The sequence below is a fragment of the Luteimonas sp. GW821-FHT14E02 genome, assembly GCF_058803905.1.
In genome coordinates this window covers 55,936-452,362 of record NZ_JBXAPK010000003.1, presented here as the reverse complement: position 1 = coordinate 452,362, position 396,427 = coordinate 55,936, and the positions used below count along the sequence as shown (strand labels likewise).

The 396,427-nt window shown below is 64.7% G+C and carries 337 protein-coding genes, 3 tRNA genes, 1 other RNA gene, 1 pseudogene and 1 riboswitch (1 of these 343 cut by a window edge); of the genes and pseudogenes, 195 read left to right on the top strand and 147 right to left on the bottom strand.

The genetic code is table 11. The features are described from left to right. Positions 1-205, top strand: a 205-nt coding sequence (locus AC1RNP_RS07675; protein ID WP_493050667.1) for a hypothetical protein, incomplete at its 5' end; no start/stop codon positions are given. 286 nt (positions 206-491) lie between these two features. On the opposite strand, the gene AC1RNP_RS07670 is transcribed toward AC1RNP_RS07675, so the two are convergent. Next, on the bottom strand, positions 492-1,016 hold the full coding sequence (locus AC1RNP_RS07670) for a phasin family protein (protein ID WP_493050666.1): 525 nt from the start codon (positions 1,014-1,016) through the stop codon (positions 492-494). Between the two features lie 112 nt (positions 1,017-1,128). Continuing rightward, the gene (locus AC1RNP_RS07665) at positions 1,129-2,397 is read right to left on the bottom strand and encodes a patatin-like phospholipase family protein (protein WP_493050665.1); all 1,269 of its coding nucleotides are present in this window, start codon (positions 2,395-2,397) and stop codon (positions 1,129-1,131) included. A gap of 94 nt (positions 2,398-2,491) precedes the next feature. Here AC1RNP_RS07665 and AC1RNP_RS07660 point away from each other — a divergent pair, with 94 nt between their 5' ends. Continuing rightward, positions 2,492-3,208 (top strand): DUF8198 family protein, encoded by a 717-nt coding sequence (locus tag AC1RNP_RS07660; protein WP_493050664.1) that lies wholly within the window; start codon positions 2,492-2,494, stop codon positions 3,206-3,208. A gap of 215 nt (positions 3,209-3,423) precedes the next feature. Here the strand turns inward: AC1RNP_RS07660 and AC1RNP_RS07655 are convergent, their stop codons facing one another. Further along, positions 3,424-3,699 (bottom strand): polyhydroxyalkanoic acid system family protein, encoded by a 276-nt coding sequence (locus tag AC1RNP_RS07655; protein WP_493050663.1) that lies wholly within the window; start codon positions 3,697-3,699, stop codon positions 3,424-3,426. A gap of 89 nt (positions 3,700-3,788) precedes the next feature. Between AC1RNP_RS07655 and AC1RNP_RS07650 the strand changes: the two genes are divergently transcribed. Further along, positions 3,789-4,613, top strand: coding sequence for an FHA domain-containing protein (locus tag AC1RNP_RS07650; protein WP_493050662.1), 825 nt, complete (start codon positions 3,789-3,791; stop codon positions 4,611-4,613). An 11-nt stretch (positions 4,614-4,624) separates the two neighbouring features. Here the strand turns inward: AC1RNP_RS07650 and msrQ are convergent, their stop codons facing one another. Together msrQ and msrP are read right to left on the bottom strand one after the other, a co-directional pair. Next, positions 4,625-5,350: a protein-methionine-sulfoxide reductase heme-binding subunit MsrQ gene (msrQ, locus tag AC1RNP_RS07645; protein ID WP_493050661.1), complete on the bottom strand. Its 726-nt coding sequence runs from the start codon at positions 5,348-5,350 to the stop codon at positions 4,625-4,627. 104 nt (positions 5,351-5,454) lie between these two features. Further along, positions 5,455-6,435 (bottom strand): protein-methionine-sulfoxide reductase catalytic subunit MsrP, encoded by a 981-nt coding sequence (msrP, locus tag AC1RNP_RS07640; protein WP_493050660.1) that lies wholly within the window; start codon positions 6,433-6,435, stop codon positions 5,455-5,457. Positions 6,436-6,586: 151 nt separating this feature from the next. Between msrP and serC the strand changes: the two genes are divergently transcribed. From serC to aroA, 4 genes are all read left to right on the top strand, one after another. After that, positions 6,587-7,687, top strand: coding sequence for a phosphoserine transaminase (serC, locus tag AC1RNP_RS07635; RefSeq protein ID WP_493050659.1), 1,101 nt, complete (start codon positions 6,587-6,589; stop codon positions 7,685-7,687). Between the two features lie 151 nt (positions 7,688-7,838). Beyond that, positions 7,839-9,038 (top strand): prephenate dehydratase, encoded by a 1,200-nt coding sequence (gene pheA, locus AC1RNP_RS07630; protein WP_493050658.1) that lies wholly within the window; start codon positions 7,839-7,841, stop codon positions 9,036-9,038. A 41-nt stretch (positions 9,039-9,079) separates the two neighbouring features. Beyond that, complete coding sequence (gene hisC, locus AC1RNP_RS07625) at positions 9,080-10,255, top strand: histidinol-phosphate transaminase (protein ID WP_493050657.1); 1,176 nt, start codon at positions 9,080-9,082, stop codon at positions 10,253-10,255. Further along, positions 10,252-11,565 (top strand): 3-phosphoshikimate 1-carboxyvinyltransferase, encoded by a 1,314-nt coding sequence (gene aroA, locus AC1RNP_RS07620; protein ID WP_493050656.1) that lies wholly within the window; start codon positions 10,252-10,254, stop codon positions 11,563-11,565. The genes hisC and aroA overlap by 4 nt, the downstream gene beginning before the upstream one ends. A gap of 119 nt (positions 11,566-11,684) precedes the next feature. Here aroA and AC1RNP_RS07615 read toward each other — a convergent pair whose 3' ends face one another. Then, entirely contained in the window at positions 11,685-12,260 is a 576-nt protein-coding gene (locus AC1RNP_RS07615) for an energy transducer TonB (RefSeq protein WP_493050655.1), read from the bottom strand. A 73-nt stretch (positions 12,261-12,333) separates the two neighbouring features. Here AC1RNP_RS07615 and AC1RNP_RS07610 point away from each other — a divergent pair, with 73 nt between their 5' ends. Beyond that, positions 12,334-12,588, top strand: coding sequence for a hypothetical protein (locus AC1RNP_RS07610; protein ID WP_493050654.1), 255 nt, complete (start codon positions 12,334-12,336; stop codon positions 12,586-12,588). Between the two features lie 23 nt (positions 12,589-12,611). On the opposite strand, the gene AC1RNP_RS07605 is transcribed toward AC1RNP_RS07610, so the two are convergent. Next, positions 12,612-13,244: an energy transducer TonB gene (locus tag AC1RNP_RS07605; protein WP_493050653.1), complete on the bottom strand. Its 633-nt coding sequence runs from the start codon at positions 13,242-13,244 to the stop codon at positions 12,612-12,614. Positions 13,245-13,330: 86 nt separating this feature from the next. Here AC1RNP_RS07605 and serS point away from each other — a divergent pair, with 86 nt between their 5' ends. After that, positions 13,331-14,746, top strand: a complete 1,416-nt coding sequence (gene serS, locus AC1RNP_RS07600; protein WP_493050652.1) for a serine--tRNA ligase — start codon at positions 13,331-13,333, stop codon at positions 14,744-14,746. Positions 14,747-14,887: 141 nt separating this feature from the next. On the opposite strand, the gene AC1RNP_RS07595 is transcribed toward serS, so the two are convergent. Beyond that, positions 14,888-15,466, bottom strand: coding sequence for an FMN-dependent NADH-azoreductase (locus tag AC1RNP_RS07595; protein ID WP_493050651.1), 579 nt, complete (start codon positions 15,464-15,466; stop codon positions 14,888-14,890). Between the two features lie 114 nt (positions 15,467-15,580). On the opposite strand from AC1RNP_RS07595, the gene AC1RNP_RS07590 reads away from it, so the two are divergent. The 14 genes from AC1RNP_RS07590 (at position 15,581) to galE (ending at position 31,892) form a co-directional block, all read left to right on the top strand. Next, a complete protein-coding gene (locus AC1RNP_RS07590) occupies positions 15,581-16,603 on the top strand; it encodes a LysR family transcriptional regulator (RefSeq protein ID WP_493050650.1) in 1,023 nt (340 codons plus the stop codon). A gap of 70 nt (positions 16,604-16,673) precedes the next feature. Further along, a tRNA-Ser gene (locus AC1RNP_RS07585) sits at positions 16,674-16,763 on the top strand. An 18-nt stretch (positions 16,764-16,781) separates the two neighbouring features. After that, a complete protein-coding gene (locus AC1RNP_RS07580; RefSeq protein ID WP_493050649.1) occupies positions 16,782-17,513 on the top strand; it encodes a hypothetical protein in 732 nt (243 codons plus the stop codon). Positions 17,514-18,302: 789 nt separating this feature from the next. Continuing rightward, positions 18,303-19,745: an undecaprenyl-phosphate glucose phosphotransferase gene (locus AC1RNP_RS07575; protein WP_493050648.1), complete on the top strand. Its 1,443-nt coding sequence runs from the start codon at positions 18,303-18,305 to the stop codon at positions 19,743-19,745. Positions 19,746-19,861: 116 nt separating this feature from the next. Continuing rightward, complete coding sequence (locus AC1RNP_RS07570; RefSeq protein WP_493050647.1) at positions 19,862-20,560, top strand: polysaccharide biosynthesis/export family protein; 699 nt, start codon at positions 19,862-19,864, stop codon at positions 20,558-20,560. Positions 20,561-20,564: 4 nt separating this feature from the next. Next, positions 20,565-22,070, top strand: a complete 1,506-nt coding sequence (locus tag AC1RNP_RS07565) for a GumC family protein (protein WP_493050646.1) — start codon at positions 20,565-20,567, stop codon at positions 22,068-22,070. After that, positions 22,067-23,212, top strand: coding sequence for a glycoside hydrolase family 5 protein (locus AC1RNP_RS07560; protein ID WP_493050645.1), 1,146 nt, complete (start codon positions 22,067-22,069; stop codon positions 23,210-23,212). Before AC1RNP_RS07565 ends, AC1RNP_RS07560 begins: the two co-directional genes overlap by 4 nt. Then, positions 23,209-24,537 (top strand): VpsF family polysaccharide biosynthesis protein, encoded by a 1,329-nt coding sequence (locus tag AC1RNP_RS07555; protein ID WP_493050644.1) that lies wholly within the window; start codon positions 23,209-23,211, stop codon positions 24,535-24,537. Before AC1RNP_RS07560 ends, AC1RNP_RS07555 begins: the two co-directional genes overlap by 4 nt. Continuing rightward, on the top strand, positions 24,534-25,655 hold the full coding sequence (locus AC1RNP_RS07550; protein WP_493050643.1) for a glycosyltransferase family 4 protein: 1,122 nt from the start codon (positions 24,534-24,536) through the stop codon (positions 25,653-25,655). Before AC1RNP_RS07555 ends, AC1RNP_RS07550 begins: the two co-directional genes overlap by 4 nt. Next, positions 25,652-27,064 (top strand): WecB/TagA/CpsF family glycosyltransferase, encoded by a 1,413-nt coding sequence (locus AC1RNP_RS07545; RefSeq protein ID WP_493050642.1) that lies wholly within the window; start codon positions 25,652-25,654, stop codon positions 27,062-27,064. Before AC1RNP_RS07550 ends, AC1RNP_RS07545 begins: the two co-directional genes overlap by 4 nt. A gap of 16 nt (positions 27,065-27,080) precedes the next feature. Continuing rightward, positions 27,081-28,631 carry a glucosamine inositolphosphorylceramide transferase family protein gene (locus AC1RNP_RS07540; protein ID WP_493050641.1) on the top strand — a complete coding sequence of 517 codons (1,551 nt, stop codon included), beginning with the start codon at positions 27,081-27,083 and terminating at the stop codon, positions 28,629-28,631. Continuing rightward, positions 28,628-29,761, top strand: a complete 1,134-nt coding sequence (locus AC1RNP_RS07535; protein WP_493050640.1) for a glycosyltransferase — start codon at positions 28,628-28,630, stop codon at positions 29,759-29,761. The genes AC1RNP_RS07540 and AC1RNP_RS07535 overlap by 4 nt, the downstream gene beginning before the upstream one ends. After that, complete coding sequence (locus AC1RNP_RS07530) at positions 29,758-30,882, top strand: acyltransferase family protein (RefSeq protein WP_493050639.1); 1,125 nt, start codon at positions 29,758-29,760, stop codon at positions 30,880-30,882. The genes AC1RNP_RS07535 and AC1RNP_RS07530 overlap by 4 nt, the downstream gene beginning before the upstream one ends. After that, a complete protein-coding gene (gene galE, locus AC1RNP_RS07525; protein ID WP_493050638.1) occupies positions 30,879-31,892 on the top strand; it encodes a UDP-glucose 4-epimerase GalE in 1,014 nt (337 codons plus the stop codon). Before AC1RNP_RS07530 ends, galE begins: the two co-directional genes overlap by 4 nt. A gap of 75 nt (positions 31,893-31,967) precedes the next feature. Here the strand turns inward: galE and AC1RNP_RS07520 are convergent, their stop codons facing one another. Further along, a complete protein-coding gene (locus tag AC1RNP_RS07520; protein WP_493050637.1) occupies positions 31,968-32,831 on the bottom strand; it encodes a hypothetical protein in 864 nt (287 codons plus the stop codon). Between the two features lie 139 nt (positions 32,832-32,970). Further along, a complete protein-coding gene (locus AC1RNP_RS07515) occupies positions 32,971-34,080 on the bottom strand; it encodes a GNAT family N-acetyltransferase (RefSeq protein WP_493050636.1) in 1,110 nt (369 codons plus the stop codon). Between AC1RNP_RS07515 and AC1RNP_RS07510 the strand changes: the two genes are divergently transcribed. Then, positions 34,073-34,252, top strand: a complete 180-nt coding sequence (locus tag AC1RNP_RS07510; protein WP_493050635.1) for a hypothetical protein — start codon at positions 34,073-34,075, stop codon at positions 34,250-34,252. The two genes, AC1RNP_RS07515 and AC1RNP_RS07510, sit on opposite strands and share 8 nt — an antisense overlap. Positions 34,253-34,260: 8 nt before the next feature. On the opposite strand, the gene AC1RNP_RS07505 is transcribed toward AC1RNP_RS07510, so the two are convergent. The 4 genes from AC1RNP_RS07505 to AC1RNP_RS07490 all read right to left on the bottom strand — a co-directional run bounded on the left by AC1RNP_RS07505 (position 34,261) and on the right by AC1RNP_RS07490 (position 37,970). Continuing rightward, a complete protein-coding gene (locus tag AC1RNP_RS07505; RefSeq protein ID WP_493050633.1) occupies positions 34,261-35,676 on the bottom strand; it encodes a lipopolysaccharide biosynthesis protein in 1,416 nt (471 codons plus the stop codon). A 309-nt stretch (positions 35,677-35,985) separates the two neighbouring features. After that, on the bottom strand, positions 35,986-36,297 hold the full coding sequence (locus AC1RNP_RS07500) for a hypothetical protein (protein WP_493050632.1): 312 nt from the start codon (positions 36,295-36,297) through the stop codon (positions 35,986-35,988). Positions 36,298-36,437: 140 nt separating this feature from the next. After that, the gene (locus tag AC1RNP_RS07495; protein ID WP_493050631.1) at positions 36,438-37,034 is read right to left on the bottom strand and encodes a class I SAM-dependent methyltransferase; all 597 of its coding nucleotides are present in this window, start codon (positions 37,032-37,034) and stop codon (positions 36,438-36,440) included. 21 nt (positions 37,035-37,055) lie between these two features. Further along, positions 37,056-37,970, bottom strand: coding sequence for an oxidoreductase (locus AC1RNP_RS07490; protein ID WP_493050630.1), 915 nt, complete (start codon positions 37,968-37,970; stop codon positions 37,056-37,058). 123 nt (positions 37,971-38,093) lie between these two features. Here AC1RNP_RS07490 and AC1RNP_RS07485 point away from each other — a divergent pair, with 123 nt between their 5' ends. The 3 genes from AC1RNP_RS07485 (at position 38,094) to AC1RNP_RS07475 (ending at position 40,482) form a co-directional block, all read left to right on the top strand. After that, on the top strand, positions 38,094-38,732 hold the full coding sequence (locus AC1RNP_RS07485) for a TetR/AcrR family transcriptional regulator (RefSeq protein ID WP_493050629.1): 639 nt from the start codon (positions 38,094-38,096) through the stop codon (positions 38,730-38,732). A 135-nt stretch (positions 38,733-38,867) separates the two neighbouring features. Then, entirely contained in the window at positions 38,868-39,761 is an 894-nt protein-coding gene (locus AC1RNP_RS07480) for a ZIP family metal transporter (protein WP_493050628.1), read from the top strand. A 73-nt stretch (positions 39,762-39,834) separates the two neighbouring features. Further along, entirely contained in the window at positions 39,835-40,482 is a 648-nt protein-coding gene (locus AC1RNP_RS07475) for a response regulator (protein ID WP_493050627.1), read from the top strand. Positions 40,483-40,600: 118 nt separating this feature from the next. Here AC1RNP_RS07475 and rne read toward each other — a convergent pair whose 3' ends face one another. Further along, the gene (gene rne, locus AC1RNP_RS07470; protein ID WP_493050626.1) at positions 40,601-43,786 is read right to left on the bottom strand and encodes a ribonuclease E; all 3,186 of its coding nucleotides are present in this window, start codon (positions 43,784-43,786) and stop codon (positions 40,601-40,603) included. Positions 43,787-44,247: 461 nt separating this feature from the next. On the opposite strand from rne, the gene AC1RNP_RS07465 reads away from it, so the two are divergent. Next, complete coding sequence (locus AC1RNP_RS07465) at positions 44,248-45,207, top strand: RluA family pseudouridine synthase (RefSeq protein WP_493050625.1); 960 nt, start codon at positions 44,248-44,250, stop codon at positions 45,205-45,207. On the opposite strand, the gene AC1RNP_RS07460 is transcribed toward AC1RNP_RS07465, so the two are convergent. Together AC1RNP_RS07460 and AC1RNP_RS07455 are read right to left on the bottom strand one after the other, a co-directional pair. Continuing rightward, complete coding sequence (locus AC1RNP_RS07460; RefSeq protein ID WP_493050624.1) at positions 45,208-45,675, bottom strand: energy transducer TonB; 468 nt, start codon at positions 45,673-45,675, stop codon at positions 45,208-45,210. A 97-nt stretch (positions 45,676-45,772) separates the two neighbouring features. Beyond that, positions 45,773-46,126, bottom strand: a complete 354-nt coding sequence (locus tag AC1RNP_RS07455; protein WP_493050623.1) for a 4a-hydroxytetrahydrobiopterin dehydratase — start codon at positions 46,124-46,126, stop codon at positions 45,773-45,775. Between the two features lie 110 nt (positions 46,127-46,236). On the opposite strand from AC1RNP_RS07455, the gene AC1RNP_RS07450 reads away from it, so the two are divergent. From AC1RNP_RS07450 to AC1RNP_RS07430, 5 genes are all read left to right on the top strand, one after another. After that, positions 46,237-46,833, top strand: coding sequence for an NfuA family Fe-S biogenesis protein (locus AC1RNP_RS07450; protein WP_493050622.1), 597 nt, complete (start codon positions 46,237-46,239; stop codon positions 46,831-46,833). A gap of 43 nt (positions 46,834-46,876) precedes the next feature. Continuing rightward, a complete protein-coding gene (locus AC1RNP_RS07445) occupies positions 46,877-48,523 on the top strand; it encodes a hypothetical protein (RefSeq protein WP_493050621.1) in 1,647 nt (548 codons plus the stop codon). Further along, the gene (locus AC1RNP_RS07440; RefSeq protein WP_493050620.1) at positions 48,520-48,645 is read left to right on the top strand and encodes a hypothetical protein; all 126 of its coding nucleotides are present in this window, start codon (positions 48,520-48,522) and stop codon (positions 48,643-48,645) included. Before AC1RNP_RS07445 ends, AC1RNP_RS07440 begins: the two co-directional genes overlap by 4 nt. Before the next feature lie 69 nt (positions 48,646-48,714). Continuing rightward, positions 48,715-50,856, top strand: coding sequence for a TonB-dependent siderophore receptor (locus tag AC1RNP_RS07435; RefSeq protein WP_493050619.1), 2,142 nt, complete (start codon positions 48,715-48,717; stop codon positions 50,854-50,856). 258 nt (positions 50,857-51,114) lie between these two features. Then, positions 51,115-51,570 (top strand): SRPBCC family protein, encoded by a 456-nt coding sequence (locus AC1RNP_RS07430; protein WP_493050618.1) that lies wholly within the window; start codon positions 51,115-51,117, stop codon positions 51,568-51,570. A gap of 158 nt (positions 51,571-51,728) precedes the next feature. Here AC1RNP_RS07430 and AC1RNP_RS07425 read toward each other — a convergent pair whose 3' ends face one another. Then, positions 51,729-52,172 carry a c-type cytochrome gene (locus tag AC1RNP_RS07425; RefSeq protein WP_493050617.1) on the bottom strand — a complete coding sequence of 148 codons (444 nt, stop codon included), beginning with the start codon at positions 52,170-52,172 and terminating at the stop codon, positions 51,729-51,731. A gap of 8 nt (positions 52,173-52,180) precedes the next feature. Continuing rightward, positions 52,181-52,588: a c-type cytochrome gene (locus AC1RNP_RS07420; protein WP_493050616.1), complete on the bottom strand. Its 408-nt coding sequence runs from the start codon at positions 52,586-52,588 to the stop codon at positions 52,181-52,183. Between the two features lie 867 nt (positions 52,589-53,455). Between AC1RNP_RS07420 and AC1RNP_RS07415 the strand changes: the two genes are divergently transcribed. From AC1RNP_RS07415 to AC1RNP_RS07405, 3 genes are all read left to right on the top strand, one after another. Further along, on the top strand, positions 53,456-54,577 hold the full coding sequence (locus tag AC1RNP_RS07415) for an efflux RND transporter periplasmic adaptor subunit (RefSeq protein WP_493050679.1): 1,122 nt from the start codon (positions 53,456-53,458) through the stop codon (positions 54,575-54,577). Further along, positions 54,574-58,086 (top strand): efflux RND transporter permease subunit, encoded by a 3,513-nt coding sequence (locus tag AC1RNP_RS07410; protein WP_493050615.1) that lies wholly within the window; start codon positions 54,574-54,576, stop codon positions 58,084-58,086. The genes AC1RNP_RS07415 and AC1RNP_RS07410 overlap by 4 nt, the downstream gene beginning before the upstream one ends. 193 nt (positions 58,087-58,279) lie before the next feature. Continuing rightward, positions 58,280-61,369, top strand: coding sequence for an efflux RND transporter permease subunit (locus tag AC1RNP_RS07405; protein ID WP_493050614.1), 3,090 nt, complete (start codon positions 58,280-58,282; stop codon positions 61,367-61,369). Between the two features lie 3 nt (positions 61,370-61,372). Here AC1RNP_RS07405 and AC1RNP_RS07400 read toward each other — a convergent pair whose 3' ends face one another. From AC1RNP_RS07400 to AC1RNP_RS07390, 3 genes are read right to left on the bottom strand one after another with little or no spacing between them, the layout of a single operon-like run. Then, positions 61,373-61,780, bottom strand: coding sequence for an antibiotic biosynthesis monooxygenase family protein (locus AC1RNP_RS07400; protein WP_493050613.1), 408 nt, complete (start codon positions 61,778-61,780; stop codon positions 61,373-61,375). Continuing rightward, positions 61,777-62,013, bottom strand: a complete 237-nt coding sequence (locus tag AC1RNP_RS07395) for a hypothetical protein (RefSeq protein ID WP_493050612.1) — start codon at positions 62,011-62,013, stop codon at positions 61,777-61,779. The genes AC1RNP_RS07400 and AC1RNP_RS07395 overlap by 4 nt, the downstream gene beginning before the upstream one ends. 45 nt (positions 62,014-62,058) lie before the next feature. After that, positions 62,059-62,604 carry an NADPH-dependent FMN reductase gene (locus AC1RNP_RS07390; RefSeq protein ID WP_493050611.1) on the bottom strand — a complete coding sequence of 182 codons (546 nt, stop codon included), beginning with the start codon at positions 62,602-62,604 and terminating at the stop codon, positions 62,059-62,061. Positions 62,605-62,704: 100 nt separating this feature from the next. Between AC1RNP_RS07390 and soxR the strand changes: the two genes are divergently transcribed. Beyond that, on the top strand, positions 62,705-63,178 hold the full coding sequence (gene soxR, locus AC1RNP_RS07385) for a redox-sensitive transcriptional activator SoxR (RefSeq protein WP_493050610.1): 474 nt from the start codon (positions 62,705-62,707) through the stop codon (positions 63,176-63,178). Between the two features lie 80 nt (positions 63,179-63,258). Further along, positions 63,259-63,678, top strand: coding sequence for an MAPEG family protein (locus AC1RNP_RS07380; RefSeq protein ID WP_493050609.1), 420 nt, complete (start codon positions 63,259-63,261; stop codon positions 63,676-63,678). Positions 63,679-63,707: 29 nt separating this feature from the next. Here the strand turns inward: AC1RNP_RS07380 and AC1RNP_RS07375 are convergent, their stop codons facing one another. The 8 genes from AC1RNP_RS07375 to ykgO all read right to left on the bottom strand — a co-directional run bounded on the left by AC1RNP_RS07375 (position 63,708) and on the right by ykgO (position 70,861). Then, positions 63,708-64,961, bottom strand: coding sequence for a TraB/GumN family protein (locus tag AC1RNP_RS07375; protein WP_493050678.1), 1,254 nt, complete (start codon positions 64,959-64,961; stop codon positions 63,708-63,710). Between the two features lie 244 nt (positions 64,962-65,205). Further along, the gene (locus AC1RNP_RS07370; protein WP_493050608.1) at positions 65,206-66,129 is read right to left on the bottom strand and encodes an alpha/beta hydrolase; all 924 of its coding nucleotides are present in this window, start codon (positions 66,127-66,129) and stop codon (positions 65,206-65,208) included. A gap of 190 nt (positions 66,130-66,319) precedes the next feature. Further along, positions 66,320-66,943 carry a TetR/AcrR family transcriptional regulator gene (locus tag AC1RNP_RS07365; protein WP_493050607.1) on the bottom strand — a complete coding sequence of 208 codons (624 nt, stop codon included), beginning with the start codon at positions 66,941-66,943 and terminating at the stop codon, positions 66,320-66,322. A 289-nt stretch (positions 66,944-67,232) separates the two neighbouring features. After that, entirely contained in the window at positions 67,233-67,835 is a 603-nt protein-coding gene (locus tag AC1RNP_RS07360; protein ID WP_493050606.1) for a GNAT family N-acetyltransferase, read from the bottom strand. A 4-nt stretch (positions 67,836-67,839) separates the two neighbouring features. Next, entirely contained in the window at positions 67,840-68,742 is a 903-nt protein-coding gene (locus tag AC1RNP_RS07355; RefSeq protein WP_493050605.1) for a carbon-nitrogen hydrolase, read from the bottom strand. A 165-nt stretch (positions 68,743-68,907) separates the two neighbouring features. Next, entirely contained in the window at positions 68,908-69,969 is a 1,062-nt protein-coding gene (locus AC1RNP_RS07350) for an agmatine deiminase family protein (RefSeq protein ID WP_493050604.1), read from the bottom strand. Positions 69,970-70,163: 194 nt separating this feature from the next. Continuing rightward, the gene (locus tag AC1RNP_RS07345) at positions 70,164-70,496 is read right to left on the bottom strand and encodes a hypothetical protein (protein ID WP_493050677.1); all 333 of its coding nucleotides are present in this window, start codon (positions 70,494-70,496) and stop codon (positions 70,164-70,166) included. A gap of 239 nt (positions 70,497-70,735) precedes the next feature. Next, complete coding sequence (ykgO, locus tag AC1RNP_RS07340; protein ID WP_010342887.1) at positions 70,736-70,861, bottom strand: type B 50S ribosomal protein L36; 126 nt, start codon at positions 70,859-70,861, stop codon at positions 70,736-70,738. A 146-nt stretch (positions 70,862-71,007) separates the two neighbouring features. Here ykgO and cmk point away from each other — a divergent pair, with 146 nt between their 5' ends. From cmk to galU, 8 genes are all read left to right on the top strand, one after another. Next, positions 71,008-71,697, top strand: a complete 690-nt coding sequence (cmk, locus tag AC1RNP_RS07335; RefSeq protein ID WP_493050603.1) for a (d)CMP kinase — start codon at positions 71,008-71,010, stop codon at positions 71,695-71,697. Positions 71,698-71,957: 260 nt separating this feature from the next. Then, positions 71,958-73,646 (top strand): 30S ribosomal protein S1, encoded by a 1,689-nt coding sequence (rpsA, locus tag AC1RNP_RS07330; protein WP_493050602.1) that lies wholly within the window; start codon positions 71,958-71,960, stop codon positions 73,644-73,646. A gap of 80 nt (positions 73,647-73,726) precedes the next feature. After that, on the top strand, positions 73,727-74,032 hold the full coding sequence (locus AC1RNP_RS07325) for an integration host factor subunit beta (RefSeq protein WP_226468236.1): 306 nt from the start codon (positions 73,727-73,729) through the stop codon (positions 74,030-74,032). 64 nt (positions 74,033-74,096) lie between these two features. Then, entirely contained in the window at positions 74,097-74,372 is a 276-nt protein-coding gene (locus tag AC1RNP_RS07320) for a lipopolysaccharide assembly protein LapA domain-containing protein (RefSeq protein WP_493050601.1), read from the top strand. A 1-nt stretch (position 74,373) separates the two neighbouring features. Continuing rightward, positions 74,374-75,552: a lipopolysaccharide assembly protein LapB gene (lapB, locus tag AC1RNP_RS07315; RefSeq protein ID WP_493050600.1), complete on the top strand. Its 1,179-nt coding sequence runs from the start codon at positions 74,374-74,376 to the stop codon at positions 75,550-75,552. Positions 75,553-75,554: 2 nt separating this feature from the next. After that, complete coding sequence (locus AC1RNP_RS07310; protein WP_493050599.1) at positions 75,555-76,562, top strand: MraY family glycosyltransferase; 1,008 nt, start codon at positions 75,555-75,557, stop codon at positions 76,560-76,562. 33 nt (positions 76,563-76,595) lie between these two features. Beyond that, positions 76,596-78,506 (top strand): polysaccharide biosynthesis protein, encoded by a 1,911-nt coding sequence (locus tag AC1RNP_RS07305; RefSeq protein ID WP_493050598.1) that lies wholly within the window; start codon positions 76,596-76,598, stop codon positions 78,504-78,506. 110 nt (positions 78,507-78,616) lie between these two features. Further along, on the top strand, positions 78,617-79,534 hold the full coding sequence (galU, locus tag AC1RNP_RS07300) for a UTP--glucose-1-phosphate uridylyltransferase GalU (RefSeq protein WP_493050597.1): 918 nt from the start codon (positions 78,617-78,619) through the stop codon (positions 79,532-79,534). 127 nt (positions 79,535-79,661) lie between these two features. Here galU and AC1RNP_RS07295 read toward each other — a convergent pair whose 3' ends face one another. From AC1RNP_RS07295 to AC1RNP_RS07285, 3 genes are read right to left on the bottom strand one after another with little or no spacing between them, the layout of a single operon-like run. Next, positions 79,662-80,867: an acetyl-CoA C-acyltransferase gene (locus AC1RNP_RS07295; protein WP_493050596.1), complete on the bottom strand. Its 1,206-nt coding sequence runs from the start codon at positions 80,865-80,867 to the stop codon at positions 79,662-79,664. Between the two features lie 51 nt (positions 80,868-80,918). Continuing rightward, the gene (locus AC1RNP_RS07290; RefSeq protein ID WP_493050595.1) at positions 80,919-83,291 is read right to left on the bottom strand and encodes a 3-hydroxyacyl-CoA dehydrogenase/enoyl-CoA hydratase family protein; all 2,373 of its coding nucleotides are present in this window, start codon (positions 83,289-83,291) and stop codon (positions 80,919-80,921) included. 24 nt (positions 83,292-83,315) lie between these two features. Continuing rightward, positions 83,316-83,975 (bottom strand): TetR/AcrR family transcriptional regulator, encoded by a 660-nt coding sequence (locus AC1RNP_RS07285; RefSeq protein WP_493050594.1) that lies wholly within the window; start codon positions 83,973-83,975, stop codon positions 83,316-83,318. 276 nt (positions 83,976-84,251) lie between these two features. Here AC1RNP_RS07285 and ndk point away from each other — a divergent pair, with 276 nt between their 5' ends. From ndk to AC1RNP_RS07225, 12 genes and pseudogenes are all read left to right on the top strand, one after another. Beyond that, complete coding sequence (gene ndk, locus AC1RNP_RS07280) at positions 84,252-84,677, top strand: nucleoside-diphosphate kinase (protein ID WP_493050593.1); 426 nt, start codon at positions 84,252-84,254, stop codon at positions 84,675-84,677. Positions 84,678-84,794: 117 nt separating this feature from the next. Next, positions 84,795-85,901 (top strand): annotated as a pseudogene (gene rlmN, locus AC1RNP_RS07275) (dual-specificity RNA methyltransferase RlmN); the annotation flags it as partial. A 177-nt stretch (positions 85,902-86,078) separates the two neighbouring features. Next, positions 86,079-86,879 (top strand): type IV pilus biogenesis/stability protein PilW, encoded by an 801-nt coding sequence (gene pilW, locus AC1RNP_RS07270; protein ID WP_493050676.1) that lies wholly within the window; start codon positions 86,079-86,081, stop codon positions 86,877-86,879. Next, positions 86,876-87,727: a helix-turn-helix domain-containing protein gene (locus AC1RNP_RS07265; RefSeq protein ID WP_493050592.1), complete on the top strand. Its 852-nt coding sequence runs from the start codon at positions 86,876-86,878 to the stop codon at positions 87,725-87,727. Before pilW ends, AC1RNP_RS07265 begins: the two co-directional genes overlap by 4 nt. Positions 87,728-87,943: 216 nt before the next feature. Further along, positions 87,944-88,579, top strand: a complete 636-nt coding sequence (locus AC1RNP_RS07260; RefSeq protein ID WP_493050591.1) for a YfgM family protein — start codon at positions 87,944-87,946, stop codon at positions 88,577-88,579. Positions 88,580-88,608: 29 nt separating this feature from the next. Continuing rightward, on the top strand, positions 88,609-89,859 hold the full coding sequence (gene bamB, locus AC1RNP_RS07255; RefSeq protein ID WP_493050675.1) for an outer membrane protein assembly factor BamB: 1,251 nt from the start codon (positions 88,609-88,611) through the stop codon (positions 89,857-89,859). 455 nt (positions 89,860-90,314) lie between these two features. Continuing rightward, positions 90,315-91,730 (top strand): ribosome biogenesis GTPase Der, encoded by a 1,416-nt coding sequence (gene der, locus AC1RNP_RS07250; protein WP_493050590.1) that lies wholly within the window; start codon positions 90,315-90,317, stop codon positions 91,728-91,730. A gap of 13 nt (positions 91,731-91,743) precedes the next feature. Continuing rightward, entirely contained in the window at positions 91,744-92,334 is a 591-nt protein-coding gene (mobA, locus tag AC1RNP_RS07245; RefSeq protein WP_493050589.1) for a molybdenum cofactor guanylyltransferase, read from the top strand. 130 nt (positions 92,335-92,464) lie between these two features. Further along, positions 92,465-93,736: a molybdopterin molybdotransferase MoeA gene (locus tag AC1RNP_RS07240; protein ID WP_493050588.1), complete on the top strand. Its 1,272-nt coding sequence runs from the start codon at positions 92,465-92,467 to the stop codon at positions 93,734-93,736. Positions 93,737-93,822: 86 nt separating this feature from the next. Then, positions 93,823-94,956, top strand: coding sequence for a molybdopterin-synthase adenylyltransferase MoeB (moeB, locus tag AC1RNP_RS07235; RefSeq protein WP_493050587.1), 1,134 nt, complete (start codon positions 93,823-93,825; stop codon positions 94,954-94,956). A 156-nt stretch (positions 94,957-95,112) separates the two neighbouring features. Then, positions 95,113-96,144 (top strand): DUF2272 domain-containing protein, encoded by a 1,032-nt coding sequence (locus AC1RNP_RS07230; RefSeq protein WP_493050586.1) that lies wholly within the window; start codon positions 95,113-95,115, stop codon positions 96,142-96,144. Between the two features lie 122 nt (positions 96,145-96,266). Next, complete coding sequence (locus AC1RNP_RS07225) at positions 96,267-97,625, top strand: cytochrome ubiquinol oxidase subunit I (RefSeq protein WP_493050585.1); 1,359 nt, start codon at positions 96,267-96,269, stop codon at positions 97,623-97,625. 21 nt (positions 97,626-97,646) lie between these two features. On the opposite strand, the gene AC1RNP_RS07220 is transcribed toward AC1RNP_RS07225, so the two are convergent. Together AC1RNP_RS07220 and AC1RNP_RS07215 are read right to left on the bottom strand one after the other, a co-directional pair. After that, on the bottom strand, positions 97,647-98,420 hold the full coding sequence (locus AC1RNP_RS07220; protein ID WP_493050584.1) for an alpha/beta hydrolase: 774 nt from the start codon (positions 98,418-98,420) through the stop codon (positions 97,647-97,649). After that, a complete protein-coding gene (locus AC1RNP_RS07215; RefSeq protein ID WP_493050583.1) occupies positions 98,420-98,737 on the bottom strand; it encodes a DUF1244 domain-containing protein in 318 nt (105 codons plus the stop codon). Before AC1RNP_RS07215 ends, AC1RNP_RS07220 begins: the two co-directional genes overlap by 1 nt. 177 nt (positions 98,738-98,914) lie before the next feature. On the opposite strand from AC1RNP_RS07215, the gene folD reads away from it, so the two are divergent. The 4 genes from folD (at position 98,915) to guaA (ending at position 103,235) form a co-directional block, all read left to right on the top strand. Next, positions 98,915-99,772, top strand: a complete 858-nt coding sequence (gene folD / locus AC1RNP_RS07210; RefSeq protein ID WP_493050582.1) for a bifunctional methylenetetrahydrofolate dehydrogenase/methenyltetrahydrofolate cyclohydrolase FolD — start codon at positions 98,915-98,917, stop codon at positions 99,770-99,772. Positions 99,773-99,886: 114 nt separating this feature from the next. After that, on the top strand, positions 99,887-101,344 hold the full coding sequence (guaB, locus tag AC1RNP_RS07205) for an IMP dehydrogenase (protein WP_493050581.1): 1,458 nt from the start codon (positions 99,887-99,889) through the stop codon (positions 101,342-101,344). 2 nt (positions 101,345-101,346) lie between these two features. Beyond that, entirely contained in the window at positions 101,347-101,670 is a 324-nt protein-coding gene (locus tag AC1RNP_RS07200; RefSeq protein WP_493050580.1) for a hypothetical protein, read from the top strand. Next, positions 101,667-103,235, top strand: a complete 1,569-nt coding sequence (gene guaA, locus AC1RNP_RS07195; RefSeq protein WP_493050579.1) for a glutamine-hydrolyzing GMP synthase — start codon at positions 101,667-101,669, stop codon at positions 103,233-103,235. Before AC1RNP_RS07200 ends, guaA begins: the two co-directional genes overlap by 4 nt. Positions 103,236-103,259: 24 nt before the next feature. Here the strand turns inward: guaA and AC1RNP_RS07190 are convergent, their stop codons facing one another. After that, positions 103,260-104,027 (bottom strand): helix-turn-helix transcriptional regulator, encoded by a 768-nt coding sequence (locus AC1RNP_RS07190; protein WP_493050578.1) that lies wholly within the window; start codon positions 104,025-104,027, stop codon positions 103,260-103,262. Next, positions 104,006-104,950: an alpha/beta hydrolase gene (locus AC1RNP_RS07185; protein WP_493050577.1), complete on the bottom strand. Its 945-nt coding sequence runs from the start codon at positions 104,948-104,950 to the stop codon at positions 104,006-104,008. Before AC1RNP_RS07185 ends, AC1RNP_RS07190 begins: the two co-directional genes overlap by 22 nt. A 771-nt stretch (positions 104,951-105,721) precedes the next feature. Between AC1RNP_RS07185 and AC1RNP_RS07180 the strand changes: the two genes are divergently transcribed. From AC1RNP_RS07180 to AC1RNP_RS07170, 3 genes are all read left to right on the top strand, one after another. Then, the gene (locus AC1RNP_RS07180) at positions 105,722-107,344 is read left to right on the top strand and encodes a hypothetical protein (protein WP_493050576.1); all 1,623 of its coding nucleotides are present in this window, start codon (positions 105,722-105,724) and stop codon (positions 107,342-107,344) included. Positions 107,345-107,555: 211 nt separating this feature from the next. After that, positions 107,556-107,945: a glutaredoxin domain-containing protein gene (locus AC1RNP_RS07175; RefSeq protein WP_493050575.1), complete on the top strand. Its 390-nt coding sequence runs from the start codon at positions 107,556-107,558 to the stop codon at positions 107,943-107,945. 408 nt (positions 107,946-108,353) lie between these two features. After that, entirely contained in the window at positions 108,354-108,866 is a 513-nt protein-coding gene (locus tag AC1RNP_RS07170; RefSeq protein WP_493050574.1) for a DUF1993 domain-containing protein, read from the top strand. Positions 108,867-108,877: 11 nt separating this feature from the next. Here the strand turns inward: AC1RNP_RS07170 and AC1RNP_RS07165 are convergent, their stop codons facing one another. Continuing rightward, on the bottom strand, positions 108,878-109,633 hold the full coding sequence (locus AC1RNP_RS07165) for a sulfite exporter TauE/SafE family protein (RefSeq protein ID WP_493050573.1): 756 nt from the start codon (positions 109,631-109,633) through the stop codon (positions 108,878-108,880). 222 nt (positions 109,634-109,855) lie between these two features. Here AC1RNP_RS07165 and AC1RNP_RS07160 point away from each other — a divergent pair, with 222 nt between their 5' ends. Together AC1RNP_RS07160 and AC1RNP_RS07155 are read left to right on the top strand one after the other, a co-directional pair. Continuing rightward, a complete protein-coding gene (locus AC1RNP_RS07160) occupies positions 109,856-110,317 on the top strand; it encodes a (2Fe-2S)-binding protein (protein ID WP_493050572.1) in 462 nt (153 codons plus the stop codon). Next, a complete protein-coding gene (locus AC1RNP_RS07155) occupies positions 110,314-112,662 on the top strand; it encodes a xanthine dehydrogenase family protein molybdopterin-binding subunit (RefSeq protein ID WP_493050571.1) in 2,349 nt (782 codons plus the stop codon). Before AC1RNP_RS07160 ends, AC1RNP_RS07155 begins: the two co-directional genes overlap by 4 nt. Here the strand turns inward: AC1RNP_RS07155 and AC1RNP_RS07150 are convergent. Beyond that, on the bottom strand, positions 112,659-113,501 hold the full coding sequence (locus AC1RNP_RS07150) for an NAD(P)H-dependent oxidoreductase (protein ID WP_493050570.1): 843 nt from the start codon (positions 113,499-113,501) through the stop codon (positions 112,659-112,661). The genes AC1RNP_RS07155 and AC1RNP_RS07150 overlap by 4 nt on opposite strands. After that, positions 113,488-114,510 carry a zinc-dependent alcohol dehydrogenase family protein gene (locus tag AC1RNP_RS07145; RefSeq protein WP_493050569.1) on the bottom strand — a complete coding sequence of 341 codons (1,023 nt, stop codon included), beginning with the start codon at positions 114,508-114,510 and terminating at the stop codon, positions 113,488-113,490. The genes AC1RNP_RS07150 and AC1RNP_RS07145 overlap by 14 nt, the downstream gene beginning before the upstream one ends. A gap of 96 nt (positions 114,511-114,606) precedes the next feature. On the opposite strand from AC1RNP_RS07145, the gene AC1RNP_RS07140 reads away from it, so the two are divergent. Next, complete coding sequence (locus AC1RNP_RS07140; protein ID WP_493050568.1) at positions 114,607-115,527, top strand: LysR family transcriptional regulator; 921 nt, start codon at positions 114,607-114,609, stop codon at positions 115,525-115,527. A gap of 39 nt (positions 115,528-115,566) precedes the next feature. Here AC1RNP_RS07140 and AC1RNP_RS07135 read toward each other — a convergent pair whose 3' ends face one another. Then, complete coding sequence (locus AC1RNP_RS07135) at positions 115,567-116,919, bottom strand: Nramp family divalent metal transporter (protein ID WP_493050567.1); 1,353 nt, start codon at positions 116,917-116,919, stop codon at positions 115,567-115,569. 171 nt (positions 116,920-117,090) lie between these two features. Between AC1RNP_RS07135 and mntR the strand changes: the two genes are divergently transcribed. Beyond that, entirely contained in the window at positions 117,091-117,564 is a 474-nt protein-coding gene (mntR, locus tag AC1RNP_RS07130) for a manganese-binding transcriptional regulator MntR (protein WP_493050566.1), read from the top strand. Further along, positions 117,564-118,076: a tRNA adenosine(34) deaminase TadA gene (tadA, locus tag AC1RNP_RS07125; RefSeq protein ID WP_493050565.1), complete on the top strand. Its 513-nt coding sequence runs from the start codon at positions 117,564-117,566 to the stop codon at positions 118,074-118,076. The genes mntR and tadA overlap by 1 nt, the downstream gene beginning before the upstream one ends. A gap of 22 nt (positions 118,077-118,098) precedes the next feature. On the opposite strand, the gene AC1RNP_RS07120 is transcribed toward tadA, so the two are convergent. Continuing rightward, a complete protein-coding gene (locus AC1RNP_RS07120) occupies positions 118,099-119,154 on the bottom strand; it encodes a saccharopine dehydrogenase family protein (protein ID WP_493050564.1) in 1,056 nt (351 codons plus the stop codon). A gap of 72 nt (positions 119,155-119,226) precedes the next feature. Next, positions 119,227-119,754 carry a DUF2721 domain-containing protein gene (locus tag AC1RNP_RS07115; protein ID WP_493050563.1) on the bottom strand — a complete coding sequence of 176 codons (528 nt, stop codon included), beginning with the start codon at positions 119,752-119,754 and terminating at the stop codon, positions 119,227-119,229. Positions 119,755-119,813: 59 nt separating this feature from the next. Between AC1RNP_RS07115 and orn the strand changes: the two genes are divergently transcribed. Beyond that, positions 119,814-120,386 (top strand): oligoribonuclease, encoded by a 573-nt coding sequence (gene orn, locus AC1RNP_RS07110; protein WP_493050562.1) that lies wholly within the window; start codon positions 119,814-119,816, stop codon positions 120,384-120,386. A gap of 61 nt (positions 120,387-120,447) precedes the next feature. Here orn and ppsA read toward each other — a convergent pair whose 3' ends face one another. Further along, a complete protein-coding gene (ppsA, locus tag AC1RNP_RS07105; RefSeq protein WP_493050674.1) occupies positions 120,448-122,844 on the bottom strand; it encodes a phosphoenolpyruvate synthase in 2,397 nt (798 codons plus the stop codon). 119 nt (positions 122,845-122,963) lie between these two features. On the opposite strand from ppsA, the gene ppsR reads away from it, so the two are divergent. The 3 genes from ppsR to AC1RNP_RS07090 all read left to right on the top strand — a co-directional run bounded on the left by ppsR (position 122,964) and on the right by AC1RNP_RS07090 (position 124,754). Continuing rightward, a complete protein-coding gene (gene ppsR, locus AC1RNP_RS07100) occupies positions 122,964-123,782 on the top strand; it encodes a posphoenolpyruvate synthetase regulatory kinase/phosphorylase PpsR (protein ID WP_493050561.1) in 819 nt (272 codons plus the stop codon). 179 nt (positions 123,783-123,961) lie between these two features. After that, positions 123,962-124,477, top strand: a complete 516-nt coding sequence (locus AC1RNP_RS07095) for a DUF1249 domain-containing protein (RefSeq protein ID WP_493050560.1) — start codon at positions 123,962-123,964, stop codon at positions 124,475-124,477. Positions 124,478-124,574: 97 nt separating this feature from the next. Beyond that, positions 124,575-124,754 (top strand): hypothetical protein, encoded by a 180-nt coding sequence (locus AC1RNP_RS07090; RefSeq protein WP_493050559.1) that lies wholly within the window; start codon positions 124,575-124,577, stop codon positions 124,752-124,754. A 71-nt stretch (positions 124,755-124,825) separates the two neighbouring features. On the opposite strand, the gene AC1RNP_RS07085 is transcribed toward AC1RNP_RS07090, so the two are convergent. Together AC1RNP_RS07085 and AC1RNP_RS07080 are read right to left on the bottom strand one after the other, a co-directional pair. Continuing rightward, a tRNA-Glu gene (locus AC1RNP_RS07085) sits at positions 124,826-124,901 on the bottom strand. Between the two features lie 47 nt (positions 124,902-124,948). After that, a tRNA-Ala gene (locus AC1RNP_RS07080) sits at positions 124,949-125,024 on the bottom strand. Positions 125,025-125,185: 161 nt separating this feature from the next. Between AC1RNP_RS07080 and AC1RNP_RS07075 the strand changes: the two genes are divergently transcribed. The 6 genes from AC1RNP_RS07075 to AC1RNP_RS07050 all read left to right on the top strand — a co-directional run bounded on the left by AC1RNP_RS07075 (position 125,186) and on the right by AC1RNP_RS07050 (position 131,867). Then, a complete protein-coding gene (locus AC1RNP_RS07075; RefSeq protein WP_493050558.1) occupies positions 125,186-125,974 on the top strand; it encodes an APH(3')-II family aminoglycoside O-phosphotransferase in 789 nt (262 codons plus the stop codon). A 148-nt stretch (positions 125,975-126,122) separates the two neighbouring features. Next, complete coding sequence (locus AC1RNP_RS07070) at positions 126,123-126,659, top strand: RNA polymerase sigma factor (protein ID WP_493050557.1); 537 nt, start codon at positions 126,123-126,125, stop codon at positions 126,657-126,659. A 14-nt stretch (positions 126,660-126,673) separates the two neighbouring features. Next, positions 126,674-127,672, top strand: a complete 999-nt coding sequence (locus tag AC1RNP_RS07065) for a FecR family protein (RefSeq protein WP_493050556.1) — start codon at positions 126,674-126,676, stop codon at positions 127,670-127,672. Between the two features lie 207 nt (positions 127,673-127,879). Further along, positions 127,880-130,933 (top strand): TonB-dependent receptor, encoded by a 3,054-nt coding sequence (locus AC1RNP_RS07060; protein WP_493050555.1) that lies wholly within the window; start codon positions 127,880-127,882, stop codon positions 130,931-130,933. Between the two features lie 83 nt (positions 130,934-131,016). Continuing rightward, positions 131,017-131,484 (top strand): hypothetical protein, encoded by a 468-nt coding sequence (locus AC1RNP_RS07055; RefSeq protein WP_493050554.1) that lies wholly within the window; start codon positions 131,017-131,019, stop codon positions 131,482-131,484. A gap of 188 nt (positions 131,485-131,672) precedes the next feature. Next, a complete protein-coding gene (locus tag AC1RNP_RS07050) occupies positions 131,673-131,867 on the top strand; it encodes a hypothetical protein (RefSeq protein WP_493050553.1) in 195 nt (64 codons plus the stop codon). Positions 131,868-131,929: 62 nt separating this feature from the next. Here AC1RNP_RS07050 and AC1RNP_RS07045 read toward each other — a convergent pair whose 3' ends face one another. The 9 genes from AC1RNP_RS07045 to AC1RNP_RS07005 all read right to left on the bottom strand — a co-directional run bounded on the left by AC1RNP_RS07045 (position 131,930) and on the right by AC1RNP_RS07005 (position 148,538). After that, on the bottom strand, positions 131,930-132,937 hold the full coding sequence (locus AC1RNP_RS07045; protein ID WP_493050552.1) for a sugar kinase: 1,008 nt from the start codon (positions 132,935-132,937) through the stop codon (positions 131,930-131,932). A gap of 283 nt (positions 132,938-133,220) precedes the next feature. After that, on the bottom strand, positions 133,221-135,416 hold the full coding sequence (locus tag AC1RNP_RS07040) for an alpha-L-fucosidase (RefSeq protein ID WP_493050551.1): 2,196 nt from the start codon (positions 135,414-135,416) through the stop codon (positions 133,221-133,223). Between the two features lie 130 nt (positions 135,417-135,546). Beyond that, on the bottom strand, positions 135,547-138,471 hold the full coding sequence (locus AC1RNP_RS07035; protein WP_493050550.1) for a polysaccharide lyase family 8 super-sandwich domain-containing protein: 2,925 nt from the start codon (positions 138,469-138,471) through the stop codon (positions 135,547-135,549). A gap of 40 nt (positions 138,472-138,511) precedes the next feature. Continuing rightward, on the bottom strand, positions 138,512-138,718 hold the full coding sequence (locus tag AC1RNP_RS07030; RefSeq protein WP_493050549.1) for a hypothetical protein: 207 nt from the start codon (positions 138,716-138,718) through the stop codon (positions 138,512-138,514). Positions 138,719-138,822: 104 nt separating this feature from the next. Further along, complete coding sequence (locus AC1RNP_RS07025) at positions 138,823-142,257, bottom strand: polysaccharide lyase family 8 super-sandwich domain-containing protein (protein ID WP_493050548.1); 3,435 nt, start codon at positions 142,255-142,257, stop codon at positions 138,823-138,825. Between the two features lie 160 nt (positions 142,258-142,417). Beyond that, complete coding sequence (locus AC1RNP_RS07020) at positions 142,418-145,366, bottom strand: TonB-dependent receptor (RefSeq protein ID WP_493050547.1); 2,949 nt, start codon at positions 145,364-145,366, stop codon at positions 142,418-142,420. Between the two features lie 137 nt (positions 145,367-145,503). Continuing rightward, entirely contained in the window at positions 145,504-146,667 is a 1,164-nt protein-coding gene (locus tag AC1RNP_RS07015) for a glycoside hydrolase family 88 protein (RefSeq protein WP_493050546.1), read from the bottom strand. Positions 146,668-146,943: 276 nt separating this feature from the next. Further along, on the bottom strand, positions 146,944-147,633 hold the full coding sequence (locus tag AC1RNP_RS07010) for a 2-dehydro-3-deoxy-6-phosphogalactonate aldolase (RefSeq protein WP_493050545.1): 690 nt from the start codon (positions 147,631-147,633) through the stop codon (positions 146,944-146,946). Next, positions 147,630-148,538, bottom strand: a complete 909-nt coding sequence (locus AC1RNP_RS07005) for a 2-dehydro-3-deoxygalactonokinase (RefSeq protein ID WP_493050544.1) — start codon at positions 148,536-148,538, stop codon at positions 147,630-147,632. Before AC1RNP_RS07005 ends, AC1RNP_RS07010 begins: the two co-directional genes overlap by 4 nt. Positions 148,539-148,697: 159 nt before the next feature. Between AC1RNP_RS07005 and araD the strand changes: the two genes are divergently transcribed. From araD to AC1RNP_RS06940, 13 genes are all read left to right on the top strand, one after another. Next, on the top strand, positions 148,698-150,425 hold the full coding sequence (gene araD / locus AC1RNP_RS07000; RefSeq protein ID WP_493050543.1) for an L-arabinonate dehydratase: 1,728 nt from the start codon (positions 148,698-148,700) through the stop codon (positions 150,423-150,425). A gap of 240 nt (positions 150,426-150,665) precedes the next feature. Then, positions 150,666-151,436: an SDR family NAD(P)-dependent oxidoreductase gene (locus AC1RNP_RS06995; protein ID WP_493050542.1), complete on the top strand. Its 771-nt coding sequence runs from the start codon at positions 150,666-150,668 to the stop codon at positions 151,434-151,436. A gap of 2 nt (positions 151,437-151,438) precedes the next feature. Beyond that, a complete protein-coding gene (locus AC1RNP_RS06990) occupies positions 151,439-152,299 on the top strand; it encodes an SMP-30/gluconolactonase/LRE family protein (RefSeq protein ID WP_493050541.1) in 861 nt (286 codons plus the stop codon). Between the two features lie 246 nt (positions 152,300-152,545). After that, the gene (locus AC1RNP_RS06985) at positions 152,546-153,649 is read left to right on the top strand and encodes an ABC transporter ATP-binding protein (protein ID WP_493050540.1); all 1,104 of its coding nucleotides are present in this window, start codon (positions 152,546-152,548) and stop codon (positions 153,647-153,649) included. After that, the gene (locus AC1RNP_RS06980; protein WP_493050539.1) at positions 153,646-154,596 is read left to right on the top strand and encodes an ABC transporter permease; all 951 of its coding nucleotides are present in this window, start codon (positions 153,646-153,648) and stop codon (positions 154,594-154,596) included. Before AC1RNP_RS06985 ends, AC1RNP_RS06980 begins: the two co-directional genes overlap by 4 nt. Positions 154,597-154,631: 35 nt before the next feature. Next, entirely contained in the window at positions 154,632-155,534 is a 903-nt protein-coding gene (locus tag AC1RNP_RS06975; protein WP_493050538.1) for a carbohydrate ABC transporter permease, read from the top strand. After that, positions 155,531-157,243 (top strand): extracellular solute-binding protein, encoded by a 1,713-nt coding sequence (locus AC1RNP_RS06970; protein ID WP_493050537.1) that lies wholly within the window; start codon positions 155,531-155,533, stop codon positions 157,241-157,243. The genes AC1RNP_RS06975 and AC1RNP_RS06970 overlap by 4 nt, the downstream gene beginning before the upstream one ends. Beyond that, on the top strand, positions 157,225-158,100 hold the full coding sequence (locus AC1RNP_RS06965; RefSeq protein WP_493050536.1) for a MurR/RpiR family transcriptional regulator: 876 nt from the start codon (positions 157,225-157,227) through the stop codon (positions 158,098-158,100). Before AC1RNP_RS06970 ends, AC1RNP_RS06965 begins: the two co-directional genes overlap by 19 nt. 85 nt (positions 158,101-158,185) lie before the next feature. Further along, entirely contained in the window at positions 158,186-159,031 is an 846-nt protein-coding gene (gene kduI, locus AC1RNP_RS06960) for a 5-dehydro-4-deoxy-D-glucuronate isomerase (RefSeq protein ID WP_493050535.1), read from the top strand. Between the two features lie 74 nt (positions 159,032-159,105). After that, positions 159,106-159,864: a 2-dehydro-3-deoxy-D-gluconate 5-dehydrogenase KduD gene (kduD, locus tag AC1RNP_RS06955; RefSeq protein WP_493050534.1), complete on the top strand. Its 759-nt coding sequence runs from the start codon at positions 159,106-159,108 to the stop codon at positions 159,862-159,864. A gap of 62 nt (positions 159,865-159,926) precedes the next feature. Then, positions 159,927-161,462, top strand: coding sequence for an alpha-L-fucosidase (locus tag AC1RNP_RS06950; RefSeq protein WP_493050533.1), 1,536 nt, complete (start codon positions 159,927-159,929; stop codon positions 161,460-161,462). Next, positions 161,459-162,388 carry a glycoside hydrolase family 16 protein gene (locus AC1RNP_RS06945; protein ID WP_493050532.1) on the top strand — a complete coding sequence of 310 codons (930 nt, stop codon included), beginning with the start codon at positions 161,459-161,461 and terminating at the stop codon, positions 162,386-162,388. Before AC1RNP_RS06950 ends, AC1RNP_RS06945 begins: the two co-directional genes overlap by 4 nt. A 144-nt stretch (positions 162,389-162,532) precedes the next feature. Next, complete coding sequence (locus AC1RNP_RS06940) at positions 162,533-163,432, top strand: hypothetical protein (RefSeq protein ID WP_493050531.1); 900 nt, start codon at positions 162,533-162,535, stop codon at positions 163,430-163,432. Positions 163,433-163,614: 182 nt separating this feature from the next. On the opposite strand, the gene AC1RNP_RS06935 is transcribed toward AC1RNP_RS06940, so the two are convergent. Beyond that, positions 163,615-164,025, bottom strand: a complete 411-nt coding sequence (locus AC1RNP_RS06935; RefSeq protein ID WP_493050530.1) for a DUF4124 domain-containing protein — start codon at positions 164,023-164,025, stop codon at positions 163,615-163,617. A 42-nt stretch (positions 164,026-164,067) separates the two neighbouring features. Here AC1RNP_RS06935 and chrA point away from each other — a divergent pair, with 42 nt between their 5' ends. Continuing rightward, positions 164,068-165,291, top strand: a complete 1,224-nt coding sequence (gene chrA / locus AC1RNP_RS06930) for a chromate efflux transporter (RefSeq protein WP_493050529.1) — start codon at positions 164,068-164,070, stop codon at positions 165,289-165,291. An 18-nt stretch (positions 165,292-165,309) separates the two neighbouring features. Here chrA and AC1RNP_RS06925 read toward each other — a convergent pair whose 3' ends face one another. Beyond that, positions 165,310-166,599, bottom strand: a complete 1,290-nt coding sequence (locus tag AC1RNP_RS06925) for an MFS transporter (protein WP_493050528.1) — start codon at positions 166,597-166,599, stop codon at positions 165,310-165,312. 253 nt (positions 166,600-166,852) lie between these two features. On the opposite strand from AC1RNP_RS06925, the gene cyoA reads away from it, so the two are divergent. From cyoA to AC1RNP_RS06885, 8 genes are all read left to right on the top strand, one after another. Continuing rightward, positions 166,853-167,905 (top strand): ubiquinol oxidase subunit II, encoded by a 1,053-nt coding sequence (gene cyoA / locus AC1RNP_RS06920; RefSeq protein ID WP_493050527.1) that lies wholly within the window; start codon positions 166,853-166,855, stop codon positions 167,903-167,905. Between the two features lie 58 nt (positions 167,906-167,963). Beyond that, positions 167,964-169,982 carry a cytochrome o ubiquinol oxidase subunit I gene (gene cyoB, locus AC1RNP_RS06915; RefSeq protein ID WP_493050526.1) on the top strand — a complete coding sequence of 673 codons (2,019 nt, stop codon included), beginning with the start codon at positions 167,964-167,966 and terminating at the stop codon, positions 169,980-169,982. Beyond that, the gene (gene cyoC, locus AC1RNP_RS06910) at positions 169,975-170,610 is read left to right on the top strand and encodes a cytochrome o ubiquinol oxidase subunit III (protein ID WP_493050525.1); all 636 of its coding nucleotides are present in this window, start codon (positions 169,975-169,977) and stop codon (positions 170,608-170,610) included. The genes cyoB and cyoC overlap by 8 nt, the downstream gene beginning before the upstream one ends. Beyond that, positions 170,607-171,008 (top strand): cytochrome o ubiquinol oxidase subunit IV, encoded by a 402-nt coding sequence (gene cyoD, locus AC1RNP_RS06905; RefSeq protein WP_493050524.1) that lies wholly within the window; start codon positions 170,607-170,609, stop codon positions 171,006-171,008. Before cyoC ends, cyoD begins: the two co-directional genes overlap by 4 nt. After that, entirely contained in the window at positions 171,005-171,781 is a 777-nt protein-coding gene (locus tag AC1RNP_RS06900) for an SURF1 family protein (protein WP_493050523.1), read from the top strand. Before cyoD ends, AC1RNP_RS06900 begins: the two co-directional genes overlap by 4 nt. 11 nt (positions 171,782-171,792) lie before the next feature. Next, the gene (locus tag AC1RNP_RS06895; protein ID WP_493050522.1) at positions 171,793-173,136 is read left to right on the top strand and encodes an ATP-binding protein; all 1,344 of its coding nucleotides are present in this window, start codon (positions 171,793-171,795) and stop codon (positions 173,134-173,136) included. Beyond that, complete coding sequence (locus AC1RNP_RS06890; protein ID WP_493050521.1) at positions 173,126-173,680, top strand: response regulator transcription factor; 555 nt, start codon at positions 173,126-173,128, stop codon at positions 173,678-173,680. Before AC1RNP_RS06895 ends, AC1RNP_RS06890 begins: the two co-directional genes overlap by 11 nt. A gap of 201 nt (positions 173,681-173,881) precedes the next feature. Continuing rightward, positions 173,882-174,844, top strand: coding sequence for a methyl-accepting chemotaxis protein (locus tag AC1RNP_RS06885; protein ID WP_493050520.1), 963 nt, complete (start codon positions 173,882-173,884; stop codon positions 174,842-174,844). Between the two features lie 79 nt (positions 174,845-174,923). On the opposite strand, the gene AC1RNP_RS06880 is transcribed toward AC1RNP_RS06885, so the two are convergent. The 3 genes from AC1RNP_RS06880 to crcB all read right to left on the bottom strand — a co-directional run bounded on the left by AC1RNP_RS06880 (position 174,924) and on the right by crcB (position 177,766). After that, positions 174,924-176,192 carry an NTP/NDP exchange transporter gene (locus AC1RNP_RS06880; RefSeq protein WP_493050519.1) on the bottom strand — a complete coding sequence of 423 codons (1,269 nt, stop codon included), beginning with the start codon at positions 176,190-176,192 and terminating at the stop codon, positions 174,924-174,926. A 15-nt stretch (positions 176,193-176,207) separates the two neighbouring features. Continuing rightward, positions 176,208-177,179 (bottom strand): aldo/keto reductase, encoded by a 972-nt coding sequence (locus tag AC1RNP_RS06875; RefSeq protein ID WP_493050518.1) that lies wholly within the window; start codon positions 177,177-177,179, stop codon positions 176,208-176,210. Positions 177,180-177,361: 182 nt separating this feature from the next. After that, the gene (gene crcB, locus AC1RNP_RS06870) at positions 177,362-177,766 is read right to left on the bottom strand and encodes a fluoride efflux transporter CrcB (RefSeq protein ID WP_493050517.1); all 405 of its coding nucleotides are present in this window, start codon (positions 177,764-177,766) and stop codon (positions 177,362-177,364) included. Between the two features lie 89 nt (positions 177,767-177,855). Further along, positions 177,856-177,926, bottom strand: a riboswitch (Fluoride riboswitch). A 174-nt stretch (positions 177,927-178,100) separates the two neighbouring features. Between crcB and AC1RNP_RS06865 the strand changes: the two genes are divergently transcribed. Together AC1RNP_RS06865 and AC1RNP_RS06860 are read left to right on the top strand one after the other, a co-directional pair. Next, positions 178,101-180,518, top strand: a complete 2,418-nt coding sequence (locus AC1RNP_RS06865) for a tetratricopeptide repeat protein (RefSeq protein WP_493050516.1) — start codon at positions 178,101-178,103, stop codon at positions 180,516-180,518. 127 nt (positions 180,519-180,645) lie between these two features. Then, positions 180,646-182,631 (top strand): LVIVD repeat-containing protein, encoded by a 1,986-nt coding sequence (locus AC1RNP_RS06860; RefSeq protein WP_493050515.1) that lies wholly within the window; start codon positions 180,646-180,648, stop codon positions 182,629-182,631. 129 nt (positions 182,632-182,760) lie between these two features. Here AC1RNP_RS06860 and AC1RNP_RS06855 read toward each other — a convergent pair whose 3' ends face one another. Next, positions 182,761-184,137 carry a replication-associated recombination protein A gene (locus AC1RNP_RS06855; protein ID WP_493050514.1) on the bottom strand — a complete coding sequence of 459 codons (1,377 nt, stop codon included), beginning with the start codon at positions 184,135-184,137 and terminating at the stop codon, positions 182,761-182,763. Between the two features lie 78 nt (positions 184,138-184,215). Here AC1RNP_RS06855 and dmeF point away from each other — a divergent pair, with 78 nt between their 5' ends. Further along, positions 184,216-185,223, top strand: coding sequence for a CDF family Co(II)/Ni(II) efflux transporter DmeF (gene dmeF, locus AC1RNP_RS06850; protein ID WP_493050513.1), 1,008 nt, complete (start codon positions 184,216-184,218; stop codon positions 185,221-185,223). A 97-nt stretch (positions 185,224-185,320) separates the two neighbouring features. Here the strand turns inward: dmeF and lolA are convergent, their stop codons facing one another. The 4 genes from lolA to AC1RNP_RS06830 all read right to left on the bottom strand — a co-directional run bounded on the left by lolA (position 185,321) and on the right by AC1RNP_RS06830 (position 190,338). After that, the gene (gene lolA / locus AC1RNP_RS06845; RefSeq protein WP_493050512.1) at positions 185,321-185,947 is read right to left on the bottom strand and encodes an outer membrane lipoprotein periplasmic chaperone LolA; all 627 of its coding nucleotides are present in this window, start codon (positions 185,945-185,947) and stop codon (positions 185,321-185,323) included. 147 nt (positions 185,948-186,094) lie between these two features. After that, positions 186,095-186,595, bottom strand: a complete 501-nt coding sequence (locus AC1RNP_RS06840; RefSeq protein ID WP_493050511.1) for a YybH family protein — start codon at positions 186,593-186,595, stop codon at positions 186,095-186,097. Positions 186,596-186,634: 39 nt separating this feature from the next. After that, on the bottom strand, positions 186,635-188,935 hold the full coding sequence (locus tag AC1RNP_RS06835; RefSeq protein WP_493050673.1) for a DNA translocase FtsK: 2,301 nt from the start codon (positions 188,933-188,935) through the stop codon (positions 186,635-186,637). Between the two features lie 335 nt (positions 188,936-189,270). After that, complete coding sequence (locus AC1RNP_RS06830) at positions 189,271-190,338, bottom strand: alanine dehydrogenase (RefSeq protein WP_493050510.1); 1,068 nt, start codon at positions 190,336-190,338, stop codon at positions 189,271-189,273. 222 nt (positions 190,339-190,560) lie between these two features. On the opposite strand from AC1RNP_RS06830, the gene trxB reads away from it, so the two are divergent. The 6 genes from trxB to AC1RNP_RS06800 all read left to right on the top strand — a co-directional run bounded on the left by trxB (position 190,561) and on the right by AC1RNP_RS06800 (position 195,363). Beyond that, a complete protein-coding gene (trxB, locus tag AC1RNP_RS06825) occupies positions 190,561-191,514 on the top strand; it encodes a thioredoxin-disulfide reductase (protein WP_493050509.1) in 954 nt (317 codons plus the stop codon). A gap of 166 nt (positions 191,515-191,680) precedes the next feature. Then, entirely contained in the window at positions 191,681-192,817 is a 1,137-nt protein-coding gene (locus tag AC1RNP_RS06820; protein WP_493050508.1) for a GNAT family N-acetyltransferase, read from the top strand. 19 nt (positions 192,818-192,836) lie between these two features. Then, the gene (gene aat, locus AC1RNP_RS06815) at positions 192,837-193,568 is read left to right on the top strand and encodes a leucyl/phenylalanyl-tRNA--protein transferase (protein WP_493050507.1); all 732 of its coding nucleotides are present in this window, start codon (positions 192,837-192,839) and stop codon (positions 193,566-193,568) included. A 119-nt stretch (positions 193,569-193,687) separates the two neighbouring features. Beyond that, complete coding sequence (gene infA / locus AC1RNP_RS06810; protein WP_117202246.1) at positions 193,688-193,906, top strand: translation initiation factor IF-1; 219 nt, start codon at positions 193,688-193,690, stop codon at positions 193,904-193,906. A gap of 206 nt (positions 193,907-194,112) precedes the next feature. Continuing rightward, a complete protein-coding gene (locus AC1RNP_RS06805; protein WP_493050506.1) occupies positions 194,113-194,460 on the top strand; it encodes a hypothetical protein in 348 nt (115 codons plus the stop codon). A 402-nt stretch (positions 194,461-194,862) separates the two neighbouring features. Beyond that, a complete protein-coding gene (locus tag AC1RNP_RS06800) occupies positions 194,863-195,363 on the top strand; it encodes a hypothetical protein (RefSeq protein WP_493050505.1) in 501 nt (166 codons plus the stop codon). A gap of 91 nt (positions 195,364-195,454) precedes the next feature. On the opposite strand, the gene AC1RNP_RS06795 is transcribed toward AC1RNP_RS06800, so the two are convergent. The 3 genes from AC1RNP_RS06795 to clpS all read right to left on the bottom strand — a co-directional run bounded on the left by AC1RNP_RS06795 (position 195,455) and on the right by clpS (position 200,508). Then, entirely contained in the window at positions 195,455-197,425 is a 1,971-nt protein-coding gene (locus tag AC1RNP_RS06795; RefSeq protein WP_493050504.1) for a prealbumin-like fold domain-containing protein, read from the bottom strand. A 293-nt stretch (positions 197,426-197,718) separates the two neighbouring features. Further along, positions 197,719-199,995, bottom strand: coding sequence for an ATP-dependent Clp protease ATP-binding subunit ClpA (clpA, locus tag AC1RNP_RS06790; protein ID WP_493050503.1), 2,277 nt, complete (start codon positions 199,993-199,995; stop codon positions 197,719-197,721). A 189-nt stretch (positions 199,996-200,184) separates the two neighbouring features. Then, entirely contained in the window at positions 200,185-200,508 is a 324-nt protein-coding gene (clpS, locus tag AC1RNP_RS06785) for an ATP-dependent Clp protease adapter ClpS (protein ID WP_493050502.1), read from the bottom strand. A gap of 170 nt (positions 200,509-200,678) precedes the next feature. On the opposite strand from clpS, the gene AC1RNP_RS06780 reads away from it, so the two are divergent. The 3 genes from AC1RNP_RS06780 to hflD are packed head-to-tail and all read left to right on the top strand — an operon-like array spanning position 200,679 to position 202,893. Then, on the top strand, positions 200,679-201,161 hold the full coding sequence (locus tag AC1RNP_RS06780) for an NUDIX hydrolase (RefSeq protein WP_493050501.1): 483 nt from the start codon (positions 200,679-200,681) through the stop codon (positions 201,159-201,161). A 2-nt stretch (positions 201,162-201,163) separates the two neighbouring features. Then, positions 201,164-202,294, top strand: a complete 1,131-nt coding sequence (mnmA, locus tag AC1RNP_RS06775; RefSeq protein WP_493050500.1) for a tRNA 2-thiouridine(34) synthase MnmA — start codon at positions 201,164-201,166, stop codon at positions 202,292-202,294. Then, positions 202,294-202,893, top strand: a complete 600-nt coding sequence (gene hflD / locus AC1RNP_RS06770; RefSeq protein ID WP_493050499.1) for a high frequency lysogenization protein HflD — start codon at positions 202,294-202,296, stop codon at positions 202,891-202,893. The genes mnmA and hflD overlap by 1 nt, the downstream gene beginning before the upstream one ends. Positions 202,894-202,924: 31 nt before the next feature. Here hflD and AC1RNP_RS06765 read toward each other — a convergent pair whose 3' ends face one another. Continuing rightward, positions 202,925-203,326, bottom strand: coding sequence for a type II toxin-antitoxin system VapC family toxin (locus tag AC1RNP_RS06765; RefSeq protein ID WP_493050498.1), 402 nt, complete (start codon positions 203,324-203,326; stop codon positions 202,925-202,927). Continuing rightward, positions 203,323-203,568 (bottom strand): AbrB/MazE/SpoVT family DNA-binding domain-containing protein, encoded by a 246-nt coding sequence (locus AC1RNP_RS06760; RefSeq protein ID WP_493050497.1) that lies wholly within the window; start codon positions 203,566-203,568, stop codon positions 203,323-203,325. The genes AC1RNP_RS06765 and AC1RNP_RS06760 overlap by 4 nt, the downstream gene beginning before the upstream one ends. 45 nt (positions 203,569-203,613) lie before the next feature. Between AC1RNP_RS06760 and acnA the strand changes: the two genes are divergently transcribed. The 3 genes from acnA to AC1RNP_RS06745 all read left to right on the top strand — a co-directional run bounded on the left by acnA (position 203,614) and on the right by AC1RNP_RS06745 (position 209,548). Next, positions 203,614-206,550 (top strand): aconitate hydratase AcnA, encoded by a 2,937-nt coding sequence (gene acnA, locus AC1RNP_RS06755; RefSeq protein ID WP_493050496.1) that lies wholly within the window; start codon positions 203,614-203,616, stop codon positions 206,548-206,550. Positions 206,551-206,850: 300 nt separating this feature from the next. Continuing rightward, the gene (locus AC1RNP_RS06750; protein WP_493050495.1) at positions 206,851-208,524 is read left to right on the top strand and encodes a long-chain fatty acid--CoA ligase; all 1,674 of its coding nucleotides are present in this window, start codon (positions 206,851-206,853) and stop codon (positions 208,522-208,524) included. A 142-nt stretch (positions 208,525-208,666) separates the two neighbouring features. Then, the gene (locus AC1RNP_RS06745) at positions 208,667-209,548 is read left to right on the top strand and encodes a crotonase/enoyl-CoA hydratase family protein (RefSeq protein ID WP_493050494.1); all 882 of its coding nucleotides are present in this window, start codon (positions 208,667-208,669) and stop codon (positions 209,546-209,548) included. 4 nt (positions 209,549-209,552) lie between these two features. On the opposite strand, the gene AC1RNP_RS06740 is transcribed toward AC1RNP_RS06745, so the two are convergent. The 4 genes from AC1RNP_RS06740 to prfB form a co-directional block, all read right to left on the bottom strand. Next, entirely contained in the window at positions 209,553-211,739 is a 2,187-nt protein-coding gene (locus AC1RNP_RS06740) for an ATP-binding protein (protein WP_493050493.1), read from the bottom strand. A gap of 7 nt (positions 211,740-211,746) precedes the next feature. Continuing rightward, positions 211,747-212,808, bottom strand: a complete 1,062-nt coding sequence (locus AC1RNP_RS06735) for an HD domain-containing phosphohydrolase (RefSeq protein WP_226468326.1) — start codon at positions 212,806-212,808, stop codon at positions 211,747-211,749. A 198-nt stretch (positions 212,809-213,006) separates the two neighbouring features. Beyond that, positions 213,007-214,518: a lysine--tRNA ligase gene (gene lysS / locus AC1RNP_RS06730; protein WP_493050492.1), complete on the bottom strand. Its 1,512-nt coding sequence runs from the start codon at positions 214,516-214,518 to the stop codon at positions 213,007-213,009. A 73-nt stretch (positions 214,519-214,591) separates the two neighbouring features. Further along, positions 214,592-215,720, bottom strand: a protein-coding gene (gene prfB / locus AC1RNP_RS06725; RefSeq protein ID WP_493050491.1) for a peptide chain release factor 2 whose coding sequence is annotated in 2 segments (ribosomal slippage) — positions 214,592-215,644 and positions 215,646-215,720 — 1,128 coding nt in all. Because the reading frame shifts where the segments join, the coding sequence is not laid out codon by codon here. A gap of 206 nt (positions 215,721-215,926) precedes the next feature. On the opposite strand from prfB, the gene AC1RNP_RS06720 reads away from it, so the two are divergent. Next, positions 215,927-217,312, top strand: a complete 1,386-nt coding sequence (locus tag AC1RNP_RS06720) for a trypsin-like serine peptidase (protein ID WP_493050490.1) — start codon at positions 215,927-215,929, stop codon at positions 217,310-217,312. Positions 217,313-217,416: 104 nt separating this feature from the next. Here the strand turns inward: AC1RNP_RS06720 and AC1RNP_RS06715 are convergent, their stop codons facing one another. From AC1RNP_RS06715 to carA, 7 genes are all read right to left on the bottom strand, one after another. Then, positions 217,417-220,359: a DUF2135 domain-containing protein gene (locus AC1RNP_RS06715; RefSeq protein ID WP_493050489.1), complete on the bottom strand. Its 2,943-nt coding sequence runs from the start codon at positions 220,357-220,359 to the stop codon at positions 217,417-217,419. Positions 220,360-220,491: 132 nt separating this feature from the next. Then, positions 220,492-222,237 carry a single-stranded-DNA-specific exonuclease RecJ gene (gene recJ / locus AC1RNP_RS06710; protein ID WP_493050488.1) on the bottom strand — a complete coding sequence of 582 codons (1,746 nt, stop codon included), beginning with the start codon at positions 222,235-222,237 and terminating at the stop codon, positions 220,492-220,494. After that, positions 222,234-223,205 carry a phosphoglycerate mutase gene (locus tag AC1RNP_RS06705; RefSeq protein ID WP_493050487.1) on the bottom strand — a complete coding sequence of 324 codons (972 nt, stop codon included), beginning with the start codon at positions 223,203-223,205 and terminating at the stop codon, positions 222,234-222,236. Before AC1RNP_RS06705 ends, recJ begins: the two co-directional genes overlap by 4 nt. A 184-nt stretch (positions 223,206-223,389) precedes the next feature. Beyond that, the gene (greA, locus tag AC1RNP_RS06700; protein ID WP_493050486.1) at positions 223,390-223,863 is read right to left on the bottom strand and encodes a transcription elongation factor GreA; all 474 of its coding nucleotides are present in this window, start codon (positions 223,861-223,863) and stop codon (positions 223,390-223,392) included. Continuing rightward, on the bottom strand, positions 223,860-227,123 hold the full coding sequence (gene carB, locus AC1RNP_RS06695; RefSeq protein WP_493050485.1) for a carbamoyl-phosphate synthase large subunit: 3,264 nt from the start codon (positions 227,121-227,123) through the stop codon (positions 223,860-223,862). The genes greA and carB overlap by 4 nt, the downstream gene beginning before the upstream one ends. Before the next feature lie 38 nt (positions 227,124-227,161). Continuing rightward, on the bottom strand, positions 227,162-227,599 hold the full coding sequence (locus tag AC1RNP_RS06690) for a DUF6973 domain-containing protein (protein ID WP_493050484.1): 438 nt from the start codon (positions 227,597-227,599) through the stop codon (positions 227,162-227,164). Beyond that, complete coding sequence (gene carA / locus AC1RNP_RS06685) at positions 227,596-228,735, bottom strand: glutamine-hydrolyzing carbamoyl-phosphate synthase small subunit (protein ID WP_493050483.1); 1,140 nt, start codon at positions 228,733-228,735, stop codon at positions 227,596-227,598. Before carA ends, AC1RNP_RS06690 begins: the two co-directional genes overlap by 4 nt. A 277-nt stretch (positions 228,736-229,012) precedes the next feature. Between carA and AC1RNP_RS06680 the strand changes: the two genes are divergently transcribed. Next, positions 229,013-229,381 (top strand): hypothetical protein, encoded by a 369-nt coding sequence (locus AC1RNP_RS06680; protein WP_493050482.1) that lies wholly within the window; start codon positions 229,013-229,015, stop codon positions 229,379-229,381. Between the two features lie 38 nt (positions 229,382-229,419). On the opposite strand, the gene dapB is transcribed toward AC1RNP_RS06680, so the two are convergent. Both dapB and AC1RNP_RS06670 read right to left on the bottom strand, forming a co-directional pair. After that, positions 229,420-230,130, bottom strand: a complete 711-nt coding sequence (gene dapB / locus AC1RNP_RS06675; RefSeq protein ID WP_493050481.1) for a 4-hydroxy-tetrahydrodipicolinate reductase — start codon at positions 230,128-230,130, stop codon at positions 229,420-229,422. Between the two features lie 56 nt (positions 230,131-230,186). Further along, positions 230,187-230,546 (bottom strand): hypothetical protein, encoded by a 360-nt coding sequence (locus tag AC1RNP_RS06670; RefSeq protein WP_493050480.1) that lies wholly within the window; start codon positions 230,544-230,546, stop codon positions 230,187-230,189. 370 nt (positions 230,547-230,916) lie between these two features. Between AC1RNP_RS06670 and AC1RNP_RS06665 the strand changes: the two genes are divergently transcribed. Continuing rightward, positions 230,917-232,203, top strand: coding sequence for a hypothetical protein (locus AC1RNP_RS06665; RefSeq protein ID WP_493050479.1), 1,287 nt, complete (start codon positions 230,917-230,919; stop codon positions 232,201-232,203). A gap of 31 nt (positions 232,204-232,234) precedes the next feature. After that, the gene (locus tag AC1RNP_RS06660; protein WP_493050478.1) at positions 232,235-232,528 is read left to right on the top strand and encodes a hypothetical protein; all 294 of its coding nucleotides are present in this window, start codon (positions 232,235-232,237) and stop codon (positions 232,526-232,528) included. A 102-nt stretch (positions 232,529-232,630) separates the two neighbouring features. On the opposite strand, the gene AC1RNP_RS06655 is transcribed toward AC1RNP_RS06660, so the two are convergent. Further along, complete coding sequence (locus AC1RNP_RS06655; RefSeq protein WP_493050477.1) at positions 232,631-234,511, bottom strand: DUF3857 domain-containing transglutaminase family protein; 1,881 nt, start codon at positions 234,509-234,511, stop codon at positions 232,631-232,633. 146 nt (positions 234,512-234,657) lie between these two features. Here AC1RNP_RS06655 and AC1RNP_RS06650 point away from each other — a divergent pair, with 146 nt between their 5' ends. Continuing rightward, positions 234,658-235,338 (top strand): 2OG-Fe(II) oxygenase, encoded by a 681-nt coding sequence (locus AC1RNP_RS06650; protein WP_493050476.1) that lies wholly within the window; start codon positions 234,658-234,660, stop codon positions 235,336-235,338. Positions 235,339-235,359: 21 nt separating this feature from the next. On the opposite strand, the gene AC1RNP_RS06645 is transcribed toward AC1RNP_RS06650, so the two are convergent. From AC1RNP_RS06645 to hrcA, 5 genes are all read right to left on the bottom strand, one after another. Beyond that, the gene (locus AC1RNP_RS06645) at positions 235,360-236,073 is read right to left on the bottom strand and encodes a hypothetical protein (RefSeq protein WP_493050475.1); all 714 of its coding nucleotides are present in this window, start codon (positions 236,071-236,073) and stop codon (positions 235,360-235,362) included. 93 nt (positions 236,074-236,166) lie between these two features. Continuing rightward, the gene (gene dnaJ / locus AC1RNP_RS06640) at positions 236,167-237,291 is read right to left on the bottom strand and encodes a molecular chaperone DnaJ (RefSeq protein ID WP_493050474.1); all 1,125 of its coding nucleotides are present in this window, start codon (positions 237,289-237,291) and stop codon (positions 236,167-236,169) included. A 173-nt stretch (positions 237,292-237,464) separates the two neighbouring features. Then, positions 237,465-239,384, bottom strand: a complete 1,920-nt coding sequence (dnaK, locus tag AC1RNP_RS06635; protein WP_493050473.1) for a molecular chaperone DnaK — start codon at positions 239,382-239,384, stop codon at positions 237,465-237,467. Positions 239,385-239,510: 126 nt separating this feature from the next. Then, entirely contained in the window at positions 239,511-240,020 is a 510-nt protein-coding gene (gene grpE, locus AC1RNP_RS06630; protein ID WP_493050472.1) for a nucleotide exchange factor GrpE, read from the bottom strand. Between the two features lie 207 nt (positions 240,021-240,227). After that, positions 240,228-241,286 (bottom strand): heat-inducible transcriptional repressor HrcA, encoded by a 1,059-nt coding sequence (gene hrcA / locus AC1RNP_RS06625; RefSeq protein WP_493050471.1) that lies wholly within the window; start codon positions 241,284-241,286, stop codon positions 240,228-240,230. A gap of 130 nt (positions 241,287-241,416) precedes the next feature. On the opposite strand from hrcA, the gene recN reads away from it, so the two are divergent. Together recN and AC1RNP_RS06615 are read left to right on the top strand one after the other, a co-directional pair. Continuing rightward, on the top strand, positions 241,417-243,108 hold the full coding sequence (gene recN, locus AC1RNP_RS06620) for a DNA repair protein RecN (protein ID WP_493050470.1): 1,692 nt from the start codon (positions 241,417-241,419) through the stop codon (positions 243,106-243,108). Between the two features lie 232 nt (positions 243,109-243,340). Continuing rightward, positions 243,341-244,699: a prealbumin-like fold domain-containing protein gene (locus AC1RNP_RS06615; protein WP_493050469.1), complete on the top strand. Its 1,359-nt coding sequence runs from the start codon at positions 243,341-243,343 to the stop codon at positions 244,697-244,699. Between the two features lie 45 nt (positions 244,700-244,744). Here the strand turns inward: AC1RNP_RS06615 and fur are convergent, their stop codons facing one another. Then, positions 244,745-245,149 (bottom strand): ferric iron uptake transcriptional regulator, encoded by a 405-nt coding sequence (gene fur / locus AC1RNP_RS06610; RefSeq protein ID WP_493050468.1) that lies wholly within the window; start codon positions 245,147-245,149, stop codon positions 244,745-244,747. A 105-nt stretch (positions 245,150-245,254) separates the two neighbouring features. Between fur and AC1RNP_RS06605 the strand changes: the two genes are divergently transcribed. Beyond that, entirely contained in the window at positions 245,255-245,650 is a 396-nt protein-coding gene (locus AC1RNP_RS06605) for an outer membrane protein assembly factor BamE (RefSeq protein WP_493050467.1), read from the top strand. A gap of 66 nt (positions 245,651-245,716) precedes the next feature. Here AC1RNP_RS06605 and AC1RNP_RS06600 read toward each other — a convergent pair whose 3' ends face one another. Both AC1RNP_RS06600 and AC1RNP_RS06595 read right to left on the bottom strand, forming a co-directional pair. After that, complete coding sequence (locus AC1RNP_RS06600; protein ID WP_493050672.1) at positions 245,717-245,980, bottom strand: RnfH family protein; 264 nt, start codon at positions 245,978-245,980, stop codon at positions 245,717-245,719. A gap of 2 nt (positions 245,981-245,982) precedes the next feature. Further along, entirely contained in the window at positions 245,983-246,417 is a 435-nt protein-coding gene (locus AC1RNP_RS06595; protein WP_493050466.1) for a type II toxin-antitoxin system RatA family toxin, read from the bottom strand. A gap of 86 nt (positions 246,418-246,503) precedes the next feature. Between AC1RNP_RS06595 and smpB the strand changes: the two genes are divergently transcribed. Continuing rightward, a complete protein-coding gene (gene smpB, locus AC1RNP_RS06590; protein WP_493050465.1) occupies positions 246,504-246,998 on the top strand; it encodes an SsrA-binding protein SmpB in 495 nt (164 codons plus the stop codon). 15 nt (positions 246,999-247,013) lie between these two features. On the opposite strand, the gene AC1RNP_RS06585 is transcribed toward smpB, so the two are convergent. Continuing rightward, positions 247,014-249,212, bottom strand: coding sequence for a CHASE domain-containing protein (locus tag AC1RNP_RS06585; RefSeq protein WP_493050464.1), 2,199 nt, complete (start codon positions 249,210-249,212; stop codon positions 247,014-247,016). Positions 249,213-249,324: 112 nt separating this feature from the next. Between AC1RNP_RS06585 and ssrA the strand changes: the two genes are divergently transcribed. Continuing rightward, positions 249,325-249,678, top strand: a transfer-messenger RNA (tmRNA) gene (ssrA, locus tag AC1RNP_RS06580). Between the two features lie 23 nt (positions 249,679-249,701). Here ssrA and AC1RNP_RS06575 read toward each other — a convergent pair. From AC1RNP_RS06575 to AC1RNP_RS06530, 10 genes are all read right to left on the bottom strand, one after another. Next, positions 249,702-251,417 (bottom strand): GMC family oxidoreductase, encoded by a 1,716-nt coding sequence (locus AC1RNP_RS06575; RefSeq protein WP_493050463.1) that lies wholly within the window; start codon positions 251,415-251,417, stop codon positions 249,702-249,704. Between the two features lie 354 nt (positions 251,418-251,771). After that, positions 251,772-252,473, bottom strand: a complete 702-nt coding sequence (locus tag AC1RNP_RS06570) for a YiaD family glycine zipper/OmpA-like lipoprotein (protein WP_493050462.1) — start codon at positions 252,471-252,473, stop codon at positions 251,772-251,774. 126 nt (positions 252,474-252,599) lie between these two features. Continuing rightward, the gene (locus AC1RNP_RS06565) at positions 252,600-254,048 is read right to left on the bottom strand and encodes a WS/DGAT/MGAT family O-acyltransferase (RefSeq protein ID WP_493050461.1); all 1,449 of its coding nucleotides are present in this window, start codon (positions 254,046-254,048) and stop codon (positions 252,600-252,602) included. 72 nt (positions 254,049-254,120) lie between these two features. Further along, positions 254,121-255,245, bottom strand: a complete 1,125-nt coding sequence (gene alr / locus AC1RNP_RS06560) for an alanine racemase (RefSeq protein WP_493050460.1) — start codon at positions 255,243-255,245, stop codon at positions 254,121-254,123. 191 nt (positions 255,246-255,436) lie between these two features. Then, a complete protein-coding gene (locus AC1RNP_RS06555) occupies positions 255,437-256,210 on the bottom strand; it encodes a DUF2971 domain-containing protein (RefSeq protein WP_493050459.1) in 774 nt (257 codons plus the stop codon). A gap of 11 nt (positions 256,211-256,221) precedes the next feature. Then, positions 256,222-257,637 (bottom strand): replicative DNA helicase, encoded by a 1,416-nt coding sequence (locus tag AC1RNP_RS06550; RefSeq protein WP_493050458.1) that lies wholly within the window; start codon positions 257,635-257,637, stop codon positions 256,222-256,224. Between the two features lie 317 nt (positions 257,638-257,954). Next, positions 257,955-258,407, bottom strand: a complete 453-nt coding sequence (gene rplI / locus AC1RNP_RS06545) for a 50S ribosomal protein L9 (RefSeq protein WP_493050457.1) — start codon at positions 258,405-258,407, stop codon at positions 257,955-257,957. A gap of 163 nt (positions 258,408-258,570) precedes the next feature. Further along, positions 258,571-258,801 (bottom strand): 30S ribosomal protein S18, encoded by a 231-nt coding sequence (rpsR, locus tag AC1RNP_RS06540; protein WP_096208774.1) that lies wholly within the window; start codon positions 258,799-258,801, stop codon positions 258,571-258,573. Between the two features lie 11 nt (positions 258,802-258,812). Then, complete coding sequence (gene rpsF, locus AC1RNP_RS06535; protein ID WP_493050456.1) at positions 258,813-259,235, bottom strand: 30S ribosomal protein S6; 423 nt, start codon at positions 259,233-259,235, stop codon at positions 258,813-258,815. Positions 259,236-259,587: 352 nt separating this feature from the next. Next, positions 259,588-259,929 (bottom strand): HesB/IscA family protein, encoded by a 342-nt coding sequence (locus AC1RNP_RS06530; RefSeq protein ID WP_493050455.1) that lies wholly within the window; start codon positions 259,927-259,929, stop codon positions 259,588-259,590. A 75-nt stretch (positions 259,930-260,004) separates the two neighbouring features. Between AC1RNP_RS06530 and asnS the strand changes: the two genes are divergently transcribed. The 17 genes from asnS (at position 260,005) to AC1RNP_RS06445 (ending at position 275,895) form a co-directional block, all read left to right on the top strand. Then, positions 260,005-261,405 (top strand): asparagine--tRNA ligase, encoded by a 1,401-nt coding sequence (asnS, locus tag AC1RNP_RS06525; RefSeq protein ID WP_493050454.1) that lies wholly within the window; start codon positions 260,005-260,007, stop codon positions 261,403-261,405. A 24-nt stretch (positions 261,406-261,429) separates the two neighbouring features. Next, positions 261,430-261,873: a type II toxin-antitoxin system VapC family toxin gene (locus AC1RNP_RS06520; protein ID WP_493050453.1), complete on the top strand. Its 444-nt coding sequence runs from the start codon at positions 261,430-261,432 to the stop codon at positions 261,871-261,873. 6 nt (positions 261,874-261,879) lie between these two features. Next, positions 261,880-262,188, top strand: coding sequence for a hypothetical protein (locus AC1RNP_RS06515; RefSeq protein ID WP_493050452.1), 309 nt, complete (start codon positions 261,880-261,882; stop codon positions 262,186-262,188). Positions 262,189-262,199: 11 nt separating this feature from the next. Next, positions 262,200-262,514, top strand: a complete 315-nt coding sequence (locus AC1RNP_RS06510) for a hypothetical protein (protein WP_493050451.1) — start codon at positions 262,200-262,202, stop codon at positions 262,512-262,514. 26 nt (positions 262,515-262,540) lie between these two features. After that, positions 262,541-263,185 (top strand): FMN-binding negative transcriptional regulator, encoded by a 645-nt coding sequence (locus tag AC1RNP_RS06505; protein ID WP_493050450.1) that lies wholly within the window; start codon positions 262,541-262,543, stop codon positions 263,183-263,185. Positions 263,186-263,198: 13 nt separating this feature from the next. Next, the gene (locus tag AC1RNP_RS06500; protein WP_493050449.1) at positions 263,199-263,984 is read left to right on the top strand and encodes an SDR family oxidoreductase; all 786 of its coding nucleotides are present in this window, start codon (positions 263,199-263,201) and stop codon (positions 263,982-263,984) included. 122 nt (positions 263,985-264,106) lie between these two features. Further along, positions 264,107-265,534 carry an aldehyde dehydrogenase gene (locus AC1RNP_RS06495; protein WP_493050448.1) on the top strand — a complete coding sequence of 476 codons (1,428 nt, stop codon included), beginning with the start codon at positions 264,107-264,109 and terminating at the stop codon, positions 265,532-265,534. After that, positions 265,531-266,241, top strand: coding sequence for a carbonate dehydratase (gene can / locus AC1RNP_RS06490; RefSeq protein ID WP_493050447.1), 711 nt, complete (start codon positions 265,531-265,533; stop codon positions 266,239-266,241). The genes AC1RNP_RS06495 and can overlap by 4 nt, the downstream gene beginning before the upstream one ends. A 12-nt stretch (positions 266,242-266,253) precedes the next feature. Then, positions 266,254-266,688, top strand: coding sequence for a RidA family protein (locus AC1RNP_RS06485; protein WP_493050446.1), 435 nt, complete (start codon positions 266,254-266,256; stop codon positions 266,686-266,688). Between the two features lie 9 nt (positions 266,689-266,697). Continuing rightward, entirely contained in the window at positions 266,698-267,243 is a 546-nt protein-coding gene (locus AC1RNP_RS06480; protein ID WP_493050445.1) for a 3-hydroxyanthranilate 3,4-dioxygenase, read from the top strand. Between the two features lie 13 nt (positions 267,244-267,256). Next, positions 267,257-269,368, top strand: coding sequence for an FUSC family protein (locus AC1RNP_RS06475; protein ID WP_493050444.1), 2,112 nt, complete (start codon positions 267,257-267,259; stop codon positions 269,366-269,368). A gap of 25 nt (positions 269,369-269,393) precedes the next feature. Further along, positions 269,394-270,404 (top strand): amidohydrolase family protein, encoded by a 1,011-nt coding sequence (locus tag AC1RNP_RS06470; RefSeq protein ID WP_493050443.1) that lies wholly within the window; start codon positions 269,394-269,396, stop codon positions 270,402-270,404. Between the two features lie 19 nt (positions 270,405-270,423). Next, positions 270,424-271,707: a kynureninase gene (gene kynU / locus AC1RNP_RS06465; RefSeq protein ID WP_493050442.1), complete on the top strand. Its 1,284-nt coding sequence runs from the start codon at positions 270,424-270,426 to the stop codon at positions 271,705-271,707. 11 nt (positions 271,708-271,718) lie between these two features. Next, positions 271,719-273,104, top strand: a complete 1,386-nt coding sequence (locus AC1RNP_RS06460; RefSeq protein ID WP_493050441.1) for an FAD-dependent oxidoreductase — start codon at positions 271,719-271,721, stop codon at positions 273,102-273,104. Further along, entirely contained in the window at positions 273,101-274,543 is a 1,443-nt protein-coding gene (gene sbcB / locus AC1RNP_RS06455) for an exodeoxyribonuclease I (RefSeq protein ID WP_493050440.1), read from the top strand. Before AC1RNP_RS06460 ends, sbcB begins: the two co-directional genes overlap by 4 nt. A gap of 77 nt (positions 274,544-274,620) precedes the next feature. Continuing rightward, complete coding sequence (locus AC1RNP_RS06450) at positions 274,621-275,307, top strand: DUF2461 domain-containing protein (protein WP_493050439.1); 687 nt, start codon at positions 274,621-274,623, stop codon at positions 275,305-275,307. 45 nt (positions 275,308-275,352) lie between these two features. Next, positions 275,353-275,895 carry a DUF2939 domain-containing protein gene (locus tag AC1RNP_RS06445; protein ID WP_493050438.1) on the top strand — a complete coding sequence of 181 codons (543 nt, stop codon included), beginning with the start codon at positions 275,353-275,355 and terminating at the stop codon, positions 275,893-275,895. Positions 275,896-275,903: 8 nt separating this feature from the next. On the opposite strand, the gene AC1RNP_RS06440 is transcribed toward AC1RNP_RS06445, so the two are convergent. Next, positions 275,904-276,818, bottom strand: coding sequence for a 5'-nucleotidase (locus tag AC1RNP_RS06440; RefSeq protein WP_493050437.1), 915 nt, complete (start codon positions 276,816-276,818; stop codon positions 275,904-275,906). A gap of 44 nt (positions 276,819-276,862) precedes the next feature. Then, a complete protein-coding gene (locus AC1RNP_RS06435; protein ID WP_493050436.1) occupies positions 276,863-277,633 on the bottom strand; it encodes an NAD kinase in 771 nt (256 codons plus the stop codon). Between the two features lie 279 nt (positions 277,634-277,912). Between AC1RNP_RS06435 and AC1RNP_RS06430 the strand changes: the two genes are divergently transcribed. Next, positions 277,913-278,809: a lysozyme gene (locus AC1RNP_RS06430; RefSeq protein ID WP_493050435.1), complete on the top strand. Its 897-nt coding sequence runs from the start codon at positions 277,913-277,915 to the stop codon at positions 278,807-278,809. Positions 278,810-278,941: 132 nt separating this feature from the next. Here the strand turns inward: AC1RNP_RS06430 and AC1RNP_RS06425 are convergent, their stop codons facing one another. Together AC1RNP_RS06425 and AC1RNP_RS06420 are read right to left on the bottom strand one after the other, a co-directional pair. Further along, positions 278,942-283,978, bottom strand: coding sequence for an NAD-glutamate dehydrogenase (locus tag AC1RNP_RS06425; RefSeq protein WP_493050434.1), 5,037 nt, complete (start codon positions 283,976-283,978; stop codon positions 278,942-278,944). A 24-nt stretch (positions 283,979-284,002) separates the two neighbouring features. Continuing rightward, positions 284,003-285,166, bottom strand: coding sequence for an acyl-CoA dehydrogenase family protein (locus AC1RNP_RS06420; RefSeq protein WP_493050433.1), 1,164 nt, complete (start codon positions 285,164-285,166; stop codon positions 284,003-284,005). Between the two features lie 314 nt (positions 285,167-285,480). Here AC1RNP_RS06420 and AC1RNP_RS06415 point away from each other — a divergent pair, with 314 nt between their 5' ends. The 6 genes from AC1RNP_RS06415 to AC1RNP_RS06390 are packed head-to-tail and all read left to right on the top strand — an operon-like array spanning position 285,481 to position 292,485. Then, on the top strand, positions 285,481-286,410 hold the full coding sequence (locus AC1RNP_RS06415) for an ArsR/SmtB family transcription factor (protein ID WP_493050432.1): 930 nt from the start codon (positions 285,481-285,483) through the stop codon (positions 286,408-286,410). A 49-nt stretch (positions 286,411-286,459) separates the two neighbouring features. Further along, positions 286,460-287,557, top strand: a complete 1,098-nt coding sequence (locus tag AC1RNP_RS06410; protein WP_493050431.1) for a homocysteine S-methyltransferase family protein — start codon at positions 286,460-286,462, stop codon at positions 287,555-287,557. 57 nt (positions 287,558-287,614) lie between these two features. Then, entirely contained in the window at positions 287,615-288,214 is a 600-nt protein-coding gene (locus AC1RNP_RS06405) for a short chain dehydrogenase (RefSeq protein ID WP_493050430.1), read from the top strand. Between the two features lie 26 nt (positions 288,215-288,240). Further along, positions 288,241-290,937, top strand: a complete 2,697-nt coding sequence (metH, locus tag AC1RNP_RS06400; RefSeq protein WP_493050429.1) for a methionine synthase — start codon at positions 288,241-288,243, stop codon at positions 290,935-290,937. Positions 290,938-290,956: 19 nt separating this feature from the next. Further along, a complete protein-coding gene (locus tag AC1RNP_RS06395) occupies positions 290,957-291,775 on the top strand; it encodes an alpha/beta fold hydrolase (RefSeq protein ID WP_493050428.1) in 819 nt (272 codons plus the stop codon). A gap of 20 nt (positions 291,776-291,795) precedes the next feature. Continuing rightward, positions 291,796-292,485 carry a hypothetical protein gene (locus AC1RNP_RS06390; RefSeq protein WP_493050427.1) on the top strand — a complete coding sequence of 230 codons (690 nt, stop codon included), beginning with the start codon at positions 291,796-291,798 and terminating at the stop codon, positions 292,483-292,485. A 46-nt stretch (positions 292,486-292,531) separates the two neighbouring features. On the opposite strand, the gene AC1RNP_RS06385 is transcribed toward AC1RNP_RS06390, so the two are convergent. The 8 genes from AC1RNP_RS06385 to AC1RNP_RS06350 all read right to left on the bottom strand — a co-directional run bounded on the left by AC1RNP_RS06385 (position 292,532) and on the right by AC1RNP_RS06350 (position 299,580). Then, positions 292,532-293,335, bottom strand: coding sequence for a right-handed parallel beta-helix repeat-containing protein (locus AC1RNP_RS06385; RefSeq protein WP_493050426.1), 804 nt, complete (start codon positions 293,333-293,335; stop codon positions 292,532-292,534). 83 nt (positions 293,336-293,418) lie between these two features. Next, on the bottom strand, positions 293,419-294,285 hold the full coding sequence (locus AC1RNP_RS06380) for a hypothetical protein (protein WP_493050425.1): 867 nt from the start codon (positions 294,283-294,285) through the stop codon (positions 293,419-293,421). Between the two features lie 417 nt (positions 294,286-294,702). Then, positions 294,703-295,344, bottom strand: a complete 642-nt coding sequence (locus tag AC1RNP_RS06375) for a DUF2058 domain-containing protein (RefSeq protein WP_493050424.1) — start codon at positions 295,342-295,344, stop codon at positions 294,703-294,705. Positions 295,345-295,401: 57 nt separating this feature from the next. Next, complete coding sequence (locus tag AC1RNP_RS06370) at positions 295,402-295,617, bottom strand: SlyX family protein (protein ID WP_493050423.1); 216 nt, start codon at positions 295,615-295,617, stop codon at positions 295,402-295,404. 4 nt (positions 295,618-295,621) lie between these two features. After that, positions 295,622-296,968 (bottom strand): UDP-glucose dehydrogenase family protein, encoded by a 1,347-nt coding sequence (locus AC1RNP_RS06365; RefSeq protein ID WP_493050422.1) that lies wholly within the window; start codon positions 296,966-296,968, stop codon positions 295,622-295,624. A 38-nt stretch (positions 296,969-297,006) separates the two neighbouring features. Then, positions 297,007-297,852: a BamJ family beta-barrel-assembly machinery protein gene (bamJ, locus tag AC1RNP_RS06360; RefSeq protein WP_493050421.1), complete on the bottom strand. Its 846-nt coding sequence runs from the start codon at positions 297,850-297,852 to the stop codon at positions 297,007-297,009. A gap of 69 nt (positions 297,853-297,921) precedes the next feature. After that, entirely contained in the window at positions 297,922-298,857 is a 936-nt protein-coding gene (locus AC1RNP_RS06355; protein ID WP_493050420.1) for an FKBP-type peptidyl-prolyl cis-trans isomerase N-terminal domain-containing protein, read from the bottom strand. A gap of 156 nt (positions 298,858-299,013) precedes the next feature. Beyond that, the gene (locus AC1RNP_RS06350) at positions 299,014-299,580 is read right to left on the bottom strand and encodes a glutathione peroxidase (RefSeq protein WP_493050419.1); all 567 of its coding nucleotides are present in this window, start codon (positions 299,578-299,580) and stop codon (positions 299,014-299,016) included. Between the two features lie 140 nt (positions 299,581-299,720). Between AC1RNP_RS06350 and AC1RNP_RS06345 the strand changes: the two genes are divergently transcribed. The 5 genes from AC1RNP_RS06345 to AC1RNP_RS06325 are packed head-to-tail and all read left to right on the top strand — an operon-like array spanning position 299,721 to position 303,254. After that, the gene (locus AC1RNP_RS06345) at positions 299,721-300,233 is read left to right on the top strand and encodes a hypothetical protein (RefSeq protein ID WP_493050418.1); all 513 of its coding nucleotides are present in this window, start codon (positions 299,721-299,723) and stop codon (positions 300,231-300,233) included. Between the two features lie 4 nt (positions 300,234-300,237). After that, the gene (locus AC1RNP_RS06340) at positions 300,238-300,621 is read left to right on the top strand and encodes a GntR family transcriptional regulator (protein WP_493050417.1); all 384 of its coding nucleotides are present in this window, start codon (positions 300,238-300,240) and stop codon (positions 300,619-300,621) included. Continuing rightward, positions 300,618-301,532, top strand: a complete 915-nt coding sequence (locus AC1RNP_RS06335; RefSeq protein WP_493050416.1) for an ABC transporter ATP-binding protein — start codon at positions 300,618-300,620, stop codon at positions 301,530-301,532. Before AC1RNP_RS06340 ends, AC1RNP_RS06335 begins: the two co-directional genes overlap by 4 nt. Next, on the top strand, positions 301,529-302,557 hold the full coding sequence (locus AC1RNP_RS06330; protein WP_493050415.1) for an ABC transporter permease: 1,029 nt from the start codon (positions 301,529-301,531) through the stop codon (positions 302,555-302,557). Before AC1RNP_RS06335 ends, AC1RNP_RS06330 begins: the two co-directional genes overlap by 4 nt. Before the next feature lie 43 nt (positions 302,558-302,600). Next, entirely contained in the window at positions 302,601-303,254 is a 654-nt protein-coding gene (locus tag AC1RNP_RS06325; protein WP_493050414.1) for a YggN family protein, read from the top strand. Between the two features lie 31 nt (positions 303,255-303,285). On the opposite strand, the gene AC1RNP_RS06320 is transcribed toward AC1RNP_RS06325, so the two are convergent. Continuing rightward, positions 303,286-304,701: a class II fumarate hydratase gene (locus tag AC1RNP_RS06320; protein ID WP_493050413.1), complete on the bottom strand. Its 1,416-nt coding sequence runs from the start codon at positions 304,699-304,701 to the stop codon at positions 303,286-303,288. Between the two features lie 148 nt (positions 304,702-304,849). On the opposite strand from AC1RNP_RS06320, the gene purB reads away from it, so the two are divergent. From purB to AC1RNP_RS06265, 11 genes are all read left to right on the top strand, one after another. Further along, a complete protein-coding gene (gene purB / locus AC1RNP_RS06315) occupies positions 304,850-306,229 on the top strand; it encodes an adenylosuccinate lyase (protein WP_493050412.1) in 1,380 nt (459 codons plus the stop codon). Positions 306,230-306,314: 85 nt separating this feature from the next. Continuing rightward, positions 306,315-307,436: a mannosyltransferase family protein gene (locus tag AC1RNP_RS06310; RefSeq protein WP_493050411.1), complete on the top strand. Its 1,122-nt coding sequence runs from the start codon at positions 306,315-306,317 to the stop codon at positions 307,434-307,436. A gap of 16 nt (positions 307,437-307,452) precedes the next feature. Further along, positions 307,453-307,851, top strand: a complete 399-nt coding sequence (locus AC1RNP_RS06305) for a VOC family protein (protein WP_493050410.1) — start codon at positions 307,453-307,455, stop codon at positions 307,849-307,851. Positions 307,852-308,029: 178 nt separating this feature from the next. Beyond that, a complete protein-coding gene (locus tag AC1RNP_RS06300; RefSeq protein ID WP_493050409.1) occupies positions 308,030-309,232 on the top strand; it encodes a JmjC domain-containing protein in 1,203 nt (400 codons plus the stop codon). Between the two features lie 169 nt (positions 309,233-309,401). Beyond that, entirely contained in the window at positions 309,402-312,266 is a 2,865-nt protein-coding gene (locus AC1RNP_RS06295) for a 2-oxoglutarate dehydrogenase E1 component (protein WP_493050408.1), read from the top strand. 30 nt (positions 312,267-312,296) lie between these two features. Continuing rightward, positions 312,297-313,532 carry a dihydrolipoyllysine-residue succinyltransferase gene (sucB, locus tag AC1RNP_RS06290; RefSeq protein WP_493050407.1) on the top strand — a complete coding sequence of 412 codons (1,236 nt, stop codon included), beginning with the start codon at positions 312,297-312,299 and terminating at the stop codon, positions 313,530-313,532. A 142-nt stretch (positions 313,533-313,674) separates the two neighbouring features. Next, positions 313,675-315,111, top strand: coding sequence for a dihydrolipoyl dehydrogenase (gene lpdA / locus AC1RNP_RS06285; protein WP_493050406.1), 1,437 nt, complete (start codon positions 313,675-313,677; stop codon positions 315,109-315,111). A gap of 69 nt (positions 315,112-315,180) precedes the next feature. Next, on the top strand, positions 315,181-315,774 hold the full coding sequence (locus AC1RNP_RS06280) for an LOG family protein (RefSeq protein WP_493050405.1): 594 nt from the start codon (positions 315,181-315,183) through the stop codon (positions 315,772-315,774). Positions 315,775-315,890: 116 nt separating this feature from the next. Further along, complete coding sequence (locus AC1RNP_RS06275) at positions 315,891-316,184, top strand: GIY-YIG nuclease family protein (protein ID WP_493050404.1); 294 nt, start codon at positions 315,891-315,893, stop codon at positions 316,182-316,184. A 52-nt stretch (positions 316,185-316,236) separates the two neighbouring features. Further along, positions 316,237-317,229, top strand: a complete 993-nt coding sequence (locus AC1RNP_RS06270; protein WP_493050403.1) for a YhdH/YhfP family quinone oxidoreductase — start codon at positions 316,237-316,239, stop codon at positions 317,227-317,229. A 65-nt stretch (positions 317,230-317,294) separates the two neighbouring features. Further along, positions 317,295-317,657, top strand: a complete 363-nt coding sequence (locus AC1RNP_RS06265; RefSeq protein WP_226468412.1) for a response regulator — start codon at positions 317,295-317,297, stop codon at positions 317,655-317,657. Between the two features lie 37 nt (positions 317,658-317,694). Here AC1RNP_RS06265 and AC1RNP_RS06260 read toward each other — a convergent pair whose 3' ends face one another. Both AC1RNP_RS06260 and AC1RNP_RS06255 read right to left on the bottom strand, forming a co-directional pair. Beyond that, positions 317,695-318,594, bottom strand: a complete 900-nt coding sequence (locus AC1RNP_RS06260; protein ID WP_493050402.1) for a DnaJ C-terminal domain-containing protein — start codon at positions 318,592-318,594, stop codon at positions 317,695-317,697. 150 nt (positions 318,595-318,744) lie between these two features. Next, entirely contained in the window at positions 318,745-319,203 is a 459-nt protein-coding gene (locus AC1RNP_RS06255; RefSeq protein ID WP_493050401.1) for an Hsp20/alpha crystallin family protein, read from the bottom strand. A 162-nt stretch (positions 319,204-319,365) separates the two neighbouring features. Here AC1RNP_RS06255 and AC1RNP_RS06250 point away from each other — a divergent pair, with 162 nt between their 5' ends. Beyond that, positions 319,366-319,845 carry a peroxiredoxin gene (locus AC1RNP_RS06250; protein ID WP_493050400.1) on the top strand — a complete coding sequence of 160 codons (480 nt, stop codon included), beginning with the start codon at positions 319,366-319,368 and terminating at the stop codon, positions 319,843-319,845. Between the two features lie 135 nt (positions 319,846-319,980). Here AC1RNP_RS06250 and pbpC read toward each other — a convergent pair whose 3' ends face one another. The 11 genes from pbpC to AC1RNP_RS06195 all read right to left on the bottom strand — a co-directional run bounded on the left by pbpC (position 319,981) and on the right by AC1RNP_RS06195 (position 338,859). Next, a complete protein-coding gene (gene pbpC, locus AC1RNP_RS06245) occupies positions 319,981-322,359 on the bottom strand; it encodes a penicillin-binding protein 1C (RefSeq protein WP_493050399.1) in 2,379 nt (792 codons plus the stop codon). Positions 322,360-322,389: 30 nt separating this feature from the next. Further along, positions 322,390-323,097 (bottom strand): aspartate/glutamate racemase family protein, encoded by a 708-nt coding sequence (locus AC1RNP_RS06240; RefSeq protein ID WP_493050398.1) that lies wholly within the window; start codon positions 323,095-323,097, stop codon positions 322,390-322,392. Positions 323,098-323,108: 11 nt separating this feature from the next. After that, positions 323,109-328,031: an alpha-2-macroglobulin family protein gene (locus AC1RNP_RS06235; protein ID WP_493050671.1), complete on the bottom strand. Its 4,923-nt coding sequence runs from the start codon at positions 328,029-328,031 to the stop codon at positions 323,109-323,111. A 129-nt stretch (positions 328,032-328,160) separates the two neighbouring features. After that, positions 328,161-329,396, bottom strand: coding sequence for an XVIPCD domain-containing protein (locus tag AC1RNP_RS06230; RefSeq protein ID WP_493050397.1), 1,236 nt, complete (start codon positions 329,394-329,396; stop codon positions 328,161-328,163). Positions 329,397-329,480: 84 nt separating this feature from the next. Beyond that, complete coding sequence (locus AC1RNP_RS06225; RefSeq protein ID WP_493050396.1) at positions 329,481-329,975, bottom strand: hypothetical protein; 495 nt, start codon at positions 329,973-329,975, stop codon at positions 329,481-329,483. Positions 329,976-330,108: 133 nt separating this feature from the next. Further along, a complete protein-coding gene (gene gyrA, locus AC1RNP_RS06220) occupies positions 330,109-332,715 on the bottom strand; it encodes a DNA gyrase subunit A (protein ID WP_493050395.1) in 2,607 nt (868 codons plus the stop codon). Positions 332,716-332,903: 188 nt separating this feature from the next. Next, positions 332,904-333,962 (bottom strand): S-methyl-5-thioribose-1-phosphate isomerase, encoded by a 1,059-nt coding sequence (gene mtnA, locus AC1RNP_RS06215; protein ID WP_493050394.1) that lies wholly within the window; start codon positions 333,960-333,962, stop codon positions 332,904-332,906. Positions 333,963-334,024: 62 nt separating this feature from the next. Beyond that, on the bottom strand, positions 334,025-334,774 hold the full coding sequence (locus AC1RNP_RS06210) for a DUF3011 domain-containing protein (protein WP_493050393.1): 750 nt from the start codon (positions 334,772-334,774) through the stop codon (positions 334,025-334,027). Positions 334,775-334,889: 115 nt separating this feature from the next. Continuing rightward, complete coding sequence (gene epmA / locus AC1RNP_RS06205; protein ID WP_493050392.1) at positions 334,890-335,879, bottom strand: EF-P lysine aminoacylase EpmA; 990 nt, start codon at positions 335,877-335,879, stop codon at positions 334,890-334,892. Positions 335,880-335,931: 52 nt separating this feature from the next. Further along, the gene (gene ligA / locus AC1RNP_RS06200) at positions 335,932-338,040 is read right to left on the bottom strand and encodes an NAD-dependent DNA ligase LigA (RefSeq protein ID WP_493050391.1); all 2,109 of its coding nucleotides are present in this window, start codon (positions 338,038-338,040) and stop codon (positions 335,932-335,934) included. A 69-nt stretch (positions 338,041-338,109) separates the two neighbouring features. Continuing rightward, entirely contained in the window at positions 338,110-338,859 is a 750-nt protein-coding gene (locus tag AC1RNP_RS06195) for an SDR family NAD(P)-dependent oxidoreductase (RefSeq protein WP_493050390.1), read from the bottom strand. Between the two features lie 32 nt (positions 338,860-338,891). Between AC1RNP_RS06195 and AC1RNP_RS06190 the strand changes: the two genes are divergently transcribed. Further along, positions 338,892-339,095: a hypothetical protein gene (locus AC1RNP_RS06190; protein WP_493050389.1), complete on the top strand. Its 204-nt coding sequence runs from the start codon at positions 338,892-338,894 to the stop codon at positions 339,093-339,095. Positions 339,096-339,161: 66 nt separating this feature from the next. Here the strand turns inward: AC1RNP_RS06190 and zipA are convergent, their stop codons facing one another. From zipA to AC1RNP_RS06170, 4 genes are all read right to left on the bottom strand, one after another. Then, positions 339,162-339,920: a cell division protein ZipA gene (gene zipA, locus AC1RNP_RS06185; RefSeq protein ID WP_493050388.1), complete on the bottom strand. Its 759-nt coding sequence runs from the start codon at positions 339,918-339,920 to the stop codon at positions 339,162-339,164. Positions 339,921-340,073: 153 nt separating this feature from the next. Beyond that, positions 340,074-343,589 carry a chromosome segregation protein SMC gene (gene smc / locus AC1RNP_RS06180; RefSeq protein WP_493050387.1) on the bottom strand — a complete coding sequence of 1,172 codons (3,516 nt, stop codon included), beginning with the start codon at positions 343,587-343,589 and terminating at the stop codon, positions 340,074-340,076. Between the two features lie 285 nt (positions 343,590-343,874). Continuing rightward, positions 343,875-345,761 carry a glycoside hydrolase domain-containing protein gene (locus AC1RNP_RS06175; RefSeq protein ID WP_493050386.1) on the bottom strand — a complete coding sequence of 629 codons (1,887 nt, stop codon included), beginning with the start codon at positions 345,759-345,761 and terminating at the stop codon, positions 343,875-343,877. A gap of 308 nt (positions 345,762-346,069) precedes the next feature. After that, positions 346,070-350,638: a bifunctional diguanylate cyclase/phosphodiesterase gene (locus tag AC1RNP_RS06170; protein ID WP_493050385.1), complete on the bottom strand. Its 4,569-nt coding sequence runs from the start codon at positions 350,636-350,638 to the stop codon at positions 346,070-346,072. 209 nt (positions 350,639-350,847) lie between these two features. Here AC1RNP_RS06170 and AC1RNP_RS06165 point away from each other — a divergent pair, with 209 nt between their 5' ends. The 4 genes from AC1RNP_RS06165 (at position 350,848) to AC1RNP_RS06150 (ending at position 357,675) form a co-directional block, all read left to right on the top strand. Further along, a complete protein-coding gene (locus AC1RNP_RS06165) occupies positions 350,848-351,861 on the top strand; it encodes a LacI family DNA-binding transcriptional regulator (protein WP_493050384.1) in 1,014 nt (337 codons plus the stop codon). 267 nt (positions 351,862-352,128) lie between these two features. Beyond that, positions 352,129-354,513, top strand: coding sequence for a glycoside hydrolase family 65 protein (locus AC1RNP_RS06160; protein ID WP_493050383.1), 2,385 nt, complete (start codon positions 352,129-352,131; stop codon positions 354,511-354,513). Beyond that, positions 354,510-355,175 carry a beta-phosphoglucomutase gene (pgmB, locus tag AC1RNP_RS06155; protein ID WP_493050382.1) on the top strand — a complete coding sequence of 222 codons (666 nt, stop codon included), beginning with the start codon at positions 354,510-354,512 and terminating at the stop codon, positions 355,173-355,175. Before AC1RNP_RS06160 ends, pgmB begins: the two co-directional genes overlap by 4 nt. Positions 355,176-355,329: 154 nt before the next feature. Beyond that, positions 355,330-357,675 carry a TonB-dependent receptor gene (locus AC1RNP_RS06150; RefSeq protein WP_493050670.1) on the top strand — a complete coding sequence of 782 codons (2,346 nt, stop codon included), beginning with the start codon at positions 355,330-355,332 and terminating at the stop codon, positions 357,673-357,675. Between the two features lie 182 nt (positions 357,676-357,857). Here AC1RNP_RS06150 and AC1RNP_RS06145 read toward each other — a convergent pair whose 3' ends face one another. Beyond that, positions 357,858-358,967 (bottom strand): ABC transporter ATP-binding protein, encoded by a 1,110-nt coding sequence (locus AC1RNP_RS06145; RefSeq protein ID WP_493050381.1) that lies wholly within the window; start codon positions 358,965-358,967, stop codon positions 357,858-357,860. Between the two features lie 208 nt (positions 358,968-359,175). Between AC1RNP_RS06145 and AC1RNP_RS06140 the strand changes: the two genes are divergently transcribed. From AC1RNP_RS06140 to AC1RNP_RS06115, 6 genes are all read left to right on the top strand, one after another. Beyond that, on the top strand, positions 359,176-360,561 hold the full coding sequence (locus AC1RNP_RS06140) for a GH1 family beta-glucosidase (protein WP_493050380.1): 1,386 nt from the start codon (positions 359,176-359,178) through the stop codon (positions 360,559-360,561). Between the two features lie 33 nt (positions 360,562-360,594). Next, complete coding sequence (zwf, locus tag AC1RNP_RS06135; RefSeq protein WP_493050379.1) at positions 360,595-362,025, top strand: glucose-6-phosphate dehydrogenase; 1,431 nt, start codon at positions 360,595-360,597, stop codon at positions 362,023-362,025. Continuing rightward, positions 362,022-363,044, top strand: a complete 1,023-nt coding sequence (gene glk / locus AC1RNP_RS06130; protein WP_493050378.1) for a glucokinase — start codon at positions 362,022-362,024, stop codon at positions 363,042-363,044. Before zwf ends, glk begins: the two co-directional genes overlap by 4 nt. Continuing rightward, positions 363,041-363,781: a 6-phosphogluconolactonase gene (gene pgl, locus AC1RNP_RS06125; RefSeq protein ID WP_493050377.1), complete on the top strand. Its 741-nt coding sequence runs from the start codon at positions 363,041-363,043 to the stop codon at positions 363,779-363,781. The genes glk and pgl overlap by 4 nt, the downstream gene beginning before the upstream one ends. A 63-nt stretch (positions 363,782-363,844) precedes the next feature. Then, entirely contained in the window at positions 363,845-365,761 is a 1,917-nt protein-coding gene (edd, locus tag AC1RNP_RS06120) for a phosphogluconate dehydratase (protein ID WP_493050376.1), read from the top strand. A gap of 65 nt (positions 365,762-365,826) precedes the next feature. Beyond that, the gene (locus AC1RNP_RS06115; RefSeq protein WP_493050375.1) at positions 365,827-366,483 is read left to right on the top strand and encodes a bifunctional 4-hydroxy-2-oxoglutarate aldolase/2-dehydro-3-deoxy-phosphogluconate aldolase; all 657 of its coding nucleotides are present in this window, start codon (positions 365,827-365,829) and stop codon (positions 366,481-366,483) included. A gap of 15 nt (positions 366,484-366,498) precedes the next feature. Here the strand turns inward: AC1RNP_RS06115 and AC1RNP_RS06110 are convergent, their stop codons facing one another. The 10 genes from AC1RNP_RS06110 to AC1RNP_RS06065 form a co-directional block, all read right to left on the bottom strand. Then, a complete protein-coding gene (locus AC1RNP_RS06110) occupies positions 366,499-367,194 on the bottom strand; it encodes a hypothetical protein (RefSeq protein ID WP_493050374.1) in 696 nt (231 codons plus the stop codon). A 184-nt stretch (positions 367,195-367,378) separates the two neighbouring features. Continuing rightward, positions 367,379-370,513, bottom strand: a complete 3,135-nt coding sequence (locus AC1RNP_RS06105) for a discoidin domain-containing protein (RefSeq protein ID WP_493050373.1) — start codon at positions 370,511-370,513, stop codon at positions 367,379-367,381. 143 nt (positions 370,514-370,656) lie between these two features. Then, entirely contained in the window at positions 370,657-371,478 is an 822-nt protein-coding gene (locus AC1RNP_RS06100) for a carbohydrate ABC transporter permease (protein WP_493050372.1), read from the bottom strand. A gap of 1 nt (position 371,479) precedes the next feature. Further along, entirely contained in the window at positions 371,480-372,358 is an 879-nt protein-coding gene (locus AC1RNP_RS06095; protein ID WP_493050371.1) for a carbohydrate ABC transporter permease, read from the bottom strand. Then, positions 372,355-373,632, bottom strand: coding sequence for a sugar ABC transporter substrate-binding protein (locus AC1RNP_RS06090; RefSeq protein WP_493050669.1), 1,278 nt, complete (start codon positions 373,630-373,632; stop codon positions 372,355-372,357). The genes AC1RNP_RS06095 and AC1RNP_RS06090 overlap by 4 nt, the downstream gene beginning before the upstream one ends. Before the next feature lie 49 nt (positions 373,633-373,681). Continuing rightward, positions 373,682-375,337 carry a glucoamylase family protein gene (locus AC1RNP_RS06085; protein WP_493050370.1) on the bottom strand — a complete coding sequence of 552 codons (1,656 nt, stop codon included), beginning with the start codon at positions 375,335-375,337 and terminating at the stop codon, positions 373,682-373,684. A 63-nt stretch (positions 375,338-375,400) separates the two neighbouring features. Further along, the gene (locus AC1RNP_RS06080; protein ID WP_493050369.1) at positions 375,401-378,451 is read right to left on the bottom strand and encodes a TonB-dependent receptor; all 3,051 of its coding nucleotides are present in this window, start codon (positions 378,449-378,451) and stop codon (positions 375,401-375,403) included. 79 nt (positions 378,452-378,530) lie between these two features. After that, complete coding sequence (locus AC1RNP_RS06075) at positions 378,531-379,571, bottom strand: LacI family DNA-binding transcriptional regulator (RefSeq protein WP_493050368.1); 1,041 nt, start codon at positions 379,569-379,571, stop codon at positions 378,531-378,533. Positions 379,572-379,738: 167 nt separating this feature from the next. Continuing rightward, complete coding sequence (locus tag AC1RNP_RS06070; protein ID WP_493050367.1) at positions 379,739-380,008, bottom strand: BolA family protein; 270 nt, start codon at positions 380,006-380,008, stop codon at positions 379,739-379,741. Next, a complete protein-coding gene (locus AC1RNP_RS06065) occupies positions 380,005-380,304 on the bottom strand; it encodes a YciI family protein (RefSeq protein ID WP_226468631.1) in 300 nt (99 codons plus the stop codon). Before AC1RNP_RS06065 ends, AC1RNP_RS06070 begins: the two co-directional genes overlap by 4 nt. Positions 380,305-380,723: 419 nt before the next feature. On the opposite strand from AC1RNP_RS06065, the gene AC1RNP_RS06060 reads away from it, so the two are divergent. The 4 genes from AC1RNP_RS06060 (at position 380,724) to AC1RNP_RS06045 (ending at position 384,778) form a co-directional block, all read left to right on the top strand. Next, positions 380,724-381,659, top strand: a complete 936-nt coding sequence (locus AC1RNP_RS06060; protein ID WP_493050366.1) for a segregation and condensation protein A — start codon at positions 380,724-380,726, stop codon at positions 381,657-381,659. Positions 381,660-381,761: 102 nt separating this feature from the next. Beyond that, positions 381,762-382,712, top strand: a complete 951-nt coding sequence (gene scpB / locus AC1RNP_RS06055) for an SMC-Scp complex subunit ScpB (protein ID WP_493050365.1) — start codon at positions 381,762-381,764, stop codon at positions 382,710-382,712. Further along, a complete protein-coding gene (locus AC1RNP_RS06050) occupies positions 382,709-384,274 on the top strand; it encodes a pseudouridine synthase (protein ID WP_493050364.1) in 1,566 nt (521 codons plus the stop codon). The genes scpB and AC1RNP_RS06050 overlap by 4 nt, the downstream gene beginning before the upstream one ends. Before the next feature lie 48 nt (positions 384,275-384,322). Next, positions 384,323-384,778, top strand: a complete 456-nt coding sequence (locus AC1RNP_RS06045) for a PaaI family thioesterase (protein ID WP_493050363.1) — start codon at positions 384,323-384,325, stop codon at positions 384,776-384,778. A gap of 13 nt (positions 384,779-384,791) precedes the next feature. Here the strand turns inward: AC1RNP_RS06045 and AC1RNP_RS06040 are convergent, their stop codons facing one another. Then, positions 384,792-385,079, bottom strand: a complete 288-nt coding sequence (locus AC1RNP_RS06040) for a DUF3247 family protein (RefSeq protein WP_493050362.1) — start codon at positions 385,077-385,079, stop codon at positions 384,792-384,794. Between the two features lie 183 nt (positions 385,080-385,262). On the opposite strand from AC1RNP_RS06040, the gene AC1RNP_RS06035 reads away from it, so the two are divergent. After that, positions 385,263-386,399, top strand: coding sequence for an NAD(P)/FAD-dependent oxidoreductase (locus AC1RNP_RS06035; protein ID WP_493050361.1), 1,137 nt, complete (start codon positions 385,263-385,265; stop codon positions 386,397-386,399). A gap of 61 nt (positions 386,400-386,460) precedes the next feature. Here AC1RNP_RS06035 and AC1RNP_RS06030 read toward each other — a convergent pair whose 3' ends face one another. Both AC1RNP_RS06030 and AC1RNP_RS06025 read right to left on the bottom strand, forming a co-directional pair. Next, the gene (locus AC1RNP_RS06030) at positions 386,461-387,261 is read right to left on the bottom strand and encodes an amidohydrolase (RefSeq protein WP_493050360.1); all 801 of its coding nucleotides are present in this window, start codon (positions 387,259-387,261) and stop codon (positions 386,461-386,463) included. 40 nt (positions 387,262-387,301) lie between these two features. Further along, positions 387,302-388,447: a pyridoxal phosphate-dependent aminotransferase gene (locus tag AC1RNP_RS06025; RefSeq protein WP_493050359.1), complete on the bottom strand. Its 1,146-nt coding sequence runs from the start codon at positions 388,445-388,447 to the stop codon at positions 387,302-387,304. A 77-nt stretch (positions 388,448-388,524) separates the two neighbouring features. Here AC1RNP_RS06025 and AC1RNP_RS06020 point away from each other — a divergent pair, with 77 nt between their 5' ends. The 11 genes from AC1RNP_RS06020 to AC1RNP_RS05970 form a co-directional block, all read left to right on the top strand. Continuing rightward, positions 388,525-389,010, top strand: coding sequence for a DUF3293 domain-containing protein (locus tag AC1RNP_RS06020; RefSeq protein ID WP_493050358.1), 486 nt, complete (start codon positions 388,525-388,527; stop codon positions 389,008-389,010). Between the two features lie 146 nt (positions 389,011-389,156). After that, positions 389,157-389,807, top strand: a complete 651-nt coding sequence (ccmA, locus tag AC1RNP_RS06015) for a heme ABC exporter ATP-binding protein CcmA (RefSeq protein ID WP_493050357.1) — start codon at positions 389,157-389,159, stop codon at positions 389,805-389,807. Continuing rightward, entirely contained in the window at positions 389,800-390,501 is a 702-nt protein-coding gene (gene ccmB / locus AC1RNP_RS06010; RefSeq protein ID WP_493050356.1) for a heme exporter protein CcmB, read from the top strand. Before ccmA ends, ccmB begins: the two co-directional genes overlap by 8 nt. 171 nt (positions 390,502-390,672) lie before the next feature. Continuing rightward, the gene (gene azu, locus AC1RNP_RS06005; protein ID WP_493050355.1) at positions 390,673-391,122 is read left to right on the top strand and encodes an azurin; all 450 of its coding nucleotides are present in this window, start codon (positions 390,673-390,675) and stop codon (positions 391,120-391,122) included. 204 nt (positions 391,123-391,326) lie between these two features. After that, the gene (locus tag AC1RNP_RS06000; RefSeq protein WP_493050354.1) at positions 391,327-392,085 is read left to right on the top strand and encodes a heme ABC transporter permease; all 759 of its coding nucleotides are present in this window, start codon (positions 391,327-391,329) and stop codon (positions 392,083-392,085) included. Beyond that, positions 392,082-392,252 carry a heme exporter protein CcmD gene (locus tag AC1RNP_RS05995; protein WP_493050353.1) on the top strand — a complete coding sequence of 57 codons (171 nt, stop codon included), beginning with the start codon at positions 392,082-392,084 and terminating at the stop codon, positions 392,250-392,252. The genes AC1RNP_RS06000 and AC1RNP_RS05995 overlap by 4 nt, the downstream gene beginning before the upstream one ends. After that, a complete protein-coding gene (gene ccmE, locus AC1RNP_RS05990) occupies positions 392,249-392,722 on the top strand; it encodes a cytochrome c maturation protein CcmE (protein WP_493050352.1) in 474 nt (157 codons plus the stop codon). The genes AC1RNP_RS05995 and ccmE overlap by 4 nt, the downstream gene beginning before the upstream one ends. Then, a complete protein-coding gene (locus AC1RNP_RS05985; RefSeq protein WP_493050351.1) occupies positions 392,723-394,693 on the top strand; it encodes a heme lyase CcmF/NrfE family subunit in 1,971 nt (656 codons plus the stop codon). Next, positions 394,690-395,268 carry a DsbE family thiol:disulfide interchange protein gene (locus tag AC1RNP_RS05980; RefSeq protein WP_493050350.1) on the top strand — a complete coding sequence of 193 codons (579 nt, stop codon included), beginning with the start codon at positions 394,690-394,692 and terminating at the stop codon, positions 395,266-395,268. The genes AC1RNP_RS05985 and AC1RNP_RS05980 overlap by 4 nt, the downstream gene beginning before the upstream one ends. After that, positions 395,265-395,720, top strand: a complete 456-nt coding sequence (locus tag AC1RNP_RS05975; RefSeq protein ID WP_493050349.1) for a cytochrome c-type biogenesis protein — start codon at positions 395,265-395,267, stop codon at positions 395,718-395,720. The genes AC1RNP_RS05980 and AC1RNP_RS05975 overlap by 4 nt, the downstream gene beginning before the upstream one ends. Then, positions 395,720-396,427 carry the 5' portion of a tetratricopeptide repeat protein gene (locus tag AC1RNP_RS05970; RefSeq protein ID WP_493050348.1) on the top strand. Its footprint extends 312 nt past the window's final position, so only the first 708 of its 1,020 coding nucleotides appear in the window; its start codon is at positions 395,720-395,722; the stop codon falls past the right edge of the window. The genes AC1RNP_RS05975 and AC1RNP_RS05970 overlap by 1 nt, the downstream gene beginning before the upstream one ends.

Below are 396,427 nucleotides of genomic sequence, written 5' to 3'. Positions count from 1 at the left end.
AAAAGCGTTTTTCTTTGGTTCGTTTCTTTTGACGCTTATCAAAAGAAATGAACTCGGCCGCGCAGCGGACGAAACGCTCTTGCTCTTCACAAGCAACAACAACAGCAAAACCCAAATGGATCCCAGCTTTCGCTGGGACGACGATCAAGCGAACAGCTGGATGACCAGCCATCCGGCTGTGAAACCCCCGCCTTCGCGGGAATGACAAGCAGAAGCAACAGCAAAATAGATCCCAGCTTGCGCCGGGACAACGGACAGGGACATGGATTTCCGCCCACGCGGAAATAGCGAGCCAGTCAAACACTCACTCCCAAAAGGCAAAACATCAGCCCCAGAAAGCAGAAGCCCGCCAACCCGAAGCCGTAAGGGGAGGGAGCATACGGTCTTCTGATGGGTTGGCGGGCGAAAACGTTTACCGCTACATCTTTACCGGGGAATCCTACAGGATCAAGTCCCAGGATCAGCCGGCGTTGGGCTTTGTCGAATTCAGATCAGCGCGCGCGCTTGGCGGTCGCCTTCTTCGCCGACTTGCGAACGGCTTTCTTGGCCGGCGCCTTGGCGGCCGTGGACTTGCGCGACGCCGGACCCTGACGACGCAGTTCGGCGGTCAGCGCCTCGACGCGCTTGCTCAGATCGGTGAGATCGTCACGGCCCGGCACGCCGAGCTTGGTGAGTGCGCGCTGCACGCGATCCTCGAACACCTTTTCCAGGCGGTCCCAGGTGTCGGTGGCGCGGCCGCGGGCCTGCTCGACGCGCTGTTCGACGGCATCGCGGACCACATCGGCGCGGCCGCCGGCGATCTTGCGCGCGGTCTGCTCGAGGTTGAGGCCTTCCTTGACCAGGGTTTCGAACAGCTTGCCGCCCTCGGCCTGCGCGCGGGCGAAGGCGCCGACGCCGGCGTGCCAGATCTGCTGCGCGGATTCGCTCAGCGACTTGGACAGCTTGTCGGCCTGGGCCTGCAGGTCAGGCTTGCTGGAGGCGGTCTTCTTGCTTGCGGTTTTCTTGAACTTGGCCATGTGCCCTCCCGGGCGCTCTTATGCGTTTGCGTGCATCGTCCGCGTCTTATCTAGAGCATTCACACGACCAGCACGCAAGGCGTGCTCGGGCACCGAAACGCCCGTCGGCGGGTTATGCGGACAAACGCCGGCTGCGGCGCTGGTGCGAACGCTTGGCGATGACGCGCTCGGTGTCTTCCAGGGCGCGGCGCAGCCTGGCGGTGGTTTCGGTGCCACGCGGCGGCAATGGCGCCAACCCGCTCAGGATGGTGCGATGGGGATCGTCGAGGACCTCATCGCGCAGGCGGATGCCGTGCGCGGCCAGCGCTGGGCGCAATTCGTCGGCGCGCCGGCGCAGTTCCTCCAGCGTGTGGCGATAGGCCTGCTGGCAGACGCGGCGGCGCGAGGCGAAGCTGAAGAGGTTGGTGTGGAACAGTTCGCCGTCGTCGGAATTGGCTTCGAACACGAGCTGGTCGACGTCGGGATACTGCTGCGTGTACTTCGCCAGACCGACCTGCATGCGTGATTGCAGCAGGCTGCGGAAGGTCTGCGAGAGCACCGCCGGCAGGCCGCCCTCGGCCAGGCGGTTGTGCATGGCGTTCTTCGCGCCGTTGCCGCTGCTGTTGAAGGGCACCAGCGGATTGATGCCGATCAGCAGGTCGATGCCGCGCTCCAGCAGCACCGAGGCATGCAGGGTGCGGCGCAGGGCGCCGTCGACGTAGTGGCGCCCGCGCAGCTCCACCGGCGGATACAGGCCGGGCAGGGCGGCGCTGGCCTGTACCGCCTGCGAGATCGGCACGTCGTCCCAGCCTTCGCTGCCGAAGACCACGGGTTCGCCGTTGTCGAGTTCGACGGCGACGACGAACAGCTTGTTGGGCAGTTCGCGGAAATCGTTGCTGCGGCCGCGGCGGTTGAACACGCCGCGCATGAAGCGTTCGACTTCGGTGTTGTCGAACAGTCCGGTCGGGACCAGGCCGCCGAAGCGTTCGATGATGTCGGACCAGCGCGCGTTGCGCGGATCGAGCAGCAGGCCGCGCCACCAGTCGATGGTCAGGCGCGGCAGGCTGGCGGCGCGCTGCAGGTATTCGTAGAGCGCCGGGCGCAGGAAGGTTTCCGGGCGGAACTGGATGTCGTGGCTGTCGCCGGTGATGAAGACCCGGCACATCTCGTCGGTGGTGATGCGGTTGGCAAGCCCGGCGGCCAGGAACGCGCCGCTGCTGACGCCGACGTAGCCGTCGAGGTCATTGATGTCGAGGCCTTCGAACGCCTCGTCGAGGGCGCGCAGTGCGCCGAGTTCGTACATGCCCCCGATCGGGCCGCCGCCTGCGATGGCCAGGCCGATCCTGGCCGGCTGGCGCTTGCGGGAAGGGGCGCGTCGCTGCGCCGTATGGAGTGAAAGCATGCGGACCGTCACGTTCCGGGGATGGCGGAGTTTAGCCGATCCGCCGGGATAAACCGGCTCGCCTTGGGTACCGGTAGCATGGATGATAAGCACCATGGCCCGATCGCCCCTAGCCGCCCGAATCGCGCGCCGGCTCGCCTGGCACCAGTGGCTGCAGGATCCCAAGCGGGAGCCGCGCAACAAGTCGCCCTGGCTGCCTGAATTGCGGCGCTGGCAGGCTGAACGCCTGAAACGCAGTTTCCAGCGCTTCCTGGCCGATCCCAAGCGCCGGCCGGCCGCCGAATTCTTCCTTACCGACGTCTACGGCGACCGCGACTTCACCCGCCGCGACGCCGACATCGCGCGGGTGCTGCCGATGATGCAGCGGCTGCTGCCCAAGCGGCTGCTGGAGACGGTGGCCGATGCGATGGAGCTGGGCGTGCTGTCGCATGCGCTCGATCTGCGCATGGCCGAAGCGTTGCAGGCGCTGGCGCCGCGCCGGAAGCGGCTGGACGAGGCGCTGTACGCGGAGGCGTATCGCGAGATCGGCCTGCCGCGGTTGCGGGCGCGGCAGATCGCGCTGATCCGCAGTGTGGGCGCCGGGTTCGGGCGCGCCCTGAAGATGCCGGGTGTGTCGGCGTTGCTGGCGTTCTCGCGCGGACCGGCCAAGCTGGCGGGGCTCAGTGAATTGCAGGGGTTTCTGGAGCGCGGCTACGCCGCGTTCGAGGCGTTGGGGAATCCCGACAAGTTCGTGGCCGAGATCGAGCGTGACGAGCGGGAGGTGTCGCGGCGGTTGTTCGAGGGGGAGGATGATCCGTTTTTGTTCGGTTGATGACAGGGGCTGTTCAAATCTTCAAAGCAGTCCGCAAAAGACGCAAAAAATGCAAAAGAAGCTCTGAGATTCGTCATCCCGGCTTTAGCCGGGATGACGATTTGAGTTATTCAGAGGTTCACAACGATGACTGTCTGATCATCGGATTTTTTGCGTTCTTTGCGTAGCGTTCCTCGCGGACAAATCTGCTTTTCAGTCAAGATTTGAACGGGCGCTCAAGAGAACTTCTCATCAAGCACGCGCCGGATTTCCTTCTCTACCGTGCCCTGCAACGCCGAAAGCAGGAACCCGAGCTTGGCGGTGACATGCAGCTGCTTCGCCGTCAGCGCGATCTTGCCGTCGACGCCGCTGCGCGTGAAGTTCATGGTGTCGCCGTCCCAGCCGTATTCGAAGTCGAAGCGGTCGGCGAGCTTCTTCGCCACGTCCTCCACGGCCTTGCGCGCCTTGGCGTGGGGCATGGAATGTTTGTGTCGGATGTCGATACCGGCCATGCGTGGCTCCGTGCTGCGTAGGTGGGGCGTATTCTGCGGCGTGTGCGCGTCGGCTCCAAGCCTGGACGGCCATGGTAGATTGCCGCCGCATGGATCCCCTGAAACTGCGCTTCGTCGGCCGCGACCAGCCCGAGCTGATGCTCGGCGCCGGCATGCATGGCATCGGCCGTGCGAACGGCCGCGCCGACACCCTTGGCCTGCTGGATGAAGCGCAGGCACCGCTGGTGCGATTCTTCGTGGACCGCCGCGGCGTCTGGCTGACGGTGGCCGACGGCGTGCGTGGCGTGCACGTCAACGGGCGTGAGATCCGTCGCATGGCCATGCTGCGCGTGGGCGATGCGGTCTACGTCGACGGCATCGAGATGCGGCTGGTGGGCGCGCAGCCGCCGCAGGTGCCCGAGAAGCTGCCGAAGGATGCGGGCGATGTGGACATCGCCGACGGAACGCGCGTGCTGTTGCGCGGCGTCGGCGGGCAGTACCACGGACGCAGTTTCACGCTGGAGCGCTCGCGCCTGGTCGGGCGCACCGAGGAAGCGGACATCCGCATCGACGATCCGGCCTTCGCCGATCGTCATGCGCGCCTGGAATTGGTGGGCGACCGCATCATCCTGCGCGATCTCGGTTCGGTGGACGGCAGCGTGGTCAACGGCGAATCGGTGCGCAACGCCTGGCTGCAGCCGGGCGATCAGATCGTCTTCGACGCCCACCATCGCTTCGTGGTGGAGGCGCCGGCATTGCGGCGGGCGGAACGCGAGACCCGGCTGACGCCGGTCGATGAGCACATCTTCGAACTCGAAACCCCGGCCGATGCGGGGAAGGGCCGCTCGACGGCGTGGCGTCTGCCATGGCTGCTGCTGGCGGCGCTGGTGCTGGCGGGATTGCTGGCGCTGCTACTGTTGTTCGGCAGCGGCTAATTTTTCGCCGGTCATTCCCGCGCCGGGGCCGCGTCGTCAACACGGCTGGGACGGGCAACGACAGGGCGCGAAGCGCGCGATTTTTGCACCCATTTCCATCCGCGCCACCCCAGCAGCACGGCCAGGATCGCCGCGTACAGCAGCGGCTCGCGGATGTCGGACTTCACCAGCCACCAGAAGTGCAGCACGGCCAGCACGCCGATGACGTAGACCAGCTTGTGCAGGCGCCCCCAGTTGCGGCCCAGGCGCTTGATCCAGCCCTTGGTCGAGGTGATCGCCAGCGGCAACAGCAGCAGCCAGGCGGCGAAGCCGACGGTGATGTAGGGGCGCTTGGCGATATCCTCGAAGATCTGCGTCCAGTAGTTGCGCAGGTCCAGGAACAGATAAGCCGAGAAGTGCAGGGTGGCGTAGGCGAACGCATACAGGCCGAGCATGCGGCGGAAGCGGATCAGCACGGTCTGCCTGGTCAGCTGGCGCAGCGGCGTGATCGCCAGGGCGATCATCAGGAAGCGCAGCGCCCACAAGCCGAGGCGATGCTCGATCTCGGCGACCGGATCGGCGCCGAGGGCATCGCTTCCCGTGCTGTAGACGCTCCAGAACTGCCAGGCGAGGATCGCCAGCGGCGTCAGCGCGGCGAGATGGACGGCGGTCTTGGCGGCGATGATCTTGCTGTCCCTTCTCCCCCGGGGAGAAGGTGCCCCGGAGGGGCGGATGAGGGCGGGAGAGGTCGGCGTCATGGAACGTTCTCTAGCATGTCATTTCCCGCCCTCATCCGGCGCTTCGCGCCCCTCAGCCGCTGGAAGCGGCTTCGATCTCCCAGAGGGAGAAGGAAAGCTAAACATCAGAACCACTTCTTCAAATCCAGGCCCGCGTACATCGAGGCGACCTGCGGCGCGTAGCCGTTGAAGAGGCGGGTGGGAATCCGCTCCGCGAACAGGTTGCCGGTCTTGCCGGCGATGCGGCGCTCGGTCTTCTGGCTCCAGCGCGGGTGGTCGACGTTCGGATTGACGTTGCTGAAGAAGCCATATTCCGACGGCTGCAGGTCGTGCCAGGCGGTTTCCGGCATCTTCTCGACGAAGTTGATCTCGATGATCGACTTGATGCCCTTGAAGCCGTATTTCCATGGCACCACCAGCCGCAGCGGCGCGCCGTTCTGTTGCGGCAAGGCCTTGCCGTACAGGCCGGTGGCGAGGATCGTGAGCGGATGCATGGCCTCGTCGATGCGCAGGCCTTCGCGATACGGCCAGTTGATCGAACGGTAACGCACCTCCGGCATCTGCTTCGGATCGGCCAGCGAGGTGAAGGCGACGTACTTCGCCTTCGAGGTCGGTTCGAATCTCTTCAGCACGTCGGCCAATGGCACGCCCAGCCAGGGGATCACCATCGACCAGCCTTCCACGCAGCGCATGCGGTAGATGCGTTCTTCGGGCTTCAGGCCCTTGAGCAGGTCTTCCAGCGAAATCCTGCCGGGCTTGGCGCATTCACCGCCCACGGTTACCGACCACGGCGAGGTGCGCAACGTGCGCGGCGCGCGCGAGGGGTCGTTCTTGCCGGTGCCGAATTCGTAGAAATTGTTGTAGCTGGTGACGTCCTGGTAGCGGGTGAGTTCCTCGTCCGTGCGGAAGCCGGACTTGGCCTGTGCCGGCGTGATGGCGGCTTTCGGCGGTGCCGGCGGTTCCGCGCGCGAGCAGGCGCTGAGCGCGAGTGCCGGGGTGCCCACCAATGCGGTCAGCAACCGGCGGCGCTGGTGGTAGACAGTTTCGTCGGTCACTTCCGCGGCCGGGATGCGGAGGGCGTCGCGCAGGACGTTCTTGGGGGACATGAAAGGTGCTCCGACAGTCTCTATGCATGATAGAGGCACGACCCGGGCAAAAAGTTGCGCGGAAAACCATTGCGGCAGCCCTGCTGCGCTGCGGCATACTACCCGGCCACGCCACCAGCGGATCAACCGCAAGATTCAAGGACCCTCATCGATGTCGCGCGCCTACAATTTCGCCGCCGGTCCGGCGGCGCTGCCTGAAGCGGTCCTGAAAACGGCGCAGGAAGAACTGCTGGAATGGCGCGATGCCGGCGCCTCGATCGTGGAGCTGAGCCATCGCGGCCCGGAGTTCCTCGAAGTGGCGCGCGAGGCCGAGGCCGACCTGCGCCGTCTGCTGACGATCCCCGACGACTACGCCGTCCTGTTCCTGGCCGGTGGCGCCACCACGCAGCAGGCGCTGATCGCGCTGAACTTCGCCTCGCCCGGGCAGAAGGCCGACTACGTCGTCACTGGGCACTGGGGCAAGACCGCGCTGAAGCAGGTGACGCCCTACGTCGACATCAACATCGCCGCGAGCGGCGAAGAGGGCGGTTTCCGCACCATTCCGGCGCGCGAGACCTGGCGCTTGTCGAAGGACGCCGCCTACGTCCACATCACCGCCAACGAAACGATCCATGGCGTGGAATTCCGCCCCGCCTGGGGAGAGACGCCACCGGATGTCGGTGATGTGCCGCTGTTCGCCGACTTCAGCTCCAGCATCGCCTCCGAACCGATCGACATCACGCGCTACGGCCTGATCTACGGCGGTGCGCAGAAGAACCTCGGTCCCGTGGGCGTGAGCGTGCTGATCGTGCGACGCGACCTGCTCGAACGCGCCGGCCAGCCGCGCGCCAATATCTTCAACTACGCCTCGCACCTGCAGGCGGAGTCGATGCTCAACACGCCGCCGAGCTACAACTGGTATCTGGCCGGATTGGTCTTCAAGTGGATGCTGGCCGAGGGCGGGGTGGAGGAGTTCGCGCGCCGCAGCGAGGAGAAGTCGCGGCTGCTGTACACGACGATCGACGCGTCCGGCGGCTTCTACCGCAACGATGTCGATCCCGCGGTGCGTTCGCGCATGAACGTGCCGTTCTTCCTGCGCGATGAATCGCTCAACGACAAGTTCCTGGTCGAGGCCAAGAGCGCCGGCCTGATCTCGCTGAAAGGCCACAAGGTGCTGGGCGGCATGCGCGCCTCGATCTACAACGCGATGCCGGTCGAAGGTGTTCGCGTGCTCGCCGCTTTCATGAAGGATTTCCAAGAACGTCATGGGTGAGCCGGGGGCAAGCTTGGCGCGGCATGCCGCGCCGCCCCCGGTGAACGCCCGGCCATGGATGGCCGGGCCGGACGACCCGCATGCCATGAAAATAGCGCCATGGACGGCAGCCTAACCAGCCACCAGCATCAATTTCAGCGTCAAAAAATCCATGGCCGATAAACTAAAAAAAACCAAATCCTCCGCGAAGGCGCTAGCCAAAAAACCGGCTGCGAAAAAGTCTGCGACCAAGAAGCAGAAGGACGCAGCTGTCGTAAGCCCGCCGGAAACGGCCAAGCCCGATCTGCTCGCCGTCCGCGCCCAGATCGATGGCATCGACCATCGGATCCAGGCCCTGATCGCCGAGCGCGCGCAGTTCGCGCAACAGGTGGGCAAGGCCAAGGGCAAGCTCGCCGCCGCGGTCGAGTACTACCGTCCAGAGCGCGAGGCGCAGGTGCTGCGCCGCGTGGTGGATCGCAACGACGGGCCGTTGTCGGACGAAGTGCTGGTGCGCCTGTTCCGCGAGATCATGTCGGCCTGCCTCGCGCAGCAGGAGCCGCTCAAGATCGGCTACCTCGGGCCCGAAGGCACGTTCTCGCAGCAGGCGGTGTACAAGCACTTCGGCCATTCCGCCAAGGGGCTGCCGCTGTCGAGCGTGGAGGAGGTGTTCAACGAAGTGGCCTCCGGCGCCGCCGATTTCGGCGTGGTGCCCGTGGAGAATTCCAGCCAGGGCACGATCCAGTCCACGCTCGATCTGTTCTTGACCTCGCCGCTGAACATCTGCGGCGAAGTCGAGTTGCGCGTGCACCAGTACCTGATGTCGCGCAGCGGCCACATCGAAGACATCGAGCGCGTGTACTCGCATCGCCTGTCGCTGGCCCAGTGCGGCGGCTGGCTGCGCCGCAACCTGCCGAAGGTGCAGAAAGAGGCCGTGGTCAGCAACGCCGACGCCGCGCGCCGCGCGCGCAATGCCGACGATGCCGCCGCCATCGCCAGCGAGAACGCCGCGCACGTCTATGGTTTGAAGGTCATCGCCGGTCCGATCGAGGACCATAGCGACAACACCACGCGCTTCCTGGTGATCGGCCGCAACACCTTCCCGCCGTCCGGCAACGACCGCACCTCGCTGCTGGTGTTCATCCGCGACCAGCCCGGCGCGCTCTACAAGATCCTGGAGCCGCTGGCGCGCCGCAACATCAGCATGAACCGCATCGAGTCGCGTCCCGATCACGGCGCGCTGTGGCAGTACGCGTTCTTCATCGATGTCAGCGGCCATGCCGAGGAGTCGCCGCTGAAGGATGCGCTGTCCGAGATCGATCGTTTCGCCGGTGACGTGCGCGTGCTCGGTTCCTACCCGGTCGCGGTGCCGTGAGCGCGCAGCCACGGCAGTCCGGCACGGCGGATCCTGAGACGATGAACTTCGAGACGGCGGCCGACGATCGCGCATTTTTCGCGAGCCTGGCACGTCCCGCGATCCGCGATCTGCGCGCTTACGACCCGGGCCATGACTTGGTGGCGCTGCGCCGCGAATTCGCGCAGCGCACGCCGCAGCAGACGCTGCAGGATAGGCTGATCGAACTCGGTTCCAACGAGAATCCCTACGGCCCGAGCCCGCGCGCGCGTGAGGCGGCGCTGACGGCGATCGACGAGATGTACCGCTATCCCGATCCGCGCGGTGGCGATCTCAAGCGTGCACTGGCTGCGGCGCATGGCGTCGACCCGTCGCAAATCTCGCTCGGCAACGGCTCCCACGAATTGCTCATGCATCTCGCGCAGGTGTTCGCCGGGCCGGGTGTCGACGTGGTGCTGCCGCAGTACGGCTTCGCCGTGTTCTCGATCGCCGCGCGCGCGGCCGGTGCGAACCCGCTGATCGTGCCGGCGCTACCGGCCGACGACGCGATGCCGCACGGCCACGACCTCGATGCGCTCCTGGCCGCGGTCACACCGGATACGCGCCTGCTGTACGTCGCCAATCCGAACAACCCGACCGGCACCTGGTATGCGGCCGAGGCCTTCGAACGCTTCATCGCCGCCGTGCCGGAGCGCACCCTCGTGGTGGTGGACGAGGCCTACGCCGAGTGTGCCGACGCGCCCGACTACGCGAGCGCGCTCGCGCTGCTGGGGAAGCATCGCAACCTTATCGTGACCCGCACCTTCAGCAAGGCCTATGCCTTGGCGGGGCTGCGGGTCGGGTATGCGATCGGGCATCCGGAACTGATCGCCATCCTCGAGCGCATGCGCGAGAGTTTCAACATCAACAACGTGGCACTCGCGGCGGCGGAAGCGGCGCTCGGCGACGAGGCCTACCTGCGCGCGACACTCGCGCGCAACGCCGAACAACGCGAACGCCTCGCCGAAGCCCTGCGCGAGCGCGGCTGGCGGGTATCGCCGTCGCAGACGAACTTCCTGCTGGTCGAATTCGGCGCGGCCACGGTCGCGATCGAGGCCGCGCTGCGCGAAGCCGGCGTCGTGCTGCGTCCGATGGGCGGCTACGGCCTGCCTGGGCATCTGCGCATCAGCGTGGGCGACGAGAACGAGAATCGCGGTCTGCTGGCCGCGCTCGATCGCATCGCGGGCGCCGCGGCATGAGCGGAGGCGGGCAATCCTGGGTCGCAGCCACGGGCGCGGCCTTGCAGGGTGCGGCGACGGTGCCTGGTGACAAGTCGATCTCGCATCGCGCGGTGATGCTGGGCGCGATCGCGGACGGCGTTTCCAAAGTCGAAGGTTTCCTGGAAGGCGAGGACACGCGCGCCACCGCCGCGATCTTCGCCAGGCTCGGCGTGCGCATCGAAACGCCATCACCGTCCACGCGCATCGTGCATGGCGTGGGTGTCGATGGCCTGCAGGCGCACACGGAGGCGCTGGATTGCGGCAACGCCGGCACCGGCATGCGTCTGCTGGCGGGGCTGCTCGCGGGGCAGCGTTTCGACAGCGTGCTGATCGGCGATGCCTCGCTGTCGAAGCGGCCGATGCGGCGCGTGATCGATCCCCTGACGCAAATGGGCGCGCAATTCGACGCCGAGACCGGAGGTCTGCCACCGCTTCGCATCCGTGGAGGCAGGCGATTGCACGGAATCGACTTCGCGAGCGAGGTCGCCAGCGCGCAGGTCAAGTCCGCGGTGCTGCTGGCCGGTCTGTACGCCGAAGGCGAGACGAGCGTGCGCGAGCCGCATCCCACGCGTGATTACACCGAGCGCATGCTGTCGGCGTTCGGCGTGGAGATCGAGTACGCGCCCGGGTATGCGCGCCTGCGTGGCGGGCAGCGCCTGCGCGCGCATGATGTCTCGGTGCCGGCGGATTTCTCTTCCGCGGCATTTTTCCTGGTGGCGGCCAGCCTCATTCCCGGTTCCGAATTGCGTCTGCGCGCCGTCGGCCTCAATCCGCGTCGCACCGGGCTGTTGGCGGCGTTGCGCGCGATGGGAGCCGATATCCGCGAGGAAAATGCTGGCGTGCATGCCGGCGAGGCGGTCGCCGATCTCGTCGTGCGTCACGCGCCGTTGCGCGGAATCGAGGTGCCGGTGGAACTGGTGCCGGACATGATCGACGAGTTCCCGGCGCTGATGGTGGCCGCCGCTTGTGCCGAAGGCACGACGGTGATCCGCGGCGCCGCCGAATTGCGGGTGAAGGAATCCGATCGTCTCGCCGCGATGGCGACGGGCCTGCAGGCGCTCGGCGTCGCGGTGGAGGAAACGCCCGATGGCGCGATCATCCAGGGCGGTGCGCTGCGTGGCGGGCGGATCGACAGTCGCGGCGATCACCGCATCGCCATGTCCTTCGCAGTGGCGGGGCAGCTCGCGACCGGTGAGGTGCGGATCGACGACGTTGCCAACGTGGCGACATCGTTTCCGGGATTCGATGCGCTCGCGCGCGAGACCGGGTTCGGTCTGCGCGCGATCTGAGCGCCGCTCTGCTGTTGCTCGTCATTCCCGCGAAGGCGGGAATCCAGTGACTTTGCTGTCAGTAACCGGATAGGGGACGAAAGGCACTGGATTCCCGCCTTCGCGGGAATGACGGGGAACTACTGCGTACTCAGCCGATAGTCGACTGGCACCCGCACGCTGGAGGCGACTGTCCTGCCGTCCTTCATCGCCGGCTTGAATTTCCAGCGGCGGATTTCGCTCATCGCCGCGCGGTCGAGCGCGCGCGAACCGCTGCGCTGCGCGAGCCGCACGCTGCTGACCCGGCCCGCCGCATCGATATGGGCCACCACCATCACCGTGCCTTCCTCGCCGGCGCGGAAGGCATCACGTGGATAGTCGATGCGCGGGCGGCCGACCAGGGAGACATCGCGGTCGCGGCGCTTGAGAGTGGATTTGGCGACCTGCGGCGTCGACTTCGACGGAGCCGCTTTCGTGCCCTCCGCCACGGGCGACCTGGCGTCCTGTTCCTTCGTATCCGGCTCCACGAGCGTGCTGCCGGTATTCGGAGGGACCGCGTCGAGCCGACCCACCGCGGCGTTGCGTTGGTTGTAGAAGTACCAGGCGAACGCGATCAGCGCGATCAGCAACAGGATCCAGATCAACGGACTGACGCTTCTGTTCGGTTCCTCTTCAAGCAGCGGCGAATCGTTGGGGCGCCGGTAGGGATCCGACATGGCGGTGACTCCTTCTCTTGCAGGAGACGCGAGCACGCCGGCGCCTCCCTGGACAACATGGAGAGGGTTCCACATGGATCGTTTCGGTTCCGTTATGCGCGAGAACTGCGTTCAGCTGCTGCTATGCGAACGCGCGCGGCCGCGCGGTGCGCCTTCCGTCGTCATTCCGGCGAAAGCCGGAATCCAGCCTTTCGTTCAGCAAATGCACGACGTTCAGAAAAGCCGGAGGACCAGCCATCCGGCTGTTAAAAACCTGGCTTTCGCCGGAGCCACGATCGTTGTCGGGCGCTCTGAAACTTCATGCTCGATCCAAGCAATGAAATGCTGAATCAGCGTCCGAACTTTCCCGTGCTATTGCACGCTGTTGAAAGCGATCGGCACCTGCACCTCGCCGGGAATCGGCTGCCCGCCACGACGCGCGGGCTGGAAACGCCACTTGCGCACGGCATCGGTCGCGGCGCGATCGAGCGAGCGCGAGCCGCTGCTGCGGACCAGGTCGATGTCACCCGGCACGCCGTCAGCGCCGACGTGGATGCGCAGCAGCGCTTCGCCGGATTCTCCGCGGCGCAGGGCGTCGCGCGGATAGTGCGGCGCCGGACTGGAGACGGGGACGGGCGTCGTGTCCGCCGCGCCCGCCGTCGCGGTGCCCGGAGCGGCGGGGCGGGGAACGGGAGGTGGCAGTGACTCGCGCGGCGGCGGCGGGGCCGGCGTTTCCTCGACGATGCGGGCCTCCTCGCCGGATTCCTCTTCGTTCGCCGCGGGCGCACCGGTGCTGCCGGGCGCATCGGTATCGGGCACGGGCAGCGGCTCGAACTGGTGGCCTTCCGTGCTCTGCGTGGCGCCGTCGACGCGGTAGAAGTCGTATTCGTTGCGCTGTCTCGCCCAGATCAGCAGGAACAGCAGCAATCCGGCGAGGAAGGCGATGCCGATGCCGAGCCAGGCACGGCGGGTGGGAGCGAAGCGAGCGAGGCGGGACGTAGACATTTCCGCATTCTGGCACAGCCGCAATGCCCCAATCCGGGCTCTGACACGCGATAATCGCCGGCTCTCGTCCACTGCTCCGGTTCGTCATGCTCGATCCCGTCCTTCTGCGCCAAGATCCCGCCGCACTTGCCGAGCGCCTGCGCGCCTCGCGTGGTTTCGAGCTCGACGCCGGGTCCCTGCAGGCGCTGGAAGCCGAGCGCAAGCGCATCCAAGTGCGCACACAGGAATTGCAGAACCTGCGCAACACCCGCAGCAAGGCGATCGGCCAGGCCAAGGCCAAGGGCGAGGACGTGTCGGCGCTGATGGCCGAAGTGGCTGGTTTTGGCGATGAGCTCAAGGCCTCGGAAGTGGAGTTGGAGCGCATCCGTGCCGAACTCGATGCGATCGCGCTCGGCATTCCCAATCTGCCGGACGACTCGGTACCGGCGGGCAAGGACGAGCACGACAACGTTGAGCAGAGCCGCTGGGGCACGCCGCGCGTGTTCGATTTCGAAGTGAAGGATCACGTCGAACTCGGCACCCGCAACGGCTGGCTCGACGGCGACACCGCGGCCAAGCTCAGCGGCGCGCGTTTCACCGTGCTGCGCGGGCAACTGGCGCGGCTGCATCGCGCGCTGGCGCAGTTCATGCTCGATCTGCACACGAACGAGCACGGCTACGAAGAAACCAACGTGCCGCTGCTGGTCAATGCCGATTCGATGCGCGGCACGGGACAGTTGCCGAAGTTCGAGGAAGATTTGTTCGCCACGTTCAAGCTTCCGGACGAAACAACCGGCGCTAAGCATGTCGCGGACTTCGATGACTGGGAAAATCTGAAGAAGCAGGTGGAAAAAAACGAGATCGCCGCGCTGCATGTCCTGAACAGGATCGTGGATACGCACAAGGATCGTTATCTCATTCCGACCAGCGAAGTTCCGCTCACCAACATCGTTCGCGACGAGATCATCGAGGCCGAGCGTCTGCCGCTGCGCATGACCGCGCATTCGATGTGCTTCCGCGCCGAGGCCGGCAGCCACGGCCGTGACACGCGCGGCATGATCCGCCAGCACCAGTTCGAGAAGGTCGAGTTGGTAACGATTGCAAAGCCTGAGGACAGCGATGCCGAGCACGAGCGCATGACGCGCTGCGCCGAAGTCGTGCTGGAAAAGCTCGGCCTGCCATACCGCCGCATGCTGCTGTGCACCGGCGACATGGGCTTCGCGGCGCGCAAGACCTATGACCTCGAAGTCTGGCTGCCGTCGCAAGGCGAGGATGGGAAAGGCGCCTACCGCGAAATCTCCTCGTGCTCCAACTGCGACGACTTCCAGGCGCGCCGCATGCAGGCGCGCTGGCGCAATCCCGCCAGCGGCAAGCCGGAACTCGTGCATACGCTCAACGGTTCCGGCGTCGCCGTCGGCCGCGCCTTGATCGCGGTGATGGAGAACTACCAGCAGGCCGACGGCAGCATTGAAGTGCCAGCGGCGCTGCGACCGTACATGGGCGGTCTTGAGCGCATCGCCTGAAATTCTCTTCCCTCCGAATGGAGGAATCGAAGTCGCCCAAGCAGTTGGGGCTCGGGTGGGCTTTTCCGCGTGAAAGCTCGGCGCTCGTGCCTCGCAACTCCCTTCCAGCCCCTCCCTGCAGGCAGGGGGAGGAGACGTAGGTCAGGCTGCCGCTGCGCAACGCTCCGACACTTCGGCCAAGGCGCGACCGATGGCCTGGCTGCGGTGCTGCGGGGACATGGCGACGCCTTCGGCGCGCACGAATTCGATCTGGGTGACGCCCAGGAAGCCGAACAGGGTGCGCAGATACGGCTCGATGAAGTCGTTCGGGCCGCCGGCATGCACGCCGCCGGACCCGATCGCCACGACCACGCGCTTGTCGCCGGCCAGGCCGACCGGCCCGGATTCGGTGTAGCGGAAGGTCTTGCCGGCGACCGCGATGCGGTCGATCCACGCCTTCAGCTTCGAGGGGATGGTGAAGTTGTACATCGGCGCGCCGACGACGATCACATCGGCTTCCAGGAACTGCTGCATCGTGCGTTCCGCGTCGGCCCGTTCGCCCGCATCGGCACCGGTGAAGGATTCCCCGCTCAGATGACAGATCGGCTCGGCCTCGAGGTCGCGGTATTCGACCACGAGATCGCGGTCGCGCTTGCGCGCCTCCGCGACGACGGCGGCAGTCAGCTGGCGGGTGACGGAATTGGCGCCGAGGGCGCTGGAATCGATGTGCAGGAGCTTCATGGGACCTCCGGAAATGGACGGCGGATGCCGTGACGGAGGTCAACTTATGTTGTTGCGTGTGTGGAATAAAGGTGATTAAATATCACGGATCGTTCCGTTTTTGGAGCAAACCCCATGCAAGACCTCAATGATCTCTATTACTTCGCCATGGTCGTCGACCACGGCGGTTTCGCCGCGGCCGAGCGCACGCTGGGCATTCCGAAGTCGCGCCTGAGCCGGCGCATCAGCCAGCTCGAGAACGATCTGGGCGTGCGCCTGCTGCAGCGCTCGACGCGCCGGTTCGCGGTCACCGACGTCGGGCAGAGCGTGCATCGCCATGCCCAGTCGATGCTGGCCGAGGCCACCGCCGCGCGCGAAGTGGTCGACCGTCTCAGCGCGGAGCCGCGCGGGGTGGTACGGGTCAGCGTGCCGGTCGGGATCGCCCAGCAGCTGATCCCGCAGATGCTGCCGGAATTCCTGGCCAAGTACCCGCAGGTGCGGGTGCAGATGCACGTGAGCAATCGCCGCGTCGATGTCATCAACGAAGGCTTCGACATCGCCCTGCGCGTGCGTTCCAAGCTGGATGACGATGGCAGCCTGGTGATGCGCAGCTTCGGGCAGATCCAGGAACTGCTGGTCGCCAGCCCGAAATACCTCGATCGCGCCGGACGCCCCACGCAGCCGGAAGAACTGCACGACCACGTCACCCTCACCATGAACGAGGACGAGGTGCGGCAGCGCTGGGAACTGCAGGGCAAGGACGGCGAGATCCGCCGCGTTGAACTCAAGCCACGCGTGTCCGGCTTCGATTTCCCGATGCTGATGGCGCTGGCCAAGCAGGGACTGGGCATCACCATGCTGCCGGAAACCCTGTGCGCCGATGCCGTGCGCAACGGCGAGCTGGAAGTGGTGTTGCCGGACTGGCGCCTGCCGCAGGGCATCGCCCATGTCGTGTTCGCCTCGCGTCGCGGCCTGCTGCCGGCGGTGCGCGTCTTCATCGACTTCCTGGCCGAGAAGCTGCCGCCGCTGATCGAGGAATCGCGCCTGAACTGCGAGAACTGCAAGGGCAAGTCCTCCAGCAACAAGACGAGCGGCGCGGGTGGCAACGGTGCCTCGCGCAAGCCGACGAACGACACGCCGCATGCGACAATGCGCTGAGGGACATCGAACGGGCTAGCCCGTCCGCTCGGTCCCGACATGGACGACGCAGGCATGGACGACGCAACATGGAGAGATGGCCGAGCGGTTTAAGGCACCGGTCTTGAAAACCGGCGAAGGGTCAAACCTTCCGTGGGTTCGAATCCCACTCTCTCCGCCACTCGGCCAAAAGATCGCCATGCATCGAAGGGCGCCTGCGAAGAAAACATCCGAGACGCTGCAATCTCGACGGGTCGCGTGGCGTCATGTCGGCGGCCTGGTGGTTGCGTTGCCGTTATTGAGCCAGGCATGGCCTTTGTCGGCGCGGCCGCCCAACGCCTGGCCGGGCAGTTATACGGCCAAGGTGGAAGTGCTGGCGCTGCTGCAGTCCTTCAATGCCGATCTGCTGAGCCATGACAGCGCCACCCTGACGCTGGAACGCTGGTGCGGTGCGCACGCGATGGCGGCTTCGCCGAAAATCACGGCGCATGTCGTCTCGGGCGCGCAAGTGCCTTTGCCTGACGATCTGCGCGAGCGCTTGAAGTTGGCGCGCGGCGAGAAGGTCAAATATCGGCAGGTCGAGCTGCGCTGCGGCGACCACACCTTGTCGGTCGCGGACAACTGGTACGTGCCTTCGCGGTTGACGCGCGCCATGAATCGTCTGCTGGACACCACGACCACGCCGTTCGGCAAGGTCGTGCAGCCTCTGCACTTCAGACGTCAGACATTGTCCGCGGAAATGCTCTGGTCGCCTTTGCCCGATGGGTGGGAAATGTCGCCACCCGAGTCGGCTCCGACGCAGGAGCCGCTGATGATTCCGCCGCGCATCCTGCAGCATCGCGCCATTCTTTATAGCGGTGCCAACGTTCCCTTCAGCGCGGCGCGCGAAACGTATACGGATCAGGTGCTGCGGTTTGCGCGTCAGCCCTAGAGCGTGCGGGCCAGACTGGGTGCTCCTGGTCCAGCCATAGAAGCAACGACACCCAATGAAAAGCCGCCGATGCAGGCGGCTTTTTTCGTGTGCCCCAGTGCTATCCGATCGATAGGGACTGTCCGCCGCTGCCTGGGCTCCTGAATCGTAAAGGACAGGCGGCTGGTGCCCGTCGCGCGTACCTGTGAGCCCTGCTTGAGCGCGGCCAAACCTTGAGGGCAGGGCCCGCGCGCGCAGGTGACAAAAAAGAGCAAGTATCCAATTGGACGCAATTTTGTCTTTACGCGTAATTCACATAAAAAATGTGATCTGTGTAGAGTATGAAGTCCGGAATCGGAGAGATTGATAGGGCCGAAGTTTCAACAAATCCACGGTTATGCGGGCCAGAAGGTCGTGGACGCCTCGTCAAGGGGCGGCATATCGGGATCGCAATATCGGTTGAACCAACTCACGCGCGAAGGGCCTGACCCCCGTTCATTCAGTCTGCCTGGTACCGCGTTCGTGACGCGTCGCCAGCGGGGGAGTCGTCACCAGATCGAGAACGTACTGAGGGAGCGTCATGCCATCCGGGGCACACATTGGTTCGGCGCTAGCTGTCGCGACGCCCGTTTCCAGTCTGGCAAGCATCGTCATGGTGACGGTACGCCGACCGGGCCACGGCGAGACGCAAGGCGCCGGAAGATTGGACGCAGCAGCGACTGAGACAGCCACCACCTGCGAGGGCGCGATGCGGCATCGCGTGGATGCGGGGGCGTGATGAAGTCCTTGCTCCAGGTGAAGAGGCGGCGCATGGCGTTCAGGCTTCCGTTCTCGGATGCGATCTTCGCGTTCGCGCAGCCGACGACGATCTACTACGCGATCGTTGCTGCGCGATTCGCGCATTTCGCCATCGTCGTGCTGTCTGGTTTGTTGATCGGTCTGTTGCCGACGACAGCGGTGGTCATCGAGTTTCCTCAGCTGGTCGCACTGTCGATCTCCGCCGGTCTTATCTGCGTGTTCCTGCTCGGCATCGGCGGCGTGTACGGCCGCATTCTGTTCAGTAACCAACTGCTGATCCGGCGCTTCTTTTTCGCCTGGACGATATCGTTCGGCTTGTTGCTGGCGGTGTATCACCCGTTTCACTTCATCGAGCGGATACCGGGGAATTCCCTGCTGGCCTGGTACCTGTTGAGCCTGTCCCTGCTGGTGCTCAGCCGGTTGGTCATGCTGGGTTTCTTTCAGCGGCGAATCCGGCGCGGCCAGTTCATCCAGCACTCGGTGATCCTCGGCATGACCGAGAACGCGATGTACCTTGCCGATCATTTGCTCAACCACGTGGATGTGGGGACCGGCCTGATCGGCTTCATCGACGACCGCCATCCCATGCGCCTGCCGCAGCATCCTTTGCCGTTGCTGGGCGGGATGGACACGCTGGAACGCCTGGTGCGCGCCGGCAAGGTGGACCAGATCCTGCTGGCGCTGCCGGTGTCGGCGTATGAGCGCAACAATCACTACATAGACCGGCTGCGACAGCTGCCCGTGCAGGTACTGCTGGTGCCGGACATGGCGATGTTCCGCCTCGCGCACCGTCGCATGGTGCCGGTGGCGGGGACGCCGATGTTCGTGGTCGCCGAACCGCCGTTGCAAGGCTGGGCGCCGCTGATCAAGCGCTGCGAGGACGTCATCATTTCGAGCCTGGCGCTGTTGCTGCTCTCGCCGTTGATGCTGCTGGTGGCGATGGCGGTGAAGCTGGAATCGCGCGGGCCGGTGCTGTTCCGGCAGAAGCGCTACGGCTACAACCATCGCCTGATCGAGGTCTACAAGTTCCGCTCGATGTACCACCATCTGCGCGACGAGCATGCCTTCGTGCAGACCGGCAAGAACGATCCGCGCGTCACCCGGGTCGGGCGTTTCATCCGCAAGACCAGCCTGGACGAGCTGCCGCAACTGTTCAATGTGCTCGCCGGCAGCATGTCGATGGTGGGGCCGCGTCCGCACGCGAAGGCCACCAAGGCGGCCAATGTCCTGTTCGAGGACGCGGTGAAGGAATACGTCGCCCGACACCGGGTCAAGCCGGGCATCACCGGCCTGGCCCAGGTCAACGGCTACCGCGGCGAAACCGACACGATCGAGAAGATCCAGCGCCGGGTCGAGTACGACCTGGAATACATCGAGAACTGGTCGCTCTGGCTGGACCTGTCGATCCTGCTGCGCACATTGCCGACGGTGCTGTCAGCACAGGAGGCCTACTGACGTGCTTTGCCGCCGTGAGCGACCGGAAGCCGGCATGACTGACTGTCGGGCGACAAATTGTGAAATTGATCACATAATTACGACTGTATTGCCCATGCGTATCAAGAGACTCTGAGATGACTTCCCCTCTGGCGGCCTGCAGGTACCTGATTGGCTGGATCATTCTGATCCTCGCCCTTTCTTCGCCGGCGCTTGCCCAGGAGCCATTACCAGCCGCCGCGGCTCCCGATTACCGGATCGTGGCGGGGGATCAACTGGCGCTCAAATTCTTCTACGCGCCCGAACTCAACGAATCCGTGACTGTGCGGCCCGACGGCAAGATCAACTTGCTGCTGGTCGGCGATGTGCAGGCGGCTGGGCTCGCCCCGGCACAGCTCGCGCAGCAGTTGCGGGCCGCGTACACGGAGACGCTGCGCTATCCGGAAGTGGCTGTCGAGATCGAGAGAGGTTTCGGCATGCAACAGATATTCGTCGGGGGCGAGGTGACGCATCCCGGCGTGCAGCCGCTCACTCCGTCCCTGACCCTGATGCGGGCGTTGATCGCGGCACAGGGACTCAAGGACAGCGCAGCGTCCGGCCGCGTGCTGATCCTGCGCCGTGACGCCAACGGTGCGTCGCAGGTGACCAGGATCGACGTCGCGGCGCAGATGCGCGGCGGCAATGCGCCAGATCCGGTCTTGCAGCCCTACGACGTGGTGCTGGTGCCTCCATCACGGGTTGCCAGGTTGAACAAGTGGATCGATCTGTACATCCGCCGCAACCTGCCGGTGAGTGTCGGTTTTTCCTACGACCTCAACAACGATCGCCAGGACTGAGCGAATGGATCACGGCGCATCACAGGGCGGTGGCGGTCTCGGAGTGCAGGCATCGGATTTGCCTGCGCGGACTTTCCCGCTGCGCGAGATGCTCGAGACCGCGTTCAGGGATCGTCGGCGCATCGGGATCGCCTTCGGGATCTGTTTCGCCGCGACGCTGCTGGCGGCCTTGCTCGTCAGCAAGCAATACGCTTCCGATGCCAGCCTGCTGGTGAGGCCAGGGCACGAATATGTCTATGTGGCCGACACCGGCAGCGCGAACCCGGGCGCCGCGACACCGTTGATGTTCGATCGTGCGGAGGCGGTCAACGCCGAGACAGAAATCCTGGCGAGCCGCGATCTCATCCGGCAGGTGATCGTCCGGGTCGGGTTGGAACGCCTGTATCCCTCGCTGGGACGTCGGTACGAGGACCGGCCGCAGATGGGGCTCGACCGTGCGGTCGACGCGTTTCGCGACAAGCTCGACGTCCAGCTCATCAAGGATTCCACGGTGGTTCGGGTGAGTTTCCGCCATCGGGATCCGGCGTTGGCGCAGCTGGCATTGCGGACCCTCGTGGAGGCGTATCTGGATCGGCGGCGCGTGGTCTTCTCCGACGACCGCGCCCGGTTTCTCGATGGCGAGGTCGCCACCGTTCGCAAACGCCTGGGGGATGCCGAACGCAGTCTGGCCGACTTCAAGCAGACCCACGGAATCGCCGACTACGATCAACAGATCGCCTTGCTCTTGCAACAGGCGAATGATCTGCAGACACGCTTCAACGAAGCCGATCAACAGGCGCAGATCGCCACCGCGAAGACGAAGAAGCTGCAGGAAATCGCCAAGAAGACTCCGGCCAGCCTGGTGGAGTACAGCGAGACGCTCGGCGATCCGCAAAGTCCGCGGCAATTGCTCGATCTGCAACTGAAGGAGCAGGACCTGCGGGCGCGCTATGTCGATGGCAATCCACTGGTGAAAAAGGCACGGAAGGATGTCGCGCTGGCCGAGGATTTCATGCGGCAGCAATTGCGCAACCCGCCCAAGAACGTCCGGACCGGTCGCAACCCGGTGCGGGATGCGGCCGAACTGGACCTGATGCGTGCGATCGCGGAAGAAACCGCCTATGACGCCAGCCGGAAGGCGCTGCAAGCGCGGCTGGACCAGCTCAGGCGCCAGACCATGGAACTGGAACGGCAGCGCTCGCAGTTCGATGCCTTGAGCCGCCAGCAGAAACTGCTTGCGGACAGTTATGCCAGCTATGCCCACAGACTTGAAGATGCCCGCATCGATGGCGCCCGCGACCGGAAAGACAAGACGAGCGTCAGCGTGTTGCAGACGGCCAGCACGCCACTGCGCCCGAGGAGCTTCCGCGCGCTGATCGTGTTCGTCGGATTCTTCGTGAGCCTGGTCGTCGCCTTGATCGTTGCCTTCTTGTCAGAGGCATTCCGCACAAGCTTCCTGTCGCCAGAGAAGCTTGAACGTAGCACCGGTCATCCGGTGTTGGTGACTTTCCCAATGGTGGCTAAATCATGAGCACGCGAGTATCGGCTTTCATGCGCGCGAGCGCATCACACGCAGTCCGGATCGGTTTGTGCGTAGTGCTATCGCTTTCGAGTTTCCTGGTGGAGGCGAAAGGATTTTCGCGTGGTGTCAACGTGAGTCAGTGGCTTGAGGCTGGTTACGAGGTGGCGCTGACTCCCGGGGAGCTGAATCAGATCCGTGCGGCTGGGCTCGATCACATCCGTCTTCCGGTGAACCCGGTTGCGTTGGGTTGGACGCCGGAGGCCGGGCCGCGGATGAGGGATGTCTCGAGGCTGCATGACGCAGTCAGTGTGATTCTGGCGGCGGGTCTCGACGTCATTGTCGACATCCACCCGGATGCCGAAACGAAGGAAGCCATCGAGAACGATCCTGTCTGGGCGAACGGCTTCGTGGCGATGTGGCGGCAGCTGGCGATGGGGTTCAAGGGAACGCCGTCCGATCGAATCGCCTTCGAGCTGCTCAACGAGCCGCAGTACTACGGATTCCTGGGCGCGCGCATCTGGCAGCGGTATCAGGAACGGCTCGTGAGAACGGTCAGGAGCGTGTTGCCCAGGCACACGCTCATCATCAGCGGCCGTGGCAGTGGTTTCGAGGGGTTGGTCGAGATGAAACCCTTGGGCGATCCTCGTCTGATCTACAGTTTTCACTACTACTACCCCGGCATATTCACTCATCAGGGTGCGAGCTGGATGCTGGATGCCTGGACCACCGCCAGGCATTGGGCGGACGTGCGTTACCCGGCGAGAGTGGCGCGCTGGCATCTCCCGCATCTGCGCGATCGCTCCAACGTGAAGGCATCCAGGGATGAGTTGCGGGCCTATTTCTATGAGGATTGGAGGTACGCCCGCATCGCTGCGCATCTGCAGCCCCTGGTGGCGTGGTCGCAAAAGCACCGTGTCCGTATTTATTGCGGGGAATTCGGCGTCATTCGCGAGGATGTCGATCCGGCATCGCGTTATGCGTGGATCGGTGACGTGCGTTCCTTCGTGGAAAGTCATGGCTGGGGATGGGCGCCTTGGAATTACAGCGGCGATTTCGGCATCACCACGCTCAGCAACACACGAGCAACTGAGCGGGGAGTATTGGAGCCGGAAGCATTGCGTGCGCTTGGCCTCGAGGCGCGCGCGCAATGAGAATGCGTTGGCCCGGTGAATATGGCGGCGATGGCCGCGCCGTCTACGTGCTTGTGATGATGGCCCTGGCGGCTTATCTAACAGTACCGCAATCACTGTTGACGATTCTCGGGATTCCATACACCGCGCCAACCGGGAGCTTCATCTACAAGCTGCATCCAGGCACCTATCTGTTATCACTCGCACTGGTCTTGGCGTTGTTCCGGCTGGGGAATCCACTGACCGCATTGGCGGTCAGGCTCAAGGAGATGCCGCTTCTCACGCTTTATCTGATCGGTATCGCGGTACCGCTGGTCTACTCGTTGTTGCGATATGGATTTTCCGGGTCCGCGTTTTTCATCGATACATTGCTGATGCCGGTTGCGGTTGCTTTGCTCATGGCGCGTTTCTCTCGGGAAGAGCTGCGTAGGTGCTATTTCTGGATTTTGTCGCTCGTGCTCATCAACGCGGCGATCAGTCTGGTTGAAGCATTGTTCCAACATCATCTGGTTCCGTTCACGCTGTCGGGCGGGATTCCAGTGGTTGTGGACAAATTCCGGTCAGCTGCCCTGTACGGGCATCCGCTCGATGGCTCGATCATCACCGGGACGATGCTGCTGGCGTCGATCGATCAGCCGATGGGGTCGCTCAAGCGCCTCGTCCTGTATGGATTCCTGATTCTGGCCTTGCTGGCGTTTGGCGGGCGTACAAGTCTCATGCTGAGCGTTTCGGTTCTGCTCGTGCACGATCTGGTTGCCATCTCGCGAAAATTCTGGCGCGGGGGGTATGACTATTTGCAGACCGTCGCCGGCTTGATCGTATCCATGCTGGCGTTGCCGGCGTTCGTCGGATTGGTCTGGGCATCGAGTCTGGGCGAGCGAATCTTCTCCAGCCTGTACTACGACGACAGCGCCAGTGTGCGCGTGAGGATCTTTGGGGTACTCCGGTATCTGGATGCGTATGACCTGTTGTTCGGCATCCCGCCTACCGTCATCAGTGATATCGCGATCCGGATTGGTCTGGACCCGAATTACAACGCTATTGAGAACTTCTGGCTGTTCATGTTGCTGCAATTCGGCGTGATCGTTCTGGCCGTATTCGTGATCGGGTTCTTCTGCGGGATGCGTCTGCTCTGGCAGCGGGTTGGGGCCGGCGGGCGCTGCGCCCTCGTCGTATTCCTGCTGACGGCATCCACCACCAATTCGTTGGTGTCGAAGACCAGCGTGCTCACCCTGCTATTTGCCGTGTTGTATGGCCTGGGCGGATTCCGTGTCCAAATCCCGAGCGTGCGCATTCCCAAGCGGGTGCGCGGCGGAGCTGTCGGATATCTGGGCGTGCAGCCATGAAATCCGGAAAGGCTCTGTTCCTGATCAATGGCGAGCACTACGCCGGCGCTGAGCGTGTGCAGGACCTGTTGGGGGTGCATCTGCCTTCGCTGGGTTGGCAGGTGGATTTCGTGTGTCTGCGCCCCGGGGTTTTCGAGCGTATGCGTGATGCCAAGAGCAGCCGAGTGATCGCCTTGCGGAAACGATCGCGTCTCGATCTGGCTCGCCCGGTGCGCGAAGTCGCGAAGATGATGCAAGAAGGCGGTTATGACTTGCTTCATACGCACACGCCAGGCTCAGCCCTTGTCGGCCACTATGCCGCCAAGCGTTCGGCCAAACCGATGGTTCACCACGTCCACGGTCGGGTCGATCTCGAACAGGACAGCGTGCTTCGAAACCGCATCGGAAGCGCGCTCCAGCGCTTCAGCCTCCGGTACGCGAAACGGGTGATCGCGGTTTCGGAAAGAACCGCCGAATACCTGCGTGAATCCGGTTGCGACAGTCGCCGTATCCGTGTCGTGCCCAATGGGGTGGCGAGCATGGAGACACCGCGCGACTGGCAGGAACCGCGGTCGGAATGGGTGATTGGCATGGCCGCCTTGTTCCGTCCGATCAAGGGTGTGGAAATCGCGATCGACGCACTGGCGAAACTGCGCGCGGCGGGATTGCCGGTCAGTTTGCGTGCTGTTGGCGCTTTTGAGAGAGAAGAGTATCGGCGGGAAGTGATGGACCTCGTCGCTGCCAAGGGGATGGAAAATCACGTCGTCTGGACTGGCTTCACGCGCGACATGACCCAGGAGCTCGCACGAATGGATCTGTTCATCGTGCCCAGCATGTACGGGGAGGGGCTGCCCATGGTGCTGCTTGAAGCCATGTCGGCAGGGGTGCCGGTCGTGGCTTCATCCGTTGAGGGGATTCCGAGCGCACTCGACCATGGCGCAGCCGGCGTTCTTGTCGAGCCTGGAAATTCGATGCTGCTGGCGCGGGCGCTTTCGGCGCTGATCGAGAATCCGCATCAGGCACGTGAATTTTCCAGAATTGGCATGCAACGACAGCGTGAGCATTACTCGGAGCGATCGATGGCTGGGCAGGTCGCGGCCGTTTATCGGGAATTGCAGGAAGAGAAGCGCGCCGCATGAATCAGGAAGAGCAGTTCGATCCCGTCGACAAGGTAAGTCGCGTGCTCGATCACATGCATACCGTTGCGGATCAAGCGCACTTGCATGCGCTGGTCGAGGCGGTGGCGCGCATCGATCGGCCAAGAGTCTTGGCGTTTCTCAATCAGTACTCCTTCAATCTTTGCTGGGAGTCCGCCGAGTTCTGCGAAATGATGCTTCGCAGCGATCTTCTCATCCGCGACGGATCGGGCATCAACCTTTGCATGCGGGTGCTGGGGCGCAATCCCGGCATCAACATGGCCGGGACGGATGTAATGCCGATGATCGCCAAGGCATTCGCGGGTCGTCGCGTCGGCGTGATCGGGACCGTCGCCCCCTATAACGAGCTTGCCGCGCAATGGTTGCGCGATGCGGGGCTGGAAGTCGTTTGCGTGCTGGATGGGTTCGCCGACGATGCCAGTTATGTGAAAGCAGTTCGCGACACACGCCCGGAGTTGGTGTTCCTGGGAATGGGCATGCCCAAGCAGGAGCGGGTTGCCACCCGGATGCTGGAAGAGCTCGACTTCCCGGTGTTGTTCATGAATGCCGGCGCCATGCTCGACTTCATGGCGAAGCGATTCCCGCGGGCGCCACGCTGGATGCGCCGCCTGGGGATGGAGTGGCTGTATCGGTTGATGCGTGAACCGCGCAGATTATGGCGTCGCTACATTATCGGTGGCGCTTATTTCGCTTTCCGGATACTGCGCATCGGCATTGCTTCTGGAGGCGGGGGGCGCGATCGTAGATTGGCGTTGTCGGAAGAACTGGGTGGGGGAGGTGCATGGCCGCCCCTGTCTGCGATCGCTGATAAAAGCGCGCCTGTCTTTCTTGTCGATGACAAGGACATCCTGCTTCTCACGCAACGTCTGGATGCCTGTTTTCCCGCGTCCGGTGGTCGCATTATTCAATTCGTTTCGCCCAGTGCAGGCGCGGGCGTCAGCACCATCGTGCGCGGCTATGCGTCGGCTGCGGCCTTGTTGCGAAAACGCAAGGTTCTGGTCTTGTCACATGACACGACAGGGGCTAAGCCATTGAGCCAGATCCTCGATGCAGAGACCGGGGAAAGATCGGGGGGCAGCGTCAGTTACGCCAGCCTGTTCGACCAGGCGCGAAGCCATGAGGAAAACTATTCGGCCATCGTCGACAAAAGCATCTGGGAGCATTTGCGTGCTCGTTTTGATGAGGTCATCGTCGATGCCAAGCCATCGTTCGGGTTGATCGCTGCTCCTCTTTGTGATGGCGTGGTTGTCGTGGTGGAAGCTGGGGCCACGAAGAATGCCGCTGTGAAGGAACTGCTGCGAGATCTGGCCGCGATCAACGCAAACGTGCTTGGAACTGTCTTCAACAAGCGGCGTAGTTATCTTCCGAGAGCCGTGTATGACAGGCTCTGAAAGGAAGAGTATCGCATTGGCGATCCTGCTGCCGGCAGGTCGATCTCATGCGTGGCAGGAAAGTTTGGCCAAGCGTCTTTCGGCGGTGCCCGGTGTCCGTGTCCATGTGCACCGTGTCAAATCTGCATGCGTCAGTGATTCGACTTGGTCTCGATGGAAGCGTTCATCTGTACAGTTTGATCAGGTATCAGTACCCGGTATCGGCTCCGATCCCGGGAGCTCTGCATCGCATTGGGATGCCGTGTTGGATCTTGCGGGGGTCAGGGACCTGGAGGTTTGGCAAGGCCGAAGCCGATATGGGGTCTGGCAACCCTTGGATGCTCAGGGAGAGCATCTGGCTGGAGCGTTCCCTTCGCAGAAAGCTGTCTGTTCCGGCGCTGGCGGTGAGCTTTTTCTGGTGCGCGATCGCCGTGCCATATTGAACAGAATACGTTTCTTTGCCAACCCGTGTTACTCCGGCTCATACGAGCAATTGTATGAGTACGCGGAAGTCCTGATTGGCAAGATGTTGCGAGTGGCGACATTCGATGACGTTGGCAATTTGCCGATGGATGAATTCGCGCCGATTCCATGGAAGTCCGTCTGGAGTCGAACACTGAATCGATGGTCAGGCATCTTTTGTGCGCTGCGCCGCAAGGTGCGCGCGCAGTGGTTCAGCCAAGGATGGATGGTTGGTGTGATCGACCGGCCTGTTCATGAGCTTCTTGACGCGACATCGATGCCTGAGGTGAAGTGGATCGGGCGGCGAACGAATGTGCATTACTGGGCCGATCCGTTCGGTGTTCCAAATGGAAATCGAATTTATTGCGAGGTGATCGATAACAGCAGCGGTATCGGTCACATCGAGGCGATCGATCTGAATGCCGACGATCATGTCGTTCGTGAGACGCCAGTGCGACTGGCGACAACGGGGCATGCCTCTTATCCGTATCTGTTCGAGCATGACGGGCGTCTCTATGGAATTCCCGAGACGGCAAAACGGCGTTGTACGGAACTTTACGAAATCACTGAAGACGGAAACTGGCGCTACCTTTCCACCATGCTCGAAGGAGTCGCCGCGGCCGACGTCAGCCTGTTCTTCTGGGACGGCTTGTTCTGGTTGGCCTATACCGACTTGGCTTTCGGCGCATTCAACAACCTATGTCTGCGCTACGCCAGTGATTTGTGCGGGCCATGGCAGCAGCATCTGCAGAATCCGGTGAAGCTGGACCACCGAGGATCGCGACCGGCCGGAACTCCATTCGTTCATGAGGGAGTGTTGTATCGCCCGGGACAAGATTGTCGGTCCGCCTATGGGCAGGCGCTGGTGATCAACAAGGTCGTGCATTGCACGCCACAGCGTTACCAAGAAGAGATCGCGCGCGTGTGTCTGCCCGACGCCAAAGGGCGGAATCCACATGGGTTGCATACGTTGTCCTCGTGGGGTGGCCGCACATTGGTCGATGGTTATCGGTACGTCATCAATCATCGAGAGTTGTTGCGGAAGTTCCGGGCTCGGGTTTCCCGCGTTCAAGCATGGTTGCGAAAGGCGGACAGCCGCAATCTGCTGCGTGGAGCGGATCGATGATGCGGGAGCGCAGGATATTGATCTATCTGCCGGCGCTGGCGGTTGGTGGGGCTGAGATATCGTTGCTGCGCCTGGCGCAAGGATTGCGCTCGCGAGGTTTGCAGGTTGCATTCGTCGTTAATCGCATAGATGACGCCGCAAGGTCATTGGCAGATGGGATCGAACTTTTTGAGTTGAAGGTCGATCAGACGTTGGCCGCGATTCGTCCTCTGGGTGCATTGTTGCGCTCGCTTGGATCGTGCGTGCTGATTTCCGCCTTGACTCATTGCAACATTGCCGCCGTTATCGCCGCACGGCTGACATTGCCGCGCACGCCGGTGATCGTTACGGAGCATGCACCTGCCTCGTCGATGCGAAAAATCAATCAATCCCGCCGATACCGCGTCACATTGCGAGTGATGCGATGGGCATACCGTCTTGCTGACTCAGTGGTGGCCGTCTCACGTGGTGTTTACGACGATTTCGCTCCGATGTTAGGTGCTTCCGTAAGGAAGAAATTCAGTGTGATCTACAATCCGGTGCTGCGTGATGACTGGCCCGTCCTGGCGCAAGCTCCCGTCGAAGATCACTGGTTCCGTGACGGGGCCGTGCAGCCGATAATTCTTTCGGTCGCCAGGCTCAGCAGCGAAAAGAATTTCCCGATGCTGATTCGTGCCTTCTCAAGGTTGCGGGCGAATGAAGATGCGCGCCTTGTGATCATCGGGGAAGGGCCTGACAGGCCGGTCTTGCAAGCACTCATCGACAAGCTCGGGTTGGGTGATCGCATCCGATTGCTTGGGCAGCGCGACAATCCATTCGCTTACATGCATCGCGCCCGTTTTTTTGTGCTGACCTCGCATTTCGAGGGGTTCGGAAACGTCCTGGTCGAAGCCATGGCCTGTGGCTTGCCCGTGATCAGTACCGACTGTCCGGTTGGTCCCCGGGAGATCCTGGATTCGGGCCGATACGGCACGTTGGTCGTTCCGGATGATATCGACGGGCTGAAATTGGCGATGGAAGCGCAATTGCAGAATCCGCAGCCACTGCCTGGTGCAAAAGCGCGGGCGATGGAATTTAGCGTCGAAAGGAGCGTCGAAGCCTATATGGCATTGCTGTCAAAAGTGATGCCTCTGCCGGGAGCAGCGCGATGACCGGAGGTCGCGATACGGCGCATGTCCCGCAAGTGCGCAACCATACCATCGATGTCGCCAAAGGGTTGGTGATTCTTTTGGTGGTCTTTGCCCACAACCCGTTGTTCTTGAGCGGGGAAGAGGAGTTGAGGCGCATCATCTTCTCGTTCCCGCTGTCTTTGTTTTTCATAGTCAGCGGCTTCTTCTTGAAGCCTGATGTTTCGATCGGGACGTTCGTTCGCACGCGTGCGTCGGCACTGTTGAAGCCATTCTTTGTCGTGCTTCTGGCGTTGTTTGTGTTCAAGGTCGCCAAAAAAGCGATATTGCAAGGCGGACTTGATGGGGGGGATTACAAGCACCTTCTCGGAATCTTCTACGGGACCGGCCCTACGATCGATTGGACGCCGCTCTGGTATCTGCCCAGTCTTTTCCTCACGTTGCTGTTCGTGGTGTCTCTTCTGAAAATAGTGCGGTCGCGTGCACGGATCGCTGTGGCGGCGATGGTGCTGCTGTTTGTCGGTGTTCAAACCATTCATCATTTTTGGAACCAAGGCGTATGCATCAACGCCGGCGGCCCCTCGCCAGGGATGCTTCCCGGGTTGCCCTGGAGCTTCGACCTGATTCCGATCACGTCTTCCTACGTCCTGGTCGGGTATCTGTTCGGAGAAAAAGCAAGATCGTTTCAGTTCAATGGCTTGTGGTTCACTGTGGCGCTGGCGGTTTTCTTCGCGTCGCACGCTTTCTTTGATGCCACCACAGATCTCAATTGCCGTATCTATGACGATATCTTCCTGTCGACGATCGAGGCATATGCCGGTAGCTATCTGGTGCTGGGGGTGTCGGCACTGATCGCGCGCTTCTCGATGTGCCGAGACGTGGTGGCGTACATCGGGTCAGGCACGATTTTCATCCTGCTGTTCCATCTCTACATACAGCATCTGGCCGTCCAGCTTCTTTCGAGGTATCTGCATAACGACGTCGCGGCGGCGGTCTTGGGGTATCTGGCCGGATGCCTGCTGCCGCTGGTGATATACGAAATCGCCAAGCGTAATTCCGTGCTGGGCATGCTTCTGTTGCCTGGTGGTGGTGGTCGTGGATCGAAGCGGCGCGCGGCAGGCTCATTGGGCTCTGAACGTCCATGATGGTCCTGGTATGCGGCGGAGCGGGATATATCGGCTCGCATACCGTGGTCGAGCTTGCTGCGGGCGGACATGATGTCGTCGTGCTTGACAATCATGTCAATTCATCACCACTGGCGTTGCGTGGTGTCGAGCGCATCCTCGGGAGAGGGGTGAAGTCCGTTTGTGCGGATGTTTGTGACGCCGCGGCGATGGCGCGAATATTTTCGAATGACCATTTCGATGCGGTCATTCATTTCGCGGCATTGAAGTCGGTGCGGGAATCTTGCGAAAAACCATTGCGGTATTTCGAAAACAATATTTCCGGCACGATCGTGCTGTTGCAGGAAATGGCGCGGGCGGGTGTCGAGAAGCTTGTGTTCAGTTCGTCAGCGACCGTCTACGGTGCTCCGAAGACGTGTCCGATTCCGGAATCCGCAGATCTGCAAGTCGCCAATCCGTATGGACGGACCAAGCTGGTGGCCGAAGACATGATCCGTGACTTCTGTGCCGCGAATTCATCCTTTAAGGCAGCGACGCTGCGTTATTTCAATCCAGTGGGTGCCCACCATAGCGGTCTGATCGGTGAGGATCCGAACGGCCCTCCGAACAATCTGATGCCTTACATCTGCCAGGTGGCAGTCGGGAAGCGACCGCACCTCGACATCTTTGGCAATGACTACCCGACGCGGGACGGCACCGGGGTTCGCGACTACATTCATGTCGTCGATCTTGCGCGCGCGCATGTGCGGGCAATCGATTACCTTGAGAAAGGTGGGAATAGCTTCACCGTCAACCTCGGCGCCGGGCGCGGCTACAGCGTGCTGGAAGTCGTCGCCGCTTTCGAGCGTGCGAGTGGCCGCTCCATTCCGGTAGCCATGCGGGCGCGAAGACCTGGTGATGTCGCCGAATGCTTCGCTTCACCTGCGCTTGCAAAACGTCTGTTGGAATGGCAGGCGGAGCATGATCTGGACAGCATGTGCGAGGATGCGTGGCGTTGGCAGTCGATGCATCCCAATGGGTATTGCGGGTAGAGATCGGGCCGTCCGCTTGTGCTCACGGCTATGTCAGTCAATTCTTTTCTGTAACGACAGGCTTCTCATCGATGTTCATGCGAGATCGATGATTTGACCTGGCCGTTCCGGATCAAGCTTGAAATCGACAGGACGGACTGATTTCCGCAGTGAATGAAGCAACCCGCTTCGTCGCCATGATGCCTGCAATATCGCCTTGGCATAGAACGACAGTCCGCTGAGATTCCGGCTTCGGGGGGCGTGGCCGAAATGGTTGCGAAGGATGGCATTGCCGAGATTGACCATGTGCCTGCGACGAATCTCGGGAGTGTCGTACTCCACGGTCATGGAGATATTGAGGCAGTCGTGATTTTCGATGCGATGCGGGGCATTGAGGGGCCAGAATAGGCCCTGTCCAGGCTCGAGATCGAATACTTTGGCGTCCTTGTCGAAGCGTGGATCGTAGTGCAACCCAACCTCGAGTTGCGTGAGTGCGATGTTCTCGAGTCCTTCGGGAGTGATGAATGGCGGCCGTGGCGGATAGAGATAGATCCGCTTCCTGCCATGCAACTGCAACAGGCCTTGGCCAGGCAGGTCGGCGTGGTAATAGACTTGGGCGCCGGGCGAGGACACCAGAATTCCCATGCGGTGCCCGAAACTGGCATAAGGTGGCTCCAATGCATGGGCTTCCGAAAAAAGCCGAGGCAGTACATCGGCAAGCTCGGTAAGGACCGCCTGACTGTTGCGTAGATTCAGCCATAGGCGGCCATGAGTGATCGCTTCGAGTACCTGATCGCCAGTCAGTTGGCCAAAATCACCTTCACGCCAGATGCGTTTGCTGTCTTTCCCCTGTTCGCCCGTTGCGATAATGGAGTAGTGCTGTCGCGGGTAGCGTTCAATCGCTGCGCCTAATGCTTGCCGGCTCAAGCGTGGATCGAGATGCAGGTTGTGCTGGAACAACAATGGCGCTTCCTGCCAGAGTGAAGTGGAGTCTGGCCCCAATGTCGTCAACGGAGAATCAGGTATCGAGGAGTTCATATGTCGGAATAGCCGTCAGGAAGAGGGAGGGCAATGATTCGTGCTCAACGCGCGCCAACAGTCACATGCCCTTCCTGAGGGGCCATCTATCTTTGACAAAACGTTTCAGGTTGCGTGCGAGCCTTGTAAAGGCAACGTGCATCTCACCTCTCCGGGACAAGGGAATGGCGATTTCATGGAGCGGCAGCCGATCGGGCTGGAATCCGCGTTTGTAGGCGTAATCGCCGATGGTGAAGTCGAAATGGCGCACGCCTTGTGCATGCAACGCCGCCATCGTGCGTTCGATCACCAGCCGGCCGGGCGAGCAGTTCCGCCATTCGCCGCCAGCGTTGCCGATCCGGATCATTGCGTAGTAATCACCGGTGCGCACACCGAGTAGGGCGCCGATGACTTCGTCGCCGACCTTCAGCGCGCTTAGTACAGTGTCGCCAGTCGCCAGGCCATCCGCGATCAGGCGGAGATAGAAATTGCGATAGTCGGGTTCATCGAGTTTATAAGTCCAGCCCTTGCCGATGATCGCGCCGCGCTGATAGGCCTCGAGTGCGTCCATGACGTGCATTGCCTCGGAAGGTTCGGTCACGAGATGGAATCCGGCGTTCGGATGCCGGGTGAAGACACGCCAGGAGCGTTCCAACTCCTTGCGGTGGGTCTTCTCGCGACTGTAGCGCCAGGCATCGAAATCCTGATCGATCGTGACGAGGTTTCCGAACATGGGCGACGGGCGCGCCCCCTTCAGCCGTAGCAATGGATTGGGATGGCCGCGCACGACGGCCGGCATCTTGTCTATGCGGAACACGTCCGCGTGCGGCAAGGCGCGGCGCAGTGCGGAGAACATGGCGCGCACATGTTCGGCATCATCGGAGTATCCGGGAGCCAGAAGAGGCGCGGTGTAGTCAGTCACGCCAAGGTCGGCGAATTCGATCCGATGCAGTCCGTCGACGCGATACGACAACAAGGGCAGGGCCAGCAGGACGCGGCCATCGTCACGTCGCGAAATACTGGCGAACAAGGGATGCCGACCAGGCTGTGATCCAAGGGTGGCATACCAGGCTTCGAGCCATTGCGGGGTCTGGAACGGGCCGACCACGGCACCGGAGGCGATCCAGTCGCGCCAACGCGCGATCGCCACATCAGGCGCGGTATCGATCGTGGCGACATAGGGATTGGACACTTCCGAATGCGCGCTGCGCATCCCCCGCCACGATTTCGATGAGCCTGCGCTTGCCAAGGTGTGCGGCATGGTCGTGACCTTTGCTATGAGCTATGAGCCTTCAAGTTCCGAAGAAACCAGGCGATCCATCGGCATCGCTGATCCGGTCCCCTTGATGCATGTGGTGGTTTGATGCCGTTGTCAGGACGCTCGCAGCTTGCTCAGATGCCCCCGGTATCCCAGCGCAAGTACACCCAGGTATATCAAGCCGCCCAGAAAGACGATCGCGAGCAGTGGCCCCCAGTTGGACATGGAAGGCAGTGCGTATAGAACGATCGACATGACCAGAGTGGCCAGGGCGATGCGGAGCAGATGCTTGTGCGGGAAAGGCATCTTCAATTTTCTGATGGCGATGACAAAGGCGAGCAGAGCGCCGATCGACACTGCCACGAGCGCTCCCCAGGCCGCGCCCACCAATCCGAGAACACGCAGTCCGATAGCGGCGCCGATCAGGAAAAGCAGGGTTTCCAGAGCATCGAGCGCCAGCGTCCAATTGGTTTTTTGGGCTAGCAGGAAAGCCTGGTTGGCGAAATGGCTGCGCAGGTTCTTGATCAGGCCCGCCAGCGTCGCCAAAGGCAGGATATCGAGCGTCACCGCCACATAAGGTTCGGACACCACGACCTGCGTCAGCGCGGGCGTCAACAGGATCAGTCCCGCGGCCGTCGGTAACAGGACGCTGCACAACAGTGCTCCGTTCAAGGCCAGCTGATGCATTGCCCGATCACGCGCACCGCTGGCTTCCAGCCGCAAGGCGAGGGGAAACGCGGCCGCCGTGACCAGCATCGCGGCGAACGAGCAGGCGCGCTGTCCCAGCGTCCAGCCCACCGAGAACATGCCCACTGCGGCGATGCCCAGTTCGTGCTCCACCACGAAGCGGCTGCCGTTGCCAGGCACCCATGCGAGCAGACCGCTGGCGGCCAGCGGCAATCCGTAGCGATAGGCGTGATGCAATGTGGCCGGGTCGGCAGCCCGCAGGCGCAGACGCATGCGCAGATTGGGAAATGCCAGGAGCAGGGAAATCGCCTGGGCAACGGTATACGAAGCCAGGACATGCACCGGCTGCACCGTTGCCAGATTGGCCCAGATCACGCCGATCAGCAGACCGCCCACCGGTCCGACGGTCTGCAAGATGGTATAGGTGCCGACCGTGCCATCGGCCCGGGCGCGTTCGGCCAGATGCGTGCAGTACGAACGGGTGAAAGAGAAGGCGAACAGGACGCACAGCAATTCGCGGCTGGGCCACTCGTGCATGACGTAGCGCATCAGCATCAGCAATGCCGCGGCCTGCAGCATCGCGTTGGCGAGGAAGAGCCGTGTTTCGATGACGTCCATTCGCTGCCGCAAGGCGGCGTCGGCGCTGGGCAGGAATCGCAGCAGAAAGTAGGACCAGAACGACAGCAGCAACAGATAGACCGCTTCCTGCGCCGCCATGGCCAGTGTGAACAGGCCGAACGCGTCGGGATCGAGCCAGTGTGTCCACAACACGATGGCCGCGAGCTGTGCCAGCGGCCCCAGCAGCTGGGCGGGGAGGTACAGGATGGTCTGACGGATCAGCACGTCGTCACGCCGGCTTCGATGGCGTGGGACGGGACCAGCACGACGAAATGACTGCCCAGGTTGGAGCGAGCAGGTTTCCAGTTCTTTCCATTACTGACAGCGCGGCCCAATAAGTGACGATTATCACATTTTACGCCTGTGGATAGGCGTCGGCGCCAACGGTCAGAGTGGTGTCCTCAGCCGAATCCCCCGAGCCGCCGTTTTGCACGAAAAGCCGTCGGCGGGCCGTGAAACGGAGGCGCGGCGGTGCCGAGTTCGACGAAGGTTTCGTGAATGGCCGCCTTGGTCGGGCGGGTCGGGCAGGGAGCGTTATGGGGCTTCGCCCTTCGCGACGGAGAGCAGCAGGCGCACGAACGTCAGCGTCTGCGCGCTGATCCTGCCGCAGCCGACGCAGCCCCTGTCGTCGTATTCGTCGGAAACCCGCTGCAGCGCACCCCGCAATTCTTCAGCGATCTTTTGCTCACCGGAGAGCAGGGCGCGCAGGGGATGTTCCGGCGAGCCGTCGCCGGTCAGTTCGACATCGCCGGCGTAGTGGCAGTCCAGCGATACCGAGCCGTCCGAGAAATGGGTCGCGACGTAGGTCACCTCGCGGCGCGCCAAGACGCTTTTGTCGTACTTCAATGGTATTCCCCCCTGTAGCAGGCCCAGTGTAAGCAATCCCTGGAAGCGCGACACCCATCCGTATCGCGCGCCTGTGAGAAACGCCGGTATCAGGGGAGACGGGGAGACTCTCGAAGCGGTTCCATCCCGCCGGGATGGGCTCAGAGCACCGGAAAGCGGAACGGCGTGCGCCGCGAAATCCGATAGACGGCGGCGGGCGGGACGTTGAACAGGGTTCCGCCGATGCGGGTTGCCTTCAAGCCGAGGCGGTCCAGCACCGCACGCGACACCGGGCAGCGCGGCCCATAGGTGAACTGGTAGAACGCGGCCCCCGGTCGGGCATAGCCGAAGGCGCCGGCGAGGATCGCGATCACCTTGCGCGCGGGCATGGAGAGCAGCGGCAACCCGCTGACGATGGCGCCGACCGGCGCGTCTTCGAAAATCCTGTCCTGGGCGAGACGGAGACGGGCGGCATCCATCCGCAGAACGCGCGCGCCACGGAACCGGTGCTCGAGCAGATGCGCGAAATCGGGCGCCGATTCGATCAGGGTGAGGGCGCTCTCGTCGACGCCGCGGGCCAGCAACGCGCGCGTGAATGCACCGGTGCCCGCGCCGAGTTCGAGAACGGCGCCGGATCGCGGCTGAACTTCACTCGTGATGAGTTCCGCGAGCGCGTTGCCTGATGGCGCCACCGCGGCGATCTGCAACGGACTGGCGATCCAGGCGCGGAAGAAGGGAAGGAAGTCGGCGGTGGACATCGGATGCGGTTCCCGTGGTTTTCAGAAGGTGGGCGATACGCCAGTGAGGCGTTCCGAAAGCGTCCAGAGCTTTCGTGCGAGCTCGATATCCCGTGCCGCGGCGACGGGCTGGACGAAAGTGGGATGCCCCTTCTTCTCGTTGCGCCCGTCCGGGCCGATGAACTGGCTACCTTCGACATCAGGCGCGGTCGCCGCGTAAAGCAGGTTCAGCGCACCCATTTCGGCGCTTTGCGCCAGCAGGCGGTTGCCGACGCGCATGAAGAGATGAAGCAGGCCGGTCGGTCCGCTGCGTTGCAGGTTGGTCGCTGAATAACCGGGATGCGCAAGGATGCTGCGGATCGGCAGTCCGGCCGATCGCAGCCTGCGATCGAGTTCCAGGCCGAACAGGACATTGGCGAATTTCGATTGTGCGTAGAACGCCACGCGTCCGTAATGCTTGGCGCCGTCGAGATCGTCGAAATGAATCGCGCCACGCTTGTGCAGATCGGACGACACCGTGACCACACGCGGATCACGACCCGCTTTCAATCGTTCGAGCAGCAGTCCGGTCAGCGCGAAGTGGGCGAGGTGATTGACACCGAACTGCAACTCGAACCCCTGCCGCGTGAGCGAGCGCGGCGGCATCATGATGCCCGCGTTGTTCACGAGCGCATCGAGGGGCGTGCGTTCGGCGAGCAGGCTGTGCGCGAAGGCCTTGACCTGATCCAGATCGGCAAGATCGAGCAGACGCACGTCCAGCCGAGCGCCACGCACCTGGGATCGAATGCGTTCGGCGGCCTGCCGGCCCTTGGCCTCGTCGCGGACCGCCATCAGGACGCGCGCGCCGCGCCGGGCGAGTTCGAGACTGGTGACATAACCGAGGCCGCTGTTGGCGCCGGTGACGAGGATGGTGCGTCCGGATTGGTCCAGGATGTTTTCGGCGGTCCAGGGCGTCATCATGGTCTCGATCTGGAGTTCGGGGGCGTCGGGGCGCCCACTGGATCTTCGGGAGGAATCTAAACAGTGTTAAATTGCATCATGGCAGATAATTTGAACGATGTATAGATCGAGATGGTGGCAATGAAACCTTCCTCGTCCGGCTGCTCTGGCGGCTCCCGCGACAGCTATCACCACGGCGCGCTGCGCGACGCTCTGATCGTGGCGGCGGACCAGATCCTGGAAGAGCGTGGCCCCGAAGGGTTTTCGCTGCGGGAGGCCGCGCGCAGGGCGGGCGTGTCCGCGGGAGCGCCGGCGCATCACTTCGGCAGCACGGCCGGGCTGCTGACCGAGGTCGCCATTCTGGGGTTCGATGGCCTGCGCCATGCACTGCACGAAGCGGGCGAGATGGCATCGATGCCCGGTGCCCGGCTGCGCGCGCAAGGCGTCGCCTACGTGCGCTTCGCGCTCGCGCATCGGGGACGTTTCCAGTTGATGTTCCGTCACGACTTGCTGCAGCCAGACAACGAACGTCTGGAATCGATCGGAAGCGCCGCGCTGGCCGAACTCGAAACCAGCATGCGGATCTATCTCGGCGCCGACAAAAGCGCGAACCCGAAGGTGTTGCGTGCGATGGTGCTCAATGCCTGGTCGACCGTGCATGGATTCGCGCATCTCGCGCTCGACGGCAAGTTTTCCTCATTCGCACACCCGCAGTCGTTGAGCGATTTCGTGTCGGAGACGCTGGACGAGATGCTCGGGATCGCCTGGCCCGACGCATGAAATGGCATGCGCGAACTGGCATGCATGTCGAGATGCTGGATACGATGCATCGTCGCCTTGTTGCGGACGTGATCGACACGCGCGCACGACATGGCGTCTATCCAGACGCATCGGCGATGTGGTGAGATTGGCCGCATGCATACGCCGAATCTGCCACCCGCTGCCGCGCTGCGCCGTTTGCTCGGTTTCGGCATCGTGGTGTTCGGCTTGTTCGCGGCGCTGCAGATGGGATGGCAGCACCTGCAAACCGAATATCCGGCCCCAGTCTTCAATGCGCTGCTCGCCGGATTGATGACGGCGGCGGCGACCGCGCTCGGCGCGCTGCCGGTGGCATTTCCGCAACGCGTCTCCGAGCGCGTGCAGGACAGCCTGTTCGGTTTCGGCGCGGGCGTGATGCTGGCGGTATGCGCGTTCTCGCTGATCGTGCCGGGCATCGACGCGGCGAAGGCGCAGGGCATCGGCGCGTGGAGTTCGAGTTTCGTCGTGGGCGGCGGCATCCTGCTCGGCGCGGCGGCATTGCTGGCTGTGGAGCGCTTCCTGCCGCACGAGCATTTCATCAAGGGCCGGGAGTGGCAGTCGAGCACGACGCTGCGGCGCGCCTGGCTGTTCGTCTTCGCGATCCTGTTGCACAACCTGCCCGAGGGATTGGCGATTGGTGTGGCCTATGCCGGCATCGGCGAGGCGCGTGCCGGCGCGTTGGCGACGGGCATCGCGATCCAGGACATTCCCGAAGGCCTGGTCGTCGCCGCGGCGCTGGTGGCGGCCGGTTATCGGCGCAGGACATCGGTGTTGATCGGCATGGCATCCGGATTGATCGAACCGGTCGGCGCCGTGCTCGGCGCCATCGTGATCCGGTATTCCATGCCGTTGTTGCCGTGGGGATTGGCGTTCGCGGCGGGCGCGATGTTATTCGTGATTAGTCATGAGATCATTCCAGAATCTCATCGCAAGGGACACGAAGCCTTCGCCACCGGCGGTTTGATCCTGGGCTTCGTGCTGATGATGATTCTGGATGCGTCATTTCGCTGACTCCGTCTTCACCTTCGAGCATGAAAATGCGTGTTAGCCTGATTTGCAGGAATTTTGGGGGCAGGGGAGCAGCATGACCATCCGCGTGTTTCTGGTCGACGACCATGCCTTGGTGCGAACCGGCATGCGCATGATCCTGTCCGGCGAAGCCGACATCGAAGTGATCGGCGAAGCCGCCAGCGGCGAGGAGGCCTTGCCGCTGATCCGCAAGCTGAAACCGGACGTGGTGCTGTGCGATCTGCATCTGCCGGGCGTGAGCGGGATGGAAGTGACCGAGCGCATCGTCAAGGGCGATCACGGCACGCGCGTGGTGGTGGTGTCGGTGCTGGAGGACGGGCCGATTCCGAAGCGCGTGATCGAAGCGGGCGCGTCCGGCTACGTGGGCAAGGGCGGTGATTCCGCGGAACTGGTCCGTGCGGTGCGCGACGTGGCGCGCGGCAAGCGCTATCTCGCCAATAGTGTTGCGCAGAAACTGGCGTTGTCCGGCCTTGGCGGCGATGGCACGCCATTCGATGCCTTGTCTCCGCGCGAACTGGAAGTGGCGATGCTGCTGCTGCAAGGGCTGCGACAGGAGGACATCGCCAAGAAGCTCAGCCTGAGCGCGAAGACGGTCAACACGCACAAGGCGCGGCTGTTCGAGAAGCTGGCGATCCAGGACAACATCGCGCTCGCGCGACTGGCCGGACAGTACGGGCTCAACGATCCCGCGCAGGCGTTTTAGGCGCTTGCATCAGACGTCTGTCGTTATCGATCTGATCTGACTGTCGCGCCGCTGCTTTGCCACGGCCGAAAAAAAACCGGCCCGATGTGATCGGGCCGGCTTGATGGTGCTTGGAGGTTTACGCGCTGCGCGAGGTCGGCGGTTGATCGTCGTCGTTGGCGCCGTTGCGCACGGCTTCCGCGGGCGTCTCCAGGGTCGTCGGTTCGACCACCGGGGCGGGCAGGGGGCTCACGTCGAAGAGACCGGCCATGCGAGGTTCCGTGGCGGCGCGATCCGTCGTGGGCTGATCCTCATGCGCGGGTGCCGGTGAGGATGTGCTGTCGAACGATGTCGTTGTTTCATTGACGACTTGTTCCACAGCTGGGGCTTCGGCAACGGGCGCTTTCACGATCGGTGCATCGACAGTGGGGGCTTCAACGCTCGGCGCTTCCGCGATCGGTGCTTCTGCAGCCGATGTTTCCGCGACTGGTGCTTCTGGGACAGGTATTTCTACGGCCGGTGCCGTCGTCGCTTCCGTCGATGCCGCTGAAGAAGTTGCGGGCGCGATTTCGACCGGTTCCACGTGAGCGGAAGTCCAGGACGGGGTCGACGCGATGGACTCGCGAACGGGCGTCGTATCTTCCACGGGCGCTACCGAGGCGGGCGTGTGACCAGCTTCGATGGGCTCGGACATGGCGATGACCGGAGTGGTCGGCTCCGAAGGCGCGTTCGCCGGAGCGGCCTCCCATCGAGGCGCCTGCGCGACGTCGGCATCGATCGTTTGCTTGATCGGCGCGGGCGTCTGTTCGGCGGACGCGCGAGGTGCAGGAGCATCCGGTTCGTCGTCGAAATCGAACTCGGGCTGTGAACGGTCCATGCCGATTTCGAGTTCTTCGCCGGCGCCGATATCGTCCGCAATCTCGTCCGCTGCGGCACCCGTGCCGGCCGCGGCTTCACCACCGCGACGACGACGACGGCCACCACGACGACCGCGGCGGCGACGGCCACCGGCTTCGCCACTTTCTGTTTTTTCCTGCTGCGCTTCGGCACTGGAAGCTGGCTGCGCGGCATCGGTGGCGACGGCAGTCGCGGGTGGAGTCGCCAGGGCTTGCTCGGCGGCGATGGCGGTGGCCGCGATCACCGCCGGCTCTGCGGCATGCGCCTTGACGGGCTTTTCGACGCTCTCGGCGGGGGCTTGCGCCGCAGCGGCGACGGGAGCGTCCTTGCGGAGCTCGTCGTTTTGCTTCTGCGCGTTTTGCTTCTGGGCGTTCTGCTGTTGCGGCGCCTGCGGTTGCTTCTGCTGCTGCGGGCGCGGCTGTTGCTGCGGCTTGTTCTGCTGCGGTTGCTTCTGCTGTCCCTTGCCTTGCTGGCCCTGCGAGGCCGGCTGGCCGGAAGGCTGCACGTTTTGCTGGCGCGCTTCGCCACCGCCACGCGCTTCGTCGCGGCGGTTGCGATCGCCACGATCGCGGTCGCGATCACGGCCCTGCTGCTTGCCAGCGCGCTGATCACGGCGCTGCTGTTGATTGCCGCGGTCATTGCGATCGCCGCGCGTTTGCGCATCCGTCCGTGCCGGCGCGGGCGCAGGCGCGGGCTCGGATCCGAACAGGCCCTTCAGCCATCCGATCAGGCCACCACTGGTCGGCGCGACCTGCGGAACGGCCGCGACCGGAGCCGGTGCGGGCACCGGTGCCGGCGGCGCCGGACGCGGCTCGCGCAGAGGCGCGGGCTGCGTGGGCTTGACGTTCTTCACCACGGGCGCGGCCGGAACGTTGAGGTTGGCCTTGGTCAGTGCGATGGTCGCGAGCCGGCGCGGCGTGCCGCGCTGGTAGCTGGGCTTGGCGGTTTCCTCGGTCAGTTCGTTCTCGCGCAGGCGCGTGACTTCGTAGTGCGGCGTGTGCAGCTGCTCGTCGGCGACGATGACGATCGGCGCGTCGTGGCGCTGTTCGATCTCGGCGAGCGCGCGGCGCTTCTCGTTGAGCAGGTAGTTGGCGATCTCCACCGGCGCCTGCACCAGCACCTGGCCGGTGTTGTCCTTCATCGCATGCTCTTCGGCGAGACGGACGATCGACAGCGACAGCGATTCGATGCTGCGCATGCGGCCGTGGCCTTCGCAGCGCGGGCAGACGATCTGGCTGGATTCGCCCAGCGACGGACGCAGACGCTGGCGCGACATTTCCATCAGGCCGAACTTGGAGATGCGGCCGAGCTGCACGCGCGCGCGATCGAAGCGCAGGGCGTTCTGCAGACGGTTCTCGACCTCGCGCTGGTGCTTGTTCGAGGTCATGTCGATGAAGTCGATCACCACCAGGCCGCCGAGGTCGCGCAGGCGCATCTGGCGGGCCACTTCGTCGGCCGCCTCGAGGTTGGTGTTGAACGCGGTCTCTTCGATATCGCCGCCCTTGGTGGCGCGCGCCGAGTTGACGTCGATGGCGGTCAGCGCTTCGGTCTGGTCGATCACCAGCGCGCCGCCGGAGGGCAGGCGCACGGTGCGCTCGTAGGCGCTCTCGATCTGGGATTCGATCTGGAAGCGGTTGAACAGCGGCGTGTCGTCGGTGTAGTGCTTGAGCTTGCGCAGGTTGTGCGGCATCACCTGCTCGACGAATTCCTTGGCCTCGGCGTACATCTCCGGGGTGTCGACCAGGATTTCGCCGATGTCCGAGCGCATGTAGTCGCGCAGGGCGCGGATGATCAGGCGCGATTCCTGGTAGATCAGGAACGGCGACGGCTTGGACAGGGCAGCGTCGGCGACGGCCTTCCAGATCGACAGAAGATAGTCGAGATCCCACTGCAACTCTTCGGCATCGCGACCGACGCCGGCGGTGCGGATGATCACGCCCATGTCGTCGGGGATGGTGAGCTTGTCCATCGCCTCCTTGAGGGCGGCGCGGTCGTCGCCTTCGATGCGGCGCGAGACGCCGCCGGCGGTGGGCGAATTCGGCATCAGCACCATGTAGCGGCCGGCCAGCGAGATGAACGTGGTCAGGGCAGCGCCCTTGTTGCCGCGTTCCTCCTTGTCGACCTGGACCACGATTTCCTGGCCCTCGCGCAGCAGTTCGCGGATGCCGGCCTTGTGATGGTCGACGCCGGACTGGAAGTAGTCGCGGGAGATTTCCTTCAGCGGCAGGAAGCCGTGGCGCTCGCCGCCGTATTCGACGAAGGCGGCTTCGAGGGAGGGTTCGAGCCGGGTGATGCGGCCCTTGTAGATGTTGGATTTCTTCTGTTCTTTGGACGGTTGTTCGATGTCGATGTCGTAAAGCGTCTGTCCATCGACGATAGCCACGCGCAGTTCTTCAGCCTGCGTGGCATTGATCAGCATGCGTTTCATTGTTGCGTTCCTCGCGCGCTTCCTCCTGCCCGGGGGCAGGGCACGCGGCAACGCCTTGGCGTGACGCCTGGATCGGCCTATTGGAACCGGCCTGACCGCCGGCCGCGCAAGCGCAGCGGCGATCGGTTTGCCATCCAGCGCTACAACACCACGGCGGGCCGCGGGAGCGCTTGTTACATAAAGTGTTACAGGGCCGGCGGCTTCGGCTCATGCCGTTCAAGGCAGAGCTTGCGCCACGCGGGACATGTTCAGCGCGAATGGGATGACCATCCGACGAAGCGCGGAGCCGCTGGGCCGTCGCTGTTAACATCAATGCCCCGGGGGCAGTGATGTCGCGCGGACCTATCCGCGGGGAGGCGGGCTTTCGGCCCTCGCCGGCGTGCCTGTGGGCACACGGCGGTAACTCCCTGCGAAATCAGAACCTTACCTCGCCTCGCGAGTGTAGCAGACGAAAAGCATCGATGGCCCATTCAGCTTCTTCCGCTTCATCACCCGGTGGTGTTCGCCTGGTCCGCGTGGCCGACGACCGCGACGGGCAGCGCCTCGACAACTTCCTCCTGGGGCAGCTCAAGGGCGCGCCCAAATCCTTGATCTACAAGCTGGTCCGCAGCGGCCAGGTGCGGGTGAACGGCGGCCGCGCCAAAGCCGATACGCGGCTGCAGGGCGGGGACGAGGTGCGAATCCCGCCGGTGCGCCTGGGCGAGGCGGCGGACAAGGGCACGCCGGCCCGGGGGCTGCTGGAGGCGATGGAGGCCAGCATCGTCTTCGAGGATGCGCGGCTGCTGGCGATCAGCAAGCCATCCGGGGTCGCCAGCCACGGCGGCAGCGGGATTAGTTTTGGCGCGATCGAGACCTTGCGCGCGCTGCGGCCCAATCAGTCATTGGAATTGGTGCATCGTTTGGACCGGGATACCTCCGGCCTGCTGGTGATCGCCAAGAAGCGTTCGGCGCTGGCCGAACTGCAGGCGCTGATGCGCGAAGAGGGCGGCATCGCCAAGCGCTATCTGGCCCTGCTGGTCGGACGCATGCCGGATGGCGTGATGAGTGTCGATGCGCCCCTGCACATCGGCCTGCGCCAGGGCGGCGAGCGGCACGTGCAGGTCAACGCGGCCGGCAAGCCCTCGCTCAGCCATTTCAAGGTGCTGGAGCGCCGCGGCGGACATTCTTATTGCGAGGTGCGGATCGAGACCGGACGCACGCACCAGATCCGCGTGCATGCCAGGCACATCGGTCATCCCGTCGCCGGCGACGACAAGTACGGCGATGCGGCGGTCAACGCGCGCTTGCGCGAGCAGGTCAGGCTGAAACGCATGTTCCTGCATGCCGCCTCGCTGGAGTTCGCGCTCGATGGCGGCAAGGCGTCGTATGTGCTGAACGCGCCGCTGGCACCGGAGCTGGTCGAAGTGCTGGATCGCCTATAGCTATCGGGCCGGCGGATAGAACGATTTCGCCTGCTCCGATGTCGCGTCGGGATGGGTCTTCCAATATTCTTCCAGATCGAAATCCACCGGGATGCGTACACTGCCGCTCCTTGGGATCCCATCAATGAAGTCGGGATTGTATTGCCAGTGCTGAGCCGCCTCCAAGGCAGCCCGGTCGAGCTGACGATTCTTGGAGGAGCGATTAACAGTTGCCTCCAAGAATTTTCCGTATTCGTCGACCTTGACGATGATGACCACGGTTCCTTCGATGCCGTCACGAAGCGCGTCTGGCGGATAGACGGGTGGGTTGGAGTTCTTCGACTGGATGTCCACGGAAGCCCATGCTTCGCTTCCCAATCCTCCGGGTGGAGGTGGCAAGCGATTTTGCGCATGGACGTAGCTGCACGTGAAGCATCCCGCGATTCCAATGACGACCATTGCCTGCCAGGCGCGCTTGAATCGCATCATCGGATGACTCGGTGTCGGGGATTGTCCATTCCTATCCATGGGATTCTCTTCGAAGCTTGTGCTGGAGCGGAAGGCTGGCTTCACGTGACTCGATGGATCAGGAAGCCAGCACCTCGGCCTTCGCCGCGCAAATGAAGTCGTTCTCGCTCAATCCGCCGACATCGTGGGTGGAGTAGCGCACGACGCAGCGGTTGTAGTGGACGCCGAGATCCGGGTGATGGTCCTCGCGGTTGGCCACGTGCGCCAGCGCGTTCACGAACGACATCGTGTGGTAGTAGTCGTCGAACTTGAAGGTCTTGACGATGGCCGCGCCGTCCTCGACGAGTTCCCAGCCCGGCAGTTGCGTTAACAATGCGTTGGCGCGGGCGGCGTCCAGCTTGTGCGCGGCGCCTTTGCGCGGGACGCAATGGGTTTGGGCGAGTTGGGCAATCTCGGAGGTGAGGTCGGTCATGAGCGGTTCCGGCGAGCCTGACTGTGTGCAGGATGAACGACCGGCGCAAACGGCGACGGGAGACCGGTGTTCGGGTGAGCGTAATCTCTACTGCCCGCTAGAATACGACGATGATTAATATTTCCGAAACCGCCCAGGCACATTTCCGCAAGCTGATCGAGCGCGAGGCCATTCCTGGCCTCGGTGTAAGGCTGGCGGCGATGCATGCCGGCACGCCGAAGGCGGACGTGCGGCTCGAGTTCGCCGAACAGCGTGATCTGCAGGGCGACGAGTGGGCGATCGACTGCGAAGGCTTCACGCTGTGGCTGGATGCGCCCAGCGTGCCGTTCCTCGACGGCGCGGAGATCGATTACGCCACGCAGGCGACGGGCGGGCAGTTGCAGATTCGCGCGCCGAAGATCAAAGGCGAAGCGCCGGCCGAATCGGCCTCGCTGGTCGAACGCGTGCGTTGGACGGTCGAGCACGAGATCAATCCGCAACTGGCGCAGCATCGCGGTAACGTGGCGGTGCAGGAAGTCACAGCCGATGGCGTGGTGGTATTGCGCTTCGGCGGCGGCTGCCACGGCTGCGGCATGGCCGACGTGACGCTGAAGCAGGGGATCGAGAAGACGCTGCTGACCCGGGTGCCGGGCGTGACCGCGGTTCGCGACGCCACCGATCACGACACCGGGCAGGCGCCTTACATCGCCCGGAACGGTACGGCGTGAGTAGGCCCACGGGCGCTGCCTGATACGAGCGGGGACGACACGAGTGTTTTCCTCCGCCGAACTGATCCAAGCGTTGCGCAGCCGTCTGCGCGACGATTCCATGCCACCGGGGGAATTCCCGCCGGGATGGGCGGCGTGGTTCGCGTCGATGCGCGAACGCGTCGGCGCGATCACCGGCGCCACGGTGGAAGCCGTCCTCGCCATTTTCCTCGCGCGCGAGCCGGCGCTGCCACCACGCGCGAGTGGCGAGCTCAACCGCTGGCAGGCCTTCACCACGTTGTGGCGCCAGCAATGGCATCCCGCCAGCGAGGACGACCGCGGAGTGCGCATCACCGCGATCGTGATCACGCTGCTGGTGCATTTGTTCTTCGCGGCGTGTCTGATCTATCTCGCCTACGTTCGTTTCATGGCGTTGCCGACGGAGGCGGCGCGTGAAGGCGAGGAAGTGATCCAGGTCGAGTACATCGGCACCGGCACGCCGGAGGAGCAGGGCGGTGGTTCGCCGCAGGGCGAACCCAATCAGGAGCCGGCGCCGAGCGCGGCGCAGGCCGAACCCAAGCCGACGCCGACGCAGCAGGCGCCGCAACAGGCCAGCGCGTCTCCGCCGCCCGCCGCCACGACGCCGACACCACCGACTCCCGAGACGCCCGCGGCGGCGGTGCAGCAACCGCTGCAGGTCACCGAAACGCCGACACCCGACCAGACCTTCGTCCTGCCGCCGGCACCGCCGGTGGACGTGCCGCAGGCCACCATCCGCACGCCCGAACTCGGGATGCCGTCGCGCGATGTGCAAGTGGTCGAAGTGCCGGCGCCGATCCAGCCGATCACGCCGCGCGACGTGCCGGCGCCGCAGATCGCGACGCCGCAACTCCAGCAACGCCCGGTGGATGTGAGCGTGCGCGAGGTGCCGGCGCCGCTGACGCCGGTGCAGGTGCGTGACGTGCCGATGCGTCCGACACCGACACCGCAGATCGCCACGCCCACGCGCAGCGTGACCACGCGCGACGTGCCGACGCCTCCCACGCGGCCCGCGGAAACGCAGACCGGCAGTGCGAGCACATCTCAGCCCCAGCCAAAACCCGCGACGGGCACCACGCCTTCGGCGACGCCGCCGCGCCCGCCAGGCGGGACAACCACCGCCAGCGGCGGTCCCAAAACACCTGCGCCGAGCGCCGGCAGCGGTCCCAAACCTTCGCCGAAGCCCGGCGCGTTGCCGTCGCCAAAACGTGGCGACGATTGGGGGCTTTCCGATCGCAATCGCCCGGGCGGCCAGGCGGGACAGCCGGGTGGCTTGTTCAATGCCGACGGCAGTCCGAGGATTCCCGGCGACGGCAGGGTTGGCGGCGGCTTGCCGCCAGGCACGGTCACGGAAGACTTCGAGAAGATCGACCGCCATGGCACCTGGCTCAAGCGTCCGCCGTTCGATTACGAGCCGACCAGCCTCGACAAGTTCTGGGTGCCGAGCGAAACGCTGCTGCAGGAGTGGGTGAGGCGCAGCATCAAGCAGGTGATGATCCCGATTCCGGGCACGTCGAAATCGATCAGTTGTTCGGTCGTGCTGCTGGCGCTCGGCGGCGCGTGCAGCATTACCGATCCCAACATGCAGGACGTGGAAGCCGAGGCGCGGCCGCCGCCGGATGTTCCGTTCAAGCCCGAGCTGCAGGAAGACCAGAACAGCTTGAAGAAATGACGCAGCAGGCGCGCCGCTTCGTGCGCGCCCGCAGCGATGTGATGCGCGTCGATGTGATGCGCGTCGATGTGATGCGCATCGCGATGCGATCCGGTGTGCCGGAGTCCCGCATCTTCCTTTAGAATGCGCGGGCGTCCCCAGCTCGTGGCCAGGCAAGCGCACTTTCAGCCGCTTACCTCCCACGAGTCGACATGACCACGCCACGAATTTCGCGTCGTTCCCTGCGCTTTTCCCTGCTTGCTTTCGGTCTGCTGCTTTCGCTGCAGGCCGCCGCCGAATCGACCACCGTTGAATCCGCCGTCGATGATGACGCCGCGGACAAACGCCCCGATGCCAAGACGCTCGACGCCGTCCAGGTGCGCGGCGAGGCCGAGGGCTACACCGTCGAGCGCACCAGCGCCGGCACCAGGACCAACACGCCGCTCAACGAAGTGCCGCAGGCGATCAGCGTGATCACCGCGACGCAGATGCACGATCAGAACGCGCAAAACCTGCAGGAAGTGCTGCGCTACAGCGCCGGTGTGCGCACCGATCAGTACGGCCTGGACAATCGCGGCGACTGGTTCGCGCTGCGCGGCGGCAGTTCCGGCACCACGCTGCTCGATGGCATGCGCCTGCCGCTAACCGGCTACTACGGCGTGATCCGTGAGGAGCCCTACGCCTTCGAGCGCATCGAGGTGATGCACGGGCCGTCCTCGGTGATGGCGGGACAGACCGCGCCGGGTGGCGTGGTCAATCTCGTCCACAAAAAGCCGAAGGCGGAGACCTCACGCGAGATCGCGGTGCAGGTGGGCAGTGACGAACGTCGCCAGATCGCGGCCGATCTGACCGGTCCGCTGAATGCCGACGGCACGCTGCTGTACCGCCTTGTTGCACTCGCGCGCGACAACGAGACGCAGGTCGAATACGCGGACGATCATCGCCGCTACCTCTCGCCCTCGCTGACGTGGATTCCGGACGACGCGAATACGCTGACCGTCTATCTCGAATACCAGAAGGACCGCAATCGCAACACCAACGGGTTCTTCCCGGTCGTCGGCACGCTGTACCCCTCGCGCAGCGGGCGCATTCCGGTGGATCGCTTCGTCAGCGAGCCGTCGTGGGATCGCAACGGCGGCGAGCGCATGCGTTTCGGCTATGCGTTCGAGCATCGCTTCAACGAGAACTGGAGCCTGCGCCACGATTTGCGCCACGACCGGTTGCGCGGCGGGTTCCGCACCATCTATGCGGACTTCTTCTCGACGCAGAATCCCGGTGGCGTCTACCTGGACGAGGAACAGCGCCTGCTGTCGCGGCTCACCTACGGAAGCGACGACCATTCGCGCATCACCAACAGCGATCTGTTGCTGGAAGGCAGGCTGGGAAGCGGACGCGTCAGGCACACGCTGCTGGTCGGCGTGGATGCGATGGCGTTCAATGCGGATCAGCGCATCTCGCCGGACAACTACTGTCCGGAGCCGTTCGATGTCTACGCGCCGGTTTACGGGACGTGTCCGGAGCCGCAGTTCACCGCCGAAGATGCCTGGACGCATACCCGCACCCGTCAGGTGGGCATGATCGTGCAGGACCAGATCAAGCTCGACGAGCGCTGGGTCTTCGTCGGCGGCCTCAGGCGTGACTGGCTGGAGACCAACGATTCCTCCGAACAGGCGTGGACCAAGAATCTCGGTGTGGTGTATCTGGCGAAGGGCGGATGGTCGCCTTACTTCAATTACGCGGAGTCGTTCCAGCCCGTGGCCGGTCGGCCGAAAGGTGGCGGCACGTTCGATCCCAGCCGCGGCAAGCAGGCGGAAGCGGGCGTGAAGTGGATGCCGGACGGATATCACTTCACGGCGACGGCGGCGGTCTACAAGCTGGAAGAGAAGGGACGGCTGGTGTCCGATCCCTTCAACCCCGGCTACTCTGTCCAGGCCGGTCCGATCGACGCCAAGGGCATCGAACTGGAAGCCAACGGCAGCATCGGCAACTGGGACCTGATCGCCAGCTACACGCACACCAAGGCGACCAGGGAAGACGGCACCCGTTACGAGAGTTATCCGGAGAATTCGGCCGCGCTGTGGGCGGTGCATCGCTTCGCCGCGCTGCCGGGCCTGCGCATCGGCGGCGGCGTGCGCTACGTCGGCAAGACCTGGGACGGCGCGGACGGTCCTTACGTGACGCCGTCGAACACCTTGTTCGACGCGATGGCGTCCTACGACATGGGGGCATGGAGATTCTCGTTGAACGCGGTGAACCTCACCGACAAGACGTATCTGGCGACGTGTCTCTCGCGCGGCGATTGCTGGTATGGGACCAAGCGTCGCGTGGTGGCGGAAGTGGCGTATCGCTGGTGAGGCGAACGATGGGCCGGCGCGCGCATGGGAACAGCATCGCCGTCCGGTCCGATCGCGGCAGTCAGGCGTTGAAAACCGCGTCAGGGAGCGGCCCCGAGTCCGTTTCCTGACGCGCGATGCCCAGCGGGGCCGGAACCACGTCACGGAGCGCCATCCACGACGAGATCCGGATTCGAATCAACTCATTCGGAGCATGTCGATTTCAGGCAGGCTGGTTCGTCGTAGGGAAGAGGACTCCCCTCGTCACCAGGAATCGTCATGACCACCAATGCCAATACCGTCCGTCTCCACCGTGTCCTGAACGCCCCGCCCGAGCGGGTCTATCGCTCCTTTCTCGACGCCGATGCCCTCGCCAAATGGTTGCCGCCGAACGGCTTCACCTGCAAGGTCCACGAGCTGGACGCGAAGGTCGGTGGCACGCACCGGATGAGCTTCACCAATTTCTCCACCGGCAACGGCCACAGTTTCGGCGGCACGTATCTGGAACTCGTGCCGGGTGAACGCATCCGTTACACCGACAGCTTCGAAGATCCCAATCTGCCTGGCGCGATGACCACCACCATCACGTTCCGCAAAGTGATCTGCGGTACGGAGATCAACATCGTGCAGGAGAACCTGCCCGAGGCCATCCCGGTCGAGTTCTGCTACCTGGGCTGGCAGGAATCGCTGGTGTTGCTGGGCAAGCTGGTCGAGCCGGAAATCCCCGACCAGTGATGGAAGCGGGCATCTGACCGTGAAGAGCGCGCCGGCCACCCCTGTGGGAGTCCGGAGCCCGGTCAAAAAAAGGCCCCACGATGTGGGGCCCGATGTTTGGACTGGGATTTCTGCGGCTGACGGGGCCATGCGGTCCCGTCCCGCGCCAAGACGCTTTATCAGTGCGTGTCGTGCAGATCGCGCAAATGGCGCGCACGCGAGCTGAAGTAGGCGGCAAGGTCGGCGATCTGCTGATCGGTCAGATCCTTGGCCTGTTGCGTCATGAGCGCGTGCTCGCGGTCGCCATCGCGGTACATCTCGAGCGAATGGGCGATGTAGTCGGCGTACTGGCCACCCAGCTTGGGGTAGGTGGGGTCGATCGGCTTGTTGCCTTCCTCGCCATGGCAATCCACGCAGGACTGGCCGGTGGCCTTGCCCTTGGTGTGCGCGAGCTTCTCGCCGGCATCGGTGTGGCCGGCCGGCAGCCCGGCGGACGAGGAGGTGTGGCCTTCGGCGCGGTCGGCCGAGGAATGCTCGGCGGGCGTGTCGCCTCCGGAGCATGCGGCAAGGACCAGCGAGGCGGCGAGGGCGATGGCGAGACGGGACTTGGACACGAACGTCATGGCGCGGTTCACTGCTTGAGCGAGGAAAGAAACGCCGCGATGTCGGCGATGTCCTGATCCGAGAAGCTCTCGGCCTGGGCCTGCATGGTGGGGTGCTTGCGGGCGCCCTTCTTGTATTCGGTCAGGGCGTTGGTCAGGTACTGCTCCGACTGCCCGCCGATGAAGGGCACGTGGTAGTTCGGATACGCGTTCTTGTAGCCGGTCACGCCGTGGCAGCCCTGACAGGTGTAGGTCAGCTGCTTGCCGCGCTCGGCGGAGCCGACCGGCTTCGCGGCGGCGGCCGGGGCCGGCGCTGCGGGCTGCGCCGCGGGAGCGGGCTGGGCAGGCTGTTCGGGAGCGGGAGCGTTCTGGGCGATGGCCGCGAAAGAAAGCGCGGCAAAGGCAAGGCTGGCGGCGATCGTCAACGGTCGCGTCATGTCGGGTATCCGCAAATCCTGGATGGCTGAGTGGAACTGGCTGACAGGGTGGCCGATAGGCGGCGACTCCGCGCAACCCGTCAACGCACAATCTCGACAGTATAGCCTGTCATGACGCGGTCGTAGAGGCGGGGGCGGGTCAGGGGCCGATCGGGACATTGGAACCGAGAGTGGCGGGCTGCATTCGGGCGCCTGTCTGGTGCCGCATGACGATGAGGAGGCTGGATGCCGTCGGCGTCATGGAAGCTGGCGGGATCACTTGCCCGTCACGGCCGCGAAGGATCGCTCGATGGGCCGTGCGACACGGTTGAGCGGGCGGGCGATCGGTCGACGAGAGATGACGGAACCATGTTCGACGCCTCGACCGATCTTCATCTCTCGCCGCATGCAACGTCGCGATGTCGATGACCGGCACGGCACGCACGTAAACACACGAGCGAAAACTAAGGATGAGAGAACGTCGGAGAGACATTCCCATCGCGACCGGGAACCAGGCAGGAACGCGACCGCAGCCACGCTCTGTTACATGCGTTGCGCGGGCTTCATGGCATTCATCCGAACATGCAGCAGGGGTGTGATATATCGAGGCATCCGGAATAGACGACGGACGCTGCTTCTTCAATGCCATTCGTTCAGTTCGCGGGGTGAACAAAACACCCGGCGCGCTGTCCACGGATTGGCATCTTCGAAGCGTAGACCGGTCGAACAGGGGCATGCCCTGGGTCTTCCAGAATGAGCAGCACACCAGCCACGGCGCGGACACCCTCCCGGCAGTCACCATGACCTCTGGCGGATGTGGCGTCGGGGTGGGTGATATACCTTGCTACAACACCGTAGGGGTTACCTGAGAACATGGCAATGGAACTGATGAGTCGCGGCTTGCAGCGCACCCTGCTGGCCGTCTGTTTGGGGGCGGGGCTGGTCCTGTTGGGTGGCTGCAAGGGCAGCTCCGAGGGCGATGCCCAGGCCAAGGCGCCGGGCGCCGAGAAGGCCGACGAGGCCGTTCCCGTGGAGGTGGCCAAGGCTAGCCGTCGCTCGATCGCGGCCAGCTACACGGGCACCGCGCCGCTGGAGGCGCGTGCCGAATCCCAGGTGGTGGCCAAGACCTCCGGCGTGGCGCTGGCGGTCCTGGTCGAGGAAGGCCAGCACGTCAAGGAAGGCCAGGTGCTGGTGCGCCTGGACCCCGACCGCGCCCGCCTGCAGGCGGCGCAGAGCGCGGCGCAGATGCGCAAGCTGGAAGCCAACTACAAGCGCTCGCAGGCGCTGGTGGGGCAGCAGCTGATCAGCGCCAACGACATGGATCAGCTGAAATACGATCTGGAGAACGCGCGCGCGGTCAACAACCTCGCCAACCTCGAACTGTCCTATTCCAATGTATTGGCACCGATCTCCGGCGTGATCGCCTCGCGCTCGATCAAGACCGGCAACTTCGTGCAGATCAACTCGCCGATCATCCGCATCATCGACGACTCGCGCCTGGAGGCCACGCTCAACGTCCCCGAACGCGAGTTCGCCACGTTGAAGGCCGGACAGCCGGTGCTGATGCAGGTCGACGCCCAGCCGGGCAAGACCTTCCAGGGCACGGTCGACCGCGTCGCGCCGGTGGTGGATTCCGGCAGCGGCACGTTCCGCGTGGTTTGCGCGTTCGAAGGCGCCGGCACGTTGCAGCCGGGCATGTTCGGCCGCATCCGCATCGATTACGACCAGCGCGCCGACGCGCTGGTGATTCCGCGCCTGGCGCTGCTCGATGACCAGGGCGATCCCGCCGTCTTCGTGGTCCGCAACGGCAAGGCCGTGCGCGCACCGATCAAGGTCGGCTACACCGATGGTGAATGGACCGAAGTGCGCGGCGGCCTGCAACTGGGCGATGCCGTGGTGACGGCCGGCAAGGTGGCGCTGCGCGAAGGCAGCAGCGTGCAGGTGATCAACGGCGTGCCGGCGGCGAAGGCCGTCGCCGTCTCGGCTCCGGGCAAGGACGGCAAGCAATGAGCGAGGGCGCGCGCGAAGGCGTCGACGGCGAAGGCTCCCACGCATCCGAGGATGCGGGCTCGGGCCTCGTCGAATTCTCCACGCGTCGCCGCGTCACCGTGGCGATGTTCTGGATCACCATGCTGCTGTTCGGCGTGATCGCGCTGTCGACGCTGAAGGTGAACCTGCTGCCGGACCTGAGCTATCCCACGCTCACCGTCCGCACCGAATACACCGGCGCCGCGCCGGCGGAAATCGAAACGCTGATCACCGAGCCGGTCGAGGAAGCCGTCGGCGTGGTCAAGAACCTGCGCAAGATGAAGTCGATCTCGCGCACCGGCCAGAGTGACGTCGTGCTCGAGTTCGCCTGGGGCACGGACATGGACAAGGCCAGCCTGGACGTCCGCGACAAGATGGAGGTGTTGCAGCTGCCGCTGGAAGCGAAGGAACCGGTGCTGCTGCGCTTCAATCCCTCGACCGAGCCGATCCTGCGCATTGCGCTGTCGGGCAAGGTCGCGCCGGCGACCGACGCCGATGCGGTCCGCCGGCTCACCGAGCTGCGCCGCTACGCCGACGACGATCTGAAGAAGAAGCTGGAGCCGGTGGACGGCGTGGCCGCGGTCAAGGTTGGCGGCGGCCTGGAAGACGAGATCCAGGTCGACATCGATCAGCAGAAGCTCGCGCAGCTGCATCTGCCGATCGAGACCGTGATCGACCGCCTGAAGCAGGAGAACGTCAACGTCTCCGGCGGACGCCTGGAACAAGGCTCGCAGCGCTTCCTCGTGCGTACCGTCAACCAGTTCGCCACCGTCGACGAAATCGCCAACATGCTCGTCACCACGCAGGCGGCCGGCGGTGGCAATGCGGCCAACGCGATGGAGGAGATGGCGCGAGTCGCCGCCGCCAGCGGCGATCCGGCATCGATGGCCGCGGCGGCGGAGGCGCAGAACGCCTCGTCCTCGAGCACCACCAGCGTCGCCGGCGGCATGCCGGTGCGCCTGCGCGATGTCGCCACCGTGCGGCAGGGCTACAAGGAGCGCGAAGCGATCATTCGTCTGGCCGGACGCGAAACGGTCGAGCTGGCGATCTACAAGGAAGGCGACGCCAACACCGTCGCCACCGCCGACGCCATCCAGAAGCGGCTGGAAGAGATCAAGTCGCAGATTCCGCCGGACGTCGAGCTGACCACCATCGATGACCAGTCGCTGTTCATCCGTCACGCGATCAGCGACGTGAAGATGGATGCGGTGATCGGCGGCTGCCTCGCCATCCTCATCATCTTCCTGTTCCTGCGCGACGGCTGGAGCACGTTTGTGGTGGCGCTGTCGCTGCCGGTGTCGATCGTCACCACGTTCTTCTTCATGGGACAGTTGGGCTTGAGTCTCAACGTCATGTCGCTGGGCGGTCTGGCGCTGGCCACGGGCCTGGTGGTGGACGATTCGATCGTGGTGCTGGAAAGCATCGCCAAGGCGCGCGAGCGCGGCCTCGGCGTGTTGCAGGCCGCGGTCGCGGGCACGCGCGAAGTCAGCATGGCAGTGATGGCTTCCACGCTGACCACGGTGGCGGTGTTCCTGCCGCTGGTGTTCGTGGAAGGCATCTCCGGGCAATTGTTCCGCGATCAGGCGCTGACCGTGGCGATCGCCATTGCGATCTCGCTGTGCGTGGCGATGACGCTGATCCCGATGCTGAGCGCACTGAAGACGCGTGCGCCGATGGCGTTCCCGGAAGAGTCGCCGCATCAGCAATGGCATCCGGATTCGAAATGGCAGAAGCCGGTCGCGGCCACGGGCCGTGCCGCCGGCATCGGTGCTCGCGGCGCGTTTTTCGGCATCGCCTGGGTGTTCGTGCGCATCTGGCGCGGTCTGACCGCTGTCGTCGGGCCGGTCATGCGCGCGCTGAGCGATCTCGCCATGGCGCCCTACAACGGTGCCGAACGCGGCTATCTGAAACTCTTGCCGGGCGCATTGCGGCGTCCGTGGCTGGTGCTCGGCTTCGCCGCCGCGGCATTTGCACTGACGCTGGTGACGGTGCCGATGCTCGGCGCCGACCTCATCCCGCAGCTGGCGCAGGATCGCTTCGAGATGACGGTGAAGCTGCCACCCGGCACGCCGCTGCGCGAGACCGATCGGCTGGTGCGCGAATTGCAGGCCGCGCATGGCAAGGACGAAGGCATCCGCACGCTGTATGGCGTCAGCGGCAGCGGCACGCGGCTGGATGCCAACCCGACCGAAAGCGGCGAGAACATCGGCAAGCTCACCGTGGTGATGGCCGATGGCGGCAGCGAGGAAATCGAGGCGCGCGAGACCGAACGCCTGCGCGCCACCATGCAGGGCTATCCCGCGGCGCAGGTCGATTTCAGCCGGCCGGAACTGTTCTCCTTCTCCACGCCGCTGGAAATCGAACTGCGCGGACAGGACCTGCAGGGCATCGAGGACGCCGGCCGGCGCATGGCCGCATTGCTGCGCGCCAACCCGCACTACGCCGACGTCAAATCGACGGTGGAGCAGGGCTTCCCGGAAATCCAGATCCGCTTCGACCAGGAGCGCGCCGGCGCGCTCGGCCTGACCACGCGGCAGATCGCCGACATCGTGGTGAAGAAGGTGCGCGGCGACGTCGCCACGCGCTACAGCTTCCGCGATCGCAAGATCGACGTGCTGGTGCGCGCGCAGGTCAGTGATCGCGCCTCGGTCGACAACATCCGCCGCCTGATCGTCAATCCCGGCAGCGCGTATCCGGTCACCTTGAACGCGGTCGCCGACGTGGTCGAGACTACCGGGCCGAGCGAGATCCATCGCGCCGACCAGGTGCGCGTGGCCGTCGTGTCCGCCAACCTTCGCGACATCGATCTGGGCACGGCGATCCAGGAAGTCCAGAAGCTGGTCCGCGACAACCCGCTCGGCGCCGGCGTCGGCATGCACATCGGCGGACAGGGCGAAGAGCTGTCGGAATCGATCCGCTCGCTGCTGATCGCGTTCGGGCTGGCAATCTTCCTCGTGTACCTGGTGATGGCCTCGCAGTTCGAATCGCTGCTGCATCCCTTCGTCATCCTCTTCACCATTCCGCTGGCGCTGGTCGGCGCGGTGCTGGCGCTGCTGCTGACGCGCTCGCCGGTGTCGGTGGTGGTGTTCATCGGCCTGATCCTGCTGGTCGGCCTGGTGGTGAAGAACGCGATCATCCTCATCGACAAGGTCAACCAGCTGCGCGAGCAGGGCGTGGCCAAGCGGGATGCGCTGGTGGAAGGCGCCCGCTCGCGTCTGCGGCCGATCATCATGACCACGCTGTGCACGCTGTTCGGCTTCCTGCCGCTGGCGCTGGCCTTCGGCGAGGGCGCCGAGGTGCGCTCGCCGATGGCGATCACCGTGATCGGCGGCCTGCTGGTATCGACACTGCTGACGCTGGTGGTGATTCCGGTGGTGTACGACTTGCTGGATCGTCGTCCCGACGAGGATTACGTGGCGCGTGCCAAGCGCATTCGCATGAACGAAGAGCAGGCGCATGCGGCGATTGCGGCGGATGGGGAAGCAGGATGAGCGTGAACCGGGAAGATCACGGCGCGGCGCTTTTCCCTTCTCCCTCCGGGAGAAGGTGCCCCGCAGGGGCGGATGAGGGCGGGACAATTCCACCTCACGGAGACGTTCTCGGGCAAGTCATTCTCCCGCCCTCATCCGGCGCTTCGCGCCACCTTCTCCCGGAGGGAGAAGGGACAGGCCGGGGCATGCGCGCATGAGCATCGCCGAATTCAGCATCAAGCGCCCCGTCACCACGATCATGTTCTTTGTGTCGATGGTGGTGGTCGGCCTGATCGCCGCCTTCCGTCTGCCGCTGGAGGAGATGCCGGAAGCGAACTTCCCGGTGATCTTCGTGCAGCTGCCGTACACGGGCTCCACGCCGGAGGAAGTCGAGCGCATGATTCTGCGCCCGGTCGAGGAAGCATTGTCGACCATGCCGGGCATCAAGAGCACGCAGGGCAGCGCGCGCGCCGACGGCGCCAACATCATGGTGATGTTCAGCGACTGGCAGCGCGACGTCGCCGTCGCCGCCTCGGAAGCGCGGCAGCGCATCGATGCGATCCGCGACGATCTGCCCGAGGAACTGCAGCGCTACATCGTCGGCAACTGGGACAACAGCGACCGGCCCGTGGTCGGCGTGCGACTGGCCAGCGGCAGCCAGAATCTGTCCGACGCCTACGACCTGCTGGATCGCCAATTCAAGCGCCGCATCGAGCGCATCCCCGGCGTGGCGCGCGTCGAGATCAGCGGCGCGCCGCCGAACGAAGTCGAGATCGCCATCAATCCCGATCGCATGGAAGCGCACGGCATCGTGCTCAACGATCTGACGCAGCGATTGCAGACGGTGAACTTCTCCGTGTCCGCGGGCGAGATCGACGACAGCGGCCGGCGCCTGCGCGTGCAGCCGGTCGGCACGCTGACCGAGTTGCAACAGCTGCGAGATCTGATCATCAACGAAAAGGGCGTGCGCCTGGGCGACATCGCCGACGTGCGCCTGAAGCCGCAGCGCATGAATTACGGGCGCCGCCTCGACGGACATCCCGCGGTCGGCATCGACGTCTACAAGGAACGCAACGCCAACCTGGTCGAGGTGTCGCGGCGCGTGCTGGAGCAGGTCGACGAGATCCGTCAGGAACCGGCCATGCGCGGAATCCAGACCAAGATCCTCGACAACCAGGGCAAATCCGTCACCAGCTCGCTGACCGAACTGGCCGAGGCGGGCGGCATCGGCCTGCTGCTGTCGGTGATCGTGCTCTACATCTTCCTGCGCCACTGGCCGTCGACGCTGATGGTGACGCTGGCGATCCCGATCTGCTTCGTGATGACGCTCGGCTTCATGTACTTCGCCGGTGTCACCTTGAACGTGCTGTCGATGATGGGCCTGCTGCTCGCGGTCGGCATGCTGGTGGACAACGCCGTCGTGGTGGTGGAGAGCATCTACCAGGAACGCGAGAAATTGCCGGGACAACCGCGCCTGGCCTCGATCCTGGGCACGCGGCACGTGGCGATCGCGCTGTCGGCGGGCACGCTGTGCCACTGCATCGTGTTCGTGCCCACGCTGTTCGGCGAGCGCAATGTGCTCGCGGTGTATCTGTCGCAGATCGCGGTGACGATCTCGGTCTCGCTGCTGGCGTCATGGCTGGTGGCGATCAGCCTGATCCCGATGATTTCCGCGCGGCTGAAGACGCCGCCGGCGGTCAACCAGGCCAGCGGCCTGATCCATCGCCTGCAAGGGCGTTACGCGCGTGTGCTGCGCTGGACGCTGGAGCATCGCGGCTGGAGCCTGCTCGGCATCGCGCTGATTGTCGCGATCAGCGTCGGGCCGATCATGTGGACGAAAAAGAACATGTTCGGTGGCGACCAGGGCAACGAGACCTGGGTGAACTACCAGTGGAAGGGCGGCTACACCAAGGAGCAGATGTCCGACGAGATCCTGCGCGTCGAACATTTTCTGGAGACCAACCGCAAGCGCTTCCACATCAGCCAGGTGTATTCCTGGTACAGCGAGGAAGGGCAGGCCAGTACCCGCGTCACCTTCGATGAGAACTACAAGGGCGACTTCAAGCCCTTCATCGACCAGATCAGCAAGGAAGTGCCGAAGTCGGCGCGCGCCACGGTCGTCGTCGGCAACCAGGACGATGGCGGCGGCGGTCCACAAAGCCAGCGTATCGAGGTGCATCTGGTCGGTGATTCGACCAAGACCCTGGCCGAACTGGCTGTCGATCTGGTGCCGATCCTGGAACGCCGCAAGGAACTGCGCGACGTCCGCGTGAACGCCGGTGATCAGGACAGCGAACTGTCCGTGCAGGTCGATCGCGATCGCGCGGCCGCGTTCGGCTTCAGCGCCGAGCAGGTATCGACCTTCGTCGGGCTGGCGCTGCGCGGCGCCAAGCTGCCGGATTTCCGCCGTGGCGACACCGAGGTGCCGGTATGGGTGCGTTTCGCCGGCGCCGAGAAATTCCGGGTGGAGGATCTTGCCGCGTTCACCGTGCGTGCGCCTGACGGCCGCAGCGTGCCGCTGCTGTCGATGGTGAACACTGACGTCAAGCCGTCCTCGACGGAGATCCAGCGCCTCAACCGCCAGACCACGTTGACATTGACGGCGCAACTGCCCGACAAGGTCACCATGCCGGAAGCGCGCAAGGCGATGGAAGACACGCTCAAGAGCGTCGCGCTCCCGGCTGGCTACAGCTACACCTTCCAGAGCGCGAACTTCTTCGACGAAAGCGAGATGACGCAGCAGATGTTCTTCAACGTGCTCATCGCCATGGTCATGATCTACATCGTGATGGCGGCGGTGTTCGAATCGCTGCTGTTCCCGTCGGCGATCATGAGCGGCGTGGTGTTTTCGGTGTTCGGCGTGTTCTGGCTGTTCTGGATCACCGGCACCGAGTTCAACATCATGGCCTTCATCGGCATCCTGGTGCTGATGGGCGTGGTGGTGAACAACGGCATCGTGATGGTGGAGCACATCAACAACCATCGCCGGCGAGGCATGATGCGCACTGAAGCGCTGGTGGCGGGCAGCAAGGAGCGGTTGCGGCCGATCCTGATGACGATGGGCACCGCGATCCTGGCGATGGTTCCGATCGCGTTGGCGAAAGGCAAGAGCGACGAGATTTCCTATTTCCCGATGGCGCGTGCGATCGCGGGCGGGCTGGCGTTCTCCACGATGGTGAGCCTGCTGTTCCTGCCGACCATCTACGCGATGCTGGACGATCTCAGCAACGGCGTCACGCGCGTCTTCAAGCGGGCGCGTGGCGGCGCGCCGGTAGCCGCGGTGGCGGCGATCAAGGCGGAGTAGGGATCAGGACAGGTGTAGCTGTGCGGATGCCTGCGTCGTCGCGGTGTGCGGTGACGCTTCCGCGTCGAGATCGCCGGTGCCGGCCACCGGCTCGCAGGCGCGCGAGAGCGAGTGCTCCAACAACGGGTCGAGGCGGCGCAGGTGTGCGGCGAAGACTTCGCTGCGTGCCCATTCCGTCTTCCCTTGCACCGAATCGAACGCGGTGATGACGACGACCGCCTCGCCGTCGTGCGAGCGGTAGATGCGGTTGCCGCGCCAGCCGTAGCGGGCGGCTTCGTGGCGCAGGCGCTGCGTCTCGGCGATCTGCAATCTCAGGAATTCCTCGCGCCGTCCCGGCTTCGGCAGGAACGTGTCGATCAGTACCGCCGGGCCGCTGGGGATTTCGTCGGTTTCGCCATCGTCTTCGATCATGTCGTGGTCTCCAGGAATAATTCGCCGTCGCGGATGCGCAGTCTGGCCAGCCGGGTCTCGCCGTTCTCGCTCGAGCGCAGGAACAGCGGCGTCCCCAGCGCGAGGATGCCCATCAGGACTTCGAGCCAGGGCTGATCTCCGATCGGCGCTCTTTGCCTGCCGGACATCAGGCAATCGAACGGCGCCCTGTCCAATGTGATCGCGACGTCGCGGATGAGGTTGGGATGGATCATGGAGCGGCTCCTTTGTTTCGATATCGGACGGGGACGCCGCCGATGTCATGCGGCATCCGCGTAAGGCGTGGCATGGCGTGCGTGACGCAACGCCAGCGACCACCAGCACAAACGCGCCAGCAGCGTGCGCATTGCGGCTTGCGATGCTTCCGGGTCGTGCAGCGCACCGTTGCCGTCGAACAGTCGCCAGGCGTTGGCGAAGCAGACGCCATCGCGCATGGTGACGGCGTGCAGTTCGGCGAAGACCTGCCGCAACTGTTCGACCGCGCGCAAACCGCCCGACATGCCGCCATAGCTGACGAATGCCACCGGCTTCGCCTGCCACGGCTGTCCGACGGTGTCGATCAGCGCTTTCAACGGTGCCGGATAGCCGTGGTTGTATTCGGGCGTGACGATCACGAACGCATCGGCCGCTTGCAGCCGCACGGCGATCGCATGCGCCTGGTCCTCGCGCGCGGGGTCGATGATGTCGACGGCGAATCCGCCGTAGTCTTCGATCCTCGCCTCGACCCAGCGCGCCACGGTGTCGCAGAAGCGACCTTCGCGCGTGCTGCCGAGGATGAGGGCGAGGCGGATCTTGTCTTGCGGCATCGATGTCTCCGGCGGGGCGGTGTAGGAGGGAGTGGTCCGGGTTGCGGATGGTTCGCGGGAAGCGTAAAACCTCAACTTAACTTCAGGTCAAGGGGCCGCCATGAACGGATCGCCGCCGCCGCTGCCGAAAGGCATGCACATCGAACTGAGCGTGGGGGAGTTGGCCGAACGCAGCGGAGTCGCGGTTTCCGCGCTGCATTTCTACGAGACCAAGGGCTTGATCCAGAGCTGGCGCAGCGCCGGAAACCAGCGTCGTTACAAGCGTGAAACGCTGCGTCGCGTGGCGGTGATCAAGGCCGCACAGCGGCTGGGGATTCCGCTGGGCACGATCCGGGAGGCCCTGGACAGCCTGCCGCAGAACCGCGTGCCGACTGCGTCGGACTGGCGAAAGCTATCGGCGCGATGGAAGGCCGATCTGGACGATCGCATCGCGCGCCTGACGCATTTGCGCGATCAGCTCGACGGCTGCATCGGTTGCGGTTGTCTGACGCTCAAGGAATGTCCGCTGCGCAATCCGCTCGACAAACTGTCGAAGGAAGGGCCGGGGCCGCGGCTGCTGGATCCCGAGGATTGAGCATGTAATCCGCAACGCATTCGAACCGACGTCGCTTCGCTGCTGCCTCATTCCTTGCCGGTACTCGAGAGGACCATGAAATGAATCAGATCGCGATCCTGCATCCCGTCATCGCCATGGCGGCGCTGACTTTCGTCGTGCTGCTGCTGATCCCGTATCAGCGCTTCAAGGCCGTGATCCTCAAGCAGGTCGTCACCGACGATTTCAAGTTGGGGGAATCCCCAAGCGTTCCACCTGCGGTCTGCATCCCTAACCGGAACTACATGAACCTGCTGGAGATTCCCGCGCTGTTTTACGTGGCGTGCGTGATCATCTTCGTGACACAAACCACCACGCCTGTTGCGACGGGGTTGGCATGGGCCTATGTCGCCTTGCGATCAGTGCACAGCCTGATACACCTGACGTACAACAAGGTCGTGCATCGCCTCGTGTTCTTTGCCTTGAGCAACGTCGTTCTGGTAGTGCTCTGGCTGCTGCTGGCCATCGATCTGGGGAAATGAACTGCTTCCCGAGGTTTCGCCGGTTATTCTCAGTGGAACAGCTTGCCGAAGATCCGCGCACCGGCGAGCCAGAAACCAATGCCGCTGCCGAGATTGGTGAGCATGAAGTTCAGCACCACGCGCGAGACGCGGTTGCGATACCAGCCGCGCACTGTCTGCGCGTCGTCGCGCAGGGCGAGGAAGTCACCATAGGCCGGCTTGCGGAAATGCGCTTCGATCAGCGCGCTGAGCATGCCCGGCGGAATGCCCGGCCGGAACGGTTTCAGCGGCGCTGTCAGCGCCGCGACCAGGATGCCGAGCGGATGGCCGCGCGCCGCGATGCAGCCGATGGCCGCGCCACCCGACATGAACAGCACCCATTGCAGCAACAGGTCGGCGCCGACGTTGAAGCCGCCGCGCCAGAAGCCCCAGGCGATGCCGCCGAGCACCAGCGCCGTGATGATCAGCGTGATCCACGGAATCTTGCGTTTCTTGCGCACGAATTCGAGTTCGGTGCACAGCGCCGCCGGATCGCGCACATCCTCGCGCAGATAGCGCGCCAGTCCCTGCAGATGTCCCGCGCCGACCACGGCCAGCACGTTGCGTGATTCGCCCGCGCTCTGGCGCAGGCGCGCGGCCATGTACTGGTCGCGCTCGTCGATCAGCGTCGAGTACAGGGCCGGGCTTTCCTTGGCGAATTCGCCGAAGCTCGATTCGAGCATGTCGCCCTGTTTGAGCTTCTCGATTTCCTGCTCACCGACTTCCTCGTCGACAAACAGTCCGGCTACCAGGCCACTGCCGAGCTTGATGCGTCCCCAGAAGCCGAGCTTGGCGGAGATGCGCTTGAAGGTGATGCCGACGTCACGGTCGATCAGGTGCATGGGCAAGCCGCGTTCGCGCGCGTCGAAGGCGGCGGCTTTCAGTTCGGCGCCCGGTTCGATGCCGAGCTGTTCGGCCAGGCGGCGCTGATAGGCGGCCAGGCCGAGATTGGCGGCGAACAGGGCCGCCTTGCCTTCGCGGATCACCTTGACCAGATCGAGCTTGGCCAGCGCATCCGGATCGCTCAGCGCCTGCAGGCGTTGCGCATCGAGTTCCACGGCGACTGCGTCGAAGGGCACGCTTTCCGGCTCCCCATCGGCAGACACGCCATTCGGATCGCCTCCGGCGATCGCCGCACGCACGGCGGCAACGCTTTCCTTCGAAACATGCGCGGTGCCGAGCAGGGTGTAGCGGACGCCGTCGCGTTCGACGATGGCATGCGGCTGGTCCTGCCAACTGGCCTGGGGAGCGGGGGCGGGGGCGATTGGAGCGGTGGTTTGCAAATGCAGCGTCCTTCGATGAATCGGCGAGTGCGTAGGAGTGGCGAGACCGGGGCCGAGTTCCTGTCGCCATCCGTCGCGGGGCGGAAGTTCGCCGTCTTGCAGCGTGCTCCTTCGTCCGCGTATGAAAACCGACGGCGCCTCTCGGCGCCGTCGCGGCATGGTAGCGGAATTTTCCGGGATGGTCCGTGCCCGCTCGCGCGGCGGGCGGACATGCGGGCGGGGGAATTCAGCAAATCCCGGCGGTGTCGAAATCCCGGTCGAGTTCGTCGCGCGCGTCCGCGGGCGTGGAGCGGTGTGGTTCCGCGGTTCTCATCAGTACCGGTGTCGTCTGGGTCACGAAAGCGACCGCCTGCGCGACCACGGTTTCCTCGCGCAGCAGCCGGCGATGGCCGAATTCCGTGGTGGTCATCAGCCGCGCCTGCGGCCATGCGGCGGCGAGGTCCTGGCTGCCCGTGTAGGGCACTTCGGCGTCGTCGCGGTCGTGGATGATCAGCAGCGGTGGTACCGGACGCGCGCTGGGTAGCGCGGCGACGTCGAATTCGGCCCAGGCGCGGCCGAAACGGCGTTCGACCTGGCGGGAGAAGTCCGCCATCACGCGCGGGCTGGCGCCGATCATGCGCCCGAATGGCACGATCGAGGCCTCGGGATGCACGAAGGGCGCGAGGAAGACCATCCGCGATGGCGGCCGCCAGCCTTCGCGGATCGCCAGGGCGACGGCGGCGCAACCGCCGGAATGCGCGATCAGGCCGGCGATGGGGCCGAAGCGGCTCACCAGCGCGCTGGCGGTTTCGCGGATGGCCTGCGCGACCTCGATGAAGCTCGACCTGCGGTCGCCGGGGTGGCTGGTTTGTGATGCGCCATGTCCGGGGCCGTCGATGGCGACGGCGCGATATCCCGCGGCAACCACCGCCATCGCCAGCGATTGCATCTGCCCGGAATGGCCACCCCAGCCGTGCAGCAGCAGGACGGTGGGGCCTTCCCCCCAGGTCCAGCCCGCGACGTCGCGACCGCGGACCTGGAAGTGCAGGGGCTCGCCACTTTGCAGGAAGGTCCTGGCTTCCGGCCGCAGCGGTGCGTGGATCGGCGTGAACCAGAGGCGATCGACCGCGCGCACCGCCAGTGACGGCGCCAGGACGCTCAACGTCCGCATGCCCGCGCGCATCAGCCGCAGGCGGAGATTGGGGCGGCTTGGCTGGGAGATCGTCGCGCGCTGGCGGGTGGGGGCTGTGGCTTCGACGGGGGACGACGCATTCGCCGATTTGGGTACATTGGAAATATTACGAACGGTCGTGCTATTTTTATCGACAGCAACTTGCATGGCGGAACTCCTTGGCGTGGGGTCAGGAGAGCAGGTCGGGAGAGCGGTACGCGTCGATGAGGCGGTCGAGACCGCGCTTGCCCCTGTCGACGGCGGGGGCGGCGCCGGTCAGCCCGGCGTCGTGATGGACGGCGAGGGCCAGTCCGAAGAGCTCGAAAGCCATTTGCGTGGGATCTGTGTCGGCGCGCAGCTCGCCGCTGTCGACGGCCATTTGCACGGCCCGGGCGAGTTGCGCCCGCCACAGGTTGTCGTGCTGCAGCAGGCGGTCACGCAAGGGGCCGGGGCGGTCGTCGTATTCGATCGCCGCCGCCGCGAACACGCAGCCGCCGCGATGGTTGACGTGCCGGACCCAATCGAACCAGTGGAGCAGGATGGCGCGCAGGCGCTGCAAGCCGCGCGGCGCCTTCAGCGCCGGCATCAGGACATGGGTGGTGAAGCGTTCCACCGCCACGTCGAGGACGGCCAGCTGCAGATCCTCGCGTGAACCGAAGTGGGCGAAGACGCCGCTCTTGGACATGCCCACCGCCTGGGCGAGGGGGCCGATCGACAGTCCTTCCAGGCCCGAATCACAGGCGATGTCGTAGGCGCGATCGATGATCGTTTCGCGGGTGGTGGCGCCTTTCTGGGTGGCGGCAAGGACAGGCATACGAAGAGATTAGCACGATCGTTCGTTCTTGCGTGGCCGTTTGTCGGTTGAATATTTCTACTATTAAAGATTAAAAATTGTATTTATCTATTTGATTAGAAATTAAAATATTGAGAATGCGGTTGATATTTTAAGTAATGCAAGAAATTCATTCAGCGCCTGATACTCACGCCTAAGCCCGTCATCCCGGCGAAAGCCGGGATCCAGTCTTTCGTTGCCAACACGATTTTCTTCAAGAAAAAAGCTGGATCCCGGCTTTCGCCGGGATGACGGCGTTTTGCTGACCGCTCTAAGTCAATCCGGGAACGTTCGGATCGGGAGTCTGGTCCTGATCGCCATTCCCGAGCGGCCGTAGCATCTGCACTGTGTCCAGCCAGCGCCCGTGCTTGCGCCCAATGCCACGGAACACGCCGGTGACGCTGAACCCCAGGCGCTCGTGCAGCACCACCGAGGCGACATTGCTGCCGTCGCCGATCACCGCGACCATCTGCCGGAACCCGAGCGCCGTGCAATCGTCGATCAGTCGCTGCAATAGCGCGCGGCCGACGCCGCGGCCATGGAGGTCGTGGGCGACATAGACGGTGTCCTCGACGGTCCAGCGGTAGCCGATGCGCGTGCGGTAGCTGCTGGCGTAGGCATAGCCGGCGAAAACAGACCCATTGGAGCCGTCGTCGATCTCGGCGACGAGGTAGGGATAGCCCTGGTCGACGATCGCGCGCCAGCGGCGGCGCATCTCGGTCTCGTCGGGTTCGTCGTATTCGTAGGTGGCGACGTTTTCGCGCACCTCGCGGGCGTACAGGGCGGTGATCGCTGGCAAATCGTCTTCGACCGCCGAGCGCAGCCGCAGCTGGTCGGAGAAAGCTGCCGTCGTCGACATGCGGGTCGTCGGCATGTTGTTAGTCACGGTACCGCTTGAGCAGATCGTCGTAGGCGTCGATGCGGCGGTCGCGCAGGAACGGCCAGATGCGACGCACATGCTCGCTGCGGCCGAGATCGACTTCGCACAGCAGGATGGTCGGATCGGTGCCGGCCTCGGCGAGGAATTCGCCTTGCGGCCCGAGCACGTGGCTGTTCCCCCAGAACTGGATGCCGGAAGCACCAACGTGCTTGTCAGAAGCGATGGGCGACGGCTCATGCCCCACGCGATTGCAGGACAGCACCGGCAGGCCGTTGGCGACGGCGTGGCCGCGATGGCTCAGCACCCAGGCGTCGCGCTGGCGGTCCTTCTCGTCCTGCGCATCGTCGGGGTCCCAGCCGATGGCGGTGGGATACAGCAGCAGTTCCGCGCCGGCCAGCGCCATCAATCGCGCGCCTTCCGGATACCACTGATCCCAGCACACCAGCACGCCGAGACGGCCGACCGAGGTGTCGATCGGGGTGAAACCGAGATCACCGGGCGTGAAGTAGAACTTCTCGTAGAAGCCCGGATCGTCCGGGATGTGCATCTTGCGGTACTTGCCGGCCATGCTGCCGTCGGCGTCGAAGACCACCGCCGTGTTGTGGTACAGGCCCGCCGCGCGGCGCTCGAACAGGGAGCTGACCAGCACGATGCGGTGCTGCTTCGCCAGCTTGCTCAGCCGTTCGGTGCTGGGGCCGGGGATCGGTTCGGCGCGGTCGAATTCCTGCACCGACTCGTGCTGGCAGAAGTAGGCACCGTTGTGCAGTTCCTGCAGCAGCACCAGCTTCGCGCCCTGCGCGGCGGCTTCGGCCACGCGCTGCTCGATGACGGCGAGATTGGCCTCGGCATCGCCGTGGTTGCGCTCCTGGATCAGGGCGACGGGCAGGGTGGTCTTCTTCATGGCGAGTCGGGGGTACGAATACGGGTGATTGTAGTGGTGGGAAGCTATGGCTCGTCATTCCGGCGAAAGCCGGAATCCAGTTTTGGCTCGTTCGGGCAAGGGCTGGAGACGGTACGAAACGTTGGATTCCGGCTTTCGCCGGAATGACGGACAGATTCCTGTTGTTCACACCAGGCCAGCTGGCAACTGCATGGTGATGCAATGCAGGCTTCCGTTCTGCCAGATCAGCGGACGGCAGGGGACCTGCACGATTTCGCGATCCGGGAACGCCTGGCGCAGTACGTCGGCGGCCGCGGCATCGGTGCGGCTTGTCTCGGTCGTGTTGCCGTAGGCGGGCATCAGCACTGCTCCATCGATGATGAGGAAGTTGGCGTAACTAGCCGCCAGGCGCCGGGTTTTTCCTTCGGCGTCCTCGTCGATGACCGGTTGTGCCCACGGCAGCGGGAACAGGCGGTAGGGTTTGCCATCGACAGTGCGCAGCGCGGCGATCTCGGCGGCCATGGCCTGCAATTCGGCGTAATGCGAATCGGTCGGGTCGTCGCAGGCCTGGAACACGATCGCATCCGGCGCGGCGAAGCGGGCGAGGGTGTCGATGTGGGCGTCGGTGTCGTCGCCTTCCAGGTAGCCGTGGTCGAGCCAGAGCACGCGATCCTGCGCCAGCCAGTCGGACAGCTTGCGGGTCAGCGCTTCGCGTGAGGCTTCGGGATGGCGTTCGTGCAGGCATTGCCAGGTGCTCAGCAGTGTGCCGGCACCGTCGGTATCGATCGCGCCGCCTTCCAAAGCAAAATCAATATTTTGCCGAGAACTGTTGAGAAAGGTTCCAGCTTCGGTAAGCCGCTGTATCAGCAGATCATCCCGGCTGGCCTCGAACTTGCCGCCCCAGCCCGTGAAGCGGAAATCGAGCAGGCGGAAGCCGCCGCCCTCGCGCAACGTGATCGGGCCGGAATCGCGCAGCCAGGTGTCGTCGTACTCGACCGGCAGGAAAGTAACGCGGGCCATGTCGATCCGCGCCGAGGACAGCCGCGCCCGCGCGTAGGCCTCGATGTCGTCATCGGCGACGCAGATCAGCACGTCCTGGAAGCGGGTGATCGCCGCGACCAGCGCGATGTAGGTCTCCTCGACCTCGCCCAGGCGTTCGGCCCAGTCGGTGCCCGCGTGCGGCCACGCGATCAGCACCGCGGATTGAGGTTCCCACTCCGCGGGGAAGCGCAGTTTCGATGAGGTCATGGGGATTCCGGTGGCCGTTCGTGCGCCGGGCCACGCCAGTGCGGCCGGATGCGTCGACTCTTCAAGTGAGGGCCGCAATTCTATGAAAAGTCAGGGCGCGAGTGCGCTGCCGGCGCGAATGTGTTGTCTTTCGTGCAGGCACGGCGCCATTGCCGTGCCGCGTAAGCGGCACGGTGTTGCGTGCTGGTTTGCGATCAGCGGATCGCGGGCTTGGGGCCGGTCTCGTTCGGCGACGCTTGGTTGGCGACCGCATCGATGACGTGGCTGTTCTCGAAGTAGACCGTGAAGGTCGGGTACTTCCAGCGCTGGATCGTCGGCCACTGCCGCTTCTGGCCGCCGCGCGGCTCGAGCTTCTCGCTCGGCGCGCCAAAGCGGGACTGGACCGCGGCCATGCTGGTGCCGCGGGCGGGCAGCTGCAGCTGCTGCTCCTGTTTGACGCGATTCACGAGTAGCACGTCCGCGGACGCGGCCCCCGCGAGCGCGAGCAGCAGCGGAGCGGAAAGCAAGGCAAACGACGGCAAGCGCAACGACATGACCGGACTCCCCTGGTCGAGACGGATGGATTCGCGTCTGCCTTGTAGCAGATCGGCGCGACGGCGACACATGCCGCGAGGCGAGGGTGTGCGCGTTGTCACGCGCCGTGTCGTTCCTCGATCCGGTGGCAGGGGAGATGGGACAAGAAATTTCGGGGGGCAAACAAAAAGGCCGCGTTTCCGCGGCCTTTTCGCATCTCGCGTTTTCCCTCGGCAGAGCCGGGGAGAAATCCTCAGCGCTGACGCGCCTTGAAACGCGGGTTGGACTTGCAGATCACGAAGACCTTGCCACGGCGACGGACGACTTTGCAGTCGCGGTGACGGGCCTTCGCCGATTTCAGGGAGGACAGGACCTTCATGACAGAGCCTCAGAAACGGTGTTGGAAATCAGGGTTGGGACAAATCAAGCCCGCTATTCTAGCCGGTAATCTCTACGCGATTCAAGCGCTTGCATGGGCAAGTCGCGCGGCCCGGCTACAATGGTCCAAACCACCGGGGCGAAACGATGACCGCAGACACTATTGGATTGCCGCCGCCGCCCGTGCTGACCATCGACGGCCCGTCCGGTTCGGGCAAGGGCACCATCAGCCGCGCGGTCGCCCAGCGATTGGGGTGGCATTACCTGGATTCGGGCGCCCTGTACCGGGCGGTGGGAGTGGCGGCGGGCTGGGCCGATCTCGACCTTGACGACGCCGGTGCCCTGGTCCGCTGCACCTTCGACACCGAAATCGGCTTCCGCGACGACCCCGACGGCGAACTGCGGGTGCTGATCAACGGCCACGACGCCACCGACGAGCTGCGGACCGAGACCGCCGGCGCCGCCGCCTCGGCCATCGCCGCCATCCCGGAGGTCCGCGCCGCCCTGAAGGACCGCCAGCGCGCCTTCCGCCGTCCGCCGGGCCTGGTGGCCGACGGGCGCGACATGGGCACCGTCATCTTCCCCGATGCGCCGTTCAAGGTCTTTCTCACCGCCAGTGCAGAGGAAAGGGCGGAAAGACGCTATAAACAGTTGAAAGACAAGGGGGTTTCGGTTACATTGGACGGTCTGCTGCGCGAGATTCTCGCCCGCGATGCCCGCGATGCCAGTCGCGCGGTGGCGCCATTGCGACCGGCCGAAGACGCCGTCCGCATCGACACCACCGGTCTCGGCATCCAGGCCGTTATCGAGCAAGTGCTGGGACTGGTCAAGGTGTGATGGAAGTGTGATCGTGGCCACGTCGTCTCTCTCGTTCCGATGAAGGGAAGCGTGGGCGACGAACTTCAGCACTGGGGATTCACGCGCGGCAGAAACGAGCCCCGCATGGCGCGAGCCGTGCGGATTTTCCTTTCAACCCACAACACTCACGGCCATACGCAATCCCGCGACGGCCAATCAACGGGTGGATCGGAGTGGTGAATGCGGATTCTTCCGCAGCAGCCTTTACCGATCTGTGTCATCAACCGAGATATTTTCAAATGACCGAATCATTCGCAGAACTGTTCGAACAGAGCCAGACCAACCTGGCCAAGCTCAAGCCCGGCGCCATCGTCACCGGTACCGTTGTCCAGGTCCGTACCGACGTGGTCGTCATCAACGCCGGCCTGAAGTCCGAAGGCATCGTGCCGATCGAGCAGTTCCGTAACGACGCCGGCGAGATCGACGTCGCCGAGGGCGACATCGTCAAGGTGGCGCTGGACTCCCTGGAAAACGGCTTCGGCGAGACCGTGCTGTCGCGCGAGAAGGCAAAGCGCGCCATGGTCTGGGACGAGCTCAAGGAAGCCCTGGACAAGAACGAAACCATCACCGGCCGCATCAGCGGCAAGGTCAAGGGCGGTTTCACCGTCGACATCCGCGACGTGCGCGCGTTCCTGCCGGGTTCGCTGGTGGACGTGCGTCCGGTGCGCGATCCGGTGTACCTGGAAGGCAAGGAACTCGAGTTCAAGATCATCAAGCTCGACCAGAAGCGCAACAACGTCGTGGTCTCGCGCCGCGCCGTGGTCGAAACCGAGCATTCGGAAGAGCGCGAGCAGCTGCTCGAGAAGCTGGTCGAAGGCGCCAAGCTCAAGGGCGTGGTCAAGAACCTCACCGATTACGGTGCGTTCGTCGACCTCGGCGGCATCGACGGCCTGCTGCACATCACCGACATGGCGTGGAAGCGCGTGCGCCATCCGTCCGAAGTGGTGGAAGTCGGCCAGGAACTCGACGTCCGCGTGCTCAAGTACGACCGCGAGCGCAACCGCGTCAGCCTCGGCCTGAAGCAGCTGGGCGAGGATCCGTGGGACAACATCGCCCGTCGCTACCCGGCCAACACCCGCGTGTTCGGCAAGGTCAGCAACGTCACCGATTACGGCGCGTTCGTCGAGATCGAGCCCGGCGTGGAAGGCCTGGTGCACGTCTCCGAGATGGACTGGACCAACAAGAACGTCAACCCGTCCAAGGTGGTGCAGGTCGGTGACGAGGTCCAGGTCATGGTGCTGGACGTGGATGAAGAGCGTCGCCGCATTTCGCTCGGCATCAAGCAGGTCACCAGCAATCCGTGGGAGACCTTCGCCGCGATCCACAAGAAGGGCGACAAGGTGTCCGGTCAGATCAAGTCGATCACCGACTTCGGCATCTTCATCGGCCTGGACGGCGGCATCGACGGCCTGATCCACCTCTCCGACATGAGCTGGAACTCCACCGGCGAAGACGTGGCCCGCAACCTCAAGAAGGGCGACACGCTGGAGGCCGTCGTGCTGGCGGTCGATCCGGAACGCGAGCGCATCAGCCTGGGCGTGAAGCAGCTGGAGCAGGATCCGTTCGGCCAGTTCATGGCGAACTATCCGCGCGGCTCCAAGGTCACCGGCACGGTCAAGGAAGTCGACGCCAAGGGCGCGACGATCGAGCTCGCCGATGGCGTGGAAGGTTACGTCGCTGCGCGCGATGTGTCCGAGGAGCGCGTCGAGGACGCCAGCCACTTCTTGAAGGTCGGCGACAAGATCGAAGCCAAGTTCACCGGCATGGATCGCAAGGGCCGCACGCTGCAGTTGTCGATTCGCGCCAAGGACGAGGCCGACACGGCCGAGACCCTGGCCGAGTACAACAAGGCCACGTCGGATGCCTCCAGCGGCACCACCAAGCTCGGCGCGCTGTTGCGTGAGCAGCTCGGAAACAAGTCCGAGTAAGCACGAGCTAGTGAAAGAAACATGGCGGCCCGGCTTCGGCCGGGCCGCCATTGGCCCATGTCACAGCGGTACCCCTGTCCATGACCAAATCGGAATTGATCGAAATCCTCAGTCAGCGTCAGGGCCATCTGAAGGTGGACGACGTGGACATGGCGGTGAAGTCGCTCCTCGAAATGATGGGCGGCGCGCTGGCCCATGGCGAGCGCATCGAGATCCGGGGTTTCGGCAGTTTTTCCCTGCATTACCGGCCACCCCGCACCGGCCGCAATCCCAAGACCGGCGACGCCGTCGCGCTGCCCGGCAAGCACGTCCCGCACTTCAAGCCCGGCAAGGAATTGCGCGAGCGCGTCAGCACGGCCACGCCGCTTCCCTCGGAAGAGGACTGATCCGTCCAAGCGCATCCGAAGGATGGCGCTTGCTTTGTCTCTCATTCGGCTAAGCTAGTCGTATATGCGACTGGTTCGTCTTCTCATCGCTCTGTTGTGCATCGCGGCCGGCGTCGCGATCGGCACGCTCAATTCGCAGGCGATCACCCTCGAGTTGGGTTTCCTCACGCTGCGCAGCACGCTCGGCGTCGTCTCGCTGGCGGCGATGCTGCTGGGCGCCATCATCGGCGGTCTGTTGCTGGCCGCGTCCGTGATCCTGCCGCTGCGGCAGCAGTTGCGGCGCGAGCGACGCGCGCGTCCCGCTCTTACCGGCACTCCTACCGGCACCGGTGACACCTGACATGGCCTTCATCACCGAATACTTCTGGTTGTTCCTCCTGTTGCCGGTCGCGGCGCTGAGCGGCTGGGTGATCGGCCGTCGTGGCGGCGAGCGCCACAGCGACTCCCAGGTCAGCCGTCTGTCGACCACTTACTTCCGCGGCCTGAACTATCTGCTCAACGAACAGCCGGACAAGGCGATCGAGCTGTTCCTGCACATCGCCGAACTCGACAAGGACACCTTCGAGACGCAGGTGGCGCTCGGCCATCTGTTCCGCCGCCGCGGCGAGGTGGATCGCGCCATCCGCCTGCACCAGGGGCTGGTGCAGCGGTCGGACCTCAACGACCAGCAGAAAGTGCAGGCGCTGCTGGCGCTGGGCGAGGATTACATGCGCTCGGGCCTGCTCGATCGTGCCGAAACCGTGTTCACCGATCTGGCCAAGATCGACCAGCGCGCGCCGCAGGCGCTCAAGCATCTGATCGGCATCTACCAGTCCGAGCGCGACTGGCCGAAGGCGATCGAGAACGCATCGCGCTACGAGACCGTCACCGGCGAGCCGATGGGCAAGCTGATCGGGCAGTTCGAATGCGAGCTGGCCGACCGCTTGCGCGCCAGTGGCGATGCCGATGGCGCGCGCGCCGCGGTGGCGCGCGCGTATGCGGCCGATTCGAATTCGGTCCGCGCGGGCATGCTGGAGGGCCGCATCGAACTCGATGCCGGCAACGATGCCGCCGCCATCCGCGCGTTCGAGCGCGCGGCGCGGCATGACTCCGATTACCTGCCGGAGATCCTGCCGGCATTGCTGCCGGCCTACGACCGCGTCGGCGATCAACCCGGCGCGCGCCGCTTTCTCTCGGAGATGAGCGAGCACTATCGCGGCATTTCCCCGGTGCTGGCGCTGACCAAGCTGGTCGAAGCCGAGGACGGCGTGGCGGCTGCGCGCAATTATCTGGCGCAGCAGTTGAAGGATCGCCCCTCGGTGCGCGGCGAAGCGGCGCTGATCGACCTCACGCTCGCCGAAGGCGACGACGAGGTGCGCACCTTGACCGACCTCAAGCACATCACCGATCAGTTGCTGGTGCGCAATCCGAGCTACCGCTGCAACCGTTGCGGCTTCGGCGCGCGCAGCCATCACTGGCAATGCCCCAGTTGCAAGGAATGGGGCACGATCAAGCCGTTGCTCAACTACGCCGTCGTGTGAGCTTGGGTCAGATTTTTCTGAGCGGGATCTCACCGAACTGGTGGTTGGTCGCCTGCTTCGGCATCGCCTGCATCGGAACATGGCTGGCCTTGCGGTACGCGCGCTGGCGCAATCTCGTCGACGAACCCGGCGAACGCCGCAGTCACACGACCGCCACGCCGCGCGGCGGCGGCATCGGCATCGTCGTGGCGCTGCTGTTCGCGCAGGGACTGCTCGCCTGGCAGGTGCCGGAATCGCGCGCGTTCCTGTTGCCGACGGCGATCGGGTTGACGCTGGTCGCCGCAATCGGATGGGTGGACGACCATCGGCCCTTGTCGCCATGGCTCCGCCTGGGCGTCCATGCCGTGGCGGCAGTATTGCTGTCCTGGGCCGTGTACGACATCTCTGGCGATGCGCTGGCGGCATGCCTCGCCTTCGGGCTGGCGTTGGCGCTGATCAACATCTGGAACTTCATGGACGGCATCGACGGCATCGCGGCCTTGCAGGCGGTGGTGGTCGCCATCGCCTATGCCTGGCTCACCGGTGATGTAGTCGCGCGCTGGCTGGCATTGGCGCTGGCCGCAAGTGCCGCGGGCTTCCTGCCGTTCAATCTGCCGATGGGCGGGCAGGGCAAGGCCCGCATCTTTCTGGGCGATGTCGGCAGCGGTGCGCTTGGCTATGCATTGGCCATGCCGATGGCGCTGATGCTGGTGCGCGATCCAAGGCCCGCGACCTGGGTGCTGATGCTGATTCCGCCCTCGGCCTTTCTTCTCGACGCTGCGTTGACACTCTCTTCACGCATGCTGCGCGGCGAGCGCTGGTGGACACCGCATGTCGAGCATGCCTACCAGCGTTGGGTCCGGCGGGTTGGCAGCCATCGGACAGTGACGCTTACCTATGCGGCCTGGGCCGCGGCGGGAGGCGTATTGGTTTCAGTCATTCGCGAGACAGGTATTGCACTTATCATCGCCGTCAGCTTTGCGTGGTTCTCTGGGGGAGGGATCGCGTGGACGCGCCTGCGAAGGCGCTGACGCTCAGCAGCACAGCCAGGGATTTGAGAACGCATGAGTGGATGGAAAAGCCGAGTTAGTGCCACCGCGCCTCGGGCTGCCGTCGTGCTGCACGATCTCTTCATGGTCTGGCTTTGCTGGGCCGGGCTGAATCAGTTCCGTTATTCGATCCAGTCGGTCTCGATCGACCTGCCGGCGTTCTCCACGGAAAACCTGCTGATCCTGGTCGCCCAGGGCATGGTGTTCTGGAAGGTCGGCCTGTATCGCGGTGTCTGGCGCTTCGCCAGCCTGCCGGACCTGCTCAATATCCTGAAGGCCAGCATCGCCGGACTGGTGGCGATCGTGCTGGCCCTGTTCCTCTACAACCGCCTCAACCAGACGCCGCGCTCGGTGCTGGTGCTGTACCCGATCGTGCTGACCGCGCTACTGGGCATGCCGCGGCTGCTGTACCGCAGTTGGAAGGACCACAGCATGACCCGCACCGACAAGGCCGCGCTGCGGGTGCTGATCCTTGGCGCCGGCCAGGCCGGCGAGACCTTGGTCCGCGACCTGCGCCGCACCGGCGCCTACCAGCCGGTCGGTTTCCTCGACGATGCCGCCAAGCTGCGTGGCAGCGAGCTGCAGGGCCTGCCAGTGCTGGGACGGGTGGAGGAGGTCGACAAGATCGCCCCCGAGACCGGCGTGAACCTGCTGGTGATCGCCATGCCCTCGCTCGACGCCGCCTCGATGCGGCGGATCGTGGCCGCCTGCGAGCGCACCGGACTGCCGTTCCGCACCGTGCCGCGCCTGGACGACCTGCTGGAAGGGCGTTCGCTGCCCGGCGAGCTGAAGGAAGTCGCGATCGAGGACTTGCTCGGCCGTCAGCCGGTCACGCCCGACTGGAAGGCGATCCGCGGCTGGCTGGGTGGCCGCAGCGTGCTGGTCACCGGCGCCGGCGGCTCGATCGGTTCCGAACTGTGCCGCCAGTGCGCCAAGCATGGCGCGCGCCAGATCACGCTGCTGGAGATGGACGAACTGGCGCTGGCCACCACCGAGTCGGAACTGCGCCGCGATTTCCCCCAGATCGAATTCGTTCCGGTGCTGGGCGATTGCGGCGATGCCGCGGTGATGCAGCACGCGCTCGGCCTGTCGCATCCGGAGGCGGTGTTCCACGCCGCCGCCTACAAGCAGGTGCCGGTGCTCGAAGCGCAGCTGCGCGAGGCGGTGCGCAACAACGTGCTGGCCACCGAGACCGTCGCCGAGCAGAGCCTCAAGGCCGGCGTCGGTACCTTCGTGCTGATCTCCACCGACAAGGCGGTCGATCCGGTCAACGTGCTCGGCGCCAGCAAGCGTCTGGCGGAGATGTTGTGCCAGGCGATGTCAGTCGCGCAGAGCACGCGTTTCATCACCGTGCGCTTCGGCAACGTGCTGGATTCGGCCGGCAGCGTGGTGCCGCTGTTCCGCGAGCAGATCCGCAACGGCGGCCCGGTCACCGTGACCGATCCGGAAGTGACGCGCTACTTCATGACGATCCCGGAATCCTGCCAGCTGATCCTGCAGGCCTCGGCGATCGGTTCGCGGCAGGCGATCTACACACTCGACATGGGCGAGCCGGTGTCGATCCGTCTGCTGGCCGAGCAGATGATTCGCCTGGCCGGCAAGCAGCCCGATCGCGACATCGCCATCGTCTACACCGGATTGCGTGCCGGCGAAAAGCTGCACGAGACGCTGTTCCACGCCGACGAGCGCTATCGCCCGACCGCGCATCCGAAGATCCTGCAGGCCGAGGCGCGTGAAGTCTCCGTCGAGGACCTGCGTGTCGCGCGCGTGCAGATGCGCGATGCGGTGAATCGCTACGATCTCGACACCCTGGCCATGCTGCTGCGCGCGGCAGTGCCCGAATTCGCGCCGGCCAACGCGCCCGAGGCGCCGCAGAAGCTGGCCACCGTGGTCGCGTTCCCGGCGCGCGCTTCCAGGAAGACCTGACGGCGCGCCTGGACGCCTCCGGCGCGTGATGCGACGGCATCGCGCGAACCGGCATACACTGCCTACTCTTGCCTCCTGCGTTCCCGCATCCGGCGCAACCAATTGCTGATATGCCAACGAATACGAAGAAGCAACGCATCCGTAAAGCCGTTTTCCCAGTCGCGGGCCTTGGAACCCGCTTCCTTCCCGCTACCAAGACCGTTCCCAAGGAAATGCTGCCGATCGTCGATCGGCCGCTGATCCAGTACGCGGTCGACGAGGCCATCGAGGCCGGCTGTGACACCCTGATCTTCGTCACCAACCGCTACAAGCACGCGGTCGCCGACTATTTCGACAAAGCCTACGAGCTGGAGCAGAAGCTGGAGAAATCCGGCAAGCACGAGCAGCTCGATCTGGTACGCAACGTGCTGCCGGAAGGCGTGCGCGCGGTGTTCGTCACCCAGGCCGAAGCGCTGGGCCTCGGACATGCCGTGCTGTGCGCGAAGCCCGTGGTCGGCGATGAGCCGTTCGCGGTGATGCTGCCGGACGATCTGATCTGGAACAAGGGCGGCGCCGGTGCGCTCAAGCAGATGGCCGATCATGCCGAAACGTTCGGCGTCGGCGTGATCGCCGTGCAGGATGTGCCCGAGGAGCAGACGGCCAGCTACGGCATCGTCGCCGTCGAGGGTTTCGAGGATCGCCATGGTGCGATCCAGCGCATCGTCGAGAAGCCGGCGCCGGCGGACGCACCGAGCACGCTGGCGGTTGTGGGGCGCTACATCCTGCCGCCGACGATCTTCGATCACCTGGAAAAAACCGGGAAGGGCGCCGGCGGCGAAATCCAGCTGACCGACGCGATCGCCAGCCAGATCGCCGATTCGCAGATCGATGCCTATCGCTTCAAGGGCACGCGCTTCGACTGCGGCACCCACATTGGTCTGGTCGAGGCGACGATCCGCTTCGCCCTCGATCATGAAAAGATCAGCGACGCCGCGCGCGATTCGATGACGAAGGCGCTGCAGGAACTGGGCGTGATCGATCTCAGCTGAAGATTTCGCCAGGCGGAGCCCGACGATGTGATGGCATCCGCGAACCGATTGCCGAGCCTGAAAGAAAAACGGCGCCAATGGCGCCGTTTTTCTTTCTGTAGCCCAAACGGGTCGGGAGCAGGGCGAATCAGAGCGCTTCGAACACGCCCGCCGCGCCCATGCCGGTGCCGATGCACATCGTGACCATGCCGTACTTCTGTTGGCGACGACGCAGGCCATGCACGATCGTGGCGGTGCGGATCGCACCGGTGGCACCGAGCGGATGGCCGAGCGCGATGGCGCCGCCTAGCGGGTTCACCTTGGACGGGTCGAGGCCGACATCACGAATCACTGCCAGCGCCTGCGCGGCGAAGGCTTCGTTGAGTTCGATCCAGTCGATCTGATCCTTGGTCAGGCCTGCCTGCTTGAGCGCCTTCGGGATCGCCGCGATCGGACCGATGCCCATCACTTCCGGACGCACACCGGCGACGGAGAACGACACGAAACGCGCCAGCGGCGTGAGGCCGTAATCCTTGATCGCCTGCTCGGAGGCCAGCAGCACGGCACCGGCGCCGTCGCTGGTCTGCGAGGAGTTGCCGGCGGTGACCGTGCCGCCGAACTGGCCGTTGCGGAACACCGAACGCAGCTTGGCCAGGCCTTCTGCGGACGTGTCCGGACGCGGGCCCTCATCGTTCTCGACCAGCAGCTTCTTCAGGCGGATGGTGTTGCCGCCGAGATCAGGCTGGTGCGAAAGCACTTCGTAAGGCGAGATCTCGCTTTTGAACTCGCCGGCCTTGATGGCGGCCAGCGCTTTCTGGTGTGAGGCGAGGGCGAAGGCGTCCTGGTCTTCGCGCGAGACCTTCCATTCCTCCGCCACTTTCTCGGCGGTGATGCCCATGCCGTAGGCGATCGCGACGTGATCATCCTTGAATACGGACGGCGACAGCGCGACCTTGTTGCCCATCATCGGCACCATCGACATCGATTCGGTGCCGCCGGCCAGGACGAGATCGGAGTTGCCGAGACGAATCTCGTTGGCGGCCAATGCCACGGCCTGCAGGCCGGACGAACAGAAACGGTTGATGGTTTGCGCGGCGATGGTGTTGGGCAGGCCGGCCAGCAGCACGCCGATGCGCGCCACGTTCATGCCTTGCTCGCCCTCGGGCATGGCGCAGCCGATGATGGCGTCGTCGATGCGGTTGACGTCGATGCCCGGCGCCTGCGCGACCACGGCTTTGAGCACGTGCGCGAGCATGTCGTCGGGACGGGTGTTGCGGAATACGCCCTTGGGTGCCTTGCCGACCGGGGTGCGGGTGGCGGCGACGATGTAGGCGTCTTGGATTTGCTTGCTCATGGATGACTCCGGGATTCGAGATTCGAGGTGGGGATTCGGATGGCCCGAATCTCAGTTCCGCAATGGCTTGCCGGTCTGCAGCATGTGCAGCACGCGGTCCTGTGTCTTCTTCTGCTGCGCCAGCTCGACGAAATGCTGGCGCTCCAGGCGCAGCAGCCAGTCCTCGTCGACGAACGAACCGCGATCCACCTCACCGCCGCACAGCACGGTGGCGATGCGCGAGGCGATCTCGTAGTCGTACTCGCTGATGAAACGGCCTTCGAGCATGTTCACCAGCAGCATCTTGAAGGTGGCGATGCCGACGTCGCCGGCCACTTGCACGCGACGTGCCGGCAGCGGCGGGCGATAGCCGGATTCGGCCAGCGCACGTGCTTCCTGTTTGGCGGCGTAGAGCAGCTCGTAATTGTTGAAAGCGATCTTGTCGGTGGAGCGCAGCAGACCGAGTTCCTTCGCCTCGTAACCGGAGGTCGACACCTTCGCCATGGCGATGGTTTCGAAGTAGCGCTTGAGTTCGGCAAACACGTCGCCGCCCGGGCCTGCGGCTTCGGAAGCACGCACCGCGATTTCCTTCAGACCGCCGCCGGCCGGCAGCAGGCCGACGCCCGCTTCGACCAGACCGATGTAGCTCTCCAGCGAGGCCACAGTCTTGGCGCTGTGCATCTGGAATTCGCAGCCGCCGCCGAGCGCCAGTCCGCGTACCGCGGCCACCACCGGCACCAGCGAGTACTTGATGCGCTGGCTGGTGGCCTGGAAGTTGGCGACCATGCCTTCGAAGCCCTTGAGGTCGCCCTTCTGCAGATAGGCGATCGCGCCGGTGAGATCGGCGCCGGCGGAGAAGGGTTCCTTGGTCTGCCACAGCACCAGGGCCTTGAAGTCGCGCTCGGCACGGGCGATGGCTTCCTGCACGCCATCCAGCACCGCGTCGGAGACGGTGTTCATCTTGGTCTTGAACGAAACCACCGCGACGTCGTCGCCGTCGCTCCACATGCGCACGCCATCGTTCTCGAAGACGGTGTCGCCCTGCGGGAAGCTCTCGCCCAGCAGCGGATCGGGGAAACGCTGGCGCTGGTAGACGGGCAAGGCCGAGCGCGGCAGCTTGGCGTTCTTGCCCGGGCTGTAGCTGCCCTCGGCGGCGTGCACGCCGTCGCGGCCGTCGAACACCCAGTCCGGCAGCGGCGCGGTGCTCATGGCCTTGCCGGCGACGATGTCGTCGGCGATCCACTGCGCCACCTGCTTCCAGCCGGCGGCCTGCCAGGTTTCGAACGGGCCGAGCGACCAGCCGTAGCCCCAGCGGATGGCGAGGTCGACGTCGCGCGCGGTCTCAGCGATGTCGGCGAGATGGTATGCGCTGTAGTGGAACAGGTCGCGGAACACCGCCCACAGGAACTGCGCCTGCGGATGCTGGCTTTCGCGCAACTTGGCGAACTTCTCCGCCGGGTTCTTGTTCTTGAGGATCTCGACCACTTCCGGTGCGGCGACGCGGTCGGAGGGACGGTAGTCCTGCTTCTCCAAGTCGAGCACGACGATGTCCTTGCCGACCTTGCGGAAGATGCCGGCGCCGGCCTTCTGGCCGAGCGCGCCCTTGGCGATCAGGGCCTCGAGCCATTTCGGCGCCTTGAAGTACTGGTGCCAGGGATCGTTCGGCAGCGTGTCGGCCATCGTCTTGATGACGTGCGCCATCGTGTCCAGGCCGACCACGTCGGAGGTGCGGTAGGTGGCCGATTTCGGACGGCCCGCCAAGGGGCCGGTGATCGCGTCCACCTCGTCGAAGCCGAGCTTGAATTCGGCTGTGTGGTGGATGGTCGCCAGGATCGAGAACACGCCGATGCGGTTGCCGATGAAGTTCGGCGTGTCCTTGGCGTACACCACGCCCTTGCCGAGGTTGGTGACGAGGAAGGTTTCGAGGCCCTCCAGGATCGCCTTGTCGGTGGTGCGGGCCGGGATCAGCTCGGCCAGGTGCATGTAGCGCGGCGGATTGAAGAAGTGCACGCCGCAGAAGCGATGGCGCAGCTGCTCGGGCAGGACTTCGGCCAGCTTATTGATGCCCAGGCCCGAGGTGTTGCTGGCGAGCACGGCGTGATCGGCCACGAACGGCGCGATCTTCTTGTACAGGTCCTGCTTCCAGTCCATGCGCTCGGCGATGGCCTCGATGATCAGGTCGCACTCCTTGAGCTTGGCCAGGCTCAGCTCGTAGTTGCCGGGCACGATGGCCTCGGCGAACGACTTGCTGCCGAACGGAGCGGGGCTGAGCTTGCCGAGGTTGGCGATGGCCTTGAGCACGATGCCGTTGGGGTCGCCTTCCTTCGCCGGCAGATCGAACAGGACCGTGTCGATACCGGCGTTGACCAGGTGCGCGGCGATCTGCGCGCCCATGACACCGGCGCCGAGCACGGCGGCACGACGTACAAGTAGTTTGTTAGACATTGTCGATAACCATTTGAGTGGGGGTTATTTTTCGGCCTTGAGCCTGTCGGCCTGGGCCACGTCGGCCAGGAATCCGGCCGTGCTGAAACGGATCAACTCACGTGCCGCCCGTGCGCGGTGTTCGGTCTCCGACACGCCGCTGGGCCGCTTGATCAGTCCGAAGTCGGCCATGGCGTACATCAACGCCCCGGCCAGGAAATCCAATCGCCAGTACCGCTGTTCCTTGCTCAGTCCGGGCACGCAATCGGCGATCGCCTTGGCGAATTCGCGCACCACGTGCCCGTACTGCTCGGACATGAACTTGCGCAGTCCCTCGTGCTTCTCGACGTAGGCGCGGGCGATCACGCGCACGAAGGCGCGGCTGCCGCGGTCCTGCGTGAGCGCGAGCGCGGGCTCGACGAAAGCGGCCAGGATCGGCTCCAGTTCGCCGGGGTGCGTTTCCTGCGCCTGTTTCAGCAGGGCCAGGCGGCATGCGCTCATCTCGTCCATGCGCCGCCGGAACACCTCGTTGACGAGGTTTTCCTTGCTGCCGAAGTGGTAATTGACCGCGGCGATGTTGACATCGGCGCGGCTGGTGACCTGCCGCAGCGACGTGCCGCCGAATCCATGCTGGGCGAACAGCTCCTCGGCCGCACCGAGGATGCGGTCCTTCGTGGAGAACTGGTGGCCGGACGGACTGGGCATGGCGGAGGAATGAATCAAACGCTTGTTTGATCCTAGTCCTCGTCCGCACTTCCGTCAACGCGCCGGGTCGGTGCCGGGGCGGTGCTAGGTCAAACAGAGAACGTGCAAAACGGGTGCAGAGGTCGTTACGAATCCGCTAGAATTACCGTAGCCAAGTCGGCTAAACCCGCGTCCGCACGCGGGTTTTTCCATGTTACTCTGGGCCCTTAGCAGGGAAGATCCGCGTCCCGCGGACCTTCGACGGCGAATGGCCCGGCCTTTCCGGAGAGCATCCCAATGGCGCTGGAGCGCACCCTGTCGATCATCAAACCCGATGCCGTCGCGAAGAACGTCGTCGGCGAGATCTATTCCCGTTTCGAAAAAGCCGGCCTGAAGGTCGCGGCGGCGAAGATGAAGCATCTCTCGCGCAAGGAAGCCGAAGGTTTCTACGCCGTGCATCGCGAGCGTCCGTTCTTCAACGCGCTGGTCGAATTCATGATCAGCGGCCCGGTGATGATCCAGGTGCTCGAAGGCGACAACGCGATCGCGAAGAATCGCGAACTGATGGGCGCGACCAATCCGAAGGACGCCGCGCCGGGCACGATCCGCGCCGACTTCGCCGATTCGATCGACGCCAATGCCGTGCACGGTTCCGATGCTGCCGAAACGGCGGCGGTGGAAATCGCGTACTTCTTCCCGACCACGGACGTCTACGCGCGCTGAGTTGGGCGCGCTGAGTTGAGCCAAGACGTGAACGACACGATCGACAACAAGCAGGATCAAGCCGGGCAGAGCGCTGCCAGGCAGAGCTCCGCCGGGCAGAATCCCGGCAGGCAAAACCTGCTCGATCTCGATCGTGAGGGCCTGGAGAACTTCTTCGCCGACACGCTCGGCGAGAAGCGCTATCGTGCCCATCAGGTGATGAAGTGGATTCATCACCGCCACGTCACCGACTTTGCCGAGATGACCGATCTCGGCAAAGTGCTGCGCGGGAAACTCGAAGCGCACGCGGAAGTACGCGTGCCGCAAATCCAGTTCGAAAAGCCCTCCACCGACGGCACGCACAAGTGGCTGCTCGGCATGGACAACAGCAACGCCATCGAGACGGTGTTCATTCCCGACAAGGGACGCGGCACGCTGTGCGTGTCCTCGCAGGTGGGCTGCGCGCTCAACTGCCAGTTCTGCTCGACGGCGACGCAAGGCTTCAACCGCAACCTCTCGACCGCCGAGATCATCGGACAGGTGTGGGTGGCGGCGCGGCATCTCGGCAACGTCCCGCACAAGCAGCGCAAGCTCACCAACGTCGTGATGATGGGCATGGGCGAGCCGTTGATGAACTTCGACAACGTCGTGCGCGCGATGAGCGTGATGCGCGACGACCTCGGCTACGGTCTGGCCAACAAGCGCGTCACGCTGTCGACCGCCGGCATGGTGCCGATGATCGACAAGCTCGGCGAGGTCAGCGACGTGTCGCTGGCGGTGTCGCTGCACGCGCCGAACGACGAGCTGCGCAGCGAACTGGTGCCGCTCAACAAGAAATATCCGATCGAGGAGCTGATGGCCGCGTGCGAGCGTTATGCGCGCCGCAAGAAGGGCGAGTCGATCACCTTCGAATACACGCTGATGAAGGGCGTGAACGATCAGCCGATGCATGCGCGGCAGCTGGCGCGGCTGATGCGCCAGTTCGACAACGCGCTGCAGATGAAGGATGCGGCCAAGGTCAATCTGATCCCGTTCAACCCGTTTCCGGGCACGCGCTTCGAGCGTTCGTCCGAGGCCGACATCCGCGCGTTCCAGAAATCGCTGCTCGACGCGCACGTGCTGACCATGGTGCGGCGCACGCGCGGCGACGACATCGACGCAGCCTGCGGACAGCTCAAGGGGCAGGTCGCCGATCGCACGCGTCGCCAGGCCGAGCATCGCAAGCGCCTTGGCCTGCAGGCCGGAGGCGAACATGGCGGACAGGGCAAGGGAGGCGTCGATGCGGGCGAAGCGGCGCGCTTGCGAGCCACTGGCTCGCGTACCGCTGAGCGCCCGGCCACGGACAGCCGGGCCGGAGTATCCGAAGTCGACAATGTAACGCCAGGGAGGGCCGCGTAAGGCATGCGCCACGTTCGTATCCTTCTGGCATTGCTCGTGATCGTAATGACGACGGCCGCCTGTTCCCGGCTGACCTTCGTCAAGCCCAATCCCAAGATCGGCAAGACCGAATCGACGGGCCCGACCTACGACTTCAAGGACTCGCCCGAGGTCAAGCGCGAGACCGATGTGCGCGATCGCATCGCGCTGGCGCAGGCGCGCCTCGGCACCGGCCAGATCGACGAGGCCGAGCGCCATGCGCAGGCGGCCCTGCGCATGGACCCGAAGTCGCCAGATGTCTACACGGTGCTCGGCGTGATCGCGGACCAGCGCGGCAACAGCGCGCAGGCCGGCGGCTACTACGTCAAGGCCGCCGAACTGGCGCCCACGCAGGGCATCGCGCTCAACAATTACGGTGCGTGGCTGTGCGGAAATGGCCGCGCGGCGGAGTCGATGACGTGGTTCGACCGCGCGCTCGCCGACCCCGCGTATCGCGAACGTGCTTCGGCCATGGCCAATTCCGGCGCCTGCGCCCTGCAGGCCGGACAGCTCGAAAGAGCTGAAAAAACGCTGCGCGCAGCACTTGCACTGGAGCCTGAAAATCCCGTTGCCCTCGAGGCGATGGCCGACGTCCAGTACCGCGGTGCCCGCTACATGGAAGCGCGCGCCTTCTCGGAGCGGCGTCTGGCGGCTGCTCCTGCTTCGCGCGACGCACTTCGACTGGCGTCACTGATTGAAAACAAGCTTGGCGACAAGGCCGCTGCCGACCGTTATGCTCAACGACTAAGAGCGGAATTCCCGCAGACGGGGTCCGCTCAACAATTAGGGGAACCCAGCCAACCATGATCCCGCCCAATCCGAATATGGCGGACGGCGCCCTTGTGGCGCAGGAACGCGGCTGCGGGCAGCGCTTGCGCAATGCGCGCGAAGCTGCCGGCCTGAGCGTGGCCGATGTCGCCGCCCGCTTGAAAATGCCGGTACGCATCATCGAGGCACTTGAAGCCGAAGACTGGGCACGCATCGGTGCGCCGGTCTTCGTGCGCGGACAGTTGCGCAGTTATTCGCGCATGCTCGGGCTGCCGATCGAGCCGGTGCAGAGCGCTTCGGGCGTCGCGCCGATCGAGCCGACCCATCTGGTGGCGCACTGGCGCACGCCGCTCCTGCAGCGCGTCGCCGATCAGGTCGGCGGCCGTCTCGTCTATATCGTCATCACCGCGCTGATCGTGCTGCCGGTCTGGGTCGCCACGCGTTCGCACCTGGACAGCAGCGAGGAACTCGCGGCGCCGCTCGACGTGCCGGCGGACAAGCTGGCCACCGCGCAGCAGGCGGATGCCGCGGCGCAGCCCGCCGTCCGCGAACCGTCGACGGTGGTCGCCTCGATGGTACCGCCGCGCCAGAGCGCACCCGCGCCCGTGGCGGCATCGGCCACGCCCGAACTCAGCCTGCGCGTCAACGACGACAGCTGGGTGCAGATCCGCGGCAAGGACGGAGGCACGATCGAGGAAGCGCTGCTGAAATCCGGTGAAACGCGCACGTACCCGGCCGCCAATGTCGACCGCGTCGTGCTGGGCAATGCCAAGGCCGTGGAAGTGCAGCGCAACGGCCAGCCCCAGGACCTCACGCCCTTCATGCGTGCGAGCGTGGCACGCTTCACGGTGTCCCCCGACGGCTCTCTCGCGCCGGTTTCCGACTGAGATCCCCAAGCTTTTTGGCGATTGGGGACATCCGCGCGGGGCGCATCCCCGCGCCGGAATGCGGTTTCGCGCCGCATCCGCGATAATGGCGCATGAATCCGCATCGGCCGCGCCGCGTCATGGCGCGGCTGGTCTGGTACTGTCGGCCCGCTTCACGGGCCATCCATCCGCATTGGCCCGGCATCGGCGGGCAAGCGGCATCACGGCAGCATTGAGATGGCAATAGACGATCTTCTCGACGAACACGAACAAAGCGAACGCGTCCTGACCTGGCTGCGTCGCAACGGCGCCGGCTTGATCGGCGGCGTGGTGCTCGGTCTGGTCCTCATCGGCGGCTGGCAGTGGTGGCAAGGCTATCGCGTCTCCGAGAGCCAGAAAGCCGGTGAGCGCTATCAGACCGCGCTGAAGGCGCTGCAGTCCAAGGACCTCAAGAAGGCCCAGGCCGAGCAGGGCACCCTGAAGGACACGGCCTACGGTGCGCTGTTCGCGCTCGATCTGGCCAAGGCCCAGATCGACGCCAATCAGCGCGATGCCGCCATTGCGACCCTGCGCGGCGTCACCACCGAGGACGCTGGTTTGCAGAACATCCTCAACCAGCGCCTGGCGCGCCTGTTGATCGATGCCGGCAAGGCCCAGGATGCATTGCAGGCGCTGGGGAGTGCCGACGATGTGGTGAGCCTGGAAGTGCGCGGCGATGCCCAGGTCGCGCTCGGCAAACGCGACGATGCGCGCAAGTCCTACAGCGATGCCTTGACCAAACTCGACGTCGCCGCGCCGCAGCGTGGTCTGCTCGAACTCAAACTCACCGACGTCGGCGGCAAGCCGGCCGATAAACCCGAGGCCCGGTCTTGATGAGTAAGTCCTTGATGAAAAGTTTCCCGATGCCTTCCGGTACCGTCCTGCGCCGTTCCGCGCTGCTCGTGCTCTGCGCGTTCGCCTTCACCGGATGCAGCACCGTCAAGGGCTGGTTCACCAGCAAGGACAAGGAAGACACCAAGAAGGCCAACGAGCCGGCGGAACTGACCGAATTCACGCCGTCGGTGCACGTGAGCAAGCTCTGGTCGGCCAAGGCCGGCAAGGGCGAGCAGCGCCTCGGCGCCCGCCAGGGCCCCACGGTCGCTGACGGCCGCGTCTACGCCGCCGCCGTCGAGGGCGGGGTGCATGCCTTTGATCTGCAGACCGGCAAGGAAGTCTGGCACTTCGTGCCCCAGCGCAAGAACGAGAAGGGCAAGGAGAAAAAGGACAAGGAAATCCGTCTGGCCGGTGGTCCCGGCGCCGGTGACGGCCTGGTCGTGGTCGGCAGTCTCGAGGGCGACGTGATCGCGCTCGACGCGGCCACCGGCACCGAGAAGTGGCGGGGCAAGGTCGCGAACGAAGTGATCGCCGCGCCGGTGATCGGGCAGGGACTGGTGTTCGTGCGCTCCAACGATGGACGCGTCAGCGCCTTCGATGCCACCAGTGGCGAGCGCCGCTGGTTCTGGAATCATGAGATGCCCTCCCTGACGGTGCGCGGCAACGACTCGCCGACACTCGCCCCGGGCGTCGCCTTCGTCGGCAACGACGACGGCACGGTGACCGCGCTGGCGGTGTCCGACGGTCGGCCGCTGTGGGACCAGGTCGTGGCCCAGCCCGACGGCCGTAGCGAACTGGAGCGCATGGCCGACGTCGACGGCGCGCCGGCGCTCGACGGCACCACGCTCTACGTCACCAGCTTCAAGAAGCAGACCGTGGCGATCGACGGCCCCAGCGGGCGTCCGATCTGGGCGCACGACAACGGCGGTCCGGGGCGCGTCGGCGTCGCCAGCGATCGTGTCGTGGTCGCCGATCCGGCCGGCACGGTGTGGGCGCTCGACAAGAACAGCGGCAGCGCATTGTGGTCGCAGCCGATCCTGGCGCGACGCAATCTCACCTCCGCGGTGGTGCAGGGGGATTATGTCGTGGTCGGCGATTACGACGGCTATCTGCACTGGCTGAAGCTGTCGGACGGCAGTCTGGCGGCGCGCGAGCGGGCCAGCGGCAAGGAGCCCTTGCGGGCGAGTCCGATCGTGGTGGATGGCATCCTGATCGTGGAGAACACGGATGGGGATGTGAGTGCTTATCGGGTGGATCAGGCGGCGACTGCGCAGAACTGAGGTTTTGCGCGTCATTCCCGCGTAGGCGGGAATTCACGGACGCTATCATTAGATCGCCATTCCGGCGAAAGCCGGAATCCAGTTTTTTGTTTTTCTAGTTTGTTGAAGAGCAACAGCGTTTCGTCCGCTACGCGGCCGAGTTCATTTCTTTTGATAAGCGTCAAAAGAAACGAACCAAAGAAAAACGCTTTCCCCGACGAAGCAATCCCATAGCTTCATTGCTGCGGGGATTTTTCGACTCGCCATCCTGGCTCGGTCGAAAAACGGCGCACATCCTTGTGCGCCGCCCTTCGGGTCTCCTGTTCTTGACGTTGCTTCTCGATTCTTAGAAGCAAACGTGACAGCCCGAGCGGAGCTGTTGATCGGCCCCTAAAACCCTGCTTTTGGCGGAAACGGCCGCAAAACGGTTACGCTTCCCCTGTTCCAACCCTGAATCCTCGTTCCCGGCACCAATAATGCTCCCTCTCGTCGCCCTGGTCGGTCGCCCCAATGTCGGCAAATCGACCCTGTTCAACGCCCTCACGCGCACGCGTGACGCGCTCGTGCATGACGAGCCGGGGGTGACGCGTGACCGTCATTACGGGGTGTGTCGGCTCGATGAGGCGCGGCCGTTCGTGCTGGTGGATACGGGCGGCATCGCGGGGGAGAACATCCATCTGGAGAACACGGGACTGGCCGGCGCCACCGCGCGTCAGGCGCGGGCGGCCGCGGAAGAGGCCGATCTCGTGCTGTTCGTGGTCGATGGCCGCGAAGGGCCGTCCGCGCTCGACGACGAGATCCTGCGCTGGCTGCGCAAGACGTCACGTCCGACCTTCCTCATCGTGAACAAGACCGATGGCATCGACGTGCGCGCGGCGCTGGCGGAATTCGCGCGATACGGTTTCAGCGATGTCCTCGCAGTCTCGTCCGCGCACCGCCACGGCATCGACACCTTGCTCGCCAAGGTGCTGGCGACGCTGCCGCCGGACGGCGATGCCACGATCCTGGATGAAGATCCCGAGCGCATGCGCATCGCCTTCATCGGTCGCCCGAACGTGGGCAAGTCGACGCTGGTGAATCGCCTGCTCGGCGAGGAGCGCATGATCGCTTCTGAAGTTGCCGGGACCACGCGCGATGCCATCGCGGTGGACCTCGAACGCGACGGCCGCAAATATCGCCTGGTCGATACCGCCGGCATCCGCCGCAAGTCGAAGGTGGAGGAGGCGGTCGAGACGTTTTCGATCATCAAGACCTTGCAGGCGATCGAGCAGGCCCAGGTCGCGGTGATCATGCTCGATGCCTCCGAAGGCGTCACCGAGCAGGACGCCAGCGTGCTCGGCGCCGTGCTCGATGCCGGGCGCGCGCTGGTGGTGGCGGTCAACAAGTGGGATGGGCTGAGCACGTATCAGCGCGAGCAGGTCGAGGCCTTGCTCTCGCGCAAGCTCGCCTTCGTGACGTGGGCCGAGTCGGTGCGCATCAGTGCCAAGCACGGTTCCGGGTTGCGCGAACTGTTCGGCGCGATCCACCGCGCGCATGCCTCGGCCACGCGCGAACTTGGCACCGCCGAGATCACGCGCGCGCTGGAAATCGCCTACGACGCCAATCCGCCGCCGACCGTGCGCGGTCACGTCGCCAAGCTACGCTTCGCCCATCCGGGCGGAACCAATCCGCCGACCTTCGTCGTGCATGGCAGCCGCCTGCGCACGCTGTCGGACACCTACCGCCGCTATCTCGAGAATTTCTTCCGCAAGCGCTTCAAGCTGGTCGGTACGCCGGTGCGCTTCGTGTTCAAGGAAGGCGAGAATCCGTACAAGGACAAGAAGAACGTGCTGACCGAGCGTCAGGTGGCGAAGAAGCGCCGGTTGATCCGCCACGTCAAGCGGGGCAAATGAGAAGCGGCGACCGATGAGCGCCATCCACGCCGTCCCGTCGTCACACGCGGTTACGCTCGGCATCCTCGCCGGCGGTCGCGCCACGCGTCTGGGCGGATGTGACAAGGCCTGGCTGGAACGCGCCGGCAAGCCGCTGGTGCTGGGGTTGGCGCAGGATTTCGCGCAGCACGTGGATGCCATCCTGATCAGCGCCAACCGCAATCAGGAGCGCTATCTCGCGCATGGCTTGCGCGTGATCCACGATCGCGTCGACGGGATTGGTCCGCTGGGCGGCCTGGAAGCACTGGCGGCGACCTGCCGCAGCACCTGGCTGCTCACCTTGCCGGTGGACGTCCTGCATGTTTCCAGCGATCTGATCGAAGCATTGTCACCGTCCGAGACAGGGGCTTTCGCCGAGGATGACGATGGCACGCAGCCGCTGGTCGCGCTGTGGCACGTCGATGCGTTGCGTGAAGCGGCCGCGAGCGCCATCGATGCCGGCGACCTTGCCGTGCATGCGCTGCAATCGCGCCTGGGCATGGCCCGCGTGCGGCTGGAAGGCGTGCGTTTCGGCAATCTCAATACGCCGGAAGACCTCATCGCCGCCGGCATCGACGTGTCGTGAGCGGTGGCGCGGAAACAACAGGCGCATCGTTTTTGTTCGTCATCCCGGCGAAAGCCGGGATCCAGCTCATGGTTCATGAAAAAACTGGATTCCGGCTTTCGCCGGGATGACAGAGCGATAAGCTATTCGCATGAGTACGTCTCCAAGCACCTCCCCAGGTACGTTCCCATTCCGCATCGCCTTCGATGAGGCACTGGCCATCGTCGAGCGCGTCGCCGCGCAGCGGCGTCTGCCGGTCGAGCGCGTCACGCTGTCGCGCGCGCACGGCCGCATCCTCGCCGAGGACGTCATCGCCGGGCTCGCACAACCACCTTTCGACAATTCCGCGATGGACGGCTTCGCGTTCCGGCATGCCGATCTGACCCAGGAAGGCACTACCTTGCATCTGGCCGGTGAGCAATTCGCCGGCCGTGCGCTCGATCTGCGCCTGGAACCCGGGCAGTGCGCGCGCATCACCACCGGCGCGCCGTTGCCGCCAGGCGCCGATACCGTGGTGATGAAGGAGAACACCACCATCGATGGCCATCGCGTGCATCTCGATGTCGTGCCCAGGCGCGGCCAGCACGTTCGCGTCGCGGGCGAGGACACGCGCGTGGGCGATCGCGTACTGCATGCGGGCGAGCCGCTGACGCCTGCGCGCATCGCGCTGGCGGCCTCGCAAGGATTGCCGGAACTGCCGGTCGCGCGCCGACCGACGGTCGCGGTGTTCACCACCGGCGACGAATTGATCGAACCCGGCCTGCCGCTCGCACCCGGCCAGATCTACAACTCCAATCGCGAACAGCTGATGGGGCTGCTGCGCGCCGACGGTCTCGAACCGACCGCATGGCCGACGCTGCCCGACGATCCCGCGCAGCTCGAATCCGCCTTGCGTCATGCCGGCCACGCCTTCGACGTGGTGATCACCTGCGGCGCGGTGTCGGCCGGCGAGAAGGATCATCTGCCGGCGCTGCTGCAGGCGCGGGGCAGGGTGCATTTCTGGAAAGTGGCGATGAAGCCGGGCATGCCGGTGCTGCTGGCCGATGGCGGCGGCGAGTACGCGCCCGACAACGGCAGGCTCGGCACTGCGTTGTTCCTGTGCCTGCCCGGCAATCCGGTATCGGTGCTGGCGAACTGGCTCACGCTCGGACGCACCCTGGTCGACGGATTGCAGGGCAGGGCCGCGCCACGCCCGCGTTGGCGCGCGCGGCTCACCGCGCCCTGGAGCAAGACGCACGAGCGCCTGGAATTCCTGCGCGGGCGGCTGCATGCGCTCGAAGACGGTTCGCTGCACGTCGAGGCCAATCCCGCCGATGGCTCGCATCGCATGCGCGCGGCCGCCGATTCGGATGCGTTGATCGTGCTGGCGGCCGGTCAGCGCGAATATCCCGCCGGCGCGCTCGTGGACGTGCTGACGTATTGATCGGTCCGCCTTGACCGATCCGCTGCGGCAACGTGGCGTTCCGCCGCTGATGCGCGCGCGGCGTCGAACGGCGCGATAATTCCGACATGACGGTTCATGAAATCACCCCGCGCGAAGCGCAGCAGCGGCAGCGGCTCGGCGCCGTGCTGATCGACGTGCGCGACGATCACGAGCGCGAGACGGGGATGGCGGCCGGCGCGAGAGGGATTCCGCGCCAGGCGCTCGAACTCGATCCGCCGCACTACCTGCCGGATCGAGACAGCGAAGTGCTGCTGATCTGCCAGGGCGGCGCGCGTTCGAAGCTGGCCGCGGAGACGCTGCTGCAATCGGGATACAAGCATGTCGTGTCGGTCGCGGGCGGCACCAGCCGCTGGCTGGCCGACGGCCTGCCGCTCGATGCGCCTGCGAGCGGTGTGATCGACGATGATTTCCGCGAGCGTTACTCGCGCCACATGCTGCTGCCGGAGATCGGCGTGCAGGGGCAGCGGCGCCTGGAGAAGTCGCACGTGCTTTTGATCGGCGCGGGCGGCCTGGGATCGCCCGCGGCGTTCTATCTCGCCGCGGCGGGCGTCGGACATCTGCGCATCGCCGATGACGACGTGGTGGATCGCAGCAATCTGCAGCGGCAGATCCTGCACGAGGATGCCGGCATCGGTTCGCCGAAGGTGGCTTCGGCCAAGGCGCGGCTGCTGGCGCTGAATCCACGCATCGAGGTGGAAGCGATCGCCGAGCGTGTGACGTCGGAGAACGTCGAACGACTGCTCGATGGCGTCGATGTCGTCATCGACGGCGCCGACAATTTCCCGGTGCGCTATCTGCTCAACGATGCCTGCGTGAAACTGGGCAAGCCCTTGGTGTACGGCGCCGTGCATCGCTTCGAAGGGCAGGTGAGCGTCTTCGACGCGGGCCGCGAGCGTGGCACGGCGCCGTGCTACCGCTGCCTGTTCCCCGAACCGCCGCCGCCGGAAGCCGCCCCGAACTGCGCCGAGGCCGGCGTGCTCGGTGTGCTGCCGGGCGTGATCGGCATGCTGCAGGCGACCGAGGCGATCAAGCTGATCCTGCAGCTGGGCGAACCGCTGCGCGGGCGTCTGCTGCATTTCGACGCGCTGTCGATGCGGTTCCGCGAGACGCGGCTGTCGGCCGATCCCGATTGTCCGGTCTGCGCGGCTGGCGTGCCGTTTCCGGGCTATATCGATTACGTGCGGTTCTGCAGCGCATAACCGAGTCGTGTTTTGGCTCGGTCATTCCCGCTCTCGCGGGACTGACGAGCAGGAGCGGAATACGGGCCGTATCGGCGGATAAAGCGATCAAACGTGAACAAACGCTCAGGATGGGTATGGCAGGATGCGCCATCCCCCGCACGTTGAGCTTCCTGAATGATCCGAGCGCGCATTCCGGTCATCCCGTTTCCTGTTCTGCTCGCCCTTGCGTTGCTCGCCTCGCTGGCGATGCCGTTCGCCGCCCAGGCCGCCGTCTGCAGCGCGGGGGCGGCCACGATGCCCAACGCCACTTATGCCCAGAAGATCGCGGCGGTCGCCTGCCGCGAGAACGTCCTCTGGTACACGCCGTTCATCGACGCGGAGGGCAGGCTGGCCAGCATCACCGTATCGGAAGGCGAGACGATGGCGCTCAGCGACGGCTACACGCCGGCCTGGAAGCGCGTCGCCGACTACTGGCGTGACAGCGGGCTGATGGGACAGATGGCGAGCTTCCCCGGCGCCACCGAATGCAGCTACGCGAATGCGAGCTATGCGCCGCCGGCCTGCCGCGCGTTCCTGATCGACAAGCCCTGGTCGGCGGCATTCGTGTCCTACGTGATGGCGCAGGCGGGGTTGCCGGGCTTCAAGCCTTCGCCCAGTCACTTCGATTACGTGCGTGCCGCTTACGTGCAACCGGCGGAGAGCGCCTACCGCTTCGCGGACCCGGATGCGGAACCCGCCACGCTCGGCGACCTGCTGTGCTTCGTGCGCGCGAACAGCACGCCGCTCGGCTTCCTCGGCATGCAGAGCTATCTCGCCAGCGGCAATGGCGGTGGCTTGTTCATGCATTGCGACATCGTGGTCGGCGTGGATCGCAACGGCGGCAAGTTGTATCTCGTCGGCGGCAACGTGCTGCAGGGCGTGACCATGCGCATCCTCGGCATCGATCGCAATGGCCTGCCGAAAAATCTGCCGCGCGGCGCCGGCCGCTCCACCACGTGCTGGCCGGAAAACGAAGCGGGCTGCAACTTCAACCGCCAGGACTGGGCGGCGCTGCTGAAGCTCAGGCCGGCATCGGAAATCGCATCGCTGCCGTTGCTGGCGCTGCCGCCCGCGCCGCCAATTTCCGCGCCGTCCACACAGCCGCAAATGCAGTGCTGCGTGAATTGCGTGGTGGGTTCCGGTATCCCGCGTTGTCCGAGGCCGTGATGCGACGTGCTGGCATCGCAGCCAGCGCTTCGCCACCGTGACGTTTTGGTGATGAGCGTCTCAAAATTCACATCGCACTGACAGCATATCTGTGACATTGATCCCGTAATCGGGGGAATGTCATGAACGCCGAAATTCTCGTGCGAATCCAGTTCGCGCTCGGGATCGCGTGCCACATCGTTTTTCCAGCCATCACCATCGGATTGGCCTGGTTGCTGGTCTACTTCGAGGTGCGCTGGCGCCGCAGCGGGGAAGCACACTGGCAGGCGCTGTACCGGCTGTGGGCATGTGTCTTCACGATCAGCTTTTTCTTCGGGATCGTCACCGGCATCCTGCAGGGCGTGCAGTTGGGGTCGAATTTTTCGCCTTTCGTGCATGCCACCCAACACGTCCTCGGCCCCTTGCGGTGGGCGGAAGGATGGCCGCTGCTGCTGGTGCAGTGCATCGCGATCGTGGTCATGTTGTTCGGATGGCGGCGTCCCGGCAGGCAGGCGCATTTCATCGCCACGCTGTTGATCGCGTTGCTGCTGACCAATGCCGCGTTCTGGATCCTGGCCGCCAACAGCTGGATGCAGACGCCGCAGGGCATGCGCCTGGAAAACGGCCAGTGGTTGCCGCAAGACTGGCTGGAAATAATCTTCAGTCCGTCGCTGCCCGCGCGCTTGGCGCACATGCTGACTGCGGCGCTGCTCAGCACGGTGTTGGTGGTGGCAGGTGTGTGCGGTTATCGCTGGCGACGCCAGCACACGGCATCGTCCTTGCACGGGTTGCGCACGGCGGTGTTGGCGCTGGCGATCCTCGCGCCCCTGCAGATCGTCACCGGCCACTACAGCGCCGAAGTGGCTTCGCGCCACCAGCCGGCGAAGTTCGCGGCGATAGAAGGGCTGTGGCGAAGCGGCGAGGGGGTGCCGCTGGTGCTCTGGGCGATGCCGAATGCGAAGAGCGAGAGCAATCGCTACGCAGTGGAAATCCCGCATGGCGGCAGCCTGCTGCTGACGAAAACATGGAGTGGATTCGTTCGCGGCCTCGACAGCATCGAGCCACAGGACCGGCCACCAGTGCCGATCGTGTTCTACAGTTTTCGCGTGATGGTGGTGCTGGGGATGTGGTTCCTGGGATTGGGACTGTTCGGCGCCTGGCAGCACATCTACGGGCGTCTGGAACACAGTCGCCGCTACATGCGGTTGCTGGTTTGGTCGAGTCCGCTGGGCTTCGTCGCCACCATCCTCGGCTGGATCGTGACGGAGGTGGGGCGTCAGCCCTGGATCGTCAGCGGATTGATGCGTACCAGCGAAGGCATCACGCGGGCCGCCCTGACCGAAAACGTAGCGGGGTCGCTGCAGCTGATGATCGGCGCCTATGCCTTGATGTTCGTGCTGTACATCTACCTGATGTGGTGGGCGCTGCGGACGTCGGGTACGCAACGTGCGGCGGCCGACTGGCTGCCGTCGTGGGAGCGGGAAGAGCGCGTCATCGAATAGCCGTGGTCGCGATCAGCACAATCAGCGCATGAAGCGTTCCAGTGCTTCGCCGTATGCGGCGGAGTCGGAGAGGTTGTTGTGGTCGGCACCGGCGATGTCGACCACTGCGGGCGGTGTCGGCAATGCCGCGATCAGGCGATCGGTGCTGGCGGCGGGAATGACTTCGTCGCGACCGGCGCGCAGGATGAGCACGGGCGCCGTGTAGCCGCGCAAATAAGTAGCCGACGTGTAGCGGTCGTGGATCAGCCAGCGGATCGGCAGCCAGCCGTAATGCGATCGCGCGACGTTTTCCATGCTGTCGTAGGGCGTGATCAGTGCGAGCCGGTCGACCGGTCGCTGCGCGGCGAGGTAACTGGCCACGCCGCTGCCGAGACTGCGGCCGATCACGCGGATCGGCCGGTCCGGATGTTGCGCGCGGACGTGATCGTACAGAGCCAGCGCGTCGCCGCGCAGGCCGGCCTCGCTCGGTGTGCCGTCGCTGGCGCCGTATCCGCGATAGGCGAGCAGATAGACGCGATGCCGGGGGAACCAGCGCGCGAAATCGTCGCGATTGTGTTCCACGCGTTCGCCGTTGCCGCCGAAGTACAGGATCGGCGCGCCATCGTCGGGGCCGATCGCCCAGCCGCGCAGCGTGATGTCGCCGCGCGCGAGCGAGAAATCCGTCGCCGCGGCATCGACGCGGGTGAATTGCGGGTAGTACATCATCTGGCGCTGATGGGTGTAGATCCACCAGCAGAGCGCCGCGTAGATCACCAGCGGAACCGCGCACAGAAGCACGAGGAGGGGACGCGGCATCAACGCTCCGTCGCGCGCGGGTGCTTGCGCTGCGCTGCCTCGAACGCCTGCAGCTGCTCGGGTGTCGCCGGCGGCTGATGCGCGGCCTTCCACTGTTCGAACGGCTGCCCGTACACCGCCTCGCGCGCCTCTTCCTTGGTCATGGTGATGCCGCGCGCCTCCGCGGCTTCGCGATACCAATCGGCGAGACAGTTGCGGCAGAAGCCGGCGAGGATCATCAGGTCGATGTTCTGCACGTCCGGGCGCTCCTGCATCAGATGCTGGAGCAGGCGGCGGAAGACGGCGGCTTCGATGTGGGTGGTTTCGGGGTCTGTCATGGAAAAGCATCCGGGGCCTGGGGTGTCATCCCAGCGAAAGCCGGAGCCCATTTTGATTTTGAATCTTCACGCAGCTTCACTGATTGGAAGCAACAGCAAAATGGGTCCCGGCTTTCGCTGGGATGACGGAACGGGGACAATAGCGCTCCTGTAACTCCAGCGCAGCGCTTTCCCATCATGACCGCCAGAATCCTCGACGGCCGCCGCATCGCCGACGAACTGCTCGACGCGCTGCGCCTGCGCGTCGACGCACGAGTCGCCGCCAGCAAGCCGCGTCCCGGGTTGGCGGTGGTGCTGGTGGGCAGTGATCCGGCCTCGCAATCCTACGTGCGCAACAAGCGCCGCGCGGCGGCCATCGTCGGCATCCAGCCCTTCGATTTCGACCTGCCGGCCGGCACGACGGAGGCGGAGCTGCTGGCGCTGATCGACCGCCTCAACGCCGATCCGGCTGTGCACGGCATCCTGGTGCAGCTGCCGCTGCCGGGCATTCCCGATGCCACCCGGCTGATCCACCGCATCGATCCGCGCAAGGACGTCGACGGCTTCCATCCCGAGAACGTCGGCCACCTCGCCCTGCGCCAGTTCGGCCTGCGGCCATGCACGCCGCGCGGCATCACCACGCTGCTGGCTTGGACCGACCGTCCGGTGCGCGGGCAGAGCGCCACGATCGTGGGCGTGAGCAACCACGTCGGCCGGCCGATGGCGCTGGAACTGCTGATCGCCGGCTGCACCGTCACCAGCTGCCACAAGTTCACCCCGCCGGACATCCTGAAGCGGCACGTGGGCGAGGCCGATATCCTGGTGGTCGCCGTGGGCAGACCCGGCCTGATCCCGGGCGACTGGGTGAAGCCCGGCGCGGTGGTGATCGACGTCGGCATCAACCGGCTCGAGGACGGCCGCTTGGTGGGCGATGTCGGCTTCGCCGCGGCGGCCGAACGGGCAAGCTGGATCACCCCGGTGCCCGGCGGTGTCGGCCCGATGACCGTCGCCACGCTGATGCAGAACACGCTCGAGGCGGCCGAAGCCGCTGACTGACGGCCGAACGCGGCTCGCAGCGTTGCGATTCCAGTGCGTATCTTGACGCCGGAAACGAGCGCCGACAGGCCCGGACGCGATACAATGACGTGCTTCCCCCCCTCCGGACCGCCCATGCTGCGCATCCAGGCCGAAGCACTCACCTACGACGATGTTTCCCTCGTCCCCGCGCATTCCATCGTCCTGCCCAAGGACGTCTCCCTCGCCACCAGGCTCACCCGCGATCTGCGCCTGAATCTGCCGATCGTCTCGGCCGCCATGGACACGGTCACCGAAGCGCGACTGGCGATCGCCATGGCCCAGCTTGGCGGCATCGGCATCATCCACAAGAACCTCAGCGTCGAACGCCAGGCGGCGGAAGTGGCGCGAGTGAAGAATTTCGAAGCCGGCGTGATCAAGGAGCCGTTCACCGTCGGCCCCGATACCACGATCGCCGAAGTGCTCAAGCTCACCCGCGCCCGCAACATCTCCGGCGTGCCGGTGGTGGAGGGCGGGCAACTGGTCGGCATCGTCACCGGTCGCGACATGCGCTTCGAACAGCGGCTCGACGATCCGGTGCGCAACGTGATGACCAAGAAGGAACGCCTGGTCACCGTGCGCGAAGGCGCCTCCGATGAGGAAGTGCTGCAGCTGCTGCACAAGCACCGCATCGAAAAGGTGCTGGTGGTCAACGACGGCTTCGAACTGCGCGGCCTGATCACCGTGAAGGACATCCAGAAGGCGCGCGACAACCCGAACGCCGCCAAGGATGCCTCGGAAAGCCTGCTGGTCGGCGCCGCGGTCGGTGCCGGCGGCGACACCGAGCAGCGTATCGAACAGCTGGTGGCGGCGGGCGTGGACGTGATCATCGTCGACACCGCGCATGGTCATTCGCAGGGCGTGATCGATCGCGTCGCCTGGGCCAAGAAGCATTTCCCGAAATTGCAGGTGATCGGCGGCAACATCGTCACTGGCGATGCGGCCAAGGCGCTGGAAGACGTCGGCGCGGATGCGGTGAAGGTTGGCGTCGGCCCCGGTTCGATCTGCACCACGCGCGTGGTCGCGGGCGTCGGCGTGCCGCAGGTGACCGCGGTCGACATGGTGGCCGAGGCACTGGCCGATCGCATTCCGCTGATCGCCGACGGCGGCATCCGCTATTCCGGCGACATCGGCAAGGCGCTGGCCGCCGGCGCGTCGACGGTGATGATCGGCGGCCTGTTCGCCGGCACCGAGGAATCGCCGGGCGAAACCGAACTGTTCCAGGGCCGCAGCTACAAGAGCTATCGCGGCATGGGCTCGCTCGGCGCGATGGAGAAGGGGTCGAAGGACCGCTACTTCCAGGACGCGAGCGATGCCGACAAGTTGGTGCCGGAAGGCATCGAAGGCCGTGTGCCGTATCGCGGGCCGCTGTCGGGTGTGGTCCATCAGCTCGCCGGTGGTCTGCGCGCGACCATGGGCTACGTCGGCTGCGCCACCGTCGAGGATATGCGCAAGAAACCGACCTTCGTGAAGATCACCGGGGCAGGGCAGCGCGAGAGCCATGTCCACGATGTGCAGATCACGAAGGAGCCGCCGAACTATCGCGCCGGCTAAGCATGTCGACGGTTCCGTGGATCCTGCAAGCCATCACCTTCTACGGAATAGTCGCAGTTGTGTTTCTCATCCCGGTCACGGCCGTCGCGATCTTGGCGTCGTTGGTGATCCGGAATAGAGGGAAGCGGATGACGGCCACGGCACTTGTCACCGGCGCGATGGCGCTGTGGCTTGTCGGTTGGGGCTTCGACGCGTTCTCCTCGGGTGAGGGATGGGACACTTTGACCTGGTTCGACAGAATTTCTGCCGCTTTGCCCTTCGTTTTGGTTGCGATCGCAGACAGCGCTCTCGTTGTCTATGCGATTACCCGGGAAACCGATAAATGACAGACCTTCACAGCGACAAGATCCTCATCCTCGATTTCGGCGCGCAGTACACTCAGCTGATCGCGCGCCGCATCCGCGAGCTCGGCGTCTACTGCGAGATCTGGGCCTGGGACCACGATCCGGCCGAGATCGCGAAGTTCGCGCCGAAGGGGATCATCCTCTCGGGCGGACCGGAGTCGACAACGGAACATGGTTCACCGCGCGCGCCGCAAGACGTCTTCGACAGCGGCCTGCCGCTGCTCGGCATCTGCTACGGCATGCAGACGATGGCCAAGCAGCTCGGTGGCGAAACCGAATCGGCCGATGCGCGCGAATACGGTCACGCGGAAGTGTCGTTGGTCGCTGCCGATCGTTTGTTCGAAGGGCTGAAGGATCATCCGGGCTCGCCGCCGCGCCTCGATGTCTGGATGAGCCACGGCGACCACGTCTCCAAGGCGCCGCCGGATTTCATCGTCACCGCGAAGACCGACCGCGTTCCGGTCGCCGCCTTCGCCAACGATGCCAGGCGCTGGTACGGCGTGCAGTTCCATCCCGAAGTCACGCACACCAAGTCTGGGCAGGCGCTGCTGCGCCGCTTCGTGGTCGACATCTGCGGCTGCGCGACGCTGTGGACGGCCGCCAACATCATCGACGACCAGATCGCGCGCGTGCGCGAGCAGGTGGGCGGCGACGAGGTGATCCTCGGCCTGTCCGGCGGGGTCGATTCCTCGGTGGTGGCGGCGTTGCTGCACAAGGCGATCGGCGATCAGCTCACCTGCGTCTTCGTCGACACCGGTCTGCTGCGCTGGCAGGAAGGCGATCAGGTGATGGCAACCTTCGCCGAACACCTGGGTGTTAAGGTGATCCGCGTCGACGCACACGAACGCTATTTCGAGAAATTGAAGGGTGTCGACGAACCCGAGGCCAAGCGCAAGATCATCGGCAGCCTGTTCGTCGAGATCTTCGACGAGGAATCGCACAAGCTTGCCAACGCCAAATGGCTGGCGCAGGGCACGATCTATCCCGACGTGATCGAGTCGGCCGGCAGCAAGACCGGCAAGGCGCACGTCATCAAGAGCCATCACAACGTCGGCGGTCTGCCGGAGCACATGAAGCTCGGCCTGGTGGAGCCGTTGCGCGAACTGTTCAAGGACGAAGTGCGCCGCCTCGGTGTCGAACTCGGCCTGCCGCGCGAGATGGTCTATCGCCATCCGTTCCCGGGGCCTGGCCTCGGCGTGCGCATCCTCGGCGAAGTGAAGCCGGAATACGCCGAGCTGCTGGCCAAGGCCGATCACATCTTCATCGAGGAACTGCGCAAGGCCGATCTCTACGACAAGACCAGCCAGGCCTTCGCCGTGTTCCTGCCGGTGAAATCGGTGGGCGTGGTCGGCGACGCGCGCGCCTACGAGTGGGTGATCGCGCTGCGCGCGGTGGAGACCATCGACTTCATGACCGCGCACTGGGCGCACCTGCCTTACGACTTCCTCGGCAAGGTCTCCAACCGGATCATCAACGAGGTGCGTGGTGTCTCCCGCGTGGTCTACGACATCAGCGGCAAGCCGCCGGCGACGATCGAGTGGGAGTGAGCGGAGGGCCTTCCCGCCCTCTTGCTACAGACTGAATTTCACCGGATACGTCTCCGCCATTCTGCGCTTCCATCGCAGACGCAACATGGCGGGGCGGGCATCGTGACGATCTTCGAGAAATTCGGCCGCGATGATCCGACTGGTGAAGAACGGCTGGAAATCCTGCCGCAGTTCACACCATGCTGCCAGGATGCGTGTGTCGTCGAAGAAGCCAATGCTGATCGGCCAGATGACCCGGCTGCTCGCGTCGCCTAGCTCGTCGCGATAGTCGATCCGGATCTTGCGTCCTTCCCGAATCCAGGCGCGTGTGCGGGCGATGTCGATGCCATCGGGTGCCGTGCCGGGCACCAGCCGCGTGCAGACCGGCGGATCGGCGACCAACGGACGCAAGGCGTCCGGCACGACGGCTGCGATTTTCGCGATGAGATCGCGCGCCGCGAGCGCCAGCACCGGATCGCCCCGGCTTGCGACCCACTGCGCGCCGAGGGCTGCGGCTTCAACCTCGTCGGACGTCAGCATCAACGGCGGCATGTCAAAGGCCTTGTCGAGAATGTAGCCGAATCCGGCTTCGCCCTCGATCGGCACGCGTTGTCCCGTCAGGTTGACGATGTCCCGATAAATCGTCCGGGTGGAGACTTCGAGTTCGGCGGCGATTTCGCTGGCGGTTACCGGGCGGCGAGATCGTCGCAGGATCTGGATGATCTGGAACAGCCGGTCGGCGCGACTCATGTCACTGCGGTCTCTTGGACGCTTCTTGCAGGTTTGATCCGCTATACGACATGCAATGCCCAATCCTTCAGGATGGAAGCATAGAGCGGCGTATCCTCCTGATGAAGGATATGGCCCTTTTCCGGCAGCGACAGGTAATCGAAACGCTGCCCGGCCTTCTCGACCAGCTGGCGTGCGTAGCTGATCTGAGCATCCGTGGTGGCGCCGCGCACGATGCCGGTCTCCGGATCGATCCCGTGCGCATGGTGCGTGAAAAGCATGGAGGTCTTGGCGGATTGCAGCATCTGTTTGTGACTGCAACAGGCCATCGCGGTGCCGGTGAACATCGCGCGGGCCTGCTCCGGGTCGAACTCCTTGAGGTTTTGCGGCGGCTCGTCTGTGGCGGGAATCCGCCCCTGCATCCAGGCCGGAAGCACGGAAGGCGCGTTGGACTGCATGCCTGTCCAGTCGCCGACACGCCATTGGTCGCCCAGATACGTCATGAAAAGATCGAACAGGTAGTTGGGCGCAAATTGACGCATGCCGGTTCCGTGGGCGGGCACCAGCTCGGATGTGAAGAGGGTGGCATCCTCGAGATAGACCCCGCGCACCAATCCCGGAGGGGCGTAGGCGGAGAGCCATGCCGCCATCAAGCCGCCGAGTGACTGCCCGGCGACAAGCGTGGGCCGCTTGATGACCCGCTCGATGAAGCGCACGAGGTCATTGCCCCAATTGTCGAGGGTGTAGCGGCCCGGCGTCCGACTCGACCGCCCCTGGCCGCGAACGTCGACCGCGTAGATTCGGAAGTCGGCTTCGAGCAGCTTCATGGCCGCTTCGTAGCCCCACCAGGATTCGGTGATGCCGGGGATCAGGAGCAATGCTGGTGAGGATTCAGATCCCGTCACCGCATAGTTCAGAACCACCTCGCCGAGGTCGACCGTGGACTCGGGGTAGGCGTGGGCGATATAGGTTTCTTTTGGAAAGTCCGGGCCGTAACGACGACTCATGATTTGCATTGTTCCTTTCGTAGGGAGTTTGAAGTCTGGAAGACACAAACTCGAAGGCGATGCGGGCTGCCAGGAGGGACCCGCGGCCGCGAGAAGGAAGTTATACGTCTCCGCTACTGACACCGTCTGTCAGCAGAAGACGGTGAAGCCCGGCTGGATCGCAGCGGCGCCGCTTCGTCATGCTTCGGCCTGCCAAGGCCCGGTCCCACACGACGCATCACGGCGTGAGATCAAAGTGGCGAGGGAATTCGCCGCGTTTCCATTCGAGAGGAAGTGACCTGCCCAATTGGGGCAGTTAGCGTCGTGAATTGACGACACATCTTGCGTCTTGAATAAGACGCACAACCCAATATCATGGTGATGTTTGACGTGAAGAAAATGTGACGTCAATCACTATTTTGCTCCGATCGATTCCGCCACGAGCGTTTCTGGGAATCTGGAGCACATCGGAGGGGAAGTTTGAATTCGATCGTGCAGGCTAAGCCGCGCTCGCGACGCTTCAACAGTTTGTCGCGTGCTGGACTCGCAGTCATCGCCGGACTGCTACTACTGGTAACCGCTGCGTCCGTACAGGCGCAAGTGCAGCGGACATTTCTTGACCCGGGCTTCGAAATTCCCAGCTTTGGAGGGAGTTCCTGTATCGCGCAGCTCGGTGAGAGCGCGCTTCCGGGATGGTCCACGACCCATCCGTCTGGAGCAGGCTACGGCTGCGGTCCCGTCCCGGCGACGACGGGTCCCTTGATCGAGCTATGGGCCAATAGCGCTCTAGGCGTGACCTCCCGTGGCGGCAGCAATCATGCGGAGCTCAATGCCGAGGCGGCTTCACGCATCTACCAGACCGTCTGCCTCGTCAACGGCGAGACGATCAATTGGCGCTTTTCGCATCGTGGACGCCAGTCGTCCTTCACCGCCGATGTCATGGACTTCAACATCGGCCCGACCGCCACTGGCGCAACGACACGCATCGTCCGAGCCAGCGACGCCAACGACGGCAATCCAGGGGGCGCCAGTCTGTGCGTCACAGGCGGCACCTGCTCGCGCGCGGCCGGTCCAAATGGTTGGGGCGATTACAGCGGCAGCTTTACCTGGAGTGGTGGCAGCGGAAGCCAGACCATCGGCTTCCAGGCGATTTCCTCGGGAGGTGGCGACACCACGCAGGGCAACTTCCTCGACGACATCCAGATCACGTTGCAGCCCTACGTCGAATTCTCCAGCAGCACGTACCAGACCGTCGAAGGCGCCACCATCGATGTTCCGGTGCTTCGGGTGACGGGCACCGTGCCGACCGGCGGCATCACGGTCCCGGTCGCGATCACCGGCACCGCCACGCTCGGCCAGGACTACACCACCACCAGCGGCACCAACACCATCAACGTTACGGTTCCGGCAGGTGTGTACGACGGCAACACGTTCAACCTGACCATGTCCTCGCTGCAGGACACGGTGATCGAGAACAACGAGACCCTGGTCCTGACCATCCAGCCGTCGACGGGTTACGTGCTGACATCCACCACGACTTGCGGCAGCACGGCCAACAACAACGTCACCTGGACGCTGCTGGACGACGACGTCGATCTGCGTGCAAGCAAGAGCGTCAGCAACGCCACGCCGGCGGGTGGTGTCGCGACGACTTTCACGGTGACCTTCGAGAACAACACCGCCGCGACGCTGCTGGCGCCGACGACCTCGCACAATGCGGTGGCCGCGGTCTCCGACGCCATTCCCACGGGACTCACGTTCACGAGCTGGACTTGCGTCGCCAGCAACGGCGCGAGTTGTCCGGGCGGAACGACCAACGGAACGACCAGCGGCAGCGGCGCGATCAGCGGCAACGCGACGCTGCCCGCGGGCAATGCGGCGGCTGGCGGGCGCGTGGTCTACACGATCACGGCGACGCCCAGTGCCACGCAGTGCACGGCCGTCACCAACACCGCGATCATCACGACGCCGTCGACGTTGAACGAAGGCACCTCCGTGCAGGCTGGATTCGTCTCGCCGGCGCCCGGAGGCGCGGCCAACAACACCGCGCAGGCCACGGTCGACCCGGTGTGCGGCAACCTGAGTATCACCAAGACCAACACGCCCGGTTCGGGCGCGACCGATCAGACCAGCGACACGGTGACCCGTGGAACGAGCACCGTCTACAGCATCGTGGTCAGCAATGGCGGCCCGGATGCCGCGAACAACGCCGTTCTGCGCGATCCGGCGACGGCTGGCCTGACGTGCACGGCGGTCAGCTGCGGCAGCACGACCGGCGGTGCCGTGTGTCCCGCTTCGGGAGCGGGAGTGGGGCAGTTGTCGATCGTCAACCTGCAATCGGCGGGCGGCGTGGTGCTGCCGACATTGCCGGCCAACAGTTCCTTGACCGTCAGCCTGACCTGCACCGTGTTGTGACGAAGGGCGCGCTTTACGCCGGACCATGAGGTAAGCGCCAACGACGATTGGCGCGCGGAGATGAAGTGCCATGCATCGCATGGCGGCACCGATGTTGCAGTGCGTCTAGACGTCCCGTTTACCGGCGTTAGGATCGAGACGGATGCATGGTGCCGTCCCGTGGACGGCATGTGGGCTCGACGGCACGTCCGTTCCGGTGGCAAGGAGGGCCATGAAAATTCTCGTCAATCTTGTTCTGGTCGCGGCGTGTCTTGCTGCAGGGCTTTGGGCGGGTCCCCATTTGCGTGTCGCTTATGCGCGTTGGTTTCCGCCTCCCGAGTTCGTGACCGGGAATTACGAAGCGCTCTATCGGCAGGCCGGGAAACCAGTGGTGATGTTCTCGACCTCCGAATGTCCTTACTGCCGCAAGGCACGCGAGCTATTCAAGCGCGAGGGCGTGGATTATCGGGACCTTGTCATCGATCAATCGCCCGATGCAAACCGGCAATTCGAAGCGCTGGGGGCCGGTGGCGTGCCGCAGTTGTTCATCGGCGATCGCCGTATCACTGGCTTTCGTGAGAAAGCGATCCGTGATTCGCTGGCATTGATTCAGCAGAAATGACTCAAGACACCCGCATGTCGGCTGCGAAAGGAGATGCGGCCAGCGCACGGAATGGCATCGGCTGTTCCGGCATCGGAGATGGCTCGGCGAGGGAATTGCTGGACTGTCATGGTTGCACGATTCAAGGAGAAAACTGATGAAAACGAAGAATCGCCGTGTCAGGTTGCTGTTGGCAGGTTGTGCGTTCGCCCTTGGGCTGGGCATCAGTTTCACGGCTTTTGCGCGTCCATGTTGCAGCAATTGTGATCCTGAGGATCCGGATTCGTTCTGTTGGGCGATCTGCAGTCCGGAGTGCTGATGCTTGTGCGTCATGGAGGGGCGGTCATCGCCCCTCTTTCGTAACGGCGACCGGGGGACGGGCTAAGATTCGCATCTTGTGGTCCAAGGACCTTCGCGCCGGAGTTGCCGATGACGCTTTCGCTTTACGACGCTTCCGTTCCCGCGCTCGTGCGCGGGCTCGAGAATCTCTCACGACAGATCGACAAGGGCGCCGCGCACGCGCGCGAGGCTGGAATCGATCCCGTCGAACTCGTCCAGGCGCGTCTGGCGCCCGACATGCTGTCCCTGGCCGGCCAGGTGCAGCGCGCCAGCGATACGGCGAAGTTCGGCGCCGCGCGGCTCTCGCAAAGTGAATCGCCAAGCTTCCCGGACAACGAAGCCACGCTGGATGAACTGCAGGCCCGGATCGCCAAGACGATCGACTATCTGCGCAGCGTGCCGGCGGATCGGGTCGAGGGCGACGAGGATCGTGAGATCCGTTTCCGTGCCGGCTCGCGGGAATTGCAGTTCACCGCCCGTGACTATGTCCGTGGTTTCCTGCTGCCGAATTTCTATTTTCATCTGACGACCGCCTACGGCCTGCTGCGCCACAAGGGCGTGCCGCTCGGGAAGATGGACTATCTGGGGCCGTATCAGGGCTAAGCGGCAAGTCGTTAGCCGGCCATGTAGGCGCGCATGAAGAACGCGACAGTGATGCACGCCGTCAACAGCAATGTACCGGCGCGCACGAAACGCGCGGGCAGGCGGCGGCCGACCAGTGCGCCGCCGTAGCCGCCGATCGCCGCGGCGATCAACATGACGATCGTCTCCGGCCAATGGACGGCCCGGGCACTCGCGAAGATCAGCACCGCCATCGTGTTGGCTGCACTGACCATCAGGGTGCGCGGCGCGTTCAAGCTCTTCAGATCGCGACCGTCCAGCAATCCCCAGGCGGCCATCATCATGATGCCAACGGCGCCGCCAAAATAACCGCCATAAACACCCAGACCGAACTGGATGGACAGCACTGCCCACGCGGGGATATGCCAGCGGTGGCGCAACCACTCGCCGAGCCGGTTGCCAAGGCTTAGTGCCAGGAACGCCAAGAGCAGCAGCCATGGCAGCACGAAGTCGAAAGTTTTTGACGGGGTCCACAACAGCAGGAGTGCGCCGATCACACCGCCAACGAGCGTGACCACCAACAAGGAACGCAAGGAGGCCGTGCCCACTGGTCCCAAGCCATCCCGATATGCCCAGGCGCTGGCGATTCCTCCCGGATACAGCGCGACGGTGCTGGAGGCGTTCGCTTGAACCGACGGAACGCCTGCCGCGATCAATGCGGGAAGACTGACGAACGAACCGCCGCCAGCGAGCGCGTTCATGGCGCCGGCGGTCAAGCCGGCGAGAAACAAGAGTGCGAACGCATCCATGAGGGAAGGCTAGTAAGGGATTTTGCCGCCGCAGTCCAGCGGGATCGTTGTTCACTGAACACTGTGTCCTTCCAGCGATCGACACATAGGCCGGAAGTCATGTGCGCCGACCTCTACCTTGGTCGACGATGCCCGCGACCGCGACGGCGATCCGCATAGCACGCCGCATGCTTGCGCTATAGTCGGGCGCATCGTCCACCCAGCCGACTCGCAAGGTGAAGCATGATCACTCTGACCGTCAACGGACAGGAACAGCGCTACGACGGCGATCCCAACATGCCGTTGCTGTGGTATCTGCGCGACAGATTGGGATACACCGGCACGAAGTTCGGCTGCGGCATGTCGCTGTGCGGCGCTTGCACCATCCACCTCGACGGCATCGCCATGCGAGGCTGCGTCACACCGGTGGCGGCAGCGGAAGGCAAGCAGGTGACAACGATCGAAGGCCTGTCGCCGGATGTCAGCCATCCGCTGCAGAAGGCCTGGCAGGAACTCGACGTCGCGCAATGCGGCTACTGCCAGCCGGGCCAGATCATGCAGGCGGCTTCGCTGCTGAAGACCAATCCGAATCCCAGTGATGCCGACATCGACAGCGCCATGGCCGGCAACATCTGCCGCTGCGGCACGTACACGCGCATCCGCGCCGCCATCAAGCTGGCCGCGGGGCAGGGAGGTGCGGCATGAAGCGCATCGGGAGCAATGGCGACGAGATGGCGCCGCACAACGAAAAGATTCTCAATGAAAGCAGGCGCGCGTTCGTACTGGGCTTCGGTGCCGGCAGCTTGCTGCTTGCGGTCGGTGGAATCCCGCTGGCGCATGCGCAGGGGGCGACGCCGCCCAAGAAATACGGCGGCGAAGCGATGGAAAATGGATTGCGCGACGATCCGAATCTCTTCATCGAGATTGCGCAGGACGGCACGGTCAACATCGTCTGCATCCGCTCGGAAATGGGCCAGGGCGTGCGCACCAGTGTGGTGATGGCGATCGCCGACGAACTCGGCGCGGACTGGTCGCGGGTGAAAGTGAAACAAGCGCCCGGCGACGAAGTGCGATACGGCAATCAGGACACCGACGGCTCGCGCAGCCTGCGACAGGGCTTCGCCGCCTGGCGTCGCGCGGGCGCCGCCGCGCGCACGATGCTGGAAAGCGCCGCCGCGACGGCCTGGGGCGTCGATGCCAGTGAAGTGAAGGCCGGCGTGCACGAAGTCGTCCACGAAAAATCAGGACGCAAGCTCGGATTCGGCGAACTTGCCGGCAAGGCGGCCGCGCTGTCGGTGCCGAAGTCCGATACGCTGCGTTTGAAGTCGCCGTCGGAGTTCCGCTACATCGGCAAGGGCAAGACCCATCTGATCGACGGCGCGGACATTGTCAGCGGACGCGCCAACTATGGCATCGACACGCGTCTGGACGGCATGCTCTACGCGGTGGTTGCGCGTCCGCGCACGTATGGTGACAAGGTCGCTTCGTTCGATGCCGGCGACGCGGAAAAGGTCGCGGGCGTGGTCAAGGTGCTGCCGCTGAACGCCACGTCGATTCCATCCGGCTACCAGCCGCTGGGTGGCATCGCGGTGGTCGCCGACAACACGTGGAGCGCGATCCAGGCGCGCCAGCAGTTGAAGATCGAATGGACGCGCGGGCCGAATGCGGATTACGACTCGCTCGCTTATCGCGCTCGCATCGAAGCGGCGTGCAAGCAACCGGGCAAGGCTGTGCGCACCGAAGGCGATGCCGACAAGGCGCTGGCGAGCGCGGCCAAGCGTTTCACCGCCGATTACTACGTTCCGCATCTCGCGCATGCGCCGATGGAGCCGCCGGCGGCGGTCGCGCGTGTTGAGGGCGATCGCTGCGAAGTCTGGGCTTGTACGCAGGCTCCGCAGGCGACGCGCGAAGAGGTTGCCAAAGCACTCGGCATCGCGTTGGAGAACGTCACCGTCAATGTGACCTTGCTCGGCGGCGGTTTCGGCCGCAAGTCCAAGCCCGATTTCATCGTCGAGGCGGCGCTGCTGTCGAAAGCGGTCGGCAAGCCGGTCAAGCTGACCTGGACGCGCGAGGACGACATCGTCAACGATTACTTCCACGCCGTCTCCGCCGAGCATTTCGAAGCGGGCCTCGACGCATCCGGCAAGGTGACCAGCTGGTTGCACCGTACCGCGTCGCCGGCGATTGCTTCGACCTTCGGGCCAGATCCGGTGCACCTGTCGCCATCCTTCCTCAGCCACGGCATCCTCGATTTGCCGTTCGCGATTCCGAACATCCGCCTCGAAACGGCGGAGGCGAAGGCGCATACGCGCATCGGCTGGTTCCGTTCGGTCTACAACATCCCGCATGCTTTTGGCATCCAGAGCTTCGTGGCCGAACTCGCGCATGCCGCGGGACGTGACCACAAGGATTTCCTGCTCGAATTGCTCGGTCCCGATCGCAGGTTCGAGCCGAAGGCGCTGGTCGACGTGCGCAACTACGGCGAAGATCCCGCGTTGTATCCGGTCGACACCGGTCGCTGGCGTCGCGTGATCGAAACCGTCGCGAAGGAAGCAGGGTGGGGGCGCAAGCTGCCCAAAGGCCGTGGCCTCGGCATTGCTGCACACTACAGCTTCGTCACCTACACGGCGGTGGTGTGCGAGGTCGAGATCGGCGACGACGGCACGCTGACGATTCCGCGCGTCGATATCGCGGTCGACTGCGGGCCGCAGGTCAATCCCGAGCGCGTGCGTTCGCAGATGGAAGGCTCCGTGATCATGGGGCTGGGCCTGGCATTGCACGGCGAGATCAGCTTCAAGGACGGCGCCGCGCAGCAGACCAACTTCCACGAGTTCGAAGTGCTGCGCATGAACGAGGCGCCGCGCGAGATCCGTGTGCACATGGTCGCGCCGGACGATTTCGAGAAGCCGCTAGGCGGCGTCGGAGAACCCGGCCTGCCACCGGTGGCACCGGCGTTGACCGACGCGATCTTCGCCGCCACCGGCACGCGTATCCGTGCGTTGCCGGTGCGTGATCAGCTCGCGGCAGCGGTGAAGGCGAACGCGGCCTAAGCCTGATCGGCAGACTCCGCCGCGATGTGGATCGCGAAGCCGTTCGTGCCCGGACGTTCCAGTCCGGGCCTGAGGGTGAGCGCCGGGATGTCATACGCGCCGCCGTTCTGCACGCGATAGGCGATGGGCGGTTGCGTCCACAGGCCGTCGAGGCGTCCGGCGAGTTGCTCGCACATGCGCGCGTAGCCGGCCGTATCGAGTTTGCTCGGCCGATAGACGACGAACGGCGGCAACACCTCGAATCCCGGGTAATGCAGGATGCCGTGGTTGATCGGAAAGAGCAGATCCTCGATCGGCCCGTTGATGCCGCGCGGACCGTAATGCGTGTCCCAGCCGCCGGCGGTCACCGAGAGCATCGCGCGCTTGCCGACGAAGACGCCTTCGCCGTAGCGGTCGCCCCAGCGCTCGTCCGAATGCTCACCGACGCCATAGGCGAATCCATTGGCGAACACGCGATCGACCCAGCCCTTGAGGATCGCCGGCATGGTGAACCACCACAGCGGGAATTGCAGGATCAGCGCGTCGGCCCAGCGCAGTTTTTCCTGTTCGGCGATGACGTCGGGCGTCTGTGTTCCCGTGTCGAACGCATGGCGTGAATCCACAACGATGTCCAGGCGGTTCTCGGCATCGCGATCCATGAAGTCGCTGGCGTCGAGCGAGGGCTTCCAGCCCATCGCATAGAGATCCGACGTCTGCACTTCATGCCCGGTCTCGCGCAGATGCCGCTCCATGAACGTCTTGAGCGTGCTGTTGAGCGAGGCCGGTTCCGGGTGCGCATGGACGATCAGGACGCGGCGCGGACGCTCCGGCAAAACATCGGAACGATCAGCCTGCGACATCGATGACCACCTTGCCGAACGGGCCACGATCCAGCGCGTCCAGCGCGGCGGGCAACGCATCGAAGGCATGACGCGAATCGATCACGGGCTTCAGTTTCAGATGATCGACCGCGCGGACCAGATCCTCCAATGCGCGCCGGTGACCAACGCCGATGCCCTGCACGGTGACAAGCTTGAGCAGCAGCGGAGCGACCGGCCCGGAGACTTCGAATCCTTCCAGGACGCCGATCACCGAGATACGCCCCGACCCGGCCACGGCTTCCAGCGAGCGGCCAAGATGCGATCCGCCGGCGATCTCGAGGATATGGTCGATGCCGCGCCCGTTGGTGAGCCCGTGCACGGCTTCCACCCAGTCGCCGCCGCGCTTGATCCCGTGGTGCGCGCCGAGCTGCAACGCGCGTTGCAGCTTGTCGTCGCTGCCCGACATCACGAACACCTCGGCGCCGAGCGCCTGCGCGATCTGCAATCCGAACAAAGCCACACCGCCGGTGCCTTGCACCAGCACCGTCTGGCCAGGCTTGAGGCCGCCAAGTTCGACGAGGGCATACCAGGCCGTCAGCGCGGCGATGGGCAGGGTGCTCGCTTCGCCGTCGTCGAGGCTGGCCGGTGCGTGCACCAGCCAGTCTTCGGGCAGCGCGAGATATTCGGCCAGCACACCCGGGAAGACGCCGCCCAAGGTGGCGTGATACGCGCGCTGCGTGGAAATCGAAGGCCCATCGATCCAGTTCGGAATGAAATTGGCGATGACGCGGTCTCCTTCGGCGAAGCGCGAGACACCGGTGCCGGTGGAGACGATCCGGCCGACCATGTCCGAGGCCGGGACGAAGGGAAACTGCAAAGGGAGCCCGGCGCCGGATTCGATCACCATCTTGTCGCGGTAATTCAGTGATACGGCCGCGACTTTGACCAGGACCTCGCCCGGGCGAGGTTCGGGAACAGGGACGTTTTCGAGCCGCAGGTGTTCTCTGCCAATGGCGTCGAACGACCAGCGGCGCATCAGGGAAGTCATGGGAGTCTCAACTTGGGAGCGGTGATCCGCGAGAAGCGCATCGTAAAGAGAAATAAAATCACCAGTGATGAATTAGAATCCGATGATTGATTCCAGGTGAGCACCAATAAGATGAACGATCGGATCGCCGGCATCGATGTCTTCGTAGAGGCGGCGGAGGCGGGCAGCTTCTCGGCGGCGGCCGAGCGACTGGTGCTGACGCGCTCGGCCGTGGCCAAGACCATCGCGCGACTCGAGAAGCGGCTGGGCACGCGTCTGTTCCACCGCACCACGCGGAAACAGGCGCTGACCGAGCAGGGCCAATTGTTCTATGCGAGCTGCCGGCGCGCGATCGAAGAGATCAAGGCCGGTCAGGCACAACTGGAGTCGGGCCGCAAGGAAGTGAGCGGGCGATTGCGGGTGAGCGTGCCGGTGTTGTTCGGGCGCATCTGCGTCGCGCCGGTGCTGCTGGAGATGGCGCGCGTGCATCCCGGCCTGCAGCTCGACATCTCTTTCAGCGATCGGGTGGTGGATCTGGCCGCCGATGGATTCGATCTCGCCATTCGCACCGGATCGCTCGGCGATAGCGGTGATCTGATCGCGCGGCGACTCGTCCGGCAGCGCATGACGCTGTGCGCCTCCCCCGACTACCTTGCACGACATGGGGCGCCTTCCAGCCTCGATGAACTGGAACGACATGATGCGGTGGTCTATGCGCGGCCATCCAGGCGCGTGCGGAGCTGGCTGTTTCCACAACCGTCCGGCGAAGTGCGCGAGATCGAGCCGCGTTCGCGCCTGCGTTTCGACGATCTGGAGGCGATCGTCAATGCCGCGATCGCGGGACATGGCATCGCCTGGCTGCCATGCTGGCTGATCCACGAAGGTGTGCGCAGCGGACGGCTCGTGCGCGTGCTGGATCAGCAGCCCGGCATGCTGTTCGACAGCCACGCCGTATGGCTGCGCGAAGTCGGAACGCCGCCACGCATCCGTGCCGCCGTCGATGCCTTGTTGAATTCATTGCCGGAAGTGATGCAATGAGCCCGCCTCTGGCAGTGCGCGCCGCCTGTGCAAACTGGCTCAGCCGGCGAATGTGTCGTAAAGCAGCTTGAGGTTGAGGCCGACGATCAGCAGCGCAATCGCCCAGGCGATGCGCGTCAGCCAGCGCGGCGTGACCAGTGCGCCCATCTTGGTCTTGTCGGACACGAAGCGCACCAGCGGAATCACCGCGAACGGCAGTTGCATCGACAGCAGCACCTGACTGAACACCAGCAGCTTGGCCGTGCCTTGCTCGCCGTACAGCGCGGTGACGATCACCACCGGCACGATGGCGATGCCGCGCGTCACCAGCCGGCGTGCCCAGTCGGGCAGGCGCAGGCGCAGGAAGCCTTCCATCACGATCTGCCCGGCCAGCGTCGCCGTGATCGTGGAGTTGGCACCGGAAGCGAGCAGGGCGATCGCGAACAATGTGGAGGCGATGCCGACGCCGAGCATCGGCGACAGCAGTTGGTAGGCCTGTTCGATTTCCTGCACGTCGGTGCGTCCGTGCGCGTGGAACACCGACGCCGCCATGATCAGGATCGAGGCGTTGACGAACAGCGCCAGCATCAGCGCGATCGTGCTGTCGGTCACCGCCCAGCGCAGTGCGGTGCGGCGGCCTTCCTCGGTGCGCGGATACGCGCGCGTCTGCACGATCGAGGAATGCAGATACAGATTGTGTGGCATCACCGTGGCGCCGATGATGCCGATGGCGAGATACAGCGCGGCCGGATCGGTCACCACCTTCGCCTGCGGCACGAAGCCGCCCAGCACATCGCGGATCGGCGGCTGCGCCAGCAGCATCTGGATGGCGAAGCAGGCGAAGATCACCAGCAGCAGTGCGATCACGAAGGCTTCCAGCGTGCGGAAGCCGCGTTTCATCAGGTACAGGATCAGGAACACGTCGATCGCCGTGATCACCGCACCGGCGGTGAGCGGAATGCCGAACAGCAGGTTGAGCGCGATCGCGGTGCCGATCACCTCGGCCAGGTCGCAGGCGATGATCGCCGCCTCGCAGGCCAGCCAGAGCAGGAAATTGACCGGCTTCGAATAGTGGTCGCGGCAGGCCTGGGCGAGATCGCGTCCGGTGGCGATGCCCAGGCGCGCGGCCAGTGCCTGCAGCACGATCGCCATCAGGTTCGACAGCAGGATCACCGAGAGCAGGGTGTAGCCGAATTTCGAGCCGCCGCTGAGGTCGGTGGCCCAGTTGCCCGGGTCCATGTAGCCCACCGATACCATGTAGCCGGGGCCGAGGAAGGCGAACAGGCGCCGCCACCAGAGGCTGGAATGGGATACGGCGACGCTGGCGTTCATCGAGCCCAGGCTGGGCGTGGCCGGCTCTTCGGTCTGTCGCCAGGCCGGGCTGGGGGTCGGATAGGGCAGGCGTTCGGCCATGCGCTGGGGAATTTAAGGAGTCAGGGATGCCGGATGACTCGCAATATAGCAAGTGCTAATTTATAAAGCAAAGGCGGTAAAAATGAATCGGGCGGGTATTTTTCACGTTTTCGGGGGAAAATAGCCGCCCGAGCCGCGAAGGAACCGCGGCGCGTACAGAGGAAATGACGGATGGCCAATCGCGCCTCCAAACACCCGCCCGTGGCCGACGGCCCGACGCTCGTCGATGCCGAGGTCCATGCCGAGACGTTCCGCCACGTGCGCGAGGCGCATCGGTCCGAGCTGATCGAGGATTACGTCGAGCTGATCTCCGATCTGATCACCGACGGTGGCGAGGCGCGCCAGGTCGACATCGCCGCGCGTCTGGGCGTGGCGCAGCCGACCGTGGCCAAGATGCTCAAGCGGCTGGTGAAGAGCGGGCTGGCGCAGCAGCGTCCGTATCGCGGCATCTTCCTCACCGAGGCCGGCGAGCGCCTGGCCGCCGAAAGCCGCGAACGTCATCGCACGGTGGAGCATTTCCTGCTCGCGCTCGGTGTCGACGCCGACACCGCGCGACGCGATGCCGAGGGCATCGAGCATCACGTCAGCGAGGCGACGCTGGCGGTGTTTGCGGACTTCGTGAAGCGCTCGCAGGACAAGCGGTGATGTCTTCTGTCGCGACACCGGACGAGGCGGCTTTGTCCGAGGACGTGCGCTGGATGCGCCACGCGCTGGCACTGGCCGAACGTGCGGAGCGCGAGGATGACGAGATTCCCGTCGGCGCGGTGCTGATCGACGCGGCCGGCGAGATCGTCGGCGAAGGCTGGAACCGCAACATCGGCGACCATGACCCCACCGCGCACGCGGAGATCGTGGCGATGCGCGTCGCCGGCCGCCGGCTCGGCAATCATCGCCTGATCGGCTGCACGCTCTACGTCACGCTGGAGCCTTGCGCGATGTGCGCGATGGCGATGGTGCACGCGCGGTTGGCGCGAGTGGTCTATGCCGCGGCCGATCCGAAGACCGGTGCCGCGGGCAGTGTTTTCGATCTGTTGGCCGATTCGCGTCACAACCATCGCGTGCAGGTACAGGGTGGTGTGCTGGCGGAGGAGGCGGGCGCGCGCCTGACCAATTATTTCCGCCGCAAGCGGGGCAAACAGCCGCTTGGTGGCGATTGACCCGGCGGTTTTGCGCGGCTCGTTACGACGGGTCCGTGACTATCTCGAACGAGAGATGCTGCGGCGAGAGCGCCCGCAGGAAATCCATGGCATTGAAGGCTTCGCCAGCGGATGCGGTGCCAGTCAAGCGACAGCGGCCGTCGAGGATGCGCTCGATCGCTTCGGCGAGCAGTGGCGCTGTCACTGCGTAGATGTCACGCCCCCATGCCGCCGCATGCCGCGTTTCGTCGCCCTTGCGAATCATCACTTCCATGAGAAAGGCCTGGGAGGATTTTCCACTCTCGTCCGCGGGCACCGGCGCTGGCGTGTCCGGATCGTGGATGTCGTCCCATGGCTTCGTATTGAGGAACGCATGCACCTCCGGTGCTTTCAGATGCCGTGAGATGGTGACGATCTCCGACAGCGGGAAGGCGACCATGTCCTGCGTCCCGAATTGCGCCGAGAATCGCCATGTGCGGGTAGGCCGGGGATCGGAAAGGACTTCGTATCGGCCACCGGACATGACGAAGCGGGGCGCTGGATTGCGTTCCCCGGTCAGTCGAGAACCGCGCGTCGGATGCCAGCTGTCGAGCGCGGTCGCGATGGTGATCTCGTCGGCCGCGTCCCAGTCCTGCATGGCGGCCGTGGCGAGCAGGTCGCTCAAGCCGCCGTAGAACGCCATCGATGGCACGATCAGGATGCCGGCACGTGTTGCCGCATCGTTGAACCGTTCGAATGCGGCAAGCGCGACGCTTTGTTCGGCTGCGACATCGAGATAATGGATGCCGTTGTGCAATGCCGCTTCGATGATGGGCGCCGCCGTGTCGATGAAAGGGCCGGCGCAATTGATGATCAGGCGGGCACCGGAACAGGCACGGTCGAGCGAGGCGGAATCTTCCACCGAGGCGAGACGCACTTCGGCTTCGGGATGCTCGCACGCGACGGCTTCAAGCTTGTCGATGTCGCGGCCGCAAAGGATAGGACTCCAGCCGCGCCGGGACAGTTCCGCCACCACGAAGCGGCCGGTGTGGCCCGCGGCGCCGAAGACCGGGATTTTCTGCTTGCCGGCGTGAATTCCTTGCGGGATGTGCTGCGTCATGACGTCTCTACTCATGTGCTTGTTGGACACGAGCAGTAGGCCACGGCGCCGTCGGCGTCGCTGTCGGAATCTTTAGCGATCGTCCGAAGCTTGCGGCTCCTTGCGCTCGGCCACCTTGTCCGCCACCTGCTCACGCTTGCGCATGCGCGCGATCGCGTGGCGGTGATCCATCTCCTCGTTGATGGTGGCCACCGCCATTCGCGCTTCGCGCGCCAGGTAGAGGCTGGCGGCGAACATCGCCAGGACGCCGAGCGCCGCCAGCACCGTCGGCAGCAGGGCGATGCGATAGCCGAGGAAGGCGTCCGCGGCCAGGCTCAGGCTGGTGCCGACGAAGCAGCTGATCGCGCCATACAGGCATTGGCCTCCGTGCAGGATCAGCACGCTGCGTCGTCGCTGGATCGTGATGCGCCGCTCCAGCACATCGCGGTATTCCTGATCGGAGGTGTCTTCCAGCTCCTTCAGCACCGCGCGCAGGCGGTCGTTGATCCGGGCCAGACGGTTGTTGGCGGAGGTCAGTAGCGACGCGGTCGCGGTGAGGAAGAACGCGGGCGCGAGCATCGCGGTCAGGACGTCGTAGTGGGCGAGGGCGGGGCTCGGCATGGCGGCTACACGGGACGGGGCTGCGCTATGATGCCGCGCTCCGACAACCACGACGAGCCATGGCAGCGAATTTCGAAAGTGAGGGACGACTGATCTGGATCGACCTGGAAATGACCGGGCTCGACACCGACCGCGATTCCATCCTCGAAATCGCCACCATCGTCACGGACTCCGAGCTCAAGGTGCTCGCCGAGGGCCCGGAGTTCGCCATCGCCCATCCGTTGTCCGCGCTCGAGGCGATGGACGAGTGGAACCGTCACCAGCATGGCAAATCGGGTCTGTGGCGGCGCGTTCTGGAGGAGGGCGTACCCATGGCCGAGGCGGAGGCGCGCACGCTGACCTTCCTGCAGCAGTGGGTGGGACACGGACACTCGCCGATGTGCGGCAATTCGATCTGCCAGGACCGCCGCTTCCTGCATCGGCAGATGCCATCGCTGGAGAAGCACTTCCATTACCGCAACCTCGACGTCAGCACGATCAAGGAACTGGCACGTCGCTGGGCCCCGGAAGTGCTGGCCGGTTTGCACAAGGACTCCGCGCACACCGCGCTCAGCGACGTCCGCGATTCGATCAAGGAACTGCGCCACTATCGCGCCTTCATGGGACGCTTCGCCGCTTCCTCGGCGCCCTAAAATGAAACGCCCCGCATGGCGGGGCGTTTCAACGGCTGGATGATGTCGCGTTATTGCAAGGTCAAGCGGCGCCCTTGGCTTTTGATTTCGCCAGCTTGAGCCACGTGTCGACGACGGTATCGGGATTCAGCGAGACCGATTCGATGCCTTCCTGCATCAGCCATTCGGCCAAATCGGGATGATCGCTCGGTCCCTGACCGCAGATGCCGATGTACTTGCCCTTGGCACGCGCGCTCTTGATCGCCATCGACAGCAATTTCTTCACCGCCGGATCGCGCTCGTCGAACAGGTGCGCGACGATGCTCGAATCGCGGTCGAGGCCGAGCGTGAGCTGGGTGAGGTCGTTGGAGCCGATCGAGAAGCCGTCGAAGATATCGAGGAATTCGTCGGCCAGCAGCGCGTTCGACGGCACCTCGCACATCATGATGATCTTCAGATCGTTTTCACCCTGCTTGAGGCCGTTGGACGCCAGCACCTCGAGCACTTTGCGGCCTTCGTCGAGAGTGCGCACGAACGGGATCATCACCCACAGATTGTCGAGCCCCATCTCGTTGCGCACCTTGCGCACGGCCCGGCATTCGAGCGCGAAGGCACCCGCGAAGGAGGGATCGACGTAGCGGCTGGCGCCGCGGAAGCCGATCATCGGGTTCTCTTCGTGCGGTTCGTACTTGCTGCCGCCGATCAGGTTGGCGTATTCGTTGGACTTGAAGTCGGACAGGCGCACGATCACCGGGTTTGGCGCCACCGACGCGGTCAGCGTGGCGATGCCTTCGGCGAGGCGGTCGACGTAGAAGCTGACCGGATCGGCGTAGCCGGCGATCTTGGCGTCGATCTTCTTCTTCGTTTCCGCATCCTGCTTGCCGTATTCGAGCAGCGCATTGGGATGCACGCCGATGTGCGCGGCGATGATCATCTCCAGGCGCGCCAGGCCGATGCCGGCGTTGGGCAGCATGGCGAAGTCGAACGCGCGCTCCGGGTTGGCCACGTTCATCATGATCTTCAGCGGCGCCTGCGGCATCGACGACAGATCGGTGGTGATGCGCTCGAAGGGCAGGGCGCCCTTGTAGATGAAACCGGTGTCGCCCTCGGCGCAGCTGACGGTGACCTCGCTGCCGTCCTGGATGGTGTCGAGCGCATTGCCAGTGCCGACGACGGCCGGCACGCCGAGTTCGCGCGCGATGATCGCGGCATGGCAGGTGCGGCCGCCGCGGTTGGTGACGATGGCCGAGGCGCGCTTCATCACCGGCTCCCAGTCGGGATCGGTCATGTCGGCGACCAGCACGTCACCGGGCTGCACGCGGTTCATGTCATCTAGCGAACGCACCACGCGGGCGACGCCGCTGCCGATCTTCTGGCCGATGGCGCGGCCTTCGGCGATCACATCGCCGCGCTTGTCGAGCTGGAAGCGCTCGATCTGCGTGGCCTTGCCGCGCGACTTCACCGTTTCCGGACGCGCCTGCACGATGAAGAGCTTGCCGCTGACGCCGTCCTTCGCCCATTCCACGTCCATCGGGCGGTCGTAGTGCTTCTCGATGATCAGCGCCTGGCGCGCGAGTTCATGCACGTCCTCGTCGCTGATCGAGAACTTGTTGCGCAGTTCGGCCGGCGTGTCCTCGTTGCGCACGCGCTCGCCGGGCTTGTCCGAATACACCATGCGGATCTGCTTGGCGCCGATCGAGCGGCGCAGGATCGCAGGCTTGCCTTTCTGCAGCGTCGGCTTGTAGACGTAGAACTCGTCGGGATTCACCGCGCCCTGCACGACGTTCTCGCCGAGGCCGTAGCTGGCGGTGATGAACACCACTTCGCGGAAACCCGATTCGGTGTCGAGCGTGAACAGCACGCCGGATGCACCGACGTCCGAGCGCACCATCAACTGCACACCGGCGGAGAGGAACACGTCCTCATGCTTGAAGCCATGGTGCACGCGGTAGGCGATGGCGCGATCGTTGTAGAGGCTGGCGAAGACTTCCTTGACCTTGTGCACGACATCGTCGGCGCCGACGACGTTGAGGAAGGTTTCCTGCTGGCCGGCGAACGAGGCATCCGGCAGGTCTTCCGCCGTGGCGGAGGAGCGCACCGCCACCGCGACATCGCCTCCACCGTTTTCCTTGCACAACTGTGCATAGGCATTGCGGATGTCGGTATCGAGATCGGATTGCAGCGGCGCGTCGATCACCCAGCCGCGGATTTCCTTGCCGGCCGCGGTCAGGGCCGGCACGTCTTCCACGTCGAGCGTGGCCAGCCGGTCGAAGATGCGCTGGTGCAGATCGTTATGCGCGATGAAGGCCTTGAAGGCATCGGCGGTGGTCGCATAACCGCCAGGCACCGAAACGCCGAGCTTGGCGAGGTTGCCGATCATCTCGCCGAGCGATGAATTCTTGCCGCCGACTTGGGCGAGGTCGGTCAGGCGCAGGTCGTGCAGCCACAGGATATTGCTGTGTAGAGCGCGGGCGCTCAGGGCAGGTTGGTCCAAAACCAGGCACTCCGGTGTTCATGCATTGGGGGGAGCGGGCAAGGCCCGCAGAAGTTGTTATTTTACCTGCCGCGATGCCCCACGCATCCATGGAGCCTTAACACGTGACGACACGCCCGGTCTTCTATGTCTCCGACGGTACCGGTATCACCGCCGAAACGATCGGCCACAGTCTGTTGACGCAGTTCACTGAAACCGTTTTCGTCACCGACCGCATTCCCTTCGTCGACAGCCCGGAACGCGCCCGCGAGGTGGCCGAGCGCATCCGTGCCTCGGGCGAGACGTTCGCGACCAGACCCATCGTCGTGAGTTCGTGTGTAGACCCGATGATGACCAGTCTCATCGGCGAAAGCGGCGCGCTGATGCTGGACGTGTTCGCGCCCTTCATCGAGCCGCTGGAGAAGGAGCTGGAGCAGGGGCGGCAGTCGCGGGTGGGGCAGGCGCACGGCATCGCCGATTTCGAGGTGTACCACCGCCGTATCAACGCGATGAATTACGCGCTCACCCATGACGATGGGATTGCCATCAATTACGACGAGGCCGATCTGATCCTGGTCGCCGTCTCGCGCGCCGGCAAGACGCCGACCTGCGTGTACCTGGCGCTGCATTACGGCGTGCGCGCGGCGAACTATCCACTCACCGAAGAGGATCTCGAGCACGACCGCCTGCCGCCGCGCCTGCGCGCGCATCGCAACAAGCTGTTCGGGCTGACCATCGATCCTACGCGGTTGCAGCAGATCCGCCAGGAGCGGCGCCCCAATTCCCGTTATGCCGAACTGGAAACGTGCAGGCGCGAGGTGGCGGCGGCGGAAATCCTGTTCCGCGCGGAGCGCATCCCGGTGCTGAGCACCACGCATACGTCGATCGAGGAAATCGCCAGCAAGGTGCTGACCACCCTGGGCATCCATCGCGAGATGTTCTAGGCCGGAAATCCAGCGCTTAAATCCAGCGCTTATGTGCTGATCAAGCCTGCCGGTTGAACCGGGACCCGCTGGCCGAAAATCGCGGCGGGTGGGAATCGCGGAAGAGCTTCTACAGTAGGCGTCCGCGTCAAGTTCGTCAATGCTGCCGCAAACGTGTTTGTGCGTGTAGCATCCGGCCCATGTCGCAAGTAATTTCCCGCGCCGAACGCATCCCGAGACTCAGTCGTTTCGGCTGGCTGATGGGCTTGTATGCGGAAAACTTCAACCGGTTGACGCGGCTGTTCGAGCCGGCCGATCTCACGCCAGGTGCCTACGTTTCCGTCATCGGCGACGGGCTCGACCTGCGACTGGATGTGATCGAGCAGCATCCCTACACGACCGAACTGCGCATGACCTATGCGATGCAGGATCCGCTGACCGGCGAACCGGACCCGTCGGCATTCCTGCGCCTGTATCGCGACGCCCGCCAGGTGGAGGCGACGCATTGCTATGTCGGACGCCGCTGGCAGGACGTGATCGGCATGTTCCCGCCGCCGGCCGAGGTGCTCGGGCATCGCATGCGCATGAACACGTTCCTCGGCAAATGGCTGCAATATCTGGCCGAGCGCGGCCACGGCGTGGCGACCTTGCGCCTCGCCGGAGCAGAATCTCCACTTCTTGACGCGGGTTTTGAAGCACGTCGCACTTCTTTTTAATGATCCGTTCACTGCTTTTACGCCCAGCAAACGAGCCCTGCGGACGGGAGTGCTAGCATCCTCGGCGACGCGCATGAATGCGCATGAGGAGATCTCCATGACCAAACTCGACAAACCCTTGCGACGCGAAGTGCAGATCGGCGACAAGGCCTATACCCTCACCATCGATCCCGATGGCCTCAAGCTGGTCGAGAAGGGGCATCGCAAAGGCGTCGAAGTGAGCTGGAGTTCGATCGCGAACAGCGAGCATTCCGCCGCGCAGACCCCGACGGCATAAATCGTCTTCTTTGGACGAATAAAGCGAAAAGGCCCGCTAATGGCGGGCCTTTTCGTTTACAGCAGTAAAGTTGGCGTCCCCACGGGGATTCGAACCCCGGTCGCCACCGTGAAAGGGTGATGTCCTAGGCCTCTAGACGATGGGGACGCTGTGAAACTTGAAGCAGGTTCCTGTCGGGCCTAACGACTGGAACTTGGTGGAGCCAGGCGGGATCGAACCGCCGACCTCCTGCATGCCATGCAGGCGCTCTCCCAGCTGAGCTATGGCCCCACGGCTGGAAAGCGCGAAATTCTAACGAGCGCTTGTGCGGTGCGCAAGGGTTTTGATGTCGGAATGATGACCGCGCATCGCGCGCCTGGAGATCGCCGGTCGGCGGCACCATCCTGATCCCGATCTCCACAATGCCGACCACCACCTGAAAATCGCGGGACATGACGACAGAAACGACCGTTGAGATGCCCCGCGCCTGGGAGTCGAGGCTGGCCGGGTATGACTGGGAAGGCCAGGCGATCGGCTGCTCGACGGCAGCCGTCTTCCGGTTGTCGGCGCGCGGGCGCCCGACACTTTTTGCCAAGATGGAACCCGCCAGCCCGCATGGCGAGTTGCCGGACGAAGCGGCGCGGCTGCGATGGCTGTCGGTGAACGGCATCGCATGCCCCGAAGTGCTGGCGGAAACGCGGGAGGCCGGGCGTGACTGGCTGCTGCTGAGCGCGGTCCCAGGACGCGATCTGGCTTCGTCTCCGAACCTCGATCCTGGGCGGATCGTGGCGATCGCCGCCGATGCGTTGCGAGCGCTGCACCGGCTGGATATCGCCAGCTGTCCGTTCGATCGCAGGCTCGAACGGAGCATCGCGCTGGCGCATGCTCGCGTGCGTGCCGGTCTCGTCGACGAGGACGATTTCGATGATGAGCGCCTGGGCCGTGGCGCGGTCGATCTGTTCGAGGAGCTCCTGGATCGCCGGCCACATGACGAGGATCTCGTGGTGACGCATGGCGATGCCTGCCTTCCGAACCTGATCGCGGAGGACGGTGTGTTCGCGGGATTCGTCGACTGCGCGCGCGCCGGCGTCGCCGATCGTCATCAGGATCTGGCGCTGGCCGCCTGGAGCATCCGGCACAACCTGGGAGAAGCGTGGGTCGCGCCTTTCCTGTCGCGTTATGGCGGTGCCGTCGATCCCGGCCGCCTCGCGTTCTATCGATTGCTGGACGAGTTCTTCTAGCTCTTCCAAATGCGCTCGAATCGGCGCGAGGCCAAGCACCACGACAAGAGGGACATGTGTCTTTCGATTGGTTGACACCGCCCTCGACGCAGCCGCACATTCCCCCGATGTATTGAGTGGCAGGGCTGTCGTGGTGTCGGAGTCGCCGGTGGGAAGGGCAGAGGGCAGGGCGCCGCCGGTCGACGATGGCAGCTTCGAGGCTTTCGTGCGCGACAATCAGGCCGAGCTGCTGCGTTTCTTCCAGGGACGCGTGACGCAGGCGCAGGATGCGGCCGATCTCGCCCAGGAAAGTTGGACGCGATTGATGCGCTACTGGGGCAAGCAGCCGCCGGAAGCCACGCGCCATCTGTTGTTCAGCATCGCGCGCAATCTGCTCAACAATCATTGGCGCTGGAGCCGCTTGCGCCAGATCGAGCAGCCCACCGATTTCGCCGAGTTCGATGCGGCTTCCGAACATCCCGATCTGGAGCGGCAGTTGCAGGGACGCCATTCCTTGCAGCGGCTGGAGGAGGCCATCGTTGCCTTGCCGCCGAAATGCCGCACGGTCTTCCTGTTGAGCCGGATGGAAGGTCTCAGCAATGGTGAGATCGCGCGGCGTTGCGGGATTTCCGTGAAGATGGTCGAGAAGCATCTGGCCCGCGCCATCCTGAAATGCCGGGCGCAGGTAGGAGATTGGGGCGCTTGAGGGTTAATGAGGCTATGACCCCGATCCATGAGTCCATTCTGGAAGAGGCGGCGGACTGGTTCGCCAGGCGCCGTGACGGCGTTCGGGCGCCGGCCGACGAAGCGGCGTTCGAGGCGTGGTGCCGGCGCAGCGACGCGCATGCGCGGGCTTATGCCGACATCGAGCTGTCGTGGGAGGCCTGGGGCGCATCGAAGGAATCGCCGCGCCTGCGGGCCATGGCGGCCGAGGCATTGGCCGAGACCGCGCCGCGGCGCCGGTCTCCGGGCCTGTCGTGGAAGCCCATGCTGCTGGCGGCCAGCGTCGCCGCCGTGGCCGCCATCGGCGTCGTGCAGATCTTGCCGCTGTCCACGCCCGAGGCGCCGGCGACGGTCACCTATCGCACCCGGATCGGCGAGCAGCGGATCGAGCGGCTCGCCGATGGCACCCAGGTCACGCTGAACACGGATACCGAATTGCAGGTGCGCTACGGCGAGGCACGTCGTGAGATCACGCTCGAACACGGCGAAGCCATGTTCGATGTGGCCCGCGATCCCGGACATCCGTTCGTGGTGACCGCCGCCGGCGGCACCGTCACCGCGCTCGGCACGCGTTTCCAGGTGCGCGATGAAGCCGGCGCCGCGGCCGTCACTCTGCTGGAAGGGCGCGTGGAAGTGGCCGCGCTGCGCCAGCGCAAGGTGCTCGCGCCGGGAGACGAAGCCCGTTACGGCGGCAAGAACGACCAGACGCACAACGGTGAAATCCGCGTGCGCCGCATCGATCCGGCCACGGCAACGAGCTGGACCCGCGGACGCCTGGACTTCAGCGGATTGCCGCTGGCCGAGGCGGTGGCCGAGGCCAACCGATATTCGACAGTGAAGTTGCGACTGGGCGATCCGCGCCTGGCCGACCTGCCGGTGGGCGGCAGTTTCCGCATCGGGGACAACGCTTCCATCGCCTCGGCGCTGGCGGCGGTCTTCCCGGTGCAGGTCGCGAGCAGGAATGCGCAGGAAATCGTGCTGATGCCGCGGGAGTGAAGGCGGCCGGGGGCGCGGGGGAACAGCCGATGCCCGGTCGCGGTGTTCGCGGAGGTCCGGGGTAGGGTTCGGGCGGACCTGATTGTTATCACCTTGTGTAGGCGGTATCGATCGCGGTACCGCCTGAAACGTGCCCGGAATGGGGAGGTCATGAGCAGGGCGGGCAGAGGAAGTTGCCTCTACGGCGCGTTATGCGTCGCACTCGGTATGGCTTTGAGCGTTCCGGCGCCCACGGCACGGGCGCAATCGTCCCCGCATTCCTCCACGACACCGCGTCTGTTCGAGATTCCCGCAGGGCCGCTAGCCGGCGCGCTCAGCGTCTGGGGCGAGCAGAGCGGCTTGCAGCTCGTGTTTCCTCCGGAATTGATCGCCGGAAAGGCCGCCAGGAAAGTGTCGGGCAAATACACGGCGAGCGAGGCGCTCAGCCGCCTGCTGGGCGGGACCGGCGTCGCCTGGGAGACGCTCGACGATTCCACGATCGTCCTGAAGAAAGCGCCGCCGCCAAGGACGCCGAAAACGACGCCCGCCGCATCCGGCGCGGCGACCGCGGAGGAACCGAGGACTCTCGATCGTCTCATCGTTACCGGCTCCAACATTCCGACCGTCGACGCCGAAACCGCCTCGCCGGTGCAGGTCATCACGCGGATGGAAATCGATCGGAGCGGCAAGGCCACCGTCGCCGACTATCTGCAGACCCTGACCGCGGACGGGCAGGGCTCCATCCCCAAGACCTTCGGCAACGGCTTCGCCAGCGGCGGCACGGCGATTTCGTTGCGCGGGCTGGGCGCCAGCGCAACACTCATCCTGGTCAACGGACGTCGCATGGCCTCGTTCGGCCTGGCCGACGACGGCCAGCGGTTGTTCACCGACCTCAGCACGATTCCGCTCGAGATCATCGAACGCATCGAAGTGCTGAAGGACGGCGCTTCCGCGATCTATGGATCGGATGCGATCGCGGGCGTGGTCAACATCATCCTGCGCAGGGAATTTACCGGGGCCGTAGTGAAAGGGAGCTACGGCATCTCGGGAGACGGCGACGGCGAATTGCGCAAAGGTTCCATTGCCGCAGGAACAGGCAATCTGGCGGAAGACGGATACAACGCGTTCATCAGCATCGAAGGTACGCAGGAGGACGCCATCCATGTCCGCGACCGTCGCGATCGCAAATGGATCGGTACCGGCGACTGGCGTCGCTGGGGATATCCGCTCGATGCCAACGCGTTTTTGAGCGGGACGATCGTTGGCAGGAACGCGCAGTCGTCGCCGGTCGGCGCGATAGAACCGGTCGCTGGTTCAGGACGATGGGAATCGCTGCCGGGTTGCGAGGCTTTATCCGATGTGACGCCACAGGATCCGGGGGGCGGCTGTTTGTGGGACAGCGCCCGATTTCGCGACATCTCGCCGAAAACGCGCAGCATCAATGTCTTCGCCCGTGGAACGTTCGCGCTCTCCGATCAAGCGGAGCTGTACGCGGAATTCGGATACGCGAGGAACAAGTCTCGTTCCACCTTCTCTCCATCGAACGTTTCCGGCGCCTGGGGCGGCGTCAACGCCAATTCGGGCCCCGGGGCGACCCAGTTGGGCGCCGATCATCCCGACAACCCCTACGACGTGCCGGTTCGTCTCCGCTATTCCGCATTCGACGTCGGCCCGAGAATCAACGAATCCGACAATCAAGCCACCCGTTTCCTGATCGGAGTGAAGGGCGTCGCGGAGGCATGGGATTACGACCTGGCCTATCAGCATTCGCAGACCGATCTGGAAGCCGTCAAGACAGGCTACCTGCATTACGATCGCGTGCGACAGGTGCTCACCGATCCCAACAGTCCGGTCGGTTATTGGCGGATCGGTGTCAATTCCGGCCTGAATTCGCAGGCACTCTACGACTACATCTCGCCGCGGATCAGCGCGCATTCGATCACCAAGCAGGACATGGCCGACGCCAAGGCGTCGCGCTCGCTGCTCGACCTGAAAGGCGGCCCCTTGGGGCTCGCGTTCGGCATCGAACTGCGCAGGCAATCGATCGCGCTGACGCCGACGAGTTTCACCGAGGCCAGGCAGATCATCGGCCTGGGATATTCCGCTTATTCGGGCGTGGAGGAAGTCGCGGCCGCTTATGGTGAACTGCAGGCGCCACTGACGGACTCACTGCAGCTGTCAGGCGCGGTGCGCGTGGACAAATACAGAGGCTACAAAGCCATCGCGAGCCCGAAACTCGGAATCAAGTGGCAGCCCTTGTCCTGGATGGCGTTGCGCGCGAGCTATACGGAAGGCGTGCGGGCGCCGAGTCCGATCGAAGCGGGCAATGGCGGCCTGGCGAGCTACAGTGCCGCACGCGATCCGGTGCGATGTCCGGATGGTACGCCAGCGCCGGGAGGCGGCCCTGACGATTGCGAGCTCAAGCTGATCGACATCTTCATCGCGCCCAACCGGGATTTGAAGCCGGAAAGGGCGAAGCATTACTCGATCGGGGCAGTGTTCGATCCAACTCCGACGACATCGCTGACACTGGATTTTTTTCAAATCCATCGCAGGAACGAAATCCTGGTGCAGGATTTCCTTGCCGAGCTCGTGAAGAACGGCGACAACATCCGTCGTGACGACGACGATCTGCCTGGTCGACCGCACAGCGGAACGCTTCAGGGCATCGATCTCGCCTATGCGAACGCCGACTCCACCTTCGTGCGGGGATTCGATTTCAGCGCCCGCCAGCGCTTCACGCTGGGAGACACGGCAAACCTGATGCTTGATCTGCAATGGACGCGAATGAATTCGTTCGAGCGCGATACGGGCGGAATCAAGACCGAGTACGCGGGCACACATGGGGATTGCAACGTCACCAATTGCATCGGCATCCCGAAGGACAGGATCAACCTCGGCGCCACCTGGGACAACGGCGATTGGAGTGTCAGTGGTGTCCTGAACTATCGGGGCAAGCTCGACAACACCTATGGGAGAACGGAGCTGTTTTCTCCCGACGGCGTCACGACCGTCAAGCGGCCTTCGGAATGCGGAAGCAGGTTTTCGGATGGATCCGACGCGCCGCACGGTTGCGAACTCGATTCGTTCTACACCATCAACCTGTCCGGAAGCTGGCGTCCGAATGACGTGCTCGAGTTGTTCGGATCGGTGCAGAACGTGACCGACAGGATCGCGCCACTGGATCCGCTGACCTACGGCGCCGTCGGCTACAACCCCCTCGATTACGGCGGCGCGGTCGGCCGCTATTACACGGTGGGCGTCAAGTACGTCTTCCGATAGCGCTTCCGGCCGGACCAGGCCGTGTTGGTTTTTCAAATATTCACTTTTTTGACATTCAATTTTGGGAAAAGAAAGGAGATGAAATGAAAGCTTTATTCGCCGCTGGACTGATCCTGATCGCCATCTCGGGATCGTCCATCGCGGGAGACGCCGCTCCGCAACAGCCCGGCGAGATCCTCGCGCAGCAGAAGACGATCCGCGCGGACGTCGAAGCGCAGAAGGGGCGTTTCGAGAACATGCCGAACATCAAGCGTAAGAAGATCCTGGCCGATCAGGACAAACTGTTCGCGCTGCTCGACGGCAAGACGGACGCCTCGGAGCTGAGCGATCCGCAACGCGCGGAGGTCAAGACACTGCTGGCCTCGATTTCTGGCGCCATCGAGAATAAGGAAGACGAGCGCATGATCTGTACGCGCGAACAGAAGACCGGCAGCAACTTCACCACCAAGGTGTGCCGGTCGGTGGCCCAGATCCGTGCCGAGAAGGAAGCGGCGGACAAGGACATGGACACCTTGACCAAGAAAATCTGCAACGACAAGGGCTGCTTCTGATTTTGTCGACCGGTGGCCGCCGGGTTTCACGCGGCCTTCTGTTTTTCGGCATTCGCAATTTCTGCAAAGGCTGCCTCGACCGCAAGGGAATGCGGTACTGCCGCGAATGCGATTCGGCCTGAAATGGTATCGGCCGGAATCATGTTCAGCTATTGGCGATGCGAGCCGTGCTCCAGGCGGGAGAGGCGGTGATCGACGCTTTCGACTCCGTGCATCGCGGGCATCGACTGCAGTGCGTTCTGGATTCCGTGCTCGGACAAGCGGCCGGTCAACATGACGTGTCCATGCGACACATCGACTTCGACGGCGCCCGGATGCCCGACCAGCCGCCCGAGCTTCGCGCGGATCTGCTCGTAGAGTCTGCGGTCGTGGTCGTGCGATGACGGTGAAAGATGTGTTATCCCGAGAGGAACAGCAGCCGTTCACTCATACGAAAAGCAAACCGCTAACGACGCACATCCCATCTTGATTCGACGAGGAAGGAATTCACCGCCTCGGTTCCAAGGGTCAGGAAATCGCCAGGCAAGGAGTGCTTGAGACAAGCGGCGGCATGGCCGAAGTGCAGGCTGCCGGCATCGTCCATGCCGCTGTGCAGGCCGTGCAGGACGCCGGCGGCGAAGGCGTCGCCGGCGCCGATGCGGTCGACGATGGGCGTGAGCGATTGCGCGGCGACGGCGAGACGGGCGTTGCGAGTATGCAGATGCGCGGAAAGTTCATGGTGATCGACGCTGTGCTGCAGGCGATGCGTCGCGGCGATGCGCGCAAGCTGCGGGAAAGCGTCGAAAGCCGCGTGCGCGGCCGCGGTTTCGCGGTCCGCGCCGGAAAATTCGCGGCCCAGGACCAGGCCGATGTCGCGATGATCGGCGAAGGCCAGGTCGGCGCAGGCGAACAGTTGCCGCAGGATGCCGGCGGCGTTGCCGTTCCAGGTCTGCCAGAGCTTGCCGCGGAAATTGCCGTCGAACACCACTTGCAGGCCGAGCGAACGCGCGGCGCGCGCCGCCTCCAGCGCCACCGCCGCCGCGTTCGCGCCCAGCGCGGGCGTGACTCCGGACAGATGCAGCACCTGTTTGCCCGCCAGCAGCCGCAGCCAGTCGTAATCCTGTGGCCGCGCGCGCGCGAAGGCGCTGTCGGCACGGTCGTAGAGCACATCGCTGGGACGCTGCACGGCACCGGTTTCCAGGAAGTACAGGCCCATGCGGCCGGACGCGGTGCGGACCGGCGCGGTGTCGACGCCATGGCGGCGCAGCTCGCCCACCGCTGCTCTGCCAAGCGCATTGTCGGCAACCACGCTGAGCATGGACACCGCATGCCCGAAATGCGCCAGCGCCACGGCGACGTTGGCTTCGGCGCCGCCCACGTGGACTTGCAGGTGCGGCGTCTGCAGCAGCAGTTCGCGTCCGGGCGCGCCCAGGCGCAGCAGCAGTTCACCGAAGCAGAGGAAATGAGGGGGCATGGCGGTTCTCTGAATGTCTGTCAAAACGATGGGGTTGTATCGAGCGTGGCGGGATCGCCGCGGCTTGAATGGAGTGCCTGGCAAGATCAAGTGGTTGAGTGCCTAGAGCATTCTGACCTCGCGAGGCCCGGTCATTCCCGTGCGGGCGAAATCCAGGGATTTCCCGCCGAGCTGACGCTGGCAATGTCCGTACAGGCGCGGGAACGACGAGCAAAGACAAATAAGCCACTACCACCTGAAGACATGCGGCGTGTTTATCGGGCGTGCGCGATCCAGACATGGCTCAGCGCGTCAATACATCGAGTTCGGCGAAGGCGAGCCAAGCCTTGCCATCGATGGCGCGCGGCAGGCTCAGCCGCAGGTAGCGGGCCGGGACGGCGCTGTCGAAGTGGACCGTCTGCAGTGCGGCATTGGCGGCGATGTTGGCGAATTCGCCTTTCGCCGCTTCGCGCCAATCCTTGCCGTCGCCGCTGACCTGGCACAGATAGCCGGCCGGCGCGCCGCAGTCGGCCGGCGGATGCGCGGCCGGGAGCAGGGTGAAGCCTTGCAGGAGGTACTCGCGGCCCAGGTCGAGCACGACGTCGGCTGGCGCCGGGCTGCGCCACAGGCTGCCGCGGTCCTCGTCGAACAGGACTTCGGCGCCGTCCGCGCTGGCGCGCGCGATCCGCCAGGCGTTCTTGGCCCGGCCGAATTCGCGCCTCGCTTCCGCGCTGGCACGTGTCCGGCCGGGCCTGACGCACAGCGCGCGCACCATGCCGCCCTCGTCAGGCAGGGCGAAGGCGGATCGGAAGCACGGTGAGCGCCGCGTGGGTTCGCTGCCGTCGGTGGTGAAATGAATCGACGCATCCGGCGCTTCGCAGGTGATCACCACCTTGCCGTCGCGATCGCGGCGAATCTCGGGAGGATCCAACACCTCGGGCAGCAGGAACAAACCGAACTCGCAGATCGCCGGGCAGGCGGCCGCCTCCAGGATCCGCAGCCGCACCTTGTCGGCATCAACCGGCGCGGGCAGCCGCAGCAGGCGCTGACTGCCGATGGACTGGTGGCGTGCGATCTCGCGCCAGGCGCCGCCTTCATGCACGTCCAGCGCGAATCCACCGACGCGCTGGCCCAGCGGCAGGTATTCGCGCAGGCGCACCACATCGAAGCGGGTGTGCCGGCGCAGATGAAGCACGAGTTCGGCCTGGCGCACGTCATCGTTGCAGCTCCAGTAACTGTCGCCGCGGCCGTCGAGCACGCGCCCGGGGCCATAGGTGTCGTCCGCGCCGCGCCAGTGGCTGGCCTCGGCGCGCGCATCGAGGGCCAGATCGCGGCCGAACGCGGCGGCACGAATCCCGCCCCATTCGCGCAGCACCTGCGCGTCGTGATCGGGAATGCGGCCGCGCCGGTCGGGCGCCAGGTTCAGCAGCAGGCCGGCGCCACGCCCGACCGATTCGAGATAAATGCGCAGCAAGCGCCCCGGCGGCTTGACCTGCGCATCCTCGTGCGCATGCCAGAACCAGCCGGGGCGGATCGACACGTCCGCCTCGGCCGGACGCCAGACTTCGCCGCCGCGCACGCCGGTTTCGTTCCTGCGCGGATCGAAGGCGTCCTGGGCATCCATCGTCGCCCAGCACGGATCGCCGGCATGGCCTTCCTCGTTGCCGACCCAGCGCAGGTCGGAACCGCGCTGGCCCCAAATGGCGGCGTCGGGCTGCAGTTCGCGCACGATCCGCCAGGTGGCCGGCCAGTCGTAGTAGCGCGGCGGATCGATCTTGCGGGTTTCTCGCGCGCCGCCGTAATAGCCGTCTCCGCCGTTGGCGCCGTCGAACCAGACTTCGAAGATCGGTCCGTAGTTCGTCAGCAGTTCGCGCAGTTGGGCGCGGAAGTAGTCGATATAGGCCGGCCGGCCGTACTCGGCATGATGCCGGTCCCACGGCGACAGGTAGACGCCAAACGCGAGGTCCTGGCGCCGGCAGGCCTCGGAGATTTCCCGCACCACGTCGCCGCGGCCGCCGCGCCAGGGGCTGCGGCGCACGCTGTGCTCGGTGTGGGCGCTGGGCCACAGGCAAAAGCCGTCGTGGTGCTTGGCGGTGAGGATCAGGCCGCGCAGGCCCGCCAGGCGCGCGCTGGCGACGATCTGGTCGGCGTCGAAATCGGTGGGGTCGAACAGCGCCGGCGATTCGTCGCCGTAGCCCCATTCGCGGTCGGTGAAGGTGTTCAGGGAGAAATGCACGAAGGCGCACGCCTCCAACGCATGCCAGCGCAATTGCCGCGCGTCGGGCACGGCGCCGTATGGCGCCGGCGGCGCGGCTTGCAGGCGAAGTTCCGGCGCGGCGCGGAGCGGGAATGCCGGAAGCGCGGATACAGCCAGCGTGCCGAGCAACTGCCGCATGGCGTGGCGGCGTCCATGCGACTCCATGGCGTGCTCCATCGACGCAGTGGATTGCGAGGGGGCGGCGTAATTGCCATCGCCATCGCAATCCTCAGGTCGCTTCATGCCAGCAGGCGGGAGTCCCATTTTTTGAAATGACTTAATAATCTTTTCCCGCTCTTGGCCGATCCATGTTTGCATCGTGAAATAGTCAGCACCGCCGCCCCGAAAACTTCAGGGCTGCGGCGCATGTCGGCTACTGCGTGATCACTTCCAGGAACGGCTTGTCCGCGCTCGCCTCGCGGCTGTTGAGGATGACCGCGCGCCCGATCGCGTCCTGCCACACGCCCAGATTGAGCACCCACCAGCCGCTATTGGCGATTTCCGCCGCCCACGAGGTCACGTCCAGCCCGATCCAATCCGGTGTGCTCGTGATGATGCCCGCGCCCAGCGTGGTCTGCAGCGGCGGCTTGTTGTTCCAGGTGATGCCGGTTTCGTTCCAGCCGGCCGAGACCTTGAATGCCCGCAATGTGGTCTCGTTGCCGGAACCGTCGGACACGTAGCCACGCAGCCACAGGATGGCGCGGGTCAAGGTGGCCAGCGCGTGCACGTTGAAGGCCAGATAGGCGATGCGCGCGTAGCCGGTGCCATCGTTCTTGACCACGAGCGTGCCTGCCGTGCCGTAGTTGGTCGCGGCATAGGTGCCGTCGCGAACGTAGGCGTCGGTGCTGGGCGCGACGATGTGCAGCGCGGCCGGCACGATCGCGGTGCCGGTGGTCGACAAGGTCACCGTCTTGCTCGCGCCGCGGCTGCCGCCGACTTCGAAGATGATCTGTACCGAGCCGCTGGTCGACAGCACTATCGCGCCTGGATCGGCGGTCGCCGAAACGTAGCCGCTGCGCGCGATGGTCACCGCCACCGTGGCCGCGGTTCGCGACGGGTCGCTGACCGAGACCTTGAGCGTGCCGCCCGATTCGGTCATCACCACCGAGGCCGGTGCGCTGACCGTGATCGGCCCCACGGTGCCGGCGGTGTAGAAGTTGGCCGCGGTCAGCCCCAGGCCCGAATGCGAGATCGCCTGCACGCTGGTGCTGTTGGCCAGCACCGTCACGTTGGGCGTGGCCGCGCGCGCGGCGGTCTGCGAGGCGGTGGCATTGGGCAGGGTGATGTAGGCGTATTTCGCACCGCTCGGCGCGGCGCCGTGCGACAACCACAGTGTCTGGTAGCGCCGGGTGAACGCACCGCTGCTGTTGCCGATGTCGCTCCAGTTGCCGGTGCGGTCCTCGCGCAACGTGCTGAGGGTGACGTTGCCGCTGCCGCCGGGGCCGTCCAGGAAGATGTAGCCGGCCACGCCGTCGATGGCGGCCCACGAAGCGCCGGAGATGGTCTGGGTGCTGCCGAGCGAATCCGAGCGCGCGCTGCCGTTGACGGTGAGCGTCGGGTTCAAGGTGACCGTGGGGTCGCCCAGATTGCGGTTCTCCACGATCGTCTCGATCACGTCGCTGCCGCTGGCGGTGATGCCGGCGCCGAGCGAGACGATGCAGTCGTCGAGCTGGAACCATGACTTCTTGGCCGACATGGTGAAGCCGAGTGCGTACATGTCGAAGCCGACCGCCGAATACGTGCCGTTGCTGGCACCGCCGACCCAGGGATTGTTCATCGTGTAGCCCTGGCCGTAACCGTTCGCGAGCGCGTGCTGGCTGCCGGTGACGCCGGGCAGGCGATACGGGTTCACCGTCGGCCAGAACGCATCGTTGAACTGGAACGGGTCTGAATCCAGATACAGGTAGGTCGCGCCGCTGGCGGTATGCCAGCCGTGCTGGTTCTCCACGCCGATGCGCTCGTAGCGCACGGTGCGGGTGGAGCACATCGCGATATTGTTGGCCCAGCCGGAACGGCGGTGCATGCTGCGGTCGCTGTCGGCGAAGATGTAGGACTCCAGTGGCTCGGTGGCGGCCGTCACCGAGGTGTCCCCCAGCAGCGACTTGGCCTGGGACACGGCGGCGGTGGAGAAGCTCGGCCAGTCGTTGTAGGGACGCAGGGTATTGCGCTGCAGCCAGCCCTTGGCGATCGCTTTCAACTGCGCGGCCTGAAGCGACGGCGCGATGAGGGCCAGCCGGCTGAACGTCAGCGCGGTGAAGAAACCGACATCCGCATCCTGTTCCGTGCGCCTGCCGATCGCGCGGCCGCGGAAGCAATCCAACATCAGGCCGTTGTAGACGGCGCGGCTCCAGCCGGTGAGCGCGCCGGCGTAGATATTGGCCACGGCCGGGTCGGTCACGGCCCAGGTCGTGCCTTCCAGCAGCCAGACCAGATTGGCGATGTCGCTGAGCCAGATCCCGCCGTAGGAACCGTTATAGGAGCGATTGCCGTGAAAGATATAGGAGCCGTCCAGGCGCAACCCATCGCCGTAATAACTGTATTGGCACAGCCTGGGCAGCGCGCCCGCGCCCTGACTGATCTTGGCGCTGGATTTGGCCAGGATGCCTCGCAGGATGATCGATTCGCAGATATCGCTGCCGTTGGCGCCGGTGTTGTTTCCCGCGCCGCTGGCCGGCAGGAGCGGATCGGGCAGGAAATGATCGATTACCGCGCAATAGTTGTTGATCTGCGTCGAGTTCAGACTGGAATAGATGATCAGCGCAGTCGCCAGCAGCGGCCGCGGCGAACCGATTTCCCAATCCCACCAGTTGCCGTATTCGGTTGTGGTGGCGGTGTAGTAGTTGGCGACCATCCAGTCCAGGCCCGAGGCCAGGGCGGCGGCGATCGCGGGATTGCCGTAATAGGCGCCGCCCTCGGTGACATAAGCGAAGGCGATGGTCTTGAGCCGGCCCAAACTGGTGCTGACGTTGGCCGATGAGCTGCCCAGCGGCAGGTCGCTCCACAGTTCGGTGCGGCTGGGCGAGGTCTGCAGCGAGCCGTAATACGTTTGCGCATTGGTGTTGAGAGAGTCAAAAGCGACGTCGAAATCCGAATCGTTCGGATCCACAGTTTCGCCGATGAGGAAAGCGATCCATTTGTCGCGCAGCAGGTCGTAAGCGTCGGAGGGATCGGCATGCGCTGTCCGCAGTAGTCCTAGCGGCGCGATGGTGGCGCCGGCGCTGGCGCCGGCCAGGGCGAGAAAACGGCGGCGGCTGATTCCGCCGCCCTTGTCGTTCGAGTTGGAGCCGTACTGGGTCATGGTGGATCTCCGGCTGGAGGAGTGACGAACCGATCAACAGTCAAATCGCGTAACGATCGGAACAGCAGCGCACTTCGAAGCGGGGCAGGGCGGAGACCGCCGAAAGGGAGATCAAAGGAAGATCAAAACGCCAGAACGCGCAGGCCGCGGTGACGCCCAGTGCTTGCAGATACGGCAGCTTGCCGATGACGCCCGGCAAGTCGCCGTTGTTGTCGGCGAAGGTCTGCGGATCGATCTCGTAGAACACCGCGTATTCCGGCCAGGCCGGCCCTGATGGCGGGCAGATGCGCAGCGGCTCGCCCAGGCCGCTTACGCTTCGGGATCAGCGCGAGATTCAAGAACCGCCTCTCCTCACTCGGTAACGATGAAGATGACCGGGCGATACCCCGCCGTGGTGTTTTCCTTCGATGCGTAGTTCACGATGCCGTTGCTGCCGACATTGGTCGGCGAGGAAACGGCCAGGGAAAGCAGATTGCCGCTGCCTTGCGCCGCGACCGCCTGCGCGGTGGCGTCGAAGGCGACCGGCGTGCCGACCGTGGCCGGCGCGGTCCAACTGGCGATCACCGCGCCGCGTGCGGGCGCGTTGTTCCAGGTGAGCGTGCCCTCCGTCCAGCTGTTGTTGGCGACGATGGCGACCTGATTGGTGATGCCGGAGGACTGGCCGAGTCCGGCCGGGGTCAGGTAGACCGCGGCATACACGATCGGCCGGGTGATGCTGGACAAGTCGAACTTCAGGTAGCTGACGCGGTTGTAGCCCACGCCGTCGTTCTTCGTCGCCAGGAACGCGGAGCTGCCGTAGACCGTGTTGGCGTTGGCGCCGTCCTGCACATAAGCGTCGGCGGCGGCGCCGATCCATGTGCCCTTGCTCACCACCAGTAGCGGGCGATAGGCGACATTGGCGCTTTCCTTGGAAGAGTATTGCACCACGGCGCCACTGCCGGCGTTGACCGGAGAGCCGACGCCCAGCGACAACAAGCCGCCGCCAGCCTGCGCGCTCATCGCTTCTGCGGTGACGTCGATGGCTACCTGCGTGCCGACGGCGCCCGAAACCCATGTCGCCAACGGCGTGCTGCTGAAGGCGGGGGCATTGTTCCAATTGATTCCGCTTTCGGTCCAGGTGTTGTCGCCGACCAGGAACGCCTGGTTGTTGAACCCGCCCACCTGGCCCACGCTGATGGGCGTCAAATACATCGTCGCCTTGGCGATCGGCTGATTGATGCTGGACAGATCGAATTTGAGATAGCTCTCGCGGAAATAGCCGGGGCCGTCGTTCTTCACCACCAGAACGCCGCTGCTCCCGTAGTTGGTGCCGGCGCTGGTGCCGTCCTGCACGTACGCGTCGGCGGCCGGCGACAGCACGGCCGCATCGCCGCCGTTGAGGTTGAACTTCGCGGCGAAGCTCTTGCCCAGCGCGCCATTGACGTTGACCGTCAACTGGATGGTGGGCGCGAGCCGGTTGACGGTGACTTGCGGGTCGGCGCTGACCACGGCGCTGGCGCTGCGGTTGATGGTCAGCACGATCGTGCCGGTGTTGGCCTGGGTGGGATCGGCGATCGCCACCTCGAGCTGGCCGCCCGTATGCAGTGTGGTCACGGACGCTTTCTTGTTGCTGGTCAGATAGGTCGTGCCGTACTGGTCGTTCACCGTGGTGGCGGTGTCGGTCCAGAAGTTCGCGCCCACGACCCGCGCGCCGGTGTCCATGACGGCCTGGGCCGAGGCGGTGTTGGCCAGGACCACGATGTCCGGAGCGGCGGCGTAGGCCGCCATCGATGTCGCGGTCTGGTTGGGCAGCACCGCGTAGGCGTAGGTGCCGTTGGTCGGCGCGACCCCGTGATCGAAGGACAGACTGAGGAAGCGATTGGTGTACAGCGTGGTCGGGCCGGAGCCGTTGTTGTTGATGTCACGCCAGGCGGCGGTGCGGCTTTCGCGCAGTGCGTGCAGGTTCGCGGTGCCGGGGAAGTAATAGCCGATGCCGGCGTTGGCCACGTTGCCGTCCAGGTAGGCCCAGAACACGTTGGACAGATTGGAAGACCATCCCAGCGTGGTGGACTGCGCCACGCCATCCACGACCAGGGCGTTGTCGCCGTTGCCGTTGAGCCGGCGGTTCTCGACGATGGTTTCCGCCGTGCCGGCACCGGTGCCGTTGATGCCGACTCCCAGCGCCACCATCTTGTTGTCGAACCAGAACCAGGATTTCTTGCCGTTCAAGTCGCTGTTGGTGAGCGGGGTCAGGCTGAACTGCATGCCATAAGCGCCGTACCGGCCGTTTACGCTGGAGCCGCCGACCCAACTGTAAGGATTGAGGAACTTCTCATAGCTGCAGGTCAACACCTTGGTGGAGCCGTCGGTGGTGGTGCCGGCCAAACGCGTGGGGTCGATCGTGGCCCAGTAATTGTCGTCGTATTGCTTCTGATCGGCGTTGTTGACATAGGTCATCCCCGCGCCCTGGTACCAGCCCTTCATGTTTTCCTTGCTGCCGCACTCCAGGGCCGAGATCTTGTTCGAGAACATGTTGAGCGCGAGGCCGAAGCCCGGGCGATAGTGGACCACCCGCTGCATGCTGTAATAGTTGAAATGGCCGCTCGGCGGCGGCGCCGGAGTGATGGCGGCATTGGTCATCAACGCGCGGAATTTGGCTACGTCATAGGGCGCAAAGCCATTGGTGATGCTGGTGTAGGTGGTGCTGGTGCCGCCGATGCCGTTGCAGATGTTGGTGTAGCCGTTCCAGGTCGTATCGTTGGTCACCCAGGCCTTGACCGTGCTGAGCAAAGCGCCGGCCTGCGGCGCGCTCGACCCCGTGGCCAGGCGCAGGATCGTGCGCGCAATGCCGCGTCCGACGCCATGGTCCCAGGTGCTGCAACGGGAAATGGCGCGCCCCTGCACCATGTCCGTCATGGCGCCGTTATAGATTAGCGGCGCATACGCGCGGGCGGCCCAGTCCCAGACATTGTTGGCGCTGGGATCAGTGATGGCCCAGGGGGAATCCCTCAGCAGCGACGTCATGGTGATGACGTTCCTGAACAGCACGGCGCCGTACTGCCCCGCATAGGCGACCGCGGCATGATCGATATACGACCCGTCCGCGTAGAAGCCGTCGCCACTGGTGACGTAGCTGAAAATGGGTAGCAGCTTGCTGGTGGCCTGGGAGATCTTGCTGCTGGTCTTGCCCAGGATGCCGCGCAGCATCACGACCGTGGTCGTATCGCTGAGGTTGCCCCCGGTGGCAGGCGTGGTGCCGGCCAACATCGTCAGCACCGAGGGGTCGGGCTGGAAATGATCGACGGCCGCGGTGTAGTTGGCGACCTGGGTCGGAGTCAGCTGGTCGTACACCAGCAGCGACGCCGACATCATCGGATTCATGGTCGCGAACGACCAATCCGGCCATTGATCGTACCGCGTCTTGCTTGGATTGAAGTGATTCGCGTACAGCCAATCCAGGCCGTAGACGATGTCCTGTCCCAACGTCGCATTCCCCTGCAAAGCATTGCCGGATTGCGCATAGGCCACGGCCATCGCCTGCAGGCGACTGTAGCTGGCGGAGATGGAACCGGACTTGGTGAAGTCGCTCAGATCGCTCCACAGGTACATGGCACCCGGTGCCTTGTTCATCGACGACCAATAGGTGTTCGCGGTGTTTTCGGCCGCGGTCACGGCCGCTGCGATGTCCGGGTCGTTCATGTCGTTGTTGACGCCGGCCACGATGTCGACCCATTTGCTGCGCAGATCGTCGTAGCTATCCGCCCAGGCCGGGGCAACACTCAGCAGCAACAGAAAAACCATGGCCATGCATTGCGCCATCGCCATCCGATGCCGTTTGCAGATCGTTTCGGTCAGGCATTGCATGTACGCATCCTCCGACTTCGGTTGGACCTGCCTTGGATGTGGACCGCTTCCCGCGCACCGCCCGCGCAGTCGCGGGCGGTGGACCCCGGTTTTTATCGATGCATCAGAACTTGTAGCGGGCTCCGAAATAGAACTGCCGTCCGCTGTTGAAGAACGCGGTGGTGGCGTCGAACGGAACCGTCGCCGTGGGCGCGTTGTAGTAGCGCAAGGTCGGGTTGTTGAGATTGAGCCCTTCCAGCGTCAGGGTCAGATGGTCGTTGACGATGTAGTTGAGCGAAGCCGACAGCGTGCCAACGGGCGCCTGGTAGTTCTGCGAAAGGCCATACAGGCCCGTGCGCATCTTGCTGCGATGGGAGTAGCTGACGCGTGCGCTGAACTTGTCGTTCTCGAAATAGCCGCCCACCGTGTAGGTATCGCGCGCCGACCCCAGCATGGGCTGGCCGTTCTTCTCCTTGGCATCCACATAGGTGTAGTTGGCCATCGCGCCGAAGTAATCGCCGAAGGCTTGCTGATAGCCGAATTCTGCGCCCTTCGACTTGGCGGTGGTCATGACCGGCGAGGTCACCAGGGTGAGTATTTCCTGCGGCCCGTTGTAATTGTCGTCGTCCGGTACGTAGGGATTGAACAGCATCTGGTAGGAACTGCCGGCGCTGACCAGCGACTTGAAGTCGATGTAGAACACCTGCGCCGTCAACGCCGAGCGCGGAGCGAAGTACCACTCCAAACCGGTGCTGTAGTTGTTGGCGACGATCGAGCCCAGATAGGGGTTGCCGCCGGCGCCGGTGGAATAGTTCGGGGCATTGGAGTAGTTGAAGCCCACGCCGATGGTGGCGCCCAGGGCGCTGTAGTCCGGCCGCGACATCACCTTGGCCGCCGAGACGCGCAGGAGCAGGTCGGGGGTCAGGTCGAAGGCGAAGTTGGCGCTGGGCAGCCACTGGTCGTCCTTGGTCCGGATCGTCTCGCGCACGAAGTTGCCGAAGCGCGAGCCGACCACCAGCTGCGCGCCCTGGGGCACGAAGCCGCCGGCCTCGCAGAAGGCGCGCATCGCGTCCGGATTCTTCCAATTGAACTGGAAACCGTCGTTGGCGGTCACGTTGCCACAGGGCACGGGGCGGTTGGTGATGACTTCGTTGGTGATGCTCACGTAGCGCAGGCCGACATCGGCGCGCCAGCGTTCGCCGGTGAACTTGGCCATCGTATAGAACGCCCGGTTGTCCTCTTTCACTCCGAACACGCCGCTGACCGGCAGGTTGTAGTTCGGATTGCTGTCCGGATTGATCGTCAGATTGGTATTAGCCCAGTCGATCACCGCGCCCTCGTCGATCCACGGGGTTTGCCCCGCGATCGGGCCGACGCCGCCGAATTCGTCGCCGAAGTCGCCGGGGAAGAAGCCGCCCCCTCCACCGGGCAGCGCGGTCAAGGGATCCTGGCCCGTACCGGCGGCATTCATCGGCGCGCCGATCTTGGCCGGGCGCAAGCCCTTGCGCTCGTGCTCGGCCGTGCGCAAGCCGAACTTGATGCTGGACAGCACGCCATCGGGGTTCATGAACTCCACGTCCAGCTTGCCGTAGCGTTCGGTATCCTCGCCACGCTGCAGGCTGTAGCTGTTGTCGGCGCCGGAGTTGCCGGGGAGGCCGGAGAAATCGCTGGTGCCAACGCCGTTGGGGAACGAAAGATCAAGCGAGGAGTTCGCGCCGCTATAGGAATATGCCGTGGACACTTCCGGCAGGAAGATGTAGTTCCAGTACAGCTTCGATTCGCTCTCGGCCTTGGTCCTGCCCAGCTGTCCGCTCAGCTTCACGTTGTCGTTGACGAAATACTCGAAATCGCCGTTGATGTATTGGGTTTGCGACGAGGCTTTCGGATTGAGCTGGGTTTCCAGCTGCGCGCCCATCGCATTGCCGGTGTTGTCGAACTGGGCGGACACGATCTTGTCGCCGTCCAGGACCACATTGGACGGGACCACGCCGCCACGCAGGGAGTTGTTGGGCCGCACCACCAGCCTGTTGTTGGTATAGGACGCATCCAGGGCCGAGTAAAACGCATCCAGGTTCAGGGTCAAATCGCTGCTGGGCTTGAACTGCAGCGCGAGCATGCCGCCGGTGCGCTTGCGTTCCTGCTTGAACAGCGTGTTGGTCAGGCCCAGGACGAACAGCTTGTTGGCCAGTGCGCCGCCGTTGGCCTGGCCCGCCGCCGATGTCGGATCGATCCGCCCCCAATTGATTTCCGCCTGGCCGTCGCGGCGGATATGGCGCGTCTGGCTGAAGCCCTGCACCATGATGCCGAAGGTGTCGGCGGCGTTCTTCCAGTTCAACAGTCCGCTCAGCTGCGGGTCGACCTCGTCGGCGAGATCGGAATACACGCCCTGTGCGCTGGCTTGCACGGTGAGGGGATCTTTGAAGTCGAGCGGCTTGCGCGTGATGATGTCGACCGAACCGGAAATGCCGCCTTCGACCATGTCCGCCGACTGGCTCTTGTTCACCACCACCTGGCTGACGATTTCCGACGGGAACAGCAGATAGCTCACGCTGCGCGCGGCGCCCGTCGTGGCGGTGCCCGCGCCGCCGGCGACCTGATCGGCGGGATCCCAGTCGGCGGTGCCCACCGAATGGCCGTTGATCGTGGTCAGCGCCAGGCTGGCGCCGGTGCCGCGCATGCTGACGCGGTCGTTCTCGTCGTAGCCGCCCTGGCCGCCGGAACCGGTGAGCGTGGTCACACCAGGCAGCTTCTGCAGCGAGTCGGCGACGTTCTTGTCCGGCATCTTGCTGATGTCTTCGGCGCTCACCACTTCGGTGGCATTGGTTTTGCTGCGCTTGGTGTTGAGCGACTTCTCCACTGACGCGCTGATGCCCGTGACCACGACGCTATCGAGCGTCTGCACATTGGCATTGGTGCCGGTTGGTGGCGGGGTTTCGGCTTGCTGGGGTGCGGTCGCCGGGTCCTGTGCCCAGGCGTTCATGGCGATACCGGACAGAGCGGAGAACACGGCGACGGACATCGCCGTCTTGCGCAATCCGAACACGGCCGACACTGGCTTTACGATAAGGCTCACTATTTTCCTCTCCCGGTGAAGGCCGCCTCGATATCGGCCCTGATTGTTCTTGGTGACTCCGCGCCCGATAGCCGAAGCGATGCGTGCGGAACCGCTGCTCAAACGATGTTTAAAACCCCGCCGATCGTTCCTGCTGCTTAATGCCAATGCGTGAGCTGTTTTCCGCCCGCGCGCAGCAGCGCTTCCAGATAGAAGTAGTCGCCCCAGAGGTTGGCCTCGTCGATGCCGTTGCCATGCGGCTTGCTGTACACCCCATGCAGCAAGAGGGCATCGGAGCGGGGCCGTTGCGCCGCGCACAGCGCCACCGCCTGTGCGAGCAGGCGCAAGGCGGTGCGCTGCAGTCGTGCGCGCTGTTCGCCTTCCGGCAACTGCGCGCAGATCTCCAGCATTCCGCATACGGCAATGACTGTGGCCGAACTGTCCCAGGGCTCGGCGTCGCCCTCGCCGAAGGCGAGATCCCAATAGGCGATGCCGTTCTCCGGCAAGCGCGAAAGAAAGTAGTCAGTCATTCGCAAGGCCACATCCAGCAGCCCAAGGTCCGGCGCGTAGCGATGATTCAGGGCGAAACCGTAGATGCCCCACGCTTGACCGCGCGCCCAGCAGGAATCGTCTCCGGCGCCTTGCGCGGTGCTGCCGCGCAGCGGCCGGCCGGTTTCGATATCGAAGTAATAAGTGTGGAAGCTGGAGGCATCCGCGCGCACCAGGAAATCGCGCGACTGGCACAGATGCGTGCGCATCGCGCCCAGATACCTGGCATCGCCGGTTTCGGCATGCGCCCAGCGCAGCAGCGGCAGGTTCATGAGGCAGTCGATGATCATCCGGCCGCGGTTGGCCGCGTCGTCGCGATCGCCCCAGGCCTGCAGGATGCCGGCCGCGGGCAGATAGCGCTGCATCAGGCAATCGGCGGCGTCGCGCGCGCTCGCGCGCGCCTGCGCGTCGCCGGTCAGGCGCCATGCCGCCACGCAGGACGGCATGTACAGGAAGCCCATGTCGTGATGATCGACATCGATACGCTGGTCGATCCGCTTGCGATAGCTGGGCAGTTGCCGCTGCGCCGCTTCGCGGAAGCGCGCGTCGCCACTGTGCTCGAACGCCAGCCACAGCAGGCCGGTCCAGAAGCCGGTGGTCCACCCGACATTCGCGCCTTCGGCATGACCGGGTTCGTGGCGTAGAGGGTAGAAACCGTCCTCGGTGGTGTCGTGCGGGAACTGTGTCGAGAAGGGTTCGAGATTGGCGGCGAGCTGTGCCATCGCGGTGGCGACCGCGGGACCGAAATGCGGGGTTGGCAGCCGATCGGACATACGCGCGACAGCGGTCGGAAACGCGATGATGGACTCGTTGGATGCGTAACTTGCCATGACCGCCCCCGCCTGAACCGTATTTGTGTCGGTTGTTTGTTTCTTACCTACAAAAATGCAAGTTTGGTGTGAAGGGCGTCAAGCTGCAGCGCACAAAAAAGTCGATATTATCCTGTTAGAAATTAGTTAATTAAATTTAAGTATATGAAAATAATGGGATATTAATACGAGGCGCGGATCGGCTTCGTCGGTCGTTCTGCGATGAAATGTAGGAATATTTCATCCAATCTGCTTGAGGTGCGTGCGCTCTACAGCCGCCGAAGTCTCGACGCCATGCCAGGCGCCCAGCAGCGTGCGGGCGCGGGCGGCGACGTCCTGCAGGCTCATTTCCGGCTTGAACAGGGCTCCGCCCAAGCCCACGCCGCGCGCGCCGGCGGCGCGGTAGGCGGCGATGTCCTGCGCCGTGATGCCGCCGACCGGGTACAGGGCCACTTCCGGCGGCAATACGCTGCGCCAGGCCCCCAACACGGCCGGCGCGATCAATTCCGCGGGGAACGCTTTCAAGGCATGTGCGCCCGCAGCCAATGCGGCGAAGGCCTCCGTCGGCGTGGCCGCTCCGGGCAGCGACCATAGCCCGCGCCGCCGCGTGGCTTCGATCACCGCAGGATCAGTGTTGGCGGAAATGATCATCTGTCCGCCTATCGCGGCCACGGCGTCCACCTGTTCCACGCGCAGCACGGTGCCGGCGCCGATCCAGACATCGTTCGGCAGTGTTCTCACCAGTTCGGCGACCGCGTCGATCGCTCCATCGCGGTTCAACGGCACTTCCAGGATGCGGAACCCGCTGGCGTAGAGCACCTGGCCGATGTCGCGCGCGCGTGCGGGGACCAGGCCGCGCAGGATCGCGATCAGGGGAGGGTGCGCCGCATCGGCGGCAAAGGGGTTTGCGGTGGTCGGTGAGGGCTTCACATGAATTCCTTCAGTGCGCGCGCATAACAAAGATCCGGGTCCAGACGCCGGACGGGGTGGCCCAACCGCTCGGCCGCCTGCTGATAGAGCGAAGCGAGCGCGGTGGCGCCGAGAATGTGCAGCGTTTCCGAACGCGCTACGCCCAGCGTGGTCATCGCCGCGAATTCCTCGCCGATCAGCAATCCGGACAAGCGCGAACTTGCGCTGCGTGCGTGACCGGCATCCAGCAGGGCGCCGGCCCGTACCGAAAACAGTTGCGACAGCGCCGAACGCGACTGCGTGTCAGCGATCGCCTGCAGGAAGGCGGCGCCGTCGTCTGCCGGGGTCGCGGCAATTTCCGCCAGCGAACCCTTCTCGCGCAGCCTGGCGAACAGTTCGCCGGTGAGGAAGGTGTGGAAGCGCCGCACCGCGCCGTCGCGCAGCAGCGCCCATTTGCTGTGAGTGCCCGGCAGGAGGTACCAACCCTCGGCGGCTTCAAGTTTCCAGGCGCCGAGCAGTTGCATCTCCTCGCCGCGCATGACGTCCGCCGGCGCATCCTGGCGCAGGCCGGGCACGAAACGGATGCGCGGATCGCCCTTCAGGGGCACGGCTGCGCGTGCCAGTCGATCCAGCGCCAGTGGCGCGGGCAGGTAGGCGATTTCCTGCCAACCGCTGCGGCTGCCGACCATGCCGGACAGGATGACGACACCATCGCCTGCCTCCAGCCAGTCCCCCGCCAGCGCCTTGAAGGCGGCCGGAAAATCGGCGCCGCTCAGGGTCAATGCTCCCCGGGCGTCCTCGCGGTGGTCGCGAAGCTCTCCGCCGGCACCGAGCAGGTAGGCGCGCCGATGGCTGCTGCCCCAGTCGATGCCGATCATCTCGATCTGCTCATTGGCCGTCTCCGTGCGCCGCAATGCCTGGAGCAAGCGCGCCTGCCTGCCCGCAGTCTTGTAAATAATTTACAACAAATTCAAGATGCACTGCAACATAATGCTTTTCAAGGGCTTATTTTCTTTTCGGTCTTGTAAATAGTTTTCACGATAGCCAAAATCGCTGGGCCAGCGTAGTTCCCGGGACGCAGAAACATGACCGAAAAAAAACCCAATCGCCGCTCGCAGCACTGGTTCGGCGGCATCGACAAGGATGCGTTCATCCATCGTTCCTGGATGAAGAACCAGGGGCTGGCCCCGGACAGTTTCGATGGCCGTCCGGTGATCGGCATCTGCAATACCTGGTCCGAACTGACCCCGTGCAACGCGCATCTCCGCCAGATCGCCGACAAGGTGAAGCAAGGGGTGCTGCAGTCCGGCGGCTTGCCGCTGGAATTTCCGGCGATGAGCCTGGGCGAGACCAATTTGCGCCCGACGGCGATGCTGTTCCGCAATCTGGCGGCGATGGAGGTGGAGGAATCGATCCGCGCCAATCCGCTGGACGGCGTGGTGCTGCTGGTCGGCTGCGATAAAACCACGCCCTCGCTGTTGATGGGCGCCGCCAGCGTGGATCTGCCGACCCTGGTGCTCTCGGGCGGGCCCATGCTCAATGGCCGCTACCGCGGCGAGACCATCGGCTCGGGCACGCACGTGTGGAAATTCTCCGAGGCGGTGCGCGGCGGGCAAATGAGCGCGGCGCAGTTCATGCAGGCCGAAAGCGGCATGTCGCGCAGCGCCGGCCACTGCATGACCATGGGCACCGCCTCGACCATGGCCTGCATGGTCGAGGCGCTGGGCGTGGCCCTGCCGGAGAATGCGGCGATCCCGGCAGTGGATTCGCGCCGCTACGCGCTGGCGCAGCTGGCCGGCCGGCGCATCGTAGACATGGTCGAAGCCGACCTGAAGCCGTCGCAGGTGTTGACCCGCGCCGCGTTCGAGAACGCGATCCGCGCCAACGCCGCGATCGGCGGCTCCACCAACGCGGTGCTGCACCTGTTGGCGATCGCTGGCCGCGTCGGCGTGGAACTCACGCTCGACGACTGGGATCGTTTGGGCAGGGACGTGCCGACCCTCGTCGACCTGTTGCCGTCCGGGCGCTTCCTGATGGAGGAGTTCTATTACGCCGGCGGGCTGCCGGTGGTGCTCAAGCGCCTGGCCGAGGCCGGCCTGCTGCATCGCGACGCGCTCACCGTCAGCGGCCGCACGATGTGGCAGAACGTCAGCGAGGCCGAGTGCTTCGACGACGAGGTGATCCGCCCGCTGCATAAGCCGCTGGTGGCAAGCGGCGGTATCGCCGTGCTTCGCGGCAATCTGGCGCCGGACGGCGCTGTGCTGAAGCCCTCGGCGGCGACGCCGGCGTTGATGCGGCATCGTGGCCGCGCCGTGGTGTTCGAGGATATCGAGGACTACAAGCGGCGCATCGCCGACCCGGCGCTGGAGGTCGAGGCCGACAGCATCCTGGTGCTGAAGAACTGCGGACCGAAGGGTTACCCCGGCATGCCCGAGGTGGGCAACATGGGCCTGCCGCCGAAGCTGCTGGCGCAGGGCGTAACCGACATGGTGCGCATTTCCGACGCGCGCATGAGCGGCACCGCTTACGGCACCGTGGTGCTGCACACCGCGCCGGAAGCCGCCGCCGGCGGGCCGCTGGCGCTGGTACGCGATGGTGACCTGATCGAACTCGACGTCGCGGCGCGCCGCCTGGTGCTGCACGTGGACGAGGCGGAACTGGCCGCGCGCCGCGCCGCTTGGCGGATGCCGAAGGCGCCGGAGAGCGGCTACGCGAAGTTGTACTTCGAGCACGTGCAGCAGGCCGATCGCGGCGCCGATTTCGATTTTCTGGTGGGCTGCCGCGGCAGCGCGGTACCGCGCGAGTCGCATTGATGCCCGCGTTTTCTTCTTTTGCCGGGAGAAGGTGGCGCGAAGCGCCGGATATCGAAGCCGCCGTCAGGCGGCTGTGGGGGAGAGTTGCAACCGCATAAGGTTTTCGTCGATCTGAAAATTCATGCCCTCATCCGCCCTGCGGGCACCTTCTCCGGGCGGGAGAAGGGGAGAAGCACAGAGCCGGCTCATTCAAAGTCTTCTTGAAATACACATCTTCCTGCTGTCGCGCGGAATCCCAACATGACCACCAGCACGTTCGCCCACTATCCCAGCCTTGCTGGAAAGACTGTCTTCGTCACCGGCGGCAGTTCCGGCATCGGCGCCGACATCGTCGTGGCCTTCGCCCGGCAGGGCAGCAAGGTCGCCTTCGTCGGGCGTAACGCCGCTTCAGCGCAGAAGGTGCTGGACGCATGTGCCGATGCGCCGACCGCGCCGCTGTTTCTCGCCTGCGACCTGAGCGATGTGGATGCGCTGCGCGCTGCGGTGGTGGACGCCATCGCCCGCTTCGGGGACATCGACGTGCTGGTCAACAACGCCGCCAACGACGACCGCCATGATTTCCTCGAGGTCACGCCGGAATATTTCGATCAGCGCGTGGCGATCAATCTCAAGGCGCATTTCTTCGCTGCGCAGGCGGTGATCCCATCGATGCGCCGGCGTGGCGGCGGAGCCATCGTCAATCTCGGCTCGACCAGTTGGAAGAACAAGGTTGCCGGCTATGCCGCCTACGCTACCTGCAAGTCCGCCACCACTGGCCTCACGCGCAGTCTGGCGCGCGAATTCGGCCGCGACCGCATTCGGGTCAACACGCTCACGCCCGGCTGGATCATGACCGAACGCCAGCTCAGTCATTGGGTGGACGAGGCGGGCGAACGCGCGATGGACGAGAACCACTGCCTGCCCGGCCGCATCACCGGAGGCGACGTTGCCCAGCTGGCCCTGTTCTTGGCCGCCGACGACAGCCGCATGATCACCGCGCAGGAATTCGTCATCGACGCCGGTTGGACGTGAACATGGCATGGGACGAAAGCCGCGTCGCCTGCCTGTGGCCGGTGCAAGCGCAACTGGGTGAAGGACCGGTGTGGGACCCGCGTAGCGGCCGCCTGTACTTCGTCGACATCAAGGCGCCGGCGGTGCATGCCTACGACCCGGCGGCGGATCGACGCTACACCTGGCCGATGCCGACCCAGATCGGCTGGCTGCTGCCCGATGCGGGCGACGGAGATTTCGTCGCCGGCTTCCGCGACGGCTTCGCGCGGCTGCGCCTGGAGCCGCAGGTGCGCATCGATTACATCGCCCGTCCGCATCCCGGGGAACCGTTTTTGCGGCTCAATGACGCCAAGCGCGATCGCCATGGCCGCATCTACGCCGGCTCGATGCACGATACCGACCAGAGCCAGGCCATCGGCCGACTCTATCGGCTGGATCCGGACGGCCGCTGGCAGGTGCTGGACCGCGGCTACCATATCTGCAACGGCCCGGCCTTCGGCGCCGACGGGCGCACCCTGTACCACACCGACAGCCGGCTCGGTCGCGTCTACGCCTACACCGTGGACGAGGATGGCGGCTTGGGTGGGAAGCGCCTGTGGCGGCAGTTCGCCGGGGAGGAGGGCAGTCCCGACGGCATGACCACGGATGCGCGCGGCGATCTGTGGATCGCGCATTGGGGCGGCTGGCGGGTCAGCCGCTTCAGCCCGCGGGCCGACCTGCTGGAAAGCGTGCGCCTGCCGGTGTCCCAGGTCAGCAGTTGTGCGTTCGATCCCGCACGCCCGCAACGCCTGTTCGTGACCAGCGCGCGGGTGGGGTTGTCCGCACAGGCCCTGGCCGGCGAGCCATTGGCGGGCGGCTTGTTCGCCGTGGACGTGGCGCAATAAGGCGCCGTGAGAATTTCATACAGGGGCGCAGCCCGGGGTCTGGAACAGGGCAGGGTAGCGCCAGGCCAGCTTATTTCATTTATAACTACATGATTTTTATATATAAATTAGAAAACCTGGGTGTTTTTGCAGTGCGTCATGACTTCGCCCCCGGGTGTCATTAGGCTGCGATCCCGGTCTGTAGGTTTTTTTCATACAATTCAAGCGGCGGCAGTCTGCGCCCGATCTGAGGATTTGCGTACCGTCATGGCCCAGGTGAGTCTGCGCAATATCCACAAGTTCTACGATAACGGCCACCCGGCGGTCAAAGACTTCTCCCTGGACATCCGCGACGGCGAGTTCGTGGTCTTCGTCGGCCCGTCCGGCTGCGGCAAATCGACCACCTTGCGTATGGTCGCCGGGCTGGAGGACATCTCGTCCGGCGAATTGTGGATCGGCGACCACCTGGTCAACGACCTGCCGCCGAAAGAGCGCGACATCGCCATGGTGTTCCAGAGCTATGCGCTGTATCCGCACATGAACGTGCGCCAGAACATGGGCTTCGCGCTGAAGATCGCCGGCGTCGCCAAGGCCGAGATCGAGCGCCGGGTCAACGAAGCCGCGGCGATGCTGAAGCTGGAGCAGGTGCTGGAGCGCAAGCCCAAGGAACTCTCCGGCGGCCAGCGCCAGCGTGTGGCCCTGGGCCGGGCGATCGTGCGCAAGCCGGCCGCGTTCCTGATGGACGAACCGCTGTCCAACCTGGACGCCAAGCTGCGCGTGGAGATGCGCGCCTCGATCCTGAAGCTGCACCGCAGCCTGGGCGTGACCACGATCTACGTGACCCACGATCAGGTCGAGGCGATGACCATGGGCGATCGCATCGTGGTCATGCGCGATGGCGAGATCCAGCAGATCGACGACCCGATCACCTTGTACGAGCGGCCCGCCAACCAGTTCGTCGGCAGCTTCATCGGCTCGCCGGCGATGAGCTTCCTGAGCGGCCGCCTGCAAGACGGCAGGATCAGCGGCGCCGGTTTCGACTTCTCCTTGCCGCCGGCGTTGGCGCAGCGGCTGGCGGCCGGCGCCAGCAGCGAGATCCGACTGGGCGCGCGGCCGGAATTGATCGAGCTGAAGGGGCGCGGCCGCGTGCCGGAGCAGGGCAATCTGCTGCGCGCGCGCGTGGAAGTGGTGGAGCCGCTGGGCGCGGAAACCATCGTCAACCTGTCGGTCGGCGGCGAGCAGCAACTGGTCGCGCGGCTGGACGGGCATGTGCCGCTGAGGGCCGGGGACGATGCCGATTTCCTTCTGCAACTGGAACGCATGCACGTGTTCGACGCGATCAGCGAACGCAATATCGGGCTGGCGACGTGACCGCCGCCACGCCCGCCGTGCCCATGTGCGCACGCGCGGCGCTCGGTGAGCGCATGCGCCGTGAATGGCGGCGCAATCGGCTGGTGTATCTGATGCTGCTGCCGGTGCTGGCGTACTTCGCGCTGTTCCATTACGTGCCGATGTGGGGCACCTTGATCGCGTTCAAGGATTACGACCCGGCGCTGGGCGTGGCCGCCAGCCCATGGGTAGGGGCGGAGTGGTTCCGGCAGTTCTTCAACGGACTGTTCTTCGACCGGCTCGTCATCAACACGTTGCTGCTCAATGTCTACGACGTGCTGTTCGGGTTTCCGGCGCCGATCGTCCTGGCGCTGCTGATGAACGAGCTGACCAGCCAACGCCTGCGCGGCTTCGTGCAAAGCCTGACCTATCTGCCGCATTTCATCTCGGTGGTCGTGGTGGCCGGCATGGCGATCGATTTTCTGGCCTACGACGGTCTGATCAACCAGATCGTCGCCGACCTGGGCGGCACGCCGCAGGCGGTCATGCGCGACCCGGCATGGTTCCGCACGGTCTATGTCGGCTCGGAGATCTGGCAGAACATGGGGTGGAGTTCGATCATCTACCTGGCCGCGCTGTCCGGGATCAACCCTGCGCTGTACGAGGCGGCACGGATCGATGGCGCCAACCGCTGGCAGCAGATGATCCACATCACTTTGCCGGGCATCGCCCCGGTGATCATGACCCTGCTGATCCTGCGCCTGGGGCTGATGATGACGGTCGGCTTCGAGAAGGTGATCCTGCTGTACAACCCCAGTCTCTACGAGACGGCCGACGTCATTTCCACGTATGTGTTCCGCCGCGGCGTGCTGGAGGCCAATTACAGCTACGCGGCGGCCGTGGGCCTGCTCAACTCGCTGGTGGCCCTGGTGCTGCTGGTGGTTTCCAACCGTCTGAGCCGCCGCTTCAGCGGCAACAGCCTGTGGTGAGGGACATGGCGACGTCCGCGCTTCCCGCCACCGTCATGCCCCGGCCCGTGCGCAAGCCGTGGCGGCCGCGCCAGGGCTGGCCGGGGTTCGCGTTCGATGCGTTCAACGTGGTGCTGCTGCTGGCGCTGTGCCTGGTCACGTTCTATCCGTTCTATTACGTGGTGGCCGCCAGCCTGAGCGATCCGCAGGCGCTGATGGCGCACGAGGGACTGTTGTTGTGGCCGAAGGGATTCTCGCTGGAGGCGTTCAAGCGGGTGTGGGAAAACCCGATGGTGCGTAGCGGCTATTTCAACACTTTGCTGATCGTGATCGGCGGCACCACGTTCAGTCTGCTGATGACCTGCTTCGGCGCCTATGCGCTCTCGCGCAAGCGCCTGCCGCACGAAAAGCCGCTGCTGCTGCTGATCGTGTTCACGATGTTCTTCAGCGGCGGGCTGATTCCAGGTTATCTGCTGGTGCGCGACCTGGGCCTGCTCAACAGCCGTCTGGCGCTGGTGCTGCCGTTCGCGGTGAGCGCCTGGAACCTGATCATCCTGCGCACCGCCTTCAATGCGGTGCCCAAGGACTACGAGGATGCCGCCCGCGTGGACGGCGCCAACGATTTCACCATCCTGTTCCGCGTGTACGCGCCGCTGTGCATGCCCACCTTGGCGGTGGTGGGGCTGTTTTACGCGGTCGCGTACTGGAACGGCTACTTCTATTCGATGATCTACCTGTACGACCGCGAGTTGTTCCCGATCCAGCTGGTGCTGCGCGAAATCCTGATCAGCAACAGCACGGACGCGATGATGGCCGGCGACGCGGCCGGCCGCGAGGCCATCGGGGAAACCATCAAGTACGCCACCGTGGTGATGGCCAGTCTCCCGATCCTGGCGATCTATCCGTTTTTGCAGCGGTATTTCGTCAAGGGCGTGATGCTGGGCGGGGTGAAGGAATGAGGCGGCTGCTCGCCATGCTGTGCCTGGGCTTGTGCGCCGCTACGGCGATCGCCGCGCCCAAGCCGGACACACTGCCGATCGTCACGCGGCCGCTGACGTTGAGCTACTACTCCAAGCTGGAACTGGGCATTGCCCGTTCGATGCAGAACATGGGGCAGATGCCGGCGTATCGCATCATCCAGCAGCGTACCGGCGTGCGCCTCGTGTTCCGGCATCCGCCGGTGGGTGCGGAGGTGGAGCAGTTCAAGCTGCTGATGGTCTCCGGCGATTATCCGGACATCATCGAAGCCGATTGGCGCAATTACCCAGGCGGCCCCGCTAAGGCGATCAAGGACGGAGTGATCGTGCCGCTCAACGACTTGATCGTGCGGCATGCGCCAAACCTGTACCGCATCCTGCAGGAAAACCCGGAAGCCTTTCGACAGGTCAGCACCGACCAGGGCGTGATCTACAGTTTCCCCTTGCTGGCGCTGGACCCGAGTCTGCGCACCGTGATCGGCCCGCAGATCCGCGCCGATTGGCTGGACAAGCTGGGATTGAAGGCGCCATCCACACTGGCCGAATGGCATGCGGTGTTGACCGCGTTCAAGACCCGCGACCCGAACGACAATGGCAAGGCCGACGAGATACCGTATTCGGCGATCGCCCTACTGGACCCGTCGGTGCCCGGGCTGTCCTATGGGTTGTGGCCGTTCATGGGCGCGTTCGGCATCGCGCCGGGCTTCTATCAGCACGATGGCCGCGTCCATTACAGCCCGATCGAGCCGGGCTACAAGCAGTTCCTCACGACGATGCGGCAGTGGTACCGGGAAGGGTTGCTGGACCGCGAAATCACTTTGGACGCCGATTCGGCCACGCAGGAACTGCGCCATCTGGACAGCAAGATGAGCGCCGGCCGCGTCGGCGGCTACGTGGGCTACAGCGGCGTCGGCCTCGGCCGCTACACCAAGTTGGCGCAAGGGCGCATTCCCGGGTTCCGCCTGACGGCGGTTCCGTTCCCGCAGGATGCGCAGGGCAGGCGACGTGGCACCTTCGCCGGCGCCGCCAGGATCAACCAAGGGTATGGCGCGGCGATCTCGCGCAGCAACCGCCACATCGTCGAGACCGTGCGGCTTCTGGATTATTTCTATTCCGAAGAGGGCGGGCGCATCCTCAGCTTCGGCAGGGAAGGCGAGAGCTACCGGATGGTGAGCGGCGTGCCCACCTACACCAAGCGCATCACCGCCAATCCGACGCTGTCGATCAGCGATGCCATCCAGCTGTATGCGCGCCCGCAAAACGGCCCGCTGCTGCAGGACCCGAATTACCTGCGCCAGATGTATTTCCTGCCGGAGCAGCGCGATGCGCAGTGCATCTGGTCGGACGCCTCCATGGACCTGCTGCTGCCCGATTTGCAGGTCGGCATCCGCGACACGCGCCGCTATGCCGCGATCATGAGCGACGCCAACACCTATATCGCCGAGATGACCGCGAAGTTCATCCTGGGGCGCGAGCCGCTTGAGAATTTCGACGCCTACGTGCGCAAGCTGGAGAAGGCGGGCGTGCGCCAGGCGATCGGCTACATGCAAGCCGCTTACGATAGATACCGCAGCAAGCGCGTAGGTTTCATCGCAGCCACGCCGGTTACGTCTTCCGCGACGACCGCCTCCGTTTCGCAACATCGCGTCACTCCATCCTGCAAGGATTCGCCATGTCCACCACGCCATTGATTCCGCAAATCCGCGCCGCTCTAGATAGCCTGCGCTTGGCCGAGCGCAAGGTCGCCGAGGCCGTGCTCACCGACGTCGATTTCGCCATGCGCGCCAGCATCACCGATCTGGCCGCGCGCGCCGAAGTGTCCGAACCCAGCGTGACCCGATTCTGCCGCGCGGTGGGCTGCGCCGGATTGCGCGATTTCAAATTGCTGCTGGCGCAGAACATCGCCACCGGCCTGTCCTACGCTTCCACCAGCGTGGCGCTGGACGACGACGTCCATACCTTGATCGAGAAGGTCAGCGACGCCAGCATCGAGGCAATCGGACACCTGCGCCAGACCGTGGCCCCGGCTTCCGTCGAAGCCGCGATCGAGGCCCTGGCGACCGCGCGCCGGGTGTACTTCTTCGGCGTCGGTTCCGGTTCGGGACTGGTGGCGCAGGATGCCTATCTTCGCTTCCTGCGCATGGACATCGCCTCCAACGCTTTCACCGACGCGCATCTGCAACGTCTTCATGCCGATCTGATGGAACCCGCCGACGTCGCTTTCGCGATCTCGCACGGCGGCGCCAGCATCGAGATCAACGACAGCATCCGCATCGCCCGCGAACGCGGCGCCAGGACGATCGGCCTGACCACCGCCGGCACGCCGCTGTCGCATCTGGTCGATATTCCCATCCTGCTGCGTCTGCCGGCCATCGTTGATCCGCACACTCCGGGCGTGTCGCGCCTGGCGCACCTGTGCATCATCGATGCGCTCGCGATCGGCGTGGCGCTGCGGCTGGGGCCGAAGAACCTGGAGAAGGTACGACATGCCAAGGCGCATCTGCCCTACGAGCGCGCCGCCTCCGAGAAGGAGAAGTCGGCACGATGAGATATCGATGAAGCATCGATTTCGCATGCATTCCATCCTGCCCGCCGCGCCGACGAAACTTTTCCCGACTCCTACTGCCAGCCCCATGTACAAAAAAACCTACTATGCGACATCCCCGGACTCCGTCGCCGGCGCCGACAACGACACGTTGCGCGCGCGTTATCTGATCGATGCGCTGTTCCAGCCGGGCCGGATCACTCTCAACTACACGCATTACGAGCGCCTGGTCGTCGGCGGCGCGGCGCCGGTGGGGGCGGCGCTCGCCCTGCCTGCGCAAACCGAGCCGGCGTCGGCGGTAGGCAAACCTTTTCTGCACAGGCGCGAGCTGGGCGTGGTCAACGTCGGCGCCGGCAATGGCACGGTGACGGTGGACGGCGTCGCGTTCGCGCTGGCGCCCAGGGACGGGCTGTACGCGCCGATGGACAGCGAAGTCAGCTTCGCCTCGGACGACGCCGGCAATCCGGCCAAGTTCTATCTGGTTTCGACCCCGGCCCACGTGCGCCTGGAGGCCAGGCACATCTCGATCAGTCAGGCCGTGCCGTTGGAGCGCGGCGCGGTGGAAACCAGCAACGAGCGCACCATTTATCAATACATCGTGCCGGCGACGGTGAAATCCTGTCAGTTGCTGCTGGGTTTGACCGTGCTCAAGACCGGCAGTGTCTGGAACACCATGCCGCCGCATCTGCACGACCGCCGTTCGGAAGTGTATTTCTACTTCGATCTGGCGCCCGACCAGCGGGTGATGCACTTCATGGGCGAGCCGGACGAAATGCGCCATCTGGTCGTGCGCAACGACGAGGCGGTGGTGTCGCCGCCGTGGTCGATCCATATGGGATCCGGCACCGCCAACTACTGCTTCATCTGGGCGATGGGCGGGGAGAACCTCGACTACACCGACATGAACCAGCTCGACATCTGCCAGCTGAAGTGAGCCGTCCGCACGTCGTTCCCGCGCTGACAGAAATCCATGCGCGGGAATGACGGCGGAAATTCCCAGGAACACCCATGCCGTCGCCTTTCGATCTGAGCAACAAAGTCGCGCTGGTCACCGGCGCCAATACCGGCCTGGGCCAGGCCATCGCCGTGGCGCTGGCGCAGGCCGGCGCCGACGTTGCCGCGGTCGGTCGCAGCGATCCGGCGGATACGCTGTCGACAATCGCCGCGAGCGGCCGTCGCGGCGTCTGGATCGAAGCCGATCTGAACGATCCGGGCCGGGCCGCGGACATCGTCGTCCGCGCCCAGGAGGCGCTGGGCGGCCTCGACATCCTGATCAACAACGCCGGCACCATCCGCCGCAACGACGCGCTGGACTTCAGCGAGGAGGATTGGGACGCGGTGATGGGCGTCAATCTGAAGACCGCGTTCTTCCTCTCGCAGGCGGCCGCGCGTGCGTGGGTGGCGGATGGGCGCGGTGGCAAGATCGTCAACATCGTCTCGATGCTGTCGTTCCAGGGCGGCATCCGTGTCGCTTCCTATACCGCCAGCAAGAGCGGCCTGCTCGGCGTCACCCGCCTGCTGGCCAACGAATGGGCGCGCCACGGCATCAACGTCAACGCGATCGCGCCGGGCTACTTCGCCACCAACAATACCCAGGCCTTGCGCGAGGACGCGACACGCAATCAGGCCATCCTGGAACGCATCCCGGCCGGTCGCTGGGGCGACCCCGCCCACCTCGGCGGCGCGGCGGTGTTCCTGTCCTCGTCCGCGGCCGACTACGTCCACGGCGCCGTATTGCCGGTGGACGGCGGCTGGCTGGCGCGCTGATGGGCCGCACTCTTTCGGGCCACGCTCTTTTCGATCCGATTCCGCAAGCATCAGGAGATCGCATGAAACATTCCTCTCGAGTTCGCCGGTCACCACGGGATGCGGCTCGCGGTGCCGCAACACGCGTTCGCAAGGCGTACATCTTCAATCGCAGCCTGCTCGTCGCGAGCCTGCTGGGCACGCTGCTCGGCGCTCCCGCATTCGCGGCGGAGACCGCCGAAACGATGGTTCCCCAAGCCGTCCCCGCGTCGATCGAGAGTCAGGCCGATTTCGACAAGCGTATGCAGTGGTGGCGCGAGGCGCGCTTCGGCGTTTTTGTGCATTGGGGGCTGTATTCCGGCGCGGCCGGCCGCTGGCACGGCGTACCGATCCGCGGCAACGCCGAATGGATCCAGTTCGGCACCTACACCCCGGCCGACGAATACGCGCGCGAACTGCTGCCGCTGTTCAAGCCCAAGCCCGACTTCGCCCGCGAGTGGGCCAGGCTGGTGAAGGCTTCCGGCGCCAAGTACATCGTCTTCACCACCAAGCATCACGAGGGCTTCGCCCTGCACGATAGCGCGGTGAGCGATTTCGATGCCAAGGACGCCACCGGCCGCGATCTCGTGAAGGAAATCGTCGAGGCGGCGCGCGCGGAAGGATTGAAGGTGGGCTTCTACTACTCCCTGCCGGATTGGCATCACCCGGCCTTTCCCTATCGCGATTTCGCCAACCTCTCCAAGCCACTGCCGCATCCGTTGCAAGGCTTGCCCGAGCGGGTCGATCCCGGTTACGCCAAGCGCGCCGACCTCAAGACCTATCAGGATTTCCTGCATGCGCAGGTGCGCGAACTGATGGAGCATTACGGCCCCATCGACATCCTATGGTGGGATTATTCCAATCCCGGTGCCGAGGGCGAGACTTGGCGCGCCCGGGAGCTGATGGCCAAGGTGCGCGCGGATCAGCCGCACATCGTCATGAACAACCGCCTCTACACCTCGCTTGGTTACGACGACCCGCAAGCCGCGTTGAGTAAATTCGACCGGGGCCACGGCGACTTCACCACGCCCGAAGGCAAGATACCGGCACGCGGCGTGCCCGGCGTGGACTGGGAGACCTGCATGACGATGAACAAGTCCTGGGGTTACAGTCTCAACGACGAAAACTGGAAATCCACCACCACCTTGGTGCAGCAGTTGGTCGATACCGCCAGCAAGGGCGGCAACTATCTGCTCAACATGGGGCCGATGGTCGACGGCAGCGTGCCGCAGGCCAGCGTGGAACGCCTGCGGGGAATGGGGCAATGGCTGCAACGCAACGGCGAATCCATCTACGGCACCAGCGCCAGTCCGTTTGAAGCCGTGCCGTGGGGCCGCATCACGGCCAAGGACGGACGTTACTATCTGCACGTGTTCGAGCGCCCGGCCGACGGCTTCTTGAAGCTGCTCTTGGACACGGCCTTTGAAGCCCGCCTGCTCGATGGCGGCGCGCCCTTGCAAGTCAGCCGCGACGGCAAGCAGCTGACGATTTCTCTGCCCGCGACGCTGCCTGACGCGAACGATACGGTGGTGGTGCTCGCGCCGGCGAATGCGGTCGCCGCGACTGATGGTGCGCTGTGAAATCGCTCGCCGCACTGGCGTTGCCGGCGTTCTTGGTCGGCTGCGCGTCGTCTCATGTTCCCTCCACGCCGGCGTCACCCGAGCCGCAAGGCCCCACCGGCTGGACTCTGGCCTGGGCGGACGAATTCGATCATTCCGGCCCGCCCGATCCGAGCAAGTGGAGCTACGAGCACGGCTACATCCGCAATCGCGAAGCGCAGTTCTACACGCGGGATCGCCCGGATAACGCGCGCGTGGAAAACGGCGTGCTGGTGATCGAGGCGCGCAAGGAGCATTACCCAAATCCGCTGCACCGGCCCGGCGCGGTGCTGGACACCCGCCAGAACCTGCCGCAGCCGGAATATGAGCGCACCAACAATGCCGCCCGCCCGTTTGCCGAGTACACCTCGGCCAGCATCGTCACCCGCGGCAAGGCCGAATGGAAATACGGCCGTATCGAAGTCCGTGCCAAGCTGCCGGAAGGGCGCGGCATTTGGCCGGCGATCTGGATGCTCGGCAGCAACCGCGGTCCGGTGAAATGGCCGGCCTGCGGTGAGATCGATCTGCTGGAATACGTCGGTTACGATCCCGGCGTGGTCCATGGCAACGTGCATCTGCTGGCCCGCTACAACGCCGATCTGAGCGAGAAGAATCCGATTCCCGCCGGAATGAAGGGCATGCTGCATCTGCCGGGCGCCAGCAGCGGGTTCCACACCTACGCCATCGACTGGGACGTGGAACGCATCATTTTCAGCGTCGATGGCCGCGAGTACGTGACTTACCGCAATCCGCACACCGGCATCGAAGGGTGGCCGTTCGACCAGCCGTTCTATCTGCTGCTCAATGTCGCTGTCGGCGGCACCTGGGGCGGTAAGCAAGGCATCGATGACACCATCTTCCCGCAACGCATGGAAGTGGACTACGTGCGCGCGTACCGGCGCCAGTAGCCTGCCTGGAAATACCGGTCGCCCGCTGCCGATAGAGTGGCACTTCAGTGCCGTCGAGGCGGGTGGGGTGGAGTGGGGGAGGGCGTAATACCCGGCCACCGCAAACGGGCACTACACTGGCTGACATCCCTCAATGCCCCATGTATGGACATCTTCAAGCTCCGAGTAGGCCAAGCTGGCGCTTTTCGCCTGACTGCCACCGAATACCATTTGGCGACCGCGAAACAGCCGCCCTGGTATCGTGTCTCCCAGACTGGCACGCAACACTATGCAGTGTGCCCCGAGTGCGACAATCCACTGCATATCATCAATCTCGATGTCGACAAGAAGGTGGATGCGCTCGATCGACCGCTTCCGCTCTACGCGAAACACGCCAAGACCTCGATTGCGGGCATCGCCGATTTTGACCCCGACCGGTACGACGACTGCAGTTTAGCCAACCCGACGTCGCTCAATGGCAAGGATAAAACGCGCAAGCCAGGTGCGATTGCCAATGGCATCTTGCATCTGCTTGTTGACCAAGCCGATCTGATCCACCGCCACGCCGAACGTTTTCTCGGTGTGCAGATGCCTGACGAGGGGCTCGAAAAGCTGCTGCGTAAATTCAAGCAACACAACGGCCAGTTGTATCGAGCCGTGTCCCAGTGGAACTTACCATTCGCATTGCTCTACATGGGAGGACACCAGAACACTTTCGGATTTCGCATCCTCGAACGTTCGCCATTTGAGACCGCGGCGATGAAGTCGAAGCACTTCGAACTGCGGAATCAGCGGCTGCTTCCGAAACAAAAAGGCCAAGCCGCGCGGCTCGGTTTTTATGTGACGGATCATAGGATTCCGGCCGATCAGGGCGCACCGCAGACGATGTGCCTGGTAATCGAGGAAAGCACGCCCGCGGCGTCATCGGCACAGAAGCAAGGGAATGACGCGACCCGCACGATCTTGTTCAAAGAACACCTTCCGATGGATCTAAGCTATTTCCGCAACGACCTCGGAAAACGTTTGCGTCTTCGCGAAGTCGCCAAGGCAGCGTTGGAACAATGACGCCTTGATATCCCGGGGGAGGATTAGCTCGCTGTTAGCTTGGGCGGTCGCTGTAGGCGGCTCAAACTCGTGAGTGTGCCGTGCACACGCCCATAGATAATTTCGCATAATGTACATTATGTTCAATAAAGCAGTGCGTCTATCGACCAGCCCTACGCCAAGTCTGGATAACCCGGCCCCAGCTAAAAACCTCTACAGGCCGCAAACACGGCATCGTTGAGGCGCCGCCGTAGATCGATGTTCGACGTGCTTTCCATGCGCGCCCGTTCCCGTTTTGCTTGCTCGCACTCGGCGGACACACGCGGGGTTCTGCGCTGTGGTGAGCTGTGATGGACGCGATCCGTTCCGGCTGCCTTGGCAAGCCGCCGATTCGCGGCCATGCGTCGTTTGGCGTCGTCGCTGGCACGCCGGCGGTCTTCGCTCGAGAGATCCTCATCGGTCGTCACGTTCTTGACCGATGCTGTCTGGGAGCCCGAAGGGCACGGCATGTTCTGCAACGTCACCTGCCCGTCTTTGCCTACGCACCGGTAGACATCCGTTGCCGAGGTCGACCCGGCAGTCAGGCACAGCAAAACAACCACGATCCATTTCATGGCATACCCCCTGTATGTCGGAGAATAGCCAAAGCCTCGTCAGTGACATTTCACAGCCAGGCTGACGACATCCAATCGCGGAGCGTGTTACCGGTGGCCGAGATTTTCTGGGCATTCCTGAAGTTGGGGCTGACTTCGTTCGGTGGTCCAATCGCCCATCTCGGCTATTTCCGGGAGGAATTCGTTCGTCGGCGGCAATGGCTGGACGATGCGGGTTTCGCGCAGTTGCTGGCCGTTTGCCAGTTCCTGCCGGGGCCGGCCAGCAGTCAGCTGGGATTCGCCATCGGGCTGTTTCGAGGCGGATGGCTGGGGGCTTTGATGGCATTCGTGGGGTTCACCCTGCCCTCGGCACTGCTGATGTTCGGTTTCGCGCTGCTGGCGCCGCATGTCGATGGCGGCATCGGCAGTACGGTCGTGCACGGATTGAAACTGGTCGCGGTTGCCGTGGTCGCGCAAGGCATCCTCGGCATGGCGCGGCAACTGACGCCGGACGTGCCACGTTTTCTGATCGCCGTGGTCGCGGCGGCGTTGATCCTGTCGACTGGCAACGTCCGGATGCAACTGGTTGTCATCGTGTTGGGCGGTGGGTCGGGGTTATGGATGCGCGGCAAGAACATGTCGCCACCGCCAGTCGCGACCTTCCCCGTGCGGTACGGCCGCGGCGCCGCGATGCTGTTCCTGACACTGTTCCTGGTTGGTCTCTTCGCAAGCCTGATCCTGCCTGCGGAGCGAACAGTCTCCGTAGGGGCATTGGCAGCGGCGTTTTATCGAACCGGCGCCCTGGTGTTCGGTGGCGGCCACGTCGTGTTGCCGCTGCTGCAGCACACGGTGGTCGAGCCTGGCTGGGTGACGCCCGATGTGTTTCTGGCCGGCTACGGCGCGGCACAGGCGATGCCGGGGCCGATGTTTTCACTGGCGGCGTTCCTGGGCGCCAGTGCGTCGTTGGATGCATCGCCGGGACTCGGCGCGGGCATCGCCTTGATCGCGGTCTTCCTGCCGGGGTTCCTGTTGCTGCTGGCGGTGCTGCCCGTGTGGACGCGTCTGGCGGCGCGGGCATGGGCGATTCGCGTGATGGCGGGAATCAACGCGGCCGTCGTCGGTCTTCTGGTGGCCGCATTCTACGATCCTGTCTGGACCCAGGGCATTCGCGGTTTCGCCGATGTCGCCATCGCCGCGGTCGCCTTCGTGATGGTGACCGCGCTTCGCCTCTCGGCGCTGTGGGCGGTGCTGTGGTGCGTCGCGGCTTCGGTCGCGCTGGCGCTGTAGCGGACTGACGAGACGGAATCAGCTCTTCAGTTTCAAGACGCGATTCACGCCCAGCGCGGCCAAGGTACAGATCGCGCCGGACAGCAGATAGGCGCCGACGAAGGCCAGGCCGAAATGCGCGCACAGGCCCAGCGCGACCAGCGGCGCGAAGGCGGCGCCGATCAGCCAGGCGAGATCGGATGTGAGCGCGGCGCCGGTGTAGCGGTAGCGGGCGCCGAAATTGGCCGTCACCGAACCCGCCGCCTGGCCGTAGGACAGGCCGAGCAGCACGAAGCCGATCAGGATGAACACGTCCTGCCCCAAGGTGCCGGAACCCAGCAGCGTCGGTGCGAAGCCGCTGAACATGGCGATCGCCGCGGCCAGTGCGCCGAGCGTGCGCGGACGGCCGAAACGATCGGCGATCACGCCGGAAAGGACCATGGCGCCGGCCGCGAGCAGCGCACCGATGATCTGCACGCCGAGGAATTCGCTGACCGACTGGTTCGAGTACAGCAGGATCCACGACAGCGGGAAGATCGTGACGATGTGGAACAGTGCGTAGCTCGCCAACGCGGCGAACGCGCCGATCACGACGTGGCGGCCCTTGGCGGCGAACAGTTCGAGCACGGGCGTGGGTTCGAGATCGTGCTGGCCGAGCTCGCGTTCGTATTCGTGCGTGACCACCAGACGCAGGCGTGCGAACAGCGCCACGACATTGATCGCGAAGGCGGCGAAGAACGGATAGCGCCAGCCCCAGTCGAGGAAATCTTCCTTCGACAAACTGGAATTGAGGAACGCGAACAGTCCGGCGGCGATGATGAAACCCGCCGGTGCGCCGAGCTGGCCGAGCATCGCGTACCAACCGCGGCGATGCTTGGGAGCGTTCAGCGCCAGCAGCGACGGCAGGCCATCCCAGGAACCGCCGAGGGCGATGCCCTGCCCCACGCGGAACAGCGACAGCAATACGATGGAAAGCGCGCCGATCGTGCCGTATCCGGGCAGGAACGCGATGCCGGCGGTGCAGGTGCCGAGCAGGAACAGTGCGGCGGTGAGCTTGGTGCTGCGTTCCCAGCGGGCCTGGATCCACATGAACAGCACGGTGCCGAACGGCCGTGCGATGAAGGCGAGCGCGAAGATGGCGAACGACCACAACGTGCCCTCGAGCTTGCCGAGGAACGGGAAGAACACCGACGGGAACACCAGCGCCGAGGCAATGCCGTAGACGAAGAAGTCGAAATATTCCGAAGCACGCCCGATCACCACGCCAACCGCGATCTCGCCCGGCGCGACTTCCGAATGCGTATCCGCATGATGCGGCGGCGTGCTCATGTGGCCAGGGGTTGCATGGTTCTCGGCGTGCATGGATCGGAACTGGTCAGTTGCGGAGCGGCGGGCGTCATCGCCCTGTAGCACGGATGCCTGAGACATCCGCATGCCGGGATGTCGCTAGCTTCTCACCATCGCGCCAGTCGGGCCATAGGACAAAACGTCCAATCGTCGGCGCGGCGCGGCGCGACTAAAGTGCGTCATGCCGCGGCCGACGCGGTCCAGAACTCTGCGAATTGCTGTGTTCCTCCCCCCGATGACCACTCTGAAGTCCCTGTGCCGCCGATCGTTGGCCGTCGCCGCCCTGCTCCCCTTGGCCGGCTGCAATACGATCCTGTTGAACGCGCCCGGCGACGTGGCCGCGCAGCAAGGCAATCTCATCGTCGTTTCGACGCTGCTGATGCTGCTGATCATCGTGCCGGTGATCGCGCTGACGCTGCTGTTCGCCTGGCGCTACCGCGCTTCCAACCAGGAAGCGACATACAAGCCCGACTGGGATCACTCGACCCAGCTGGAACTGCTGATCTGGGCCGCCCCGTTGCTGATCATCATCGCGCTTGGCGCGCTGACCTGGATCAGCACGCATACCCTCGATCCTTATCGTCCGCTCGATCGTATCTCCGCCGCGAAACCGGTGCCGGCCGGCACCAAGCCGCTGGTGGTGGAAGTGGTGGCGCTCGACTGGAAATGGCTGTTCCTCTATCCCGAACAGAATATCGCCACGGTGAACGAACTGGCCGCGCCGGTGGATCGTCCGATCCAGTTCAAGATCACCGCGTCCACGGTGATGAATTCGTTCTACATCCCTGCCCTCGCCGGCCAGATCTATGCGATGCCGGGCATGGAGACTTCCCTGCACGCGGTGATGAACTCGCCCGGTGAGTACGAAGGTTTCTCGGCCAACTACAGCGGGGCCGGTTTCTCCGGCATGCGCTTCAAGTTCCATGGCATGAGCGAGGGCGATTTCGAGCGCTGGGTGCAGAACGCGAAGAACAGCGGCAGCCCGCTCGACCGTCCCGACTACCTGCAGCTCGAGAAGCCCAGCGAACGCGAACCCGTGCGCCGCTACGCCAGCGTCGCGCCGGGGTTGTACCGCGCGATCCTCAACCGCTGCGTGGACACCGAACGCATGTGCATGGACGAGATGATGGCCATCGACGCCGCCGGCGGACTGGGTTTGGGTAGCGTCGAAGCACTGCTCCCGCGCCGAAAGGGCGATCTGCGCGGAGGCCCCATCGTGGCTTCGACGATGTGTACCGCCGAAAGCATCGGCAAGCCATGGAACGCGGCGATCACTCTCGCCCCGTGACGCAACAAGGCGGGCTTGGCGCGAGCGCTGCCCGCCGCAAGGATTCTTTGGAGTCGACATGACCGAACACCCCCATCCCTCGGGAAGTCTCGCCCGGCTGATCTTCGGCAGGCTGAGCTGGGACGCGATCCCGCTGCACGAGCCGATCCTGATCGCCACCTTCGCCATGGTGGCGATCGGCGGCCTTGCCCTCCTCGCGGCGATCACCAAGTACCGCCTCTGGGGCTATCTGTGGCGCGAATGGTTCACCAGCATCGATCACAAGAAGATCGGCGTGATGTACATCGTGCTTGGTCTGGTGATGCTGCTGCGCGGCTTCGCCGACGCGATCATGATGCGCCTGCAGCAGGCGATGGCCTTCGGCGACAACATGGGCTATCTGCCGCCGGAACACTACGATCAGATCTTCACCGCGCACGGCGTGATCATGATCTTCTTCGTGGCCATGCCGCTGGTCACGGGCTTCATGAACTACATCGTGCCGCTGCAGATCGGCGCGCGCGACGTGGCCTTCCCGTTCCTCAACAATTTCAGCTTCTGGATGACGGCCTGTGGCGCGGGGCTGCTCATGATGTCGCTGTTCGTGGGTGAATTCGCCAAGACCGGCTGGCTGGCGTATCCGCCGTTGTCTGGCATCGCCTACAGCCCCGACGTTGGTGTGGACTATTACATCTGGTCCCTGCAGATAGCCGGTGTCGGGACATTGTTATCAGGCGTCAACCTGATCGCGACCATCATCAAGATGCGCGCACCCGGCATGACCATGATGAAGATGCCGGTGTTCACCTGGACCTCGCTGTGCACCAACGTGCTGATCGTGGCGGCATTCCCGGTGCTGACGGCCGTGCTCGCGCTGCTGTCGCTGGATCGCTACGTCGGCACCAACTTCTTCACCAACGATCTTGGCGGTAACGCCATGATGTACGTGAACCTGATCTGGATCTGGGGCCATCCGGAGGTCTACATCCTGATCCTGCCGGTGTTCGGCATCTTCTCCGAAGTGGTCTCGACCTTCAGCGGCAAGCGCCTGTTCGGCTATGCCTCGATGGTCTACGCGACCGTGGTGATCACGATCCTGTCGTACCTGGTGTGGCTGCATCACTTCTTCACGATGGGATCGGGCGCGAGCGTGAACTCGTTCTTCGGCATCACCACGATGATCATCTCGATCCCGACGGGCGCGAAGATTTTCAACTGGCTGTTCACCATGTACCGCGGCCGCATCCGTTTCGAGGTGCCGATGCTGTGGACGGTCGGCTTCATGGTCACCTTCGTGATCGGTGGCATGACCGGCGTGCTGCTGGCGGTGCCGCCGGCCGACTTCGTGCTGCACAACAGCCTGTTCCTGATCGCGCACTTCCATAACGTGATCATCGGCGGCGTGCTGTTCGGCCTGTTCGCCGGCATCAATTTCTGGTGGCCGAAGGCCTTTGGGTTCAAACTCGATCCGTTCTGGGGCAAATGCTCGTTCTGGTTCTGGCTGACCGGCTTCTGGTTCGCCTTCGCGCCGCTGTACGTGCTCGGCCTGATGGGCGTGACGCGCCGCGTCAGCCACTTCACCGATCCCTCGCTGCAGATCTGGTTCCAGATCGCTGCCTTCGGTGCGTTCCTGATCGCGATCGGCATCGCCTGCATGCTGATCCAGTTCTACGTCAGCATCCGCCGCCGCCATCAGCTGCGCGACGAGACCGGCGATCCCTGGCACGGACGCACGCTGGAGTGGTCGACCTCCTCGCCGCCGCCGGCCTACAACTTCGCCTTCACGCCGGTGGTGCACGACAACGACGCCTGGTACGACATGAAGCAGCGCGGCTACGAACGTCCGACGTCCGGCTTCCTGCCGATCCACATGCCCAAGAACACCGCCGCGGGCTTCGTCATCGCGATCCTGAGCACGCTGTGCGCGTTCGCGCTGATCTGGCAGATGTGGCTGGTCGCGGGCGTCGCTTTCGCGACGATGCTGATCGCCGCGATCGTGCATACCTTCAACTACAAGCGCGATTTCCACATCCCGGTCGACGAAGTCGTCGTCACCGAGGACAAGCGCACGCAACAACTGGCCACCGCTCATGTCTGACGCCCACGCCATCGCCCTCCATCACCCTGACGGGCGTCCGGTCTTCTTCGACGCCAAGGGCAAGCACCATCCGGAGAACGGCACCCTGCTTGGGTTCTGGCTCTACCTGATGAGCGACTGCCTGGTGTTTGCCTGCCTGTTCGCCGTCTACGGTGTGCTCGGGCGCAGTTATGCGGCCGGGCCGTCGGGCGCGGATCTGTTCGACCTGTCGCTGGTGGCGGTCAACACGTCGATGCTGCTGTTCTCGTCGATCACGTATGGCTTTGCCATGGTGGCGATGCAGCGCGGCAAGACCGGCGCGGTGCTGGGCTGGCTGGCGGTGACCGGCCTGTTCGGTCTCGCCTTCCTCGGCATCGAGCTGTACGAGTTCGCGCATCTGATCCATGAAGGGGCCGGTCCCCAGCGCAGCGCCTTTCTGTCTTCGTTCTTCGCCCTGGTCGGCACGCACGGCCTGCACGTCACCTTCGGCGTGGTGTGGCTGGTGGTGCTGATGCTGCAAGTCGGCAAGTTCGGCCTGACCGCGGCCAATCGCCGCCGCCTGCTGTGCCTGTCGATGTTCTGGCATTTCCTCGATGTCGTATGGATCGGCGTCTTCACCTTCGTCTATCTGATGGGAGTGCTGCCGTGAGCCAGACGCCCGTACACCACGACCATTCCGATCATGGCGCCGATCATCACGACGACCACGATGACGGCATCCACTTCAGCGTCAAGGGTTATGCGATCGGCTTCCTGCTCTCGGTCGTCCTGACCGCGATCCCCTTCTGGCTGGTGATGGGCAAGGTGATCCCGGGCTCGGGCATGACCGCGTTTGTGATCCTCGCCTTCGCCGTCGTGCAGATCCTCGTGCACATGGTCTACTTCCTGCACATGAACACGAAGTCGGAGGGCGGCTGGAACATGCTGGCGCTGATCTTCACCCTGGTGTTGGTGGTGATCCTGTTGGCCGGTTCGTTGTGGGTCATGCATCACATGAACACCAACATGATGCCGATGTCGCCGCACGACATGCGCAACATGCCGTGAGCACGCCCGATCGCGACGGGGCCGCGCGGAAGCCGCGTGGCAGGGGTGCGCTGATCGCGCTCGCCGTCGTCTTCATCGTCGCTTTCGTGGGATTGATCGCGCTGGGCGGCTGGCAGGTGCAACGCCGCGCCTGGAAGCTCGATCTGATCGAACGCGTCGAATCGCGCATCCATGCACCGCCTTCCGCCGCGCCCGGGCCGGATGAGTGGTCGCGGGTGAGCGTCGCCCGTGACGAATACAAACACGTGCGGCTGGACGGCCGTTTCCTGCCGGGTCGCGATACGCGGGTACAGGCCGTGACCGATCTTGGCGCGGGCTTCTGGCTGCTGTCACCGTTCCGCACCACGCATGGCGATGTCGTGCTGGTCAATCGCGGCTTCGTGCCTGCGGACTGGAAGGCGCCAGTAGGTTCAAATCCAGCCCCCGCTACCAACATCGCTGGCCTGCTGCGCATGACCGAGCCCGGCGGCGGCTTCCTGCGCAAGAACGCACCGGCCGAGGATCGCTGGTATTCGCGCGACGTGCAGGCGATCGCTGCCGCGCGCGGCCTGGGGCCCGTCGCGCCCTACTTCGTCGATGCGGACCACCAGGGCCCCGTGGACGCGGCCGGGCCGCGCTGGCCGGTCGGTGGCTTGACGGTGGTGCGCTTTCCCAACAACCATCTCGTCTACGCGCTGACGTGGTTCGGCCTCGCGCTGATGGTCGCCGCGGCCGCCTGGCGCGTGGCGCTGGAGGAACGCCGGCGGCGCGTCGCCGCCCACTCTTCCGGCTGAGAACACTGTCGATGCAGGATTTGTCGATCTCCCGTCCGCTCCAGAAGGCCGCACCGTCGGTGATCGCGCCGCGCGGCAGCGTCAAGTCCCTGCATCCGTTGATCCAGCTACGCTGGATCGCGGTGGTCGGACAGATCGCCACCATTCTCTTCGTCTATTACGGCCTCGACATCCGGCTGCCGCTGGTGCCGATGGCGGTGGTGCTGGCATGCCTGATCGTCTTCAACCTGTTCAGCATGCTGCGTTGGCGCCATCGCGAGGAGGTGGGCAACAACGCATTGTTCCTCGCGCTGCTGGTCGATGTGGTGACGCTGACCGCGCAGCTTTACCTGAGTGGCGGTGCCGCCAATCCGTTCGTGTTCCTGTACCTGCTGCAGGTCGCGCTGGCGGCGGTGCTGTTGCGCTCGTGGTCGAGCTGGGCGGTGGCGGCGGCGGCCAGTCTCGGTTTCATCGGATTGATCATCTTTCCCGGCCCGGTGACGATCCCGGCGCATCCGGATCGCGGCCTCGCCGATCCCTACGTGCAGGGCCTGCTGCTGTGCTTCGTGCTCAACGGCACGTTGCTAGTGGTGTTCATCACGCGCATCGGCCGCATCCTGCGCGCCCGTGACGCGCACCTGGCCGATCTGCGCCAGCGTGCCGCCGAGGAGGAGCACATCGTGCGCATGGGATTGCTGGCCTCCGGTGCGGCGCATGAACTCGGCACGCCGCTGGCGACGCTGTCGGTGATCCTCGGCGACTGGAAGCGTATGCAACCCTTCATCGAACAGCCGGAGCTGCAGCAGGAACTCGACGAGATGCAGGCGCAGCTCAATCGCTGCAAGACGATTGTCACCGGCATCCTGCTGTCGGCGGGCGAAGCACGCGGCGAAGCGCCCGCGCAGACCACCGTCGGCGCCTTCCTCGACGATCTCGTCGCCGAATGGCGCGAGACGCGTCCGGTGCGCGCCTTCGCCTACGCCAATCGCTTCGGCGAGGATCTGACCATCGTCTCGGACTCGGGCCTCAAGCAGATGATCTGCAATGTGCTCGACAATGCCCTGGAGGCCTCGCCGGGCTACGTCGCGCTGGAAGCCTCGCGCGATGGCGACGATCTGGTGCTGGCGGTCAGCGATTCCGGCCCCGGTTTCGCGCCTGCGATGCTGTCGCACTTCGGCAAGCCTTATCAGTCGAGCAAGGGGCGGCCCGGCGGCGGTCTTGGACTGTTCCTTGCGCTGAATGTCGCGCGGACGCTCGGCGGCAGCATCACGGCGCACAATCGCAGCGATACTGGTGAAGGCGGTGGCGGCGCGGTCGTCACCATGACGCTGCCCCTCTCCTCCCTCACTCTTGCCGATGCACGCGATGAACGCTGAGCCGCCCCAAGTTGAGCCGCGCCAATTGCTGATCGTCGAGGATGATGTCGCGTTCGCACGCACGCTGAGCCGTTCGTTCGAACGGCGCGGCTACACCGTGCGCACCGCGACGGGCCTGGACGAGATCGAACCGTTGCTGCGCGAGTATTCGCCGGGATATGCCGTGGTCGATCTGAAGCTGGCCGGTGGCAGTTCCGGGTTGGCTTGCGTGCAGGCGCTGCATGCCCACGATCCGGCCATGCTGATCGTGGTGCTGACCGGCTACGCCAGCATCGCCACCGCGGTGGAGGCGATCAAGCTCGGCGCCTGCCACTATCTCGCCAAGCCGTCGAACACCGACGACATCGAAGCGGCGTTCGAGCGCGCCGAAGGCGACGCGACGGTGAAGGTGACCGAACGCCAGACTTCGATCAAGACACTGGAATGGGAGCACATCCACGAAGTGCTCGCGGCGACCGATTTCAATATCTCCGAGGCCGCGCGTCGCCTCGGCATGCATCGCCGCACGCTGGCGCGCAAGCTCGGCAAGCATCGGGTGAAATGAACGTGCCGAGACATGAATGCGATCAGCGCATTCGCCGCGCGATGTCGTGAGCGGCCGTCTCCGATGACTCTTGTGATGCAGAAGTGAAAATTCGCGCGAATACGCCCTAGGGCACGCCCTAGTATTTTTGGCTTCGGTCACTCTTATACCCTGTCGTCGGTCACTACCCGTGCCCTGCCCCTGCTCATTCTTGGAGTGGTTATGAGCATCGTCGACGGCAATATTCCCAGGCTTGATTCCCTCGTGAATCCTGCTCGCCTTCCGCTTTCGGGGCCAGCTGACATCGCCGCGCCCAAAGCATTGGCGGATGCCATCACCCAGTTGCGTGCGAGCGTCGAGCAGATGGGGCCCACGCTCGACCAGACAACGAAAGCATTGCAGCCGTTCACGCTGCCGAAGAACGGCGACACCGGCCTCGCGAACCGACTGGCCACACTGGCCGATCGCGGCGATCAGGCCTTGGGCGACCTGCGCGCTTCCACGGATCAGGCCGTCGACCGCTTCGAGCTTCCTCAGACCGACGATGTCGTTCGCGACGGCCTCGCGGCGATCAGCCAGGTCTCCGAAGCCGTCGGACAAGTCGCGGATGTGGTCGGCGACATCGCCAGCCTCGTCCAGCAGGTCGCGGCACAGGTCAGCCGCATCCCCGGCCCCGTCGGGCAAGTGGCCAGCGCCGTCTCGCGAGTGGCCGGTGCCGTCGACAGCATGTCCGGCGCGGTGAACAAGCTGTCGGGCACGGTCGATCATCTCGCCGAGACGGCGGGACGCGGCGATCCCGCGGAAACATTTGGTGAGGTCGCCAGGGCCGCCAGCGACGTGGCCGAAGTGGTGTCGCAGATTTCCTATGCCGTCGGCGATATCGCTGGCGCCGTCCAGAGCCTCTCGGGCATGGTCAGCTGGATTCCGGGACCGGTCGGCCAGGTGGCTGGCGCCGTCGGCAACATCGCTGGCGCGGTCGACAATATTTCCGGCGCCGTCGGCGGCGTTTCCAATGCCTTGGGGTATATCAACGATGCCGGGATCGATGGAGGCGCGCCCGGTGCGATGACCGCGGCTTTCAATTCGATCGATGATGTGGCCAGGGCCGCGCTGCAGGTCGCCAAGGCCGCAGGTCAGATCGCGATTGCCGTCGGCCAGATCACGGCCGCATCCATGGGCGTGTAACAACGACAGCGCCGCCGTGCGGCGGCGATTTCACGGCGTCGCCGCGCCTCGCTCCAGCTTGGCCCCGACTGTGCGCAATTCAGCCGCCCGCGATGCGGCGATGGGCACGGGCCAGCGCGCCGCCATTGAGCGCCCACAACAATGCGATCACCGCGCCAAGCACAGCGGCGATCGCGGGTTGCTGCGCCAGGGCGTCGATACCGGCTTTCAGCCAGCTGCTGAGCGCATCCGCGCCGCGATAGACCACGCTGTCGACGAAATTCTTCGCCTTGTACTTGGCTTCCGGCTCCACCACGGTCCACAGCATTTCGCGTCCCGGCCGGATGAAGGCGTACTCGCCCGCGCGGCGCACGACCATCACGATCGCCAGCACGGCGAAGGTCGGCGCGAAGGCCAGCCAGAGGAAGCCGAACACCGTGACCACCGGCACCGCCACGAGCAGCACGCCGATGCCCAGGCGCTGCGCCAGCCGTCCGGTCAGGAACAGCTGCGACAGGATCGACAGCGCCTGCACGATGATGTCGATCGTGCCGAACACCTTCGTCTGCGCATGCCTGTCGGGGAAGTTGAGTTCCACCAGCCGCGCCTGCTCGAAGTACAGGAAGGTGCTGACGCTCGCCAGCAACAGCACGAAGATGGAGATGCCGATCAAGTAGGGGGATTTCAGCACCTCGGTGGCACCGGCCAGCGGACTGCCGCCCAATGGGCGTTGCCGCTGGATGATCTCTTCCGCCGACAACGGCCGCGCATCGCGCCAGCGTTGCACGGTACGCGCGGCGAATGCGGCCGCGATCAGCAGCAATGCCGACAGCAACAGCAAGCCGGGATGGCCGATGACATCCACCAGCGTCACGCCGAGCGCCGGGCCGACCAGTCCGCCCAGGCTCGCGCCGCCGGCCATGATGCCGAACAGGCGCTTGGCCTGCGCGACCGCGAACAGATCGACGAGCACGCTCCACGCCACCGAGATCGCGATCAGGTTGAACACCGAGATCCAGATGTAGAACGTGCGCGCCAGCCAGACGTTATCAGGCGAGAAGATGAAACCGAACGCGAACCCGGCCAGGTTGACGGCGAAGAAGCCGAACACCCAGTACAGGATGCGCCGCCGCTGCACGCGCGAGGCGATCCAGCCGAACAACGGCATCGCCGCCAGCGTGGCGATGAAAGTGCCGGTGAACAGCCATTGCAGGTTGTCCACGCCGCCGGTGATGCCCATCGTCTCGCGCACCGGCCGCAACATGAAATAACCGGCGAACAGCAGGAAGAACAGCGTGAATCCGGCGAGGACCGCGCCGGATTCCTCCTCCCGCAGATCGAACAGGCGCGTGAACCAGCGTCGCAGCATGTGTCCTGCCCTGTCTCAGCTCAGTGCGGCGACGAGCGCGGCGCGCTGCTTGTCGTCGAGTAGTTCACCAACGCCACCTTTCAGATTGTCGGTCTGGTTGTCGGGCTTGGAGGTGGCGGGGATCACCACGGTCACCGCCGGCGGACTGATCGCGAATTTCAGGAACAGCTGCGCCCATGAATCGGCGCCGACGCCCTTGGCCCAGTCCGGGACCGGTTTGCCTTTCACTTGAGCGAAGAGTTTTCCGTCTGCGAAGGCGCGATTGATCATGACCGCGATGCCAAGCTCCTGCGCCAGCGGGAAGATGCGCTTTTCGGCGCCGCGCGCGATCGGCGAATAGTTGATCTGCACGAAATCCGGCTTGAGCTTCCGCATCAGGTCGGCCAGTTCGTCCTGGGCGCTTTCGACGTAGTGAGTCAGGCCGACGTACTTGGTCTTGCCCTGCTGTTTCAGCTCGCGCGCCAGCGCCAGTTGTGTTTCCGTGTCGCCGAGGTTGTGGACCTGCAGCAGTTCGACCTTGTCCGTCTTCAGGTCGCTCAGCGATTGATTGAATTGCTTCAGGCCTTCGTCACGGCCGGTGACACCGGAGAGCTTGGTCGCCAGGAACAATTTGTCGCGAACGCCGGCTTCGGCGATGAGCGCGCCGAGCACGGGTTCGGCGGTGCCGTAGGTCGGCGCGGTGTCGATGACGGTCGCGCCTGCGGCAATGAAACGCTTCAACACCTCGCGCAACGGATCGCGGCTGGCGGCATCGTCACCGACTTCGAAGGAGCCGGACGTGCCCATGCCGATCACGGGGATCTGCTCGCCGCTGGATGGAATCGCACGCTTGAGCAAGGTGCCCGAGAACGGCTTCGGCGCGGGTTTGGCGGCTTCACCGGCGGCGTTCGCGGATGTGGTGCCCTGGCTGCAGGCGGCCAGCGGCATCAGGGCGACGGCGGCGATCGACAAGGCACTGCTCGAAATGAAATCTCGACGCGAAGACATGCACAACCTCCGATGATGGACGGCATCTGCCGAGGTTGAGCCAGACTGCGCCACGGTCATGTCATCAGGCAGTGCCATTCGACATGGCGCGATGTTGTGTTCGCGTTAGACGGGCGTGATCCGTGTCACGTGATGCCGCTTGAGTTGCATCGCGCTTGAGTGTCGCGTCGTTCGAGTCGCGATCAACCGATCGAGTGCATCGCCGCCGCCGCGCGCGAACCCGCCCAGACCAGTGCAAGCCCCAGCACGATGGATGCGGAGAGATACACCAGCATCAGTTCGCTGCGCTGCGAGCGTGCGAAGAGCAGGCATTCGAGCATCAGCGCCGAGAAGGTGGTGAGGCCGCCAAGCACGCCGACGATGAGGAAGGCGCGCAGGTAAAGCGCCGAGGGTCCCCGCCCTTCCAGCAGCACGGCGATGTAGCCGACCGCAAACGAGCCGATGAGGTTGACCGCGAAGGTACCCCAGGGAAAGCCGTTGCCCAGTTGCCGCAACAGCCAGCCGCCGATCCAGAACCGTCCCGCCGCGCCGAGCGCACCGCCCGCCATCACCAGCCCCAATTGCCACCACCAGATGGCGGGGTTCATGGCGTAGCCTCAAAAATTGAATCAAAACACATGATTAGCCCTCATTCTTGAAGTTGTTTGAAGGGCGTGCGCCTACCGCCCTCGTGCCAGGTTCGGTAGGCATCATCAGCCGGCGCATCGGCGCCAGCGGTTCAGGGAGGATGCCATCTCCCGTGATCGGATTTGAGGCGCCAGATTATGCCCGTGATCGGCCTTGATGCACGCCGGACTGGATCGCCGGCATGTGGTGACTCGTCATTCCGGCCGCCGATGCGACATCATTGCGGGTATCCCTCCGGCAAGTCCGCGACCCTGTGCGCGGGCTTCCGACAACGGAAGACCTTCCCCCGCTTCCATGACGATCCTCCGCTATCGCTTCGGCGATCATTCGCTCGACCTCGGCAAACGCGAGCTGTACCGCGCGGACCAACCGGTTCCGCTGCCGGCGCGCGTCTTCGAATGCCTAGGTTTCCTGATCGAACACCGCGACCGTGCCGTCAGTCGCGACGAGCTGGTGAAAGCCGTGTTCGGTCGTGCCGACGTGTCCGACGCGCAGCTCGCGCAGATCGTGGTGCGCGCGCGGCGTGCGGTCGGCGACGACGGCCATGAGCAGCGTTCGATCCGCACCGTGCCGCGGTATGGCTTTCGCTGGATGGAAGAGACCGTGGTCGAGGTGGCCGGCGCCGGAGACATTCCGCCGGCGATGGCCGGGGATGCGGAAGTCGAGAAGGCTGGCGTCGTTCCTGCTGATCCGGTGCCGCCGCCATCAGATGCGGTGGTGGAGGAAGAAGTGGCGTCCATGCCCTCTTTCACGCCTGCCGCGCGTCGCCCCCGACGTTGGAGGTGGGGGGCTGTCGCGGCAGTGGTCGTGCTGGCGCTGGCGGCCTGGGGCGTTCAACGCCTGTGGCTGTCGCGCTCTGCGCAGCCCGTCGTTGATGTCGCGGCCCAAACGTCTTCCAGCCGGATTCTGATGGTGCTGCCCAGCGACATCGACGACCGAGACACCGCCAGCTGGGCGCGCCTGGGCTTGATGGATTTCATCGGCGACCGTCTGCATCGCGCCGGGTTGCGCGTCATGCCCAGTGAGGCGGTGCTCGGCGTGCTGCGCGAGCAAGGTGCCGACGATCCGCAGTTGTTGCGGCGGGCGTCGCGTGCGGACTGGATCGTCAGCAGCCGCGCCGAACGCGCATCGTCGGACTGGCACGTGACGTTGGTGGCCATCGATGCCGCTGGCGTGGAGCAGCGCGGCGAAGCGCGCCAGGCCGATCTGCTCGGTGCGGCGCGGCTTGCCACCGATCGCCTGCTGGCGGTGCTGGGCGGCCGTCTGCCGGAACGTGACGACAGGCAGCCCGACCTGGCCGAACGCCTGCAACGCGCGCGTGCGGCGATGCTGGCCAACGAAATCGAGACCGCGCGCCGCATCCTGGTCGAAGCACCGGAACTGCAGCGCGCCCAGCCTCAGCTCCGCTATCAACTGGCGCGGGTGGATTTCCGCGCCGGCGAATACACGCGTGGGCTGGAGACCCTCGACAGCTTGCTGGCCACCGACGAGGTACGGCGTGATCCGGTCTTCAAGACGCGGGTGTTGAACGCGCGCGGCGCCATGCTGATCCGTCTGGAACGCTACGACGAGGCCGAGCGCAACTACGACGAGGCGGTGGCGCTGGTCAGCGACGGCAAGCATCCCTCGGAGCTGGGCGTGGCGCTGAGCGGCCGCGCGGTGGTGCATTCCACGCAGGGCCGCTTCGATCGCGCCCTTGCCGACTACGGCGGTGCCCGCGTGCAGATGACCAATGCCGGCGACACGCTGGCGGTGGCGCGGGTGGATGCCAATCTCGGCATCCTCGAGGTCGACCGCGAACGCCCCGCGCAGGCCCTGCCCTACCTGCGCAAGGCCGTGGAGGATTTCAAGTCGATGGGCGCGGTCAGCGAGCTGGCGACGTTGCGCAGGATGCTGATCACCGCCCATCTGCAACTGCTGCGCCCGGACGCGGCGCTGGCGGAAAGCGAACGCGCCTGGACGATGCTGGACCGCATCCGCGATCCGATCCAGCGCGCAGACCTGATCCTGATTCGCGCCGAGACGCTGATCGCCGCCGGCCGGCTGCGCGAAGCCGCGCGGCTGCTGGCGATGCCAGAAGCCGGTCACGTCTCGGCCGCCGACTACGGCCGCGTGGATTACCTGCGCGTCGAGCTGGCCATGCAGGCGGGACAGTTCCGGGAGGCCGTGTCGCTGGCCGACGCGCGTCTGCGCGACTGGCCGCGGCAACGGAACGACCGGCTGCACGAGTGGATGCAATTGCATCGGGAGCAGGCGGCGCTGGAGGCGGATCTGCAAACGACCTCCGGGATCGTACCGGGCATCGCGCCAGGTTCGGACGAATCACTGCCAGCCCATCTGCTCGCCGCGCTGGAACAGCAGTCGCGTGGAGACAAGGCCGCTGGCGACGGCTACCAGGCCGCGCTGGCCCTGGCTGATCGTCGCGGGGTTCCGGACGAGATCGCGGCGGTCGTGAAGCCTTACGCCCTCTGGCTGCTGCGCCAGGGCCGGCAGGACGAGGCCGCCACGCTGATCGGCCGCGTCGCGCCATGGGCCGAATACGACTTCGACCTGGCCATGTTGCAACTGCGGCTGCAGCGCGCGATGGGCAACCGCGCGCAATGGCAGGACGCGTTCGACCGCGCCCTGCGCCTGGCCGGCGAGCGCCGCATCGCCGCGGAGCTGGACCCGCGCTCGCCGCAACAGCCTGGCAAACGTGACGGAGCGCAATAAAACGGCAACCGGCACGACGTTATCAAACGATCGTCAAACGCTTGGAATGATTCCGGTGCCGCGTCGACGCCACGTTTCCGGATTCGAGAACACACCGTTCGAAAGCACGCCCGGGAGAGCGAGAAACATGATCAAGAAGCTATTGGCCGCCGCCCTGTTGTCCACCTTGTCCGCCGGAGCGACCGCCGCCGTACCGGCCTCCACCGGCAGCCGTCCGTTGGAGCTCTCTCTGATCCGCGGCGGCGCGGTGGAGGCCGAACCCATCGTCGATGGAAGCTACGTGTACTTCCCCACTGGCCGTGTCCTGGCGACCTGGGACTACCGTCGCGCCAACCGTCCCCTGCGCATCGGCACCACGGCGCCCGCCGAGGGCGTGATCAATTCGCTGGTGCGCCAGGGGAGCTATCTGTACGCCAGTTGGCGTGGCTACGACGGCACCAGCGGTGTCGCCGTGTATTCGCTGGCGAACCCGGCCAGTCCCGTGCTGCTCGACGGCAATCTGGATTACCTGCAAGCCGAGGACAAGTACGCCCTCGGACTCGTCGTCGCCAATGGGCATCTGTACCTGTTCGACAACAACTACGGTGTCTTCGTCGGCGATCTGTCCAATCCGCGCAAGCCGACCTTTGTACAGAGCTCGATCGGGGTGCCGGTCCAGTACAACAAGCTGGTTGCCTACGGCGATGTCATCTACGCCACCGGCCGCAGCTGGCTGGGCGGGACAGTGCTCGATCTCTATGACGTGAGCAATCCGACCGCGCCCTACAAGATGGCCGATCACCAGGTGGATGGACTGGACAGCTTCAGCCTGACGCCCGAGAAAGGCTTCGCGATCGGCGTCGGCAACCAGCTCAGCCTGTACGACCTCAGCAATCCGCAGCAGATGGTGCGGCGTGGTTATCTCGACATCCGGCCAGCCACGCATGGGTTCCGCGTGGGCTCGCACTACTACAGCTTCGGCTACAGCGACGGTCTGGATGTGTGGAACATCGGCAACGTCGACGCGCCCAGTGCCGCGGGGCATCTGGACATCTCCACGCTCGGTGGACGATACGCGGTCAAGCTCGGCAACACCGCCTTGCTGCAGACCGACACCGATCTGGTGCAATCGCTCGACGTGAGCGTGCCGGCGAAGCCGCGCCGCACCGCCACGTCCTGGCTGCCGGGCGGCGTGGCCGCGCGCGATGTCGTGTTCTGGCGCGGTTTCCCGCTGCTGTTGCAGCCGAACTACGGCATGACGGTGAGCGATCCGCTGACGATGACGCCCGTCATCCGTATGGAGGCCAAGCTGCCGCCGTACCTGCAGGCGCGCAGTTTCGAGCAGATCGCCATGGCCGGCAACCGCGCCTATCTCGTGGCCTGGGGGTATGGCCTGATCACGTTCGATCTCTCCGATCCGAAGATTCCGCGCGAGTCCGGCCGCCTGGAGTTTCCCTTCGCGTCCGTGCTCGACGTGAAAGGCAACTACGCTTACCTGGCCAAGTGGACCAATGGCGGCATGATCGGCGTCGCCGACATCAGCAATCCGGAAGAACCGCAGCTGGTGTGGGCGGACGGCCTGTCCTCGCAGCCTTATCGGATGAAGGTCGACGGGCGCTATCTCTATCTGGCGGAAGGCCAGGAATTCGGCGTGGAGAACGTGGGTGGCCTGCGCGTGTTCGATCTGAAGGATCCGGCGCAGCCGGTGCTGCTGACCCGTTTCGACAAGGGCTGCGGTTCGGCCTTCGACCTGAGCGTCGACAACGCCACGTCGCGACTCTATCTCGCCTGCGAAAGCGGCATGCAGATCATCGACATCGCCAAGCCGGCGGCGCCGGCGTTGATCGGCGGCTACAGTTCCGGCGCCTCGGCCGACTACAACAAGGTGGTCCATCACGGCAATCGCGCCTGGTTCGCCGACGTGAACGGGTTGCACGAGCTGGATGTCTCCAACCCTGCCAATCCGAAGCTGCGCAAGACCACGACGATCGGGCACCAGGCGCCGCAGCGCATGCGCATCGATGATTTCGGCCGCCTGTGGGTGCTGGGCGGAAACAGTGGCGTGCAGGTGTTCGGCGGGTTCAAGCTGCCGTTGCCGAGGCAGGATGGGCCGATTGTCAGGAGCACGCCGTAAGTTAGCGCTCCGCCGGAATACGGAACTGTTCTTTCGAGAAAACAACGCGCCCCGGTTCAAACCGGGGCGCGTTCGTATTCGTCATTCCCGCCTTCGTGGGAATGACGGGCCAAAGACTTTCTGGAGTGGTTACGATTTCTTCGTCGACTGTCTTGCCTGCGCACGCGCCTGTCGCAATGCATCCAATTTCTCTTTCAGCTTGATTTCCATGCCGCGCGCCACCGGTTCGTAGTACACGCGCTCGCCCATCGCATCGGGAAAGCCGGTCTGGTCGAGCGCGATGCCGCCCTCGGCGTCGTGGTCGTACTGATAGCCCTTCGAATAGCCGAGCGATTTCATCAGCTTGGTCGGTGCATTGCGCAGGTGCATGGGCACTTCCTGCGTGCCATATTCGGCCACGTCGCGCTTGGCCGTGTTGAAGGCGACGTAGGCGGCGTTGGATTTCGCCGTGCTGGCGAGATAGATCACCAGTTGCGCCAATGCCAGATCGCCTTCGGGGCTGCCCAGCCGGTCGTAGGTCTCCCAGGCTTCGATCGCCATCGCCAAGGCGCGTGGATCGGCCAATCCGACGTCCTCCACCGCCATGCGCGTCATTCGTCGCGCCAGATAGCTGGGATCGCAGCCGCCGTCGAGCATGCGCGTGAACCAGTACAGCGCGGCGTCCGGATTGGAGCTGCGCACCGATTTGTGCAGGGCTGAGATCTGGTCGTAGAACTGTTCGCCGCCCTTGTCGAAGCGGCGCGTGCGGTCGGCGAGCACCTGTTCGAGGATCGTGTCAGTGATCGTGCCGCTCTCGCCCGCCCCGCTTTCGTCGGCGAGTTCGGCGGCGATTTCCAGCAGCGTCAGGCCGCGACGGACATCGCCGTCGGCAGCGGTGGCGATCAGCTTCAGCTGATCCTCGCCGATGACGAGGCCGCGATCGCCGAGGCCGCGTTCCTTGTCCTCGAGCGCATGCCGCAGCGCCACGGCGATGTCGTCGGCCGCCACCGCTTCCATGACGTGTACGCGGCAGCGCGAGAGCAGCGCCGAGTTCAGTTCGAACGATGGATTCTCGGTGGTCGCGCCGACGAACAGGATGGTGCCGCGCTCGATGTGTGGCAGGAAGGCATCCTGCTGTGTCTTGTTGAAGCGGTGCACCTCGTCGACGAACAGCACGGTGCGCCGGCCCTCGGCGAAACGATGTGCGGCCTCGGCCAACACCTGTCGCACGTCCGGCAATCCAGACAGCACCGCGGAGATGGCATGGAAGTGGGCATCGGCGTATTTCGCCAGCAGCAGCGCCAGCGTGGTCTTGCCGCAGCCCGGCGGCCCCCACAGCACCATCGAATGCACGTGCCCGGACTCGATCGACTTGCGCAAGGCGGTGCCGGGCGCGAGCAGGCGGCGCTGCCCCACCATGTCGTCGAGCGTGCGCGGGCGCATGCGTTCGGCGAGCGGGCGCAGCGCGTCGCGATCGGTCGTCAGCAGATCGTTTTCATCGGATTGCGAGGGCGTTCGCCTGGCCACCGGACTATTCTATCCGTTGTGTCCTTCGGGGCCGATGCGCCCCGCTACACTCGCCCCTTCCCCGCCGCGGAGCCTCCCATGAGCCATCTCGACGCCCTGCACGAATTCACGCATCGCCACGACTACCTGGGCGACCGCCACGAGCGCAACGCGCGCCGCACCTGGTACGTGGTGGCGCTGACGGCCGGCATGATGGTGTTCGAGATCCTGGCTGGCTGGTGGACCGGATCGATGGCCTTGCTGGCCGACGGTTTTCACATGGCCACGCACGCGGGGGCGCTCGCGATCGCCGGCTTCGCCTACTGGTACGCGCAGGCGCATCGCGACGATCGCCGGTTTTCGTTCGGGACCGGCAAGATCGGGGATCTCGCCGGATTCTCCAGCGCGCTGATCCTGGCGGTGATCGCGCTCGGCATCGGTGTCGAGTCGGTACTGCGCCTGGCGAATCCGGTGGTGATCGCCTTCGATCAGGCCATCCTGGTGGCGATCCTGGGGCTGGCGGTCAATCTGGTCAGCGCGTGGCTGCTGTCGGGTGATCACCATCATCACCATCATGGCCACGCGCATGGCCATGCTCACGATGATGATCATCACGATCACCACCATCACGACCATGCCCATGACGACCACCATCATCACGAGCATGCCGGCCACGCGCATTCCCATGCCGACCACAATCTGCGCTCGGCCTATTTCCATGTATTGGCCGACGCGCTGACCTCGGTGCTGGCCGTGGTCGCGCTGCTGCTGGGGCGCACGCTGGGCTGGGTGTGGATGGATGCGCTGATGGGCATCGTCGGCGCGCTGGTGATCCTGCGCTGGTCCTACGCACTGCTGCGCGATACGTCAGCCGTCCTGCTCGATGCCTCGGCGCCTGTCGGGATGGAGGATGCGATCCGGAAGCGTCTGGAATTCGGCGATCATCGCATCGCCGATCTGCACCTGTGGCGCGTGGGGCCCGGGAGTTTCGCCGCGATCGTGTCCCTGGTCACACATCATCCGCAGCCGCTGGCGGATTACCGCGCGCGGCTGGAAGGGATCGAATCGCTGGCGCATGTCAGCATCGAAGTGCAGACGTGCAGCTGAAGCATTTGGCTTAGCCGCACAGATTCCAGGACTCGTCATCCGGCTTTCGCCGGGATGACGAGCCTTGTAGGAGCGGACACGTCAAATCGGAAGCGCGTCAGTTCTCGCCGACCACATCCACGCCCTTGCCCGGCGTGTAGGTGAACATGCCCTTCGCGAACGCCGGATTCTTCTTCCAGTCGCTGAACGCGATCTCGGTGCGCTGTCCCAGCGAATCGGTCACCTCCAGCTTCGCCAAGCCACCCGCACCGAAACCCAGGCGCGCGATCTGGAAGCTCGCTTCCTGGCCGCGCTTGGGCGTCAGCGTGAGCCATTGCAGGCCGCCGTCGGTGCCCGCGAGTTCGGAAACGTCGAAGTCGCGATCCAGCTTGCCCGGCTCGATCAGCGCGGCCAGCGGGCTGTTCTGCTCTTCCGCGCCCTGCGGACGCACGGTCACCTGCGACAGATCCGGGTCGTACACCCAGACCTTCTTGCCATCGGCCACGATCAGCTGCTCGTAGGGCTTGGCGTATTCCCAGCGGAACAGGCGCGGCGCCGACAAGGCGACACGTCCGCTGGAGGATTCCTTGCGCCTGCCGTTGGCATCGAAGACTTGCTGCGAGAACTGGCCGTCCAGGCCTTTCAGGTCCTTGGTGAAGGCGGCCAGACTGTCACGCGCGCCGGCGCTGGCGCTGGCGGCGAAAAGCAGGGAAACGAGCGCGAGAACGATGCGGAAGGCGGGCATGGAAGGCTGTCGGCGTGATGTCGGGGAAAAGTGTGCGAAGGGGAAGCTGAACTCGGGCTTGTCCGGGATCGCGGCGAGCCGCCGGAGAACCGGCGGCTCCAGGTGGCGGCCCGCGATCGCTGCGTGCTCACCATGGCCGGATGAACGTCAGTAGGTCATCGACCAGATCACGGAATTGATCTTCCAACCCCCATCGGTGCGCACCAGCTGCCAGGTTTCCTTGCCCCAGTTCGTCTTCTTCGCGCCGTCGTGGTAGCTGTAGTCGAACCAGACCGAGGCGATGCTGCCATCGGTCTCGATGCGGACGTTCTCGAACTTTTCTTCCTGCGGTTCCTTCTCGGCCACGATCGAGTCGATGAACTCGATGGCGCCCTTGTCGTCGCTGGGATACACGCGCTTGGCCTCGGGTTTTTTCTTGCGCGTCCGGGCAAGCGTTTCCTCGGCGACCACGGAAGTCCAGGGAATGTCCTCGGAAAACAGCAGGGCCGTGAACTTGGCTTTGTCCTTCTCGATGATCGAGGTGCGGAAGGCTTCGATCACGGCCTCGATTTGTTGTTTCTGGGTGGCATCGTCCTGGGCGAAGGCGGAGCCGATGGGTGCGAGGAAGCAACCGATCGCGCAGACGATCGGCAGAAGATGTTTTTTCATGAAACTCAGTCCTTGAATGAAGAAGCAGCAGGGCGCGAGCTACTTCGGCGGCGGCGGTGCCAGTACCGTGCGGTCGCCGTTGTGCTCGGGCTGAGAGACTACACCGGCCGCTTCCATGGCTTCGACCAGACGCGCGGCACGGTTGTAACCGATCTTCAGACGCCGCTGCACGCCGGAGATCGAGGCGCGTCGCGTTTCGGTGACGATCTTGACCGCTTCGTCGTACAGCGGATCGCTCTCGTCCCCTGCTCCGCCGCCGGCTTCCGGCAGGCCGGTGGCGCCGACCACGGTGCCGTCGCCCATGGTCTGCACTTCGTCGAGCACGCCCTCGATGTAGTCGGGACCGCTGCTGCTCTGCCTCAGGTGATCGACGACGCGATGCACTTCCTCGTCGCTGACGAAGGCGCCGTGCACGCGCTCGGGCAACGCGGTGCCTGGCGGCAGGTAGAGCATGTCGCCGTGGCCGAGCAGTGTCTCGGCACCGGATTGATCGAGGATCGTGCGCGAGTCGATCTTGCTCGATACCTGGAAGGCGACGCGCGTGGGAATGTTGGCCTTGATCAGGCCGGTGATCACGTCCACCGACGGACGCTGCGTGGCCAGGACGAGATGGATGCCGGCCGCGCGCGCCTTCTGCGCGAGGCGCGCGATCAGCTCTTCCACCTTCTTGCCGACAATCATCATCATGTCGGCGAATTCGTCGATGATCACGACGATGAACGGCAAAGTTTCCAGCGGACGCGGTGCCTCGCCCAGCTCCGGGTTCGGCTTGAACAGCGGATCCATCATCGGCTGGCCGCTGTCCTGTGCATCCTTCACTTTCTTGTTGAAACCGGCGAGGTTGCGCACGCCCACCGCCGACATCAGCTTGTAGCGGCGTTCCATTTCCGCCACGCACCAGCGCAGGCCGTTGGCGGCCTCCTTCATGTCGGTGACCACCGGCGCCAGCAGATGCGGGATGCCCTGGTAGACGCTGAGTTCCAGCATCTTCGGGTCGATCATCAGCATGCGCACGTCCTGCGGACCGGCCTTGTACAGCAGGCTCAGCACCATGGCGTTCACGGCCACGGATTTGCCCGAACCGGTGGTGCCGGCCACCAGCAGGTGCGGCATGCGCGCGAGATCGGCCACGGTCGGGCGGCCGGCGATGTCCTTGCCGAGCGCGAGGGTGAGCGGACTGCCCGATTTGTCGTATTCCTTGGAACGCAACAGCTCGCTGAGATAGATCATCTCGCGATGCGTGTTCGGTGTCTCCAGGCCGATCACCGACTTGCCCGGGATCACGTCGACCACGCGCACCGACTTCACGGACAGGCCGCGCGCGATGTCCTTGTCGAGCGAGCTGATCTGGCTGACCTTCACGCCCGGCGCCGGTTCGATCTCGAAGCGCGTGATCACCGGGCCGGGATAGGCGCCGACCACCTGCGCGTCGATGCGGAAATCCTTGAGCTTGAATTCGATCTGGCGCGACAGCGTTTCCAGCGTGTCCTCGTCGTAGCCCTTGGGCTGCGGCTTGGGATCGTCGAGCAGTGCCAACGGCGGGATGCCGGAGCCGTCGCCGACATTGAACAGCGGAATCTGCTGCTCGCGCTTGGCGCGGTCGCTCTTCTCCACCTGCGCCGGAGCCGGCGGTTCGATCTTGACCGGGGCGCGCTTGGCACGCAGTTCGGTTTCGATCTTGCGGGTTTCCTCGCGCTCCTCGCGGTGGGCACGGGCTTCCTGCCATTCCGCCGCCTGCTGGGTACTGCGGCGAGAAGTCTGCGCGATCAGCGCCGGCAGCTTGAGCACGAACTGGCCGATGCGGTCCATCACCTTGAACCAGGACAGGCCGGTGGCCAGCGTCACCGACACCAGCAGCAGCGCCAGCAGGAAGAGATTGCCGCCGATCGGGCCGAAGCCGCGATACAGCGAGTTGCCGACCAGTCGGCCGAGGATGCCGCCGGCGCCCGCCGAGAAATGCTCGACGTTGCCAAAGCGCAGGTACAGCAGGCCGGTGGCGGAGACCAGGAAGCCGACGATGCCCATCAGGCGCAGGGCGGGTCCGAGATCGGGATTGCCGCCGCCCGGCCGCGACGTATCGCTGCCATTGTCCATGCCGAACAAGGCGATCCAGGCGATCGCGCCAAGCATGATCGGCAGCAGGAAGGCGACGTAGCCGGTCAGGTACAGCAGCACGTCGGCCAGCCAGGCGCCGACGCGGCCGCCGAGGTTGTGTAGCGGCGTGGTCACGCTGCCGGCGCTGGAGGACCAGCCCGGATCGTTCGGCGAATACGTGAACAGGCTGGCCAGCAGATACAGCAGCAGCGGGGCGATCAGGATCAGCGCGATGTCGCGCCACAGGCGCTGGCGTTGCCCATTGCCGCCATCGGGCGTGCTGCGACCATTGGGTGCGGGCGCGGCGCCCTGAGACGCGGAAGCGCGAGGACGTTTGCTGCGTTCCGGGAGCGGACGGGATGCCACCGTGCGGTTATACCTTAGGAAATCTCTGCAATGCGATGATTCTACGCGATTATTTCGGTTTGTGACCGCTTTCTCTTCTCCCTCTGGGGGAAGGTGGCGCGAAGCGCCGGATGAGGGAGGGGAATCACTAGCCGATCAACGTTCCTGGCAAGTCGCTTCCCCGCCATCATCCGCCCCTTCGGGGCACCTTCTCCCAAGGGGAGAAGGGAAAGACTTTACAGCTTCATGCCCTGCAGGGCCGGGTGTACCAGCTTGCCGCCTTCGACGTTGATGCCGCGCATCAGCGCCGCATTGTCACGCCAGCTGCCGGAGGCCAGCTTGTTCACCCACGGCAGGATCGCTGCGCAGATCGCCTGCGAGGAAGTCTGCGGCACGGCGCCGGGCATGTTGGTGACGGCGAAGTGGGTGACGCCCTCCTCCACGTAGGTCGGCTCCTTCCAGGTGGTCGGACGCGAGGTCTCGAAGCAGCCGCCCTGGTCGATGGAGATGTCGACGACCACGCTGCCGTCCTCCATGCCCTTGAGCATCTCGCGGCTGACCACGTGCGGCGCCACCGCGCCGGTGACCAGCACGGCGCCGATCACGAGGTCGGCCGAGGCCACTTCGCGCGCCACGACTTCGTCGTAGGGATACAGCGCGGTGACGTTGTTGCCCAGGCGCATCATCTCGTCCATGCGGTCCTGGCGCTTCTCGAACACGACCACGTTGGAGCCACCGGACGCGGCCAGCGCCGCGGAGTTGCCGCCGGCCTGCCCCGCACCGAATACCACCACCTTGCCGCGCTCGGTCGACGGCAGGCCGCCGAGCAGCTTGCCCTTGCCGCCCATGGGCTGGTGCAGCAGGTGCGTGCCGACCTGCACGCCGATCTTGCCGGCGATCACCGACATCGGCGCCAGCAGCGGCAGATCGCCGTTGTCGAGTTCGACGGTCTCGAAGGCGATGCCGGTCAGGCCGATGTCGAGCAGCCGCTTGGTCAGCGCCGGCAGCGGCGCCAGATGCAGATAGCAGAACAGCAGATGATCCTTGCGCAGGAGCGCGAGGTCGCCCTCGATCGGCTCCTTCACCTTGACGATCAGCTCGCCCTTTTCGTACAGCGCCGCCGCGTCCGGCGCGATCTTCACGCCCAGGCGCGTGTACTGCTCATCCTTGAACCCGGATTTGATGCCGGCATCCTTCTCCAGCCAGACCTCGTGGCCACGCTTGACGAGATCGCCCGCCGCCGCCGGCACCAATGCCACGCGGCCTTCGAGAGTCTTGGTTTCCTTGGGTACGCCGATACGCATGTGCTGTGCTCTCTAGCTGTTTGGTGGAAATTCGGTTGAAAGGCATCGCCGCATCAGGTCAAGACGGCAAAAACCCGCACGGGAGGGCGCGGGTTCGGGCGTGGCTTGCATTGTGGCGAACTAATCGTTTCAGCATTGTCGGTGATCGCCGCCTTGAGTTGGCGCTTCCGCGCCGCCAAGCTATACGACCCGAGACACTGAAATTTCACTCCGCGAGTATACATGACCACCTCGAAGCACTGCCGCCTGCTGATCCTCGGTTCCGGTCCCGCCGGCTGGACCGCTGCCGTCTACGCGGCCCGCGCCAACCTGAAACCTGTGGTCGTGACCGGCCTGCAGATGGGCGGCCAGCTGATGACGACCACCGAGGTCGACAACTGGCCCGGCGACGCGCACGACCTGCAGGGCCCGGCCCTGATGGCGCGCATGCAGGCGCATGCCGAGCGCTTCGACACTGAAGTGGTCTTCGATCACATTCATACCGCCGATCTGTCGCAGCGCCCGTTCCGCCTGAAGGGCGACAACGGCGACTACACCGCCGACGCGATCATCATCGCCACCGGCGCCACCGCCAAATATTTGGGGCTGGAGTCCGAGGAGAAGTTCAAGGGGCGTGGCGTCTCCGCCTGCGCCACCTGCGACGGCTTCTTCTACAAGGACCAGGACGTGGCCGTGGTCGGCGGCGGCAACACCGCGGTCGAGGAAGCGCTGTATCTGTCCAACATCGCCCGCAAGGTCTACCTGGTGCATCGCCGCGACACGCTGCGTGCGGAAAAGATCATGCAGGACAAACTGCAGGCCAAGATCCAGGCCGGCAAGATCGTACCGGTCTGGCACCACGTCGTCGACGAGGTGCTGGGCAACGAGGCCGGCGTGACCGGACTGCGCCTGAAGTCGGTGCAGGACAACAGCACGCGCGAGATCGAGGTGCACGGATTCTTCGTCGCCATCGGCCACACGCCGAACACCACGCTGTTCGAAGGCCAACTGGCGATGAACAATGGGTATCTGGAAATCCGCTCCGGCCTGGGCGGCGGCGCCACCGAGACTTCGGTGCCGGGCGTGTTCGCCGCCGGCGACGTCGCCGATCAGGTGTATCGCCAGGCGATCACTTCCGCCGGCTTCGGCTGCATGGCGGCGCTGGATGCCGAGAAGTTCCTGGACAAGGATGCCTGAGCGGCCCATTGCGAGGGCCCTCTTCTGCCGTCATCCCAGCGAAAGCTGGGACCCACTTTGCTGTTGCTCCAAACCGTTCTGCTCGCGAAAGCGGAGTCCAGCGTCCTGGCTTTTGAAGCAAGATCAAAATGGGTTCCAGCTTTCGCTGGGATGACGATCCGGGAACATGACCACCGCACGCATCCTCGACGATCTTTCGACCCTCGCCCCCGAGGCATGGGATGCGCTGCACGACGGTACCAATCCATTCGTCGCACATGCGTTCCTGGAAGGTCTCGAACGTCACGGCTGTCTGCGCGTCGAGTGGGGTTGGACGCCGCAGCACCTGACGCTATGGCAGGACGGCGAGCTGATCGCCGCCGCGCCGGGATACCTCAAGGACAATTCCCACGGCGAATTCGTTTTCGACCACGCCTGGGCGCACGCCTACGCGCGTCACGGCCGCGAATATTTTCCGAAGTGGTTGTGCGCGGTGCCCTACTCGCCCGTCACCGGGCCACGCCTGCTGGCGCGTGACGAAGCCGGTCGCGGGCAATTGCTCGCGGCCATGCGCGGCATCGTCGAACGCATGGGCCTGTCGTCGGCGCATGTCAATTTCCATCGCGAGAGCGAGGACGCCGCGTTCGACGAAATGTCCGGCGATACATGGCTGTCCCGAGCCGATGTGCAGTACCACTGGCGCAACGACCAAGGCTGGCGATCGTTCGACGAATTCCTCGCCGCGATGGATCACAAGCATCGCAAGAACATCCGCCAGGAACGCGCCAAGGTGGCGCGCGCCGGTGTCACCTTCCGGGTGCTGCATGGCGACGAGGCGAGCGAGGCGGACCTCGAAGCGATCCACGACTTCTATCTGCAGACATTCGCCGAGTACGGCAATTCGCCTGCGCTGACACTCGATTTCATCCGGCATCTGGCGACCGCGATGCCACGCAATCTGGTGCTGATGCTGGCCGACCAGGATGGCGAGACGATCGCCGGTGCGCTGTGCCTGCGTGGCGGCGACACGCTTTACGGCCGCTACTGGGGCGCCACCCGTCAGGTTCCGGGCCTGCATTTCGAGACCTGCTACTACCAGGGCATCGAGTACTGCCTGCGCGAAGGCCTGCGCGTGTTCGAACCCGGCGCGCAGGGCGAGCACAAGATCGCGCGCGGCTTCCTGCCGAGCTTCGTGCGCAGCCGTCACTGGATCGCCGATCCGGCGTTCTCCGCGGCCCTCGAACAGTGGTGTCGCGACGAAACGGTTGCGCTGCGGCGTTATGCGAGGATGCTCGAGACACATATGCCGTTCCGCCGCGACTGATTGCGGAGTCCGCTCACGCATGAGCTATCACCTGCCCAAACTCGGTGACGACCCGCTGGCGCCGTTTCCGGACGCAGAAACCGCGTTGCGTCGTCCGGACGGCCTGCTCGCCTTCGGCGGCGACCTCTCGCCGCCGCGGCTGCTCAACGCCTATGCGAACGGCATCTTCCCGTGGTTCTCGGCCGGGCAGCCGATCCTGTGGTGGTCGCCCGATCCGCGCACGCTGTTCCGTACCGACGGCGTGCGGCTGTCGTCGCGCTTCCGGCGCGATCTGCATCGCTCGACGTGGACGATCCGGGCCGATACCGAGTTCGAGGCCGTGATCCGCGCTTGCGCCTCCGTGCCCAGGCGCGGGCAGGACGGCACGTGGATCACCGGTGAAATGCTGGCGGCCTACGTCGCGCTGCACCGCCTCGGTCATGCGCACAGCATCGAAGTCTTCGATGGCGTGAGACTGGTCGGAGGCCTGTATGGCGTGGCGGTCGGCCGGATGTTCTTCGGCGAGAGCATGTATTCAGGCGAAAGCGGCGGTTCCAAGCTGGCGCTGGCGGGCCTGGCGCGGCGCTTGGCGGCCTGGGAATGGCCGCTGATCGATGCGCAGGTCGGCAGTGCCCACCTTTTCAGCCTGGGCGCGGAGTCCTGGCCGCGTGGCGATTTCCTCGCGCGCGTCCGCGCGCTGGCGTCGATTCCGGAGCCTTCCGGGGCCTGGACAGCGCGTTTCGGCGCCCTGCCCGTCTCCGATCTGGCTTGATGCTGGCGCTCGAATGCGGTCGCCCGAATAACGAAATTTTGCTCGTGGAGCCGTCTCGTGGCAGAATGCCGCGCTATTTCGGCGCTCCGCGCCGGGCATCACACGATTGCACAGGATGTATGGCGAAAGACGACGTCATCGAATTTGAAGGTACGGTTTCCGAAACGCTCCCGAACACCATGTTCCGGGTGAAGCTGGAAAACGGCCACGAGATCATCGCCCATATTTCCGGGCGCATGCGCAAGAACTACATCCGTATCCTGACCGGCGACAAGGTCAAGGTGGAAATGACGCCCTACGATCTGACCAAGGGGCGGATCACTTATCGCATGAAATGATTCACATGAATTGATTTGCACGACACGTGCATGGAAAAGGCGGCCCGAGGCCGCCTTTTTCTTTGGCCGCCAGGAATCCGTGGCGAACCTAGGCCGGAAGTCATCGGTGGCGAAGGTCATGACGACTTCCTGCAGATTTTGCGCGCGCGGCGAACCGCTACTTTGCTCGCGAGCTCAATCCGAGCTCGACCACCGAGATTGCCCTCATGTCATTGCTCAACAAGATGGTCCTGGCCGGTTCGTTGTTCGCGTGCGCGGGTGCCGCGTTCGCGGCGTCCGGCGATGGTTGCGTGGATGTCAGCGATGCGCGCACCGTGTCGGCATTCGGCACGCAGTACGCGCTCGTCAAGGATAACGATGCGTATTACAAGCTCGGCTTCCGCGGCAACGGCTGCGATGCGTTGACCCTGGCCACCCAGGTGGAAGTCTCGACGGACAACGGCCGTCTTTGCCCGAAGACCAGTCATGTCACGACCAAGCGCGGCAGCTGCGATGTGATGAGGATCGAGCAGATCGAGCAGCAGTCCTACGAGCGCCTGCGTCGCCGGCGATAGAACCGATAGAACCGGGTAACGAAGGCAATCGCACGGGAAGCCTCCCGTGACCGGATCGCGTGGACGCCGGCGGGAATCCTGTTGGCGTCTCGTTTTGCCCTGCCCGGCATCAAGTCAGGGGCCGAGCCTGGACCGGCGTTTCTGGTTCCGGTGGCCCGCACTGCCCCGAACCGGCCCGCTACCTTGAAAAACGGTATGTGAGCGTGGAGGCCGATCCGCGCCGGCGCTGTCCGGCGCTCAAGGGGCTTGCTGCCCGCGGCATTCCAGCGGAAAACTGAATACGCTATCAGAAATGTGACATTTAGTATTTATTGAATGTGATGAATATCACGAATATGATGCCCGCCGCCAAGGACCGTGTCCGGCAGTCTCAAATCCATCACATTCATAGGGGAACCATCCATGTCTTTCCGTCTTGCCGCCGCAAGCGTGGCGCTGGCTATTGCCGCCGTCGTCGCTCCGGCCCACGCCGATTCGCTGACCCCCGCCTCCGATTGCCGCTTCACCCAGGGCTATTGGCAGAACCGCGCGCAGAACGCGGGCGATTTCACCACGGATATCTGGCTGTCGCTGCGCGACCAGGCCTTCTACCAGTCCGGCCTCACCTACGGTCAGGTCCTGGTGGTCGCTCCGCGCGGCAATGCTTACTGGATCCTCGCCCATCAGCTGGTGGCCGCCCAGGCCAACTACGCCAACGGCGCCGACCCCACGGGTGATACCGCTGCCGCGCTGACCCGCGCCGACGAAATCCTGTCCGCCTACACCCCGCAGCAGATCGCCGCGCTGCCGAAGACCGACCCGCTGCGCCAGGAACTCATCCAGCTCGCCAACACCCTGGACGACTGGAACAACGGCCTGATCGGTACCGGCCTCTGCTCCGGTGGCGGCAGCTTCGCTCCGTAAGACGGATCGCTCGCAATCCTCCGCGACAAACGAAACCGGCGGCCTGATGGCCGCCGGTTTTTTCATGGGCGCGTGCCGGGTTCGGCCACCGCTATTTCACCGAGCACGACAAGGTGAATCTCAACGAGCTGTTGGCAGGCAGCGCCGCCAGCGCGACACCCGATTGCAGCGAGGACACGCTGACCGAGGGACAGATGGCTCCGCCGCTCACCACGGCGCACTGCACATCGACGCAATCGAGGCTGCTGGTCAACGGGTCGCTCAGGACGCTGCCACTGGCATCGCCCGGCCCGCTGTTGCTGACGACGATGCTGTAGGACTGCAGACTGCCCTTCCCGACCGTGTCGCTGGGCTGGTCACTCGCGCCCGCCGACGGCGTGTTGGTCTTGGTGATGCTGAGATTGCTGGTGGTGACGGTATTGGTGAAGGTACAGGTGACCGTTTCCCCCGCCGACACGTTGATGCTGGCGACACGGGTGGCGGCGTTGCCGCTGCTGTTGCCGCCATTGGGGTCGTTGCAGACCAGTCCCGTGAGCGACCAGCCGGTGGTCGCCGCCTCGGTGACGGTGTAGCTGCCCGGCGCGACGCCTGCGAAAGTGCGGGTGTTGGACAGCGTGGCATCGCTGTCATCGTCCAGACTGAACGCACTGAGGCCGGTGCCGGTGGTGGTGAAGCTGAAATCCTGCGCATCGTTCGGGACGGCGTCCTTGACGATGACGATCGTGCCGCCGGGTGTATTGGTCAGCGTGCAGGTGATGTTGTCGGTCAGGCTCTGCGGCGTGATGGTGAAACTCTGCCCGGACCCCGAAGGCAGGACCGTCGTCGAAGCGGCATTGGCATTGGTGCAGGAGATGCTGGTGGCATAGCTGCTCAGGTTGGTGGTGCCGGCGGCGGCTTCGGTCAAGGTATAGGTCGCGCCGGCCGCGACCGTGGTCGCTCCGGTCGTGCCGGTGCCGGCGGTGACCGTGGCGCCGGTCCCCGCCGTGGTGCTGTTGGCGACGCTGTTGATGACCGTGCCGCCGGCATCCTTGATCTGTGTCGTGAATTGATCGGTGGCCTGCAAGCGTCCGCTGGCGGCGAGCGCCTTGTTGACGGTGATGGTCGGCGCATCCAGGGAGACGCTGACGATCACGGCATCGCCGTTGTTGGCGACCGCGACCGGCTGCCAGCGCGTCGAACTGGTGTTGCTGCGCATGTACACCTTCATGCTCACCGTGCTCAGGCCGGAACCATTGATCCGTACCGATCCGCACGCGGCCTGGTTGAGCGCGCAGGAGACGCTGGGCGCGCTGACCGTGGAATACACCCAGTTGGCGCCATAGCTGAAACCATTGGCTGTGCCGGCACCGACCGCGAACGGCGTGTTGCCGGACAGCCGGGTCAGGCTGACGCCACTGGTGACGACTTCGAATTCCTGCGAGAAGTTGATGGTCTCGCTGGTCGAGGTATCCCGGGCGAAACCGCCGAGGCCTGAGAAATGCAGCACAGGGTTGGTGACGGGCTGGCTGAAGCTCAGCGTGAGGGTGGCCATGTAGAAGCGCGTGCCTGTCGGCAGATTGGCGTTGGCGAAGGCGCGGGTCGAGGCGAACAGCTGCGCGCCCGCGTTGGTGCCGACCGTGATGCCGGTCCCCGCGGCGGCGCCTCCGGTGGAGGTGAAGTTGCCGCTGGCCGGTGAACCGACGGCGGACAGCGGCGAATAGAGGCCGGTGCTCGTCAGCAAAGGAGCGAAATTGTTCGCGTCCGCGCCGAAGTTGACGGCCACGCCGGTCGACGATTCGGTCACCGTGTTGAGCGTGTACTGCTGATCACCGAGCGCGTAAGTGACCGTGAGCGCCGGATTGGTGGGGACGAAGGTGTTCCCGGTCGGGTTGTCGGTGTTGTTGCGGATCGTCACGGCCTGCGGCGCTGTCGACGGACCGGACCCGGCGGGGCCGCTGTTGGCCGGCGTCGTGGCATTGCTGATCAACTCGAGCGATTGCGCCGCCCATGCGGGCGTAGCGGCCAGGCACAGCCAAAGCAAACCACCGGCCGCCGGCCGGCGGAATTTCCCGATTTTATTCACATCCCCTCCCTGTTCCTCCGGCGCCCCTAGCAATCCCCTCTCGTGCCCGGCCGGATAACGGGATCATGAGAGTGACTCAAGTCACAAAAATATGATGCCATAGATCACATTCATGTGATGATGGCGTCATGGGCGCCCCGGTGCATGCGGGGCCGGAAGGGATTGTCCGAAGGCTGGAGAGTCGGGTCTTGGGCGAAGACCGATGGCCGCGTGCGTTCTTGCGGCGTGGTTCATTACGCAAGCACACGGATGCCGGGGCTGGCCGCCCCGGCGATCCTGCGCTGCCCGAATGCTTAAACGGAAACCGGCAGCAGCTTTTCCGGCTCGGCCTGCACGTCGAGCACGATCTCGCCGTCCTTGACGTCGACGCCGACGCGCCCGCCCTGCACCAGCTTGCCGAACAGCAGTTCGTCGGCAAGCGGACGCTTGATCTTGTCCTGGATCAGCCGCGCCATCGGACGCGCGCCCATCAGTGGATCGAAGCCGTGCTGGGCCATCCAGTCGCGCGCGGCCGGCGTAGCCGAGAGCGTGACGTTCTTTTCGTGCAGCTGCGACTCCAGTTCGATCAGGAACTTGTCGACCACGCGCAGGATGTGCTCCATGCCCAGCGCCTGGAACTGCACGATCGCATCGAGGCGGTTGCGGAATTCCGGCGAGAAGCCCTTGCGGATCACTTCCATCGCATCGGTGCTGTGGTCCTGCCGGGTGAAGCCGATCGAACGGCGTGCCGCCTGCGCGGCGCCCGCGTTGGTGGTCATCACCAGGATCACGTTGCGGAAGTTCGCCTCGCGTCCGTTGGTGTCGGTGAGAATGCCGCGGTCCATCACCTGCAACAGGATGTTGAAGATGTCCGGATGCGCCTTCTCCACCTCGTCGAGCAGCAGCACGCAGTGCGGCGTCTTGACGATCTTCTCGGTGAGCAGGCCGCCCTGGTCGAAGCCGACGTAACCCGGAGGCGCGCCGATCAGGCGGCTGACCGAATGCGGCTCCATGTATTCGCTCATGTCGAAACGCACCAGCTCGATGCCGAGCTGCAGCGCGAGCTGCTTGGTCACCTCGGTCTTGCCGACACCGGTCGGGCCGGCGAACAGGAAGTTGCCGATCGGCTTGTCGGGATTGCCCAGGCCCGAACGGGCGAGCTTGATCGCCGAGGTCAGCGTTTCGATCGCCGGATCCTGGCCGAAGATCACCATCTTCAGATTGCGCTCCAGGTGCTCGAGCACGTCCTTGTCGGACGCGCTGACCTGCTTGGCGGGAATGCGCGCCATCTTCGCCACGATCGTCTCGACTTCCTCGACATCGATCAGGCTCTTGCGCACGCCTTCCGGCAGCAGCCTTTGACGCGCACCCGCCTCGTCGATCACGTCGATGGCCTTGTCGGGCAGCAGGCGGTCGCCGATGTGCTTCACCGACAGGTCGACGGCCGCCTTGATGGCGTCGTCGGCGTAGGTGACGCCGTGATGGGCTTCGTACTTGGACTTCAGGCCTTGCAGGATCTCGATGGTCTCGCCCACCGTCGGCTCGACGATGTCGATCTTCTGGAAGCGGCGTGCCAGCGCGCGATCCTTCTCGAAGATACCGCGGTATTCCTGGAACGTGGTCGAGCCGATGCAGCGCAGCTCGCCCGAAGCCAGAGCCGGCTTGATCAGGTTGCTGGCGTCCATGGTACCGCCACTGGCGGAACCGGCACCAATGATGGTGTGGATCTCGTCGATGAACAGCACCGCGCCCGGAATCTTCTTCAGCGCGGACAGCACGGCTTTCAGGCGCTTCTCGAAATCGCCGCGGTACTTGGTGCCGGCGACGAGGGCGCCAAGGTCGAGCGAGTAGATGGTGGCGTCCATCAGCACGTCCGGCACTTCGCCGTCGACGATGCGCTTGGCCAGGCCCTCGGCGAGCGCGGTCTTGCCGACGCCGGCCTCGCCGACGTAGAGCGGATTGTTCTTGCGGCGGCGGCACAACACCTGGATCGTGCGCTCGATTTCCTCGGCGCGGCCGACCAGCGGATCGATCTTGCCGTCCAGCGCCATCGCATTGAGGTTGCTGGCGTACTCGGCCAGGGCGTCGCCCTTGCCCTCGCTCTCGCCGCCTTCGGATTTCTGCCCGGATTCCTCGCTTTCGCGCGGCTCCTCGCCGCCGGTCTTGGCGATGCCGTGCGAGAGGTAGTTGACGACATCCAGCCGGTTCACGTCCTGCTGGTTGAGGTAGTAGACCGCGTGCGAATCTTTTTCGCCGAAGATCGCCACCAGCACGTTGGCGCCGGTGACTTCCTTCTTGCCGGAAGACTGCACGTGGTACACGGCGCGCTGCAGCACGCGCTGGAAACCGAGCGTGGGTTGCGTGTCGCGGGCGTCGTCGTCGGCCAGGCGCGAGACCGAACTGGCGATGGCCTGTTCGAGATCGCTGCGCAGGCGGTTGAAATCGGCGCCGACGGCTTTTAGGACGGCTTCTGCAGAAGGATTATCGAGCAGCGCGAGTAACAGATGTTCGACCGTCATGTATTCGTCGCGCGCCTCGCGAGCGCGCTTGTAACACTGGCCGATGGAGTATTCGAGATCTTTGGAGAACATGGGGCGGAAGCCTCCTGAACGTCTGTTACCCAGATGGGGCCACCGACCGGATTTTCCATGCCCGCCCCGTGCTGTCGTTTTAGGCCTTTTCCCCTGTGCTCCGCAAGATGTACGGGTGGCGGGATGCAGAATCCCATGGCAACGATTCAGAGAGCGTGCGCAAGCTCTCCTTTCGGGGGCGCATTCGGCTTACGCTTTCTCCATCGTGCACAGCAGCGGATGCTGGTTGAGACGGGAATATTCGTTGACTTGCGCCACCTTGGACTCCGCCACTTCGCGCGTGTAAACACCGCAAACGCCGCGACCGCGCGTGTGCACGTGCAACATCACCTGGGTGGCCTTGTCGAGATTCATGGCGAAAAAACGCACTAGAACGTCGACGACGAAGTCCATCGGCGTGTAGTCATCGTTCAGCAACAAGACGGAATACAGCGGCGGGCGTGCCACTTCCGGCTTGCTGGTTTCCACGGCGACGCCGTGATCATGCTCGTGTTCGCGTGGGTTGTTGGCCATCGGTGAATTATACGAGGGGCGCCATCGCGTTGAAAAATGCACGCCCTTCGCATTTCTCGTCGTCGAGCCGGCATCTCACGCCGTCGTGAATCAATCACTTGTACGATCGATCCGCCGAATGGCGGCCCATGGTTGGGCACGGTGCGGACATGGCATGTGACAATAGTCCTATGACCTATCGCGAAGGACGCTTCTGGCAACCCGACGTGACCGTCGCCACCCTCGTGGTCGACGGCGGGCGCCTGCTGTGCGTGGAAGAGCACGTCAACGGCGGACTGGTGCTCAACCAGCCGGCCGGCCACCTCGAACCGGACGAAAGCCTGGAACAGGCCGCCCTGCGCGAAACCCTCGAGGAAACCGGCTGGGATGTGCGCCTGACCGCCTTCGTCGGCGCCTATCAGTGGAAGGCGCCGCCGCGCGAGGGCGAGAGCGATGGCCGGCACTACCTGCGTTTCGCCTTCGCCGCGGAGCCGGTCGCCCACGATCCGGCGCGGCCGCTCGACGAGGGCATCGTGCGCGCGGTCTGGATGACGCCGGCCGAACTGCTGGCCGCGCGCGCGCGTCACCGCAGTCCGCTGGTCTGGCAGGCGGTGACCGATCATCTGGCCGGGCAGCGCTATCCGCTGTCGATGCTGACGCATCTGGTGGTGTGAGGATGGCCGCTGTCCGGACGATCGTTGGCATGTCGGGCGGCGTCGATTCGTCGGTGGCCGCCCTGCTCTTGCGCGATGCCGATGAGCCGACAGCGGGCCTCTTCATGCAGAACTGGGCCGACGACGGCAGCGGCGACTGCCGCGCCGAGGACGATCGCCGCGATGCGGTCGCGGTGTGCGGGCGCCTCGGCATCCCGATTCATTTCCGGGATTTTTCGAAAGAATATTGGGACGGTGTGTTCGCCCACTTCATCGCCGAATACGCTTCCGGCCGCACGCCGAATCCGGACGTGCTGTGCAATCGCGAGATCAAGTTCAAGTATTTCCTCGATGCCGCCCGTGATCTCGGCGCCGAGCGAATCGCCACCGGACACTACGCGCGGGTCGCGAACAACGCCGGCCGCTGGCAGCTGTTGCGCGCCCGCGATCGTGCCAAGGACCAGAGCTACTTCCTGCACCAGCTCGGGCAGTCGCAGCTCGCGGCCACACTATTTCCGCTCGGCGACCTGGCCAAGCCCGAGGTCCGCCGCATCGCCACCGAGGCCGGGCTTTCGACCGCCGCCAAGAAGGATTCCACCGGCATCTGCTTCATCGGCGAACGCGATTTCCGCGAATTCCTGTCGCGCTATCTGCCGGCCAGGCCCGGCGAGATGCGCACACCTGACGGCCGCGTCGTCGGCACGCATCCGGGCGTGTTCTATTTCACCCTCGGGCAGCGCGAAGGCTTGCAGCTCGGCGGCGTGCGCGGATTCGATGCCGCGCCCTGGTACGTGGTCGGCAAGGATGTCGAGCGCAATCTGCTGTATGTCGATCAGGGCAGCGACAGCCCCTATCTGCTGTCGAACATCGCGAAGACCGAGACCGCGCACTGGATCGCCGCCAGTCCGCCGGCTTCCGCTTTCACCTGCACTGCGCAGATTCGCTATCGCCAGACGGATGAAGCCTGCGATGTGCGCGTGACCGACGACGGCACGCTGGAAGTCCGCTTCGCGCGTTCGCAGCGCGCGATGACGCCGGGCCAGTCGCTGGTGCTCTACGACGGCGATGTCTGTCTTGGCGGCGCCGTGATCGCATCCACCGATGCGCCCCTGGAAATCACCTTGCCATTGCCGCGACGGGAGGCGGCGGCCTGATGCACGAACGTATCCTCGCCCTCGCCGGCCTGCTGCAGGCGCTCAAACAAGTGCGTCGTGTCGCCGAGACCGGACAGGCGGAAGGTTCGGTGCTGGAAACCGCGCTCGACAGCGTGTTCCGCATCGACGCCGAATCGCCGGAGGCCGTCTACGGCAACGTGGAAGCTCTCCGCCCTGGCCTGCGCCTGCTACGCGAATATTTCCGCAACGAGAACAAGGACGAGGCACTGCCGCGGCTCGCGCTGGCGGTGCTGCAGATCGAACGCCGCTTCGTGCGCGACGGCGCGATGGCCACGCGCGTGCACGAAGGCATCCTCGCGGCCGCGCCGCTCGCAGAACGCCTGGGGAGTACCCATCCCGAAGTGCTGACCGCGCTCGGGCAGCTGTATGCGGACACCATCAGCCACCTGCGCCCGAAGGTGATGGTGCAAGGCAATCCGCATTATCTCGGGCAGAACGACATCGTCTCGGAAATCCGCGCGGTGCTGCTGGCGGCGGTGCGTTCGGCGGTGCTGTGGCGGCAGATGGGCGGCAGCCTGTTCGATTTCCTATGGAGCCGGCGCCAGATGCTCGCTGCGATCGACGCGTCCTTGCGCTGACCCCGTGCGGAATGCGAGTTGAATCGCAGGATCAATCCGGCACGATCAACTTCAGGCCCTTGAAGTAATCCCGATAGAACCCGGCATCGCGGGTGATCAGGCCATCGCATTGCAGCAGCGCATGCGCGCCGATCAGGAAATCGGCGACCACGCGTTCGCGCATGCCCCCGCGTGTGCGGAAGCGGCGGTACATGTGGCCGGCGCGCATCGCGGCGGCTTCGTGGGTCGATTCGTAGCGGATGCCCAGCGACGCCAGGGTGTCCAGCAGGCTCACCGACGTGTCCAGCATCGCCTGCACTTCGGCCACGACGGCGTCGCAGACGACCACGTCCTCCCGCGCCAGCGCCTCGCCGATGCAGATTTCCGACGACTCGGCATGCACCGGGTCGCCGATCAGCACGTCAAGCAGCGTTGACGAGTCGAGTGCGATCATTCCAGCGGATCGCCCGGAGCGCGGCCGCGGACGGTGCGCAGGGCCTCGTCGGTGCTGGTCATCCCATCGACCAGCTTGAACTTGCCGCGGACCTTGCGCAGTGCTTCAGTGACATCTTTGCGGAGGATGATACGGCCGCCGTCCAGCTCCACCTTCAGGGTGGTGCCTTTGGTCAGGCCCAGGGCGTCGCGAACCGCCTTGGGCAGTGTGATTTGGCCGCGTTCGGCGACAGTGGCTTCCATGGGACGCCTCCTGGACTATTCCGGTACGGGCTGTTCCGGGTATGGATGGAGCATACATACTTTCATTTGCATACTCAATCGTTCATACTATGCGCGGTCCACCGCAAAAGCCCGTCGTCCATACGCGGACTTTCTTCCCCAAAGCGGATTCTTCAGACATCACCGCCAGGGCTCCCAGCCCCAGCCACCAGGAACAGTCCCATGCCCGCCCACGATTCCTTCTCTACCCGCACCCGCCTGGACGTCAACGGCAAGTCCTACACCTATTCCAGCCTCCCCAAGCTCGGCGAGCGCTTCGACATCGCCAAGCTGCCCTACTCGATGAAGATCCTGCTGGAGAACCTCCTGCGGCATGAGGATGGCGGCATCACCGTCGGCAAGGAGCACATCGAAGCGGTGGCGACCTGGGACGCGACCCGGGAGCCCGACACCGAGATCGCCTTCATGCCGGCGCGCGTGGTGCTGCAGGACTTCACCGGCGTGCCCTGCGTGGTCGATCTGGCGGCGATGCGCGACGCGGTGGTGAAGCTCGGCGGCAAGCCGGAGCAGATCAACCCGCTGATCCCGTCCGAACTGGTCATCGACCATTCGGTGCAGGTCGACGTGTTCGGCCGCCCCGACGCGCTGGATTTGAACGGCAAGATCGAGTTCGAGCGCAACAAGGAGCGCTACGGCTTCCTGCGCTGGGGCCAGAAGGCGTTCGAGAACTTCAAGGTGGTGCCGCCGAACACCGGCATCGTGCATCAGGTGAACCTGGAGAACCTCGCCCGCGTGGTGATGGAGCGCGAGGTCGATGGTGAAACCCTCGTGTTCCCGGACACCGTGTTCGGCACCGACAGCCACACCACCATGATCAACGGCATCGGCGTGCTCGGCTGGGGCGTGGGCGGTATCGAGGCCGAGGCCGCGATGCTGGGCCAGCCCTCCTCGATGCTGATCCCGCAGGTGGTGGGCTTCAAGCTCACCGGCCAGCTGCCCGAAGGCACCACCGCGACCGATCTCGTGCTGACCGTCACCCAGATGCTGCGCAAGCTCGGCGTGGTGGGCAAGTTCGTCGAGTTCTACGGCGACGGCCTGCAGCACCTGCCGCTGGCCGATCGCGCCACCATCGCCAACATGGCACCCGAGTACGGCGCCACCTGCGGCATCTTCCCGATCGATGCCGAATCGCTGACCTACCTGCGCCTGTCCGGCCGCTCGGAGGAACAGATCGCGCTGGTCGAGGCCTACGCCAAGGCGCAGGGCCTGTGGCACGACGCGCAATCGCCGCATGCCGTGTATTCGGCCACACTCGAACTCAACCTGGGTGACGTCAAGCCCTCGCTCGCCGGCCCCAAGCGCCCGCAGGACCGCGTACTGCTGGAAGACGTGCACAGCAACTTCAACGACAGCCTCGGCCCGCTGATCGCCAACCGCAAGACCAACGGCAGCGTCGCCCGTCTCGACTCGGAAGGCGGCGATCAGCCGCAGGCGGAACACCTCGCCGCCGCGCCGGTCTCCAGGATCCGCATCAACGATCAGGACGCCGAGCTGTCCGACGGCTCGGTGGTGATCGCCGCGATCACCTCCTGCACCAACACGTCGAACCCGGCGGTGATGCTCGGCGCCGGCCTGCTGGCGCGCAACGCGGTCAAGCTCGGCCTGAAGGCCAAGCCTTGGGTGAAGACCTCGCTCGGGCCGGGTTCGCTGGTGGTGACCGATTATCTGAAGAAGGCCGGCGTACTCAGCGATCTGGAGAAGCTCGGCTTCTACGTGGTCGGCTACGGCTGCACCACCTGCATCGGCAACTCCGGCCCGCTGCCGGACGAAGTGTCCAAGGGCATCGCCGAGAACGAACTGGTCGTGGCGTCGGTGCTGTCGGGCAACCGCAACTTCGAAGGCCGCGTGCATCCGGAAGTGAAGGCGAACTACCTCGCCTCGCCGCCGCTGGTCGTGGCCTACGCCATCGCCGGCACGGTGAACATCGACCTGACCACGCAGCCGATCGGCCACGACAGCGAAGGCAAGGACGTCTACCTGCGCGACATCTGGCCGTCCAACAAGGAAATCGGCGACGCCATCGCCGCCACCGTCGGTCCGGAACTGTTCGCGCAGAACTACGCCGACGTGTTCAAGGGCGACACCCGCTGGAACCAGATCGCCTCGCCCGACGGCCAGGCCTACCAGTGGGACGGCGACTCCACCTACATCAAGAACCCGCCCTACTTCGACGGCATGACCATGGCGGTCGGCACGATCGACGACATCCACGGCGCCCGCGTGCTGGGGCTGTTCGGCGACTCGATCACCACCGACCACATCTCGCCGGCCGGCAACATCAAGAAGGATTCGCCGGCGGGCCGCTTCCTGCAGGCGCGCGGCGTACAGCCTGCCGACTTCAACAGCTACGGCTCGCGTCGCGGCAACGATGACGTGATGGTGCGCGGCACCTTCGCCAACATCCGCATCAAGAACCTGATGTTCGGCGGCGAGGAAGGCGGCAACACGCTGTATTTTGGTAAGCACGCCGACGCCAAGAGCGGCGCGGCTCCGGAAAAGCTGGCGATCTACGACGCCGCCGTGAAGTACAAGGCCGACGGCACGCCGCTGGTGGTGCTGGCTGGCAAGGAGTACGGCACCGGCTCCTCGCGCGACTGGGCCGCCAAGGGCACCAACCTGCTCGGCGTGAAGGCCGTGATCGCGGAAAGTTTCGAGCGTATCCATCGTTCGAACCTGGTCGGCATGGGCGTGCTGCCCTGCCGCTTCCGCAACGGCGAGAACGCGCAGAGCCTGGGGCTGGACGGTTCGGAAGTCTTCGACGTCACCGGCCTGCAGAAGGGCGCCTCGAAGACGGCCACCGTCACCGCCACCAAGGCCGACGGCAGCAAGAAGAGCTTCGAGGTCGACGTGCTGCTGCTGACGCCCAAGGAAGTCGAGTATTTCCGCAACGGCGGCCTGCTGCAGTACGTGCTGCGTCAGCTGGCGGCGAAGAAGGCGGCCTGATCAAGGGTTGCCCGGCTTCAGGTCATCTGACTCGCTTTTCGAGATCCCCGCGCAAGCGGGGATTTCGCTTTCAGGAAGCAGCGTTTTAATCCGGGATATTCCCGGGCGGGATATCTTCCCAAATTGGCAGTTTATGCCCTTGGTTGTCGGCTACCGGCATTACTTCAGGTGGCCAATTGCAGCGCAGCAATGCTGCACAAAAACACGCGCTTGCTCCCCCCTAGAGCCTATGCTCCAATCCAATCAAAGACGCCACCCCCACGGGCGCCCCGCCAACCACGCATATATGGAGAGAGCTGCATGACCCTCGATCGTCCCTGGCTGAGCAGTTATCCCGCGGGGGTTCCAGCCGAAATCGACGTCAACGAGTTCCACTCGGTCCCCGCCATCCTGCAGAAGACCATCGAGCGCTATCGCGATCGTCCGGCGTTCTCCAACATGGGCAAGCGGATCACCTACGCGGAGCTCGATGCGCTGAGCAAACGCTTCGCGGCCTATCTGCTCGGCGAGTTGAAACTCAAGAAAGGCGATCGCGTCGCCATCATGATGCCGAACTGCCTGCAGTATCCGATCGCGACATTCGGCGTGCTGCGCGCGGGCCTGACCGTGGTCAACACCAACCCGATGTACACGGTGCGCGAACTCAAGCACCAGCTCGCCGATTCCGGCGCGAGCGTGGTGCTGGTGCTGGACAACTTCGGCAACACCGTACAGCAGGCGATTGCCGGCACGCAGGTGAAACAGGTGATCACCACCGGGCTCGGCGACCTGCTCGGTCTGAAAGGCGCGCTGGTCAATTTCGTCCTGAAGTACGTCAAGAAAATGGTGCCGGATTACGACATCCCCGGCGCCGTTCGTTTCAACGATGCGCTCACGCTCGGACAGCGCCATGTCCTGCCCGACATCGAAATCGACCACGAGGACATCGCCTTTCTGCAATACACCGGCGGCACCACCGGCGTCGCCAAGGGCGCGATGCTCACCCACCGCAATCTCGTCGCCAACATGCAGCAGGCTTCGGCCTGGGTGAGCACGGTCGCGAAGCCTGGCGATGAAACCATCATCACCGCGCTGCCGCTGTATCACATCTTCGCGCTCACAGCGAACGGCCTGGTGTTCATGAAGCTCGGCGGCTTGAACATCCTCATCACCAACCCGCGCGACATGCCGGGATTCGTGAAGGAACTCAAGCGCGAGCCGTTCACCGCCATCACCGGCGTCAACACGCTGTTCAACGGCCTGCTCAACACGCCCGGTTTCAGCGACATCGATTTCTCGCGGCTGCGTCTCACCCTCGGCGGTGGCATGGCCGTGCAGCGCGCGGTCGCCGAACGCTGGAAAAAGGTCACTGGCGTGACCCTGGTCGAAGCCTATGGCTTGACCGAAACATCCCCCGCCGCCTGCATGAATCCGATGGACCTGACCGACTACAACGGTTCGATCGGTTTGCCGGTGCCTTCCACCGACGCCTGCGTCAAGGATGAGGAAAATCGAATCCTGGCGACCGGGGAAGTCGGCGAGCTGTGCATCAAGGGCCCGCAGGTGATGAAGGGTTATTGGAATCGCCCGGAAGAAACCGCGCAGGTCATCGATGCCGATGGCTGGCTGCACACCGGCGACATGGCGCGCATGGACGAAAAGGGTTTCTTCTATATCGTCGACCGCAAGAAGGACATGATCCTGGTCTCCGGCTTCAACGTGTATCCGAACGAGGTCGAGGATGTGATCGCGCTGATGCCGGGCGTTCTGGAAGTGGCCGCCGTCGGCGTGCCCGACGAGAAATCCGGCGAGGCGGTCAAGGTGGTCATCGTCAAAAAGGACCCCAACCTCACCGCCGACCAGGTCAAGGCGCATGCCCGCGAAAATCTGACGGGCTACAAGCATCCAAAATATGTGGAATTCCGCACGGAGTTGCCGAAGACCAATGTCGGCAAGATTTTGCGGCGCGAACTCAGAGAATCTTCGCCGTCCTGAAGCGAATATCTCCACCCGTCCAAACACAAGCCCCTTTCGAGGGGCTTCTTTTTTATCGAAAGTTCAGGTGTAGCATCCTCGAGAAATGGGAATCAGCCCGTTTTCATCCCGCCACGGACGGCCCACCCCCGAGGACATCGCAATGACCAACGTAGAAAAACTTCTCCGTACCCGCACTTTTCCCACGATACGGGTCGAATCCGATCCTGCCGAAACCGCGCATTGGCTGTACATGCACACCAATATCAGCCAGAGCGCCCGCCCGTGTTTCCGTACCGATCTGCTCGAAGATATTTGGAGTTTCATGACCTCCATCACACTTCGTGACAGCCAGCGTCAGCCCGGCAAGCTGCGCCACTTTGTGCTCGCCTCCGATGCCGCGGCCTTCAACCTCGGCGGCGATCTGGAGCTGTTTGCCAACCTGATCCGCAAGAACGACCGTGCGCAGCTGCTGGCCTATGCGCGTCGCTGCATCGACGGCGTCTATCAGCTGCACTCCGGCATGGGCGGCGACATCCGCAGCATCGCGCTGATCCAGGGCGATGCGCTGGGCGGCGGCCTGGAGATGGCGCTGGCCTGCCACACGATCGTCGCCGAGGAAGGCGTCGGCATGGGCCTGCCCGAAGTGCTGTTCGGCTTGTTCCCGGGCATGGGGGCCTACTCGTTCCTGTGCAAGCGCGTCAGCCCGCAGCTGGCGGAGAAGATCATCCTCGAAGGCAACATCTACAGCAGCGAGGAAATGCATCGCATGGGCGTCGTCGACATCCTCGTGCCGAAGGGCCAGGGCGAGGCCGCGGTGGAAGACCTGATCCGCCAGCAGCAGCGTGCGCCCTACGCGCACCTGGCCATGAACACGGTGCGCAACATCGCCCGTCCGGTCGGTTACGACGAGCTGATGGGCATCACCGAGGTGTGGGTCGATACGGCACTGGCGCTGACCGAGCGCTCGTTGCGCATGATGGAACGCATCGTGCGCGCGCAATCGCGTCGCAACGAAATGGAAGCCAGCGAAGCTTTGCGCTAATGGACTAGTGCTGGGGGCGGCCACCGTCGCGCGCGGGCCTGTTGCGGACGCGCGCGTCGAGGGCGTTACGCCCAACCGTGAACTGTTCGTGCAGGCGGCTCAGGCGAGCTTTCCATTCGCGCCGCACCTGCCATTCGGCCAACCGCATGACCTCGCCGCATGCATTGCTGAGTCCGACCAACCCGATATTGCTGGCGACGCCCTTGAGCGCATGCGCATGATCGCGCAACGCGGCCCAGTCCATGCTCGTCGCCGCCTGTTCGATGCCGGCCAGGCAGGCGTCGGCATCCTTGAGGCATTGCCGCACGAATTCGGATTCGAACGCCTCGCCCATGCCGAGGGCCGATAGTTCGTCCAGCACCGCCGGATCGAAGATATCGTCGGCGGTGGGACTGCTTTGATTGCGTGGAGCGTTCGTCGTGGCCGCCGGGGTGACCGGATTGCTCGAACGGCGCGGCAGCGCGACCGATCCGGGCTGCGCCAGTTCCGCCAGCAGGTCGAGCAGTTTCTCTGTCGAGACCGGCTTGGCGAGGAAGGCGCGGGCCCCTGCCCGTTCGCAATCGGCGATGGATTTCGGCGTTACGTCCGCGCTCAGCACAAGTACCGGCGTCTGCTTGCGGCCGGCCTCGATCACGCGCAGATGTCGCAGCAGGTCCAGCCCGCTCAAGCCGGGCATGTGCAGATCGACGATCACCGCGTCGTATTCGCTGATCTCCATCGCGTCGAGCACGGCGTCGCCGCCCTCGACCGTCACCACGTTGTGGCCGGCCTTCTGCAGCAGGCGTTCGAGCACCATCCTGTTCGCGGCGTGATCGTCCGCGATGAGGATCTGCATGTTGCGGACACGCGCGCGATGGCGCAGGAAGGGATCATCGAAGGAGATGATGTTCTCCATCGACGGCCGCTGCGCGGCGGCGACGTCCTCGGCGGTCACCACTTCCTCGAACGGCAACTCCACCCAGAAGCGGCTGCCGACGTTTTCCTTGCTTTCGAATCCGATCGTGCCGCCCATCGCCTCGGCCAGCCCCTTGGCGATGGTGGTGCCCAGACCCGAGCCGCCGTAATCGCGCGACAGCGTGCCGTCGCCTTGCTCGAAGGCCTGGAACAGGCGCGCATGGGCGGACTCCGGAACCCCGATCCCGGTATCGGTGACGGTGAAGCGCAGCCACACGCGACCATCGCGCCTGTCGAGCTGGGACACGTCCAGCCGCACCGAACCGTGCTGCGTGAACTTCACCGCATTGCCTGCCAGATTGAGCATCACCTGGCGCAGGTGCGAAACATCGCCGCGCAAGCGATCGTGGGTGCCGCTGCCGATGTTCGATGCGTAGACCAGGTTCTTGGCTTTGGCCGACGGTTGCAGGATCAGGTCGATGCCGTTGAGCACCTCGCGCAGTGAGAACTCGCCGACGGTGACCTTGAGCTTGCCCGCCTCGATCGCGGAAATGTCGAGCACGTCCTCGACCAGTGCGAGCAGGCTGCGCGTGGACGCCTGCATGGTGGCCAGATACTCACGCTGTTCCGCGTCGAGATTGGTTGTGGCCAACAATTGCGACACGCCCGACAGGCCGTTGAGCGGCGTGCGGAATTCATGGCTCATGTTGGCCAGGAACATGCTCTTGGCCTGGTTCGCGCGCCTGGCCTCGTCGCGGGCGCGGGTCAACGCCCGCAGCAGACCGGACAGATAGGACGGCACCGCGATCAATCCAACCAGCAATCCGATGCCGACGCTGGAGTTGTGGCGCCAGTAAGGCGTGAACACCAGGACGGCGCCGAAGCTGACCGCGGCCATGGCGATGGCGCCGAACAGATAGCGGTTGCCGAAGCGCAGACCATTCCCGATCGTCACCCACATGATGATGATGTAGAACCAGCCCAGCGGTTCGCCCATCCGGACCATCGCGACCGCCATCAGGCCGTAGTCGGACACCATGCCGATGACGCGGCGGACGTGCGACACGCCCGGACGCATGATGATGCCGACGATCAGGCCGATTCCGACCATGAACCCCGTGGCCACGAACAGCAGCACGTCCCGGAAGGCCGGACTGAGATGGGTGTCGGTGGCCAGCATCCACAACAGGTACACCAGCACCACGGTGATCACCGCGATCCGTACCAGCGCCTGCCCATGCTCGCTGTCCGGGCGGTTCGAGAAGCGCGATTTCAGCCAGGGCAGAAAGCGGGTCATCACACGATCATTGCAGCTTCGGGAGTGATATGAACGACTCGGAAGTGCGTTCGCAGATCGCCAGCAGGCGCTGACGGTTGCGCAACAGCGCGTCCACACAGCGTGGATCGAACAGTTTGCCGCGTTGCTGCGAAAGATAGCTCAGTGCTTCGTCGATGGCCCATGCATCCTTATAAGGACGTTTCGAGATCAGGGCATCGAACACATCGGCGACCGCGACGATCCTGGCTTCGATCGGGATCTGCTCGCCGGACAGCCCGTCCGGATACCCACTGCCATCGTAACGTTCCTGATGTCGCAGCGCGATGATGGCGCTGACCTGGATGAAGCGATTCTGGCTGCCGTTCAGCAGTTCATAACCGATCTGCGGGTGCTTGCGCATGATCGTGATTTCTTCCTCGGTCAGCGGGCCGGGCTTCATCAGCACTGCGTCCGGGATCGCGATCTTGCCGATATCGTGCAGGGGCGCGGCGAGTTCGATCATGCGCACCTCGTCCTCGAACAGCCCCATCTCCTCGGCGACCAGGCCCGCGACCTGCGCAAGGCGCTCGAGGTTGGCGCTGGTGCCGGCGTCGCGATAGGCGATGGCGCGGGCCAGCCGGGTCAAGGTCTCGCGTTCGCGCTCCTCGACTTCATGCATGCTGGCCAGCAGGCGTTGTTCGAGGGAGAGCGCGCGTTGCTTCACCGATTCCGACTGCTGCCTCAGCTGCAGCAGATTGCGGCAACGCGCACGCAGTTCGCGCGGCCGCACCGGCTTGACCAGGAAATCGATGACGCCGGCATCCAGGGCGGCCTGGCGGATCGGCTCGTCGCCGACCACCGTCACCAGCACGATCGGGACGTCGCGATGCAGCAGCGGACGGCGGAAGCGGCGCGCGAATTCGAGGCCGTCCATGCCGGGCATGCGATAGTCGAGCAGCAGCAAGTCGGGGCGATTGCCCTCGCACCAGCGCAGCGCCGCTTGCGGATCGCCGAAGTCATGGACCTCGAGTTCCGGGCTGATATCCTCGAGGATGTGCCGCAGCATCGTGCGCGCGGACGTTTGGTCATCGACGATGACGATATTCACTGATGATCCTGCCCCGCTTGATGAGGGTCATTTCCCCGATCCAAACGTCGACATACTCGCCCGTTTTAACAGAAGCAGGCAAGTGCTGAACCCGTGTTGATCGCCCCGGATGCCGATCCCCGAAGGCTCGGCATCAGCGGCTGGAGTACATGGTCACAATTTGACAGCGGGTGCCATGTACGGAAGCTGTCGCAACGATCAGTTCGCAGCTTCTGGACGCATGTAGGGGAACAACAACACGTCGCGGATCGACGCTGAATCCGTGAACAGCATGACCAGCCGGTCGATTCCCACGCCGAGACCACCCGTCGGCGGCAGGCCGACCTCGAGCGCGCGGATGTAGTCGGCGTCGTAGTGCATCGCCTCGTCGTCGCCGCTGGCCTTGGCCTCGACCTGGGCACGGAAACGAGCCGCCTGATCTTCCGGGTCGTTCAACTCGGAGAACCCGTTGGCCAGTTCCTTGCCGCCGACGAACAGCTCGAAACGGTCGGTGATGCCGGGCTCGCTGTCGGACTCGCGTGCCAGCGGCGAGACTTCCACCGGGTAATGGGTGATGAAGGTCGGTTGGATCAACCCGGCTTCGACTGTCTTCTCGAAGATCTCCAGCAGCAGCTTGCCCCATCCATACGAAGGCTTGACCGGAATCTTCAACGCTTCGCAATGCCGCGCCAGCGCCTCGCGATCACGGCAGTCGGCCGCGCTGATCTGCGGATTGAGTTCGCGCACGGCTTCTTCCAGCTTCCAGCGCCGGAACGCGGGGCCGACGTCGATGGCATTGCCTTCCCATTGCAGCGCGGTCGTGCCGAGTGTCTGCAGCGCCACGTCGCGGATCATCGATTCGGTGAGATCCATCACTTCCGTATAGGTCGCATAGGCCTCGTACAACTCGAGCATCGTGAACTCGGGGTTGTGGCGCGTGCTGACACCTTCGTTGCGGAAGTTGCGGTTGATCTCGTACACGCGCTCGAAGCCGCCGACGACCAGGCGCTTCAGATACAGCTCCGGCGCGACGCGCAGATACAGATCCAGGCCCAGCGCGTTGTGATGCGTGGTGAACGGCTTGGCAGTGGCGCCGCCGACGATGTAATGCATCATCGGGGTCTCCACTTCCAGGAAGCGGCGCGCATCGAGCCACTGGCGGATCGCGGCGATGATGCGCGAACGCTTGAAGAACACGTCACGCGCTTCCGGCGTCACGATCAGGTCGACGTAGCGCTGGCGATAGCGCTGCTCGACATCGGACAGGCCATGCCACTTGTCCGGCAATGGCCGCAGCGACTTGGTGAGCAGACGCAGCTTGTCCACCTTGACCGACAGCTCGCCGGTCTTGGTGCGCATCGGTGTCCCTTCGGCACCGACGATGTCGCCGATGTCCCAGCCCTTGAACGCGTCGTACTGCTCGCCGAGCGCGGTGGATTGCAGGAACAGCTGGATGCGTCCGCTCACATCCTGGATCTGCGCGAACGCGGCCTTGCCCATCACGCGCTTGGCGAGCAGGCGGCCGGCGATGGTGACACGGCGTCCGGTGGCTTCCAGGGCTTCGCCGGTCCACTGCTCGGCATCGGCATAGTCGGCCTGCAGGTCGCCCGCGTGGTCGACGCGGCGGAAATCGTTCGGGAAGGCGATGCCCTGCTCCCGGATCGCTTTGAGCTTGTGGCGGCGCTCGGCGATCAGGGCGTTTTCGTCAGGCGGCAGGGTCTCGTCGGTCATAGGGTCTGGTGAATGGCGTTTGTGGAAAGTCGGCGGAGACGCGGGCTGTTGCGGAGGAACCCGCATGCTCGGATTAGACAGCGTCGGAGCGTTTGGAACCAGCCTCCAGGCCGGATTTCAGGCTCGCCTCGACGAACTCGTCCAGATCGCCGTCGAGCACCTTCTGGGTATCGGTGCGCTCCACGCCCGTGCGCAGGTCCTTGATGCGGCTCTGGTCGAGCACGTAGTTGCGGATCTGGCTGCCCCAGCCGATGTCGGACTTGGTGGCTTCCAGCGCGTCCTTTTCGGCGTTGCGCTTCTGGATTTCCATCTCGTACAACTTGGCCGCCAGCATCTTCATGGCACGGTCGCGGTTGGCGTGCTGGCTGCGCTCGGTCTGGCAGGCCACCACTATTCCGCTGGGCACGTGGGTGATGCGCACCGCCGACTCGGTCTTGTTGACGTGCTGGCCGCCGGCGCCGGAGGAACGGTAGACGTCGGTCTTCAGATCGGCCGGATTGATGTCGATGTCGATGTTGTCATCGACTTCCGGAGAGACGAACACCGAAGTGAACGAGGTATGGCGCCGGTTGTCCGAATCGAAGGGCGACTTGCGCACCAGCCGGTGCACGCCGATCTCGGTTTTCAGCCAACCGTAGGCGAACTCGCCCTCCACGCGGAAGGTCGCGGACTTGATGCCGGCGACATCGCCGCCGCTCACTTCCAGCAGCTCGGTCTTCCACCCGCGGCTCTCGGCCCAGCGCAGGTACATGCGCAGCAGCATTTCCGCCCAGTCCTGCGCCTCGGTGCCGCCGGCGCCGGCCTGGATGTCGACGAAGGCGTTGGCCGAGTCCATTTCGCCGGAGAACATGCGCTGGAATTCCAGCTTGTCGACGTGGACGGCATAGCGCTCCACATCCTCGACCACCGCGTTGGCGGTGTCGTCATCGTTCTCGGCTTCGGCGAGGTCGAGCAGTTCGGCGGCGCCGTCGAGCCCTTCGATCAGCGAACGGATGCCATTGACGGTCTTGTCGAGCATGGAACGTTCGCGGCCGAGCGACTGCGCGCGTTCGGGATCGTTCCAGACATCGGGATGTTCCAGTTCGCGCTCGACTTCTTCCAAACGTTCGCGCTTGGCGTCGTAGTCAAAGATACCCCCTGAGCGCGACCAGCCGCCCGGTGAGATCGGCGATGCGCTGACGGATAGGATTGAGTTCGATCATGGCGATGGATTAAGCCGGTGTGAAAAAGACTTGAAATTGTAGCTCAATCGAGAAAACAACGAAGTCACGAAATCAACACTGCGGCATCGAAACGGTAGGGAGCAATACGTGGACTGCGTTTAAGCAGATAAGCCCCGATGCCTGACCCCTTGATCTGTGCCGGAGGGGGCTGCCGGCCTCCCACCGTACACAGGAATCCCCAACTCATGATCCGCAAGAACGTGCTTTCTCTCGCGCTGCTGGCTGGTTTGTCGGGTTTCACGGCCCTCGTCCCGGCTGCCGAAATGGGCGCCTCGTCCGTCACCGCCACCCCCGTGGCCAAGGCATTGGGCGGTGCCGAATTCGCCACGACCGGCAAGGCCGGCGCCATCCGTGCCGTCGATCTCGGACTGCCGGAACAGGCGGCATTCGCCGCAGTGGCCAAGCGTCGCGCCGAGCAGGCCAAGCATGGCCAACCGCTGGAGATCGGTTTCGCCCGCGGCGTCGGCCGCAACCGGATCGACCTCAACGGACTGAATTGGGAAACGCTGCCCGACGGTTCGCGCGGCGCCCGCTTCACGCTGACCTCGACCAACGCGGTGGCGCTGCGTGCCGGGCTGCAGCTGCGCTCGACGGGCAAGCTCGGGGGCGATCCTTCGGTGGTGACGCTGCGCTTCGCCGGCAACGATGGCCGCGTATTCGAGGAGACAGGCGGCGATTTCGCGAATGCGGACACGGGCTGGTCGCCGGTCGTGGCCGGCGACACGCTGACGGTCGAGATCGTGCTGCCCAAGGGCCAGCGTCCGAGCGGCCTCTCGCTCACCGTGCCGCAGCTCTCGCATCTGGACGTGGATCCGGCCGCGAGCACGCGTGACCTGGCGCGTGCGACCGGCGTCGGCGCGAGCGACTCGTGCGAGCAGGACATCGTCTGTCGCGTGAATCCGAGCGCCGGCTTCCTGGCGGCCAGCAAGGCGGTGGCACGCATGGTCTATACCTCCGGCGGCGGCTCGTATCTGTGTTCGGGCACGCTGCTGAACAACAGCAATTCGCCCAAGCGGCAGCTGTTCTGGACGGCGGCGCACTGCATCAGCACCTCGACTGTCGCCAGCACCTTGCAGACCTACTGGTTCTTCGACGCGACCGGCTGCAACAACGACACCGCCAATCCCAGCGCGGTGACGCTCACGGGCGGCGCCTACCTGCGCCATGCCAACACCACGCGCGACACCTCGCTGCTGGAACTGAAGAACGCGCCGCCCAGCGGTGCCGTCTACGCCGGCTGGAACAGCGCGGCCATCTCCTCCACCGGCACCGCGATCGAAGGCATCCATCACCCGGCTGGCGACCTGAAGAAATATTCGCTCGGTTCGGTGAATTCTCTGTCGAGCTCCATCGACGGCAAGTCGCCGTTGACCAAGGTGGTCTGGAGCGCGGGCGTGACCGAGGGCGGCTCTTCCGGCTCCGGCCTGTTCACCATCAACTCCTCGGGCACCTATCAGCTGCGTGGCGGCCTGTACGGCGGATATTCCTACTGCTCGGCGCCGCAGGATCCGGACTATTACTCGCGTCTGGACGGCGTCTGGTCGAGCATTTCGTCCTACTTCTCGCCGTAATTTCCGATACCGCTCCCTCTCGCGGAAATCTGGAGAGGGAGCGAGACCGGAGCCATCGCTTCAGCACGGAGACGCTGCGCGATTCCTCGCCGCGTCTCCTCTCTTCATCGCACTTCGAACTCGCCGACCAGCACCGTCTCGGCACGGTCGGACAGGCGCAGCGTCACTTTTTCGTCGTGCTGGCGCGGTGTCCCCCAGCCGGTAGTAAACGTCAGTGTCAGACTGGTCGCGCCGGTGACGATCTGTTCGCGATCGCCAAAATAGTTCGCCTCCACCTTGTACTTGCCCGGCTTGGCATCGCGCAGGACGAATTCCTCGGGGCCATAGCCGCCGGTGAAATCATCCGAGATCAGGCCGCCCTGATAGGTCAGCTGGTGGCCGTAGTAGCACTTCTCCCCGTTGGGATCGGTCACCCACAAGTCCATGTCGCTGTTGTCGCTGTCCCACCCCAGGACCACGCGCAGATCCAGCGGCATGTTGCGCAGCAGGCGGTGGTCAATGAAGGCGGTGTCCAGCGGCGTCGGACTGGTGGCCACGATGGCGTTGAGCTCGTTGAGCGCGACCAGTTCAACCTGATCGAAACGAGCGTCCCAGGCGCGGGACACGACTTCGTAGAGCCGTTCGATAGCGGCCTGCCGTTCTCCCGTGGCGGCCAGGGCCAGGCCGAGATCGCGATGGCTTTGCGGCTCCTCGTCTGCCAACGCCAGCACTTGCCGGAAAACCTGCACGGCCTGCGTCCAGGCCTTGGCCTGCATCAGACGGTATCCGAGCACGCGCAGGACATGGCGGTTTTCCAATTGCAGTTCGGCGAGATTGGAGAGAACGCGCAGCGCTTCGGCGCGACGGCCGCGTTCCAGCAGCAGGTCGGCGACGTCGAGATAGAACGCCGTGCTCTCGGCATGATCGTCGCGCTCATCGAGATAGAGGATGTAGATGCGGTCCGGCTTGGCCGCGCGCAGGCGTCTGGCGTATGCGGAATCCGGTTGCCAGGGTTGCAGGCGAATCATGGTGCCGCCGCCGGATTCGATGTCCTCCGGGGAGACTTTGGAACCGGTGACCACAATGCTGTCGAGTGTCATATTGCCGGCCGCGGCCGCTGGCGCCTCCATGGGAGCCGCCTGTGGCTCGGCCGCAGGCGCGGGAGCATAGGCATATCCATCGGCTTCCGGAGCCCGCGCGAGGCGCCTTCTCTCGTTGCTGGCTGGGCTCTTCGGAGGACTCCCCTTGGGGAATTTCTTTTCCCACCATGCGATGCGCTTGGCGAACAACTCGGCCACCGCTTCCAGATGCTCGCGACGCGATGTCTCACGCTCGCGGTCCCCGGTGTTGCGCAGCATCGCGACGGCCTCTCGCAATCCGGGCGGTGCCGGAATGTCGTAGGTGACATAGTCCTCCGCCGCTTCCAGCACCAGCAACGACGTGCCCGGTGTCACCAGGCCATAGTCCTGCCCTAACCTCGTGATCGTCGCGCGATTGGACTCCGGTTCCATGGCCAGCGCCGCGACACGCCAGCCTGCCCACAGCTGCGCCGCTTGCGGCGCCTCCGGCGCATCGCTCGAAATCGGCACGTCGATGGTCCGGAGCGGAACGCCACCGGCCTCCAGGGCCACGTGCAGGACGGCGGCGGGCTCGCTCAAACGCCCGGCGACGCGCAGCAGACCGCCTTCGGGGTGGATGGACTGCGTCTGCAGATCGGAAACGCCCTCGCCGCGAAGCCCGGCGACGCGGATGCCTTCTTCCAGCAGCGCCTTGTCTGCTGCCTCCAGCCCCGCGCGGCCTTGCCAGGCGATCAGGCGTCCTCCGCGTGCATCGGACAGCCCGGTCAGCCGGGCCGCGTCGGCCTGCGCACCGGCCGAACTCAGCGCATACAGCCGCTGACCCGGTGACAACTTGGGAAACGCGTCATCGCCATAGTTCTGCAGGCCGTCGCTGACCAGCAGGTATTCGCCGATGCCGGCTTGCGCAGACCAGTCGGAGAGATTGCTGGCACCGTCGTAGACGGCGGATTCCAGTACCTGGCGCAGCGCGGTCCAGCCGCCGTTGCGGATCTCGTAAGTGCCGCCGTCCTCTCCGACGTCGCGCAGCAGCCGCAAGGTGACGCGTCCATCGCCCATGGCGCGGAAATAGCGATCCAGCAGCGCGAATTCGCTCGCGCGATCGCGTTTGCGCGCCGATGCCGATGCATCCCAGAGCAGACCGACCGAATCCGGAATCGTCCGGCGTCGTTGCGCCGTCTGCGGCAACGGGATTTCCGCCAGGAAATGGCGCTCACCGGCGAATGCGGACGTATAGACCTGCGGCGAATCGACCGCCGGGAAATTGAGGGTCAACGGCATGCCGGCGCGGAAGGCGCTACGCCGCACTTCCGCGGCGTAGCCGCCCTGGACGCGCCGGAAAGGCACCGCATCGAAGCTGCCGCCGACAGTCGGCGCCGTCCGCGCGCCCGATGCCCGCACCTGCAGATCGAAGGACTCGGCGCCCGCGAGCAGTTGCACGGGCACGGCCATGCGCCAGGAATCGCCGTCGCGGTGCATCGCTTCGTCCAGCACGAGTCTCACTTGCCGCGTTCCATGCGGCGGCAGCGGATAGATGCGCAGCCTGAAATGATTTCCCGCCGTTTGCTCCAGCAGTGCCGGATCGACCTGGCGACGCTCGATGCTTTCGAAGACCTGCTGTCCCTTGTTCTTGGGGATCGGCACGGCATCGCGCATCACGCCATCGATGTCCAGGGCGAAACCGGTCACCTGCTGACCGGGCTGCAAGGGGAACTGCAGGGTGCCTTCGAGATCGCGCCCGTTCGGATTGTGGAGCGTCAACAGCAGCGTCGTGCGGGCGAAACTTCCGGAGGCGTCGATCGACACCTTGGCGGACTGCAGCCGCGGCTGTGTTTCCCCTTTCTCCAGGCCGTCGACCAGGACCAGCGGCGGTGCCTGGACATGCCCTTGAACGGCCGGCTGCTGAACGGCCTGTTGGGCGACGGCAGGCGTGCCGATGATCAAGGCGGCGCCGAACACGGCGATTCCCAATGGAACGATGAGGCGAAGCATGCGATTTCCCCCGACGATGGATTCCTTCCAACGCGCCACCCGGATCAATGGGGTTGGCGTGCTCCCTATATCGGACCTGCCGGCGCTCGACAACGACCAAACGCGACCTGCATCCGGCCGGCGACTATAACGTCAGGCGGCCTCGCCGCCGGCCAGCCGCGAAGCCGCGGCTTCGCGATGCACGATGATCAGCTGGATGGCATCGCCGCCGCGGTAGTCGTCCAGCGCAAGGCGATACGCGATGCGAATGCGGGACGGAGGCGGCGTGCCCGTCCAGCCGCCGAATTCGATGGCGTTGAGGCGAAGCGCGTCGAGTCCGAGCTCGAGCTTGAGGTGATGGGTGCCGACCGGGCGCCAGGCGAGCACGGTGAACTCGCCGTCGAAAACCGGTTCGGGAAAGCCCTGCCCCCAGATGCCCCCGTCGCGCAACGCCAATGCGTTCGCCGCGATAAAGGCGTCCGATGCCAGTTCGCCATCGCTGGCGATGATGTCGTGCAGCGATTCGGCATCGAGCAATTGCATGGCGCAGGCGGCGAAGGCCGCCTCGAAATCGGCAAGGTGCGCGAGCCGCAGGTTCAGGCCGGCGGCCATGGCATGACCGCCGAATCGTTCGATCAGGCCCGGATGCGCCGTATCGACCAGCGCCAAGGCATCGCGGATGTGGAATCCCGGAATGGAACGCGCGGAACCACGCAGCCATTCGCTGCCCGGTTCGCTCGGTGCGAATGCGATCACCGGGCGATGCAGGCGCTCCTTCATCTTGGATGCGACCAGGCCCACCACGCCGGGATGCCATTCGGCATCGAATAGGCAATGCGCGATGCGCGGCGTGTCGAGCCTGCCGGCCAGCGGCGCAAGCGCGGCTTCGGCCTCCTCCACCATCTGCTGCTGCACGGCGCGGCGCTCGGCGTTGATGCCGTCCAGCACACCGGCGAGTTCGCGCGCACGCGTCGCGTCGTCGCACAACAGGCACTCGATGCCGACCGCCATGTCCTCCAGCCGGCCGGCGGCATTGATGCGTGGAGCGATGGCGTAGCCGATGTCGGCGGTCGAGAGCGTGGCCGCCATGCGTCCGGAGACTTCGATCAACGCGCGCAAACCGGCGCTGCCCTGCCCCGCGCGCAAGCGCCGCAGGCCGGCCGCGACCAGCGCGCGGTTGCAGACATCCAGCGACACGAGATCGGCGACCGTGCCGACGGCGACGAGATCGAGCAGGCTGGTCAGATCCGCTCCATTGCCATCGAGCACACCGGCTTCGCGCAAGTGTTTCCTCAACGCCAGCAGCACGTAGAAGATCACGCCGACGCCCGCCAGCGATTTGCTAGGGAAGCCGTCGCCCACCTGGTTCGGATTGACGATGACGTCCGCCGGCGGCAGCGCTTCGCCCGGCAGGTGATGGTCGGTGACCAGGACGTCCCATCCCAGGGCTTTCGCCGCCTGGATGCCCGCATGGCAGGCGATGCCGTGATCGACGGTGACCAGCAGGTCGGGCTGCAATCCGGTCAGGTCTTCGACCAGGGCTGGCGATAGTCCGTAACCGTGCACGATGCGGTTGGGCACCGCATACGACACGCGTGCGGCGCCCAGCATGTGCAGGCCGCGCACGGCGGTCGCGCAGGCGGTGGCGCCGTCGCAGTCGAAATCGCCGACGACGAGGATGTGCCGGTTTTCAGCGATGGCAGTCGCGAGCAGCTCGACGGCACGATCGATGCTAAGCAGGCCGCTAGGCGCCGGTAATTGCGCCAGCTTCGGCTGCGCGCTGGCGAGATCGTGCGCACCACGTGCAGCGTAGACGCGCCGCAGCAGCGGCGGTACGTGCTCGGGCCATTCGTCGGCAACGGTGCAGTCACGGCGACGGATCGTGCGCAACGGCTTCATGGATCGCGCCGTGGAATGGATCGTAAATAGGCACCGCGCCAGAAACGCAGGCGATGCCAGCGGCCAAGCCGCAGCAGGTTGCCGTCTTCGTCGTCGAGTTCAAGATGATCGATCTCGCCCTTGTGGAGCGCGGTCAACGCCGGTCGCAGCCATTCGCGTTCCAGCCAGGCGAGATCGCGTGTAGCGGTGAGGTCGAAGACCAGATCGGCCGCGAGATCGTTGGAACCACCGGGATAGCGTGGCGGCAAGGCCTCGGCATCGCAGGCGTTCGCCGCCAGCGCGTGCGCGGTGGGATCGTCAGTGTAGATCGCGGTATGCCGGCTGCGCGTCTGCACGCCTTCGGTGGGCAGCGTGCCGCCGCCCCAGAACCACAGGCCGTTGATCGGCGGCTGTCCCTTGGCCGCGCGTTCCGCGTTCCAGGGATGGTTGTGCAGCACGATCTGCACTTCGTTGGCGAGTGCGCGCCAGCGGCGACTCTCGGGGCTGCTGTCGAGATGTTCGAACAGATCGTCGCCGAGCACGTCGCGCGGATCGGCGAATTCGGGAATCCTCGCCTCGCGCGGCAGCCGCAGGTACCAGCGGGCGGGCGTCGGTGCGTCGAGCAGAAAGCCGGCGTCGCCGAACAGGGGCTTCAGCGCGGGCAGCAGGGCATCGCAGTCCGACTGCGTGGGCAACAAGGCATCGCCATGCGCCATGAGCCGGACACCGTTGATGTCGGGACGCAGCCAGACAGGATCGGCGCGCAGCCAGGCCGCGCCCGCGGCGTCACCGACGTCGGCCTGGCGCGAAAGCGCCGCGATCGGCCAGCTGCCTTCGGGAAGATCGACGTGGCGGAGCAGTTGCGCGCGTCTGCCTGGGGCCTGTGATGGCAGGAAGTCGCCCCGCCCCAGTGCTGCGTCGCATTCGGCCGGCAGGCGCTGCGCGCCGAAGCGTGAGAAGGAGGGAAGCAGGAAGGTGATGCGTGCCATTATCAGGCGGTCGTTAGCCTTGTCGTTGCCATCCCTGGCGCTGCAATGTTGACTCCAGGCCGTCCGGCCCGGCGGTCCATGGCCGGGCGGTCCATGGCCGGGCGTTCGGAAGTGCGGCCCTCAGAGGCGTTGACGACGCCTCCTCGACCTTGAAGGCGTCCGCCAAACTCGCACTTCCTCACCCTCACCCGTAGGCGACCGCGACGATCTCGTATTCCCGCGTACCGCCCGGCGCTTCGATGGTGACGCTGTCGCCCTCGTGCTTGCCGATCAGCGCGCGCGCCACCGGCGAGGAGATCGCGATCAGGCCCTGCTTGATGTCCGCTTCCAGGTCGCCGACGATCTGGTAGCGCCGTTCTTCGTCGGTTTCCATGTCGGCCAGGGTGACGTTGGCGCCGAACACGATCTTCGAACCCGCATTCAGCGTCGACACGTCGATCACCTGCGCGTGCGACAGCTCCGCTTCCAACTGCTTGATGCGGCCTTCGATGAAGCCCTGCTGCTCGCGGGCGGCATGGTACTCGGCGTTTTCCTTCAGATCGCCGTGCGCGCGCGCTTCGGCGATCGCGTTGATCACGGCCGGACGCTGCACGCTCTTCAGTTCTTCCAGTTCCGCGCGCAGACGCTGCGCTCCCTGCGTGGTCAATGGCGCTCTCATGCTTGCTTCTTTTCCTCTTGCTTCAATTCTTCGTGCAATTCCTGCAGCGCCCACACCGGACCGCTGCCGCGATACTGCAGAGAATGCAGCAAGGCCTTGGCGCCGGCAATGGTGGTGGAATACGTCACACGTTGCTGTAGCGCCTCACGGCGGATCGAGAACGAATCGGCGATCGCCTGCTTGCCTTCCGTGGTGTTGACGATGTAGGCGATTTCGCCGTTCTTGATCAGATCGACCACGTGCGGCCGCCCTTCGGTGACCTTGTTGATCTGTTCACATTCCACGCCGTTCGCGCGCAGGAACGCGGCGGTACCGCCGGTGGCGACGAGCTTGTAGCCGCGCTGCACCAGATCCTGCGCCACCGGCAGGACGCGAGGCTTGTCCGGATCACGCACGGAGACGAAGGCCTTGCCGGTCGGCGGCGGCGTCTTGATGTTGGCCGCCTCCTGCGCGCGCGCGAACGCGGCGCCGAAGCTGCGGCCGACGCCCATCACCTCGCCGGTGGAGCGCATCTCGGGGCCGAGGATCGGATCGACGCCCTGGAACTTTGCGAACGGGAAGATCGCTTCCTTCACCGAGTGGTAGTTCGGCACGATTTCCTTGGTCGCGCCCTGCTCCGCCAGCGTCTTGCCCGCCATGCAGCGTGCCGCGATCTTCGCCAGCGGCAGGCCGGTCGCCTTGGAGACGAAGGGCACGGTGCGCGAGGCGCGCGGATTCACTTCCAGCAGAAAGATCGTCGGTTCGCCATCATCGTCGGCTTGCACCGCGAATTGCGTGTTCATCAGGCCGACGACGTTCAGCGCCTTGGCCAGCGCGATCACTTGTTCGCGCAGACGGTCTTGCACTTCCTTCGACAGCGAATACGGCGGCAGCGAGCAGGATGAATCGCCCGAATGCACGCCGGCCTCCTCGATGTGCTCCATCACACCGCCGATCAGCACCGCACCGGTCTTGTCGGCGATCACGTCGACGTCCACCTCGACCGCGTTGTCGAGGAAGCGATCGAGCAGCACAGGCGAATCGTTGGATACCTTGACCGCATCGCGCATGTAGCGCGCGAGGTCGGCATCGGCGTGCACCACTTCCATGGCGCGGCCGCCGAGCACGTAACTCGGGCGCACCACCAGCGGATAGCCGATCTCGCGGGCCAGCACCAGCGCTTCGTCCGGATTGCGCGCGGTGCGGTTGGGTGGCTGCTTCAGCTTGAGTGTCTCGACGAGCTGCTGGAAGCGCTCGCGGTCCTCGGCCAGGTCGATCGAATCGGGCGAGGTGCCGATGATCGGCACGCCGTTCGCTTCCAGTGCGCGCGCCAGCTTCAGCGGTGTCTGTCCGCCGTACTGCACGATCACGCCCTTGGGTTTTTCCAACTCGACGATCTCGAGCACGTCCTCGAGCGTGAGCGGCTCGAAATACAGGCGATCGGAGGTGTCGTAGTCGGTGGAGACCGTTTCCGGGTTGCAGTTGACCATGATGGTCTCGAACCCGTCCTCGCGCAGCGCCAGTGCGGCGTGCACACAGCAGTAGTCGAATTCGATGCCCTGCCCGATCCGGTTCGGGCCGCCGCCGAGCACGATGATCTTCTCGCGATCGCTCGGCTGCGCTTCGCACTCGTCCTCGTAGGTCGAGTACAGATACGCGGTGGTGGTGGCGAATTCCGCCGCGCAGGAATCCACGCGCTTGTAGACCGGCTTGATGCCATGCGCGCGACGCAGGGCGCGGATCGCCTTCTCGTCGGTCTGCGCCAGCTGCGCGAGACGCGCGTCCGAGAAGCCCATACGCTTGAGCTTGCGCAGGCGCTTGCCGTCGAGCGCGTCGACACCGGCGGCCGCGACCTCGCGTTCGCTGGCGATGATGCTCTCGATCTGGTCGAGGAACCACGGGTCGACGAACGACAGCCCGAACACTTCCTCCACCGACATGCCGGCGCGGAACGCATCGGCCAGATAGAACAGGCGCTCGGGACCGGCCTCCTTCACCTCGCGGCGCAGGACGGTCAGATCATCGTCGCTGGACAGGTCGAGACCGGTGGGGTCGAGCCCGACCTTGCCCGTCTCCAGCCCGCGCAGCGCTTTCTGCAGCGATTCCTGGAAGCTGCGGCCGATCGCCATCACCTCACCCACCGATTTCATCTGTGTGGTGAGGCGCGCATCGGCCTGCGGGAATTTCTCGAAGGCGAAGCGTGGAATCTTGGTGACCACGTAATCGATCGTGGGTTCGAACGACGCCGGTGTCAGGCCGCCGGTGATCTCGTTCTTCAATTCGTCCAGCGTGTAGCCGACGGCGAGCTTAGCGGCGACCTTCGCGATCGGAAAACCGGTGGCCTTCGACGCCAGCGCCGAGGAGCGCGAGACGCGCGGGTTCATCTCGATCACCACCACGCGCCCGGTCTGCGCGTTGATGCCGAACTGCACGTTGCTGCCGCCGGTATCGACGCCGATCTTGCGCAGCACCGCGATGCTGGCATCGCGCAACCGCTGGTATTCCTTGTCGGTGAGCGTCTGCGCCGGCGCCACGGTGATCGAGTCGCCGGTGTGGACGCCCATCGGATCGAGATTCTCGATCGAGCAGACAATGATGCAGTTGTCCGCGGTGTCGCGAACCACTTCCATCTCGAATTCCTTCCAGCCGAGCACCGACTCTTCCACCAGCACTTCGTGCACGGGCGAGAGCTCGAGGCCGCGCTTGACGATGTCCTCGAATTCCTCGCGGTTGTAGGCGATGCCGCCACCGCTGCCGCCGAGCGTGAACGACGGGCGGATGATGGTCGGATAGCCGACCTTGGCCTGGATCTCGACCGCCTGCTCGAATGATCTGGCGACCTCGGCCTTCGGGCATTCCAGCCCGATCTCCTGCATCGCCACGCGGAACAGTTCGCGATCCTCGGCCATGCGGATGGCTTCGCGCGAGGCGCCGATCAGTTCGACACCGTACTTCTCCAGCACGCCGTTGTCGGCGAGGTCGAGCGCGCAGTTGAGCGCGGTCTGGCCGCCCATCGTCGGCAGCAGCGCGTCGGGCTTTTCCTTGGCGATGATCTTCTCGACCATTTGCCAGTGGATCGGCTCGATGTAGACCGCGTCCGCCATTTCCGGATCGGTCATGATCGTGGCCGGATTCGAATTCACCAGCACCACCCGATAGCCCTCGTCGCGCAGGGCCTTGCAGGCCTGTGCGCCGGAGTAATCGAATTCGCAGGCCTGGCCGATGACGATCGGACCCGCGCCGATGATCAGGATGGTTTTGATGTCGCTGCGCTTTGGCATTGCATTCCTCAGGTACTGCGTTCTTGATACAAGCAGGCTTAATACATGCGGTTCTGCCACCGCTCGGGCGGCAGCCAGGTGATTTGTGTCTCGTCCTTGGTGTTGACCGCGCCGTTCTCGACGGCATTCATGACCTGATACTGCATCTGCCGCCAGGCCGTCGCCTCCGCGCCGATGCGGGCGCCGATACGGTTGTTGTGCGCATCCATGGCGCGGCTGTCGCTGCCCTCGCCGCCACGCTCCATCACCGCGGTCACCCACTCCACCCAGCGCGGTGATCCGGTGTAAGCGACCGTGGCGCTGGCGAGCGCATGACGATAGGCGTCGGAAGGGCCGTTGCGTCCGCCCGGAAGATTGGCCACGAACCAGTGCACGTACACCGTCGTGAACACGAAACACGGATAGGCGGCCAGCAGCAGTGCGACGAGCGCGAGCCACTTCAGGCGTTTCCAGCGCGGGCGCCGGTTGGCCGTCAAGCAGAGCGCTCCATCATCGTCACGAAGCGATCGAACAGCGGCGAGACGTCATGCGGGCCGGGCGAGGCTTCCGGGTGCCCCTGGAAGCTGAATGCCGGCGCGTCTGTCAGTGCGATGCCCTGGTTGCTGCCGTCGAACAGCGAACGGTGCGTGACGCGCACATTGGCCGGCAGCGTGGCCTCGTCGACGGCGAAGCCGTGGTTCTGCGAGGTGATCATCACGCGCTTGGAATCGAGGTCGATGACCGGATGGTTGGCGCCGTGGTGGCCGAATTTCATCTTCAGCGTCCGCGCGCCGGAGGCCAGGCCGAGCAACTGATGGCCGAGGCAGATGCCAAAGGTGGGGATCTTCTTCTCGAGGAAGCTGCGGATCGCGGCGATCGCATAGTCGCAAGGCTCCGGATCGCCCGGGCCGTTGGACAGGAACACGCCGTCGGGTTTCAGCGCCAGCACGTCCTCGGCGGAGGTCTGCGCCGGCACCACGATCACATCGCACCCGCGTTCGGCCAGCATGCGCAGGATGTTGCGCTTCACGCCGAAGTCGTAGGCGACGACCTTGAACTTCGCTTCAGCGCTCGCGAAGGTGTTGCGGTCGAGATCGAGCTGCCCGTCGCGCCAGGGATACGAACTGCGCGTGCTGACTTCCTTCGCCAGGTCCATGCCCTTCAGGCCCGGGAACTTGCGGGCGGCTTCGATCGCCTTGTCGACGTCGGCCTGCTCGATAGGCGCCGCGCTGGCCATCAGCGCGCCGTTCTGCGCGCCGCGGTCGCGCAGCAGGCGCGTGAGCTTGCGGGTGTCGATGTCGGCGATCGCCACCACGCCGCGCTGGCGCAGCCATTCCGGCAGCGCTACCTGGCTGCGCCAGTTGCTGGGGCGGCGCGGCACGTCGCGCACGATCAGGCCGGAGGCCCAGACCTTGCCGGCCTCGTCGTCCTGGTCGGTGCAGCCGGTGTTGCCGATGTGCGGATAGGTCAGCGTGACGATCTGACGGGCGTAGGACGGATCGGTGAGGATTTCCTGATAGCCGGTCATGGCGGTGTTGAACACCACCTCGCCCACGGAAAGACCGGGCGCGCCTACGGAAACGCCCTCGAAGACGGTGCCGTCTTCAAGCGCGAGGATTGCAGTTTCAATCACGGATTTCGCCTACGTCGGGTTGCAAGAAACCACCGAAGCGGCGCGGAACCGGTCCGGAGGCAGGGGGAATCAGGCGAGCGAGAATTGTACCTGCGACGGGGCCGCTTCGCCAGCGGTCCCGCGTAAAACGCCCAGGCGGCGTCTAAGCCACGGCAGCGGCGGTATTTCTTCCCGCTTGGGCATATTCCCACGCTCTCAGGCCGGTCTGGCGTGCCGTCGCCACCGTGGGCGGGTGGCGGATACTGTGCCGGGAGAGATAGACACGTCAGGCGGTGGTGTGAACGAGACAGAAAACCTTTACGCGCCGCCGCGTGCCGCCCTCCGCCACCGGCTTCCGGTCGATCCGAAGCGTGGCTCGCTTGCCGCAGGTATCGGGTTGTTCTTCTTGTGTCTGCTCGCTGGCGGCGTGATCACGTATGTGGCGGGTAGCGCGTTGGCGGCAGCATTGCCCGAAGTGATTCATCCGCGCCGTGTTTCCACGCTGACACTGCTGTTGCCGTGGCCCGCGGCCTACGCGCTCGGCATCGGCTTGGTGATCAAGGACCGAACACGGACCGCGTTAGGAATGTTGATCGGCTTTGGGATCCTGGCTGCGATCCTATCGGTGCTGTTGGGCGTTGCAATTTTCGTTTCCGCTCCGGATTGACGCGATGCTCTGACGAATCCAGCCGCGATTGCCGGACACTACAGCAAATCACGCAGCCGATATTGCCCCGCGACACGCCCCGCCAGCCCAACGGCGGCATGCAACGCGCCACGCGCGAAGATGTCACGATTGCTGGCGCGATGGATCAGTTCGATCCGCTCGCCGGTGGCGGTGAACTGAACGGTGTGCTCCCCGACGATGTCACCGGCGCGCAGGCTGGCGTAGCGCGGCTGCGCCCCGCCCCGCTCCGCCGCGATGCCGAGCGCGAGCGCGGTGCCGGAGGGCGCGTCCTTCTTCTGCGTGTGGTGGGCCTCGACGATGTCGCAGTCCCAGCCGCGCAGCGCCGAGGCGGCGCGTTCGACCAGTTCCTCGAGCACGGCGACACCCAGACTGAAATTCGCCGCCCACAACACCGGAATGCGGACCGCCGCCGCCTGCAGGTCCGTACGCTGCGCTTCCGACAGGCCGGTAGTGCCCGAGACGAAGCCGGTGCCACGGCTCGCGCACAGGGCGAGGATCGCGTCGAAGCCTTCCGGCAGGCTGAAATCGATGGCGACGTCGAATTCCGGCACGCCGGACAGCTCCGACGCCGAGAAACACGGGACGCCATCGACGACACGCTGTGCGGGGGAACGCGCCGACACCGCGGCGACGATGCTGCAATCCTGGCGCGCGGCACCGAGACGTAACAGGGATTGCCCCATGCGCCCGGACGCGCCATGGATCAGGATTCGGACGGGTTCGCTCATTCGAGCAGGCTAACGGCGCGCGTGCGGTCCGGCAAGCACGTCGCCAGATACCGCCATCATGGCCGGGAAACAGGCTGTGCCGAGAGCGCGTGGAAGCGCTGCACTGACGTCTCGCTGACGCGCAATCGACTCAATCGCCATCGGCCTCGCAGGACTTCCGCGCAAACCCGCTTCCAACCCGAATGTGGCGCTGCCTTGCCGATGCCGGCGATTCCCGCGCCACGCACCTGCGCGCATTGCACACGCAGGCGGCCCGCGACGATGTGGCGCAGCACCTGCTTGACGCTCATCCGCAGGCTGGCACGCAATTCGCGCAGGCTCCAGCCTTCCACGACTCGGGCGCTCAGTCTCAGGCGATGCAGCTTGCAACGCAGCGCACGTTCGCTGCGTCGTAGCGCATGGCTCAACTGTTCCACGGTGCGGGTTCCTGCACGGGCTTGAAGGTAGCGAAGTTCGCCTACACTCCAACGCCGCCGTCGTGGCATCGAAGAAACGCGTGGAGTATTCGTACTGCTTGCCGGAGATTCCCGAGGCATGGCTCCCCCTGTCCCTGGAGCAAAGCGCGAAACCGTATTGCTGGCCGGTAGTCATACGCTTGGGAATGACGGCGCGTTGTGACATCACTGGCAAAAATTCGTGTTTGCCACGGATTCCCTGCCTCCCCTCCCGACCTGCCGTCCTGATGAGACATTTCATCGCCCATGAAATTTTTTTAGCGCTTTGAAGCGACAGGATTTTTCGTGACTTTCGCGCGGGTTTTCAGTTGCCCCCCGGCACGGCCTGCCTATGTTGGATCGCCCCCATCCGTGCCGTATCCAAGAGGCAACCGACATGACAGCACCCGCGAAACAAACCCGTAGCACTCTCGCCGTGACGATCCTCACAGGCGTGCTCGGCATTCTTCCGTCCATGCAGGCACATGCCATCATCCTGAATGAAGAAGGCCACACGGCCGGTGCGCAATGCGCCGCCAATGACGTGGCCGACAATGGCATCGCGGTCGGCACATGCAGCCCGGCCAATGGCAATGGGCCCAGCGTTCCCTGGGTGTCGCTGATAGTCGGTTTCGAAACTCCGTTGCTTCCCCTGGCGCAAGGTCAAAGCTGCTCGGCTGGCGGCATTACCGCTTCCGGCCTGATCGTGGGGTCCTGCGTCGATGAAACGGATATCGGCATGGCGGTCACCTGGGAGGCCGCGGCCCCCGGCGATGCGCCGACGGAACTCAGGCCCCTGCAAGGCATCCTCGGCATTCTGGCCGACGCCAGCTCGAGCGTGACCGCCCATAACCAGGCCGGCGCCGTGGTGGGCGAAAGCCTGAGCGGGACAGCCAAGGCCACTGCGGTCATCTGGTTGCCGGGCAGCAATACTGCCATTCCGGTGTCCACCGCCGCCGACAACTGCATCGCCATGGACGTGAATGACAGCCTGATCAATGGTCGCCCCAGCGTGGCGCTGAATTGCCCCAGCGGCGGTATCTTCCAGGGCAAGGTCGCCCAGGCCAATGGCCTGCTCGCCGGCTATGTGATCACCAGCCTGCCGCGTCCGGCGGGCGCCACATTCTGTACCGTGAGCGCGATCAATGACGCGAATCAGGCCTTGGGCACCTGCCATTTCCCCGCGCCGGATGTTCCCGTCACCGCATTCTGGTCCAGTCCCAGCAGCGCGCCGGAACTGCTCGATGATTTGCAAGACAGTCCGCTCAATCGCGGCAAGTACCTCAACAATGCCGGACATGCGGTGTTCGTCTACCGCACGGCCCAAGGTCATCGTGGCGTTGGTTTCTGGGATCCCGCGACGGACGATCTCAGCCTGATTTCACCGATCTCCGGCGGCACCCGGGTGAGAGCGACCGGCTTGGCCAATGACGACACCGTGGCGCTCGTCAGCGAGAACGCCGACGAAAACCTGCAGGCGGCGATCTGGACGCCGACCGGCGGCACCGAGGCCATCGACTTGTTCGAGGGCGGCAAGGTCAGCGGATTGCAGGGGATTTCGCCGAACGGCGACTGGGTGGTCGGTGTCGCCGAAGACGGTGCGCACAACACCAATGCGGTCTACGCGCTACTCCCGTGATTCGCGCGAACACTATCAGGAGACGAATCAAATGAAACGACGGTTTCCATCCGCGGCCCTGCAATGGGGCGGCCTATCCGCTGGCCTGATTCTGGGATTCTCTGCGAGTCCCGCCAGCGCGTTTTATGTAGATAACGAGGAAGCCTATGAGGCTCTATTGAAGCGTCAAGACCCAAGCGCAGAGGATTTAGAGGAAAGCCTGGGCGCAGTGGGCGCCGAAGCAAGCGACGATAGGATCAAACTCCTGCTCGCGGAGGCCCATGGCCAGGATATGAAGGAGCACACCGACGACGACGGCGAATCGGATGATGCGCCGACGTGGTGATTCAGGCTTGATATCGCCATTGCGCGAGAAACCGTGCCGTCTTCACTACGTCACGCTTGCTGGCGGGTACGCCGCCAGCAAGCGCGCTGTTCCTTCCCGTGATCACTGATAGACGACTTGCGCCTTCAGGTTCGGCAACACCTTCTTGGTGAATTCCTGGTAGGCCTTGTTGAAGGCCGGCGTGCAGGTCGCACCCGGCGTGCGGTCGTCGAAGATGCGCTTGACCTTCAGCACGTTGTCTTTCAGTTCGTAGGTCGCCTTGTAGTCGAGCGCGTCGCCCGCCACGGCCAGGTCCGACGGGACCGCGACCACCTTCACCTGCTCCGGGAATTCGTAGACGTACTCCTCCTCGGAATAACCGCTCACGCAAGTCGTCTCGTTCTTCTCGTCGATCTCGCCGGTGGCCGCGTTGGCGAAGTGCGCGACCGAGGAGATGTTGAAGAAGGCGGGCGCAATGCGGAAGGCGCCGGGGATCGGCAGCATTTCCTTCACCTCGAACTCGCTGCTGTAGCTGTAGGTGTCGAGCAGCGGCTTGGGGTCATCGGATGTGAACGTGCCACTGGCGATGAGCCCCATGTTCTGGAAGAAGTTCTTGGTCACGTCCTTGTAGGTGTCCTTGGACACGTCGCGGAACCCGGCGCGGGCCGCGATCGCGTACATCCCGTTCAATTCCACCTTGACCTTGCCGGTGACCGATCCGTCCGCCTGGATCTTCAGCACCGTGCTCATGCGCTGCCGGTTGCTGCCCAGCGGCCACGCCGGTGTGCGGGCTTCCTTGCGTTCGCCGCCGACCGGCAGGATGGGTTTTCCTGCGCTCTGGATGGGCAGCATGCCGAACGGAATGCCCTTGGCGGTGGCATCGGCGTACAAGTCCAGCGACGGGATGTAGTTGAAGACGTGGTTGACCATCGAGGCCACCGGGATTTTCGGCAGCGTGTAGAGGTTGCCGGAGTTGATCAGGTCCTGTTCGCTCGAAATGCCCTTGGCCGCGAGCAGTGCCTGCAGCAAGGTCGCATGGTCCTTGCAGTCGCCCATCTTGTTGTCGAGGATGAAATCGAGATCATGCGGCACGACCGCGCCGAGGCCGATGCAGTTGCCGGCGTAGGTGATGTTGGTCGATACCCACTCGTACAACGCCTTGGCGACATCGCGCGGCTGCTGCTTGCCGGCGGTGATCTCGTCGGCGAGCTTCTGGATGCGGGGCGTCACCGCGGCCTTCGGCAAGGCGCGCTTGCCGTAGGCGTCGGCGATGTCGGCATAGCTGCCGAAAGTGGAATAAGCCACCGCGATGCTCTTTTCGATGTCGTAGATGGCAGCCGCGTCGTCCTTGTTCTTCTTCGGCGCGGTGTTGCTGTACGACCATTCCAGCAATCTGCGGCCGTTCTTGGTTTCGTCGCGGGTTTGCTTCAGATTCCAGGCCTGGTATTGCGCCTGCAGCGAAACGGGCGCGTCGATGCTGATCTTCCCGTCGCCGTAGTAGGTGTCGCTGGAGAAACCGTCGACGACGGAGAATTGGCCGTCGAACATCGGCTGGCTGGCGACAAGCTTGTAGGAGAAGACCACCGTGTCGCCAACGGCGAGTTCCGGGAAGACCACGGTGAGTGAGCTGTGGTCGGAAAACACAGGTCCACCGTCGTCCTTGCCGCCGTTGGTCTGCACCTGGTAGTTCGACTTGGGCACGTCGATGCGGCGGCCGTCCGGCTTGAGCGTGTAGGCCTGCAGCACCTCGGCTTTCTGGATGCTGGTGCTGTAGCTGATCGAGGCTTCCTTCACCGCCTCCAGCGCCTGCTCCTTGAGCACCTTCAGCGCCCACTCGCGCTGTTCGACGTAGGAACCGTCGGCATTGACGATGTAAGCGGTGTGATCGCGTTCGTTCTGCACGAAACGCTCGGGCGCCTCTTCCTCGGCGACAGCATTCGCATTGAATGCGTACAGCATGGCGAGCGCCGCCAGCAGTTGGCGGCCCGATAGGTGTTTCAACATAAATCCCCCGTAGAGACGAATCCTTCGCCTGTTCAGTGGGAAATCCTACCGGAAAACCGGTACGGGACGTGCCCTCACGAATCGGCGGTATGATCCGGCGCTGACAGGGGCCGATTTCGCAACCGTTGCCGGAGTTGCCGATCGCTATGCTGCTGGATCCTGCTCGTCTCGATCATCCGGATGTCCAGGTCGCCACGGCGCCGTTCGCGTTCATGATCGCGCCGGCGCAGTTGCCGGAGGCCGAACGCGGCGCCCTTGCCGCCGATTTCCCGCGCTATCGCTGCGCCGGTTTCTTTCCGTACCAGGACGAGGATTGCGGAAGCTCGATGCGGGCACTGGTGGCCGAGATGACATCGCCGGCATTTGCGGATGCCCTGGGGGCCAGGCTTGGGCTGGGACGGCTGTCCGAGCATCCTGCGATCGTCACGGTGAGCGACGCCGTCAACCGGCGCCACGGCACGATCCATACCGACAGCAAGTCGAAGATCGCCACCGCCCTGCTCTATCTCAACGAGGATTGGCCGCGGACCAGCGAGGGCTGCCTGCGCTTCCTGCATCGCGGTGACGACATCGAATCGCTGGCAGCGCCGGAGATCCGGCCGGTGTACGGCATGCTGGTGGCGTTCCGGCGTGCGGACAATTCCTGGCACGGGCACCTGCCGTTCGAAGGCGAGCGCCGGGTGATCCAGGTGGCGTGGCTGACCAGTGCGGAGGAGTTGCAGCGCAAGAATCGCCGGGGGCGGTTCTCGCGCTTGGTGAAGAAGATCGCGGGTTCTCTGGATGCCCGCTGGGGCGCGCGGCGCGGTGTCAATGCGCGCCACGATTGAGGCAAGCATACCCAGGACTACTTAAAAGTCCGACTTGTCGCTCCCTTCTTCTTCAGACTGTCGATCCTGCGCCCCCTTTCCAACACGCCTGTCTGGCCTTTTTGGCTTCTTCTCTCCAAAGGCAGCACGCCTCTTCCCTACTTTCGCTGGAAGCCCATACGGGATGATGGGATGCCCAATTCTGTCGAGGAAGAACTGATCTGGCATCGATCTAGCCGCGGCTAGCACTAGCTGGGTTTCGTGTCCAATCTTCTCATTGACAAGACTTAGCATCGCTTGGGCAAGGTCTAAGAATGCTTGAACTTCGTCTGGCGCGAGATAAGTGCGGCGCCCATTCGATGGAGCAACACTTTGAACAAAACATCGTCCATCGTCGCCCACTTCAACCAATGCATCGACACGCAACTCCTCAAACGTGTTAACAGAGTGCGCTATAAACTTATCGCGGAAATCCTTGAAGAAGGAATTCCAACGCTTAAGCTCATCCGGCAATCGGGCCACAAGATCAGAGACTCCTACCGATCTTGCACCTGGACCTCCAATACGACCGTAGGAAACGGCGGCAGCCTTGGTGAGAGCTGCACGAGCATATGGTTCTGCTAACGCCGGGTCGATCGAATCTCGCAACATGAAGCAATACTGCTGCACGTCGAGAAGATCTATCTGAATGCTGAGAAGCTCAGCAAGTCTTTGCGCTTCGGGTTGCGAAAAATCCACCCGTTCCACAGTACCCATGGCCCCCCCAGATGGACTAGGCCGCGAAATATCCCTTTCAGCACCGCAACACTAAAAGACACAGACTCCCATTTTTACGGAATGACTACGTCGTTACGACGTCATGCGTTCCCAGAAACCTTTGACGCCATCGACGAAGGTGCTCGACTTCGGCGAATGACGCCGCGCGCCCTCGCCCACAAAGGTGGCTTCGAACTTATCCAGCAATTCGCGCTGCTCGGTGGTGAGGTTGACCGGCGTCTCGACCACGACCTTGCAGTAGAGATCACCGACGCCACGGCTGCGCACCGACCTCACACCCTTCTCGCGCAGGCGGAACACCTTGCCGGTCTGGGTTTCGGCGGGGATGCGGATTTCGGCCTCGCCGTTGAGCGTGGGCACGCGCACCACGTCGCCGAGCGCGGCCTGGGAAATGCGGATCGGGACCTCGCAATGCAGATCATCGCCGTCGCGCTCGAAGATCTCGTGCGGACGCACGCGAACCTCGACGTAGAGATCGCCGGGCGGCGATCCCGGCGGACCGGCCTCGCCCTCGCCGGACAGGCGAATGCGGTCGCCATTGTCGACGCCGGCAGGAATCTTCACCGACAGCACTTTCTCTTCCTCGACACGTCCGTTGCCGCGGCAGACCTTGCACGGGCTCTTGAACGTCTGGCCGCGCCCATGGCAATCCGGACACGGCTGCTGCATCGAGAAGATGCCGCGCTGGAAGCGGACCTGGCCACGGCCATGACAGGTGCTGCAGGTTTCGAGCTTGCCGTCTTCCGAGCCGGTGCCGTTGCAGGGCGCGCAGGCGATCAGGGTCGGAATCTCGATGCGCTTCTCGGTGCCGGCGACGGCTTCCTCGAGATCGAGTTCCATCACGTAGCCGACGTCGGCGCCACGGCGCGGACCGCGCGCGGCACCACCGCCGAAGATGTTTCCGAAGATGTCGCCGAAGATGTCGCCCATGTCGGCGAAGCCCGGGCCGGCGTTGCCACCGCCCATGCCATGCTCGAACGCGGCGTGGCCATGCTGATCGTACATGCGGCGCTTGCCGCCGTCGGACAGCACTTCGTAGGCTTCCTTGCACTCCTTGAACGCGGCCTCCGCGGCCTTGTCGCCGGGATTGCGGTCGGGGTGGTGCTTCATCGCGCAGCGGCGATAAGCCTTCTTCAGCTCTTCGTCGCTGGCGTTGCGGGCTACGCCCAGGACTTCGTAGTAGTCGCGTTTGCTCATAGGCTATCGGCAGGCGTCGCTTTTCCCTTCTCCCCCCGGGAGAAGGTGGCGCGGAGCGCCGGATGAGGGCGGGAAAATCACTTGCAGGGAAACGTCCCGTGGGCCGGAACTCCCCTGCCCTCATCCGCCCCTGCGGGGCACCTTCTCCCGGCAGGAGAAGGAAGAGCAAAGCGTTACTTCTTGTCCTCGTCCTTGACTTCGGTGAACTCGGCATCCACCACGTCGTCACTCTTCGGCGCGGCACCGGCGTCACCGCCGTGGTCTCCGTCCGAGGACTGCGCGGCGGCGGCGGCGAACAGCGACTGCGCGGCTTCCTCCAGCGCCTTCGACTTGGCTTCGATCTGCGCCTTGTCGTCGCCCTTCATCGCGGTCTCCAGTTCGGCGATCGCGCCTTCGGTGCGGCCGATCACGTCTCCCGGCACCTTGTCGCCGCTGTCCTTGATCGCGCTGCGCGCGGTGTGGATCAGTGCGTCGGCGTGGTTGCGGGCGTTCACCAGCTCATGGAACTTCTTGTCTTCCTCGCGGTGCGCTTCGGCGTCGGCGACCATGCGCTGGATCTCGTCGTCCGACAGGCCCGAGCCGGCCTTGATCTCGACCTTCTGTTCCTTGCCGGTCTTCTTGTCCTTGGCGGTGACGTGGACGATGCCGTTCGCGTCGATGTCGAAGGACACCTCCACCTGCGGCATGCCGCGCGGCGCCGCGTCGATGCCGGTGAGGTCGAACTTGGCCAGCGACTTGTTGTAGCGGGCCTGTTCGCGCTCGCCCTGCAGCACGTGCACGGTGACGGCGGACTGGTTGTCCTCGGCGGTGGAGAAGGTCTGCGAGGCCTTGGTCGGAATCGTGGTGTTCTTCTCGATGATCTTGGTGAACACGCCGCCCAGGGTTTCGATGCCGAGCGACAGCGGGGTCACGTCGAGCAGCAGCACGTCCTTCACGTCGCCGGCGAGCACGCCACCCTGCACCGCCGCGCCAATCGCCACGGCTTCGTCGGGGTTGACGTCCTTGCGCGGTTCCTTGCCGAAGAACTCGGCCACGGCCTGCTGCACTTTCGGCATGCGGGTCTGGCCGCCGACGAGGATCACCTCGGCGATGTCACCTGCGCGCAGGCCGGCGTCGTTGAGCGCGGTGCGGCAGGGGTCGATGGTCTTCTTGACCAGATCCTCGACCAGCGATTCGAGCTTGGCGCGGGTCAGCTTGATGTTCAGGTGCTTCGGACCGGACGCGTCCGCCGTCACGTAAGGCAGGTTCACTTCGGTCTGCTGCGAGGACGACAGTTCGATCTTGGCGCGCTCGGCCGCATCCTTCAGGCGCTGCAGGGCCAGCGGGTCCTTGCGCAGGTCGATGCCCTGGTCCTTCTGGAATTCGTCGACGAGATAGTCGATGACGCGCTTGTCGAAGTCCTCACCGCCGAGGAAGGTGTCGCCGTTGGTGGACAGCACTTCGAACTGCTTCTCGCCGTCGACGTTGGCGATCTCGATGATCGAGACGTCGAAGGTGCCGCCGCCGAGGTCGTACACGGCGATCTTGCGGTCGCCGCCTTCCTTGTCGAGGCCATAGGCCAGCGCGGCTGCGGTCGGTTCGTTGATGATGCGCTTGACGTCGAGGCCGGCGATCCGGCCCGCGTCCTTGGTGGCCTGGCGCTGGCTGTCGTTGAAGTAGGCCGGCACGGTGATGACGGCTTCGGTGACGGTCTCGCCGAGGTAGGCTTCGGCCGTCTTCTTCATCTTCTCCAGCACGCGCGCGGAGACTTCCTGCGGCGCCAGGTTCTTGCCGTCGGAGGTCGCCACCCAGGCGTCGCCGTTGTCGTGGGCGACGATGCCGTAGGGCACCAGGTCGAGATCCTTCTTCACTTCGGCGTCGGTGAACTTGCGGCCGATCAGGCGCTTCACCGCGTAGAAGGTGTTCTTGGGGTTGGTGACGGCCTGGCGCTTGGCGCTGGCGCCGACCAGGACTTCGCCGTCCTTGCTGTAGGCCACGATCGACGGCGTGGTGCGGTCACCTTCGCTGTTCTCGATGACACGGGCCTTGCCGCCTTCCATGATCGCCACGCACGAGTTGGTCGTGCCGAGATCGATACCGATGATTTTTGCCATTGCTGTTTCCCTCTCGGAATTTCGTTTTTGCGTTTGGCGGCCGCGCCGCCACTAGGGGCTATCTGGGGTCGGGGGCCGGCTGTTCAAGCATCCGTCGTGACAAGTGCCCTGCCCGGCGGCGTTCATTCAGTCGTGCCTGGCCACCACCACCAGCGCCGGACGCAACAGGCGCTCGTTGAGGAGGTAGCCCTTCTGGAACAACTGCGCGACCGCGCCCGGCGGCACGCCCGGCGCCTCGACCAGGCTCATGGCCTGATGCTTCTCGGGGTCGAAGGTGTCGCCGGCCAGCGGCGCGACCTCGGTGAGGCCGTTGTTCTCGGCGATGCGGTGGAGTTGCTTCAGCGTCAACTCGAGGCCTTCGCGTAGCGGGTCGGATTCGGCCGCCGCGGACAGGCCGGCTTCCATGCTGTCGAACAGCGGCAGCAGGTCGGCGAGCAGGCGCTCGTTGGCGAATTTGCGGGCGATCTCGATGTCGCGGGCCAGGCGCTTGCGCTGGTTGTCCAGGTCGGCGCGCTCGAGCAGGAACTGCGCGCGCAGTTGCTCGATCTCGGCCTTCAGCGCCTCGATGACGTCGGCCTGGGTGTCGGCTTCCGGGGCCGTCTGGGCATTGGGGTCGAACTGCGGTTCTGTGGTCATTGCGTATCCTGGAATCGGTTCATCTTCTGTCCGTGCGCGGGCCACGCCAATCCCCGCCGAGCCGGTCGGGTCGGCATGCGCTTGGCCTTGGACCGGGCCTAGCTATCGGGGCTGTCCGGGGGCGATTCAAGCCTGGAACAGGCGATGGATTCGCCGAAGTCCCGATTGGAAGGCGTCATCGGGCCGAAAGACGGCCCCGGCACCGCGCTACTCGCTCAACGCCGCCCCGAGCACTTCCGCCGTGGCCTGCACCACGGGGATGACGCGATCGTAGGCCATGCGCGTAGGGCCGATCACCCCGAGCACGCCCAGCACGCGCCCGCCCGCGGCATACGGCGCCGTGACCAGCGAAACGCCTTCCAGCGGCGCCAGTCCGGTTTCCTCGCCGATGAAGATGCGCACGCCCGGGGCGCGCACGGTGCGCTCCAGCAATTGCAGGATCTCGCGCTTGCGGGCGAAGGCTTCGAACAGGTCACGCAGCCGGTCGAGGTCGGACAGGTCCTGCACGCCGATCAGGCGCGTCTGGCCGGCGACGACCATGTCGTCGTTGCCGCGGTCGATCACGTCCGGCGCCAGCACCTGCTCGGCCAGTTCGACCGTGTGCGAGAGCAGGCTTTCCATCTCGTTCTGCGCCACCCGCATCTCGTGCAGCAGCGTGGCACGGATCTCGGACAGCGGACGGCCTGCGAAATTGACGTTGAGGTAATTGGCCACGCGCTCCAGTTCGCCCGGATCGAAAACACGGCGCGGTTCGACGATGCGGTTCTGCACATCGTTGTCGGCGAACACCAGGATCGCCATCACCCGCTTGCCGTCGAGCGGCACGAAATCGATGTGGCGGAAGGCGAACTGTTCGCGCCGCGGCACGCTGACCACGCCGACGAAATGCGTCATCGCCGAGACCAGTTCCGAGGCGCTGCCGAGCAGCGACTGGGTGCCGCTGCCGGCCGGCAGCTCGTTCTTCAGGCGCGCGACCTCACTGTCCGGCAGCGGCCGCACCTGCAACAGCGAATCGACGAAGACGCGGTAGCCCTGCGGCGTCGGCACGCGTCCGCTGGAGCTGTGCGGCGCCGACAGCAGGCCGATTTCCTCCAGGTCGGCGAGGATGTTGCGGATCGTCGCCGGACTGACGTCGAGCCCGGCATGCCGCGCCAGCGTCTGCGAGCCGACCGGCTCGCCATCACGGATGTGGCGCGCGATCAGGGTGCGCAGCAGCTGGCGCGCACGCGGGTCGAGCGTCGGATCGCGGTCTGGGGAACGGGTCATCTTGCGAACTTGCTCAAGCGCTCGGACTGTCCGGTCGGGCCGATGACGATATAAGCCCGCCTTCGGCAAGTCGCAAGCCTTGCGCCTCCCCGATGACATGCTGCGGGGCCGCACGGCACACTAGTGCAGCATGCTCATACGTCTCGCCATCAAGGATTTCGCCGTCGTCACGGCGAGCGAACTGGAATTCGGCCCAGGTTTGACCGTCATTTCTGGCGAAACCGGCGCCGGCAAGTCGTTGTTGGTGGACGCCCTGGGCTTCCTGTCCGGCCAGCGCGCCGACAGCGGCATGGTGCGGCACGGCAGCGAACGCGCCGAGCTGCATGCCGAATTCGACCTCGGCGACGCGCCGGCGGCGCGGGCATGGCTGCGCGATCAGGAGCTGGATGACGGCGATGCCTGCCAGCTGCGCCGCACCCTGCGCGCCGACGGCGGTTCGCGCGCCTGGATCAACGGCCGTCCGGCCTCGCTGACGCAACTGGCGGAACTGGCCGCGTGCCTGGTCGAGATCCACGGCCAGCACGAGCACCAGGCGCTGCTGTCCAAACCGAGCCAGCTCGCCCTGCTCGATGCCTTCGGCGGCCACGATGCCCCGCTGGCGCAAGTGGGTGCCGCTTCGCGCCGCTGGAGTGGCCTGCTGCGCGAACGCGACACGCTTTCCAAGACCGGCGACGTGTCCGAACGCAGTGCATGGCTACGCCATCAACTCGACGAACTCGAACGCGAATCGCTGGCGCCCGAAGCGATCGCCGAACTCAATGCCGCGCATCGCCGCCACGCGCATGCCGCCGGCCTGATCGCCGCCTGCGACAGCGTCCTCAACCGCCTGTCGGGCGGTTTCGATGCCCGGCTCGGCGGCGACGAATCGCCGGCCTTGCCGCAACAACTCCAGCAACTGCGCAATGAACTGGCGCGCGTGCAGGAACACGAACCGCGCCTGGCCGAGGTGGACGCGATGCTGGACGCCGCGGCCATCCAGATCGACGAAGCGGCGGTGCTGCTCGATCGCGTGCGCGCCGATCTTGATCTCGATCCCGCGCAGTTCGAGGAACTGGAGGGCAAGCTGTCCCGCATCCATGATCTCGCCCGCAAGCATCGCGTCACGCCGGAAGAGTTGGCCGCGCACCGCGACGCCTTGTTGCAGGAGTTCGAGAATCTGCGCAATGCCAGCGTCCGCCTGCAGGTGCTCGATGGCGAAATTCAGGCCGCCACCGCCGATTGGCGCAAGGCCGCGGACACCTTGAGCAAGGCGCGGGCAAAGGCCGCGAAGACGCTGTCGACGAAGACTTCGGCGCTGATTTCCGAACTCGGCATGGGCGTGGGCCGCTTCGAGGTGGCGCTGGAACCGCTAGCCGAAACCCGTCCTGATCCACAGGGCGCAGAGCGGGTCGAATTCCTGGTATCGGCGAATGCCGGCCAGCCCCCGCGCGCATTGCGCAAGGTGGCTTCGGGCGGCGAACTGTCGCGCATCTCGCTGGCCATTGAAGTCGCCGCGCTCGGTTCGGACGCGGTGCCGACGATGGTGTTCGACGAGGTCGATTCGGGCATCGGTGGCGCGGTCGCCGAGATCGTCGGCCAGAAGCTGCGCGCGCTCGGCGACAAACGCCAGGCCCTGTGCGTGACGCATCTGCCGCAAGTCGCCGCGCAAGGTCACGCCCACTACCGCGTCAGCAAGGCCGTGGCATCCGGCGTCACCCAGAGCGCGGTGCAATTGCTCGATGCCAAGCAACGCCAGGAAGAACTGGCACGAATGCTTGGCGGCGTTGAAGTCAGCAGCGAAGCACGCGCGGCGGCGAAACGGCTGCTGCGTGACGCCGGATGACACGAAGGGCTGATTCCCTTCTTTCCGCAGATCCTCATCGCTCCACCCTGATGGCCATCTCGATGGCCTGCCTTCCTTCCTCACAAGCAATTGATGTGACGTCAGTCACACTGATTCCCGGGGAAGCAACAAGTCACTGGTAACAGGGACGCCACCAAACAGGGGATTTATGAGGAAACATCGGTGTTTTCGCGCGCCGCGACGGGCGCTGCTGCCTTGCGTCTCGGCTTTCATGGGCCTGCTTTTCGCCTCCGGCGGCGCCTCGGGACAGGCGCGAGAGACTTTCGCCACGTTCAGCCCGAGCAGCGAGACCGCAACCACCTTCAATTTCGCGGGCAATCCGAGCGGCACGATCACCATGACGCGCGCCGCCTGCACGACCGCCGTCAACAACCGCTTTTTCGGCACGGGAACGCCGACCGGCGCCAATTTCCCGGGCACGTGGTTCACGCCCACGCCGCCGCTGGCCAGCCAGAACTGGCTCGCCGCGGTGGTGGACAGGATCGGCGGGATCGGCGGCTGCGTCGTCAGCACGCCGGCGCAGACCTGGACCATCACCTTCAACGCGCCGGTGGAAAATCCCAAATTCCACTTCGCCAATCTCGATAACGGTCGTCCGGCCTTCGTGCTCGGCACGGGCAACACGATGACGCTGCTCTCGGGCAACCCCCGTCTCACGACCAGCGGGCTGACCGTGGATGCGCCGGGCACCTACGCGCTCAACAACAACTGGCTGGAAGCCAATCAGAACGGTTGTCAGGCTCCCGACGGCACCAATCCCACCGGCGCCTGCGGTTCCGTGCAGGCCAACGGCACCTACAGTTCCATCACGCTGCGTTGGTATGACCGCAATGACCTCAACGATCGCGGTGATGGCTACGGCCTGACGATGTCGCTTGCCCAGCCTGCCCTGGTGATCCGCAAGCGCACGATCAACGGTGTCGGTACCTTCGATTACGCATTGAGCAATGCGAGCGTGAGCACCGAGACCCTGACCACGACCGCGCAAAACACTTTCGTCGCCAGCCCGACCCGTTTCATCGCCAATGCCGCCGGCGATGTCACCGTCACCGAAACGGTGCCGGCGGGCTGGAGCGTGAGTGGAAGCTGCGTCGACACCGTCAGCGGCACGACGGTGGCGACGATCGCCGCGACTGGCGCGGTGACCATTCCGGCATCGGCCATCACGCCCTCGGGAAGCTACCGTTGCGACTACACCAACACCCGCAACATCGCCGATCTCTCGCTCACCAAGACCAATACGCCAGCCTCTGGCGCAAGCGATCTGAGCGGCGACAGCGTGGTGCGCGGGACCACCAGCACCTATGAACTCCTCATCAGCAATGCGGGGCCACTGACCGTCGCCAACGCCGTGCTGAGGGACCCCAGCCCCTCGCCCAACCTCACCAGTTGCGTGCTCGGTCCCGCGCCCAACTGCGAATCCAGAGGTTCAGGCTTGGCGACCTGCCCCACCGAGGGCACGGGAGCCGGCCAGCTGTCCGTGGCCAACCTGCAGAATGGCGGCGTGCTGATCCCCTCGATGAGCGCCGGGAGTCTCCTGGCCTTCAAGCTGACCTGCACGGTGCAGTGATCGCGAAGACCTTCGGGGACCGCCGGCCGCAATGCGCGCCGGCGGTTATCGCTTCTTGCGCACGTACAGGACGAGCGAGTGTTCTTCGAGCACGTAGCCGTGCCTCTCGGCGATTTCCCGCTGCAGCTTCTCGATATCGCTGCTCTCGAACTCGATGATCTTGCCGGTGTCGATGTCGACCATGTGATCGTGGTGACCGCCACGGTCGAGCTCATAGACGGCCGTGCCGCCCTCGAAGTTGTGCTTCAGCACCAGTCCGGCGGCCTCGAACTGGGTGAGGACACGATAGACGGTGGCCAGGCCGATTTCGTCGCCGCTGTCCAGCAGCTGCTTGTAGATGTCCTCGGCCGTGAAGTGGTGACGGGCGGTCTTCTGCTCGAGCAGCTCCAGGATGCGCATCCGCGGATGCGTCACCTTCAGCCCCACTTTGCGTAAATCTTGCGATTCCATCGGGAGTCTCCATTCACTGACGGTTTAGCGCCAGCTGCCTGTGGAGTGGGTCGCGGCGGTCTCGGGGAGTGTATCATCGGCGAGATTTCCTTCGCCTGCCCATTCATGCGCAAGTTCCTGATTCTCGTTCTCCTGACCCTGATCACCGCCGGCTGCGGCATCCTGTATCGACAGCCGATCTATCAGGGCAACCTGCTGGAAAAGACTGCCGTCGACCAGCTGCAGGTCGGCATGAGCAAGCAACAGGTGGTCACATTGCTGGGATCGCCGTCGGTCTCCGATCCGTTCCACAACCAGCGCTGGGACTACACCACCTCGCAGCGCACCGGCCGTGTCGGCCGCGCCGAGGTCAAGAACCTGACGCTGTATTTCGAGAACGACGCGCTGGCGAAATGGGATGGCGACTACTTCCCCGAGCAGGACGAGAAGCTGTCCAGGGATCTGCGCCAGGCCTTCGGCCCGAACCTGCCCAAGGACAAGAAAAAGGGACGCGGCCGCTGAGTCGCGGCTTTCGTCGATATGGTTTCTCGTAGATAGAGCCGACCGGCTCTCTCTGACGTCCCTGCCCTAATCCTTTTCCTTGCGCTGCATCGCGCGGCGTCGCCGCGCCTGCTTCGGATCGGCCTGCAAGGCGCGCAGCAACTCCACGCGATCGCCTTCGCGCAGCGGCCGGCCGGCGTCGGCGCGTTCTCCGTGGATCGCGTAGCCTTCGATTCCAGCCGTATCGAACCCGCTGGCGACGATCGCATCGGCGACGGTGGCATCCGTCGTCAGCACGACCTCGACCGCCTGCTGGCGTCGCGGCCAGGCCTGCACGACCTGCACGCGGATGCTCACGCCTCCTCACCCCGATCGGCGACGCGCACGAAGTCGTCGACCATGCGATCGGCCAGCCCCTGGAAGCCCAGCGCCAACGCGGGGCCGAGCAGCCGGTTTTGCGGTTCGAAATCCAGTGTCAGCGTCACCTTGCAGGCACACTCGTCGAGCGCATGGAACTGCCAACGGCCGTCGAGCCGCTTGAAGGGCCCGTCACGCAGCGCCATATCGATGTGGTGCGGCGGCGAGAGCGTGTTCTCGGTGGTGAACCAGGTGCGCAGGGCGCCGAACCCAAGGTCGAGCCGCGCGACCAGGCGTGTTTCGCCCGCTTCCAGGATCTCGGCGGCTTCGCACCATTCGAAACGGCGCGGGTAGGCGGCGACATCGTTGACAAGGGCGAACATGCGGGCGGCGGAGTGTTCGACGAGGGCGCTGCGCTGGATCGTGGGCATGGACGGTAATAATCAGGCGGGAATCGGTCGGGGCGGAAGGAGCGGTCCATTCCCACTCGCTCCTGTCGACATGGGACAATTCCGCAATGGGCAAGAAGGACAGCAAGAATAAGGCAAACGGCGGCGGCACCGTCGCGCTGAACAAGCGCGCGCGCCACGAATACCACATCGAGGAGCGGTACGAAGCCGGCCTGGCCTTGCAGGGCTGGGAGCTGAAATCGATCCGCGCCGGCCGCGCCAACATCGGCGAAAGCTACGCGGTGGTGCGTGGCGGCGAGCTGTTCCTGTTCGGTTCGCAGATCACGCCGCTGATCTCGGCGTCCACGCACGTGGTCACCGACGAGCGCCGCACCCGCAAGCTGCTGCTGCACCGGCGCGAGATCGACACGCTGATCGGCCGCGTCCAGCGCGACGGCTACACCCTGGTGCCGACGGCGCTGTACTGGAAAGGCAACCGCATCAAGGCCGAACTCGCCCTGGCCAAGGGCAAGCAGGCGCACGACAAGCGCGAAGCCAGCAAGGAGCGCGACTGGGCGCGCGAGAAGCAGCGGCTGCTGCGCCGGCACAACAAGGACGCCTGACCGGAAAAGCGGCGCTCAGTCTTCCGTCCGCGCGCCCTTCTTCGGCAACGTGAACCAGAACGTGACGCCCTCGCCCAGTTTGCTCTCGGCGCGGATCGTGCCGCCATGGCGCTCGATGATGCGCCGCACCGACGCCAAGCCGATGCCGTAGCCCGGAAATTCCTGCTGGCTGTGCAGGCGCTGGAACGGCCGGAACAGCTTGCCGGCGTATTCGGGCGAAAAGCCCGCGCCGTTGTCGCGGATGAAGAATTCGGTCTGCTCCGCGTGCTGCGCGCCCTTGCCGAAAACGATGTGGGCTTCTTCGCGGCCGCCGGTGAATTTCCAGGCGTTGTCGAGCAGGTTCTGCAGCAGATTGCGCACCAGCGCGGCATCGCCGGTCGCCTGCAATCCGGGCTCGATCTCGACGAGGGCCCGACGTTGCGGAGCGGCCTCGCGCAGTTCTCCGATCACGTCGTGTGCGATCAGCGAAAGATCCAGCGTGGCCCAGGTCAGCGTGCTGCGGCTGACGCGCGACATGCGCAGCAATGCCTCGATCAGTTCGTCCATGCGTCCGGCGGCGTTGCGCACGCGCGCGAGATAGTCGCGCCCTTCGCTGTCGACGCGATCGCTGTAGCGCTCGGCCAGCAGGCGGCTGAAACCTTCGATGCTGCGCAACGGGGTGCGCAGGTCATGCGAAACGCTGTACGCGAACGACTCCAGTTCCTGGTTCGCATGCGTGAGTTCGCGCGTGCGCATCGCCACGCGCGCTTCCAGCAGGCGGTTGAGCGCCTGTTCCTGCGCCTGCGCGCGCAGGCGCTCGGTCACGTCCTCGACTTCCACCAGACTGGCCACGTCCTGGCCGATGTTGCCCGGCACCGGCGCGTAGGTCAGCTGCAAGTCGCGCACTTCGCCGTCGATGCGTTGCAGCCGGCGCATGATGCGGCGGACGCCCTGCCCCGGCGTCCAGCCATCGCTGACCTCGTCCTGGCCGCCGATGAAGCGGCGCGTGAACAGTTCGCCGACCAGCAGCTCGGGCGTGCTGCCCAGGATCGTGGCGAGCGATGGATTCGCCTCCACGATCGTGCCGCTGTGATCGAGCAATGCCTTGCCACTGGCCGAATAGCGCATCGCATTGCGGAAGCGCAATTCGCTGCGCCGATACGATTCGCTCATCTGCGCGGCTTTCAGCTGCGCCATCGACTCGGTGCGCGCCAGCGCCAGCGTGATGCCGGAGAGCAGCAGCGAGGCGATCACGCCGATGATCAGCACCGCCAGCAACTCGGGAGGACCAGCCAGCAGGCCACCCTGCGCCTCGGAACTGAAATGCAGCTGCCAATGGCGTCCATAGACGTCGAGTTCGGTGGTGCGTTCGAACAGCGGCGTGCCCTTGTCGTTCGTGGGAACGCCCGGATACACCTGCTGCCCGTTGTTGGCCGCGTCCGAAATCGTCAGCCCGATGCGGCCGGGCGTCGTGCGCATGATCTCGTCGATGAACGCGCGCGTGTCCAGCGGCATGCACACCCAGCCCTGCAACGCCTGCCAGCGCTGCGCCACCGTCTTCGGGGTTTGCCCCCGGTAGACCGGCACGTACAACATCAGCCCCGGTGCCGACCAGCGTGTCGCCGGCATCAGCTGCACGGGTTGCGTCATGCGCGCCATGCCGTATTCGGCAGCGCCCGCCATCGCCGCCTTGCGCGCCGGCTCGGAGAACATGTCGTAGCCGATCGCCTCGCGGTTGGAAGGAATCGACGGTTGCAGATAGAGCAATGGACCGTAGCGATTGCGCGCGCCCTCGGGCCGGATCACCAATGGCTCTTCCCCTGTCTGGCGCATCGCTTGCTGCAGTGCCCGCAGTTCGTCCTGGTCCAGATAAGGCACGAAGCCCAGGCCCGCCAACGCGGGGAAATGCTTGTCGATGTCCAGGCCATCGACATAATCCTTCCATTGCGCGGCGCTCGGGCGCTCCACCGACGCGAACAGCGACACACCGCCGCGGATCACCAGTTCGTAGTTCAGCAGCCGCTGTCGCAGCAGTTTGGTGATGCCTTCGGTTTCCGAGACGAATTCGGCGTAGGCGGCGCGCAGTTCGCTTTGCTGCGCGCCGCGCCAGTACAGGAACACCAGCAGCAGCGACGAGAGCAGCACCAGGACCGGAAGCGCGTAACCGCGTGTCGGCGCGCGCGGCAGCGCGGAAGTGAGCGATGGGCTGGCCTGCGAACTCATTGTGTTCAGCATACCGACAGACAGCGCGGATGCCGAGATGGCCCGTCTGAATGTCCGCGACCGGCGAGCTTGCGCCCACCCGATCCGCCCCTATACTGGCGATGTCAGCAATCGATCTGTCCCCGGGGGTGCACCTGGCTTCGACGGGGGTCGCGAAATTGCCTGGCGCATGCCGAGGGGGCAGCTTTCCTCGTAAATCCAGCCGCAAAATCATAGTTGCCAACGACGACAACTACGCTCTCGCCGCTTAAGGCGTAAGCCCCGAACCCACATGTGCCCGTGCTCGTGGGTGTAGGGTCACTATCACGGGATCGCCGGGAGGGCTGCCTGTCAGACCCGGTTAACCCATAACAGGCTGGTCCGCCGATGCGCTTTGCGCGCCGTGCTGTCGGTGGACGAGATCTAACGGAGCGCTAAGCATGTAGTGCCGGGGATGGAGTGCCTTCGGACGCGGGTTCGATTCCCGCCACCTCCACCATCCATCGTCGAAAGACGGGCAAATCAGGCCGGAGTCTCGGACTCCGGCCTTTTTTGTGCCGATGGCAAGCCGGGTAATGTCACCAACGCTTCGTCGGCAAGGATGAAATCCGCCGCACGCTCGCCGATCATGATCGAGGTCGCGTTGGTGTTGCTGGAAATCAGCGTCGGCATCACGGACGCGTCAGCGACCCACACATTGCGTGTTCCCCGCAGCTTGAGCCGCGGATCGACGACGGCCGATTCGTCGTTCCCCATGCGACAGGTTCCCACCGGATGGTAGTTGCTGTCGGAATGGCGGCGCAGGATCCGGATCAGTTCGGCATCCGCGCGAACGCCGGCGGTGTACAGGTCCTGCCCTCGCACGCCCGCGAACGATGGTGATTCCATGATCTCGCGCGTCAGTTTGAATCCGCGCAGCAAGCTCTGGACGTCATCTTCCTGGCTGAGGAATCGCGGATCGATCAGCGGCGCCTCGCGGGGATCGGCGGAGCGCAGGCCGACACGTCCGCGGCTGCGCGGGCGCAGCACGCAGACGTGGCAACTGTACCCGCGGCCCAGGCGCAGCTTGCGCGCATGGTCTTCGATCAGACCGAGCGCGAACTGCAACTGCACATCCGGCCGCTTGCCGCTGCCGTCCGTCCCGAGGAAGGCAGCGGCCTCGACGAAATTGGTCGTGTACGGGCCGCGCCGCTCGCGCCGGTATTCGCCGATTCCGCGCAGTAGACGCCAGACCGACCCCATGGAAAGTCCATAAACATCCGGACTGGAAGAGCGATAGTTGAGCGTGTAGTCGATGTGGTCCTGCAGGTTCTCCCCGACTCCGGGCAAGGCGATCCGGGCGGAGATGCCGTGCCGCGACAATTCATCCGCCGAGCCGATCCCGGACAGCAGCAAGAGCTGCGGCGTGCCGAAGACGCCAGCGCACAACACCACGCCTTGATCGGCGACCAGTCTCCGCACCTGCCCGCGTTGCGCGATCTCGATCCCCTCGGCGCGATCGCCCGACATCAGCAGGCGCAGGGTTTGCGTTTGCGTCAGCACCGTGAGATTGCGGCGTGCCAGCACCGGTTGCAGGAATCCGCGCGCCGCGCTCCAGCGCTCCCCCTCCTTCTGGGTGACCTGGTACATGCCGGCGCCTTCCTGCCGCGCGCCGTTGAAGTCATCGTTGCGGGGATAACCGCCCGCTTGCACGGCTTCAATGAAGCGGTGGCTCATGGAGCTGGGTGAGCGCGGATCGTCGACGTGCAGCGGCCCGCCGACGCCATGGAAGGCGTCCGCGCCGCGCACGTTGTCTTCCGACCGGATGAAATACGGCAGCACGTCGGCATACGACCAGCCTGTCGCGCCGGCGGCGGCCCAGGCCTCGTAATCCTCTGCCTGGCCACGGACGTAGACCATGGCATTGATCGAACTGCTGCCGCCCAGGACCTTGCCGCGCGGCTGATAACCTCGACGACCGTCGAGACCTGGTTGCGGCACCGTGTCGTAGGCGTAGTTGTGCCACGGCAGCGGGAGCATCGCCGCGAAGCCGGCCGGCAGCTTGATCACCAGGCGCTCGGCGTGGCCGCCCGCCTCGACCAGACAGACACGGCGCGCCGGATCGCCGGACAGACGATTCGCCAGCACGCAGCCGGCGGAACCGCCACCCACGATCACGTAGTCGTAGCGAGTCTCGGTGGTTTCCGGCTGGTTGGCCGGGATCGACACGGATTGCGTCAGCCTTGCCTGAGCGCTCATCACTCACCTCCTCCCAGGGCCGATGCGTTCCACTCGCCGAGGCGGAGTGCGTCCAGATGGAAATGCATCCATCTGGATACTTAAAGTCTCCCTCTGGATGCTGCTCTGTCAAGCGACGGACGTCGCTCTGGGAGGTTGGATTCCCAAGGCCCACGATGCTGATGATCGATAGCTGGCGGCGCCCCTCTATTGGATTGAGTGCTAGCGTGACGGGACCGGGAAATGGGGTTGCATTGATCCTTGAACAGGATCGGAAACCTGGTTTCGAGGCAACCTTGCCCAAATGCACGAAGGGCTGCCGGTTGGCAGCCCTTCGTGGTTGAAGCGTGCAGGATCCGCTTCCACGCGTGCGCGTCAGCTGCGCACCGGCACCAGCGTGATCTCGACGCGACGGTTGGCGGCGCGGCCCGCGTCCGTGCTGTTGTCGGCGATCGGGCGTGTCTTGCCGGCGCCGACGGTGATCATGCGATCGCGCAGAATGCCGCGCGAGGACAGATAACTGGCGACGGCGTCTGCGCGACGCTGCGAAAGCTGCTGGTTGTAGGCGTCCGTACCGACGTTGTCGGTATGGCCGGCCACTTCGATCACGGTCTGGTTGTACTGCTGCAGCGTGCTGGCGACGTTGTCGAGCACCGGGTAGAACTGCGACTGGATGTCGGACTTGTCGAAGCCGAAGGTGATGTTGCCCGGCATGTTGAGCGTGATGTTGTCGCCCTGGCGCACGACGTCGACGCCGGTGCCGGCCATCTTCCTGCGCAGCTCGGCTTCCTGGCGATCCTGATAGGCGCCGATGGCACCGCCGGCGAGGCCGCCGACACCCGCACCGACCAGTGCGCGCTGACGGCGTTCGGTGGCATCACCACCGCTGAGCAGGCCGGCGACGACGCCGATGCCGGCACCGATCAGCGCGCCGGTGCGGGTGCGGTTCGGATCGTCGGGCGCATTGGTCTGACCGGTGTAGCTGGCGCAGCTGCTGAGCAGCAGGGTGCCGGCCAGCGCGGTCGCGATCGCCGTGGTGGGGAGTTGGGGGAACATTCTGTTCAGGGGACGCTTCATGGCTCTCTCCTCGTCGTCCGGCCTGGCCGGGCTTGAATGGGGAGCACAAGCTAACCCGCCGCCAAGCGCGGAGTGTGACGGCAACCAGAATGCCCGTTAGGCGCTGTGACACCCGGTTCAGCCTCTTTATTCGACCAGGGCTTCGGCCGCGACCGAGTTGAGGGCGTTGTCCCAGTTGCCCATCAGCGCCAGGTACAGGAGCTTGTCGAACTCGGTGCCGAAACGGCGGATCACCGCGTCCGGGTCCGGAATGAGTTTTGCGTCGGCGATCAGGCCGAAATGCACATGGCCGTTGTAGCTCATGATGGAGATGCCGACGCCGATCGAACCGGTCTGCGGCACCCAGAACATCAGCTCGCGGATCGTGCATCCGGCCAGGTACAAGGGCTGCTGTGGCCCGGGCACGTTGGTGGCGACAGCCGTCGCCTTGCGGCTGAACAGTTCGAGCGCAAGCTCCTGTACTACTTGAGGAGCCATCCCTAATGCCGCAAGAAGACCATAAGCAACAATGGCTTGTCTTGAACTCTTGAGCTGATTCATGCACTCGGCAACGTGCTCCAGCCGCCGGATCGGGTTGGGCTCCCCCACCGGCAGATCGAGGAAGACCAGACCGAAGTGGTTGCCGAGTTTCTTGGCATGCTCCAGCGGACGCAGGTTCACCGGCACGGTCGCGCGCAGGGTGATGCCGTCGACGTCCTCGCCGCGCTCGATCATGTAGTCGCGCAGGGCGCCGGCCGCGGCAGCCATCAGCACGTCGTTGACGGTGCAGTCGCAGGCGCGGCCGACCGCTTTCACCTCCTCCAGATCGAGCGGCTGTGCCCAGGCCACGCGCTTGCTCACGCCGAGCTTGCCGCGCAGCAATGAGGGGGGATCGTCCGGCAAGGTCAGCGCTTGCAGCAGTTCGCGGGTGATCTCCCCGCCTTCCTTCGCCAGCATTGCCGCCAGCGTCGGATCCTGCATCACTTCCATGCCCTTCCCGAGCATCTTGCCGCCAAGTTTGGCGTAACGCTCCACCGCGCCGACGCGGCGTGCCACCTCGACGCCATCCTCCTTCAGCCAGGTCTTGACGAGCGCCTTGTCCTTGCCGGCATCGCGGGACGTGTCGGTGAGCGAGAGCAGCACCTGCACCAGGGCAATACCGTCGGCATAGCTGTGATGCAGGCGCGCCACCAGCGCCGAGCCGCCCTGATAGCGCTCGACCAGATGGAATTGCCAGAGCGGCCGACTCTTGTCGAGCGGGCTGGACGCCAACTGGCTGACGAAACGCTCGAGAGAGCGCTTGTCCGCGCGCCCGGTCAACGCCGCCAGCTGCACGTGCCAGTCCAGTTCGAAATGCGGATCGTCCACCCAGGACGCACCGGTCGGCGAATCCACCGCCTTCTGGCGAAACCGCGAATAGGCCAGGAAGCGCTTGTCGATCACCTGCTTCAAGCGTTCGAGCGACATCTGCTCCTCGAACATCAGCACGCCGGTGATCATCATCGGATTGGTCGCCCGTTCCATCCGCAACCAGGCGGTGTCGACGCGCGACATGGGGTCGCGATTGGCGCGCTTGCGCGGTTTTGCCGTGGCCATCCGTCCCTCCCGGAGCAGTCTCGGGAGTGAATCACGCCTTCAGCGGAGCGGTCAACGCCAAAGACTGGCGCGTCAGGAGTAGCGATACTCGCGCGGGATGCGCAGGTTCAATCCCACCAGGACTTCATAGGCACTCATCCCCGCCGCCTGCGCGAGCGATTCGACGGTGATCGCGGCATCGCCCTGTTCACCGATCAGCACCACCTCGTCCTCGTTCCAGGCGCTGTCGTCGCCGATATCGACCATGAACTGGTCCATGCACACGCGGCCGACCACCGGATAGGCGCGGCCTCGGATCAGCACCTGCCCACGCGAGGACAGGCCGCGCGGATAGCCGTCGCCGTAACCGATCGGCACGGTCACCACACGCGTGTTGCGCGTGGGCGCCCAGGTGGCGCCGTAGCTGACCGGATTGCCGGCCTTGACGACCTTGAAGTAGATCACCTGCGAGGTCAGCGACAGCACGGGCTTGATGTCCACGGTTCGCCGCGACGCGGGATCGGGCAACACGCCGTAGAGCATGATGCCGGGACGCACCATGTCCAGGTGCGTCTGCGGGAAATGCAGGACCCCGCCGGAATTGGCCAGATGCCGCAACGGCATCGGCGCGCCGATGCGCTCGAAGTGTGCGCAGGCTTCCTGGAAGCGTTCCAACTGCTGCAAGGTCATAGGCGAGCCGGGATCGTCCGCGCAGGCCAGATGCGAATAGATACCCTTCAGCTCGCACCACCGAGACGCCACCGCCGCCTCGATGAAAGGCGCGGCGGAATAGCTGTGCACGCCGATGCGCTCCATCCCGGTGTCGATCTTCAGATGGATCACGGCCTTGCGGCCCAGCGCTTCGGCGGCCGTTTCGATCTGGCGCAGCTTGTCCAGCGAGGACACGGTGACTTCCAGATCGTGCTCGATGAACTGCGCCGCCTGCCGCCCGAAGATCCCGCCCATGACCAGGATGGGAAGCGTGATCCCCGCCTGGCGCAGCACGATGCCCTCTTCCAGGAATGCCACGCCGAGCTGCTCGACGCCTTGCGCCTGCAGATGTCGCGCCACTGGCACCAGGCCGTGGCCATAGGCATTGGCCTTGACGATCCCCATCACCGGCACGCCGACATGCGCGCGCATGCTGCGCAGGTTGTGCGACAGCCGGTCGAGATCGACCCGGATGCGGCTGGGGCGCTGATCAATGGGATCTTGCATCGTGCTCGTTGAGGCTTTCGATCAATGAAGGGGGCGATGCTGCTCCGCGTGGATCGCCTACTTCGCGCCCACGCCTACAGAGAGGCAGAAGACGGTTTAGTCGCTGCTAGCTGCTACTTGACCAACGCGGCAGACGCAACATTCTAACCATTGCAATCTACCTTTACTGTTCGTCTCACTTGGACAGGACATTACTCTACCTGGCCAAACGGCAGCCAATCGCCATTCGGGCCGGATACGTAACCGCCAGAAGGAGGGAATTTAGGCTGGGAAGCCAAATCTTCGATGCGGATCTTGAACTTCCTCATATCCAGAACGGCTTTTAGCACACGCACTTCGGGCCTGTAGCGTTTGATCGTGTAGACGATTCGCTCCTGTAACCCTATATCCACGCGATCACCAAGGACGACTTCTTTAATCGCTTCGACCGGAATCGGCCATACCCCGGGCCCCCAACTGGGGGTGCCTCGGCTGAGCCAGGACACTACGCGATATTCGTCTTCATCGCGCCACTCGGTGGATTTCTTGAAGATGGCGGCGGCATCATCATGACCCGGACGAATATCGGTGTACTCGATCTTTTGGGCCTCGCTATAGAGAGGGAAACCGAGATCGTTCCTAACAGCCTTTGCCACAAGAATCGATGAGTCAAAACCGACACACACGCTTCTGTGCTGGTCGCCGTAATGGCTCCACATCAGCATTCGATCCGGGTGTGGGGTGAGGCAAAATGCGCCGGCGCGCACCGAGAGCATCTGCTGGTAGCTCCGATTCATGCCATGACCGACCGCATGTGGGAGCTTGGCCTCGACCGGAAGCTCTGAAAATGCAGTGGGACAGCAATCAAACGGATCGTTGAACTCCGCCGGAGCGGAGAACTTCATCATCCCGTTCTTCAATAAGCCAACAAAATATCCAAACCCTTCGTCAGTCGATATCCTGCCCCTGTACTGATACAAGATCATCGCAGCTATCGCTATTCGAAACTGCCGACCGAATCGTGCGCAAGATTATCGAAACGCGTGTACTCGCCAAAGAACTTCAGCTTCACCGAGCCGGTCGGGCCGTTACGCTGCTTGCCGATGATCACTTCGGCCAGGCCCTTGTCCGGCGAGTTTTCCTTGTTGTAGTACTCATCGCGGTAGATGAAGATGATGACGTCGGCGTCCTGCTCGATGGCGCCGGATTCGCGCAGGTCGGCCATGACCGGGCGCTTGTCGGTGCGGGTTTCCAGCGAGCGGTTGAGCTGGCTGAGCGCGATCACCGGGACGTTCAATTCCTTCGCCAGCGCCTTGAGCGAGCGCGAGATTTCCGAGATCTCGGTGGCGCGGTTCTCGCTGTTGCCGGGCACGGCCATCAGCTGCAGGTAGTCGATGACGATCAGGCCGAGGTCGTGCTCGCGTTTCAGGCGGCGCGCCTTGGCGCGCAGCACTTCCGGCGACAACGCCGGCGTGTCGTCGATGAAGATCTTGGTTTCCTTGAGCAGCCGGATCGCGCTGGTGACGCGGCTCCAGTCCTCGTCCTCGAGCTGGCCGGTGCGCAGGCGCGTGGCGTTGACGCGGCCGACCGAGGAGATCAGGCGCAGCGCCAACTGGCTGGCCGACATTTCCATCGAGAACACCGCCACCGCCTTCTTGGTCTTCATGGCCGCGTACTCGGCCATGTTGAGGGCGAGCGTGGTCTTGCCCATCGATGGGCGCGCGGCCAGGATCAGCAGATCGGTCGGCTGCAGGCCGGCGGTCATCTCGTCGAATTCGATGTAGCCGGTCGGCATGCCAGTGATGCCGCCGCCGTTGGCGTAGCGGGTCTGCAACACGTCAAAGGCTTCGGCCATCGCCTTGTTGACCGGCGTGAAGTCGGTGCGGCCACGCGCGCCGGCCTCGGCGATGGCGAAGACTTCCTGCTCGGCCTTGGCGAGCAGTTCGCTGCTGTCGCGGCCTTCCGGCTGGAAGCCATCGTTGACGATGCCGGTGCCGACCTCGATCAACTGGCGCAGGACCGCCTTGTCGCGCACGATCTCGGCGTAGGCAGCGATGTTGGCGGCCGACGGCGTGGTGCTGGCGAGTTCAATCAAGTAGGCGCCGCCAGCGACCTGCTCGGACAGGCCTTGCGATTCGAACCATTCGCCGAGTGTCACCGCGTCGTAGGGTTTGTTCTTCTCCGCCAGTTCGCGGATCGCGCGATAGATCAGCTGGTGGTCACGGCGATAGAAATCGCTGTCGACGAGCTGATCGGCGATGCGATCGAAGGCTTCCGGCGCCAGCATCAGGCCGCCGAGCACCGCCTGTTCGGCTTCCACCGACTGCGGCGGCACGCGCAACTGTTCGATGCGAGTGTCACTCCGTCCCTGGTAGGCGGGCCCATCGCCGCGGAAGCCCGGTCTTGCGCTCATCAGTGAAGTCACTCCCCATGCCGGTTGCGGCGGAACGTTGCGCGCTGTCCCGCCTGCCGGATCGTCGTCGCGATCCTGTTGTTGTCGTGTGTGTTGCGAAGTCGACATCGTACCGGCCCGGCGCCCTGAGCGTTGCAGATAACGCTGTGGATAACCGGTGGGAATCTGTCCCAGGAGAATCGCAGATGCTGCGACTGGACGGATGTCGTCTCGTGATTTCCTGCGCCGGCGCTTGCCGGCAAAAACAACGGGCGCCTCGTGGGCGCCCGGTTGAAAAGCCCATGGCGCGAAGCCATGAGCCTGATCGGTGACTCAGATCACGCCGCTTCCGGCGCCACGATCACCTTGACGGTCGTTTCGACGTCGGCGTGCAGGTGCACGATGACCTCGAACTCGCCGACGTTGCGGAGCGGGCCTTCGCCCATCACCACTTCCGACTTCTCGACCGGGGTACCGGCCTTGGTCAGCGCCTCGGCGATGTCGCGCGGGCCGACCGAACCGTACAGCTTGCCCTCGGTGGAGGCGTTGGCGTAGATGGTGACGCTGGCGCCTTCCAGCTTGGCCAGACGGTCGTTGGCGCCGTCGTGGATGGCCTTGGCCTTGGCTTCGTATTCGGCGCGCTTGGCTTCGAACTCGGCCAGGTTGGCGGCGGTGGCAGGCACGGCCTTGCCCTGCGGGACGAGGTAGTTGCGGCCGTAACCCGGCTTGACGTTGACCTTGTCACCCAGGTTGCCGAGGTTGGTGACTTTCTGCAGCAGGATCAGTTCCATGGTGATGCTCCCGTGCTCTTGAGTGAGCATGATTCGTTAGCGGCGCGTGGCGCCGCAACTGTGGCTGTCCGAATGGACGGGTGGATTGGAAGCGAAAAGCCCTTCATCGCATTGAAGAACCCGGCCGGAAACGACCGGGCTCCCGCGACGGGAGACGTCTCGCTTAGACGTTGTGATTGTCCGTGTACGGGATCAGGGCCAGGAAGCGCGCGCGCTTGACCGCGGTGGCGAGCTGACGCTGATAGCGCGACTTGGTACCGGTGATGCGGCTCGGGACGATCTTGCCGTTCTCGGTGAGGTTCTGGCGCAGGGTGTTGAGATCCTTGTAATCGATCTCTTTCACGCCCTCGGCGGTGAACTTGCAGAACTTGCGGCGGCGGAAGAATTTGGACATGTCGGTGCTCCTCAGGCGGCTTCGTCGGCGGCTTCGTCGGCGACATCGGCGGTGCCGATCTTGCCTTCGTCTTCGTCGTCACGGCGACGACGCTCGGGCTTGTCGCCCTTCTCGTCCTTGTTCTTCATGATCAGCGACTGCTCGGTATCGGCCTCGTCGCGGCGCATGACCAGATGACGCAGGATGGCGTCGTTGAAGCGGAACAGCTCGACCAGCTCATTGAGCACGGACTGGCTGGCTTCGATGTTGAACAGGACGTAATGGGCCTTGACCAGATTGTTGATCGGATAGGCCAGCTGACGACGGCCCCAGTCCTCGAGGCGGTGGATCTTGCCTTCGCCGCCCTCGACCAGCGCCTTGTAGCGCTCGATCATGGCGGGCACCTGCTCGCTCTGGTCCGGATGGACCAGGAATACGATTTCGTAGTGACGCATTGTGGTTTCCTTGTGGATATTCGGCCTGCGGCTCCAATCGGATTGCTCCGTGGAACCACCGACCCGGATAGCCCCCCGGCCGTCCGGCATGGACGCGGTGGAGCAAGGTCTCCCCGAGGCCTGGACCGCGGGGAGCCGCATATTATGGGAGATCAATGGCTTAGGGGCAAGCCGCCCTTTTTCCTTCTCCCTCCGGGAGAAGGTGGCGCGAAGCGCCGGATGAGGGAGGGAGAATGACTTGCCTAGAACATTCCGTGGGCCGGAATTGCCTCGCCCTCACCTGCCCTTACCGGGCTCCTCAGCCGCTTGAAGCGGCTTCGATCTCCCATATGGAGAAAAGGGAAAATCGGGCTCAGGCGGCTTTGTCCGCGTCCGTGGTGAAGCTTTCCCCGCAGCCGCACTCGGCGGCCACGTTCGGATTGCGGAAGACGAATTGCTCGTTCAGGCCCTGCTTGAGGAAGTCGATCTCGGTACCATCGACCAAGGCTAGGCTGTCGGCGTCGACGTAGACGCGCACGCCGTCCTGTTCGGACACGCTGTCGCCCTGGCGCGCTTCCTTGGCCAGATCGACCACGTACCCCCAGCCGGAACAACCGGTGCGCGAAACGCCGAAGCGCAAGCCGATCGCGCCGGGCGTGCCAGCGATGTAGCCCTTGATGCGTTCGAGTGCGGCGGGTGCGAGGGTGATGCTCATGACACCATTCTATGCCTTGCGGCTTAGGTAGACTGTATGACTCCCAGATCGGTGCGTTCCGCAGGAATTCAAGGCATGACCACGTTGAGCGTCGAACATGCGCTGGCCGGCAAGGTGCCGGAAGGCGGCGAAGTCACAGTGCGCGGCTGGGTCCGGACCCGGCGCGACTCCAAGGCCGGATTGAGCTTCGTCAACGTCAGCGACGGTTCGTGCTTCGCGCCGATCCAGGTGGTGGCGCCGGACACGCTGCCCAACTACGAGGACGAAGTGAAGCGTCTCACCGCCGGCTGCGCGGTGATCGCCACCGGCCGCCTGGTCGCCTCGCAGGGCCAGGGACAAAGTTTCGAGATCCAGGCCGAGAAGCTTGAGGTCGTCGGCTGGGTGGAAGATCCGGAAACCTATCCGATCCAGCCGAAAGCGCATTCGCTGGAATTCCTGCGCGAAGTGGCGCACCTGCGTCCGCGCACCAACCTGTTCGGCGCGGTCACCCGCATCCGCGACTGCCTGGCCAAGGCCGTGCACCGCTACTTTCACGAGAACGGCTACTACTGGATCAGCACGCCGATCGTGACCACCTCCGACGCCGAAGGCGCCGGCCAGATGTTCCGCGTCTCCACGCTCGATCTGGCCAACCTGCCCCGCGACAAGGATGGCGCGGTGGACTTCTCGCGCGATTTCTTCGGCAAGGAAACCTTCCTCACCGTGTCCGGCCAGCTCAACGTCGAGGCCTACTGCTTGAGCCTGAGCAAGGTCTACACCTTCGGCCCGACCTTCCGCGCCGAGAACAGCAACACCACCCGCCACCTCGCCGAGTTCTGGATGGTCGAGCCGGAGATCGCCTTCGCCGATCTGGCCGAGGACGCGCGCGTGGCCGAGGAATTCCTCAAATACCTGTTCCGCGCCGTGCTCGCCGAACGCGGTGACGACATGGCCTTCATCGCCGAACGCGTGCAGAAGGATGCGATTTCGCGCCTGGAGGCCTTCGTCAATGCGCCGTTCGAACGCATCGACTACACCGATGCCGTCACGTTGTTGCAGAAGTCGGGGCAGAAGTTCGACTTCCCGGTGGAATGGGGCCTGGATCTGCAGACCGAGCACGAGCGCTGGCTCACCGAGCAGCACGTCGGCCGCCCGGTCGTGGTCACCAATTATCCCGAGCACATCAAGGCGTTCTACATGCGCCTGAACGACGACGGCAAGACGGTGGCGGCGATGGACGTGCTGGCGCCCGGCATCGGCGAGATCATCGGCGGCTCGCAGCGCGAGGAACGCCTGGACGTGCTCGATGCGCGCATGGCGCAGTTCGGGCTCGATCCCGCGCATTACGGCTGGTATCGCGATTTCCGTCGTTACGGCACCGTGCCGCATGCCGGCTTCGGACTCGGGTTCGAGCGGCTGGTGGTGTATGTGTGCGGGTTGTCGAATATTCGTGATGCGATTCCCTATCCGCGTGCGCCTGGGAATGCGGAATTTTGACTGCGAATTTAGGGATATACGCTTATGACTCGGCCAAAGGTTGTGCTGGATTCGCATGTCTTAATCACAGTAACGAATTCAAATGACGACAACTTCAACCGATGCAATCAGTTAATCGAAAGACTTTCTAATGAAAGCTACACAATTATCGCGCCAGCCACTGCATTGTGGGACATGTACGCTTATCTCATGCACCCAGAGAAAAGAAAGCAACACAATATGAGCACTGGCTCACTTATGATCGAACCAGAAGATGTAACCAAAGAATTATTTTTGTCGACGCACTCGGCATCAATTTCTTCGGCTATCAAAGGGCCAGACAGAGTCTTTATATCTTTAGCTAAGCGTCACAATGCCCCTTTGATTACAAATGACAAACAAATTCTTAGGCATGCATCAAAGTTTGGCGTAACCGCCATTAGCGTTGATCAGTTCTTAGACATGAGCTATGCCAACGACATTTCGTAGGACTCAGTGATTCTATTCTTCGCCCTGCTCTTCGTCGCCGCCGCCATCGCCGGCGCCTGCGCTTTCGTGATCTTCTGGCCGCTGGCGCTGGTACATCTGCGCGACCGGCATACCGAGGTGCGCGCACGATTCGGCGAAGGCGCCTTCCTGAAGCCGTCCGCGCTCGGCTGGCTGCTGAGCGGACGTTATCGCCAGATCGTCGACCCGCAATTCACCGGCCTCGCCACCCCCGCCCGGTTGTCGTTGATGACGATCCTCGGTGGACTGGTCTGCGCGGGCCTGCTCTGGCTGGTGTCCCTGGTGCTGCCGGCATGAACGAGATCGACATGAACACGAACGAATCCGAGCGCGTGGAATGGTGGCTGGCCACCCTTGGCCGCACCCTCGTCTGGGTGCGCATGAGCGTGCGCGAGGCCGGTACCGCGGCGGTGTTCGACAGCGACGGCAACACGCTGGTCTACGACAGCGAGGACAGTGCCCGCGCCGCGCTGATGGACGCCGAGTTCGTTGCCTTCGACGGCCTCGACGAGGAGGACGCGCTCGCGCGCGGCTTCAGTCTCGACGAGATCGTCCCGCCCCACGCCCGCGACGACGAGCACCTGCGCGAGCACATGGTGCAGAAACTGGGCAGCCGCGCCTGACGGTCGCCCGCCTGCTAGTAATCAGTATGTACACGCCCCGCGCCTTCGCCACGACCGACCTGAATCATCTGGATGCGCTGTTCGCCAGCGATCCTTTCGTCACCCTGATCACCAACGACACCGACGGCCTGCCCTTCGCCAGTCATCTGCCGGTGCTGTATCGCCGCACGGAGGCGTCCGTCCTGATCGAAGGCCATTGGGCCAGGCCGAACCCGCAGACACGGCATGCGGAAAACGCATTGATGATCGTGCATGGCCCGCATGCCTACGTCTCGCCGAGTTGGTATCCGGACAAGGAGCCCGCCGCACGGGTACCGACCTGGAATTACGTGGTGGCGCATCTGTCGGGCCGGCTCGAACGGTTCGAGGATGAAGCCGGACTCGCGGATATCGTCGACAGACTGAGCGTGCAATTTGAAACCTTGTCGGGCAGCGACTGGCGCTTCGAGCCGGAGCGCGAGGATCACCGCGTGCAGTTGCGCGGCATCATCGGGTTCCGCTTCGTGCCCGCGCGCATCGAGTTGAAGTTCAAGCTCAGCCAGAATCATCCGGACGCCAATCGTCGCGCCGTTACCGACGCGCTTGCCGCACGCGAAGATGCCGGCGCGAAAGCAGTCGCCGCGCTCATGCGCGAACATGCCCTCCCGCGCACGGGAGAGGAGACAAAGTGAACGGAGCGACGTCGTGGATCTGAACCTCGCCGGCAAGCACGCCCTGGTCTGCGGTGCCTCCGAAGGAATCGGCCGGGCCGCGGCGCACGAACTCGCCCTGCTCGGCGCCGATGTCACGGTGCTGGCACGCAGGGCGGAAGTGCTGGAGACAGTCGCCGCCGCCCTGCCCCGCTACGATACGCAGCAGCATGGTTGGCTGGCCGCGGATGTCTCGCAAACCGAAGACCTGCGCGCCAAGGTGCAGGCGCTGGCGGCGCGAAAGCCCGTGCACGTCCTCGTCAACAACACCGGCGGACCGCCCAGCGGAGCGGCTCACGAGGCAGACATGGCCGCATATCTCGATGCCTTCAACAAGCATCTGATCGCCAATCACGTGCTGGTGCAGTCGGTGCTTCCCGGCATGCGCGCGGCGCGCTGGGGACGCATCGTCAACGTGGTCTCGACTTCGGTGAAGGAACCGATCGCGGGCCTCGGCGTATCGAACACGACGCGTGGCGCGGTGGCGAGCTGGGCCAAGACCTTATCGCGCGAACTCGCCGGCGACGGCATTACCGTCAACAACGTGTTGCCGGGCTACACCGAAACCGCCCGGGTCGAACAGATCGTGCAGGATCGCAGCCGCGCGAGCGGCAAGACGATCGATGAAGTCCTGGCGACGATGCGGGCCAGCGTTCCGGCCGGGCGCTTCGCCAGTCCCGAGGAAACCGGTGGCGTGATCGCCTTCCTTTGCTCTCCCGCCGCGGCCTACATCAATGGCGTGAGCCTGGCCGTGGATGGCGGGCGGATGAATTCGATCTGATACCTGTCGCTGATTATTCGACTCCACTTCTCGTCATCCAGGCTATCGCTGGGATGACGGCCATGGAAGGATCCCCGACATCCTTCCGCGCAGCGTTCACCGTCGTGCTTTAAGCTAGGCACATGCAGCGACTGACCCACTGGATCGACGGCAAGGCTCAGGCTTCCGGCAGCGGTCGCTGGCTTGAAGTCTTCGATCCGGCGTCCGGCCAGGCCTACGCACAAGTCGCCGCCGGAAACGCGGCGGACGTCGCCAAGGCCGTCACGGCTGCCGAGGATGCCTTCCCCGCATGGTCGCGCCTGCCCAACAGCGAGCGCGCGCATTGGCTGGAAACGCTGGCGACGGCGCTGGAGGCCCGCCTGGACGATTACGCGCATGCGGAATCGCGCGATGGCGGAAAACCCTATGCGCTGGCGCGCGATGTCGAAATCCCGCGCGCGATCTCCAACCTGCGCTTCTTCGCCCACGCCGCTACGCAGTTCGCCAGCGAATCGCACCACGGCCAGGCCGGTCTGAATTACACGCTGCGACAGCCGCTCGGCGTGATCGGCACGATCTCGCCGTGGAATCTGCCGCTGTACCTGTTTACATGGAAGATCGCGCCGGCGTTGGCCGCGGGCAATACCGTCGTCGCCAAGCCGTCCGAGATCACGCCGCTCACCGCGACGCTGCTGGGCGAGCTGGCCGCCGACATCAAGTTTCCGCGCGGCGTGCTCAACATCGTGCACGGCCTGGGACCGGAAGTCGGCGAGGCGATCGTCACGCACGAAGCGATCAAGGCGGTTTCCTTCACCGGCAGCACCGCGGTAGGTCGCCACATCGCCGGCATCGCTGCCCCCATGCTGAAGAAGGTGTCGCTCGAACTCGGCGGCAAGAATCCGACACTCGTGTTCGCCGACAGCGATTGGCGCGACAATCTCGATACCTTGGTGCGTTCCGCGTTCCAGAACAGCGGTCAGATCTGCCTGTGCGGCTCGCGCCTCCTGATCGAGCGCGGCATCTATCACGAATTCCGCGACGCGTTCGTCGAACGCGTGCTTGCGCTGCGCGTGGGCGATCCGATGGATTCGGATGCGCGGCTTGGCCCGCTGGTCTCGCAGGTGCATTTCGACAAGGTGGTGGCGGCCATCGCACGGGCACGCGCGGAAGGCGGCCATGTGCTTTGCGGCGGACAGGCACTCGACCGCCCCGGCTGGTTCGTGACGCCGACGGTCATCGAAGGCCTGGGCCCGGACAGCCTCAGCAATCGCGAGGAAATCTTTGGCCCCGTCGTCACCTTGCAGGCTTTCGATGACGACGATGCGGCGCTGCGACTGGCCAATGCCACCGATTACGGTCTGGCCGCGTCGATCTGGACGCGCGATCTCAATCGCGCCCATCGCATCGCCACTGGCATCCGCGCCGGCATCGTCTGGATCAACACCTGGCTGATGCGCGACCTGCGCACGCCCTTCGGCGGCATGGGCCAGTCGGGCCTCGGCCGCGAGGGCGGATTCGAAGCGATGCGCTTCTTCACCGAACCCAAGAACGTTGGAATTTCCTTGACGTGAGCACGCCTCCCAAGAGCCCTCCTCCCAAGGGCAGCCCCACCCAGAACACTCTCGAAGATCTGCTGCGCAACAACCGCGACTGGGCCGAGCGCGTCCGCCGCGAGGACCCGGGCTTCTTCGAGCGTCTGTCAAAGCAACAGTCGCCGAAATATCTCTGGATCGGCTGCTCCGACTCGCGCGTGCCGGCGAACCAGATTCTCGGACTCGATCCCGGCGAAGTGTTCGTGCACCGCAACGTCGCCAACCTGGTGGTGCATACCGATCTGAACTGCCTGAGCACGATCCAGTTCGCCGTCGACCTGCTCAAGGTCGAACACATCCTGATTGTTGGACACTACGGCTGCAGCGGCGTGCATGCCTCGCTGACCGGCACCCGTGTCGGATTGGCGGACAACTGGCTGCGCCACGTCGGCGACGTGATCCAGAAGCACGAAGGCCTGCTGGCGCAGGTGGAACCGGAATCGCTGCGCCATGCGCGACTGTGCGAACTGAACGTGATCGAACAGGTGCTCAACGTCTGCCAGACCACCATCGTGCAGGATGCCTGGGCACGCGGGCAGACGTTGTCCGTGCACGGCTGGGTGTACAGCCTCGCCGATGGCCGCGTGCGTGAGCTGTCGATCGATGTGGCCGGTGCAGACGAGGTCGCCGGCGCCTACCAGGCGGCGCTTGCCGCCATCCCGTTGAAGGGACGGCGCGATGAGTAGGAGTCCACAGTGATGAACCAGGTCGTTCGCACCGATACCGCGCCGAAGCCAGTGGGCGCCTACCCGCATGCGCGACGTGTCGGCGATCTGCTGTTCCTGTCCGGTATCGGCCCGCGCAATCCCGCCAGCGACGAGATTCCGGGCAATGTCCTGTACGCAGACGGCCGCGTGCAGAGTTACGACATCGAGGCGCAGACGCGCGCTGTGTTCGCCAATGTGCGCGCGGTCCTGGAAGCCAGTGGTGCGCGGTGGGAGGATCTGGTCGACGTCACCGTCTACCTCACCGACATGACGCGCGACTTCCGCACCTACAACGCCATCTGGGCCGAATATTTCCCCGATCCGGCCACCGCGCCCTGCCGCACCACCCTCGGCATCACGGCGCTGCCGACGCCGATCGCGATCGAACTGAAGTGCATCGCCGTTGTGAAGGCGCCCCCCGCATAGGACTCAGCCATGCTCCCCGCCCCCCTCAATTTCCAGAAGTGGATCGACGAACACCGCCACCTGTTGAAGCCGCCGGTCGGCAACAAGTGCATCTACGACGGCGATTTCATCGTGATGGTGGTCGGCGGCCCCAACCAACGCACCGATTATCACTGGGACGAAGGTCCGGAGTGGTTCTACCAGCTCGAGGGCGAGATGGTGTTGCGCATCCAGGACGAATTCGATGGAAGCCACGGGAAAGTGCGCGACATCCCGATCAAGGCCGGTGAAATCTTCCTGCTGCCGCCGCGCACGCCGCATTCGCCGCAGCGCATGCCCAACTCGGTCGGCCTGGTGATCGAACGCAAGCGCCTGCCCCACGAGGACGATGGCCTGTTGTGGTTCTGCGAGAAATGCAACCACAAGCTGTACGAGGAATATTTCTTCCTGCGCGACATCGAGAAGGATTTCCCGCCAGTGTTCGAGCGCTTCTATTCCTCGCGCGAGCATCGCACCTGCCAGCAATGCGGGCACCTGAATCCGGCGCCGGCGAAGTACGAATTCCCGGACACCTGAGCGCCGCATCGTCGTGCTGCGCTCGCTGATCGCCTTCCAACCGCGCGACGTTCCCACCCGGGTCGCCTTGCGCAACACGGTCACGGTGGTGGCGCCGCTTGCGGTGGGCGTCGCCATCGATCAGATCCCGGCCGGCCTGGCGATGACGGTCGGCGCGCTCAACACGATGTTCACCGACCTGCCCGGGCCTTACCGGCTGCGCATGCAGCGGATGTTCCTGGCGGCCGCTTCCGCCGGTCTCGCCGCGCTGGTCGGCATCCTGGTCGGGCCGTACACCGGAGCATTCGTCATCGTCGCGGCATTGTTCGGCGCGATCGGCGGGCTGCTCGTGGCGCTGGGACCGGTTGCCGCGCGTGTCGGCCTCACCAACACCATCGTGATGATGATCACGGCGGAGATGCATCTCTCGCCCGGCCACGCGCCCGGCGTCGCCGCACTGATCCTCACTGGCGGATTGCTGCAGATGCTGATGGCCGTCGCCGCCTGGCCCTTGCAGCGTTACCGGCCAGAGCGCTTCGCATTGGCCACGGTCCTGGAACAACTGGCCGAAACCGCACGCACGCGCCCCGACTCATCGCAGCCACCGCCCGTCACGCAGGCGGCCACGGAAGCCCTTCAGCTGTTGCACGGCGAACACCGCTCGCGCGGCATGGCGGTGCAGTCGTTCCGCATCATCGCCGAACTGTGCGAGCGCGTGCGCATCGACCTGCTCTCTCTCGGCGACCTGCACGCCCGCATTCGCGAGCGTGAGGTGCTCGCGCGCATCGACGCCATCCTCAAAGCATCCGACGCCGTCCTGCGACATCTGGCCGAAGCGATGTACAACGCGGAACCTCCCCAGCGCGCCGAACGCGACATCGCCGGTTTCGACATCCTGGTCGAAACGCTGGCGCAGTCGCGCCGCGACCTCGCCGATCCGCGCGACCGCCGCCTCTCGCGCATCGCGCTGGCGCGCGCGCAGGGCCTCGCCGGCCAGCTGCGCTCGCTGGTGCGCAACAGCGACTGGGCCAGCAGCCGTGGCGAGATCCGTGCCGAACTCGCCGAGGCGCGCCTGCCCGCCGCGCTGCGCCCAGGCAATCCGCTGCGGACGCTGCGCGCCAACCTCAAGCTGTCGTCGATCGCGCTGCGGCATGCGCTACGCAGCGCCGTCTGCATCGGGGTGGCGGTGGCCTGCGAACGGATGCTGCAGATTCCGCACGGTGTGTGGATTCCGATGACCGCCGCGATCGTGCTCAAACCCGATTTTGGCGGGACGATGCAGTTTGGAATGCTGCGCGTCGTCGGCACCTTGATCGGCCTGCTGATCGGCACCGCCATCGCCCACGTCGCCATGGAGGGCGTGGCGCTGCGGTTGGCGCTGATGGCGGTACTGTGCTTCGTGTTCCGCCTGCTGGTGCAAGTGAACTATGCAATCGGCGTGGCGATGCTGACCGCAATGCTGGTGCTGCTGCTCTCGTTCGAAGGCATCGCGCCGGCCGACGCGGTCGAAATGCGCATTGTCGGCACCGTGCTCGGTAGTGTGCTGGCACTGATCGCCTATGCGCTCTGGCCGACCTGGGAAGGCCGCCGCATCGCCAACGCGATGGCGACGTTGATCGATGCCTATCGCGACCACGTTCGCGCGGTGCTCGGCCGGGATTTCGCCGCGCTCTACGAAACCCGCAGCGCCGCGCGCGCGGCCCGGACCAATGCCCTGGCATCGCTGGAACGGCTGCGCGCCGAACCCAAGCGCGGTCCGGCGAAGGTGCAGCTGGCCTGGGCGGAATCGTTCCTGGCCAACGCGCACCGGCTGATCCGCGCGACGCTGTCGCTGGAGGCCTTGCTCCGCGACGAAACGGGGTTGCCACGCATGCCCGAACTCGATGCGTTCGCCGAACAGGCCGACCGGGCATTGGGCAAGGTCGTCGATGCCCTGCGCGAGGACCGGCCGCTGACGCTCCCGTCATTGCGGCCTTCGGAGCGACAGCTCTCCGACGCCCTCGCCCGCCTGACCGACGCCGGTGCCACAGGCATCGCCCTGGCCGACGCCTGCGACCGCATCGTCGACGCGATCGACACGCTGGCGCATTTGCTGCAGCGCGAAACGGCGTCAGGCACTACGGCCAACTCCATGGCGACCGCGTAGAGGCGGCGCATGTAGAATCCGAACCATGCTCAAGATCGACACCCACGCCCACTACCTGCCGCGGGACTGGCCCGATCTGGCGAAGAAATACGGCGACGAGCGCTTCCCGGTGATCCATCACACCGAGGATGGCCGCCATCGCATCTACAAGGACGGCAAGTTCTTCCGCGAGATCTGGTCGAAGACCTGGGACGCGCAGGAACGCATCGACGACTACGCCCGCTTCGGCGTGCAGGTGCAGGTGATCAGCACCGTGCCGGTGATGTTCAGTTATTGGGCCAAGCCCAACCAGGCGCTGGACTTGCACGCGGCGCTCAACGATCACATGGCCGAAACCTGCCGCTCGCATCCGCGCCACTATGCCGGCATCGGCACGGTGCCGATGCAGTCGCCGCGACTGGCGGTGCAGGAACTCGAACGCTGCATGGACCAGCTCGGCCTGCAGGGCGTGCAGATCGGCTCGCACATCGGGGCATGGAACCTCGACGCGCCGGAGCTGTTCGAATTCTTCGAAGCCGCCAGCGATCTCGGCGCCGCGATCCTGGTGCACCCCTGGGACATGATGGGCAGCGAGTCGATGCCGAAATACTGGCTGCCATGGCTGGTGGGCATGCCGGCCGAGCAATCGCGCGCGGCTTGCTGCCTGATCTTCGGTGGCGTGCTGGAGCGGCTGCCGAAACTCAAGATCTGCCTGGCGCACGGTGGTGGCAGCTTCCCCTACACCATCGGCCGCATCGAGCATGGTTTCAACATGCGCCCCGATCTCGTCGCGACCGACAATCCGCGCAATCCGCGCGACTATCTCGGCCGGTTGTACTTCGACTCCTGGGTCGCCGATCCACGCGCGCTGCGCTATCTGCTCGAAACCTGCGGCGCGGAGCGCGTGATGCTCGGCACCGATTATCCCTTCCCGCTCGGCGAGCAGGAGCCCGGCGCCGGCATCGCCGCGCTCACGCTCGACGAAGAAGGCCAGGCACGGCTCTATCACGGCACTGCGCTGGAATGGCTCGGCCTGTCCAAATCGCGCTTCGCATGAGTTGCCGAGCGCCGTTCGCATGGAATCCACTTTGACCGAACTCTTCTCAGACGATTACGCGCAAGCACAGGATGCCGCCGATCCGCTGCGCGGATTTCGCGACCAGTTCCTCATCCCGAAACACAACGGCCACGATCAGGCCTACTTCTGCGGCAACTCACTCGGATTGCAGCCAAGAACGGCGCGCGCCCACGTCGAGGAAGTGCTGAGCAAATGGGCGATGGAAGCCGTCGAGGGGCATTTCACCGGACAGGCGCAGTGGATGCCGTATCACGAACTCGTGCGCGATCCGCTCGCGGCGGTGGTCGGCGCGGAACCGTCCGAAGTCGTGGCGATGAACTCGCTCACCGCCAACCTGCACCTGATGATGGTGAGCTTCTACCGCCCCACGCGCGAGCGTCCGGCGATCCTGATGGAAGCCGGGGCGTTTCCCTCCGATCGCTACGCGCTCGAATCGCAGGTGCGTTTCCACGGCTTCGATCCGGCGACCGATCTGATCGAGCTTCAACCCGACGCACCCGACGGTACGTTCTCGATGCAGGCGATCGCGCGCGCGATCGCCGAGCACGGACCTCGCCTTGCCCTCATCGTCTGGCCCGGCGTGCAATACCGGACCGGACAGGCATTCGATCTCGCCGAGATCGCGCGGCTCGGGCACGCGGCTGGCGCCGTGGTGGGATTCGACCTCGCCCACGCCGTCGGCAATCTGCCGCTGCGACTGCACGACAGCGACGCGGATTTCGCGGTGTGGTGCCACTACAAATACATGAATTCCGGCCCAGGCGCGGTGGCCGGCTGCTTCGTGCATGCACGCCATGCGCGCACGGACCGCCCGCGTTTCGCTGGCTGGTGGGGACACGATCAGGCCACGCGCTTCCGCATGGGACCCGATTTCTCGCCCACATCCGGCGCCGACGGCTGGCAGTTGAGCAATCCGCCGATTCTCGGCCTGGCACCGCTGCGCGGATCACTGGAGTTGTTCGCGCAGACCGGAATGCCCGCATTGCGTGAAAAATCCAAGCGGTTGACCGGCTATCTCGAAGCGTTGATCCATGAGCGGTTGACCGGCGTTTTGCAGATCGCCACGCCAGCCGATCCCGAGCAACGCGGCGCCCAGCTTTCGTTGCGCGTCGTGAACGGACGCGAAGCCGGCCGCTCGCTCTTCGAGTTCCTCGCCCGCGAAGGCGTCCTCGGTGACTGGCGCGAGCCCGACGTGATCCGCATCTCCCCCGTTCCGCTCTACAACACCCACGCCGACGTCATGCGTTTCGTCCGCGCAGTGGAAGCCTGGCGTACCCCATGAGCGAGCTTCTGATGAGTAAGTCCCTGACCATCATCGGCGCCGGTCTGGCGGGCGCCCTGCTCGCGACGTTGCTGGCACGGCGCGGGTGGCAAGTCGACGTGTTCGAGAAGCGCGGCGATCCGCGCGTGAAGGGCTACGAAGGCGGCCGCTCGATCAATCTCGCTCTGGCCGAGCGCGGCCGCCACGCCCTTCGGCAGGCCGATGCCGACGATGCGGTGATGCGACAGGCCGTCATGATGCGCGGCCGCATGGTGCACTTCCTCGACGGTCGCGTGCAGCTGCAGCGTTACGGGCGTGACGATTCCGAAGTGATCTGGTCGGTGCATCGCGGCGATCTCAACATCACCCTGCTCGATCTGGCTACGCGTGCGGGCGCCAATCTGCATTTCCACCGACGCCTGGAAGGTGTTGATTTCGATGCTGGCCTCGCCCGCTTCATCGACGATCGCGATGGCACGCGCCACGAAGTCTCCGCGCCGACGCTGGTGGGTGCCGACGGTGCCGGCTCCGCGTTGCGTGCGACGATGAACGCGTATTGCCCCCTCGGCGAACGCAGCGAATTCCTTGATCATTCCTACAAGGAACTCGAAATCCCGCCCACGCCGGACGGTAGTTTCCGCATCGAGCCGAATGCCCTGCACATCTGGCCGCGCGGGCACTACATGTGCATCGCATTGCCGAACGACGAGAAGACCTTCACGGTCACGCTGTTCCTCCCCAACGAGTCGACACCTGGCCACGATGGCCCCAGCTTCGCCACGTTGAAGACGCCGGACGACGCCGTCGCCTTGTTCGAGCGCGATTTCGCCGACGCGCTGGCGCTGATCCCCGACCTCAGGAAGGATTGGGCCAAGAATCCGCCGGGCCTGCTGGCGACGCTTTACCTCGATCGCTGGCACCTGGATGGCCGCGCGGTGCTGCTCGGCGATGCCGCGCACGCGATGGTGCCGTTCCACGGCCAGGGCATGAATTGCGCGTTCGAGGACTGCGTGGCGCTGGCACGGCACCTGGACGCGCATGCAAACAATGGAACCGCGGACCTCGCGGCCGCTTTCGCCGCATTCGAAGCCGAGCGCAAGCCAAACGCGGCCGCGATCCAGCAGATGGCGCTGGAGAATTACCTGGAAATGCGCGATCGCGTCGACGATGCCGACTTCCTCCTGCAACGGGATCTCGAACGCGCCCTGCAGGAACGTCATCCCGGCCGCTTCGTGCCGCACTACACCATGGTCACCTTCATGCGGATTCCGTATGCGGTGGCCCTGGAGCGCAGCGACATCCAGCGCGAAATCCTCATCGAAGCCACGCACGGGCTGGATTCGCTGGATGGCGTCGACTGGGCCGCGGTCGATGCGCAAGTGCTGGCACGCCTGACACCATTGCAGGATACGGCGTGAGCGCGAGCTTCCTCTTCTACGATCTGGAAACCTTCGGCACCGATCCGCGCCGCAGCCGCATCGCCCAGTTCGCCGCGATCCGCACCGATGCCGATCTCAACGAGATCGACGAGCCGATCGATTTCTTCGTACGCCCCGCCGACGATCTCCTGCCCACCCCGATCGCCTCGCTGGTCACTGGCATCGCGCCGCAGGATGCGCTGCGCGACGGCATCCCGGAAGCCGAAGCGTTCGCCAGGATCGCCGAGGAAATGTCGCAGCCGGAAACCTGCACGCTAGGCTACAACTCGCTGCGCTTCGACGACGAATTCATCCGCTACGGTTTTTTCCGCAATTTCTATGATGCTTACGAACGCGAATGGCGTGGCGGCAACTCGCGCTGGGATCTTCTGGACGTAATGCGTCTCGCGCATGCGCTGCGGCCCGAGGGCATCGTCTGGCCACAGCGCGACGATGGCGCGACTTCGTTTCGCCTGGAACACCTGGCCTCCGCCAACGACGTGCGTATCGGCGATGCCCACGAGGCGCTGTCGGACGTGCGCGCCCTGATCGGCATGGCGCGCAAGCTCAAGCATGCGCAGCCACGGCTCTGGGACTATGCGCTGCGTCTGCGCGACAAGCGCTTTGCGGCCTCCCTGCTCGATCTTGTCGGACAGCCCCCTGTACTCCACGTTTCGCAGCGTTATCCGGCGGCACGCCTGTGCGCGGCGGCCGTGTTGCCGCTCGCGCGGCATCCGCGCATCGACAACCGCGTGATCGTGTTCGATCTCGACAGCGAGCCCGAGGCACTGCTCGATCTCGACGCCGACGCCATCGCCGACAGGCTCTACATCCGCAACGCCGACCTGCCCGAGGGCGAGACACGCATTCCCTTGAAGGAAGTGCATCTCAACCGCTGCCCCGCCCTGATCGAGTGGGCGCACCTGCGTGAGCAGGATTTCCAGCGCCTGAACATCGATCCGGCTCTCGTCGAAAAGCGCGCCGCGCGTCTGCGCGAATCCGCGCCTCAACTCGCCGAGAAAGTGCGGCGCGTCTTCGCCGCCACGCAGGAGCGGGAACCATCCGACGTCGATGCCGCCCTCTACGACGGCTTCATCGGCGACGGCGACAAGCGGCGATATGCGGATGTACGCGCGACGCCGCCGCAGACCATGGGGGCACGCGATTTCGGCTTCCAGGATGGGCGATTGCCCGAACTGCTGTTCCGCTATCGTGCCCGCAACTGGCCTGAAACCCTGACCCCGAGCGAGCACTCACGTTGGAACGAATACCGCCGGCACCGCCTGCTCGAAGAATCAGGTCTGTCTGAACTGAGCTTGTCGCAGTACGGAGCGGAAATCGCCGCATTGCGTCTCACGCACGCGGGCGACGGCCCGAAGCAGATCCTCCTTGATCGGCTCGAGGCCTGGGGCGCGGAGTTGCATCGATCGTTGGAATGAGAGAGCTTCATGAGCTTCGTCGTTCATGCGCGAACGGACGTGCACGAACGGAATGACGACAAGAATGCCGAGCGATTATGACCACCTACTTCACCGACAAGAGCTTCAAATTCCTGCGCGGACTGGCGCGCAACAATGAACGCGCCTGGTTCCTCGCCCACAAGGAGGAGTACGACGCGCATGTGCGCGAGCCCTTCCAGCGCCTGTTGACCGATCTTCAGCCCGATCTGCATACGGTTAGCGAGCACTTCCGTTCCGATCCCAAGACCGTCGGCGGCTCGCTGTTCCGCATCCAGCGCGACACCCGTTTCGCCAGCGACAAGACGCCATACAAGACCTGGCAGGGCGCGCGCCTGTTCCATGCGCGCAGCAAGCAGGTGCCGGCGCCGTCGTTCTATCTGCATCTGCAGCCGGGCAACAGCTTCATCGGCGCGGGGCTCTGGCATCCGGAAACCTCGACGCAACGGCAGATCCGTCAATTCATCTTCAACAATCCCGGCAGCTGGAAAGCGGCCGCGCACGCGCCGGCGCTGCGGCGCCGCTTCGATCTCGAGGACGAGGAGATGCTGGTGCGGCCGCCGCACGGCTTCCCGGCGGATTTCGAGTTCATCGACGATCTGAAACACAAGAACTTCGTCGTTTCGCGCGTCATCGAGGACAGCGTCATGCTCGGCCCGAAGCTGCGCCAGACGCTGGCCAAGGACCTGCAGACGCTGGGGCCATTCGTGGATTATCTGTGCGCGGCGCTCGATCTTGAGTTCTGACAGGCGATAGAATCGGGACGACCCCTTTCCCGAGTTCCGCCACTCATGAAGAAATGGCTCTGGCTGGCCGTCGCTATTCTGATCGCGCTCCTCGCCTACGTTGCGGCGGGTCCGTTCCTGACCGTGCGCGCGATCCGCGAAGCGGTAAAAACCGGGGATACGGTGAAGCTGGAGAGGCAGGTCGACTTCCCGGCGCTGCGCAGCAGTTTCAAAGCGCAGCTCGCCGATCATCTGGCGCGCGAGGCAGGCGCGCATGTCGATGACGGGCCTCTGGCGACGTTCGGCATCGGCCTGGCGAACACACTCATGGCGACCGCCATCGACGGCCTGATCACGCCCACCGGCATCAGCGCGATGTTGGAAGGCCGCAAGGTCTGGGATCGTGTCAACAACGAGCCGTTTTCCCCGCCCGGCGAGGATGATGCCGGCGCGTCGCGCCCGCAGGTACTGCAGAACCCGGAATACGATTTTGAATCGCTGTCGCGTTTCACCGCGACTGTGGCCGATCAGAAGGGACGTCCGGTGGTGTTCGTGTTCAGCCGGTCCGGATTGAACTGGAAGCTTTCCGAGATCCTGCTGCCGAAGTAAAACCGCGCTCAACTCTCCGAGTTGGAGATACCGTGCGGGACGTGTCCGGCCGTCACGTGCTGGCGTGCCGAATCGATGTTGTGCAAGGAGTCGTCGAAGAAAATGTCGGCGCCGAACACGTCGAGGAACGGTCCTTTCGGCCGCCCGCCCAGGAACAGGGCCTCGTCCAGGCGCACGCCCCACTCGCGCAATGTGCGGATCACGCGCTCATGCGCGGGCGCAGAGCGCGCTGTGACCAGCGCGGTCCGGATCGGAGATGCGTCACCCGGCGGATAGAGCGCCTGCAGCCGGTGCAAAGCATCGAGGAAGCCGCGGAACGGACCGCCCGAAAGTGGTTCGCGTGCGCGTTCGCGCTCGTGGCGATGGAATGCCTCGACGCCGCCCTGCCGCGACACGCGCTCGCCTTCGTCGTCGAAGATCACCGCATCACCATCGAAAGCAATGCGCAGCTGATCGTGGCGATGCGCCGGCGCCTTGGCAGGCAGGATCGTCGCGGCCGCCGCGCCGTTCTCCAGCGCGCGTCGCACCGATTCCGGATTGGCGGACAGGAACAATTGCGCGCCAAACGGGCGCAGGTACGGCCAGGTCGGCGCGCCTGAAGTGAACGTGGCACGCGAGATTGCCAAGTCATGATGCTGGATCGAGTTGAAGACGCGCAGCCCGGTGTCGGAAGAGTTGCGCGACAACAGGATCACTTCCACGCGCGGCGCTTCGGGTGGAGCGCCCTCGTTCAACGACAGGAGCTTCCGCACCAGCGGAAAGGCGATGCCGGGTTCCAGGATCTCGTCCTCGCGGCTGCGCTGGTGTTCGGCGAAGGCATCGATGCCCTGCGCTTCGAACAGGGCGTGGCTGTCCTCCAGGTCGAACAAGGCGCGCGAGGAGATCGCGATGGTCAGAATCGGGACAGCAGGAGTGACGGCCATGGTGGGATTATCGCGCGCGGGACTCTAGTCGGATCATGCCCTGGTCAGACCATGAACTGTTCACTGAGGATGCGTTCCTCGAGGTTGTGCTCGGGATCGAACAGCAGCGTGACGGTGCGATCGCGCGACTCGCGGATCGTCACCTCCACCACATCGCGCACTTCGTGCGAGTCGGCCGTGGCGCTGACCGGGCGCTTGTAGGGATCGAGCACGCGGAAGCGCACCTCGGTATCGGCCTTCAGCAACGCGCCACGCCAACGCCGGGGGCGGAACGCGGCGATCGGGGTCAGCGCGATCACCGACGAGCCCAGCGGCAGGATCGGGCCGTGCGCGGAGAAGTTGTAGGCGGTGCTGCCAGCCGGCGTCGCCACCATCACGCCATCGCAGATCAGCTCGTCCAGGCGCGTGATGCCGTTCAAGTCGATGCTCAGATGCGCCGCCTGGCGCGTCTGACGCAGCAATGAGACTTCGTTGTACGCCAGCGAGCCGACGGAGGCACCCGACTCCGTCAGCGCGACCATTTCCAGCGGCCGCAGCACCGCCGGCTCGGCCGCGGTGATGCGATCGATCAGGTCCTCGCCGCGGTACTGGTTCATCAGGAAGCCGACGGTCCCGAGCTTCATCCCGAACACCGGCTTGCCGAGGCCGCCGTGCCGATGCAGCGTCTGCAGCATGAAACCGTCGCCGCCGAGCGCGCAGATCACGTCGGCATCGGCCGGATCGGCCTGCCCATGCAGTTCGATCATCTGCGATTGCGCATCCTGCGCACCGTCGGCGGGACTGGCGAGAAAGGCGATGCGGGGCGTCGCGGTCATCGGCGGCTCCAGAGCGATGCATTCAGCATAACAGCGACGCCGCTGTGACGTCGTGTCCGATTTGGCGCCGCCGCGCCGTGTCTTCGCACGGTCACGACGTCTTCACTGCCTATCCTCGCCCCGGACGCCATCGTGCCGCGGCGAAACGCCGCCCCACGGCCGATCGCCGTCCCGCCGCGTGCTTCGCCCCCGCACGCTTCGGCCAGCGTGTTTTGACCGTCGCGCTTTGACCGACGTGCTTCGACCGGCACCGGATATCCCACTCCGAGGAGAGAATTCATGTCATTGGCTTCCCGCTTCAAGATCGCCCTGCTCGCCGCATCCTGCGTGCTCGCCATCCCGTCGGCCTGGTCGGCGGACGACATCTCGAAGAATGCACAATTGCCTCCGGGCCTCGAACCGGATTGGCTGGAACGACTCAATCCCGACATCGACTCTGCGACGGCTGCGCGCATCGTCGCCCAGGATCACGCTATGGGCTCGCAGATTCGCCTGCATGAAGGCAACTGGCAGGTGCCCAAGTACGCCACCATCACCGCGACACTGGCCGCTTCGGTGCCGGGCATGGATGTGAGCGGCTGGCAGGGCAACGTCAACTGGAGCGCGGCCTGGAGCAACGGCGCCCGCTTCGCCTACGTCAAGGCCACCGAGGGCACCGGTTACACCAATCCCTACTTCGCGCAGCAGTACAACGGTTCGTACAACGTCGGCATGATTCGTGGCGCGTATCACTTCGCCCGTCCCGACGTGTCCAGCGGCGCCACGCAGGCCAATTATTTCGTCGATCACGGCGGCGGCTGGTCCCGTGACGGCAAGACGCTGCCGGGCGCGCTCGATGTGGAATACAACCCTTACGGCGCGACCTGCTACGGCCTCAGCCAGAGCGCGATGGCGAACTGGATCGCGTCCTTCGTCAACCAGTACCACGCCCGCACCGGCCGCTGGGCCATGATCTATACCAGCACCAGCTGGTGGTCGCAGTGCGTGGGGACGGCGGGGAATTTCAGTGGCAACAACCCGCTGTGGGTGGCACGTTATTCCTCAAGTCCCGGCACGCTGCCTTATGCCTGGGGTTACTACACGATCTGGCAGTACGCGGATTCGGGCACCTTCCCCGGCGATCAGAATGTGTTCAACGGTGCGTATGACCGCTTGCAGGCGTTGGCGAATGGGTGAGTGACCGTGCTTGATTGCCGCCATCCCGGCGGTTTTTGACAGCCGTATGGCCGGTCAAGCCGGAATGACGGGCGATTTCTCAATTCGCGCATCCTCTCCCGTCAGCGGGAGAGGATGTTGTCCCAACTCTGATCAGTTCCGAGCGGCCAGCTGCGCCAATCGCTGCACCGCCACCGAAGCCGTCGGGTAATCCAACGTCTTCTGCGCCGCCAGTTCGTTGAGCATGGACAGTGTGAAACGCAGCGACGCATCGTCGCGCTCCAGCCACTGCTTCACGCGGGCATCCGGATCGTTGCCTGGAATCGACAACACCTGCCCGACCAGCGCACGCTGCTGCGTCGCCAGTTCGTCGCGCAACACACTGCGGGCGACAGCATGCCAACGACCTTCCACCGGCAACGCGTCGATCTGCGCCAGCAACCACGGCAGATGCAGCGCGTCGCCGAGACGGAAGTGCACACGGGCGATGTCGACCGGCTTGAGCTTGCGATCGCGCGCGAGCTCGATGATGTCGCAGCACGCTTCCAGGTACGGCAGCGCGGACAGCTGGCCAGCCAGATCGTCCGGAACGCCCTTCTCACGCCAGTCGCGCAGGGTAGCCTCGTAGGCGGGGCGCTGCGAGGCGGTGATGATGTTCTCGCCGGCGCGCACGTCGCGGAAGCCGTCGTGGTAGCGCTCCATCGCGGCGGTAATGTCGGGAATCGCGCCCGGACGTGCCAACAGCCAACGCGTCATCGAGCGCTGCAGCGACCAGATCACCTGCAACGCGTCGATCTGCACCGATTCGGCCACCTTGCCGTCGAGCGCATCGATCTGCGCCCACAGGTCGCGCGCGTCCAGCGTTTCGCGCGTGATCGTGAAGGCCTTGGCGACTTCGCCCGGATTGCGGCCGGTGTCTTCCTGCATGCGCAGCAGGAAGGTCGCGCCCATGCGGTTGATCGTGGAGTTGGTGACCGCGGTGGCGATGATCTCGCGCTTCAGGCGGTGCTGTTCCATCGCCTTTGCGTACTTCTTCTGCAACGGCGCCGGGAAGTAGCGCACCAGCTCCTTCGAGAGATACGCATCCTCGGGCACGTCCGAATCGAGCAGCTGCTGGAATGCGACCAGCTTCGAATAGGACAACAGCACCGACAGTTCCGGGCGCGTCAATCCGAGCCCGCGCGCCTTGCGTTCGGCGATCTCGGCATCGGACGGCAGGAACTCGATCTGGCGATCGAGCAGACCTTGCGCCTCCAGCGTCTGGATGAAATGTTGCTTCGAACCAAGACGCGAGACGCTCATCCGCTCCATCAGGCTCAACGCCTGGTTCTGACGGTAGTTGTCGTTGAGCACCAGCGCGGCGACCTCGTCGGTCATCGATGCCAGCAGCTCGTTGCGCGCTTCGAACTTGAGCTTCTTCGCCTGCACCTGCGCATTGAGCAGGATTTTGATATTGACCTCGTGGTCGGAAGTATCCACGCCGGCCGAGTTGTCGATGAAGTCGGTGTTGAGCAGGACACCCGACGTCAACGCAGCTTCGATACGGCCACGCTGGGTAAGGCCGAGGTTGCCGCCCTCGCCTACCACCTTGCAGCGCAGGTCTCGACCGTCGACGCGGATGGCGTTGTTGGCGCGATCGCCCACTTCGCCATGGCTTTCGGTGCTGGCCTTGACGTAGGTGCCGATGCCGCCGTTCCAGAGCAGATCAACCGGCGCCTTGAGGATGGCGTTCAGCAGTTCATTCGGGCTCAACGCGCTGACATTGCCTTCGATGCCGAGCGCGGCCCGCACATCGGCACTGATCGGAATCGACTTGGCGCTACGCGGCCACACGCCGCCGCCCTTGCTGATCAGCGATTTGTCGTAATCGTCCCAGCTCGAACGCGGCAGCTTGAACATGCGGGTGCGTTCCTTGAACGACTTGGCCGCATCCGGGTTCGGGTCGAGGAAGACATGGCGATGGTCGAACGCGGCCACCAGCCGGATGTGCTTCGACAGCAGCATGCCGTTGCCGAACACGTCGCCGGACATATCGCCGATGCCGACGCAGGTGAAGTCCTGTGTCTGGCTGTCGCGGCCGAGCGAACGGAAATGCCGCTTCACCGACTCCCACGCACCCTTGGCGGTGATGCCCATGCCCTTGTGGTCGTAACCGACGGAGCCGCCCGAAGCGAAGGCATCGTCGAGCCAGAAGCCATGCTCGCGCGCGATGCCGTTGGCGATGTCGGAGAACGTCGCTGTGCCCTTGTCGGCGGCGACGACGAGATAGGGATCGTCAGCGTCATGGCGCACTACGTTCTTCGGCGGTACCACCTTGCCATCAACGAGATTATCGGTGATGTCGAGCAAGCCATTGATGAACTGCTTGTAGCAGGCGATGCCTTCGGCCAGCACCGCGTCGCGATCGCCACCGATGGGCGGACGCTTGACGAAGAAGCCGCCCTTGGAACCAACCGGCACGATCACGGTGTTCTTCACCATCTGCGCCTTCACCAGGCCGAGCACTTCGGTGCGGAAGTCCTCGCGGCGATCCGACCAGCGCAGGCCACCGCGGGCGACCGGCCCGAAGCGCAGGTGCACGCCTTCCACGCGCGGTCCGTACACGAAGATCTCGCGATACGGACGCGGCTTGGGCAGATCCGGCACCTTGGACGAGTCGAACTTGAAGCTGATGTACTCGCGGTCCGGCGCGGTGTAGCCAGCCTTCTCCTTCATTTCGATCTGGTAGTAGCCGGTGCGCAGGGTCGCGTCGATCACGCTCATGAAGCTGCGCACGATGCGGTCCTCGTCCAGGCTCGACACGCGTTCAAGCAGCGCTTTCAGCGCCTTGCGCACACTGTCGTACTGTGTGTTGCGGCCGTTGCGACGGGCGTCGATCACCGGTTGCAGCGCCTTCAGCACTTCGTCATCGCCTGCGCTGAGCGCGCGCAGTTGCTTGGAGAAGTGTTCGACGCCGTTGGCGATCTGCGCAGGCGTCTCATGGCCGGTACACGGATCGAAACGGGCCTCGAACATTTCCACCAGCAAACGCGCCAGCAGCGGATACCGCGCGAAGGTTTCCTCCACGTAGCTCTGCGAGAACGGCACGCCAACCTGCAACAGGTATTTGCAGTAACCGCGCAGCACGGCCACCTGGCGCCAGTTCAGACTCGCGCTCAGCACCAGACGGTTGAAGCCGTCGTTTTCCGCACCGCCGCGCCAGATCTGCTCGAAGGCCTCCTCGAAGTTGGCGGCCACTGCGTCGACGTCGAAGTCGCGTGCCTGCTTCGAGAAGGCATGCTCGACCTCGAAATCCTGCAGATACACCGTCTTGCCATCGATCTGCATCGAATAGGGATGCTCGGAGATCACGCGCAGCCCCATGTTCTCCATCATCGGCAGCGCGTCGGAGAGCGGGATATCGTCATGCCAGCGATAGAGCTTCAGCCGCAGGGTCTTGTCCGTGCGCTGCAGGCTCTGCGCGATGTCCTCGGCGTCCTGCAGCGAAGCGATGCGGCGCACGTCCTCGGCGGCGGCTTCCGCGCTCGTTTCCTGCAGATAGGCGGCCGGCAGCGCGCGGCCGTACTGCGAGGCCAGCGTCAAACCATCGTGCTCGCCGTGAATGGCGATGAGGCGGTCGCGCAGTTCGTCATAGCGGTTGCGCACGATGTCGGCGAGACCGGCGTCGAGCACGCCCTGATCGGCTTCGACCTTCGCACCCGAGCGCGGACGCACGAGCATGTGCAGCTGCGCCAGCGGCGATTCGCCGACCAGCATGTTGCTGTCGACTTCATCCGCCTGCAGTTCACGCTTGAGCATCGCCTCGATGCGCAGGCGCATGTCCGTGTTGTAGCGATCGCGCGGGATGTAGGCCAGGATCGAGTAGTAGCGGCCGTAGCGGTCGCGGCGCAGGAACAGCTTGCTGCGCACGCGTTCCTGCAGGCCGAGGATGCCGGTGGCCAGCTGGAACAGCTCTTCCTCGCTCGACTGGAACAGCTCGTCGCGCGGCAGCGTCTCCAGAATGTGCTTGAGTGCCTTGCCACTGTGGCTGTTTGGCTTCAGGCCGGAAGCGCGCATGACGTATTCGTAGCGCTCGCGCACCAGCGGGATGTCCCACGGACGGCGGTTGTAGGCGCTGGAGGTGAACAGTCCGAGGAAGCGCTGTTCGGCCGATGGCTTGCCCTTGGCATCGAAGCTAAGCACGCCGATGTAATCCATGTAGCCCGGGCGATGCACGGTGGAACGCGAGTTGCTCTTGGTCAGGATCAGCGCGTCGACGGCGCCCGACTGCGGCATCTTCGACGCAGCCAGCGTCTTGAGCAGGCGCGCCTTGCCGACTTCCTTGCCGCGCAACAGGCCCAGGCCGCTGTCCGGGAGGCTGCGCAACACTTCGTCCTTGCCCTGCTTCTCGACGGCGTATTCGCGATAGCCGAAGAAGGTGAAATGATCGGCGGCGGCCCAGCGCAGGAATTCCTGCGCCTCGTGACGGCCGGCGTCCGACAACGGCATCCGGCGTGAGCCGACATCGTCGGCGATCGTCAGCATCTTCTGCCGCATCGCATCCCAGTCGGAGACGATTCCACGCACGTCATCCAGCACACCGCGAATCGCCGCTTCGATCTTCGCGCTGTCGGCGGCCGACTGGCGATCGATCTCCAGGTGCATCATCGACTCGAACTCACCCTCGCCCACCGCCGTCAGCTTGCCGGCGGCGGTACGCGTGACCTGCACCATCGGATGTCCCAGCACGTGCACGCCGATGCCGTGATCGGCCAGCGCCATCGTCACCGAATCGACTAGGAATGGCATGTCGTCGTTGACGATCTGCAGCACGGTATGCGGCGATTCCCAGCCGTGCGTCTTCTGCTGCGGATTGAACAGGCGCACGTTGGCGACGCCACGCTTGCGGTTGCTGGCGAAGGCGAGGAAATCGCTGGCCAATGCCGCCCATCCGTCGGCGCTGTGCTGTGGCAGCTCGTCCTCGCTCATGCGGTGGTAGAAGGCATTGGCGAAGGCGATGGCGATGTCCTGCCCCGCCTTGCCGCCGCCCGCCTTGGCGGCGCGCTTGCGCAGGGCCTGGAAGATGGGTTCAAGGAGGGCGGGCTTGGGCGAAGCCGATTTGGACGAAAGCGACTTGGACGAAGCGGGTTTGGGCAAAGCGGCGCCATCGCGATCCGCTTTGCGGCGCACGGCAGAAGGTTTGGGGCTCATCTTGGGAGTTCCGTTGATTGCGGCTTAGCGCAGTCCAGTTTCATGGCGGGCGATGACGAGACGTTGAATCTCGCTGGTGCCCTCGTAGATTTCGGTGATCTTGGCGTCGCGGAAATAACGTTCGAGCGGCATTTCCTTCGAATAGCCCATGCCGGCGTGAATCTGCACGGCCTGGTGCGCGATCCACATCGCCGCTTCGGACGCGGTGAGCTTGGCGACGGCCGCCTCGGTGGTGAACTTCTGTCCCTGCCCCTTCAGCCAGGCCGCGCGCAGCGTCAGCAGCAACGCCGCATCCAGCTTGCACTTCATGTCGGCGATCTTGGCCTGGGTCATCTGGAAGGCGCCGATCGGCTGGCCGAAGGCCTTGCGCTCGCGCACGTAGGCGAGCGTAGCCTCGTAGGCGGCGCGGCCGATGCCGATCGCCTGCGAGGCGATGCCGATGCGGCCGGCGTCCAGCACGCCCATCGCGATCTTGAAGCCATGGCCTTCATCGCCAAGCACTTCGTCCGGCTGCACCACGTAATCGGCGAATTCGATCTCGCAGGTGGCCGAGGCGCGGATGCCGAGCTTGGGCTCGGTCTTGCCGCGATGGAAGCCGGCGCGGTCGGTGTCGATGAGGAACGCGGAAATGCCGCGTGCGCCCTTGTCCGCGTCCGTCATCGCGAACAGCACGATGTATTTGGCGACCGGGCCGGAGGTGATCCAGCTCTTCTTGCCGTTGATCACGAAGGTGCCGTCGGCCTGCTTCACCGCGCGGCAGCGCATGGCGGTGGCATCGGAGCCGGACTGCGGCTCGGTCAGCGCGAAGGCGCCGATTGCCTTGCCCTCGGCGATCGCGCGCACGTACTTCTGCTTCTGCGCTTCAGTGCCGTTGGTGAGGATGCCGTTGCAGAACAGCGAGTTGTTGACCGACATGATGGTGGAGTGCGCGGCATCGCCGGCGGCCACCTCGACCATCGCCAGGACGTAGCTGACCGGGTCCATGCCGGCGCCGCCGTATTCGGCAGGCACTTCGATTCCCATCAATCCGTTCTCGCCGAGCAGCTTGATGTTCTCGAGCGGGAATTCGCCAGTCTTGTCGAAATGCTCGGCGCTCGGCGCAATCTTTTCCTGCGCGATGCGTCGGGCCACATCCTGGATCATCAGCTGCTCTTCGGTGAATCCAAACTCCACGTCGCGCTCCGGCATCGAATCAAGATGCGGAATTGTAGCTGGCGCGGGAAGTCAGAACGAGTCTGCCGGTTTGGAATTCCCGCACTGTCCCGCCTTGTCGAGATGGCGGGACGGTATCGATAAGCAGGCGCCGGTCCCGTGTGTTTCGCGCTGCGACCGCATCCGGTTTCGAGTGCCGGCCGTCTTCGCCGTGCCGATCGGTCGTTGTTCGAGATTCATGGTTCGGCGCCACCGGGGCACGGATGTGCCTTGCCGCTCGTCCCGCCTGCCCTTGACCGTCCGTGACACCGGCCCCACAATTATCTCTATATCGCGATAGGAAGATATTTATGGATCTGGAAGGCTGGTCGTCCCGGCTCAAAGTCCTGGCCGACGCCACGCGGGTGCGGCTGTTGGCGCTGCTGGAAAGCGAGGAGCTCACCGTGGCCGAACTGGCCTCGATCACGCGCCTGGCCCAACCACGCGTCTCCACCCATCTGGCCAAGCTCAAGGAAGCCGGGCTGGTGCGCGACCGCCGCGCCGGCGTCTCGGCCTACTACCGGTTCGACGAGACCACGCTCGACCCCGCCCAGCGCGCCCTCTGGCAGGCCCTGTCGACCGGCAGTGACGACCCGCTGCTGCGCCAGGACGCCGAACGCGTGCCCGCCGTCCTGGCGACGCGCGCGGCCGATCGCAACTGGGCCGATTCCGTGGCCGGCGACATGGAGCGCCACTACTCTCCCGGGCGTACCTGGGAAGCGCTGGCGCGTTCGGCGCTGCCACTGCTGGAACCGGGTGACGTGCTCGACATCGCCTCCGGCGACGGCGTCCTGGCCGAGCTGATGGCCCCGCATTCGCGCCGCTACGTCTGTGTGGACACCAGCCCGCGCGTGGTGGCGGCGGCCAGCGAGCGCCTGCGCCGCTTCCGCAACGTCGAAGTGCGCGAAGGCGACATGCACGCCCTGCCCTTCGAGGAGGCCAGCTTCGACCTGGTCGTGCTGATGCACGCCCTCACCTACGCCGATAAACCCGCCCAGGCCGTGGCCGAGGCTGCGCGCGTGCTCAGGCCCGGCGGGCGTTTGTTGCTGTGCAGCCTGGCGCATCACGAACACCGCAGCGCGGTCGAGGCCTACGGCCACGCCAACCTCGGTTTCACCGAGAAGGAGCTGCGCCGCTTCGCCGACAAGGCGGGCGTGCGCACTCTGGAATGCAGCACCGTGACGCGCGAGAAACGGCCGCCGCATTTCGAAGTGATTTCGTTGATCGCCAAGAAATCATGATCAAGCAATCCATGGCCACGCAAACCATGATCCGGATGGAACAAGCCTGATGAAAACGCTTCCCTGGTTGAACCCGCAACGCGTCGCCGCACTGCAACGCGCTCTGGCCGAACGCATCCTGATCATCGATGGCGCCATGGGCACCATGATCCAGCGCCACAAGCTGGAGGAAGACGACTACCGCGGCGAGCGCTTCGTCGGCGGTTACGACAGCACACAGCCGCAGGAAGCCCACGTCCACGGCGCGAACTGCGGCCATGACCTGAAGGGCAACAACGACCTCCTGCTGCTCACGCGCCCGGACATCATCGGCGGCATCCACACCGAATACCTGGAGGCCGGTGCGGATTTCATCGAGACCAACACCTTCAACGCCACCACCGTCAGCCAGGCCGACTACCACCTCGAGCACATCGTCTACGAGTTGAACAAGGCAGGCGCACAACTGGCGCGAGAGTGTTGCGATGCGGTCGAGGCCAAGACACCCGGCAAGCCGCGCTTCGTGATCGGCGTGCTCGGTCCGACCAGCCGCACCGCATCGATCAGCCCCGACGTCAACGATCCTGGTTTCCGCAACACCAGCTTCGACGAATTGCGCATCGCCTACCGCGAAGCCGCCGACGGCCTGATCGACGGCGGCGCCGACACGCTGATGGTGGAAACCATCTTCGACACGCTCAACGCCAAGGCGGCGCTGTTCGCGATCGAGGAAGCCTTCGAGGCGCGTGGCGCGCGATTGCCGGTGATGATCTCCGGCACCATCACCGATGCCTCGGGACGCACTCTGTCGGGCCAGACAGCTGAGGCGTTCTACGCGTCCGTCTCGCATTCGCGGCCGTTGTCGGTCGGCCTCAACTGCGCGCTGGGCGCGAAGGACCTGCGCCCGCATGTGGAGACGCTGGCCACGATCGCCGACGCCTACGTCAGCGCGCATCCCAATGCCGGCCTGCCCAACGCATTCGGCGAATACGACGAAACACCGGAGGACATGGCGGCCACGCTGCGCGAGTTTGCTACCTCCGGCCTGCTCAATCTGGTCGGCGGCTGCTGCGGCACCACGCCCGCGCACATCCGTGCGATCGCGGAGGCCGTGCATGGCATCACGCCGCGTTCGCTGCCGGCGGCGACACTGGCGGACGCGGCCTGACCGCGTCTTGATGAAGACACGTCTTGATGGAAAACGATTGATGAAGGTACCGAACGCATGAGGATTCTGATCGTCGGCGCCGGCGGCACGCTCGGCCGTGCAGTCGATGCCGAATTGTCCGACGGGCACGAAATCCTGCGCGCCGGGCGCAACAGCGGCGACTACAAGGTCGACTTGCGTGATGACGCCAGCGTTGCCGCGTTGTTCGCAGCCACCGGCAAGATCGACGCCATCGTCGCCACCGCCGGCAACGTCCATTTCGGTCCGCTCGCCGGGATGACGCCAGCGCAATTCGACACCGGACTGCAGGACAAGCTGCTCGGCCAGGTCCGGCTCGCCTTGATTGGCCAACACCATCTCAACGACAACGGCTCGATCACCCTCACCACCGGCATCCTCACCGAGGAACCGATCCGCCAGGGCGTGAACGCCACCGCGGTCAACAGTGCCGTCGAAGGCTTCGTGCGCGCCGCGGCCTGCGAACTCGGCCGTGGTCTGCGCATCAACGTGGTCAGCCCGAACGCGCTGCAGGAATCCTGGGACGCCTACCGCGATTTCTTCCCCGGTTTCGAGCCGGTCCCGGCGGCACGCGCCGCGCTGGCGTATCGCCGCAGCGTCGAAGGCGTGGAAAGCGGCCGCGTCTACAAGGTCTGGTAAGCGATATCGGAATGCAGCAGTCCACGATGAATTCGAACACTCCCCCACCCCGTCATACCCGGTTGTCCGGCCTGGAACCGCTGGTCATCACGCCAGAACTGCTGTTCGTCAACGTCGGCGAACGCACCAACGTCACTGGCAGTGCGCAGTTCCGCAAGCTGATCAAGGAAGAGCGTTACGACGAGGCTGTGGAGGTGGCGCGCCAGCAGGTCGCCAACGGTGCGCAAATCCTCGACGTCAACATGGACGAAGGCCTGATCGATTCCGAGAAGGCCATGTCGCGCTTCCTCAACCTGATCGCCTCCGAACCCGACATCGCCCGCATTCCGGTGATGGTCGACTCGTCCAAGTGGAGCGTGATCGAAGCCGGCCTGCAGTGCCTGCAAGGCAAGGGCGTGGTCAATTCGATCTCGTTGAAGGAAGGCGAAGACGTCTTCATCGAGCACGCGCGCAAGGTGCTGCGCTACGGCGCCGCCGCGGTGGTGATGGCCTTCGACGAACAAGGCCAGGCCGACACCTGCCAACGCAAGGTCGAGATCTGCACGCGCGCCTACCGCATACTGACGGAACAAGTGGGCTTCCCGCCGGAAGACATCATCTTCGACCCCAACATCTTCGCCATCGCCACCGGCATCGAGGAACACGACAACTACGCTGTCGACTTCATCGAAGCCACGCGCATCATCAAGCGCACGCTGCCGCATTGTCATGTGTCGGGCGGTGTGTCGAACGTCTCGTTCTCCTTCCGCGGCAACGAGACCGTGCGCCAGGCGATCCATGCCGTGTTCCTCTATCACGCCATCAGGGCCGGCATGGACATGGGCATCGTCAATGCCGGCGCGCTGCTGATCGTGGATGACCTCGATCCGGAACTGCGCGAACGCGTCGAGGATGTGGTGCTGAACCGGCGCAAGGATGCCACCGAACGCCTGCTCGAAATCGCCGAGCGCTACAAGGGCAGGAAAGGCGAAGCCAAGGTCGAGGATCTGGCGTGGCGCGGCAAGTCCGTGCGCGAGCGCCTGAGCCATGCACTCGTGCATGGCATCGATCAGTACGTCGAGACCGACACGGAGGAAGCCCGCGCGCAGTCGACCCGCCCGCTCGATGTGATCGAAGGGCCGTTGATGGACGGTATGAACGTGGTCGGCGACCTGTTCGGTGCCGGCAAGATGTTCCTGCCGCAGGTGGTGAAGTCCGCGCGCGTGATGAAAAAGGCCGTGGCCTATCTGCTGCCTTACATCGAGGCCGAGAAAGAAAGGACCGGCGACGTCGGCAAGTCCAATGGCAAGATCGTCATGGCCACCGTCAAGGGCGACGTCCACGACATCGGCAAGAACATCGTCGGCGTGGTGCTGGCCTGCAACAACTTCGATGTGGTCGATCTCGGGGTGATGGTGCCGGCGCAAACCATCCTCGATCGCGCCCGCGCGGAAAATGCCGACCTGATCGGCCTGTCGGGGCTGATCACGCCATCCCTGGAAGAAATGAGCCATGTCGCGCGCGAAATGCAGCGGCAAGGCTTCGAAATGCCGCTGCTGATCGGCGGCGCCACGACCTCGCGCGCGCATACCGCGCTCAAGATCGACCCGCACTACAGCGCGCCGACGGTCTGGGTAAAGGACGCCTCGCGCGCCGTTGGTGTGGCGCAGTCGCTGATCTCGCGCGACATGCGCGCTGGTTTCGTCGCCGCCAATGACGCCGACTACGCCGAGATCCGCCAGCGCCACAAGAATCGCGGCGACGCCAAGCGTCTCGTGTCTCTCGAAAAGGCGCGCGGGCAGAAATTCGACGGTGGCTGGGACGAATACACGCCGCCCACTCCGAATCAGCCGGGCCTGCACGTCTTCGACGACTATCCGCTGGCGGAACTGATCGAGATCATTGACTGGACGCCATTCTTCCAGGCATGGGAACTGGCCGGGAAATATCCCGCGATCCTCAACGACGAAATCGTCGGCAAACAAGCAACCGAACTGTATCGCGATGCACGCGCGATGCTCGACAAGATCGTCGCCGAGAAATGGCTCACCGCGAAGGCCGTGTTCGGCTTGTGGCCGGCGCACAGCGAAGGCGACGACGTTCTGTTGTCCTGTGAAAACGGACAGACGCGATTGCACTTCCTGCGCCAGCAGACCGACAAGCCCGTCGATCGCCCGGACTTCTGCCTCGCCGATTTCATCGCACCGAAGGCATCAGGCAAGCAGGACTGGATCGGCGCATTCGCCGTCACCGCCGGCATCGGCATCGAGCCGCACGTTGCCCGCTTCGAGGCGGCGCACGACGACTACAACGCCATCCTGCTCAAGGCGCTGGCCGATCGCCTGGCCGAAGCATTCGCCGAGCGCCTGCACCAGCGCGTGCGCACCGAATTCTGGGGCTACGCGCCGGACGAAGCGCTCGACAACGAGGCGCTGATCGCCGAAGGCTATCGCGGCATCCGCCCCGCCCCCGGCTATCCCGCCTGCCCCGAGCACAGCGAGAAAGCCACGCTGTTCACCCTGCTCGACGCCGGCAGCAACGCCAGCATGAGCCTGACCGAAAGCTTCGCCATGCTGCCCACCGCGGCCGTGTCCGGCTATTACTTCAGCCATCCCCGCAGCCAGTATTTCGTGGTCGGCCGTGTCTCCAAGGAGCAGGCCGAGGACTATGCCCGGCGCAAGGGGGTGTCGCTGACGCAGGTGGAGCGCTGGCTGGCCTCGAATTTGGATTACGATCCGGAATAGGCACGCAGGTTTCCGCACGATGAAGGACCACATCGTCTTCTCCCACGCCAATGGCTTCCCGGCACCGATCTATCGCCGGTTGTTCGAGGCGTGGGCGCCGGAATTCGAGATCTCCGCCATCGATCGTTACGGCCACGATCCGCACTACCCCGTCAGCCGGGGCTGGCCGCGTCTGGTCGATCAGCTGTGCGAACACGTGCAGACGGTTGAGACGCAAGGTGGCCGTCTGTGGCTGGTCGGCCATTCGCTTGGCGGGTACCTGAGCCTGCTCGCAGCGCGCAAGCTTGGCGAGAAGGTATCCGGCATCGTGCTGCTGGATTCTCCGCTAATCGCCGGCTTCAGTGCGCGCCTGCTCAAGATCGGCCGCTGGAGCGGGCTCGATCGGCACTTCATCCCGCTCAATCAGACGCTGCAACGCCGCACGCACTGGCCCGATGTCGACGCCGTCCATGCGCATTACGCTGTCAAACCCGGTTTCGCAGCGTGGGATTCGCGCGTGTTGCGCGATTACGCGGAGCTGGGCACCGTCGCCACGAACGAGGGCCGCGAACTCCTATTCGATCGGAACGTCGAATACCAGATCTATCGCAGCATCCCAAGTAGCAGCGTGGTCGCGGCGGCTTCGCAGCTGACGATTCCGGTGTCCTTCATCGCCGGCACCCGCTCGCGCGAAATGCGCCAGACCGGCCTGCGCGCGACCAGGCGTCTGGTCGGCGATCGGCTGGCGTGGATCGAGGGCAGTCATCTGTTCCCGATGGAAAGCCCAGAACGCAGCGCCGCTCTCGTGAACGAAATGATCTCGGCCATGCGGACTTCGAGCATGGCCGTCGCGGCATGAGCCCTCGCTGAGGTCCGCGCATGGAATCGCAAACCGGCAACGCCGCTTTCCTCGAAAAGCACGCCGCCCCCGGCCGCATCGGCCTGTGCGCCGGCAGCGACTTGACCAGCAAGATGATCCGCAAGGCGCAGGCGCCGCTCACCGCCGATGGTCATCGTAGCCAGTGGTCGCATGTCTTCGTCTTCAATGAACGCCGTGTCGACGGGCGCTGGTGGGTGATCGAATCAGACCTGGATTTCCGCTATCGGCAGATCCGCGTCGGCGTGCAGGAGAATCGCCTCGACCGCTACTTCGACTCGGAGAAATTCCCGAACGTCGCCGTGCTCGACTTCGGCCTCGACCCCGGCCAGGTGTTGAAGGTGCAAACCGCGGCCCTAGAACTGCTGGCGGGCCTGCCGAGCTATTCGATCAGCGAACTGGCGGGAACTGTCATGGCGATGTACAGCCGCCGCCTGCGCCGACGCAAGAACTTGTTGGAAAAAGATGGCGCCGTGTTCTGCTCGGCGATGGTGCAGCACTGCTACGCAGCCGCCGGCATCGAATTCATTCCCGGCGTCCACGACAAGAACATCGCGCCGCACGACATCATCGATTCCGAAGTGCCGCACCACAGCCATAGCCTGATCCGGGATCTTGGAGTCTCGCGCCTGCGGCAATTGGCACACGAGACTGCAGAACTGCTGGAAACGCCAATCGAGGGTCTGTTCTGACGGCTGGAGCGGCGGGCTCGCGCCCGCACGCTCCTGGACATACCGCTTACGGTGCTTCGGTATTGCGCTCCGCGACCAGGCAATCATCGAAACCGGAATGGGAAACGCCGACGGCGAGGTTCGCGATACAGCTCGCTTCGACATCGGACGTGATCCCGGTTAACCCCTGCGCATCGGCCGCGCGCATCATCATCGTGTTGTGGATGAACTTGGGGCGTTCGGAGTGACGCACCTCGACGGCGGCATTGCGATAAGGATCGGAGGTCGTGAAATCCAGGAACTGATTTCCGACGACCTGCACATCGGCAGACCCGTCGAGCAGCAACCCGACAACCGAAGAACCGTGCGAACCGGCGATGACATTGTTCATCACCACGGCCCGATCCGCCAGATAGAGCTGGATGTTCTCCTGCCAGGCGGCATAAGGGTTGTCGTAGTTGATGATCCTGTTCCCGATCAACCTGGCATCACGGGCATAGACCGAGATCGCCGCGCTCCGTGCCTTCGAGATCGCGTTGTTGACCAGCTGGCTGTGGTCGCCTGAGCGCAGATAGATGCCGATCTGAAAGTTGCTGATCTGGCAATTCCGAACCGTCACGCCTGCCACAGTATCGATATAGACGCCGGCAAATTGCGTGCCGGAATCATCAGCGATTGCATACCCCTGGCAGTCCAGCTCGACGTCGCCGCCGATGATGGAGATCGGGACGACGCGATCCGCAGCCAGACAGTAGGAGCCGGAATCGACGATCTGATAGGTGTCGTCGGCAACAACGGTATCGCACGCGTTGACATCCGCACTGGATATCAGACCCAACAAGATTAGAAACGCAGCTAGAGCAGTACGCATGAATCCCCCAATTGATGGCAGCAGTGATAAAAATGACCTCATGCCATCCTTGGCGTGCGGAATTTCCAGATACGCGATCCGCGTTACGGTTTTTCGTAGTTATCGACCGCCGTGGTGCAACGGGCGATACCCGCCACGCCATCCTGGCCGAGGTTGGTCACAAGTCCGACATGCACGTTGTCTTCGCACAGGTCGGGACGCATCAGCGGCGCGACCACATTGGGAACACGCGCCATGATGGCATTACGCGACATCTTCGCCTGGGTGACGCCACCGAGAATAGTCAACGCTTCACCGCCTGCGCTCGGCCGCAGATCGAGAATCTTGTTCCCGGAGACTTCGATATCGTCACCATCGACAGCGATCGCGATGATGTCCGGGTTGCCGTGCGAACCGACAATGGTGTTGTCGAGGATCCTGACCACTTGCGCCGTCGAGGACCAGCTCAGCCCGTCCACGGTGATGTTCTGCTGGAAGTTGTTGCCGGCATCGCTGAACGCATCCAGGAGCTTGTTGCCGGTAATCCGGACATTGTTGCCGCTGGCATAGATGCCGTGATTCTTCGGCTGATTCAGCCGGTTGTTGGCAATCTCGATGTTGGTCGCCTTCACCCGGATCGCGGTATCGAAGCCCTGCACTTTGCAGTTCTTGACCGTGATTCCCGAAAGATTGTTCACGTAGTTCGTGGTGATGCCTTGGGAGGACAACACACTCCCCGCATTCTTCGTCACTGAATGACCTCCGCAATCGACCTCCACATTGCTGGTGCCGATGGAAATACCGGTGCTGGCCGACGTGGTCAGATCGGCCGCCAGACAGTACTGCCCCGCCGCACTGATCGTGTACGGAAGCGCGGAAATGGTCGTGCACTGGGCCGCGACCTGTTGACAGGCACACGAGGCCACGGCGAAAGCGATGGCGCGCAAAACGACATTCTTCATGCGTTGCATCCTGATCTCCGATGGTTGGTTTGCCGATCCCCGGCCGGGCTGAATCGATGTCGATAGTCGGTGATCCGTGGCGAAAAGCCTCTGCATCCGCATGCCGGACATGCAGTGACCAGTCTTCGTATCGAGATTTCCCCAACGGCCTTTTCGGCAAGACAATCGTACTTGGACGATGTCTCAGGGGCTAAGACGGGAGGCGTCGACGGCGCACGAAATCACGAGGCGAAACCGTTACTTGTCGCGATTCCGTTTCACTCGAAATCAGGAAAAGTAAAGCGCTTATCGCCCCCCAGCTACGGCTCGCGCACAACGAGACGCTGGTTGATGTTCGAGCGTGTCGGCGACGCCGAAGCGGAGCAACGCCTCGGCGACCAAAGAGGGACGTGGGAAAACGCGCCAGATCTGGACGGGAGTTTCGCGCTACCAGACCAAGTCATCAGGGACTTGGTACTGGGGATCCGCATACGGATCATCTTCCGATGGCGCGTTTGGATCCACCTTGAGCGCGACGGACGGCGCGAACAGCGCCTCGGCCTGCGCCAGCATCTGCACATCCACCAGCAGATAGCGCCCGTTGAGCTGCACCACGCCGAGCTCGCCGGCATTGAGCGCCTTGAGCTGATCGGCGTTGACGTAGATGCGCTTGATCTTGCCGCCATAATTGAAATGGCGGGCGATGTCCGCGTTCGCGTCGTTGAGCGCCTTGCCTTCGAGCAGTTCCGCAAGCTTCGCGCGCGCCTCGCGGCGCTGACGCGCTTCCTCCTGCTTCAGGCGCTCGGCTTCGATGCGCTCGTCCTTTTCCTTCTGCGCACGGATCGCGTAGGCCTTGGCGAGGTCGATGTCTTCCTGCCTGCGTGGCTTGCCGTGATGTGGCTTGTTCTGCGACGGCTGCTGGCGCGCGCCCTGCCCCGGCTTGTTGCCGCCACGCACTTCGTTCGGGCGTGGCTTGCCGGGCTTCGCGCCATCACGGCGTGGAGGTTTGGGATCATGCTTCTTGGGATCTGGTTTCGGCGTCGGTTTGAAACCGAGGCCGAGCAGCTGGTCGCGCAGGCTGTCGCTCATGGATAAATATTCTGCCGCAAGCGCGACGAAACGGAAGTCGTCGGCTCGTGCGGGCGTTCAGTAGTGAGGCGGTGGCGGTTCGTCGGCCGGGTCGGCATAGAGCGCGCCGCGGGTCTGTTTCAGCTCCTCGAGCGCGCGGCGCAGCAGATCGGTCTGCCGCGCCACTTCCCGCCGCATCTCGGCCAGGGCGTCGTTCAGTTCGGCCAAGGTCTGATCCTGGAACGCCAGTCGCGTCTCCAGCTCCACCAGCCGCTGTTCGAACTCGTCCGCCATCGGATCAGGCCGCCTGGAGCGAGCGTCCGCGCCCGATGCCGTAGTACGCGAGTCCCGCGTTCTCGACTTCGCCGGGTTCGTACAGGTTACGCCCGTCGAAGATCACCCCATCACGCAGACGCGCCTTCAGGCGGGCGAAATCGGGGCTGCGGAACTGTTTCCATTCGGTGACGACGACCAGGGCGTCGGCATCGCGCAGCGCTTCGTCGGCGCTGCTGCACAACACCAGATCGCCGCGCTCGCCAAAGATGCGCCGGGTTTCCTCCATCGCCTCGGGATCGTAGGCCTGCGCCTTGACGCCGGCCTCCCAGAGTTGCTGCAACAGGCGTCGGCTGGACGCTTCACGCATGTCGTCGGTGTTGGGCTTGAACGCGAGTCCCCACACCGCGATGGTCTTGCCACGCAGCGCTTCGTTGCCGCCGTAGTGGCGCTGCATCAGCTCGAACAGATGGCCCTTCTGGTGATCGTTCACCGCCTCGACCGCGTTGAGCAGCGTCGGCGCATGGCCGTGCTGCTGCGCGGTGCGCGCCAGCGCCTGCACATCCTTCGGAAAGCAGGAACCGCCGTAACCGGCGCCGGGATAGATGAAATGCCAGCCGATGCGCGGATCGGAACCGATGCCCTGACGCACCATCTCGACATCGGCGCCGACTTTCTCGGCGATGTTGGCGATCTCGTTCATGAAGCTGATCTTGGTCGCCAGCATGGCGTTGGCCGCGTACTTGGTCAGCTCGGCCGAACGCACGTCCATCACCACGATGCGGTCGTGGTTACGGTTGAACGGTGCGTACAGACGACGCAGCCGCTCCACCGCCCTGGGATTGTCGGAACCGATGACGATGCGGTCGGGACGCATGCAATCCTCGACCGCGGCGCCTTCCTTCAGGAACTCGGGGTTGGAGACGACATCGAAGGCGATCTCGACGTTGCGGGCGGCGAGCGCGCCGGCGATCGCCGCACGCACCTTGTCCGCGGTGCCGACGGGGACCGTCGATTTGTCGACGATCACTGCCGGACGGTCGAGGTGCTCGCCGACGGTCCTGGCCACCGCCAGCACGTACTGCAGGTCGGCGCTGCCGTCCTCGTCCGGCGGCGTGCCCACGGCGATGAAGATGACATCGCCGTGGGCGACGGCTTGCGCCGCGTCCGTGGTGAAGTGCAGGCGGCCGGCCGCGTGGTTGGCCTTCACCATCGGCTCGAGACCGGGCTCGTAGATCGGGATCACGCCGTTGTTGAGGCCATCGACCTTCGCTTGGTCGATATCCACGCACACGACGTCATGCCCAACCTCGGCCAGGCACGTTCCCGTGACCAGGCCGACATAACCCGTTCCAAAAATCGCTACCCGCATTCAACTACTCCGTATGCAACCAATAGGTTCCGTTTCGCTTACTTCTTCGCGGCGGGTGCGGCCGGCGCGGCGGCAGGGGCTCCCGGCTTGCCAGCGTCGGGCTTCATGATTTCCAGAAGCTCCACTTCGAACACCAGCGTCGCGTTCGGCGGAATCGGGCCGCCCGGCGTGCCCTGCTCGCCATAGCCAAGCTTGCTCGGAATGAACAGCTTGTACTTGCTGCCCACCGGCATCAGCTGCACGCCCTCGGCCCAGCCCGGCGCGACCTGGCTGAGCGGGAAGATAGCGGGCTCGCCGCGATCGTAGGAGCTGTCGAACACCTTGCCGTCGAGCAGTTCGCCCTTGTAATGCACGCGCACCGTGTCGGTGACGGTCGGCTTCGGGCCCTTGCCTTCGGTCAGCACCTGGTACTGCAGGCCGGAGGCCGTCGTCTGCACGCCCGCCTTCTTGCCGTTCTCGGCGAAGAACTTCTCGCCCTCGGCGGCGTTCTTCTTCTTGTCCTCTTCCATCTTGGCCAACTGCTTGGCCTGCATTTCCTGGGCGAAGGTCTGCCCGACCTTCTGCGCCTGCTCGTCGGTCAGCAGCGGCTTGCCGCCGTCGAGGGTCGTCTTCAGCGCCTTGGTCAGAGTGTTGAAATCGATCTCGTCCTTGATCTGCTTCAGCGACTTGCCCATCTCCATGCCGATCATGTAGCTCGCCTGTTCCTTCGTGGTCTTCAGGCCGCTGCTCTTGGCGATGTCGTCCGCGCCGGCCTTGTCGGCACCCTTCTCGGCCGACTTGTCTTCAGGTTTGGCGCCGTCCTCGATCTTCTTGCAGGCGGCGAAGCCGAACACCAGCGAGGCGGCCAGCAGCCCGGTGGCGGCGGTACGGAAGTGGGATGTCATCGTTGGGTAACTCCTGGGATATGTGAAAGCGGACGAAGACCGGCGATCTGCGGGCCGGTGGGTGGAAAATCAGAGGATATCGAGCAATTCGACATCGAAGACGAGGGTGGAGTTCGCGCCGATGCCAGGGCCGCCCTTTTCGCCGTAAGCGAGGTTGCCCGGGATCCAGAACCGGTATTTCGCGCCGACCGGCATCATCGAGACGCCTTCGGTCCAGCCCGCGATGACCTGGTTCAGGCCGAACTCGGCCGGCTCGCCACGCTTGTAGGAACTGTCGAACACCGTGCCGTCGAGCAGCGTACCCTCGTAGTTGACGCGCACGCGGTCGCTCGGCAGCGGACGTTTGCCGGCCCCCTGGCGCAGCACCATGTACTGCAGGCCGGAAGGCGTGGTGAAGACGCCCTTGACGGTCTTGTTCTTGGCGAGGAATTCGCGGCCAGCGGCGTCATTCTTCTCGCCGACCTTGGCGGTCTCGGCCTGCATGCGCTCGCCCAGCGATTTGCGCACCGCATCCATCTCGGCATCGGTCAGCAGCGACTTGCCATCGGCGAAACGCGTGCGCACGGCCTGCATCAGCGTCGGCAGATCGATCTGGTCCTTCAGCGGCTGCAGCGAGCGGCCCACTTCGATGCCCAGGAACAATCCGGCCTTGTCCTTGGCGACTTCCGGCGGCGGCGTTCCCGGCGCCACGCCCGGCAGCGGCTGACCGTTGCGCGCGGCGATGCGCATCATCAGCGTCTTGCCGATCGTCATGGCCTCGGCTTCCTCGAGCAGCGGCTTGCCGCCATCGAGGCTGTTGCGGATCGAGCGCTCGAGTGCGGCCAGATCGATGTCCTGGGCGGCGGGCTGGAACGAACGCCCCACATCCATGCCGATCGTGTAGCTGACCTTGTCGCGTTCGCTGACCAGCGCGGGCTTGTCCTGCGCCAAGACGGGAATCACGGCCGCCAACTGCGCGACCGCGACCATCGACAGCACGGCGATGCCGCGCAGTAAAGACTTCATCCTGTAACTCTCCGTGAGTGGGATTGCAGTGGAGCGAGCGCGGCCGAATCCGCGCTCCCGCCGCCTGGGCGAGGTCGGCTATTGTCGCGGGCGCCGCGCGCAGGGGCAAACCTGCATGAACAGACCTGCGAACAGGCCAGGCCCGGGCAATGAAGCTCAGCGGCCCGCGGAGGGGCGCGGCGCCTTCAACGCCTGTTCGATCGCGGCCACGACTTCGGGGGCATCCGGCTTGACCTTGCTACCAAAATTGGCGGCCACCTTGCCATCGCGTCCGATCACGTACTTGTGAAAGTTCCACTTCGGTTCTGCGCCGGTGGCGGCTTTCAGGTCCTTGTACAGCGGTGTGGCCTCCGGCCCGACCACGTGCACTTTCTGGAACATCGGGAACTTCACGCCGTAGGTCAGCGTGCAGAACTCCTGGATCTTCTTCTCGTCGTCGAATTCCTGCGCCTTGAAATCGCCGGACGGGAATCCAAGCACGGCGAATCCCTGCGCCTTGTATTTGGCATGCAGGCCTTCCAGCGCCTCGAACTGCGGCGTGAATCCGCACTTGCTGGCGGTGTTGACGATCAGCAGCACGTCGCCGCCATAGGTCTTGGCCAGATCGACCGGCTGCTTTCCCGCCAGCGGCCGGTAGCTGCGGTCCAGCAGGCCGCCCGTCGCCGCTACAGCCACCCCACAGAGCAGGAGCAGCAGAAAGGATGCATAAGCCTTTGATTTCATTTGAACATTCCTGAATCCGTGCAAGCGCTGGCCATGAGTATGACTTTAGTTGGGTGTTCGCGGCAGTGAATTCTGTTGACGCCCCGTGTTTTGGTGTTATAGTTAGATACAACACCGATCACCCAGGAAGGACGCCCGCCATGCACCGCAAACTGCACAACTCCCTGCTGGCTCTCTCCATCGTCGGGCTGCTCCTGGCCGGAGGGGTCCTGATCAGCCGCCCCGTCGCGACGACACCTGAGATCGCTCCGACGCTCGCCGCTGCCTCGGCCGCCCAGGCGGAAGCCCGGCGCATCGAAGCGGATGCGAAAGCCGCCGTGGCCAACGCCCGCGCCGCCATCGCCGATGCGCACGCCAAGGCACTGGAAGCCCGGATCGAGGCCAAGGCGAACGCACTGGCGGCCAAGCTCGAAGCCAAGGCCAATGCCGGCGCCGATGTCGGCGAGATCGTCGCCGCCGCGCTGGCACTGACCACCGAAGTCACCACCGATGCCGCGCTGAGTGCCACCCTGCACGCGAGTCAGATCAGTGCCGCGGTCGAACCGGTGGTCGAGCCCACCCGGTCACGCAAAGCCAAGTCGCACCGGCTGCGCAACGCCTTCGCCGTCCCCTATTTTTCATTCGCACGCGGGCTGCGTCGCAGCGGGAGCTGAGCAGATGACGGGAATCCAATGGAGTGATGGCGCCCCCATCTATCGCCAGCTCAAGGAACGCGTGGTGGCGATGATGCTCGACGGGGTGCTCAAACCCGGCGACGCCTTGCCCTCGGTGCGGCAGGTCGCCGCCGAATACCAACTCAATCCGATCACAGTCTCGCGCGCCTACCAGGAGCTTGCCGACGAGGCGCTTGTCGAAAAACGCAGAGGGCTCGGCATGTACGTGACCGAAGAAGCATCAAGGAAGCTGCTCTCCAACGAGCGCGAACGCTTCCTCAAGGAAGAGTGGCCACTGGTGATGGAGCGTATCCAGCGCCTCGGGCTGTCGATGGAGGATCTGCTCAAGCCCGGTGCGCAGGCACCGAAGCAGGGAGAAGGCGCATGAACGCCGTCACCTCCCACGATGCCGGGCAAGACTCCGTCGTCAGCGCCCGCGCACTCCGCAAGGCCTACAAGGCCACGGTCGCCCTCGACGATACCAGTTTCGAGATCGCACCCGGCAGGATCGTCGGCCTCATCGGCCCCAACGGCGCCGGCAAGACCACCGCGCTGAAGGCGATCCTCGGGCTCACTCCGTTCGAGGGTCACCTGAAGGTGCTCGGCCGCGACCCACGGACGCAGCGCGACGAGCTGATGAACGATGTCTGCTTCATCGCCGACGTCGCGGTGCTGCCGCGCTGGATCCGCGTCGGCCAGGCCATCGACTTCGTCGCCGGCATACACCCGCGCTTCGATCGCGAGAAGTGCGAGCGCTTCCTCGCCAACACCAAGCTCAAGAAGACCCAGCGCGTGCGCGAACTGTCGAAGGGCATGATCGTGCAGCTGCACCTGGCGCTGGTGATGGCCATCGATGCGCGCCTGCTGGTGCTCGACGAACCCACGCTGGGCCTCGACATCCTCTATCGCAAGCAGTTCTACCAGCGCCTGCTGGAAGACTATTTCGACGAGCAGAAGACCATCATCATCACCACGCATCAGGTCGAGGAGGTCGAGCACATCCTCACCGACGTGATGTTCATCCGCAACGGCAAGATCGTGCTGGATGCGGCCATGGACGAGGTGAGCGAGCGTTACACGGAAGTGCTGGTCAGCGCCGACCGCGTGGACGCCGCGCGCGCGCTCAAGCCGATCGACGAGCGCGCCCTGCCCTTCGGCAAGGTGGTCATGCTCTATGACGGCCGGCTGTTCGGCGGCGCGCAATCCGCCGGAACCTCGCAACTTGCCGCGCTCGGCGAAACCCGCCCCCCCGGCCTGGCCGATCTGTTCGTCGCCCTGATGAAAGGTACCTACGCATGAACGCGATCGTCGAATCACAGGATTCCACATCCGCCTTCCGCAGCAAGGGTCCATCCATCTCCGCGTCGCAACGGTTCCTGCTGCTGCTCAAGCGCGAGTTCTGGGAACACCGCGGCGGCTTCCTGTGGGCACCGCTGGTGACCGGCGCCATCGCCATCCTGTTCTCGCTGTTCGGCGCGATCGCCGGTTCGCTGATGTTCGACGGCCGCAACATGCGGGTCAACGATCTGAGCTTCAACGGCGCCGGCGGCGTGGAAGCGGTGAGGCACGCGGTCGGCTTCGCGGGCGACATCGCGCTGCTGGTCGGCACCGGCATCACGACCTCGGTACTCGTCTTCGTCGTGTTCTTCTACGCGCTGGGTTCGCTCTACGACGAGCGCAAAGACCGCAGCGTGCTGTTCTGGAAGTCGCTGCCGGTGTCGGATGCCGAAACCGTGCTGTCGAAGGCGGCCTGGGCATTGCTGCTGGCGCCGGCCCTGGCCGTCGTCATCGGACTGATCGTCGGCATCATGCTGTGGCTGATCACGGCCGGGATGATGCTCGTGAATGGCATCCCGGGCGCGGAGGCCGTTTTCTCGCGCTCGCATCCCTTCCGCGTCATCGCGTATGTGCTGTCGACAATTCCGATCTATGTGCTCTGGGCGCTGCCGACGGTCGGCTGGCTGATGCTGTGCTCAGCCTGGGCGCGCAGCAAGCCCTTCCTCTGGGCGGTGCTGCTGCCTTTCCTCGGCGCCATCCTGATCAGCTGGATGGGGGGCGTCACCGGTCTCGCGATTCCGTATGGATCGGTCTGGTACACGCTGGTGCTGCGCGGCCTGCTGAGCATCGCCCCGGGCACCTGGTATCTCAACCATGAGGCCAGCCCGCAGCGTCTCAACGGACCGACCGATCTGGCCAACGCCATCGATTTCAGCGGCACCTGGCAGGTGCTCGGCACGCTCGACCTGTGGATCGGCGCGGCGATCGGCGCCGCCATGATCTACGCCGCGATCTGGCTGCGCCGGCACCGCGAACTGGCCGACTGAAACCACCAGCCTCCCCATTCGATCTCGAACAGGAATCCCGAGCATGAACGCTGCACGATCCCTGCTTTCCACCCTGCCCCTGGCCTGCGCGCTTGCGCTCACCGCCTGCGGGCAGGCGCCGCAAAACGCCAATGATTCGATCGTCAAGCAGGCCATGGACGAAGCCAAGGCCGGCATCGATCAGGCCCGGGTCGGCATGAACGACGCTCGCGCCGAAATCGCCGAGGCCCGCGAGAAACTGGGGCAGGAAAACCTGTCGATCGGTGACGGCGAGAAGAATCTGCCGAAGGCGGAAATCACACCCCAGGGCGATCTGCTGATCGGCGGCGCCAAAGTCGATGTCAACGAGCAGCAGCATGCGTTGCTGGAGACATACCGGACCCGGCTGCTGGCTGTCGCACAAAGCGGGATGGATGTCGGCGTACAAGGCGCCGATATCGGCCTGAAGGCGGCTGGAGAAGCGCTCAAGGGCGTCTTCAACGGCGACGCCCAGCAGATCGAAGCGAAGATCGCGCCGCATGTCGAGAAGCTGAAGGCCGAGGCGCTGGCATTGTGCGACCACCTGCCGGGCTTGCTGGAAGCGCAGACGAAGCTGGCCGCCGCCGTACCGGCGTTCAAGCCCTACGCGACGATGAGCGTCTCCGACATCGACGATTGCAAGAAAGACGCCACGGACACTTCAAACAGTTCGACCTGATTAGCGGCCGTGAAGGGCGGCACTCCCGCCCTCACCCACCACCGCCTCCGCCACCGGCGTGGATGCCACCGCGCGTGAGCGCCGCGGGATCGAGCAGCTTCTTCAGTTCGGACGCCGACAGTCCGCTGTCTTCCATCGCCACGTCGAGCACCGGTCGATTTTCCTTGTAGGCGCGCTTGGCGATCGCGGCGGCCTTTTCGTAGCCGATGATCGGATTCAGCGCCGTGACCAGGATCGGATTGCGGCCGAGCGCGGCTTCGATGTTGTCCTTGCGCAGCTTCAGGCCCGCGATCGCGCTGTCGGCGAGCAGGCGCGAGACCGCCGCCAGCAGTGAAATCGAATCCAGCAGATTGACGGCGATCAGGGGCAAGGTCACGTTCAACTGGAAATTGCCGGTCTGGCCGGCGACCGTGATCGCGGTGTGGTGCCCGATCACCTGCGCGCAGACCATCACCGTCGCCTCGGGGATCACCGGGTTCACCTTGCCCGGCATGATCGAGCTGCCCGGCTGCAGCGCCGGCAATTCGATTTCGCCAATCCCCGCGAGCGGCCCGGAATTCATCCAGCGCAAGTCGTTGGCGATCTTCATCAGCGCCACCGCCAGGGCATTGAGCTGGCCCGACAGTTCCACCGCATCGTCCTGCGCCGCGAGGCCTTCGAACTTGTCGACCGCCGATTCGAATTTCGTCTTCGTCAACGACGACAGCGTCTTCGCCATCGCCTTGCCGAAGCGCGGATCGGCATTGATGCCGGTGCCGATCGCGGTGCCGCCGATCGGCAGCCGGCGCAGGCGCTTGAGCGCGTCCCCGATACGCGCCTCCGCGGAGATCAGTTGCGACGACCAGGCGCCGAATTCCTGACCGAAGGTCAGCGGCATCGCATCCATCAGATGCGTGCGACCGGTCTTGACCACCTTGGCGTAGGCCTTGGCGCGGCCGTCGATGGTCTTGCGCAGGTGCTTGAGCGCGGGGAACAATGTTTCGACCGCCGCCAACTGCGCCGAAACGCGGATCGCGGTCGGAATCACGTCGTTCGAACTTTGCCCGAGATTGACGTGGTCGTTCGCATGGACCTTCTTGCCGGCCTTCGAGGCGAGTGTGGCGATCACCTCGTTGGCGTTCATGTTCGAGGACGTGCCGGAGCCGGTCTGGTAGATGTCGATCGGGAAATGCGCGTCGTGCGCGCCTTCGGCGACTTCCAGCGCAGCGGCGTGGATGGCCTTGGCCGCGTTCTTGGGCAGCAGGCCGAGATCAGCGTTCACGGTGGCGGCGCTGGCCTTGATCAGGCCGAGCGCGCGGATGAAGCCGCGCGGCAGCGGCCGGCCGGAGACCGGGAAATTCTGGACGGCGCGCTGGGTCTGCGCGCCCCACAATGCGTCGGCGGGGACTTTCAGTTCGCCCATGCTGTCGTGTTCGATACGGAAACGGTTCGGCTTGGAAGCGGGCATGACGGCGCTCGTACTGTGCTGAGGGGGAAGTCCGCACATCGAGCCGTGTCGTCGTCAACGCGGCGGGAATGCGGGCTTCTGAGGGGGAAGCCGCATAACGATACGCCCCAGCGATTAGAATTGCCGCCTGCCCGCTCCTCGACCCGCCATGTCCTCCGCCGAGATCGAAACCCAGCTCCTCGCCCTCTCCCCGCTCGATGGCCGCTACGCCGGCAAGGTCGACGCCCTGCGCCCGATCTTTTCCGAATACGGCCTGATCAAGGCGCGCGTCCGCGTCGAGGTGGAATGGCTGCTGGCCCTGGCCGCGGAACCGGGCATCGTGGAGTTGAAGCCGTTTTCGGAAGCCGCGATCGCGAAACTGCGTGGCCTGGCGGACGGCTTCGCGGTCACGGATGCGGCTCGCATCAAGGAAATCGAACGCACCACCAATCACGACGTCAAGGCGGTCGAATACTTCATCAAGGAACGCCTGAAGGACGATGCCGCGCTGGGGCCTGCCCTGGAATTCGTGCATTTCGCCTGCACCAGCGAGGACATCAACAATCTGTCCTACGCCCTGATGCTCAACGAGGCCCGGCACGAAGTGCTGCTGCCGAAGCTCGACACCCTGATCGAACGCCTGCGCACGATGGCGCACGAATATGCCGCGCTGCCGATGCTTGCGCGCACGCACGGCCAGACGGCCTCGCCGACAACGGTCGGCAAGGAACTCGCCAACGTGGTGGCGCGCCTGCGCCGCCAGGGCGAGCAACTGGCGGCGGTGTCGCTGTCGGGCAAGATCAACGGCGCGGTCGGCAACTACAATGCGCATGCCGTGTCCTATCCGGACGTCGACTGGCCGCTGTTCGCGCAGCGCTTCGTCGAATCGCTCGACCTCGATTTCAATCCCTACACCACCCAGATCGAACCACACGACAGCGTCGCGGAAATCTCCGATGCGCAGAAACGCATCGATACGATCTGCATCGACCTGTGCCGCGACATCTGGGGCTATATCTCGCTCGGCTATTTCAAGCAGGCGGTGAAAGCCGGCGAGGTCGGCAGTTCCACCATGCCGCACAAGGTCAACCCGATCGATTTCGAGAATGCCGAGGGCAACTTCGGCATCGCCAACGCCCTGTTCGAGCATTTCGCCGCGAAGCTGCCGATCAGCCGCTGGCAGCGCGACCTCACCGATTCCACCGTGCTGCGCGCGCTGGGCACGGCTTTCGGCCACGCCCTGATCGGCTACGACGCGCTGCTGCGCGGCCTGGGCAAGCTCTCGGCCAGTCCCGAGCGCCTGGCCGCCGACCTCAACGCGTCCTGGGAAGTGCTGGCCGAAGCCGTGCAGACCGTGATGCGCCGCCACGGACTTCCGGAGCCGTACGAACAGCTCAAGGCGCTCACGCGCGGCCAAGGCATCAACGCGGATTCCATGCGCGCCTTCATCGAATCGCTGGCGCTGCCAGCCGAGGACAAGGCGCGTCTGCTGGAGATGACGCCTGCCAGCTATACCGGATTGGCCGAGAAGCTGGCGCGTGACATCTGACGTCACCCCACGTCCCGCAGACATTTCATCGGACCCGCGCGCGCCGGCGCGCTCAAGCCATTGGCGACGGGCGTTATCGGCGGCCGTGTTCGCCTTCGTCCTGTCGCGTGCGCTGATCCTGCTTTCGGCCGCGATCACCATCGCGATCGCGCAGCAATGGAAAGGCATGGGTTCCGATCCGCAGGACATCCGGCTCTTCACTCCCGAAGCGGTCGCGCACCTGCACACGATCGCTTTTGCCAATGACGCGGGCTGGTACAGCACCATCGTGTCGCAGGGCTACGAAACGCGTCCGTTCGACACCAGCGCGCAGGCCAACTGGGCGTTCTTTCCGCTGCATCCGTTGTTGTGGAATGCGCTGACGTGGCTCGGGTTCGACATGCGGAACGCCGGCCTCGTACTGGTCAACCTGTTGTTCCTGATCGCGTTGATCCAGGTGCATCGCTGGGTGCAAGCCATGCGCGACGAGGCGACCGCGACACGCGCGGTGCTGTGCCTGGCGTTGTTTCCCACGTCGTACTTCTTCTCCCTGCCGTGGAGCGAATCGCTGTTCGTCCTGCTGTCGGCCTCCAGCCTGCTGGCGATCGAGCAACGGCGCTGGGGCAATTCCACCGTGTTCAATGCCCTCGCCTCGGCGACGCGGCCCACGGGCGTATTCCTATCGGCGTTGATGTGGTGGGAAGCACGCGAGGGACGCCGCCTGCCGCCGCCGAAGATCTGGCTGTTCGCGGTGCTCGGATTGACCGGCCTGTTCGCTTTCATGGCCCTGCTCTGGCACAAGACGGGCAATCCGTTCGCGTTCTCGGACATCCAGACCACCTGGGGCCGCGAGAGCGTGACGCTGCGCCGCATGCTGGACCCGCTCTATCGTTCGCTGCGCCAGCCATTGCAACTCACCGAGAACTGGAACGTGCGCTGGCTCAACGGCGCCGCCCTGCTGCTCGGGCTGGCCGGAAGCGCCTGGTTGTGGCGCGCGCGCCAGCGCGGACTGGCCCTGTATGCGTTGATCTGCATCCTGCTGCCATGGTCGACCGGCACGCTGATGAGCATGGCGCGTTACGTGGTGTCCTGCGTGCCGCTATTCTTGGCTTTCGCCTGCTGGCTGGAGCGCCCGCGCCGGTGGACGGCATGGATCGTGATCAGCGCCTCACTCCTGGTCGGCATGACGGCCTGCTTCACGCTCGGCACCAATTTCGCGGGTGCGTAGACCGAGGCGGTTTGACATGAAACTGCTGCTCAACATCGATGTTCCCGATCTTGCCGCCGCCGAAGCGTTCTACACGGCGGCATTCGACTTGCATCCCGCGCGTCGCCTCGGCGATGGCGTGGTCGAGCTGCTCGGCGCGGAAGCTCCGATCTATCTCCTGAAAAAGGCCGAAGGCAGCACGGGCGCAGGCAGTTCGAAGCGCGATTACGCGCGTCACTGGACGCCGCTGCATTGCGATGTCGTCGTCGACGATCTGGAAGCCGCCCTCGCCCGCGCCGTGCGCGCCGGCGCGACACAGGAAGGCGGCATACGCGAAGCGTCGTGGGGGCGCATCGTGCATATCGCCGATCCCTACGGACATGGATGGTGCCTGCTGCAATTCGTCGGGCGTGGCTACGACGAAATCGCGAATTGAAAACCTCTTGCGGCCGCAGCAATGCACTTCAGGTCGCCTGTCCCCCATACCTGTCCCGATATCGGCTTCGGCCACACCGCCGGTCGGAGTATCATTCGCAAAACCGCGCACACCGTCTCTCCGTGCAGGCGCAGGCGCCGGAACACCCGCAACCGACAGAAGCCGCCGCGCCGCCCAGATGACACGACGCCCCCCCGCTCCCGCCATCGAAATCGATGCCTCCGCGCGACAGCCGCTGGGCATGCCGCCGGCCGAATTCCTGCGCGACTACTGGCAAAAACGCCCGCTGCTGATCCGCAACGCTTTCCCGGGATTCGTCTCGCCGCTCGAACCCGAGGATCTCGCCGGCCTCGCCTGCGAGGAAGCCGCGCTCTCGCGCCTGATCACTCACGACCGCGCCCGCGATGCCTGGAACGTGCGACACGGCCCGTTCGCGGAAGAAGAGTTCCCCGGCCTCGGCGATCACGACTGGACCCTGCTGGTGCAGGATGTGGACAAATGGGACGCCGACGTCGCCGCCCTGCTGCCGGCATTCGATTTCATCCCGCGCTGGCGCATCGACGACGTCATGATCAGCTTCGCCGCCACCGGCGGCTCGGTCGGCGCGCACGTCGACCAGTACGACGTGTTCCTGCTGCAGGGACAGGGCCACCGGCGCTGGCAGATCGATGCCGGCCCCAATCCGCCCATGGCCTTCCGCGACGACGCCGACATCAAGCTGCTGCGCGAATTCACCCCGACCCACGACTGGGTGCTCGGCCCCGGTGACATGCTCTACCTGCCGCCCGGCGTGCCGCACCACGGCGTCGCCGAGGATCCCTGCCTGACGTTCTCGATCGGCATGCGCGCCCCCTCGGCCGCCGAGCTGATGGGCGACTACATCGATACCCTCGCCGCCGACGCGGATGAAACACTCCGTTACGGCGATGCCGATCTCGCCCCGCCGAAGGACGCCAACGAGATCGACGAGGCCGCGATGCGGCGCGTAATCGAAGCCTTGAACGTGCTGCGCATGAACGATCCGGACCGCCTCGGCGACTGGTTCGGCCGCTTCATCACCCTGTATCGCAGCGCCGGCGAAGCGGTGCCCTCGGACGATGGCCGCTCCCGCATCGAGATCGAATGGGACCTGCGGCAGGGCTTCATCCTGCAACGCCATCCCTGGACGCGCATGGCCTGGCGCCGCGGCAAGCGCGGCGCATCGCTCTATGCGGCCGGCCATGCCTATGCCCTGCCGGTGCGGGACGCGCAAGCCATCGCCGCCTCGGCCGCATTCGACGGCACCGCCTACGCCGCCTTGTCCGAGCGCGGGCGCGACGCCATCTTCGAACTGCTGCAAGGCGGCCATTACCAGCTGCTGGAGCCCGGCGACCCCGACTGAATCCTGCACGCGGGCTGTCCCGGCCCCGTGCCGTGACGCACGTCATGATGCACCGCGGCAAACGCTGCGGCTATAATTTAACGATCCCAACCGCGCCTCTTCCCGGGTTTGTCGAATTCCCCGCCGGATCAGGCATTTGCCCCGCCATCGAGCCAGAAAAAAAGCCAGAGTGGACAGTCTCCTGAAGCAGTTTGCGCAGTCCTCGCAACTCGGCGCCAATGCCGCCTACATCGAGGAGCTGTACGAGCAATACCTGGTCGCCCCCGACAGCGTGGGGCCGAAATGGAAAAGCTGGTTCGATACCTTCAAGGGCCGCGAGGCGGGTGACGTCCCGCATTCGGCGATCATGGATCGCATCGCGCAGGCCGCCAGCGACCTGCGCGGCGCGGCACCGACGGTTACCGCCGGCGGCGTGGTCGACAGCGAGAATTCGCGCAAGCAGGGCTCGGTGCTCAAGCTGATCACCGCCTACCGCTCGCGCGGCCACCTGCAGGCGGACCTCGATCCGCTGAAGATGACGGCCAAGCCGGAAGCCCCGGACCTCGACCTGCACTTCCACGGCCTCACCGACGCCGACCTCGACACCGAGTTCGGCACCGGCCCCGGCAGCAACATCAGCACCTTCGGCGGCCCGGCCCGGATGCGTCTGCGCGACCTGGTCGGCCTGCTCCGCTCCACCTACTGCGGCTCGATCGGCGCCGAGTTCATGCACATCGCCGACGCCGATCAGCGTCGCTGGATGTACGAGCGCCTGGAAGCGGCCGGCGGCAACTACCACCGCAGCGCCGAGGAAAAACGCCGCATCCTCGAACGCCTCACCGCCGCCGAGGGCCTGGAACGCTACCTGCACACCAAGTACGTCGGCCAGAAGCGCTTCTCGCTGGAAGGCGGCGACGCGCTGATCCCGCTGCTCGACAACATGATCCGCCGCGCCGGCAGCGACGGCGTGCGCGACATGGTCATCGGCATGGCCCACCGCGGCCGCCTCAACGTGCTGATCAACACGCTCGGCAAGAACCCGCGCAAGCTGTTCGACGAGTTCGAAGGCAAGTTCGAGCACGTCGCGGGCGACCTCGCCCACACCGGCGACGTGAAGTACCACATGGGCTTCTCCGCCGACGTCGCCACCCCCGGCGGCCCGGTGCACGTGGCGCTGGCCTTCAATCCCTCGCACCTGGAAATCGTCGACCCGGTGGTCGCCGGCTCCGTGCGCTCGCGCCAGCATCGCCGCGGCGACAGCGAGCGCAAGGAAGTGATCCCAGTGCTGCTGCACGGCGACGCCGCCTTCGCCGGCCAGGGCGTGGTGATGGAACTGTTCCAGATGTCGCAGGCGCGCGGCTTCGCCGTCGGCGGCACCGTCCACATCGTCATCAACAACCAGGTCGGCTTCACCACCAGCGCGCGCGACGACGCCCGTTCCACGCTGTACTGCACCGACGTCGCCAAGATGGTCGGCGCACCGGTTCTGCACGTGAACGGCGACGATCCCGAAGCCGTGGTGTTCTGCGCCGAACTGGTCTACGACTTCCGTCAGCGCTTCAAGAAGGATGTCGTGCTCGACCTGGTCTGCTATCGCCGCCACGGCCACAACGAGGCCGACGAGCCGGCGGCGACGCAGCCGCTGATGTACCAGATCATCCGCGCGCTCAAGACCCCGCGCGAGCTGTACACGCAGCGCCTGGTTGACGCCGGCACCATCCAGGCCGAAGAGGCCAAGGGCATCGTCGACGGCTATCGCAACAAGCTCGACGCCGGCGAGGTCACCACCGAGCTGGCCACGCCCAAGCCCGACGAATTCGCCATCGACTGGTCGAAGCTGCTGTCCGGCCGTATCACCGATCCGGTCGACACCAAGGTCAAGCGCAAGAAGCTCGACGAGCTGGCCAAGCTCATCAACACCATCCCGGGCGGCGTCACGCTGCACGCGCGCGTGGCCAAGATATACGAGGACCGCGTGAAGATGGCGGCCGGTGAACTCGACGCCGACTGGGGCTTCGCCGAAAACCTCGCCTACGCCACCCTGCTCGCCGACGGCCATCGCCTGCGCCTGGTCGGTCAGGACTCCGGCCGCGGCACGTTCTTCCACCGCCACGCCATCCTCCACGACCAGAAGACCGACAGCTACTACCTGCCGCTGCGTCAGCTGGCCGACAACCCGGAGGACGTCACCATCATCGACTCGCTGCTCAGCGAGGAAGCGGTGATGGCGTTCGAATACGGCTATTCCACCGCCGATCCCGACACGCTCGACATCTGGGAAGCGCAGTTCGGCGACTTCGCCAACGGCGCGCAGGTGGTGATCGACCAGTTCCTCTCTTCCGGCGAAGCCAAGTGGGGACGCATCAGCGGCCTGACCCTCCTGCTCCCGCACGGCTACGAAGGCCAGGGCCCGGAGCACAGCTCCGCGCGCCTGGAGCGCTTCCTGCAGCTGTGCGCGCTGGAGAACATGCTCGTCTGCGTGCCGACCACGCCGGCGCAGGCTTTCCACATGATCCGCCGCCAGCTGTGCATGACCACGCGCAAGCCGCTGGTGGTGATGACGCCGAAGTCGCTGCTGCGCCACAAGCTTGCCGTCTCCACGCTGGACGAACTCGCCAACGGCGAATTCCAGCACCTGATCCCCGACGCCAAGGCCGACCCGAAGAAGGTCAAGCGCGTGGTGCTGTGCTCGGGCAAGGTCTACTACGACCTGCTCGAGGACGCGACCAAGCGCGGCCAGGACGACGTGGCCATCGTGCGCATCGAGCAGCTCTACCCGTTCCCGCGCGAACTGCTGGCCGCCGAGCTCAAGCGCTACGCGAAGGCCAAGGACGTGGTGTGGTGCCAGGAAGAGCCGCAGAACCAGGGCGCGTGGTACCAGATCCGTCACCACCTCAACGCCTGCCTGGCCGAGAAGCAGATGCTGCACTACGCCGGCCGACCGCGCTCGCCCTCGCCCGCCGCGGGCCATCTCAACGACCACGTCGCCGAGCAGCTGAAGCTGGTCGCCGACGCGCTGGTCAATCCGTTCAACGGCTCGGCGGTTGCCGAGTAACTCCCCTTTAAAGTTTCCAGGACGCCGCACATGGCCACCGAAATCAAAGTTCCGGTCCTCCCCGAATCCGTCTCCGACGCCACCATCGCCTCGTGGCACAAGAAGGTCGGCGACGCGGTCAAGCGCGACGAGAATCTGGTCGACCTGGAAACCGACAAGGTCGTGCTGGAGGTGCCCTCCACCGTCGACGGCGTGCTGAAGGAAATCAGGTTCGAGGAAGGCGCCACTGTCACCAGCCAGCAGATCATCGCGGTGATCGAGGAAGGCGCGGTCGCGACGGTCACGGCTGCGCAACCCTCCGCCTCCACGGCGCCGTCCTCGACGACCACGCAGCCCACGCCTGCAGCTCCGGCGGCGGAAGCTCCGAAGCCAGCGGCTCCGCCGTCGGCCAGCACCGCGATCACCTCGACCACGACCAACACGCTTCCGCCCGGCGCCCGCTTCACCGCCGAGAAGGAAGGCATCGATCCTGCGCAGGTGGAAGGCACCGGCCGTCGCGGCGCGGTCACCAAGGAAGACCTGATCAACTACGCCAGCGGCAAGACCGCCGGCGTCTCCGGTGGCGCGCGTCCCGAAGAGCGCGTGCCGATGACCCGCATCCGCGCCCGCATTGCCGAACGCCTGATGCAGTCGAAGAACTCCATCGCCATGCTCACCTCCTTCAACGAGGTGAACCTCGGCAAGGTAATGGCGATGCGCAAGGAACTGGGCGAAGCCTTCGAGAAGGCCAACGGCATCAAGCTCGGCTTCATGAGCTTCTTCGCCAAGGCCGCCGCCAACGCCTTGCAGCGCCATCCGGTCGTCAACGCCTCGGTCGACGGCAACGACATCATCTATCACGGCTACGCCGACATCTCGATCGCCGTCTCCACCGACAAGGGCCTGGTGACGCCGGTCGTGCGCAACGTCGAGCGCCTGGGCTTCGCCGATATCGAGAAGGCCATCGGCGACTACGCCAAGAAGGCGCGCGACGGCAAGCTCTCGCTCGACGATCTGCAGGGCGGCACCTTCACCATCACCAACGGCGGCACCTTCGGCTCGCTGATGTCCACGCCGATCGTCAACCCGCCGCAGTCGGCGATCCTCGGCATGCACGCGATCAAGGAGCGCGCCATCGTCGAGAACGGTGCCGTCGTCGCCGCGCCGATGATGTACATCGCGCTGTCTTACGATCACCGCATCATCGACGGCAAGGACGCGGTGCTGTTCCTGGTCGACATCAAGAATCAGCTGGAAAATCCGAGCCGCATGTTGCTCGGCATGTAATGCCTTGAGCCCCTCTCCCGCCCGCGGGAGAGGGGTTGGGGTGAGGGCTGCGGCACGAACACCTCTCCCCAGCCTCCCTCATCCGGCGCTACGCGCCACCTTCTCCCGCAAGCGGGAGAAGGGCTGAACAAGGAACACCGAAATGGCCGAACAATTCGACGTCATCGTCATCGGCGCCGGCCCTGCCGGCTACCACGCCGCCATTCGCGCCGCGCAACTCGGCATGAAGACCGCCTGCATCGACGCCGCACTCGGCAAGGACGGCAAGCCCGCCCTCGGTGGCACCTGCCTGCGCGTGGGCTGCATTCCGTCGAAGGCGCTGCTCGACAGCTCGCGCCAGTTCTACAACCTGCAGCACCTGTTCGGCGAACACGGCATCAGCGTCAAGGACGCCAAGATCGACATCGGCGCCATGGTCGGCCGCAAGGACAAGATCGTGAAGCAGTTCACCGGCGGCATCGCGATGCTGTTCAAGGCGAACAAGGTCACGCCGTACTACGGCTTCGGCCAGCTGCAGCCCGGCAATATCGTCAAGGTGAAGCAGCACGACGGCTCCGAGGTCGAGCTCAAGGGCACCAACGTCATCCTCGCCGCCGGCTCGGATTCGATCGAATTGCCGTTCGCGAAGTTCGACAACGACGCCATCGTCGACAACGTCGGCGCGCTCGACTTCACCGAAGTGCCCAAGCGCCTGGGCGTGATCGGCGCCGGCGTGATCGGCCTGGAACTGGGCAGCGTGTGGAAGCGCCTGGGCGCCGAGGTCACCATCCTCGAAGCCCTGCCCGACTTCCTCTCCGCCGCCGATGCCGAGGTCGCCAAGACCGCCGCGCGCGAATTCAAGAAGCAGGGCCTCGACATCCGCCTCGGCGCCAAGGTCAGCAAGACCGAGATCAAGGGCAAGGGCAAGTCGAAGACCGTCGAAGTCACCTACACCGACGCCGAAGGCGAAAAAACCCTCACCGTCGACAAGCTGCTCGTCTCCGTTGGCCGCCGCGCCGCCAGCAAGGGGCTGTTGGCCGACGGCACCGGCGTCAAGCTCAACGAGCGCGGCGTGATCGAGGTCGACGAGCATTGCCATACCGGCGTCGACGGCGTCTGGGCCATCGGCGACTGCGTGCGCGGCCCGATGCTGGCGCACAAGGGCTTCGAGGAAGGCATCGCGGTGGCCGAGCTGATCGCGGGCCTGCCCGGCCACGTCAATTACGACACCATTCCGTGGGTGATCTACACCGAACCGGAAATCGCCTGGGTCGGCCAGACCGAACAGCAGCTCAAGGCCGAGGGCGTGCCGTATAAGACCGGCAGTTTCCCCTTCGCCGCACTCGGCCGCGCCGTCGCGATGGCCGAACCCGCGGGCTTCGTGAAGGTGATCGCGCATGCGGAAACCGATCGCGTGCTTGGCCTGCATCTGGTCGGCGTCGGCGTGTCGGAACTGGTGCACGAAGGCGTGCTGACGATGGAGTTCAAGGGTTCGGCCGACGACCTCGCCCGCATCTGCCACGCCCACCCGACGCTGTCCGAATCGATCCATGACGCGGCGATGGCGGTCGACAAGCGCGCGATTCACAAGGCCAACTAAGCCGCACGTGATACACCGGAACGGCGCACCCAGTGCGCCGTTCTGCATTTAGAAGATCAGGAAGCCAACATGAAGTCGATCTGCGTCTACTGCGGCTCCAATGCCGGCAACAAACCCGCCTACGCCGACCGCGCGATGGCGCTGGGAACGCGCATCGCCCAGGAAAAGCTCACCCTCGTCTACGGCGGCGGCAACGTCGGCCTGATGGGTATCGTCGCCGATGCGGTGCTCGAGGCCGGCGGCGAAGCTATCGGTGTCATCCCGCAGCAGCTGGTGAACTGGGAAGTCGCGCACCGCGGCCTGACCAAACTGGAAATCGTCGGCTCGATGCACGAACGCAAGGCCCGCATGTTCGACCTGGCCGATGCCTTCGTCGCCCTGCCCGGCGGTTTCGGCACGCTCGATGAGATGTTCGAGATGCTGACCTGGCGCCAGCTCGGCCTCGGCCAGAAGTCCTGCGCGTTCCTCGATGTCGAGAATTTCTACTCGCCGCTGATGACGATGATCGATCGCATGGTGGAGGAGCGCTTCCTGCACCCGGATCAGCGCCACGATCTCTGGCACGGCAGCGATCTCGATGCGCTGTTCGCATGGATGCGTGATTACCAGCCGACGCATGCCGACAAGTGGATGGACGAGAAGCGTCGCAAAGAGTTGCGGTAAGACTCTACTCACACATTTCCGCGCAGCCCCCCCGACGCCACCTCGTGCCGTCATCCCAGCGAAAGCTGGGACCCATTTTGCTTTCATTCCGACACCTCAGGAAAAAAGCAATCCACGTGCACGAACGCTACCCTTGCGTCTATATCCTTGCGAGCAGTCCGCGCGGCACGTTATACACCGGCGTGACATCCAACCTGGCGAAGCGCACTTCTGAGCATGCAATCGGTGCGGTACGCTGTTTCACCAGGAAATATGGCATCCACACGCTCGTGTGGTATGAGCCTCACGATGACATGACCACGGCTATCGCCAGGGAGAAAGCCATCAAGGCTTGGAAACGAATCTGGAAGATTGAACTGATCGAAACCATGAATCCGGATTGGCGGGACTTGTCGCTCGAGATTGTTTGAAAGCAAAATGGGTCCCAGCTTTCGCTGGGATGACATGAGTGAGCCTGCTGGCATGACGACGCCTGAGACTTTTCGCGCATTCCGTATCCACGATGACGATACTGGCTACCACAGCGGAATCGAGGAGATCACGCTCGACGCACTGGCACCGGGCGAAATCGTCATCAAGACCGTGCATTCCTCGGTCAACTTCAAGGACGCGCTCGCCGGTACCGGCAAGGGCAAGATCCTGCGCAAGTTCCCGCTGGTCGGCGGCATCGATGTCGCCGGACACGTCGTCGCCTCCACCGACAAGGCGTTCAAGGAAGGCGACGCGGTCCTCGCCACCGGTTCCGGCTTGAGCGAAACCCGCGACGGCGGTTATTCCGAGTACGCACGCCTGGAGTCCCGCTGGGCCATTCCGCTGCCATCGGGCCTGAGCCTGCGCGAGAGCATGATCCTCGGCACCGCCGGGTTCACCGCCGCGCTCGCGCTGTTCCGCATGCGCGAGAACCGGCAGACACCCGAACTCGGCCCGCTCGCCGTGACCGGTGCCACCGGCGGCGTCGGTTCGCTCGCGATCGACATCTACAGCCGCGCCGGTTTCGAAGTGCACGCGATCAGCGGCAAGCCCGAGCATGCCGATTACCTGAAATCGATCGGCGCCAGCGCCGTGCTCGGCCGCGACGCGCTCGCCACGAAGCGGCCAATGGAAACGTCACGCTTCGGCGGCGGCCTGGACAACGTCGGCGGCGCGATGCTGGCCAGCCTGCTGGCGCAGACGGTCCCTTACGGCAACGTCGCCAGCGCCGGACTCGCCGCCACGCACGACCTGCCGACAACCGTGATGCCTTTCATCATTCGCGGCGTCTCGCTGCTGGGGGTGGCCTCGGCCGGCACCGCGCGCGACATCCGCGAGGAGGTCTGGCGTCTGCTGGCCTCGGACTGGAAGCCGCGTCATCTCGACCGCATCTGCACGCGCGAGGTGACACTGCAGCAATTGCCCGAAGTCTTCGACACCATGCTGGCCGGGGGCTCGTTCGGCCGGACTCTGGTCACGCTCTAGACCATTGGCCGCTTGCCCGGTCAGCCTTCATGGCTACAATCGGGCCGCACACATCGGGGAGTCTCATGGCGCGCATTCTGATCGTCGACGATTCGCCGTCACAATTGATGGGCATCCGCCGCATCATCGAGAAGCTCGGACACGCGGCCCTGACTGCGGAGGACGGTGCTGCCGGCGTCGAACTCGCGCAACGCGAGCTGCCCGACCTGATCCTGATGGACGTGGTGATGCCGAACCTCAACGGGTTCCAGGCCACGCGTTCGATCACACGCGACCCACGCACGGCGAAGATCCCGGTCGTGTTGGTAACGACCAAGGATCAGGACACCGATCGCGTCTGGGGCCTGCGTCAGGGCGCCAAGGCCTATCTCACCAAGCCGTTCAGCGAAGCCGATCTGGCCAAGGTCATCGCCGAACTGATCGCCTGATGCTCCGTCTTCCTTCCCTGCGCGGAGAAGGAAGGCATCAATCGCCGCGCCAATCCTGCGCGAACGCTTCGGCCAGTTGGCGATAGGCCTCGCGTTGTCCGTCATTGCTCGGCTTGGGCGCTTCCACTTCCAGTTCCACGATCTGATCTCCGGCAGCCGCGCCACCGCTCCCGGGCAGGCCACGGCCACGCAGGCGCAGCTTGCGGCCGGCTTCCGAATCCGCGGGGATCTTCAGCTCGACCTGGCCACCCAGCGTCGGAACATGGATCGTCGCGCCCAACGCGGCTTCCCACGGCGCCACCGACAGCGTGTAGATGATGTTGCGCCCATCCACCTCGAACTGCGGATGCGCGGCGTATTCGATTTCCAGCAACAGATCGCCTTGCTCTCCCTGCCCTGCGAGCCGAATCAGCTGCCCCGGCCGGATGCCTTTGGGAATGCGCACATCCAGCGCTTTGTTGTTGACGCTGATGCGCACGCTCGAACCGGCGTGGACCGCCTCTAGCGGCACCGCCAGCTTCGCGCGCGTATGCCCGCGCGGCGGCGGCCGATGCGCGCCGTGCGCCGCGCCGAAGCCACCGCGACCGAACAGGCCTTCGAAGAAATCACTGAATCCCGGGCCGGCGCCACCGGCGCCACTGGCGAAGATTTCATCGAAATCGTAGCCCCCGCCATTGCCGAAACCACCCGGCGCCGACTGCACCTCATCGCCCGGCCGGTAGCCGCGCGAACGCAGCTGATCGTAGGCGGCGCGCTTCTGCGGATCGCGCAGCGCTTCGTAAGCCTCATTGACGGCCTTGAACCGCTCCTCGGCGCCCGCTTCCTTGCTGACGTCAGGATGGTATTTGCGCGCCAGCCTGCGATAGGCGGTCTTGATCTCCGCCTCGCCCGCGTTCGGCTCCACGCCCAGCGTCTGATAATAGTCTTTGAATTGCATGCCAGCCCTCAAACGCTCAACCCGCGGCTGTCCGACCGCGGGTTGAGGATATACCCAGTCTTCCCGAAAACCGCCACCCGGCGATTCCCGGCTAGTGCGGATCCCGCCGCGACTCCGCGCATCCATGCGCGGGTCTCCCGCATCGCGTGATTACTGCACGGTCGGCGAGCCGACCTGGATGCGACGCGGCGCCGTCTCCGGCTTCTTGGGAATGACGATCTCCAGTACGCCATTGTGGCCGCTGGCGGAAATACCTTCGGCATCCGCGCTCTCGGGCAGTGCGAAGCGACGGTGGAAACTGCCGTGACGACGCTCGATTCGCGAATAGCGTCCGCTCTCGGCGGCGGCGCCCTCGACCACGCTCTCGACGCTGCGCTCGCCCTTGATCGACAGGATGTTCTTATCCATCTGGATCTCGATGTTCTGCGGATCGATGCCCGGCAGGTCGGCGCGGATGACGAAACGTTCGGCTTCTTCCTTGATGTCGACGCTGGGCGTCCACTGCGCATGCGCGGCGGAGTCGCTGTCGAGGAAACGGTCGAACGCGTACTTGATTTCATTGTGCAGGGCGGCCTGCCCCGGCCACTGGCGATAACGGACGATGCTCATGATGATTGCTCCAATTCTGGTCAGATCGAAATGTTCTGTTTTGCCGGCGACCGGTCGCCGCCATAGCTGCAGAATTGGTATCGCCACGGCGATTTCAACGGCCTTGACATCTCTCTACTCCGCCCCGAATACACTTTGTTCACCTCAGAGCGGGACTTTCCCATGACCATTCAGATCGGCGACCGCATTCCGGAAGTCAAATTGCAGCGCATCGGCGAAGGCGTCGAGATCGTCGATACCCCCACGCTTTTCAGCGGGAAGAAGGTTGTCCTGTTCGCCGTCCCCGGCGCGTTCACGCCGACCTGCTCCGAGCGCCATCTGCCCGGCTACATCGAGCATTTCGACAGCTTCCGCGGCAAGGGCATCGAAGTGGCCTGCATGTCGGTGAACGATCCCTTCGTCATGCAGGCCTGGGGGCGCAGCCAGAACACACAGGAAGGCCTGATGATGCTGGCCGACGGCAATGGCGAATTCGCACGCGCGCTCGGGCTGGAAATGGATGCCAGCGCCTACGGCATGGGCACGCGATCCAAGCGCTTCTCGCTGTACGCGGAAGATGGCGTCGTAAAAGTGCTCAATGTCGAAGCGCCTGGCGAATTCCGTGTGTCGTCGGCGGAGCACATGCTCGAACAGCTCGCCTGAGCCTCGGCGCCGTCTCGCCTGAGCCTCGACGTCGTCATCCCGGCGAAAGCCGGAATCCAGCGTTTTCTTCGGTTACAAAAGAGCTGGATCCCGGCTTTCGCCGGGATGACGACGGCGAGAAACTTCGAGAGTTTCCTAGTTCAGCACACGAAATTTCACACTGTTCCACGCGCCGCTATCCGCAAGCGCGGTCAAGGTGTGCGTACCTGTCTCGGAAAAATCACGCACCAGCGGTCTCGCGCCTTCGGTCTCGCCGATCCAGCGCCCGTCCAGCAGCCACTGCACTCGCGCGCCGGCCCCCAACGCTCGCAGCGACAGCCGTACCGGATGCACGCTGCCTGGCGAACGTGCCAACGTCGCATTGTCGTTGACGCCTTCGATGCGCAATTCCTCCACGGCATCGCGGCCATCGGCCATGCAGTCGGCGGCGAGCGGCGGCAAGCGCGAGGCCTGCCGCATCGCCGCCGTCAGCCAGGGTGACGCCAGAGCGGGCCAGCGTGCGATTTCGCGCGATTCGCGCTCGTGCGGCAGCGAGCATGCGGCCGACAGGCGTTCGCCGCTGATCGCATCCACGTCGAAGCGTTCGATGCCCGCGCTCCACAGGCGCGCACCGCGCTCGGCGAAAGTGGGCGGCACGGTGCCGTTCAATATCCATGCCTCCATGCGGCGCTGGCAGAGTCGTGGCGATTGCGCATCCGCGCTGGCACCCGATGGCCAGCAGATGTCCGACTTGGTCACGCTTGCGGGTGGTGGGCGCTGCACATTGTCACCACGCAGGCGTGGCAGGCTGTCGACGGTTTCAAACAACAGCGGCAGTGCCGTGACGGCGCCGTACTGCCCCGGCAACGGCGTGCCGTCAGGACGCCCGACCCACACGCCGACCGTATAACGCCGCGTGCCACCGAGTGCCCAGGCATCACGGAAACCATAGCTGGTGCCGGTTTTCCAGGCCACGCGCGGGCGATTGCCGCGATCGAACGTGTCCTCGCGCTCGCCAGGGCGAGGATTGGCTTCAAGCATCGTCCGCACGACCCAGGCGGCACCGGGCGACAGCAGACGCCGATCGATCTTCGGGTCTCGCGGCGTGTAGCGCACGCGTCCGGCAACGCCGTCACGATTGAAAGCGGCATATGCGCCGACCAGATCTTCAAGCCGCGCGCCGATGCCACCCAGGATCAACGACAGATTCGGCGTCGCGCCGCGCGGATATTTCAGGGAAATACCGGCATTGTCCAAACGGGCGGAAAAACGCGCCGGGCCGACACGATCGAGTAGATCCACGGCGGGAATGTTCAACGACAACCGCAACGCCTCCGCCGCGCCAACCGGTCCGTTGAACGCGGTATCGAAATTGCCCGGGCGATAGCCGCCGAAGGATTGCGGCGCATCCACCAGCAGGCTTTCGGAATGGATCAGACCATCGTCAAGCGCCAGTCCATACAGGAACGGCTTGAGCGTGGAGCCGGGCGAACGCCAGGCCTGCACCATATCGACGTGGCCCAGGCGCGCCTTGTCGCCGAATGTCACCGAACCGACATAGGCACGCGCCTCAAGGCTAGCGTTGTCCACCACCAGCAACGCCGCGGACGTGCGTGGCGGCAGGTTGGAGAAATAACTGGCGACGCGTTCTTCGAGCGTGCGCTGCAATCCCGGATCGATCGTGGAAACGATGCGATCGGCCTTGCCATGCGCCGAACGCAATCGCTGTGCGAGCAGCGCCGCCGACAAAGGCGCCTGCAATTGCCGCGACACGACCGGTTCGATCTTGGCATCTTCGACCTCTGCCCTGCTCCACACGCCGAGCTTGGCCATGCGATCGAGCACCTTGTCGCGCGCAATGCGTGCCGCTTCCGGTTCGCGATCCGGCCGCCAGCGACTCGGCGCCTGCGGCAGCACCACCAGCAGCGCGGCTTCGGCATGGGACAGCTTCGAGGCCGGCTTGCCGAGGTAGGCCCAACTTGCTGCTTCGACGCCTTCGATCGTGCCACCAAACGGCGCGCGTTCCAGGTACAGATCGAGGATCTCGCGTTTCGAAAGATGCGCTTCCAGCTGCAACGCGCGCAACATTTGTCTCAGCTTCCGCCATGGCGACCGCGTACCACCGGGTCCATCGAGGATGCGTGCGACCTGCATCGTCAACGTTGATCCACCGGAGACGATGCGGCCACTGCGCAGCCATTGCCCACCCGCGCGCAGGAGCGCCACTGGATTGATGCCAAGATGCCGCCAGAACCAGCGATCTTCGTAGTTCAGCAACACCTGCAGATACAGCGGCGACACCTGCCGTGATGTCGTGGGATAGCGCCAGACGCCTTCGGCATCGGCGAACGCCCGCAATGGCGTGCCATCGCGGGCGACCACGAGAACGCTCGTATCGCGACTCTTGGGCAACGGCGGCGGGAAGGCAAGATCAAGTACCAGCAAGGACAGCAGGCATGCGATCGTTCCCCAGCGCAGCCACCACAGCAGTGGGCGGCCGGCGATGGCGCGTCGAAGCCGGTCGATCACGGCCATGGGCGGGACCTTCTCCTGCATCGCAAGTCGCTAGTTGGACGCAACGCTTTCCCGCGTCGCGCGCCGCAGCGCGGCACGCGCTAGCAGGCGCGTGGAGTCGAGCGTCGGCAACGGAGAATTCCCGTCGTCGAGGATCAAGGGAATCTCCGTGCATCCCAGCACCACGCCGTCGCAACCCGCCTGCCGCATGCGCGTGATGACCTGCTGGAAATAGGCGATCGATTGCGGCTTGAAAAGACCGTACACCAATTCGTCCATGATGATCCGGCCGATCTCATCGCGCTCTTCTGGGTTCGGACGCAGATATTCCAATCCGCGCGCGACCAGCTTCTCCGGATAGACCTCGCTGTCGACCAACCACCTCGTCCCGGTCAATCCCAAACGTTTGAACCCACGCGCGACAGCCTCGTCGGCGACGACATCGGCGATGTGCAGCCACGGCAAGGGCGATCTGGCGAGGATCCCCGGCAGCGCCGCATGGATGGTGTTGTCGGGGCAGATCAGGAAATCGGCGCCGATGCCCGCCAGTCGCGCCGCCGAGCCCAGCATGAGCTCGCCCACTCCATCCCAATCGCCTCGATCCAGGCACGCTACGTATTCGGCGAGCGAAGGCGTGTGCATCGATACTTCCGGATGCGCATGCGGACCGAGCAGCGCCGCGCCCTCCGCACAGATCGTGCGATAGCAGAGCGCGGCACCTTCCGCGGAACAGGCGACAATGCCGATATGCAGGGGCATGGGCTTCTCGTCTACGGCTGTATCACGGTAATCGTCGCCGGCGTCGACTTGCCCACGCCACGCAATTGCGGCCGGTACATGTCCTCCACCAGCGGCGGTGGCACGGTGTATGTTCCCGGCGTCACCGCGCGCGCCAGGTAGAACACGCGCGCCTTGCCGCCGGCCGACAGTTTGAGCGCGGCGATGTAGCGGTCATCGCGATACTCCTCGTGCTGCACGTCGGCCACACTGGCGCGATCGGTGATCTCGATGCCATTGACGACGACGCCCGCCCACTGCTTCTCATCGCTCAGATTGAAGTTCTCGATCTCCAGCCCCGCGGGCAGCAAGTCGGTGATCAGCGCATCCGGCATGCTGGTGTCGGCGGTGATGGTGAGGCCGACGATCAGGGCTTCGCCTTCCTTCAGTGGCTTCGGCGTCCATTCCTTGCCGTCGGTGCCGTACCACTTGCGTTCGACCTTGATCTGGCTGAAATCGGGCTCGGGCGCATTGCGCGGAACGCCCGCGATCTCCAGGCTGGCATACAGCGGCGGCGCCCCTTTCGGATCGAAACGCACGCCCTGGGCCAGCGTGTCGTAATCGAACGAGCGACCGACGATCTTGGCGGCCGGCACGGACTCATCGTTGCCACCGACATGCCAATTGCCCTCGACGCGCTTGTCCTGCGACGCCATCAGCGCCTTGCCAAGCCGGGCCAATGCCACCTGCTCCTGCGTGCTCAGGTAGAGCCAGCCGTTCTTGCGACGCACGTCGAGTTCGCGGCCAAGATCGACCGCTCGTGCGTCATACTCGGGCTTGGCATAACCGCGTTCGTGAGTGAGCGCGATCATCAGCGCTGTGTCGCGCAGCGGACTGCCGTAATCGTCAAGATAACCAGGACGATCGCCCTTGAAGTTGAAGCCTTCCGCGATTGCCTTCAGCCCGCGCGCCTTGTCGCCCTGCAACGCCAGCGCGAGACCGAGATGGACCAGCGGTAAGCCGGTGAGCGTGCGCTTGCGTTCGTTGTCGTAGAGCGCGCGCAGCGTTCCGAGCGGTGCGCGGTTCACGCGCGCCAGCGCGTAGCCGGCATGTGCCTGGTAGGCGAACTTGAGATGCTCGCGGTTGTCCCGGCCGTAGAACTCGTTGCCGCCGGCCAGCAGATCCTCGTTGAGACGCTGCAGGGCTTTTTGCAGCACGGTCTCCGGCACCTGGAAACCACCCTCGCGCGCATCGAGCAGGAACTCGACGATGTACGGCGTGAGGCCCGGACTGACGTAGCCGTCGTCGCCCCACATCGAGAAGTGCCCGGAGCTGACCTGCATCGAGGCGAGCCGGCCAAGCGCGCCCTCCATGCGGGCGCGGCGCTTGGCGGCGTCCAGCCCAGTCACGCCGAGCATCTTCGCCGTATCGGGATCGAGTTCCAGTGCCGCGTAACCCTTGCTGGTGGTTTGCTCGGAACAGCCGTAGGGATAATCCAGGGCGCCCTGCAGCGCACTCGCGAAAGGAATCGGCGGCAATGCGCTCACGGTCATGCGCGCGTTCACCGAGCCCGGCATCAGGCCATCGGCGAAACCGGCGTCCAGCGAAACGGCGGCCAATGCATCCAGCACCTGCGTGCGGGCGCGCAAGACGCTGGGCCATGCCGGACGCACCGGCAAATCGTAGCGGCGATCGACCTTGAACCCGTTGCCCTCCACGCGCACACGCACGTTGGCGGTGCTGTAGCCCTCCTTCGCCGAGACCGGGAAGCTGAGCGTGGCCTTCGCTTCCTTGTCGATCTTGGCACTGCGCGCACCTTCGCCAATCGTCACAGGGCCGATGCCATCCACCTGCACCTTGAACTCGCCGGCCTTGCCGGTGAAGTTGGTGAGATCGAGCGTGACCGTGCTGCGATCGCCCGGCGCCAGGATGCGCGGCATGCTCGCTTCGGCCACGATCGGCGCGCGCACGACGGTTTCCAGATCGCGATTGCCGTATTGATCGCCGGAGAACACCAGCGCTGAAACGCGCAGCGTGCCGTTGAAATCGGGAACCGGCAGCTTCACGCGCACGTTGCCCTTGGCGTCCAGCTTCACCGGCCCAGAGAACAGGTCGACGGTCTGCACGCGCGCGGTCGGGCGTTTCGCCTGCGGCAAGGCATTGAGCGCCATGTCGCCGCCGAAACGCAGCTTGGCGATGCTGCCTTCGAAACTTTCGATCACGCGGCCGTAGATGTCGTAAGCGTCGACGCCGAGGCGGCGCTGGGCGAAGAAATGCTTGTTGGCGTCCGGCACCGGGAAGCGGGTGATATTGAGGATGCCGACGTCGACCGCCGACACGGTGGCGTAGGCTTCCTTGCCAGCCAGCGCGGGCGCGCTGATGGTCACCGCGATCGGTTGCTCGGGCCGCATCTGCTTCGGCGCAACCAGTCCGACGGCGACGCGACGCGCGCGACGGTCCATCGGCACCCAGGCCACACCAACCGCGCGCGCCGGTGTGATCTTGCTCGGCACGCTGCCGCCACGGAACACGAGCGCGGTGACGTAAACGTCGTGCTGCTCCCACTCCTTCGTCACCGGAATTTCAAACGTCTCGCCCTTGGCGCCGACGTCAATGTCCTGCACGTAGAGCAGCTTGTCGCTTTCCACGAGCAATACGCCACGGCCGGCGTGCGGCGGCGTGATCGTGGCCTTGAGCGTATCGCCGGTCTTGTAGCCGGTCTTGTCCAGCGACAATTTGACCTTGTCCGGCCGCGCGTCGAGGCCGCGGTTTTCGTCGTCCCAGCTCCAGCCCGCGCGGAAGGGATAACGCGTGGTGAGCCTGGTGGCGGGATCGAATACTTCGACGCGGTACTCGCCCCACTCCACCGGGAAATCGAAATGCGCGGCGGTGGCGCCGGCATCGATCGTCTTGACCTCGACGTTCTCGAAGCGGCGGGTGAAGTCGTACTTCCAGCCGTCGTCGGCGTCGTAGTTCCAGTGATAGTCGCGATGCTCGCGCACCAGCGTCACCTTCAGGCCACTCGCCGGCCGCGGCTTGGCGTCGCTGCCGACGCGCATCAACTCGAAACGCGCGGTGCTGTTGGCGTCGCTGCCGTCCTTGTCGTCGAACAGCGGACGCACGCCGACCAGGGCATCGGCCGGCCACAGCACGCGCTTGAGCGAGCGATTGACACTGCGGCCGCCGGTTTCGAACAGGCTGCCGGACAGCACGGCCGCGATCGGCGTGACCGGCTTGGCCTCGTCGGGCAGCGCGATGTCCTGCGAGAGCCTGCCCTGCGCATCGAGCTTGTCGTCGATGACGTCCTTGGCGTCCTTCGGCAGTTCGACGGTAGGATCGCCGAAGAAATAGCCGGGCAACTGCTCCAGCGGATGCTGCTCCACCGCGACTGCGAGCTTCGCCGTGAACCGGTTCTGCGCTGCGGGCGCGCCGTAGAGATAGGCGCCGATCGCCTGCAGACGCAGCGGCTGGCCAGGCTTGAGCACGGCATCGGAGGATTCCAGATCGAGCTTCATACGCTCAGGCAGGAATTCCTCGATGCGCAGCGTCATGCCCTGCACCGCTTCCTTGCTCGCCGGATCTGTGCGGAATTCGATCTGCCAGCGGCCCGTCGGCGCATCGACCGGAATGGCCTTCTCGAACTTGAAGTATCCGAGCGCGCCCGGCTCGATACGGCTGTCGAGGAAGGTCTTGCCATCCGGCTGTTTCAGGCGCACGAACAACGGCTGCGCCTTGTTGCCCTTCGCCGCCACCGGCTTGCCGTCGTTGTCGCGAAACAGCGCGGAGACACGCACGGTTTCGCCGGGGCGATAAAGATCGCGGCCCGACCACGCGAAGACGTCGAACCAGGCCGACTCGCGACCACTGACGGCGAACTCGGACAAATCCAGCGCCGGCTGGTTGAACGGCAGGAACGACACATCCTTGCCGCGCGTGGCGATCAGCACGTGCCCGGATTGCAGCGTGTAGTCGAGCAGCGCGTTGCCGTTGCCGTCGGTGCGACCCTTGAGGAAGGTTTCGCCCTGCGGATCGAGGATGCGCAGTTCCGCGCTGCCGATCGCACTGCCGTCCTGCAGCGAGGCCGTGTGCACGTAAAGCTTGTCCTTGTAGGCGCGCGCGTGCAGGCCGACGTCGCTGACGGTGAAGAACGCCGTGTCGTATTCGTTCTTGAACTGGCCGGGCCGCCGCATCACGGCGAAATACAGGCCGGGCTCCTGAAGTTCGGAGATGTCCTGTATCGGCAGATACGTCAGCACGCGCTCGTTGCGCTTGCCGCCGAGCACGAAACGATTGGTGTAGACCGACTTGGCCAGCTTCGACAGCGGCTTGTACTGCTTGCCGTCGCCATCGTCGTAATCGCGTTCCAGGTCCCAGCCGTCGCGGCGACCGCCGCGCTGGTACTGGCTGAAGAACTGCGGCAGCGACTTCTCGTCCAGGCGCAGGAATTCGACGTCGATCTCGTCGACGTTCACCGAGACCACCGGCAGCCCGCGCGATTCCTTCGCCGGCAGCACACTGCCCTGCGAGGCGAATCCGACCGCCGGATCAAGTTCGCCGGTGAAGACCTTCTCCTCGATCTGCTTGCCGAGCTTGCTGCCGTCGGCGGCAGTGAGATCGCCGGAGATGCGCAGCGTGTAGGTCTTGTTCGCCTCCACGTATGGGAAGCGCAGCACCTTGCCGTCCTTGTCGAGCGACCAGCTGCTCTTGTCGCCGACCGGTTCGGCGAAAGTGATCAGCTTGTCGAAATCCTGCGTGCCGACCAGAGGACGCGAGAATTCCAGGGCGATGGCGAGCGAATCGCGATCCTGGTCCGGATAGGCGCGCACGAGCGCGAATCCCTTGACCTCCTCGCGCTTGGCCTGGACGGCCTCGCCAGTGACCGCGGGCAGCTGTCCCTGCTCGCCGCGCTTGCACGCCGGCAGCCACAGCAGGGCCAACGACAACATCGCCACCGCAACCCCGCGCGCGGCGCGCATGGCGCCGCCCTCACGCGTCCACATCGTCATGTGCATCTCCTTAGGTTGCACGCGAGTATAGACCGCGTGGACGCAGTGCTGCGTTCACGAAAGGGCGGCGGCGAATGCGTGGGATTCAGGAAGAAATGTTTACCGCGAATGGCGCCGGTGACGTTCCTGTTCCTGCTCCTGCGTCCGCTCGTGGTGCTGCTCCTGGCGCACGTCGTGGCGCCGTTCCAGCTCCTGCGTCTGGACTTGTTTCTGCACCTGCGTCTGCCCCTGGCGTTGCACTTCCATCTGCTTCTCGTGATCCAGTTGCAGCGTGCTCTTCTCCAGCGGTTGCACGCCGGCCTGCTTGAGGTCCATGCGGAGCCGGTGCGTCTCCTCATCCGGCCCGCGCTGAATCGCGATGACGCTGCCGCTGGCGGCGTCGAGCCTGACGTGATCGATCTTCTGCACGCCTTGCAGCTTGGCCTCCAGCACCAGCGCGGCCGCGGCGTTGCGGCGCTCCTCGGCGTTGGCGAAGGTTTTCGGATCGAGTTTTTCCAGACCGTCCAGCGCCTGCCGGTACAAGCCGTGATCCGGATGGTCGGGATTGGAGACCAGCGGCTGCCGTTCGGCCATGTGCAGCGCGGCGATCGTCTGTGGGCCGGCCACGCCGTTCGCTTCCAGGCCATGCACGCGCTGGAAGGATTCGAGCGCTTCACGCGTGCGATCCCCGAACACGCCGTCGACGCGCAAGGGCGCGCCCTGGCCATCGTGATAGCCGAACACATGCAGCAATCCCTGCACTTCACGCACGCCCGGGCCCCGGTCACCGCTCTCGACGATGCGCTGTTGCTGCAAGGCGGCGATCGCCACCGCGATCGGGATCGCGGCCTTGGCCGAGGGCGGTAGCGTGAGGCCAGACCGGCGCAGGCGCTTGGTCATGCCCGGGAACATGTCCGGCGCGATCAGGCCGGCCTCGATGTCGGCCAGGTAGCGCCACAGCTGTTCGGATTCCAGCTCCATGCGGACGTGATCGGGCTGCGTCTTCACGTTGCCGGGGCCGGCGCCCCATTGCCGCCCCAGCGGCTGGCCGTATTCGACGTGTTCGCCCTCTTGCACCGCGAAGCTGCGCGGGTCCATGTGCATCACCCGGCCGAGCAGGCGCCCGTCGGTGCCGGGCGAGTCATACAGCTCGACGGTGCCGTGATCGCCGGTGCGATGGGCATAGCCATCCACCGGCGAGGGCACGAAGACCGCGCCGGGCCCGTCTTGGGCCAGCACGAAGCTTTTTCGGGTCCATGCCTCGCTGCCGCCGCTGTCGGCGGGTGCGCCGGAAGTGGTGTCGTCTGTCTCGTCCTGTTGCGCCTGGAGAGTTTCCAGGATCCTGTACTTGCTCATCGCACCTGCTCATCGCCCGGATGGCGACAGCCATGCTGCCGCCGTCCGCCCGCGCGATCAACCCCCGGCCCGCGCCGGACCGCGTTACTTGCCGGATTTACGAGACTTGCCCGACTTCTTGCCGGACTTCGCAGGCTTGTCGGCGTTGACCGGGCTGCCGGTCTGCTGCCAGCTGATCCGCAGCTTGCCGCCGCTGAAAGCGGCCTGTGCACCCTTGCCGCTGACTTTGGCGTTGTCGAGATCCACGCGCAGTTCGACCGGCGTCCCCTGCAGCGGCAGCACGCGCGGGCTCTGATACGTGCGCGCCTGCACCTGCGAGGCGTACACCTGCGATGCATCCGCGCCGATCAGGTTCGGCGCATTCGCGGTCAGCGGACGGCGCACCACTTCCAGGCTCCAGCCCGAACCGCCCTCCTTGCGGATCGCCAGCATCAGATCGGGCGTGATGTCGCGCATGTACAGCGTGCGCGCATCGGTCAGATCGATGGCGATCCAGTTCTCGCCCTGTTCGTAGGCCTGCGCCAGCGGCGCCGCCATCCAGCCCGCCAGCGCGAGCAATGCCCCCATCAGGTACTTCATGTAACCCCCTTCCGTTTTAGACCAGCTTTTGGTGAAACCTCCCTACAAAAGCCCATGGCCGGGACGAAGCCCGGCCATGGGTTCTTGTTAAAGTATCGTAACCCCGGCGCTGCGTCCGGGGTATCACCGCACATCAATTTTGAGGCTGCGGTCGCTCTTCGCCCGGCTGATCCTCGCGAACCTGCTCCTCGCCGGCCGTGGCGTCCTCCTCCTCCAGCGAGGCGTCGACGCGCTCCACCGCCTGCAAGCTCTCGCCCTCGGCCATGCGCATCAGCGTCACGCCCTGGGTGTTGCGGCCGACCTGCGAGATTTCCGCCGCCCGCGTGCGCACGAGGGTGCCGCCGTCGGAGATCAGCAGCACTTCGTGGTGGTCGCTAAGCTGGATCGCGCCGATCAAACCGCCATTGCGCGCGCTGGTCTGGATCGCGATCACGCCCTGGGTGCCGCGTCCCTTGCGCGGATACTCCTCGAGCGAGGTGCGCTTGCCGTAGCCGCGCTCGCTGGCGGTGAGGATGTCACCGTCGCCCTCGACCACGATCAGGCTGACCACGTGTTCCCCGGCCGTGAGCTTGATGCCGCGCACACCGGTGGCGGTGCGCCCCATCGAGCGCACTTCCTGCTCGGCGAAGCGCACGGCCTTGCCGTTGCTGGCGAACAGCATTACATCGCGCGAACCATCGGTGAGCGCGACGTCGACCAGGGCGTCGCCGTCGTCGAGATTGATGGCGATCTTGCCGCGCTGCAGGCGATAGGCGAACTCGGTGAGCGGCGTCTTCTTGACCGTGCCATTGCGGGTGGCGAACAGCACGTAATGGCTGTCGTCGTACTCGCGCACCGGCAGCACCGCCTGCACCTTCTCCCCTTCCTCCAGCGAGATCCAGTTGATGATCGGACGACCGCGCGCATTCGGACCGGCATCGGGCAGCTGATGCACCGGCAGCCAGAACACGCGGCCGGCGCTGGTGAAGGTGAGCAGCGTGTCGTGCGTGTTGACCAGCCAGAGTTGGTCGATGAAATCTTCGTCCTTGGTCGCCGCCGCATTGCGTCCACGGCCGCCGCGGCGCTGCGCGCGGTAGGCGGTGACCGGCTGGCGCTTGGCGTAGCCGGCGTGCGAGAGCGTCACCACCACGTCTTCCGGCGCGATCAGGTCGAGGATGTCCAGATCCTCCTCGCTGGCGCGGATTTCGCTGCGGCGCGCGTCGCCGAATTCTTCCTTGAGGTTGCGCAGTTCGGTGCGGATCACATCCAGCAGCACATCGGGATTCTCGAGAATCTCGATCAGGCCGCGAATGGTCTCGAGCAGTTGCTTGTATTCCTCGGTGAGCTTGTCCTGCTCCAGGCCGGTCAGGCGGTGCAGGCGCATTTCGAGGATCTGCTGTGCCTGCGTCTCGGTCAGCTGGTAGGCGCCATCGACAAGGCCGACGCCCGCCGGCAGGTCTTCCGGACGCGACGCATCGCTGCCGGCGGCGGCGAGCAGGCTCGCGACCAGCCCAGGCTGCCACGTGCGGGCCAGCATGCGATCGCGCGCCTCGTTCGGATTCGCCGAGGTCTTGATCAGCTCGATCATCTCGTCGATGTTGGCGAGCGCGACCGTCAGGCCTTCCAACACGTGTGCGCGGGCGCGTGCCTTGCGCAGTTCGAAGATGGTCCTGCGCGTCACCACCTCGCGGCGATGGCGGACGAAGGCTTCGAGAATCTGCTTCAGATTGAGCAGCTGCGGGCGGCCATCAACCAGCGCCACCATGTTGATGCCGAACACCGACTCCATCTGCGTCTGCTGATAGAGGTTGTTCAGCACCACTTCGGCGGAATCGCCGCGCTTGACCTCGATGTAGATGCGCATGCCGTCCTTGTCGGACTCGTCGCGCAGCTCGCTAATGCCTTCGAGTTTCTTTTCCTTGACCAGTTCGGCGATCTTCTCGATCAGACGTGCCTTGTTGACCTGGTACGGAATCTCGGTGACGACGATCGCCTCGCGGCCGCTGTCGGTCACTTCGACCTCGGCGCGCGCGCGCATGCGCACGCGGCCGCGGCCGGTGCGATAGGCCAGATGGATGCCGCCGACGCCGTTGATGATGCCGGCGGTGGGGAAATCCGGGCCCGGGATGTATTGCATCAAGCCGTCGATGTCGATGGACGGATCATCGATCAGCGCGATCAGCGCATTGATCACTTCCGACAGGTTGTGCGGCGGAATGTTGGTCGCCATGCCGACGGCGATGCCGGCCGAACCGTTGACCAGCAGGTTCGGGAACCGCGTCGGCATGACCGTGGGTTCCAGTTCCTTCTCGTCGTAGTTGGGCTGGAAATCGACGGTTTCCTTGTCGATGTCGGCCATCAGCTCGTGCGTCAGGCGCGACATGCGCGCTTCGGTGTAACGCATCGCCGCGGCGCTGTCGCCGTCGACCGAGCCGAAGTTGCCCTGCCCGTCCACCAGCAGGTAACGCAGCGAGAACGGCTGCGCCATGCGCACCAGCGTGTCGTACACCGACTGGTCGCCGTGCGGGTGGTACTTACCGATCACGTCACCGACGATACGCGCCGACTTGTAGTAAGGCTTGTTGCTGTGCGCGCCGAGCTCGTTCATCGCGTACAACACGCGGCGGTGCACCGGCTTGAGGCCGTCGCGGACGTCGGGGAGCGCACGTCCCACGATCACGCTCATGGCGTAATCGAGGTAGCTGCGGCGCATCTCGTCCTCGAGATTGACGGGGATGATTTCCTTGGCGAGTTCGGCCATTACGACCCTTATTCAATGGTTCACACGGGTGGTGCCGCGAGCATCGCCGGCGGCGCTTGCGCAGGAATCCGCGCAAGCCTGAAATTCTACCATGAAACGGCATCGGAATGCCGCCTGATTCCCCACCGGAAACAAGCACTTGCGGGCGTTTTCGAGGGCTGCGGAAGCAGCCGCGAAAGCGCTCTTGCTCAGGCCCCGAAAAGAGCCTTCATCGAAGCGGCATCCGGATGCTCCACCACACCCTTTTCGGTAACGATCGCATCGATCAGCGCGGCCGGCGTGACGTCGAACACCGGGTTCCAGGCATGGATGCCCTCGGCCACCGTGCGCGTGCCGGACACGCCGAGCAGTTCGCCCGGATCGCGCTCCTCGATCTCGATCAGATCGCCCGACGCGGTCGCCATGTCGACCGTCGAGGAAGGCGCCGCCACCATGAACTTGCGACCGTGGTAGCGCGCGGCGATGGCGAGCTGGTAGGTGCCGATCTTGTTGGCGACGTCGCCGTTGGCACAGATGCGATCGGCGCCGACCACCACCCAGTCGACGTCGCCGCGCTTCATCAGGTGCGAAGCGGCGGCGTCGGCGATCAGGGTGGCGTCGATGCCGTCCTGCTGCAGCTCCCACACCGTCAGGCGCGAGCCTTGCATCCAGGGGCGGGTTTCGTCGGCGAACACCTTGTCGATGCGGCCCTGGGCCACGCCCGCGCGGATCACGCCGAGCGCGGTGCCGAAGCCCGCCGTCGCCAGCGAGCCGGTGTTGCAGTGCGTCAGCACGCCGCTGCCGGGTTGAATGAGCGCGGCGCCGAGTTCGCCCATGCGGCGGTTGGCCGCCAGGTCCTCGTCGGTGATCGCCTGCGCTTCGCGCTCGATCACCTCGCGCCAGTCGGCACCGGCCGCCGCCAGCACGCGGCGCATGCGCGCGAGCGCCCAGGCCAGGTTGACCGCGGTGGGCCGCGCGGCGTTGAGCCGCTGCAGCGCGGGTTCGATGACCGACAGGACGCCATCGCCCGCATCGCTCTTCACCGTTCGCGCGGCCAGCACCACGCCCCAGGCGGCTGCGATGCCAATGGCCGGCGCGCCGCGCACGGCAAGATCGTGGATCGCGGTGGCGACAGAATCGCTGTCCGCGCAGCGCAGGTATTCCACCGCGAACGGCAGTTTGCGTTGGTCGAGAAGCTCCAGCGCATCACCGGTCCACCGGATCGGGCGGATGCGGTCGTAGCGGTCGAAATCGAAGGTGTCAGGCATCCCGCAATTGTAGCCGGGATGCCTGCAGCTTCCGTTGCGTTTGTGTTTCGACCGTTACGTCGTCAGCGCCACCAGCCGCCGCCGGTCTCGAACTCGGCGCGGCAGCCGTTGGACACCCACACGTAGTCGCGGCGATAGCCCCAGTCGCGGCCCTCGATGCAATCACGATCGGACAGCTTGCGGATCAGCCGCACGCCATTGCGCGTGTCGGCGGCGCACTCCTGCGGACGCTTGTCGTAGGACTGGCAGCGCACCGTGCGGGTGCCACCGCCCCAGCCCGGATCGCCACCGCCATTGCCGCGGCCCGTCGCGAACTCGGCACGGCACCCGTTCGACACCCAGACGTAGTCACGGCGATAACCCCAGTCACGTCCCTGCACGCAATCGCGCTCGGACAGCTTGCGGACCAGTTGCACACCGCCGCGCGTGTTGATGGGGCATTCCTTCGGCTGCTTGCCGTAGGACTCGCAGCGCACCGTGCGGCCGTTGCCCCAATCGCCACCGCCACCGCCCCAGCCGCGATCGACGGCGAACTCGGCGCGACAGCCGTTTGACACCCAGACGTAATCGCGGCGGTAGCCCCAATCACGCCCCTGCACGCAATCGCGCTCGGACAGCTTGCGGACCAGCCGCACGCCACCGCGCGTATTGATGGGACATTCCTGCGGCTGCTTGCCATAGGATTCGCAGCGCACCGTGCGGCCGCTGTCGCCCCATCGCGCATCATCGCGATATCCCGATTGCGCCGACGCCGTGGCCGAAGCCAGCCAGGCGACGCTCCCGATCACCAGCATTCCGAATAACTTGCGCATGTCCCCACCCTCGTCCAGTTGGTGCCGGACACTCTCGCGCGCCCAGCATGAATACGTCCTCAATTTTCCATGACCCGGCCGTGACGTGAAGCGGTCATTCAGACCGTAAGCGTTTTCACGAGGCGGCGAAATCGAAAGCGATCACATCGGCGATGCGGCCGGTGCCGAGCAGCGCCATCAGCAGGCGGTCGACGCCGAGGGCGACACCGGCGCAGGACGGCATGCCCGCCCGCAGGGCCGACAGCAAGGCCTCGTCCAATGGCGGGAGCGAGCCACCCCGCTCCGCGCGCAGCAGATGATCGCGCTCGAAGCGTCGCCGCTGCTCGTCGGCGTCGAGCAGTTCGTGATAGCCGTTGGCCAGTTCGAGCGGGCCCAGGTACAGCTCGAAGCGTTCGGCCACCGGCGGGTCTTCGTTGCGGATCCGCGCCAGGGCGGATTGCGTTGCGGGGTAGTCGTAGACGGCCAGCAGGCGGTCCGGCGCGAAGCTGGGCTGCAAACGGTGCGTCATCAGCAGATCGAGCCAGTCGTCGCGGACCAGGCCGCGCGGGTCGATCTCGATTTCGCCCAGGGCATTGCGCAGCGCATCATCGTCATCGCGCAGCGGGTCGACGCCGAGTGCGTCGCGGTAGAGATCGCGATAGGAAATTTTCTCGACGGACGCTGTCCTGCCCACCAGCGCCAGGGCACGCTGCGCCAGCGCGACGGTTTCATCGATCAGACGCAAGTGGCCCCAGCCGAGCCGGTACCACTCCAGCATGGTGAATTCCGGATTGTGGCGGGCGCCCGCCTCGCCGTCGCGAAAAACCCGGCCGAGTTCGTAGCAATCGCCGATGCCGGCGGCGAGCAGCCGCTTCATCGGGAATTCCGGCGATGTGCGCAACCAGCGCGTGCGTGGCGCGCCCTCGGTGCGTCCGGAAAACTGCAGCGAGAACGAAGCGATGTTCGGATCGGTGTTGCCGGCACGCGAAAGGATGGGGGTTTCCACTTCCAGCACGCCGCGCTCGGCGAAGAACGATCGGACTTCCGCGTTCAAGCGCGCGCGCAGGCGCAAGGCGTCCGACGTTGCCGTCGGTTGCCAAGCCTGCGGAGATGCGGCATCGCTCATGCGTGCGATGGCTTGCGGGCGACAGGCAAACGATCAGGCTTCATCGCGCGACTCAAGCGCCATGCTCCCGCAGGAAGGCGAGCAGCTTCTCCTCGTCCCAGATGTCGAGCCCAAGCTCTTGCGCCTTGGCCAGCTTGGAACCGGCGGCCTCTCCCGCGACAACGATGCCGGTCTTCTTCGACACGCTGCCCGAGACCTTCGCGCCCAGCGCTTCCAGTTTCGCCCCGGCCTCATCGCGGCTCATCGACGCCAGGCCGCCCGTCAGCACGACGGTCATGCCCGCCAGCGGTCCTTCGCTCGCGCGGCGCGGCGCGCCCTCCTGCCAATGCACGCCGTTGGCGCGCAGCGCGGTGATGACGTCGAGGTTGTGCTGCTCAGCGAAGAAATGCGCGATGCGCGCGGCGACGATCGGACCGACGTCGGGTACGGCGACCAGTTCTTCTTCACTCGCGGCGATCAACGGATCGAGCGCGCCGAAATGCCGTGCCAGGGTTTTCGCCGTGCTTTCGCCGACATCGCGAATGCCGAGCGCGTACAGCAGGCGTTCGAGAGTCGTGTCGCGGCTGGCGTCGATCGCGGTGATCAGGTTTTCGGCCCACTTGCTGGCGACCTTGCCAGCCTTCACCGTCTCGGGCGTGGTCCCCTCGCGCTCGTCGGCGCGGCGCTTCATTTCGAGCAGATCGTCCACGGTCAGCTTGTACAGATCGGCGATCGTGTGCACGTAATCGAACTCGACCAGCGCGGTGATGAAACGCTCGCCCAGGCCTTCGATGTCCATGGCGCGGCGCGAGGCGAAATGGAACAGCGCCTGGATGCGTTGCGCCGGACAGAACAGGCCGCCGGTGCAGCGCGCCACCACTTCGCCCTCCTCGCGCTCCACCGCCGATCCGCAGACCGGACAGGTGGTCGGCAATTGATACGGCGCATGCAGCGGGTGGCCGCGCTTGTCCAGCGGGCGGCGCTCCTCGATCACGCGCACCACTTCCGGAATCACGTCGCCGGCGCGGCGCACGATCACGCTGTCACCGACGCGCACGTCCAGGCGCGCGATCTGGTCGGCATTGTGCAAGGTGGCGCGGGTCACGGTGACGCCGCCCACGTGCACGGGCGTCATCAGCACCCAGGGCGTGACCGCGCCGGTGCGTCCGACGTTGACCTCGATCGATTCGACCGTAGTCATTTCCTCCTGCGCCGGAAACTTGTGCGCCAGCGCCCAGCGCGGCGCACGCGAGACGAAACCCATCGCGCGTTGCTGATCGTAACGGTCGAGCTTGTAGACGACGCCGTCGATGTCGTATGGCAGCGTATCGCGCTGCGCACCGATGCGGGCGTAGTAGTCGAGAACACCCTCCAGGCCTCTGGCGGTTTCCGCCTGCGGAGAGACCGGCAGGCCGAGTTCGCGCAGCCAGGCCAGCGTCTGCGAATGTGTCGCCGGCAGTTTCGCGCCGCCACTTTTATCGAACACGACTTCGCCCAGCGCATAGGCGTAGAAGCGCAGCGGCCGCCTGGCGGTGACGCGCGGATCGAGCTGGCGCAGCGAACCGGCGGCGCCGTTGCGCGGATTCGCCAGCGTCTTCTCGCCGTGTTCGAGCGCCCAGATGTTGTAGCGCTCGAACTCGGCACGCGGCATGTAGACCTCGCCACGCACTTCCAGCACCTCGGGCAACGCTTTGCCGCGCAAGCGCAACGGAATGGCCTTCACGGTGCGCAGGTTGGCGGTGACGTCCTCGCCCGTGGCACCGTCGCCGCGCGTGGCGCCGCGCACGAAGACGCCGTTCTCGTAGCGCAGGCTGATCGCCAGGCCATCGAGCTTGGGCTCCACGGAGAACGCCGGACTTTCATCACCGGTTTCCTTGCCGATGCGGGTGACGAATTCGTTGACCTCGTCGTCGGTGAAGGCGTTGGCCAGAGACAGCATCGGCACGGCATGCTTCACCTCGGCGAATTTCGCCGAAGGCGCGTTGCCGACGCGCTGCGTGGGCGAATCGAAATCGACCAGTTCCGGATGCGCCGCTTCCAGCGCTTCCAGTTCACGCATCATGCGGTCGTATTCGATGTCCGGGATGCTGGGATCGTCGAGGACGTGGTAGCGATGGTTGGCGTCGTCGATCTGACGACGCAGTTCGGCGATGCGGGCGGCGGGTGCGGCGGCTTTGCTCATGGGCGGATTCTAATCCGCCCGCGGACCTTGCGGCCTGTGCCGCTCAGCGCTCCTGATCAGCCTTCTTGGTCAGCGCTCCTGATCGGTTGGCCGCATCAGGATCTCGTTGATATTGACGTGCGCTGGGCGGCTGACGCAGAACACGATCGTTTCGGCGATATCGGCCGGTTGCAGCTGGCGCATGCCCTCCGCCAGGGCGTTGAGCGCACCCCGGGTTTCGGCATGGCCGATGTGGTCGCGCAATTCGGTGGCCACCATGCCCGGCTCGATCACGCTGACACGGATGTTGTCGCTGTAGACCTCGCGGCGCAGCCCTTCGGAGAACCCGACGACACCGAACTTGGTCGCCGCATACGCCGCCGCCCTCGGATTGGCGATCCGGCCAGCGGTGGACGCGATGTTGACGATGTGGCCGTCGCGACGTGCGCGCATGCCCGCCAGCGCCGCCTGGGTGGATGCGATCAGGCTCAGGACGTTCAACTCCAGCATGCGGCGCCAGCGGCCGAGGTCGGCTTCCGCGACCGGTTCGAGATACATCACTCCGGCATTGTTGATCAGGATGTCCAGCCGCCCGTAGCGGGCCTCGGTCTGCGCGACGATGCGCTGTGCCTCGTGTTCGTCGAGCAGGTCCGCGTCCAGGATCAGCGGATCGGCGCCGAGCGGGGCCAGTTTGGCGGCGAGCGCTTCGAGACGATCGCGCCGGCGCGCGGCAATCGCGACCTTCGCGCCTGCCTCGGCCAGCGCCAGCGCGGTGGCTTCGCCGATCCCTGAGGATGCGCCGGTGACCAGCGCAACGCGGCCTTCGAGGTTGTATGACATGACGACACTCCTGAAATCCGGGGGAACGATGCATGGCCACCACGCTCGTGCGGCGGCGGCGACGACTTCACAGGAATCCGGGGGCGGCCGGGCGATGGGCCGGCTTGGCGGAGGCGCTTGAATGCGCGACGAAACGCCCGGCCCCTGCTGCGTGGCGATTATGCGCGCGCATGACGACGGTCGAGGCCGTGTTCCGGCGCGGATTGCAGGATCAGATAACGATCCTGCAGGAATGACTTCGCGCGACGACTTTGAAGAGTGTCGGCCCAGCCGACATCATGCGGATCAATCCGTCTCGCGCATTACCAGCGCGGGCTGCGCGTGAGCGGCGGGGCCTCGTGTTGGCGGTCGTAGGTGCGCAGTTCCTCGCGCAGGTGCGCGATGCGCTGGCGGCCGAGGGCGTTGCGCTGCTCGTCGAGCAGCACGCCGTCCAGCAGTTCGGCCATGCGCTGCGCGGTCGGCTCCATCTTCTCCCAGGCATCGAGCGCCGGGATCGGCGCAGGCAGGGTCAGGAAGAAGGCGATGGCCGGTGTTTCCAGCGACTGGATCTCGCTCATCTCGAAACTGCCCGGCTTCTTGATGTTGGCGACGCTGAAGATCGGGCCGCGTTCCGGATGGCCGTCGATGAGACGATGGAAGACGTTCATGTGGCCGTAGGTCAGCCCGGCCTTCTCGGCGGCGACGACGATATCCGGCCCGCGCAACACGTGGCCGGCGCGCGCGGCGATGTAGAGGGTGACGATCTTGTCGAAGTCCTCGTTGTCGCGCTTGCCCAGTTCGCTGGCGGCCGCGGCCCGGATCGTGCCGCCGACGCTGCGGTCGAGCAGTTCCATCTCGGACTGCACGACCGATTCGCTGTTGTAGTCAGCGGGTGCCTGCGCCAGTTCGTTCTCCAACTGCGCGCCGAGCGTGGGCTCCATCCGCGCCGCGCTGTCGCGCTCCTCGGGTTTGAGCCGACGGCCCTGCCCTTGTCTGCGCGGGCGGCCGAAGAAGTAGATCGCGGCGATCAGGACCACGCCGACGACGAGGATTCCGAGACGCAGCAGCCAAGCATCGGACATGAGAGCCGGGATTCGAGTTTAAGGAGTTGGGAATCGTAGCAAAGCCGGGATTAGAGATTCGGGATTAGAGATTCGTTAAAAGTTTGCTTTTGCGAATCCCGACTCCCAATCCCGGATTTTTAACCGCCGGACGGCTGCTCATCCCGGTGGCCGTCAGGCCGCACCAGCAAGGCGCGCGGCCTCGGCCAGATCGACGGAAACCAGGCGGCTCACGCCCGGCTCGCGCATGGTCACGCCGCTGAGCTGGTGCGCGGCTTCCATGGTCGCCTTGTTGTGGGTGACGAACAGGAACTGCACGTGTTCGCTCATCTCGCTGACCATCGCAGTGAAACGGCCCACGTTGGCTTCGTCGAGCGGCGCGTCCACCTCGTCCAGCAGACAGAACGGCGCGGGATTGAGGCGGAAGATCGCGAACACCAGCGCCACCGCGGTCATCGCCTTCTCGCCGCCGGAGAGCAGCGAGATGTTGGACACGCGCTTGCCGGGCGGACGCGCCATGATCGCGACACCGGTATCGAGCAGATCCTCGCCGGTGAGTTCGAGATAGGCGTGACCACCGCCGAACAGGCGCGGATACAGTTCCTGCACGCCGGAATTGACGCGATCGAAAGTGTCCTTGAAGCGGCCGCGGGTCTCGCGATCGATCTTGCGAATCGCGTCCTCGAGGGTTTCCAGCGCGGTGGTGAGATCCGCGTCCTGGGCGTCGAGATATTCCTTGCGCTGCGCGGCTTCGGCGTGCTCCTGAATCGCGGCGAGGTTCACCGGCTCCAGGCGGCGCAACTTGGCGTCGAAATCGGTGACGGTCTTTTCCCAGACGCCCACATCGGCATCGGCGGCCAGGCCGGCGATCACATCTTCCAGGACGAAGCCGGCTTCGACGACCGCCGCCGACAGTTGCTCGGCCTTGATCGCCAGCGCCTGCTGATCGAGCCTGCGCTGCGAGATCGCTTCGCGCTGCGTCAGCGACTGCTCATCGCGCTGATGGCGGATCTGCTCGAACTCGCGCAATTCGTTGTCGATGCCTTCCAGCGCCGCGCGCGCCGTGCCGAGGCCCTTCTCCGCGATCACGCGCTGTTCCAGCGCGGCCTGGCGCTGCTGTTCGAGCGCCGTCACCGGGCTGTCGCCTTCCGACAGCTGCGCGGCGAGTTCGTTAAGGCGGGTATCCAGCTGTCCGCGCTGTCCGCCCATGCGATCCAGCGCCTGCACCAGCGCCACCACCTGGGTGCGCTGCGATTCCAGCGTCAGGGCCAGCGCGTGCGCGGTGTCGCGCGATTCACGCGCCTTGAGGCGGGCGGCGTCGCGGGTTTCGCTCAGGATCCTGCGCTCGTTTTCGAGCGCCTGGCGCGTGCTTTCCAGCTCGCCCATGCGCGCGACCGCATCCTCGAGCTTGGAGCGCGCCTCGCGCAATTGATCGCGGCTCGCGTCCAGGGTTTCGATGAGCTGTGTGCTTTCGGCATCGATCTTCTCGATGCGGCCGCGCGCGGAATCCAGGCGGCCCTGCTGGCTCTGCAGCTGGCCGGCGAGTTCGGACACGCCGCGGTGGGCCAGGTACAACGCGCGCTGTGCATCCTCGCGCTGCTGTTCGGCGGCGAGCAGGCGATCGCGCCAGGCGCTGATGCCACGCTCGAGTTCGTGCTCGCGCTTGGTAAGTGCGTCGATTTCGCCGCGCAGCGTCTGGATCTCGCGCTCGCGCAGCAGCGCGCCCTGCTTGGCCGCGCCGGAGCGCAGCACGCGCACCCAGCCGGCGCCGAGGCGTTCGCCATGACGGGTGATCACCGAATGATCGGCATGTCCGCCGTCGCTCAGGCGCGCCTGCAGGCTGCGGGCTTCCGTCAAATCTTCGGCGACGTGCAGCTTCGACAACAGGCGGCGGATCGCCAGCGGGCCCTCCACCTTCGCCGCGAGCGAGGTCGAAGCGAAATCAGCGCTTCCGGTTTCTGGGGACACGAGGGTCAGACGGCCCTCGCCCAGATCACTCAGCGCTTCCACCAGTGATTCGGGGCTTTCGATCAGCACGCCTTCGATCAGCTGGCCGAGCGCGCCTTCGACCGCGTTTTCCCAGCCGGGCTCGACCTGCAGCTTCTCGCCGACGCGCGCGGCGCTGTCGAGTCCGCGCCGCTTCAGCCATTCGATCGCAGCGCCCTGCTCCTGGCCCAGGGCCGCGTGTTGCAGGGTTTCCAGCGAGGACAGGCGGCCGCGCTTTTCCTGCGCCTGCCGGCGCACGTCCGCCAATTCGGTTTGCGCGGTGCGCTGCTGGTCCTGCAATTCGAGGACGGCGTGCTTGCGCGTTTCGAGTTCTTCGGTGAGCGTTTCGAGCGACTCTTTCTGCTCGTCGTGCTGCGACTGGATCGTGGCGAAGGCCTGCGCCAGCGTGTCCAGATCGAACGCGGCGCGTTCGGCGGCCAACTGTTCGCGGCGGCGGTCGGCATCGAAGGTCTGGCGATCGAGGTAGCCGACGCGGGTACGCTCGACATCACCGGCGCGCGTGGCTTCCGAGACCTCGCGCGAATGCGCGTCCCAGCGCTGCTGCCAGTCGGCGAGCGCGGCTTCGGCATCGCGCAGGGCGTCCTGACGGACGCCGTCGTCGGCCTGCAGTTCGGCCAGCTGCGGTTCGGCCTCGGCGATCGCGGCGCGCAGGCTCTGCAAACGCGTGTCGTCGCCCTGGATGTGTTCGCCGAGTTCCGCCAGTGCGGCCTCGGCCTCGTCGCGGGCGCGCTGCAGGCGATCGCTCAGCTCGCGCTGGTGCGCGATCTGCTGTTCGATGCGGGCCAGCGTGCCGCCGACTTCGTAGCTTTCCGCCTGTGCCTTGTTCAGCGCTTCCATGGCTTCTTCGCGACGCACGCGGCCGGTTTCGATCTCGCGCTCGGCTTCGCGCTGTTCGGCGATCAGCTGCTGCAGCCGGGTTTCCTCCTGCGACAGGCCTTCGCGCAGGCCTTGCAGCTGCGCGTCGAGGCCGCGGTATTCCAGCGCCTTCCACTCGGCGTCCTTGATCTTCCGCTCGGCCTGGATCGCGGTGTACTGCTCGGCCTGGCGCGCCTGGCGCTTGAGGTGTTCGAGCTGCTTGCCGACTTCGTCACGCAGGTCGGTGAGGCGGTCGAGGTTCTCGCGCGTGTGGCGGATGCGGGTCTCGGTTTCCTTGCGGCGCTCCTTGTACTTGGAGATGCCGGCGGCTTCTTCGAGGTAGACGCGCAGGTCCTCGGGGCGGGCCTCGATGATCTGGCTGATCATGCCCTGCTCGATGATCGAGTAGCTGCGCGGGCCAAGGCCCGTGCCGAGGAACAGGTCGGTGATGTCGCGGCGGCGGCACTTGGCGCCGTTGAGGTAATAGTTGCTCTGCCCGTCGCGGCTGACCTGGCGCTTGACCGAGATCTCGTTGAACGCGGCGTACTCGCCGGTGATCGTGTGGTCGGAGTTGTCGAAGATCAGCTCGACCGTGGCCTGCGACACCGGCTTGCGCGCCGTGCTGCCTGAGAAGATCACGTCGGTGAGCGAATCGCCGCGCAGGCGGCTGGCGGAGCTTTCGCCCATCACCCAGCGCACGGCGTCGATGATGTTCGACTTGCCGCAACCGTTCGGCCCGACCACGCCGGTCATATTGGCGGGCAGGTGCAACGTGGTGGGGTCGACGAAGGACTTGAAACCGGACAGCTTGATCGTGGACAGACGCATGCGACGAACGGGATGCCTCGGCGGCGCCGTTTCCGAGCGCGCCACACAGATAAGAAACGGGTTTTGGGATTGCCGCTAACTCGTTGATCCGAATGGCGACAGTGTGGCCCGAAGGCCACATCGACCGGTGAGTATAGCGGGCTCGGCGTGTTGCGCGATCAGTGTCAAGCTTCGCCGGCTGGGATGTTCATTTCGGCGGGATGTCCGGCGCCGTGCCGGAACGCGACACCGCCTTCTTCCGCATGGCCTGGGAAGAAGGCGGATCGCGGCCCTCGCGGGACTTTCTCAATTGTCGGCCACCGGCCCGTCGGCGCGGTTGCTGTCGATGTTGAAGGTCACCCCGCCCCAGGTCTCGTTGTGCGGGCCCTGGAACTGGTGGATGCGCTGGTGGTCGGTCCAGTAGCTGTCCGGCAGGCCCGACAGGCCCCAGACGCTCTCGTTGCCGTTCCACTGTGCGATCCAGACCGCGCGCGGCGGATTGGCGATCGGCGCCCAGTCGTTGGCGGCGTTGATGCCGGCGCCGTAGACCCCGGCGCTGTGGCCGCGCTGCTTCAGGCGTTCCACCCAGCCGTTGATGAAGGCCTTCACGGCGGGATGGCTGGTGGGCTCGTAGCGCTCCATGTCGAAGTAGATGATCGTCGGCGCAGGGAAGCCGAGGTTGGCGGCGGTATCAGCGGCGGCGTTGGCCTCGTTGATGCCCTGCTGGCGCGCGGTGGCGCTGTCGGTGCTCATCTTGCTGCAGCCGGTGCAGGAACTGCCCGGTGCCTGCAGGCCCACCCAGGTCGGCAGCAGGCGCCAGCCCTGGTTGAAGACCGAATTCACCCAGCTGGAGCCCAGCCCCGACTGCCCGCAGCCGCGATTGGTGCCGCCGATGTAGACGTTGGCCCAGCTCCAGGGCGTGTTGGTCCACCAGGCCTGCATCTGGCTGACGGAGCCGATCGCGCATTTGTCGAAGCCTTTGCCGGTCGAATTCACGACCAGGCTGGCCCCCATTCCCGGGCCGCCACCGCGTACCGCGACCTTCGGCGTGATGTCGCTCAGGCTGCGCCCGCCGTCGGCGGTGGCGTAAAGCCGGCTTTCCTGGCGACACAACGTCTTGCCCTGCTCGCACTGGCCGCTGGCGACCAGCAGCCAGCCGCGATCGGCGTCGCGGAATTCCATGCCGGTGATCGCCTGCCCGGCCGAGAGCCGGCTCGCGAGCGCGCTGGCGCGCTGCACGCCCTTGGCCAGGGCGGTCGGCGCCGTGCGGCCATTGGGAGCCGCCAGCGCCGTTTCGGCGTCGACCACGGCCGTGACCACACCGTCGCGGCCGGCATCGCCGGCCAGCGTCAGCAGCGAAGGCTGGCCCCAGCTGGCGCCGCCGTCACGGGACCGGTACAGGGCCAGGGTCGATGTCTTGCCGTTGCCGATCACGACGGGCAGGACGCCGTCGCGCCCATCGCCGAAGATCGGCAGGCGGTAGGCCGGAGCGGCCTGATCCGCCGCCCCACGTGGCCCGATGTTCTGCCGCTGCCAGCTCTGCCCGCCATCGCGGGTCACGTACAGGCGATCACCGGCGGGGCCGCCGGCCAGCCAGCCGACCTTGGGCGAAATGAATTCGATCCCGTCCGCGATCGGCGGCGCGGGCAGGCGCTGCCACGTCAACCCGCCGTCGCGCGTCGCGAACAGCAGCCCACGGCTGAAATTGGGGCTCGACGGCAGGCGCAGCATCACCCAGCCGTGGCGGCTGTCGGCGAAATCGATCGCCACCGGCATGCCGCCGCTCTCATCCAGCGTGGTCACGGCGCGCTGTATCCAGGTAGCACCGCCGTCTTCGGTGCCGGCGACGCTCAGCTCGGTTCCCGTTGCCGACAATGTGCTGATCCAGCCTTGCCGCGCATCGAGAAAGAACACATTGCCGATGCTGCGCTCTCCCAGGCCGGAAGGCGTGATCTCGGTCCAGCGCTGCCCCGCAGCGTCGGTGCGCAGCAGATGCTTCGCTCCGGCGGCCCAGCCGAAGCTATCGCTCAACCGGTGCATCGACGTCACTTCCAGCGGCGCGATCGTTTCCGCCGTCTGCGCATTCGCGCTGCCGACGCCCTGCATGGCTGCGACCAGCGTGAGCAAGCCGCTGGCGGCAAGCGGCCGCCATTTGTTGTTTCCGAAACCCTTGATGCCGGATCTGCTGTTCATCGGACGACACTCCAAGCATTGAAGATGGTGGATGCACGCGGCAGCGCGACGGCCGCGTGCAACGGATTGACCGATCCATCGATTGCGAGCGCTCCCGGTCGCGCGGCCACCAGTCGATCAGGGCCACATTCCGGTCAACGCAAGGCTTCCCTTGGCGCGCCCGATCCTAGTCGGGGCCGCTGTGAACGAAGAGTGTTGCGCGGGTGGCCGCCAACGCCGGGCATGACCGGATACGGCACTTTGTACGGGTACTTTCCACAACCAGCGCTCTCTGCCATCGGCGCCGGTCTCAGCGCCGGCGCGCCACGTCACACCACCGCGAGCAGCGGCAACGGCCGCCCGATGGCATAACCCTGCGCCTGATCGATGCCGATCTCGCGGACGAGCTCCAGCGTCACCTCGTCCTCGACCTGTTCGGCGATGGTGCGCGCGCCAAGGCGGCGGGCCACGGTATTGATCGATTCGGTGATGGCGCGATCCACCGGATTGCTGGCGAGCTGGTGGATGAAGCTGCCGTCGATCTTGATCGTATCCACGGGGAACTGGCGCAGATAGGCGAAGGAACTCAGGCCCGTGCCGAAATCATCGAGCGTGATGCCGCAACCCGCCGCGCGTGCCTGCTCGATGAACACCACCGCCGCGGAAACGTTCTCGATCAACGCGGTTTCGGTGATTTCCAGATGCAGGCGCTGCGGTGGCAGTTGCGAGGCTTCCAGTTCGGCTTTCAGGAACGCCCACAATGTCGGGTCGTCCAGCGAATTCGCCGAAAGATTGATGGCGATGGTGACATCGTCGGCCGCGCGCAGGCGTGAGCCCTCCCCATGCAGGGTGTTGCGGATGACCCAGCGATCCAGCCTGTCCATCAAGGCGAAGCGTTCCGCGGCGGGAATGAAATCCGACGGCGAGACGATGCGGCCCTTGTCGTCACGCATCCGCAGCAGGATTTCGTAAGACCGCGCGATCGGACGATCGGGTTGCAGGCTGCGGATTTCCTGCGCGTACAGGCAGAAGCGCCCGGTGTCGATGGCATCGCGGATGTTCGCCGCCACCTTGATGTCGCGGCGATAGCGCTGCGCCTGACCATGCGGCTCTTCTTCGTAGACGACGACGTGGCTGTTTCCCTTCGACTTGGCGACGTAGCAGGCGGCGTCGGCCTGGCTGACCAGATCGTCCGGCGCGAGGATGTCGCCGCGCACGGCCGTCAATCCAACGCTGGCACCGATCTCGTAGCGCCGGCCGTCCCAGCGGAAGCGCAACGCCGAGATGGCATCCACGAGTTGCCGCGCGATCGACTCGCCTTCGGCGACGCTGGAGTCGCGCAGCAGAATCGCGAATTCGTCTCCGCCCAGGCGTGCCACCAAATCATGGCTGCGTGTGCGGTAGCGCAACAGATCGCTGATTTCCCGCAACAGCGCATCGCCGGCGGTATGTCCGGCGCTGTCGTTGACGATCTTGAAGCGGTCGAGATCGAGGAAGCACACCACATGCCGGCGCGCCTGCTCCTCCGCCTCGGCGATCGCCTCGCGCAGTTCCTGTTCGAACGCGCGCCGGTTGGGAAGCGCGGTCAGACTGTCGTGATTGGCATGATGTTCGAGCGTGCGCCGCAGCGCGCGTGTCTGGCTGGCGTCCTTGAAGACCAGGACGGCACCGATCACCTCGTCACCCGCGGTCTTCACCGGCGCGGCCGAGGACTGCACGTCGATGCAATTGCCGTCGCGCGCCAGCAGCACCGCATCGCCCTGTTGATAGCGCGGCTGCATCAGGCGCAGGCATTCGGTGACCGGATCGGGCAGCGCCTGACCGTTGCCGTCATCGATGGTGATGAAGACCTCTTGGAGCGGGCGCCCGCGGGCATCTTCGAACACCCATCCCGTCAGTGCTTCCGCGATGGGATTCATGAAGGTGATCGCGCCCTGCGGATCGGTGCAGACCACCCCATCGCCGATCGAGTCGAGCGTGATGCGCAAGCGCTCCTTCTCTTCGTGCAAGGATGCTTCAAGCATCCTGTACTCGGTGATGTCCATGTTGATGCCGACCAGACGCACCGGCCTGCCCTCGGCATTGCGCAGAATCCGTGAGATGGAGCGCAGGTAGCGAATGGCGCCGTCACCACCACGATGAATCCTAAATCTCAGATCGAGAGTCGAAGTGGTCTCGTCGATGGCTTCGACTTCGCTCACCATTCGTGCCCGGTCATCGGGATGGACATAGCCGATCCAGGTCTCCCAGGCAGGAGCATCCTTGTCCGGCACGTGTCCGTAGATTTCGCACAGCCTCGCATCCCAGACATCGCGATCGGCGACGAGGTCATGGTCGAAGACCCCGAAGCCACCGGCTCTCAGCGCCAGTTGCAGGCGCTCGTTGGCCATGGCCAACTCGGCCTGCGCCTGCTTCTGGTCAGTGATGTCGAGCAGCACGCCGACCGTGCGCAGCGGCGTGCCATCGGCATCGCGGAACAAACGCCCCAGCGAACGCACGTGGCGATAGGTGCCGGTGCGCACGTTGAGCATGCGGTAGTCGGCCTGGTACACGAAGGTCCGGTGCAGCATGTCCTGCACCGTGCGCCGGGCCAGCGCGCGATCGTCCGGATGGATCAGATCGGTCCAGGTGTCCTCGGTGCCGTCGAACGTGCCCGGTTCGAGCCCGCTGATCTCGTAGATGCGGTCGCTCCAGCGCCAGCGTCCGGTCGGCGCGTCCTTGTCGAACGTGGCCTCGTAGATGCCGACGCCGCCCGCCTCGACCGAAAGCTGCAGGCGCTCGGTCGTCGCCGCCAGGCTGGCCTCGGTCTGTTTCTGGTCGGTGATGTCCCATTGCACGCCGACGGCACGCATCGGCGTGCCGTCGGCATGGCGGATCACGCGCGCGAGCGTGCGGACGTGGCGGATCGCGCCATTGTTCCCGTCGACGACCCGATAGTCCTCGTTGAAGTTCGAGGTCTGCTCCGTCGCCCGGTCCATTTCGCGCACGACACGGTCATGATCGTCCGGGTGGATGTAGCGAACCCAGCTCTTCATCGTGCCGTCGTAGCCGCCGGGCTCGCATCCGTACAGCTCGTACATGCGATCGCTCCAGGTGCAGAAGCGCGTCGCGAAATCGAAGTCGAAGATGCCGACGCCGCCGGCCGCCACCGCGAGCTGCAGACGCTCGCTCGCGGCGGCGAGCTTGGCGTCGGAGGTTTTCTGCTCGGTCGTGTCGATGAGCACGCCGATGTAGCGCGACGGATTGCCTTCGTCGTCGCGCAACACGTTGGCGATCTCGTGCACGTGGCGAATCTCGCCGCCGGGCTGGACGATGCGGTACTCGATGCTGCTGGAATGCCCCTTCTCGATGGCCTCCTGGTACGCGGCATAGGCGATGCCGACGTCGTCCGGATGCACCCTGCGTAGCCAGCGCTCTTCCGACTGCGCGCGTTGCAGCAAGGCCCAGCCTTGCGCGATCCCGGCGGGATGGCGAACGCGATCCTCCTCGGTTTCCGTCAACGGTTCCAGCCCGAAGATGTCGAAGACCTTCGGCGTGGCCACCACGTATGCGCTCGGCAGTTCCAGATCGAAGATGCCGATCCTTCCCGCCTCCGTGGCCTGTCTCAGGCGTTCGGTCGCAAGCGCGAGACTGGTTTCGGTGCGCCGCTTCTCGGTGATGTCGATGAGGATGCCGATGTAACGCGACGGATTGCCTTCGCGATCGAGGAACACGTCGGCGAGTTCGTGCACATGGCGAATTTCGCCGTTCGGCTGGATGACGCGGTACTCGGTGTTGCGCGAGCATCCCGTGGTGATCGACTCCCGCCAGCTGGCGTACATCTGTTCGTAGTCGTCCGGGTGCACACTGGCCAGCCAGCGCTTGTCCGCCTGCTGGAACAGCGCCCAATCCTCGTCGATACGCGCGTCGTTGCCGACATCCTCGTTCGACTTGCAGGCCAATGGCTCCAGACCGAAGATCTCGAACACTTTCGGCGTCGCCAGCGTGTAGCCGGGATCGTCGCCCTGGGGCAGCACCACGTCGAAAACGCCGATCCGCCCCGCGTCCGTCGCCAGTTTCAGGCGCTGGTTGGCGATGGAGAGCTGAATCTCCGCGCGCTTGAGCGGCGTGATGTCGGTGGTGATGCCGACCACATGCATCGGCTGGCCGTCGGCGGTGCGCCTGGCGACCTTGCCGCGGGTCTGCAGCCAGCGCCAGCTGCCGTTCTTGTGGCGCCAGCGCAAGGTGGTTCGGTAGTCCTCGATGTCTCCGCGCCGGATGCGTTCGGCCAGAGTATTCGCTTCCTCGCGATCGTCGGGATGCAGCAGCTCCATCCAGTCCTGCAGGCCGTCGCCGACCTCTTCGACGGAATAACCCAGCATCGTCTCGCGATCGGGATAGTTCCAGACCTGATTGGTGATCGGATTCCAGTCCCACGCATTCAGCTCGCCGATTTCCACGGCGAGGCTCAGATACTGCTCCTTGGTCGCCAGTTCGGCTTCGGCATCCTTCTTGGCGCCGACATCGATGACCTGGATGACATGACAATCCGGCTTACCGGTCTTGCGATCGCGCAGCACGCTGACATAGCCCATGCCCCACAAGGTGCTGCCGTCCTTGCGGATGTACTTGCGTTCGACCTGGTACTGGTCGAGTTCCCCGGATCGCAGCCGCGCCAGCACGGCGTCCAGATCGACCGCCTGATCCGGGTGGATGACATCGTGCAGCCCCAGACCGATGCATTCATCGGCGTCATAGCCGAACAGCTTGCAGAACGCTGTGTTGGCGTAGATTCCACGCCCGTCGAGATCGGCCACGATCATGCCGATCGACGCTTCTTCGATGATGCGGCCAAGATCCGGCCCACCGAAGATATCGATACCGTGGGAAATGCGTTGCGGATTTGCCTTGACGTTCATCCGGCCTCATCGTGACGGAAGTTCAGACCGTTTGTGACGACGTACCAGAACTTTGCGGCAAATATACGCTTTCGTTCCATATTTGCGCGTGTAGGCGCCCGATTTCGGCAAGCGTATGGAACGAACGGATTCGCCTTAAAAAAGCCACTTTGGGTAGCATGCACGCGCACGAACGCTGCCTGATGAGCGATGGGAAAGGATTGATATCGATGACACCGACGCGCAAACCTTCGCGGCATCGCACGCCCGGCAGCGGCCCGACCATGGCCGATTTGGCGGAGTTGGCTGGCGTTTCCGCGATCACCGTCTCACGTGCGCTCGCCAACAGCCCTTTGGTGAATGCGGAGACGGCGGCGCGTGTGAAGGCGATCGCCGAGGCGCAGGGCTATGCCTTCAACGTCAGCGCACGCAATCTGCGTCTGCGCAGCAACCGCACCGTCGCAGTGATCGTCGAGATGAAACCCTCGCAGGATCGGCGCATGTCGGATCCCTACCCGCTCGACCTGCTCGGCGGGATTTCGCAGGAACTCGCCTCGGCCGGCTATTGCGTGCTGCTATCCACTCGTCAAGGCGGTGAAGCCACAGCCGTGCGTGGCGCCGATGCGGTGATCCTGCTCGGCCAGGGCGCACATGAGGACGCGGTGGAAACGGTCGCGCGCTGGCACCTGCCCATGGTGGTCTGGGGCGCGCAGGTGCCGCACGACGCCCATGTCACCGTCGGCAGCGACAATCGTCGCGGCGGCGCGCTGGCCGCGGAACGTTTCGTGGCGCTGGGACGACACCGCATCGCCTTCCTGGGCGATATCGCGCATGCCGAGGTGGCCGCGCGACTGACCGGTTTCGAGACGGTGCTCGCCGCCCACAAGCTCAAGGTCACCCAGTCCAAGCCGGCGGCCTTCACCGTTGCAGCCGGCGCCAAGGCCACCCACGCCCTGCTCGAACGCCAGCCGCAGATCGACGCCCTGTTCGCCGCCAGCGACCTGCTGGCGATCGGCGCCGTCCGAGCACTCACCGAACACGGACGGCGCGTCCCGGACGATGTCTCGGTGATCGGCTACGACGACACCCCGCTCGGCGCCACCTACGTGCCGGCCCTGTCCTCGGTGCACCAGAACCTGCACGAGGGCGGCGTCCTGCTGGCCCGCAAGGCGCTGGCGCTGATCGAAGGACGGGAGGTCGAATCCGAGATCCTGCCGACGAATCTCGTGGTGCGCGCGACCTGATCGCGCCGGCCGTTGAACGGCCCCTGCCCAGCCGCCTTCCGGCATCTTGACATCGATAACAATGCCCCTCTAGCGTGCGCGCCTGACGGCCGGCACTTTGCCGGCCGCCCGCAGGCGGTCAGGAGACCGCGCCGACAGAGCAAGCGCGCCAGCGCTTGATTGGTCGGGAGCGAATCCGGACCTGCGCCGGATTCGCGACAAGAAAAACGCACGGGATGTGCGTTTTTCAGCATTTGTGGGTATCAACGCCATGACGACGGGGATTGGGTGGACGCACGACCAGCAGACCCGGCGCACGGCCGGTCACAACACGAGAATCACCCCGACCGGGCCGCCAGCGACACGGGCTGGTCCCTGCGTCAAACCCGCTACGACCCCGACGGCCGCGCCCGCGACGAATCGCTGTTCGCCCTGGCCAACGGCTCGTTGGGCGTGCGCGGCAATTTCGAGGAATCGATCAGCGGCAGCGACGGTTGCTTCCTCGCCGGCGTGTACGAGCGCCATCCCATCGAATTCCACGAGCGCCTGCCAGGCTTCGCCCGCAACACCGACACCCGTGTGCCGGTCGCCGACGGCAAGCACATCGCCATCCTCCTGGATGACGAACCGCTCGACACCACGCAGTGCGAGTGGCTGGATTTCGAGCGCACGCTCGACCTGCGCAGCGGTTGCCTGCGCCGGCGCTCACGCCTGCGCACGCCGCAGGGCGCGACGCTGCAGATCGACAGCGAACGCCTGGTCTTGCTGGACGCGGATGTGCTCGGCATCCGTTTCAGCGTCACCTCCGTCGATTACAGCGGCACGCTAACGCTCGCTTCCACCATCCGTACCGGCCAGCGCCCCGCGCGCCAGGGCGACGATCCGCGCATCGGCGTGGTCGGCAGCCATCGGCTCGACACGCTCGCCGTCGCCGCGGATGCCAATGTCGCCAGCCTGGCGCAGCGCACGCGGCAAAGCGGCATCGCACTGTGCTGCGCGCAGACGCACCGCCTCGACGGCGGACCGCTCGTCTTCCTCGATGCCGAATTGGAAGACCATCGCGCCGTGCAGCGCTTCCGCGCCGAACTGCGGCCAGGACAGAGCGCGATGCTGGAGAAGTTCGTCGCCTACGCCAGCAGCGGCGAAGGCGTCACCGATGCGCTCGCGCCTGTAGCCGACGCCATCGCGCTCGCCGTCGAAACCGCGAATGGCGGCTACGCCGCTCTCGCGGCCACGCAGGCGGCAACCCTCGACGCATTCTGGCGCGATGCCGACATCGACGTCATCGGTGATGCGCGCACCCAACTGTCGCTGCGCTTCAACCTGTTCCACCTCATGCAATCGGCCAGCCGCGATGCGCACAGCGGCACCGCCGCGAAAGGACTGACGGGCGAAGGTTACGAAGGCCACTGCTTCTGGGACACCGAAGTCTTCGTGCTGCCGGTGATGCTGTACACCGCGCCGGAGATCGCGCGCGCGATGCTCGGCTATCGCTATCGCACCCTCGACGCCGCGCGCGCCAACGCGCGCGAGATGAACCATCCGCGCGGCGCGTTGTATCCCTGGCGTACCATCGCCGGCGCCGAGTGCTCGGCGCACTATCCGAGCGGTTCGGCGGCGTATCACATCAACGCCGACATCGCCTACGCGATCGGCCTGTATCTCGATGCCACCGGCGATACCGGCTTCCTGCTCGAAGGCGGTGCCGAGATGCTGTTCGAGACGGCGCGCATCTGGCCGCAGGCCGGTCATTTCGATCCGCTGCGCGGCGGCGCATTCGGCATCCACGACGTCACCGGCCCCGACGAATACACCGCGCTGGTCGACAACAACTTCTACACCAACCACATGGCGCAGCGGCATCTGCTGCGCGCGGTGGCGGTGTGGGAAAGCCTCTCCGCCTCGCATCCGCGAGAATTGCGGACGCTCGCCGAACGTCTGTCGCTGACCCAGAACGAAATCGATCTCTGGCGCCGCGCCGCCGAAGCGATGCAATTGCCGGTCGACGCCAGGCTCGAGATCTTCGCGCAGGACGACACCTTCCTGCACAAGCCGCGCTGGGATCTGACCGATCACAACCACGATCGCCCGTTGCTGCTGGATTTCCATCCGCTCACGCTCTACCGCCATCAGGTCTGCAAGCAGGCCGACGTGGTGATGGCGCTCGCACTGGCCGGCGATGGCTTCGACGCCGGTCTCAAGCGCCGCAGCTACGACTACTACGAAGCCATCACCACGCACGATTCCACCTTGTCGCCGGCGATCCACGGCATCGTCGCCAGCGAGCTCGGCCTGCACGAGAAGGCGCTGCACTACTTCACCGAGGCGCTGCGCGTCGATCTCGACGACCTGCACGGCAACACCGACCATGGCGTACACATGGCGGCGATGGCGGGCAGCTGGCTCGGCGTCGCCTGGGGCTTCGCTGGATTGCGCGTGATCAACGGCGAACTGACATTCGCGCCCGCCCTGCCCGCCGGATGGAACGGCTACCACTTCGGCGTGCACTGGCGCGGCCGGCGCCTGCGCATCGACGTCTCGCGCGATGGCGTGCGCTATCGCCTGAGCGGCGGCGATGCGCTGCGGATCGATCACAACGGTCAATCGCTGCTCCTGCAACCGGACGCCGAAACGCACGCGGCGCTGCGCCTCCATGTCGTGGAGGCACCGTGAGCGGCGACGTCTTCCCACGCCACTGCCGCGCCCTGATCTTCGATCTGGACGGCGTGCTGACCGACACCGCCGAACTGCACTATCACGCCTGGAAGCGGCTCGCCGACGAGATCGACGTCCCGTTCGACGAACGCGTCAACCTGCGCCTGAAAGGCGTCGATCGCGCGGCCTCGCTCGACATCATCCTCGAACGCGCCACGCGCACTTACAGCGCGGAGGAAAAGCACGCGCTGACCGATCGCAAGAACGGCTACTACAAGAGCGCCATCGCCACGTTCGGGAAAGAGAACCTGTTTCCCGGCGTCACCGGGTTGTTGCGCGACGCACACACCAAAGGCCTGCGCACCGCGCTCGCCTCGGCCAGCCGCAACGCACCCGCCCTGCTCGACCGGCTCGGCATCGCCGAGGTCTTCGACGCCATCGCCGATCCCGCGCAAGCACGCCCGAAGCCCAATCCCGACCTGTTTCTGGCCGCCGCATCGGCGCTGGGCATCGCACCGCAGGACTGCATCGGCATCGAGGATGCGGCCGCCGGCATCGCCGCGATCAAGGCCGCCGGCATGGCGGCGATCGGCATCGGCGATCCCGCGGATCTGGCACAGGCCGACGCAGTGTTGCCGCGCATCGACGACCTGCGCCTGGAGGAATTCATTCTTCAATAACACAACGCACCAAACACATAACGCGGCACACAAGACCGCGAGTGTCATTACAACAACATCACCCAGTGGAGGGAGCAACATGAGGTATGTCAACACCGTTCGAGACAAGTTGTCCGTAGCGTTATGCGCAGCGATCACGGCCACGCTGTTGCCGATGGCCGCGTCCGCGCAATCGACCGATCCAACCCCAGCCGCACCCGCGCAGGCACAGCCCGAAGAGAAAAGCGAAGCCACGACCCTCGACACCGTCGTGGTCAGCGGTACCGCGCAGTTCAAGGGACTGCGCAAACGCGACACAAGCTTCTCCATCACCACCGCGACACCGGAGCAGATCCAGGAAGCCGTTCCGCAGAGCACCGCCGATCTGCTGAAGATCGTGCCCGGCATATGGGCCGAATCCACCGGTGGCGGCACCGGCGCCAACATCTTCGTGCGTGGCATGCCGTCGGAGGGCGATGCGCCCTTCGTCACCGTGCAGCTGGACGGCTCGCCGCTGTTTCCGCCGCCGACGCTGTCCTTCCTCGAAAACTCCACGCTGTTCCGTACCGACGACACCATCGAGCGCCTCGAAGTGCTGCGCGGCGGTTCCAGCCCGATCTTCTCCAACGGCCAGCCCGGTGCCACCGTCAACTTCATCCAGAAGCGCGGCCAGGATGAGCCGGAAGGCAGCGTGCGGCTCACCGTGGGCAGTGACAGCCTGCGCCGCCTCGACATCTTCACCGGCGGCAAGATCGGCGAAGGCTGGTATGCCAGCTTCGGCGGCTTCTACCGCATCACCGATGGCGTGCGCGATCCGGAATTCCCCGCCGACAACGGCGGCCAGTTCAGCGCGACACTGTCCCGGCGCTGGGATACCGGCGAGGTCAACTTCTACGTCCGCCATACCGACGACAACAACGCGTTCTACACCGCCATCCCGCTGCTCTCGCGCAACGACGGCAGGAGTCTGTCGAGTTTCCCCGGCTTGAATGCGCAATCCGGCACGCTGTTGAGCAAGGATTTCCGCAACGTCACCCTGCCCGTCGGCCCCAACGGCGAGACCATCACGCGCGACATGGGCGATGGACGCGGCGTCAACATCAGCGTCTTCGGCGGCTCGCTGGACTGGAACGTCGGCGACTGGACCATCAGCGATCACTTCAACTGGATGGGCGGTGATGCGCCGACCAACGCGCTGTTCACCGGGCCGAGCCCGCGCACGATTTCCGACTACATCGCTTCATTCGGCAGCACCGGCACCGCGACCTACACCAACGGCGGCGGCGCGGTCGATCCCAACCAGCAAGTCCTGACCGCCGGTTGGTGGGTGGTCGACAAGGAGCTCAACTCCTTCACCAACGACCTGCGCTTCAGCCGCGAGCTGTTCGAGGGCAACACCATCACCTTCGGCTCGTACTACGCCAAGTACTCCTCGCGAGACACCTGGTACCTCGGCAACGACATGCTGCTCACCGCCGAGAATCATGCCAGGCGCATCGACGTGACACTCGACGACGGTCGCCGCGTCACCAACAACGGCTTCGTCGGCACCTCGTTCTTCGCGCTGCGCGCCGACTACGACGGCGAGAACACCGCCTTCTTCGTCGCCGACGAGTGGCAGATCAATGAGCGCTTCCGTCTCGATCTCGGCGTGCGGTACGAGAAGCAGGAAGTCGATGGCATCGTGCATGACACGGCGACGGTCGATCTGGATGGGGATCCGAACACGCTTTACGACAACAACACCTCCGTGTCGCTGCCGACGTTCCGTCGCATCGATCAGACCGACGACAAGATTTCCTGGACCGCCGGCCTGAACTTCAAGCTCAATGACAACAACAGCCTGTTCGCACGCGTGAACTCCGGCTTCAAGTTCCCCGGCTTCGACAATCTGCGCGACAACGTCACCGAAACCCAGGAAGTGGACCAGTACGAACTGGGCCTGAAGTCGGGAAGTCAGCTGTACGACCTCTACCTGACCGCGTTCTACAACAAGTTCAAGAACTCCCCCTTCCAGGCGTTCGTGGGCAACCAGAACGTGCTCCGGATGGGCGATTCGCGCGCTCGCGGCGTGGAAGTCGAGGGCGCGATCCGCCCGGTCGGCGGCCTGGAACTCGCGCTGACCGGTGTCTGGCTCGATGCGAAATACCGGAACTACGAGGACTTCACCGGCAACCAGGTGATGCGCCAGCCGAAGAAGCAGTTCCGCTTCACGCCGAGCTATTACTGGACGCTGCCGTTCGGCGATCTGAAGGTGTTCGCCACCTATTCGTACATCGACGATCGCTACGCGGACCTCGCCAACGAGCAGCTGCTGCCCTCGTATCACACGCTGGATGCCGGCGCGAGCCTGCATTACGGCGACCACTGGGAGTTCACCGCCAGCGGCAGCAACGTCACCGACGAGCTGGGCTTGACGGAAGGCAACGTGCGCGTGGAAGGCGGCGGCACCGGTGGCGTGTTCCTGGGACGGCCGATCGCGGGACGCTCCTATCAGTTCTCCGCGGCTTATCGTTGGTGATTGCTCTCCCTTCTCCCTCCGGGAGATCGAAGCCGCTTCGAGCGGCTGAGGGCCCCGTGAGGGGCGGATGAGGGCGGGAGAATTCAGACTCACGGGAACGTTCCCTGGCAAGTCATTCTCCCTCCCTCCTCCGGCGCTGCGCGCCACCTTCTCCCAAGGGGAGAAGGAAAATCTCTCCATGACTAGCTGCCTGTCGCCAGTCGCTTGCCGCTCGTGCTGTCGAAGAAGTGCATCCGCGTTTCTTCGTATCCGAGATGCACCGTCTGCCCTACCGTCGGCAGGTTATACGGCGGCAGGCGCACGACAAGGTCGCAGCCACCGCATCCGAGGTTGATATAGGCCTCGCTGCCGACCGGCTCCACCGTTTCCACTTTTGCCGGCAGACGGCCGATGTCGCCTTCGTGACTCAGATGCATGTCTTCCGGCCGCAGGCCGACAGTCAGTTCCTTGCCCACGTAGGACTGCAGCAACGCGCGCATCGCGGCGTTGGTCCTGAGCGGAAGCTCGACGCCTTCGGCGATGCGCAGACGCAGGCCTTGCGCGTCCTCCAGCAACGGCCCGAACAGCAGGTTCATCTTCGGGCTGCCAAGAAACGTGGCGACAAAAAGATTGGCCGGCTTCTCGTACAACGCCATCGGCGTGTCGATCTGCTGAATCTCGCCCTTGTCCAGCACGACGATGCGCTCACCGAGAGTCATCGCCTCGACCTGGTCATGCGTGACGTAAATCATGGTCGTGCCGAGGCGGCGGTGCAGGCGCGAGATTTCGACGCGTGTACTCGCACGCAGCTTGGCGTCGAGGTTGGACAACGGTTCGTCGAGCAGGAACACCTGCGGCTGCCGCACCAGGGCGCGCCCGAGCGCGACGCGCTGGCGCTGTCCGCCCGACAGCGCGGCGGGCTTGCGGTCGAGCAGCGCATCCAGTTCCAGCGTCTTGGCGGCATCGGCGACGCGCGAAGCGATCATCGTCTTGTCTTGGCTGCGCAGCTTCAGGCCGAAGGCGAGGTTCTCCGCCACCGTCATGTGCGGATACAGCGCATAGCTCTGGAACACCATGGCGATGTCCCGGTCCTTCGGCGCCACCTCGTTCACCACGCGCCCGCCGATGCTGAGCGTGCCGGAGGAGATCGTCTCCAGCCCGGCGATCATGCGCAGCAGCGTCGACTTGCCACAGCCCGACGGCCCGACCAGGACCAGCAGTTCGCCGTCACCGATCTCGAACGAGGCGCCGGCCACACCGACAAAACCATTGGGGTAGACCTTGCGCACTTGTTCGAGCTGGACACTGGCCATGCGTTCTCCACTTGTTCGGGACGGCTTGTTCGATTTGGCATTTCCAGCCATGAGTGACGCTCAGGCGCCGCATGCATCTCGCATTAGGGGCTTCAACCCGCGAAACTGCACCCTTTCACCCTTACATTCGGCCGGAACATTGCGGTATTCTGGCATGTAATCGTTTTCATGCCACTGTGCCGAACAAAATCTAAGAGGATTCTGGCTGATGAGCCAAGCGCGAGAAGCAAAAGACCCGTCCGTTTTGAAGTTCCCGAAAGGCTTCCTCTGGGGCGCCGCCACGGCCGCCCACCAGATCGAGGGGTCCCCGCTGGCTGATGGTGCCGGCCCCAGCATCTGGACCCGCTTCGCGCATACCCCCGGCATGATGCTCAACGGCGATACCGGCGATGTCGCCTGTGATCACTATCGTCGCTGGAAGGACGACGTGAAGCTGATGCGGGAGCTGGGCCTGCAAGCCTACCGTTTCAGCGTCTCCTGGTCGCGCATCCTGCCCGAAGGCACGGGGCGGGTGAACCAGGCCGGCGTGGACTTCTATTCGCGCCTGGTCGACGAACTGCTCGCCAACGGCATCGAGCCGTTGCTGACCCTCTACCACTGGGACCTGCCCGCCGCCCTCGACGACCGCGGCGGCTGGCTCAACCGCGACAGCGCCGACTGGTTCGCCGAATACGGCAGCGTGCTGTATCGCGCGCTCGACGGCCGCGTGAAGAAATGGGTGACGCTCAACGAACCCTGGGTGATCACCGACGGCGGCTATCTGCACGGTGCGCTCGCGCCCGGCCATCGCAGCAAGTACGAAGCGCCGATCGCCAGCCACAACCTGATGCGCGCCCACGGCGCCGCCGTGCAGGCCTATCGCGCCGAAGGCAAGCACGAGATCGGCCTGGTGGTGAACATCGAGCCGAAGTACCCGGCCACCGACTCCGCCGAGGACGCGGCGGCGGTGAAGCGCGCGCATGCCTACATGAACGAGCAGTACCTGCACCCCGCCCTGCTCGGCCACTACCCGCCGGAGCTGAAAGAGATCTTCGGCGACGCCTGGCCGGAATGGCCGGCCGAGGACTACGCGCTAATCAAGCAGCCGCTCGACTTCGTCGGCATCAACTACTACACCCGCAGCATCACCCGCGCGGCCGAAAGCTACCCGCTCAACACCGGCGTGGTGCGCAACCCGCTCGGCACCTACACCGAGACCGGCTGGGAAGTCTTCGAGCAGGGCCTCGTCGACCTGCTGCTGTGGTTCAAGAAGACCTACGGCGACCTGCCCGTGTACATCACCGAGAACGGCGCGTCATTTTTTGACCCGCCGGTGGCCGACAATGGACGCGTGCGCGACCCGCTGCGCATCGACTACCTGCGCAAGCACCTCGGCGCCATCCACGACGCCATCGAGGCCGGCGTGGACATCCGTGGCTACATGCTGTGGTCGTTCCTGGACAACATGGAATGGTCGCTCGGCTATTCCAAACGGTTCGGTATTGTCCACGTCAACTACGGAACGCAGGAACGCACACCGAAAGACAGCGCGCGCTGGTATTCTGGGGTGATCGCCACGCACGGCACCAAGCTGGCGGAACCACTTCCCTACTAACCTTCCCCACTTCGGCGAGGAACCCCGCTCCTCATGCACGACACTTTGCTGCTCTTCGGCGCCACCGGCGATCTCGCGCAGCGCTACCTGTTCCCGTCCCTGCAACATCTGTTGCGTGACCGTCTGCTCCCCGCCACCTTCCGCGTGGTGGCGGTGGGCCGCAGCGACTACGACAACGACGGCTTCCGCGCCTGGCTGCGCGAACGCATCCAGAGCGACGACGATCGCGAAACGCGCGCGCTGGAAGACCTGCTCGGCCGCATCACCTACTACGCGCTCAATCTCAACGATCCCGACGCGATGGCGAAGACGCTGTCGCAATACGCCGACCGCCCGAGCGTCAGCTATCTCTCCACGCCACCCGACCTGTTCGCACCCGCCTGCCGCGGGTTGAAGGCGGCCGGACTGCTGGAAGGCGAATCGCGACTGGTGCTGGAAAAACCGATCGGCCGCGACCTCGCCTCGGCGCGCGAGATCAACACCACGCTCAAGTCGGCGCTCGACGAGAAACGCATCTTCCGCATCGATCATTACCTCGGCAAGGCGCCGGTGCAGAACCTGCTGGCGCTGCGCTTCGGCAATACGCTGATGGAAGCGGTGTGGCAGCATCGCTGGATCGAATCCGTCGACATCCTGGTCGCGGAAACCGCCGGCGTCGACGGCCGCGAAGGCTACTACGCCAACTACGGCGCGCTGCGCGACATGGTGCAGAACCACATGCTGCAGCTACTGGCCCTGATCGCGATGGAGCCGCCGGCCGCGCTCGATGCCGACAGTGTCCGCGACGAGAAGACCAAGGTGTTGCGCGCGCTGCGTCCGATGAGCGCCGCCGACGCCGCCATCGACAGCGTGCGCGGCCGTTACAGCGCCGGCGTGGTCGATGGCGAGGCCGTCAAGGGCTTCACCCACGACAGCGACGTCGAAACCTTCGTCGCCCTGCGCGCCTGGATCGACAACTGGCGCTGGGCCGGCGTGCCGTTCCGCCTGGTCACCGGCAAGCGCATGCCCTCGCGCACGACCGAAGTGCTGGTGACGTTCAAGCCGACTTCGCACTGGGTGTTCGAACGCCCAAGCAAGAAGCGCGCACGCTCCAACCGCCTGCGCATGCGCCTGCAGCCGGAGGAGACGATCGAACTCGGCCTGATGGGCAGCCTGGCCGCGCCGGAATGGGGCGCGACCGAACTGCAGCCGATGTCGCTCGACCTCAGCATGTCGCCCACCCCGCATCGCCGCATCGCCTACGAACGGTTGATGGTGGACGCGCTCAAGGGCGATCAGACGCTGTTCGTGCGCGACGACGAAGTCGAAGCCGCATGGCGCTGGATCGACAGCATCAGCGACGCCTGGCGCAACGCCTCCACGCCGGCGCAGGAATATCCCGCCGGTTCGTGGGGACCGTCGGCCGCCTCCAGTTTCCTGCCCGCGACGCTGTCCGGAAACGGACACAGGAAAAAGGCGACATGAGCGTTGGCACGAATGGTTCGGGGCGCCGCACCCTGCTGGCCGACATCGGCGGAACCAACGCCCGCTTCGCGCTGGCCGATCCCGACGCACCGCTGCCGTTGCTCACCGACACCGTGCAGAAGTACGCGGTCACCGACTTCCCGTCGCTCGGCGATGCCGCGCAGCATTACCTTGAGCAGACGGGGGTTGCTTCGCAGAGCGGCGTCGAGATCAAGCAAGGCGTGTTTGCGATCGCGGGACGTGTCGAAGGCGACATTGGACGCATCACCAACCACCCGTGGGTGATCTCGAAATCACGTACCTGCGAGACGCTTCATTTTGACCACCTCGAATTGGTCAACGACTTCGCCGCGCAATCGATGTCGATCGTGCTGCTGCAGGCCGATGACGTCGTGCCGGTCGGCGGCGTCGGCTGGCGCCCCGATTCCGAGCCGCGCGATCGCGTCTACGCGGTGATCGGCCCAGGCACCGGACTCGGCGTCGGTGTCCTGGTCGTGCGCGGCGGAGAACACTGGCCAATCGAGACTGAAGGTGGCCACGTCAGCTTCCCGCCGGGGACGCCCGAGGAGATCGCCATCCTCGAACGCCTGTCGGCGCAATTCGGCCGCGTTTCCAACGAGCGCCTGATCTGCGGGCCCGGATTGGTGAACATCCATCGCGCACTGTCCGAAATCGCCCGCACCGATCCCGGCCCGATGACGCCGGAAGACATCACCGCGCGCGCAGCCCAGGGCGATCTGCTCTGCATGCGCAGCATCGACGTGTTCTGCGCCGTGTTCGGTGCGATCGCCGGCGATCTCGTGCTGACGACCGGCGCCTGGGACGGTGTTTTCCTCACCGGTGGGCTGGTGCCGCGCGTGCTCGACGCCCTGCGCCGTTCCGGCTTCCGCCAGCGTTTCGAACACAAAGGGCGCTTTTCCTCGAACATGGCGCGCATTCCTTCGCTCGCCGTGCTGCATCCGCATGCCGGATTGCTGGGGACGGCGGCGATCGCGCGCCGCATCGCCAAATCGCAATGAACACGAAGGATCCCCACATCGAATCCTTGAACGGCGATCCGCGCGTGCGTTTCCTCGCCTACGACACCGTCGAACAATGGGCCGCGGCCAGCGCAGCGACGCTGACGGCTGAACTGCAGCGCAAATTGCAACAGCAGCCGCGCGTGCGGTTGCTGCTGTCCGGCGGCAGAACGCCCGCTCCCGCATACGAACTCCTCGCGCGCGAGCCGCTTGACTGGCAGCGGGTCGACGTCGGCCTTGTCGACGAGCGCTGGCTGCAGCCCGACGATCCGGACAGCAACGCCCGCTACGTGCGCGAATCGCTGCTGCGGGACAAGGCCGCCGCCGCGCGCTTCGAAACCATGACATCGCCGGGGCGCGACATCGACGACGTGATCGCCGCCGCCAATCTGCATGCGAAACAGCCGGCGGATATCGTGACGCTCGGCATGGGTGAGGACGGTCACACTGCTTCTCTCTTTCCCGGCATGCGCGGATTGGCGCAGGCATTGGCCTCTCCGCAGGCCTACATCGCCGTCGATGCGACCGGTTGCCCGGTCGCCGGCGCCTGGAACCGCCGCATCAGCCTCACGCCCGCCGGACTGCAACCTGCCAGCACGCGATTGCTGCTGATCCGCGGCGAATCCAAACGCAAGATCTTCGAACGGGCGTCGCAAGGCGACGACCCGATGGAATTGCCGATACGCGTTGCATTCACCACACCAGGCGCATCATTGCTGGTGCATTGGTGTCCGTGACTTCCTCGCGGGAATACTAGCTCCCGCCGCGCTAACCCCACCAAAGCCTCATCGCCGCCGCCCATGAGCCTCCATCCCCGCATCGCCGCCGTCACCGACCGCATCCGCAAGCGCAGCGCCCCCTCGCGCGCGGCGTATCTCGCCGGCATCGACGCGGCCCATCGAGAAGGCCCGACGCGCACGCGGCTGTCCTGCGGCAATCTAGCGCACGGCTTCGCCGCGTGCGGACCGACCGACAAGGGCCGCCTGCGCGCGGATGTCACGCCCAACCTCGGCATCGTCAACGCGTACAACGACATGCTCTCGGCGCATCAGCCGTTCGAGACGTATCCGGCGGTGATTCGCGAGATCGCACGGGAACTGGGCGCCACCGCGCAAGTCGCCGGCGGCGTCCCGGCGATGTGCGACGGCGTGACCCAGGGCCGCGCCGGCATGGAGCTGTCACTGTTCTCGCGCGACGCGATCGCGCAGGCGACTGCGATCTCGCTCTCGCATGACATGTTCGACAGCGCCCTCTACCTTGGCGTCTGCGACAAGATCGTACCCGGCCTGCTGATCGGCGCCCTCGCCTTCGGTCATCTGCCCGCCATCTTCGTGCCCGCCGGACCCATGACGCCCGGCATCCCCAACAAGAAGAAAGCGGAAGTGCGCGAGCGCTACGCCGCCGGCGAAGCCACGCGCGAGGAATTGCTCGAGGCCGAATCCGCCTCGTATCACGCACCCGGCACCTGCACCTTCTACGGCACCGCCAATTCCAATCAGGTGCTGCTCGAAGCGATGGGCGTGCAACTGCCCGGCTCTTCCTTCGTCAATCCCGGCACGCCGCTGCGCGATGCATTGACGCGCGCGGCCACCGAGCGCGCGCTGCGCATCACCGCCCTCGGCGCGGACTATCGGCCGTTCGGGCGCCTGATCGACGAGCGCGCCATCGTCAACGCCCTCTCCGCGTTGATGGCGACCGGCGGCTCCACCAATCACACGATCCACTGGGTCGCGGTCGCACGCGCGGCCGGCATCGTGCTGACATGGGACGACATCGACGTAATCTCGCAGACCGTGCCGTTGCTGGCGCGCGTCTACCCCAACGGCGACGCCGATGTGAATCGCTTCGCCGCCGCTGGCGGCATCCCGTTCGTGTTTCGCGAACTGCTCGATGCCGGCCTGATGCACGAGGACATCGCGACCGTCGTACCCGGCGGCATGCGTGCGTACTGCGACGAACCGCGGCTGCAGGACGGAACGCTCGCCTACTCGCCCGGCATCGCCGACAGCGCCGACGAAAACGTCGTGCGGCCAGCCACCAATGCGTTCGAAGCACAGGGTGGACTGCGGCTGCTGCGTGGCAACCTCGGACGTTCGCTGATCAAGCTCTCGGCGGTGAAGCCCGAATTCCGCACGATCGAAGCGCCCGCAGTGGTCGTCGATACGCCTCAGGCCTTGAACAAGCTGCACGCCGCTGGCGGCCTGCCGCAGGATTTCGTCGCCGTGGTGCGCTACCAGGGCCCGCGCGCCAACGGCATGCCGGAGTTGCATTCGCTGGCGCCGCTGCTCGGCATGCTGCAGAACCAGGGCCGCCGCGTCGCGCTCGTCACCGACGGCCGTCTGTCCGGCGCTTCCGGCAAGATTCCCGCCGCGATCCATCTCACGCCCGAGGCCGCGCGCGAAGGCCCCATCGGCAAGCTGCGAGAAGGCGACATCATCCGCCTGGACGGCGAAGCCGGCGTGCTCGAAGCCCTGGTCGATGCCGACGAGTGGAATGCACGCACACTCGCGCCCAATACCACGCCGCATGCACAGGACCTCGGACGCAATCTCTTCGCGTACAACCGCGCCATGGTCGGTCCGGCCGATCGCGGCGCGCTGTCGATCTCCTGCGGCCCGCCGTCAGCCGACGGCAGCGTGTGGGAATACGACGCGGAATACGAACTTGGACACGATGCAGCCGCTGCTGAAGCGCCGCATGAAGCCAAGGATGCCTGACGCATCCCTGCAACCATTCGCGCCATCGCGCGCGAATCCACTCCCTCATAGTCTCCTTACTCACGATGACCATCGAACAAACGCAGCAGAAGGCCGAAACACTGCTCCGTGCCGCCGGCATTCTTCCCGTCGTGACCGTCGACAGCATCGACCAGGCCAAGCATCTGGCCGATGCGCTGTTGACCGGCGGCTTGACCAGCATCGAACTCACCCTGCGCACGCCCGTGGCGATCGATGCGCTGGCGGCGCTGAAGAAAGCGCTTCCCGATATCGTCATCGGTGCGGGCACCGTGCTCACGGCCGATCAGATCCGCGCTTCCATCGATGCGGGTGCGGATTTCCTGGTCACGCCCGGAACGCCGCCGGCCCTGGCCGATGCGCTTGCGCAAGCCTCGATTCCGGCCGTGCCGGGCGGCGCCACTCCCACCGAGTTCCTCTCCCTGATGGCGCGCGGGTTCCGCGTCTGCAAGCTGTTCCCCGCCAGCGCCGTGGGTGGGCTCACCATGCTGAAAGGCCTCGCCGGACCGCTCGCCGATCTGAAGCTCTGCCCGACCGGCGGCATCAGCGAGGACAATGCCGCGGAATTCCTCGCGCAGCCGAACGTCGTCTGCATCGGCGGTTCATGGATGGTGCCCAAGGCCTGGCTCGATGCCGGCCAGTGGGACAAGGTTCGCGAAAGCGCGGCACGCGCCGCCGTCATCATCAAGAACGCGGCCGGTTGAGCCTGCTTCCGCAGCTCAACCTTTATTTTCAGGGACGCCGCGCGTGAACCGGACGGCATAGCCATCCCCGTGCCAGACCCGCGCCTGCAACGCGAACCAGATCACCAGCAACAACCCGAGCTGCCACTCCAGCGCATTCTCGACGCGATCATGCGCCGCATCGCTCAGCACGAAGGTCGACGCGACGCTGACGACACCGAGCGCCAGCATGACCACACAAACCGATGTCATGCCAATGGATAGACGGCGCGGCAATCGCCCCTGCCGCATCGCCAGATGCATGAATCCCAACTGCGCCAGGAAACCGAAGCCGAAGAAGACGGTCACGCCGTAGCGACGCAGGAAACGATAGGTCTCGCCCTCAGTGCCCAGAAACGTGGCATAGATCGCGAGCGCGAATGCGGACACGAGGCCCAGTACCAGAAAAGTCCTTCCACCCGCCCCGCCTTCGGGCGTGCGCAGCCATTCGCGCGCCGACCACCAGTTCACTCCTGCCAGCAAGGCGCACGGCAACACCATCAGGCGGAATAGATGATTGCCCAATCCATGACGCGCGGCGCGGCTGATCGAAGTGCAGCCTTCCAGATACGGCACGCAAAACGGGATGTAGCCCGCCTGCACCGAAACCCACCATGCCAGATGCACGGCGACCATCAGGATGAGGGCGACGGCAAACGGTAGCGGCCAGAGCGGGACGATGCGCGGGCTCATCGGCGCAAGATAGCGCATTCGGCGTCGCCCCCCCCGGACAGGGCCTATCCGAATGCTCAAAGCACCGCATCCTGCCATGGTCGCGACCGATCCCGTTCCTGTGCTCCGGCGGGCAACAAGCACACCAGCGAGAGCACAAAAGCGGCCCAGCCCTCATCGGCCCGCTTTCAGAGCAGGCTCAACATCATTTGCCCGCGATCTTCACTGTGGCGGGCAATGCGTGGATTCGCAGCTCACCGCCTTGCCACGCCACGGGCTTGCCGTTGATCGTGGCGTCTCCAGGTGTTCCGGCATAGGGCCACGGCAATACCAGGCCGCCTTGCGGGAGGCGCAGACCGTCGCCGACCTCCAGCACCACTCCGCCATTGCTGTTCCTGCGCAATGAATAATTCAGCTGCCCTTGCGCCGTGCGCAGGCCGTGCACCTCGATGCCGCGACCGTCGAGCCAATCGGCTGGAACACCAGCCGCCAGCACGATGCTGTCGTCCACTTCACGCGTGTAAGCAAACAGCTCCAACGCCGACCGCACAAAATCTGACGCCACCCAGGCATGTGGCAGATCACCCACGAAAAATGGTTTGCGCGGCGTATGCGATACCACTTCCGCCCATTGGTTCCAGGCCTGCGGCGCACGATCCTTGAAGAAGAATTCAATCGCCTCCCACGCGCGCTCACGCCAGCCCAGGCGCACGAAAGCGGCGACATTGCGCCACTCGTATGGCGTGTAGGCATCCCACTCCCGCTTGCCATCCCGGCGCTGGACGAATTCACGCCAATAGCGCTCGAAACCGTTCCGCAGCAAGTCCCCAGGCAGCCTGCCCTGTTCGCCACCAGGCGCCAGTGCGATCGTGGTCGAGGTTGGATCGAAGTCGCCGAGTTCCGCAGCGCCCGGAAGATAATCGATCTTGTGCAGCTTCGCCGCCGCTTGCAGAGATGCGTACAAATCGTCTCGGAACTGATCCCTCGATGCCCCGAAGCGTTTCGCATCTTCCGGTTTGTCCAGCCATTCCGCGATCGCGACGGCATCCTTGTAGCCACGCAGCGCCCAGAAATTGTCCCAGTACGAATGCATCGGCTTGGCTGAATAACCTTCGTGGCTGATCGACACCGGCATCATGCCGTAGAACGCGGGATTCCTGACCCGATTCGCCTCGGTACGCTCACTCAGGCGCAGCTTCTCCATGTAGTCGAAAGCGCCGACCACGTGCGGCCACATCTTTTGCAGGAACGCCTTGTCACCGTCATAACGATAAAGTTCGGCGATATTGAAGATCAGCTCGCCGTGGCTATCGTTTTCCGGCACCGGATCGCTGCCGCGAGAATCGACGCAACATGGCACCATGCCATCCTTGAACTGGAACGGCGCATACCAGTCGACGTAGTCGCGCACCACGTCTTCCCGCCCCATGCGCAGGAGACCTTCCGAAATCATCGCTCCGTCGCGAATCCAGCTACGCGCATATGAGCGTGTTCCGGGCTGCAAACGTGGCCCGATGCGGGAGATAAGCATATGCGCGGTCGCGGTACGCAAAGTATCGACAAGATCCTGCCCTTGCATGGGCACCTGAATCTGAACGCGATCGAGCTTTCCGTGCCATTGCGCGGCAACGTCGGCCAAGGCATGGGCAGTATCGAAATGCGAGACATCCGGGAAATCGCCGGTCAGCGGCGCCACCCACGAGAACTCGCGGCTTTCGCCGGGCGCCAGTTGCAGCTCGTATACCCATGCGCCGGATGCAAGCCTCGTTGGATCCTTGACGGCGGAGGAAGCTCGCGGATATTCCTCGATCAAACGCTCCACGGCGATTCCTTCGTCGAACGTCTGCGAAAAATGCGCATCCGCACTCTGCAACGCACGTGCGCGGATCTTTCCGTCGATTTCCACCGACCGCTCCCCGACATGCAGCGTCGTGATCGGACTGAAACCACCAATGGTATTGAGGAACTGACTAGGCGGATTCACCTGCAACGGGCGCACAGCCAAAGCCAATGCAATCTTGCGCGACTGCGAAGCCGTGTTGGTCAGCTTGTATCGAGCCACCAGCTGCGAGCTGGCGTCGCTTCCTTGCACGAACGCCGTCGTTTCAAGTGTGAAGCCTGCATGTTTCCAGGTTACGGCAGGAATCGGCAGATAGCCATCGCGCAGCGACTGGGATGTCTCCACGTCATTCCACGTCACGAGCTTGCCAGCATCGAGCACGAACGGTTCGATGCTGAAGCCCCCTTTTCCGATTTCGATCGCGCCATCCTCGCCGATCAATCCCTGTTCAAGGCCGCCATCGATGCCAACGATCGTCCAATAAGGCTGTTCGCCACTGAAGCCTCGCGGATACCAGCCACGCGGCGCATTCGCGGCAACCGATTTGATGAAATCATTCGGCGTCGCCGCATATGACAAGGGCTGCACGGCGATTTCTGACAGCGCCGCCTCACGTCCCGCCGCAGGCTCCAAGGCAAGACGCAGATAGCGGGCTTCGGACTCCGGCAACGCAATATCGTCACGCCCACCATTGCTTCGACGCACCTCGCGTACCTCACGCCAGTGCTTTGCGTCGTCCGAAACCGCTACCCGGTAGTCCGGAACAAATGTCCCGGACGCCCAGTTCAACACCAGCCCGCCGAATTCGCGCGGACGCCCCAGATCAAGGATCAAGGTAGCATTCTCGTTCAACGCGACCTGCCAGGCCGTGTCCGGCTTGCCGTCGATCGTGTTTCCGGCACTTGCCGCGGAAGCCGTGGCGGTCACCTCGCCACGCAACGGGGAATCGTCCTGCTTTGGCAATGACTCCATTTCCAGATCGTCGAAGCAGACCGCACCTTTTCCGCCAGAACTGTTGTAGATCGTGAATTCAAGCTTGGTGCTTCGCCTCAAGACACGATCCGGGTCCGGCCCCCAGGCCTTGTCGATGTGCCGCTTCTTGTAACGAATCTCGGTCCATTGCTTCGGGAATTCGTACTTCGGCCGATTGACCCACCAGACATTGTCTCCACTGGCATCGATGAACTTCGTTTGCAGGTCGTTCGCTGGCGAATCGCCGCGAAACTGGAATGAGAACGCGTAATTTTCCGGATAGTCGATCGCCAGGTCGCGTTGGATGCCCGCATAGCCGGAGACGCCATTGAAATCGTAGTCCAGGCAGAGGGCTTCGCCCTGGACGCCTTCCACCTTTCTCAGGGTCGCCGCGACCTGGTTCGAAGTCACCACACGCCATGCAGACGCGTCATCAAAAGCGTCGAGCTGGCGTTTGTTGATCGCCTCCTGGGCATGGGTAGCCCCAACAGACAGAATCAATGCAATGAAAGATACGGTTCTCAGCATAAGTTTCTTGTGTGTTGATGCGACATGCTTTCTGCGCTCCCTGGCGTCGCAATACGCGCTACAGACCGTCCAGCCCGGCCATCCATGACCCGGCGTTCAGGGCCGCGACCGATGCCGATAGGACATCGACCAAGCGCGGCCCCTCACCCTTTCACGCTTCCAAGCAGGAGCCCTTGGATGTAATGCCGTTGCAGCACCAGGAACAACAGCAGCACGGGCACGATCGTGACCACCGACCCCGCCATCATCAATTCGTTGTCCTGCACGTGCTCGCGCGAGAGCGAGGCCAGCGCCACCGGCAATGTCTGCAGGTCCTGATTGCTGAGCACGATCAGCGGCCACATGAAATCGTTCCATGCGCCGAGGAAGCTGAAGATCGCCAAAGTCACCAGGATCGGCTTCAGCACAGGCAAGACGATCTGGAAGAAGATGCGAAACTCGCCTGCGCCGTCGATACGGGCCGCTTCCAGCAACTCGTCGGGAATCGAGCGCGCATACTGCCTCACCAGAAATATGCCGAAGATCGCGGCCATGCCGGGAATGATCGCGCCCGCATAGGTATTCACCAGCCCCATCGTCTTCAACAACAGGAACAAGGGCATCATCGAAACTTGCGCCGGAATCACCAGCGCCGCGAGCAATGCGCGGAACGTCCCCTCCCGTCCCGCGAACTTCAGCTTGGCGAAGGCATATCCCGCCATGGTATTGAACAGCAGTGACAGCAACGTCACGCAAGTCGCAACCAGGAAACTGTTGGCCAGATAACGTCCCATGCCGGCCTTGGCGAACAGTTCGCGATAGTTGTGCAGCGTGGGTTCCGCCGGCAGCAACGGCGGCGGGAAATGACCTGCCTCGCCCGTCTGCATGAACGAGACGGACAACATCCACAACAACGGCGCGAGACTGAACACGGCCAGCGCGATCAGCAATCCATTGATGACAGTCGTGGCAAAGCGATGGTTCATTTCACTCCGCCCCTTTGCGTCGTGCAAACCAGAACAGACCGCTCGACACCGCCGTCATCAGCGCGAACAGCAGGAACGCCACGGCGGAGGCATTACCGAGGTTCCACCATTTGAAGCCTTCCTCATACATTAGATACAGCACGCTCTTGGTGCTTTCCAGCGGCCCGCCCTGCGTCATCACGTAGGGCTCGGCGAACAGTTGGAAGTAACCGGCCATGGTGAGGATGCTGACCAGCAGCAGGATCGGCCCCAGCATCGGCAGCGTGACATACCGGAATTGTTGCGGCCCCGAAGCGCCGTCGATACGTGCGGCCTCGTACAGATCTTCTGGGATCGCCTGCAAGCCGGCCAGGAAGATGATCATGTTGTAACCGAAGTTCTTCCACACCGCGAAGACGATGATCGCGGGCATCGCCCAGTCCGGATCGCCCAACCAGTCGATCGGATCGATCCCGACCAGCGACAAGCCATAGTTGATCAGCCCGTAGCGGGTATGAAACAGGTAACGCCAGATCACCGCCACCGCCACTACCGTGGTCACGACAGGTGCGAAATAAGCCGTCCGGAAAAAACTCTTGAAGCGTCCTAGCCTGGAATGCAGCAGCAATGCCGCCCCCAGCGAGGCCGCGATCGAGAGAGGCACCCCGACAACGACGAAGTACAAGGTGTTGCCAAGGGTTTTCCAGAACAGCGGGTTTCTCAGCAGGCCGAGATAATTGTCGAAGGCAACGAATCGCAGGTTATGGATATCCGCCAGCGCGTAGATGTCGAAGTCGGTGAGGCTCAAACCCAGCGCCGCGATCACCGGCAGGAAGAAGAAGACGCTGATCACGAGCAGCGCCGGAGCAGCGAATATCCAGCCAGCGACGCCCGACTTCATGGCTGCGCTCCCGCCGTGACGCGATGCGCCAGCATCCAGCGTCGTTTCTCCAGAATCTTGTCCGCGCGCCGGTCCAGCTCCGCCGCCGCTTCATCGACCGTCAGACGATCGTTGGCCAGCTGCTCGCCGATCACGCGCAACTCGGTGGCAATCCGCTCCCATTCCGGCACCTTCGGTGTCGGCCGCGCACGCTCGAGCTGGATGCGATAAGCACGCGCATACGGATCGTCCGCCAGCGACTTCGCATCCCACGGCGAACGCCTCGATGGCAGATTGCCGGTAACGCCATGGAATTTCACCTGCACTTCCGGCCTCGACAGATAAGCGATCAGCTTCCATGCTGCAGCCTTGTGCCTGGACGTGCGGAACACGACGAAGCTGGTGCCACCGGCTACAGAAGCACCCGGCCCGTCCGGGCCTGGCAATGGCATCGTCATCCACGATTTCGCCAACTCTGGCGGCAATCGCTTCTTGAACTCGGCGATGTTCCACGGTCCATTGATGTAGAAGGTGTAGTAACCGTTGCCGAATTCATCCCAGACGTTCGAGATCGCGGTGTTGGCGACCTTCGGCGCCCAGTCGTTATCGAATATTTCCTTGTAGAACGTCAGGGTCCGTTTGAAGCCGGCGCTACGGAAATTTCCGTAACGCCCACCGTCGCGCAGGAGCGGCTCCTCCTGCTGGATCGCAAGATTCAACAAGGGCTCATACTCGTTGAGCGGGAGCAGGATCGCATAACGCTTCGGCCCAACCATACGCTTGATCGCCGCCAGCGCTGTGCTCCACTCACCCCAGTTCGCCGGCGGCTTGGCGATCCCCGCTTCACGCAGGAGATCGGTTCGATAAAACGGCAAGCGCGTTTCCACGTACCAGGGGACCGCGTATGTCTTCCCATCGATTACGCCGCTGCCCCAGGCGCTCGGATAGAAATCGTTGACGTCGAAGCCTGCGGTCGCCTTGATTTCGGCGTCCAGGGGTTCCAGCGCATCGAGCTCCGCAAACTCCGGGATCCAGGTGTTTCCGATAGGAGTCACATCCGGCAGCGAATCCCCCGCGAACGCGGTCAACAGTTTCTCGTGAGCAGACAACACCGGCATCTGCTGCAATTGCACGTCGATCTCCGGATGCAGGCGCTCGAATTCGCGCACGATCGGCACGATCGCCTCGCCTTCATACCCCATCACCCAGAACTTCACGACTTCGCGGCCCTGGTCATTCCGGCCGCAAGCGGACACCGCCAGAAGCACGCCACACAGCAACAGTCCGCGCGCCATGCGTGCGATCACGGACGATCGACGTGCGCCCTTCGCGCCCATCAGGAGCCTATTTCGATTCCGCCACGGGTTTTCCGCGGCTTTCGGATTGCTTGTCAGGTTTTGGAGCCGCCTTTGCGCCATCGCCCTGCTTGGCGTCGGCAGCCTTGCCTGCCTCGGCCTTCTTCTCGACTTCATCGAGCCAACCGCCGGTGAACCCCGCGCGCTTCAGGCCTTCACGGATGTACGGGCTTTTCCTCATCCGCTCCCAGACGAAGTTGTTCCGGTAATTGGCGATCATTGTCAGGATCGGCCCCTGATCGATACCGATGTAATCGCTCGCCACCCATCCCTTGTCGGGCACCAGACGTCCGGTCTTCAGCGGGATGTCGTAATTGAAACTGGGATTGAAGGCATCCAGGAACCCGTAGCTGGAATACAAGAAATCGCCATAGCGTTCATGCATCGCCTGGGTGGCGGGGATCACGATTTCGGGCGCAAAGACCAGTGAACTGATCGCGGCGGTGGGCGCGATCGTGCCATCGTCGAAGGCATCACGAAGTCCCGCCCCACGCGCACTGTAGTGGCGGAATTCGCGCTGCTCGCCGTTGTATTCCTGCATTGTTCGCTGCGGACCGTCACTGGCGGTCAGGCCCCATACGTCCTCGCCGTAGTCCTTCCATCGCAGTGGATTCTCGATCGCGTACGTGCGCTGGGCGTAGGTCGCGCGCCGGCTGTTCTCGAAATAGTCCATGTCGCGCGCACGCGTGTAGTCGTCGCGGATGCCGCGCAGGTCAAGCCACACCTGCGTGTATTGATGCCAGAACTGCGGCGCATAGCTGATGTACACCTCGCCCTCGAACTGACCCCAACAGTGGTCATAATCGGCTGTCCAAGCCGGCCAGGCCTCCGCGCCGATCGGATGCGTGGGCGAACCGAGCGCGAGGATGTACACCATCATCGCCTCGCTGCAGCCGTTCCAGTCATGGCTGATGAAGCCGTTTTCCGGGTACCAACCCATCGAGATCAGCGGCGGGCGCTTCTGCAGCCAGGGCCACTCGACGCGCTTGTACAACATGTCAGCGAGTTCCCGGATCTCCTTCTCGCTGGCATTGTCCTGATCGTAATACTGCTGCGTGAACAGCACGCCCATCATCAGCAGACCGGTGTCCACGCTCGACAGCTCCACCCAGGGCGCGCGGCGCGTACCGTCCTGCATGTCGAGGAAGTGGTAGTAGAAACCTTTGTAACCGGTGCGGCCTTCCTTCTGCGGGCCCATCTTGGCATCGCGGAAGAAACGCAGCGTCACCAGCGTGCGATCAACCGCCTGCCGACGGCTGATCCAACCATTCTCGACACCGATCGGATACGCCGTCAGCGCGAATCCGATCGAAGCGATGCTGGCGAACGGGCGCGACGGGAAGCGATCCGGCGTCATTCCGTTGGCCTCGTTCGTCGTATCCCAGAAGAACTGGAAGGTACGCCGCTCGATGTCCTTGAACAGCGGCGGTAGCGGTGGCGGCCCTTTCGGCGCTTCCGGTTGCGTGGTCTGCGGCGAAGAGCTCACCTCCTCCGACGCGGACTTGTCCGGTGCTTTCGAAGATGAAGATGATGAGGATGATGAAGGCGGGCTGGGCGCGCCCTCCTCCCGTTTTTCGCATCCGGCAAGCAACACCACCGCCAGCACGCACAAGACCTGGATGTAGCGGAAGCTGCAAGAACGCATCGCGGGAAAAATCCTCTCATGTCACGGGAACGAGGCCGCCCGCTACCGGGCGGCCTCCGGGGGTCACCAGCTCAGGCCGAACGATAGCTTGAAGGTACGTGGCAGGTCGGCAAGGATCTGTTTGTTGCTGCGATTGCCAAAATTCTCATTCGTATCCTTGTTGCCGGCATCGAAATTGACGTAGCTGTGGTCGTTGGTGACATTGAAGACGTCACCACGCACTCGCAGCTTCATGTTTTCACTCATCTTCCACTCTTTCTGCACCGCAATGTCCAACTGGCGCTGGCGGGCATCATCGAAGTAATACGTGTCGAAGAACCCGGCGCCGCACCCGGGCGCGCCTTCTGGGGTTCGCGAGCAGTTCAAGCCATCCTTGCCTGGAGGAGTGGCAAGCGTCAGCTTCGCCGAGAACTGCACCCCCCAATACTCGGCGATGCCCGTAGCCACCAGCCTATGTTTGGAGATCCCTACCGACCTGACGAAGGCAACATCATCGAGATTGGGATAATCGAACGAATAATGCTCATCATTGGCAGCCGCATTACCTCGATTTTCCTTGGAATCACTATAGGTATAGGCAACGGTCACGCCCCAAGGCGACTCGCGAGTGAGGGGTTTCTCCAGCGACACGAGCAACTGACCGATCCGCGTTTCGACGGAGTTGTTCGCCAGGATCAGGTTCCCGTATCCAGGCAACGCAAATCCCCAAGGCGCATTTCCGAACGACGCTCCCGCAGGATAGAACGATCCATCCTCCCTCCGGTTGCCGAGCGTAAAGAGGATCCCATCATGGCTCTCGATGTACGCCAGCGCCACGGACGAATTCCAATCATTGCCAAACAGCTTGAAGGAATTACGCATACCCAAGCTGAATTGATCCGAATACGGCACCTTGAGATCGTTTTTGATCATATCGACCTCACCGCCGGTCCGCGTCGGCCCAGCGATCTGCGAGTAGAGATAATCGCGATTGTAGAGCGCCGGATCAAAGGCAAAGCAATTACCGGTACCGACGGTACACGGGTGATTGGGCGTATTGAACTGGAATGTATAGCTCGGGAAAGCGCCTTTCGAGCGTTCGAGCGCCAAATAATCGAACACGTTGCGATCGTAGGCGCGTCCCGCACCACCAAAGATGACATGGCGCTGATCGCCAAACAGATCATAGGAAAAACCTATGCGCGGCTGCCAGGCATCCTTGAACGGCTTCCGGTTGTGCCCGTTGCTAATGTAATCCTCGATGTCGTAACCGACATTCGGATGCAGGTTCTTGTTGATGTTGTCCCAGCTTCGCAAGGCCGCCACTACATCTGGAGGCGTCACGTAATCCTCGAAACTGGATGAGGTCTCGTAGTCATAGCGGAGACCGATATTCAACATCAGCTTGTCTGTGACTTCCCAGTCGTCCTGGATGTAGATGCCGTACTGCTTGTTCTTGGATTCGATATTGCGGCTTCCGGAGTAGTCCGGCGCGAACTGCACTTCATAGGGAATGAAGTCCGCGAGCGCAGTATTGCCGGCCGCCAGGTTCGCCTGCAGGTCGTAGCGGAACGTGGGATTGTAAGGCTGCTGTTCGAAAGCATTGAGCGTGACCTGCTTGTATTTCACGCCCATCTTGATGGTGTGCCTCTCCCAGCCAGTGAAGGTCAGGTCGTTCTGGAACCCGACGCCCCGCTGCCCCTTGTCCTGATAGTCGGCACCGCCGCCCAGCTTGAGATAGGTTCCCACCCGCCGCGGTTCCACACCCTGGGTCCAGCCTACAATCTCCTTGCCGATATCAGTGCCGACCGCACGAGGATTGAAAGCTTCGTCCTCATAGGTGATATGGGCATCGTTGAGCCAGTTCTCGCCGCTGTACTGGTAGCGCAGATCGAAACGATCGCTGTCGTTGTTCTTGGCCTTTCCGAAGCTCGGCGTATTCGGCCCGTTGCCGACATCCGTGATCTCCTGCTCCTCCCGGCGCTTCATGGACAGCTCGACCAAATGGGCGTCGCCCGCCTGCCAGGTCAGCTTGCCGAACCACAAGTCCTCGTTGAACGGAACCGAGGTCGAACCCATGTAACTAGCGAGTTCCGGAGTGAGATCTCCCAACGAGGAAGCGACGGCGTCCTCGGCATGCACCAGACGCGGGCGAGTGAAATCCTTGCCTTCGTAGGTTACGAAGAAGAACAACTTATCCTTAATGATTGGGCCACCGAGTGCCGCGCCATACTGTTTTTCGATGGATTTGGTCTTGGCTCCCTCTTCCTCCTCGACAGGCGTTGCAGAACGCCAATCGCGCACCTTGTTGATATCCATGAAGACATCACCGTGAAACTCATTGGTGCCGGATTTTGTCACCGCCGTCACCGCAGCACTGCTGATCTGGTCGTATTCGGCTTTGTAGTTGGAAGTGATGACTTTGTATTCACCGATCGCCAACTGCGGAAACGGATTGCCCGCGCTATCGTTCTGTCCGCCGATACCGCCCGCCAACGTATAGCCCTTCTGCCCAACACCATCAATGTAGACATTCACGCCATTGGCGCTTTGGGAACCACTGCGAAGTTTGCTGGTACCGCCAACACTCGTTTCGAACACCATGCCCGGCACGGTATCCGCGAACGCGAGGAAGTTGCGCGAGGATTGAGGCAACGCCTGAATCTGCCGCTGCGTCACATAAGTCGCGACTTCCGAGGTCTTGGTCTCCACCGCCGCCGTCGCGGTGACGCTGACGGTTTCTAGGTTGGTGGCTTCGCCGGTCGGCGCCGTTTCAGCCACACCGCCAACGCCGAGGTTCAAGGTTGCGGTCTGGCCGACCTGCACTGTGATGTTTTGAGTGCTCGTCTTGCCGTTGGCGGTGACATCGACACGATAGGTGCCAGGCGGCAGGCCGCCGAGAAAGTAACCGCCGTTCGCCGCCGACTGCACTTTGCGCGTCAGCCCGGTGGCGGTGTTGGTGGCGGTCACCGTGGCGCCCGAGGCGGGCGCCGAATCGGCCGACACTTGGCCGCGAATCGTGGCGCCGGTCGACTGCGCCAACGCATGCGGCGCGGAGATCAGCATGCAGCTCGCGAGCGCGCAAGCCAACAAGCTTCGATTGGTTCGATACTGCGTCTGTCGCTTGAACTTCATCACTTCTCCCCTCCCAGGGCAGTCGAAATGGAACCCTTGACGGCGTCCCCCTGTTTTTAGTTTTTGGTTTGCCTCGATCTCACGCGGTGGAGGCGCGCACCATGAGCTGCGGAACCAGCGGCGCGGCGTCTTCTCGTGGACGTCCTTCCTGCGCGGGTTCCGCATTGGCCGTGTCCAGCAGCAGCCGCAATGCGCGGCCGCCGAGTTCGGCGATGTCGACCCGCATCGTGGTCAGCGATGGATGCACGTATCGCGCCAGCGGGATGTCGTCGAAGCCGGCGATGCGGATATCGCGCGGCACCTGCACGCCGGCCTGCGTCAATGCGAACAGGCAGCCGAGCGCCATCATGTCGTTGGCGGCGAAGACCGCATCGGGACGCGCATCCGTCGCGAGCAGCTCACCGCCGGCGCGGTGGCCGGACGCTTCGTCGAAGTCACCGGGCAGAATCCAGGGCTTGGCATCCGGCAGGCGTTCGGCGAGCGCGTCGCGGTAGCCACGCAGACGCTCGCGGGCATCGAAGTTGTCTTCCGGGCCGGCGATGAAGGCGATGCGGCGATGCCCGGCATCGAGCAGGTGCCGCATCATGGCGCGGGCGCCGCCGTAGTTGTCCACGCGCAAGGACGGCTTGCCGTCCTCGGGCACGTCGCTGTTCATCAACACGACCGGCATCGCCGGGCTGAGGTTCTGTTCCAGGAATTCGCTGCCGCCCACGAACGGGGACATCAGCAGCAGGCCGTCCACGCGTCCGCGCATGGCGCGCAAGGCCTCGCCCTGCTCTTCGGGATTGCCGTGATAGCTCGAGACCAGCAGATGCAGGCGGCGTTCGCGGGCAACCTGATCGATGCCGCGCATCAGTTCGGAGAAGAACTCGCCGTACAGGTCCGGCAACACCACGCCGATGGTGTGGGTGCGGCGGCTGCTCAGGCTGCGGGCCGCGTGGTGCGGGCTGTAGCGCAACTGGTTGGCGACGTGAAGGACGCGTTCACGCACCGCTTTGGCAACATTCTCGTGCCCATTCAGCGCCCGCGAGACGGTGGCGACGGACACGTTGGCCTGCCTGGCGACGTCTTTGATGGTTACGGCCACGCCTTCTCCCGGGTCGTTGCCCTGTTCGGGCATTTCCGGGAATGTAAACGTTTACAAAGAAGGATGTAAAGCCGACCGTAACGAAACCGTGTAGCCGGTGGCGAAACCTGCGCAAAACGGACCGATTCGAACCTGAATTGCTGCGACGCAGCAAGATTCTGCGCTGCCGGTCACATTATTGGGGGGCAAAACGCCGTCCTCTAGTCCTCGGCGCGAATCGACAGTGCGTGGATATCGGTCGTCATCAGGTCACCCAACGCGGCATAGACGGCACGATGCCGGGCCAGTGGCGTCATGCCCGCGAACGCTTTGCTGACAATGCGGACATCAAAATGTCCTCGCCCGTCACGCGCGCCGGCATGACCGGCATGGCGATGGCTGTCGTCGCGGATCTCCAGTTCGCTGGGGGTGAATGCGGCCTCCAGGGCGTCGCGGATGGCGGCGACTCGGGCTTCCTTGGGCAAACTCATGGCAGCACCGGCCGGAACGGACGCACCTCGACACGGCCGTACACCCCGGCCTCCACATAGGGATCGGCATCGGCCCAGGCCCGTGCTTCCTCCAGCGAGGCGAACTCGGCGATGACGATGCTGCCACTGAATCCGGCCTGCCCCGGGTCCTCGGCATCGATCGCCGGGCAAGGTCCAGCCAACAGCAACCGCCCGGCATCGCGCAACGCGTGCAAGCGCGCCAGATGCTGCGGTCGCGCCTGCAGGCGCCGGCCGAGCACGTCGGCATCGTCATATCCCTCGATCGCGTACCACATCGGCATCAATGTATCCGTCAGAACGAAGCCGCAATTGTAAGCCGCCTGCGGTTCAGCCCCCGGGCTGGACACTGGTGCGGCCAAACCGTAACCTAAAGCCCAGTTCCGTGGCCGGAACGCAGCGGCCCGTCGCCGCAGACGTCGACAGTCTTCTGAGACCAGCGCGTTCGCTGCCCCCGCCCGGCCCGCCGACGATCCCTCCGCTGTCCTTCGCCGCACTCCCGATGCGGTGTCGCACATGCGGCGCTCGGCAAACACCTGCTTCGACCTTGGGGCCTGTATCAACCCGGCTTGCATCAATCACGGCTGCTTCGATATTGGGCACCCGCCTCGCTTCCATGCTGCAAACCGGCCACGGTCCGCCGTGCGCCAACACCAATAAGGCAATCGCCTGTGGCCCGGAGGGGGCCGCGAATCGCATGACCGAAGACAACGCGCCCGAAGCGCAACCGCAAAACCAGGCGTCTCCTGCCCAACAGCAGCATGCCCCCCAGCAGCAGGAAATGCCGCTGGCCGTGGTGCATGGCCAGGCCGTGTTGCAGATTCCGCAGGACCTGTACATCCCGCCGGACGCGCTCGAGGTCATCCTCGACGCCTTCGAAGGGCCACTCGACCTGTTGCTGTACCTGATCCGCCGCCAGAACCTCGACATCCTCGACATCCCGGTCGCCGAGATCACCCGGCAGTACGTCGAGTACATCGAGGTGATGCAGGAGATGCGCTTCGAACTGGCCGCCGAGTACCTGGTGATGGCGGCGATCCTGGCCGAGATCAAATCGCGCATGCTGCTGCCGCGGCCGCCGAGCGAGGAAGGCCTGGAAGACGACCCGCGCGCCGACCTGGTCCGCCGCCTGCAGGAATACGAACGCTTCAAGCAGGCCGCCGAGGACCTCGACGCCCTGCCCCGCCAGGACCGCGACACCACACCGGCACAGGCCTTCGTGCCGGACCGTGCCTCGGTCAAGCTGCCGCCGCCGGTGGACCTGCGCGAGATGCTGATGGCCCTGCACGACGTGCTCAAGCGCGCCGAGCTGTTCACCGGCCACGCCATCAAGCGCGACGCCCTCAGCGTCCGTCAGCGCATGGGCGAAGTGTTGTCGCGGCTGGGCGACGGCAAGTTCCATCGCTTCGAATCGCTGTTCGAGGCGCGCGAAGGCAAGCTGGGCGTGCTGGTCACGTTCCTGTCGATCCTCGAACTGGCCAAGGAGCGCCTGCTCGACATCGTGCAGGAGGCCCCTCTCGCGCCGATCTACATCAAGTCGTTGGCGACCCGCGAGGGCGACGCCGCCGAGCTGGAGCTGTCGAGCGAGTTCGACGACGAAGACGCCGCGGCCAATGACGACGCGCAGGCATAACCCGCCTTCCCCCCACCCGCTCTCCCGTCCCGCGGGAGCGGAACCAAAGATGCAACGCGCTTGAACGAATCCCCAATCCCGAATCCCGAATCACGGCTTTCAATGGATCAACAACTCATCAAACGCATCGTCGAAGCCGCCCTGCTTGCGGCCAACCAGCCGCTGACGCTGGTGCAGCTGCAGGGACTGTTCCCCCTCGACGAGCCGGCGCCGGACGGCGCGATCGCGCAGGCACTGGAAACACTGCAGGCCGAATCCGCCGAGCGCGGCGTGGAGCTGGTCGAGCTGGCATCCGGCTGGCGCTTCCAGGTTCAGGCCGACGTGCATCCCTGGGTGGCGCGGCTGTGGAGCGAGCGCCAGACCAAGTACACGCGCGCCACGCTGGAAACCCTCGCCCTGATCGCCTACCGCCAGCCGATCACGCGCGGCGAGATCGAACAGGTGCGCGGCGTCGCCACCAACAGCAACATCATCAAGGCGCTGGAAGAGCGCGAGTGGATCCGCGTGGTCGGCCATCGCGACATCCCGGGCCGCCCGGAACTGCTCGGCACCACCAAGGGCTTCCTCGACTACTTCGGCCTGAAGCGCCTGGACGAACTGCCGCCGCTGTCGGAACTGAAGGATTTCGGCGAACTCGATCCGCAGTTCTCCTTCGACGGCAAGGCTGACGGCAAGACCGGCGAGACATCCGGCGAGGCCGCGATGCCGATTGGCGACATCGCCGTCGACGGTGACGCGGAAGGAGCGGAAGGCGATTCCGAAGCAGCGGAAGACACCAACGCCGAAACACGCGTCGACGAAGAAGCCGATCACATCGTCGGCGCCGAAATTGTTGAAGACATCGCCGACGAAATCTCTGATAAGAACATCACTGATAAGAACATCACTGATGACAGCATCATTGATGACAGCAACGACGACGACACCACCGACGAGGCCGATCACGACGACCTCGAAACCCAGCCCGAGGAGGCCATTGGGCTCCTCGACGACAACGAATCAGACGAACACGCCCTCGCCGATGAAGGCGACAGCTCCCGGAGTACAACATGAGTGACACCCCCAGCCGCACGCTTTCCCTCAAGCGCGGCAACAACGAAACCACCACGACCGAGGCCCCGCGCCTCGAAGAACGCCTGCACAAGGTGCTGGCGCAGGCCGGCCTCGGCTCGCGCCGCGCACTCGAACAGCGCATCGCCGACGGCCTGATCAAGGTCAACGGCGAGGTCGCGCAGACCGGCATGAGCATCCGCGGCGGCGATCGCGTCGAACTCGACGGCAAGATCTTCGTCGCCAGCGCCCTCACCGATCCGGCGCGCGTGCTGATCTACAACAAGCCGGAAGGCGAAGTCACCACGCGTGAAGACCCCGAAGGCCGTCCCACCATCTTCGATTCCCTGCCCGCGCTGAAGGGCGCGCGCTGGATCGCCATCGGCCGCCTCGACATCAACACCACCGGCCTGCTGCTGCTCACCACCGACGGCGAGCTGGCCAACGCGATGATGCATCCCTCCTTCGAAGTCGAGCGCGAGTACGTGTGCCGCGTGCGCGCGCCGGAAGGCGAAGAAAGCGTGTCCGACAAGATCGTCGACCGCCTGAGCCGCGGCGTCGCGCTCGAGGACGGTCCCGCCAAGTTCGACGAGATCGAGCGCATCGGCGGCACCGACTCGCACGACTGGTTCCGCGTGCTGCTCAAGGAAGGCCGCAACCGCGAAGTGCGGCGCCTGTGGGAATCGCAGGGCTGCCAGGTGAGCCGCCTCAAGCGCATCCGCTACGGTTCGGTGTCGCTGCCGCAGCCGCTGCTGCGCGGCCAGTCGCAGGAACTGCCGGACGCGCAGGTGGAAGCGCTGCGTCGCGAACTCAAGCTCGAGGAAGGCCCGCCGCCCGCGCTCACGCTGCAGCCGGTGATCGGCCAGCGCAAGGCCACCAAATCGACCGTGCAAGTATCCGGTGAAAGCCGCGGCAAGGCCTACGTCAACGGCCACAACACCGCCGACGAAGGTCGTGAGCTGCGCCGTTTCGATCACGTGCGCGAGGATCGCGGCCGTCGCGGCAACAAGAAGCCGCATGGCGGACTCACGGTGAGCGGCGAAGCCGCCGCCAAGCAGTCGCAGAAACCGTTCAAGCAGCGCAAGCAGAAAGGTCCGAAGCCGCTGCCGGAAGGCAATCCCGCCGCGTTCCGCACCTGGTACGTGCCCGAGGGCGTGGATACCGGTCCGGCCGGACATCGCAATGCCGGGCCGAAACATGCCAATAAAGGCGGCCCCTTCGGCAAGAAATTCGGCGGTCCGGGCCAAGGGCCGCGTCAAGGCCAGGGCCAGGGCCCGCGCCAAGGCGGCAACTTCGGCGAACGCGGCCCCGGACAAGGTCCGAAGCCCGCGCAGCGCGCATCGCGTCCCTACGGACATCCGGGCAATGCGCCGAACTTCCCTTCCGATCACGCCACGCCCGGCGGCTTCAATCCCTACGATCGTCCGCGTGGCCCGCGACCGGGCGGCAATAATCGTCCGAATGGTCCGCGCGGCCCCCGCCCCGGCGGCGGCAAGGGCTTCAAAGGCCCCGGCGGCTCGCGCGGTGGTGGTGGTGGCGGACATCATCACGGTGGCAATCGCTGAGCACATGCACCGCGCATGCCCTGAAAACAATCGGCACACAGGCACGCCATGAGCCTCGAAGGTGATGCGATCACGGCCCGGCTCCAGGCGCTGGCGCCGGAAGGCGTTCGCGACATGATTCCGCCGCCCTGCATCCTCGACATGCAGGGCGAGTTGGTCGAATACGTCGAAAATGTCAGCCTCAGCGTTCGTTTCCCGGTGCTGCCGCGCTACCGCAACCCGCTCGGCAACATGCAAGGTGGCTTCATCGTCGCTGCGCTCGACAACACGCTCGGCCCGCTGTCGTTTCTCGTGGCGCCGCCCAGCGCGACCAGCGCGCTCAACACGCAATACCTGCGTCCGGTCGGCGCCCAGGAAACATTGCTGATCTGCACCGCGCGCGTGCTCGAACGCACGCGCAACACGCTCTACCTCGCCGCGGAGGCACGTCTCGCGGACGGCAAGCTGGTGGCGATGTGCCAATCGACCAACCAGATTCTGCCCTTGCCTTCCGCCAAGGCCTGAAGCGGCGTCGGAATCAGGCGGTTCCCAGTTGCGTGATCGAGACCACGCGATCCAGCCACACATAATGCTCGCGTCGCGGATCGTAAGCGTCGTCCAACCTGACCAACGCATTGTGGCCTTCGTTGCCGTCGGCATCGCGGAACACCTGAATCGTGGGCAACGCCACCACCACGCCGCGAATGCGGCGACCGTCATCCAATTCCATCTCGACCACGGCTTCGTCCTTCAATGCGAAGGCGCGCTCCTCCAGCAACTCGATCATGCGCGGATCGGTATGCACGCGTTCGGCAATCTGGCCCATCGCGTTTCTCCGGCAGTGATGGATTCGATGCTACGCGCGAGCGCTTAACCGCTGGTGACAATGCTGTTAATCGCGTGAATCACGCCAGTGGCGTGACTTCTTCCTCGCTTCACACAATCGACATCGTCGCCACCCGTCGCGCCGCCAACATCACCGCATCATCGGCGGCGGAAACGTGAAGGCATGTCTTCCAGCGACACCTGGCAGTGGGACGTGGTGGTGGTCGGCGCCAGCTTCGCCGGCGCGGCCTGTGCACTTGCCGCGCGCAAGGCCGGCCTGCGCGTCTGCGTGATGGAGAGAAAACGCGATCCGGGACTGAAACTCCACACCACCGGCATTCTCGTCAAGGAAGCGGCGGAGGAGACGCTGCTCTCGCGCATTCCCACATCGCTCGTGCGGCGCGTCGAAGGCGTGCGGCTGTATGCGCCGAGCCTGCGCAGCCTGTCTCTGCAGGCGCCCGACTACTACTTCCTCACCACCGACACCGCGAACGTGATGCGGTGGCTGGCCGACGAGATGCAGCAGGCAGGTGTCGACTTGCGCCTGATGCAATCGTTCACCGATGCCGCGCCTGTCGCCGCGAATTCATCGGACACGGCGTCGAAGCACGGCTGGCAGATCGAAGGACTGGGGCGCGCGCGATGGTTGGTCGGTGCCGACGGTGCCAAGTCGCGTGTCGCCTCGCGCACCGGGCTCGGTCACGTGCGTGATTTCCTTTACGGCATCGAATACGAGTTCGAGAACGCCTGCCTGCGCGAACCCGATGCCCTGCACTGCTTCATCAGCAAGCGCTACGCACCCGGTTACATCGGCTGGGCCGCCCAGAACCCGACCAGCGTGCAGTTCGGCCTCGCCTTCCGGCATCGTCCTTCGCGCACTGGCGTGCCCGATATCGACGGATTGCTCGCGGAAGTCGGAGATCAACTGGGGATCGACAAGACCCTGCGTCCGAGCGCCACGCGCGCCGGCCTGATCCCTTGCGGCGGCGTGGTGACGCCGCTCGCCGCACCCGGCGTCATCCTCACGGGTGATGCCGCCGGCATCGTTTCACCGGTGACCGCAGGCGGCATCCATTCGGCGTGGCGGCATGGCTGGACGGTTGGCGAAGCGATCGCGAGATACATGCATGGCGATGAAACGCGACCGGAACAGATCGCCGTGCAAGCCGCTCCGCATTTCCGCAGCAAGCGATTGCTGCGGTGGGCGTATGACCGCTTCCAGATGGATTGGCCCTTCGATCTGCTACTGCATTCGCCGCCGCTGCGCTGGGCGGCGGAACAGGTGTACTTCCATAAGCGCGGGCTACGTAACCGGAACTAGCCAACACCCCGTCACTCCCGTGAAAGCCGGGATGACGGCATTCAAGCTTCCGGCCGTCCGCTCAATCCTTCAAGACAAAGCTGTCGCCATCCAGCATCGCCGGGAAACGCTCGCGATGCGCGGCAAGCTCGCTGGCAAGCAGCGTGGTGGTCACCACCACTTCCTCATCGGTGCATTCGCTCACCGGTTGACCAAGGAAGTCGATCACCGCGCTATCGCCGGAATAATGCAGACCGTTGCCATCGGTGCCGACGCGGTTCAGGCCCGCGACGTAGCACAGGTTCTCGATGGCGCGGGCACGCAACAGGGTTTTCCAGGCGTAGGCACGCGCAGACGGCCAATTGGCAACGTACAGCTGCAAATCGAAATCGAGACCGCCTTTGCGTTCCACGTCATAGCGATTGCGCGCGAACACCGGGAAACGCAGGTCGTAACAGACCTGCGGATTGATGCGCCACCCACGCCACTCCACCACCAGCCGGTCGCGACCGGCGGCGTAGCGTTCGTGCTCCTTGGCGTAACGGAACAGATGGCGCTTGTCGTAATGCTTCAGCGCGCCATCCGGCGTCGCCCACAACAATCGATTGAAGACACCGGCATCAGTGCGCAGCTGCACGCTGCCCGTGACCACCGCATCGAGCCGCTTGGCCTGTTCCAGGATCCAGGCCACGGTCGGCCCGTCCATGGTTTCGGCCTTGTCGATGGCATCGTTGGAGAAGCCGCTGGTGAAGGTTTCCGGCAGCAGCACGAGATCGGTCGTGCCGTGCAGGGGCGCGATCAGTTCGCCGTAGTAGTCGCGATTGCCAGCGGGATCGTGCCAGCGGGTCGCACCCTGGATCAGGGAAACGCGGAGATCATTCATGGCTGCACTCTATCAGTCGGTCGTCGCGGCTTCGTCACGATCACAACTTCTGCAGGCGTTCGATGGCCGCGTCCAGCGTGGCCTCGTTCTTGGCGAAGCACAGACGCGCCAGGCGCTGGCCGGCCGGCGGTGTTTCGTAGAACGGCGAGAGCGGAATGGCGGCGACGCCCTTCTCCGTGGTGAGCCAGCGGCAGAAGGCCAGATCGTCGAGGTCGCTCACGGCCGAATAGTCGACCAGCTGGAAGTAGCCGCCTGGCACCGGCAGCGGCTCCAGCTTCGTGGTCAGCAGTTGTTCGCGGAAACGGTCGCGCTTGGCCTGGTAGAAGGCACCGAGCTGCTCGTAATGCTCCGGCTCGGCATCCAGCATCGCCGCGAAGGCATGTTGTGCCGGCGCGAATGTGCAAAACACGTTGTATTGATGCACCTTGCGGAATTCCGCCGACAGCTTCGGCGGCGCGATGCAGTAGCCGAGCTTCCAGCCGGTGCAGTGATAGGTCTTGCCGAAGCTGGACACGACGAAGGCGCGTTCGCGCAGTTCCGGATAGCGCAATGCCGACTCGTGGCGCGCGCCGTCGAAGACGATGTGCTCGTACACCTCGTCCGACAGCAGGAAGATCCCGGTATCGCGCAGCAAATCGGCGACGCTGGCCATGTCGTCGGCCGAGAGCATCGCGCCGGAAGGGTTGTGCGGGCTGTTGATGATCAGCAGCCGCGTCTTCGGCGTGATCGCCTCGCGCACGCGCTGCCAGTCGGGCGCGAAGGTGCGCGGGTCGAGCGGCACGTGCACGGCGCGCGCGCCGGCCAGATCGATCGCCGGTTCGTAGCTGTCGTAGGCCGGATCGAGCACGATCACTTCGTCGCCCGCATGCGCCACCGCGTGCACGACGTTGAAGATCGCTTCGGTGGCGCCGCTGGTCACGGTGATTTCGGTGTCCGCGTCGGGGCGATAGCCGTAGACGCGCTCGGTCTTGGCGGCAATGGCCTGGCGCAACGACGGAATGCCGGTCATCGGCGCGTACTGGTTGTGTCCTGCGCGCATGGCGCGGTCGAGTTCGTCCACCAGGCGCTGCGGCACGGAGAAGTCGGGAAAGCCTTGCCCGAGATTGACCGCGCCGTGCTCGGCGGCGAGCTGCGACATCACGGTGAAGATCGTGGTGCCGACCTTGGGCAGTTTCGTCTGTGGCATGTGGGGATTCCGATGGAGAGTCGCGACGTGGGAGTCAGGCAGTTTACGGATGCTTTGTGATGGGTTAAACCTAATCGATGTCGACTTCTCAAGACACGCCAGGGGCGCCTCCCGTCCCTGCGCTGGTGCGCGCCTATGTGGCTGCCAAGTACTACTGGCAGCATCACGGCGAATGGCATCCCTTCGCCATCGGCCAGCCGGTGGCGGCGCTGGAGCGGCTCTATCCGGATGTCGATGGCTTCGGGGCGATCTCGGCATGGAATCCGCATTCGATCCAGCGCGAGGAATCACTCAACCGCGACGCCGACCGCGAACTGCAGGCGGAGCTGGCCGCCAGCGGACGCCCCTTCTGTCCTTCCTATGCATCGGCCGGGAACCGGGCGTGGCGTGAACCGGGCTGGATCGCGATGGGGCTGCCGGTCGACGAGTTCGATGCGCTGCTTCGGCGTTTCAGGCAACTGGCCGGTGTCTGGTGGACGCGCGGCGGCACGGCCCGGTTGCGCGTGGATGCGCCATGTCCACCTGGCTTTGACGGCGAGGAGTGGGTGGACTGGCTAAGATGATGCGATCGCCGACATTTCGTTGTGTCTTCGCCTGATGCCTGAGATTCCCACACCATGACACTCCCTATGCCATCCATGGCGCCACTGTGCCGGCTTCGGGCCGCACGGCCCGGCCATCCTTGGCCGGGCGCTCGGAGCCGCAGCCGATGCCGATAGGGCATCAGCTGAGCGCGGCTCCTCTCCTCGCCGTGCGCGGGCTGCGCTTCACGCGCAACGAACTGCCGGTGTTCGGTCCGCTGGAATTCTCGGTGGAACCCGGCGAGGCCTTGCTGGTGCAAGGCGACAACGGCGCCGGCAAGACCACGCTGTTGCGGGTGCTGGCCGGGTTGCTGCGCGGCGACGAAGGCGAGATCAGCATCCACGGGCAACCAGCGACCGCGGTGACGCGTGCGACCACCGTCGCCTACCTCGGCCATCTGCCGGCGCTGAAGGCAGACCTCAGCGCGCTCGAAAACCTGCAGTTCCTGTGCGGCCTGCACGGACGTCGCGCGCATCTGCCGCTGGAAAACGCAATGGCGACAGTGGGGCTGGCCGGCTACGAGGATGCGTTGGCGCGGCAACTTTCCGCCGGCCAGAAGAAGCGGCTGTCGCTGGCGCGCCTGTGGCTGTCGCCGGCGCCGTTGTGGCTGCTCGACGAGCCCTACGCCAACCTCGACCTGGGCGGCATCGAACTGGTCAACCGCATGGTGCAGGCGCACCTGCGCGATGGCGGGGCCGCGCTCGTGACGACACATGGCGCTTATGCCGCGCCGCCTGTGAGAACCCGGATGCTGGTACTGGAGCGCGGCCATGCATGAATCCTCGGCCGCGGCATCTCCCGGACTGCTCGGCTCCGCCAAGGCACTGCTCGTCCGCGACCTGCGCCTGCTCTGGCGTCGCCGTGGCGATGCTCTGCAGCCGGCGTTGTTCGCGCTCCTAGTGATCGTGCTGTTCGCGCTCGCGCTGGGCAGCGAGACCAAGATCCTGGCGACGGTGGCACCGGGCGTGCTCTGGGTGGCGGCCCTGCTCTCGGGCCTGCTGGCGCTGGACACGCTGTTCCGTGGCGACGCCGAGGACGGCTCGCTCGAACAATGGATGCTGGCACCCGTGCCGCTGAGCTGGCTCGTCCTGATGCGCACGCTCATCCATTGGGCGACGACGGCCCTGCCGCTGCTGGTGTTCGCGCCGCTGCTGGCGGAGCTGATGCACCTGCCGCACGAACAGCTGCCTGTGCTGATGGCCTCCCTGGCCCTGGGCACGCCCTTGCTGAGCCTGCTCGGCGCCGTGGTCGCGGCGCTGACGGTCGGCATGCGCCGCTCCGGCATCCTGGTGGCCCTGCTGGCGCTGCCGCTATACGTGCCGGTGCTGGTGTTCGGCGCCGGCAGCGTCGCCGCCAGCGCGCAAGGGCTGGACGTGGCCGGCGCCCTGCTCCTGCTCGGCGCCGGACTGGTGCTGGCGCTGGTGCTGGCCCCGCTCGCCGCGGCGGCGGCGATCCGGATCGCGCTCAGCTAATCAGCTAAATCGCCCCCCGAATCACGCTCAGCTGATAGACGGCTTGCCGGGCGCCATACTGATACGGTCTGTTGCAGCAACCTCGGCATGATCGACAATAAGAGTAATAGAGATTACTTTTCGCCCACGCCGAGCCAGGTGCCGGTCCTACCCAGCCATGAGGCCATCTCCATGATCCGTAAACTCGTATTCGCTGCGGCGCTTTCCGCGCTGGCCCCTTCCGCCTTCGCCGCCGCCAGTTGTTCGGTGGATATCGAGGGCACCGATGCGATGAAGTACAACGTCGCCAACATCGACGTGAGCAAGAGCTGCAAGACCTTCACCATCAACCTCAAGCACAGCGGCAAGCTGGCCAAGACGGTGATGGGCCACAACGTGGTGGTGGCGGCGACCTCCGACATCCCCGGCATCGACACCGACGGCATCAAGGCCGGTCTGGCGAGCGACTACATCAAGGCCGGCGACGCGCGCGTCATCGCCCACAGCAAGGTGGTCGGCGGCGGCGAAAGCACCTCGGTCAGCTTCCCGGTCTCCAAGCTTGGGGCCGGCCCTTACTCGTTCTTCTGCAGCTTCCCGGGCCACTCGGCCCTGATGAAGGGCACCATCACGCTCAAACCGTGATGATATGCCAGAGCCGTTCACAAGAACGGCTCTGCCATGCTCGTCGTCGTGGACGATTCTCGGCCATCCGCCGGGCTGGTATCCTGCGCCCATCGTGCCGCGGTACGTACAGGTTTTCGACTCGATCGCCGCCGATCGCCTCCAGATGCCTGCCCGGAAGCGGCCACAATCACCAGTAGCCCGAAACCGAGTCCCCGCAGCAGCATGAACCCCGTCGTTCGTTGGTTCCACCAACTCGGCTCCCCGCCCTATTTCGACCGCTTCGCTGCGCGCTGGGCGCCTTGGGGTTATGGGCTCGGGCTGGTCATCATGGCCTGGGGCATCTGGCAGGGACTGTTCGCGGTGCCGGCCGATTACCAGCAGGGCGACAGCTTCCGCATCCTCTACATCCACGTGCCGAGCGCGTGGATGAGCCTGGCCGTCTACGGCCTGATGGCGATCTATGCCGCGATCGCGCTGATCTGGCGCATCAAGCTGTGCGAGATCCTGGCAATGGCCTGCGCGCCGATCGGCGCCGGCTTCACCCTGATCACGCTCGTCACCGGTTCGATCTGGGGCAAGCCGATGTGGGGCACATGGTGGGATTGGGATCCGCGCCTGACCAGCGAACTGGTCCTGCTGTTCCTCTACCTCGGCATCATCGGTCTCTACCACGCCATCGACGACCGTCGTTCCGCCGCGCGCGCCGCCGGCCTGCTGGCCATCGTCGGCGTGGTGCTGTTGCCGATCATCCGCTACTCCGTCGACTGGTGGCATTCGCTGCACCAGGGCCAGACGATCAGCCTGACGGGCGGCTCGAAGATGGACTCCAGCATGCTGCCGCCCTTGTTCGCCATGGTGATCGGCACGCACGTCTGGTTCGTCGGTTCGTTGCTGGCGCGCGCGCGCGCCGACAATCTCCGTCGCGAAGCGGGCAAGGATTGGGTGACGAAACTCGCGACGGGCACGGGGGAATCGCGATGAACTATTTGAACTATGTGATCGCGGCGTATCTGGTCTTCGCCGTCGTGATGCTCTGGGACTGGCTGGCGCCGCGCCTGCGCATCCGCCAGCAGTTGCGCAGCGCGCACCTGCTCGCCGCGCGCAAGCAGGCCGCCAAGGCCAATGTCGGCGGGGAACTGACGCGATGAATCCGACTCGCCGCCGCCGTCTCTGGCTGATCCTCGGCGTGATCGCCGCCGCCTCACTCGCCACCACGCTGGTCGTGCTCGCCCTGCAGCGCAACGTGGCCTACCTGTACACGCCGGCGGAAATCCTCAGCGGCAAGGCCGGTGAGAGCGTGTCCTCGGGCGCCGCCAAGTTCCGCCTTGGCGGCATGGTCGCGGAGAATTCCTTCAAGCGCGCCGGCGGTTCGATGGAAGCACGCTTCCTCGTCACCGACGGCGATGCGCAGTTGCCCGTGGTCTACACCGGCATCCTGCCGGATCTGTTCCGCGAGAAGCAGGCGGTGGTCGCCACCGGCCGCATGCAGGGCGGCACCTTCGTCGCCGAGCAGGTGCTGGCCAAGCACGACGAGACCTACGTGCCGAAGGAAGTCGCCGACAAGATGGGCCTCGCGCACCAGAAGCATGGCGTGAAAACGCCGCCGGAAGCACAGTAAGTGCTGCCCGAACTCGGACAGGTCGCGCTGATCCTGGCGCTGTTGGTCGCGCTGCTGCAAGCGGTGCTGCCGCTGGTCGGCGCGCAGCGCAACAACGCCGCATGGATGACGGTCGCGCGCCCCGCCGCCTATGCGCAGCTGATCATGGTACTGGTCGCGTTCGTGATCCTCACGGTCTCGTTCGTGATGCAGGACTTCTCGCTGCGTTATGTCGCACAGAACTCCAACTCGCTGCTGCCACTGATCTACCGCTACACCGCGGTCTGGGGCGCGCATGAAGGCTCGCAGCTGCTGTGGGCGCTGATCCTCGCTGCGTGGACCGCGGCGGTGGCGGAATTCTCGCGACAATTGCCGCAGCAGGTGGTCGCACGCGTGCTCGGCATCATGGGACTGATCAGCATCGGCTTCCTGTCGTTCCTGATCTTCACTTCCAATCCGTTCGAACGCCTGCTGCCCGCCGCCGAGGAAGGCCGCGACCTCAATCCGCTGCTGCAGGATCCGGGGATGATCATCCATCCGCCGATGCTGTACCTGGGCTACGTCGGTTTCGTGGTGCCGTTCGCCTTCGCCATCGCCGCCTTGATCGATGGCCGCATGGACGCGCGCTGGCTGCGCTGGACGCGGCCGTGGACCAACGTCGCCTGGGGCCTGCTCACCTGCGGCATCGCGCTCGGTTCGTGGTGGGCGTATTACGAGTTGGGCTGGGGTGGCTGGTGGTTCTGGGACCCGGTCGAGAACGCCAGCTTCATGCCCTGGCTCGCCGGTGCCGCCCTGCTCCACTCGCAAGCGGTGACGGAAAAGCGCGGCAGCTTCCGCGGCTGGACGGTGCTGCTCGCCATCGCCGCGTTCTCGTTGTCGCTGCTCGGCACGTTCCTGGTGCGCTCGGGTGTGCTGACCAGCGTGCACGCCTTCGCCGCCGATCCGACGCGAGGTCTGTTCATCCTGATCTTCCTCGTCATCGTCATCGGCGGCTCGCTGCTGCTGTACGCGCTGCGCGCGCCGCGCTTCGAAGAAGGCGCGCCGTTCGCCGCCAGTTCGCGCGAGACGCTGCTGCTGGCGAACAACGTCCTGCTGGCTTCGGCCTGCGGCATGGTGTTGCTGGGCACGTTGTATCCGCTGCTGGCCGATGCACTCGATCTCGGCAAGATCTCGGTCGGCCCGCCCTACTTCGGACTGCTGTTCTTCCTGCTGATGACGCCGCTGGTGCTGTTGCTGCCGTTCGGCCCGATCACGCGCTGGCAGCGGGAACAGGCGTCAAAACCGCTGGCCATGCTGGCGCCATGGGCGGTATTGGCTCTTGTACTCGGCGCGATCGCCTACTTCCTGGCACCGCAGGGCGCGTGGAAGACGGCCGCCGGCATCGCCGCCTCGGGTTGGGTATTGCTCGGCACCGCGCGTTTCGTCTGGACGCGTTTCAAGAGCAGCGGCCGTCGCTTCACGCCCGAAATGCTGGGCATGACCTTCGCGCATACCGGCATCGCCGTGTTCCTGGTCGGTGCGCTGCTGGTGGAAGCGCAGAACGTGCAGCGCGAACTCGCGCTCAAACCCGGCCAGTCGGTCGAACTGGGGCACTACGCATTCCGCTTCGAAGGCGTGACTGAGACGCAGGGGCCCAACTACGTCGCCGATCGCGGCAGCGTGCAGATCTCGCGCAACGGACACTTGCTCACCACGCTTGAACCGGAGAAACGCGCCTACGCCAGCGGCGGCCAGGTGATGACCGAGGCCGGCATCCACCCCGGCCTGTTCGCCGACGTGTACGTCGCGCTGGGTGAACCGCTTGATCCCGCCCAGGGCGCCAACGGCCCCTGGGCGGTGCGTGTGCACATCAAGCCGTTCGTTCGCTGGATCTGGTTCGGCGCGGTGTTGATGGCGCTCGGTGGTTTCATCACCGCCACTGACCGGCGCTTCCGGGCAGACAATTTCCGCGCGGACAAATCGTCTAAGCACCAGACGCAGGAGCCCGCATGAACGAGACCGCTTCTCCTCGCAAGGGTCCTTCCAGGATCGGCCTCGTCATCGGCGTGCTGCTGTTCGTCGCGCTGGCCGGACTGCTGTTCTACGGTGTGCGCCAATCCGACCGCGCCGATCGCGAATCCCTGCCCTCGCCGCTGATCGGCAAGCCCGCGCCCGACTTCGCATTGCCGGTGCTGCACGAATCCGGCCGCCTGGTGAGCAAGCGCGAACTGCTCGGCGCGCCCTACGTGCTCAACGTCTGGGGCAGCTGGTGTCCCGAGTGCCGCGTCGAGCATCCCGTGCTCAGCAAATTCGCGCTGACCAAGCGCGTGCGCGTGATCGGCTACAACCTCAAGGACGAGCATGCCGAGGCGCTGAAGTGGCTGGAGCAGTTCGGCAATCCCTACATGCTGGTGCTCACCGACTACGACGGCCGCGCGGCCATCGACTGGGGCATCTACGGTGCCCCGGAAACCTTCCTCGTCGACGCCAAGGGCATCGTGCGCTGGAAGCACGTCGGCGCACTGACCGACAAAATCATCAAAGACGAACTGCTCCCGCAACTTGAAAAGGCAGAGCGCGGCGGATGAACCGGTTGGCGCATCTCATCGCCGCCTGCGTGCTGACGCTGGCATCATTGCTGGCGGTCCCCGCGCACGCGCAGGCGAACAACGACGCCACGCCACTGCAATTCCGCGATGCCGCCGAAGAAGAACGCCTGCACGACCTCACCGCCGAACTGCGCTGCGTGATGTGCCAGAACCAGTCGCTCGCCGACTCCAGCGCCCCCATCGCCCATGACCTGCGCCGCGAAGTGCTCAAGCTGATGCGCGAAGGAAAATCCAATGGCGAGATCAAGGATTACCTGGTCGCGCGCTACGGCGAATTCGTGCTCTACAAGCCATCGGTGGAACCGACCACCTGGCTGCTGTGGTTCGGGCCGGCGCTGCTTCTGCTTGTGGGTGCGTTTGTTCTGTACCGCATCGTGAGCAAACGCTCACGTCGCGATATTGCCGCACCGAACGATGATCAGGAGTGGTGATGACCCCGTTGTTCGCCGCCATCGCCATCGTGCTGACCCTGCTCGTGCTGGGCTTCGTGCTCTGGCCGCTCTGGAAACGCCCCGCCGGCAAGCGCCAGCGCATCGCCGCCTTCGGCGTACTGGTCGTGCTCGGCCTGTCGACGCTGGCGCTCTATCACTACGTCGGCATGCCGGCGGCCCTCAGCATACCGACGACCGCGCCGAAGACGCCGGAGGAAGCCGTCGTCCAGCTCGAAGCCGCCCTCGCCCGCAATCCGGATCGCGCCGAAGGCTGGGTGCTGCTGGCACGGACCTATTCCGCGCTCGATCGCCAGACCGAATCGCGCGATGCCTACGCGCGCGCACTGAAACTGCTTCCCGACGAGCCCGAGCTGTTGCTGGAAGCCGCGCAGGCCCGCCTCATGTCCGATCCGCAGAAATCGTTCGATGCGGAAACCGTGGCGATGCTGCAGCATGCATTGCAACTGGAACCGACGAATCAGCATGCGCGCTGGTTCGTGGGCGCCTGGCAGCGCCAGAGTGGCCGGGCCGCGGAAGCCGCCGCAACCTGGGAGCCGTTGCTGACGCAGGTCACGGACCAGGCCGCCCTCGCCACGCTGCGCGTGCAGATCGATGCCGCGCGTCAGGAAGCCGGATTGCAGCCCCTGCCCGCGGCACCGGCGGCCGCGCCTTCGGCCAACGCGTTGACCGTGAAAGTCGCGCTCGAT

What these genes read in the sequence shown, in the direction of transcription:
- AC1RNP_RS07670 (WP_493050666.1), bottom strand. Translation starts at nt 1,016, where the DNA reads ATGGCCAAGTTCAAGAAAACCGCAAGCAAGAAGACCGCCTCCAGCAAG.
- AC1RNP_RS07665 (WP_493050665.1), bottom strand. Translation starts at nt 2,397, where the DNA reads ATGCTTTCACTCCATACGGCGCAGCGACGCGCCCCTTCCCGCAAGCGC.
- AC1RNP_RS07660 (WP_493050664.1), top strand. Translation starts at nt 2,492, where the DNA reads ATGGCCCGATCGCCCCTAGCCGCCCGAATCGCGCGCCGGCTCGCCTGG.
- AC1RNP_RS07655 (WP_493050663.1), bottom strand. Translation starts at nt 3,699, where the DNA reads ATGGCCGGTATCGACATCCGACACAAACATTCCATGCCCCACGCCAAG.
- AC1RNP_RS07650 (WP_493050662.1), top strand. Translation starts at nt 3,789, where the DNA reads ATGGATCCCCTGAAACTGCGCTTCGTCGGCCGCGACCAGCCCGAGCTG.
- msrQ (WP_493050661.1), bottom strand. Translation starts at nt 5,350, where the DNA reads ATGACGCCGACCTCTCCCGCCCTCATCCGCCCCTCCGGGGCACCTTCT.
- msrP (WP_493050660.1), bottom strand. Translation starts at nt 6,435, where the DNA reads ATGTCCCCCAAGAACGTCCTGCGCGACGCCCTCCGCATCCCGGCCGCG.
- serC (WP_493050659.1), top strand. Translation starts at nt 6,587, where the DNA reads ATGTCGCGCGCCTACAATTTCGCCGCCGGTCCGGCGGCGCTGCCTGAA.
- pheA (WP_493050658.1), top strand. Translation starts at nt 7,839, where the DNA reads ATGGCCGATAAACTAAAAAAAACCAAATCCTCCGCGAAGGCGCTAGCC.
- hisC (WP_493050657.1), top strand. Translation starts at nt 9,080, where the DNA reads ATGAACTTCGAGACGGCGGCCGACGATCGCGCATTTTTCGCGAGCCTG.
- aroA (WP_493050656.1), top strand. Translation starts at nt 10,252, where the DNA reads ATGAGCGGAGGCGGGCAATCCTGGGTCGCAGCCACGGGCGCGGCCTTG.
- AC1RNP_RS07615 (WP_493050655.1), bottom strand. Translation starts at nt 12,260, where the DNA reads ATGTCGGATCCCTACCGGCGCCCCAACGATTCGCCGCTGCTTGAAGAG.
- AC1RNP_RS07610 (WP_493050654.1), top strand. Translation starts at nt 12,334, where the DNA reads ATGGATCGTTTCGGTTCCGTTATGCGCGAGAACTGCGTTCAGCTGCTG.
- AC1RNP_RS07605 (WP_493050653.1), bottom strand. Translation starts at nt 13,244, where the DNA reads ATGTCTACGTCCCGCCTCGCTCGCTTCGCTCCCACCCGCCGTGCCTGG.
- serS (WP_493050652.1), top strand. Translation starts at nt 13,331, where the DNA reads ATGCTCGATCCCGTCCTTCTGCGCCAAGATCCCGCCGCACTTGCCGAG.
- AC1RNP_RS07595 (WP_493050651.1), bottom strand. Translation starts at nt 15,466, where the DNA reads ATGAAGCTCCTGCACATCGATTCCAGCGCCCTCGGCGCCAATTCCGTC.
- AC1RNP_RS07590 (WP_493050650.1), top strand. Translation starts at nt 15,581, where the DNA reads ATGCAAGACCTCAATGATCTCTATTACTTCGCCATGGTCGTCGACCAC.
- AC1RNP_RS07580 (WP_493050649.1), top strand. Translation starts at nt 16,782, where the DNA reads ATGCATCGAAGGGCGCCTGCGAAGAAAACATCCGAGACGCTGCAATCT.
- AC1RNP_RS07575 (WP_493050648.1), top strand. Translation starts at nt 18,303, where the DNA reads ATGGCGTTCAGGCTTCCGTTCTCGGATGCGATCTTCGCGTTCGCGCAG.
- AC1RNP_RS07570 (WP_493050647.1), top strand. Translation starts at nt 19,862, where the DNA reads ATGACTTCCCCTCTGGCGGCCTGCAGGTACCTGATTGGCTGGATCATT.
- AC1RNP_RS07565 (WP_493050646.1), top strand. Translation starts at nt 20,565, where the DNA reads ATGGATCACGGCGCATCACAGGGCGGTGGCGGTCTCGGAGTGCAGGCA.
- AC1RNP_RS07560 (WP_493050645.1), top strand. Translation starts at nt 22,067, where the DNA reads ATGAGCACGCGAGTATCGGCTTTCATGCGCGCGAGCGCATCACACGCA.
- AC1RNP_RS07555 (WP_493050644.1), top strand. Translation starts at nt 23,209, where the DNA reads ATGAGAATGCGTTGGCCCGGTGAATATGGCGGCGATGGCCGCGCCGTC.
- AC1RNP_RS07550 (WP_493050643.1), top strand. Translation starts at nt 24,534, where the DNA reads ATGAAATCCGGAAAGGCTCTGTTCCTGATCAATGGCGAGCACTACGCC.
- AC1RNP_RS07545 (WP_493050642.1), top strand. Translation starts at nt 25,652, where the DNA reads ATGAATCAGGAAGAGCAGTTCGATCCCGTCGACAAGGTAAGTCGCGTG.
- AC1RNP_RS07535 (WP_493050640.1), top strand. Translation starts at nt 28,628, where the DNA reads ATGATGCGGGAGCGCAGGATATTGATCTATCTGCCGGCGCTGGCGGTT.
- AC1RNP_RS07530 (WP_493050639.1), top strand. Translation starts at nt 29,758, where the DNA reads ATGACCGGAGGTCGCGATACGGCGCATGTCCCGCAAGTGCGCAACCAT.
- galE (WP_493050638.1), top strand. Translation starts at nt 30,879, where the DNA reads ATGATGGTCCTGGTATGCGGCGGAGCGGGATATATCGGCTCGCATACC.
- AC1RNP_RS07495 (WP_493050631.1), bottom strand. Translation starts at nt 37,034, where the DNA reads ATGTCCACCGCCGACTTCCTTCCCTTCTTCCGCGCCTGGATCGCCAGT.
- AC1RNP_RS07490 (WP_493050630.1), bottom strand. Translation starts at nt 37,970, where the DNA reads ATGACGCCCTGGACCGCCGAAAACATCCTGGACCAATCCGGACGCACC.
- AC1RNP_RS07485 (WP_493050629.1), top strand. Translation starts at nt 38,094, where the DNA reads ATGAAACCTTCCTCGTCCGGCTGCTCTGGCGGCTCCCGCGACAGCTAT.
- AC1RNP_RS07480 (WP_493050628.1), top strand. Translation starts at nt 38,868, where the DNA reads ATGCATACGCCGAATCTGCCACCCGCTGCCGCGCTGCGCCGTTTGCTC.
- AC1RNP_RS07475 (WP_493050627.1), top strand. Translation starts at nt 39,835, where the DNA reads ATGACCATCCGCGTGTTTCTGGTCGACGACCATGCCTTGGTGCGAACC.
- rne (WP_493050626.1), bottom strand. Translation starts at nt 43,786, where the DNA reads ATGAAACGCATGCTGATCAATGCCACGCAGGCTGAAGAACTGCGCGTG.
- AC1RNP_RS07465 (WP_493050625.1), top strand. Translation starts at nt 44,248, where the DNA reads ATGGCCCATTCAGCTTCTTCCGCTTCATCACCCGGTGGTGTTCGCCTG.
- AC1RNP_RS07460 (WP_493050624.1), bottom strand. Translation starts at nt 45,675, where the DNA reads ATGATGCGATTCAAGCGCGCCTGGCAGGCAATGGTCGTCATTGGAATC.
- AC1RNP_RS07455 (WP_493050623.1), bottom strand. Translation starts at nt 46,126, where the DNA reads ATGACCGACCTCACCTCCGAGATTGCCCAACTCGCCCAAACCCATTGC.
- AC1RNP_RS07450 (WP_493050622.1), top strand. Translation starts at nt 46,237, where the DNA reads ATGATTAATATTTCCGAAACCGCCCAGGCACATTTCCGCAAGCTGATC.
- AC1RNP_RS07440 (WP_493050620.1), top strand. Translation starts at nt 48,520, where the DNA reads ATGACGCAGCAGGCGCGCCGCTTCGTGCGCGCCCGCAGCGATGTGATG.
- AC1RNP_RS07435 (WP_493050619.1), top strand. Translation starts at nt 48,715, where the DNA reads ATGACCACGCCACGAATTTCGCGTCGTTCCCTGCGCTTTTCCCTGCTT.
- AC1RNP_RS07430 (WP_493050618.1), top strand. Translation starts at nt 51,115, where the DNA reads ATGACCACCAATGCCAATACCGTCCGTCTCCACCGTGTCCTGAACGCC.
- AC1RNP_RS07425 (WP_493050617.1), bottom strand. Translation starts at nt 52,172, where the DNA reads ATGACGTTCGTGTCCAAGTCCCGTCTCGCCATCGCCCTCGCCGCCTCG.
- AC1RNP_RS07420 (WP_493050616.1), bottom strand. Translation starts at nt 52,588, where the DNA reads ATGACGCGACCGTTGACGATCGCCGCCAGCCTTGCCTTTGCCGCGCTT.
- AC1RNP_RS07415 (WP_493050679.1), top strand. Translation starts at nt 53,456, where the DNA reads ATGAGTCGCGGCTTGCAGCGCACCCTGCTGGCCGTCTGTTTGGGGGCG.
- AC1RNP_RS07410 (WP_493050615.1), top strand. Translation starts at nt 54,574, where the DNA reads ATGAGCGAGGGCGCGCGCGAAGGCGTCGACGGCGAAGGCTCCCACGCA.
- AC1RNP_RS07405 (WP_493050614.1), top strand. Translation starts at nt 58,280, where the DNA reads ATGAGCATCGCCGAATTCAGCATCAAGCGCCCCGTCACCACGATCATG.
- AC1RNP_RS07400 (WP_493050613.1), bottom strand. Translation starts at nt 61,780, where the DNA reads ATGATCGAAGACGATGGCGAAACCGACGAAATCCCCAGCGGCCCGGCG.
- AC1RNP_RS07395 (WP_493050612.1), bottom strand. Translation starts at nt 62,013, where the DNA reads ATGATCCATCCCAACCTCATCCGCGACGTCGCGATCACATTGGACAGG.
- AC1RNP_RS07390 (WP_493050611.1), bottom strand. Translation starts at nt 62,604, where the DNA reads ATGCCGCAAGACAAGATCCGCCTCGCCCTCATCCTCGGCAGCACGCGC.
- soxR (WP_493050610.1), top strand. Translation starts at nt 62,705, where the DNA reads ATGAACGGATCGCCGCCGCCGCTGCCGAAAGGCATGCACATCGAACTG.
- AC1RNP_RS07380 (WP_493050609.1), top strand. Translation starts at nt 63,259, where the DNA reads ATGAATCAGATCGCGATCCTGCATCCCGTCATCGCCATGGCGGCGCTG.
- AC1RNP_RS07370 (WP_493050608.1), bottom strand. Translation starts at nt 66,129, where the DNA reads ATGCGGACGTTGAGCGTCCTGGCGCCGTCACTGGCGGTGCGCGCGGTC.
- AC1RNP_RS07365 (WP_493050607.1), bottom strand. Translation starts at nt 66,943, where the DNA reads ATGCCTGTCCTTGCCGCCACCCAGAAAGGCGCCACCACCCGCGAAACG.
- AC1RNP_RS07360 (WP_493050606.1), bottom strand. Translation starts at nt 67,835, where the DNA reads ATGCCGACGACCCGCATGTCGACGACGGCAGCTTTCTCCGACCAGCTG.
- AC1RNP_RS07355 (WP_493050605.1), bottom strand. Translation starts at nt 68,742, where the DNA reads ATGAAGAAGACCACCCTGCCCGTCGCCCTGATCCAGGAGCGCAACCAC.
- AC1RNP_RS07350 (WP_493050604.1), bottom strand. Translation starts at nt 69,969, where the DNA reads ATGACCTCATCGAAACTGCGCTTCCCCGCGGAGTGGGAACCTCAATCC.
- ykgO (WP_010342887.1), bottom strand. Translation starts at nt 70,861, where the DNA reads ATGAAGGTCCTGTCCTCCCTGAAATCGGCGAAGGCCCGTCACCGCGAC.
- cmk (WP_493050603.1), top strand. Translation starts at nt 71,008, where the DNA reads ATGACCGCAGACACTATTGGATTGCCGCCGCCGCCCGTGCTGACCATC.
- rpsA (WP_493050602.1), top strand. Translation starts at nt 71,958, where the DNA reads ATGACCGAATCATTCGCAGAACTGTTCGAACAGAGCCAGACCAACCTG.
- AC1RNP_RS07325 (WP_226468236.1), top strand. Translation starts at nt 73,727, where the DNA reads ATGACCAAATCGGAATTGATCGAAATCCTCAGTCAGCGTCAGGGCCAT.
- AC1RNP_RS07320 (WP_493050601.1), top strand. Translation starts at nt 74,097, where the DNA reads ATGCGACTGGTTCGTCTTCTCATCGCTCTGTTGTGCATCGCGGCCGGC.
- lapB (WP_493050600.1), top strand. Translation starts at nt 74,374, where the DNA reads ATGGCCTTCATCACCGAATACTTCTGGTTGTTCCTCCTGTTGCCGGTC.
- AC1RNP_RS07305 (WP_493050598.1), top strand. Translation starts at nt 76,596, where the DNA reads ATGAGTGGATGGAAAAGCCGAGTTAGTGCCACCGCGCCTCGGGCTGCC.
- galU (WP_493050597.1), top strand. Translation starts at nt 78,617, where the DNA reads ATGCCAACGAATACGAAGAAGCAACGCATCCGTAAAGCCGTTTTCCCA.
- AC1RNP_RS07295 (WP_493050596.1), bottom strand. Translation starts at nt 80,867, where the DNA reads ATGAGCAAGCAAATCCAAGACGCCTACATCGTCGCCGCCACCCGCACC.
- AC1RNP_RS07290 (WP_493050595.1), bottom strand. Translation starts at nt 83,291, where the DNA reads ATGTCTAACAAACTACTTGTACGTCGTGCCGCCGTGCTCGGCGCCGGT.
- AC1RNP_RS07285 (WP_493050594.1), bottom strand. Translation starts at nt 83,975, where the DNA reads ATGCCCAGTCCGTCCGGCCACCAGTTCTCCACGAAGGACCGCATCCTC.
- ndk (WP_493050593.1), top strand. Translation starts at nt 84,252, where the DNA reads ATGGCGCTGGAGCGCACCCTGTCGATCATCAAACCCGATGCCGTCGCG.
- AC1RNP_RS07265 (WP_493050592.1), top strand. Translation starts at nt 86,876, where the DNA reads ATGATCCCGCCCAATCCGAATATGGCGGACGGCGCCCTTGTGGCGCAG.
- AC1RNP_RS07260 (WP_493050591.1), top strand. Translation starts at nt 87,944, where the DNA reads ATGGCAATAGACGATCTTCTCGACGAACACGAACAAAGCGAACGCGTC.
- bamB (WP_493050675.1), top strand. Translation starts at nt 88,609, where the DNA reads ATGCCTTCCGGTACCGTCCTGCGCCGTTCCGCGCTGCTCGTGCTCTGC.
- der (WP_493050590.1), top strand. Translation starts at nt 90,315, where the DNA reads ATGCTCCCTCTCGTCGCCCTGGTCGGTCGCCCCAATGTCGGCAAATCG.
- mobA (WP_493050589.1), top strand. Translation starts at nt 91,744, where the DNA reads ATGAGCGCCATCCACGCCGTCCCGTCGTCACACGCGGTTACGCTCGGC.
- AC1RNP_RS07240 (WP_493050588.1), top strand. Translation starts at nt 92,465, where the DNA reads ATGAGTACGTCTCCAAGCACCTCCCCAGGTACGTTCCCATTCCGCATC.
- moeB (WP_493050587.1), top strand. Translation starts at nt 93,823, where the DNA reads ATGACGGTTCATGAAATCACCCCGCGCGAAGCGCAGCAGCGGCAGCGG.
- AC1RNP_RS07230 (WP_493050586.1), top strand. Translation starts at nt 95,113, where the DNA reads ATGATCCGAGCGCGCATTCCGGTCATCCCGTTTCCTGTTCTGCTCGCC.
- AC1RNP_RS07225 (WP_493050585.1), top strand. Translation starts at nt 96,267, where the DNA reads ATGAACGCCGAAATTCTCGTGCGAATCCAGTTCGCGCTCGGGATCGCG.
- AC1RNP_RS07220 (WP_493050584.1), bottom strand. Translation starts at nt 98,420, where the DNA reads ATGCCGCGTCCCCTCCTCGTGCTTCTGTGCGCGGTTCCGCTGGTGATC.
- AC1RNP_RS07215 (WP_493050583.1), bottom strand. Translation starts at nt 98,737, where the DNA reads ATGACAGACCCCGAAACCACCCACATCGAAGCCGCCGTCTTCCGCCGC.
- folD (WP_493050582.1), top strand. Translation starts at nt 98,915, where the DNA reads ATGACCGCCAGAATCCTCGACGGCCGCCGCATCGCCGACGAACTGCTC.
- guaB (WP_493050581.1), top strand. Translation starts at nt 99,887, where the DNA reads ATGCTGCGCATCCAGGCCGAAGCACTCACCTACGACGATGTTTCCCTC.
- AC1RNP_RS07200 (WP_493050580.1), top strand. Translation starts at nt 101,347, where the DNA reads ATGTCGACGGTTCCGTGGATCCTGCAAGCCATCACCTTCTACGGAATA.
- guaA (WP_493050579.1), top strand. Translation starts at nt 101,667, where the DNA reads ATGACAGACCTTCACAGCGACAAGATCCTCATCCTCGATTTCGGCGCG.
- AC1RNP_RS07185 (WP_493050577.1), bottom strand. Translation starts at nt 104,950, where the DNA reads ATGAGTCGTCGTTACGGCCCGGACTTTCCAAAAGAAACCTATATCGCC.
- AC1RNP_RS07175 (WP_493050575.1), top strand. Translation starts at nt 107,556, where the DNA reads ATGAAAATTCTCGTCAATCTTGTTCTGGTCGCGGCGTGTCTTGCTGCA.
- AC1RNP_RS07170 (WP_493050574.1), top strand. Translation starts at nt 108,354, where the DNA reads ATGACGCTTTCGCTTTACGACGCTTCCGTTCCCGCGCTCGTGCGCGGG.
- AC1RNP_RS07165 (WP_493050573.1), bottom strand. Translation starts at nt 109,633, where the DNA reads ATGGATGCGTTCGCACTCTTGTTTCTCGCCGGCTTGACCGCCGGCGCC.
- AC1RNP_RS07160 (WP_493050572.1), top strand. Translation starts at nt 109,856, where the DNA reads ATGATCACTCTGACCGTCAACGGACAGGAACAGCGCTACGACGGCGAT.
- AC1RNP_RS07155 (WP_493050571.1), top strand. Translation starts at nt 110,314, where the DNA reads ATGAAGCGCATCGGGAGCAATGGCGACGAGATGGCGCCGCACAACGAA.
- AC1RNP_RS07150 (WP_493050570.1), bottom strand. Translation starts at nt 113,501, where the DNA reads ATGTCGCAGGCTGATCGTTCCGATGTTTTGCCGGAGCGTCCGCGCCGC.
- AC1RNP_RS07145 (WP_493050569.1), bottom strand. Translation starts at nt 114,510, where the DNA reads ATGACTTCCCTGATGCGCCGCTGGTCGTTCGACGCCATTGGCAGAGAA.
- AC1RNP_RS07135 (WP_493050567.1), bottom strand. Translation starts at nt 116,919, where the DNA reads ATGGCCGAACGCCTGCCCTATCCGACCCCCAGCCCGGCCTGGCGACAG.
- mntR (WP_493050566.1), top strand. Translation starts at nt 117,091, where the DNA reads ATGGCCAATCGCGCCTCCAAACACCCGCCCGTGGCCGACGGCCCGACG.
- tadA (WP_493050565.1), top strand. Translation starts at nt 117,564, where the DNA reads ATGTCTTCTGTCGCGACACCGGACGAGGCGGCTTTGTCCGAGGACGTG.
- AC1RNP_RS07120 (WP_493050564.1), bottom strand. Translation starts at nt 119,154, where the DNA reads ATGACGCAGCACATCCCGCAAGGAATTCACGCCGGCAAGCAGAAAATC.
- AC1RNP_RS07115 (WP_493050563.1), bottom strand. Translation starts at nt 119,754, where the DNA reads ATGCCGAGCCCCGCCCTCGCCCACTACGACGTCCTGACCGCGATGCTC.
- orn (WP_493050562.1), top strand. Translation starts at nt 119,814, where the DNA reads ATGGCAGCGAATTTCGAAAGTGAGGGACGACTGATCTGGATCGACCTG.
- AC1RNP_RS07095 (WP_493050560.1), top strand. Translation starts at nt 123,962, where the DNA reads ATGTCGCAAGTAATTTCCCGCGCCGAACGCATCCCGAGACTCAGTCGT.
- AC1RNP_RS07090 (WP_493050559.1), top strand. Translation starts at nt 124,575, where the DNA reads ATGACCAAACTCGACAAACCCTTGCGACGCGAAGTGCAGATCGGCGAC.
- AC1RNP_RS07075 (WP_493050558.1), top strand. Translation starts at nt 125,186, where the DNA reads ATGACGACAGAAACGACCGTTGAGATGCCCCGCGCCTGGGAGTCGAGG.
- AC1RNP_RS07065 (WP_493050556.1), top strand. Translation starts at nt 126,674, where the DNA reads ATGACCCCGATCCATGAGTCCATTCTGGAAGAGGCGGCGGACTGGTTC.
- AC1RNP_RS07060 (WP_493050555.1), top strand. Translation starts at nt 127,880, where the DNA reads ATGGCTTTGAGCGTTCCGGCGCCCACGGCACGGGCGCAATCGTCCCCG.
- AC1RNP_RS07055 (WP_493050554.1), top strand. Translation starts at nt 131,017, where the DNA reads ATGAAAGCTTTATTCGCCGCTGGACTGATCCTGATCGCCATCTCGGGA.
- AC1RNP_RS07045 (WP_493050552.1), bottom strand. Translation starts at nt 132,937, where the DNA reads ATGCCCCCTCATTTCCTCTGCTTCGGTGAACTGCTGCTGCGCCTGGGC.
- AC1RNP_RS07040 (WP_493050551.1), bottom strand. Translation starts at nt 135,416, where the DNA reads ATGAAGCGACCTGAGGATTGCGATGGCGATGGCAATTACGCCGCCCCC.
- AC1RNP_RS07035 (WP_493050550.1), bottom strand. Translation starts at nt 138,471, where the DNA reads ATGACCCAGTACGGCTCCAACTCGAACGACAAGGGCGGCGGAATCAGC.
- AC1RNP_RS07025 (WP_493050548.1), bottom strand. Translation starts at nt 142,257, where the DNA reads ATGGCCATGGTTTTTCTGTTGCTGCTGAGTGTTGCCCCGGCCTGGGCG.
- AC1RNP_RS07015 (WP_493050546.1), bottom strand. Translation starts at nt 146,667, where the DNA reads ATGTCCGATCGGCTGCCAACCCCGCATTTCGGTCCCGCGGTCGCCACC.
- araD (WP_493050543.1), top strand. Translation starts at nt 148,698, where the DNA reads ATGACCGAAAAAAAACCCAATCGCCGCTCGCAGCACTGGTTCGGCGGC.
- AC1RNP_RS06995 (WP_493050542.1), top strand. Translation starts at nt 150,666, where the DNA reads ATGACCACCAGCACGTTCGCCCACTATCCCAGCCTTGCTGGAAAGACT.
- AC1RNP_RS06990 (WP_493050541.1), top strand. Translation starts at nt 151,439, where the DNA reads ATGGCATGGGACGAAAGCCGCGTCGCCTGCCTGTGGCCGGTGCAAGCG.
- AC1RNP_RS06985 (WP_493050540.1), top strand. Translation starts at nt 152,546, where the DNA reads ATGGCCCAGGTGAGTCTGCGCAATATCCACAAGTTCTACGATAACGGC.
- AC1RNP_RS06975 (WP_493050538.1), top strand. Translation starts at nt 154,632, where the DNA reads ATGCCCCGGCCCGTGCGCAAGCCGTGGCGGCCGCGCCAGGGCTGGCCG.
- AC1RNP_RS06970 (WP_493050537.1), top strand. Translation starts at nt 155,531, where the DNA reads ATGAGGCGGCTGCTCGCCATGCTGTGCCTGGGCTTGTGCGCCGCTACG.
- AC1RNP_RS06965 (WP_493050536.1), top strand. Translation starts at nt 157,225, where the DNA reads ATGTCCACCACGCCATTGATTCCGCAAATCCGCGCCGCTCTAGATAGC.
- kduI (WP_493050535.1), top strand. Translation starts at nt 158,186, where the DNA reads ATGTACAAAAAAACCTACTATGCGACATCCCCGGACTCCGTCGCCGGC.
- kduD (WP_493050534.1), top strand. Translation starts at nt 159,106, where the DNA reads ATGCCGTCGCCTTTCGATCTGAGCAACAAAGTCGCGCTGGTCACCGGC.
- AC1RNP_RS06950 (WP_493050533.1), top strand. Translation starts at nt 159,927, where the DNA reads ATGAAACATTCCTCTCGAGTTCGCCGGTCACCACGGGATGCGGCTCGC.
- AC1RNP_RS06940 (WP_493050531.1), top strand. Translation starts at nt 162,533, where the DNA reads ATGGACATCTTCAAGCTCCGAGTAGGCCAAGCTGGCGCTTTTCGCCTG.
- AC1RNP_RS06935 (WP_493050530.1), bottom strand. Translation starts at nt 164,025, where the DNA reads ATGAAATGGATCGTGGTTGTTTTGCTGTGCCTGACTGCCGGGTCGACC.
- AC1RNP_RS06925 (WP_493050528.1), bottom strand. Translation starts at nt 166,599, where the DNA reads ATGAGCACGCCGCCGCATCATGCGGATACGCATTCGGAAGTCGCGCCG.
- cyoA (WP_493050527.1), top strand. Translation starts at nt 166,853, where the DNA reads ATGACCACTCTGAAGTCCCTGTGCCGCCGATCGTTGGCCGTCGCCGCC.
- cyoB (WP_493050526.1), top strand. Translation starts at nt 167,964, where the DNA reads ATGACCGAACACCCCCATCCCTCGGGAAGTCTCGCCCGGCTGATCTTC.
- cyoC (WP_493050525.1), top strand. Translation starts at nt 169,975, where the DNA reads ATGTCTGACGCCCACGCCATCGCCCTCCATCACCCTGACGGGCGTCCG.
- AC1RNP_RS06895 (WP_493050522.1), top strand. Translation starts at nt 171,793, where the DNA reads ATGCAGGATTTGTCGATCTCCCGTCCGCTCCAGAAGGCCGCACCGTCG.
- AC1RNP_RS06890 (WP_493050521.1), top strand. Translation starts at nt 173,126, where the DNA reads ATGAACGCTGAGCCGCCCCAAGTTGAGCCGCGCCAATTGCTGATCGTC.
- AC1RNP_RS06885 (WP_493050520.1), top strand. Translation starts at nt 173,882, where the DNA reads ATGAGCATCGTCGACGGCAATATTCCCAGGCTTGATTCCCTCGTGAAT.
- AC1RNP_RS06880 (WP_493050519.1), bottom strand. Translation starts at nt 176,192, where the DNA reads ATGCTGCGACGCTGGTTCACGCGCCTGTTCGATCTGCGGGAGGAGGAA.
- AC1RNP_RS06875 (WP_493050518.1), bottom strand. Translation starts at nt 177,179, where the DNA reads ATGTCTTCGCGTCGAGATTTCATTTCGAGCAGTGCCTTGTCGATCGCC.
- crcB (WP_493050517.1), bottom strand. Translation starts at nt 177,766, where the DNA reads ATGAACCCCGCCATCTGGTGGTGGCAATTGGGGCTGGTGATGGCGGGC.
- AC1RNP_RS06865 (WP_493050516.1), top strand. Translation starts at nt 178,101, where the DNA reads ATGACGATCCTCCGCTATCGCTTCGGCGATCATTCGCTCGACCTCGGC.
- AC1RNP_RS06860 (WP_493050515.1), top strand. Translation starts at nt 180,646, where the DNA reads ATGATCAAGAAGCTATTGGCCGCCGCCCTGTTGTCCACCTTGTCCGCC.
- dmeF (WP_493050513.1), top strand. Translation starts at nt 184,216, where the DNA reads ATGAGCCATCTCGACGCCCTGCACGAATTCACGCATCGCCACGACTAC.
- lolA (WP_493050512.1), bottom strand. Translation starts at nt 185,947, where the DNA reads ATGCCCGCCTTCCGCATCGTTCTCGCGCTCGTTTCCCTGCTTTTCGCC.
- AC1RNP_RS06840 (WP_493050511.1), bottom strand. Translation starts at nt 186,595, where the DNA reads ATGAAAAAACATCTTCTGCCGATCGTCTGCGCGATCGGTTGCTTCCTC.
- AC1RNP_RS06830 (WP_493050510.1), bottom strand. Translation starts at nt 190,338, where the DNA reads ATGCGTATCGGCGTACCCAAGGAAACCAAGACTCTCGAAGGCCGCGTG.
- trxB (WP_493050509.1), top strand. Translation starts at nt 190,561, where the DNA reads ATGACCACCTCGAAGCACTGCCGCCTGCTGATCCTCGGTTCCGGTCCC.
- AC1RNP_RS06820 (WP_493050508.1), top strand. Translation starts at nt 191,681, where the DNA reads ATGACCACCGCACGCATCCTCGACGATCTTTCGACCCTCGCCCCCGAG.
- aat (WP_493050507.1), top strand. Translation starts at nt 192,837, where the DNA reads ATGAGCTATCACCTGCCCAAACTCGGTGACGACCCGCTGGCGCCGTTT.
- infA (WP_117202246.1), top strand. Translation starts at nt 193,688, where the DNA reads ATGGCGAAAGACGACGTCATCGAATTTGAAGGTACGGTTTCCGAAACG.
- AC1RNP_RS06805 (WP_493050506.1), top strand. Translation starts at nt 194,113, where the DNA reads ATGTCATTGCTCAACAAGATGGTCCTGGCCGGTTCGTTGTTCGCGTGC.
- AC1RNP_RS06800 (WP_493050505.1), top strand. Translation starts at nt 194,863, where the DNA reads ATGTCTTTCCGTCTTGCCGCCGCAAGCGTGGCGCTGGCTATTGCCGCC.
- clpA (WP_493050503.1), bottom strand. Translation starts at nt 199,995, where the DNA reads ATGTTCTCCAAAGATCTCGAATACTCCATCGGCCAGTGTTACAAGCGC.
- clpS (WP_493050502.1), bottom strand. Translation starts at nt 200,508, where the DNA reads ATGGCCAACAACCCACGCGAACACGAGCATGATCACGGCGTCGCCGTG.
- AC1RNP_RS06780 (WP_493050501.1), top strand. Translation starts at nt 200,679, where the DNA reads ATGACCTATCGCGAAGGACGCTTCTGGCAACCCGACGTGACCGTCGCC.
- mnmA (WP_493050500.1), top strand. Translation starts at nt 201,164, where the DNA reads ATGGCCGCTGTCCGGACGATCGTTGGCATGTCGGGCGGCGTCGATTCG.
- hflD (WP_493050499.1), top strand. Translation starts at nt 202,294, where the DNA reads ATGCACGAACGTATCCTCGCCCTCGCCGGCCTGCTGCAGGCGCTCAAA.
- AC1RNP_RS06765 (WP_493050498.1), bottom strand. Translation starts at nt 203,326, where the DNA reads ATGATCGCACTCGACTCGTCAACGCTGCTTGACGTGCTGATCGGCGAC.
- AC1RNP_RS06760 (WP_493050497.1), bottom strand. Translation starts at nt 203,568, where the DNA reads ATGGAAGCCACTGTCGCCGAACGCGGCCAAATCACACTGCCCAAGGCG.
- acnA (WP_493050496.1), top strand. Translation starts at nt 203,614, where the DNA reads ATGGAGCATACATACTTTCATTTGCATACTCAATCGTTCATACTATGC.
- AC1RNP_RS06750 (WP_493050495.1), top strand. Translation starts at nt 206,851, where the DNA reads ATGACCCTCGATCGTCCCTGGCTGAGCAGTTATCCCGCGGGGGTTCCA.
- AC1RNP_RS06745 (WP_493050494.1), top strand. Translation starts at nt 208,667, where the DNA reads ATGACCAACGTAGAAAAACTTCTCCGTACCCGCACTTTTCCCACGATA.
- AC1RNP_RS06740 (WP_493050493.1), bottom strand. Translation starts at nt 211,739, where the DNA reads ATGACCCGCTTTCTGCCCTGGCTGAAATCGCGCTTCTCGAACCGCCCG.
- lysS (WP_493050492.1), bottom strand. Translation starts at nt 214,518, where the DNA reads ATGACCGACGAGACCCTGCCGCCTGACGAAAACGCCCTGATCGCCGAG.
- AC1RNP_RS06720 (WP_493050490.1), top strand. Translation starts at nt 215,927, where the DNA reads ATGATCCGCAAGAACGTGCTTTCTCTCGCGCTGCTGGCTGGTTTGTCG.
- AC1RNP_RS06715 (WP_493050489.1), bottom strand. Translation starts at nt 220,359, where the DNA reads ATGCTTCGCCTCATCGTTCCATTGGGAATCGCCGTGTTCGGCGCCGCC.
- recJ (WP_493050488.1), bottom strand. Translation starts at nt 222,237, where the DNA reads ATGAAGCCGTTGCGCACGATCCGTCGCCGTGACTGCACCGTTGCCGAC.
- AC1RNP_RS06705 (WP_493050487.1), bottom strand. Translation starts at nt 223,205, where the DNA reads ATGGCACGCATCACCTTCCTGCTTCCCTCCTTCTCACGCTTCGGCGCG.
- greA (WP_493050486.1), bottom strand. Translation starts at nt 223,863, where the DNA reads ATGAGAGCGCCATTGACCACGCAGGGAGCGCAGCGTCTGCGCGCGGAA.
- carB (WP_493050485.1), bottom strand. Translation starts at nt 227,123, where the DNA reads ATGCCAAAGCGCAGCGACATCAAAACCATCCTGATCATCGGCGCGGGT.
- dapB (WP_493050481.1), bottom strand. Translation starts at nt 230,130, where the DNA reads ATGAGCGAACCCGTCCGAATCCTGATCCATGGCGCGTCCGGGCGCATG.
- AC1RNP_RS06665 (WP_493050479.1), top strand. Translation starts at nt 230,917, where the DNA reads ATGTTGGATCGCCCCCATCCGTGCCGTATCCAAGAGGCAACCGACATG.
- AC1RNP_RS06660 (WP_493050478.1), top strand. Translation starts at nt 232,235, where the DNA reads ATGAAACGACGGTTTCCATCCGCGGCCCTGCAATGGGGCGGCCTATCC.
- AC1RNP_RS06655 (WP_493050477.1), bottom strand. Translation starts at nt 234,511, where the DNA reads ATGTTGAAACACCTATCGGGCCGCCAACTGCTGGCGGCGCTCGCCATG.
- AC1RNP_RS06650 (WP_493050476.1), top strand. Translation starts at nt 234,658, where the DNA reads ATGCTGCTGGATCCTGCTCGTCTCGATCATCCGGATGTCCAGGTCGCC.
- AC1RNP_RS06645 (WP_493050475.1), bottom strand. Translation starts at nt 236,073, where the DNA reads ATGGGTACTGTGGAACGGGTGGATTTTTCGCAACCCGAAGCGCAAAGA.
- dnaJ (WP_493050474.1), bottom strand. Translation starts at nt 237,291, where the DNA reads ATGAGCAAACGCGACTACTACGAAGTCCTGGGCGTAGCCCGCAACGCC.
- dnaK (WP_493050473.1), bottom strand. Translation starts at nt 239,384, where the DNA reads ATGGCAAAAATCATCGGTATCGATCTCGGCACGACCAACTCGTGCGTG.
- grpE (WP_493050472.1), bottom strand. Translation starts at nt 240,020, where the DNA reads ATGACCACAGAACCGCAGTTCGACCCCAATGCCCAGACGGCCCCGGAA.
- hrcA (WP_493050471.1), bottom strand. Translation starts at nt 241,286, where the DNA reads ATGACCCGTTCCCCAGACCGCGATCCGACGCTCGACCCGCGTGCGCGC.
- recN (WP_493050470.1), top strand. Translation starts at nt 241,417, where the DNA reads ATGCTCATACGTCTCGCCATCAAGGATTTCGCCGTCGTCACGGCGAGC.
- AC1RNP_RS06615 (WP_493050469.1), top strand. Translation starts at nt 243,341, where the DNA reads ATGGGCCTGCTTTTCGCCTCCGGCGGCGCCTCGGGACAGGCGCGAGAG.
- fur (WP_493050468.1), bottom strand. Translation starts at nt 245,149, where the DNA reads ATGGAATCGCAAGATTTACGCAAAGTGGGGCTGAAGGTGACGCATCCG.
- AC1RNP_RS06605 (WP_493050467.1), top strand. Translation starts at nt 245,255, where the DNA reads ATGCGCAAGTTCCTGATTCTCGTTCTCCTGACCCTGATCACCGCCGGC.
- AC1RNP_RS06595 (WP_493050466.1), bottom strand. Translation starts at nt 246,417, where the DNA reads ATGCCCACGATCCAGCGCAGCGCCCTCGTCGAACACTCCGCCGCCCGC.
- smpB (WP_493050465.1), top strand. Translation starts at nt 246,504, where the DNA reads ATGGGCAAGAAGGACAGCAAGAATAAGGCAAACGGCGGCGGCACCGTC.
- AC1RNP_RS06585 (WP_493050464.1), bottom strand. Translation starts at nt 249,212, where the DNA reads ATGCTGAACACAATGAGTTCGCAGGCCAGCCCATCGCTCACTTCCGCG.
- AC1RNP_RS06575 (WP_493050463.1), bottom strand. Translation starts at nt 251,417, where the DNA reads ATGAGCGCTCAGGCAAGGCTGACGCAATCCGTGTCGATCCCGGCCAAC.
- AC1RNP_RS06570 (WP_493050462.1), bottom strand. Translation starts at nt 252,473, where the DNA reads ATGAAGCGTCCCCTGAACAGAATGTTCCCCCAACTCCCCACCACGGCG.
- AC1RNP_RS06565 (WP_493050461.1), bottom strand. Translation starts at nt 254,048, where the DNA reads ATGGCCACGGCAAAACCGCGCAAGCGCGCCAATCGCGACCCCATGTCG.
- alr (WP_493050460.1), bottom strand. Translation starts at nt 255,245, where the DNA reads ATGCAAGATCCCATTGATCAGCGCCCCAGCCGCATCCGGGTCGATCTC.
- AC1RNP_RS06555 (WP_493050459.1), bottom strand. Translation starts at nt 256,210, where the DNA reads ATGATCTTGTATCAGTACAGGGGCAGGATATCGACTGACGAAGGGTTT.
- AC1RNP_RS06550 (WP_493050458.1), bottom strand. Translation starts at nt 257,637, where the DNA reads ATGAGCGCAAGACCGGGCTTCCGCGGCGATGGGCCCGCCTACCAGGGA.
- rplI (WP_493050457.1), bottom strand. Translation starts at nt 258,407, where the DNA reads ATGGAACTGATCCTGCTGCAGAAAGTCACCAACCTCGGCAACCTGGGT.
- rpsR (WP_096208774.1), bottom strand. Translation starts at nt 258,801, where the DNA reads ATGTCCAAATTCTTCCGCCGCCGCAAGTTCTGCAAGTTCACCGCCGAG.
- rpsF (WP_493050456.1), bottom strand. Translation starts at nt 259,235, where the DNA reads ATGCGTCACTACGAAATCGTATTCCTGGTCCATCCGGACCAGAGCGAG.
- AC1RNP_RS06530 (WP_493050455.1), bottom strand. Translation starts at nt 259,929, where the DNA reads ATGAGCATCACCCTCGCACCCGCCGCACTCGAACGCATCAAGGGCTAC.
- asnS (WP_493050454.1), top strand. Translation starts at nt 260,005, where the DNA reads ATGACCACGTTGAGCGTCGAACATGCGCTGGCCGGCAAGGTGCCGGAA.
- AC1RNP_RS06520 (WP_493050453.1), top strand. Translation starts at nt 261,430, where the DNA reads ATGACTCGGCCAAAGGTTGTGCTGGATTCGCATGTCTTAATCACAGTA.
- AC1RNP_RS06510 (WP_493050451.1), top strand. Translation starts at nt 262,200, where the DNA reads ATGAACACGAACGAATCCGAGCGCGTGGAATGGTGGCTGGCCACCCTT.
- AC1RNP_RS06505 (WP_493050450.1), top strand. Translation starts at nt 262,541, where the DNA reads ATGTACACGCCCCGCGCCTTCGCCACGACCGACCTGAATCATCTGGAT.
- AC1RNP_RS06495 (WP_493050448.1), top strand. Translation starts at nt 264,107, where the DNA reads ATGCAGCGACTGACCCACTGGATCGACGGCAAGGCTCAGGCTTCCGGC.
- AC1RNP_RS06485 (WP_493050446.1), top strand. Translation starts at nt 266,254, where the DNA reads ATGAACCAGGTCGTTCGCACCGATACCGCGCCGAAGCCAGTGGGCGCC.
- AC1RNP_RS06480 (WP_493050445.1), top strand. Translation starts at nt 266,698, where the DNA reads ATGCTCCCCGCCCCCCTCAATTTCCAGAAGTGGATCGACGAACACCGC.
- AC1RNP_RS06470 (WP_493050443.1), top strand. Translation starts at nt 269,394, where the DNA reads ATGCTCAAGATCGACACCCACGCCCACTACCTGCCGCGGGACTGGCCC.
- kynU (WP_493050442.1), top strand. Translation starts at nt 270,424, where the DNA reads ATGGAATCCACTTTGACCGAACTCTTCTCAGACGATTACGCGCAAGCA.
- AC1RNP_RS06460 (WP_493050441.1), top strand. Translation starts at nt 271,719, where the DNA reads ATGAGTAAGTCCCTGACCATCATCGGCGCCGGTCTGGCGGGCGCCCTG.
- AC1RNP_RS06450 (WP_493050439.1), top strand. Translation starts at nt 274,621, where the DNA reads ATGACCACCTACTTCACCGACAAGAGCTTCAAATTCCTGCGCGGACTG.
- AC1RNP_RS06445 (WP_493050438.1), top strand. Translation starts at nt 275,353, where the DNA reads ATGAAGAAATGGCTCTGGCTGGCCGTCGCTATTCTGATCGCGCTCCTC.
- AC1RNP_RS06440 (WP_493050437.1), bottom strand. Translation starts at nt 276,818, where the DNA reads ATGGCCGTCACTCCTGCTGTCCCGATTCTGACCATCGCGATCTCCTCG.
- AC1RNP_RS06435 (WP_493050436.1), bottom strand. Translation starts at nt 277,633, where the DNA reads ATGACCGCGACGCCCCGCATCGCCTTTCTCGCCAGTCCCGCCGACGGT.
- AC1RNP_RS06430 (WP_493050435.1), top strand. Translation starts at nt 277,913, where the DNA reads ATGTCATTGGCTTCCCGCTTCAAGATCGCCCTGCTCGCCGCATCCTGC.
- AC1RNP_RS06425 (WP_493050434.1), bottom strand. Translation starts at nt 283,978, where the DNA reads ATGAGCCCCAAACCTTCTGCCGTGCGCCGCAAAGCGGATCGCGATGGC.
- AC1RNP_RS06420 (WP_493050433.1), bottom strand. Translation starts at nt 285,166, where the DNA reads ATGCCGGAGCGCGACGTGGAGTTTGGATTCACCGAAGAGCAGCTGATG.
- AC1RNP_RS06415 (WP_493050432.1), top strand. Translation starts at nt 285,481, where the DNA reads ATGGATCTGGAAGGCTGGTCGTCCCGGCTCAAAGTCCTGGCCGACGCC.
- AC1RNP_RS06410 (WP_493050431.1), top strand. Translation starts at nt 286,460, where the DNA reads ATGAAAACGCTTCCCTGGTTGAACCCGCAACGCGTCGCCGCACTGCAA.
- AC1RNP_RS06405 (WP_493050430.1), top strand. Translation starts at nt 287,615, where the DNA reads ATGAGGATTCTGATCGTCGGCGCCGGCGGCACGCTCGGCCGTGCAGTC.
- metH (WP_493050429.1), top strand. Translation starts at nt 288,241, where the DNA reads ATGAATTCGAACACTCCCCCACCCCGTCATACCCGGTTGTCCGGCCTG.
- AC1RNP_RS06395 (WP_493050428.1), top strand. Translation starts at nt 290,957, where the DNA reads ATGAAGGACCACATCGTCTTCTCCCACGCCAATGGCTTCCCGGCACCG.
- AC1RNP_RS06390 (WP_493050427.1), top strand. Translation starts at nt 291,796, where the DNA reads ATGGAATCGCAAACCGGCAACGCCGCTTTCCTCGAAAAGCACGCCGCC.
- AC1RNP_RS06385 (WP_493050426.1), bottom strand. Translation starts at nt 293,335, where the DNA reads ATGCGTACTGCTCTAGCTGCGTTTCTAATCTTGTTGGGTCTGATATCC.
- AC1RNP_RS06380 (WP_493050425.1), bottom strand. Translation starts at nt 294,285, where the DNA reads ATGCAACGCATGAAGAATGTCGTTTTGCGCGCCATCGCTTTCGCCGTG.
- AC1RNP_RS06375 (WP_493050424.1), bottom strand. Translation starts at nt 295,344, where the DNA reads ATGAGCGACAGCCTGCGCGACCAGCTGCTCGGCCTCGGTTTCAAACCG.
- AC1RNP_RS06370 (WP_493050423.1), bottom strand. Translation starts at nt 295,617, where the DNA reads ATGGCGGACGAGTTCGAACAGCGGCTGGTGGAGCTGGAGACGCGACTG.
- AC1RNP_RS06365 (WP_493050422.1), bottom strand. Translation starts at nt 296,968, where the DNA reads ATGCGGGTAGCGATTTTTGGAACGGGTTATGTCGGCCTGGTCACGGGA.
- bamJ (WP_493050421.1), bottom strand. Translation starts at nt 297,852, where the DNA reads ATGACATCCCACTTCCGTACCGCCGCCACCGGGCTGCTGGCCGCCTCG.
- AC1RNP_RS06355 (WP_493050420.1), bottom strand. Translation starts at nt 298,857, where the DNA reads ATGAAGTCTTTACTGCGCGGCATCGCCGTGCTGTCGATGGTCGCGGTC.
- AC1RNP_RS06350 (WP_493050419.1), bottom strand. Translation starts at nt 299,580, where the DNA reads ATGAAATCAAAGGCTTATGCATCCTTTCTGCTGCTCCTGCTCTGTGGG.
- AC1RNP_RS06345 (WP_493050418.1), top strand. Translation starts at nt 299,721, where the DNA reads ATGCACCGCAAACTGCACAACTCCCTGCTGGCTCTCTCCATCGTCGGG.
- AC1RNP_RS06340 (WP_493050417.1), top strand. Translation starts at nt 300,238, where the DNA reads ATGACGGGAATCCAATGGAGTGATGGCGCCCCCATCTATCGCCAGCTC.
- AC1RNP_RS06335 (WP_493050416.1), top strand. Translation starts at nt 300,618, where the DNA reads ATGAACGCCGTCACCTCCCACGATGCCGGGCAAGACTCCGTCGTCAGC.
- AC1RNP_RS06330 (WP_493050415.1), top strand. Translation starts at nt 301,529, where the DNA reads ATGAACGCGATCGTCGAATCACAGGATTCCACATCCGCCTTCCGCAGC.
- AC1RNP_RS06325 (WP_493050414.1), top strand. Translation starts at nt 302,601, where the DNA reads ATGAACGCTGCACGATCCCTGCTTTCCACCCTGCCCCTGGCCTGCGCG.
- AC1RNP_RS06320 (WP_493050413.1), bottom strand. Translation starts at nt 304,701, where the DNA reads ATGCCCGCTTCCAAGCCGAACCGTTTCCGTATCGAACACGACAGCATG.
- purB (WP_493050412.1), top strand. Translation starts at nt 304,850, where the DNA reads ATGTCCTCCGCCGAGATCGAAACCCAGCTCCTCGCCCTCTCCCCGCTC.
- AC1RNP_RS06305 (WP_493050410.1), top strand. Translation starts at nt 307,453, where the DNA reads ATGAAACTGCTGCTCAACATCGATGTTCCCGATCTTGCCGCCGCCGAA.
- AC1RNP_RS06300 (WP_493050409.1), top strand. Translation starts at nt 308,030, where the DNA reads ATGACACGACGCCCCCCCGCTCCCGCCATCGAAATCGATGCCTCCGCG.
- sucB (WP_493050407.1), top strand. Translation starts at nt 312,297, where the DNA reads ATGGCCACCGAAATCAAAGTTCCGGTCCTCCCCGAATCCGTCTCCGAC.
- lpdA (WP_493050406.1), top strand. Translation starts at nt 313,675, where the DNA reads ATGGCCGAACAATTCGACGTCATCGTCATCGGCGCCGGCCCTGCCGGC.
- AC1RNP_RS06280 (WP_493050405.1), top strand. Translation starts at nt 315,181, where the DNA reads ATGAAGTCGATCTGCGTCTACTGCGGCTCCAATGCCGGCAACAAACCC.
- AC1RNP_RS06270 (WP_493050403.1), top strand. Translation starts at nt 316,237, where the DNA reads ATGACGACGCCTGAGACTTTTCGCGCATTCCGTATCCACGATGACGAT.
- AC1RNP_RS06265 (WP_226468412.1), top strand. Translation starts at nt 317,295, where the DNA reads ATGGCGCGCATTCTGATCGTCGACGATTCGCCGTCACAATTGATGGGC.
- AC1RNP_RS06260 (WP_493050402.1), bottom strand. Translation starts at nt 318,594, where the DNA reads ATGCAATTCAAAGACTATTATCAGACGCTGGGCGTGGAGCCGAACGCG.
- AC1RNP_RS06255 (WP_493050401.1), bottom strand. Translation starts at nt 319,203, where the DNA reads ATGAGCATCGTCCGTTATCGCCAGTGGCCGGGGCAGGCCGCCCTGCAC.
- AC1RNP_RS06250 (WP_493050400.1), top strand. Translation starts at nt 319,366, where the DNA reads ATGACCATTCAGATCGGCGACCGCATTCCGGAAGTCAAATTGCAGCGC.
- pbpC (WP_493050399.1), bottom strand. Translation starts at nt 322,359, where the DNA reads ATGGCCGTGATCGACCGGCTTCGACGCGCCATCGCCGGCCGCCCACTG.
- AC1RNP_RS06240 (WP_493050398.1), bottom strand. Translation starts at nt 323,097, where the DNA reads ATGCCCCTGCATATCGGCATTGTCGCCTGTTCCGCGGAAGGTGCCGCG.
- AC1RNP_RS06235 (WP_493050671.1), bottom strand. Translation starts at nt 328,031, where the DNA reads ATGCGCGCCGCGCGCGGGGTTGCGGTGGCGATGTTGTCGTTGGCCCTG.
- AC1RNP_RS06230 (WP_493050397.1), bottom strand. Translation starts at nt 329,396, where the DNA reads ATGAGCAAGTACAGGATCCTGGAAACTCTCCAGGCGCAACAGGACGAG.
- AC1RNP_RS06225 (WP_493050396.1), bottom strand. Translation starts at nt 329,975, where the DNA reads ATGAAGTACCTGATGGGGGCATTGCTCGCGCTGGCGGGCTGGATGGCG.
- gyrA (WP_493050395.1), bottom strand. Translation starts at nt 332,715, where the DNA reads ATGGCCGAACTCGCCAAGGAAATCATCCCCGTCAATCTCGAGGACGAG.
- mtnA (WP_493050394.1), bottom strand. Translation starts at nt 333,962, where the DNA reads ATGCCTGACACCTTCGATTTCGACCGCTACGACCGCATCCGCCCGATC.
- AC1RNP_RS06210 (WP_493050393.1), bottom strand. Translation starts at nt 334,774, where the DNA reads ATGCGCAAGTTATTCGGAATGCTGGTGATCGGGAGCGTCGCCTGGCTG.
- epmA (WP_493050392.1), bottom strand. Translation starts at nt 335,879, where the DNA reads ATGAGCGATGCCGCATCTCCGCAGGCTTGGCAACCGACGGCAACGTCG.
- ligA (WP_493050391.1), bottom strand. Translation starts at nt 338,040, where the DNA reads ATGAGCAAAGCCGCCGCACCCGCCGCCCGCATCGCCGAACTGCGTCGT.
- AC1RNP_RS06195 (WP_493050390.1), bottom strand. Translation starts at nt 338,859, where the DNA reads ATGTCATACAACCTCGAAGGCCGCGTTGCGCTGGTCACCGGCGCATCC.
- AC1RNP_RS06190 (WP_493050389.1), top strand. Translation starts at nt 338,892, where the DNA reads ATGGCCACCACGCTCGTGCGGCGGCGGCGACGACTTCACAGGAATCCG.
- zipA (WP_493050388.1), bottom strand. Translation starts at nt 339,920, where the DNA reads ATGTCCGATGCTTGGCTGCTGCGTCTCGGAATCCTCGTCGTCGGCGTG.
- smc (WP_493050387.1), bottom strand. Translation starts at nt 343,589, where the DNA reads ATGCGTCTGTCCACGATCAAGCTGTCCGGTTTCAAGTCCTTCGTCGAC.
- AC1RNP_RS06175 (WP_493050386.1), bottom strand. Translation starts at nt 345,761, where the DNA reads ATGAACAGCAGATCCGGCATCAAGGGTTTCGGAAACAACAAATGGCGG.
- AC1RNP_RS06170 (WP_493050385.1), bottom strand. Translation starts at nt 350,638, where the DNA reads ATGAACGTCAAGGCAAATCCGCAACGCATTTCCCACGGTATCGATATC.
- AC1RNP_RS06165 (WP_493050384.1), top strand. Translation starts at nt 350,848, where the DNA reads ATGACACCGACGCGCAAACCTTCGCGGCATCGCACGCCCGGCAGCGGC.
- AC1RNP_RS06150 (WP_493050670.1), top strand. Translation starts at nt 355,330, where the DNA reads ATGGCCGCGTCCGCGCAATCGACCGATCCAACCCCAGCCGCACCCGCG.
- AC1RNP_RS06145 (WP_493050381.1), bottom strand. Translation starts at nt 358,967, where the DNA reads ATGGCCAGTGTCCAGCTCGAACAAGTGCGCAAGGTCTACCCCAATGGT.
- AC1RNP_RS06140 (WP_493050380.1), top strand. Translation starts at nt 359,176, where the DNA reads ATGAGCCAAGCGCGAGAAGCAAAAGACCCGTCCGTTTTGAAGTTCCCG.
- zwf (WP_493050379.1), top strand. Translation starts at nt 360,595, where the DNA reads ATGCACGACACTTTGCTGCTCTTCGGCGCCACCGGCGATCTCGCGCAG.
- glk (WP_493050378.1), top strand. Translation starts at nt 362,022, where the DNA reads ATGAGCGTTGGCACGAATGGTTCGGGGCGCCGCACCCTGCTGGCCGAC.
- pgl (WP_493050377.1), top strand. Translation starts at nt 363,041, where the DNA reads ATGAACACGAAGGATCCCCACATCGAATCCTTGAACGGCGATCCGCGC.
- edd (WP_493050376.1), top strand. Translation starts at nt 363,845, where the DNA reads ATGAGCCTCCATCCCCGCATCGCCGCCGTCACCGACCGCATCCGCAAG.
- AC1RNP_RS06115 (WP_493050375.1), top strand. Translation starts at nt 365,827, where the DNA reads ATGACCATCGAACAAACGCAGCAGAAGGCCGAAACACTGCTCCGTGCC.
- AC1RNP_RS06110 (WP_493050374.1), bottom strand. Translation starts at nt 367,194, where the DNA reads ATGAGCCCGCGCATCGTCCCGCTCTGGCCGCTACCGTTTGCCGTCGCC.
- AC1RNP_RS06105 (WP_493050373.1), bottom strand. Translation starts at nt 370,513, where the DNA reads ATGCTGAGAACCGTATCTTTCATTGCATTGATTCTGTCTGTTGGGGCT.
- AC1RNP_RS06100 (WP_493050372.1), bottom strand. Translation starts at nt 371,478, where the DNA reads ATGAACCATCGCTTTGCCACGACTGTCATCAATGGATTGCTGATCGCG.
- AC1RNP_RS06095 (WP_493050371.1), bottom strand. Translation starts at nt 372,358, where the DNA reads ATGAAGTCGGGCGTCGCTGGCTGGATATTCGCTGCTCCGGCGCTGCTC.
- AC1RNP_RS06090 (WP_493050669.1), bottom strand. Translation starts at nt 373,632, where the DNA reads ATGGCGCGCGGACTGTTGCTGTGTGGCGTGCTTCTGGCGGTGTCCGCT.
- AC1RNP_RS06085 (WP_493050370.1), bottom strand. Translation starts at nt 375,337, where the DNA reads ATGCGTTCTTGCAGCTTCCGCTACATCCAGGTCTTGTGCGTGCTGGCG.
- AC1RNP_RS06080 (WP_493050369.1), bottom strand. Translation starts at nt 378,451, where the DNA reads ATGAAGTTCAAGCGACAGACGCAGTATCGAACCAATCGAAGCTTGTTG.
- AC1RNP_RS06075 (WP_493050368.1), bottom strand. Translation starts at nt 379,571, where the DNA reads ATGCCCGAACAGGGCAACGACCCGGGAGAAGGCGTGGCCGTAACCATC.
- AC1RNP_RS06070 (WP_493050367.1), bottom strand. Translation starts at nt 380,008, where the DNA reads ATGAGTTTGCCCAAGGAAGCCCGAGTCGCCGCCATCCGCGACGCCCTG.
- AC1RNP_RS06065 (WP_226468631.1), bottom strand. Translation starts at nt 380,304, where the DNA reads ATGTGGTACGCGATCGAGGGATATGACGATGCCGACGTGCTCGGCCGG.
- AC1RNP_RS06060 (WP_493050366.1), top strand. Translation starts at nt 380,724, where the DNA reads ATGACCGAAGACAACGCGCCCGAAGCGCAACCGCAAAACCAGGCGTCT.
- scpB (WP_493050365.1), top strand. Translation starts at nt 381,762, where the DNA reads ATGGATCAACAACTCATCAAACGCATCGTCGAAGCCGCCCTGCTTGCG.
- AC1RNP_RS06050 (WP_493050364.1), top strand. Translation starts at nt 382,709, where the DNA reads ATGAGTGACACCCCCAGCCGCACGCTTTCCCTCAAGCGCGGCAACAAC.
- AC1RNP_RS06045 (WP_493050363.1), top strand. Translation starts at nt 384,323, where the DNA reads ATGAGCCTCGAAGGTGATGCGATCACGGCCCGGCTCCAGGCGCTGGCG.
- AC1RNP_RS06040 (WP_493050362.1), bottom strand. Translation starts at nt 385,079, where the DNA reads ATGGGCCAGATTGCCGAACGCGTGCATACCGATCCGCGCATGATCGAG.
- AC1RNP_RS06035 (WP_493050361.1), top strand. Translation starts at nt 385,263, where the DNA reads ATGTCTTCCAGCGACACCTGGCAGTGGGACGTGGTGGTGGTCGGCGCC.
- AC1RNP_RS06030 (WP_493050360.1), bottom strand. Translation starts at nt 387,261, where the DNA reads ATGAATGATCTCCGCGTTTCCCTGATCCAGGGTGCGACCCGCTGGCAC.
- AC1RNP_RS06025 (WP_493050359.1), bottom strand. Translation starts at nt 388,447, where the DNA reads ATGCCACAGACGAAACTGCCCAAGGTCGGCACCACGATCTTCACCGTG.
- AC1RNP_RS06020 (WP_493050358.1), top strand. Translation starts at nt 388,525, where the DNA reads ATGTCGACTTCTCAAGACACGCCAGGGGCGCCTCCCGTCCCTGCGCTG.
- ccmA (WP_493050357.1), top strand. Translation starts at nt 389,157, where the DNA reads ATGCCGATAGGGCATCAGCTGAGCGCGGCTCCTCTCCTCGCCGTGCGC.
- ccmB (WP_493050356.1), top strand. Translation starts at nt 389,800, where the DNA reads ATGCATGAATCCTCGGCCGCGGCATCTCCCGGACTGCTCGGCTCCGCC.
- azu (WP_493050355.1), top strand. Translation starts at nt 390,673, where the DNA reads ATGATCCGTAAACTCGTATTCGCTGCGGCGCTTTCCGCGCTGGCCCCT.
- AC1RNP_RS06000 (WP_493050354.1), top strand. Translation starts at nt 391,327, where the DNA reads ATGAACCCCGTCGTTCGTTGGTTCCACCAACTCGGCTCCCCGCCCTAT.
- AC1RNP_RS05995 (WP_493050353.1), top strand. Translation starts at nt 392,082, where the DNA reads ATGAACTATTTGAACTATGTGATCGCGGCGTATCTGGTCTTCGCCGTC.
- ccmE (WP_493050352.1), top strand. Translation starts at nt 392,249, where the DNA reads ATGAATCCGACTCGCCGCCGCCGTCTCTGGCTGATCCTCGGCGTGATC.
- AC1RNP_RS05980 (WP_493050350.1), top strand. Translation starts at nt 394,690, where the DNA reads ATGAACGAGACCGCTTCTCCTCGCAAGGGTCCTTCCAGGATCGGCCTC.
- AC1RNP_RS05975 (WP_493050349.1), top strand. Translation starts at nt 395,265, where the DNA reads ATGAACCGGTTGGCGCATCTCATCGCCGCCTGCGTGCTGACGCTGGCA.